At 70.5% G+C, this 446,952-nt stretch carries 444 protein-coding genes, 9 tRNA genes, 3 rRNA genes and 1 other RNA gene (2 of these 457 only partly in view); 272 read left to right on the top strand and 185 right to left on the bottom strand.

Annotated elements, in window-relative coordinates; genetic code table 11:
• Both E4K62_RS14475 and E4K62_RS14470 read left to right on the top strand, forming a co-directional pair.
• Positions 1–439, top strand: partial view of a molybdopterin-dependent oxidoreductase gene (locus E4K62_RS14475; RefSeq protein ID WP_135068629.1) — the end only. Its footprint begins 1,181 nt before the window's first position; only the last 439 of its 1,620 coding nucleotides appear in the window; its start codon lies beyond the left edge, outside the window; the stop codon is at positions 437–439.
• A 99-nt stretch (positions 440–538) separates the two neighbouring features.
• Complete coding sequence (locus E4K62_RS14470) at positions 539–895, top strand: hypothetical protein (protein WP_135068627.1); 357 nt, start codon at positions 539–541, stop codon at positions 893–895.
• A gap of 3 nt (positions 896–898) precedes the next feature.
• Here E4K62_RS14470 and E4K62_RS14465 read toward each other — a convergent pair whose 3' ends face one another.
• Together E4K62_RS14465 and E4K62_RS14460 are read right to left on the bottom strand one after the other, a co-directional pair.
• Positions 899–1,120: a hypothetical protein gene (locus E4K62_RS14465; RefSeq protein ID WP_135068625.1), complete on the bottom strand. Its 222-nt coding sequence runs from the start codon at positions 1,118–1,120 to the stop codon at positions 899–901.
• On the bottom strand, positions 1,107–1,442 hold the full coding sequence (locus E4K62_RS14460) for a DUF7882 family protein (RefSeq protein ID WP_135068623.1): 336 nt from the start codon (positions 1,440–1,442) through the stop codon (positions 1,107–1,109). The genes E4K62_RS14465 and E4K62_RS14460 overlap by 14 nt, the downstream gene beginning before the upstream one ends.
• A 169-nt stretch (positions 1,443–1,611) precedes the next feature.
• Here E4K62_RS14460 and E4K62_RS14455 point away from each other — a divergent pair, with 169 nt between their 5' ends.
• The 3 genes from E4K62_RS14455 to E4K62_RS18740 all read left to right on the top strand — a co-directional run bounded on the left by E4K62_RS14455 (position 1,612) and on the right by E4K62_RS18740 (position 3,297).
• On the top strand, positions 1,612–2,094 hold the full coding sequence (locus E4K62_RS14455) for a transporter substrate-binding domain-containing protein (protein ID WP_240742707.1): 483 nt from the start codon (positions 1,612–1,614) through the stop codon (positions 2,092–2,094).
• Complete coding sequence (locus E4K62_RS14450) at positions 2,091–3,077, top strand: cation efflux transmembrane domain-containing protein (protein WP_135068621.1); 987 nt, start codon at positions 2,091–2,093, stop codon at positions 3,075–3,077. Before E4K62_RS14455 ends, E4K62_RS14450 begins: the two co-directional genes overlap by 4 nt.
• A gap of 82 nt (positions 3,078–3,159) precedes the next feature.
• The gene (locus E4K62_RS18740) at positions 3,160–3,297 is read left to right on the top strand and encodes a hypothetical protein (protein ID WP_167747800.1); all 138 of its coding nucleotides are present in this window, start codon (positions 3,160–3,162) and stop codon (positions 3,295–3,297) included.
• 12 nt (positions 3,298–3,309) lie between these two features.
• Here E4K62_RS18740 and E4K62_RS14445 read toward each other — a convergent pair whose 3' ends face one another.
• The 3 genes from E4K62_RS14445 to E4K62_RS14435 are packed head-to-tail and all read right to left on the bottom strand — an operon-like array spanning position 3,310 to position 5,842.
• On the bottom strand, positions 3,310–4,179 hold the full coding sequence (locus tag E4K62_RS14445) for a metal ABC transporter permease (protein ID WP_135068619.1): 870 nt from the start codon (positions 4,177–4,179) through the stop codon (positions 3,310–3,312).
• The gene (locus E4K62_RS14440; RefSeq protein ID WP_135068617.1) at positions 4,176–4,916 is read right to left on the bottom strand and encodes a metal ABC transporter ATP-binding protein; all 741 of its coding nucleotides are present in this window, start codon (positions 4,914–4,916) and stop codon (positions 4,176–4,178) included. Before E4K62_RS14440 ends, E4K62_RS14445 begins: the two co-directional genes overlap by 4 nt.
• On the bottom strand, positions 4,913–5,842 hold the full coding sequence (locus E4K62_RS14435) for a metal ABC transporter substrate-binding protein (protein WP_135068615.1): 930 nt from the start codon (positions 5,840–5,842) through the stop codon (positions 4,913–4,915). Before E4K62_RS14435 ends, E4K62_RS14440 begins: the two co-directional genes overlap by 4 nt.
• A 70-nt stretch (positions 5,843–5,912) precedes the next feature.
• Here E4K62_RS14435 and E4K62_RS14430 point away from each other — a divergent pair, with 70 nt between their 5' ends.
• The 3 genes from E4K62_RS14430 (at position 5,913) to E4K62_RS14420 (ending at position 8,940) form a co-directional block, all read left to right on the top strand.
• Entirely contained in the window at positions 5,913–7,694 is a 1,782-nt protein-coding gene (locus E4K62_RS14430; RefSeq protein WP_135068613.1) for a gamma-glutamyltransferase family protein, read from the top strand.
• Between the two features lie 109 nt (positions 7,695–7,803).
• A complete protein-coding gene (locus tag E4K62_RS14425) occupies positions 7,804–8,259 on the top strand; it encodes an SRPBCC family protein (protein WP_135068611.1) in 456 nt (151 codons plus the stop codon).
• Positions 8,260–8,445: 186 nt separating this feature from the next.
• The gene (locus E4K62_RS14420; RefSeq protein WP_135068609.1) at positions 8,446–8,940 is read left to right on the top strand and encodes a GNAT family N-acetyltransferase; all 495 of its coding nucleotides are present in this window, start codon (positions 8,446–8,448) and stop codon (positions 8,938–8,940) included.
• 8 nt (positions 8,941–8,948) lie between these two features.
• On the opposite strand, the gene E4K62_RS14415 is transcribed toward E4K62_RS14420, so the two are convergent.
• Positions 8,949–10,760, bottom strand: a complete 1,812-nt coding sequence (locus E4K62_RS14415; RefSeq protein WP_135068607.1) for a glycoside hydrolase family 15 protein — start codon at positions 10,758–10,760, stop codon at positions 8,949–8,951.
• Between the two features lie 177 nt (positions 10,761–10,937).
• Here E4K62_RS14415 and E4K62_RS14410 point away from each other — a divergent pair, with 177 nt between their 5' ends.
• From E4K62_RS14410 to E4K62_RS14400, 3 genes are all read left to right on the top strand, one after another.
• Positions 10,938–11,516: a Dps family protein gene (locus E4K62_RS14410; RefSeq protein WP_135068605.1), complete on the top strand. Its 579-nt coding sequence runs from the start codon at positions 10,938–10,940 to the stop codon at positions 11,514–11,516.
• Between the two features lie 63 nt (positions 11,517–11,579).
• The gene (locus E4K62_RS14405) at positions 11,580–12,470 is read left to right on the top strand and encodes an SDR family oxidoreductase (protein WP_276321924.1); all 891 of its coding nucleotides are present in this window, start codon (positions 11,580–11,582) and stop codon (positions 12,468–12,470) included.
• 9 nt (positions 12,471–12,479) lie between these two features.
• Positions 12,480–14,846: a phosphoketolase family protein gene (locus E4K62_RS14400; RefSeq protein ID WP_135068603.1), complete on the top strand. Its 2,367-nt coding sequence runs from the start codon at positions 12,480–12,482 to the stop codon at positions 14,844–14,846.
• 299 nt (positions 14,847–15,145) lie between these two features.
• On the opposite strand, the gene E4K62_RS14395 is transcribed toward E4K62_RS14400, so the two are convergent.
• The 5 genes from E4K62_RS14395 to E4K62_RS14375 all read right to left on the bottom strand — a co-directional run bounded on the left by E4K62_RS14395 (position 15,146) and on the right by E4K62_RS14375 (position 20,519).
• A complete protein-coding gene (locus tag E4K62_RS14395; protein ID WP_240742706.1) occupies positions 15,146–16,321 on the bottom strand; it encodes a cystathionine gamma-synthase in 1,176 nt (391 codons plus the stop codon).
• Positions 16,318–17,748 (bottom strand): cystathionine beta-synthase, encoded by a 1,431-nt coding sequence (locus E4K62_RS14390; RefSeq protein WP_135071403.1) that lies wholly within the window; start codon positions 17,746–17,748, stop codon positions 16,318–16,320. Before E4K62_RS14390 ends, E4K62_RS14395 begins: the two co-directional genes overlap by 4 nt.
• A gap of 172 nt (positions 17,749–17,920) precedes the next feature.
• Positions 17,921–18,355 (bottom strand): Fe-S cluster assembly sulfur transfer protein SufU, encoded by a 435-nt coding sequence (gene sufU, locus E4K62_RS14385; protein WP_135068601.1) that lies wholly within the window; start codon positions 18,353–18,355, stop codon positions 17,921–17,923.
• Entirely contained in the window at positions 18,352–19,614 is a 1,263-nt protein-coding gene (locus E4K62_RS14380) for an aminotransferase class V-fold PLP-dependent enzyme (RefSeq protein ID WP_135068599.1), read from the bottom strand. Before E4K62_RS14380 ends, sufU begins: the two co-directional genes overlap by 4 nt.
• Positions 19,615–19,883: 269 nt before the next feature.
• The gene (locus E4K62_RS14375) at positions 19,884–20,519 is read right to left on the bottom strand and encodes an NADPH-dependent F420 reductase (protein ID WP_135068597.1); all 636 of its coding nucleotides are present in this window, start codon (positions 20,517–20,519) and stop codon (positions 19,884–19,886) included.
• 111 nt (positions 20,520–20,630) lie between these two features.
• Between E4K62_RS14375 and E4K62_RS14370 the strand changes: the two genes are divergently transcribed.
• From E4K62_RS14370 to E4K62_RS14350, 5 genes are read left to right on the top strand one after another with little or no spacing between them, the layout of a single operon-like run.
• On the top strand, positions 20,631–21,482 hold the full coding sequence (locus tag E4K62_RS14370; protein WP_135068595.1) for a DUF2510 domain-containing protein: 852 nt from the start codon (positions 20,631–20,633) through the stop codon (positions 21,480–21,482).
• The gene (locus tag E4K62_RS14365; protein ID WP_135068593.1) at positions 21,479–22,273 is read left to right on the top strand and encodes a sulfite exporter TauE/SafE family protein; all 795 of its coding nucleotides are present in this window, start codon (positions 21,479–21,481) and stop codon (positions 22,271–22,273) included. Before E4K62_RS14370 ends, E4K62_RS14365 begins: the two co-directional genes overlap by 4 nt.
• A 37-nt stretch (positions 22,274–22,310) precedes the next feature.
• Positions 22,311–22,763: an FAS1-like dehydratase domain-containing protein gene (locus tag E4K62_RS14360; RefSeq protein ID WP_135068591.1), complete on the top strand. Its 453-nt coding sequence runs from the start codon at positions 22,311–22,313 to the stop codon at positions 22,761–22,763.
• Positions 22,760–23,155, top strand: coding sequence for a MaoC/PaaZ C-terminal domain-containing protein (locus E4K62_RS14355; protein WP_135068589.1), 396 nt, complete (start codon positions 22,760–22,762; stop codon positions 23,153–23,155). Before E4K62_RS14360 ends, E4K62_RS14355 begins: the two co-directional genes overlap by 4 nt.
• Positions 23,156–23,158: 3 nt before the next feature.
• Positions 23,159–24,295 (top strand): UDP-N-acetylmuramate dehydrogenase, encoded by a 1,137-nt coding sequence (locus E4K62_RS14350; RefSeq protein ID WP_135068587.1) that lies wholly within the window; start codon positions 23,159–23,161, stop codon positions 24,293–24,295.
• 146 nt (positions 24,296–24,441) lie between these two features.
• Here E4K62_RS14350 and E4K62_RS14345 read toward each other — a convergent pair whose 3' ends face one another.
• Positions 24,442–25,641: a pyridoxal phosphate-dependent aminotransferase gene (locus E4K62_RS14345; RefSeq protein WP_135068585.1), complete on the bottom strand. Its 1,200-nt coding sequence runs from the start codon at positions 25,639–25,641 to the stop codon at positions 24,442–24,444.
• 90 nt (positions 25,642–25,731) lie between these two features.
• Here E4K62_RS14345 and E4K62_RS14340 point away from each other — a divergent pair, with 90 nt between their 5' ends.
• From E4K62_RS14340 to E4K62_RS14270, 15 genes are all read left to right on the top strand, one after another.
• Positions 25,732–26,724, top strand: a complete 993-nt coding sequence (locus tag E4K62_RS14340) for a hypothetical protein (RefSeq protein ID WP_135068583.1) — start codon at positions 25,732–25,734, stop codon at positions 26,722–26,724.
• Between the two features lie 35 nt (positions 26,725–26,759).
• Positions 26,760–27,374, top strand: a complete 615-nt coding sequence (gene pnuC / locus E4K62_RS14335; protein ID WP_135068581.1) for a nicotinamide riboside transporter PnuC — start codon at positions 26,760–26,762, stop codon at positions 27,372–27,374.
• Complete coding sequence (locus E4K62_RS14330) at positions 27,367–28,437, top strand: AAA family ATPase (RefSeq protein ID WP_135068579.1); 1,071 nt, start codon at positions 27,367–27,369, stop codon at positions 28,435–28,437. Before pnuC ends, E4K62_RS14330 begins: the two co-directional genes overlap by 8 nt.
• 9 nt (positions 28,438–28,446) lie before the next feature.
• Entirely contained in the window at positions 28,447–30,018 is a 1,572-nt protein-coding gene (locus tag E4K62_RS14325) for an AAA family ATPase (protein ID WP_135068577.1), read from the top strand.
• Positions 30,015–30,659, top strand: a complete 645-nt coding sequence (locus tag E4K62_RS14320; protein WP_240742705.1) for a potassium transporter Kef — start codon at positions 30,015–30,017, stop codon at positions 30,657–30,659. Before E4K62_RS14325 ends, E4K62_RS14320 begins: the two co-directional genes overlap by 4 nt.
• On the top strand, positions 30,656–32,479 hold the full coding sequence (locus tag E4K62_RS14315) for a vWA domain-containing protein (protein ID WP_135068573.1): 1,824 nt from the start codon (positions 30,656–30,658) through the stop codon (positions 32,477–32,479). Before E4K62_RS14320 ends, E4K62_RS14315 begins: the two co-directional genes overlap by 4 nt.
• The gene (locus E4K62_RS14310) at positions 32,472–33,080 is read left to right on the top strand and encodes a phosphohydrolase (RefSeq protein ID WP_135068571.1); all 609 of its coding nucleotides are present in this window, start codon (positions 32,472–32,474) and stop codon (positions 33,078–33,080) included. The genes E4K62_RS14315 and E4K62_RS14310 overlap by 8 nt, the downstream gene beginning before the upstream one ends.
• Positions 33,073–34,506: a phenylacetate--CoA ligase family protein gene (locus tag E4K62_RS14305; RefSeq protein WP_135068569.1), complete on the top strand. Its 1,434-nt coding sequence runs from the start codon at positions 33,073–33,075 to the stop codon at positions 34,504–34,506. The genes E4K62_RS14310 and E4K62_RS14305 overlap by 8 nt, the downstream gene beginning before the upstream one ends.
• 122 nt (positions 34,507–34,628) lie before the next feature.
• A complete protein-coding gene (locus E4K62_RS14300) occupies positions 34,629–35,186 on the top strand; it encodes an NYN domain-containing protein (RefSeq protein ID WP_135068567.1) in 558 nt (185 codons plus the stop codon).
• Positions 35,187–35,245: 59 nt separating this feature from the next.
• Positions 35,246–35,719, top strand: a complete 474-nt coding sequence (locus E4K62_RS14295) for a MarR family winged helix-turn-helix transcriptional regulator (RefSeq protein WP_167747799.1) — start codon at positions 35,246–35,248, stop codon at positions 35,717–35,719.
• 135 nt (positions 35,720–35,854) lie between these two features.
• On the top strand, positions 35,855–36,787 hold the full coding sequence (locus E4K62_RS14290) for an ABC transporter permease (RefSeq protein WP_240742899.1): 933 nt from the start codon (positions 35,855–35,857) through the stop codon (positions 36,785–36,787).
• Complete coding sequence (locus E4K62_RS14285; protein ID WP_135068561.1) at positions 36,787–38,766, top strand: dipeptide/oligopeptide/nickel ABC transporter permease/ATP-binding protein; 1,980 nt, start codon at positions 36,787–36,789, stop codon at positions 38,764–38,766. The genes E4K62_RS14290 and E4K62_RS14285 overlap by 1 nt, the downstream gene beginning before the upstream one ends.
• Entirely contained in the window at positions 38,763–39,626 is an 864-nt protein-coding gene (locus E4K62_RS14280) for an ATP-binding cassette domain-containing protein (RefSeq protein WP_135068559.1), read from the top strand. The genes E4K62_RS14285 and E4K62_RS14280 overlap by 4 nt, the downstream gene beginning before the upstream one ends.
• Before the next feature lie 29 nt (positions 39,627–39,655).
• Positions 39,656–40,555 carry an alpha/beta fold hydrolase gene (locus E4K62_RS14275; RefSeq protein ID WP_135068557.1) on the top strand — a complete coding sequence of 300 codons (900 nt, stop codon included), beginning with the start codon at positions 39,656–39,658 and terminating at the stop codon, positions 40,553–40,555.
• Complete coding sequence (locus tag E4K62_RS14270; protein ID WP_135068555.1) at positions 40,552–42,162, top strand: ABC transporter substrate-binding protein; 1,611 nt, start codon at positions 40,552–40,554, stop codon at positions 42,160–42,162. The genes E4K62_RS14275 and E4K62_RS14270 overlap by 4 nt, the downstream gene beginning before the upstream one ends.
• A 107-nt stretch (positions 42,163–42,269) precedes the next feature.
• On the opposite strand, the gene E4K62_RS14265 is transcribed toward E4K62_RS14270, so the two are convergent.
• Positions 42,270–43,385 carry a CapA family protein gene (locus E4K62_RS14265; RefSeq protein ID WP_135068553.1) on the bottom strand — a complete coding sequence of 372 codons (1,116 nt, stop codon included), beginning with the start codon at positions 43,383–43,385 and terminating at the stop codon, positions 42,270–42,272.
• 92 nt (positions 43,386–43,477) lie between these two features.
• Here E4K62_RS14265 and E4K62_RS14260 point away from each other — a divergent pair, with 92 nt between their 5' ends.
• The gene (locus E4K62_RS14260) at positions 43,478–44,713 is read left to right on the top strand and encodes a CaiB/BaiF CoA transferase family protein (RefSeq protein WP_135068551.1); all 1,236 of its coding nucleotides are present in this window, start codon (positions 43,478–43,480) and stop codon (positions 44,711–44,713) included.
• A gap of 175 nt (positions 44,714–44,888) precedes the next feature.
• On the opposite strand, the gene E4K62_RS14255 is transcribed toward E4K62_RS14260, so the two are convergent.
• Entirely contained in the window at positions 44,889–45,302 is a 414-nt protein-coding gene (locus E4K62_RS14255; RefSeq protein ID WP_135068549.1) for a DUF2834 domain-containing protein, read from the bottom strand.
• A gap of 31 nt (positions 45,303–45,333) precedes the next feature.
• Positions 45,334–45,918 (bottom strand): TetR/AcrR family transcriptional regulator, encoded by a 585-nt coding sequence (locus E4K62_RS14250; RefSeq protein WP_135068547.1) that lies wholly within the window; start codon positions 45,916–45,918, stop codon positions 45,334–45,336.
• A gap of 66 nt (positions 45,919–45,984) precedes the next feature.
• Between E4K62_RS14250 and E4K62_RS14245 the strand changes: the two genes are divergently transcribed.
• Positions 45,985–46,833 (top strand): SDR family oxidoreductase, encoded by an 849-nt coding sequence (locus tag E4K62_RS14245; protein ID WP_135068545.1) that lies wholly within the window; start codon positions 45,985–45,987, stop codon positions 46,831–46,833.
• A gap of 102 nt (positions 46,834–46,935) precedes the next feature.
• On the opposite strand, the gene E4K62_RS14240 is transcribed toward E4K62_RS14245, so the two are convergent.
• The gene (locus tag E4K62_RS14240; protein WP_240742704.1) at positions 46,936–48,468 is read right to left on the bottom strand and encodes a PucR family transcriptional regulator; all 1,533 of its coding nucleotides are present in this window, start codon (positions 48,466–48,468) and stop codon (positions 46,936–46,938) included.
• A gap of 106 nt (positions 48,469–48,574) precedes the next feature.
• On the opposite strand from E4K62_RS14240, the gene gabT reads away from it, so the two are divergent.
• From gabT to nusG, 10 genes are all read left to right on the top strand, one after another.
• Positions 48,575–49,930 (top strand): 4-aminobutyrate--2-oxoglutarate transaminase, encoded by a 1,356-nt coding sequence (gene gabT / locus E4K62_RS14235; protein WP_135068541.1) that lies wholly within the window; start codon positions 48,575–48,577, stop codon positions 49,928–49,930.
• Positions 49,931–49,974: 44 nt separating this feature from the next.
• A complete protein-coding gene (locus E4K62_RS14230; RefSeq protein ID WP_135068539.1) occupies positions 49,975–51,336 on the top strand; it encodes a flavin monoamine oxidase family protein in 1,362 nt (453 codons plus the stop codon).
• Entirely contained in the window at positions 51,333–52,220 is an 888-nt protein-coding gene (locus E4K62_RS14225) for a universal stress protein (RefSeq protein WP_135068537.1), read from the top strand. Before E4K62_RS14230 ends, E4K62_RS14225 begins: the two co-directional genes overlap by 4 nt.
• Entirely contained in the window at positions 52,217–53,779 is a 1,563-nt protein-coding gene (locus tag E4K62_RS14220) for an APC family permease (protein ID WP_135068535.1), read from the top strand. Before E4K62_RS14225 ends, E4K62_RS14220 begins: the two co-directional genes overlap by 4 nt.
• 19 nt (positions 53,780–53,798) lie before the next feature.
• Positions 53,799–55,160, top strand: a complete 1,362-nt coding sequence (locus E4K62_RS14215; protein ID WP_135068533.1) for an NAD-dependent succinate-semialdehyde dehydrogenase — start codon at positions 53,799–53,801, stop codon at positions 55,158–55,160.
• Positions 55,160–56,050 carry a hypothetical protein gene (locus E4K62_RS14210; RefSeq protein WP_135068531.1) on the top strand — a complete coding sequence of 297 codons (891 nt, stop codon included), beginning with the start codon at positions 55,160–55,162 and terminating at the stop codon, positions 56,048–56,050. Before E4K62_RS14215 ends, E4K62_RS14210 begins: the two co-directional genes overlap by 1 nt.
• A complete protein-coding gene (locus E4K62_RS14205) occupies positions 56,047–56,505 on the top strand; it encodes a hypothetical protein (protein WP_135068529.1) in 459 nt (152 codons plus the stop codon). The genes E4K62_RS14210 and E4K62_RS14205 overlap by 4 nt, the downstream gene beginning before the upstream one ends.
• A 145-nt stretch (positions 56,506–56,650) precedes the next feature.
• Positions 56,651–56,723: transfer RNA gene (locus E4K62_RS14200), tRNA-Trp, on the top strand.
• A gap of 46 nt (positions 56,724–56,769) precedes the next feature.
• Entirely contained in the window at positions 56,770–57,045 is a 276-nt protein-coding gene (gene secE, locus E4K62_RS14195) for a preprotein translocase subunit SecE (RefSeq protein ID WP_135068527.1), read from the top strand.
• 62 nt (positions 57,046–57,107) lie between these two features.
• Positions 57,108–58,304 carry a transcription termination/antitermination protein NusG gene (nusG, locus tag E4K62_RS14190; protein WP_135068525.1) on the top strand — a complete coding sequence of 399 codons (1,197 nt, stop codon included), beginning with the start codon at positions 57,108–57,110 and terminating at the stop codon, positions 58,302–58,304.
• Between the two features lie 49 nt (positions 58,305–58,353).
• Here the strand turns inward: nusG and E4K62_RS14185 are convergent, their stop codons facing one another.
• A complete protein-coding gene (locus E4K62_RS14185; RefSeq protein WP_135068523.1) occupies positions 58,354–58,749 on the bottom strand; it encodes a VOC family protein in 396 nt (131 codons plus the stop codon).
• Positions 58,750–58,836: 87 nt separating this feature from the next.
• Here E4K62_RS14185 and E4K62_RS14180 point away from each other — a divergent pair, with 87 nt between their 5' ends.
• On the top strand, positions 58,837–59,820 hold the full coding sequence (locus E4K62_RS14180; protein WP_135068521.1) for a helix-turn-helix transcriptional regulator: 984 nt from the start codon (positions 58,837–58,839) through the stop codon (positions 59,818–59,820).
• 33 nt (positions 59,821–59,853) lie between these two features.
• On the opposite strand, the gene E4K62_RS14175 is transcribed toward E4K62_RS14180, so the two are convergent.
• Positions 59,854–60,723, bottom strand: a complete 870-nt coding sequence (locus E4K62_RS14175) for an AraC family transcriptional regulator (protein WP_135068519.1) — start codon at positions 60,721–60,723, stop codon at positions 59,854–59,856.
• A 28-nt stretch (positions 60,724–60,751) separates the two neighbouring features.
• Here E4K62_RS14175 and E4K62_RS14170 point away from each other — a divergent pair, with 28 nt between their 5' ends.
• The gene (locus E4K62_RS14170; RefSeq protein WP_135068517.1) at positions 60,752–61,345 is read left to right on the top strand and encodes a dihydrofolate reductase family protein; all 594 of its coding nucleotides are present in this window, start codon (positions 60,752–60,754) and stop codon (positions 61,343–61,345) included.
• Positions 61,346–61,354: 9 nt separating this feature from the next.
• Here E4K62_RS14170 and E4K62_RS14165 read toward each other — a convergent pair whose 3' ends face one another.
• Complete coding sequence (locus tag E4K62_RS14165; RefSeq protein ID WP_135068515.1) at positions 61,355–61,879, bottom strand: putative glycolipid-binding domain-containing protein; 525 nt, start codon at positions 61,877–61,879, stop codon at positions 61,355–61,357.
• Between the two features lie 172 nt (positions 61,880–62,051).
• Here E4K62_RS14165 and rplK point away from each other — a divergent pair, with 172 nt between their 5' ends.
• From rplK to E4K62_RS14140, 5 genes are all read left to right on the top strand, one after another.
• On the top strand, positions 62,052–62,483 hold the full coding sequence (gene rplK, locus E4K62_RS14160; RefSeq protein WP_135068513.1) for a 50S ribosomal protein L11: 432 nt from the start codon (positions 62,052–62,054) through the stop codon (positions 62,481–62,483).
• A gap of 13 nt (positions 62,484–62,496) precedes the next feature.
• Positions 62,497–63,189, top strand: coding sequence for a 50S ribosomal protein L1 (rplA, locus tag E4K62_RS14155; RefSeq protein ID WP_135068511.1), 693 nt, complete (start codon positions 62,497–62,499; stop codon positions 63,187–63,189).
• A gap of 180 nt (positions 63,190–63,369) precedes the next feature.
• Positions 63,370–64,173: an amino acid ABC transporter substrate-binding protein gene (locus E4K62_RS14150; RefSeq protein WP_135071396.1), complete on the top strand. Its 804-nt coding sequence runs from the start codon at positions 63,370–63,372 to the stop codon at positions 64,171–64,173.
• Between the two features lie 61 nt (positions 64,174–64,234).
• The gene (locus E4K62_RS14145; RefSeq protein WP_135068509.1) at positions 64,235–64,900 is read left to right on the top strand and encodes an amino acid ABC transporter permease; all 666 of its coding nucleotides are present in this window, start codon (positions 64,235–64,237) and stop codon (positions 64,898–64,900) included.
• Positions 64,887–65,705, top strand: coding sequence for an amino acid ABC transporter ATP-binding protein (locus E4K62_RS14140; RefSeq protein WP_135068507.1), 819 nt, complete (start codon positions 64,887–64,889; stop codon positions 65,703–65,705). The genes E4K62_RS14145 and E4K62_RS14140 overlap by 14 nt, the downstream gene beginning before the upstream one ends.
• Before the next feature lie 10 nt (positions 65,706–65,715).
• On the opposite strand, the gene E4K62_RS14135 is transcribed toward E4K62_RS14140, so the two are convergent.
• On the bottom strand, positions 65,716–65,991 hold the full coding sequence (locus E4K62_RS14135; RefSeq protein WP_135068505.1) for an acylphosphatase: 276 nt from the start codon (positions 65,989–65,991) through the stop codon (positions 65,716–65,718).
• Positions 65,992–66,017: 26 nt separating this feature from the next.
• Complete coding sequence (locus tag E4K62_RS14130) at positions 66,018–66,668, bottom strand: LysE/ArgO family amino acid transporter (RefSeq protein ID WP_135068503.1); 651 nt, start codon at positions 66,666–66,668, stop codon at positions 66,018–66,020.
• A gap of 69 nt (positions 66,669–66,737) precedes the next feature.
• Here E4K62_RS14130 and E4K62_RS14125 point away from each other — a divergent pair, with 69 nt between their 5' ends.
• Positions 66,738–67,622 carry a LysR family transcriptional regulator ArgP gene (locus E4K62_RS14125; protein ID WP_135068501.1) on the top strand — a complete coding sequence of 295 codons (885 nt, stop codon included), beginning with the start codon at positions 66,738–66,740 and terminating at the stop codon, positions 67,620–67,622.
• A 30-nt stretch (positions 67,623–67,652) separates the two neighbouring features.
• Here the strand turns inward: E4K62_RS14125 and E4K62_RS14120 are convergent, their stop codons facing one another.
• Positions 67,653–68,402: a GntR family transcriptional regulator gene (locus tag E4K62_RS14120; RefSeq protein WP_135068499.1), complete on the bottom strand. Its 750-nt coding sequence runs from the start codon at positions 68,400–68,402 to the stop codon at positions 67,653–67,655.
• A 207-nt stretch (positions 68,403–68,609) separates the two neighbouring features.
• Between E4K62_RS14120 and E4K62_RS14115 the strand changes: the two genes are divergently transcribed.
• The 8 genes from E4K62_RS14115 to E4K62_RS14080 are packed head-to-tail and all read left to right on the top strand — an operon-like array spanning position 68,610 to position 79,252.
• Complete coding sequence (locus E4K62_RS14115; RefSeq protein ID WP_167747798.1) at positions 68,610–69,698, top strand: substrate-binding domain-containing protein; 1,089 nt, start codon at positions 68,610–68,612, stop codon at positions 69,696–69,698.
• A 32-nt stretch (positions 69,699–69,730) separates the two neighbouring features.
• A complete protein-coding gene (locus E4K62_RS14110; protein ID WP_135068495.1) occupies positions 69,731–71,227 on the top strand; it encodes a sugar ABC transporter ATP-binding protein in 1,497 nt (498 codons plus the stop codon).
• A complete protein-coding gene (locus E4K62_RS14105; RefSeq protein WP_135068493.1) occupies positions 71,224–72,195 on the top strand; it encodes an ABC transporter permease in 972 nt (323 codons plus the stop codon). Before E4K62_RS14110 ends, E4K62_RS14105 begins: the two co-directional genes overlap by 4 nt.
• Entirely contained in the window at positions 72,192–73,244 is a 1,053-nt protein-coding gene (locus E4K62_RS14100; protein WP_135068491.1) for an ABC transporter permease, read from the top strand. Before E4K62_RS14105 ends, E4K62_RS14100 begins: the two co-directional genes overlap by 4 nt.
• Complete coding sequence (gene lsrF, locus E4K62_RS14095; RefSeq protein WP_135068489.1) at positions 73,237–74,109, top strand: 3-hydroxy-5-phosphonooxypentane-2,4-dione thiolase; 873 nt, start codon at positions 73,237–73,239, stop codon at positions 74,107–74,109. Before E4K62_RS14100 ends, lsrF begins: the two co-directional genes overlap by 8 nt.
• Positions 74,110–74,164: 55 nt before the next feature.
• Positions 74,165–75,817 (top strand): glycerol-3-phosphate dehydrogenase/oxidase, encoded by a 1,653-nt coding sequence (locus E4K62_RS14090; RefSeq protein WP_135068486.1) that lies wholly within the window; start codon positions 74,165–74,167, stop codon positions 75,815–75,817.
• A gap of 22 nt (positions 75,818–75,839) precedes the next feature.
• On the top strand, positions 75,840–77,330 hold the full coding sequence (locus E4K62_RS14085) for an FGGY-family carbohydrate kinase (RefSeq protein WP_135068484.1): 1,491 nt from the start codon (positions 75,840–75,842) through the stop codon (positions 77,328–77,330).
• Complete coding sequence (locus E4K62_RS14080) at positions 77,327–79,252, top strand: SDR family NAD(P)-dependent oxidoreductase (RefSeq protein ID WP_205805778.1); 1,926 nt, start codon at positions 77,327–77,329, stop codon at positions 79,250–79,252. Before E4K62_RS14085 ends, E4K62_RS14080 begins: the two co-directional genes overlap by 4 nt.
• A gap of 11 nt (positions 79,253–79,263) precedes the next feature.
• Here the strand turns inward: E4K62_RS14080 and E4K62_RS14075 are convergent, their stop codons facing one another.
• The 6 genes from E4K62_RS14075 to E4K62_RS14050 form a co-directional block, all read right to left on the bottom strand.
• Positions 79,264–80,298 (bottom strand): NADP-dependent oxidoreductase, encoded by a 1,035-nt coding sequence (locus tag E4K62_RS14075; protein ID WP_135068480.1) that lies wholly within the window; start codon positions 80,296–80,298, stop codon positions 79,264–79,266.
• Positions 80,299–80,421: 123 nt separating this feature from the next.
• The gene (locus E4K62_RS14070) at positions 80,422–80,910 is read right to left on the bottom strand and encodes a MarR family winged helix-turn-helix transcriptional regulator (RefSeq protein WP_240742703.1); all 489 of its coding nucleotides are present in this window, start codon (positions 80,908–80,910) and stop codon (positions 80,422–80,424) included.
• Between the two features lies 1 nt (position 80,911).
• Entirely contained in the window at positions 80,912–82,600 is a 1,689-nt protein-coding gene (locus E4K62_RS14065) for an MDR family MFS transporter (protein WP_135068476.1), read from the bottom strand.
• Positions 82,601–82,699: 99 nt separating this feature from the next.
• On the bottom strand, positions 82,700–83,353 hold the full coding sequence (locus E4K62_RS14060) for a YqaJ viral recombinase family protein (protein WP_135068473.1): 654 nt from the start codon (positions 83,351–83,353) through the stop codon (positions 82,700–82,702).
• Between the two features lie 9 nt (positions 83,354–83,362).
• Positions 83,363–84,106 (bottom strand): hypothetical protein, encoded by a 744-nt coding sequence (locus tag E4K62_RS14055; protein WP_135068471.1) that lies wholly within the window; start codon positions 84,104–84,106, stop codon positions 83,363–83,365.
• Between the two features lies 1 nt (position 84,107).
• Positions 84,108–84,848, bottom strand: coding sequence for a hypothetical protein (locus E4K62_RS14050; RefSeq protein ID WP_135068469.1), 741 nt, complete (start codon positions 84,846–84,848; stop codon positions 84,108–84,110).
• A 305-nt stretch (positions 84,849–85,153) separates the two neighbouring features.
• On the opposite strand from E4K62_RS14050, the gene rplJ reads away from it, so the two are divergent.
• Both rplJ and rplL read left to right on the top strand, forming a co-directional pair.
• Positions 85,154–85,669: a 50S ribosomal protein L10 gene (gene rplJ, locus E4K62_RS14045; RefSeq protein WP_135068467.1), complete on the top strand. Its 516-nt coding sequence runs from the start codon at positions 85,154–85,156 to the stop codon at positions 85,667–85,669.
• Positions 85,670–85,713: 44 nt separating this feature from the next.
• A complete protein-coding gene (rplL, locus tag E4K62_RS14040) occupies positions 85,714–86,103 on the top strand; it encodes a 50S ribosomal protein L7/L12 (RefSeq protein WP_135068465.1) in 390 nt (129 codons plus the stop codon).
• A 61-nt stretch (positions 86,104–86,164) separates the two neighbouring features.
• Here the strand turns inward: rplL and E4K62_RS14035 are convergent, their stop codons facing one another.
• On the bottom strand, positions 86,165–87,205 hold the full coding sequence (locus tag E4K62_RS14035; protein WP_135068463.1) for a LacI family DNA-binding transcriptional regulator: 1,041 nt from the start codon (positions 87,203–87,205) through the stop codon (positions 86,165–86,167).
• Positions 87,206–87,456: 251 nt separating this feature from the next.
• Between E4K62_RS14035 and E4K62_RS14030 the strand changes: the two genes are divergently transcribed.
• The 4 genes from E4K62_RS14030 (at position 87,457) to E4K62_RS14015 (ending at position 93,338) form a co-directional block, all read left to right on the top strand.
• Positions 87,457–88,812, top strand: a complete 1,356-nt coding sequence (locus tag E4K62_RS14030) for an ABC transporter substrate-binding protein (protein ID WP_135068461.1) — start codon at positions 87,457–87,459, stop codon at positions 88,810–88,812.
• Positions 88,813–88,924: 112 nt separating this feature from the next.
• The gene (locus E4K62_RS14025; RefSeq protein ID WP_135068459.1) at positions 88,925–89,893 is read left to right on the top strand and encodes a carbohydrate ABC transporter permease; all 969 of its coding nucleotides are present in this window, start codon (positions 88,925–88,927) and stop codon (positions 89,891–89,893) included.
• Entirely contained in the window at positions 89,890–90,873 is a 984-nt protein-coding gene (locus E4K62_RS14020) for a carbohydrate ABC transporter permease (RefSeq protein WP_135068457.1), read from the top strand. Before E4K62_RS14025 ends, E4K62_RS14020 begins: the two co-directional genes overlap by 4 nt.
• 47 nt (positions 90,874–90,920) lie before the next feature.
• On the top strand, positions 90,921–93,338 hold the full coding sequence (locus tag E4K62_RS14015) for an HAD-IC family P-type ATPase (protein ID WP_135068455.1): 2,418 nt from the start codon (positions 90,921–90,923) through the stop codon (positions 93,336–93,338).
• Position 93,339: 1 nt separating this feature from the next.
• On the opposite strand, the gene E4K62_RS14010 is transcribed toward E4K62_RS14015, so the two are convergent.
• The 3 genes from E4K62_RS14010 to E4K62_RS14000 are packed head-to-tail and all read right to left on the bottom strand — an operon-like array spanning position 93,340 to position 95,178.
• Positions 93,340–93,744 (bottom strand): hypothetical protein, encoded by a 405-nt coding sequence (locus E4K62_RS14010; protein WP_135068453.1) that lies wholly within the window; start codon positions 93,742–93,744, stop codon positions 93,340–93,342.
• A 41-nt stretch (positions 93,745–93,785) separates the two neighbouring features.
• Positions 93,786–94,454 carry a DUF305 domain-containing protein gene (locus E4K62_RS14005; RefSeq protein ID WP_135068451.1) on the bottom strand — a complete coding sequence of 223 codons (669 nt, stop codon included), beginning with the start codon at positions 94,452–94,454 and terminating at the stop codon, positions 93,786–93,788.
• A 7-nt stretch (positions 94,455–94,461) separates the two neighbouring features.
• The gene (locus E4K62_RS14000; RefSeq protein WP_135068449.1) at positions 94,462–95,178 is read right to left on the bottom strand and encodes a DUF3105 domain-containing protein; all 717 of its coding nucleotides are present in this window, start codon (positions 95,176–95,178) and stop codon (positions 94,462–94,464) included.
• A 251-nt stretch (positions 95,179–95,429) separates the two neighbouring features.
• Here E4K62_RS14000 and E4K62_RS13995 point away from each other — a divergent pair, with 251 nt between their 5' ends.
• Positions 95,430–96,773: a multidrug effflux MFS transporter gene (locus E4K62_RS13995; RefSeq protein ID WP_374108158.1), complete on the top strand. Its 1,344-nt coding sequence runs from the start codon at positions 95,430–95,432 to the stop codon at positions 96,771–96,773.
• A 32-nt stretch (positions 96,774–96,805) separates the two neighbouring features.
• Here the strand turns inward: E4K62_RS13995 and E4K62_RS13990 are convergent, their stop codons facing one another.
• Complete coding sequence (locus E4K62_RS13990; RefSeq protein WP_135068447.1) at positions 96,806–97,300, bottom strand: nitroreductase family deazaflavin-dependent oxidoreductase; 495 nt, start codon at positions 97,298–97,300, stop codon at positions 96,806–96,808.
• A gap of 27 nt (positions 97,301–97,327) precedes the next feature.
• On the opposite strand from E4K62_RS13990, the gene E4K62_RS13985 reads away from it, so the two are divergent.
• From E4K62_RS13985 to E4K62_RS13970, 4 genes are read left to right on the top strand one after another with little or no spacing between them, the layout of a single operon-like run.
• Positions 97,328–97,999, top strand: a complete 672-nt coding sequence (locus E4K62_RS13985) for a phosphatase PAP2 family protein (protein ID WP_135068445.1) — start codon at positions 97,328–97,330, stop codon at positions 97,997–97,999.
• Positions 98,000–98,024: 25 nt separating this feature from the next.
• On the top strand, positions 98,025–99,554 hold the full coding sequence (locus E4K62_RS13980) for an SDR family oxidoreductase (protein ID WP_135068443.1): 1,530 nt from the start codon (positions 98,025–98,027) through the stop codon (positions 99,552–99,554).
• A 9-nt stretch (positions 99,555–99,563) separates the two neighbouring features.
• Positions 99,564–100,049, top strand: coding sequence for a MogA/MoaB family molybdenum cofactor biosynthesis protein (locus E4K62_RS13975; protein ID WP_135068441.1), 486 nt, complete (start codon positions 99,564–99,566; stop codon positions 100,047–100,049).
• Positions 100,046–100,474 carry a molybdenum cofactor biosynthesis protein MoaE gene (locus E4K62_RS13970; protein WP_135068439.1) on the top strand — a complete coding sequence of 143 codons (429 nt, stop codon included), beginning with the start codon at positions 100,046–100,048 and terminating at the stop codon, positions 100,472–100,474. Before E4K62_RS13975 ends, E4K62_RS13970 begins: the two co-directional genes overlap by 4 nt.
• Here E4K62_RS13970 and E4K62_RS13965 read toward each other — a convergent pair whose 3' ends face one another.
• Genes E4K62_RS13965 through E4K62_RS13955 form a run of 3 tightly spaced genes read right to left on the bottom strand, consistent with a single transcriptional unit; the run spans position 100,475 to position 102,003 of the window.
• Positions 100,475–100,708, bottom strand: coding sequence for a MoaD/ThiS family protein (locus E4K62_RS13965; protein ID WP_135071390.1), 234 nt, complete (start codon positions 100,706–100,708; stop codon positions 100,475–100,477). It lies immediately after the preceding gene.
• Positions 100,705–101,187, bottom strand: a complete 483-nt coding sequence (gene moaC / locus E4K62_RS13960; RefSeq protein WP_135068437.1) for a cyclic pyranopterin monophosphate synthase MoaC — start codon at positions 101,185–101,187, stop codon at positions 100,705–100,707. Before moaC ends, E4K62_RS13965 begins: the two co-directional genes overlap by 4 nt.
• A gap of 42 nt (positions 101,188–101,229) precedes the next feature.
• Positions 101,230–102,003, bottom strand: coding sequence for a HesA/MoeB/ThiF family protein (locus tag E4K62_RS13955; RefSeq protein WP_135068435.1), 774 nt, complete (start codon positions 102,001–102,003; stop codon positions 101,230–101,232).
• A 91-nt stretch (positions 102,004–102,094) separates the two neighbouring features.
• Here E4K62_RS13955 and E4K62_RS13950 point away from each other — a divergent pair, with 91 nt between their 5' ends.
• The 7 genes from E4K62_RS13950 to E4K62_RS13920 all read left to right on the top strand — a co-directional run bounded on the left by E4K62_RS13950 (position 102,095) and on the right by E4K62_RS13920 (position 107,170).
• Positions 102,095–102,487, top strand: a complete 393-nt coding sequence (locus tag E4K62_RS13950) for a TOBE domain-containing protein (protein WP_135068433.1) — start codon at positions 102,095–102,097, stop codon at positions 102,485–102,487.
• 1 nt (position 102,488) lies between these two features.
• Positions 102,489–103,235, top strand: coding sequence for a molybdate ABC transporter substrate-binding protein (gene modA / locus E4K62_RS13945; RefSeq protein WP_135068430.1), 747 nt, complete (start codon positions 102,489–102,491; stop codon positions 103,233–103,235).
• Positions 103,232–104,008 carry a molybdate ABC transporter permease subunit gene (modB, locus tag E4K62_RS13940; RefSeq protein ID WP_135068428.1) on the top strand — a complete coding sequence of 259 codons (777 nt, stop codon included), beginning with the start codon at positions 103,232–103,234 and terminating at the stop codon, positions 104,006–104,008. Before modA ends, modB begins: the two co-directional genes overlap by 4 nt.
• Positions 104,005–105,078 carry an ATP-binding cassette domain-containing protein gene (locus tag E4K62_RS13935; protein WP_135068426.1) on the top strand — a complete coding sequence of 358 codons (1,074 nt, stop codon included), beginning with the start codon at positions 104,005–104,007 and terminating at the stop codon, positions 105,076–105,078. Before modB ends, E4K62_RS13935 begins: the two co-directional genes overlap by 4 nt.
• Complete coding sequence (locus tag E4K62_RS13930) at positions 105,075–105,677, top strand: GNAT family N-acetyltransferase (protein WP_135068424.1); 603 nt, start codon at positions 105,075–105,077, stop codon at positions 105,675–105,677. Before E4K62_RS13935 ends, E4K62_RS13930 begins: the two co-directional genes overlap by 4 nt.
• 128 nt (positions 105,678–105,805) lie before the next feature.
• Entirely contained in the window at positions 105,806–106,165 is a 360-nt protein-coding gene (locus E4K62_RS13925; RefSeq protein ID WP_135068422.1) for an META domain-containing protein, read from the top strand.
• Between the two features lie 768 nt (positions 106,166–106,933).
• Positions 106,934–107,170, top strand: a complete 237-nt coding sequence (locus E4K62_RS13920; protein WP_135068420.1) for a hypothetical protein — start codon at positions 106,934–106,936, stop codon at positions 107,168–107,170.
• A gap of 24 nt (positions 107,171–107,194) precedes the next feature.
• Here the strand turns inward: E4K62_RS13920 and E4K62_RS18735 are convergent, their stop codons facing one another.
• From E4K62_RS18735 to E4K62_RS13900, 5 genes are read right to left on the bottom strand one after another with little or no spacing between them, the layout of a single operon-like run.
• The gene (locus E4K62_RS18735) at positions 107,195–107,350 is read right to left on the bottom strand and encodes a hypothetical protein (RefSeq protein WP_167747797.1); all 156 of its coding nucleotides are present in this window, start codon (positions 107,348–107,350) and stop codon (positions 107,195–107,197) included.
• Positions 107,351–107,399: 49 nt separating this feature from the next.
• A complete protein-coding gene (cydC, locus tag E4K62_RS13915) occupies positions 107,400–109,079 on the bottom strand; it encodes a thiol reductant ABC exporter subunit CydC (RefSeq protein WP_135068418.1) in 1,680 nt (559 codons plus the stop codon).
• Positions 109,076–110,776: a thiol reductant ABC exporter subunit CydD gene (gene cydD / locus E4K62_RS13910; protein WP_135068416.1), complete on the bottom strand. Its 1,701-nt coding sequence runs from the start codon at positions 110,774–110,776 to the stop codon at positions 109,076–109,078. The genes cydC and cydD overlap by 4 nt, the downstream gene beginning before the upstream one ends.
• A gap of 52 nt (positions 110,777–110,828) precedes the next feature.
• Positions 110,829–111,842 carry a cytochrome d ubiquinol oxidase subunit II gene (gene cydB, locus E4K62_RS13905; RefSeq protein WP_135068414.1) on the bottom strand — a complete coding sequence of 338 codons (1,014 nt, stop codon included), beginning with the start codon at positions 111,840–111,842 and terminating at the stop codon, positions 110,829–110,831.
• 9 nt (positions 111,843–111,851) lie between these two features.
• The gene (locus E4K62_RS13900) at positions 111,852–113,273 is read right to left on the bottom strand and encodes a cytochrome ubiquinol oxidase subunit I (RefSeq protein WP_135068412.1); all 1,422 of its coding nucleotides are present in this window, start codon (positions 113,271–113,273) and stop codon (positions 111,852–111,854) included.
• 190 nt (positions 113,274–113,463) lie between these two features.
• On the opposite strand from E4K62_RS13900, the gene moaA reads away from it, so the two are divergent.
• The gene (gene moaA / locus E4K62_RS13895; protein WP_135071387.1) at positions 113,464–114,495 is read left to right on the top strand and encodes a GTP 3',8-cyclase MoaA; all 1,032 of its coding nucleotides are present in this window, start codon (positions 113,464–113,466) and stop codon (positions 114,493–114,495) included.
• 6 nt (positions 114,496–114,501) lie between these two features.
• Here moaA and E4K62_RS13890 read toward each other — a convergent pair whose 3' ends face one another.
• On the bottom strand, positions 114,502–115,098 hold the full coding sequence (locus E4K62_RS13890; protein ID WP_135068410.1) for a helix-turn-helix transcriptional regulator: 597 nt from the start codon (positions 115,096–115,098) through the stop codon (positions 114,502–114,504).
• A gap of 69 nt (positions 115,099–115,167) precedes the next feature.
• On the opposite strand from E4K62_RS13890, the gene E4K62_RS13885 reads away from it, so the two are divergent.
• On the top strand, positions 115,168–115,734 hold the full coding sequence (locus E4K62_RS13885) for a PadR family transcriptional regulator (protein ID WP_135068408.1): 567 nt from the start codon (positions 115,168–115,170) through the stop codon (positions 115,732–115,734).
• Here the strand turns inward: E4K62_RS13885 and E4K62_RS13880 are convergent.
• Positions 115,722–116,321, bottom strand: coding sequence for a flavodoxin family protein (locus E4K62_RS13880; protein WP_135068406.1), 600 nt, complete (start codon positions 116,319–116,321; stop codon positions 115,722–115,724). The two genes, E4K62_RS13885 and E4K62_RS13880, sit on opposite strands and share 13 nt — an antisense overlap.
• 182 nt (positions 116,322–116,503) lie before the next feature.
• Here E4K62_RS13880 and E4K62_RS13875 point away from each other — a divergent pair, with 182 nt between their 5' ends.
• Both E4K62_RS13875 and E4K62_RS13870 read left to right on the top strand, forming a co-directional pair.
• Complete coding sequence (locus E4K62_RS13875) at positions 116,504–116,740, top strand: hypothetical protein (RefSeq protein ID WP_135068404.1); 237 nt, start codon at positions 116,504–116,506, stop codon at positions 116,738–116,740.
• Positions 116,741–116,797: 57 nt separating this feature from the next.
• A complete protein-coding gene (locus tag E4K62_RS13870; RefSeq protein WP_135068402.1) occupies positions 116,798–117,295 on the top strand; it encodes a MarR family winged helix-turn-helix transcriptional regulator in 498 nt (165 codons plus the stop codon).
• A 6-nt stretch (positions 117,296–117,301) separates the two neighbouring features.
• Here the strand turns inward: E4K62_RS13870 and surE are convergent, their stop codons facing one another.
• Both surE and E4K62_RS13860 read right to left on the bottom strand, forming a co-directional pair.
• Positions 117,302–118,045 (bottom strand): 5'/3'-nucleotidase SurE, encoded by a 744-nt coding sequence (gene surE / locus E4K62_RS13865; RefSeq protein ID WP_135068400.1) that lies wholly within the window; start codon positions 118,043–118,045, stop codon positions 117,302–117,304.
• Positions 118,042–119,061, bottom strand: a complete 1,020-nt coding sequence (locus E4K62_RS13860) for a 1-phosphofructokinase family hexose kinase (protein WP_135068398.1) — start codon at positions 119,059–119,061, stop codon at positions 118,042–118,044. The genes surE and E4K62_RS13860 overlap by 4 nt, the downstream gene beginning before the upstream one ends.
• 95 nt (positions 119,062–119,156) lie before the next feature.
• Here E4K62_RS13860 and E4K62_RS13855 point away from each other — a divergent pair, with 95 nt between their 5' ends.
• The 3 genes from E4K62_RS13855 to E4K62_RS13845 are packed head-to-tail and all read left to right on the top strand — an operon-like array spanning position 119,157 to position 122,678.
• Positions 119,157–119,921, top strand: coding sequence for a hypothetical protein (locus E4K62_RS13855; protein ID WP_135068396.1), 765 nt, complete (start codon positions 119,157–119,159; stop codon positions 119,919–119,921).
• 11 nt (positions 119,922–119,932) lie between these two features.
• A complete protein-coding gene (locus E4K62_RS13850) occupies positions 119,933–122,437 on the top strand; it encodes a DEAD/DEAH box helicase (RefSeq protein WP_135068394.1) in 2,505 nt (834 codons plus the stop codon).
• Between the two features lie 25 nt (positions 122,438–122,462).
• Entirely contained in the window at positions 122,463–122,678 is a 216-nt protein-coding gene (locus E4K62_RS13845; protein WP_135068392.1) for an SCO4848 family membrane protein, read from the top strand.
• Here the strand turns inward: E4K62_RS13845 and E4K62_RS13840 are convergent.
• Positions 122,659–123,003: a cupin domain-containing protein gene (locus E4K62_RS13840; RefSeq protein ID WP_135068390.1), complete on the bottom strand. Its 345-nt coding sequence runs from the start codon at positions 123,001–123,003 to the stop codon at positions 122,659–122,661. The genes E4K62_RS13845 and E4K62_RS13840 overlap by 20 nt on opposite strands.
• Before the next feature lie 202 nt (positions 123,004–123,205).
• On the opposite strand from E4K62_RS13840, the gene gnd reads away from it, so the two are divergent.
• Both gnd and E4K62_RS13830 read left to right on the top strand, forming a co-directional pair.
• Positions 123,206–124,267, top strand: a complete 1,062-nt coding sequence (gene gnd, locus E4K62_RS13835) for a phosphogluconate dehydrogenase (NAD(+)-dependent, decarboxylating) (RefSeq protein WP_135068388.1) — start codon at positions 123,206–123,208, stop codon at positions 124,265–124,267.
• 84 nt (positions 124,268–124,351) lie between these two features.
• Positions 124,352–124,855, top strand: coding sequence for a bifunctional nuclease family protein (locus E4K62_RS13830; protein ID WP_135068386.1), 504 nt, complete (start codon positions 124,352–124,354; stop codon positions 124,853–124,855).
• Between the two features lie 106 nt (positions 124,856–124,961).
• Here the strand turns inward: E4K62_RS13830 and E4K62_RS13825 are convergent, their stop codons facing one another.
• The 11 genes from E4K62_RS13825 to E4K62_RS13775 all read right to left on the bottom strand — a co-directional run bounded on the left by E4K62_RS13825 (position 124,962) and on the right by E4K62_RS13775 (position 134,286).
• A complete protein-coding gene (locus E4K62_RS13825; protein ID WP_135068384.1) occupies positions 124,962–126,188 on the bottom strand; it encodes an ABC transporter substrate-binding protein in 1,227 nt (408 codons plus the stop codon).
• On the bottom strand, positions 126,188–127,285 hold the full coding sequence (locus E4K62_RS13820; RefSeq protein WP_135068382.1) for a branched-chain amino acid ABC transporter permease: 1,098 nt from the start codon (positions 127,283–127,285) through the stop codon (positions 126,188–126,190). The genes E4K62_RS13825 and E4K62_RS13820 overlap by 1 nt, the downstream gene beginning before the upstream one ends.
• Positions 127,282–128,163, bottom strand: coding sequence for a branched-chain amino acid ABC transporter permease (locus E4K62_RS13815; protein WP_135068380.1), 882 nt, complete (start codon positions 128,161–128,163; stop codon positions 127,282–127,284). Before E4K62_RS13815 ends, E4K62_RS13820 begins: the two co-directional genes overlap by 4 nt.
• The gene (locus E4K62_RS13810) at positions 128,156–128,920 is read right to left on the bottom strand and encodes an ABC transporter ATP-binding protein (protein ID WP_135068378.1); all 765 of its coding nucleotides are present in this window, start codon (positions 128,918–128,920) and stop codon (positions 128,156–128,158) included. The genes E4K62_RS13815 and E4K62_RS13810 overlap by 8 nt, the downstream gene beginning before the upstream one ends.
• Positions 128,917–129,750 (bottom strand): ABC transporter ATP-binding protein, encoded by an 834-nt coding sequence (locus tag E4K62_RS13805; RefSeq protein ID WP_167747796.1) that lies wholly within the window; start codon positions 129,748–129,750, stop codon positions 128,917–128,919. Before E4K62_RS13805 ends, E4K62_RS13810 begins: the two co-directional genes overlap by 4 nt.
• 170 nt (positions 129,751–129,920) lie before the next feature.
• On the bottom strand, positions 129,921–131,204 hold the full coding sequence (locus E4K62_RS13800; RefSeq protein ID WP_135068374.1) for an HNH endonuclease: 1,284 nt from the start codon (positions 131,202–131,204) through the stop codon (positions 129,921–129,923).
• Positions 131,201–132,247: an NAD(P)-dependent alcohol dehydrogenase gene (locus E4K62_RS13795; RefSeq protein ID WP_135068372.1), complete on the bottom strand. Its 1,047-nt coding sequence runs from the start codon at positions 132,245–132,247 to the stop codon at positions 131,201–131,203. Before E4K62_RS13795 ends, E4K62_RS13800 begins: the two co-directional genes overlap by 4 nt.
• Positions 132,244–132,468: a helix-turn-helix transcriptional regulator gene (locus tag E4K62_RS13790; protein ID WP_135068370.1), complete on the bottom strand. Its 225-nt coding sequence runs from the start codon at positions 132,466–132,468 to the stop codon at positions 132,244–132,246. Before E4K62_RS13790 ends, E4K62_RS13795 begins: the two co-directional genes overlap by 4 nt.
• On the bottom strand, positions 132,468–132,902 hold the full coding sequence (locus E4K62_RS13785; RefSeq protein ID WP_135068368.1) for a hypothetical protein: 435 nt from the start codon (positions 132,900–132,902) through the stop codon (positions 132,468–132,470). Before E4K62_RS13785 ends, E4K62_RS13790 begins: the two co-directional genes overlap by 1 nt.
• Positions 132,903–132,978: 76 nt before the next feature.
• Complete coding sequence (locus tag E4K62_RS13780) at positions 132,979–134,031, bottom strand: LLM class flavin-dependent oxidoreductase (protein ID WP_135068366.1); 1,053 nt, start codon at positions 134,029–134,031, stop codon at positions 132,979–132,981.
• A 66-nt stretch (positions 134,032–134,097) separates the two neighbouring features.
• Entirely contained in the window at positions 134,098–134,286 is a 189-nt protein-coding gene (locus tag E4K62_RS13775; RefSeq protein WP_135068364.1) for a hypothetical protein, read from the bottom strand.
• Positions 134,287–134,421: 135 nt separating this feature from the next.
• Here E4K62_RS13775 and E4K62_RS13770 point away from each other — a divergent pair, with 135 nt between their 5' ends.
• The 3 genes from E4K62_RS13770 (at position 134,422) to E4K62_RS13760 (ending at position 137,091) form a co-directional block, all read left to right on the top strand.
• Positions 134,422–135,363, top strand: coding sequence for a helix-turn-helix transcriptional regulator (locus E4K62_RS13770; protein ID WP_135068362.1), 942 nt, complete (start codon positions 134,422–134,424; stop codon positions 135,361–135,363).
• Between the two features lie 105 nt (positions 135,364–135,468).
• A complete protein-coding gene (locus E4K62_RS13765) occupies positions 135,469–135,792 on the top strand; it encodes a DUF7882 family protein (RefSeq protein WP_135068360.1) in 324 nt (107 codons plus the stop codon).
• A 126-nt stretch (positions 135,793–135,918) separates the two neighbouring features.
• Positions 135,919–137,091, top strand: a complete 1,173-nt coding sequence (locus E4K62_RS13760) for an alcohol dehydrogenase catalytic domain-containing protein (protein ID WP_135068359.1) — start codon at positions 135,919–135,921, stop codon at positions 137,089–137,091.
• A 33-nt stretch (positions 137,092–137,124) separates the two neighbouring features.
• Here the strand turns inward: E4K62_RS13760 and E4K62_RS13755 are convergent, their stop codons facing one another.
• From E4K62_RS13755 to E4K62_RS13745, 3 genes are read right to left on the bottom strand one after another with little or no spacing between them, the layout of a single operon-like run.
• Positions 137,125–138,105 carry a glycosyltransferase family 2 protein gene (locus E4K62_RS13755; protein ID WP_135068357.1) on the bottom strand — a complete coding sequence of 327 codons (981 nt, stop codon included), beginning with the start codon at positions 138,103–138,105 and terminating at the stop codon, positions 137,125–137,127.
• Positions 138,102–138,302, bottom strand: coding sequence for a CDGSH iron-sulfur domain-containing protein (locus E4K62_RS13750; RefSeq protein ID WP_135068355.1), 201 nt, complete (start codon positions 138,300–138,302; stop codon positions 138,102–138,104). Before E4K62_RS13750 ends, E4K62_RS13755 begins: the two co-directional genes overlap by 4 nt.
• A complete protein-coding gene (locus E4K62_RS13745; protein ID WP_240742702.1) occupies positions 138,299–139,339 on the bottom strand; it encodes an iron-containing redox enzyme family protein in 1,041 nt (346 codons plus the stop codon). Before E4K62_RS13745 ends, E4K62_RS13750 begins: the two co-directional genes overlap by 4 nt.
• Before the next feature lie 226 nt (positions 139,340–139,565).
• On the opposite strand from E4K62_RS13745, the gene E4K62_RS13740 reads away from it, so the two are divergent.
• Both E4K62_RS13740 and E4K62_RS13735 read left to right on the top strand, forming a co-directional pair.
• Positions 139,566–140,447 (top strand): manganese catalase, encoded by an 882-nt coding sequence (locus tag E4K62_RS13740; RefSeq protein ID WP_135068350.1) that lies wholly within the window; start codon positions 139,566–139,568, stop codon positions 140,445–140,447.
• Between the two features lie 98 nt (positions 140,448–140,545).
• On the top strand, positions 140,546–140,968 hold the full coding sequence (locus E4K62_RS13735; RefSeq protein WP_240742701.1) for a DUF2231 domain-containing protein: 423 nt from the start codon (positions 140,546–140,548) through the stop codon (positions 140,966–140,968).
• Between the two features lies 1 nt (position 140,969).
• Here E4K62_RS13735 and E4K62_RS13730 read toward each other — a convergent pair whose 3' ends face one another.
• The gene (locus E4K62_RS13730) at positions 140,970–141,926 is read right to left on the bottom strand and encodes an SDR family NAD(P)-dependent oxidoreductase (protein WP_167747795.1); all 957 of its coding nucleotides are present in this window, start codon (positions 141,924–141,926) and stop codon (positions 140,970–140,972) included.
• A 157-nt stretch (positions 141,927–142,083) separates the two neighbouring features.
• On the opposite strand from E4K62_RS13730, the gene E4K62_RS13725 reads away from it, so the two are divergent.
• Entirely contained in the window at positions 142,084–142,842 is a 759-nt protein-coding gene (locus E4K62_RS13725) for an MBL fold metallo-hydrolase (RefSeq protein ID WP_135068344.1), read from the top strand.
• Positions 142,842–143,246, top strand: a complete 405-nt coding sequence (locus E4K62_RS13720; protein ID WP_135068342.1) for a hypothetical protein — start codon at positions 142,842–142,844, stop codon at positions 143,244–143,246. Before E4K62_RS13725 ends, E4K62_RS13720 begins: the two co-directional genes overlap by 1 nt.
• A gap of 3 nt (positions 143,247–143,249) precedes the next feature.
• Here the strand turns inward: E4K62_RS13720 and chrA are convergent, their stop codons facing one another.
• On the bottom strand, positions 143,250–144,437 hold the full coding sequence (gene chrA, locus E4K62_RS13715) for a chromate efflux transporter (protein WP_240742700.1): 1,188 nt from the start codon (positions 144,435–144,437) through the stop codon (positions 143,250–143,252).
• A 70-nt stretch (positions 144,438–144,507) separates the two neighbouring features.
• On the opposite strand from chrA, the gene E4K62_RS13710 reads away from it, so the two are divergent.
• The 3 genes from E4K62_RS13710 to E4K62_RS13700 all read left to right on the top strand — a co-directional run bounded on the left by E4K62_RS13710 (position 144,508) and on the right by E4K62_RS13700 (position 146,528).
• Positions 144,508–144,894 carry a PPOX class F420-dependent oxidoreductase gene (locus E4K62_RS13710; protein ID WP_135068338.1) on the top strand — a complete coding sequence of 129 codons (387 nt, stop codon included), beginning with the start codon at positions 144,508–144,510 and terminating at the stop codon, positions 144,892–144,894.
• A 29-nt stretch (positions 144,895–144,923) separates the two neighbouring features.
• Complete coding sequence (locus E4K62_RS13705; RefSeq protein WP_135068336.1) at positions 144,924–145,928, top strand: arsenic resistance protein; 1,005 nt, start codon at positions 144,924–144,926, stop codon at positions 145,926–145,928.
• Positions 145,929–146,000: 72 nt separating this feature from the next.
• The gene (locus E4K62_RS13700; RefSeq protein ID WP_167747794.1) at positions 146,001–146,528 is read left to right on the top strand and encodes a pyridoxamine 5'-phosphate oxidase family protein; all 528 of its coding nucleotides are present in this window, start codon (positions 146,001–146,003) and stop codon (positions 146,526–146,528) included.
• A gap of 11 nt (positions 146,529–146,539) precedes the next feature.
• On the opposite strand, the gene E4K62_RS13695 is transcribed toward E4K62_RS13700, so the two are convergent.
• From E4K62_RS13695 to E4K62_RS13670, 6 genes are all read right to left on the bottom strand, one after another.
• Complete coding sequence (locus tag E4K62_RS13695) at positions 146,540–148,063, bottom strand: SulP family inorganic anion transporter (protein WP_135068332.1); 1,524 nt, start codon at positions 148,061–148,063, stop codon at positions 146,540–146,542.
• 113 nt (positions 148,064–148,176) lie between these two features.
• Positions 148,177–148,602, bottom strand: a complete 426-nt coding sequence (locus E4K62_RS13690) for an arsenate reductase ArsC (protein ID WP_135068330.1) — start codon at positions 148,600–148,602, stop codon at positions 148,177–148,179.
• A gap of 14 nt (positions 148,603–148,616) precedes the next feature.
• Positions 148,617–150,344 (bottom strand): amidase, encoded by a 1,728-nt coding sequence (locus E4K62_RS13685; RefSeq protein WP_135068328.1) that lies wholly within the window; start codon positions 150,342–150,344, stop codon positions 148,617–148,619.
• Positions 150,341–151,375, bottom strand: coding sequence for an agmatine deiminase family protein (locus tag E4K62_RS13680; RefSeq protein WP_135068325.1), 1,035 nt, complete (start codon positions 151,373–151,375; stop codon positions 150,341–150,343). The genes E4K62_RS13685 and E4K62_RS13680 overlap by 4 nt, the downstream gene beginning before the upstream one ends.
• The gene (locus tag E4K62_RS13675; protein ID WP_135068323.1) at positions 151,372–153,012 is read right to left on the bottom strand and encodes an amidohydrolase; all 1,641 of its coding nucleotides are present in this window, start codon (positions 153,010–153,012) and stop codon (positions 151,372–151,374) included. Before E4K62_RS13675 ends, E4K62_RS13680 begins: the two co-directional genes overlap by 4 nt.
• A complete protein-coding gene (locus E4K62_RS13670) occupies positions 153,009–154,265 on the bottom strand; it encodes an MFS transporter (RefSeq protein WP_135068321.1) in 1,257 nt (418 codons plus the stop codon). The genes E4K62_RS13675 and E4K62_RS13670 overlap by 4 nt, the downstream gene beginning before the upstream one ends.
• 206 nt (positions 154,266–154,471) lie before the next feature.
• Between E4K62_RS13670 and E4K62_RS13665 the strand changes: the two genes are divergently transcribed.
• On the top strand, positions 154,472–155,485 hold the full coding sequence (locus E4K62_RS13665; protein ID WP_135068319.1) for a LacI family DNA-binding transcriptional regulator: 1,014 nt from the start codon (positions 154,472–154,474) through the stop codon (positions 155,483–155,485).
• Positions 155,486–155,500: 15 nt separating this feature from the next.
• Here E4K62_RS13665 and E4K62_RS13660 read toward each other — a convergent pair whose 3' ends face one another.
• Positions 155,501–155,941, bottom strand: a complete 441-nt coding sequence (locus E4K62_RS13660; protein ID WP_135068317.1) for a universal stress protein — start codon at positions 155,939–155,941, stop codon at positions 155,501–155,503.
• Positions 155,942–156,041: 100 nt separating this feature from the next.
• Here E4K62_RS13660 and E4K62_RS13655 point away from each other — a divergent pair, with 100 nt between their 5' ends.
• Genes E4K62_RS13655 through E4K62_RS13640 form a run of 4 tightly spaced genes read left to right on the top strand, consistent with a single transcriptional unit; the run spans position 156,042 to position 161,073 of the window.
• Positions 156,042–156,323: a metal-sensitive transcriptional regulator gene (locus tag E4K62_RS13655; protein WP_135068315.1), complete on the top strand. Its 282-nt coding sequence runs from the start codon at positions 156,042–156,044 to the stop codon at positions 156,321–156,323.
• 31 nt (positions 156,324–156,354) lie between these two features.
• Positions 156,355–156,681 (top strand): heavy-metal-associated domain-containing protein, encoded by a 327-nt coding sequence (locus E4K62_RS13650; RefSeq protein ID WP_135068313.1) that lies wholly within the window; start codon positions 156,355–156,357, stop codon positions 156,679–156,681.
• A complete protein-coding gene (locus E4K62_RS13645; RefSeq protein ID WP_135068311.1) occupies positions 156,678–158,960 on the top strand; it encodes a heavy metal translocating P-type ATPase in 2,283 nt (760 codons plus the stop codon). Before E4K62_RS13650 ends, E4K62_RS13645 begins: the two co-directional genes overlap by 4 nt.
• 31 nt (positions 158,961–158,991) lie before the next feature.
• Complete coding sequence (locus E4K62_RS13640) at positions 158,992–161,073, top strand: heavy metal translocating P-type ATPase (RefSeq protein ID WP_135068309.1); 2,082 nt, start codon at positions 158,992–158,994, stop codon at positions 161,071–161,073.
• A 27-nt stretch (positions 161,074–161,100) separates the two neighbouring features.
• Here the strand turns inward: E4K62_RS13640 and E4K62_RS13635 are convergent.
• The 4 genes from E4K62_RS13635 to E4K62_RS13620 form a co-directional block, all read right to left on the bottom strand.
• Positions 161,101–161,188: transfer RNA gene (locus E4K62_RS13635), tRNA-Ser, on the bottom strand.
• A gap of 67 nt (positions 161,189–161,255) precedes the next feature.
• A complete protein-coding gene (locus E4K62_RS13630; RefSeq protein WP_135068307.1) occupies positions 161,256–163,601 on the bottom strand; it encodes a transglutaminase TgpA family protein in 2,346 nt (781 codons plus the stop codon).
• Positions 163,591–164,835, bottom strand: coding sequence for a DUF58 domain-containing protein (locus E4K62_RS13625; RefSeq protein ID WP_135068305.1), 1,245 nt, complete (start codon positions 164,833–164,835; stop codon positions 163,591–163,593). The genes E4K62_RS13630 and E4K62_RS13625 overlap by 11 nt, the downstream gene beginning before the upstream one ends.
• A 7-nt stretch (positions 164,836–164,842) precedes the next feature.
• The gene (locus E4K62_RS13620; RefSeq protein WP_135068303.1) at positions 164,843–165,850 is read right to left on the bottom strand and encodes an AAA family ATPase; all 1,008 of its coding nucleotides are present in this window, start codon (positions 165,848–165,850) and stop codon (positions 164,843–164,845) included.
• Positions 165,851–166,025: 175 nt separating this feature from the next.
• On the opposite strand from E4K62_RS13620, the gene ffs reads away from it, so the two are divergent.
• From ffs to E4K62_RS13595, 5 genes are all read left to right on the top strand, one after another.
• Positions 166,026–166,122, top strand: an RNA gene (gene ffs, locus E4K62_RS13615) — signal recognition particle sRNA small type.
• 53 nt (positions 166,123–166,175) lie between these two features.
• Positions 166,176–168,338 carry a phosphate acetyltransferase gene (gene pta / locus E4K62_RS13610; protein ID WP_135068301.1) on the top strand — a complete coding sequence of 721 codons (2,163 nt, stop codon included), beginning with the start codon at positions 166,176–166,178 and terminating at the stop codon, positions 168,336–168,338.
• Entirely contained in the window at positions 168,335–169,573 is a 1,239-nt protein-coding gene (locus E4K62_RS13605) for an acetate/propionate family kinase (protein WP_135068299.1), read from the top strand. The genes pta and E4K62_RS13605 overlap by 4 nt, the downstream gene beginning before the upstream one ends.
• Before the next feature lie 74 nt (positions 169,574–169,647).
• Complete coding sequence (locus E4K62_RS13600; protein ID WP_240742699.1) at positions 169,648–170,388, top strand: HAD family hydrolase; 741 nt, start codon at positions 169,648–169,650, stop codon at positions 170,386–170,388.
• 39 nt (positions 170,389–170,427) lie between these two features.
• A complete protein-coding gene (locus tag E4K62_RS13595; protein WP_135068295.1) occupies positions 170,428–172,971 on the top strand; it encodes a glycoside hydrolase family 65 protein in 2,544 nt (847 codons plus the stop codon).
• A 12-nt stretch (positions 172,972–172,983) separates the two neighbouring features.
• Here the strand turns inward: E4K62_RS13595 and E4K62_RS13590 are convergent, their stop codons facing one another.
• Positions 172,984–173,949 carry a sugar-binding transcriptional regulator gene (locus E4K62_RS13590; protein WP_167747793.1) on the bottom strand — a complete coding sequence of 322 codons (966 nt, stop codon included), beginning with the start codon at positions 173,947–173,949 and terminating at the stop codon, positions 172,984–172,986.
• A 301-nt stretch (positions 173,950–174,250) separates the two neighbouring features.
• On the opposite strand from E4K62_RS13590, the gene E4K62_RS13585 reads away from it, so the two are divergent.
• The 13 genes from E4K62_RS13585 to galE all read left to right on the top strand — a co-directional run bounded on the left by E4K62_RS13585 (position 174,251) and on the right by galE (position 189,481).
• Positions 174,251–175,315: an NAD(P)-dependent alcohol dehydrogenase gene (locus E4K62_RS13585; RefSeq protein WP_135068291.1), complete on the top strand. Its 1,065-nt coding sequence runs from the start codon at positions 174,251–174,253 to the stop codon at positions 175,313–175,315.
• On the top strand, positions 175,312–176,811 hold the full coding sequence (locus E4K62_RS13580; protein ID WP_135068289.1) for a sugar ABC transporter ATP-binding protein: 1,500 nt from the start codon (positions 175,312–175,314) through the stop codon (positions 176,809–176,811). Before E4K62_RS13585 ends, E4K62_RS13580 begins: the two co-directional genes overlap by 4 nt.
• Position 176,812: 1 nt before the next feature.
• A complete protein-coding gene (locus tag E4K62_RS13575; RefSeq protein WP_187270404.1) occupies positions 176,813–177,847 on the top strand; it encodes an ABC transporter permease in 1,035 nt (344 codons plus the stop codon).
• A gap of 48 nt (positions 177,848–177,895) precedes the next feature.
• On the top strand, positions 177,896–178,897 hold the full coding sequence (locus E4K62_RS13570) for a sugar ABC transporter substrate-binding protein (RefSeq protein WP_187270405.1): 1,002 nt from the start codon (positions 177,896–177,898) through the stop codon (positions 178,895–178,897).
• Between the two features lie 80 nt (positions 178,898–178,977).
• The gene (locus E4K62_RS13565) at positions 178,978–179,745 is read left to right on the top strand and encodes an SDR family NAD(P)-dependent oxidoreductase (RefSeq protein ID WP_135068286.1); all 768 of its coding nucleotides are present in this window, start codon (positions 178,978–178,980) and stop codon (positions 179,743–179,745) included.
• Positions 179,746–179,852: 107 nt separating this feature from the next.
• On the top strand, positions 179,853–181,967 hold the full coding sequence (locus E4K62_RS13560; protein WP_135068284.1) for a DNA polymerase III subunit gamma and tau: 2,115 nt from the start codon (positions 179,853–179,855) through the stop codon (positions 181,965–181,967).
• On the top strand, positions 181,967–182,560 hold the full coding sequence (gene recR / locus E4K62_RS13555) for a recombination mediator RecR (RefSeq protein ID WP_135068282.1): 594 nt from the start codon (positions 181,967–181,969) through the stop codon (positions 182,558–182,560). The genes E4K62_RS13560 and recR overlap by 1 nt, the downstream gene beginning before the upstream one ends.
• Positions 182,557–183,489: a DMT family transporter gene (locus E4K62_RS13550; protein ID WP_135068280.1), complete on the top strand. Its 933-nt coding sequence runs from the start codon at positions 182,557–182,559 to the stop codon at positions 183,487–183,489. Before recR ends, E4K62_RS13550 begins: the two co-directional genes overlap by 4 nt.
• 116 nt (positions 183,490–183,605) lie before the next feature.
• A complete protein-coding gene (locus E4K62_RS13545; RefSeq protein WP_135068278.1) occupies positions 183,606–184,892 on the top strand; it encodes an aspartate kinase in 1,287 nt (428 codons plus the stop codon).
• 282 nt (positions 184,893–185,174) lie between these two features.
• Positions 185,175–186,245, top strand: coding sequence for an aspartate-semialdehyde dehydrogenase (locus tag E4K62_RS13540; RefSeq protein ID WP_135068276.1), 1,071 nt, complete (start codon positions 185,175–185,177; stop codon positions 186,243–186,245).
• An 82-nt stretch (positions 186,246–186,327) separates the two neighbouring features.
• Positions 186,328–187,803 carry a malate:quinone oxidoreductase gene (locus E4K62_RS13535; protein WP_135068274.1) on the top strand — a complete coding sequence of 492 codons (1,476 nt, stop codon included), beginning with the start codon at positions 186,328–186,330 and terminating at the stop codon, positions 187,801–187,803.
• Positions 187,804–187,811: 8 nt separating this feature from the next.
• A complete protein-coding gene (locus tag E4K62_RS13530) occupies positions 187,812–188,417 on the top strand; it encodes a thymidine kinase (RefSeq protein ID WP_135068272.1) in 606 nt (201 codons plus the stop codon).
• Positions 188,418–188,458: 41 nt separating this feature from the next.
• Positions 188,459–189,481: a UDP-glucose 4-epimerase GalE gene (galE, locus tag E4K62_RS13525; protein ID WP_135068270.1), complete on the top strand. Its 1,023-nt coding sequence runs from the start codon at positions 188,459–188,461 to the stop codon at positions 189,479–189,481.
• Between the two features lie 3 nt (positions 189,482–189,484).
• Here galE and E4K62_RS13520 read toward each other — a convergent pair whose 3' ends face one another.
• The gene (locus E4K62_RS13520; protein ID WP_135068268.1) at positions 189,485–190,327 is read right to left on the bottom strand and encodes a DUF1295 domain-containing protein; all 843 of its coding nucleotides are present in this window, start codon (positions 190,325–190,327) and stop codon (positions 189,485–189,487) included.
• A 69-nt stretch (positions 190,328–190,396) separates the two neighbouring features.
• On the opposite strand from E4K62_RS13520, the gene E4K62_RS13515 reads away from it, so the two are divergent.
• Together E4K62_RS13515 and E4K62_RS13510 are read left to right on the top strand one after the other, a co-directional pair.
• Positions 190,397–191,110: a FadR/GntR family transcriptional regulator gene (locus E4K62_RS13515; protein WP_135068266.1), complete on the top strand. Its 714-nt coding sequence runs from the start codon at positions 190,397–190,399 to the stop codon at positions 191,108–191,110.
• A gap of 11 nt (positions 191,111–191,121) precedes the next feature.
• Positions 191,122–192,381, top strand: coding sequence for an alpha-hydroxy acid oxidase (locus tag E4K62_RS13510; RefSeq protein ID WP_135068264.1), 1,260 nt, complete (start codon positions 191,122–191,124; stop codon positions 192,379–192,381).
• Positions 192,382–192,457: 76 nt separating this feature from the next.
• Here the strand turns inward: E4K62_RS13510 and E4K62_RS13505 are convergent, their stop codons facing one another.
• The 5 genes from E4K62_RS13505 to E4K62_RS13485 all read right to left on the bottom strand — a co-directional run bounded on the left by E4K62_RS13505 (position 192,458) and on the right by E4K62_RS13485 (position 198,667).
• Complete coding sequence (locus tag E4K62_RS13505) at positions 192,458–193,228, bottom strand: HAD-IIB family hydrolase (RefSeq protein WP_135068262.1); 771 nt, start codon at positions 193,226–193,228, stop codon at positions 192,458–192,460.
• Between the two features lie 74 nt (positions 193,229–193,302).
• Positions 193,303–193,379 (bottom strand) — tRNA-Pro (locus E4K62_RS13500).
• Positions 193,380–193,435: 56 nt separating this feature from the next.
• Complete coding sequence (locus E4K62_RS13495; protein WP_135068260.1) at positions 193,436–194,914, bottom strand: hypothetical protein; 1,479 nt, start codon at positions 194,912–194,914, stop codon at positions 193,436–193,438.
• Between the two features lie 126 nt (positions 194,915–195,040).
• Positions 195,041–195,967: a metallophosphoesterase gene (locus tag E4K62_RS13490; protein WP_135068258.1), complete on the bottom strand. Its 927-nt coding sequence runs from the start codon at positions 195,965–195,967 to the stop codon at positions 195,041–195,043.
• Positions 195,968–198,667, bottom strand: coding sequence for a transglycosylase domain-containing protein (locus tag E4K62_RS13485; RefSeq protein WP_135068256.1), 2,700 nt, complete (start codon positions 198,665–198,667; stop codon positions 195,968–195,970). It abuts the gene before it with no gap.
• A gap of 95 nt (positions 198,668–198,762) precedes the next feature.
• Between E4K62_RS13485 and E4K62_RS13480 the strand changes: the two genes are divergently transcribed.
• Positions 198,763–198,981 carry a Sp36 family protein gene (locus tag E4K62_RS13480; protein WP_135068254.1) on the top strand — a complete coding sequence of 73 codons (219 nt, stop codon included), beginning with the start codon at positions 198,763–198,765 and terminating at the stop codon, positions 198,979–198,981.
• On the top strand, positions 198,978–199,445 hold the full coding sequence (locus tag E4K62_RS13475; protein ID WP_135068252.1) for a RidA family protein: 468 nt from the start codon (positions 198,978–198,980) through the stop codon (positions 199,443–199,445). Before E4K62_RS13480 ends, E4K62_RS13475 begins: the two co-directional genes overlap by 4 nt.
• Positions 199,446–199,534: 89 nt before the next feature.
• Here E4K62_RS13475 and acs read toward each other — a convergent pair whose 3' ends face one another.
• Positions 199,535–201,505, bottom strand: a complete 1,971-nt coding sequence (gene acs / locus E4K62_RS13470) for an acetate--CoA ligase (protein WP_135068250.1) — start codon at positions 201,503–201,505, stop codon at positions 199,535–199,537.
• A 369-nt stretch (positions 201,506–201,874) separates the two neighbouring features.
• On the opposite strand from acs, the gene E4K62_RS13465 reads away from it, so the two are divergent.
• The 12 genes from E4K62_RS13465 to E4K62_RS13405 all read left to right on the top strand — a co-directional run bounded on the left by E4K62_RS13465 (position 201,875) and on the right by E4K62_RS13405 (position 214,497).
• Positions 201,875–202,891, top strand: a complete 1,017-nt coding sequence (locus tag E4K62_RS13465) for a TadA family conjugal transfer-associated ATPase (protein ID WP_135068248.1) — start codon at positions 201,875–201,877, stop codon at positions 202,889–202,891.
• Positions 202,888–203,772: a type II secretion system F family protein gene (locus E4K62_RS13460; RefSeq protein ID WP_135071378.1), complete on the top strand. Its 885-nt coding sequence runs from the start codon at positions 202,888–202,890 to the stop codon at positions 203,770–203,772. Before E4K62_RS13465 ends, E4K62_RS13460 begins: the two co-directional genes overlap by 4 nt.
• A gap of 137 nt (positions 203,773–203,909) precedes the next feature.
• Positions 203,910–204,068 (top strand): DUF4244 domain-containing protein, encoded by a 159-nt coding sequence (locus tag E4K62_RS19065; protein ID WP_135071375.1) that lies wholly within the window; start codon positions 203,910–203,912, stop codon positions 204,066–204,068.
• A complete protein-coding gene (locus tag E4K62_RS13450) occupies positions 204,065–204,409 on the top strand; it encodes a TadE family type IV pilus minor pilin (RefSeq protein ID WP_135068246.1) in 345 nt (114 codons plus the stop codon). Before E4K62_RS19065 ends, E4K62_RS13450 begins: the two co-directional genes overlap by 4 nt.
• 376 nt (positions 204,410–204,785) lie before the next feature.
• Positions 204,786–207,494 carry a type I DNA topoisomerase gene (topA, locus tag E4K62_RS13440; RefSeq protein WP_135068244.1) on the top strand — a complete coding sequence of 903 codons (2,709 nt, stop codon included), beginning with the start codon at positions 204,786–204,788 and terminating at the stop codon, positions 207,492–207,494.
• Entirely contained in the window at positions 207,491–208,126 is a 636-nt protein-coding gene (tmk, locus tag E4K62_RS13435) for a dTMP kinase (protein WP_135068242.1), read from the top strand. Before topA ends, tmk begins: the two co-directional genes overlap by 4 nt.
• 152 nt (positions 208,127–208,278) lie before the next feature.
• Positions 208,279–209,436, top strand: coding sequence for a DNA polymerase III subunit delta' (locus tag E4K62_RS13430; RefSeq protein WP_135068240.1), 1,158 nt, complete (start codon positions 208,279–208,281; stop codon positions 209,434–209,436).
• Positions 209,437–209,447: 11 nt separating this feature from the next.
• Positions 209,448–210,950 (top strand): alpha/beta hydrolase, encoded by a 1,503-nt coding sequence (locus E4K62_RS13425; protein ID WP_135068238.1) that lies wholly within the window; start codon positions 209,448–209,450, stop codon positions 210,948–210,950.
• 71 nt (positions 210,951–211,021) lie between these two features.
• A tRNA-Thr gene (locus E4K62_RS13420) sits at positions 211,022–211,097 on the top strand.
• A gap of 23 nt (positions 211,098–211,120) precedes the next feature.
• The gene (locus E4K62_RS13415) at positions 211,121–211,513 is read left to right on the top strand and encodes a hypothetical protein (RefSeq protein WP_135068236.1); all 393 of its coding nucleotides are present in this window, start codon (positions 211,121–211,123) and stop codon (positions 211,511–211,513) included.
• A 48-nt stretch (positions 211,514–211,561) separates the two neighbouring features.
• Positions 211,562–213,856: an MMPL family transporter gene (locus E4K62_RS13410; RefSeq protein WP_135068234.1), complete on the top strand. Its 2,295-nt coding sequence runs from the start codon at positions 211,562–211,564 to the stop codon at positions 213,854–213,856.
• Between the two features lie 62 nt (positions 213,857–213,918).
• On the top strand, positions 213,919–214,497 hold the full coding sequence (locus E4K62_RS13405; protein WP_135068232.1) for an isochorismatase family protein: 579 nt from the start codon (positions 213,919–213,921) through the stop codon (positions 214,495–214,497).
• A 61-nt stretch (positions 214,498–214,558) separates the two neighbouring features.
• On the opposite strand, the gene E4K62_RS13400 is transcribed toward E4K62_RS13405, so the two are convergent.
• Genes E4K62_RS13400 through E4K62_RS13390 form a run of 3 tightly spaced genes read right to left on the bottom strand, consistent with a single transcriptional unit; the run spans position 214,559 to position 217,637 of the window.
• Positions 214,559–214,954, bottom strand: coding sequence for a four-helix bundle copper-binding protein (locus tag E4K62_RS13400; RefSeq protein ID WP_135068230.1), 396 nt, complete (start codon positions 214,952–214,954; stop codon positions 214,559–214,561).
• A gap of 56 nt (positions 214,955–215,010) precedes the next feature.
• Positions 215,011–216,675, bottom strand: a complete 1,665-nt coding sequence (locus E4K62_RS13395) for an alpha-amylase family protein (RefSeq protein ID WP_135068228.1) — start codon at positions 216,673–216,675, stop codon at positions 215,011–215,013.
• Positions 216,672–217,637 (bottom strand): TIGR03885 family FMN-dependent LLM class oxidoreductase, encoded by a 966-nt coding sequence (locus tag E4K62_RS13390; RefSeq protein WP_135068226.1) that lies wholly within the window; start codon positions 217,635–217,637, stop codon positions 216,672–216,674. Before E4K62_RS13390 ends, E4K62_RS13395 begins: the two co-directional genes overlap by 4 nt.
• 103 nt (positions 217,638–217,740) lie before the next feature.
• Between E4K62_RS13390 and E4K62_RS13385 the strand changes: the two genes are divergently transcribed.
• On the top strand, positions 217,741–218,631 hold the full coding sequence (locus E4K62_RS13385) for a hypothetical protein (RefSeq protein ID WP_135068224.1): 891 nt from the start codon (positions 217,741–217,743) through the stop codon (positions 218,629–218,631).
• A 24-nt stretch (positions 218,632–218,655) separates the two neighbouring features.
• Here the strand turns inward: E4K62_RS13385 and E4K62_RS13380 are convergent, their stop codons facing one another.
• Positions 218,656–219,459 (bottom strand): MOSC domain-containing protein, encoded by an 804-nt coding sequence (locus tag E4K62_RS13380; RefSeq protein WP_135068222.1) that lies wholly within the window; start codon positions 219,457–219,459, stop codon positions 218,656–218,658.
• Positions 219,460–219,713: 254 nt separating this feature from the next.
• Here E4K62_RS13380 and bla point away from each other — a divergent pair, with 254 nt between their 5' ends.
• Positions 219,714–220,688, top strand: coding sequence for a class A beta-lactamase (gene bla / locus E4K62_RS13375; protein WP_135071370.1), 975 nt, complete (start codon positions 219,714–219,716; stop codon positions 220,686–220,688).
• Between the two features lie 77 nt (positions 220,689–220,765).
• Here bla and E4K62_RS13370 read toward each other — a convergent pair whose 3' ends face one another.
• Genes E4K62_RS13370 through E4K62_RS13360 form a run of 3 tightly spaced genes read right to left on the bottom strand, consistent with a single transcriptional unit; the run spans position 220,766 to position 223,092 of the window.
• Positions 220,766–221,581, bottom strand: a complete 816-nt coding sequence (locus E4K62_RS13370; RefSeq protein WP_135068220.1) for a MetQ/NlpA family ABC transporter substrate-binding protein — start codon at positions 221,579–221,581, stop codon at positions 220,766–220,768.
• 42 nt (positions 221,582–221,623) lie between these two features.
• Positions 221,624–222,295 (bottom strand): methionine ABC transporter permease, encoded by a 672-nt coding sequence (locus E4K62_RS13365; RefSeq protein ID WP_240742698.1) that lies wholly within the window; start codon positions 222,293–222,295, stop codon positions 221,624–221,626.
• Positions 222,292–223,092 (bottom strand): methionine ABC transporter ATP-binding protein, encoded by an 801-nt coding sequence (locus E4K62_RS13360; RefSeq protein ID WP_240742697.1) that lies wholly within the window; start codon positions 223,090–223,092, stop codon positions 222,292–222,294. The genes E4K62_RS13365 and E4K62_RS13360 overlap by 4 nt, the downstream gene beginning before the upstream one ends.
• A 51-nt stretch (positions 223,093–223,143) precedes the next feature.
• Between E4K62_RS13360 and E4K62_RS13355 the strand changes: the two genes are divergently transcribed.
• The 3 genes from E4K62_RS13355 to E4K62_RS13345 all read left to right on the top strand — a co-directional run bounded on the left by E4K62_RS13355 (position 223,144) and on the right by E4K62_RS13345 (position 224,627).
• Entirely contained in the window at positions 223,144–223,560 is a 417-nt protein-coding gene (locus tag E4K62_RS13355) for an OsmC family protein (RefSeq protein WP_135068218.1), read from the top strand.
• A 77-nt stretch (positions 223,561–223,637) separates the two neighbouring features.
• On the top strand, positions 223,638–223,970 hold the full coding sequence (locus tag E4K62_RS13350) for a nuclear transport factor 2 family protein (protein ID WP_135068216.1): 333 nt from the start codon (positions 223,638–223,640) through the stop codon (positions 223,968–223,970).
• A 150-nt stretch (positions 223,971–224,120) separates the two neighbouring features.
• Entirely contained in the window at positions 224,121–224,627 is a 507-nt protein-coding gene (locus E4K62_RS13345; RefSeq protein WP_187270406.1) for a 2'-5' RNA ligase family protein, read from the top strand.
• Positions 224,628–224,665: 38 nt separating this feature from the next.
• On the opposite strand, the gene E4K62_RS13340 is transcribed toward E4K62_RS13345, so the two are convergent.
• Positions 224,666–224,738: transfer RNA gene (locus E4K62_RS13340), tRNA-Lys, on the bottom strand.
• Positions 224,739–224,813: 75 nt separating this feature from the next.
• On the opposite strand from E4K62_RS13340, the gene E4K62_RS13335 reads away from it, so the two are divergent.
• Positions 224,814–225,452 (top strand): DNA-directed RNA polymerase subunit beta, encoded by a 639-nt coding sequence (locus E4K62_RS13335; protein WP_135068212.1) that lies wholly within the window; start codon positions 224,814–224,816, stop codon positions 225,450–225,452.
• A 175-nt stretch (positions 225,453–225,627) separates the two neighbouring features.
• Positions 225,628–226,512: an aminodeoxychorismate lyase gene (locus E4K62_RS13330; protein ID WP_135068210.1), complete on the top strand. Its 885-nt coding sequence runs from the start codon at positions 225,628–225,630 to the stop codon at positions 226,510–226,512.
• Positions 226,513–226,520: 8 nt separating this feature from the next.
• On the opposite strand, the gene pstB is transcribed toward E4K62_RS13330, so the two are convergent.
• The 4 genes from pstB to E4K62_RS13310 form a co-directional block, all read right to left on the bottom strand.
• Complete coding sequence (pstB, locus tag E4K62_RS13325; protein ID WP_135068208.1) at positions 226,521–227,300, bottom strand: phosphate ABC transporter ATP-binding protein PstB; 780 nt, start codon at positions 227,298–227,300, stop codon at positions 226,521–226,523.
• Positions 227,301–227,329: 29 nt separating this feature from the next.
• Entirely contained in the window at positions 227,330–228,424 is a 1,095-nt protein-coding gene (gene pstA / locus E4K62_RS13320; RefSeq protein WP_135068206.1) for a phosphate ABC transporter permease PstA, read from the bottom strand.
• Between the two features lies 1 nt (position 228,425).
• Complete coding sequence (pstC, locus tag E4K62_RS13315; RefSeq protein WP_135068204.1) at positions 228,426–229,379, bottom strand: phosphate ABC transporter permease subunit PstC; 954 nt, start codon at positions 229,377–229,379, stop codon at positions 228,426–228,428.
• Between the two features lie 78 nt (positions 229,380–229,457).
• The gene (locus E4K62_RS13310; protein WP_135068202.1) at positions 229,458–230,552 is read right to left on the bottom strand and encodes a phosphate ABC transporter substrate-binding protein PstS; all 1,095 of its coding nucleotides are present in this window, start codon (positions 230,550–230,552) and stop codon (positions 229,458–229,460) included.
• Positions 230,553–230,725: 173 nt separating this feature from the next.
• Between E4K62_RS13310 and E4K62_RS13305 the strand changes: the two genes are divergently transcribed.
• Positions 230,726–231,148: a hypothetical protein gene (locus E4K62_RS13305; RefSeq protein WP_135068200.1), complete on the top strand. Its 423-nt coding sequence runs from the start codon at positions 230,726–230,728 to the stop codon at positions 231,146–231,148.
• Here the strand turns inward: E4K62_RS13305 and E4K62_RS13300 are convergent.
• The 3 genes from E4K62_RS13300 to E4K62_RS13290 form a co-directional block, all read right to left on the bottom strand.
• Positions 231,130–232,068 (bottom strand): NUDIX hydrolase, encoded by a 939-nt coding sequence (locus E4K62_RS13300; protein ID WP_135068198.1) that lies wholly within the window; start codon positions 232,066–232,068, stop codon positions 231,130–231,132. The two genes, E4K62_RS13305 and E4K62_RS13300, sit on opposite strands and share 19 nt — an antisense overlap.
• A complete protein-coding gene (locus tag E4K62_RS13295; RefSeq protein WP_135068196.1) occupies positions 232,065–234,233 on the bottom strand; it encodes an RNA degradosome polyphosphate kinase in 2,169 nt (722 codons plus the stop codon). Before E4K62_RS13295 ends, E4K62_RS13300 begins: the two co-directional genes overlap by 4 nt.
• A 71-nt stretch (positions 234,234–234,304) precedes the next feature.
• The gene (locus E4K62_RS13290) at positions 234,305–234,997 is read right to left on the bottom strand and encodes a response regulator transcription factor (RefSeq protein WP_135068194.1); all 693 of its coding nucleotides are present in this window, start codon (positions 234,995–234,997) and stop codon (positions 234,305–234,307) included.
• Positions 234,998–235,110: 113 nt separating this feature from the next.
• Here E4K62_RS13290 and E4K62_RS13285 point away from each other — a divergent pair, with 113 nt between their 5' ends.
• From E4K62_RS13285 to ygfZ, 3 genes are all read left to right on the top strand, one after another.
• Positions 235,111–235,401, top strand: coding sequence for a hypothetical protein (locus E4K62_RS13285; protein ID WP_135068192.1), 291 nt, complete (start codon positions 235,111–235,113; stop codon positions 235,399–235,401).
• Between the two features lie 133 nt (positions 235,402–235,534).
• Complete coding sequence (locus E4K62_RS13280) at positions 235,535–236,134, top strand: heme-binding beta-barrel domain-containing protein (RefSeq protein ID WP_135068190.1); 600 nt, start codon at positions 235,535–235,537, stop codon at positions 236,132–236,134.
• Entirely contained in the window at positions 236,134–237,228 is a 1,095-nt protein-coding gene (gene ygfZ / locus E4K62_RS13275) for a CAF17-like 4Fe-4S cluster assembly/insertion protein YgfZ (protein WP_135068188.1), read from the top strand. The genes E4K62_RS13280 and ygfZ overlap by 1 nt, the downstream gene beginning before the upstream one ends.
• A 15-nt stretch (positions 237,229–237,243) precedes the next feature.
• Here ygfZ and E4K62_RS13270 read toward each other — a convergent pair whose 3' ends face one another.
• Positions 237,244–238,047 carry a class I SAM-dependent methyltransferase gene (locus E4K62_RS13270; protein WP_135068186.1) on the bottom strand — a complete coding sequence of 268 codons (804 nt, stop codon included), beginning with the start codon at positions 238,045–238,047 and terminating at the stop codon, positions 237,244–237,246.
• A gap of 69 nt (positions 238,048–238,116) precedes the next feature.
• Between E4K62_RS13270 and E4K62_RS13265 the strand changes: the two genes are divergently transcribed.
• The 3 genes from E4K62_RS13265 to E4K62_RS13255 all read left to right on the top strand — a co-directional run bounded on the left by E4K62_RS13265 (position 238,117) and on the right by E4K62_RS13255 (position 240,394).
• On the top strand, positions 238,117–238,866 hold the full coding sequence (locus E4K62_RS13265; protein WP_135068185.1) for a phosphoglyceromutase: 750 nt from the start codon (positions 238,117–238,119) through the stop codon (positions 238,864–238,866).
• 78 nt (positions 238,867–238,944) lie between these two features.
• Complete coding sequence (locus E4K62_RS13260; protein WP_135068183.1) at positions 238,945–239,736, top strand: hypothetical protein; 792 nt, start codon at positions 238,945–238,947, stop codon at positions 239,734–239,736.
• Positions 239,737–239,740: 4 nt separating this feature from the next.
• Complete coding sequence (locus E4K62_RS13255; RefSeq protein ID WP_135068181.1) at positions 239,741–240,394, top strand: hypothetical protein; 654 nt, start codon at positions 239,741–239,743, stop codon at positions 240,392–240,394.
• A 10-nt stretch (positions 240,395–240,404) separates the two neighbouring features.
• Here E4K62_RS13255 and phoU read toward each other — a convergent pair whose 3' ends face one another.
• Positions 240,405–241,079 (bottom strand): phosphate signaling complex protein PhoU, encoded by a 675-nt coding sequence (phoU, locus tag E4K62_RS13250; protein WP_135068179.1) that lies wholly within the window; start codon positions 241,077–241,079, stop codon positions 240,405–240,407.
• 169 nt (positions 241,080–241,248) lie between these two features.
• Between phoU and E4K62_RS13245 the strand changes: the two genes are divergently transcribed.
• Entirely contained in the window at positions 241,249–242,463 is a 1,215-nt protein-coding gene (locus E4K62_RS13245) for a sensor histidine kinase (RefSeq protein WP_135068177.1), read from the top strand.
• Entirely contained in the window at positions 242,460–243,143 is a 684-nt protein-coding gene (locus tag E4K62_RS13240) for a response regulator transcription factor (protein ID WP_135068175.1), read from the top strand. Before E4K62_RS13245 ends, E4K62_RS13240 begins: the two co-directional genes overlap by 4 nt.
• A 30-nt stretch (positions 243,144–243,173) precedes the next feature.
• Here E4K62_RS13240 and E4K62_RS13235 read toward each other — a convergent pair whose 3' ends face one another.
• Positions 243,174–243,653, bottom strand: a complete 480-nt coding sequence (locus tag E4K62_RS13235) for a DNA modification methylase (protein ID WP_135068173.1) — start codon at positions 243,651–243,653, stop codon at positions 243,174–243,176.
• A 155-nt stretch (positions 243,654–243,808) separates the two neighbouring features.
• On the opposite strand from E4K62_RS13235, the gene E4K62_RS13230 reads away from it, so the two are divergent.
• Positions 243,809–244,291 (top strand): CarD family transcriptional regulator, encoded by a 483-nt coding sequence (locus E4K62_RS13230; RefSeq protein WP_135068171.1) that lies wholly within the window; start codon positions 243,809–243,811, stop codon positions 244,289–244,291.
• Between the two features lie 23 nt (positions 244,292–244,314).
• Positions 244,315–245,514, top strand: coding sequence for a 2-C-methyl-D-erythritol 4-phosphate cytidylyltransferase (ispD, locus tag E4K62_RS13225; RefSeq protein ID WP_135068169.1), 1,200 nt, complete (start codon positions 244,315–244,317; stop codon positions 245,512–245,514).
• 113 nt (positions 245,515–245,627) lie between these two features.
• Here the strand turns inward: ispD and E4K62_RS13220 are convergent, their stop codons facing one another.
• The 4 genes from E4K62_RS13220 to E4K62_RS13205 form a co-directional block, all read right to left on the bottom strand.
• Entirely contained in the window at positions 245,628–246,242 is a 615-nt protein-coding gene (locus tag E4K62_RS13220) for a hypothetical protein (RefSeq protein WP_147911184.1), read from the bottom strand.
• A gap of 214 nt (positions 246,243–246,456) precedes the next feature.
• Positions 246,457–246,843, bottom strand: a complete 387-nt coding sequence (locus E4K62_RS13215; protein ID WP_135068165.1) for a PadR family transcriptional regulator — start codon at positions 246,841–246,843, stop codon at positions 246,457–246,459.
• Between the two features lie 391 nt (positions 246,844–247,234).
• A complete protein-coding gene (locus E4K62_RS13210; protein ID WP_135068163.1) occupies positions 247,235–247,699 on the bottom strand; it encodes a GNAT family N-acetyltransferase in 465 nt (154 codons plus the stop codon).
• The gene (locus tag E4K62_RS13205) at positions 247,696–248,613 is read right to left on the bottom strand and encodes a DMT family transporter (protein ID WP_135068161.1); all 918 of its coding nucleotides are present in this window, start codon (positions 248,611–248,613) and stop codon (positions 247,696–247,698) included. The genes E4K62_RS13210 and E4K62_RS13205 overlap by 4 nt, the downstream gene beginning before the upstream one ends.
• Before the next feature lie 79 nt (positions 248,614–248,692).
• Here E4K62_RS13205 and cysS point away from each other — a divergent pair, with 79 nt between their 5' ends.
• From cysS to E4K62_RS13190, 3 genes are all read left to right on the top strand, one after another.
• A complete protein-coding gene (gene cysS / locus E4K62_RS13200) occupies positions 248,693–250,114 on the top strand; it encodes a cysteine--tRNA ligase (protein WP_135068159.1) in 1,422 nt (473 codons plus the stop codon).
• Positions 250,107–251,108 (top strand): 23S rRNA (guanosine(2251)-2'-O)-methyltransferase RlmB, encoded by a 1,002-nt coding sequence (rlmB, locus tag E4K62_RS13195; protein WP_135068156.1) that lies wholly within the window; start codon positions 250,107–250,109, stop codon positions 251,106–251,108. The genes cysS and rlmB overlap by 8 nt, the downstream gene beginning before the upstream one ends.
• A 72-nt stretch (positions 251,109–251,180) precedes the next feature.
• Entirely contained in the window at positions 251,181–251,822 is a 642-nt protein-coding gene (locus E4K62_RS13190) for an NAD(P)-dependent oxidoreductase (RefSeq protein ID WP_135068154.1), read from the top strand.
• A 14-nt stretch (positions 251,823–251,836) separates the two neighbouring features.
• Here the strand turns inward: E4K62_RS13190 and E4K62_RS13185 are convergent, their stop codons facing one another.
• Together E4K62_RS13185 and E4K62_RS13180 are read right to left on the bottom strand one after the other, a co-directional pair.
• The gene (locus tag E4K62_RS13185; protein WP_135068152.1) at positions 251,837–253,147 is read right to left on the bottom strand and encodes a DUF4032 domain-containing protein; all 1,311 of its coding nucleotides are present in this window, start codon (positions 253,145–253,147) and stop codon (positions 251,837–251,839) included.
• A gap of 71 nt (positions 253,148–253,218) precedes the next feature.
• A complete protein-coding gene (locus tag E4K62_RS13180; protein ID WP_135068150.1) occupies positions 253,219–254,322 on the bottom strand; it encodes an ABC transporter ATP-binding protein in 1,104 nt (367 codons plus the stop codon).
• Between the two features lie 219 nt (positions 254,323–254,541).
• On the opposite strand from E4K62_RS13180, the gene E4K62_RS13175 reads away from it, so the two are divergent.
• The 5 genes from E4K62_RS13175 (at position 254,542) to E4K62_RS13155 (ending at position 257,563) form a co-directional block, all read left to right on the top strand.
• Positions 254,542–255,519, top strand: a complete 978-nt coding sequence (locus E4K62_RS13175) for a DsbA family protein (protein WP_135068148.1) — start codon at positions 254,542–254,544, stop codon at positions 255,517–255,519.
• 109 nt (positions 255,520–255,628) lie between these two features.
• Positions 255,629–256,318 carry a hemerythrin domain-containing protein gene (locus E4K62_RS13170; protein ID WP_135068146.1) on the top strand — a complete coding sequence of 230 codons (690 nt, stop codon included), beginning with the start codon at positions 255,629–255,631 and terminating at the stop codon, positions 256,316–256,318.
• A 98-nt stretch (positions 256,319–256,416) separates the two neighbouring features.
• Positions 256,417–256,489, top strand: a tRNA-Thr gene (locus tag E4K62_RS13165).
• Positions 256,490–256,548: 59 nt separating this feature from the next.
• Positions 256,549–257,070: a hypothetical protein gene (locus tag E4K62_RS13160; protein ID WP_135068144.1), complete on the top strand. Its 522-nt coding sequence runs from the start codon at positions 256,549–256,551 to the stop codon at positions 257,068–257,070.
• Between the two features lie 277 nt (positions 257,071–257,347).
• A complete protein-coding gene (locus E4K62_RS13155) occupies positions 257,348–257,563 on the top strand; it encodes a hypothetical protein (protein WP_135068142.1) in 216 nt (71 codons plus the stop codon).
• 151 nt (positions 257,564–257,714) lie between these two features.
• On the opposite strand, the gene E4K62_RS18730 is transcribed toward E4K62_RS13155, so the two are convergent.
• The 5 genes from E4K62_RS18730 to E4K62_RS18780 form a co-directional block, all read right to left on the bottom strand.
• Positions 257,715–257,870 (bottom strand): hypothetical protein, encoded by a 156-nt coding sequence (locus tag E4K62_RS18730; RefSeq protein WP_167747792.1) that lies wholly within the window; start codon positions 257,868–257,870, stop codon positions 257,715–257,717.
• Between the two features lie 30 nt (positions 257,871–257,900).
• Positions 257,901–258,524 (bottom strand): RES family NAD+ phosphorylase, encoded by a 624-nt coding sequence (locus E4K62_RS13150; RefSeq protein ID WP_147911185.1) that lies wholly within the window; start codon positions 258,522–258,524, stop codon positions 257,901–257,903.
• On the bottom strand, positions 258,521–259,129 hold the full coding sequence (locus tag E4K62_RS13145) for a hypothetical protein (protein WP_135068138.1): 609 nt from the start codon (positions 259,127–259,129) through the stop codon (positions 258,521–258,523). The genes E4K62_RS13150 and E4K62_RS13145 overlap by 4 nt, the downstream gene beginning before the upstream one ends.
• Positions 259,130–259,197: 68 nt before the next feature.
• Positions 259,198–259,641 carry a phosphotransferase gene (locus E4K62_RS13140; RefSeq protein WP_205805764.1) on the bottom strand — a complete coding sequence of 148 codons (444 nt, stop codon included), beginning with the start codon at positions 259,639–259,641 and terminating at the stop codon, positions 259,198–259,200.
• 44 nt (positions 259,642–259,685) lie between these two features.
• The gene (locus tag E4K62_RS18780; RefSeq protein ID WP_205805976.1) at positions 259,686–259,850 is read right to left on the bottom strand and encodes a hypothetical protein; all 165 of its coding nucleotides are present in this window, start codon (positions 259,848–259,850) and stop codon (positions 259,686–259,688) included.
• A 133-nt stretch (positions 259,851–259,983) separates the two neighbouring features.
• On the opposite strand from E4K62_RS18780, the gene E4K62_RS13135 reads away from it, so the two are divergent.
• Genes E4K62_RS13135 through E4K62_RS13115 form a run of 5 tightly spaced genes read left to right on the top strand, consistent with a single transcriptional unit; the run spans position 259,984 to position 263,842 of the window.
• The gene (locus tag E4K62_RS13135) at positions 259,984–260,808 is read left to right on the top strand and encodes a DUF4397 domain-containing protein (protein ID WP_135068136.1); all 825 of its coding nucleotides are present in this window, start codon (positions 259,984–259,986) and stop codon (positions 260,806–260,808) included.
• Positions 260,808–261,452, top strand: a complete 645-nt coding sequence (locus E4K62_RS13130; protein ID WP_135068134.1) for a class F sortase — start codon at positions 260,808–260,810, stop codon at positions 261,450–261,452. The genes E4K62_RS13135 and E4K62_RS13130 overlap by 1 nt, the downstream gene beginning before the upstream one ends.
• Before the next feature lie 6 nt (positions 261,453–261,458).
• Positions 261,459–262,043, top strand: coding sequence for an RNA polymerase sigma factor (locus tag E4K62_RS13125; protein WP_135068132.1), 585 nt, complete (start codon positions 261,459–261,461; stop codon positions 262,041–262,043).
• Positions 262,030–262,821 carry an anti-sigma factor gene (locus E4K62_RS13120; RefSeq protein ID WP_135068130.1) on the top strand — a complete coding sequence of 264 codons (792 nt, stop codon included), beginning with the start codon at positions 262,030–262,032 and terminating at the stop codon, positions 262,819–262,821. The genes E4K62_RS13125 and E4K62_RS13120 overlap by 14 nt, the downstream gene beginning before the upstream one ends.
• 52 nt (positions 262,822–262,873) lie before the next feature.
• Positions 262,874–263,842 carry a DMT family transporter gene (locus tag E4K62_RS13115; protein ID WP_240742696.1) on the top strand — a complete coding sequence of 323 codons (969 nt, stop codon included), beginning with the start codon at positions 262,874–262,876 and terminating at the stop codon, positions 263,840–263,842.
• Here the strand turns inward: E4K62_RS13115 and E4K62_RS13110 are convergent.
• Both E4K62_RS13110 and msrB read right to left on the bottom strand, forming a co-directional pair.
• Positions 263,839–264,429 (bottom strand): nitroreductase family protein, encoded by a 591-nt coding sequence (locus tag E4K62_RS13110; protein WP_240742896.1) that lies wholly within the window; start codon positions 264,427–264,429, stop codon positions 263,839–263,841. The genes E4K62_RS13115 and E4K62_RS13110 overlap by 4 nt on opposite strands.
• A 65-nt stretch (positions 264,430–264,494) precedes the next feature.
• A complete protein-coding gene (msrB, locus tag E4K62_RS13105; RefSeq protein WP_135068126.1) occupies positions 264,495–264,902 on the bottom strand; it encodes a peptide-methionine (R)-S-oxide reductase MsrB in 408 nt (135 codons plus the stop codon).
• Positions 264,903–264,976: 74 nt separating this feature from the next.
• Between msrB and E4K62_RS13100 the strand changes: the two genes are divergently transcribed.
• The 5 genes from E4K62_RS13100 (at position 264,977) to groL (ending at position 269,022) form a co-directional block, all read left to right on the top strand.
• Positions 264,977–265,966 carry a DUF2332 domain-containing protein gene (locus E4K62_RS13100; protein ID WP_135068124.1) on the top strand — a complete coding sequence of 330 codons (990 nt, stop codon included), beginning with the start codon at positions 264,977–264,979 and terminating at the stop codon, positions 265,964–265,966.
• Positions 265,967–265,975: 9 nt separating this feature from the next.
• Positions 265,976–266,221: a DUF3263 domain-containing protein gene (locus tag E4K62_RS13095; protein WP_135068122.1), complete on the top strand. Its 246-nt coding sequence runs from the start codon at positions 265,976–265,978 to the stop codon at positions 266,219–266,221.
• A 31-nt stretch (positions 266,222–266,252) separates the two neighbouring features.
• The gene (locus E4K62_RS13090) at positions 266,253–266,831 is read left to right on the top strand and encodes a LytR C-terminal domain-containing protein (protein WP_135068120.1); all 579 of its coding nucleotides are present in this window, start codon (positions 266,253–266,255) and stop codon (positions 266,829–266,831) included.
• A gap of 133 nt (positions 266,832–266,964) precedes the next feature.
• Positions 266,965–267,165 (top strand): cold-shock protein, encoded by a 201-nt coding sequence (locus E4K62_RS13085; protein ID WP_135068118.1) that lies wholly within the window; start codon positions 266,965–266,967, stop codon positions 267,163–267,165.
• A 237-nt stretch (positions 267,166–267,402) separates the two neighbouring features.
• Entirely contained in the window at positions 267,403–269,022 is a 1,620-nt protein-coding gene (gene groL, locus E4K62_RS13080) for a chaperonin GroEL (RefSeq protein ID WP_135068115.1), read from the top strand.
• Positions 269,023–269,115: 93 nt separating this feature from the next.
• Here groL and E4K62_RS13075 read toward each other — a convergent pair whose 3' ends face one another.
• The 4 genes from E4K62_RS13075 to E4K62_RS13060 form a co-directional block, all read right to left on the bottom strand.
• Positions 269,116–269,403 (bottom strand): WXG100 family type VII secretion target, encoded by a 288-nt coding sequence (locus E4K62_RS13075; RefSeq protein WP_135068113.1) that lies wholly within the window; start codon positions 269,401–269,403, stop codon positions 269,116–269,118.
• Positions 269,404–269,516: 113 nt separating this feature from the next.
• Positions 269,517–271,145, bottom strand: a complete 1,629-nt coding sequence (locus E4K62_RS13070) for a sensor histidine kinase (protein WP_240742895.1) — start codon at positions 271,143–271,145, stop codon at positions 269,517–269,519.
• A 143-nt stretch (positions 271,146–271,288) separates the two neighbouring features.
• Entirely contained in the window at positions 271,289–271,981 is a 693-nt protein-coding gene (locus E4K62_RS13065; RefSeq protein ID WP_135068109.1) for a response regulator transcription factor, read from the bottom strand.
• Positions 271,982–272,095: 114 nt separating this feature from the next.
• Positions 272,096–273,244 (bottom strand): ROK family transcriptional regulator, encoded by a 1,149-nt coding sequence (locus E4K62_RS13060; protein WP_135068107.1) that lies wholly within the window; start codon positions 273,242–273,244, stop codon positions 272,096–272,098.
• Positions 273,245–273,361: 117 nt separating this feature from the next.
• On the opposite strand from E4K62_RS13060, the gene E4K62_RS13055 reads away from it, so the two are divergent.
• Genes E4K62_RS13055 through E4K62_RS13025 form a run of 7 tightly spaced genes read left to right on the top strand, consistent with a single transcriptional unit; the run spans position 273,362 to position 281,854 of the window.
• The gene (locus E4K62_RS13055; protein WP_135068105.1) at positions 273,362–274,756 is read left to right on the top strand and encodes an ABC transporter substrate-binding protein; all 1,395 of its coding nucleotides are present in this window, start codon (positions 273,362–273,364) and stop codon (positions 274,754–274,756) included.
• Positions 274,753–275,772: a carbohydrate ABC transporter permease gene (locus E4K62_RS13050; protein ID WP_240742695.1), complete on the top strand. Its 1,020-nt coding sequence runs from the start codon at positions 274,753–274,755 to the stop codon at positions 275,770–275,772. Before E4K62_RS13055 ends, E4K62_RS13050 begins: the two co-directional genes overlap by 4 nt.
• Positions 275,769–276,689 carry a carbohydrate ABC transporter permease gene (locus tag E4K62_RS13045; RefSeq protein ID WP_135068103.1) on the top strand — a complete coding sequence of 307 codons (921 nt, stop codon included), beginning with the start codon at positions 275,769–275,771 and terminating at the stop codon, positions 276,687–276,689. Before E4K62_RS13050 ends, E4K62_RS13045 begins: the two co-directional genes overlap by 4 nt.
• A gap of 33 nt (positions 276,690–276,722) precedes the next feature.
• Positions 276,723–277,781 carry a zinc-dependent alcohol dehydrogenase gene (locus E4K62_RS13040; protein ID WP_135068101.1) on the top strand — a complete coding sequence of 353 codons (1,059 nt, stop codon included), beginning with the start codon at positions 276,723–276,725 and terminating at the stop codon, positions 277,779–277,781.
• Positions 277,778–278,869, top strand: a complete 1,092-nt coding sequence (locus E4K62_RS13035; protein ID WP_167747791.1) for a Gfo/Idh/MocA family protein — start codon at positions 277,778–277,780, stop codon at positions 278,867–278,869. The genes E4K62_RS13040 and E4K62_RS13035 overlap by 4 nt, the downstream gene beginning before the upstream one ends.
• On the top strand, positions 278,866–280,164 hold the full coding sequence (locus tag E4K62_RS13030; protein WP_135068097.1) for a glycoside hydrolase family 36 protein: 1,299 nt from the start codon (positions 278,866–278,868) through the stop codon (positions 280,162–280,164). The genes E4K62_RS13035 and E4K62_RS13030 overlap by 4 nt, the downstream gene beginning before the upstream one ends.
• Positions 280,157–281,854 (top strand): alpha-amylase family glycosyl hydrolase, encoded by a 1,698-nt coding sequence (locus tag E4K62_RS13025; RefSeq protein ID WP_135068095.1) that lies wholly within the window; start codon positions 280,157–280,159, stop codon positions 281,852–281,854. The genes E4K62_RS13030 and E4K62_RS13025 overlap by 8 nt, the downstream gene beginning before the upstream one ends.
• An 18-nt stretch (positions 281,855–281,872) precedes the next feature.
• On the opposite strand, the gene E4K62_RS13020 is transcribed toward E4K62_RS13025, so the two are convergent.
• The 3 genes from E4K62_RS13020 to E4K62_RS13010 all read right to left on the bottom strand — a co-directional run bounded on the left by E4K62_RS13020 (position 281,873) and on the right by E4K62_RS13010 (position 285,654).
• On the bottom strand, positions 281,873–283,522 hold the full coding sequence (locus E4K62_RS13020; RefSeq protein ID WP_135068093.1) for a DNA repair helicase XPB: 1,650 nt from the start codon (positions 283,520–283,522) through the stop codon (positions 281,873–281,875).
• A gap of 135 nt (positions 283,523–283,657) precedes the next feature.
• Positions 283,658–285,385, bottom strand: a complete 1,728-nt coding sequence (locus E4K62_RS13015) for a helicase-associated domain-containing protein (protein ID WP_240742694.1) — start codon at positions 285,383–285,385, stop codon at positions 283,658–283,660.
• 2 nt (positions 285,386–285,387) lie between these two features.
• A complete protein-coding gene (locus E4K62_RS13010) occupies positions 285,388–285,654 on the bottom strand; it encodes a multidrug ABC transporter ATPase (RefSeq protein WP_135068089.1) in 267 nt (88 codons plus the stop codon).
• Positions 285,655–285,770: 116 nt separating this feature from the next.
• Here E4K62_RS13010 and E4K62_RS13005 point away from each other — a divergent pair, with 116 nt between their 5' ends.
• Positions 285,771–286,154 carry a cold-shock protein gene (locus tag E4K62_RS13005; RefSeq protein ID WP_135068087.1) on the top strand — a complete coding sequence of 128 codons (384 nt, stop codon included), beginning with the start codon at positions 285,771–285,773 and terminating at the stop codon, positions 286,152–286,154.
• Complete coding sequence (locus E4K62_RS13000) at positions 286,138–286,773, top strand: DUF3027 domain-containing protein (protein ID WP_135068085.1); 636 nt, start codon at positions 286,138–286,140, stop codon at positions 286,771–286,773. Before E4K62_RS13005 ends, E4K62_RS13000 begins: the two co-directional genes overlap by 17 nt.
• A 54-nt stretch (positions 286,774–286,827) precedes the next feature.
• Here the strand turns inward: E4K62_RS13000 and serC are convergent, their stop codons facing one another.
• Positions 286,828–287,940, bottom strand: coding sequence for a phosphoserine transaminase (gene serC / locus E4K62_RS12995; RefSeq protein ID WP_135068083.1), 1,113 nt, complete (start codon positions 287,938–287,940; stop codon positions 286,828–286,830).
• 104 nt (positions 287,941–288,044) lie between these two features.
• On the opposite strand from serC, the gene E4K62_RS12990 reads away from it, so the two are divergent.
• The 11 genes from E4K62_RS12990 to E4K62_RS12940 all read left to right on the top strand — a co-directional run bounded on the left by E4K62_RS12990 (position 288,045) and on the right by E4K62_RS12940 (position 299,727).
• Positions 288,045–288,746 carry an iron-dependent transcriptional repressor DtxR gene (locus tag E4K62_RS12990; protein ID WP_135068081.1) on the top strand — a complete coding sequence of 234 codons (702 nt, stop codon included), beginning with the start codon at positions 288,045–288,047 and terminating at the stop codon, positions 288,744–288,746.
• A 286-nt stretch (positions 288,747–289,032) separates the two neighbouring features.
• Positions 289,033–289,866: a M23 family metallopeptidase gene (locus E4K62_RS12985; RefSeq protein ID WP_135068079.1), complete on the top strand. Its 834-nt coding sequence runs from the start codon at positions 289,033–289,035 to the stop codon at positions 289,864–289,866.
• Positions 289,867–290,186: 320 nt separating this feature from the next.
• A complete protein-coding gene (locus tag E4K62_RS12980; RefSeq protein ID WP_135068078.1) occupies positions 290,187–290,684 on the top strand; it encodes an HNH endonuclease in 498 nt (165 codons plus the stop codon).
• Between the two features lie 86 nt (positions 290,685–290,770).
• Positions 290,771–291,493: a hypothetical protein gene (locus tag E4K62_RS12975; protein ID WP_374108160.1), complete on the top strand. Its 723-nt coding sequence runs from the start codon at positions 290,771–290,773 to the stop codon at positions 291,491–291,493.
• Positions 291,494–293,083 carry a DNA polymerase Y family protein gene (locus E4K62_RS12970; RefSeq protein WP_135068076.1) on the top strand — a complete coding sequence of 530 codons (1,590 nt, stop codon included), beginning with the start codon at positions 291,494–291,496 and terminating at the stop codon, positions 293,081–293,083.
• 81 nt (positions 293,084–293,164) lie between these two features.
• Positions 293,165–296,617, top strand: coding sequence for an error-prone DNA polymerase (locus E4K62_RS12965; RefSeq protein WP_135068074.1), 3,453 nt, complete (start codon positions 293,165–293,167; stop codon positions 296,615–296,617).
• Positions 296,618–296,669: 52 nt separating this feature from the next.
• The gene (locus E4K62_RS12960; RefSeq protein WP_135068072.1) at positions 296,670–297,488 is read left to right on the top strand and encodes a DUF2510 domain-containing protein; all 819 of its coding nucleotides are present in this window, start codon (positions 296,670–296,672) and stop codon (positions 297,486–297,488) included.
• A gap of 17 nt (positions 297,489–297,505) precedes the next feature.
• The gene (locus tag E4K62_RS12955; protein WP_135068070.1) at positions 297,506–297,868 is read left to right on the top strand and encodes a UBP-type zinc finger domain-containing protein; all 363 of its coding nucleotides are present in this window, start codon (positions 297,506–297,508) and stop codon (positions 297,866–297,868) included.
• A 129-nt stretch (positions 297,869–297,997) separates the two neighbouring features.
• Positions 297,998–298,450, top strand: coding sequence for an Hsp20/alpha crystallin family protein (locus E4K62_RS12950; RefSeq protein WP_135068068.1), 453 nt, complete (start codon positions 297,998–298,000; stop codon positions 298,448–298,450).
• Between the two features lie 129 nt (positions 298,451–298,579).
• The gene (locus E4K62_RS12945; RefSeq protein ID WP_135071356.1) at positions 298,580–299,296 is read left to right on the top strand and encodes a sulfite exporter TauE/SafE family protein; all 717 of its coding nucleotides are present in this window, start codon (positions 298,580–298,582) and stop codon (positions 299,294–299,296) included.
• 119 nt (positions 299,297–299,415) lie between these two features.
• On the top strand, positions 299,416–299,727 hold the full coding sequence (locus tag E4K62_RS12940) for a hypothetical protein (RefSeq protein ID WP_135068066.1): 312 nt from the start codon (positions 299,416–299,418) through the stop codon (positions 299,725–299,727).
• A gap of 195 nt (positions 299,728–299,922) precedes the next feature.
• On the opposite strand, the gene E4K62_RS12935 is transcribed toward E4K62_RS12940, so the two are convergent.
• The gene (locus tag E4K62_RS12935; protein WP_135068064.1) at positions 299,923–300,198 is read right to left on the bottom strand and encodes a hypothetical protein; all 276 of its coding nucleotides are present in this window, start codon (positions 300,196–300,198) and stop codon (positions 299,923–299,925) included.
• Between the two features lie 42 nt (positions 300,199–300,240).
• Here E4K62_RS12935 and E4K62_RS12930 point away from each other — a divergent pair, with 42 nt between their 5' ends.
• The 3 genes from E4K62_RS12930 to E4K62_RS12920 all read left to right on the top strand — a co-directional run bounded on the left by E4K62_RS12930 (position 300,241) and on the right by E4K62_RS12920 (position 302,332).
• Positions 300,241–300,444, top strand: a complete 204-nt coding sequence (locus tag E4K62_RS12930; protein WP_135068062.1) for a cold-shock protein — start codon at positions 300,241–300,243, stop codon at positions 300,442–300,444.
• A gap of 229 nt (positions 300,445–300,673) precedes the next feature.
• Complete coding sequence (locus tag E4K62_RS12925) at positions 300,674–301,756, top strand: fatty acid desaturase family protein (protein ID WP_240742893.1); 1,083 nt, start codon at positions 300,674–300,676, stop codon at positions 301,754–301,756.
• A gap of 135 nt (positions 301,757–301,891) precedes the next feature.
• Positions 301,892–302,332 carry an iron chaperone gene (locus tag E4K62_RS12920; RefSeq protein WP_135068058.1) on the top strand — a complete coding sequence of 147 codons (441 nt, stop codon included), beginning with the start codon at positions 301,892–301,894 and terminating at the stop codon, positions 302,330–302,332.
• Between the two features lie 15 nt (positions 302,333–302,347).
• Here E4K62_RS12920 and E4K62_RS12915 read toward each other — a convergent pair whose 3' ends face one another.
• Positions 302,348–303,037: a hypothetical protein gene (locus E4K62_RS12915; RefSeq protein WP_135068056.1), complete on the bottom strand. Its 690-nt coding sequence runs from the start codon at positions 303,035–303,037 to the stop codon at positions 302,348–302,350.
• Positions 303,038–303,250: 213 nt separating this feature from the next.
• Here E4K62_RS12915 and E4K62_RS12910 point away from each other — a divergent pair, with 213 nt between their 5' ends.
• Positions 303,251–303,535 carry a hypothetical protein gene (locus E4K62_RS12910; RefSeq protein ID WP_135068054.1) on the top strand — a complete coding sequence of 95 codons (285 nt, stop codon included), beginning with the start codon at positions 303,251–303,253 and terminating at the stop codon, positions 303,533–303,535.
• Between the two features lie 139 nt (positions 303,536–303,674).
• Here the strand turns inward: E4K62_RS12910 and E4K62_RS12905 are convergent, their stop codons facing one another.
• The 3 genes from E4K62_RS12905 to E4K62_RS12895 form a co-directional block, all read right to left on the bottom strand.
• On the bottom strand, positions 303,675–304,145 hold the full coding sequence (locus tag E4K62_RS12905; protein ID WP_135068052.1) for a hypothetical protein: 471 nt from the start codon (positions 304,143–304,145) through the stop codon (positions 303,675–303,677).
• 147 nt (positions 304,146–304,292) lie between these two features.
• Entirely contained in the window at positions 304,293–304,865 is a 573-nt protein-coding gene (locus E4K62_RS12900; protein WP_167747790.1) for a CGNR zinc finger domain-containing protein, read from the bottom strand.
• Between the two features lie 64 nt (positions 304,866–304,929).
• Positions 304,930–305,586 carry a LysE family translocator gene (locus E4K62_RS12895; protein WP_135068048.1) on the bottom strand — a complete coding sequence of 219 codons (657 nt, stop codon included), beginning with the start codon at positions 305,584–305,586 and terminating at the stop codon, positions 304,930–304,932.
• Positions 305,587–305,675: 89 nt separating this feature from the next.
• Here E4K62_RS12895 and E4K62_RS12890 point away from each other — a divergent pair, with 89 nt between their 5' ends.
• Positions 305,676–306,068, top strand: coding sequence for an ester cyclase (locus tag E4K62_RS12890; RefSeq protein WP_135068046.1), 393 nt, complete (start codon positions 305,676–305,678; stop codon positions 306,066–306,068).
• Positions 306,069–306,075: 7 nt separating this feature from the next.
• Here the strand turns inward: E4K62_RS12890 and E4K62_RS12885 are convergent, their stop codons facing one another.
• Together E4K62_RS12885 and E4K62_RS12880 are read right to left on the bottom strand one after the other, a co-directional pair.
• Positions 306,076–306,534, bottom strand: a complete 459-nt coding sequence (locus E4K62_RS12885) for a MarR family winged helix-turn-helix transcriptional regulator (RefSeq protein WP_135068044.1) — start codon at positions 306,532–306,534, stop codon at positions 306,076–306,078.
• Entirely contained in the window at positions 306,531–307,409 is an 879-nt protein-coding gene (locus E4K62_RS12880) for a VOC family protein (protein WP_135068042.1), read from the bottom strand. Before E4K62_RS12880 ends, E4K62_RS12885 begins: the two co-directional genes overlap by 4 nt.
• A gap of 285 nt (positions 307,410–307,694) precedes the next feature.
• Here E4K62_RS12880 and E4K62_RS12875 point away from each other — a divergent pair, with 285 nt between their 5' ends.
• A complete protein-coding gene (locus E4K62_RS12875) occupies positions 307,695–309,050 on the top strand; it encodes an NAD(P)-binding domain-containing protein (protein ID WP_240742693.1) in 1,356 nt (451 codons plus the stop codon).
• On the opposite strand, the gene E4K62_RS19025 is transcribed toward E4K62_RS12875, so the two are convergent.
• From E4K62_RS19025 to pdxR, 3 genes are read right to left on the bottom strand one after another with little or no spacing between them, the layout of a single operon-like run.
• Positions 308,978–309,568: an alpha/beta hydrolase gene (locus E4K62_RS19025; protein ID WP_308195155.1), complete on the bottom strand. Its 591-nt coding sequence runs from the start codon at positions 309,566–309,568 to the stop codon at positions 308,978–308,980. The two genes, E4K62_RS12875 and E4K62_RS19025, sit on opposite strands and share 73 nt — an antisense overlap.
• Complete coding sequence (locus E4K62_RS19020; RefSeq protein ID WP_308195156.1) at positions 309,535–309,894, bottom strand: alpha/beta fold hydrolase; 360 nt, start codon at positions 309,892–309,894, stop codon at positions 309,535–309,537. The genes E4K62_RS19025 and E4K62_RS19020 overlap by 34 nt, the downstream gene beginning before the upstream one ends.
• A gap of 51 nt (positions 309,895–309,945) precedes the next feature.
• Positions 309,946–311,373, bottom strand: a complete 1,428-nt coding sequence (pdxR, locus tag E4K62_RS12865) for a MocR-like pyridoxine biosynthesis transcription factor PdxR (RefSeq protein ID WP_135068038.1) — start codon at positions 311,371–311,373, stop codon at positions 309,946–309,948.
• A gap of 83 nt (positions 311,374–311,456) precedes the next feature.
• On the opposite strand from pdxR, the gene E4K62_RS12860 reads away from it, so the two are divergent.
• Together E4K62_RS12860 and E4K62_RS12855 are read left to right on the top strand one after the other, a co-directional pair.
• Positions 311,457–312,293, top strand: coding sequence for a DMT family transporter (locus tag E4K62_RS12860; RefSeq protein ID WP_135068036.1), 837 nt, complete (start codon positions 311,457–311,459; stop codon positions 312,291–312,293).
• 81 nt (positions 312,294–312,374) lie between these two features.
• Complete coding sequence (locus E4K62_RS12855; RefSeq protein WP_135068034.1) at positions 312,375–313,208, top strand: MBL fold metallo-hydrolase; 834 nt, start codon at positions 312,375–312,377, stop codon at positions 313,206–313,208.
• Positions 313,209–313,226: 18 nt separating this feature from the next.
• Here the strand turns inward: E4K62_RS12855 and E4K62_RS12850 are convergent, their stop codons facing one another.
• The gene (locus tag E4K62_RS12850) at positions 313,227–313,688 is read right to left on the bottom strand and encodes a VOC family protein (protein ID WP_135068032.1); all 462 of its coding nucleotides are present in this window, start codon (positions 313,686–313,688) and stop codon (positions 313,227–313,229) included.
• Between the two features lie 98 nt (positions 313,689–313,786).
• Here E4K62_RS12850 and E4K62_RS12845 point away from each other — a divergent pair, with 98 nt between their 5' ends.
• The 6 genes from E4K62_RS12845 to E4K62_RS12820 all read left to right on the top strand — a co-directional run bounded on the left by E4K62_RS12845 (position 313,787) and on the right by E4K62_RS12820 (position 322,128).
• On the top strand, positions 313,787–314,761 hold the full coding sequence (locus E4K62_RS12845; protein ID WP_135068030.1) for a helix-turn-helix transcriptional regulator: 975 nt from the start codon (positions 313,787–313,789) through the stop codon (positions 314,759–314,761).
• 506 nt (positions 314,762–315,267) lie between these two features.
• Positions 315,268–316,790: ribosomal RNA gene (locus E4K62_RS12840) — 16S ribosomal RNA — on the top strand.
• 410 nt (positions 316,791–317,200) lie between these two features.
• Positions 317,201–320,307, top strand: a 23S ribosomal RNA gene (locus tag E4K62_RS12835).
• A 105-nt stretch (positions 320,308–320,412) separates the two neighbouring features.
• Positions 320,413–320,529, top strand: a 5S ribosomal RNA gene (gene rrf, locus E4K62_RS12830).
• Together the 16S, 23S and 5S rRNA genes form the textbook arrangement of a ribosomal RNA operon.
• Positions 320,530–320,700: 171 nt before the next feature.
• Positions 320,701–321,363: a Type 1 glutamine amidotransferase-like domain-containing protein gene (locus tag E4K62_RS12825; protein ID WP_135068028.1), complete on the top strand. Its 663-nt coding sequence runs from the start codon at positions 320,701–320,703 to the stop codon at positions 321,361–321,363.
• A gap of 126 nt (positions 321,364–321,489) precedes the next feature.
• Positions 321,490–322,128, top strand: coding sequence for a histidine kinase (locus E4K62_RS12820; RefSeq protein ID WP_135068026.1), 639 nt, complete (start codon positions 321,490–321,492; stop codon positions 322,126–322,128).
• 227 nt (positions 322,129–322,355) lie between these two features.
• Here E4K62_RS12820 and E4K62_RS12815 read toward each other — a convergent pair whose 3' ends face one another.
• Both E4K62_RS12815 and E4K62_RS12810 read right to left on the bottom strand, forming a co-directional pair.
• Entirely contained in the window at positions 322,356–323,201 is an 846-nt protein-coding gene (locus E4K62_RS12815) for an alpha/beta fold hydrolase (RefSeq protein WP_135068024.1), read from the bottom strand.
• Between the two features lie 33 nt (positions 323,202–323,234).
• Entirely contained in the window at positions 323,235–323,714 is a 480-nt protein-coding gene (locus E4K62_RS12810) for a hypothetical protein (RefSeq protein ID WP_135068022.1), read from the bottom strand.
• A 205-nt stretch (positions 323,715–323,919) separates the two neighbouring features.
• Between E4K62_RS12810 and E4K62_RS12805 the strand changes: the two genes are divergently transcribed.
• The 7 genes from E4K62_RS12805 (at position 323,920) to E4K62_RS12775 (ending at position 329,763) form a co-directional block, all read left to right on the top strand.
• A complete protein-coding gene (locus E4K62_RS12805; protein ID WP_240742692.1) occupies positions 323,920–324,594 on the top strand; it encodes a DUF998 domain-containing protein in 675 nt (224 codons plus the stop codon).
• A 33-nt stretch (positions 324,595–324,627) separates the two neighbouring features.
• Positions 324,628–324,996, top strand: coding sequence for a YciI family protein (locus E4K62_RS12800; RefSeq protein ID WP_135068018.1), 369 nt, complete (start codon positions 324,628–324,630; stop codon positions 324,994–324,996).
• Positions 324,993–326,225, top strand: coding sequence for an RNA polymerase sigma factor (locus E4K62_RS12795; RefSeq protein WP_135068016.1), 1,233 nt, complete (start codon positions 324,993–324,995; stop codon positions 326,223–326,225). Before E4K62_RS12800 ends, E4K62_RS12795 begins: the two co-directional genes overlap by 4 nt.
• A gap of 117 nt (positions 326,226–326,342) precedes the next feature.
• Complete coding sequence (locus tag E4K62_RS12790; protein ID WP_135068014.1) at positions 326,343–326,870, top strand: VOC family protein; 528 nt, start codon at positions 326,343–326,345, stop codon at positions 326,868–326,870.
• Between the two features lie 8 nt (positions 326,871–326,878).
• Positions 326,879–327,682, top strand: a complete 804-nt coding sequence (locus tag E4K62_RS12785; protein ID WP_240742691.1) for a MerR family transcriptional regulator — start codon at positions 326,879–326,881, stop codon at positions 327,680–327,682.
• Between the two features lie 53 nt (positions 327,683–327,735).
• The gene (locus tag E4K62_RS12780; protein WP_205805758.1) at positions 327,736–328,506 is read left to right on the top strand and encodes an alpha/beta fold hydrolase; all 771 of its coding nucleotides are present in this window, start codon (positions 327,736–327,738) and stop codon (positions 328,504–328,506) included.
• Between the two features lie 78 nt (positions 328,507–328,584).
• Complete coding sequence (locus tag E4K62_RS12775; RefSeq protein WP_135068008.1) at positions 328,585–329,763, top strand: MFS transporter; 1,179 nt, start codon at positions 328,585–328,587, stop codon at positions 329,761–329,763.
• Between the two features lie 467 nt (positions 329,764–330,230).
• On the opposite strand, the gene E4K62_RS12770 is transcribed toward E4K62_RS12775, so the two are convergent.
• From E4K62_RS12770 to E4K62_RS12755, 3 genes are all read right to left on the bottom strand, one after another.
• Positions 330,231–330,602: a type II toxin-antitoxin system death-on-curing family toxin gene (locus tag E4K62_RS12770; RefSeq protein ID WP_135068006.1), complete on the bottom strand. Its 372-nt coding sequence runs from the start codon at positions 330,600–330,602 to the stop codon at positions 330,231–330,233.
• The gene (locus E4K62_RS12765) at positions 330,599–330,802 is read right to left on the bottom strand and encodes a hypothetical protein (RefSeq protein WP_135068004.1); all 204 of its coding nucleotides are present in this window, start codon (positions 330,800–330,802) and stop codon (positions 330,599–330,601) included. Before E4K62_RS12765 ends, E4K62_RS12770 begins: the two co-directional genes overlap by 4 nt.
• A gap of 506 nt (positions 330,803–331,308) precedes the next feature.
• Positions 331,309–331,923, bottom strand: a complete 615-nt coding sequence (locus tag E4K62_RS12755; protein ID WP_135068000.1) for a hypothetical protein — start codon at positions 331,921–331,923, stop codon at positions 331,309–331,311.
• Positions 331,924–332,035: 112 nt separating this feature from the next.
• Here E4K62_RS12755 and E4K62_RS12750 point away from each other — a divergent pair, with 112 nt between their 5' ends.
• From E4K62_RS12750 to E4K62_RS12740, 3 genes are all read left to right on the top strand, one after another.
• The gene (locus E4K62_RS12750; RefSeq protein WP_238706947.1) at positions 332,036–332,215 is read left to right on the top strand and encodes a helix-turn-helix domain-containing protein; all 180 of its coding nucleotides are present in this window, start codon (positions 332,036–332,038) and stop codon (positions 332,213–332,215) included.
• A gap of 502 nt (positions 332,216–332,717) precedes the next feature.
• On the top strand, positions 332,718–334,163 hold the full coding sequence (locus E4K62_RS12745) for a hypothetical protein (RefSeq protein WP_135067998.1): 1,446 nt from the start codon (positions 332,718–332,720) through the stop codon (positions 334,161–334,163).
• Between the two features lie 32 nt (positions 334,164–334,195).
• Complete coding sequence (locus E4K62_RS12740) at positions 334,196–335,068, top strand: DNA adenine methylase (RefSeq protein WP_167747789.1); 873 nt, start codon at positions 334,196–334,198, stop codon at positions 335,066–335,068.
• 303 nt (positions 335,069–335,371) lie between these two features.
• On the opposite strand, the gene E4K62_RS12735 is transcribed toward E4K62_RS12740, so the two are convergent.
• Complete coding sequence (locus E4K62_RS12735) at positions 335,372–336,520, bottom strand: Shedu immune nuclease family protein (protein ID WP_167747788.1); 1,149 nt, start codon at positions 336,518–336,520, stop codon at positions 335,372–335,374.
• Between the two features lie 343 nt (positions 336,521–336,863).
• Between E4K62_RS12735 and E4K62_RS12730 the strand changes: the two genes are divergently transcribed.
• Together E4K62_RS12730 and E4K62_RS12725 are read left to right on the top strand one after the other, a co-directional pair.
• On the top strand, positions 336,864–337,409 hold the full coding sequence (locus E4K62_RS12730; RefSeq protein WP_135067992.1) for a hypothetical protein: 546 nt from the start codon (positions 336,864–336,866) through the stop codon (positions 337,407–337,409).
• Between the two features lie 199 nt (positions 337,410–337,608).
• A complete protein-coding gene (locus E4K62_RS12725) occupies positions 337,609–337,830 on the top strand; it encodes a hypothetical protein (protein ID WP_135067990.1) in 222 nt (73 codons plus the stop codon).
• A gap of 210 nt (positions 337,831–338,040) precedes the next feature.
• Here E4K62_RS12725 and E4K62_RS12720 read toward each other — a convergent pair whose 3' ends face one another.
• From E4K62_RS12720 to E4K62_RS12690, 7 genes are all read right to left on the bottom strand, one after another.
• Positions 338,041–338,355, bottom strand: coding sequence for a type II toxin-antitoxin system PemK/MazF family toxin (locus tag E4K62_RS12720; protein ID WP_135067988.1), 315 nt, complete (start codon positions 338,353–338,355; stop codon positions 338,041–338,043).
• A 25-nt stretch (positions 338,356–338,380) separates the two neighbouring features.
• Complete coding sequence (locus tag E4K62_RS12715; RefSeq protein ID WP_135067986.1) at positions 338,381–338,614, bottom strand: hypothetical protein; 234 nt, start codon at positions 338,612–338,614, stop codon at positions 338,381–338,383.
• Between the two features lie 42 nt (positions 338,615–338,656).
• Complete coding sequence (locus E4K62_RS12710; RefSeq protein WP_135067984.1) at positions 338,657–341,407, bottom strand: AAA family ATPase; 2,751 nt, start codon at positions 341,405–341,407, stop codon at positions 338,657–338,659.
• A 422-nt stretch (positions 341,408–341,829) separates the two neighbouring features.
• Complete coding sequence (locus tag E4K62_RS12705; RefSeq protein ID WP_135067982.1) at positions 341,830–342,882, bottom strand: Eco57I restriction-modification methylase domain-containing protein; 1,053 nt, start codon at positions 342,880–342,882, stop codon at positions 341,830–341,832.
• Between the two features lies 1 nt (position 342,883).
• Positions 342,884–346,216 (bottom strand): DEAD/DEAH box helicase family protein, encoded by a 3,333-nt coding sequence (locus E4K62_RS12700; RefSeq protein ID WP_135067980.1) that lies wholly within the window; start codon positions 346,214–346,216, stop codon positions 342,884–342,886.
• Entirely contained in the window at positions 346,209–346,859 is a 651-nt protein-coding gene (locus E4K62_RS12695; RefSeq protein WP_135067978.1) for a DNA methyltransferase, read from the bottom strand. Before E4K62_RS12695 ends, E4K62_RS12700 begins: the two co-directional genes overlap by 8 nt.
• 178 nt (positions 346,860–347,037) lie before the next feature.
• The gene (locus E4K62_RS12690) at positions 347,038–349,215 is read right to left on the bottom strand and encodes a GmrSD restriction endonuclease domain-containing protein (protein WP_135067976.1); all 2,178 of its coding nucleotides are present in this window, start codon (positions 349,213–349,215) and stop codon (positions 347,038–347,040) included.
• Between the two features lie 444 nt (positions 349,216–349,659).
• Here E4K62_RS12690 and E4K62_RS12685 point away from each other — a divergent pair, with 444 nt between their 5' ends.
• Entirely contained in the window at positions 349,660–350,790 is a 1,131-nt protein-coding gene (locus E4K62_RS12685) for a tyrosine-type recombinase/integrase (protein ID WP_135067974.1), read from the top strand.
• 206 nt (positions 350,791–350,996) lie between these two features.
• On the opposite strand, the gene E4K62_RS12680 is transcribed toward E4K62_RS12685, so the two are convergent.
• The 4 genes from E4K62_RS12680 to E4K62_RS12665 all read right to left on the bottom strand — a co-directional run bounded on the left by E4K62_RS12680 (position 350,997) and on the right by E4K62_RS12665 (position 352,810).
• A tRNA-Arg gene (locus E4K62_RS12680) sits at positions 350,997–351,068 on the bottom strand.
• Between the two features lie 91 nt (positions 351,069–351,159).
• Positions 351,160–351,444 (bottom strand): iron-sulfur cluster biosynthesis family protein, encoded by a 285-nt coding sequence (locus E4K62_RS12675; protein ID WP_135067972.1) that lies wholly within the window; start codon positions 351,442–351,444, stop codon positions 351,160–351,162.
• A gap of 113 nt (positions 351,445–351,557) precedes the next feature.
• Entirely contained in the window at positions 351,558–351,920 is a 363-nt protein-coding gene (locus tag E4K62_RS12670) for a histone-like nucleoid-structuring protein Lsr2 (protein WP_135067970.1), read from the bottom strand.
• Positions 351,921–351,952: 32 nt separating this feature from the next.
• The gene (locus E4K62_RS12665; protein WP_135067968.1) at positions 351,953–352,810 is read right to left on the bottom strand and encodes a helix-turn-helix transcriptional regulator; all 858 of its coding nucleotides are present in this window, start codon (positions 352,808–352,810) and stop codon (positions 351,953–351,955) included.
• Positions 352,811–352,948: 138 nt separating this feature from the next.
• Between E4K62_RS12665 and E4K62_RS12660 the strand changes: the two genes are divergently transcribed.
• Positions 352,949–353,299, top strand: coding sequence for a DUF485 domain-containing protein (locus E4K62_RS12660; RefSeq protein WP_135067966.1), 351 nt, complete (start codon positions 352,949–352,951; stop codon positions 353,297–353,299).
• Positions 353,296–354,915 (top strand): solute symporter family protein, encoded by a 1,620-nt coding sequence (locus E4K62_RS12655; protein ID WP_187270465.1) that lies wholly within the window; start codon positions 353,296–353,298, stop codon positions 354,913–354,915. The genes E4K62_RS12660 and E4K62_RS12655 overlap by 4 nt, the downstream gene beginning before the upstream one ends.
• A gap of 63 nt (positions 354,916–354,978) precedes the next feature.
• Here the strand turns inward: E4K62_RS12655 and E4K62_RS12650 are convergent, their stop codons facing one another.
• The gene (locus E4K62_RS12650) at positions 354,979–355,488 is read right to left on the bottom strand and encodes a methylated-DNA--[protein]-cysteine S-methyltransferase (protein WP_135067964.1); all 510 of its coding nucleotides are present in this window, start codon (positions 355,486–355,488) and stop codon (positions 354,979–354,981) included.
• A gap of 218 nt (positions 355,489–355,706) precedes the next feature.
• On the opposite strand from E4K62_RS12650, the gene E4K62_RS12645 reads away from it, so the two are divergent.
• Positions 355,707–359,387, top strand: a complete 3,681-nt coding sequence (locus E4K62_RS12645; protein ID WP_135071350.1) for an ATP-binding protein — start codon at positions 355,707–355,709, stop codon at positions 359,385–359,387.
• The gene (locus E4K62_RS12640; protein ID WP_135067962.1) at positions 359,374–359,577 is read left to right on the top strand and encodes a hypothetical protein; all 204 of its coding nucleotides are present in this window, start codon (positions 359,374–359,376) and stop codon (positions 359,575–359,577) included. The genes E4K62_RS12645 and E4K62_RS12640 overlap by 14 nt, the downstream gene beginning before the upstream one ends.
• 24 nt (positions 359,578–359,601) lie before the next feature.
• Here E4K62_RS12640 and mscL read toward each other — a convergent pair whose 3' ends face one another.
• The 3 genes from mscL to E4K62_RS12625 are packed head-to-tail and all read right to left on the bottom strand — an operon-like array spanning position 359,602 to position 360,994.
• A complete protein-coding gene (mscL, locus tag E4K62_RS12635) occupies positions 359,602–360,027 on the bottom strand; it encodes a large conductance mechanosensitive channel protein MscL (protein WP_135067960.1) in 426 nt (141 codons plus the stop codon).
• 28 nt (positions 360,028–360,055) lie between these two features.
• Entirely contained in the window at positions 360,056–360,376 is a 321-nt protein-coding gene (locus E4K62_RS12630) for an FmdB family zinc ribbon protein (RefSeq protein ID WP_135067958.1), read from the bottom strand.
• A gap of 18 nt (positions 360,377–360,394) precedes the next feature.
• Positions 360,395–360,994 carry a 5-formyltetrahydrofolate cyclo-ligase gene (locus tag E4K62_RS12625; protein ID WP_135067956.1) on the bottom strand — a complete coding sequence of 200 codons (600 nt, stop codon included), beginning with the start codon at positions 360,992–360,994 and terminating at the stop codon, positions 360,395–360,397.
• An 87-nt stretch (positions 360,995–361,081) separates the two neighbouring features.
• Between E4K62_RS12625 and galU the strand changes: the two genes are divergently transcribed.
• The 4 genes from galU (at position 361,082) to E4K62_RS12605 (ending at position 363,954) form a co-directional block, all read left to right on the top strand.
• On the top strand, positions 361,082–361,972 hold the full coding sequence (gene galU, locus E4K62_RS12620) for a UTP--glucose-1-phosphate uridylyltransferase GalU (protein WP_135067954.1): 891 nt from the start codon (positions 361,082–361,084) through the stop codon (positions 361,970–361,972).
• 21 nt (positions 361,973–361,993) lie between these two features.
• Positions 361,994–362,623: a GNAT family N-acetyltransferase gene (locus tag E4K62_RS12615; protein ID WP_135067952.1), complete on the top strand. Its 630-nt coding sequence runs from the start codon at positions 361,994–361,996 to the stop codon at positions 362,621–362,623.
• A 72-nt stretch (positions 362,624–362,695) separates the two neighbouring features.
• Positions 362,696–363,643, top strand: coding sequence for a large exoprotein (locus tag E4K62_RS12610; protein WP_135067950.1), 948 nt, complete (start codon positions 362,696–362,698; stop codon positions 363,641–363,643).
• 235 nt (positions 363,644–363,878) lie between these two features.
• Positions 363,879–363,954 (top strand) — tRNA-Ala (locus E4K62_RS12605).
• 63 nt (positions 363,955–364,017) lie between these two features.
• Here E4K62_RS12605 and gap read toward each other — a convergent pair.
• From gap to E4K62_RS12585, 4 genes are all read right to left on the bottom strand, one after another.
• Positions 364,018–365,022, bottom strand: coding sequence for a type I glyceraldehyde-3-phosphate dehydrogenase (gene gap / locus E4K62_RS12600; protein ID WP_135067948.1), 1,005 nt, complete (start codon positions 365,020–365,022; stop codon positions 364,018–364,020).
• 5 nt (positions 365,023–365,027) lie between these two features.
• Positions 365,028–365,621 carry a TetR/AcrR family transcriptional regulator gene (locus E4K62_RS12595; RefSeq protein ID WP_135067946.1) on the bottom strand — a complete coding sequence of 198 codons (594 nt, stop codon included), beginning with the start codon at positions 365,619–365,621 and terminating at the stop codon, positions 365,028–365,030.
• A 73-nt stretch (positions 365,622–365,694) separates the two neighbouring features.
• Positions 365,695–366,795: a Gfo/Idh/MocA family protein gene (locus tag E4K62_RS12590; protein ID WP_135067944.1), complete on the bottom strand. Its 1,101-nt coding sequence runs from the start codon at positions 366,793–366,795 to the stop codon at positions 365,695–365,697.
• Complete coding sequence (locus tag E4K62_RS12585; protein WP_240742689.1) at positions 366,792–367,583, bottom strand: sugar phosphate isomerase/epimerase family protein; 792 nt, start codon at positions 367,581–367,583, stop codon at positions 366,792–366,794. The genes E4K62_RS12590 and E4K62_RS12585 overlap by 4 nt, the downstream gene beginning before the upstream one ends.
• An 84-nt stretch (positions 367,584–367,667) precedes the next feature.
• Between E4K62_RS12585 and E4K62_RS12580 the strand changes: the two genes are divergently transcribed.
• The 4 genes from E4K62_RS12580 (at position 367,668) to E4K62_RS12565 (ending at position 371,563) form a co-directional block, all read left to right on the top strand.
• The gene (locus tag E4K62_RS12580; RefSeq protein ID WP_240742688.1) at positions 367,668–368,882 is read left to right on the top strand and encodes an ROK family protein; all 1,215 of its coding nucleotides are present in this window, start codon (positions 367,668–367,670) and stop codon (positions 368,880–368,882) included.
• The gene (locus tag E4K62_RS12575) at positions 368,879–370,003 is read left to right on the top strand and encodes a Gfo/Idh/MocA family protein (protein WP_135067942.1); all 1,125 of its coding nucleotides are present in this window, start codon (positions 368,879–368,881) and stop codon (positions 370,001–370,003) included. Before E4K62_RS12580 ends, E4K62_RS12575 begins: the two co-directional genes overlap by 4 nt.
• Positions 370,000–370,725 (top strand): ThuA domain-containing protein, encoded by a 726-nt coding sequence (locus tag E4K62_RS12570; protein ID WP_135067940.1) that lies wholly within the window; start codon positions 370,000–370,002, stop codon positions 370,723–370,725. The genes E4K62_RS12575 and E4K62_RS12570 overlap by 4 nt, the downstream gene beginning before the upstream one ends.
• Positions 370,726–370,822: 97 nt before the next feature.
• Positions 370,823–371,563 carry an acetolactate decarboxylase gene (locus E4K62_RS12565; protein WP_135067937.1) on the top strand — a complete coding sequence of 247 codons (741 nt, stop codon included), beginning with the start codon at positions 370,823–370,825 and terminating at the stop codon, positions 371,561–371,563.
• A 58-nt stretch (positions 371,564–371,621) separates the two neighbouring features.
• On the opposite strand, the gene E4K62_RS12560 is transcribed toward E4K62_RS12565, so the two are convergent.
• Together E4K62_RS12560 and E4K62_RS12555 are read right to left on the bottom strand one after the other, a co-directional pair.
• A complete protein-coding gene (locus tag E4K62_RS12560; RefSeq protein WP_135067935.1) occupies positions 371,622–372,698 on the bottom strand; it encodes a Glu/Leu/Phe/Val dehydrogenase family protein in 1,077 nt (358 codons plus the stop codon).
• 162 nt (positions 372,699–372,860) lie between these two features.
• Positions 372,861–373,295 carry a pyridoxamine 5'-phosphate oxidase family protein gene (locus E4K62_RS12555; protein WP_167747787.1) on the bottom strand — a complete coding sequence of 145 codons (435 nt, stop codon included), beginning with the start codon at positions 373,293–373,295 and terminating at the stop codon, positions 372,861–372,863.
• Between the two features lie 85 nt (positions 373,296–373,380).
• On the opposite strand from E4K62_RS12555, the gene E4K62_RS12550 reads away from it, so the two are divergent.
• The gene (locus E4K62_RS12550) at positions 373,381–373,857 is read left to right on the top strand and encodes a YbaK/EbsC family protein (RefSeq protein WP_135067931.1); all 477 of its coding nucleotides are present in this window, start codon (positions 373,381–373,383) and stop codon (positions 373,855–373,857) included.
• On the opposite strand, the gene E4K62_RS12545 is transcribed toward E4K62_RS12550, so the two are convergent.
• Positions 373,854–374,972 carry a baeRF11 domain-containing protein gene (locus E4K62_RS12545; protein WP_135067929.1) on the bottom strand — a complete coding sequence of 373 codons (1,119 nt, stop codon included), beginning with the start codon at positions 374,970–374,972 and terminating at the stop codon, positions 373,854–373,856. The two genes, E4K62_RS12550 and E4K62_RS12545, sit on opposite strands and share 4 nt — an antisense overlap.
• A 320-nt stretch (positions 374,973–375,292) precedes the next feature.
• On the opposite strand from E4K62_RS12545, the gene E4K62_RS12540 reads away from it, so the two are divergent.
• Complete coding sequence (locus E4K62_RS12540; protein WP_135067927.1) at positions 375,293–376,156, top strand: endonuclease domain-containing protein; 864 nt, start codon at positions 375,293–375,295, stop codon at positions 376,154–376,156.
• Positions 376,157–376,508: 352 nt separating this feature from the next.
• On the opposite strand, the gene E4K62_RS12535 is transcribed toward E4K62_RS12540, so the two are convergent.
• The 4 genes from E4K62_RS12535 to E4K62_RS12520 form a co-directional block, all read right to left on the bottom strand.
• Positions 376,509–378,440 (bottom strand): glycogen debranching N-terminal domain-containing protein, encoded by a 1,932-nt coding sequence (locus E4K62_RS12535; RefSeq protein WP_187270464.1) that lies wholly within the window; start codon positions 378,438–378,440, stop codon positions 376,509–376,511.
• On the bottom strand, positions 378,437–379,252 hold the full coding sequence (locus E4K62_RS12530) for a carbohydrate ABC transporter permease (protein ID WP_240742892.1): 816 nt from the start codon (positions 379,250–379,252) through the stop codon (positions 378,437–378,439). Before E4K62_RS12530 ends, E4K62_RS12535 begins: the two co-directional genes overlap by 4 nt.
• Before the next feature lie 107 nt (positions 379,253–379,359).
• The gene (locus tag E4K62_RS12525) at positions 379,360–380,469 is read right to left on the bottom strand and encodes a carbohydrate ABC transporter permease (protein WP_135067923.1); all 1,110 of its coding nucleotides are present in this window, start codon (positions 380,467–380,469) and stop codon (positions 379,360–379,362) included.
• A gap of 26 nt (positions 380,470–380,495) precedes the next feature.
• Positions 380,496–381,734: a sugar ABC transporter substrate-binding protein gene (locus E4K62_RS12520; RefSeq protein ID WP_135067921.1), complete on the bottom strand. Its 1,239-nt coding sequence runs from the start codon at positions 381,732–381,734 to the stop codon at positions 380,496–380,498.
• A gap of 148 nt (positions 381,735–381,882) precedes the next feature.
• Between E4K62_RS12520 and E4K62_RS12515 the strand changes: the two genes are divergently transcribed.
• Entirely contained in the window at positions 381,883–382,881 is a 999-nt protein-coding gene (locus tag E4K62_RS12515) for a LacI family DNA-binding transcriptional regulator (protein WP_135067919.1), read from the top strand.
• Positions 382,882–383,046: 165 nt separating this feature from the next.
• On the opposite strand, the gene E4K62_RS12510 is transcribed toward E4K62_RS12515, so the two are convergent.
• From E4K62_RS12510 to E4K62_RS12495, 4 genes are read right to left on the bottom strand one after another with little or no spacing between them, the layout of a single operon-like run.
• A complete protein-coding gene (locus E4K62_RS12510; RefSeq protein WP_135067917.1) occupies positions 383,047–383,511 on the bottom strand; it encodes a SixA phosphatase family protein in 465 nt (154 codons plus the stop codon).
• A 28-nt stretch (positions 383,512–383,539) separates the two neighbouring features.
• The gene (locus E4K62_RS12505) at positions 383,540–384,811 is read right to left on the bottom strand and encodes a DUF445 domain-containing protein (RefSeq protein ID WP_135067915.1); all 1,272 of its coding nucleotides are present in this window, start codon (positions 384,809–384,811) and stop codon (positions 383,540–383,542) included.
• 40 nt (positions 384,812–384,851) lie between these two features.
• Entirely contained in the window at positions 384,852–386,015 is a 1,164-nt protein-coding gene (locus E4K62_RS12500) for an acyl-CoA dehydrogenase family protein (RefSeq protein ID WP_135067913.1), read from the bottom strand.
• Between the two features lie 47 nt (positions 386,016–386,062).
• Positions 386,063–386,818, bottom strand: a complete 756-nt coding sequence (locus tag E4K62_RS12495; protein ID WP_135067911.1) for an alpha/beta fold hydrolase — start codon at positions 386,816–386,818, stop codon at positions 386,063–386,065.
• Between the two features lie 62 nt (positions 386,819–386,880).
• Here E4K62_RS12495 and E4K62_RS12490 point away from each other — a divergent pair, with 62 nt between their 5' ends.
• Positions 386,881–387,285 carry a pilus assembly protein CpaE gene (locus E4K62_RS12490; RefSeq protein WP_135067909.1) on the top strand — a complete coding sequence of 135 codons (405 nt, stop codon included), beginning with the start codon at positions 386,881–386,883 and terminating at the stop codon, positions 387,283–387,285.
• A 25-nt stretch (positions 387,286–387,310) separates the two neighbouring features.
• Here the strand turns inward: E4K62_RS12490 and E4K62_RS12485 are convergent, their stop codons facing one another.
• Positions 387,311–388,516 carry an MFS transporter gene (locus E4K62_RS12485; protein ID WP_135067907.1) on the bottom strand — a complete coding sequence of 402 codons (1,206 nt, stop codon included), beginning with the start codon at positions 388,514–388,516 and terminating at the stop codon, positions 387,311–387,313.
• Between the two features lie 395 nt (positions 388,517–388,911).
• On the opposite strand from E4K62_RS12485, the gene nrdH reads away from it, so the two are divergent.
• The 5 genes from nrdH (at position 388,912) to E4K62_RS12460 (ending at position 393,306) form a co-directional block, all read left to right on the top strand.
• The gene (gene nrdH, locus E4K62_RS12480) at positions 388,912–389,145 is read left to right on the top strand and encodes a glutaredoxin-like protein NrdH (protein WP_135067905.1); all 234 of its coding nucleotides are present in this window, start codon (positions 388,912–388,914) and stop codon (positions 389,143–389,145) included.
• A gap of 28 nt (positions 389,146–389,173) precedes the next feature.
• Complete coding sequence (nrdI, locus tag E4K62_RS12475; RefSeq protein ID WP_135067903.1) at positions 389,174–389,614, top strand: class Ib ribonucleoside-diphosphate reductase assembly flavoprotein NrdI; 441 nt, start codon at positions 389,174–389,176, stop codon at positions 389,612–389,614.
• A gap of 50 nt (positions 389,615–389,664) precedes the next feature.
• Entirely contained in the window at positions 389,665–391,764 is a 2,100-nt protein-coding gene (gene nrdE, locus E4K62_RS12470) for a class 1b ribonucleoside-diphosphate reductase subunit alpha (protein ID WP_135071337.1), read from the top strand.
• A gap of 32 nt (positions 391,765–391,796) precedes the next feature.
• Complete coding sequence (nrdF, locus tag E4K62_RS12465) at positions 391,797–392,771, top strand: class 1b ribonucleoside-diphosphate reductase subunit beta (RefSeq protein WP_135067901.1); 975 nt, start codon at positions 391,797–391,799, stop codon at positions 392,769–392,771.
• A gap of 118 nt (positions 392,772–392,889) precedes the next feature.
• Positions 392,890–393,306, top strand: a complete 417-nt coding sequence (locus E4K62_RS12460) for a PIN domain-containing protein (protein ID WP_135067899.1) — start codon at positions 392,890–392,892, stop codon at positions 393,304–393,306.
• 97 nt (positions 393,307–393,403) lie between these two features.
• On the opposite strand, the gene E4K62_RS12455 is transcribed toward E4K62_RS12460, so the two are convergent.
• Complete coding sequence (locus tag E4K62_RS12455) at positions 393,404–394,510, bottom strand: class I SAM-dependent methyltransferase (protein WP_135067897.1); 1,107 nt, start codon at positions 394,508–394,510, stop codon at positions 393,404–393,406.
• Between the two features lie 95 nt (positions 394,511–394,605).
• On the opposite strand from E4K62_RS12455, the gene E4K62_RS12450 reads away from it, so the two are divergent.
• Entirely contained in the window at positions 394,606–395,070 is a 465-nt protein-coding gene (locus E4K62_RS12450) for a DUF3817 domain-containing protein (RefSeq protein ID WP_135067895.1), read from the top strand.
• Between the two features lie 141 nt (positions 395,071–395,211).
• Here E4K62_RS12450 and E4K62_RS18725 read toward each other — a convergent pair whose 3' ends face one another.
• On the bottom strand, positions 395,212–395,367 hold the full coding sequence (locus tag E4K62_RS18725) for a hypothetical protein (RefSeq protein WP_167747785.1): 156 nt from the start codon (positions 395,365–395,367) through the stop codon (positions 395,212–395,214).
• Positions 395,368–395,463: 96 nt separating this feature from the next.
• Between E4K62_RS18725 and nhaA the strand changes: the two genes are divergently transcribed.
• On the top strand, positions 395,464–397,299 hold the full coding sequence (gene nhaA, locus E4K62_RS12445; protein ID WP_240742687.1) for a Na+/H+ antiporter NhaA: 1,836 nt from the start codon (positions 395,464–395,466) through the stop codon (positions 397,297–397,299).
• Here the strand turns inward: nhaA and E4K62_RS12440 are convergent.
• A complete protein-coding gene (locus tag E4K62_RS12440) occupies positions 397,250–398,020 on the bottom strand; it encodes an EI24 domain-containing protein (RefSeq protein ID WP_135067893.1) in 771 nt (256 codons plus the stop codon). The genes nhaA and E4K62_RS12440 overlap by 50 nt on opposite strands.
• Positions 398,021–398,085: 65 nt before the next feature.
• Between E4K62_RS12440 and E4K62_RS12435 the strand changes: the two genes are divergently transcribed.
• From E4K62_RS12435 to E4K62_RS12410, 6 genes are all read left to right on the top strand, one after another.
• Positions 398,086–398,988: a hypothetical protein gene (locus E4K62_RS12435; protein WP_135067891.1), complete on the top strand. Its 903-nt coding sequence runs from the start codon at positions 398,086–398,088 to the stop codon at positions 398,986–398,988.
• 67 nt (positions 398,989–399,055) lie between these two features.
• Positions 399,056–401,614: an ATP-dependent Clp protease ATP-binding subunit gene (locus tag E4K62_RS12430; protein ID WP_135067889.1), complete on the top strand. Its 2,559-nt coding sequence runs from the start codon at positions 399,056–399,058 to the stop codon at positions 401,612–401,614.
• Positions 401,615–401,682: 68 nt separating this feature from the next.
• Positions 401,683–402,447, top strand: a complete 765-nt coding sequence (locus tag E4K62_RS12425; protein ID WP_135067887.1) for an LLM class flavin-dependent oxidoreductase — start codon at positions 401,683–401,685, stop codon at positions 402,445–402,447.
• Between the two features lie 55 nt (positions 402,448–402,502).
• The gene (locus tag E4K62_RS12420) at positions 402,503–404,026 is read left to right on the top strand and encodes an ATP-dependent DNA ligase (protein ID WP_135067885.1); all 1,524 of its coding nucleotides are present in this window, start codon (positions 402,503–402,505) and stop codon (positions 404,024–404,026) included.
• Positions 404,027–404,057: 31 nt separating this feature from the next.
• A complete protein-coding gene (locus E4K62_RS12415; RefSeq protein WP_135067883.1) occupies positions 404,058–404,684 on the top strand; it encodes a hypothetical protein in 627 nt (208 codons plus the stop codon).
• Positions 404,684–405,376 carry an NAD-dependent deacylase gene (locus E4K62_RS12410; protein ID WP_135067881.1) on the top strand — a complete coding sequence of 231 codons (693 nt, stop codon included), beginning with the start codon at positions 404,684–404,686 and terminating at the stop codon, positions 405,374–405,376. The genes E4K62_RS12415 and E4K62_RS12410 overlap by 1 nt, the downstream gene beginning before the upstream one ends.
• Positions 405,377–405,384: 8 nt before the next feature.
• On the opposite strand, the gene E4K62_RS12405 is transcribed toward E4K62_RS12410, so the two are convergent.
• The 5 genes from E4K62_RS12405 to E4K62_RS12385 all read right to left on the bottom strand — a co-directional run bounded on the left by E4K62_RS12405 (position 405,385) and on the right by E4K62_RS12385 (position 410,620).
• The gene (locus tag E4K62_RS12405; protein WP_135067879.1) at positions 405,385–406,659 is read right to left on the bottom strand and encodes a sugar ABC transporter permease; all 1,275 of its coding nucleotides are present in this window, start codon (positions 406,657–406,659) and stop codon (positions 405,385–405,387) included.
• Positions 406,656–407,447: an ATP-binding cassette domain-containing protein gene (locus E4K62_RS12400; protein ID WP_135067877.1), complete on the bottom strand. Its 792-nt coding sequence runs from the start codon at positions 407,445–407,447 to the stop codon at positions 406,656–406,658. The genes E4K62_RS12405 and E4K62_RS12400 overlap by 4 nt, the downstream gene beginning before the upstream one ends.
• A 75-nt stretch (positions 407,448–407,522) precedes the next feature.
• Positions 407,523–408,461, bottom strand: coding sequence for a substrate-binding domain-containing protein (locus tag E4K62_RS12395; RefSeq protein WP_240742686.1), 939 nt, complete (start codon positions 408,459–408,461; stop codon positions 407,523–407,525).
• A 293-nt stretch (positions 408,462–408,754) separates the two neighbouring features.
• The gene (locus tag E4K62_RS12390; protein WP_135067873.1) at positions 408,755–409,618 is read right to left on the bottom strand and encodes an NYN domain-containing protein; all 864 of its coding nucleotides are present in this window, start codon (positions 409,616–409,618) and stop codon (positions 408,755–408,757) included.
• Between the two features lie 18 nt (positions 409,619–409,636).
• Complete coding sequence (locus E4K62_RS12385; RefSeq protein ID WP_135067871.1) at positions 409,637–410,620, bottom strand: Gfo/Idh/MocA family protein; 984 nt, start codon at positions 410,618–410,620, stop codon at positions 409,637–409,639.
• Between the two features lie 34 nt (positions 410,621–410,654).
• Between E4K62_RS12385 and E4K62_RS12380 the strand changes: the two genes are divergently transcribed.
• Positions 410,655–411,980 carry a M20/M25/M40 family metallo-hydrolase gene (locus E4K62_RS12380; RefSeq protein WP_135067869.1) on the top strand — a complete coding sequence of 442 codons (1,326 nt, stop codon included), beginning with the start codon at positions 410,655–410,657 and terminating at the stop codon, positions 411,978–411,980.
• On the opposite strand, the gene E4K62_RS12375 is transcribed toward E4K62_RS12380, so the two are convergent.
• The gene (locus E4K62_RS12375; RefSeq protein WP_135067867.1) at positions 411,967–412,524 is read right to left on the bottom strand and encodes a hypothetical protein; all 558 of its coding nucleotides are present in this window, start codon (positions 412,522–412,524) and stop codon (positions 411,967–411,969) included. The genes E4K62_RS12380 and E4K62_RS12375 overlap by 14 nt on opposite strands.
• A gap of 114 nt (positions 412,525–412,638) precedes the next feature.
• Here E4K62_RS12375 and E4K62_RS12370 point away from each other — a divergent pair, with 114 nt between their 5' ends.
• The 5 genes from E4K62_RS12370 (at position 412,639) to mmsB (ending at position 418,542) form a co-directional block, all read left to right on the top strand.
• Complete coding sequence (locus E4K62_RS12370) at positions 412,639–413,658, top strand: LacI family DNA-binding transcriptional regulator (RefSeq protein WP_135067865.1); 1,020 nt, start codon at positions 412,639–412,641, stop codon at positions 413,656–413,658.
• A gap of 117 nt (positions 413,659–413,775) precedes the next feature.
• Entirely contained in the window at positions 413,776–414,507 is a 732-nt protein-coding gene (locus tag E4K62_RS12365; protein WP_135067863.1) for an L-ribulose-5-phosphate 4-epimerase, read from the top strand.
• A gap of 43 nt (positions 414,508–414,550) precedes the next feature.
• Positions 414,551–415,672 (top strand): multiple monosaccharide ABC transporter substrate-binding protein, encoded by a 1,122-nt coding sequence (gene chvE, locus E4K62_RS12360; RefSeq protein WP_135067860.1) that lies wholly within the window; start codon positions 414,551–414,553, stop codon positions 415,670–415,672.
• Positions 415,673–415,760: 88 nt separating this feature from the next.
• Positions 415,761–417,287 carry a multiple monosaccharide ABC transporter ATP-binding protein gene (mmsA, locus tag E4K62_RS12355; protein ID WP_135067858.1) on the top strand — a complete coding sequence of 509 codons (1,527 nt, stop codon included), beginning with the start codon at positions 415,761–415,763 and terminating at the stop codon, positions 417,285–417,287.
• A gap of 22 nt (positions 417,288–417,309) precedes the next feature.
• A complete protein-coding gene (gene mmsB / locus E4K62_RS12350; protein ID WP_135067856.1) occupies positions 417,310–418,542 on the top strand; it encodes a multiple monosaccharide ABC transporter permease in 1,233 nt (410 codons plus the stop codon).
• A 6-nt stretch (positions 418,543–418,548) separates the two neighbouring features.
• Here mmsB and E4K62_RS12345 read toward each other — a convergent pair whose 3' ends face one another.
• Both E4K62_RS12345 and hrpA read right to left on the bottom strand, forming a co-directional pair.
• Positions 418,549–419,490 carry an NADP-dependent oxidoreductase gene (locus E4K62_RS12345; protein ID WP_135067854.1) on the bottom strand — a complete coding sequence of 314 codons (942 nt, stop codon included), beginning with the start codon at positions 419,488–419,490 and terminating at the stop codon, positions 418,549–418,551.
• A 24-nt stretch (positions 419,491–419,514) separates the two neighbouring features.
• On the bottom strand, positions 419,515–423,474 hold the full coding sequence (gene hrpA, locus E4K62_RS12340; protein WP_167747784.1) for an ATP-dependent RNA helicase HrpA: 3,960 nt from the start codon (positions 423,472–423,474) through the stop codon (positions 419,515–419,517).
• Between the two features lie 129 nt (positions 423,475–423,603).
• On the opposite strand from hrpA, the gene E4K62_RS12335 reads away from it, so the two are divergent.
• Positions 423,604–424,440 (top strand): aldo/keto reductase, encoded by an 837-nt coding sequence (locus E4K62_RS12335; RefSeq protein WP_135067850.1) that lies wholly within the window; start codon positions 423,604–423,606, stop codon positions 424,438–424,440.
• Position 424,441: 1 nt separating this feature from the next.
• Positions 424,442–426,271, top strand: a complete 1,830-nt coding sequence (locus E4K62_RS12330) for a thioredoxin domain-containing protein (RefSeq protein WP_135067848.1) — start codon at positions 424,442–424,444, stop codon at positions 426,269–426,271.
• On the opposite strand, the gene E4K62_RS12325 is transcribed toward E4K62_RS12330, so the two are convergent.
• On the bottom strand, positions 426,268–427,860 hold the full coding sequence (locus tag E4K62_RS12325; protein ID WP_240742685.1) for a dolichyl-phosphate-mannose--protein mannosyltransferase: 1,593 nt from the start codon (positions 427,858–427,860) through the stop codon (positions 426,268–426,270). The two genes, E4K62_RS12330 and E4K62_RS12325, sit on opposite strands and share 4 nt — an antisense overlap.
• Positions 427,861–427,882: 22 nt before the next feature.
• On the opposite strand from E4K62_RS12325, the gene rsmI reads away from it, so the two are divergent.
• The 3 genes from rsmI to E4K62_RS12310 are packed head-to-tail and all read left to right on the top strand — an operon-like array spanning position 427,883 to position 431,241.
• Entirely contained in the window at positions 427,883–428,701 is an 819-nt protein-coding gene (gene rsmI / locus E4K62_RS12320) for a 16S rRNA (cytidine(1402)-2'-O)-methyltransferase (protein WP_135067846.1), read from the top strand.
• 51 nt (positions 428,702–428,752) lie between these two features.
• A complete protein-coding gene (gene metG / locus E4K62_RS12315; RefSeq protein ID WP_135067844.1) occupies positions 428,753–430,330 on the top strand; it encodes a methionine--tRNA ligase in 1,578 nt (525 codons plus the stop codon).
• An 8-nt stretch (positions 430,331–430,338) separates the two neighbouring features.
• A complete protein-coding gene (locus E4K62_RS12310) occupies positions 430,339–431,241 on the top strand; it encodes a TatD family hydrolase (protein ID WP_135067842.1) in 903 nt (300 codons plus the stop codon).
• 102 nt (positions 431,242–431,343) lie between these two features.
• Here the strand turns inward: E4K62_RS12310 and E4K62_RS12305 are convergent, their stop codons facing one another.
• The gene (locus E4K62_RS12305; RefSeq protein WP_135067840.1) at positions 431,344–431,886 is read right to left on the bottom strand and encodes a TetR/AcrR family transcriptional regulator; all 543 of its coding nucleotides are present in this window, start codon (positions 431,884–431,886) and stop codon (positions 431,344–431,346) included.
• 87 nt (positions 431,887–431,973) lie between these two features.
• On the opposite strand from E4K62_RS12305, the gene E4K62_RS12300 reads away from it, so the two are divergent.
• A complete protein-coding gene (locus tag E4K62_RS12300) occupies positions 431,974–432,399 on the top strand; it encodes a nitroreductase/quinone reductase family protein (protein WP_135067838.1) in 426 nt (141 codons plus the stop codon).
• Positions 432,396–433,163 carry an SDR family NAD(P)-dependent oxidoreductase gene (locus tag E4K62_RS12295; protein ID WP_135067836.1) on the top strand — a complete coding sequence of 256 codons (768 nt, stop codon included), beginning with the start codon at positions 432,396–432,398 and terminating at the stop codon, positions 433,161–433,163. The genes E4K62_RS12300 and E4K62_RS12295 overlap by 4 nt, the downstream gene beginning before the upstream one ends.
• A 130-nt stretch (positions 433,164–433,293) precedes the next feature.
• Here E4K62_RS12295 and E4K62_RS12290 read toward each other — a convergent pair whose 3' ends face one another.
• Positions 433,294–434,751, bottom strand: coding sequence for a sugar porter family MFS transporter (locus E4K62_RS12290; protein WP_135067834.1), 1,458 nt, complete (start codon positions 434,749–434,751; stop codon positions 433,294–433,296).
• A 71-nt stretch (positions 434,752–434,822) separates the two neighbouring features.
• Here E4K62_RS12290 and rsmA point away from each other — a divergent pair, with 71 nt between their 5' ends.
• Positions 434,823–435,683, top strand: coding sequence for a 16S rRNA (adenine(1518)-N(6)/adenine(1519)-N(6))-dimethyltransferase RsmA (gene rsmA / locus E4K62_RS12285; RefSeq protein ID WP_135067832.1), 861 nt, complete (start codon positions 434,823–434,825; stop codon positions 435,681–435,683).
• Between the two features lie 121 nt (positions 435,684–435,804).
• Positions 435,805–436,740 carry a phosphodiesterase gene (locus E4K62_RS12280; RefSeq protein ID WP_135067830.1) on the top strand — a complete coding sequence of 312 codons (936 nt, stop codon included), beginning with the start codon at positions 435,805–435,807 and terminating at the stop codon, positions 436,738–436,740.
• Here E4K62_RS12280 and E4K62_RS12275 read toward each other — a convergent pair.
• Positions 436,694–438,274, bottom strand: a complete 1,581-nt coding sequence (locus tag E4K62_RS12275; RefSeq protein WP_240742684.1) for a stealth conserved region 3 domain-containing protein — start codon at positions 438,272–438,274, stop codon at positions 436,694–436,696. The two genes, E4K62_RS12280 and E4K62_RS12275, sit on opposite strands and share 47 nt — an antisense overlap.
• Positions 438,275–438,409: 135 nt before the next feature.
• Here E4K62_RS12275 and E4K62_RS12270 point away from each other — a divergent pair, with 135 nt between their 5' ends.
• The 7 genes from E4K62_RS12270 to E4K62_RS12240 all read left to right on the top strand — a co-directional run bounded on the left by E4K62_RS12270 (position 438,410) and on the right by E4K62_RS12240 (position 444,024).
• Positions 438,410–439,474, top strand: a complete 1,065-nt coding sequence (locus E4K62_RS12270) for an aldo/keto reductase (protein ID WP_135067826.1) — start codon at positions 438,410–438,412, stop codon at positions 439,472–439,474.
• A complete protein-coding gene (locus E4K62_RS12265; RefSeq protein ID WP_167747783.1) occupies positions 439,471–440,400 on the top strand; it encodes a 4-(cytidine 5'-diphospho)-2-C-methyl-D-erythritol kinase in 930 nt (309 codons plus the stop codon). Before E4K62_RS12270 ends, E4K62_RS12265 begins: the two co-directional genes overlap by 4 nt.
• Before the next feature lie 128 nt (positions 440,401–440,528).
• The gene (locus E4K62_RS12260) at positions 440,529–440,831 is read left to right on the top strand and encodes a DUF427 domain-containing protein (RefSeq protein WP_135067824.1); all 303 of its coding nucleotides are present in this window, start codon (positions 440,529–440,531) and stop codon (positions 440,829–440,831) included.
• A 13-nt stretch (positions 440,832–440,844) separates the two neighbouring features.
• A complete protein-coding gene (locus E4K62_RS12255) occupies positions 440,845–441,669 on the top strand; it encodes an ABC transporter ATP-binding protein (RefSeq protein WP_135067822.1) in 825 nt (274 codons plus the stop codon).
• On the top strand, positions 441,666–442,349 hold the full coding sequence (locus tag E4K62_RS12250; protein WP_135067820.1) for an ABC transporter permease: 684 nt from the start codon (positions 441,666–441,668) through the stop codon (positions 442,347–442,349). Before E4K62_RS12255 ends, E4K62_RS12250 begins: the two co-directional genes overlap by 4 nt.
• Entirely contained in the window at positions 442,346–443,068 is a 723-nt protein-coding gene (locus E4K62_RS12245) for an ABC transporter permease (protein WP_135067818.1), read from the top strand. The genes E4K62_RS12250 and E4K62_RS12245 overlap by 4 nt, the downstream gene beginning before the upstream one ends.
• A gap of 26 nt (positions 443,069–443,094) precedes the next feature.
• Complete coding sequence (locus E4K62_RS12240; protein WP_135067816.1) at positions 443,095–444,024, top strand: ABC transporter substrate-binding protein; 930 nt, start codon at positions 443,095–443,097, stop codon at positions 444,022–444,024.
• 36 nt (positions 444,025–444,060) lie between these two features.
• Here E4K62_RS12240 and E4K62_RS12235 read toward each other — a convergent pair whose 3' ends face one another.
• Positions 444,061–444,273: a KTSC domain-containing protein gene (locus E4K62_RS12235; protein WP_135067814.1), complete on the bottom strand. Its 213-nt coding sequence runs from the start codon at positions 444,271–444,273 to the stop codon at positions 444,061–444,063.
• 40 nt (positions 444,274–444,313) lie between these two features.
• On the opposite strand from E4K62_RS12235, the gene E4K62_RS12230 reads away from it, so the two are divergent.
• On the top strand, positions 444,314–446,104 hold the full coding sequence (locus tag E4K62_RS12230; RefSeq protein ID WP_135067812.1) for an ABC-F family ATP-binding cassette domain-containing protein: 1,791 nt from the start codon (positions 444,314–444,316) through the stop codon (positions 446,102–446,104).
• 48 nt (positions 446,105–446,152) lie between these two features.
• Here E4K62_RS12230 and E4K62_RS12225 read toward each other — a convergent pair whose 3' ends face one another.
• Positions 446,153–446,650, bottom strand: coding sequence for a MarR family winged helix-turn-helix transcriptional regulator (locus E4K62_RS12225; protein WP_135067810.1), 498 nt, complete (start codon positions 446,648–446,650; stop codon positions 446,153–446,155).
• 84 nt (positions 446,651–446,734) lie between these two features.
• Here E4K62_RS12225 and E4K62_RS12220 point away from each other — a divergent pair.
• Positions 446,735–446,806, top strand: a tRNA-Gln gene (locus tag E4K62_RS12220).
• 1 nt (position 446,807) lies between these two features.
• Positions 446,808–446,952 carry the start of a bifunctional UDP-N-acetylglucosamine diphosphorylase/glucosamine-1-phosphate N-acetyltransferase GlmU gene (gene glmU / locus E4K62_RS12215; RefSeq protein WP_135067808.1) on the top strand. 1,313 nt of this gene lie beyond the right edge of the window, so the window shows 145 of its 1,458 coding nt (coding positions 1–145); the start codon lies at positions 446,808–446,810; the stop codon falls past the right edge of the window.

The raw sequence follows: 446,952 nt of genomic DNA, 5'->3' as shown, positions 1-446,952 counted from the left end.
CGGCTACGTGTCGGCGACGAAATGGCTGAGCGGGCTGAAGGTGACCACCTTCGCGGCGGATGAGGCGTACTGGACACCCCGCGGCTACAGCGCGAAAGCGCCCATCAGGTTCTCCTCGCGACTGGACACCCCCCGCACCGGGCAGCCCGTCCCGGCCGGGCGCATCCCTCTGGCGGGCGTCGCGTGGGCGCAGACGGTCGGCATCGAGCGCGTCGAGGTGAGTATCGATGACAGCCGCTGGCAGCAGGCAACCCTGTCCACCCCCGTCAGCGACGACACGTGGGTGCAGTGGTTCCTGGAATGGGATGCCGCTCCCGGTGCGCACAACATCGTCGTGCGTGCCGTCGACCGCAACGGCGACGTCCAGATCGGGGAGCGGACGCCGGTGGCCCCGGACGGCTCGACCGGATGGCACCGCACCCTCATCCGGGTCACGTAGGCCGGCGGCGCCGGCGTGGGCCGCCGGAATCCTGTAGCCCATTCCGGCGCAGATCAAAAGGGTCAACGGAAAACTCCGTCTGCCGGATAGAAGTGGAGCATGGACAGGATTCACTACGCCGGAGATTCCATCCTCACCGGGACCGACATCGCACGTGCCCTCCTCGAGTACGCGCAGGCGCTGGCCCAGGTGGGCACCGCCGCGACGGTGGACGTCCCGACCGTCGACGACGACGGAGAGCCCGGACGCTCGGAGATCCTGGTGGGCCCGGCCAGCCAGCTGATCAGCAGCTCCGCGGATGTGCCGTACGAGGAGGTCGTCGACGAGGACCTCGTCGAGCAGCTGCGCGAGAAGACCCGCAACCTTCGCCGCTACGGAACGCCGGACGCCGGCGCCGTCACGCATGAGCAGGGTGACTTGGCGGCAGGAGAGTGGTCGGACTACGAGGGCATCTGAGGCCTAGGGATGCGCGTCGTCACCCGGCACGGGCGTGAGCGCGATGTCCACTCCGCGGGTGATCAGCAGGAACGTCGGCCGCGGTTGTCCCTCGCCGACGTTGACTTCGAGCCACATCGGCTCCCCGTCCTTCGTGGCGCTCAGAATCTGCTCGCGCAGCTGAGCGATGTCGATGTTGCCGACCGAGTAAGCCTGGCCGCCGTACGCGATGTCAATACGCTTCATCGGTCGCTTGCTCCCCTCCTGTGTTCGCCGGCGGTTCCGGCACGACGTACAGCCCACGCGGCGAGTTGGCGGTGAACATGAGCGCGTCCACCCACGCGCGGTTGAGGGCCGGCAGCCGGCCGCCGTAGAACTTGTAGGTGATGACGCTGTGCGGATGCACCCAGATCGACGTCCTCCCGTCGCCGATGCTCGGATCGTCCTTCCACGTGAAGTGGAACGACTCCCCGCGCCGCAGCTTGGCGCCGATGACGACCTGCAGATGCGCGAGCAGGCGGTCATCGAAGTCGGCCTTCAACTGACCTTCGAACAGGAACTTGCCCACGGGTCCTCCGCTTCATGCCGCCCCCGAAGCGGAACCTGACGGTGTGTGGAGCAGACCGAGAGGGTCACACCCGCCCACGCTGTTGTGTGTCAGGCTACGCCGGAATCCGGCCTTCGTGAAAAGGAGCGACATGAGTCCCCGTCTCCCGTCCCCAACCAGGAGGTCGGCGGTGCTCGCGCGCCGCGTGCGTCCGGCCGCGGCGATGGCACTGGCCGGGATCCTCCTACTGACCGCCTGCACGAGCATCCCCGCCGACGCCGCGGGAACCTCTGACCGCGTTCGCGGGGGTGAGCTGCGGGCAGGTGTCACGCACAATCCGCCGTGGACGGACACCTCCACGGCGGAGCCGACGGGCTCGGAGGTCGCTCTCGTGGAGAGCCTCGCTCGCGGCCTGGACGCCCGCGTGGAGTGGGTGGAGGGAAGCGAGGCGGTGCTGGCCGACGCCCTGCACGAGGGCGAACTGGACATCGCCGTCGGCGGATTCACCGACGACACCCCGTGGACCGAGCAGGCCGCCGTGACCGCGGTGTACCGCGAGGTCCGCAATGACCGTGGTGTCACCGAGAAGCACGTGATGCTCACCCGCTCCGGCGAGAACCGATTCCTGGTCACCATCGAGGACCACCTCCGCGAGAACGGCGCGGACCGGTGAGCCGTCCCACGCTGGCCGACACGCTGCCCGAACGGCAGGCGAGGGCCCTCGCGCGGGCCGTCCGCATCGAGTGGGCGACGATCGCGTTCCTCGCAGCCGCCATCACCGCCGTCGGGCTCACCGTGGGCAACTCCCAGGCGATGCGCGCGGCCTGGATCGAAGATCTCCTCTCCCTCGCCCCGCCGATCGCATTCCTCGTGGCGGTGCGCGTCATCGCGATGCCGGCGACCCGCAGATACCCCTATGGGTTCTTCCGCTCCGTGGGCGTGGCCCACCTGGTCGCCGGCGTCGCCCTGTTCACGATGGGTGCCATTCTCATCGTCGAATCGGTGACGGCCCTGATCCTGGCCGAGCGCCCGCCGATCGGATCGGTCGAGCTCTTCGGGCAGACCGTCTGGCTGGGCTGGATCATGATGGCCGTGATGGCCCTCACCATCCCGCTGCCGATCTACTTCGGCCGCGTCAAGATGAAACTCGCGCGCGAACTGCACAACAAAGTGCTGTACGCCGACGCCGACATGAACAAGGCCGACTGGATGACCGCCGTCGGGACGATCGTGGGGGTCGGTGGGATCGGCCTGGGACTGTGGTGGATGGATGCGGCGGCAGCGACCTTCATCGCCGGCAGCATCCTGTGGGACGGTGTGAAGAACACCCGCGCGGCGATCACCGACCTCATGGACACCACGGCGACGACCTTCGACGACGCGCACCATCATCCCGACGCCGACGCGGTGCACGACTACCTGTCATCGCTTCCCTGGGTCGCCGAGGTCCGCACACGCACGCGCGACCAGGGGCAGTTCTTCCACGTGGAGGCGTTCGTGCTGCCGGTGCGGGGTCGCGCGCCGTCGCTGCGCAAGCTCGCCGATGCCCAGGAGGGATGCCGGCGGCTGGACTGGAAGCTCCACGACGTCGTCGTCGTCCCGGTGGCCGAATTTCCCGCCAACGCCATGGCGCGCTCGACGGACCCGGAGTCGTAATCGCCCTGGGCGACCGACGCAACCCTCCCGCCGCTCACGGGTGCCGGTGCCTACGCTGGTGGTCCTGGAAAGGAGTCTCGACATGATGAGCACCCCCGTGCCGCCCCTGTCACCGGGAGACGAGAACCCGGCGGACGATCTGAAGACCGACATCGTCGAAGATGTCAAACGCGAACACACCATCACCAGCGACGTCGGCGCAGACGACGAAGACGCGTGATCCGCGCCCGGCTCAGCCCGCCGTCATGGCGGGCTGAGCCGTTCCGCGTCGGCGGCGCCCCAGTATGCCCTGGCGGGGGCTGAAGAGATACACCGCTGTGAAGACCGCGCCCTGCACGAGGACGACGAGCCCGGCCGACGAGGCATCCAGCCAGTAGCTCAGGTAGATGCCGAGCACCGACGACAGCGCCGAGATCACCGGTGCGATGACGAGCATGCGGCCGAACCGGTCGGTGAGCAGATACGCCGTCGCACCGGGGATGATCAGCAGCGCGACGACCAGGATCACGCCGACCACCTGAAGGGCCACGACGGCGGTCAGTGCCAGGACACCGAGCAGGAGCGCCCCCAGCAGGCGGGGCGACAGCCCGATGGCGAACGCGTGGGCGGGATCGAAGGCGTACAGGGTGAGGTCGCGCCGCTTGACCACGAGCACGGCGAAGGCGACCAGCGCGAGTGCCGCGATCTGGACGAGGTCGGCCGTGGACACCCCCAGGATGTTTCCGAAGATGATGTGGTTGAGGTCGGTCTGGCTCGGGGTGACCGAGATCAGCACGAGGCCCAGCGCGAACAGCGTCGTGAAGACGATCCCGATCGCCGCATCCTCCTTCACGCGGCTGGTGTCGCGGATGACGCCGATCAGGGCGACCGCGAGCAGGCCGAAGACGACCGCGCCCAGTGCGAACGGCGCGCCGACGACGTAGGCGAGCACGACGCCGGGCAGCACGGCGTGCGACACCGCATCGCCCATGAGCGACCAGCCGATGAGCACCAGCCAGCACGACAGCATGGCGCACACGACCGCGGCGATCACCGTGGTGAGGATCGCGCGCGTCATGAACTCGTACTGCAGGGGCTCCACAAGCACGTCGAGGAGGTTCATCGTGTTCCTCCCTCGAGAGGGGCGTCCAGGCCGAAGGCGCGCGCGAGGGTGTCGGGCTGCAGGGCGTCGGCGACGGACCCGCGGAACACGACGCGCTGGAGCAGCACGACGGCGTCGTCGGCGAGGGACGGCAGGGCCGCGAGGTCGTGGGTGGAGACCAGGACCGTGCGGCCGTCCGCGGCGAGCTCCCGCAGGAGACGGACGATGGTGGCCTCGGAGGTCTTGTCGACCCCCGCGAACGGTTCGTCCAGCAGCAGCACCGCCGCATCCTGGGCGATGCCCCGTGCGACGAACGCGCGTTTGCGCTGCCCCCCGGAGAGGCGGCCGATCTGCCGGTCGGCCAGGTCGGTCAGGTCCACGCGGGCGAGGGCCTCGTCGACGGCGGCGTCGTCGGCCGCTCGCGGGCGCCGGGTCGGGCCGAGCCGCCCGTATCGCCCCATGAGCACGACGTCGCGCACCGAGACGGGAAAGGCCCAGTCGACGACTTCGCTCTGCGGCACCGACGCGATCAGGCCCTTCCGCCGCGCCACCGCCGGTGCCATGCCCGACACCTGCGCCGTGCCGGAGTCGGGACGGATGAGCCCGAGGATGGTCTTCAGCAGCGTGGACTTGCCCGATCCGTTCATGCCGATCAGGCCCGTCACCCTTCCGGCCGCCAGTTCGAGGGACACGTCTCGGAGCGCGACGACATCGCCGTAGCTGACCGTCACCCCCTCGACGGTGATCGCGGGTGTCACCGCGCGCCGCCGGTCAGCGCGGCCAGGATCGTCTCGGTGTCATGACGGAGCAGGTCGAGGTACGTGGGCACCGGGCCCTCCGCCTCGGAGAGGGAGTCGACATAGAGCACGCCGCCGAACTCCGCGCCCGTGGCATCCACGACCTGCTGCATGGGCTTGTCCGACACGGTTGATTCGCAGAAGACGGCGGGCACGTCGTTGTCGGCGACGAACTCGATCGTCGCGGCGATCTGCTGCGGCGTGGCCTGCTGCTCGGCGTTGACGGGCCAGATGTACGCCTCGGTGAGACCGGCGTCGCGCGCGAGGTAGGAGAAGGCGCCCTCGCACGTGACGAGGGCGCGCTGGTTCTCCGGCAGCGCCCCCAGTTCGCTCACCAGCTCCTCGTGGATCTGCTGCAGCTCAGCCGTGTACGCCTCGCCGTTCGCGGCGAAGTCGTCGGCGTGCTCGGGCGCGAGCTCGCTGAAGGCGTCGACCATGTTCGCGACGTATCGCTGGGCGTTGAGCGGGCTCATCCACGCGTGCGGGTTCGGACGGCCGTCGTACGCGTCGCCGGTGATGTCGATCATGTCGACCCCCTCCGACACCACGACGTGGGGCACATCGGCGGACTCTACGAACTGCGCGAACCACGCCTCCAGATTCAGCCCGTTGTCCAGGATGAGGTCGGCCTCGGCGGCCTTGGCGACGTCGCCGGGGGTGGGCTCGTACCCGTGGATCTCAGCGCCCACCTTCGTGATCGACTCGACCTCGAGGTGATCGCCCGCGACGTTGCGCGCCATGTCCGCCAGGACGGTGAAGGTCGTCAGCACGCGGGGGCGATCGTCCGCGCCGGGGGTCGCCGAGGCGGTGACGCATCCGGTGAGAAGCCCTGCCATGAGGGCCGCCATCGACACGAGTGTCACCGTTCGGCGGAGATTTTTCGGCATGCCGAAAAACTACTGCGTCGCGCCGTGGTGAAGCAAGACGCAGGCGCGGGGGAGAGGTCAGAATGGGACGATGTCGCCCTCCCCCTGGACTCCGCCGGCCTTCACGACGCGCCCGACCCTGACCGGATCCTTCGGGATGACCTCTTCCACCCACTGGCTCGCGACGGGCGCTGCGCAGAGCGTGCTCGAGCGCGGCGGCAACGCGTTCGACGCGGCGGTGGCCGGATGCCTCGTGCTGCACGTCGCCGAACCCCACTTGAACGGCCCGGCCGGCGATCTCGTGGGCTTGGTCGCACCCGGCGGGCGGGCGCCCCGCGTGCTGTCCGGCCAGGGTGCCGCCCCGGCCGCGGCGACCATCGCGCACTACCGGTCGCTGGGACTGGAGGCCGTCCCGGGGGCGGGGGGCCTGGCCGCCGCGATCCCGGGCGCCTTCCCCGCGCTCCTGCTGCTCCTGCGCGAGCACGGCACGTGGGAGTTCGCCGACGTCGCCGCCTACGCGATCGGGTACGCCGATCGCGGCGTGCCCGTCGCCCCGGCCTGGGCGCGGACCGTCGGCGCCGTGGCCGAGCTCTTCCGTGCGCACTGGCCGACCTCGGCGGCGCTGTGGATGCCGGACGGGCGGGTCCCCGAGGCGGGGGAGACCTTCTGCAATCCCGAGTGGGCACACACGCTGCGGCGGCTGGCCGCGGCAGCCGGGTCATCGCGCACCGAGCGCATCGACGCGGTGCTGCGGGAATGGCGGGAGGGATCCGTCGCGCGCGAGCTCACGGCGTTCCTGGCCCGGCCCCACCGCCACTCCGACGGCGGCGCGTACGCGGGAGTGCTCGCGCCGGAGGACCTGCGCGGATACGACGCCGCGTGGGAGGAGCCGGTGACCTACCGGTTCCGCGGCATCGACGTCGTCAAGGCCCCGGCCTGGGGCTCGGGGCCCGTGCTGCTGCAGGCCCTCGCCATCCTGTCGGCCTTCCCCGACGACGAGCTCGACCCGGCCAGCGCGCGCGGTGCACATGTCATCATCGAGGCCCTCAAGCTGGCCTTCGCCGACCGCGACGCGTACTACGGAGAGGACGCGCGCGAGGTGCTGGAGGTGCTGCTCAGCGACGCGTACGCGCGCGAGCGTGCCGCGCTGATCACGGATGCGGCCAGCCCCGACTGGCGACCGGGTGCCGTGCCCGGACGCGAGCCGTTCCTGCCCCCGCTGGTGTCCGATGCCGGTGGCGCGGGCGGCAGCGTCGGTGAGCCCACCGTGCGCAGCGACGGCGAGACCCGCGGCGACACGTGCCACCTGGACGTGGTGGATGCGGCGGGCAACATCGCGAGCCTCACCCCCTCGGGCGGGTGGCTGCAGTCCTCCCCGGCGGTGCCCGGGCTGGGGCTGGCCGCCGGCACGCGGCTGCAGATGACGTGGCTGGACGAGGCGGCACCCGCGGCGCTGCGGCCCGGCGCCCGCCCCCGCACGACCCTGTCGCCCACCCTGCTGCAGCGCGACGGCGAGGTGATCGAGGCACTCGGCACCCCCGGCGGCGACCAGCAGGACCAGTGGCAGGTGCCCTACCTGCTGCGCCGCATCCTCGGCGGATTCTCCGCGCAGGCCGCAATCGACGCTCCGACCTTCCACACGACCCACCTGCCGAGCTCGTTCTGGCCGCGGGCATGGGAACCGTGCGGCGTCGTGGTCGAAGCCCGCCTCGGCGCCGACGTCGTGGACGACCTGCGCGCCCGCGGGCACGCCGTCACGGTCGTCGACGGCTGGTCGCTGGGGCGTCTGTCCTCCGTCGGCCGCGACGCCGGCGGGATCCTCTCCGCCGCGGCGAATCCCCGCGGCGCGTCCGGTTACGCCGCCGGGCGCTGAGTCGCGTCCGTCGCGGCCGGGCCGAGCGCGCATCAGCCTCTTGTCAATCCCTCCCCTTTCCCGGGTCGCGTGGGGTGGGCTGGGCGCACCAAACCACACGAGGAGTGACATGGTTCAGATCATCGAGACCATCGACGTCGACGTGCCCGTGAGCACGGCATACAACCAGTGGACGCAGTTCGAGACCTTCCCCTCCTTCCTGGATGAGGTCGAGTCGATCCAGCAGCGCGACGACACCCACCTCCATTGGAAGGTGAAGGTCGGCGGCGCCGAGCGCGAGTTCGACGCGGAGGTCACCGAGCAGCACCCCGACGAGCGCGTCGCGTGGCGCAGCGTCGGCGGGGAGACCGAGCACGCGGGCGTCGTGACCTTCCACAAGCTCTCCGACACCTCCACGCGCGTCACCGTGCAGATCGACTGGGAGCCGGAGGGGCTGCTGGAGAAGGTCGGCTCGCTCGTCGGGGTCGGCCAGCACGCCGTCAAGAAAGACCTCAAGAACTTCAAGGAGTTCATCGAGAGCCGCGGCGCGGAGACCGGTCAGTGGCGCGAGGACGTGCCTCGCTGACCCCTCGCTAACGAGCAGCGCCCCGGTTGTCAACGCTGTCCGGCCGGGGCGCTGTGGCGTGTTCACTGGAAGGAGGCATTTCCACACAGGAGGACACCATGAACGAGGGGAGCACCGCCGCCGACGCCGACCTTCGCGACGAGGCCGACATCTTCGAAGAGGAACTGATGGCAGAGCTGAGCGCACGTGGCATCGTCGCGGTCCTCTGAGCCGCAGGCTCGGGTCCGCCCCATCGCGCCGGCCGACGCCGGCGAGGTGCTGACGCTACAGCGGGCGGCGTTCGTCTCCGAGGCGCTCATCTACGGCGACGCGGACATGCCGCCTCTGACGCAGACGCTCGAAGAGCTCGAGGCCGAGCTCGTGGAGAACCTCGGATGCGTCGCCGTCGCGGGGTCACGGATCGTCGCCGCCGCGCGGGCGCAGCGCGACGGGGATCTGCTGCTGATCGGCCGGATCGCCGTCGCGCCCGACATGCAGGGGGCAGGGCTGGGCTCGCTCATCCTGCACGCCGTGGAGGAGCGCGGCCGGGAGGCCGGAGCCCGCGAGGCGGAGCTGTTCACGGGGCGGCTGAGTGAAGCCAACCTCCGGCTGTACACGCGGGAGGGGTATCGCGAATCCGAGCGCGCCGGCGGCGAGACGGGGGAGGACCAGATCTTCCTCCGCAAGAACCTGCGGTCCTGACCGGCTCCTCACCGGCCGTCGAGCAGCTCGGCGGGGACGAGATCGCGGATCGTGAGCGCGGCGCTGACCACGCCGAGGTGGCTCAGGGCCTGGGGCACGTTGCCCCAGAATGCGCCGTCGTCCTCGGCGATCATCTCCGCGAAGATCCCCACGTCGTTGGCCCGTGACACCAGGTCGTCCATCGCCTCGACCGCCTCCCGGTGTCGGCCGATGCACGCCAGCGCCGAGACGCGCCAGAAGGCCGCCGCGACGAAGGTGTGCTCCTCCTGATCCATCCCGGTGTACCGGTACAGGAGGGGCCCGGCGCCGAGGTCGCGCGTGATCGCGTCGATCGTGGCCGCCATCCGCTCGCCGCGGTCGAACCCGCTCTCGGCGTGCAGCAGCACGGAGGTGTCCAGGTCGGTCGTGCCGGGGTGCATGACGTAGCTGCCGGCCTCCTCCGACCATCCGTGCTGCGCCACCCACTCCGCGATCCGGTCGCGCTCGGAACGCCACCGTTCCGGGTTGCCCGGTATCGCGTCGCGTTCGGCGAGGAACACGGCGTCGTTGAGTGCCTGCCAGCAGCCCATCTTCGACGACGTGTAGTGGCGGAGTTCGGGGAGCTCCCACATCCCCGAATCCGGCTGCCGCCACAGGTCGCACGTGCGATCGGCCATCGCCGCGAGGGACCGGCCGGTGGCCACGTCGAGGATGTTGCCGCCGTCGACGTACGTGCGGCAGATCGCGAACAGATCGCCGTAGACGCCCAGTTGCAGCTGGCCGTGCGCGGGGTTGCCCGTGACGACCGGCCCGAGGCCGCGCCATCCGCCGACGTCGTACTCGTGCACGCCGTCCGTCACCTCCCCGCGCAGCGAATAGAACACGTGCAGTTCGGGGCCGTTCTGCCGGATCGTCTGCAGGAGCCACGAGATCGCCGCGTGGGTCTCCTCGCGCAGGCCGAACCGCACCAGGGCATGCGTCGTGTACGCGAGGTCGCGCACCCACGCGAAGCGGTAGTCCCAGTTCTTGCCGCCGCGCGGGCTCTCCGGCAGCGATGTGGTGGCCGCCGCCGCGATGGCCCCGGTGGGGGCGTAGACCAGAAGCTTCAGCGCCAGGGCGCTGCGCTGCACCGCCCGCTGCCACGGCCCGTCGTAGGAGAACTCCCGTGACCACGCGCGCCATCCCGCCACGGTGCGGTCGATGCCGCGCTGCACGTTGCCCGGGTCGGGCAGGTGCAGAGGCTCGCCGTCGGTGGCGACCAGGATCAGCACCGAGGAGGATCCCGAGCGTGTCGCGAACGACCCGTGCACGGCCGGACCGTCATCGCCGTCCGGCTGGGCGTGGGCGGTGCCGTGACCGTCGCCGACCACGGCCAGGGAGATGTCGCCCACGCGCAGGATGGACACGCCCCCGCGCTCCTCGATCCACGGTGCGGCCGTCTGCAGCCGCGTCCCCGGCTGCACGCGCCACCGGAACCGGACGCTGCCCTCGACCCCCTCGATCCGCCGGGCGAGCTCGGCCCAGGGCAGGCGTCCGGCGACCCCTGTGACCATCGCATCCGTCACCCTCGCTGATCCCGACGCGGTGCGGAACGTGGTCTCGAGCACGTTGGTGCGGGGGAGATACCTCCGCCGCACGGTGTACTCCTCGTCGGGTTCGAGCTCGATCCGCCCGCCGGTTTCGGTGTCGAGAAGCCCGGCGAAGACGGGCAGCGAGTCCAGGTGCGGGAGGGGGAGCCAATCGATCTGTCCTCGCCGCCCCACCAGCGCGATCGTCCGCCCGTCACCGATGGGCGCGTACTCACGCAGGTCGGTGTGACGGGGCGCATCGGCGGAAGCCATGCCGCCACGCTAGGAAGCTCGGACGCCGCGCCGGGCGGGGTTGCGCCGCGGCAGCACGTCGACTATCGCTCGGGGCGCGCATAGCAACGGGGTGCGGCAGCGACAAGCCCCGGCCCGCTCGAGGAGAGCCGCGCTAGCGTCGCAGGCGTCCCGTTTCCGAGTGCAAGGAGAACAGCCATGGCCACCACGAAGGCGAAGGACGCCAAGAGCGCCCCCACGCGCAACCGCCGCCGGCCCGCACGCGGCGGAGCCGGGGCGGGTCTGACGAAGGAGGAGAACGCCGAGAGCGGCTTCACCGCATCCGCGGAGCTGAGCGAGAACCTCCAGAAGGTGCTCGTCGACCTCATCGAGCTGTCGATCCAGGGCAAGCAGGCCCACTGGAACGTCGTGGGCAGGAACTTCCGCGACACCCACCTGCAGCTGGACGAGGTGATCGAATCCGCGCGTGAATTCAGCGACACCGTCGCCGAGCGCATGCGCTCCCTCCACGCGCTGCCCGACGGCCGCAGCGACACCGTCGCCGAGACGACCAGCCTTCCGGAGTTCCCGCAGGGCGAGATCGACACCGCCGAGGTCATCGACCTCATCACCGAGCGCCTGGATGCCGTCACCTCCATGTGCCGCGAGGTGCACGACGAGGTGGACGAGGAGGACCCCACCAGCGCCGACATCCTGCACGCCGTCCTGGAGCGGCTCGAGCAGCTCTCCTGGATGGTCAGCGCCGAGAACCGCACCCCCTCCACGCGCAGCGCATAGCCGCCGGGCCCGCCCGCCGCAACCCCGGTGGGCGGGTCAGCCGGGGCTCCTACCGTGGCGGGCATGGCCGACATGTACACCGCACAGGACCCCACCACGCAGTACCCGCGCCCGCCCTTCCCGCCGCAGCAGCAGTCGGGACCGGGCGACATCCACCAGATGGATCCGGCCCCCGACCACGGCGAGACCACCTATATCGGGCTCGGTCGGCTGCCGGGGCGCAAGGCCCTCATCACCGGTGCAGACTCCGGCATCGGGCGCGCGATCGCGATCGCCTACGCCCGTGAAGGCGCCGACGTGGCGCTGAGCTACCTCCCGGAGGAGCAGGCGCAGGCCGAGGAAGTTGCCGCACTCGTGGAGAAGGAGGGGCGCACCGCCGTCCTCCTCCCCGGCGACCTGCAGGTCGAGCAGACCAACATCGACGTCGTGGAGAAGGCCGTGGCGGGCTTGGGCGGGATCGACATCCTCGTCATCAACGCCGGCACGATGCCCACGGTCGACAGCATCGACGACTTCGAGACGAAGACCCTCGACCACGTCGTGAAGGCGAACATCTACCCGCTTTTCTGGCTGACGAAGGCGGCGTCGCCGCACCTGCAGCCGGGGGCGGCCATCATCACCACCTCCAGCATCCAGGGGTTCCAGCCCTCGCCTTCGCTCGCCGAATACGCGGTATCCAAGGCCGGCATCGCCAACTGGACCCGGGCGCTGTCGCAGCAGCTCATCGAACGCGGCATCCGGGTCAACGGCGTGGCGCCGGGGCCGGTGTGGACGCCGTTGCAGCCCGCCTTCGTGCCGAACGAGAAGATCGAGCAGTTCGGCGCGCAGACCCCCATCGGCCGCGCCGCCCAGCCGGTGGAGCTCGCGCCCGCCTTCGTGTTCCTCGCGTCGCAGGAGGCCAGCTACGTCATCGGCGAGACGATCGCCGTGACCGGCGGCTCGCCCATGCACTAGGTTCCCCCCATGGACGACGAGACCCTGCAGCGCCTGCATGCGTGGTGGCGGGCGGCCAACTACCTCAGCGTCGGGCAGATCTACCTCCTCGACAATCCGCTCCTGCGCGAGCCGTTGACGCGGGAGCACGTGAAGCCGCGGCTGCTCGGCCACTTCGGCACCGTCCCAGGGCTCACCCTCGTCTACGCGCACGCCAACCGCGCCATCCGCGAGCGCGACCTCGACGCGCTGTACATCGCCGGTCCCGGTCACGGGGGGCCGGGCGTCGTGGCGTGCGGGTGGCTGGACGGCACGTACACCGAGATCTACCCGCGGATCACGCGCGACGAGGAGGGGATGCGGCGGCTGTTCCGGCAGTTCTCCTTCCCCGGCGGCATCCCCAGTCACGCGGCGCCCGAGACGCCGGGATCCATCCACGAGGGCGGCGAACTGGGCTACTCGCTCAGCCACGCGTACGGTGCGGTGTTCGACAATCCTGACCTCACGGTGTTCTGCGTCGTGGGCGACGGGGAGGCGGAGACGGGACCGCTGGCGACCGGATGGCACGGCAACAAGTTCGTCGACCCCATCACCGACGGCGCCGTGCTGCCGATCCTCCACCTCAACGGCTGGAAGATCGCCAACCCGACGCTGCTGGCCCGCATCCCCGATGACGAGCTGCTGAGCCTCCTGCGGGGGTACGGCCACGATCCGATCCTGGTGTCCTTCGATGCCGACGACGAGCCGGCCCACGTGCATCGAGTGTTCGCCGAGGCGCTGGACGGCGCGCTGGACCGCATCCGCGACATCCAACGGGCCGCGCGTGAGGACGGCTCCACCGAGCGCGCGATCTGGCCGATGATCATCCTGCGCTCGCCGAAGGGCTGGACCGGCCCGAAGGAGGTCGACGGACTGCCCGTGGAGGGCACGTGGCGTGCGCACCAGGTGCCGCTCCCCTCCGCGCGCGACACCGAGGAGCACCTCCGGCAGCTCGAGGAGTGGCTCCGCTCGTACCGGCCGGAGGAGCTGTTCGGCGACGACGGTGCACCGCTGCCCGACACCGTCGCGCTCGCCCCCGACGGCGAGCGGCGCATGTCGGCGACGCCGCACGCCAACGGCGGCACCATCCGCGCCGACCTCGACCTGCCCGACTTCCGCGACTTCGCCGTCCCGGTCGGTGCGCCGGGAGCCGAGGACGCCCAGGCCACGGCCGTTCTCGGGCGCTTCTTCGCCGAGGTCATCCGGCGCAATCCCCGCACCTTCCGGATCTTCGGGCCTGACGAGACCGCTTCCAACCGGCTCGCGCCGGCCGTGTACGACGCGACCGACAAGCAGTGGAACGCGGAGTTCTCATCGCTGGACGAGCACCTCGCCCGTGCCGGGCGGGTGATGGAGGTGCTCAGCGAGCACCAGTGCCAGGGGTGGCTCGAGGGGTATCTGCTCACCGGGCGGCACGGCGTGTTCAACAGCTACGAAGCGTTCGTGCACATCGTCGATTCGATGTTCAACCAGCACGCGAAGTGGCTCGAGGCCTCACGTCCGCTCGTGTGGCGCGCGCCGATCGCCAGCTTCAACTACCTGCTCTCCAGCCACGTATGGCGCCAGGACCACAACGGCTTCACGCATCAGGACCCCGGATTCCTGGACGTCGCGGTGAACAAGAGCGCCGAGATCGTGCGGGTGTACCTGCCCTTCGACGCCAACACGCTGCTGAGCACGTACGACCACTGCCTGCGGTCGGTGGACTACATCAACGTCGTGGTGGCCGGCAAGCAGCCCTCACCGCAGTGGCTGGGCATGGACGAGGCCATCGCCCACTGCCGCCGCGGGCTGGGCACGTTCGCATGGGCGGGCGCCGAGCAGGAGGGGCGGGCCCCCGACGTGGTGCTCGCGGCAGCCGGGGACGTCCCCACGCACGAGACCCTCGCCGCCGCCGCGATCCTGGCCGAGCACGCGCCGGATCTGTCCACCCGGGTCGTCAACGTCGTCGACCTCATGCGCCTGCAGTCCGAGGATCAGCATCCGCACGGTCTGAGCGACGCGGACTTCGACGGGTACTTCCCGCCCGACGTGCCGACGATCTTCGCGTTCCACGGCTATCCGTGGCTCGTTCACCGCCTCACGTATCGCCGGCACGGGCACGACAATCTCCACGTGCGCGGGTACAAGGAGCGCGGGACGACCACCACTCCGTTCGACATGGTGATGCTCAACGATCTCGACCGCTTCCAGCTCGCCATCGACGCACTCGACCGGGTGCCCGGGGGCGCGGCTCGCTATGCCGGGTTGCGCCAGGACCTGCTGGATCGCCGAGCCCGCGCCCGCGCCTACACGCGCGAGCACGGCGAGGACGAGCCCGCCATCGCGGGGTGGCGGTGGGGCGCGGCGCACGCCTGACCGCCACCGCGGTGCGCAAAACTCAGGAGATCCGGGGGTTTCGCCGGGCTGGGGATGCCGCGGCGCGGCGTGTCTCCTGAATTCTGCGCAGGCCGGGGGCCGCACCCGGCGTCGCTGCGGTTGCCGCGATGAGGGTGCATCCCGGTGAGGGGGCGTGCCGCTCCGGCTGCGGGGCGACGGCCGCCAGCCCACCGCGGTGCGCAGAACTCAGGAGATCCGGGGGTTTCGCCGGGCTGGGGATGCCGCGGCGCGGCGTGTCTCCTGAATTCTGAACGGAGGGAGGCGGCCGTGAGAGCGAATCAGCCGGCCGAGAGCGCCTGGTCGAGGTCGGCGCGGAGGTCGTCGAGCGACTCGATGCCGACCGAGAGGCGCACGACCTCGGCGGGCACCGCGAGCTCCGTGCCGCGCACCGACGCGTGCGTCATCTCATCGGGGTAGTTCACGAGCGATTCGACGCCACCGAGCGACTCGGCGAGCTGGAACAGGCGTAGCGACTCCGCGAAGCGGCGGGCGGATGCGGCGTCGGCGAGTTCGACGGAGACGATGCCGCCGAACGCCGACATCTGCGCGGCCGCGATGTCGTGACCGGGGTGCGTCGGCAGCCCCGGGTAGTACACGCGGGCGACCCGGTCGTCCTCGTCCAGGAAGCGCGCGAGCGCGAGCCCGTTCTCGCTGTGCCGCTGCATCCGCAGCCCGAGGGTCTTGATGCCGCGTGACGTCAGCCACGCGTCCATGGGGCCGGACACGGCGCCGGCGGCGAACTGCAGGAAGCGCACCTGCTCGGCGAGGGCGTCGTCGTTCAGCACCAGGGCGCCGCCGACGACGTCGGAGTGGCCGCCGAGGTACTTCGTCGTGGAGTGCACGACGACATCGGCCCCGTGCGCGAGCGGGCGCTGCAGCGCGGGGGAGGCGAAGGTGTTGTCCACCACGACGAGCGCGCCGGCGTCGTGGCCCAGGCGTGCGAGCCCGGCGATGTCGGTCACCCGCAGGAGGGGGTTGCTCGGGGTCTCCACCCACAGGATCTGCGGGGCGCCCACGGCGATCGCCGCCGCGACGGCTCCCAGGTCGCTCATGTCCACGACGCGCAGCGACACCCCCCACGGCCCGAGGATGCGGGAGAGGAGCCGGTACGTGCCGCCGTAGACGTCGTTGCCGAGCAGCACCTCGTCACCCGGCCGGAGGGCCGCGCGCAGCAGCGCGTCCTCCGCGGCGAGCCCGGACGCGAACGACACTCCGTGGCGCCCGCCCTCCAGCGCAGCCAGCTGCTCTTCGAGCGCGTGGCGCGTGGGGTTCCCGCTGCGGCCGTACTCGTAGCCGGCGCGCAGGTTGCCGATGCCGTCCTGCACATAGGTGGTGGAGAAGTGCACGGGCGGGATGACCGCGCCGGTGCCCGGATCGGCCGACTGCCCGGCGTGCACGGCGAGGCTGTCGAAGGCGAGGCCGTCGGAGGAATGTGCGGCGGAATCGGCGATCACGAGGAGGCTCCTTCGGAAGCGGAAGCGGAAGCGGGCGCGGAAGCGGAAGCGGAAGCGGGCGCGGAAGCGGGGATGACGGATGCGGGGGAGACCGCGGCGGCGGGAAGGTCGGCGGTCGTGAGCAGGGCGACGGGGCGACCTGTGGCGGCCACGAGCACGGCCCCGGCGGTCGAGACGAGCTCGATCGCTTCGTCGGCGGGTGTCCCCACGCCCACGAGCGGGAGCGGAGCGGCGACGAGATCGGCGACCGGAGTGCCGGGGGAGGCCGCGCGCAGCGTCGTCGCGTGCACGGCGCCCGACACCTCGCCGAGCACGGGATCGGCGGCGGATGCCACGGGGGCCACGTCCACGCCCGCGCGGCCGAGCGCTGCCAGCGCTTCGCCGGCGGTGGCGGATGCGGCGATCACCGGGAGCGCGCGCTCGCCGCGCTCGGCGAGCAGATCCGACACCGTGCGACCGGAGGCCGGCGCATCCACAGCGAACCCGTGCGTCCGCATCCAGGGATCGGAGAAGACCTTCGCGAGGTATCCGCGCCCGCTGTCGGGCAGGATCACGACGACCACGGCCTCGGCAGGGAGGTCTCGCGCCACCCGCAGTGCCGCGACCACGGCCATGCCGCTGGAGCCGCCGACGAGCAGCCCCTCCTCGCGCGCGAGGCGCCGAGTCATCGCGAACGACTCGGCATCGCTGACGGCCTCGACCGCGTCGACCACCGCCGGGTCGTAGGCGCCGGGCCAGAAGTCCTCGCCGACGCCCTCGACGAAGTAGGGGCGGCCCGTGCCGCCGGAGTACACCGAGCCCTCGGGATCCGCGCCGACGATGCGCACGGCACCGTCGGAGACCTCCTTGAGGTACCGCCCGGTGCCGCTGATCGTGCCGCCCGTGCCGACGCCGGCGACGAAGTGGGTGAGCGCCCCGTCGGTATCGCGCCAGATCTCCGGACCCGTGCTCTCGTAGTGGCTGCGGGGGCCGTTGGGGTTGTCGTACTGGTTGGGCATGAATGCGCCGGGGGTCTCCTCGACGATGCGCCGCGAGACGCTGTAGTAGGAGCGCGGATCGTCCGGCGCGACCGCGGTAGGCGCGACGACGACCTCGGCGCCGTACGCGCGCAGGACCGCGCGTTTGTCGTCGGAGACCTTGTCGGGCACGACGAACACGCAGCGGTACCCGCGCTGCTGCGCGTACAGCGCCAGCCCCACGCCCGTGTTGCCGCTGGTGGGCTCGACGATGGTGCCGCCGGGGCCGAGCGCGCCGCTGCGTTCGGCGGCGTCGATGATGTTCGCGGCGATCCGGTCCTTGGACGATCCGCCGGGATTGACGAACTCGATCTTCGCCAGCACGGTGGCGGCGATGCCGTCGGTCACACGGTTGAGGCGGACGAGGGGGGTGTCGCCGATGAGGTCGGTCACGCTCGAGGCGTAGCGCACGGGGTGCATTCCTTCAGTGGGCCGCGTTCGGACGCGGGATGGGCAGAGGTCGTCGAAGGGGCGCGAACGCGCTCAGCGACAACAACGACAGGTCTGCACGGCACCAGCATATCGGCGGCCGGCTTTCGTGCAACCTGCGGTCCCGGCATCCGGCCCGGGCGCTCCGCCGCCGCTACGGGGCCGTGCGCAGGCAGGCCTCCAGCGCCACCCACGGGAGCATCGCGCACTTCACGCGCGTCACCAGGCGCGACACTCCTGCGAACGCCGCCGCATCCCCGAGGCTCTCCGCCGGTTCCACCTCCCCGCCGCCGCGCATGAGGGCGCGGAAATCGGCGATCAGCTCCACCGCCTGCTCGCGCGTGCTGTTGCGGACGAGATCGGACATGACCGACGCGGATGCCGTGGAGATGCTGCATCCCGATCCGTCCCACGCCAGCGCGCTGATGCGGCCGTCGGGGGCCACCTCGACGCCGAGGGTGATCTCGTCGCCGCACGTGGGGTTCAGTTCGTGGTGAGTCGTGGCGAACCCCGACACGTCGCCGCGGCCGATCGGACGCCGGCTGTGATCGAGGATGACCTCGCGGTACAGGTCGTTCAGATCGCTCATCGGTCGGCTCCGAAGAATCCGCGCACCTCGGCGAGGGCTTCGCCGAGGGCGGCGATGTCGTCGTCGGTCGTGTAGACGTAGGCGCTGGCGCGGGTCGTGGCCGGCACGCCGAGCCGGCGGTGCAGCGGCTGGGCGCAGTGGTGGCCGGTGCGCACCGTCACGCCGCGGTCGTCGAGGAACTGCCCGACGTCGTGGGGGTGCACGCCGTCGACGACGAAGCTCACCAGGGCGGCGCGCTCGGCGCCGGGCGCGGGGCCGAGAATCCGCACGCCGGGGACGCGCACGACGGTGTCCACGAGCGCCTGCGCGAGCTCGTGCTCGCGCTCGGCGACCGCGGTCAAGCCCAGATCGTCGAGATAGTCCGCCGCGGCGGCGAAGCCGACGGCCTGCACGACCGGCTGCGTGCCCGGCTCGAACCGGTGCGGTGCGGGGAGGAAGCCCGCGGACTCGAGCGTCACGGTCGTGATCGCAGAGCCGCCCGTGCGCCCGGGCGGCAGGGCGTTGAGGAGCTCTGTGCGGCCGTAGAGGACGCCGATGCCGGTGGGCCCGAGCATCTTGTGCGCGGAGAAGGCGGCGAAATCCACGCCGAGGCCGTGCAGGTCGAGCGGACGATGCGGGGCGGATTGGCACGCGTCGAGGAAGGTCAGCGCGCCGTGGCGGGCGGCGAGGGCGACGACGTCCTCCACCGGTGCGACGAATCCGGTCACGTTGGAGACGTGGGCGAAGGCGATGAGCCGGGTGCGCTCGGACACGACGCCGGCCATGGCGTCGAGCGTCCACAGCCCGTCATCGTCCACCGGCACGGCGCGCAGGATCGCGCCGGTGCGCGCGGCCAGCCGCTGCCACGGCACGAGGTTGGCGTGGTGCTCCGCCTCGGTGATGACGATCTCATCGCCCGGATGCAGCACCCAGGCGCCCTCGCCGCCTTCGTGTGCGGCATCCGTGAGCGACCACGCGAGCAGGTTGATGGCGTCGGTGGCGTTCTCGGTCCACACGATCTCGTCATCGCCGGCGCCGACGAAGCGGGCGATGCGGGCACGTGCCGATTCGAACGCGGTGGTCGCCGATCCGGTGGCGGCGCTGGAGCCGCGGTGGACGGCGGCGTAGGCGGTCTCGGTGAATGTGCGCTGGGCATCGAGGACCACCGCCGGCGGCTGGGACGTCGCGGCGGAGTCGAGGTACACCTGTCCCGGCCGCCGCTGGACGAACGGGAAGTCGGCGCGCGCCTGGCGCATCGCCGTCGAGCGTGGCATCGTCATGGTTCCTCCGTCATCGGCCGCATGGGCCTGCATCCAGTCTCTCTCGTCCGGCGCCGCCGCGGGCGTGTATCAGGTTCGCCCGCCGTGCGTCAACGGCCCGGGGCGACCGCTCTCGCCGGGATACGTTCGTGGTGTTCGACCCCCGCGGATCAGCCGCAGACCGGTGTTCGGGTCACCGCGTCTCTTCGGCCCGTGGGGAGGACGGCCCCCGTCGGCAGTGGCTTCCGCCGCCGGGGGCCGCGAACCTCCCCCTCCCTCGCGTGGCGCTTCTATCGAGTGGCGCGAGCGAGGTTCTGCTGAATCTCAGACCGCGTCTGCGGCGAGGCGGCGGCCGGCTGATCGCGTTCCACGCGCCAGCTCTCGCTCAGAGGTCCGACGTTCACCGTGTCGTAGCCGAACTCGTCGTATACGCGCGCGGCCAGTTCGGCAGCCTCCGGGTGGTCGCTCGAGGTCACGAGCGCGCGGCGGCCGGGCGTCCCGGTCGGCCTGCCGTGGGTGAGGATGTCTCCGCTGCGGATGTGGTTGAACGCCTTGGCCACCTTCGCGCCGGCCAAGTGCGACTGAACCAGACCGGATGTGGTCGTGTCGCCGCTGTCGAGCGCGGGGATGTGCCCGCCGAACTCCCAGTAGTAGTTGGTCGTATCCAGCACGATCTTGCCGACGAGGGGCGCCACTGGGAGGGACGCGTACGCGGCCATCGGCACGGCGACCGCGACGAAATCACCTGCCGCCGCCGCTTCTTCGGCAGTCGCCGCGGTGACACGATCGCCCAGCTCGGCGACGAGATCCGACAGGGTGTCGGGAGTGCGCGAGTTGGCGATCACGACGTCGTATCCCCGCGCGGCGAACCCGCGCGCCAGGGTCGAACCGATGTTGCCTGCTCCGATGATGCCCACACGAGTCATAGCGGTGCCAACCCGGGGTGGTCCCGGCTCATTCCCGCGGCGACGGTCGCGGTGCGGGCGCGGCGATAGGGTGAACGGAATACTCCGCATCCCGCCGAAACGAGACGGTTCATGAGCACGACACCCCCCGGATGGTACGACGACGGCCATGGCGCCCTGCGCTGGTGGGACGGTGCGCAGTGGACCGAGCACGTGCAGCCGCAGGCGGCTCCGGAGCCCGCGGCCGAGGCGGATGCGGCACCCGCTGCGGCCACCCCCGGGGCGAGCGGACCCGCGGAGTCCGCCGATGCTCCCGTGACGTCGGATGCCCACGCGGCGCCTGTCATCGACGGCCCCGCCGCATCGGATGCCGCGACGCCGGCAGGCCCCGCCTACCCGCCGCAGTACCCGGGAGCCCCGCAGCCCGGCGCCCCCGTCGGCATGCCGCCGCAGCCCGGACCCCCGGCGCCGGATCAGTCCAAGCCCAAGTCCAAGCTCTGGATCCTGTGGACGGTGCTCGGCGGCGTGGTGCTGCTGCTCATCGTGCTCGCCCTCATCCTGGTCCCCATCATCGTCGGGTTGTTCACGACGACTGCGGCGACCACCGGCAGCCCGGAAGAGGCGGCGGCAGTCGAAGCGGTCGAACTCTACGACGAGGCGTGGGGCGACGCGGACTGCGACGCCTACGAGCGATCGACCACCGAGGCGTACCGCGAGAGCATCGGCGTGGCCGATTGCGAGGCGTTCGCCGCCGACGCCGAATCGTTCGGCCTGTCCACCGACGATTACGACCTGGAGGTCACCGAGGTCACCGTCCTCAGCGATGACCGCATCGAGGTGGTCACGCTCGAGACGTACGACTCGCTGTACGACCAGAACGGCGAGCCGCTGGACCAGCCGGAGCCGGTGCAGGACACGCTGCGCTACGAACTCGTGCTGGAGGGCGACCGCTGGGCCATCGACGCCCTCGAGTACGCCGGATGAACGCGTCCGCGCCTCCGCGCCGGGGTGCGCGCTTCGTCTTCGCGTGCGTCGGCATCGGCCTGCTCGCAGGACTCCTCTCCGGCCTGTTCGGTGTGGGCGGCGGCACGGTCATCGTCCCCCTGCTGGTCCTGCTGCTCGGGTTCGACCAGCGCCGGGCCGCCGGCACGTCGCTCGCAGCGATCGTCCCGACCGCCGCGGTGGGGGTCATCTCCTATGCCGTCTCCGGCTCGGTCGCGTGGATCCCGGCGCTCATCCTCGCCGCCGGCGCGGTCATCGGTGCGCAGGTGGGCACGTGGCTCCTGCCCCGCATGTCGCAGACGGCGCTGCGGTGGGCCTTCGTTGCCTTCCTCGTCGGCGTCATCGTGAGCCTCTTCTTCGTCATCCCCTCGCGCGAGGCCACGCTCGAGCTGACATGGCTGACGGGGGCGGGTCTGGCCGCACTCGGCCTCATCACGGGTGTCCTCGCGGGGCTTCTGGGAGTCGGGGGCGGCATCATCGTCGTGCCGGCGCTGCTGCTGCTGTTCGGCACGAGCGACCTGGAGGCCAAGGGCACGTCGCTGCTGATGATGATCCCCACCGCGATCTCGGGAACGATCGGCAACCTCCGCCGCCGCAACGTCGACCTCGCCGCGGCGGGACTGGTGGGGCTCGCGGCGTGCACCACGACGGCCGTGGGGGCGTGGCTGGCGACGATCGTCGATCCGTTCGTCGGCAACATCCTGTTCGCAGCGTTCCTGGTCTTCATCGCCGTGCAGATGGCGATCAAGGCGGTTCGCGGTCGCAAGCGCTGACCGCGGTCGCCCCCGACGCCCTCGGTAGACTGGACGCGTGCCCGTCAATCCCCAGCTCGTCGGCCGGACGTTCCCGCCGACCGCTCCCTATCTGGTCGGCCGGGAGAAGGTGCGCGAGTTCGCCCGCGCCGTCTTCGCCGACGCGCCCGCGCACACCGATCCGGACGCGGCGCGCGCGCTCGGGTACGCCGATGTCGTCGCACCGCCGACCTTCGCGATGGTCATCCAGGACCTGACTCTGCAGCAGCTTCTGAGCGAGCCGGATGCGGGCATCGAACTGGCCCGGACGATCCATGCCGAGCAGCGGTTCCGCTACACGCGCCCCATCGTCGCCGGAGACGAGCTGACGGCGACGCTCACCGTCGGCGGGGTGCGCACCGTGGGAGGCAACGCGATGGTGACCAGCGAGACCGAGATGACCGATGCCGCCGGCGCGCACGTGGTGACGGCCACGACGGTGCTCCTGGTCGGATCGGGGGAGCCCGCATGAGCGCCGTGGGAGACGTCGTCGCCGAGCGCACGGTGCACCTGACGCGGGAATCGCTCGTGCGCTACGCCGGAGCATCCGGGGATTTCAATCCCATCCACTATCGCGACGACGTCGCCGCCGAGGTCGGGCTGCCCGGAGTGGTCGCCCACGGGATGCTGACGATGGGCATCGCCGTCGGCGCGATCGGGGAATGGCTGGGGGATCCCGGCCGGATCCTGGAGTACGGCGTCCGCTTCACGCGGCCCGTCGTGGTGCACCCCGACAACGGCGCCGATCTGCACATCGTGGCGAAGCTGGGCGCGGTGGATGAAGACGTCGTGCGCATCGATCTCACGGTGACGCACGCCGAGACGACCGTGCTGGGCAAGGCCCAGGTGCGCGTGCGCGCCTGACCCATGCCCGAGCTCTCACCCGTCCCCCTCGCGCAGCTGACCACGCTGCGCACCGGCGGCGCACCCCACCGCCTCGTCGAAGCGACCACGACCGACGAGCTGATCGCGACGCTGCGGTCCGTGTGGGCCGACGGCGACCCGTGGCTGCTCGTGGGCGGCGGTTCGAACCTCTTCGTCGGCGACGAGCCGTTTCCCGGCACGGTCGTGCTCGTGCGCACGCGGGGCATCGAGCGGCTTCCCGGATCGCGCCCGGGCACCGCGCGGCTTCGTGTGCAGGCCGGCCACGACTGGGACGAGCTCGTGGCGTACACCGTCGCGGAGGGGCTCGGCGGAGTCGAGGCGCTGTCGGGCATCCCCGGCACCGTCGGGGCCGCCCCGGTGCAGAACATCGGCGCCTATGGGCAGGAGATCGTCCAGACACTCGTGGAGGTGGAGCTGCTGGACGAGCACACCGGCGACGTGTCGGTCGTGCCGGCATCCGAGCTGGGGCTCGGTTTCCGCACGTCGGTGCTCAAGCACCACTACGGCTCGGTCCCCGCACGCTCCGCGGCGATCCTCAGCGTGACGTTCGAGCTGGAAGAGGTCGGCGACCGGGCGCGCCCGATCGCCGGAGAGCAGCTGCGCACGGCGCTGCGTCTGGCCCCCGACGCCGCCGTGCCGTTGAGCTACGTGCGCGAGAGCGTGCTCGCGATCCGCCGGAGCAAGGGGATGGTGCTCGATCCGGGCGACCCCGACACCACCAGCGCCGGATCGTTCTTCCAGAACGCGATCGTCTCCGACGCGTTCGCGCGCACGCTGCCGGCCGAGTGCCCCCGCTGGCCGGTGTCGCCCGATCTCGACACCGTGCTGGTGATCCCGCTCGCCGAGTTCGACGGGGTCGTCCCGGCCCTCGCCGCCGCCGCACCCGAGGTGAAGGTCAGCGCCGCGTGGCTCATCGAGCACTCCGGGCTCGGCAAGGGCTTCCGCCTGCCGCGGTCCCGTGCCGGGCTGTCGACCAAGCACACGCTCGCCCTGACCAACCGGGGCGGCGCGAGCGCCGAGGAGCTCGCCGAGCTCGCCCGGTTCGTGCAGCAGCGCGTGCAGTCGGAGTTCGGACTCCTCCTCCAGCCCGAGCCGGTGCTGGTGAACGTCGAGCTCTGACCCCCGCCCCCGCCCGCCCGCCGCCCCACCCACCATCCGCGAGACTGCACGCCACCGGCGAGACCGCGACATGATGTCGCGGTCTCGACACGTGCGCGCAGTCTCGCGGATGCGGGCGGCCCGGGCCTCCGAGCGGAGAGCCCGGGTCAGGCGAAGAGGCGCTGCAGGCGCTGGACGCCCTCGAGCAGCTGGTCGTCGCCCAGGGCGTACGACAGGCGCAGGTAGCCGCTGGGACCGAACGCCTCACCGGGCACGACGGCCACTTCGGCCTCCTCCAGGATGAGGTCGGCCAGCTCGAGCGAGGTGGTCGGCGTCTTGCCGCGCCATTCGCGGCCGAGCAGACCCGTCACGTCGGGGTACACGTAGAACGCCCCCAGGGGCTCGGGCACCGTCACGCCGGGGATCTTCGCCAGCTCCGACACGATGAGCCGCCGGCGCCGGTCGAAGGCGAGACGGAAGCCCTCCGCCTCGTCCTGGGGTCCGCTGAGGGCCGCGAGCGCGGCGCGCTGGGCGATGTTGTTGACGTTGCTGGACAGGTGCGACTGCAGGTTCGCGGCGACCTTGATCGCGTCGGCGGGCCCCACCATCCAGCCCACGCGCCATCCGGTCATGGCGTACGTCTTGGCGACCCCGTTCACGAGGATCGTCTGGCCGGCGAGGTCGGGCACCGCCTCGACGATGGATGCGGCGTGCGCGCCGTCGTACACGAGGTTCTGGTAGATCTCGTCGGTGATGACCCACAGCCCGTGCGCGAGCGCCCAGTCGCCGATCGCCTTGGTCTCCTCCGGCGTGTAGACGGCGCCGGTGGGGTTGGACGGGGACACGAACACGAGCGTCGTGGTGCGGTCGGTGCGGGCGGCTTCGAGCTGCTCGACCGTGACCTTGTAGTCCTGATCGGCCCCGGCGAACACCTCGACGGGTGTGCCGTCGGCCAGCGCGATGGCCTCGGGGTAGGTGGTCCAGTACGGCGCCGGCAGCAGCACCTCGTCGCCGGGGTTCACCACGGTCTGGAAGGCCTGGTACACCGCCTGCTTGCCGCCGTTGGTCACGATGACCTGCGACGCCTCGACCTCCAGGCCGGAGTCGCGCAGCGTCTTGGCGGCGATGGCCTCGCGCAGAACGGGAAGGCCCACGGCGGGGGTGTAGCGGAAGTTCGCGGGGTCGGCGAGCGCCTCGGCCGCGGCATCCACGATGAACTGCGGCGTGGCGAAGTCGGGCTCGCCAGCGGCGTAGGAGATGACCGGACGCCCCGCGGCCTGCAGGGCCTTGGCCTTCGAATCCACCTTCAGCGTGGCGGACTCGGCGATCGCGGACAGCTTGCGGGAGAGGGGGGCGCGGGATGTCACGGCACGAGCCTACCGGCGCGCGGCGTTCGTTACAGGGTCGTTGCCCGCCGCCGGCGGGCCGTGGCATATCGTGACGCGGAGGGGGTGGCGATGCGGCGCGCACGGATGCTGGTGGCCGGTGTCGTCCTGGCCGCGATGCTCAGCGGCTGCGCCGGCATTCCGGGCTTTCCCGTGCCGCGTCCGGATGCGACGGCGGTCGGCGAGATCACGTGCACCGAGGCCTTCTCCGACCCCGGCCCCACCGTGGTGGCGGGGGCGGTGCCGGACGGCTTCGACCCGGTGGCGGTGTACCGGTGCGACCCGTACGCCACCGACGAGGACCACGCCGGCACGTGGTCGGGGTCGCGGCTGGAGCGATTCGACGGCGACCTGGGGCCGCTGCTGGCGGCACTGGCCGAGCCCGACGGAGCCCGGTGGTTCGGCGCGTGCACGGCCATCGGGTACGCCGGGCCGGAGTTCTGGCTCGCGGACGCGCAAAGCCACTACGTCCGGGTCGCCTACCCGGCGGACGGATGCGGTCAGCCCCAGCCCGGCGCCGTCGCCGCGGTGGACGCCGCGATCGAGCGCCTGCGGCTGACCGAGGAGACCTTCACCCCCGCGGTGCTCGTGGAATCGCGCGCCGCCGATGCCGCCGGATGCGCGACGCAGGCGGGGATGCTGGTGCTCGCGGACGGGGCGGGGCTCGACGTGTCGGCACCCGCGCCCGAGCCCGAGGAGGTCGCGACGATCCCGTGGGAGCCGGCCCCGCTGCCGGCCGCCGCCGAGATCGACGCACTCCTGGTGTGTCGCTACGAGACCGGTACCGCGGTGCAGGGCGCCTTCACGGGGGCCGGCACGCTCGGCGCCGACGACGCCCGTGCCGCTGTCGCGTCGGCCGCGGCCGCCGCTGGCGCGCCGGCGACCGACGCGCCCGCGTGCCGCAGCACGGCGACCCGTCTGGCGGTGGCGCATCCGCTGATCGCCGGGCAGCCCGCATCCGCGTCGTTCACCGTCGAACTCGACGGATGCCGCCGCCTGGTCGACCCGAGCCTGCGTGCCGTGCCCGCGCCGCCCGAACTCGCCACGCTGCTGCAGGCCGGCTGACGGACCTGCGCCCGCCGGTTCCCTAGGCTCGTCGGGTGATCGAGTGGATTCTGGCGGAGTGGATGCAGATCGTCGGGTTCGCCACCGGCGCCGCATGCGTGTTCCTGGCGGCGCGCCGCAACGTGTGGACGTACCCGGTGGGCATCGCGAACAACGTCGTCTTCCTCGCCGTCTTCCTGCCCGCCGGTCTGTACGCCGCGGCCGCGCTGCAGCTGGTGTACCTCGCCCTCGGCGTGCACGGGTGGTGGCGGTGGACGCGCGGCGTCGAGCACGATCGCCACTACATCGCCCGCACGCCCCGCCGAGCCATCCTGTGGCTCATCGTCGCCGGTGTCGCCGGCGCCGCCCTGCTGACGTGGGTGCTGTCGACCTTCACCGATTCGCAGGTCGCCGTCGCCGACGCTCTCACGACGTCGGCGAGCCTCGTGGCGCAGTACATGCTCAACCGCAAGTGGCTGGAGAACTGGTTCGTCTGGATCGGAGTGGACATCGCGTTCGTCGCGCTGTCGATCGTCACGGGCCTGTGGGTCGTCGCCGCCCTGTACGCCCTGTTCATCGCGCTGTGCGTGTTCGGATGGCGGTCGTGGCGGCGGGTGGGGGCCGAGACCGCGGCGGACACCCGGACGGATGCAGCGGACGCGCGTGCCTGAGCGGCGGTTCCACCACGGCCTGATCGTGGGGAAGTTCTACCCGTTGCAAGCGGGGCACTCCCACCTCATCCGCACGGCCCTGCGCGCGTGCGATCGGGTCACCGTCGAGCTGATCGGGTCGTCGGTCGAGTCGGTCGCCGTCGCCACGCGGGAGCAGTGGATCCGCGAAGAGCACCCCACCGCGCACGTCGTCGCGTTCGTCGACGACACCCCCGTCGATTTCGCCTCCGAGACCGCGTGGGACGCGCACACGGCCGTCATCGCGGGCGCCCTCGACGCCCCCGTCGACGCCGTCTTCACCTCGGATGCGTACGGGGAGGAACTGGCGAAGCGACTGCATGCGGCGTGGGTGCAGGTCGACCCCGGTCGCGTGCGCAATCCCGTGTCGGGCACGGCGGTGCGCGCCGACCTCGCCGCCCACTGGCACGAGCTCGCACCCGCGGTGCGCGCGAGCCTGGCGGCGCGCATCGTGGTGCTCGGCGCCGAATCCACCGGGTCCACGACCCTCGCCGCCGCCCTCGCCGACGAACTCGGCACGCACTGGGTGCCCGAATACGGCCGCGAGCTGTCGGTCACGCGTGCGGGCGGGCTCGCCGCCCCGTGGCGCAGCGACGAGTTCGACCTCATCGTCGACCGGCAGATCGCGATGGAGGATGCGGCGCTGCGACGCGTGCCGGCGCCGGTGCTCGTGTGCGACACCGATGTGCTCGCCACCGCCCTCTGGCACGAGCGGTACGTGGGTGCACCGGCACCGCGCATCCTCTCGCGCGCCGCCGGGCACCGGCCCGCGCTGTACGTGCTCACCGGCGACGAGATCCCCTTCGTCCAGGACGGCACCCGCGACGGCGAGCACATCCGCGCGCACATGCAGGCCCGCTTCCGCGCGGCGCTCGAGGGGCAGCCCGTGCCCTGGCTGGAGGTGCGCGGCGACGTCGCCACGCGCGTGCGCGAGGCCCTTCCGGCCGTGCACGACGCCCTCGCGCGAGCACTGGCGTTCACCGCGCCGCTGGAGGGGCGGCCCCTCGAGGAGCAGCTCGCTCTGCAGCGCCGGGCCGGCCGATAGGCTGGCGAAATGGCGGATCGCTGGCACAAGGTCTCCGAATCACCGACGACCCCGTCCGCATCCGCCGGGGTGTCCCAGCTCACCGCGGAGGACCTGTTCCGCGAACCCGACGTCGACATCCACGTGCCACTGGATGAGAAGCTGCGGCGCACCTACTACTGGATCGTCAACCGCGCCGTCATCTCGCCCTACTACGACGTGGAGTTCTCCACCGGCGCCCCCGTGAGCTTCCCGCTCGGCGACGCGGGCGCCGAGCTCACGCTGCCCACCGAGCCGTCGTTCTCCTCGAACGTGCTGCTTCCGCTGCTGACCTTCGCCGTGGGCGGGAAGTGCCTGCTGATCGGCGGCCCCGGCCGCGGCAAGACGACCGTCGCCGTGCTGATGGGCGTGCTGGCCGGTTCATCGGCGGAGGAGGTGCGCCGCGGCGTCCAGCAGGGGCAGCCGCAGCTGACGATCAGCGACCTCGTCGGCATCCCGCTGCCGCGAGACCTGGTTCACGCCGAGAGCCTCGCCGAGATCGGGATCGCGTGGCGGGACTGGCTCACCCGCCCGGTCAAGATCATCGACGAGTACAACCGCATCCCCACCAAGACGCAGTCGGCACTGCTGACGATGGTGGCGGAGGGGTACGTCGAAAGCCACGACCAGATGCATCGCACCGCCCCGCCCTCCGGCGTGGAGAGCTGGTTCTTCACCGCCAACGACGACGCCGGCGGCGGCACGTTCCCCGTCATCCAGGCACTGCGCGACCGGATGGACGTCACCGTCCAGGCCGCGAGCTTCAACAGCCGGTTCTTCGACGAGCTGGTGGCGCGCGTGGAGGCGGGGGAGAAGCCCGAGGAGCACGTCCCCGCAGAGCTGGTCTTCGCGCCCGACGAGCAGAGCCGCATGCGCGCGGCGATCCGGGCCGTGCCGGTACCGGCGCAGGTGCGGCGACGGCTGGAGTTCTTCCTCAGCCACTTCGAGTTCGTCCAGGCCGGCGGGCGGCGCTTCGAGTACCGCACGAAGGACACCGTCACCACCGCCGGCGGGCGCGTGGCCGAGGCGATCGAGGCGAACTCGGGGGCCGATCTGGCGGCCGACCTGGGCGCGCAGTCGATCAATGGGCTCTCCGTCCGGGCGCTGCAGACCCTCATCGTCTACGCCAAGGCCATCGCCTGGTTCCGCGGGCGCGACGCCGTCGGTGTCGACGACGTCGGCGCCGTGCTGCCCTTCGTGCTGCGCGGCAAGCTCCTGCCCAACCCCACGCATGCGCGCTTCGACGTCGGGGCGGAGCGGGAGCTCGCCACCGATCTCATGAGCTGGCTCGCCGACCTCTTCGCCGAGTCGTGCCGTCAGTTCGACGCCCTCGGCCGCGGCCACCACGACCCTGTCCGCGATCTGCTCACCCAGCTGGATGGCGGGCTGGACGGGCTGAGCGCCGTGGACGCCTCCCGCCGCATCACGGAGATCGAGGCCCGCGTGCGGGCGATCTCGGTCACCGGCAAGTTGTACGGGCGCGATTTCGACGACCTCACCAGCCTGAAGTACCTTCACCAGCGCTACACGGCCTACCTCCGATGGGTGGAGCGGCAGCGGTGAACCGACTGCCGGGGCACCTCGCCGACCAGAGCCCGCCCTCCGGAGCGCCGGAGCCGGTCGCAGACGTGGACTGGGCCGTCGCCGGGCGGAACGTGCGCCGCGCCGGCGGCGATCCGGAGCGGTTCGCCGCCGGCATCGCCGACGCCCTGCGCGCGGCCGGCGGGGCCGACGACGTCGTCGCGCTGGCGGGGATCGCGGCCTGGCGATCGGGTGCACTGGCGTACCGCGACGACGCGCTCGCCCGCATCGCCACCCTCGAGGCGGCGGGGCGCGCGGGCGCGGCCGCGGCTCTCGGCCTGGAGCCGGGCGAGCTCGACGCGTTCACGGAGCGGCAGCGGACCGACCGCTTCTGGTGGCCGGGGCGTGCCGCCGCCAGCGGGTACGTGTGCGCCGTGGGCGGGTTCGCGGGACTGGGCGGTGCCTGGGTGGCGCCACCGGTCTCCGGGATGACGCTGAGTGCGGAAGGCGCGTTCGCCATCCAGGCGGGCGATGAGTGGTGGCGACTGGACGCCGACGTGTGGGGGTCGCAGCTGTCGCGCCTGGACGCGGAGCCCGAGGCCCCCGGCGCTGCCGGGCCCGCCTCGATCGTGTGCCTGCCCGATTCCTACCTGGCGTGGGTGCACGTGCGGGCTGCCGCGTGACGCCGGGCGCGGCCACGTCGATCCCGCTGATCGGCGACGCGCGTGCAGCGTGGGATCGCGCGCTGGCGCTGTGGGGCGTGCACATGCACGACGCCGAGCTGAGGCCCGGAGCCGGCCAGGGCGCTCCGGCGTGGTTCACCTTCCCGCCCTCGATCACCGTCGACACCGAGAGAGTGCGCGAGCTCGGTGGCGCGGGTGAGCTGGAGAGCGTCTTCGCCCACGAACTGGGCCACCACGTGCTGGCGCCGAGCACCCGCATCGATGCCCTCAAGATCCGCCATCAGCTCGCCCGGGCGCTTGTGGCATCGGGGGCCGAATCGGTGCGTGACGACGATGTCGCGCTGCTGTCCAACCTGTGGACCGACGTCCTCGTGAACACGCGCGTCGGCCTGCTCCAGCGGCGACGCGACGGCGAGGGAGCAGAGCCGGGGATCGTCCGGCTGGGGCGTGCCCTGTACCGCCCGTCGCGCGAATCGTCCAGCCGCCTGTGGTGGCTGTACCTGCGCACCTACGAACTGCTCTGGAACCTTCCGCCCGGGGCGCTGGCGACTCCGGATCCGCCGGCAGCTCCCCCCGCGGCAACCGCACGGGCGCGGATCACGGAGGTCCCGCTGGAGAAGATCCCGGAGCGATTCCGCGAGAAGGAGGTGGCCCTGCGGGCAGCCCGCCGGGAGGCCGAGCGGGTCGCGGCGGAGCTGGACGGCGCCATCACGACGCATCCGGTGCTCGACGCGGATCTGCTCGCCGGGATCGTGCGCGCCTTCGCGGCCGACCCGGTGGGCGGCGCGCTGCGCTTCGGCGTGCTGGCCGCCCCCTACCTCGTGGAGGAGCGCCGCTCGGGCGGCGCCGCCGGCGTGCCCGGGGGAGCGTGCGCCGCCGACGACGCACCCGCGACCGCCGGCGAACTCGGCCGGGTGCTGGGCGACCCCCGCCTGCACGGGGCGATACCCGACCGCGCCGGACGCGCCGACGACGGCACGGGCCGCGGCCAGCGGCTGGATGTGGCCCGCACGCTCGAGCTGTACGCGGCGTCCGATCCCGACGCCGTCGTGGCCGCGTGGTACCGCGCGCAGGCGGCGCCATGGGTGCGTCCGGTGACCCAGCGCATCCCCGCGCGCCCCGCATCCGATCTGCCCGGCCCGCTGGAGAAGTGGGAGAGCGGCGACGACCTCTCCGACCTCGACTGGGCCGCGACGCTGCAGGCCGGAGCCGACGTGGTCCCGGGGGTCACCACGCGGCGCCGATCCTGGCTCGACGACGACCCCGAGCCGCAGGAGGGCAGCGTCGAGCTCGACCTGTACATCGACTCCTCCGGCTCCATGGCGCGCCCGCGCACCGGCTCCCCGGCGGTGCTGGCCGGGATGATCCTCGCGCTCTCGGTGCTGCGGGGAGGCGGGCGCGTGCGGGTGACGAGCTTCTCCGGCCCCGGACAGGTCGCCGGCGGCGATGGGTTCGTCCGCGATCCGGCCCGCGTCGTCGGCGACCTCGCGGAGTACTTCGGCGGCTCGACGTCCTTCCCGCTCGACCTCCTCCAGCGTCGGTACGCGCCGCTGGCGCCCCCGCGCGACGGCGAGCGGCGGCACCTCGTGGTGCTGTCGGACGACGGGCTCACCTCGATGTTCGGCGACGGGAACGAGCCGTTCGCGGGGGTCGCGGCCGCCACGCGCGGCAAACTCACGACCGGCACGCTGGTCGTCCTGGCGTGGGCGCGCCGCATCGAGCCGCTCGCGCGCGAAGCCGGCTACGACACCCTGTACCTGGAGCGGATGGATGACGCACCCCGCGTGTGCGCACGACTGGCGGAGGTGCTGCATGGCTGAGTCCGGCGAACTGCTCGAGGTGTGGGTGTCGATGGCGCAGTCCGACGACGCGGCATGGGCGGCCGCGCGACCGGGACCCTCGCTCGCCGCCGTCGCCGCGCGCCTGTCGAGCGTGCCGCGGGCGTTCCTCGACGATCGCGTCTCGATCCAGGCGCTCGCCGGTGACGTGCTGGGCCGTCCCGTCGTGGCCGCCTCGTATGCGCAGGACCGGCGCGTCCGCCAGGGCGCCGCGCTGGCCCTGTGGCTCCTGGCCAGTGAGAGCACCGTCGAGCCGTTCGATCCTCCGCTGCAGTACGTCACCGGGACATCCGCCGTCGATGTGCTCGCGCTGCGCCTGGCGCCTGTCACCGACCCGCTCGAGTGGCTCTCCGACGAGGAGCGTCGCGAGGAGGCCGTGCGCATGTTCCTGCTGTGGTGCGGGCACTTCCCCGCGGGGGAGGATGCGGCCACCGCGCGGGCGCTGCTGGAGGCGCGCGACTCCCTGCGCCGCAACAGCGCACTCGCCGAGGCGTACGAGGCTCATCGGCACCGAGCAGAGATCGCGCGCCGACTCAACGAGGCGCGGGCGAGGGAGGCTGCCGCGAGGTACTCCAGTGAGTGACCCTGTCGCATCCGACGATCCGCTCGCGCTCGCCGAGTACGCCGCGGGCGGGGCGGCGGTGCTCACCGACGCCGAGCGGTGGCCCACGATGGACGCCGCCGGAGCGGCTCGCCTGCACCGCTGGCGGACACATCCCGCCGCCCCGCGGTGGGTGCACGAGACCGGTGACCGCGTCACGCCCGACATGCTCGACCGGGTGCGCACGCCGCTGCCGACGCAGGGGTGGCTGGCGGAGCACCTCGAGACCGCCCGCAGGCTCCTCTATTACCGGGGCATGCCGGGTCTGCACACCCTCGCCGACTTCCCGCCGATCGGCCGCGCGCATCTGGCCGCCGACATCGCCGCGTTCGTGCCGCTGGACGCCGACCTCGGGCGCATCCTGCACGGCACGAGCTCGGGGTCGACGGGCGCGGCCCTGCGGATTCCCGACGACGTCGAAGAGGTCGCCCGCGGCTTCCACCACCTCGTCGGGCTCGTGTCCGGTGCCGGGGTGCACTGGCGACCGGACGGGGAGCGTCTCGCGCTGGTCTCGGTCGTGCACCAGCGGCAGGCGTTCACGTACGTGTCGCTCGTGAGCGGGTTCGACCAGCGCGCGATGGCGCGGCTCAACCTCGCCGCGCATGCGTGGGAGGCGGCATCCGACCGCGCCGCCTTCCTCCGCGACGCCGACCCGCAGGTCATCACGGGCAACCCGACCAGCCTCGCCGAACTCCTCGCCCCCGACCTGCGGGGTGTCGTCCGGCCGCTGGCGCTGTTCTCGGGGGCGATGGCGCTGGCCGCACCGCTGCGGGCCGACCTGGAGGCGGCGTTCGGATGCCCCGTCTTCGACGTGTACGGACTGCACGAGACCCGCCCCCTCGCCGTGCGCACCGACGACGGGCCCTTCCGGGTGCTCGATCGTCGCGTGCTCGTGGAGGCCCTCGGCCCGGACGGGCGTCCGGTCGCCGAGGGCGAGGTGGGGGAGATCACGGTGACGGCGGGGGAGAACCCGCTCCTGCCGTTGGTGCGCTACCGCACCGGCGATTTCGGGCGGCTCGTGCCGCTTCCCGGCGGCGGTGTCGGCATCGCGGATCTCGAGGGCCGCGAGCACACCGTGTTCGTCAGCGGTGAGGGCGGCCGCATCCCGTGCGTGGACCTCACGCAGCAGCTGCAGGCGCACGGCGCGCACGGGTGGAGCGTCGAGCAGTCCGCCGACGGGCGGGTGCGGGCGCGCATCGCCGGCGGCGACGCGGATGCCGTGGCCGAGGCCCTCCGCGCCCTCCTCCGCCAGCCGCTCGAGGTCGAGCGCGTCGAGCGCGTCGCCGACCTCGGCGACGGCAAGCCCCGCCGCTACCGCTCCGCCGCCCCCGCCCCCACCCCCGCCGCGACCCCCACCCCCGCCCCCATCCCCGCGAGACTGCTGCCCACCGGCGAGACCGCGACATAAGGCCGCGGTCTCGTCGGGTCCGTGCAGTCTCGCGGCCGACGGATGGACGGGGCGGCCGCGGGACGGGCGGATGCCGCGGCATAGGATGAGGCGGGTGCGCGCTGCGCGCGGAGGAGGCTGCCGTGGTCGAGGACCGCAAGACATGGGTGCTCGTGGACGGCGAGAACATCGACGCCACTCTGGGCGGCTCCATCCTGGGGCGCCGTCCTCAGCCGGAGGAGCGGCCGCGGTGGGACCGCATCCTGAGCTTCGCCGCCGACGCGTGGAACCAGGAGGTGCGGGGCCTGTTCTTCCTGAACGCCTCCACCAACCTCCCGATGCCGTTCGTGCAGGCCCTGCTCGCGATCGGCTACCAGCCGGTGCCGCTGTCGGGGGAGCAGCACGAGAAGGTCGTCGACATCGCCATCCAGCGGACGCTGCAGGCGCTGCGCGACCGCGAAGACGACGTCATGCTCGTCAGCCACGATGGTGACTTCGTCGACGACGTCGGCGCGCTCGCCGACGGATCCCGGCGCCTGGGCGTGCTGGCGTTCGAAGAGTTCCGCAACTCCGCCTTCGCCGCCATCCCCGGCCTGCGCTTCTACGACCTCGAGTTCGACGTCGGCGCCTTCGACGCGCAGCTGCCGCGCGTGCGGATCATCCCGATCGACGAATTCGACCCAGCCCAGTTCCTGCGCTGATCCCGCCGCGTCACGCCGGCGAACGCCCCGGAGGGGCGATGTGGTGGTTTGATCGGTGTGTGACACGTCGTGTGGAACCCTCCCCCTCCGTCAGCCCGGAGCCGACGCTGCGGCACGCGCTGCGGCACGTGTCCAAGCAGTTCTCCGGCCAGCTGCAGCGGCGGATCCAGGAGCACGGCGTGAGCCACGCGGAGTACGTCGCGATGTTCGCCCTCAAGCGGCTGCCGAACCTCTCCAGCGCCGAAGTGTCGCGGTGGACGGGTGTGACACCGCAGGCGGGCAACCAGATCGTGCAGGGGCTGCTCGAGCGCGAGCTCGTGCAGCGCCACCCCTCCCGAGACCACGGACGCGTGCTCCTCATCGAGCTCACCGACGAGGGGCGCCGGGTGATCGACGCGTGCGAACGCGATGCGAACGACCTGGAGAACCAGATGTGTCAGGAGATGACCGGTGAGCAGCGCAGCGAGCTGATGTCACTGCTGCGCCTCGCCGCCGCGGGGCTGGGCAGCCCCATCTCCTCGCCTGCCCGATAGCTCCGCGCGGACCCCCGCAGTGAGCACGAGACATTTGTTGTGTCATCAAACTTGATCAATATCTAGTCACTTGATACTCTCGCCGAAGGGGCCATGGAGGCCCGCCGTTTGGCGAGGAGGCTGAACTTGATTGGGATGTTGGGCAAGCGCCTTCTCCTGGTGATTCCGATGGTGCTGGTCGTCTCGATCATCATGTTCCTGCTGGCTTCTCTCGTGCCCGGCGATCAGGCGCGCACGATCCTGGGCGAGAACGCATCGCCGGAGGCTGTGGCCGCGCTGCGCAAGCAGCTCGGCCTGGATCTGCCGCCGATCCAGCAGTACTTCAACTGGGCGCTCAACGCGCTGCAGGGCGACCTGGGCTCGTCGATCTACAGCGGCGAGCCGGTCACCTCGATCCTGGCGGGGCGACTCCCCGTCACCCTCTCGCTCATGGTGCTCTCCACGCTCGCCATCGGCGTGGTCGGCATCGTGCTGGGGCTGGCGAGCGCCCTGCGCGGCGGATGGCTCGGCCGCGTGCTCGACGCGATCTCGCTGGTGGGACTCGCCGTCCCCGGCTTCGCGATCGCGATCTTCGCGGTGTCGCTGCTGGCGGTCACCGTCCGTATCTTCCCCGCCACCGGCTACGTGCCGCTTCACGTGAGCCTCGGGGGATGGCTGTGGACGCTCGTCCTGCCCGTCTTCGCGCTGAGCCTGGGTGGAACGACCCTCGTGGCCAAGCAGGTGCGCGACTCCGCGAAGGACGCGCTGGCGAAGGACTATGTGCGCTTCCTCCGCGCGAACGGGGTGAGCGAGACGTCGATCGTGCTGCGGCACGTCCTCAAGAACGCCGCGATCCCCGCCGTGACCGTTCTGGGCATCGGTGCGATCGCGTCGCTGACGGGCACCGTCTTCGTCGAGAACGTCTTCGTCCTCCCCGGGCTGGGGACCATGGCGACGCAGGCGACGCTGAACCACGACCTGCCCGTTCTGCTGGGCATCGGGGTGCTCTTCACACTCATCACCGTCTTCATCAACCTCCTCGTCGACATCGTCTACGGGGTTCTCAACCCGAAGGTGAGGGCCGCCTGATGGCTGCGCGTCGTCGTCGTCAAGGATCGCCGCGCGTCGTGGCGAGCAACCGGCGGAACCTCTTCGTCGACGTTATGCGCCGGCCGCTGGGCGCGGGGGCAGCGGTGTATCTCGCCGGAGTCGTGCTGGCCTCGGCGCTGGCACCCGTGCTGGCTCCGCACGATCCGCTCAAGCAGTCGCTCACCGCCGTGCGGCAGGGGCCCTCCGCGGAGTACCCCCTCGGCACGGACGCCCTCGGCCGGGATCTGCTGAGCCGCCTGCTCTACGGCGGCCAGGAGTCGCTCATCGGGGTGGCGCAGGCGCTCATCGTGGCCCTGGTGATCGCGGTTCCGCTGGGCATCGCTTCCGGCTACTTCGGCGGATGGTTCGACCGCGTCGTCATGCGATGCATCGACATCAACATGGCCATCCCCAACCTCATCGTGACCCTCGCGGTGCTGGCGATCTTCCGCAACAGCATGGCCGCCGCGATGGTCGTCTACGGCGTCCTCGTGTCGGCCTCCGCGGCGCGCGTCATCCGCAGCGCCGCCCTCGGGGTGCGGGAGGAGTTGTACATCGACGCCGCGCGCACGACCGGGCTCGGTGGTCTGCAGATCCTCGTCCGGCACATCTTCCCCCGCACGCTCGGCGTCATCATCGTGCAGGCGGCCATGCTCAGTGCCATCGCGCTGGGGGTGCAGACGGGTCTGGCCTTCCTCGGCTTCGGTCCGCCGCCGCCCGAGCCCACGTGGGGCGGGATGGTGGGCGAGGCTTCCTCGATGCTGCAGTTCCACACGTGGATGATCGTGCCCACCGCCGGCGTCATCACCCTCACGACCCTCGCCTTCGGCCTCCTCGGCGACGCGGTGCGCGACGCCAACGCCGAGGGCATCCAGCGCCCGATGCGCCCGTCCACGTCCCGCTCGCGCGCAGCGCGGGGTCAGGCGCAGGCTGCCCGCGTCGCCGCCGCGGCGGCGGTCGATCCGGTGGCCCCGGCCCCGGCGGACGCGCTGCTGTCCGTCCGCGGCCTGACGGTGGCATTCGGCTCCGGGGACGACGAAACGATCGTCGTCGACGGCGCGGACTTCGACATCCGTCGCGGCGAGACGGTCGGGCTCGTCGGCGAATCCGGCTCGGGCAAGACCGTGACGGCGATGGCCGTGCTCGGCCTGCTGGCCGAGGGCGGACGCGTCGTGTCGGGCCGGATCTGGTTCGAGGGCGCCGACATCTCCGGCTACACCCAGGCGCAGTACCGCGCGCTGCGGGGAACCAAGATGGCGATGATCTCGCAGGAGCCGATGGTCGCGCTGGACCCCGCGTTCCGCATCGGCTTCCAGCTGGCCGAGGTGATCCGCTCGCACAACAAGATCAGCTGGCGAGCCGCGCGCAAGCGCGCCGTCGATCTGCTCGCAGCGGTGCGCCTGCCCGACCCCCAGCACGTCGCCTCGCTGTACCCCCACCAGGTCTCCGGCGGCATGGCGCAGCGCGTGGCCATCGCCATCGCCCTCGCCGGCCGGCCGCAGCTGCTCATCGCCGACGAACCCACCACGGCGCTGGATGTGACCGTGCAGGCCGAGATCCTCGACCTGCTCCGGGCGCTGCAGCGCCGGATGGGCATGGCGATCCTCTTCGTCACCCACGACTGGGGGGTCGTCGCCGACATCTGCGACCGCGCCGTGGTGCTGTACGCCGGGCAGGTGGTCGAGCACGCGACCGTGTCGGAGATGTTCCGCGATCCGCTGCATCCCTACACCCAGGCGCTGCAGGCATCCGATCCGCACAACGCCGTCAAGGGAGAGCCGCTTCCCACCATCGGCGGGGTCGTCCCGCCGCCGGGCCAGTGGCCGGAGGGCTGCCATTTCGCCGCCCGGTGCCGCTTCGTCACCGACGCGTGCCGTGTGGGTCGCATCCCGCAGGTGGACCGCGGCGAGGGTCGGGATGCCCGCTGCATCCGCATCGACGTCGCCCGCGCCGCCCGCATCGAGGAGAGTGTCCGATGACCACGACCGTGCCGCCGATCCTCGAGGTGCAGAACCTGTCGGTGGAGTACCGCCGCGGACGGCGTCGCACCCTCGCCGTCGATGACGTGAGCCTGCAGATCGCACCCCGCGAGACGCTCGGACTCGTGGGCGAATCGGGCTCGGGCAAGTCCACGATCGGCAAGGCGGTACTGGGCCTCGTGCGCCCCAGCAGCGGAGTCATCAAATACGACGGCCGCGACATCCTGAGCCTGTCCAAGACGCAGCGCCGGGCGCTCACGAAAGAGCTCCAGGTCATCTATCAGGACCCGCACACGTCGCTGGATCCCACCAAGCCCATCGGCTACTCCATCGCCGAACCCGTGCAGGTGCACGAACCGGCATCCAAGGAGGTCGTGCGCGAGCGCGTGTTCGCGATGCTGCGGCGGGTGGGGCTGAGCGAGGACGCGGCGCGGCGGTTCCCGGCTCAGTTCTCCGGCGGGCAGAAGCAGCGCATCGCGATCGCCCGTGCGCTGATCCTCTCGCCCCGGCTCGTGGTGTGCGACGAACCCGTCAGCGCGCTGGATCTGTCCATCCAGGCCGAAGTCATCAACCTGATGGCCGAACTCCAGCACGAAATGGGCGCCAGCTACCTCTTCATCTCCCACGACCTGTCGATCGTGCACTACCTCTCCGACCGGATCGCCGTGCTCAAGCAGGGGCGGATCGTCGAGCAGGGCGACGCCGGGCGCGTGTACGAGGATCCGCAGCGCGAGTACACCCAGCGGCTGCTGGCCGCCGCGCCCGTGCCCGACCCCGAACTGCAGGCACAGCGCAACGCCGCGCGGGAGAAGGACGGGCTGGACGCCCGCACCGACGCCATCGCGAGCACGCTCCGCTGACGCCCCGACCGCCATCACCGAGGAGAAGTATGCCCCTGCAGAAGATCGACGACGCCGAGCTCTGGTACGACGAGTACGGCCCCGACGACGCTCCGGAGACGATCCTGTCGTGCGCGATGGGATTCGCCGGCACCGGATATCCCGAAGACCTCGCCGAACCGCCGACGGGGTACAAGGTGTACACGATCCAGGCCCGCGGTTTCGGCCGTTCCTCCCGCCCCGCGGAACCGCCCACCGAGGGGTGGCTCACGCGCTGGGCCGATGACGTCGTGGCCTTCGCCGACGCCCGCGGGATCGACCGGTTCGTCTACACCGGCGCATCGCACGGCGCCGGCATCGGATGGTACATCGCGGTGCGCAACCCGCACCGCCTGAAGGCGTTCGTCTCCGTCGTGGGGACGCCGCACGACCGCTTCGGGGTGACCGACTCCTCCGAGGGGCGGCGAGAGGTCATCCGGGCGCGGCTGGCCGGCGACACCGACTCGATCCGCGCTCAGCTGGAGAAGCTCGGCGGCTGGCTGCACGAGGACGAGGTGGAGCGCCGTGCGGAGCGCGACCGGTTCCTGGATGCGGCGGTGGCCACGACCCTGACCCGCGACGAGGACGAATCGCGCATCAACCAGGGGATGCCCTTCCCCGAGGCCAAGACGAACGACGAGCTCGCCGCGGTGCTGCGCACCGTCCGCGTTCCGACCCTCATGCTCGCGGGCATGCGCGACGGCATCGTCTCGCCGGAATCGTCCCTGCGCGGCATCACGAGTGTCCGCGACTCTAAGGCGGTGTTCTTCGAGAGCGAGGGGCACTTCATGACTCAGGAGATCCCCGAGCGACTCATCCGCGAGGTCCGGGTGTTCCTGGACGAACTCAACGGCACGGCCGAGCCCCGGCCGCGCCAATCGCACGACGACAAGAAGGTGGACACGATATGACGACCCAACGACAGCCGCGACGGCGCGGCGCGCTGCGACGAGCAGGCAGCATCGCCGCTGCCCTCGCCCTGGTCGCGGGCCTCGCTGCGTGCAGCCCCACCGCCGACACGGGCGGCGACGCCGCCGGCGGCGAGACGGGTGAGCGCGGAGAAGAGCTCGTGCTGCAGTTCCGCGGCGCGCCCATGAGCCTGGACCCTGCGCTGCAGGGGACGGCGAGCGGCTCGATCTTCACGGTGCTGGCCTACGATCCGCTCATCTACCAGGCGCCCGACGGCAGCCTGCAGCCGTCGCTGGCCACCGAGTGGGAGTTCACCGCCGAAGACAACAGCGTGTTCGAGTTCACGCTGCGCGACGACGTGCAGTTCGCCAGCGGCGAGCCCCTGACCGCGGAAGCGGTGGTCGCGTCGATGGAGTACTTCGTCGCCAAGGGCGGGGGCAACATGCCGCGCGTCGGTCCGATCGAGGCCGTCGAAGCCGTCGACGACTCGACCGTGCGGATCACGTACGGCGCCCCGTTCGCCGATGCGCCGATGTCGCTGACGCAGACGCTGATGCTCGGCAACATCATCGGGCCCGACGGTCTGGCCGATCCGGCCTCGCTGCTGCAGACGATGGACGGGACCGGGCAGTACGTCTACGACGCGGACGAGTCCGTGCCCGACTCGGAGTACATCTACGAGCTGAACCCGAACTACTGGAACCCCGACGCGCAGATGTGGGATCGGGTGAAGGTGCAGATCATCTCGGATCCGAACGCCGTGCTCAACGCCGCATCCACCGGTCAGATCGACTTCGGCCTCGGCAACCCGCTGCTGGCCTCGACGGCCGAGTCGGCGGGCCTGGAGATCGTGTCCGCGCCGTTCTACAACTGGGCGCTGCGACTGGCCGACGCTGGGGGCGAGGTCAACCCCGCCCTCGCCGACGAGCGGGTGCGCGCCGCGATCGCCCTCGCGATCGACCGTGAGGCGATCGTCAACGCGCTCGGCGGCGAGCACATGTCGCCCAGCAACCAGCTCGTGGTCGAAGGCACCGCCGGGTACAACGACGACATCGGGTGGGAGTTCGACCTCGAAGAGGCCCGCCGCCTCATGGCCGAAGCCGGGTACGAGGACGGGTTCGAGATGACCATTCTGGACAGCAGCCTGCAGGACCACCAGTCGCAGATCGCGCTGGCCATCTCCAGCGCCCTCGAGGAGATCGGCATCCAGGTCACGCTGGAGGTCGATTCCACCAGCATCCCGTCGTTCGCCGAGAAGGCCGAGTCCAAGCAGTACGAGGCGGTCCTGTGGGCCACCAACGGCGGCGTCGGCAACGCATACGCGGACCTGCGCAGCGCGGGCACGATGTCCAACCCGTTCGGCTTCCTCGACGAGGAGATGGAGAAGCTGTACGCCGAGAGCCTGGGGCTCACCGGCGACGAGCGTCAGGCCGTGTACGAGCGCATGAGCGAGCGCTGGCAGGAGGTCGCGGTGACCGTTCCGATCCTCACGCAGTACTTCGTCAACTACGTCGGCCCGAAGGTCACCAACGTCAAGGCGTCGCCGCAGAACCCGGTGATGCTCCCGGTGGGTCCGGAGCCGGAGTACAACTGGCAGCCCGCCGAGTGACTCGTGTCGTGGTGGGGGCACCGCCTCCACCACGACACCGACATGCGAAACGGCAGGTCCCCGATGTGGGGGCCTGCCGTTTCGGCGTGCGGGTCGTCGTGGCGCCGTTATGACACGCGGACGACGTCACCCTCCCACTCGAAGCGGGTCTGCAGTCCTGCCCGGCGGGAGATGTCTTCGATGTAGTCGGCGACGGAGTCGCGCTCGCCGCGGGCCAGGGGGACGGGGGCGGCGTCGCCATCGATCCAGCACGGGATGAAACCGGCGTGGATGCCGCTCTCGTCGACGTCGAGGATCGCGATCGCGGTGTTGCGGCTCTCGGGGTGGAAGGGGTACCCCGGCATGTCCGGGTCGGGGGAGAAGCCGTACATCTCCACGCGGCGCCGCGCCCACGCCTTGAGCTCTTCGGAGTCGCTGTCGGGGCTCGGGGTGAGGGCGTCGGTGACGGTGACGAAGTTGCCCAGGCCGTGGAAGATCGCCTTGCCGCGGTACATCTCGATGCCCCGCATGATGTGCGAGTGATGCCCGACGACGGCGTCGGCGCCGGCGTCGATGGCGGCGTGCGCGATCTCGTACTCGTAGTCGTCGATGCGGGCCGGGGTGTGGCCGTATCCCTTGTGCAGGGCGACGACGACGACGTCGACCTGGCTCCGGAGCGACTCGATCGCGGTGGTCATCTGCTGCAGCGACCGCCGGTCGGCGAAGGTGTAGACCTGGGGCGGGTTGCCCGGGTTCAGGTCGTCGAGGTCGTAGTGGGTGAGCACTTTGACGAAGGCGCTGCCGGCCTTCTTGCTCGTGGCCCACGACTCCCGCGGGCCGACGCAGTTGAAGCTCAGGACGCCGACGCGCACGCCCTTGCGCTCGACGATGGCGGGCACCATCGCCGCTGCCAGGTTCGCGCCCGTGCCGGTGGTGACGATGCCCGCTTCGTGTGCTGCCGAGAGGGTGTCGAGGACGCCCTTCGTGCCCAGGTCGAAGACGTGGTTGCCGGCGACGGTGCCGATGTCGTAGCCCGCGTCCGCCATCGCGCGCAGGTGCGCCGGATCCGACGGCGGCGAGGGGACGGTGAGCGCGGTGACGTCGGTCTCGGTCGTGTGCGGCACCTCGATCTGCCCGATGGCCACGTCGCTCGCGCGCGTCACGGGGGCGCTGGCGACGAAGTACGGATCGGGGTCGCCGTACTGGAGGACGATGTCGCCGACGGCTGCAATGCGGATGTTCATGAAACTCCTCAATCAAGTTACTTGATACTATGGCTCCATCGACAGAGGTGGCAAAGAAGGCCCGTGGCTGTCGCCGACACATCGGGGTGAGTATGAGCGGACCGCTCGAAGGCAAGACCGTGATCGACCTGACTTCCGCACTGGCGGGGCCCTACGCGACGCTGCTGCTCGCGGGATTGGGGGCACGGGTCATCAAGGTGGAGAATCCCGGCCGAGGGGGTGATTCGTCACGCAACAACTCCCCGTATGTCGGCGCGGACGGCCTGAGCCTGCGCCGCACCTCGCCCGATGACATGTCGGTGTCGATGATGCTGCGCGGGCGCGGCAAAGAAAGCCTCACGCTGGATCTGAAGCATCCGGACAGCCGCGAGGTCCTGTTCGACCTCGTGCGCAACGCCGACATCCTCGTGGAGAACTACAGTTCCGGGGTCACTCGGCGCCTGGGCATCGATTACGCCCGCGTGCGCGAGGTCAACCCGCGCCTGATCTACACCTCCATCAGCGGGTTCGGTGCCACCGGCGACCACGGTGACCGCAAGGCGATGGACACGATCATCCAGGCCCTGAGCGGGGTCATGCTCACCGCCGGAGAGCCGGAGGACGGCCCCATCCGCTTCGGGCTCCCCGTCGGCGACCTGGTGGCGCCGCTGTTCGCCGTGATCGGCACGCTGTCGGCGGTCCTCGAGGTGGAACGCACGGGCCATGGGCAGCACGTGGACGTGTCGATGCTCGGTGCGCTCACCTCGCTCGTGGCCTGTGAGCCGTTCGACGCGCTGGAATCGGTCGGCTTCCCGCTGCGCACCGGTGCGTACGTGCCCCGGCTGGCCCCGTTCGGCACGTTCCGCACGCGCGACGGATGGTTCGCCATCTGCGCGCCCACCGACCAGTTCGCCGCGGGTGTCCTCGCGGCCATCGGGCGCACCGACCTGCTGCAGTCGGAGGATTTCGCCACGCGCGACGCGCGCGTCGCGAACGCCGATCGTCTCCACGCCCTCATTGCGGGGTGGGCCGCGGAGATGACCCTGGACGCGGCGCTGGCGGCCCTGGAGGAGCACGGCGCGCCCGCGGCGGCGGTGCGCACGACCGCGCAGGCCGTGCGTGATCCGCAGGTCGTGGCGCGGGGCGAGGTGGTTCCGCTGGTGCATCCGAAGTTCGGTCACTTCGACGGGCTGTACGGATCGGGCCTTCCGGTCGTCTTCTCCCGCAGCACGGTCGATCTGTCCGCGCCCGCGCCGGGCCTGGGCGAGCACACGCAGGCGATCATGCGGGATCTACTGGGCTACTCCGACGAGCGCGTGGAGGGCCTGGCCGAGTCCGGAGTGCTCTGAGGCACGCCGCCTCGCCGCTCACCTACGTCGGAGAATCGCACCGAGGTCGGAGCATCCGGCTCGCATTCTCCGACGTAGGTGCGATGCTCCGACGGGGCTGGGCGCACCGGTGGGAAAATAGTGTCGCGGTTGCGCGGATGGCGGGCCCCGGGGCGGCCTTGGCCTCGTTCAGAACTCAGGAGAATCCGTCTCCGGAGGGGCCGCCGCGGGTGCCGGGTCGGCGTGTCTCCTGAGTTTTGAACGGCGAGGAGACGTCGAGCGCACCCTGGTGGAGCCGCCGCTCGCGCATCGCGAGGAACAGCGGGAACGTGAAGGCGAACGCCGTGACGGCCGACAGGACGATGTACAGCCACGCGCGCCGCATCCCCAGGCGCCGCGCCTCCACGACGATGAAGATGCACCCGGCGACGGCGACGACGAGCAGATCGGTGCCGATCGAGGCGACCGCGGGCCCGGAGCCGACGAGGTCGCCGAGGTAGTCGCGCATCTGCACGACCGACCACGCGTTCAGCGCGAAGGTGGCGACGAATCCCACGACGGCGAGCGCGAGGTAGGCGATCGCCAGCGGGGTCCAGCGGGATGCGGTCATGGCGAGCATTGTCCTCCTGCCCGCGGTGCGTTCAGTCGATGCGGATGCGGTGGACCGCCGCGGCGACGTGGGCGGCGGGGGAGTCGGTGCCCCCGGCGCGCGCCCACGCCTGCATCGCCGCGTTGGCGACGGCCTCGAATCCGCACGCGAGGGCGAACGCGGTGTCGTCGTCGATGTCGGGCACCCGCGCTCGGATGGATGCGGCGAGCTCAGTGATCCACGGCGCATAAGCGGTGCGCAGCCAGGACTGCAGGAGTGGCTCGGCCGCGACGACGCGCACCCAGGGGAGGCCCCCCGACCGCACGGCATCGTCCTCCGACACCGAGGCCACGACCGCCGCGTGCACGACGTCGGAGGGGTCGGCGTCGGCGGGAGCGGCGCGCAGGGCCGCTCGCAACCGCTCGGTGGCCGCCTCGATCGGGCGGGCGAGGATCGCCGGCTGCGATCCGAAGCGGCGGATGAGGGTGCGCACGCTCACGCCGGTGCGCTCGGAGATCTGATCCCAGGTCGTGGCGGCGAATCCCTGCGTGGACCACAGGTCGATCGCCGCCCGCGCGACGGCGTCGCGATCCACCACGGGAGGACGGCCGCGCCGGGCGGAAGTGGTCGTGTCCATGCCGGAAGCGTACTATTTATGGCAGAGGGTGCCATAAAGATCACCCGCGCGTCGGAAAGAGGAATCATGGGTACGTATGTCGTGACCGGGTCTGCATCGGGGATGGGGGCCGCGGTCGTCAGTCGCCTGCGCGAGGCCGGCCACGAAGTGATCGGCGTCGACCTGCGCGAGGCCGAGGTCGTCGCCGACCTCTCCACCGCCGAGGGGCGCGCCAGCGCCGGACGGACCGTGCTCGAGCGTGCCGGAGGACGCCTGGACGGCGCCGTCCTCGCCGCCGGGGTGGGGCCGATGCCGGGTCGTGAAGAACTCATCGCGGCGGTCAACTACTCCGGTGTCGTGGAGCTCCTGGAGGCGTGGCGTCCGGCGCTCGCCGCCGCCGGGAACGCACGTGTGGTCGTGTTCTCGTCGAACTCCACGACGACGGTCCCCGCGGTGCCGAGCGGTGTCGTGCGGGCGCTGCTGAAGGGCGACCGCGCGCGGGCCATCCGCGTCGCCCGGCGCATGGGCAAGAACGCACCGGCCATGGTCTACGCCGGGTCCAAGATCGCCGTCAGCCGCTGGATGCGTCGCAACGCCGTGACGGCGGAGTGGGCGGGTGCCGGCATCCGTCTGAACGCGATCGCCCCGGGTGCGATCCTCACGCCGCTGCTTCAGAAGCAGCTCTCCGAGCCCGAGGAGGCCAAGGCGATCGAGAACTTCCCCGTGCCGGTCGGCGGATTCGGCGACCCCGCCCACATCGCGGACTGGGTTCTCATGATGCTCGGTCCCTCGGCGCAGTTCCTGTGCGGGGCGGTCATCTTCGTCGACGGCGGGACGGATGCGTATTTCCGCGCCGACGACTGGCCCGTGCCGCTCGGTCTCACGCGCGTGCGCGGCTATCTGCGCCGCATGAAGGAGTTCCGCCGGCCCGCCTGACCGCGTGCCGCCTCGTCGAGAGTGCATCGACCCGGCGAGAGTGCACCGGATTCGGGGCACTCTCGCCGAGGTGATGCACTCTCGCGGGGTCAGCGAGCGGGGTCAGAGACCCGACACCTGCAGCGCGGCCCACAGCTCCGCGCGGGCGGGGAAGGACGACAGGTCGCTGCCGAGGACGGACTCGGCCTGTGCGATGCGGGTGCGCACGGTGTGCCGGTGCACGCCGAGGGCGGCGGCGGCGGCGTCGATGCGCGCGTCGTGCTCGAGCCACGCCCGGAGCGTCGGCAGCAGCTCGGTCCCGCGGGCGGCGTCGTGATCGGTCAGCGGGGCGAGGGATGCCGCGGCCAGCACCCGGGCGAGGTCGCTGTCCAGCGCGCCGAGGACTCCGGATGCGGCGGTCTCGCCGAACCGCGCGACGGCGCCGCGCTGGCGGCGCAGGGCCGCGAGCGCCTGGTCGTGGGCGCGGGCGAACTCCGCCCACGCGGCGGGCGCCGACACCCCGACCCGCACGGGGAAGCGGTCGACGAGCGCCTCGGGCAGCGGCGACTCCGGCGCGGCGGCCACGACGAGACCGTCCGGCCCGCGGCCGAACACGACCGGATCGGTGGTGGCGGCCACGGCCAGCCACTCCGCGGCGTTCTCGAGGGTCGCCGGCGTGCCCTCCGCGACGCAGACCGTCGTGGGCGCGGACGGCAGCACGTCCCCCAGCTCCCGCACGAACCGGCGGGCCAGCGTGACGTCGCCGGCCAGCAGGGCGTGGATCACCCCGGCGCGCAGCACGCCCTGGGCGCGCTGGAGCCCGTCGTTCTGCTCGAGGGCGAGCCCGGCCATCGCGATCACCGAGGTCACGACCGCCCGGCTCTCCGCGTCGAGGTGGCCCGACGCGATCGCCAGCACGCCGCGCAGGTGCCCGCCGCGGCCGAGGGTCTGCAGCGAGAACGGGGTGTCGCCCACGTGCAGCGCCGAGCCCGCCCGTGCGCCGCGGCGCAGGACCGCCGACACCTCCGTGTCCAGACCGCCGCGGGTGGCCGTATCCAGCTGCCCGGCCGGATGTTCGCGGCGGAGGCCCCCCGCCGCGTCATACAGGCCCACCCACGCCCCCAGCTGCCGGGCCAGCTCGGCGAGGGTGGCGTCCAGGCCGTCGGGGCGGAGGGCGGCCAGCGCGACGGCGCGCTGCGCGGCGAGGGCCCACGTGCGCCGCGCGTAGGACTCCGCCGCGATGGCCTCCGCGTTGGCACGCGCGACGGCGATGAACGGGATGCGATACGGCACTTCGAACAGCGGGAGCCGTGCCTCCAGGCACGCGGACTCCAGCAGGGGCGGGATGCCGTCGCGCACGACCTCGCTGCCGAATCCGAGTGCGACCACGCCGCGGTCCTGCAGGCGCCGGACGTACGCCCGGTGGGTCTGCTCGTCGTCGCCCGCCTCGGCGAACTGCGTGCCCGTGGTGAGCAGGACGAGCCCTTCGGACAGGAACGGGGTCGGGTCGGCGAGGTCGCTGCTGTGGACCCAGCGCGCTGCGCGGTCCAGGGCGGCCGGCTCCAGTGCGGCCTCGGGGGTGGCCAGGCGGAGCTTCAGATCGGCGCGGGACAGCAGCGCCCGCACCGTGGCGGCGGATGCCGAGGGGTCGACCACGTTCCGGTCCTCTCCCCGCGGAGCTCGCCGCGGCGTACAGGCGTTGGTGCCGAATGTACATGATGGTGAGTGCACGGGGTTCCCGCCCGTCCCTACGATCGCGGTCATGACCCTCATCGACACGCCCTCGATCCCCCTCGGCGGACCCGACCTCCCGCAGGTGCGGCGTCTGGTCACCGCCCTCCCCGGTCCCCGCTCGCAGGACATGCTCGCGCGCAAGTCGGCCGCGGTGGCCTCGGGCGTGGGGCACACCGTGCCGGTCGCCGCGGTCGCGGCCGGCGGAGGGGTCGTGGTGGATGCCGACGGCAACTCCCTCATCGACCTCGGTTCGGGTATCGCCGTCACGACCGTCGGCAACGCGCATCCCGCCGTCGTCGCCGCGGTGCAGGCGCAGGCCGCTCAGTTCACGCACACGTGCTTCATGATCTCGCCGTACGAGTCCTACATCGCCGTCTCGGAGGCGCTGAACCGGCTCACCCCCGGCGACCACGAGAAGAAGTCCGCGCTGTTCAACAGCGGCGCCGAGGCCGTGGAGAACGCGGTGAAGATCGCACGCAAGCACACCGGGCGCCAGGCGGTGGTCGCGTTCGACCACGCGTACCACGGGCGCACGAACCTCACGATGGCGCTGACGGCCAAGAGCATGCCGTACAAGAGCGGCTTCGGCCCGTTCGCCTCGGAGGTGTACCGTGCGCCGATGTCCTACCCGTACCGCGACGGACTGAGCGGCGCGGATGCGGCGGCGAAGGCCATCTCGGTGATCGAGAAGCAGATCGGCGCAGACAACCTCGCCGCCGTGCTGATCGAACCGATCCAGGGCGAGGGCGGGTTCATCGTCCCCGCCGAGGGGTTCCTGCCCGCTCTCGCGCAGTGGTGCCGTGAGAACGGCGTGGTGTTCATCGCCGACGAGGTGCAGAGCGGGTTCGCCCGCACCGGCGCGATGTTCGCCAGCGAGCTGTTCGGCATCGTGCCCGATCTCGTCACGACGGCCAAGGGCATCGCCGGCGGGCTTCCGCTGGCGGCGGTCACCGGCCGGGCAGAGATCATGGATGCCGCGCACGCCGGGGGCCTCGGCGGCACCTATGGCGGCAACCCGATCGCGTGCGCGGCGGCGCTGGCGGCGATCGAGGTGTACGAGACGGAGGACCTGGCCGGGCGCGCGCGTGATGTGGGGGAGATCCTCCAGACCCGCCTGCGGGCGATGCAGGAGCAGGACCCGCGCATCGGCGACGTGCGCGGACGCGGCGCGATGGTCGCCGCCGAGTTCGTCGACCCGGCCACCGGCGCGCCCCACGCGGCGCTGACCTCGGCCGTCGCGAAGGCATGCCTCGCGGAGGGCGTCATCGTCCTGACGTGCGGCACGTACGGCAACGTCATCCGCTTCCTGCCACCCCTCGCCATCGGCGATGAGCTGCTGAACGAGGGACTGGACGTGCTCGCCTCGGTGCTGGCGACCGCCTGATGTCGCACGTGCAGACGGGCGAGACCAGAGGTGAGGAGAAGTCGATGAGGGAACTGACGCGAGACGTCGTGATCGTGGGAGCGGGGGCGGCGGGGCTCACCGCCGCCAACGAGCTGCGCAAGGCGGGGCTGTCGGTCGTGGTGCTGGAGGCGCGCGACCGCGTGGGCGGGCGCCTGTGGACCGATGTGATCGAGGGTGCGATGCTCGAGATCGGCGGGCAGTGGGTCTCACCCGACCAGGACGCGCTCATCGACGCGCTCGCCGAGCTGGGGCTGGAGACCTACAGCCGCTACCGCGACGGCGACAGCGTCTACATCGGACCCGACGGCGCCGCCGCACGGTTCACCGGCGAGGTCTTCCCCGTCTCGCCCGAGACCGAGCGCGTGATCGGCGAGATCACCCAGCGCCTGGATGCGATGGTCGCCGAGATCGACCCCGACCGCCCGTGGGCGCATCCGCGTGCGGCGGAGTGGGACGCGATCTCGTGGGATGCGTGGCTTCGGGCACAGACCGACGACGACGAGGCCGTGCGGAATCTGGCCTTCGCGACCGGTTCGGCGATGCTGACCAAGCCGACGCACGCCTTCTCGCTCCTGCAGTCCCTCCTCATGGCGGCATCCGCCGGGTCGTACTCGAACCTCGTCGACGCCGACTTCATCCTCGACAAACGCGTCGTCGGAGGTCTGCAGCAGGTCCCGCTGCTGCTGGCCGAGCGCCTGGGGGAGGACGTCCTGCTCGGCCGTCCCGTGCGCGAACTGGCGTGGGCGGAAGCCGGCGGCGTGACCGCGGTGACCGATGACGTGACGGTGCGCGCCCGCTTCGCGATCCTGGCGCTCGCGCCGGTGCTGTACCCGCGGATCTCGTTCGTCCCGCCGCTTCCGCGTCTGCAGCAGCAGATGCACCAGCACATCTCGATGGGGTTCGTGATCAAGGTCCACGCCGTCTACGACCGGCCGTTCTGGCGGGAGCAGGGCCTGTCGGGCACCGCGTTCAGCCCGTACGAGTTGTGCCACGAGGCGTACGACAACTCCAACCACGGCGATTCCCGCGGCACGCTGGTCGGATTCGTCTCCGACCGCAACGCCGACGACCTGTTCCGTCTGAGCGCCGCCGAACGCAAGGAGCGGATCCTCGAGTCGCTGTCGCATTACTACGGCCCCGAGGCGAAGAACCCGGTCGTGTACTACGAGAGCGACTGGGGCGCCGAGGAATGGACGCGCGGCGCGTACGCCGCCAGTTTCGACCTGGGCGGTCTCTCCCGCTACGGCGCCGACCTGCGCACACCCGTGGGTCCCATCCACTTCGCGTGCAGTGATCTCGCCGGCGCCGGGTACCAGCATGTCGACGGGGCGATCCGGATGGGGCGGCTGGCCGCGAGCGCCATCGTCGCGGAGGCCCGCGCATGACCCGCCCCGTGGTGGTGGGCTACACCGCCACCGACGCCGGCGCCGACGCGCTGGCCGTGGCCGCGCGGGTGGCGCGGGCCACGCGTGCTCCGCTGGAGATCGTGATCGTCCTGCCGGATGAATCGCGCAGCGTCATCACGCCGCCCGACGCCGGCTACGGCCGGCTGGTGCGCGAGCAGGCGGAGCAGTGGCTCGCGCAGGCGCGCACCCTCGTGGGCGACGGGACGACGGCCGGCGGATCCGTCCGCTACGCCGAGTCGTTCGCCGAGGGGCTCGTCATCGCCGCCCGGCAGCTGGACGCCGGCTTCCTCGTCGTGGGAGCGGCGAACGGCGGCCTGCGCGGTCGCCATTTCCTCGGTTCGGTCGCATCGGAGCTCCTGCACTCGGCCGACGTGCCGGTGATCCTCGCCCCCGAGGGCTCACGCCACAACGACCCGGCGGCCGGGCTCACGCGCGTCACCGCCGCGGTGGGAACCCGACCGGGTGCCGACGTGCTGCTGGAGGAGGCCGTCGCGCTCGCCGTCGCGGCATCCGTGCCGTTGCGTCTGCTCTCGGTCGAGACGATCGACCTGCCCGCCGGCCTCGACACCGGCGCGATCCGCATCGCGGGGGCGCGGCACGCGCAGCAGGTGCTGGATGCGGCGCGCGCCGAGCTGCCCGAAGGACTTTCCTCCGACGCGGTCATCGCGCGGGGGGAGGGCATCGAGGACGCCATCGACCAACTCGCGTGGGACCCGGCGGAGATCGCCCTCGTCGGATCCAGCCGTCTTGCCCAGCCCCGCCGGCTGTTCCTGGGGTCCACCGCGGCGAAGATGCTGCGCGTGCTGCCCGTCCCGCTCATCGTCGTGCCCCGCACGCGCCCGAAGGAAGGAGAGCGGGCATGACCGCTCCCGAACGCGCTCCCGCCGCCTCCGCCCCCGCGGCCACCGGCGGCCTGTCCCGCAAAGGCCTCTCGGCCGGCACCGTCGGTCTTCTCGGCGCCGTCGTCATCGGCATCTCCTGCATCGCCCCCGCGTACACCCTCACCGCAGCCCTCGGGCCCACGGTGTCGGAGGTCGGGTTCCAGGTGCCGGCGATCATCCTGCTCGGGTTCATCCCGATGCTCCTGGTCGCCTTCGGCTACCGGGAGCTGAACAAGCACATGCCCGACTCGGGCACCTCCTTCACGTGGGCCGCGCGCGCGTTCGGACCGTGGATCGGCTGGATGGCGGGGTGGGGTCTCGTCGCGGCCACGATCCTCGTGCTCTCCAACCTCGCGGGCATCGCGGTGGAGTTCCTGTTCCTGCTGATCGACCAGATCGCCGGAAGCCCCGGGACCATCGCCGACCTGGCGTTCAACCCGTTCATCAACGTGGCCGTGTGCCTGCTGTTCATGCTCGCGGCGACCTACGTCTCGTACCGCGACATGCAGACCACCCAGAAGCTGCAGTACGTCCTGGTCAGTTTCCAGGTGCTCGTGCTCATCGTCTTCTCCATCGCCGCCTTCGTCCACGTCGCCAACGGCTCGGCGTTCGACGCCAGCCCCGTGGAGGTGTCGTGGTTCAACCCGCTCGCCGTGACCCCGGCGCTGGCCATCGTGGCGGGGCTGTCGCTGTCGATCTTCATCTTCTGGGGGTGGGATGTCACCCTCACGATGAACGAGGAGACCCGCAACCCGGAGAAGACCCCCGGGCGTGCCGCGACGGTCACCGTCATCACCATCGTGACGCTGTACCTGCTCATCTCGGTGGCTCTCCTGGCCTTCGCCGGCACCGGCACCGGGGAGCTGGGCCTGGGCAATCCCGACATCCAGGCCAACGTCTTCTTCTACCTCAGCGGCCCCATCCTCGGGCCCCTGGCGTTCCTGGTGTCGCTGGCCGTGCTGACCAGCTCGGCCTCGTCGCTGCAGTCCACGTTCGTCGGCCCGGCCCGCACGCTCCTGGCGATGGGTCACTACGGCGCGCTGCCGCCGGCCTTCGCGCGGGTCTCGCCGCGGTTCTTCACCCCCGGCTACGCCACGATCGTCTCGGCCGTCGTCGCCTCGGCGTTCTACGTCGTGATGCGCTTCCTCAACGAGAACGTGCTGTGGGACACCATCACGACCCTCGGCATGATGATCTGCTTCTACTACGGCCTCACCGCGTTCGCATGTGTCTGGTACTTCCGCCGGCAGTGGTTCGACTCGGCCCGCAGCTTCTTCTTCACGCTGCTGTTCCCGCTGGTGGGCGGCGTCATCCTGGCGGCGCTGTTCGTGCTCACCCTGGTCGAATCGCTGGATCCGGACTACGGCAGCGGTACGCAGTGGTTCGGTGTGGGCAGCGTCTTCGTGCTCGGGGTGGTCATCATCGGCCTGGGCATCGTGATCATGATCTGGCAGGCGATCCGCCGTCCCGCGTTCTTCCGCGGCGAGACCCTGTCCAAAGACGCCCCGGCGAGCATGCGCCGCGGACGGCAGACTGTGTGATGAGGGAGAAAGGACCGTCATGAGCGAATACGCCGTGATCAACCCCGCAACCGGGGAGAAGCTCGCCGAGTACGACACGCTGACCGACGCCGGCGTCGACGGGGCCATCGCCGCCGCGCACGACGCGTTCCACGTGTGGTCGCACACCCCGGTCGCCCAGCGCGCCGCGCGCCTGCGCCGCGTCGCCGAGCTGCACCGTGAGCGGCGCGACCACCTGGCCGCGCTCATCGTCCGCGAGATGGGGAAGCCGCTGGAGGCGGCGCTGGGGGAAGCCGACTTCGCCGCCGACATCACCGAGTTCTACGCCGACAACATCGAGCGGATCACGGGTGACCAGCCGCTGGAGATCGAGGGCGAGGGCACCGCCGTCATCCGCCGCTCGCCGCTGGGCGTGCTGCTGGGGATCATGCCGTGGAACTTCCCGTATTACCAGGTGGCGCGCTTCGCCGCCCCCAACCTCGCCGTCGGCAACACGGTGCTACTCAAGCACGCGCAGCAGTGCCCGGAGTCCGCGGAGGCGCTGCAGCTGATCTACCGGGATGCGGGGCTCCCCGAGGGTGCCTACGTCAACGTGCGGGTGACCAACGAGCAGGCCGCGGCCATCATCGCCGACCCGCGTGTGCAGGGGGTCTCGGTCACGGGCTCCGAGCGTGCCGGTGCCGCGGTGGCCGAGGTCGCCGGGCGCAACCTCAAGAAGGTCGCGCTCGAGCTCGGCGGCTCCGACCCGTTCCTGCTGCTGTCCACGGACGACCTGGACTCCGCCGTCCGCTCGGCCGTCGACGCGCGCCTGGACAACACCGGGCAGTCGTGCAACGCCGCGAAGCGCTTTCTCGTCGTGGACGGCCTGTACGACGCCTTCCTGGAGAAGTTCACCGCGGCCATGGCGGAGGCGACCGTCGGCGATCCGCTCGCCGAGGACACCGTGCTGGGCCCGCTGTCCTCCCTCGCGGCGGCCGAACGACTCGAGGAACAGGTCGAGCGAGCCGTTGCGCAGGGTGCCACGGTCGTCACCGGCGGCACTCGCGACGGCGCCTTCTTCGCCCCGACGGTTCTCACCGGAGTGACCTCCGACATGGACGCCTACCGCGAGGAGTTCTTCGGGCCCGTGGGCGTGGTCTACCGCGTCTCCGGTGAGGATGAGGCGGTCGCCGTGGCCAACGGCACCGGGTTCGGGCTGGGCTCGTACGTGTTCACGACCGACCCGCAGCAGGCCGATCGGGTGGCCGATCGCCTGGACGCGGGCATGGTCTACGTCAACGTCGTCCTCGCCGACTCTCCCGAGCTTCCCTTCGGCGGCGTCAAGCGCAGCGGCACGGGGCGCGAGCTGGGGCTCCTGGGCGCCGACGAGTTCGTCAACAAGAAGCTCATCCGCGTGGTGTGATGACGCAGGCCCGCCACGACGACGGCGTCGCGCACGCCCTCGCCGAGGGGGTCCGTCGATGGCGGCGGCGCCGGATCATCCGGCGCGCCGTCCTCACCGCATCCCTCGTCCTGATCGCAGTGGCGGCCGCGTCCGTGTGGCTGGTGGCGGACGCCCGCGAGCGCGCCCTCGCCGCCCGGGCCGTGACAGCCGGGCAGCAGGCCGTCGTGATGGCGACGTTCGAGGGCACCGCCGACCTGGCAGGGCGGATCGAGTCCCAGCGCACCGCGTACCGCGATGCCGATGCGCTGTGGGCGGCGGCGGAGGAGTCGACCTCGGCGTTCCGCGGCGGCGACGTGGTGCCCGCGGTCTCGGCCCCCAATCCCGGCGGAGAGAGCCTGCCCGGGGGTGACGCGGAGGCGCGGGCCCTGCTCGACGGCATCGGCGGCACCGCGGTGCAGATCGTGTACGACGGCGGCCCGCAGAACTGCGGGTACGCCGCGGCCGACGAGACGTACCGGGTGGCCCTGGGCGGCTGCTACGACAGCAGGTTCCGCAACCGCATCTTCCTCGCGTGGGATGCCGGTGCCACGCGCACCAATATCTGGCCGATCTTCGTGCACGAGGCGATGCACTGGTACCAGTGGGACCGCTTCTCCACGCAGTTCGCCGCCGCCGAGCAGACCGGCGTCGGGCAGGACGCGTACCGCGTGCAGATCGAGGCCGACGCCAGTTGCCGCGCGGTGATCCAGCACGGCGTGCCCGCCACGGCGTACGAGCTGTCGTCCGCTCCGTGCGACATCGCGCAGTGGCACGACGGGTGGCTGCTCGAGCAGCTCACGGCGCTGGGAGTCCCGGTGGCCGCCCCCGACCCCGAGGCGTTCGAGGTGCAGGAGGTGGTGCGCCCGTGATCCGGCCATCCAGAGCCGCCGTGCTGGGCGGCGTGCTCCTGCTGGGGCTCGCGCTGTCGGGCTGCGGATTCGGGCCCGACCCCGAGACCGTGCGCGCGCAGGCGCGGGTCGTCTTCGACGATCTCGTCGGCGAGATGGCCGCCGCCGATCCGGCCGTCCTGCGTGCCGTGGAGCCGGCGGCCGAGGCGGAGCAGCCGTGCGGCGAGGGGGGCCAGGGATCCCGGCGCGCGCTCGTGGCCACCGCGACGCTGTCCATCACCGCGGAGGCGGAGGCCGGGGAGGAGACCATGGCGGCACTGGCAGCGACGCTCGATCCCGAGACGTGGGACCGCATTCGTCCCGCGGCCGAGGCTGCGGAGCAGCACGCGTGGGCGTCGCCGGACGGCGTCGTCGTGACCGTCACCTTCGATGATCCGGTCCTGGTCACGGCCGTATTCACGCCGTGCCAGGACTGAGTGCGTTCGCGAGGGTGCGGGGGATGACGTAGACTTGCTGCGCAGTTGAAGTCTGCATTCTTTTGCCGTGCCCGCCCGTCGGGCCGACCCCATCGGACAGGTCACGGCAGTGGAATGCGGGCATCCTGAGGCCCTTGCGGCCTCTAGGGCGGTAGCTCAATTGGCAGAGCAGCGGTCTCCAAAACCGCAGGTTGCAGGTTCGATTCCTGTCCGCCCTGCGCGCTGGCGCATGCTGGCACACGGAAAGCAACTCAGGTGGGTTCGATGGTCCAGGATGAACCGAACGGCGAGCTCGTCGCCAAGCGCGACGTGCCGCGTGAGAAGAAGCCCGGCTTCTTCGCACGCATCGCCGTGTTCGTCCGCCAGGTCTTCGCGGAACTGCGCAAGGTCGTCACTCCGACCCGCTCGGAGCTGCTGAAGTTCACGGCGGTCGTCCTCGGCTTCGTCGTCGTCATGATGGCGTTCGTCTACGGACTGGACGTGCTCTTCGTGTGGGTGACCACGGCCGTGTTCGGCGTGCCGGGCGGATCCGTCCCCTGACCCGCGCCGTGAGCGCTTGCGGAGCGTCCGTGACGCCCGCCCCATCAACGGAAGAGATCACATTGTCTGAGAGATACCACGACGACGCCGACTGGGCGACGGCCGCAGAGCAGGCCAGCGAGGAAGACGAAGCCCAGGAGGGCGGGCAGCTCGCAGCCGAGGAGCGCTCCGTCGTGGCCGCCGAGCACCTGGCCATCCACGTCGTGGACGACGATGACGACGACGCCGACGACTCGCTGGGTGATGAGGACATCGACGTCGACGACCCCGAAGCCGATGCGGTCGTCAACGACGCCCTGACCATCGACGAGGCATCCGAAGTGGAGGCGGCCGCGGAGGTCCTGACCGATTCCCTCGCGGATGAAGAAGCCGAGCGAGAAGCCGAGGAGGCTGACGACGTGACCCCGTACGACGGACCCGACGTGAACGGCGAGCCCGACGAGCCGGTGCTGGACCGCGAGTTCGTGGAAGAGGTCGAGGCGGCCGAGGGCGTGGTGGACGAGGTCGAGGCCTCCGTCGACCCGGCGAATGCGGCGGAGGAGCCCGAGGGCTTCGACCCCACCGTCAACCCTGACGACACCGTCGACCCCGACGACACCGACGACACCGCGTCCGAGGACGACCAGGCCGACGAGGACGAGGACCCGTACGAGGCGTTCCGCGCCGACCTGCGGATGCTGCCGGGCAAGTGGTACGTCATCCACTCCTACGCCGGTTTCGAGCGCAAGGTGAAGGCCAACATCGAGCAGCGCAAGTCGACGCTCGAGGTCGAGGATGACATCTACCAGGTCGAGGTCCCCATGGAGGACGTCGTCGAGATCAAGAACGGCCAGCGCAAGATGGTCACGCGCGTCCGGATCCCCGGATACGTCCTCGTGCGCATGGAGCTCAATGAAGACACCTGGTCGGTCGTGCGCCACACGCCGGGTGTCACCGGGTTCGTCGGCAACGCCCACAACCCCACGCCCCTGCGCTTCGAGGAGGCCTTCAACATGCTGAAGAGCCTCGTCGAGGTCAAGGAGGTCGCACCGGCCAAGTCCGGAACCGCTAAGGGCGGCCAGGCGGTGGCCCGCAGCATCCCCGCCGAGGTCGATTTCGAGATCGGCGAGACGATCACGATCAAGGAGGGCTCGTTCGCGGGCCTGCCCGGGACGATCAGCGAGATCAAGCCCGAGAGCGGCAAGCTCACGGTGCTGGTGTCGCTGTTCGAGCGCGAGACCCCCGTCGAGCTCAGCTTCGACCAGGTCACCAAGCTCTGACCCTGTCGCGACGACGCCCCGCTGGCTCCGGCCGGCGGGGCGTTTCGCGTCATCGGTGCTGCGCGGCCCAGTGCGGGCTCTGGATGAGCCCGAGCAGATTCCCGAACGGGTCGGCGACCGACGCCGACCACCAGCCCTCCCCGCGTGGGGTGACGGGGTCGACCTCCGTCGCGCCGACGGCCATGAGGCGCTCGAGTGCCGCGCGGATGTCGTCCACGTGGATGCTCACCAGTGCCCCGCCCGGGCTCGGCAGCACGGCCCGGTAGGCGCTGGACATGAGGGCGAGTTCGTCCTCGTCGTCGCCGAACCGCCACTCGGCGTACTGCACGGGTCCGGTCTCGGGCCGCACGAAGTACGGCGGAGCGTCCAGGACCTGGGAGTACCAGGCGACGGCGGCGTCCATATCGGAGGCCACGAGGTTGAGGTTCGCCAGTCCGCGGAACATGTCGTTCTCCTTCTTTCGAGGTGGGTCATCCCACTCTTCCCGGCAAAGTGATCAGTAATCGATCACTTTCTCTGGAATCCTCGAGTCATGCGCGCCGACCGGCTCATCCAGGCACTCCTCCTGCTGCAGGGGCGGGAGAGCGTCACCGCCGCCGAGCTGGCCGAAGAGCTGGAGGTGTCGGTGCCGACCGCCCGCCGTGACCTGCAGGCGCTGCTGGATGCGGGGGTGCCGATCTATCCGCGCGTCGGCCGCGGCGGAGGCTGGCAGCTCGTCGGCGGGGCGCGCACGGATCTCACCGGGCTGACGGGCCCCGAGGCGTTCGCGCTCATGCTGCGCCTGACCCGCGTCGGCGCCGAATCGGAGGCGGCCGTGCGCGCGGAGAGGAAGATGCTCCAGGCTCTTCCGCGATCGTTCCGGGATGCCGCCGAGCGCGTCGTCGCCGCGACCGTGCACGAAGGGCCGTGGGGGCGCGATGAGCCGGTTCCGGCGGCCCCGCCGTACGCGCAGCTGCTGCAGGACGCGATCGCCGCGGGTGCCGCGGTCGCCCTCCGCTATCGCGACCGCCCCGCCGCGGTCGCGCTGATCCCCCTGGTGGTGGGCCGCCGCGGCGACCTCTGGTACGGGATGGCTGCGCCGCCGCGCGAGGGGACCGACGTGGCCGACGTGTCCCGGATGCGGACGTACCGCATCGACCGCATCGGTGAGCTGCGCGTGCTGAGCCGGCCCGGCCGCGCGCCCGACGACTTCTCGCCCGAGCAGGCGTGGCGAGACATGGTGGCCATCGTCGACGCCCGCCGCGGGGCGGTCGCGGCGACCGTGACGGTCGCGCCCGAGGTCGTCACGGCGTTCTGCCGGTGGTTCGGGGAATACGCCGTCGCCGGTGGCGGCGAGGCCGGGGGACGCGTGCACGTGGAGGTGCGGGCGCAGAGCGCGCGGGCGCTCGCGGAGCAGCTCGCCGGCTGGAGCGCGGAGGTCGAGGTCGTCGAGCCCGAGGTGGTGCGCCGTGAGCTGGCGGCGATCGGCGCGCGGCTCGTCACGACCTACGGTGAACGGTCGGACTCCACGCCATGACGGCTCGCCGCGGTCTCCGTCACCGCGGCATGCTCATGCGGGCGTCGTGCCCAGGGCCGTGTAGGCGGTGGGGCGCTCGCCTCCGGCCAGCCGTGCGGGCGGCTCGCCGGCGTAGCGCAGCATCTCGCGCGTGAGGTGGCTCTGGTCGGCGTAGCCGTGACGGACCGCCAGATCCGGCAGGGGAACCCGCCCCAGCTCCGCGGCGGCGCGCTCGAATCGGATGACACCGGCGGCGGCCTTGGGACCGACCCCCACCCGGCGCGCGAAGCGGGTGGTCACGTGGCGGTGGCTCCACCCCGTGCGGGCGACCAGGTCGCCGATGCGGGCCCGGCCGCCGGAGCGGCGGAGGCGGTCCCACATCCAGTCGACGAGGGGATCGGGTTCGTCCGACTCCGCCAGCGCCGAGAGGAGCTCGCCCTCGACGAGTGCGATGCGCTCCGCCCAGCTCGACGCGCTGTCGAGCCGGTCGGGGAGCGAGCCGCCGAGGAACGGGGCGACGTCGTCGACCGCGACGACCCGCCGTGCCAGGTCGGAGCCGGGGACGCCGAGGAGCCGGGAGGCGCCCTCGGGGGTCAGATACACCTGCACGCACCGCTGGGTCCCGACGTATCGCGTCGCGGCGTGGCCGGTCATGAACCCTGCCACGAAGGACGAGTACGTGCCGGTCCCCGCTCCGTCGGAGAGCGCGGTGACCTCGAGCGGGTCGCCGAAGGAGAGCACGAGCGGCAGCAGCGCTCCGGCCGGCTGTCGTCGCTCCAGCGGGCCGGACGCGCGCTCCTGGAAACCGACGATCCCTGCGACCAGGCCCCGCAGGTGCGGGTGCGGGCGGTGGCGGGCCACCCGTGTGCGCGAGGTGGCTGCGGGTCGATTTCCTTCAAGCTCCGGCGGGGTCGCGGCGGGCATGATCGGAGCCTAACGAGAGGAGAGACGGATGGTAAGCAGGCTGGTGGCAGTGGAGTTCGTGAGCGCGGACGGGGTCATGCAGGGCCTCGGGTCACCGGACGAGGATCGTGAGGGCGGCTTCGCGCACGGCGGCTGGGGGCAGCGGTACGGCGATGTGCTGCACGAGGTTCTGGATCCCGATGGCCTCGCATCGACGTCGGCGTACCTGTTCGGGCGGAAGACCTACGACAAGCTCGCTGCCTTCTGGCCGTCCCAGCCCGCCGCGAACCCGATGGCGGCGAGTCTGAACGCGACGCCCAAGTACGTCGCGACCCGCACGCGGCCCGACCTCACGTGGAGCGGCTCGGCGCCGTTGGAGGGCGACCTCGTCGACGCGGTGCAGGGGGTGAAGACGCGGACGGACGGCGACACCGTGATCTTGGGCAGCGGCGACCTCGTCCGGCAGTTGCTGGCTGCCGGACTCATCGACGAGCTACGCCTGTTCGTGCACCCGCTTCTGCTGGGCGAGGGCAAGCGCCTCTTCGGCGCGCTGCCGGCGCCGCGCGAACTCGGGCTGCGGAACGTGGCGGCGACGAGCAAGGGCACCCTCGCGATCACGTACACCCTCGGCCCGCAGGCGTAGGGGCGAGCGTCACACGGGGAGCCGGCGGAACAGGCCGGGGTAGTCGACCACGAACCCGTCGTCGTCGACCGTGATCTCCCGCCGGAAGTCGCTGTCGCGGGATTCGTAGAGGTAGCGCCGCTCGTCCATGCGGGTGTACCGCTGAGGGTCGGCGGTGACGGTCAGATCCGCCCCGACGAAGGCGGTGACGATGTCGGCGGACGAGCCGACGGCGAGGGCGAGTCGCCGGATCGGCAGCGTGTTGGTGAACGGCGAGAAGGACAGGTCGATGTCGATCGCCTCGGACAGGTCGGCACGCGGATGCCCGTTGCACAGCCACGAGCCGTCGGCCGTCCGTTCCAGGAGCAGCTGCATCCCGCCGTCGCGGCGAGCCTCGAGCGTGCGGAACAACCACTCCTCGTCCAGTGCGACGTCATACGAGTAGGAATGATCGGCGGTGCGCACCTCGGATGCGGCGAACAGGCCCTCCGCGTCGGAGACGAATGCGAGGCGCTCCGTGCTGGGGTCCAGCACCCCCTGCCACATGATGCGCATGCGCCTCCTCCCTGTCGTGACTGTACGGCTCGGGCGGCCGCATTCCCACCGGTGCGAACCGCGACTATACTTGTGTGGTTGCCCGTCACCGGGACGACACCCCCCACCACTGCCAGGATTCGCCTGGTTCGTGGCAGCGCGCCGCTCCCGGCGCACGACAGTGAGGAAGCACATGGCACCGAAGAAGAAGGTGACCGGCCTGATCAAGCTCCAGATCAACGCCGGTGCCGCCAACCCGGCGCCGCCGATCGGCCCCGCGCTCGGTCAGCATGGCGTCAACATCATGGAGTTCTGCAAGGCGTACAACGCCGCGACGGAGTCGCAGCGCGGCAACGTCATCCCCGTGGAGATCACCGTCTACGAGGACCGCAGCTTCACGTTCATCCTGAAGACCCCGCCGGCAGCAGAGCTGATCAAGAAGGCCGCCGGTGTGGCCAAGGGCTCGCAGACCCCGCACACGACCAAGGTGGGCAAGCTCACCAAGGACCAGGTGCGTCAGATCGCTGAGACCAAGCAGCCCGACCTGAACGCGAACGATCTCGAGGCCGCCTCGAAGATCATCGCCGGCACCGCCCGCTCCATGGGCATCACGGTCGAGGACTGAGGGGATAACGAACATGGCTACCAAGTCCAAGGCGTTCCGCGCCGCCGCTGAGAAGATCGCGGCTGACAAGTTCTACACTCCGGCCGAGGCTGTCGCCCTGGCCAAGGAGACCGGCTCGAAGAAGTTCGACTCGACCGTCGAGGTCGCGCTGAAGCTCTCCGTCGACCCGCGCAAGGCCGACCAGATGGTGCGCGGCACCGTCATGCTGCCGCACGGCACGGGCAAGACCGCCCGCGTCATCGTGTTCGCCAACGGCCCCGCGGCCGAGGCTGCGATCGCGGCCGGTGCCGACGAGGTCGGCGGGTCCGAGCTCATCGAGCGCGTCGCCGGCGGCTGGACCGACTTCGACGCGGCCGTCGCCACGCCCGAGCTCATGGGCCAGGTCGGTCGGCTGGGTAAGGTGCTGGGCCCCCGTGGCCTGATGCCCAACCCGAAGACCGGTACCGTCACGCCCAACCCGGCCAAGGCCGTGGAGGAGATCAAGGGCGGAAAGATCGAGTTCCGCGTCGACAAGCACGCCAACGTGCACTTCATCGTCGGCAAGGCGTCGTTCTCGGCCGAGCAGCTGGATGAGAACCTCAACGCCGCTCTCGAGGAGATCGTGCGTCTGAAGCCGTCGAGCTCGAAGGGCCGTTACATCCAGAAGGGTTCGGTGTCGACCACGTTCGGCCCCGGCATCCCGCTGGATGTCAACGCCATCGCCTGATCCGCGTACAACGAAGGGGCCCCGCCGTGAGGTGGGGCCCCTTCGTCGATCCTGGCGGCCGTGCGCAGCAACGTGGCGTAACGTGCGGCCGCCGTCGTGCCGCGTCCGTGTTCTACTGAAATGTCCCCCTCGACGCCGCTGCGTGCCCAGCGGCACCGACGAATCATGTCTGGAACCCTCATGCTCCGCTCCCGCCCGACCGTCCTCGCCCTCGCCCTCGGCGCCGTCCTCGTCCTCACCGCCTGCAGCGGGGGAGCGCAGCAGGCCGGAGCGTCGCCCGCGGAGGACGACTACGCCCTGGCCACCGCCGGAACCCTCACCGTCGCCACCGAGGGGACGTACCGGCCGTTCAGCTTCCACGACGCCTCGGGCGAGTTGGTCGGGTTCGACGTGGAGATCGCCGAAGCCGTCGCCGACAAGCTGGGGCTGGAGATCCGGTTCCAGGAGACCCAGTGGGACGCGATCTTCGCCGGCTTGGATGCGGGTCGCTTCGACGTCATCGCTAACCAGGTGTCGATCAACCCCGAGCGTGAGGAGAAGTACCTCTTCAGCGAGCCGTACACGGTCTCGCCCGGGGTCATCGTCGTCACAGAGGACGACGACTCGATCGCCGGCTTCGAGGACCTCGCCGGAAAGACCACCGCCCAGTCCCTCACGAGCAACTGGTACGAACTCGCCACCGACAGCGGCGCGAACGTCGAGCCCGTCGAGGGGTGGGCCCAGGCGGTGAGCCTCCTTCAGCAGGGGCGTGTGGACGCCACCATCAACGACAGCCTCACGTTCCTGGACTACGAGAACAGCGAGGGCCCGACGGGGCTGAAGATCGCCGCCGAGACGGACGATCCCGCGTACAACGCCTTCGCCTTCACCCAGGACAAGGACGCGCTGGTCGCGGCGGTGGATGAGGCCCTCGCCGAGCTGCGCGAAGAGGGCGTGCTCGCCGAGATCAGCGAGAAGTACTTCGGGGCCGACGTCACCCAGTAGAGACGTCACGCAGTAGAGGCGTCACGCAGCGCGTGGCGTCCTGCTGACGGGAAGGAGTGTCATGGAGGAGGCGTGGCCCCTCATCGTCGACTCGTTCTGGCCCCTCCTGCTAGCCGGGCTCACCGGGACGATCCCGCTGGCGCTGGCGTCCTTCGCGATCGGGCTGGTCCTCGCGCTCGGCGTCGCCCTGCTGCGCCTCGCCCGCAATCCCGTGCTGTCGGGCATCGCCCGCTTCTACATCTCGGTGATCCGGGGGACCCCGCTCCTGGTTCAGCTCTTCGTGATCTTCTACGGCCTGCCCTCGGTGGGCGTGCTGATCGACCCGTGGCCGGCGGCGGTCATCGCGTTCTCCCTCAACGTCGGTGGGTACGCCGCGGAGGTCATCCGCGCGGCGATCCTCTCGGTGCCGAAGGGTCAGTGGGAGGCCGCCCACACCGTGGGCCTGTCGCCGACGAAGACCCTCACCCGCATCGTGCTGCCGCAGGCGGCGCGCGTGTCCGTCCCGCCGCTGTCGAACACCTTCATCTCGCTGGTCAAAGACACTTCGCTGGCCTCGCTCATCCTGGTCACCGAGCTGTTCCGGCGCGCGGAGAACATCGCCGCGTTCACGTACGAGTTCATGATCATCTATCTCGAGGCGGCGTTCATCTACTGGGTGTTCTGCCTCGTGCTGGCCACGGGGCAGGGCGCGATCGAGAGGAGGCTCGACCGCTATGTCGCACGATGAGCCCGCCGGCGGCGATCCGCTGGCCCCGCCCGCCGCCGCCGATGATCGGGTGCTCCTCACCGTCGGCGGACTGGAGAAGAACTTCGGGACGAACCGCGTCGTCGACGGCGTCGACTTCGAGGTGCGCCGCGGAGAAGTGGTCGTCCTCATCGGCCCGAGCGGCTCGGGGAAGACCACCGTGCTGCGCTGTCTCAACGGGCTGGAGATCGCCGACGCCGGCCGGGTAGCCTTCGACGGCGGCCCGGCGATCGACTTCGGCCGGCGCGTGTCGAAGGCCGACCGGCGCGCCCTGCGCGACCGCTCCGCGATGGTCTTTCAGCACCACAACCTGTTCCCGCACCGCACGGTGCTGCAGAACGTCGTCGAGGGTCCCGTGCACGCCCACGGCGTTGGGCGAGGCGAGGCGGTGGCCCGCGCCGAGGCGCTGCTGGCGCGCGTGGGCCTGGGTGAGAAGCGCAACGCCTACCCCTTCGAGCTGTCCGGCGGCCAGCAGCAGCGCTTGGGCATCGTGCGTGCGCTCGCGCTGCAACCCGACCTGCTGCTCTTCGACGAGCCGACCAGCGCCCTGGACCCCGAGCTCGTGGGGGAGGTGCTGGCGGTGCTCAAAGAGCTCGCCGAGGAGGGGTGGACGATGGTGATCGTCACGCACGAGCTCTCCTTCGCGCGGAAGGTGGCCGACGAGGTGCTGTTCTTCGACCGCGGCGCCATCGTGGAGCGCGGGACGCCCGGCGAGCTGTTCACCCGCCCGCAGCACGAACGCACGAGGCGGTTCGTCGACAGCATCCTGCGGCCCCTGGAGGACTGACCGGCTGCGGTCAGGCGGTGCTGTGCACCTCGAAAGAGGCGTCGCCCACCGGCGCGGTCTCGGTCGTCGTCACCTCGTCGACGCGCGATCCGGGTGGCCCCTGTCGCATCCAGCCCAGCATCTCCTCGACGGCGGCGGGCGCGCCCTCCACCTCGGCCTCCACCGTGCCGTCGCGACGGTTGCGCACCCAGCCGCGCACGCCCCGGGCGTCGGCCTCCAGGCGGGCGGTGTAGCGGTAGCCGACGCCCTGGACCTCGCCTCGGACGATCACGTGCACGCGCATCATCTCCCCATCGTGACGCACGCCGCCGCTCACGGCACCAGCACGAGGCTGACGGCGAGTGCGATCATGACGACCGCGATGATAGCGTCGAGGATGCGCCAGGCCCGTGGCGTGGCGAGCCACCGGCTGAGGTAGCGTGCGCCGAAGGCGAGCCCGAAGAACCACAGGATGCTGCCCAGCATCGCGCCTGCGGCGAACACCCAGCGTGCCTCCCCATGACCGCTGGCCACGAGCCCCAGGAAGAACACGGTGTCCAGGTACACGTGCGGGTTCAGCCAGGTCAGGGCGAGGCACGTCAGCAGCACGGGCGCCAGGCGGCTGCGCACGGCGGTGCCGGCGCGGCCGGCCGACCCGGGAGCCGGCTCGGTTTCGGGGGAGGGCGCGAGCGCGTGACCGCTCGGGCGGATCGCCCGGCGCGCGGCGAGGAGTCCGTACCCCAGCAGGAACAGCGCGCCAGCCCACCGGATCACCTCCACGAGCCAGGGAAGCGCCGTGAGGGCCAGCCCCAGCCCGGAGACCCCCAGCGCGATGAGCGCCGCATCCGAGGCGGCGCACACGGCGGCGACGGCGAACACGTGCTCGCGGCGCAGCCCCTGCCGCAGCACGAAGAGGTTCTGCGCGCCGATGGCGATGATGAGGGTCAGACCGAGGCCGAGGCCCGCGAGGAAGGAGGGGAGCACACGTCGACGTTAGGCGGGTCGCGGAGGAGCGTCCAGTTCAAGATTCTTCCGAACCATTAGCCTGTCTTCATGTCCATCCCCGTCGATCTGGCCCGCACGCTCGCGGTCATCCTCGATGAGGGCACCCTGGAGGCCGCCGCCCGGCGTCTGCACGTGACCCCCTCCGCCGTGAGTCAGCGAGTACGGGCGCTGGAGGCCCGGCTGGGGCGCGTCGTGCTCGTGCGCACCAAGCCGGTCCGCGCCACGGAGGCGGGACAGGCCGTCGTCCGCCTCGCCCGCCAGCTCGACCTCCTCGAGCACGACGCCCTGGCCGGCATCGGCTCCGATGAGGCCGCGACCGCCGTCGTGCCCCTCGCCGTCAACGCCGACTCCCTGGCGACGTGGTTCCTGCCGCCGCTGGCCCGGGTGGCGGAGCGTCACCGGGTGGTCTTCCAGCTCCACCGCGACGATCAGGACTTCACGGCGGGCCTGCTGGAATCGGGGACGGTGATGGGGGCGATCACCTCCCGGGAGGCGCCGGTGGCCGGATGTCGCGTGCGCGCGGTCGGCGTGCTGCGGTACGAGGCGGTCGCCAGCGCCGAGTTCGCGCGGCGCTGGTTCCCGGACGGCGTCGACGGCGACGCCCTCGCGCAGGCTCCGGTGGTGGACTTCGACCGCCGTGACGACCTGCAGTCGCGCTGGCTCGCCGATCAGGCGCCGGCCGGTTCGCCTCCGCGTCATCTCGTCCCCGCCTCGCACGACTTCGCCACGGCGATCCGGCTGGGCCTCGGGTGGGGGCTGCTTCCGCCGTTCCAGTCGGAGGAGCACGTGCGCTCGGGCGAGCTCGTCCTCCTGGGCGGCGCGCCCGTGGACGTCCCCCTGTTCTGGCAGCAGTGGAACCTCACCTCCCCGCTCCTCGACGAGATCGCCGACGAGGTCGTGCAGGAGGGCGCGCGGGTGCTGGCCGCCGCGTGAGCGCCCGCTCGCCGGTCGGGCTCCGCCTGGTCAGCGGATGCCGACGTGGAAGCGCGACTCGTCGCTGCGGTGCAGGGCGTTGTAGCGCTCGAACGGCACTCCGTCGTCGTCCCACGCCAGCGACTCGATGGCCAGCACGGGCTGGCCGGGCTTGAGCTCCAGCAACCGGGCGTCCTCTTCCCCCGGTACGACGGCGCTGATCCAGCGGTCCGCCCCGCTGGGGTGGACGCCGAAGTGCCGGCGCAGATGCTCGTACAGGGACCGGTTCTCCAGGTTCGCCCTGCCCAGGGTCGGGAAGCGGTCATAGGGGAGAACCGTGTCCACGAGAAGCCAGGGCGTGCCGTCCACGCGGCGCAGGCGACGCAGGCGTACGACCTGGGAGCCGGAGGGGAGGCGGAGCGCCTGGGCGTCGTCGGGGCTGGCCGGGCCCACCTCGAAATCGAGGACGCGCGTGGTGACGTTGCGCCCGGTCGTGGACAGATCGTCGGAGGAACCCGCCATCGAGCCGATGAACTTCAGATCCGGCCGCTGGGGCGCCACGAAAGACCCGCGCGCACGCACCTTGTAGATGAGGCCGGCGCGCACCAGTTCGGCCAGGGCCTCCCGCACGACGGTCCGCGAGACGCTGTAGCGGTCGATGAGCTCGGATTCGGAGGGGAGCGCCTGATCGGCGCGGAGCAGCCCGGATTCGATCTCCTGACGCAGCACCCTGGCCAGTTGCTGCCACAGCGGCGCATCCGCCTCGCGGTCGAGGACGGGGTACGACGCGGGTGTGGACATGGCGGCTCCTTCGGTCCGGCGCCAGTGCTCAGAGCGTATCGCGCGTGCTCGGCGGGCCGGAGTCGCCGCGATTGACAGCGCCGCGACGCATGCCTATCTTAGTCATTACCAACTCATCATGACATGTTGGTCATAATAGGTCCCGAGCGGTGCCCGACCGCTCAGCGTTCGTCACTTCGCGACGAAGCGAACCAGGAGGCAATGACAATGAAGTTCCCCCACATCCGACGTGCCGGCGCCGCGGTCGCCGCGACCGTCGCGGCGACCCTGCTCCTCGCCGGCTGCGGCGGCACCGCCGACGCCGGAAACGGCACGGAGGGCGGCGAGCCCGAAGGGCTGAAGATCGCGCTGTCCAACGGCTTCGTCAACGGATGGCGCCTCACGCTCATCGACAAGTTCGAGACCGAGGCGGACAAGCTCAAGGCCGAAGGCGTCGTGTCGGACTACTCGGTGGTGAACGCCCCGGGCGAGAACAGCGCCACCGAACAGGCGTCGCAGATCCGCAGCCTCATGCTGCAGAACCCCGACGTCCTCATGGTCATCCCGGCGTCCTCCAGCGCGCTCAAGCCCGTCATCGAAGAGGCCTGCACCGCCGGCATCAACGTCATCATTCTCGACGCCGACATGGAGACCAGCTGCGGCACCGTGGTGCGCAACGAGTACGGCCAGTGGGGTGCGGACTCCCTTGAACCCGCCCTCGAGGCGATCGGCGGCAAGGGCGACATCGTCATCAACCGCGGCGTCGTGGGTTCTCAGCCCGAGGAGGCGTTCCACGCGCGTCAGCTGGAGATCCTCGCCGACTACCCGGATGTGAAGGTCGCCGCCGAGATCAACGGCTTCTGCGACTCGGCGACCGCGCAGAAGGAGATCGTCGGAATCCTCGGATCGCTCCCCGAGATCGCGGCGGTGCCCGGCTGCATCGGCGGCATGGGCATCGTGCAGGCGTTCGAGTCCGCCGGTCGTGAGGCACCCGTGGTCGTCTTCGACACCGACGGCAAGTCGCTGAAGTTCTGGCAGGACAGCGGCATCGACAACGGCTCCTTCGCCGCCCTCACCGACCCCGGCCAGGTCGTCGCCGCCATCTACGTCGCCCTCGCCAAGGAGCGCGGTGACGACGTGCCGGCCGAGGTCGTGCTGCCGCTGGTGAAGATCGCGCAGGAGGACCTCGACTACTGGGTGTCCGAGCTGGGCACCGACGAGTACGCCGCCATCGCGTGGGATGACGAGTCGATCGAGGCCGCCCTCGAGGCGCTCGAGAACGGCGAAGACGTGCAGGCACCGGCGCTGCAGAAGTGACCGACCGGCCGACCAGTTCGAAGGAGCACCCGATGGCATCCGTGACGCAGAGTCCCCCCTCTGCTTCGCCCGAGGCGACGCAGGTCGTGCTGACGGCGCAGGACGTGTCCAAGCGGTACGGCAGCACGACGGCCCTCGCCGGGATCGACGTCACCGTGCGGGCGGGCGAGATCCTCGGACTGGTCGGCCACAACGGCGCCGGCAAGAGCACCCTCATGCGCGTGCTGGCCGGGCGCGAGCAGCCCGATGCCGGCAGCGTGAGCTGGCGCGGCGGCGCGGCGTGGAACCAGTCCGCGGCCGCTCGCGCCGGCGTCCGCATGGTCTACCAGGAGCTGGCGCTGTGCCCTGACCTGACGGTCGCGGAGAACATCGCCCTCTCCGATCGCGGCGCCCGCGGCCTGGCGTGGCGGCGCACCGCCGAACGGCACGTCGCCGAGAAGCTCGATCACGTCTTCCCGGGGCACGGCATCGCGATCGTGCGCCGCACGAGCGATCTGACGATGGCGCAGCGGCAGATGGTCGAGATCGCCCGCGCTCTCTGCACGCCTGATCTCGCCATGCTCATCCTCGACGAGCCGACCGAGTCGCTCAGCGTCGACGCCACCGCCCAGTTGTATGCGCACCTGCGCGAGCTCGCCGCATCCGGTGTCGCCATGGTGCTCATCTCGCACCGGATGCAGGAGGTCCTGGCGAACGCGGACCGCATCGCCGTGATGAAGGACGGCCGGATCGTGGACACCGTCGCGGCACGTGCCACCTCCGAACAGGCTCTGCTGTCCACGATGGGCGGCGAAGTGCATGCCGACACGGCCACCGTCCGCCGGGTCAGCGCCACCGAGCGCGCCGACATCCGCCAGGGCGGAACGGTCGCGCGCATCACCGGGGAGGGCGTGCCCTTCGTCGTGCAGCCGGGCGAGATCGTCGGCCTGGCCGGGCTCGCCGGCCATGGACAGGACGTGCTCCTGCGGCGGCTGTGGACCAGCGCGCGGGGGGTCACCGTCGCCAAGCGCCGCGCCTACGTGCCCGGCGACCGTCAGACCAGCGGCATCTTCCCGCTGTGGAGCGTCGCGGAGAACCTCACCGTCTCGGCCTCCCGGCAGCTCTCCTCCGGCGGCGTCATCCGCTCGGGCCGCAAGCGCGCGCTCGCGGACGAATGGGTGCAGCGCCTAAGCGTCAAGGGCGGCGCCCGCGCGCCGATCACCTCGCTCTCGGGCGGCAACCAGCAGAAGGTGCTCGTCGCCCGCGCCTTCGCCACGGACGCGGCCCTGGTGCTGCTGGACGACCCCTTCCGAGGCGTGGACGTCGCCACCAAGAACGAGCTCTACGCCCTCATGCGCGTGGAAGCCTCCCGGGGCCGCTCGATCGTCTGGTACTCGACGGAGAACGGCGAGATGGCGCACTGCGACCGCGTCTACGTGTTCCGCTCCGGCCGCATCGTGAGCCAGCTCGCCGACGACGACATCACGGAAGACCGCATCATCGCCGACTCGTTCGGCGGCGACGACCGCACGCAGGAGGACGCTCGATGAGCACCGCCACCGTCTCGTTCCCCTCCACGGGTCAGCGCCTGCGCGCCGACGCCGTGAACGGATCGCCCGCTCTGCTCGCGCTCGTGGCACTGGTGGCGATCTTCGCGATCACCGCGACGCTGCAGCCGGGCATCCTGAGCGTTCCCGGTCTGACGCTCATGCTCATGTCGTCGGTGCCCCTCGTGCTCGCCGCGCAGGCGCAGATGATCATCATGAGCGTCGGCGACATCGACCTCGGGATCGGGTTCCTGGTGGGTCTGGTCACCGTCATCGCCGCGACGCTCTTCGTGGACGCGCCGCTGCTCGCGCTCGCCTCGATCGTCGGGATCGTCGTCGCCTACGCCGTCATCGCGTACGTCGTGCAGCAGCGCGGTGTGCCCTCCATCATCATCACGCTCGGCATGTCGTTCGTGTGGCTGGGCATCGGCCTGCAGATCCGCCCGACGCCGGGAGGCGAGACGCCCGCGTGGCTGTCGGTCATCTCGACGTGGCGACCCACGTGGTTCCCGGCCCCCGTGATCTTCATCATCGCCGCGACGCTGATCGGCTGGTACGTCACGCGTCGTGCGCGCATCGGCACGCGCATGCGTGCGCTCGGCTCACAGGCCCCGACGCTCGAGAAGGCAGGCGTATCGCTCGCCGCCACCCGCATCGCCGCGTACGTGATCGCCGCGATCCTCATGATCCTCGCCGGCCTCATGCTCGCCTCCCAGACCTGGTCGGGTGACATCAACGCGGCCAGCGAGTACACGCTCATGACGATCGCCGCCGTGATCCTCGGCGGCGGCACCTTCGCCGGAGGTCGTGCAATGCCGATCGGCACCACGCTCGGGGCGGTCACCCTCGGGCTCATCACCGTCCTGCTGAGCCTCATCAACCTGCCCTCCAGCCTGCAGTCGGCCGCACAGGGACTCATCGTCATCGCTGTGCTGGCCGGCCGCATCATCACCGAGAGGTTCGTCCGATGAGCGCCATCGACAACGCCGTACCGACCGAGCGCCGCCGCCTCACGTGGCCCGCGTGGGGGTGGTCCCTCATCGGCGTGCTCGCGGTGTGGGCCGTCATCGTCGCGGTGCGCCCCGGCGCGCCGCTCGACCCGCTGACCCAGGCGCTCTCGCTGGCGCCGTTCCTCGTGCTGGTCGCACTGGGGCAGATGCTCGTCATCACCCTCGGCCCCGGCAACATCGATGTGTCCGTCGGCACGATCGTCTCGATGACCTCGTACGTCTCGGTGGCCGTGGGAGCGACGGCGGGACCGGTCGTGGGCCTCGCCGCCGCCGCGGGCGCCGGAGTCGCCGCGGGCGCCGTCAGCGTCGCAGCCATCCTGCTGCTGCGGGTCCCCCCGATCATCGCCACCCTCGCAACGAGTCTGGTCGTCACCAGCGCGACACTGCTGCTCGCCGATGCCGCACGGGGCGGTGCGGATCCGGCGCTGCGCTCGTTCGTCAATGCCAAGGTGCTCGGCATCCCCCTCATCGCCCTCCTCGTCGTGCTGGTCACCGTGGTCATCTGGTTCCTGCTGCGCCACACCCGGCTCGGGCTGTCGATCATCGCGGTGGGCCAGAGCGAGCGTGCCGCCGAGCGGGCGGGGCTCAAGGTCGTCGCCGTCACCGCGACCGCCTACCTCGTCAGCGCCGGTTTCGCCGGGCTGGTGGGCGGCCTGCTGGCCGCGTTCATCTCGCCCAGCACGCAGCTGGGTACGTCCTACATGCTCGATTCGATCGCGGTCGTCGTGATCGGCGGCACCCTCATCTCCGGCGGACGCCCGGTCGCGACCGGTGCCTGGACCGGTGCCCTCTTCTTCGTGCTGCTGTCGGGGCTGCTGAACCTCGTCGGCTGGTCCGTCGGCGCCCAGAACGTGCTGAAGGGCGTCCTGGTCGTCCTGGTCGTCATCGTCGCCTCCGCCGCCACCGGCACCGGTCGCACCAGCATCCGGCGGCTGCGTGCCTCCCTGACCCCGGGCGCGCCGCAGGCAGCGTCCACCACCACAACACAGAAGGAGCCCATCCATGGCTGACCTCGACGACCTCCGCGACGGCACGGACTTCTCCGCCGCCCGCACGGCCCCCGGCGCTTTCCACCTGAAGGGCCAGTCCGGCCAGGACTGGGGCCTGCGCGCGCGTCTGTCGCGCGTGTTCGACCCGAGCGATGGCAAGACCGTCATGCTCGCGTTCGATCACGGCTACTTCCAGGGCCCCACCTCCGGGCTGGAGAACCTCGAGCGCTCCATCCTGCCGCTGGTCCCGCAGGCCGATGCCCTCATGTGCACGCGCGGAGCTCTCCGCACCACGATCCCCGCCGACAACGGCAAGGGCATCGTCCTGCGCGCCTCGGGGGGACCGAGCGTCCTGAAGGAGCTGTCCGACGAAGAGCTCGCGGTCTCCATCGATGACGCCGTGCGCCTGGACGCCGCCGCTCTGGCGGTGCAGGTGTTCGTCGGCGGTGAGAACGAGACCAAGTCGATCAAGAACCTCACCACGCTCGTCGACCAGGGTCAGGCGACGGGGATCCCGGTGCTCGCGGTCACCGCCGTCGGTCGCGACATGGTGCGCGACGCGCGGTACTTCCGTCTCGCCACCCGCATCAGCGCCGAGCTGGGCGCCGCCTTCGTGAAGACGTACTACGTCGAGGAGGGCTTCGAGACCATCACGAGCGCGTGCCCCGTGCCGATCGTGATCGCCGGCGGCAAGAAGGTCGAGGAGCAGGAGGCCCTGCGCGTGGCGTACCAGGCCATGCAGGAGGGCGCCGCGGGCGTCGACATGGGCCGGAACGTGTTCCAGTCCGAGCACCCGGCCGCCATGCTCGCCGCCGTCCGCGGTGTCGTCCACGACGGCCTGAACCCGGCCGACGCGTTCGAGCTCTTCCAGTCCCTCTCCCACTGACACCGGCGTGCGGGCGCCCCACCCGGGCGCCCGCACGCCCGAAGGACACAATCCCATGCCCACTCTGCGCACCCACAGCGCGCCCCACTCGGCCGACGTCGTCGTGATCGGCGCCGGCATCAACGGCCTCGCCATCACGCGTGAAGCGGCCGCCCGCGGACTCCACGTCGTCATGATCGACCGTGACGACATCGCCGCACGCACGTCGGCGATCTCGACCCGCCTCATCCACGGGGGACTGAAGTACCTGCCGCGGTTCGAGATCCCGCTGGTCTTCGAGTCGATCCGCGAGCGCGACATCCTGCTGAAGGCGGCGCCGCACCTGGTGCTGCCCTATCCGATGCTGATCCCGTTCGCGAAGTGGAACAAGACGCCGGGCTGGCTGATGTCGTGCGGCCTCATCGTGCACGACGTGCTCGCGATCGGCAAGCGCCTGCCGCTGAACCGCATCGTGTTCGGCGGCCGCCTCTCGCGGGAGTGGCCGTCGGTGGCGAAGGCCGGTGTCAAGTGGGGCGGCCTGTTCCAGGACGCGCACGTGCCGGTGACCGAGCGTTTCGCCACCGAACTGGCGATCGACGCGTCGCGCAACGGTGCCACGGTGCTCACGCACACTCCCGTCACGGCGCTGCTGCGTGAAGGCGGGCGGATCGCCGGCGTGGTCTACCGCGACCGGGAGAGCGGCCAGGAGCAGGAACTGCGCGCCCCCGTCGTCGTGAACTCCGCCGGCCCCTGGGCGGACGAGGTCCTCGCCCTCGCCGGAACCCACCCCCGGCGGATCGGTCCCACCAAGGGCAGCCACCTCGTGGTGGACACCTTCCCCGGCGCCCCCGCCACGTGCGTCTTCTTCGACTCTCCGCAGGACGGTCGCCCCATGTTCGTCCTGCCCTGGTGGGACGGGCGCTTCATGCTGGGCACGACCGATCTGCCCTACGACGGGTCGATCGAGGACATCGCGATCGACGGGGACGAAGTGGACTATCTGCTGACGTCGGTCAACACGATCATCCCCGAGGCCGGCCTCACCCCCGACGACGTGCTGTGGTCCTACTCGGGGGTGCGCCCGCTGCCCTACGTCGCAGATCTGACCGACCCCTCCTCGGTCAGCCGGGACAGCGAGATCGTGGTGCACGACGGGGACTCCGCCGGTCTCGTGACGATCATCGGCGGCAAGTACACCACGCATCGCGCGCTCGGCGAGCAGACGCTGCGAAAGATCGAGAAGCTGCTGGGGCTCCGGAGACAGACCTCGCCGACGCGCGACGCGCGCTTCCCCGGCGCCCCCGCCGAGGACGTGGCGCAGTTCCGTGCCTCGTTCGTGGAGCGCAGCTCGCTGCCCGAGCGCACCGCCGCTCGCCTCGCCGACGTGTACGGCACGCTCGCGCGGGAGATCGAGATGCTCGCCGCGACCGACCCCGCCCTCGCCGAGATCGTCGACGAGGAGACGGGCGCGATCGCGGCCGAGATCCTCCACGCGGTCCGGGAGGAAGGCGCTGTGACGCTCGAGGACGTGCTGCTGCGACGCACCGTCATCGCGTTGAACAGCGATGTGGGGCTCTCGTGCGCACCGCGCGCAGCGGCGGTCCTGGTGGCGTACGCCGGCTGGAGCGAGGAGCACGCCGACGCGGAGATCGCGCGCTACCGTGTATCGGTTCGGCGCTTCGTGCCCAGAGCGCTGCGGGACGCCCCCGGTCTTGAGCAGACCCCGTGAGGACAGGAGAGCGGACACCATCATGAGCACCTGTGTCATCGGGATCGACGTGGGCCTGACCTCGGCGAAGGCGGCCGCCTTCGACGAGGCGGGCAACGAGATCCGCACCGTCTCCGCCCCCAACCCGCGCGTCGCCGTCTCGCGCGAGCGGCAGGAGGTGGATATGGACGCGCTGTGGGACGTCGTCGCCGACGTGCTGCGCGATCTCACCGCCGACCTCGCACGAGACGGCTGGACGATCGCGGCGGTCGCCGCCACCGGTCACGGCAACGGGCTCTACCTCGTGGATGAGGACCTGCGCCCGGTGCGCACGGCCATCGCGTCGACGGATCATCGCGCCGAGGCGATCGTGGCGTCCTTGGACGCCGCGGAGGTGGAGCGCGTGCGCCGCGTCACGGGGTCGATGCCGTGGGCCGCGCAGCCGGGCGTGCTGCTGCGCTGGCTGCACGACCACGAGCCCGACGTGCTCCAGCGCTCCCGCTGGGCGCTCACGTGCAAGGACTGGATCGCCGCGTGCCTGGCCGGTTCGGCGCAGGCGGACCTGTCGGATTCGTCCGGCTGCGGACTGGTGAACCTGGCGACCCGGGACTACGAGCCGGCCGTGCTCGAGCTGCTGGGCCTTCCCGCGGACACGTCTCGGCTGTTCCCTCCGCTGCGCGCATCGGATGAGGTCGTCGGCGCCGTGACCGCCGACGCCTCCGCGCGCACCGGGTTGCCGCTGGGCACCCCGGTCGTCGCCGGATGCATGGACTGCGTCGCCAGCCCGCTGGGTGCGGGTGCGACCGCACTGGGCGATGTCACGGTGATCGTCGGCACGTGGGCGATCAACAGTGTCGTGGTGCCGGCCGACACCGATCCGCCGCGCGTCACGATCAACGCGCTGCTGCCCGATCCGGCCGCGATGCTCGCCATGGAGGTCGCCCCGACGTCCGCGGCCAGCATCGAATGGGCTGCCGGTCTCCTCGGCGCGCGAGCCACGATCCCCGTCACGCCGCGCGACCTGCTGACCGCGGGGCAGAGCGCGCCGCCGCTGGCCGACGGCCTGCTGTTCCTGCCCTTCATCCACGGGGCGCCCGAGCACCTGGGTGCCTCGGGCACCTTCCTCGGCGTCAAGGGGAATCACGGCTATCCGCACGTGGCCCGCGCCGTGGCCGAAGGGATCACGCAGTATCACCGCGTGCAGCTGGGCAAGGTCCGCTCCAGCGGGGCGGAGGTCTCCGCCGGACCGTGGACGCTCGCCGGCGGCGGGGCGAAGAACCCCGTGTGGGCGCAGATGTTCGCCGACGTCGTCGGGCACCCCATGCGGCGTCAGCTGGGCACCGAGCTGGGTGCCCGTGGCGTGGCGTGGCTCGCCGCGCGGGGCGTGGGCATGGACACCGCGGCGTGGCACGCGGAGCCGGACCCGCGCCTCGTGGTCGAGCCGGGGGAATGCGCCGCGGATTACGCGCGGCAGTCAGCGACGTTCGACCGCGCCCTCAGCGCCATGCGCGCGGTATGGGAGGCCACGGCGTGAGCGTCGCCTCGTCGCCCGACGCGCTGGCCGAGATCGTGCGGGTCAGCCGCGCCCTCGGCTCCGACCCCGCCTATGTCCTGCACGGCGGGGGCAACACCTCGATCAAGACCACGGGTGTCGACGTCACCGGTGAAGCGGTCGAGCTCGTCCTGGTGAAGGGCAGCGGGTGGAACCTCGCCACGATCCAGGCCGCGGGCTTCGCACCGCTGCGCCGCGCGCGCCTGCACGATCTGCTGCAGCTGGAGCAGCTGGACGACGCCGCCATGGTGAACGAACTGCGTCAGGCCTCGCTCGACGCCTCCGCACCCACCGCGTCGATCGAGGCGCTGCTGCACGCCTACCTCCCCGGACGGGTCGTGCTGCACTCGCATGCCGACGCGATCGTCGCGCTCACCAACCGCGACGTCGCCCCCGCCGCCATCACGGAGGTGCTCGGCGACCGGGTAGTCGTGCTGCCCTACGTCAAACCGGGCTTCGGCCTCGCGCGGCTGGTCGCCGGGACGGACGTCTCCGGCGTGGATGCGGTCGTGCTCAGCAACCACGGACTCTTCACCTTCGGCGACGATCCGGACGCGACGTTGGCCCGGCACCGCGACCTCGTGGCCCGCGCGTCCGCCGCCGCCGGCGTGCCGGTGTGGGGCGATCCTGGGGCGGAGATCGACCGCTCGGGCTCTGTCGCGGCGATCGCGCAGCTGCGCGAGGCGGTGTCCACCGCGGCCGGGCGTCCGATGCTCGTGCGGCAGTCGTCATCCGGTCGTGCGGACGAATTCGCGCGGCGCCCCGACGTGGCGGCAGTGTCCGGCCGCGGGACGGCGACCCCCGAGCACGTGCTGTACACCAAGCGGGAACCGCTCGTGGGTCTCGACGTCGCCGCGTACGCGGCGCGGTATCGCGACTACGTCGCGCGGCATCGCACGCGGGCAACGACGGAGATCACCGAGCTCGACCCGGCGCCCCGCGTCATCTTCGATCCGGAGCTGGGCTGCCTCTTCGCGGGAGGGTCGGTCTCGGACCTGCGGGTGGCCGCCGATGTGGCACTTCACACCATGGACGTCATCGACGCCGCCGACCGCCTGGGCGGATACCGCTCGCTGGACGAGTCCGACACGTTCGACATCGAATACTGGTCGCTCGAGCAGGCGAAACTGGCCGGCCGCACGCGCCGGCCGCTCACCGGCGAGGTCGCGATCGTGACGGGCGCGGCATCCGGGATCGGCCGCGCCGTGGCCGAGCGGCTGATCGCCGATGGTGCGGCGGTCGTGGGCGTCGACCTCTCCGACGCCGTGGCCGAGGTCGGCTCCGGCGACGCCTGGCGCAGCATCGTGGGTGACGTGAGCGATCCTGCCGTGCTGGACGCGGCGGTGGACACCGCCGTGCGCGAGTTCGGCGGCGTGGACATCGTCGTGATCGCGGCGGGGATCTTCCCGCCCTCGCAGGCGGTGGCCGAGGTGGCCGACGAGGTATGGGACCGTGCCCTCCGCGTCAACGTCACCGCTCCCATGCGGCTCCTGCGCGCGGTGCACCCCGTCCTGGCGCGAGCGCCCCGCGGGGGGCGGGTCGTGCTGGTCTCCACGAAGAACGTCGCGGCGCCCGGTCCGGGCGCGGCGGCGTACTCGGCCAGTAAGACGGCGGCGGCGCAGTTGGCACGCGTGGCCGCGCTGGAGTGGGCGGCCGACCGCGTCCGGGTCAACCAGGTGGAACCGGATGCCGTCTTCGACACGGCGATCTGGACCCCGGAACTGCTCGAGGCCCGCGCCGCTCACTACGGTCTCACGGTGGCGGAGTACCGCACGCGGAACCTCCTCGGCGTCGAGGTGCGCAGCGCCACGGTCGCCGAAGCGGTCGTCGCCCTGTGCACGTCCTTTCCGGCGACCACCGGCGCGCATGTGAGCGTTGACGGCGGCAACGACCGCGTGATCTGAAGCGCGGGCTTCTAGTCGTCGCTGACGCGTAGGACGACCTTGCCGCGCGCGTGGCCCCGCTCCAGCTCGGCGTGCGCGCCGGCGGCATCGGCCAGATCGAAGACACTGTCGACGTAGACCTGCACGGCGCCCGAGTCCAGCAGGCGCGCGATCGTGGCGAGCACGCCGCCATCGGGGATGACGGTGTAGCCGGTGGCTCGCACGCCGGCGGCCGCCGCGTCCTCGGCGAAGCCCGGCCACGTGCCGCGGGGCACCTCGATCAGCAGGCCGCCGGGGCGCAGGACGGCGAGCGAGCGCCTCCCGGTGTGTGCGGAGTCGTTGCCGACGAGGTCGATCACGACGTCGATGTCGGTGGCGACCTCCTCGAAGCGCTGCGTCGAGTGGTCCACCACGACCGCGGCGCCCAGATCCCGGAGCCAGCCGGCATTGCGGGCGGAGCCGGTCGCCACGACATGAGCCCCGAAGTAGGCGGCGAACTGGACCGCGAAGTGACCGACCCCGCCGCTGCCGGCGTGGATGAGGATGCGCTGGCCCTCGTGTGCGAGCGCGGTCTCCACCACGATGCCCCACGCCGTCAGTGCGGCCAGGGGCACCCCGGCCGCCTCGACGTACGAGAGGGATGCGGGCTTGCGCGCGAGGGACAGCGCGGGGGCGACGACGTATTCGGCGTAGCTTCCAGGACTGCGGGGGAAGGCTGACATCCCGAACACCTCGGTGCCGGGCGGGAAGGGGTACGCCTCGAAGGGCGCCTGCACCACGACACCGCTGAAGTCGTACCCGAGCGTCGCGGGGTAGTGGCAGATCTGTTCCGACACCCCGGCGCCGGCCCGCGTCTTCGAGTCGATCTGGTTGACCCCGGCGGCCACGACGCGCACGAGCACTTCGCTGAGCGCGGGGGTGGGGACCTCGACCTCGGCCGGGCGCAGCGCCGCGGCGTCTCCGACGGAGTCCAGCACCTGGGCGCGCATCCTCGCGGGAGGTGGGGCGGGCGGGGTGAGGAGGGCGCCCGTGGGAGCGGACTCGGGGCGCAGCGGGCGGAATCTCATCCGTCGCTCCTTCCGTGCGGTCGGCGTCGGCAGCACAGGTGACTGGGACGATGTCCAGTCAAGCCGAGCAATGTCTCGCCGGTGTTACGCGGCGGTCACTGCCCGGAGAAGCTCCCGCGGCCGCTACCGTGCGTCGTCGGCGGGTGCGCGCCCCGTCGCGAGGGCCGACAGCAGGACGGCGGCGTGGCGGATGTCCTCCACCGACCAATCGGCGAGAGCTGTGGCCAGGCGGCCACTGTGGGGAGCGCGTGCGGCCGTGAGGCGTTCGGTGCCCAGCGGCGTGACGGCGATCAGACGCGAGCGGCGGTCCAGTGGATCGGGAGTGCGCTCGACGAGCCCGAGCTCTTCCAGCTCGCTGACGCTGCGGCTGGTCAGCCCCTTGTCCGCGGTCAGTCGCTCCGCCAGCGCGGAGAGGGTGACCGGGCCCATCCGGTTGATGGCGGAGAGCACCTTGAACGTCCCCGGCAGCATGCCGGGGCTCGCCGTCTCCGCCGCCTCGGCGATGAGCCGGCGGAACACCGTCACGAGCTCGGAGAAGGACCCTTCGAGCGCGTCGATGGCCTCCCGGCGTCCGTCGTCGGGGGTGGGGATCGGGGCGGGATCACCGGTCACGTCAGTCATCCTTCCCCGAGCGCCGGCCCGCGTGCTGCCGGTCGTTCTCCGGGAGGGTCTCGACAGCACCGGTGGCACCGAGCGCGGCCATGCCCTCGGCGGTCGACACCGTCGCCAGGTCGGCCTCGCTGGCGGCGATGCGCTCGGCGGTGGTCATGCGCGTCAGCGGGTGGTTCGGCAGGAAGACGATGGCCAGGAGACTGATGACGGCGAGGGGGACGGCGATGAGGAACGCGTGGGAGATGGAGATCGCGTAGACCTGTTCGAAGATCACCCGTACGGCCTCGGGCAGCGCCGACACCTGGGGGAGCGAGCCGGACTGCAGCTGGTCGGCCACGCCCGCCCCTGCCGGGCCGAGGCCCGCGATGGCGGTCGCCAGCTCGGCCTGGCGTTCGGCCAGCAACGAGGTCACGGAGGCGGCGACCGTGGCGCCCATCACGGAGACGCCGACGGTGCCGCCGAGGCTGCGGAAGAACGCCACCGCCGCGCTGGAGGTGCCGAGAGTGGCCGGGTCCGCGGTGTTCTGGACGATCAGGACGAGGTTCTGCATCGTCATTCCGACGCCCGCGCCGAGGAGGAACATATAGACGCCCACGAGCACGAGCGAGGTGTCGTAGTGGATCGTGGACAGCAGGAACGAGCCGGCGATCAGCAGGACGGCGCCCAGGACGAGGTAGGCCTTCCAGCGCCCGTATCGCGTGATGAGGGCGCCCACCACGATCGAGGCGATCAGCAGGCCCGCGATCATCGGGATGGTGAGGAGCCCTGCCTCGGTCGGCGAGGCGCCGCGGGCGAGCTGCATGTACTGGCTGAGGTACACCGACGTGCCGAACATGGCCAGGCCGGTCGCGATCGAGGCCACCACGGAGAGGGTGAAGGTCGCGTTGCGGAACAGGTTCAGCGGGACCAGGGGCTCGGACACCTTCAGCTCGCTGATGATGAACAGCACCGTCGCCAGCGCGGCGCCGCCGACCATGAGGGCCGTTTCGGTGCTGGCCCACTCGTAGGTCTGGCCGGCGTTGGTGATCCAGATCAGCAGGAGGGACACGGCCACGGCGAGGAACACGATGCCCAGGTAGTCGATGCGGACCTTGCGGGGCGGATGCTTCGGCAGGTGCAGCGTGCGCTGCTGGATGATCAGCGCCGCCACGGCGAAGGGCAGGGCGACGAAGAAGTTCCAGCGCCACCCGAACGCGTCGGTGATGAGACCGCCCAGGAGCGGGCCGCCCACCGTGGCGACGGCCATGACGGCGCCGAACAGGCCCATGTAGCGGCCTCGCTCACGCGGGCTGATGATGTCGGCCATGATGACCTGGCTGAGGGCCGCGAGGCCACCGGCGCCGATGCCCTGGATCGCGCGGAAGGTGATGAGCATCTCGGGGTTCTGGGAGAACCCGGCAGCTGCCGTGGCGAGCACGAACAGCGTGATCGCGATCTGGATGAGCAGCTTGCGGTTGAACAAGTCGGCCAGCTTGCCCCAGATGGGGGTCGAGATCGCCGTCGTGAGCAGGGTCGACGTGACGACCCACGTGTAGACGGCCTGGTCGCCGTTGAGATCGTGGACGATCACCGGGAGAGAGGTGGAGACCACGGTCGAGGCCAGCATGGACACGAACATGCCCATCAGCAGTCCGAGCAGGGCGGGCAGGACGCGACGGCGGGCGGGCGCAGCGGAGGAATCGAGAGCCATGGGGCCCTTTCGTGCAGGTGACGGTTCCGCGACGGCATCGGCGCGATAGTTGATCTACATCAACGATACGCCGATTGGTTGACTTGCGTCAAAGACTGGTCACTCCGCAAGCGCGAGAGCGCGGAACGCCTCCCTGGGCGCGGGTGCGGGCGCAGCGCCCTGACGGGCGTGCATCGTCCGGCGGTGCAGTTCGTCGATGAGGGCAGTGGCCAGCCCCACGAGCGCGTCGATCTCCCGTTCGTCGCGGTCGACCCACTGGCACCGCGGCTCATCGTCCACCGGCACGAACCCGTCGTGCACCTCCCACGTGACGAGCGTCCGCTCGGCTCCCAGGACGTGCTGCTGCCACCACACCTGTCGCAGGTAGGAGCGCGGGATGCTGCGCCAGGCCTTGTTCGTCGTCTTGATCTCCGCGAGCACCACGCGGCCCGCCGCGTCCACTCCTACCCCGTCGGGGGTGGCCAGATGCCGCTTCTCCACGACCGCGTGGAACAGCGCGGAGGAGGGCTGGATGCCGTGCGTCGCGGCGACCCACGCGGCGATCTCCGGCTCTCGCAGGCGTCCGTGTGCCGTGTAGGCGTTGCCGGAGAAGCGGGCACCGCCGCCCAGCTTCTGATCCGCGGCCTTCGCAATGGCGCGCTCACTGGTCAGTGCGGCGACGTCCGTCGCGGTGATGCCCCGCGAGCGGGCCCGGATCCACGCCACGCGGTCGCGGGAATCCGCGACTATCCGGGCGGCGAGTTCGGGGGTCACCCCTCGAGGCTAACCCGGCGCGCCGACGTCTTCGACACGGCGCGCGGCCGCACGCGAGCGTCGCATCCGCCGGTCGTAGATGCTCGGATCGCGATACCCGTACCCCCGTTCGATCCGCACGATCCCCCCGCACTGGCCCAGCGTGACGGCGACGAACAGCGCTGACCACAGCATCGCGGTCACCCACAGTGCCGCGTTCGGGGTGACGAGCGTGGCGTAGAAGATCATGGAGACGGAGAACACCGCCGCGAGCATGCCCAGCGACACGGTGATCAACCGCAGCAGCATGTCGGCGGAACGGTGCGGCAGTCGTACGGGGATGAACTCCCGCGTCACCGGCTGCCGCACGCCCGCGAGGTAGGGCAGCGCAGCCCAGAATCCGGCCGCCCTCGCGAGGCGGCGCCCGCTGGTATGCAGCTTCCACAGCAGGAGCACGGAGGGGATGCCGGCGGCGGCCGCGATCGCGACCCCGCCGAGGAGGAGCTCGAGGACGATGACCGGCCCCGCCAGTCCGGGAGCCAGCGCCGCGACGGCGGCCATCACGCCGAGGGAGGCGAAGGCCGCGCCCGCCGTCGCCAGCAGGCCCAGCAGCCAGCGTGACACGCGCGTGTAGTCGGCGCGCACCGTCGTCGCCGCGCGCTCGGCCCGCGTGGCGTTCATCCCGGGTGGGAAGGGCGCGCGCTGCCCGGCGGCGAGAGCCTCTTCGGCGGCTTCGACCAGGGGGAGCGACGCCGGGCGGATGTAGACGAACACGTCAGGCCCCTCCGGTGCGCGCGGGCGGAAACGGTTGGTCGGCCGGGACCACTCCGAACATCTCCCTCGCCGATGTCGGCGGAGCGAAGACGGCGAAGGCGGCGCGGCGGATGTCGGCGAACGCGCCGACCGAGATCGGCAGCATCCCGGCTGCCACCAGGGCGGCGGAAAGCGCCGCGCCCGCTTCGCCGCGCTGCAGGGCGAACACCGCCAGGCCCGCGCCGAGGAGGGCGAGGCAGCACGAGATCCCCGCCCCCGCCATGCGCAGCGCGAGAGCCGGGTCGGTGTGCGTGCGGCGCGCGCGGCCGGAGCGGGGGTCGGCTCGCGGCCGCTCGCCGCGCCGGTAGGGCAGGCGCACCCAGTAGGCCAGCGCCTCCGTCAGCGCCCGTCCCGCCCGTCGCAGCGACCGCAGCAGCCGGACGGAGAAGGCGGCCAGTGCGATGGTGAGGAGAAGGCCGGTGGCGGTGATCGCCCACGCGGTGCCCTGCTCGCGCTCGAGGGTCTCGGTGAATCCGTTCGGGATCAGCGCGGAGGTGAGGCCGGCGGCCAGCCAGAGCGCCGTGGCCAGCGCGCCCCACGCCAGCCGCGAGTAACGGCGATAGTCGCCGTACAGTGCGCGCTCGGCATCCGGAGCATCCGCTGAGGCCGCGACGTCCTGCGGTGCGACCTCGCCGGTTGCGCGTTCGAACGCCCGGGCGCGCTCGGCGACCTCGATCCAATGCTCGGATTCGGGTAGAACCATCCGCAACGCCATCGTCATCCCCCCGGGTGAGTGTGCTGGCACCCATTGTGCCCATGCGGGATTTGCCGCACGCAACTCCGGCACGTATGCTGGTGAGCAAGCCAAAGACCGTCGGTCATCGGTGTGCGCGCAAGTGCAACCCGATCGAAGCTCTGCACAGCAGGGGCCCACGCAGGTGACACAGAACGATTCTCCTGAATCCAGCTCCGTGCGCCTGCGCCGGAGCTTTTTTGTTGCCTGCATCGCGATGGTCCCCGGCCGGCGCCCCGCCTCCGCGGAGCGCCTCGTACACACAAGGAGTGGCCATGGCGCAGAAGGAAGCATCGGTCGCCGAGCTCACGAAGCATTTCGAGGACTCGACCGCCGTTCTGCTGACCGAGTACCGCGGGCTGACGGTTGCCGAGCTCAAGGAGCTCCGCAACAGCATCCGTCAGGACGCGGAATACGCCGTGGTGAAGAACACGCTGACCAAGATCGCCGCAGGCAATGCGGGGGTCACGGGACTGGACGACGACCTCAAGGGTCCGTCGGCCATCGCGTTCGTGCACGGTGACCCGGTCACCGTCGCGAAGGGTCTGCGTGCCTTCGCCAAGGCACACCCTCACCTCGTGATCAAGGGCGGCTTCTTCGACGGAGCAGCCCTGACCGCGGATGAGGTCAACAAGCTCGCCGATCTCGAGAGCCGTGAAGTCCTGCTGGCGAAGCTCGCCGGTGCGATGAAGGCGACGATGACCAAGGCGGCGTACGTCTTCAATGCGCTCCCGTCGAAGGCCGTCCGCACGGTCGACGCGCTGCGCGAGAAGCAGGAGTCCGCGGCCTGACACCGGGCCCCGGCACAGCGAAACCCCAATCAAGGAGAAACATCATGGCAAAGCTCAGCACTGAGGAGCTGCTCGACGCGTTCAAGGAGCTCACCCTCATCGAGCTCAGCGAGTTCGTGAAGGCGTTCGAGGAGACCTTCGACGTCACCGCCGCCGCGCCCGTCGCGGTCGCCGCTGCCGGCGCTCCCGCCGGTGGTGCCCCCGCCGAGGAGGAAGAGGTCAAGGACTCCTTCGACGTCGTCCTCGAGTCGGTCGGCGACAAGAAGATCCAGGTCATCAAGGTCGTCCGCGAGCTCACCTCGCTCGGCCTCGGCGAGGCCAAGGCCGTCGTCGACGGTGCGCCCAAGCCCGTTCTCGAAGGTGCCAACAAGGAGACCGCCGAGAAGGCCAAGGCTGCCCTCGAGGAGGCCGGCGCTTCGGTGACCCTCAAGTAACACCCTCTGTGAAAGGCCCCGGATGCGACGCATCCGGGGCCTTTTCCGTTCCGTCGGCGTGTCAGCGCGGGCGGGTGTCCGAGACGGCGACGGCCAGAGCCGGGTCTGCCGGTGCCGTCGAACTGCGCACGACGAGCTGGGCCTGCAGGCGCAGCTCCTCCCGGGCGCGGGCCGGGTCGTCGATAGTGCGCAGCAGCAGGTCGACGGCGGCGCGGCCCTGTTCGCGTGGGAGCTGGCGCAGCGTCGTGAGCGAGAACATCTCCGCGTACTCGTGGTCGTCGATGCCGACGACGCTGAGGTCGCCGGGTACCGCGATCGCCAGACGGCGAGAGGCGATGATCGCCCCGATGGCCACTTCGTCGCAGGCCGCGACGAGCGCCGTCGGACGCGCGCGCGTCTCGCCGAGCAGATCGACCGCCGCGGCGTAGCCCTCGGGGATGCTCACGCCCGAGCCCACGTGGCGGACGAGGTCCGCGAGCCCCGCATCGGCCATGGCCGCCTGATAGCCGTGCAGGCGGAGCCGGTCCACGTGCGCGAAGTGGTCATCCGTGTCGCCGCCGAGGAAGACGATCCTGCGGTGCCCGAGGGCGATGAGGTGCTCCGTGGCGCGCCGCGCGGCGTGCACGTCGTCGACGGTGACGAGGCTCGACGAGCCCGTCCCGCCCACGACGCTGACGACGGGGCGTCCGATCCGCTGGAGATGCTCGAGTTCTCCTTCGGCCGGCTCCAACCCGACCGCGATGAGTCCGTCGAACCGCCGGCGGGGCAGGAAGTCCGCCAGGATGCGACGGCGCTCCGCTGTCCCCGGCGGTGCCTCGTACAGGGTGAGGTCGAGGTCGCGCTCCAGCAGCGCGGACTGGACGCCTCCCAGCACCTCGGCGAAGAACCAGCGGGCCACGGTGGGAACGAGCACGCCGACGGAACGCAGGCGACCCGTGGCCAGGCTCACGGCACTGGTGGAGGGCACGTATCCCAGGGATGCGGCCACCTCGACCACGCGGCGACGTGTCTGGTCGGAGACGTACCCGCTGCCCGTGAGCGCGCGGCTGGCGGTGGACTTGGAGACGCCGGCGAGGCGCGCGACGTCGGAGATCCCGCTCATGGTGCCTCCTCGCTGCGCCGTCGCACCGTCCTCGCCGCAGAAAGGCTAACCGCGGCCCGGAGGAAATGGAACCGGTTGCGACCACCCGCGGCCCTCGCGCAACCGCTTCCAGGTGTGCTGAGAGCGCTCCCATGGGCGGTTATGCAGTCGTGATGAATGGTTGTTGTGCCGTGCCCGGAAGTCGCATACCGTGGCGTGGAATCGGTTCCTCACAGGGGCCGCACCCAGAGCTCTCAAGGAGGAGGAACCACATGGGCATGTCACAGCACCGTCGCCTTTGGGCGCCGCTCGCACTCGTCGGCGTCGCCGGCCTGGCGCTTGCCGGTTGCACCGGCGACATCGAGGCCGGAGGCGACGACGTCGACTGCTCCGACTACGAGGACTACGGCACCTTCGAGGACGCCACCGTCACCATCAGCGGAACGATCCTCGACTTGGAGGCCGACCGCCTCGTGGAGTCGTGGAGCGACTTCGCCTCGTGCACCGGTATCGAGATCGACTACCAGGGCTCGAGCGAGTTCGAGGCGCAGATCGCCGTCCTCGCCGAGGGTGGTAACGCCCCCGACATCGGCATCGTCCCGCAGCCTGGCCTGCTGGCCCGCCTCGCTGCCGGCGGCTGGATCGTCCCGGCATCCCAGCCGGTGATCGACAACATCGACGAGGGCTGGGACCCGATCTGGAAGGAATACGCCACGATCGACGGCACGACGTACGCCGCGCCGCTGATGGCGAGCATCAAGGGGTACATCTGGTACTCGCCGACCCAGTTCGAGGACAACGGCTGGGAGGTCCCGACGACGCTCGACGAGATGATGGAGCTGTCCGAGACGATCGCCTCCGACTCCGGGCACCAGCCGTGGTGCGTGGGCCTGGAATCCGGTGAGGCGACCGGCTGGCCGGGCACCGACTGGATCGAGGACTTCGTGATCCGTCAGGCCGGTGCGGACTTCTACGACCAGTGGGTCACGCACGGCGTCCCGTTCAATTCGCCCGAGGTCGTCACGGCGTTCGACTCGGTCGGGGAGTACCTCAAGAGCGACGAGATGGTCAACGGCGGATTCGGCGACGTCTCCACTCAGATCAGCACGCCGTTCCAGGAGGCGGGCCTGCCCATCCTCGACGACGAGTGCTCGCTGCACCACCAGGCCTCGTTCTACGAGACGTTCTGGAACCCGGACGGCGGGGATGACATCACCGTCGCGCCCGACGGCGACGTCTTCGCGTTCCTGATGCCCCCCGTCAGTGCCGACGACCCGCAGGCGGTCACCGGTGGTGGCGAATTCCCGGTGGCGTTCCGCGACGCCGAAGAGGTCGAGGCCGTTCGCACCTACCTCTCCAGCGCCCTGTGGGCGAACAACCGCGTGAGCCTGGGCGGCGTCATCAGCGCCAACAAGGGCCTCGACCCGGCCAACGCCTCCAGCCCGCTGCTGGAGCAGTCCATCGAGATCCTGCAGAGCCCCGACACCGAGTTCCGCTTCGACGGTTCCGACCTGATGCCCGGCGCCGTCGGCTCGGCGTCCTTCTGGCGGGGCATCGTCGAGTGGATCGGCGGACAGAGCACGCAGACGGTGGTCGATGAGATCGAGGCCAGCTGGCCCACCAGCTGACCGTGAGCGGGCCGGGGCGGATGATCCGTCCCGGCCCGCTCCTCCCGTCCCGTGTGCGCGGCGGGACCGGATCTGAGGTTTCCCTCGGCAGACGAGGCGAGAAAGGGCAACGATGACAACCGCTGATCTCATCGGGAAGATCCTTCAGGTGGTGCTCGGCCTCGTGGCATTCGCCGCCATCGTGGGCATCATCGTCCTCCTCATGGGCCGTGCCCCTCGTCGCGGGCGCAACGCGTGGCAGCTGCTGTGGTTCCTCCTGCCCGCGCTCCTCCTGCTGGCGGTGGGGCTCGTGTGGCCCGCGATCCGTACCACTCTGCTGGCGTTCCAGGACAACAGCGGCAACTTCAGCTGGAACAACTTCGTGTGGATGTTCACGCAGCCCGCGGCCATCCGCACGCTCATCAACACGGTCGTCTGGGTGCTCCTGGTGCCCACCTTCGCCACGGCTCTCGGACTCGCGTACGCGGTGTTCATCGACAAGTCCCGCGGAGAGAAGATCTACAAGGCGCTCGTCTTCATGCCGATGGCGATCTCGTTCGTGGGTGCCGGCATCATCTGGCGCTTCGTCTATGAATACCGCTCTGCGGGCCGCGAGCAGATCGGCTTGCTCAACGCGTTCGCGGTGGCGTTCGGCGGCGAGCCGGTGCAGTGGCTGCAGACCGACCCCATCAACACGGTCCTGCTCATCGTCGTGATGATCTGGATCCAGACCGGGTTCGCGATGGTCGTCCTCAGTGCCGCGATCAAGGGCATCCCGACGGAGCAGATCGAGGCTGCGCAGCTGGACGGCACCAACGCGTGGCAGCGGTTCTTGAACGTCACCGTCCCCGGCATCCGCGGGTCTCTCGTGGTGGTGCTCACGACCATCTCCATCGCGACCCTCAAGGTCTTCGACATCGTCCGCACGATGACCGGCGGCAACTTCAACACGAGCGTCGTCGCCAACGAGATGTACGTGCAGGCGTTCCGCGCGAGCGAAGTGGGCCGCGGCTCTGCGCTGGCGGTCATCCTCTTCGTGCTCGTGCTCCCCATCGTCATCTACAACGTGAACGTGCTTCGCAAGCAGAGGGAGATCCGATGAGCAGCAGTGTCGCCCCCGTCGACCTCCCCACCCCCGGCGGGAAGGATGAGTACCGGCTCGCCATCGCCGGCACCGCGACGTCGCGGACCAAGCGGCGGCTGACCTCCCGCGGCGCCACGGTGGCGGCCCTCATCATCGCCATCCTGTGGACGATCCCCACGTTCGGCCTGCTCGTCTCGTCCTTCCGCCCGGCCGAGCTGATCCAGGAGACCGGCTGGTGGACGATCTTCCAGAACCCCGGTTTCACGCTCGACAACTACCGCGACGTGCTCCTGTCGCCGTCGCAGTCCTCACCGCAGCTGGGCGCGTACTTCGTGAACTCCCTCGCGATCGCGATTCCGGCGACGATCTTCCCCCTCGTGTTCGCCTCGATGGCGGCCTACGCCTTCGCGTGGATGCGGTTCCGCTTCTCCAACGGCCTGTTCATCTTCATCTTCGCGCTGCAGATCGTGCCCATCCAGATGGCGCTCGTCCCGCTCCTGCAGACGTTCTCGGTGTGGCTCCGGCCGGGTCAGCAGTGGTTGCACGATCTCATCCCCTTCATTCCCGAGCAGAACTATCTGCCGCTGTGGATCGCGCACACGATCTTCGCGCTGCCGCTGACGATCTTCCTGCTGCACAACTTCATCTCCGAGATCCCCGGTGACGTCATCGAGGCTGCCCGCGTGGACGGTGCCAGCCACACCCAGATCTTCTTCCGCGTCGTGATCCCGCTGGCGACGCCCGCGATCGCGTCGGTGGCGATCTTCCAGTTCCTGTGGGTGTGGAACGACCTGCTGGTCGCCCTCATCTTCTCGGGCGGCACGCAGGACGTGGCCCCGCTCACCCAGCGCCTGGCCGAGATGGTCGGCTCGCGCGGGCAGGACTGGCAGCGTCTGACCGCCGGCGCGTTCGTCTCGCTGATCGTGCCGCTGATCGTGTTCTTCTCCCTGCAGCGCTACTTCGTGCGCGGCCTGCTGGCCGGCAGCACCAAGGGGTGACCCCTCGGGCAGAGGGTTTCGGACCCACGACGGCGTAGCCTGACGGCATGGATGGCGCCTCCGGACCCGTCGCGGCGGACCGGACGGATCCGGGGCTCGACGCTGACGCCGTCGCCGAACGCACCGCGGCGGGGCGGACGAACGCCTTCACCCCGGACACCAGCCGCAGCGTCTGGAACATCGTCCGGGCCAACGTCTTCACGTTGTTCAACGGCATCATCTTCGGCTGCTTCTTCGTGCTGCTCGTGCTCGGGCGCTGGCAGGACGCGCTGTTCGGGGCCATCGCGCTGTCCAACTCGGTCATCGGGTGCGTGCAGGAGTTCCGCGCGAAGGCGGCCCTGGACCGGCTCGCCCTGCTGAACGCGCCCCGCGCGCGCATCCGCCGGAACGCCGTCGAGGCCGAGATCGCCCCCGCGGCCGTCGTCCTCGACGACCTCCTCGTGCTGCGCCCGGGCGATCAGGTGCCCGCCGACGCGGTCGTGACGCAGGTGCAGGCCCTGCAGATCGACGAGTCGATGCTGACGGGGGAGGCCGACGCCATCGACAAGCGGGTGGGCGACGAGGCGCTCTCGGGGTCGGTCGTGATCGCCGGAGACGGGCTGGCCCGCGTCACGCGCGTGGGCGCCGACTCGTACGCCAACCGGTTCGCCGGCGAGGCGAAACGATTCTCCCTCGTCAGATCCGAAGTGCGTGCCGCGGTGAACCGGGTGCTCGTGTGGATGGCGTGGATCATCGGCCCCGTCGGCCTGCTCGTCCTCAATGCGCAGATGGTGGTCGCCGGCGGGTGGGGTCCGGCATGGCGCAGCGGGCGGTGGGCGGATGCCGTGGTCAGCACCGTCGCGGCCATCACCGCCATGATCCCGCTCGGCCTGGTCCTGATGACCTCGATCGCCTTCGCGGTCGGCGCGGCCAGGCTCGCCCGCCAGCAGGTGCTCGTCAACGAACTGCCCGCCGTGGAAGTGCTGGCCCGGGTCGACGTCGTCTGCCTGGACAAGACCGGGACCCTCACCGCCGGCGACATCGCCTTCGACGCCCTCCACACGGTGGCGGATGCTCCCGACGGCGTGCGGGAGACGCTCGCCTGGTACGGGGCCGCTCCCGGCGCCAACGCCACGGCGCGGAGCCTGCGGGAGTCCTTCCCCGTGGGGGCGCCGCGCCACCCGGCCAGGGAGATCGGGTTCTCCTCCGCCCGCAAGTGGAGTGCGGTGTCGTTCTCGGACGACGCGGGCGGGACGTGGGTGCTCGGCGCACCCGAGATCGTCCTGGGAACCGACGGTGAGGAGACGGAGGTCGGTCGTCTCGTGACGACGCTGGCGGCGAGCGGCCGGCGGACGGTCGTGCTGGCCCGCTCCCCGCACGCCCTCACCGCAGCCGAGATCGCCGCCGAACGGCTCCCGGCCGGTCTCCGCCCGGCCGCGGTTCTCACCTTCCGCGAACGGATCCGTCCCGACGCCGCCCAGACTCTGCGCTATTTCGGCGACCAGGGCGTGACGATCCGGGTGATCTCCGGCGACAGCCCCCGGACCGTCGCGGCGGTGGCCCGCGAGGTGGGGATGGACGTCGGCGAGGGGTACGACGCGCGGATGCTTCCCGACGATGACCGGCTGCTCGCCGACGTCATGGAGCACCACACCGTCTTCGGGCGCGTCACGCCCGAGCAGAAGAAGCGGATGGTGCTCGCGCTGCAGTCGCGCGGGCACACCGTGGCGATGACGGGCGACGGCGTCAACGACGCGCTCGCGATCAAGGCCGCGGACCTGGGGATCGCGATGAGCTCGGGCGCGGCCGCCACGAAAGCCGTCGCGCGCATCGTGCTGTTGGACGGCCGCTTCTCCCACCTGCCCGGCGTCGTGGCCGAAGGACGTCGGGTCATCGCCAACATCGAGCGCGTGTCGATGCTGTTCTTCACCAAGACGGCGTACGCGACCACGCTGGCTGTGCTGTTCGGCGTGCTGGTGCTGCCCTTCCCCTTCCTGCCGCGCCAGCTGTCGATCACCGACGGACTGACGATCGGCATCCCGGCGTTCTTCCTCGCGCTGCTGCCGAACGCGCGACGCTACACCCCTGGACTCCTCAAACGCTCGCTGTCGTTCGCGGTTCCCGCCGGGCTCGCGATCGCGCTGGCGCTCCTGGGATACGCCCTCTGCGCGAGCGGGCTCGGGCTGGACGAGGCCGCCGTGCGCAGCGGCGCGACGATCATCCTCGCCGTGGTGGGGATCTGGGTCCTCGCGGTGCTGGCACGTCCGATCACGCCGTTCAAGGCAGCGGTCGTGGGAGCCATGTTCGTCGCCCTGGTCGCCGTCTTCACGCTGCCGGTCTCGACGGAGTTCTTCGAGCTCGTCGACCCGGGGGAGGAGGGCGCCAGGGTCGTCGTGGTCACGACCATCGCCACCGTGCTCGCGATCGAGGTGGTGCGCTTCTTCCACCGCCGCCACCTCGCACGCGAGCTCGGCGGCGCTGCGTGAGTCAGGGCTGAGCCGCGGCGAAGACGCGGGAGCCGGGCGGCACCCACACGGCGAGGGCCACCAGGGACTGCACGACGACCTGCGCCACGACCACGCCGTCCCACGGGTCGGTGGCGACCAGGGTCGTGGCGTTCAGCGCGACGAGCACGCCGAGATACCCCGTGCTGAGGCCGCGCGAGAGGCGGCTGCCCAGGGCAAGTCCGGAGGCGACGGCCAGGAGGAGCAGCCCCGTGAGGATGATGGCCGAGCCCAGGAGCGAGACGGCGAGCACGGCGTCGGCGCGGACGCGGTAGCGGCTGAGCAGGACGAGGACGCCGACGGCGACGTTGCCGAGAGCGCTGACGTACACCAGCGCCACGGCTATCCAGATGACGACGGGTCGGCGCGGATTCGCGGGGGCCGTCACGCGACCACTGTAACGGGCCGCGCGGTGGCGCCCCAGGGTCGCTACCCGGCGCATCCCAGCCGCGACGCGATCGCCTCCATCGCGTCGATCTCTCCGGTCTGGGCGGCGATCATCCCTTCCGCGACGGTGTCGACGCGCGCGTCGGAGCCCAGCTCCACGACGGCTTCCGCCATCGGGATCGCGCCCTGGTGGTGGCGGATCATCAGTTCCAGGAAGAGGCAGTCCGCCTCCGTCCCGGTGGCCTCCCGCAGCTGCGCGAGCTGCTCGGGCGTGGCCATGCCCATCTGCGATTCGGGGTCGGCCGCATCCGCCGCGCCGGCATGGTCGTGGGCGGAGGAGTCCGCCATCCACGCCATGAGCGGACCGCCGGCCTGGGGCAGACCCCAGCTCACCAGCCACCCGTACATCTCGCCGCGCTGCCCGGCCTGCGCGGTGGCCATGTCGTAGGCGAGCACCCGCAACTGCGGGTCCTCGGTCTTGCGGTGGATCTCCATCGCCATCTCCACCGCCTGCCCGTGGTGCACCTGCATGTCACGGGCGAAGCCGGCCTCGGCGGACGTCGTGGACGGATGCTCCGTCGCGGCGGTGGCGCCGAACGCGGTGAAGCGGCCGATCGCGAAGGCGACGGCCGCGACCGCCACGGCGACCAGCAGCACCATCACCCACGGCGCCGCGCGTCCGCGCGGCGCCGTGGGTGCGCGATCGGTCATCGTCGGGTCAGAGCTTGCCGGGGCCGTCGAGGGCGCCGGAGCAGCTCGCGTTGGGCTCGGGGACGTTCTGGCTGCGCCAGTACTCCTCGAAGAACTCCGGGATGCGCTCGTCCGACGCCGAGTCGAGCGAGAGCTGGTTGTTCCACGCGCTGAGCACGATGGGGGAGCCCAGGCCCTCGTACGGCGAGAGGATGACGTAGGTGGAGGGCAGGTGCGACTTCAGGGTTGCCAGCTCGTCGTCCGACAGGGCGGCGGCGTCGTAGGTGACCCAGATCGCGCCGTGCTCGAGCGAGTGCACCGCGTTCTCGTTGATCTGCGGCTCGGTGTAGACGCCGCAGTTCAGCCACGCGGAGCTGTGCGGGCCGCCCGCGGGAGGCGTCTGGGGGTAGTCGACGGGCTCCTCCACGTGCGTGGTGTCGTTCTCGAAGGTCTCGACCCCCTCGATCTCGGTGCCGGCGCTGTCCAGCGCGCCGTACGTGGGGGCGCTGCGGGGGGCGAACACGAAGGACGCCACGACGAGGGCGACGATGGCCAGCGCGGCGGTGGACCCGACGACCCACCACACGATCTTGCCGCGGCGGCGCTTGGCGAGCTGGCGCTGGTATTCAGCGAGCTTCTCCTGGCGCTTCTGCTCGCGCTGCTGCTTGACGGTCTGGTTGATGTGCGCCTGAGTGGCCGGGTTCCCGCTCTCGCGGCGGTCGGCGGGGCGTGACGGAGGAGTCATATGCGGCGTGTGCGGGTTCCGGTCGTGAGCGAGGACACATCGGCACGGCGCCGACGGCCCCAGCCTATTCGTATGCATCGGTGAGACGGCTGAGAAGGCGCCCTCCCCGCGCGTGCGTCCCCGGGGGCGCGTCGCCCGGACGCCGCTATCATGGTGCGGGTGCTCGAATCGATTCGGGCGCACACCTCACCCCACCCTCTTCAGACCCGGAATCCCGGGTCCTCTTGCTGACGCTCCGAAACGAAGGCTCCGTGGTCGACACCGATTCCCATCCGATCGTCTCCCCGCCCCGCGGCGGCCGGCCCCGCCCGGCGACGACGGGCGCCATCCGCACACTGGGGAGCAACCCGGCCACCGCGCCGATCATGCTCCACCCCGGCGACTCGCTGTCGACGGCACGACGTGTCGTCTACATCATCCTGCTGGGGGCGCTCACGGCCCTCGGCCCGTTCACGATCGACCTCTACCTGCCGGCGTTCCCTGTGCTGGAGAGCGACTTCCGCACGACCGAGGCCGCGATCCAGCTGACCCTCACCGGAACCATGATCGGGTTCGCGCTCGGCCAGCTCGTCGTCGGGCCGCTCAGCGACAAGGTCGGCCGGCGCGTCCCGCTCCTCGCCGTCACGGCGCTGCACGTGCTCGCCAGCACGGCCGCGGCGCTGGCACCCACGCTGGAGCTGCTCTCGCTGACGCGCGTCCTGATGGGCGCCGGTGCCGCCGCCGGCGGTGTCGTGGCCGCCGCGATCGTCCGCGACCTGTTCGGCGGCCGCCGCCTCGTGGTGATGCTCTCCCGTCTTGCGCTGGTGTCGGGGGTGGCGCCTGTGCTGGCGCCGCTGGTGGGCTCCGGCCTGCTGCTGGTGATGCCGTGGCGCGGCATCTTCGTCGTCCTCGCCGTCTACGGCGCGATCATGCTCATCGCCGCCCTCTTCCTCCTCCCCGAGACGCTCCCGCGCGAGCGCCGCGCCGAGCAGGCGGGGACGACGATCTGGCAGCGGTATCGGAGCGTCCTCAGCGACCGCGTCTTCCTGGGCGTGCTCGTGATCGGCGGCATGACCTTCAGTGGGCTGTTCTCCTATCTGTCGTCCTCGTCGTTCCTCTTCCAGGGCGCGTACGGCCTGGACGCGCAGCAGTACGGGCTGCTGTTCGCCGCGAACTCCCTCGGGGTCGTGCTCGGCGTGCAGGCCGCCTCGCGCCTGGCCGCGCGCTTCGGTCCGCAGTGGGTCATGGCCTGGTCGACCGCGACCCTGCTCGTGGCAAGCACCGCCATCGTGATCACCGACCAGCTCGGGCTCGGCATGTGGGGGACGGTGGTGCCGCTGTTCGTCTTCATGACCGGGTGCGGCTTCACCTTCCCGTGCGTCCAGGTGCTGGCGCTGGATCGTCACGGCAAGGCCGCCGGCACCGCGCAGTCGATCATCGGCGCGACCAACTTCGGCGTGGCGGGCCTGGTCTCACCCGTCGTGGGATGGGTGGCCGGTTCGGCCGGCATCTCGGCGACCACGATGGCCGCCGTCATGGTCGGATGCGCCGTGATCGGGGTGGCGGCGCTGTGGCTGCTCGTGCGCCCGCGCACCGTGGGGCTGCTGGCGCCCTGACCTGCCCGCGGGCTCGTCGGCCGGGGGCGCGGTCACCGCTCCCGGCGGACCGGCTGCAGCCGGAACAGGCGCACCGTGCGCCCGGAGTCGCGCTCGTAGCTGCGGTAACCGGGCCACTGCGCTTCGATGCGCGCCCACGCCGCGTCACGCTCGTCATCGCCGATGGGCGTCGCATGCACGGGCATCCGCCGGCCGCGCACCGTGATCTCCGCATCGGGGTGCGCGAGGAGGTTCGCCGTCCACGCCGGATGCCGCGATCCGGCGAAGTTCGTCCCGGCAACGATCGCCCGGCCCGACCCGTCGGGGGTGTACATCAGCGGGACGTCCCTCGGCCGGCCAGACTGCGCGCCCACGGTGTGCAGGACGAGCGAGGGGACCAGCAGCGCACTGATCTGCACGCGGCCCCCCGTGGCGCGGGCGAGGACGCGTTCCACCGGCGGCAGCACCCGCGGTCCCAGCCGGCGGAACCACCGGGTGCGGGTGAGCGGTGCCACGAGACGGCGGACGATGTCAACGGTCTGAGCCATGGCGCCCATTGTGACCACAATGAGGCGATGAAGGCGAACCCCACCCGCACGCGCCGGCTCGTGATCGGTCTGACCGCGATCGCCCTGGCATGCCTCATCGGCCTCTGGATCTTCCTGCAGGGCAACGCGCCGTTCGCGGTGGACACCGCGTGGAACAGCGCGCTCGTGGACTGGCCCTCGCCGGTGCTGGTCGGCTTCTCGCAGGTGATGAACGTCCTGGGCGGCGGGTGGATCGGTGTGCTCATCATCCCGCTCGGCGTGGCGATCGTGCTCATGCTGACACGTCACCGATGGGCGGCGGCGTACTTCCTGTCGGCCGAGGCGGTCAGCGCGGCGCTCGTCCAGATCCTCAAACAGGTGTTCGGCCGGGCGCGGCCGGAGGAGATCCTCGTCATGAGCGATCACGGGTCGTTCCCCTCCGGGCACGCCGCCAACGCGGCGACTCTCGCCGTGATCGCGGCGATCCTCTTCCCGCGAGCGTGGGTGGTGGTGGCGGGGGTCGTCTGGACCCTGCTGATGGCCTTCAGCCGTACGTATCTGCACGCGCATTGGTTGAGCGACACCGCGGGCGGGGCGCTTCTGGGGGCGGGGGCTGCCCTGGCGATGGCGGCGGTGTTCACGGTACCCCTCGCCCGGGAGGCCGCGGCCTTCTCCGCTCCGCGGCGGGCCGGCGCCGAGGTGCAGGGCCCTGGGCGGTGACCGCCGCGACGCATAGCGTCGGGGCATGGCCGAGCTGAGCGCACCCACCGGCCGCGAGCCCGGGCTGCGGGCGGTGCCGCGGCCGGACGGCACGATGCCGCGAGCCCTCGTGATCGGGGCGACCGGGTACCTCGGCGGCCGCCTCGTGCCGCGCCTGCTGGCCGCCGGCTACGCCGTGCGCGTCCTCGCGCGGGCGCCCGAGCGGGTGCGCGCCTTCCAGTGGGGCGACGACGTGGAGGTCGTGGAGGGTGCCGCGGCGGAGGCGGCAGCGGTGCGCCGTGCCGTCGCCGATGTGGACGTGGTCTACTACCTCGTGCATTCGATGGCCGCCGGCACGGGATTCGAGGAGGCCGATCGCCGGGCCGCTCAAACGGTGGCGGATGCCGCTGCCGCGGCGGGAGTAGGCCGCATCGTCTACCTCGGCGGGCTGCATCCCGACGACGTCCCGCTCTCGCCGCACCTGCGCTCGCGCGTGGAGGTGGGGCAGATCCTCCTGGACAGCGGCGTGCCCACTCTCGTGCTGCAGGCCGGCGTCGTGATCGGGTCGGGTTCGGCGTCGTTCGAGATGGTGCGCCACCTCACCGACGTGCTGCCCTACATGCCCGCCCCGCGATGGGTGCGCAACCGCATCCAGCCGATCGCCGTGCGCGACGTGCTGCACTACCTGCTGGGAGCCGCCCGGGTCGATCCCGCCGTCAATCGTGCCGTGGACATCGGCGGGCCCGACGTGCTGCGGTACGGGCAGATGATGAACGGGTACGCCGTGGTGGCGGGCCTGCGTCAACGTGCCATCGCGGCCCTGCCGGTGCTGACACCGCGCCTGGCCTCGCACTGGGTGAACCTCGTCACCCCGATCCCGCGCTCGATCGCCCGCCCGCTCGTGGAGTCGCTCCAGAACGACTGCGTCGTCAAGGACGACGACGTCGATGCCCTCATCCCGCCGCCGGCCGCGGGCCTCACGCCGTACCGTCGGGCCGTCGCGCTGGCGCTCGGCCGCGTGGAGGCCGACGACGTCGAGACGAGCTGGCGGGACGCCGAGCTGTCGGGCGTGCCCAGCGACCCGCTGCCGAGCGACCCCGACTGGGCCGGCCGCGCGGTGTTCACCGACGCCCGCTCGGCGCGCACGCCGGCGCCGCCGGATCGGCTGTGGGCGGTGGTCGAGGGGATCGGCGGGGAGAACGGCTGGTACTCCTCGCCGGTGCTGTGGGCGCTGCGCGGCTGGATGGACCGGATCGTGGGTGGCGTGGGGCTCGCGCGCGGTCGCCGCAGCCGCCGCCGGCTCGCCGTGGGGGATGCGCTGGATTTCTGGCGCGTGGAGGCGGTGGAGCCGGGCCGGCTCCTGCGCCTGCGTGCGGAGATGAAGGTGCCGGGGCTGGCGTGGCTGGAGCTCCGGGTGGCACCCGAGGGCACCGGAGCGCGCTACGACCAGCGTGCGGTGTTCTTCCCGCAGGGGCTGGCCGGCCGGCTGTACTGGCTGGCGGTGCTGCCCTTCCACGGCTTCATCTTCCGAGGCATGGCCAACCGCATCACCGCGGCGGCGGCGCGCGCCTCGTAGGCTGGGCGGATGCAGCGCATCGCCCGGGTGATCACGGTGTCCGACCGCTCCGCTGCGGGCGTGCGCGAAGACCGCGGCGGTCCGCTCGCGGTGGGCCTCCTCCGCGACGCGGGCTGGCAGTGCGGTGAGGCGGAGATCGTCCCCGACGGCGCCGACTCCGTCGAAGCGGCTCTGCGTCGGGCCGTCGCGGATGCTCCCGCCCTCATCCTCACCACCGGCGGAACGGGGGCGGGGCCGCGGGATGAGACCCCGGAGGGCACGGCGCGCGTGCTCACGCGGGAGCTTCCCGGCGTCGCCGAGGAGCTGCGTCGCCAGGGCCTGGCCGACACGCCCTTCGCCCTCGTGTCGCGGGGCCTCGCCGGTGTCGTCGATCCCGCGGGAGCCTTCGTGGTGAATCTGCCCGGTTCGCCGCGTGCGGTGGCCGCCGGGGTTCCCGTGGTGCTCTCCGTCGCCGCACACGTTCTCGATCAGCTGTCCGGGGGAGATCACGCATGAGCGCCGTTCGGATCGCGGTCATCACCGAGGACGCGCTCGATATCACCGGTCACCTGGACGCCGTCGACGATGCCACCCTCGGCGCCGTGACGAGCTTCGTCGGACGCGTAAGGGACAACGATCCGGATGCCGCGGGCACGGTCATCGCCCTGGAGTACAGCGCGCATCCCGACGCCGCCGCGACGCTTCTCCGCCTGGCCGCGGACGCCGCGGAGGGCACCGACGCGGTGGTGGCGGTCAGCCATCGCATCGGGCGCCTGCAGGTGGGGGATGCCGCCGTGGTCATCGCCGTCGCCTCGGGGCACCGCGCCGCCGCGTTCGAGGTGTGCCGCGCCGTGATCGAGGCGATCAAGCGCGAACTGCCGGTGTGGAAGCGTCAGGTCGAGGCCGACGGGACCACGGCGTGGAAGGGCATGGGCGGCTGATCAGCCGCCGGCGAACGGCGGCAGGACGTCGACGACCGACGCTGCGCTGAGCGGGACGTCCGCGTCGGCGCGCACCCCGTCCACGAGCACGGCGCAGCGCGGGAGCACGGTCCCCAGATCCGGGTGGTCGTGCACGAGCGCGGCGCGCAGGGCGTCGAGCGTCGGTTCGGATCGATCGGCGGCATCCGTCCCGGCGGCTTCGGCGGCGGCGGCGAAGAAGCGCACGCGCATCAGGCCGACTCCTCGCCCGGTCGCGTCCAGTCGCCCGAGCGACCGCCCGACTTCGCCACGATCCGGACGTTCTCGATGAGCGCTCCGCGGTCCAGTCCCTTGATCATGTCGACGATCGCGAGGGCGGCCACCGATACGGCGGTGAGGGCCTCCATCTCCACGCCCGTGCGGTCGGCGGTGCCCACGGTCGCCTCGATCTGCACGCCCTCGGCGGTCACCTCGAGCTCGACGGCGGCGCGGTGCACTCCGATCACGTGGGCCAGGGGCAGCAGGGAGGAGGCCGACTTGGCGCCCTGGATGCCGGCGATCCGGGCGACGGCCAGCACGTCGCCCTTGGGCGCGGTCCCGTCCACGAGGGCCGCGACGACCTCCGGCGAGCACCGCACGAACCCCCGGGCGGTGGCCGAGCGGACGGTGGGCTGCTTCGCCGTGACGTCGACCATGTGCGCGCGTCCGGCGGTGTCCAGGTGCGGGAAGCTCATGCCTCCAGCATGACATCCGCCGCGAGCCCTCGGCGCGGAGCGTCACTCCGCCGCGACTCCGGCCCGAAGCGGCACCTCCGTCGTGCGGGCGTGCAGGGCGTCGACCATCGCGAGACGGCCCAGCAGCGGTTCGCCCGCGCCGGTCACGAGCTTCACGACCTCCGTCGCCAGCATCCCGCCGACCTGCACGCACAGTGCGCCCAGCACCCCGACCTGCGCGCACGTGGGCGGCTCGCCTTCGGTGCCGGCGGGGAACAGGTCGGCCAGGCGCACCGGCGCGACGCCCGCGGGCGGATGCGACCAGAACACCGTCACCTGGCCGTGCCACTCCTGCACCGCACCCCACACGAGCGGAATACCGAGCGTCTCGGCGGCCTCGGCGACGGCGCGCCGCGTGGAGAAGACGTCGCTGCCGTCGACGACGACATCGGCCCCGCCCAGCAGTGCGACGGCGTTTCCCGGTGTCAGCCGCTCGGGAACGGGGACGACGGTGGTGTGCGGGGCGAGGTCGCCGGCTGCCCGCACCGCCGAGGCGGTCTTGGGCTCGCCGATGTCCTGGACCCGGTGGATGATCTGCCGCTGCAGGTTGGTCAGTTCCACGACGTCGTCGTCGATGACGATGAGCTCTCCCACCCCCGCCGCGGCGAGGGCGAGGATCGCGGGGGAGCCGAGCCCGCCGGCGCCGATGACCGCCACGCGCGCAGCGGCGAGCCGGCGCTGCCCCTCCTCGCCGATGCCGGCGAGCACCGCGGAGCGGGCGGTGCGGATGAGCTCGGTCGGTGCCAGGGCGTCGACGGGTGCGACCAGCGGCTTCATGCCTTCAGGCTACGGCGTTGTCCGCGTCGCGTGGATCCGCATGCGCGGACCGAAAGGGCGGAAAGATCCGCACCTGCGGTACGGTGGCGCGATGACAAGCTTCCGCATCGCCCAGGCCGCGCGCCTGCTCGGGGTCAGCGACGACACCGTGCGGCGATGGGTCGATCAGGGGACGCTCCCCGTCACCGGCGCCACGCCCGCCGAGATCCCCGGCGCGGCGCTCGCCGCGCACGCCCTGGCCCTCGCCGCAGAGCCCGGCGATCCCGCCGACGTGCTCTCCAGCGCCCGCAACCGCTTCACCGGGATCGTGACGCGCATCCAGGCCGACGGCGTGATGGCCCAGGTCGACATCCAGAGCGGGCCGCACCGCGTCGTGTCGCTGCTGTCGGCCGAGGCCGTGCGGGAGCTCGGGCTCGAGGTCGGCGCCGTCGCCGTCGCCTCCGTCAAAGCGACGAACGTCGTCGTCGAGATCCCGAGGCCCTGACGTGCACCGGGCGCTGCGCTGTGCCGCGGCCGCGGCCCTCCTCGGGCTGGCGGTCACGGTGTCGGGGTGCGCGAACGGCACCGCACGGGGGGAGGCGGCCACCGTGCGGGTGTACGCTGCCGCATCCCTCGCCGCCGCCTTCGACCGCATCGCCGAGGAGTTCGCCCAGGCTCACCCCGACGTGGGAGTGTCCGTCGTCTCGGACGGCTCGACCACCCTGGCGCGGCAGATCGCGGAGGGGGCACCCGCCGACGTCTTCGCCGCCGCGGATGAAGCAGCGCTCCGCCTGGCCGGACCCGCTCTGCGCGGGCAGGTGTTCGCCACCAACAGGCTCGTGCTCGCCGTCCCCGCGGCCAACCCCGCCGGGATCACCGGCCTCGCCGATCTGCCCGGGGCCACCGTCGTGCTGTGCGCACCGGAGGTGCCGTGCGGCGCCGCCTCCGCCGAGCTCCTGCGGCGGGCCGACGTCGAAGTGACCCCCGCCAGCGTCGAGCAGAACGTGACGGCCGTCCTGACGAAGGTCGCCGCCGGCGAGGCCGACGCGGGTCTGGTCTACGCCACCGATGTGCGGGGCAACGACGACGTGCGCGCGATCGTGCCCGCCCTGGCGGCGGAAGTGGTGAGCCACTACCCCATCGCGGTGCTGCCGGACGCGGGCGATCCGGAGGCCGCCGCCGCGTTCGTCGGCTTCGTCCGCTCGGCGCAGGGGCGCAGCATCCTCGCCGACTTCGGGTTCGGCGCCCCGTGAGCGGCGGCTACGTCCCTCGGTGGCTGGTGGTGCCCGCCTCCGCCGGGCTGGTGTTCCTCCTCCTTCCCCTCGTCGCGCTCGTCGCGCGCGTGCAGTGGGACACGCTGTGGATCGACGTCACCTCCCCGGCGGCGCTGTCGGCTCTCGCCCTGTCGCTGCAGACGGGCCTGGCCGCGACCGCGCTGTGCATCGCCGCCGGCGTGCCGCTCGCGCTCCTGATCGCGCGCTCGAGCCGGCGCACCGCCGCGGTGCTGCGAGCGGTCGTGACGGTGCCGCTCGTGCTGCCGCCCATGGTCGGCGGCGTCGCCCTGCTCTACCTGTTCGGCCGCAGCGGATGGCTCGGCGGGCTCGGTCTGCCCTTCACCACCACCGCCGTCGTGCTCGCGCAGGCCTTCGTCGCGCTGCCCTTCCTCGTCCTGGCGGCCGAGGGTGCGCTGCGCACCGCGGGCGTGGAGTTCGAGCGCACGGCGGCGGCGCTGGGGGCCGGACGGTGGACGATCCTGCGGCGGGTGACCCTGCCGCTGGCGGGGCCGGGAATCGTGGCGGGCGTCGTCCTGTGCTTCGCGCGGGCCGTCGGGGAATTCGGGGCCACCGCCCTGTTCGCCGGCAACGCCCCCGGCATCACGCAGACCATGCCGCTGGCGATCTACACGGCCTTCAACGGTGCCGGCGTATCGCAGGGGACGGCCGTCGCGCTCTCGCTGCTGCTCCTTGTCACCGCCATCGCGGTGCTGCTGCTGGTGCGCGGCTGGCGGCCCGGGGCCGCCCGGTGAGCGGCCTGTCCGCGCACGTCGTGGTGCACCGGCCGGAGCTCAGCCTCGAGGTCGGGATCGACGTGGCGGAGGGCGAGACCCTCGCGGTCATGGGGCCCAGTGGCGCCGGCAAGTCCACGCTGCTGGGAGCCCTCGCCGGGCTCGTCCCGCTGACGGAGGGGCAGGTCGTCGTCGGCGGACAGGTCGTCGAGCGGACCGCGGACCCCCGCATCCGCCTCGCCCCGATGCATCGCGGGGTCGTGCTCCTCGGACAGGATCCGCGGCTGTTCCCGCACCTGTCCGCGCGCGAGAACGTCGCCTTCGGGCCGAGGGCGGGCGGGATGGCCCGCGCCGCCGCCCGCGCGCAGGCCGATGTGTGGCTGGCGCGGGTGGGCCTGGCCGATGTCGGCGACCGGCGCCCGGCCCACCTGTCCGGCGGACAGCAGCAGCGGGTCGCGGTGGCGCGCGCCCTCGCCGCCTCGCCGCGCGCAGTGCTCCTGGACGAACCGCTCGTCGCGCTGGACGCCGTGACCGCGGCCGACATCCGCGCGATGCTCGCCGAGCAGCTGGCGCGGACGACGGTCGTCGCCGTCACGCACGACGCCGTGGATGCCGCGGCCCTGGCCGACCGGCTGGTCGTCATCGAAGCCGGCCGGGTGCGGCAGGCGGGGGCGGTGGCCGACGTGCTGAGCCACCCGGCGACGCCGTTCGTCGCCGCCATCGCCGGGCTCAACCGCGTGGAGGGGGTCGCCGACCGGGGCGCGTGGGCACGCGAGGGCGTGCGGCTGACGGCGGCGGATGCGGCATCCCGCCGGCTCGCGTCGGCCGACGGTCGTGCGCTCGCGGCGGTCTTCCGGCCCGCGGCGGTGCGGGTGGGCGGCGCCGCGGCTCCCGGCGGCTGGACCGCCCGCGTCGAGCGACTGGAGCCCACCCCCGCCGGGGTGCGCGTGCACGCCGGATGGTGCGTCGCCGACGTCGACGCTGCAGCGGCGGCCGGCCTTCGCCCCGGGGCATCCGTGCCGATGTCGCTGGACCCCGCCGACGTCCGTTTCCTCCCTGCGGACGCCGGCCCGGCTAGGCTCGGCGCGTGAGCGGCATCCGCAGATTCCGCGCCGGCGACGAGGCCGCTCTGGCGCAGGTGTGCCTGCGCACCGCCGACGCCGGCGGCGACGCGACCGGCGTGCTCGAGGACGACGACCTGTGGGCGGCGATCTTCGTGCTGCCGTACGTCGCCCGTCACCCCGAGTTCGCGTTCGTCGTCGAATCCGAGGGCCGCGTCGTCGGCTACGTCGTGGGCGCCCCCGACACACGCGCGTTCGAGAGCTGGTTCCGCGAGCAGTGGTGGCCGCGTTTCGCCGGGCGCTGGCCGGCGCCGGCCGAGGTGCGGACGCGCCAGGACGGCCTCATCCGCTATGCGAGCGCGCGCGGCACCGACGTCGCACCCTTCGCCGACACCCACCCCGCCCACCTGCACATCGACCTGCTGCCCGAGGCGCAGGGGCAGGGCTGGGGGCGGCGCCTCATCGACACGCTCATGGGGGCGCTGACGGACGCGGGGGTGCCGGGCGTGCACCTCGTGGCGTCGGCCGCCAACACCGGCGCCGTCGCGTTCTACCGCCGGCTCGGATTCACCGAGCTGCCCTCACCCGAGGGCGACCAGGCCTTCGCCCGCACTCTGCCCGCCCCCTGATCCGCGAAAGTGACGAGAACTGCCAGCCCGACCTCGTTCAGCTCGGCTGGGACGGAGGCCAGCTGCTCCCCCTGGACGAGGACGGCACCGAGCTTCCCGTCGGTGAGAACCCCTGCTACGTTCGCCCCATGTTCCGCCGCATCGCCTTCGCGCTCGCCGTCGCCGGCGTCCTCGCGCTGGCCGCATGCTCCCAGGAGCCGGCCGCAGCGACCGGGCGGTGGGGGAGCGCCTCCGACTCCGGCCCCTACCTCGAACTCGCCAGCGACGGGCAGCTGTTCGGCAACGACGGGTGCAACTCCCTCGGCGGGCACTGGCGCGCCGAGAGCCCCGACACCGTGACATTCGACGACGTCGCGATGACCCTGATGGCGTGCGCCGGGCAGGAGGAAGCCTGGCTGGGCGCGGCAGGATCTGCGAAGGTGCAGGGCGACCGGCTCGTCCTGTTCGACCGGGATGGAACCGAGATCGGGTCACTGCCCCGACCCTGACCGCGCATGCCCATGAAACATGAGCGCCATCACCTGGATCACTGGGTCCATCTCCCCATCCGCGGTCCAGCCCCGACCGTCGATGCTCCCCTGACGGGAGCAACGTGGCGCTCGTGACGCACTGACTGATGAGAGCGAGGTAAGCACCATGCACGAATCAGCAGGAAGATCACGAGTACGCCGGCCCCGGCTGGCGCTGGCGGTCGCGACAGCAGCCGCAGCCCTGACCGCACCGTTCCTGTGGGCCCCGGCGCCGGCTTCGGCGGCGGAACCAGCACCGGCCGTCGTGGAGCAGGAAGCTCCCACGATCACCGCGGAGCAGGCCCGTCAAGCGCACGCGGACTTCCAAGCCGCGGGTATCCCGTTCGAGGTGATTCAGACCGAGTCCGGCACCTCGAACCTGTACCACTTCCCCGAGGGCGACTTCGCCCTGGCTGTGCCGCCGGAGCCGACGGCACCGGGAACGGTGACCCCGAACCTGGCGGTCGGTGGTGACAGCGAGGGGACGTACATTCCTTCAACAACACCGACCAGCGCGCCATCAAGACCGGCGCCACCGGTGCGCTCGTCATCGCCATCACCGCGCTCAACCCCATCGTTGGGGCTGCAGCCGGACTGGCCGTCTCCGTCGCCAACGAGTACATCGCCGGCAACGGGTTCTGCCCCAGCAACGACGAGCTGTGGGTGTACTTCACCGACGGGCCCACCGGGCCGAACTACACCCAGGTAGTCTGCCGACCGGTCTCTCACCCCGGAGGTGGATAAGACATGACCCTCAAGCATCGCAACCGACTGTTGATCGCTGCCACCGTCACCATTCTGGTCATCGGGACGGCCGCGGGTCCCGTGTTCGCCAACGACGGGTTCGGAGCAGGGCTGGGGTTCATGGGCTTGTGCGCCATCGCACCGGCTGCGGTGCTCGGCGTCATCGCGTACATCTGGCACGGCACTGACAAGCAGAAGCGGGAAGCGTCCACCGCCCCACGCTCGTCGCTACAACGGTAGCCATACACGGAATCGCCCGCCGACTCAGTCGGCGGGCGTTCTTCCAAGACCGAAGTAGGCGACCAGGTCGATGGTGCTGAGCTTCTCCCCGAGCACCATCGCCGCGGTGCTGTGCTCGGCGATGCGGGAGCCGGAACCCGGCGGCGATGTTGTGGCGGCATCCTCCCGGCGAGAGTGCACCGGATCCGGTGCGGATTCGCCGAGGTGATGCACTTTCGGCGGGGGCGGGTCAGGCCAGGCGGCCGGACTCCAGACGCACGGAACGGTCGATGAGGTCGGGTGGCACGTCGATGTGCGAGATGAGCACGACCGCCTGATCCGGACGGACCGCCCCGAGCAGGTCGCGCAGCAGGGCGTCGGATGCGGCGGGGTCGACGCCGGCGGTCGGCTCGTCCAGCACGAGCACGGGGAAACCGCGCAGCAGGGCGCGCGCGAGGGCGAGGCGCTGCGCCTGGCCGCCGGAGACGAGCGCGCCGCGGTCGCCCACGCGCGCGTCCAGCCCGCCGCGTTCGGCCACCCACGCCCCCAGCCCCACGCGCTCCAGGACCGCGAGGAGGTCGGCGTCGGTCGCGGTGTCGCGGGCGAACAGGAGGTTCTGGCGCACGGACTCGTCGAAGAGGTACGGCGTCTGCTCGCACAGCCCCACGGTGCGTCGGAGGTCGTCGCCGGAGAGCTCGCGCGCCTCCACGCCGCCCACGGTGTACGACCCGGCGTAGTCGAGGAAGCGCACGAGGACGTGCGCGAGGGTCGTCTTGCCCGCGCCGCTGGGGCCGGTCACGAGCACGCGCTCGCCGGCGCCGACCCGCAGCGAGACGTCGACGAGCCGGCCGGCGTCGGCGTCGGCATCCGAGCGCGCGGGCCAGTGCGCGCGGACGTCCCGCAGCACGAGGCCGTCGCCGAGGGCCGGCGCCGCACCCGTGGGCGCCGGCTCGTCGTGCGGGAGGCCCTCGGGGATGCGGTCGGGCACCGTCTCGGCGATGCGCTCGGCCGCGCCGCGCACCTGCCGCCACGACGCCAGCGCCAGGGGGACGGGGCCGAACACTTCGAACACGGCCATCGGCAGCAGCACGACCACGGCAAGGCCCGGCCCGCTCAGCGTCCCGTCGGCGACCCCGGGGGCGGCCACCACGAGCGCGAGGAGCGAGGCGAGACCGGCCAGCAGCGACACCGCGGCGGAGGTGGCGCCCTGCGCGACGCCGCGCCGGACGACCGCGCGCCGCAGGCGCTCGTCGGCGGTTCGCACGCGGGCGCGCGCGGCGTCGAGCCCACCGAAGGCCGTCAGGACGTCGAGGGAGACGAGCAGGTCGAAGACGTCGTCGGCCACGGCGGCGCGCAGGGGCGCGATCGCCCGCTCGGCGCGGGCACCGGCTGCCCAGCCCAGGCCCACGGCGAGGGCGAACGCGACGGCCAGGCACAGCAGCAGCGTGAGGGCCGCGGGCCACGACACGAACGCGACGAAGACGACGCTCGCCAGCGACACAAGCACGGCGACGGCGAGGGGCTGGACGACGCGCAGCGGCAGGTTCTGCAACTCCTCGACGTCGTCGACGAGGCTGGAGAGCATCTCCCCGCGGCGCGCGCGGCCGAGGCCGTCGGGGGAGAGGGGGACGATGTCGCGCACGAGGCCCGCGCGCACCGTGGCGAGCCGGCCGAGGGCCGCGTCGTGGCCGGCGAGGCGCTCGAGGTAGCGGAACACGCCGCGACCCAGCGCGAACGCCCGCACCGCGACGACGGCCGCCGACAGGTACAGCACGAGCGGCTGCTCGGCGGCGCGCGCGATGAGCCACGCGCTGGCTGCCAGCAGTGCGATGGCGCTCACGGCGGTGCCCACCCCGGCGAGCACCGCCGGGGCGAACCGGCGCGGCGAGGGCTGCGCGGCCCGCAGGATGCTGCGCACCCGCCCGTTCACGACCGGCCTCCGTCGGTGGTCTCGCGGGGATCGTCCGCCACGATGCCCGCGCCCGCCGCGTCCTGCGGAGCGGCAAGGGTCACGACGTCGTCGGCGATCGAGGCGGCCGAGGCGCGGTGCGACACCAGGAGCACCCCGGCGCCCTCGTCGGCGATACCGCGGATGCTGCGCCACAGCGCCGCCTCGGTGCCGGCGTCCAGGGCGCTGGAGGGCTCGTCCAGGACGAGGACGCGGGCGTCGCCCGAGCGCAGGCGGTACAGGGCACGGGCGACCGCGACGCGCTGGGCCTGGCCGCCCGACAGCCCCGACCCGCCCGCACCCAGGAGGAGGCCCGGGTCGATGTCGGCGGCCTGCGCGTCGGCGAGGCACGCGCGCACGAGCGCGGCGTCGACGTCGTCCGCTCCGAGCCCGACGTTCGCGGCGACCGTGCCGGAGACGAGGCCCGCCCGCTGTCCGGCCCATGCGATGCAGTCCCGCGCGTCGGCGCGGACCGCGTCGTCCACGAGGATCTCGCCCTCGTACGGCGTGAATCCCAGGAGCGCCGCGACGACGCTGGATTTGCCGGCGCCGCTGGCCCCGCGCAGCCACGTGACGCGGCCCGGGTCGATCGCGAGGTCCACCGGTGTCAGCATCCGCTCGCCTCGGCGCACCGCGAGCCCGCGCGTGCGGATCCGCGATCCGCCGGCAGGCCGTGCCGCGGGAGCGGGGGCGGATGCGGCGGCGTCGAGCACCCCGAAGATCTCGTCGGTCGCGGCCACGCCCTCGGAGGCGGCGTGGAACTGCACGCCCACCTGTCGCAGCGGCAGGTACGCCTCGGGCGCCAGCAGCAGCACGAACAGACCCACCAGCAGCTCCATGTCGCCCGCCAGCAGGCGGAACCCGATCGTCACGGCGACGATGGCGACGGAGATGGACGCGAGGAACTCCAGCGCGAAGCCGGAGAGGAACGACACCCGCAGCACCGCCATCGTCTCGCGCTTGTACCGGCGCGTGACCTCCTCGATCCCGTCTGCAGCGCGGCGGTCGCGACCGAAGGCCTTGAGCGTGCCGAGACCTTCGACGGTGTCGGCGAACCGGGCGGCGAGGCGGCCCAGCGTGTCGTACTGACGGCGCTGCACGGCGCGCGTGGCCAGGCCGATGAGCACCATGAAGAGGGGGATGAGCGGGATGGTCAGGATGACCGTGAGCCCGGACAGCGGATCGGCCAGTGCGATCGCGCCGATGAGGAGGGGGGTCGTGAGTGCGGTGGCGACCAGCTGCGGCAGGTACCGGCCGAAGTAGGCGTCCAGCGCCTCCAGTCCGTGCCCGGCGGTGACGGCCAGCGCGGCGGCGTTGCGGGAGCCGAGCCAGCCGGGGCCGAGGCGGCCGACCGCGTTGATGAGGGCCTGACGCAGCTGCAGCGACGCGGCCGCGCCGCCGCGCGCGCTCACCCGCTCGGAGGCCAGGACGAGGATGGCGCGCACCAGCACCAGGCCGGCCGCCGCGCCCAGCAGCGGCAGGAGCTCGGCCACCGGCGTCCCCTCGATCGCCCCCACGAGGGCGGAGGTGAGCGTCCACGCGAAGCCGACGATCACTCCGGTCTGGGCCAGGACGAGAGCCGCGCTCACGGCGAGGAAACCGCGGGAGGCCCGGGCATAGGTGAGCAGCCGCGGGTCGACCGGACCACGCCGGCGCTGCGTCCCGGTGGTGGCGCTCATCCCCTCGATCCTCTCACCGCGCAGCTCGCGCACGGACCGGTCGGTCACGGGGTCAGTGCGCGAGCTGCGCGGCCTTCTCGATGCGATCGCGGGTGACGCGCTTGCGGAAGACCCAGTACGTCCACCCCTGGTAGGCCAGCACGAGCGGGAGGAAGATCAGCGCGGCCCAGCTCATGATCGTGAGGGTGTAGTCGGTGCTCGAGGCGTTCTCGATCGTGAGGCTGAAGGCCGGGTCGGTGGAGGAGGGCATGACGTTGGGGAAGAGTGCGAACCAGAGCATCAGCACGGCGGTCAGGATGGTGGCCGCGCCGAACCCGAACGCCCATCCCTCGCGGTCGCGCAGGTTCGCGAGGACCGAGGAGATCAGCAGGACCGCGGCGACCGCACCGAGGGCGAGCACGGGGAGGGAGAAGTGCGCGAACACCGTCCACGCCACGAACACCGCCGCCACGGCGACCGCGAGCACCCCCGCCTTGGTGGCCAGGCGCCGCGCGTCGGCGTGGACCTTCCCGTCGGTCTTCAGCGCGACGAAGTACACGCCGTGCACGAAGAACAGCAGGAGCGTCGTGAGCCCGCCCAGCAGCCCATAGGGGTTGAGCAGCGTCAGCACCGTGCCGGTGAACTCGAAGTCGGCGTCGATGGGCACGCCCTGGACGATGTTGGCCACCGCGACGCCCCACAGGAACGCCGGCAGGGCCGATCCGACGATGATCATGCGGTCGAAGTTGCGCTTCCACCGCAGCGAGTCGCGCTGATGCCGGTACTCGAACGAGACGCCGCGGGCGATGAGGGCCAGCAGGATCACCAGCAGCGGCAGGTAGAACCCGCTGAACAGCGTCGCGTACCACTCGGGGAACGCGGCGAACAGGCACGCCCCGGCGACGATGACCCACGTCTCGTTGAGGTCCCACACGGGGCCGATCGTGTTGATGATCTGGCGGCGCGAGATGTCGTCCTTGCCCAGGAAGGGCAGCGACATCCCCACGCCGAAGTCGAACCCGTCCAGGACGAAGTACCCGACGAACAGGAACCCGACGATCCAGAACCAGAGGTAGGCGAGGTCCATGATGAGCTCCTAGTAGACGGTCGTCGGGGTGTTCTCGACGGAGTCGGGCTCCGCCGGCGCATCCGGATCGGGGAGCGGGTCAGGTCCCTTCTGCGCGTACTTGATGATGAGGCCCAGCTCCACCACGGCGAGGGTGGCGTAGATCGCGGTGAACGCGATGAGCGAGACGAGCACGTTCCATCCCGGCACGCTCGGGGAGACGCCGTCCTCGGTCAGCATGAGACTGAACACGATCCACGGCTGACGCCCCATCTCGGTGAAGACCCAGCCGACGAGGCTCCCCAGCAGCGGCAGCGGCGCCGACCACACGAACACGCGCCACATCCACGGCTTCATCTGGAACGTCGACTTCTTGCGCGTGACCCACAGACCGGCCACCGACAGCAGCGCCGCGATTCCGCCCAGTCCCATCATCCAGCGGAACGACCAGTAGGTGATCCAGATGATGGGCGTGTAGTCGCCGGGGCCGAACTGCTCGTTGTACAGCGCCTGCAGGTCGTTGATGCCCTCGACGCATCCGTCCAGCGAGTGCGTGGACAGCAGTGACAGCAGGTACGGCACGCGCAGCGACCAGATCTCCTCGGAGCCGTCGGGCGTCCCAATGGAGAACAACGAGAAGGATGCATCCGCCCCGCACGCGCTGTCGTACATCGCCTCGGCGGCGGCCATCTTCATCGGCTGCGTCGCCGTCATGACGATGCTCAGCTGGTCGCCGGAGATGGCCACGCCCACGAAGGAGATCACCATGAACCACATGCCGAAGCGCAGCGACGTGCGCATGGTCTCGACGTTCTGGTGGCGCATCAGGTGCCACGCCGACACGGCGATGAGGACGGCGGCGGCGAACATCCACGCCGAGGTGATGGTATGCGGGAAGGCGGCGAGGGCGACCGGATTGGTCAGCAGCGCCCAGAAGTCCACGAGCTCGGCCCGCGATCCGTCGGCGGCCATCTCGTAGCCGACCGGGTTCTGCATGAAGGCGTTGGCGGCGAGGATGAAGTAGGCCGACAGAGTGGCCCCGATCGCGGCCATCCAGATGCTCGCCAGGTGCGCGAGCCGGGGGAGCTTGTCCCACCCGAAGATCCACAGACCGATGAAGGTCGCCTCGAGGAAGAAGGCCAGCAGGCCCTCGAACGCGAGGGGGGCGCCGAAGACGTCTCCGACGAAGCGCGAGTAGGACGACCAGTTCATCCCGAACTGGAACTCCTGCACGATGCCGGTGACCACACCCATGGCGAAGTTGATCAGGAAGATCTTGCCGAAGAAGCGCGTCAGGTGCAGCCACTTCACGTCGCCGGTGCGGTACCACACGGTCTGGAAGATCGCCGTGACCAGCGCCAGGCCGAGGGTCAGCGGCACGAAGAGGTAGTGGTAGAGCGTCGTGAGCCCGAACTGCCATCGGGCGAGAAGTAGCGGGTCGAGCAGCTCCACGGGATCCTCCGATTTTCCGGCCGCGCGTGTGGTCGGACCACACGCTAACATGCGTTCGTCCGCACCTGGCGGCCAGTCTCTCGCCATCGAACAATCGCTCACCAGTGCCACGGGCCGGGAATAACCCGTAGCCTCGGAACATGCGTGAAACGGCGGCCGCGGGGTGAGTGCGACACCCGTCATCCTGCGCATGCGCGGAGCCGCGCCCGAGGGCCAGACCGGGGCGCTCGCCGACACGCACGGCCGCATCCATCGCGACCTGCGCATCTCCCTCACCGACCGCTGCTCGCTGCGGTGCACGTACTGCATGCCCGAGCAGGGCAACGAGTGGCTCGCCAAGACGAGCATCCTCACCGTGGACGAGATCGTCGAGATCGCCACGGTCGCCGCCTCCCTCGGCGTGACCACCTTCCGCCTCACCGGAGGCGAGCCCCTCCTGCGCACCGACATCGTCGATGTGGTGCGCCGGATCGCGACGATCCGCGGCGCCGACGGACCGGTCGAGGTCGCGATGACCACGAACGGCATCCGCCTCCCCGAGCTGCTGCCCGACCTCGTCGACGCAGGCCTCGCGCGGCTGAACATCAGCATCGACACGGTGCGCCGGGATCGCTTCGCCGCTCTCACACGCCGCGACCGGCTGGACGACGTCCTCGCCGGCATCGCGGCGGCCGCCGCATCCCCTCTCCGGCCCCTCAAGCTCAACGCCGTCGCGATGCGCGGGGTCAACGACGACGAGCTCGTCGACCTCGTCCAGTACGCCGTGGACGTGGGCGCCCAGATGCGCTTCATCGAGCAGATGCCGCTGGATGCCGGTCACACGTGGGATCGCACCACGATGGTCACGCGAGAGGAGATCCTCGCGGCGCTCGCCGAACGGTGGGAGCTGACGGCCGTGCCCGGCCGTGGCGGCGCGCCGGCCGAGACGTGGCTGCTGGACGGCGGGCCGCACCGCGTCGGGGTGATCGCGTCGGTCACGGCGCCCTTCTGCGGCGCGTGCGACCGGCTGCGCCTGACCGCCGACGGCCAGCTGCGCAACTGCCTCTTCTCGATCGCGGAGTACGACCTGCTGCCGGTCCTGCGCGCGGACTCCACTGCGTCACGGGCGGAAGGCATCGCCGAGCGCCTCCGGGCATGCGTGCACGGCAAGCTGCCCGGTCACGCGATCAACGACCCCGCATTCCTGCAGCCCCCGCGCGGAATGAACGCGATCGGTGGCTGATCCGGGTCACTCCATGACGGCCAGCTGCACGACGCAGTCGGCGGGCCGCTCGGACGGCCGGATGCGCTGGGCGCGGAGCGGTCCGCACGCCGATGTGAGCACGCCGTCCATGAGTCCCAGGTGCACCGTGCACCGTACGTCGCGCCCGCCGGCGGCGGCCTGAGGGCAGGGGGAGAGGTCGATCGTGAGCGCCTGCTCGTCCACGACGGGGGTGAATCCCGCGCCCTCCAGGTCGTCCACCAGCGCGTCCAGCTGGTGCACCGCCTCCTCGGCCAACGTGGAGGTGGCCGGCCACAACCGGCGGAAGAGATCCCCTCGGATGGCGGCCTCCCGGGCCTTGCGCTGGGCCACCGGGCTGGAGGCCGCATCCTCGCCTGTCGCGGTGTAGAGCACGCGGGGCCGGCCGCGGGTCGTGCGGTGCTCCGTGGCGGCCACGACGTACCCGCCGTCCATGAGGCGCTGCAGGTGTTCGCGGACGGTGTTGGCATGCAGCCCCGTCGCCTCGCACAGCTCGCTCACGGTGCGCTCGGGCCGCTCCAGCAGGAGGTGGAGGATGCGCACGCGCGAGTCGCTGGAGATCGCGCTGTAACCGGCGTTGCCCATCCCGCCATTATCCGCTGTCGCCGCCTTCGTATACTCGGTAGGCACATACTCGATATTGGAGGGGGTCGCATGTCGGTGCGCCGCGGACTGCTGGCGATCCTCGATCAGGACGCGTGTTACGGGTATCAGCTGCGCGCGGAGTACGCCCGCCGCACCGGCGCGGTGCTCAACGTCGGTCAGATCTACACGACGCTGGACCGGCTCGAGCGCGACGGGCTCGTCGAGCGCCGCGGCACCGACGAAGCGGGGCACACCTACTGGGGGATCACCGAGGCCGGACGCGCAGAGACCGACCGCTGGTTCACCGAGGCCGAGACCCCCAGCGGGCGCGACGAGCAGGCGCTGAAGGTCGCCCTCGCCGCGACCCTGCCAGGCGTGGATGCTGCGGCGGTCGTGGCGGCCGAACGCCGCGCGGCGCAGGCGCGGCTGTCGGCGATCGACGCGGACGTCGACGGGCTCGAGGTCGCCGCCGCCATCCTGCGGGAAGCGGAGCGGTCGCGCGTCGTGGCGGAGATCGCGTGGCTGGACGCCGTCACGCCCCTCGTGTCCGCGCCCGGGTCGGGGCGCACGTTCGGGCTGTCCTCCGACCGGCCGCGGCGCGGCCGCCCCGTGCGCGGCGCGACTCAGGCGGGGTAGTTCGCCCCGGCCAGGAGGGTCGCCAGATGCGCGGCGTTCGCCGCGACCGTCGCCGTCGTGCCGGCAGTGCTCTCGGGGGTCGTCTCCAGCTCGCGATAGTCGGTCGATCCCATCGCCTCGCCGTTCCAGTACGTCACGCCCTGGGCAGGGATGGTGTACCCGACGTCGTTGAGGGCCTGGAAGAGGTCTGCGGTGATTTTGTGCGCGCCGTCCTCATTGCCCACGACGGCGACGACGGCGACCTTGCCGAAGAGGATCGGGCGGCCCTGGTCGTCGGTCTCGCTGAGCTCGGCGTCCAGGCGCTCCAGGACGCGGGCAGCGATCGAGGAGTGGTGCCCCATCCACGTGGGGGTTCCCAGCACGAGGATGTCGGCGGCGAGCACCTTCTCCCGCAGCGCCGGCCACTGGTCGCCCGCACCCATGTCCTTCTCCACGCCCGGCCGGACGTCGTAGTCGACGACCCGGGCGAGCTCGCTCTCCACGCCGGCGTCGCCGAGGGCGGCGACCACCTCCCGGAGGAGCTTCTCCGTGCTGGAGGGAGCGGGAGCGGGCTTGAGGGTGCAGTTGAGCGCGAGAGCGCGGACCATGGGATCCCCTTCCTGGCTGGATGCTGCGACGCTACGGGGTCGGCTGCCTGGCGACCGGGGGATTGACACGGCGGCGGGATCTCTCGCCGCCGAGATAGTTAGCCTGCGGGGCCCGACTCGTCAAGCCCCGCGCGGGTTTTCTTTTCCGGGCGCACTCTAGACAGAGCGAGAGGAGCACGGTCATGGTCATGGAGGCGCGTCACGTCGAATCTACGGCGCTGGCGGCCCCGCAGCCGTGGACGCGGGTCGACCTCGACCTCTACGAGATCGCGTGGGACGACGTCGTGGCCGGTTACGTCGAGGTCGTCGGCCACGTGTACGTGGCGCTGTCCGGCCCTCGCTACGACCGTGCCGTGGAGGTGCGGCAGGCCCTCAGCTTCTCGGACGCCGTCGACGCGCTGCGCCATCCCGCATCCTGACGTCACGAAGACCCCGACGCACCCTCGGGGTGAGAGAGCGTGCGTTACGGTCGGATCATGACTTCCTCCGACCGCGATGACGAGGTGGATCTTCTGATCGACGCGTGGTCGCGGCGCCTGCCGGAGGTCGACCTCACCCCCCTCGACGTCATGTCCCGGCTGCGGCGCGCGTCGCACCGCCTCAATCGCCTGCGCGCGGCGGCGTTCGCCGGCGCGGGACTGTCGGCCTGGGAGTTCGACGTGCTGGCGGCGCTGCGGCGTGCCGAGGAGCCGCACGAGATGAATCCCGCGCAGCTGATCGAGGCGACGATGATCGGCTCCGCGGCGATGACGAACCGCCTGGAGAAGCTCACTGCACGCGGGCTCATCGAGCGGCGTCCCAACGAGCTCGACCGCCGCAGCATCCTCGTCCGCCTGACTCCCGAAGGCGCGCGGCGCGTGGATGCGGCGATGACCGAGCTCGTGCGCCGCGAGGCGGAGGCGCTGCGAGGCCTCGACCGGGCCGATCAGGCTGCGCTCGCTCGCATCCTGAGAAGCCTCGTCGATCCGGCCTGACCCGCCTCAGCCCTCCAGGCCCAGCGGCACGCGGGTGACCGGCTCGATCCCGGTCACCGTGATCCACCCCTCGGCCAGGAGCGCCGCGTCGCTGCCGGGCTCGGGGGTGTTGGGCAGATCCTCCACGGCGAGGCGGATGTGGTGCTCGTCGCTCTCGGACAGGGTCGTCTGCACGATGCCGAAGGGAGCGAGGTGCGCTTCCACCAGTCCGCGGGCCTCGCGGCTGTTCGGCGCGTTGAGGTTCGCCACGGTTCCCCGCGGGCGGGCGAGCAGCTCGGGGACGAAGCCCACGGCCGCCTCGGCGGCGGTGGACCAGTGGTACTCCTCCGGGTGGATGCCGACATCCAGCGACACCGCCAGCGCGCGTGCGCCGTGCAGGCCCCCGGTGAGGGCGGCGCCGACCGTCCCGGAGTGGAGGATGGCGCGCCCCACGTTGGCGCCGTGGTTGACGCCGGAGAGCACGACCTCGGCCGGGTCGCCGAACGCACCGCGCGCCGCGATGAGGGCGATGAGCCCGGGTCCGCCGTGCACCGCGTACGTCGCGACGCCCTCGAGTCCGTCCAGTTCCCGCCGTTCGATCGCGATGCGTCCGTCGTCCTCCTCGGCCATGATCGACGCACTGGATCCGCTGGACTGCTGCGCGGGTGCGGCGACGAACACGTCGTGGCCCGCTGCCGCCGCGGCGCGCGCGAGCACCGAGAGCCCCGGCGCGTGGATGCCGTCGTCGTTCGTGATCAGTACGCGGGTCATGCGGGATCCTTCTCGTCGGTGTCGGTCGGGGGTTCGGCGAGGGCGGCCAGGCCGTCGGGGCTGACGCGGCCCGCGGTGGGCGTGTCCGAGGGCGCACCGCGGGGGATCTCTCCGACGGTCACCGCCTCCCGCAGCCGCTCGATCGCGCCGCCCTCACCGGTGCCCAGCCCGTGATGCGTGGCGTTGAGCGCGCCGGCGGCTGCCCCCAGGGTCAGGGCGTCGCGGAGACTCTCCCCTCGTGCCAGGCCCGCGACGACGCCGGCGGTGAGCGAGTCGCCCGCCCCGCGGGAGTCTGCGGCCACGACATCCGGTGAGGCCACCTGGAGCGCGCCGTCGTCGTCGAGGAACAGCAGCGGGTCGCTCGCGCGGGTCACGATGACCGCACCGGCGCCCCGCGAGCGCAGCTCGTGCATGGCGGGAAGCAATCGCTCGACGGATGCGTCTTCCGCGAGCCCGTCGTCGATGACCTCCTCGTGGCTGACCTTGAGCACATCCACGCCACCCTCCAACGCGGCGGCGAGACGCTCCCCGGCCAGATCCACCACGACACGCGCTCCGGCCTGGCGAAGGTCGGATGCCAGGCGCCGGTAGAGATCGGCGGGAAGCGTGCCCTCGCCGGCGGGGCCGCTGAGCACCACCAGCCCCGCCTCGAGGCCGTCCCGCAGCGTGAGGCTGTACAGCTCGTCCAGGTCGTGCCGGTTGAGGGGATCACCCTCCTGCTCGGCGATCTCCTCGCGCTCGCCGCCACGACGGTCGTGGACGTAGGCCGCGCCGCGACCGGCCCGTTCGACGGCGGACACGGTCACGCCCTCGTGCGCGATGCGATCGCGCAGCACGGAGCCGATCTCGCCGGTCAGTGCGCAGCACACCGTCACGTCGATGCCCAGACTGCGCAGCATCCGCGCCTGCCACACGCCCTGCCCGCCGGCGTGGATGTGGATCTCGTCGCTGCCCTCGACCTGCTCGACCGTGACGGTGAGGAGGGGGGAGGGGGCGAAGATGGTCACGTCGCTCATATCCTCGACGGTAGGACGAGGCGGCGGGCAGGCAGAGGGACTTGCGCGCCGGCGATGCGGGGGTTCTGGCAGACCGGGCGAAGGGGGCGGGTCTCATGCAGGGGGAACACGAGGAGGAACTGCGGACGCTGCGTGCCCGCGCCTACGGGCCGTCGCCCGACATCCACGCCGATGCGGTCGCCGTGGCGCGCCTGGAAGAGCTCGAAGCCGCCGCGCGCCAGCGCGACGCGGGCCCGCCGGCACGCGCCGCGAACACGGAGGTGGAACGGGTGGCCCCCGCGGAGGCGGTGGCCGCGCCGGAGACGGAGCTCTTCCCCGAAGCCACCGCATCCGCACCTCCCGCGTCTCCGCCGGCGCGACGCGCCCGGCCGCGCTGGGCGGCGGTGCTGTGGCCGGTCTCGGTGGTCGCGGCGCTGTCGGCGGGTGCCGCCGCGACCTCGCTGGCGATGCCACTGGTCTCCCGTGACGCCGGTGCCGGCGCGAGCCAGGTCACGACCCTGCAGCCGGATCCGGGATTCGAGTGGCCCGAGGGCCTCTTCGGCCCGCCGACCGACGATGCCCAGGGCTTCGCGGACTTCCTCGGGGTCACCGCGATCGCCTCGTCACGGGGCGCTTACCAGCCCGGCGGCGACAGCGCGTGCTTGCTGCTGATCCCGACCGAGGACCTGGCGAAGCAGCCCGAGACCGGATTCACGTGGGTGCACTCGGGGTGCGGTGCGGGGCCCTTCCCCGCCGCCGTCGCCCTGACGGTCGACGGCCAGATGCCGGAGAGTCTGCGGGACCGCTTCCCCGTCGGCACGGCGCTGCAGTTCGTCTTCGACGGGGAGCGGGTGGGGGTCTTCGCCGAAGCCACGGAGTGAGAGGGTGGAGTGTGCCCCCGACTCTGCTCGACCTCGTCCCCCGCGGCGCCGACGACGACGCCGTGTACACCGGCTTCGTGGAGTGGGCCGGTGAGCGCGGCCTGACGCTGTACCCGGCTCAGGACGAGGCGGTCATCGAGCTCGTCTCCGGCGCGAACGTCATCCTGTCCACCCCCACCGGCACCGGCAAGTCGCTCGTCGCCGTCGCCGCGCACGCGGCGAGCCTCGCCCGGGGCGGACGCACGTACTACACCGCGCCCATCAAGGCGCTCGTCAGCGAGAAGTTCTTTGCCCTCGCCGAAATCTTCGGCGCGGAGAACGTCGGGATGGTCACCGGCGACTCCTCGGTCAACCCCGACGCCCCGATCATCTGCTGCACGGCGGAGATCCTCGCCAACCTCGCCCTGCGCCAGGGGCCGGACGCCGCCGTCGACCAGGTCGTGATGGACGAGTTCCACTACTACGGCGACGCCGACCGCGGCTGGGCGTGGCAGGTGCCCCTGCTGCTCCTGCCGCGCGCGCAGTTCCTGCTGATGTCGGCGACCCTCGGCGACGTCACCGCGATCGCCGACGATCTGGAGCGCCGCACCGGCAGGCCGACCGCGCGCGTCACCGGCGTCGAACGGCCCGTGCCGCTGCACTTCTCCTACGCCCGCACCCCCGCGCACGAGACCGTGCAGGAGCTTCTGGACACGCGCCAGGCGCCGGTGTACATCGTGCACTTCTCCCAGGCCGCCGCGATGGAGCAGGCGCAGGCCCTCTCCAGCATCCGCGTGATCGCGCGCGAGCAGCGCGACGAGATCGCCGAGGCGATCGGGGGGTTCCGCTTCACGACCGGGTTCGGCCGTACGCTGTCGCGCCTCGTGCGGTCGGGCATCGGCGTGCATCACGCCGGGATGCTGCCCCGCTACCGTCGGCTGGTCGAGACGCTCGCCCAGCGCGGCCTGCTCCGCGTCATCTGCGGCACCGACACCCTCGGGGTCGGCATCAACGTCCCCATCCGCACCGTCCTGCTGACGGCCCTCTCCAAATACGACGGGCAGCGGATGCGGCATCTGTCCGCGCGCGAATTCCACCAGATCGCCGGTCGGGCCGGGCGCGCGGGATTCGACACCGCCGGCACCGTCGTGGTGCTGGCTCCCGAGCACGAGATCGACAACGCCACGGCGGTCGCCAAGGCCGGGGACGACCCGAAGAAGCTGCGCAAGATCGTCCGCAAGAAGCCGCCGCAGGGGTTCGTGAACTGGAGCGAATCCACGTTCGAGCGCCTCGTCGGCGCCGAACCCGAGCCGCTGCAGCCGCATCTGCAGATCACCGCGGCCATTCTCATCAACGTCATCGCCCGCGGCGGCGACGTGTTCGGCAACGTCCGCTCCCTCGTCTTCGACAACCACGAGCCCCGTGCCCGGCAGCTCGAGCTCGCCCGGCGCGCGCTGGCGATCTTCCGCACGCTGCGGGCCGCCGACGTGGTCGAGGTGGCCGACGGGAGGATCCGCCTCACCGTCGACCTGCAGCCCAACTTCGCCCTCAACCAGCCGCTGTCGCCGTTCGCGCTCGCCGCCATCGAGCTGCTCGATCCCGACGACGCTCAGGGTGCGGCGGGCACCGGCCACTATGCGCTCGACGTCGTCAGCGTGATCGAGGCGACGCTCGATGACCCGCGCCCGGTGCTGTCGCAGCAGGAGTACCTCGCCCGCGGGGAGGCGGTCGCCGCGATGAAGCGCGAGGGACTGGACTACGACCAGCGCATGGACGCCCTCGAGGAGATCACCTACCCTCGGCCCCTGGCCGACCTGCTCGCCCAGTCGTACGAGGTGTTCGCGTCCAGCCAGCCGTGGATCCGCGACTTCGCGCTGTCCCCGAAGTCGGTCGTGCGCGACATGTTCGAGCGCGCGCTGTCGTTCGGGGAGTTCGTCTCGGTGTATTCCCTGGCCCGCAGCGAGGGGCTGGTGCTGCGCTACCTCAGCGACGCGTACCGAGCCATCCGCCAGACGGTCCCCGTCGAAGCGCAGACGCCCGACCTGACCGACCTCATCGAATGGCTCGGGGAGCTGGTCCGGCAGGTGGACTCGAGTCTCGTGGACGAGTGGGCGTCGCTCATCGCCCCGCCCGATGACCCGGACGCGCCGATCGTGCCGCCGGCACCGCCGTCGGTCCTGACCAACCGCCGCGCCTTCAGCGTGCTCGTGCGCAACGAGATGTTCCGCCGCATCCAGCTCGCCGCCCTGCAGCGCGACGACGATCTCACCGAGCTCGACCCCGACGCCGACTGGTCGGAGGCGCTGGATGCGTACTACGCCGAGCACGACGAGATCCTCACCGGCGGGCCCGCGCGATCGGCGGCGCTCGTGACGGTGGACGAGTCCGGCGCCGCCGAGGGAGTGTGGCGCGTCGAGCAGACCATCGACGACCCCGCCGGCGACCACGATTGGCGCATCCGCGCCGTCGTCGACCTGCCGGCGTCCGAGGAGTCGGGGACGGCCGTCGTCCACGTCACCGAGGTGGTCCGCCTCTGAGCGGCGCGGCGCTTAGGCTCGAAGGGTGGACACCGCCCTCGCCATCCTGCTGCTGGTCAACGCCGCCTTCAACGTGCTGGTCTGGCCGCGGTTCTACGGGCGCGTCGCCAAGGACCCGCGGGCGCGGGATGCGGCCGGCAAGCCCACGCGATTCCTGATCGTGCACGCCGTCCTCATCGCTCTCGCCCTCGTCCTGGCGCTGGTGTCGGCGATCGCGGGCGTCATCGCGCTGGTGGACTGACCGCCGCGGGCGTCGCGCCCGTGTGCTCGGCGGGACTGAAGACGACGATCACGTGCAGGTCGTCCGCGATCTCGACGAAGCGATGCTCCTCCCCGGCCGGGACGAACAGCACGGCCCCCGGCACCGCTGCGGCGCTCCCGCCCGGCGCCTCCAGACGCGCGCTCCCGGCCAGGACGATGTACACCTCGTCCTCGGTGTGGGGCTGCTGGGGATCGGCGGTCCCGGCGGGGATGACGTAGGAGCCGACGCTCATCGACGGCGCGCGCAGCAGTTCGTCGTAGACCGCGGCGCTCGCCGTCGCGGCCGGGGGATACCACGATCGCATGACGTTCCTTCCGGCGGCGGTATCGCCATCGTGCCCGTCTCACGCGGCGGCAGCCACGTCCACCTGGGAGGAGGTGGCCTGCACGGGAGTCGCGGCGGTGCTGCTCCCGCGGCGCCGCCTCATCCGTCCCGGTGCCCTCGGGGGTGCCTAGACTCGCGGCAGGAGCCCGACCGGCTCCGCGCGAGCGTCGGAGGAGCACGATATGCAGCTGGCCATGGTGGGACTGGGACGGATGGGCGCGAACATCGTGCGCCGCCTGATGCGGGACGGGCACGAGTGCATCGTGTACGACGTCAATCCGGATGCGGTGGCGACCCTCGAGGGGGAGGGCGCCGTGGGCGCGGGCGACTTCGCCGATCTCGCGGCGAAGATGACCACGCCGCGCACGGTCTGGCTCATGATCCCGGCGGGGCTGACCGGAGGGGTCGTGGAGGAGGTCGCCGCGGTCCTGGAACCGGGCGACATCATCATCGACGGCGGCAACTCCAACTATCGCGACGACGTCCGCCGTGCCGCGGCTCTGAGGGATCGCGGCATCCACTACGTCGACGTCGGCACCAGCGGCGGGGTGTTCGGCCTCGAGCGCGGGTTCTGCCTCATGGTCGGCGGTCCGGACGAGGCCTTCGCCCACATCGAGCCCGTGCTGCAGACCATCTCGCCCGGCACCGGCGACCTGCCGCGGACGCCCGGGCGGACGGGAGAGATCGCTCCCGAGGAACAGGGCTACCTGCACTGCGGTCCGTCGGGGGCCGGTCACTTCGTGAAGATGGTCCACAACGGCATCGAGTACGGCGTGATGGCCGCCATCGCGGAGGGGCTCAACATCCTCCACAACGCCGACGCCGGCCTGCGTGACACCACGCACTCCGCCGAGATCGCCCCGCTGGAGGAGCCGGAGTACTACCAGTTCGACATCGACACGCCCAAGGTCACCGAGCTGTGGCGCCGGGGCTCGGTGATCTCCTCGTGGCTGCTGGATCTGGCCGCGGCCGCCCTGCAGGACAATCCGACGCTCGAGGGCCTCGCTGGCCGGGTGTCGGACTCGGGTGAGGGACGCTGGACGGTCAAGGCGGCAGTGGACGTGGGTGTGCCGGCGCCCGTGCTGGCGGCGTCGCTGTTCGAGCGGTTCGCCTCGCGCGGCGAGGACCACTTCGCCAACCAGGTGCTCTCGGCCATGCGCATGCAGTTCGGCGGCCACCAGGAGCTGCCCGCCGGCGATGTGCTCGAAGCGGGCGGGGCGAAAGCCGACAGCTCCGGCTCGTGACGGCCGCCGCGGCCGGGTCCCGGTGACGGATGCGGCCACCGGCCCTAGGCTGAGGGGCATCCCACCCACGGCAAGGAGGGCAGCATGGTCCGCGTACGCGTGGCGGGGGTCGCGCTGGACTCCGCCCAGCAGCACGTCATCCTGCTCAAGCCCCTGGGCCCCTCGGCCCTGACGGGCACCATCCTCCCGGTGTGGATCGGAGCCCAGGAAGCCACCGCGATCCTCGTCGCCGTGGAGGGCGTGGTCCCGCCCCGCCCGCTCGCCCACGACCTCATGGTGCGACTGCTGGATGCACTGGAGGGCACGGTCGAACGCGTCGAGGTGACCCGTGTGGACGGCGGCACCTTCTACGCGGAGGTGTCGCTCGCGACACCGCACGGGCTCCGCGTGATCGACGCGCGGCCCTCCGACGCCATCGCCCTGGCCTCACGCACGGACGCGCCGATCTGGGTCGCCGATCCGGTCTTCGCCGAGGCGGGTGTCCCTGAAGCGGTGACCGACCTCCCCGACCAGGTCGACGAGGAGGAAGAGGTGGATGAACTCCGCCGGTTCCTCGACGAGGTCGACCCCGACGACTTCGGCAGCTGAAGGACGGGCGCGCCGCACCCCGTCGTCCGCGACGCGGAATCGGCGCGACGACGAGGCGCCCCGCACGCGTGTGCGGGGCGCCTCGTGCGCGGGGCGGCGTCGCGGCTCAGTCGACGATGCCCGCTTCGCGCAGGTCGATCAGCTCGCCCTGCGGCTGCCAGCTGGTCCCGTCGAACTGCGTGAGCTGCACCTCGAAGATCAGGCGCCCGCCGAAGCCGGCGTCCAGGGTCATGCCGTCCTGCAGGTACGGGTTCGGGGTGTCCGCCAGCGAGTCCCATGCCTCCAGCAGGCCGTCGGCCGTCATCTCCGGCGCCGACTTCAGGGCTTCGACCAGCGCCGCGCCCAGGCCGTAGCCGTTGAACGCCAGCGCCTGGCGGATGTCGCTCTCGTAGCCGTGCTCGGTCATGGCCGCGACGAACGCCTGCGTCGCCTCGTCCTCGTCGTTCTTCGGGTCTGCCGGGTCCTTGCCCCAGTGGAACGCGTAGGCGTCGCGCACGGCCTCGGCCCCTGCCGGGTCGACCACGGTGACGAAGTCCGCCATGTTGCCGGCCAGCAGGAGCGTCGGCTCGTACCCGATCTCGTGCATGTACGCCGTGACGGCGCCGATCGTGGGCGCGCCGATGTTGATGATGACCGTGTCGACGCCTGCCGCCTGGAACTGGCTGACCTGCGCGCTGAGGTCGGCCGTGCCGGGCGGAACCGTCGCGACCTGTGCCGGAGTGACGCCGCCGGCTTCCAGGCCGGCGATGTGGCTCTCGCTCAGGTCGTTGTTGAAGCCGATGAACCCCACGACCGCGTCGGGTGCGTTCTCGGTCAGCCACTGCGCGTGCAGCTCGCCCTCCCAGGCCACGTCGGGCCAGAAGGCGCGCGTGTACGGGAAGTTCTCCACGTCGCTGAGCGGGGTCTGCCCGGCCAGCGCGATCTGGGCGACCTTCTTGTCGTTGAGGTACGGCCGGCCGGGGACGGCGATGCCGCCGAAGTTGACCACCGCGATGGCGCCGTCCTTCTCGACGAAGCTGCGCTGGTTGTCTGCCAGGCGGGCCGGGTCGTAGCCGTCGTCGGCGGTGACCAGCTCGATCTGCCGGCCGTCGATGCCGCCGTCGGCGTTCGTGGCTTCGATGTAGGCCTGGAAGCCGTGCAGGCCCGCGGCCGCGGCGGCCAGCGGTCCGCTCTGCGGCCAGCTGGCGCCGATGACGATGGGGCTGTCGTCGGCTGCGCCCTCGGCGGGCTCGGTCGCGGCCTGCCGGCCGGTGCACCCCCCGAGCAGCATTGCGAGGGCGGTCGCCGCGGTGACGGCGATGAGGGCGGGGCGAGTTCGGCGTGACATCTTCATCAGCGATTCGCTTCCTTTCGTGTGAGTGCGGGTGGTGATTCGGGTTTCGGTTCCGGGTGCGCGGATGCGGCGGGGGACTCGGTCGCAGGCGCTCGCCGGACGGCGAGCCCGCGCGCACGCCGTGCCAGCGACGAGCTCCAGCCGGCGAGACCGCCCGGCGCGAAGATGAGGCACACCGCCAGCAGCACCGCGAAGATGAGCTGCGCGAACTGGCCGGAGGCCTGACCGGGCAGGATGTCGCTGGCGAAATCGGGCAGGTAGACGACGATGCCGGCGCCGACGATCGCGCCGATCCAGGACCGGTTGCCCCCGACGGTGGTGGCCATGAGCAGGATCAGCGAGAACGTCAGGAGATAACTGTCGGGGGTCGCCACCGTCAGGACGAGCACGAGGATCCCGCCGCCGAATCCGGCCACGGCGGCGCTGATGACGAATGCGATGAGCTTCAGCTGAGGAACGCGCACGCCGTTGGCCATCGCGAGGATCCGGTTCGTGCGCACGGCCGCGTAGGCGCGGCCGAACCGCCCGGTGGTGAGGTTGCGCAGGAGCCCCAGGGTGCCGGCCAGCGCCAGCAGGGCGAAGAGGAAGCCGAGCTGGGCGGAGGTGAGGCCGGCCGTCGCCGTGAAGGGAGAGGTCGGCAGCGCGAGCCCGACCGTGCCGCCGGTGACGTCGCTGAACCTGCTCATCAGCAGGGGGAAGACGGCGGCGATCGCGATCGTGAACAGACCGAGGTTGAGACCGCCGAGCTTGAGGGCGGGGATCCCGATGACGACGCCCACGAGCAGCCCGACTCCGACGCTGCTGACGAGCGCGAGCGGCCACGGCGTGTCGAGGTTCAGCATCATCAGCATGGTCGTGTACCCGCCGATGCCGAAGATCGCGCCGTGACCGACGCTGATCTGCCCGGAGAAGCCGACGAGGAGGTTGAGCCCGGCGACGCCGAGGGCGATGGCGAGCACCCGGGTGGCGTTGAAGAGGTCGTAGTCGCTCACCAGGAAGGGGATGCACACGCCGACGAGCAGGAGGGCGAGGGTGCCCAGCCCGCGGGGCGTGCGGAACCACGGCCGCTCGGCGGGGTAGGGGACGGGAGGGGTCACGCGCGCACCATCCGTTCTCTTCCGAAGAGCCCGCCGGGCTTGATCAGAAGGACGATCACGATCAGGACGAACGCCACGACGATGTTGAGGTCGCCGCCGAGGAACGGGATGTAGCGGCCAGCGAACGCTGTCACCACGCCGATCAGGAGGCCGCCCACGACCGCCCCGACGCGGCTGGTGAGGCCGCCCAGGGTCGCGGCGGACAGCGCCATGAGCAGCGGGAAGTTCATCATCTGCGGCGACAGTCCCAGCGTCGGCGCGGCCACCACTCCCGCGACGGCGCCGACGGCACCGGCGACGGCCCACCCGAGCGCGAGCCACACCGGTGCGGACAGTCCGAGCAGCGCAGCGGAGGGGGCGTTCTGCGCGACGGCGCGCAGGCGCAGTCCGATGGGCGTCTTCTGGAACAGCAGTGCGGTCAGGGCCATCGCCACGATCACCAGGAGCGCGCCGCCGGCCTGCTGGTATGTCAGCCGCAGCCCGGCGAACTGGATGATGCCCGACCCGAAGGGGCTCGGGAAGCTGCGCGGGTCGGTGCCCCAGATGATGCTCGCCAGAGCGCTGATACCGAGGAGGAGCGCGACGCCCATCGCCATCAGGACGCCCTCGTTGCGGGTGTCGACCCAGCGGACGACGACGACGTGCAGGAGAGCTCCGATCACCGCGGATGCGGCGACGGCGATGAGGATCGCCAGCCACGGCGGGATCCCGCCCAGCAGCACCGTGTACGCGATGAAGGCCGCGACGACGGCCAGCTCGCCCTGGGCGAAGTTCAGCATCCCGGTGCCCTGGAACACCACACTGAGGGCGAGTGCCAGGGCGGCGTAGACCGTTCCGGTCGTGAGGCCGTCGAGCAGGATCTGGAAGAACTCAGTCATCGAGTGCTCCTTCAGACGGGGAGGTCGCCGCCGGGGAGTGAGCGTCGCCGAGATAGGCGGCGCGCAGGGCGTCGTGATCCTGCAATTCGGCGGCCGGTCCCTCCAGCGCCACGCTGCCGCGGGAGAGCACGATCGCCCGGTCGGCGATCCGCAGGGACAGCCGGGCATTCTGCTCGGCGAGCAGGATGGTGAGCGACCATGCGTCGCGCAGCGACTGGAAACGGTTGAACAGCTCCAGCGTCGTCAGCGGGGCAAGCCCCAGCGACGGTTCGTCCACCAGGAGCAGGCGGGGCCGCGCAAGAAGGGCCCGCGCGACGGCGAGCATCTGGGCCTGGCCGCCGGAGAGCGCGCCGGCCTGACGCGATCGCATCTCGTGCAGGACGGGGAAGGTCTCGGAGATCAGGTCCAGGTCGGCCGCCGTGCGCGCACGCAGATTGCGCGGGCGGGCCAGAGCGCCCAGGCGCAGGTTCTCCTCGACGGTGAGCTCGGTGAATGTGCCGCGACCTTCCGGGACATGACCCAGGCCGAGGCGCGCGACCCGGGCGGTGGACAGCCCGTCGATGCGGGTCCCGGCGAGCGTGATCGCGCCGGAGGACGCGACCTGACGCGACAGGGCGCGCAGCAGCGTCGTCTTCCCCGCACCGTTCGCACCGAGGAGCGCCACGATCTCGCCTTCCTCGATCGCGAGGTCCACACCGTGGAGCACCTGCACGCCGCCGTAGCGGGCGCGCAGGTTCTCGGCGATGAGCATGGTCATGGCAGCTCCCCGTCGGCGGGTGCGTCGGCACCCAGGTAGGCGGCGATCACGAGCGGATCGGCCGAGACGGTCGCGGGGTCTCCGGATGCCAGCAGTCGCCCGGCATCGAGCACCGCGACGAACCGGGCGACGCGCATGACCAGTCCCACGTCGTGCTCGACGAGCAGGCTCGTCATGTCGGACGCGGCGCCGAACTCGGCGATGAATCCGAGCAGCTCGTCGGCCTCGTCGGCGCTGAGGCCGGCGGCCGGTTCGTCCAGCAGCAGAAGCTGCGGACGCGACAGGAGTGCGCGGGCGATCTCGACGCGTCGGCGATCCGCGTGGGCCAGGCTGCTCACGGGCGCCAGGGCCAGCGGCTGGAGTCCGAGCGGGCCCATGAGCTCCCACGCGTCCAGCCGCACGGCACGCTCCTCGCGGCTCGCCCGGCCGATCCGCAGGGCGGCCGCCCACATCCCCGCCCGCATCCCGCCGTGCGCACCCAGCAGCACGTTCTCGAAGACATTGAGGTCGGGCAGGAGCGTGGGCGTCTGGAATGTGCGGGCGATGCCGGCGATCGCGCGCGCCTGCGCCGGCATGTCGCTCATCGGGCGTCCGGCCAGCGCGATCTCACCCTCGTGGCGGTAGATGCCGCTGATGCAGTTGAAGAGGGTCGTCTTGCCCGCTCCGTTGGGGCCGATCACCGCGCTCGTCCCCCCGCGCGGGATGGCGAAGCTCACGTCGTCGAGCGCGCGGACGCCGCGGAATCCGATCCCGACGTCGCTGATCGTCAGCGCGGGAGCGAGGGCCGTTCTGTCGTGCGTGCGCACGGTCGCGTCGCTGTCCAGGGTCATCATCCTTGATGTCGTCGGGTGGGTGAGGGGGTGCCTCGTCGCCATCGTATGAGCGCCCTGCGATATGCGTCAGAGTGATTTAGCTATACCGGTCATCGATGCTGTTGATGTCAATCGGGTCAGAGGTGTCCGGTTGTGAGTCACCCGACTGGCGGGAGGCGGAGTCAGGTTCACGCGGCGCGGAAGACCGGGACCCGTCGCTCGGGCTGTTCGACGTAGCGTCGGCCGAGGGGTGAGATCCACTCGATCGCACCGCCGGCGAGCTGTCGCACCACCCACCCGCCGTGATGCTTGACGGTGTGGTGGCCCTGGCACAGTGGGGCGAGGTTGGAAAGCTCTGTTCGTCCGCCGTCTTCCCACGCGACCTGATGATCGATCTGACATCGGGCGGCAGGCATGGCGCACCCCGGACCCATACATCGATCGGCTCGCCAGCGGACCAGGCGCCGAAGCGGGGCGGGGGGTCGGTACTTCTTGCGGCCCACCGAGAGGACCGTCCCGGTCTCGGGGTGGGTCAGGATCCGCATCCAGCTATCGGCGGTGCCGCACAGCTCCCGTGCCTGCTCGATGGGGATGGGACCGACCCCCTCCACGACGGCCGGCTCGCTCTGCCCGGCCAGTTCGTCACTGAGGAGCGCCATCGCCGGAACGGTGACGGCGACTGTCGCGCGGATCCCACGGGCGGCGGTGGGATGCTGCCGGACGACCCCGTCGACGAGCAGGTCGGCGACGGCATCGGCGCGGAGCTGGTCGAGCGTGCGCGACTCACCCTCTTCTGCCGCCAGCACCTTGGCCATGGCGGTGACACGGTTGTGCACGGCGTGGGCTTCCACAGCCGGCAGGTGAATGAGGAGCCACGCCATGCCGTCGGCGGCCGGCTCGATAACGACTCGGCGCTGCGCGATCGCGTCGCGGTGGCGTTGCTCGAGCGTCGCCGCCCGGACCGTCTCCACGAGCTTGCGCAGCAGGCGGCGAAAGGCGCCGAGCGGGTGCGCCTCGGCCAGCTCCACTGCCAGCGGAACCACCTGCGGGCGGAGCGCCGGCTCGACGGTGTCGACGAGTTCGACGAACACCTCTGCGTGCCGCTCGGTCGTTCGCGCCCCGTGCAGCGAGTCAAGCATCGAGGGGTAGCGGGTGACGAGCCCCTCGGCGGTGATCAGGAGCTGGTCTGCGGCATGCTCGGTCATCTGGAGCGCCGCCGCAAGCTCCAGACGCAGCGAGCGCTCGATGATCTCCGGGCTGGCGCCGCGGAACGTGGTCACCTCGGTGAGCGCTGTTCGATGCATCGCCTCGACCCGTTCGAACCGCTGCGCGGCGAACACCGCCATCATCGTCGATGTCTCCGTCACGAGATCCAGCGGATCCAGCACGCCGGCCAGCTCGGGGTTGTCCTCCCAGAGAGCCTCGAGCCCCGCGTCGGCGTCGTCCGCCGAGTGGGTTGCATCTGTGCTCATGGGAAGAGGTTAGAACGTACCTCCGACATTCCCACCTGCACGACCACCTTGCCCACCGTGTGCCCTGCGTCGATGTGGGCCAGCGCGGCACGGGCCTGCGTCTGCGGCCACACGCGTTCGATGTGCGGCGTGATGTCGCCCGCGGCGGCCAGGCGCGCGAGCTCCGCGGTGATCTCCGGCTTCGCCGTCGCTGCCAGCGGCCGCAGGCGCCGCGATCCGAACATCGACAGCACCATGGCGCGCAGGATCACCCCCAGCGGGCCGGTCACGGGGCGGCTGCCGCCGCTGACGAGCACCACGGTGCCGCCGGGGACGACGAGGCGGCGCAGGTGGCGCAGGGGATGATCGCCGGCGATCACCACGACGGCGTCGAAGGATGCCGCCGCGAGCTGCGACAGGTCGGTGCGCCGGTGCTCGAGCCCGGTCGTGGCCCCGAGCGCCGTGACCACCGGAAGGGCGCGGGGCCCCGCCAGCGCAGTGACCTCGGCTCCGCGGAGCGCCGCCAGCTGAACGGTGAAGTGGCCCACCCCGCCGCCGGCGCCCACGACCAGCACGCGCGCGCCTCGGGCGGCATCGCCGTCGATCCCGGCGAGCGCGAGCGCCTGCCACGCCGTGCCGCCGGCCATCGGCAGCGTGGCTGCGACGAGGTCGTCGAGACCCTCGGGGCGGCGCACGAGCCGAGCGGCGGGCACGGCGACGAAGGGCGCGAGACCGCCGCCGGTGGTCTCGCCCAGTACCGCGTCGCCCACCTGCAGCGTCGTGACGGCGTCGCCTGCAGCGACCACGGCGCCGGCGATGTCGCGGCCCTGCACCGCGGTCCGGGGGCGGCGCAACCCGAAGACCAGGCGCAGGATCAGCGGGTCGCCGCGCATCACGCGGGCGTCGGCGGAGTTGAGCCCGGTGGCATGGACGCGCACGAGCACGTCATGGGGCCCCGGCGAGGGGACCGGCAGGTCTTCGGGGGCGACGGCATCGGCGTCGCCGTAGCGGTGCTGCGCCCACGCGGTCATGGTGGTGGGAACGGCCGTGGCGTGCGTGGTCATGAGGTCTCCTCCTCGGGGTAGCGGAACACCGCGTCGAGGGGGGTCCCGAACACGCGGGCGATCTGGAAGGCCAGCTCCAGGGTGGGTGAGTACCTGCCCTGTTCGATGGCGATGAGCGTCTGCCGCGTGACGCCGATGCGGCGCGCGAGCTCGGCCTGGGTGAGGCCCGCGGCTTCACGCAGGGCCCGGATGTCGTTGACCACCTTCGTGGGCTTGACCATCAGGCCAGTCCTCGGCGGTAGGCGATGACCTGGGCGATGCCGCCGACGAGAGCCGACAGGGCGAATCCGAAGAACATGGTGTTCGCGATCCAGAACCAGGATGCCTCGAGGGCGCACAGCGCGATCACGCCGAGCCCCGCGATGACCATGAAGGCCTGGCCGACCCGGGAGCCGAGGTGCGCGATGTCGCGGTCGCGCAGGTCGGCCACGCCCACCCCGTCAGGGTCGCGGGCACCGGCGATCATGCCCCACACGATGCTGAGGAGGATCGAGCCGACGATGCTGCCGAGGATCGTCCACAGCATGATCGGCCACCAGAGGACGTCAGTCAGCGGTCCACCGCCGGCCGCTTGCAGGACCACGATGATGTACACCGTCATGGCCACGAGCGTGACGATGAGCTGCGACCACGTGTTGCGTTCCTGGTAGACCACGGCATCCCCCTCAGAGTGTCAAGAATCTTTGACACTCTGAAGTATGGGACGCCGCAGCATCCATGTCAAGAATTTTTTACACGCGGCTGGTTTCGCGCGTGCTCTCCCCTGTCGGCTTCCAGCCGAGGGAGGGGGCGACGTACTTCGCGAACGACTCGGCGACGCGGAGGTTGAACTCCACGCCCAGCTGGCTGGGGATCGTGAGCATGAGGGTGTCGGCGGCGGCGATCGCCGCGTCCTGCTGCAGCTGCTCGATGAGCACGTCGGGAGCGGCGGCGTAGGTCTTGCCGAAGGTCGCCTGGAAGCCGTCGATCATGCCGATGCCGCCCTCCTCGCCCGCGCGACCGAAGTACAGCGCGTCCTCTGCCGTCGTGATGGGGAAGATCGACCGGCTGACCGAGACGCGGGGCGTGCCGGGGTGCCCCGCCTCCCGCCACGCGGAGCGGAAGGCGTCGATCTGATCGGCCTGCAGCAGATCGAACTCGCGTCCATCGGCCTCGGTCAGGAGGGTCGAGGACATCAGGTTGACGCCTCTCCGTCCCGCCCACGCGGCGGTGTCGCGGTTTCCGGCGCCCCACCACACGCGCGAGCGCAGGCCGGGGGAGTGAGGTTCCACCCGCTGCCGTCCCACGCCACCTCCGAACGGGCTGGACGGGTCGCGGTCGGCGAGACCTTCGCCCTCGATGGCGCGGAGGAACAGATCGAAATGCTCTCGCGCCAGGTCGGCGCCGCGGGGATCCTGCGCACCGGTGTAACCGAACGCCTCGTACCCGCGGACGACCGTCTCCGGTGAACCACGGCTGACCCCCAGGGCCAGGCGGCCGTCGCTGAGCAGGTCCACTGCCGCGGCTTCCTCGGCGAGGTAGAGGGGGTTCTCGTACCTCATGTCGATGACGCCCGTACCGACCTCGATGCGCCGCGTGCGCGCGGCGATGGCCGCCAGCAGCGGCATCGGTGAGGCCTGTTGGCGGGCGAAGTGATGCACGCGGAAGTAGGTGCCGTTGACACCCAGCTCGTCCATGCCCTGCGCCAGGTCGACCGCCTGGTGGAGCATGTCGGCGGCGGTCAGCTCCCGTCCGCGCCCGAGGGGCCCGTAGCGGCCGAAGGAGAGGGTGCCGAATCGCTGCATGCTCCCGTCAACCGCCCTGCGGGCACTCGTATTCCCGTGAATGGATGCGGCCGGGGGCCGCCGGCGTCACTGGGCGGCCGTGGGGTCGTCGTGCTCGTCGTCGGTGCCGTCCACGTCGGCTGCGTGCTCGGCGATGGCCGCGTCATCCGCCTGGGCCGGCGCCTGCTGGGCGAGATCGGCGCGGTCGCGGTTGGGGTAGCCGGAGTCGGTGCGGAGGTCGGGCTCGGGGTTCTGCGGGGCGGCGGGGTCGGACATGCCGTTTCCTTTCGTCGGGTCTTCCATCGCACCTCACCGCCCGCCGGGCCAGTACGCCCTTGACACGACGTGCGCCGCTCCCTATTCGTCTGGTGAGAAAGTCGAAGACTGCCCGGCACGCGGAAGGGGGATGCGGTGGCGCAGGTTCTTCGCGCGCGTGCGCGCGGCGCCGAGGACGTCGAGTCCGTGTGGCGGCGCGTCGTGCCCTCCGCCCGGTTGGACGGAGCCGATCGGCGTCCGCTCGCGTTCGACTGGACCTCGGTGACCGTGCGCGGTCTCACCGTCGTCTCGTACGATCTCACCGCCTCCGTGCGTTCGGTCGTGCAGCCCGAGGACGAGTTGATGGCGTGCCGTGTGGTGACCGCCGACGGGTGGGTCGGCAACGACCACGAAGACCTCGACCCCTCGCTGCCCTGGCTGTCCACCGATCGGGGCATGCGCGCCCGGTGGGTGGGAAGGGCGCAGGTGCGCGCCTTGGTCCTGGATCGCCGGGAGGCCGAACACACCGCCCGCCGTATCTCGGGGGATGATCGGCTCGTGCTGCGGGCGACGGAGGCGCCGCCGACCAGCGTCGCGGCTGCACGGCAATGGGAACGGGCCTACCGGTACATCCGGGAATCCTCCGTGGCGGCCGCGACGGAGGAGAACGGCGACGGCGTGTGGGAGGCGGAGCTGCACCGGCATGCGACGCTGGCGACCCTGTCGGCCTTCTCGACCACGTTTCAGGAGGCGCTCGAACGTGCCGCCCAGACCCGGCCGGCACCGGCCACGGTCCGCCGGGCGATCGCGTTCATCGAGGCGCACGCGCAGGAGCCGATCACCGTGGACGACATCGCCACCGCGGCCCGCATCTCCACGCGGGGCCTGCAGTACGCCTTCCGGCGCTCGCGGGAGATGCCGCCCACCGAGTATCTGCGCTCGGTGCGCCTGGCGGGCGCGCACGACGACCTCGCCCATGGCGCGAGCGGGATCGCCACGGTCGCCCGCCGGTGGGGCTTCGGCAGCCCGTCCCGCTTCGCGGCGTACTACCGGCGCCGCTACGGCCACGCTCCCGCCGAGACGCTGCGCGACACGTAGGAATGCTTCGCATTCCGTCCCGCGCCTGCGCTCAACGGTTCCCCGTGGCCGGGCTTCGCGCGCCGTGCGCGAAGGTGGAAGGGCATCAGAGCGCGAGGGGTCCCGGTGGGAAAGTTCATCTACGAGGACCTCGTCCGGGTCGATTTCGAGGACCGGGTCCTTGCACATCTGCAGGTCGTGATCGGGAACAAGCTCAAACGCGGCGAGCCGTTCTACTTCCAATGGAAGGATGACGCCACCACCGGCGGCGGACGCAGCTCGGTGTGGATGCATCCGGCGGCTTCGTTCGCGTTCAAGTACTACGGCGGACGCCCCCCGTCCCTCAACCGCGCGTGGCTGGACGCCCTGATGTACACCGCCAACGCGCCCCACGGGCTGTACGTGGTGCCCGAGCCTCAGGGGAGTTCCGCCTCGCCGCAATGGGGGTGAACGGGCGGCGATAGTCCGGCGGCAGCAGGACTGTCAATCCCCGGTCGACGCATCGGATCGCCCGCCAAGCTCGGAACGTGGGGACGCGCTGGTCGCGTCCTGCGCGAGCGGAGGAGTGGTGACGGCATGAAGGCACTGACATGGCAGGGCAAGCGCAAGGTCGAGGTGCGGGACGCCCCGGATCCGCGGATCCAGGAGCCCACCGACGCGATCGTGCGCATCACGTCGACGGCCATCTGCGGCTCCGATCTGCACCTGTACGAACTGTTCGGCCCCTTCCTGGACCCCGGTGACATCCTCGGGCACGAAGCGATGGGCATCGTGGAGGAGGTCGGCTCCGACGTCACGACGCTCCGGCCCGGAGATCGGGTCGTCGTTCCCTTCAACATCGCGTGCGGGCACTGCTTCATGTGCCGCAGCGGCCTGCAGTCCCAGTGCGAGACGACACAGGTGACCGAGTACGGGTCGGGGGCGGCCCTCTTCGGCTACACCAAGCTGTACGGCCAGGTCCCCGGCGGGCAGGCCGGCATGCTGCGGGTGCCGCTGGCCGAGTACAACACCGTGCTCGTGGGCAAGGAGCTGCCCGATGACCGGTACCTCTTCCTCAGTGACATCCTCCCCACCGCATGGCAGGGCGTCGAATACGCGAACCTGCCGGACAACGGCACGCTCGTCGTGCTCGGGCTCGGGCCCGTGGGGCAGTTCGCCGCACGCATCGGGGTTCACCGCGGCCACCGCGTGATCGGCATCGACCCCGTGCCCGAGCGCCGTGAACTGGCGACGCGGTTCGGGGTGGAGGCGTGGGAGGACGACGATGCGCTCCAGCGCATCCGTGACGTGACCGAGGGTCGCGGCGCCGACGCCGTCATCGACGCGGTCGGGATGGAGGCGCACGGCAGCCCCGGCGTGCATCTCGCGCACCAGGCGATCGGCGCGCTGCCCGACGCCCTCGCCCGCCCGCTGATGGAACGCGCCGGCGTGGATCGCCTGGCCGCTCTGCACACCGGTATCGACATGGCGCGCCGCGGCGGCACGCTGTCGATCAGCGGCGTGTACGCCGGCGACGCCGATCTGCTGCCGATGAAGACGATGTTCGACAAGCAGCTGACGCTGCGGATGGGGCAGTGCAACGTCAAGCGGTGGATCGACGATCTGCTGCCCCTGGTCGAGGATCCTGCCGACCCCCTCGGCACCGAGCAGCTGGTCACGCACCGCGCGCCGCTGGAGAAGGCGCCCGAGCTCTACGGCACCTTCCAGCGCAAAGAGGACGGATGCATCAAGGTCGTGCTGCAGCCCTGAGGGGCCCTCGCGCAACCGGGGGAGCCGACGGCCTCAGTACTGGGCGCGTGCGGGCGCGTGTCGCGCGCGCAGGATGCGGTTCGAGGTGGCGGCGCGTGAGAGCCGGTCGCCGGCGTAGCGCACACCGCCGCGCGCACGCAGGATGAGCGCCGCCCATGCGGTCACGCCGCGCTCCAGCACCCACGCCGGCGCCCACAGCGCCGCGGTGGGCGGGAACACGCGCGCACCGCCGCCGCGTCGCCGCCCGACCTCCCCGATGACGATCGCCGCGCCCGCAAGCGCAGCCAGTACCGCCCGCCGCCGCCGGGCGAGCAGCAGAGCGGGGAGGATCGCGAGTTCGGCGACCAGCCGGCCGGGCTGGGCGAGGCTGTCATAGGCCTGCCGCACACGCTGACCCAGGAAATGGCGTATGGAGGGCGGGCGGCGCACCACGTAGAGATCGTGCAGGGCGCGCACGCGGCCGCCGCCGGCGCGGACGGTGCGTTCCATCTCGAGGTTTTCGAACAGCACGCCGGCGTCGTACCCACCGGTGGCCGTCAGCGCCGACCGGCGAACGCCGTACGTCCCCGGATAGTCCCCGCCCAGAGCGCGGTTGATGAGCGTCCGGCCGGTGTCCCAGCGAGCATGCCACGGCAGGGGGCGGAAGTGGTTCTGCGGCTTCACCAGGTCGGCGTCCGCCAGCGCCGCCACGACGCGGGCCAGCGCCGCCGCGTCGTACCGGACGTCGTCGTCGGCGAGCACGATGCGCTCGTGGCGGGCCGCCGCGATCCCCGTGAGCACCCCGCGCACCTTCCCGTTCGCGCCCGCACGCACGGCGACCGGGACATGGCGCACGGCGTCGCCCCACGCGGCGGCGTGCGCGGCGAACAGATCCGGATCGGATCCGTCCACCACGGTGACATCGATCCACTGCACCAACCGGTGCAGGTAGTCGGTGAGCTCCGCCACTCCCGCCTCGTCGCTCCACTTCAGCGGGAGGACGTACTCGGCGGTGATCCGCTGCGGGGCGTTCACTCGTCTGTGCGGAACCCCGCCGCCTTGTGGGTTCCGTCGCAGAACGGCTTGATCGTCGACAGTCCGCAGCGGCACAGGGCCACCGTGCGGCGCGTTCGGGGAATAGGTTCGCCGTCCGCAGTGCGCAGGTCGACATCGCCCCGGAGCAGGAGCGGACCGTCGGGGTACGCGGTGATGGTCACGCGCTCGTCGGTCATGCCGGTTCCCGCAACGATGACTCCGACCGCTCCCACGCGTCCAGCATGTGCGCGCCCACCCAGCCGTCCACGACGAGGCACGCCGATGCGCCGAAGAGGATGTCGGGCAGCAGCTCGGGGCGGTCCTCGGCGAGCGCGCCGGCCATGTCCCGGCCGGCGATCTGCTCGTGCACCGCATCGGCTTCGACGTGCTCGTCGAAGTAGTCCGTGACGTCTTCGCCGTAGCCCAGGCGCCGCAGCCCGTCGGCGTACTTCTTGTTGGGGATGGAGGAGGTCATCTCGAAAGCGGCGAGGTGGCCGACGATCGCCCCCAGCAGACGCCGGTTCAGCCCGAACATCGACATCGCGTTGTGCGAGGCGAGGGTGATCGCCGGCACCCGATCGACGTACGCGCCATAGGCGTCATCCAGCCCTGCGCCACGAAGGGATGCGGCGAACATGGCGGCGTGCATCCGCTCGGGCCGGCCTCCGCCGTACTCGTCGGACTGGATCTCGACGAGGGCAGCTTTCGCCCGGCCCCGCAGCCGGGGGATCGCCCACGAATGCGGGTCGGCCTCGCGTAGCGTGTAGATCGAGCGCTGGATGAGGAACTCCTGGGCCTGCTCGCGAGTGGCCTTGCGGAAGAGGTGCCGGGACAGGCTCGGTCCGGTGTCGGCGGAGGTCATCTCGAACAGCAGCCGTGCCACGGCGTCGGCGGTGGGCTCGGGAAGCGCAGGCACCGGCACGCTCGAGCGCAGTTCCGCCTCGAACGCCTGCTCCAGCATCCGTCGCGTCCGCACCAGCTCCGGGTCCCACTCCACATCCGCGGAGAAGCCGTCGATCGACCCGTACGCCGATGCGTACAGGGCGAACAGCGCCAGCTGGATGTCGTCGTCACGCGCGATGTCCTCGGCGCGGCCCAGGGCATCCGCGGCGGCGGCGACGTGCCCGGTTGCCTGGCCGTCGCCGGCCAGGGCGCGCAGGACGGCGTCGCTGAGCGGGCCTCGCGGGGAGAAGGGGACCCCCACGGCCGATGGGGCGAGATCGACGACGGTCACAGGCACTCCGTTCTGCAGGGTGAGACCCTTCCACTTTCCCCCGCCCGGTGCGGGTGCCGGGTGCCCTTGACAATCGTCGGCGGGTGAGCCACTCCGGTCCGGGCGCTGATTGTGCACGGAGAGGGCGCGCAAGGCAACCCCCGTGAGGATCCGCGGCATCGGCCGTTTCGTGGGCAGGCGCCGCCCGGCCTCCCAGCCACCCCCGTCGGCGCGGAGAGGACACACGATGTACTTCCACCGGCAAGAGCTGCAGCACAAGGCCACGCCCGACAAGCCGGATGCGGTCTACGCACGCAAACTCCAGGAGGTCCTGGGCGGACAGTACGGTGAGATCACCGTCGCCCTCCAGTACCAGTTCCAGGCATGGAACATGCACATCCCGGGCAAGTACCGCGACCTCGTCTTCGGCATCGGAGCGGAGGAGATGGGGCACGTGGAGATGCTCGCGGTCATGATCGCGCAGCTGCTGGAGAAGTCGCCGCTGGGCATCACCGAAGAGGCCGTGCAGGACGACCCCACCGTCGCCGCGGTGATCGGCGGCACCGACATCCAGCACGGCATCGTCGCGGGCGCCGGCGCGCGGCCGGTCGACAGCATGGGCAACCCGTGGCAGGGCAGCTACATCACCGCCAGCGGCAACCTCCTGGCCGACTTCCAGGCCAATGCGAACGCCGAGATGCAGGGGCGCGTGCAGGTCGCGCGGCTCTACCACATGACCGACGATCACGGCGTGCGGGACCTTCTCGCGTTCCTCCTGGCCCGCGACACCATGCACCAGAACCAGTGGCTGGCCGCCGCCGCGGAGCTGCAGGAGGAGGGCCTCGAGTCGCTCCCCGTGCCGAGCAACTTCCCGCTCGAGAAGGAGGATCGGACCGTGTCGTACCAGTACCTCAACTTCTCCGACGGTCAGGCCGCAGCCGAAGGCCGGTGGGCCTCCGGTCCCACGCCGGACGGCAAGGGCGAGTTCACCTATGTCGCCGAGCCGCAGTCGCAGGTGCCGATGCCGCCTCCCACGCACCCCGACTCGCGCTTCTACGGCACGACCGAGCTGCCCAACACGATGGAGAAGCTCGCCGGCCGCGCCCAGGACGCGCTGCACAAGGAATGAAATCCTCGCCCGATACGGCCTACCCGGCGATGCGGAGTGCGAAGGTCCCGCGCAGTCCGCTCGCCGGGCCCTACGGCCATCCGTTCCACCCCATCGCGGTGACCATCCCCATCGGCGCCTGGACGGCGACTCTCGTGTTCGATCTGCTCGGGCTCTTCGCCGAGAACCCCGCGCCTTACGCCATCGGTGCCCGCGTTCTGGTGATCATCGGGCTGGCCGGCGCACTCGTGGCGGTCGTGTTCGGACTGCTGGATCTGTCGCGCATCCCCCGCGGCACTCCGGCGCGCCATACGGCGCTCCTGCACGCGACGCTCAACGCGGGCGCGATCGTGCTGTTCGCCGTGGTGCTGGTGATCCGCTTCGCCGTCGGAGACGACATCTCGCCGTGGGCGCTGGCGATCACGGCGGCCGCTCTGCTCGTTCTCGGGTTCTCCGGATGGCTCGGCGGAAAGCTCTCCTACCGATGGGGCGTGCGCGTCGCGGATGAGACCACCCAACGGGAGGGTTACGTCGGGGCGTGACTCATTGCCGGCGCCGTCGGCCCGCCAGGGCGGCGGCGCCGGCGAGGGCCAGAGCGACCAGCCCGGCGCGCAGCCCGGGCGAGCGCCATCCGCCCGTCACGCGTCCGGCGTCATGGTGCGGCCGATCGAGCGTTCCCAGGGTGTCGTCGGCCGGGCGGCGGGTGAGACCGAGGGTCTCCATGGACAGGCGCACCACGTGGTCGAACACGCGGGGGAACGCCGCCGAGAAGGGGATCAGCGCGGACTGCACCCGGCCGACCGGCATCACCGGCGCCCCCCGGCCCCGCGTCGACCTCTCGACGGCCCGTGCCACCCGGAACGGCGACACCACCGGCGGGATGGGGCGCGGCACGCGACCGGTGAGGTTCGCCGCGCGCTGGTAGACGGCGGTGTCGATCGTGGCGGGGATGATCACGCGCACGTCGATTCCCCGTGCATCCAGCAGCTCCTGCCGGAGCGAGCCGGCGAAACCGAGCAGGCCGAACTTGCTCGCGGCGTACGCCGAGACGTACGGCGCCGTCACGCGCGAGTACAGGGACCCGATCAGGATGATGCGCCCCGACCCCTGCGCGCGGAAGACGGGGAGTACCCGGCGGACCCCGTCGATCTGGGCGATCAGGTTCGTCTCCAGGACCCGTCGGTACACGGCGGTGGGCGTCTGCTCGACCGTTCCGTACGCCAGCACCCCGGTGACGCCGATCCACACGTCGATCCGCCCGAAACGCTCCACCGCGCTGCGGACGACGGAGCCGAGGGCATCGGAGTCCGTCACATCGGCTGGCACGGCGAGGACTTGCGCCCCCAGCGCACGGCAGTGCTCGGCCGTCCGGGCCAGCGCCTCCTCGTCGCGCGCGACCACCACCAGGCGGTCGCCACGGCGGGCGAGCCGGTAGGCGACGGCGCGCCCGATCCCTCGCGAGGCACCCACGACGACCACGACCCGTCCGCGCTGTCCCATCCGTTCCTCCTTCATCGACCGCGACCGTACGGCGCTGATCCCGCGCGGGCGGAGAGGGTTGACAGGCTGCGGATGCGGCACCCGGGCGAGTACCAGGACGGGTGGCCGGAGGCAACCCCGTCCGCGCCGCGCCACCACCTCCCGCACAGTGTTGCCCATGACGCGTAACCCCGATGGTGTCTTCCCCGTCGCGGAGGGGGTGCTCCGCATCAGCCGTGCCGCGGTGAACTGCTACCTCATCGACGCGGACGACGGGCCGGTGCTCGTGGACGCCGGCCTGCCCCGCACGTGGCCGCTGCTGCGGGACGCGCTCTCCTCGATCGGGCGAGCTCCCGACGACCTGGCGGCGGTGTACCTCACGCACGGGCACTTCGATCACGTCGGCATGTGCGATCGGCTGTGGCACGACCACCACGTCCCCGTGCACGTGCACGACAAGGACGTCGCCCTCGCACGCCATCCGTACCGTTACGCCCACGAGCGACCACGTCTCACCTACCCCGTGCGTTACCCCGGCGCGCTGCCCGTGCTGGCCCGCATGGTGGCGGCCGGAGCGCTCGGCGTGCACGGAATCGACGCCCAGGGAGACGTGCGTCCGGGGGAGGTGCCGCCCCTGCCGGGCGGGCTGATCCCGGTCGCGTCCCCCGGCCACACCTACGGCCACTGCGCGTTCCATCTCCCCGACCGCGGTCTGCTCTTCTCCGGCGACGCGCTGGTCACCTATGACCCGTACACGGGGCGAACCGGTCCCCGGGTCGTCGCCCGTGCCGCAACGGCCGACGCCGATGCCGCTCTCGCCGCCCTCGACGCGCTCGCCGCCACGGCGGCAGGCGTCGTCCTGCCCGGTCACGGCGAGCCGTTCCGCCAGGGCGCAGCGGATGCCGCGGCCCACGCGCGGGCGGTGGGGATCGACTGATGACCGAAGCGGCGCACCCCGACGCGCTGCGCCGGCGGATCGCCCGGCGCGTCGCGGCAGCGCAGGCTGCGCTGCTTGCGACAGCGGCGTTCGCCGGTCTCCTTCCCGGCGCGACCATCCTCCTCGGGCTGCTCAGCTCGGACCCGCCGCTCGACGTGCTGCGGGCCGTCGGCGCCGTGCTTCTGGGGACAGCGGTCTTGCGCGAGAGCGCCGCCGCCATGAGCCGCGCCCTCCTGGTGGTCGGCGCCGCTGGTCTCGCGTTCGCGGGATGCACTCTGGTGGATCCCCACCTGGGTGGTCTGCTGACGGTGGGCGCGGCCCCGCTGGAAGGGGTCCTGTCCGCCGCGTTCGGGGCGGTGTCCCTTGCCACGGCGCGCATGGTGATGCGCCCGCGGGTCGCCTGACGGTCAGGGCACCAGCGCGAGGGCGAGACCGCCGGTTGCGCCGACCAGAACGACGGCCCACGACGGCCAACGCCACGCCGACAGCAGCACGAAGCATCCGAGCGCGAGCGCGAAGTCATCGGCGCCGCCGATGGCCGTGGTGAACAACGGCGTATACAGGGCGGCGCCGAGGATCCCCACGACGGCGGCATTCGCCCCGCGCAGCAGCGGCTCGGTCCACGTGCGCCGTCGCATCGCGCTCCAGAACGGCAGCACCCCCACCAGCAGGAGGAGCCCCGGAAGGAAGATCGCGGCGGTGGCCAGGCCCGCACCCAGGACGCCACCCGGGCCGACGTCGACGAGGGCGCCCAGGTAGGCGGCGAAGGTGAACAGCGGCCCGGGCAGCGCCTGGGCGGCGCCGTAGCCGGTGAGCACGGCATCCGCGCCGAGCCAGCCGCTGCCGACGACCGCCGTCTCCAGCAGGGGCAGGACGACGTGGCCGCCGCCAAAGACGAGGGAGCCGGCGCGGAAGAACGCGTCGAACAGCGCGACGCCACCCGCGCCGGTCGCGACTGCCAGCAGCGGCAGCGCCACCACGAGGACGGCGAACGCCGCGAGGCACGCCACGCCCGCCGCGTGCGGCACCCGGATCGGCGGCGAGGCGGGGGCGGTGCGGGGCAGCCCCCGGCACAGCAGCAACCCCGCCGCAGCGCCCAGCGCGATCGCGAGGAGCTGCCCGGCCGACCCGCCGGGGACCAGGGCGAGCAGCGCGGCCCCCGCGGCGATGGTGGCTCGCCGCGGGTCCGGGGCGAGGGTGCGTGCCATCCCCCACACCGCGTGCGCGACGATCGCGACGGCGACGAGGGTGAGTCCGTGCACCACGCCGGCGGCGATCGGCCCGGACAGCACCGCAGCGCCGGCAGCCAGCGCCACCATGATCACGACGGAGGGCAGCGTGAAGGCGGCGAAGGCGGCGAACGCGCCCCCGACGCCGGCCCGCATCAGGCCGAGGGCGAATCCCACCTGGCTCGAGGTAGGGCCGGGGAGGAACTGGCTCAGCGCGGCCAGATCGGCGTACCCGGCGTCGTCGAGCCAGCGGCGCCGCGCGACGAACTCCTCGCGGAAGTAGCCCAGGTGGGCGATGGGGCCGCCGAAGGACGTCAGCCCCAGCTTCAGGAAGGCGCGGAACACCTCGCCGATCGAGCCTCGCACCCATCCAGTCCACCACCGGCGGTTGAACCCCGGGTGAACGACCCGCCACGCACCCTGGGATGCTGGATGCATGCGCCACGAGCTCGCCGAGAAGGCCGACCACGAGTACGTCTCCCTCGTCACGTATCGCCGCAACGGCGATCCGGTGGCCACCCCGGTGTGGGTCGTGCGGGACGGTGACCGCCTGCTGGTGACCACCGGCGGCACGTCCGGCAAGGTCAAGCGGCTGCGGCACACCCCTCGCGTCACCGTCACCCCGTGCGACGTGCGCGGCAGGATCGCACCGGATGCGACGCCGGCGACCGCGCACGCGGTGGTCGACGCGAGTGAACAGACGCGCGCACGGCTGGACGCCGCTCTGAAGGCGAAGTACGGCATGAAGTACCGCCTGATCCGCGTCGGCCGGCGCAAGGACACCTCCTCCGTCGCTCTCGTGATCACCGACCCGGCGGAGTGACACCTCGCGACATGCCCCAGGATGGGCGTATGTCGCGCCTGACCCAGTGGATGGATGCGCGCCAGGTGCCGCTGGCCGTGGCGGGCATCGCAGCCGGTGCCGTGCTCGCGCTCGTGCTGCCCGCCGCCGCCCGTCCCCTCGAACACGCGATCACCCCCGTTCTCGCGGCCCTGCTGTACGTGACGTTCCTGGCCGTGCCGTTTCCGGCTCTGGCGGGGGTGTTCCGCGACGGGCGCCTGCTGGTCGCGGTCCTGGTGCTCAACTTCGCCGTCGTGCCCGCCGTCGTGTTCGGGCTGAGTCGCCTCGTCGCCCACGACAGCGCGCTCCTGATCGGCGTCCTCCTGGTCCTGCTCACGCCCTGCGTGGACTACGTCATCGTCTTCTCCGGGATGGCCGGCGGCGACCGCGAGCGGCTCCTCGTCGCCACTCCCGTGCTCACGATCGGCCAGATGGTGCTTCTGCCGGGGTACCTGTGGCTCCTGGGCGGGGAGCACACGCTCGCCGCCGTCGACCTCCGGCCGTTCGCCGAAGCATTCCTCCTCGTCGTCGCCGCTCCCGTGGGGCTGGCCGTCCTGACCCAGCTGCTGGGTCGCAGCCTCCCCCGGCTCCGCCGCACCGCCGACGCCGCCCAGGGCGGCGTCGTGCCGCTGATGGCGCTCACCCTGCTCGTCGTGGTCGCCTCCCAGGCCGCCCGTGCCGGCGGCGCCGTCACCGAATTGCTCCCGGTGGTCCCCGTGTTCGTGCTGTTCGCCATCGTGATGGTGCCCCTCGGAGCCGGGATCGCGCGCGCCGCGCGGCTCGACCGCCCCGGCCGTACGGCGGTCGTCTTCAGCGGTGTCACCCGCAACTCGCTGGTCGTCCTGCCGTTGGCCCTCGCGCTGCCTCCCGCACTGCACCTCGCGCCGCTCGTGGTGGTCACCCAGACTCTCGTGGAACTGCTCGTGATGGTGGTCCTCGTGGCGGTGTTCCGACGGATGCGGCGACCCGATGTCATGACGGCCGGAGCACTTCAGGGAAATCGCGCACCCCGGTAGCCAAGAGCCGGACGGGCACGTAGATTGCGCCTGACCGGACTACGCACCCGACACGCGATGGAGGAGACGGACATGGTCGACACTTCCCCTGGATCCGACCGCGACCATCGGATCGAGCACCTCACCACGGCGGAGTGCTGGGCGCTCCTGGAGCGGACGCGCATGGGCAGGCTGGCGCTGCTGGATGCGTCGGGTGCACCCGAGCTGTTCCCGGTGAACTACACCAGCCACGAGGGGTACCTCTACATCCGCACGGCCAACGACAGCAAGCTCCGCCACATCCGCGTCAATCCGGGCGTCGCCTTCGAGGTGGATGGGAACGAGGATGACATCCACTGGAGCGTCGTCGTGCGCGGCGACGCGGCGCAGGTCACCACCGACGACGAGATCCGTCGCAGCGGCGTGGCGCAGCTGACCACGGCGAGCATCACGATCAAGCCGTTCTACATCCGGCTGGCGCCGTCCGTGCTGACAGGGCGCCGGTTCCGCGAACGCGGCGCGGCCGGCCGGGAAGAACCCACCGCACCGCCGGTCGACCGCGGCGTGCCGCGGTCCACGCGCCCCAACCCCATTCCGCACCTGCCGCCGTTCGAGGAGTGAGCCGGGCGCCGTCAGTGACCGGCGTCGATCCCGTCGCTGAGCCGGTCGTGCAGCCGTGTGGTGGCCGCGTTCATGCCCTCGAAGGTCACGGTCTTGCCCAGGCGGGCGTACTTCGTCTGGATCGCGTCCAGCGCGGCGACGCTGGAGGCGTCCCACACGTGTGAGCGCGACAGGTCCACCACGACCCGCTCGGGGTCGCGCGTGTAGTCGAACTGCGTGGTGAGGTCGTTGCTGGAGGCGAAGAAGAGGGCGCCGTCGACGGTGTAACGCGCCACAGGGCCGGCCGCATCCGTCGCCGTCACGACCCGCGTCACGGTGGTGAAGTGGGCGACGCGCCTGGCGAACAGGAGCATCGCCGCGACGACCCCGACGCCCACTCCGATCGCGAGGTTGTGCGTCCAGACGGTCACCGCCACCGTCACCACCATGACGATCGTCTCGCTCTTGGGCATGCGGCGCAGGGTGCTCGGGCGGATGCTGTGCCAGTCGAAGGTGGCCACCGACACGACGATCATGACGGCGACGAGCGCTGCCATGGGGATGATCGCGACGATGTCGCCCAGCACCACGACGAGCACGAGCAGGAAGACCCCGGCCAGGAACGTGGAGATGCGCGTGCGGGCACCCGAGGCCTTGACGTTGATCATCGTCTGCCCGATCATCGCGCAGCCGCCCATCCCGCCGAACAGGCCCGACAGGATGTTCGCCGCCCCCTGACCGAGGGCCTCGCGGGTCTTGCGCGAATGCGTGTCGGTGATCTCGTCCACGAGCTTGGCGGTCATGAGCGATTCCAGCAGGCCCACGATCGCCATCGCGATGGCGAACGGGCCGATGATGCCGAGCGTCTCCCACGTCAGGGGGACGTTCGGGACGAACAATTCGGGCAGGCTCCGGGGCAGCTCGCCCTCGTCGCCCACGGTCGGGACGTTCAGGGAGAACACGACCGCGGCACCGGTGAGCAGGACGATCGCGACCAGTGGCGCGGGCACCACTCTGGTCAGGCGCGGCATGGCGTACATGATGAGGAGGCCCGCCGCCACCAGGGGATAGACCAGCCACGGCACGCCCACCAGGTGCGGCACCTGCGAGACGAAGATCAGGATCGCCAGCGCGTTGACGAACCCCACCATGACGCTGCGCGGCAGGAACCGCATGAGCTTCGCCACGCCCAGGGACGCCAGCGCCAACTGGATCACGCCGCCCAGGATGACCGTCGCGAGGAAGTAGTCGATGCCGTATTCGCGCGCGACCGGAGCGATGACCAGGGCCACCGCCCCCGTGGCGGCGGTGATCATGGCGGGACGGCCGCCCAGGAACGCGATCGTGACCGCCATGATGAACGACGCGAACAGCCCGTACCGCGGGTCGACACCGGCGATGATCGAGAACGCGATCGCCTCGGGGATGAGGGCGATCGCCACCACGAGACCGGCGAGCACTTCGCGCGTGAGCAGACGCGGGCTCCGCAGCGCCTGCCACACGGTCGGCTCGATGCGGTAGCGGGTGGCGGGTTCCGGCGCGGCGACGGCGGTCATCGTGCTCCTGTCGAGAAGGGCGTTCCGCCACGCATGCGAACGCACCGGACCGCAGGACGGTCGGTGACCGACGGAGGAGGAAGGGGCGCCGGCGAGCGCGGCGCACAGGCACTCTACCGGGGCGGCGCGGTCTCCTCCGCCGCGTCCGCGAGCTCGGCGATGAGGCGCTCGACGCGGCCGCGGATGTCGTCGCGGATGCGCCGAACGTCCTCGAGCCCCTGCCCGGCGGGATCGTCGAGCTGCCAGTCCTCGTACCTCTTGCCCGGGAAGATCGGGCACGCGTCGCCGCAGCCCATCGTGATGACGACGTCGGACTCGCGCACGGCATCGACCGTGAGCACCTTCGGGGCGTTGCCCGCGATGTCGATGCCCTCCTCGGCCATGGCGGCCACGGCGACCGGGTTGATGGCGTCCTTGGGCTCGGATCCGGCCGAGCGGACATCGATGCGGTCGCCGGCGAGCGCCTGCAGGTAGCCGGCGGCCATCTGCGAACGGCCGGCGTTGTGCACGCACACGAACAGCACGGTGGGTCGGGTCATGGTGCCATTCTCCCTCAGGATGGTATGAGCGGCGGGGTGCGGGGCGGGGGAGTGCGCCGCGCGCCGGTCGCCTCGAACGCCGCGGCGACGGCCAGCAGCGCGGCGTCGTCGTAGGCGCGACCGGCGAAGGTGAGCCCGACCGGCATGCCGATGTCGGGGAGGGTCCCCATCGGCACGGTGACCGTCGGCACGCCGCAGTGCCGGATCGCGAGGTTGCCGTTGGCCACCCACACGCCGTTGGCCCATGCGGCGTCGGCGGAGGCGGGGTTCACGTCGGCGTCGGCCGGGCCGATGTCGGCCATCGCCGGGAAGACCACGGCATCCAGCCCGTTGCGGTCCATCCACTCCTCGAGGTCGATGCGGCGCGTCTCCTCGAGCCCCCGCACGCCGTCGGCGAGGTGCGGGATGTCGGTGAACGAGGCCATGGGGTGGTCGCGCACGTGCCGGGGGTACGCGGAGATGTCGTCGTCGAAGCCCGAGTAGTGGTCGGTGAGCGCCCCCTCCGGGTGGGGGAAGATGAGCGCGCCGTCCACCCCTGCCAGCGACGGGAAGGCGGGGTCGCCGTTGGCGCGGAGGAAATCGTCCCACGCCCATGCCGACAGGTCGAGGATCTCGCGCGCGAGGAACTCCCGCGAAACCAGGCCTCGCGAGTGCAGGGTGGTCGCCCCCGGCCGGTCGCCCTCGTAGTTCGACACGAGGGGGAAATCCACCTCCACCACCGTGGCGCCGGCCGCTTCGAGATCCGCGCGTGCCCGCTCCCACAGGCGGATCACCGAATCGCGCGTGCGGATGCGGTGGCCCGTCGGCCCGCCGATGCCCAGGGTGGGCCCGGTCCCGGCCGCCTCGTCGGCGTTGATGTAGAGGCGGGGAACACCGAAGCGCCTGCCGGTGAGACGCGCGCGTGCGGCCGCCGCATCCGTGGGCGCCAGTGCGGGATAGGAGGCCGGCCGCAGCGCGGAAGCCGGGGGGATCGGCACCCACGGCTGCGCGCGCCAGAAGTCCCCGCGCGTCTCGGGGTCGTCGGCGACGATGACATCCAGCACCGCGAGGAGGTCAGCCATGGAACGGGTGTGCGGGACGACGACGTCCATCGTCGGGACGAGCGGCCAGTTGCCGCGCACCGAGATGATCCCGCGCGAGGGCGTGTAGGCGCACAGGGCGTTGCACGAGGCGGGCGCGCGGCCGCTGGACCACGTCTCCTCGCCGAGTCCGAACGCCGCGAAGCTCGCCGCCGTGGCGGTGCCCGACCCGTTGGAGGAGCCGGAGGCGAACGCCGAGGTGAGGAAGGCGGCGTTGTACGGGCTCTCCGCGCGCCCGTAGAGCCCCCGCTGCATGCCCCCGTTGGCCATCGGCGGCATGTTCGTCAGCCCGAGGCAGATCGCCCCGCCCGCGCGCAGGCGCTCAATCGTGAACGCGTCGCGCTGGGCGACGAGGTCGGCGAACGCGGGGCTTCCCGCCGCGGCGGTGAGCCCGCGGACGAGGAAGCTGTCCTTCGCCGTGTAGGGGATGCCGTCCAGCGGACCGAGCGTGCGCCCGACCGCGCGACGGGCGTCGGAGGCGGCGGCTTCGGCCTCGGCATCCGGGTTGCGCACGACGACGGCGTTGAGCGCGGTGTGCGTTCCTGGGCCGTCGTAGGCGTCGATGCGGTCGCGGTACGCGGCGACGAGGTCGACCGCAGTCGCGGTGCCCTCTGCCAGAGCGCGCTGCAGGTCGGCGATGGATGCTTCGTGCACCTCGATCATGCGGGCACCGCCGGCTGCTGCTGCGTGATGCAGTGGATGCCCCCGCCGCGCGCGAACAGCTCGCGCGCGTCGACGGTGACCACGCGCCGGCCCGGGTACACGTCGGTGAGGATGTCGCGCGCCCGCGCGTCGGCGACTTCCTCGCCGAAGCCGCACGCGATGACACCGCCGTTGACGACGAGGTGGTTGACGTAGCTCCAGTCCACGTACCCCTCGCCGTCACGCACCGTGGCGGGGGCGGGGAGATCGACGATCGTGAACGCCCGGCCCGCGGCATCCCTCTGGCCCGCGAGGTGGGCGCGGAGTTCGCGGGACACGGCGGAGTCGGGATGCTGCCGGTCGCGCTGGTCGTGCAGGAGCAGCGTCCCGGGCGAGGGGATCGTGGCCACGATGTCGACGTGGCCGCTGGTGCCGAACTCGCCGTAGTCGCGGGTCAGCCCGCGGGGGAGCCACACCGCGTGGGTGGCGCCGATCGTGCGGAGCATCTCGGCCTCCACGCGCGCCTTGTCGGCGTAAGGGTTGCGGCGCGGATCCAGCTGCACGGTCTCGGTGAGGAGGACCGTGCCGGCACCGTCGACGTGGAACCCGCCGCCCTCGTTCACCAGGAGCGAGCTGACGATCTCGGCCCCGGCGACGCCGGCGACGAGGCGGCCGTGCTCGGCCGAGAGGGACCACTGCGCCCAGCCGTGGTCGCCCCAGCCGTTGAAGGTCCAGTCCACCGCGCCCAGCACGCCGGGGCGGTCGTCGTCGACGACGAAGGTGGGACCGGCGTCGCGCATCCAGTACTCGTCCACGGGCGCCTCGATGATCTCGACGTCGGCGGACAGCATGCGGCGGGCCCGCGGCGTTTCGGAGGGGTCGACGACCATGGCGACCGGTTCGAACTCCGCCACAGCGTGGGCCACCGCCGTCCACGCGGCGTAGCCCGCTTCGCGCTCGCCGTCGGCGGCCCCCAGCGTGAGCCCCTCACGGGGGAACGACATCCACGTGCGCTCGTGCACCGCCGTCTCCGACGGCATGCGCCAGCTCATCGCTGCCTCTCCACCGCGGACCAGCGTGATCGGCCGGCCACGATCGTCTCGACCACGCGCGCGGTCAGGAGCGCGTCGGCTCCTGCGGCGAACGGGTCGGAGTCCAGGATCACGAGGTCGGCGGCGAACCCCGGCGCGATGCGTCCCCGCCACGCGCCGTCACCCACCGACGCCGCCGCGTCGCGGGTGGCGTGGCCGATCGCACGGTCCAGGGGCACGGCGTACTGCGGATGCACGGCCGGCACCGAGGGATCCAGCGCCGAGGCGCGCGTGGATGCCACATACATATTGGCGAGCGGGTCGTACGGAGCGGTGGGGGCATCGGTGGAGAAGGCCAGCAGCGCACCGGCGTCTTCGTACTCCGGCCACGAGAAGGCGCGCTCCACCCGCTCGTCGCCGAGCATCTCCGCCCAGTTGGCGAAGATGGCCGGGTCGGCATGCACGGGCTGCATGGATGCGGTGACCCCGAGGCGCGCCATCCGCTCGGCCGTACCCGGAGCGGCGTATTCGAGGTGCTCGATGCGGTGACGGCGCGGACGATCGCCGTTGGCGCGCACGGCGTGCTCGATGGCGTCCAGCGCGATGTCGCTCGCGCGGTCGCCGATCGCATGCATCGCGATCTGCAGTCCCCTCGCGTCCGCGGCGGTCACCACCGGCGCGAGCTGCTCGAGGCTCCAGATCGGCTCCGCGTCGGATCCGTCGGCGTAGGGGCTGCCCATCGCGGCGGTGCACGCGTCGATGACGCCGTCGAGCACGAGCTTGATTCCCACGACGCGCAGCCACGGCGTCGACGGGGCCGAGGCGAGCTCGGCGGCCCGCGCGAGCTGGCCGATGTTGGCTGCTTCGTCACCGGTGTTGGCGACGAACCAGTGCGCCGCCACGCGGATCGGCAGCTCTCCGCCGTACCGCGCCTGCGCGCGTTCGAAGGCGGCCAGGCCCAGTTCGTCGAACGCCATGTCGACCACGCCGGTCACCCCGGCCGCCAGATACGCCCCGATGACGCGGTCCACGGCGGCATCGCGCTCGCCGTCGGTCGTGGTGGCGTCCCGGTGCGCCCACGCGTACTGCTGCGCCGCCGTCTCGTACAGCATCCCGTCGGGCTCCCCGTCCTCGTCGCGGCCGATGGAGCCGCCGAGGGGGTCGGGGGTCTCGCGCGTGATGCCCAGCTCGGCCAGTGCCGCGGTGTTCACCCAGCACGAGTGGTAGTCGTTCGCATCGAGGTACACCGGCACATCGGGCACGACGGCGTCGATCATGTGGCGCGTGGGCCTTCCGCCGGGCACGGCGTCGAAGAGCCAGCCTCGGCCCCGCAGCACGGTCGTCTCCGGCGCGTCCCGGCGCGCGGCGGCGAGCAGCCGCTGGATGTCATCGATGCCGGCGGCGGCGGTGAGGGCCACTTGGCCGAGGGCCGCGCCCATCATGAGGACGTGCGTGTGGGCGTCGGTGAAGCCGGGGAGCACCAGGCGCCCCGCCAGGTCGACCACCGCGGCCGGATCGGGCACGGCTTCGCGCACATGGGTGTCGTCGCCGACGGCCACGATCTCCGACCCGTCCACCGCGAAGGCGTCCGCCCACGCGCGGGTGGGGTCGGGATCGGCGGTGAAGACGCGCCCGTTGCGGTAGATGGTGGCGCTCATGCCGCGGCCTCCGCGGCGGCGGCGCGCTCCAGGCGGCGCGAGAGAACCGCGATGACGCCGGCGGGTACCGCCAGGACGAAGCTCGTCACACCCAGGGTGATGGCGAAGCCCTGGTACCCGAGGGCGGCCACGATCGCCGCACCGATCACGGGGGTCAGCGCCGACCCCACGAGATAGACCGCCAGGAGGGGCCCCGACCACCGGCCGTGGGCGTCGAGGCCGGCGGAGGTCGCGACGAAGTACATGAACGCGATCGCGTAGATCGTGTTCCACGCCACGAACAGCACGATGAAGACGGTCGGGTCGGAGACGAACCCCTGGGTGATCTTCAGGATGCCGCCCACGATCAGGAGGACGACCAGCGGCACGGCCCGCCCCAGGCGGTCGCCCACCAGGATGAGCGCGAGCGACCCGAGCAGGCCTCCCGCGGTCGATGCGCTGAGGGCGATGCCGAGCCCTTCCGCGGTGAGTCCGGTGAGATCCGCGCCGAGCACTCCGGCCATCGCCCACAGCGAGTCCTCGCTCACGGCCCACAGGGCGAAGACGACGAGGAGGGAGAATCCGGCGATCGTCACGGTGCGGGAGGGGACCGCTGCGGTGCGCGTCGTGCCGGTGGCGGGCACGACGATCGGCATCGCCTCGGCCACGGCAGCGCCGGCGTGCGCGTCGGGCGCGGGGGCGTCGGGCAGCCACCCGGTCAGCAGCAGGCCGATGAGACTGAACAGCCCCAGCGCACCGAACACCTGCAGGGGGGCCAGCCCGATGACGGGGACGACGGCCAGCACGATCGTGATCACGCCGCGATTGGACAGGCCGTTCAGACCGGCCACCCGGTCGGGGTTGCGGAAGGCGGCGAGGGCGGCGCCCGAGGCGGCCACGGCTCCGCCGGCTCCCGCGCCGCCCAGCAGCAGCCCCGGGAGGATGAGGGCGGGGACGAGGGCGGCCAGCACGAAACCGGCGAGGGCGATCCCCAGTCCGATGCGCGCCACCATGCGCCGGCGCCCGCCGGCGCACAGGGGAGCGACCGCGAGGCCGGTGATGGCGGTCAGCAGCAGCGTGGCGGTCACGAGCCAACTGGCGGCCAGGACGTCCAGCCCGAGGCCGGTCTGCACCGCCGTGATCATGTACGGCGAGAGGTTGACGCCGAGGTACCCGGCGATCGCGATGGCGAAGGTCGCCGTGGCGGTGGGCACGCGCAGGGGGAGGCGCGCGGTGTGCTGCCCCGCGCGTGCGAGATCGGAGGTGGAAGACAAGGCAGGGCCTTTCGGGACGGTCGCGAGGTCTCGCGACGATGCGGCTGGTGTGCTCCGGGCCCGCGGCGGGTTCGCTCCGGATGCGGCGAGCGTATGAAGTGGATGTTTCCCACGTGTCGACACTGACGTTTCGGTCATGTTAAACGATTAAGTAGGGGTGCCCGCAAGAGGCGGATCCGGATTCATGTCGGGTACTGTCGACGCTCATGGCAGCGCACAAGGCGACTCTCCGCGACGTGGCTGCCGCGGCCGGGGTGTCCACCGCGGCGGCATCGTTCGCCCTGCGGGGCAAGGCGGGGGTGTCGCCGGGAACCCGGGCGCGCGTGCTCGGCGTCGCGCGGGAGCTCAACTACGAGGTGAATCTGCCCGCCCGCAGTCTGCGCACCTCCCGGTACGGGGCGATCGGTCTCTATCTGCCCGTAGGGGCCAGTCGGGCGACGTACTACACCGAGTTCGCCTTCGGCGTCGTGGACGCCGCGGAGGAGCAGGGGCTGTCGGTCATCCTGCTCCCGCACGCGGGTTCGGGGCAGCCTCCGATCGCCTTCGTGGACGGGTTCATCGTGGTGGATGCGTCCGCCTCCGACCCGGGGGTGCGAGGCATGCTGAAGGACGGTCGCCCCGTCGTCAGCGGCGAGCACGTCGAGTCGGCCGCGCGGGCCGTCTCAGCCAGCGTCGTGTCCGATCACGACGCGGCGATGCACCGGCTGCTGGATCATCTGGCCGCTCAGGGGGCGGCCCGCATCGCCGTGCTGCTGCCTCCGGAGACGACGGCGTGGGGCCGTCAGGTCGCCGGCGCGTACGCGGCGTGGTCGGCCGCGCGGGGCCGGTCTCCGGTGGCGGTGCACATCGGCTTCGTGCCGACCGTGCCCGAGGTGGAGGCGGCCGCGCATGCGGTGCTGTCCGATCCCGCCGTCGACGCCCTCGTGGTGGTGCCCAGCGGATCGGCGGCGCCGGCGCTGTCCGCCGCGGTGCGTGCCGGGCGCGTCGTCGGCGGTGACCTGCTGCTGGCGGCCTATGTGGACGAGCCCGTCCATACTCTGCTCTCGCCGACTGTCACGGCCTTCGACCTGAACGCGCGCGACTTCGGCGGGGAGTGCCTGCGACTGCTCGTGGCGGCGCTGGCCGGTGGGGTGCCGGCCGGCGGTGACGATCCGGTGATCCGGATGACCGTCCCGAGCCTCGTCGTCCGGGAGAGCTCGACGCGCAGCGCCCCGCCCTGATCGGGGCGCCCTCGGTCAGGCGGCCTGCCGCGGCGAATGGACGATCAGCACGGGGCACGCCGCGTACTGTGCGCACGCCGTGCTGACCGAGCCGAGCAGGAGTCCGACGAAACCGCCGTGGCCCCGGCTGCCGAGCACCAGCATGCCGGCGCCGGAGCTCTCGCGGATGAGGGTGGGCGCGGTGGGACCGGCGATCACCCGCCGGCCCAGGGGAGGCGGATCGTCGCCGAAGGCCGACGTGATCGCGGCATCCAGGGTCGTGTGCGCCTCCTGTTCGGGCGACCACGTCTGCATCGCCCCGGTGGTGGCCAATGGGGGATAGGACCACACGACGACCGCCTCCAGCGGCACGGCCAGCGCGGAGGCCAATCGCGCCGCGTGCCGGAGCGCGTCGACCGACGACTCCGACCCGTCGACGCCGACGATGATGCGCTGTCCTGACTCCGCTGCGTCCATGAAGCCACCATGGCACCGGCCCTCGGAATGGCAAGGGACTTAGGTCACGGGCATCGCCGTCGCGCTTGTGCAAGATACGGTAGGGGGGTATGGTATGAGTATGAACGGCTACGTGGCGGACAAGGACGTGCTCCTCAAGCGGCTGCGCCGCGCGGAGGGGCAGGTGCGCGGCATCGCGCGGATGGTCGAGGAGGAGAAGTACTGCATCGACATCCTCACTCAGGTCTCCGCCGCCACGAAGGCGCTGGAGGGCGTCGCGCTCTCGCTGCTGGGCGATCACCTCACCCACTGCGTCGCCGAGGCGAGTGCCGAGGGCGGCCCGGTGGCCCAGGAGAAGATCCGCGAGGCCAACGAGGCCATCGCCCGCCTGGTCCGCTCCTGATCCACCCCACCATTCCACGAGGAGAGAAGTCATGAACATCGGAAACCGCGACGATCTGGGCCTGAAGGACTCGTCCGGCTGTGCATGCTGCTCGAGTGCTGAAACGCCCGCCGGTGCCGACGCCTCGGCGTCCGCGGTGACCTCGGAGGTGCTGGTGTCCGGCATGACGTGCTCGCACTGCGTTCTCAGCGTCACGGAGGAGCTGACCGCGATCGACGGCGTCGAGGGCGTGTCGGTGGACCTGAACGCCGGTGGGGCCTCGCGCGTGTCGATCCGCAGTGCCGCTCCGATCGACGCCGCCGTCGTGGAGGCAGCGGTCCAGGAGGCCGGCTACACCCTGGCCGGCAGCCCGTCATGAGCGCCGTCGATGTCGAGCTCGACATCACGGGGATGACCTGCGCGTCGTGCGCGACGCGGATCGAGCGCAAGCTCAACAAACTGCCGGGCGTGGAGGCGACGGTCAACTACGCCACGGAGAAGGCCCGCGTGCGCGGGGACGACGTCGACCCCGCCGCGCTCATCGCCGCGGTCGAATCCGCCGGCTACCACGCCGCACTTCCCGCGCCGCCTCCCGCGGACGACGTCGAGATCGCGGATCCTGCGGACGCGCGACTGGTGTCGCTGCGCCAGCGCTTGCTGATCAGCACGGCCCTGGCGGTGCCCGTCGCGCTCCTGTCGATGCTCCCCGCTCTGCAGTTCACCAACTGGCAGTGGCTGGCCCTGACCCTGACCGCCCCGGTGGCGGTGTGGGGTGCGTGGCCCTTCCACCGAGCCGCGGCGATCAATGCCCGCCATGGCGCCGCCACGATGGACACCCTCATCAGCGTGGGGGTCATCGCCGCGTTCGGATGGTCGCTGTACGCCCTGTTCTTCGGCGGTGCCGGGATGCCGGGCATGACGATGACCTTCCGCCTGCTCGGAACCCCGACCGGCGGCGGCGACGAGCTGTACCTCGAGGTCGCGGCCCTGGTGACGGTGTTCATCCTGGCGGGCAGGTACGCCGAGGCCCGCGCCCGCACGTCGTCCGCGGAGGCCCTGCGGGCACTCCTGGAACTGGGCGCGAAAGACGCCGTGAAGATCGTCGGCGGCGCGGAACAGCGGGTGCCGGTCGCGCAGCTCGTCGTGGGAGATGTCGTGCTCGTGCGTCCGGGGGAGAAGATCCCCTCCGACGGACTCGTGGTCGACGGCTCCTCCGCGATCGACGCCGGCATGCTCACGGGCGAGTCCACGCCCGTCGAGGTGGCGGTCGGATCGCGCGTGGTCGGCGGCACCGTCAACGTCGGCGGACGCCTGACGGTGGAGATCACGCGCGTGGGTGCCGACACCGAACTGGCGCGGATGCGGCGCCTCATGGAGGAAGCGCAGACCGGCAAGGCCGAGGTCCAGCGCCTCGCTGACCGCGTCTCCGCCGTCTTCGTGCCGGTCGTGATCGTCCTGGCGATCGCCGCCTTCGCGGGCTGGTTGATCGCCGGCGCGTCGATGGAGGTCGCCTTCACCGCGGCGGTGGCGACGCTCATCATCGCGTGCCCCTGCGCTCTGGGTCTGGCAACCCCCACAGCGCTGCTCGTCGGCACGGGGCGGGGCTCGCAGCTGGGCGTCCTCATCCGCGGTCCGCAGGTGCTGGAGCAGACCCGCAAGGTCGACACGATCGTGCTGGACAAGACCGGCACCGTCACCACCGGCACCATGACCGTCACCGCCGTGCACCCCGCACCCGGAGTCGCCCGCAGCGACCTGCTCGCCGCGGCCGCCGCGGTGGAGTCGGGTTCGGAGCATCCGGTCGCCCGCGCCATCGTGAACGAGGCCGTCGCCGAGACCGGCACCGTCTCTCCCGCCGAGACCTTCGACTCGCACGCCGGCTTCGGCGTGCAGGGCATCGTCGCAGGATCCCTGGTCGTCGCCGGACGCCCGTCGTGGCTGCAGGACCAGTGGGGCATCCGTCCCGCTGACGCGCTGCAGCAGGAGGCGGACACCCTGGCCGCCGGGGGCGCGACGGTCGTCGCCGTCGGCCGCGACGGCCGGCACCTGGGGATCATCGCCGTGGCCGACACGGTCAAGCCCACCAGTGCCGAGGCGGTCGCCCGATTCCGCGCGCTGGGGATGACCCCCGTGCTCCTCACCGGTGACAACGAGGGCGCCGCCCGCGAGATCGCGGCACGAGTGGGCATCGACCAGGTGCACGCCGCGGTCACCCCGGCCGGCAAGCTCGAGGTCGTCCGGCGCCTGCAGGAGGACGGACACGTCGTGGCGATGGTCGGCGACGGCGTCAACGACGCCGCCGCGCTCGCCGCCGCCGACCTGGGGCTCGCGATGGGCGGGGGCACGGACGCGGCCATCGCCGCGAGCGACATCACCGTGGTCTCCGGCGACCTGCTCGTCGTGGCCGACGCGATCCGGCTGGCCCGCCGCACCCTGGGCACCATCAAGGGCAACCTGTTCTGGGCGTTCGCGTACAACGTCGCGGCGATCCCGGTGGCGATGGCCGGGCTGCTCAATCCGCTCGTCGCCGCGGCCGCGATGGCGCTGTCCTCCGTGTTCGTGGTGACCAACAGCCTGCGGCTGCGCGGATTCCGGCCCCTGCCGGCCGGCGCATCCGCGGGCGCCGCGGACCGATCCCGCATGCCTGCCGGGGTCTGATCCGCCTTTCCCAGCTGTGGAGGGAGCTCGCATGAGCCAGCACGACCACCACCACGTCGACCACGCCGACCACGCCGGCCACGAAGCCCACGAAGACCACGCCGGCCACGCCGGCCACGCCGGCCACGTCGCGCGCTTCCGCCGGCTGTTCTGGATCATGCTGGTCTTCGCCGTGCCGGTCGTGGCGTTCTCGGGCATGTTCTCGATGCTGCTGGGGTACCCGCTGCCGGACGCGCCATGGGCGGACTGGATCTCGCCGGTGCTCGGTACCGTCATGTACGCGTGGGGCGGGGCACCCTTCCTCACCGGCGCCGTCAGTGAACTGCGCGCCCGCACGCCCGGCATGATGCTCCTGATCGGCCTGGCCATCACCGTCGCGTTCGTCGCATCCTGGGGCGCGAGCCTGGGGGTGCTGCACCACGAGCTGGACTTCTGGTGGGAGCTGGCGCTGCTGATCGTCATCATGCTCCTCGGGCACTGGATCGAGATGCGGTCCCTGGCAGAGGCGACGTCCGCCCTGGATTCCCTCGCCGCGCTGCTTCCCGACGAGGCGCACCGGGTCGACGGCGACACGATCGTTCCCGTCTCCCCGTCCGAGCTGCACGTCGGCGACGTGGTCGTCGTCCGCCCCGGCGGGCGTGTTCCCGCCGACGGCCGGGTCGTGCAGGGATCGGCGAGCATGGACGAGTCGATGATCACCGGCGAGTCCCGGCCCGTGCTCCGTCGAGACGGCGACCCGGTCGTCGCCGGCACGGTGGCCACCGACTCGGGCCTGCGCATCCGCGTGACCGCGATCGGCGAGGACACCGCGCTGGCGGGTATCCGGCGGCTGGTCACCGAGGCGCAGAACTCCTCCTCCCGAGCGCAGCGCCTGGCTGATCGGGCTGCGGGATGGCTCTTCTGGTTCGCCCTCGTCGCCGCCGCGATCACCGCCACGGTGTGGACGGTCATCGGCCTGCCCGATCAGGCCGTCGTGCGCACGATCACGGTTCTGGTCATCGCGTGTCCGCACGCGCTGGGCCTGGCGATCCCGCTGGTGGTGTCCATCGCGACCGAGCGAGCCGCGCGGGCGGGCGTGCTCGTGAAAGACCGCCTCGCACTGGAGGCGATGCGCACCGTGGACACCGTTGTGTTCGACAAGACCGGCACCCTCACCATGGGCGCCCCCGCCGTGACGGCGGTGTCTCCGGCGGAGGAGTTCGACGAGGATCGGCTCGTGTCGCTGGCTGCTGCCGCAGAGTCGGATTCGGAGCACCCCTTGGCCCGTGCGATCGTCGCCGCGGCCCGCGCGAAGAACCTCCCCGTGCCGGCTGCGAAGGATTTCGTCTCCTCGCCCGCCGTGGGCGTGCGGGCCGACGTGGACGGCCGGGTGGTGCAGGTCGGCGGCCCGTCTCTGCTCGAGGAGGCCGGTGCGCGCGAACTGCCGATCGCGGAGGGGTGGCGTGAGGAGGGTGCGATCATCCTGCACGTCCTCGTCGACGGGCGGGTCGCCGGGGCGCTGCGCCTGGCGGATGAGATCCGCCCCGAGTCCCGGCAGGCCGTCGCCGCACTCCAGAGCCGCGGCGTCGAGGTGGTGATGATCACCGGGGATGCCGAAGCGGTCGCCGCATCCGTGGCCGCAGACCTCGGCATCGCGCGGTTCTTCGCCGGCGTGCGCCCGGAGGACAAGTCGTCGAAGGTGAAGCAGCTGCAGGACGAGGGTCACACCGTCGCGATGGTCGGCGATGGTGTCAACGACGCGCCCGCCCTCGCCCAGGCCGACGTCGGCATCGCGATCGGCGCGGGAACCGACGTGGCCATCGCGTCAGCGGGAGTCATCCTCGCCAGCGACGATCCGCGGTCGGTGCTGTCGGTGATCGAGCTCTCGCGCGCGTCGTATCGCAAGATGGCGCAGAACCTGTGGTGGGCGGCCGGCTACAACCTCATCTCGGTGCCGCTGGCCGCCGGCATCCTGGCTCCGATCGGGTTCGTGCTGCCGATGTCGGTGGGGGCCATCCTGATGTCGCTGTCCACCATCGTCGTCGCCCTCAACGCCCAGTTGCTGCGGCGGTTGGACCTGCGCCCCGACGCGGTCCTCGCCCCGCGCGCCGACGACGCACGCGTGCGCCACTAGGCGGCAGGCGCGGTGCGAGGGGACTGATGGCGGAGGATGGGGGATTCGAACCCCCGAGGGCTTGCACCCAACACGCTTTCCAAGCGTGCGCCATAGGCCACTAGGCGAATCCTCCTGAGGCCCCGGAGGGCCGCCGACCATCCTACCCGTAAGCGCGGCGCCGCCCGAACCGCAGGGGAAGGTCAGCGGGCGGTGGCCGGCTCCGGCGGGTGCGCGTAGGCGGACCCCGGGCGGATCACGAGAGACCGCGGGACCGCGACCGACAGGATGCGCCGCCACGGGGTGACGCGCGCGAGCAGCCCGGTACGCGCTTCCGCCAGAGCGGGTGCGAGGCCGCCGCCGTGTTCGAAACGGGAGGCGGCACCGTAGCTGGAGCGCTCGATCGCAGCCACGAGCACGCCGACGGCGTTCTCGGACGCGCCGTGGTCACGCGTGAGCCGCGCCCCGAAGGCGCGCGGGGACTCCGCGCCGGGAACCGGGATCCCCAGATCGATGGCCAGTTCCTGAAGGGCGAGCCATGCCGCCCCCGCGTCGCCGCCCTCCGCTGCCTGGACGGCCCTGCGCCGACGGGCCTCGCGCAGGACGCCGGGCAGTGCCAGTACCGCCAGCAGCAGCATCCCGGTGCCCACACCCGGCCACGGGCCCACACCGCCTGTCGTCGTCGTGCCCCCGCCCCCGGCTTGCAGGTCGTCCTGGGGACGCGCGCCGGCTGTCGGCGAAGCCGTCGGGCCCGCCTCCGGCTGCAGCGCGTCCTCCGGCGCCCCGTCGGCGGGCGCCCCTGCACCCGCTGCGCTGGCCGAGGAGAAGCTCGTGGGCGACCCGAGGCTGTTCGTGGGCTCGAAGGGCACCCAGCCCACGCCCGGGAAGTGCACCTCCGGCCATGAGTGCAGTTGGCTGCTGGAGACGGCGTAGACCGTCTCGCCGTCGGTGGATTCGTTCGTGCTCACTCCAGGGAGGTAGCCCACGACGATTCGGGAGGGCATGTCGAGGGTGCGCGCCATGAGCGCGAACGCGGAGGCGAAGTGGACGCAGTAGCCCTGTCGCACGGCGAGGAAGTCGGCGACGGCCAGCGCGCCGGAGCCGTCGAACCCCTCCTCCACGGGGGCCTCGAGGGAGTACTCGAACTCGGAACTGCGGAACCACGCCTGCAGATCCTGCAGGGCCTCGAAGTCGCTCTGGGCGTCGGCGGTCACCTCGCGAGCGGTCTGTTCGATGATCGCCGGCAGATCGTCGGGAAGGAGGTAGGACTCCTCGCGCACCTGCCCGCCGGCCTCGATCCCGCTGATCTGCTCGAGCGTGGGCCGGGGCACGGTGCTCTCGACGTCGTACCCCTGACCCTGCGTCGATCCGCTGCGGGCCAGGACGGTGCGGTTCTGGGCGAGGGCCCCCCACGCTCCATCGAGCCCGGTCACCGTCGTCGCCGGGAACGGCACCGGCAGCCAGGGGGAGTTCAGATCCACGATCTCCACGGTGGCGCGCTGCTCCTCCAGCTCGATGCCGGGGGCGACCTCCACTGCGGGAAAGGACTCCTCGTCCGCTGCCAGGGGCGTCGTGCGCCCGGTGTCGGGCTCCCACACCGAGCCGTCGAAGTCGGAGAGCGTGACCGCGCGAAGGTAGGGCGCGTCGGAGGCGGAGGAGCGGACGGTCAGCACCTGCGTCTCGCGGGGCTGGCGCAGGTCGTCGCCGAGCTCGAGAGTCGGGTCGATCGTGGATCCGGTGCCCAGGCCTCCCGAGCCGGCCCGGGCGAGAGGGGAGGGCAGGAGCGGGGTGGCCACAACCGCCGCCACGACCGCGACCGCCCCGATCGCCAGTGCCGTGGCCGTCGCGCCGACCGAGCGGCGCGGCTCGTCGGCTCCTGCGGCGTACCCGCCTCCGCCGCGCACAGACGGGGCATCCGGCTCGCGATGGCGCGCGCGGGTGTCGATGCGAAGGAGGAACAACACGCTGACGGAGAGGACGACGAACCCGACCAGGTCGATCTCGCCGGGCACGGCGATGGAGGGGATCAGCGAGATCGCCACGAGGGCGACCCCGGCAAGCAGCGGCATGCGCGCGGTCAACACCACGTGATCGATCGCGAGGGCAACCAGGCCCACGGCGGCCACCAGGACGAACGTCAGCGGCACGCCCGGCTCCAGGGGAGCTGCGCCCAGGACGATCTCCTCGACGCCGGCCGACACCAGCACCGGGACGGTCGCGAAGGTGTCAGGGGTCGGGACCATCCACAGCACGGCGGAGGAACGGCCGAACATCACCGTGAGCAGGAGGACCCACACCACCCCCTCGAGCGCGGCCACGGCCACTCCAGGCAGCCGCATCCCGCGGCCCAGGACGCCGGTGGCCAGCACCGCCGCGGCCAGGCCCAGGGCAGCGGCCAGCCACCATCCGCTGTCGATCACCCGCAGCAGCGGCAGCGTGGCGCCCACCAGCGCGGCGAGCACTCCGGCCGCGAGCAGGACGTCGGTGCGCCGTGCCCACGGCGCCCGGTCGCGGGCGCCGCCTCGCGCCCCCCACGCCTCAGTGGACACGCGCCGGCCCCCTGTCGACGGCTTGGTCCCACGCCGCTGCGATGTCCTCGTCGTCGGCGATGGCGGCTGCGCACCATCCGGCCATGCGCAGCCGGTCCACGGCGTCCGAGGCGGCTCCGACTCCGAGGAGAACGGGCAGTGCGGAGTGGTGGGCGAGGGGGGCGAGCGCCTCGGTGTCGCCCGCGGAGAGGCGTCCGGTGACCACGACGACGGGCCCGGTCACCACGCCGGCGAACAGCGCCGCGACGCGGGTGAGGTCATCGCCCTTACGGGTCGTGAGAGTGGCCAGCTGCGCGGCCAGCGCCTCGACGTCGAAGACCTCCCCGCCGGCGAGCGGGTCCGACAGCGCCACGCCGTTGGAGTCCATCAGCTCGACGCTGTACCCCTCCCGCACGAGCTGCATCACCGCCGACACCGCCGCCGACACACCGGTCTCGAACGCGGGGTCCAGGCCCGGCGCGAGGATCGCGTCCGAACCCCAGCGCAGCACGCCGCGGTCGAGCACGACGCTGGCTTCCGGGGTCGCCTCCTGCTCCTCCTGGCGCACCATCAGCGTGTCGCGGTGCGCGGTCGCCCGCCAGTGGATGCGCCGCATCGAGTCGCCCGGCGCGTACGGCCGGGCGACGAGATTGTCCGCGCCCTGCCCCAGCTGCGCCGTCGTGGCCTGGAGCATCCCGCCCGCCTCACCGGGCGCGGTGGGCAGCGTGGACAGTTCGACGATCGCCGGGGCGATGGTGACGCGGGTCCGCCCACCGAGGGAGAACCGCCGGCGGGCCAGGCCGAACGGATCGGTGGCCGTGACGACGAGGGGGCCGAGGGAGTGGATGCCGCGGGCCCGGCCATGCACGGTGTAACTCAGCTCGACGCTCCCGTCGCCACCGCGGAGCCCGGAGCCCAGGGCGGGGAAGATGCCGCGGGCGCGGCCGGTCAGGCCGGGGGGCAGGGTGTCCTCCCACGTCCCGGGTGCCGTCGGCAGCGCCGAGCGCATCCCGGCCCGTACGCGCACGGTGCTCTCCCGCCCGACGGCGGCGACGTCGGGGACGAGGGAGCGCGAGACGGCCTCCGTGCGCCGCGCCGTGAACAGCGACACGACGCTCCCGGCGACCACGACCAGCAGCAGCACGCCGAAGTACAACAGCTCGCCGATGCCGGCCTCATGGGCGATGAGGAACGCCAGGACGGCGAGGGCCACGGCCCCCGTGCCGCGGGCGGTCAGTGGCCACAGACGTCTCATCGCCGGCTCACATCCGCGCGGCCAGCGGCACCCGCACCGACCCGGCGATCCGTTCCAGCGTCGAGGCGACCACTTCGGCCGAGGGCCGGCCGCCGGCGGCGGCGCGGCTGGGAATGAGACGGTGCGCGAAGACGGGGGAGAGCAGCGCGGTCACGTCGTCGGGGATGACGAACGCGCGCCCGTCCAGGGCCGCCCACACCTTCGCCGCACGCACCAGCTGCAGCGTGGCGCGCGGGCTCGCGCCCAGGCGCAGGTCGGGGTGCGTGCGCGTGGCGTGGGCCAGCGCGACGGCGTAGTCCTCCACGGCGGGTGACACATGGACGGCTCGCGCCCACGCGATCAGCTGCGTCACGCGCGCGGCGGTGACCACGGGGCGGATCGCCTCGAGCGGGTTGACGCTGTCGCGCTGGCGCAGCATGAGCGCCTCGCTGCGTGCATCCGGGTAGCCCATGGAGATGCGCATCATGAAGCGGTCGCGCTGAGCCTCGGGCAGCGCGTACGTGCCCTCCATCTCCAGGGGATTCTGTGTCGCGACGACGAGGAACGGATCGGGGAGCAGGTGCGTGCGGCCGTCGACGGTGACCTGCTGCTCCTCCATCGCCTCCAGCAGAGCCGACTGCGTCTTGGGGGAGGAGCGGTTGATCTCGTCGGCGATGACGACATTGGCGAAGATGGCGCCGGGTTTGAACTCGAACTCGCGGTCGACCGGATTGAACACCGAGACCCCGGTGACATCGCCGGGCAGGAGATCCGGCGTGAACTGGATGCGTCGCACGCTCGCATCCACCGAGGCGGCCAGCGCGCGCGCCAGCATCGTCTTGCCGACGCCGGGCACGTCCTCGATCAGGAGGTGTCCCTCCGCGAGAAGCGCCACGAGAGCGGAGCGGACAGCATCGGGCTTGCCGTCGATCACGCGCGACATCGACGCGACGATGCTGTCGGTGATCCGCCCGAAGTCGTCCGGGGTGAGCGGCCCGGATGCGGAGTCGGGCGATGTCGTCGCAGTCTCGTTCATGAATCCCTCGGGTCCGGGGAGGAGGCGTCGTCGCCGGTCGTGACCCGATCGTAACCCCGGTTTCGACCCTCGGGGCTGGGAGAAGTCTGCCCTTGTCGCACGCGGGAGGGCGTGGCAGGGCGGCGCCGCCGGTGAGCCCGCGTTGGCCGCAGGCCCAGTCGACCGTTACACTGGAGCCGGCTCTCCGCGTGACGGCATCCAGGCCAACTCCCCCAGGACGGAAACGTAGCAAGGGTAACCAGGCTCTGCTGGGTGCGCGGAGAGTCTTATTTTTGTCCCGGCCCGGGCCCCTCCGCCCGCGGGATCGCCGCCGTAGGGTGGACGCGTGGCGCAGAGCATCTACATCACCTCGGCAGAGGGAAACTCGGGCAAATCCAGCGTGGCCCTGGGAGTTCTCGACGCGCTCAGCCACGCCACCCCCCGCGTGGGAGTGTTCCGCCCCATCGCACGATCGACGGCCGAGCGCGACTACGTGCTGGAGATGCTGCTCGATCACGACGGCGTCGACCTCGAGTACGACGAGTGCGTGGGGGTCACCTACGACGACGTGCGCGGCGACCCGGATGCGGCGCTGGCGAGGATCGTCGAACGGTACAAGGCCGTCCAGGCCCAGTGCGATGCGGTCGTGGTCATCGGCAGCGACTACACGGATGTGTCCAGTCCCGCCGAACTCGCCTACAACGGGCGCATCGCGGCGAATCTCGGCGCCCCGGTGCTCCTCGTCGTCGGCGGGCGAGCTCAGCACGGCCAGAGCGAGCAGCTCGGCTCCAGCACGCCCCGCACGCCCGAGCAGGTCGGCCAGGCCGCGGCACTGGCCCTGGTCGAACTGACCCACGAGCGCGCCGAACTCCTGGCCGTGGTCGTCAACCGCGCCGATCCCGAGGCGCTGGACGACATCGTCGCGTCCGTGCGGGCCGTCCTCGGCGTCGACAGCGCCCGTGCCACGCCGGGCCGCGACGTCCCGGTGTGGGCGCTCCCCGAAGACCGCTTCCTCGTCGCCCCGTCGGTGCGCGGGGTCCTGCGCTCGGTCGGCGGCGAGCTCATCAAGGGCGATCCCGCCCTGCTCACGCGCGAGGTGCTCGGCGTCGTGGTGGCCGGCATGTCGATGGTCAACGTGCTGCCGCGGCTGACCGAGTCCTCGATCGTGGTGATCCCCGCCGATCGCGCCGAGGTGCTCCTGGCAGCACTCCTGGCCAACGCGTCGGGCACCTTCCCCTCCCTGGCGGGCATCGTGCTCAACGGCGGCTTCCCGCTGCCCGAACCGGTCGATCGCCTCATCGACGGCCTCGGCTCGTCGCTGCCGATCATCGCCACCGATCTCGGCACCTACGACACGGCCGTGCGGGTGATGAACACCCGCGGCCGTCTCGCCGCCGACTCCCAGCGCCGCTACGACACCGCGCTGGCGCTCTTCGAGCGCCACGTCGACACCGGCGAGCTCACGCGCCTGCTCGGCGTGGCGGAGCCCACCGTCGTCACGCCGCTGATGTTCGAGTACGGCCTCGTGGAGCGCGCGCGCCGCCACCGCCGTCACATCGTGCTGCCCGAGGGCAGCGACGACCGCGTGCTGCGTGCGGCGGCCACCGTGCTCGCGCGCGGCATCGCCGACCTGACGATCCTCGGCGAGGAGATCGAGGTGCGGAACCGGGCGACCGAGCTCGGGATCGACCTGCGCGAAGCCCGCGTGGTCAGCCCCTTCGACGCCGTGTACGTCGACCGGTTCGCGCGCGAGTACGAACGCCTGCGCGCGCACAAGGGCATGACCTACCAGCGCGCCGCCGACACCGTGACCGACGTGTCGTACTTCGGCACCCTCATGGTCCACCTCGGGCTGGCCGACGGCATGGTCTCCGGCGCCGCTCACACCACGGCGCACACGATCCGTCCGGCCTTCGAGATCATCAAGACCCGGCCGGGGGTCTCCGTGGTCTCCAGCGTCTTCCTGATGGCTCTGGCCGACCGGGTGCTCGTGTACGGCGACTGCGCCGTCATCCCCGACCCCACGAGCGAGCAGCTGGCCGACATCGCGATCTCCTCGGCGGCGACCGCCGAGCAGTTCGGCATCGCGCCGCGCGTGGCGATGCTGTCGTACTCCACCGGAGAATCGGGCACCGGCGCCGACGTGGAGAAGGTCCGCACCGCCACCGCGCTCGTGCGCGAGCGGGCGCCCGAGCTGCTGGTGGAGGGGCCCATCCAATACGACGCCGCCGCCGACGCGGCCGTGGCCAAGGCGAAGATGCCCGGATCCGACGTGGCCGGCCGGGCCACCGTGTTCGTCTTCCCCGACCTGAACACCGGGAACAACACCTACAAGGCCGTGCAGCGCTCCGCCGGTGCGGTGGCGATCGGGCCCGTGCTGCAGGGGTTGAACAAGCCCATCAACGACCTCTCCCGCGGTGCGCTCGTGGAAGACATCGTCAACACCATCGCGATCACGGCGATCCAGGCCCAGGCCGACGGCGCCACCGGGGAGGCAGGCACACCATGAGCGATGTCCTCGTGATCAATTCCGGATCGTCCTCCATCAAGTACCAGCTGCTGGACGGCGACTCCGAGCAGGTGCTCGCGAAAGGGCTCGTGGAGCGCATCGGGCAGGAGTCCGGGCTCGCCCGGCACACCGTCACGGCCGCCGCGCTGGCCGGAGGCTCCGACGGCGTCTCCTTCACCGTGACCGACGCCACCTCCGAGATCCGCCGCGCGATCCCCGATCACACGGCGGGGTTCCAGGTCATGCTCGAGGCCTTCGCGCAGCACGGGCCGTCACTCTCCGAGCGCGCCCCCGTCGCGGTGGGGCATCGCGTCGTGCACGGGGGAGCGCGGTTCTACGAGCCGACGCTGGTGACCCCGCTCGTGGAGATCAACATCGACGAGCTGTCGGTCCTGGCGCCGCTGCACAACCCGGCGAACCTCGCCGGGATCGTCGCCGCCCGCAAGGCGTTCCCCGATGTGCCGCACGTGGCGGTGTTCGACACGGCGTTCCACCAGACCCTTTCCCCCGCCGCGTACACGTACGCGATCGACACGCAGCTGGCCGAGGCCCACCGCGTCCGCCGGTACGGGTTCCATGGCACGAGCCACCAGTTCGTCAGCGAGTCCGCCGCCGCCTTCCTCGGCCGGCCCCTCGGCGAGCTGAAGCAGATCGTCTTCCACCTCGGCAACGGAGCGTCGGCTACCGCGATCGATGGCGGACGGTCGGTGGAGACCTCGATGGGGCTCACGCCCCTGGAGGGCCTGGTGATGGGGACCCGCTCGGGCGACCTGGATCCGGCCGTTCTCCTGCACCTGGCCCGGCGCGCGGACATGTCGATCAGCGATCTGGACGACCTGCTGAACAAGCGCTCGGGACTGCTGGGTCTCGCCGGCGTCAGCGACATGCGCGACATCCGCGCGGGCGTGGACGCGGGCGACGTGCGGATCACGCGTGCATGGGACGTCTACATCCATCGTCTGCGTGCGTACGCGGGCGCCTACCTCGCCCAGCTCGGTGGGGTCGACGTCATCTCCTTCACCGCGGGCGTGGGGGAGAACACCCCGGAGGTGCGCTCCGAGTCGCTCGCGACGTTCGGATTCGCCGGCATCGAGATCGACCCGGCGCGCAACACCGCACCCGAGCGGGGGACGCGGGTCATCTCCACGGACGCCTCGGCGGTGACGGTGCTCGTCGTGCCCACCAACGAAGAGCTCGAGATCGCGCGGCAGACGCTGCAGGTCGCGGGCGGCTGAGTGTTCCGTGCGGGTGTCCCATGCGCAGCGCAATCCCTCGCCTCGGGCCCGTATCGGCTGACTACGCTGATGCGGTGACCGACGGAAACCCCGACAGCCTGCCCGATCTCACCGCCTACGACGCCGTCCTGTTCGACCTGGACGGCGTGCTCACTCCGACCGCCGAGGTGCACATGCACGCGTGGCGGACGATGTTCGAGGAGCTGTTCGCGCAGTGGGACATCCGCCCGCCCTACACCGACCGCGATTACTTCGAGTACCTCGACGGCAAGAAGCGATACGACGGCGTGGCCAGCCTCCTGCGCAGCCGTGACGTCGAGGTGCCGTGGGGGGACCCCGCAGACCCGCCCACCGCCGACACCGTCTGCGGCATCGGCAACCGCAAGAACGTGGTCTTCGCCGCCGTGCTGCGCTCGGAGGGGATCTCTCCCTATCCCGGCTCGGTGCGCCTGGTGGACAGGCTGCTCGCCGCACACGTGCCGATCGCCGTGGTGTCCAGTTCGAAGAACGCCGAAGAGGTGCTCGAGGCGGCAGGTATCCGCGATCGGTTCACGGTCGTCATGGACGGCGTCGTCGCCGAGCGCGATCACCTCCGTTCCAAGCCCGCCCCCGACGTGTTCCTCGAGGCCGCGCGGATGCTGGGAGTCGACCCGGCGCGCTCGGTCGCCGTGGAAGACGCCCTCAGCGGGGTGCAGTCGGCCGCGGCCGGCGGCTTCGCGGTCGTGATCGGGGTCGATCGTGGCGTCGGCGGCGAGAATCTCACGCGAGCCGGCGCCAGCGTCGTCGTCGATGACCTCGCGGCCTTCGTAGACTGACCATCCGAAGCATCCCGAACTTCGCCAGGAAGGCAGCACATGATCGATCGCGGTCGATTCCCCGTCGACGAGTGGCGGCTCATCGAAACAGAGGGCTCGCTCGACGACGCCGGGGTGACCGAGACGCTCTTCTCCGTCGGCAACGGCTACCTCGGTCTGCGTGGGAACTACCCCGAGGGGCGCTTCGCACAGGAGCAGGGCACCTTCATCAACGGCTTCCACGAGATCTTCCCGATCCGTCACGCCGAGCGGGCGTACGGGTTCGCCGAGGTGGGGCAGACCATCATCAACGCGCCGGATGCGAAGGTCATGCGCGTCTACGTCGACGATGAGCCGCTCTCCTTCGACGTGGCCGACGTCCGCGAGTACGAACGCGTTCTCGACATGCGCGAGGGCGTGCTGCGCCGGCGCCTGCTGTGGGTCACGCCGTCGGGCAAGCAGGTGGAGATCGAGGACGAACGGATGGTGTCGTTCGAGGAGAAGCACCTCGCCGTCATGCGGCTCACGGTCACCGTCATCAACGACGACGCCCCCGTCACCATCAGCTCGCAGCTGATCAACCGCCAGGACGGCGAGGGGATCTACGGCGGCTCGCCGATGGGCGTGCGGAAGAACCGCGCCGGGTTCGATCCGCGCCAGCCGGACAAGCTGCAGGAGCGGGTTCTGCAACCGCAGGACTACTGGCAGGACGAGGAGCGCTCGGCGCTGAGCTACCGCGTGAGCGAGTCGGGGATGACCCTCGCGGTCATCGCCGACCATCTCGTCGACACCGACAACGAGTACTCGGCCCGCCGCCTCATCGAACCCGACATCGCCAAGAACGTGTTCCGTGTGCAGGCGAAGGCGGGCGTGCCGACCACGCTGACGAAGATCGTCAGCTACCACACGTCCCGCGGCGTCCCCGCCGGAGAACTCATCGACCGGTGCCGCCGCGGCCTCGACCGCGCCGAGGCGCTGGGCGTGGAGGAGCTGTTCGCACGTCAGCGCACGTGGCTGGACGCATTCTGGGAGCGCTCCGACGTGCGCATCGAGGGCCACCCCGACCTGCAGCAGGCGACCCGCTGGTGCCTCTTCCAGCTCGCTCAGGCCGCCGCCCGCGCCGACGGGCAGGGCGTTCCCGCCAAGGGCGTGACCGGTTCGGGGTACTCGGGCCACTACTTCTGGGACACCGAGATCTACGTGCTGCCGTTCCTGGCGTACACGACGCCGCTGTGGGCACGCAACGCGCTGCGGATGCGGTACCTGATGCTGCCGGCCGCCCGCAAGCGCGCGCATCAGCTCAACGAGGCGGGCGCGCTGTTCCCGTGGCGCACCATCAACGGCGAGGAGGCGTCGGCGTACTACGCGGCAGGCACCGCGCAGTACCACATCAACGCCGACGTCAGCTACGCCGTGGCCAAGTACGTGCGCGCCACCGGCGACGTCGACTTCCTCGATTCCGAAGGCGTCGACATCGCCGTGGACACCGCGCGGCTGTGGGCGACCCTGGGGTTCTGGCGCTCGAGCGACGGGGTGATCGACGGGGAGAACGAGACCTTCCACATCCACGGTGTGACCGGACCCGACGAATACACCACGGTGGTCAACGACAACCTGTTCACCAACGTCATGGCGCGCTTCAACCTCCGATTCGCCGCCCACACGGTGCGCGAGATGCAGGAGGCCGATCACGACGCCTACCTCCGCATGGTCGACCGGATGAACCTCGACCCCTCCGAGCCGGAGATGTGGGAGCGCGCCGCCGAGGCGATGCACATCCCCTACAGCGAAGCCCTCGGCATCCACCCCCAGGATGCGGTGTTCCTCGAGCGGGAGATCTGGGATCTCGAGCACACGCCGCCGGATCAGCGACCGCTGCTGCTGCACTTCCACCCGCTGGTGATCTACCGCTACCAGGTGCTCAAGCAGGCCGACGTCGTGCTGGCGCTGTTCCTGCAGGGCGACAACTTCACCGCCGACGAGAAGCTCGCCGACTTCGAGTACTACGACCCGCTGACCACGGGCGACTCGACGCTGTCGGCCGTCGTGCAGTCGATCCTGGCGGCCGAGGTGGGCTATCAGAACCTCGCCCTGGAGTACTTCCGCGACGCCCTGTTCGTCGACCTCGGCGACCTGCACCACAACGCCGCCGACGGCGTGCACGTCGCCTCCGCCGGCGGGGTGTGGACGGCGCTGGTGGCCGGTTTCGGCGGCATGCGCGACCACCTCGGCGAACTCACGTTCGACCCGAGGCTGCCGGCCGAGTGGCCGTCGCTGTCGTACGTGCTGCACTGGCACGGCACGCGGCTGGACGTGACGCTGACCCGCGACCTGCTCACGATCGAGGCGGGGGAGGGCGACCCGGTGCAGTTCTCGGTGCGCGGGGTCGGATACACCGTCCACGGGGGCGGCCGAGCCGAGGTCCCGCTGCGCGGTCAGGGGCCGGTCATCCCCGGCAAGCCGTCGCTGCGTCAGTTCGCCGATGCCCGCCGGGAGGACGGGACCCTGCTGTCGGCGTCCGTGCCCACCGTCACCACTTCCATCCCCGTCATCGAGGATGCGGAGGCGCAGGCCGGCGCGACGCTCGGCGCCGTCGACGACTGAGCTGCAGCGGACTCACTCGTCGCGGATCGCGGCCAGGGCGGCTTCGGCGAGGGCGTGGTCGGTCACGAGGCTCGTCATGAGGCCGGCCTTGGCGATGGCACGGATCGCCTCGGCCTTCTCCTCGCCTCCGGCCACGGCCATGACGCGGGGGACGGCGTGCAGCTCCTCGTGCGAGATCGAGACGGTGCGACGCTGGAACTCCGGGTCGACGAGGGAGCCGTCCTCGCGGACGAGGATGCCGGCCACGTCGGCGACGCATCCCCGCGCGGTGGCGTGGGCGACGTCGTCGGGTGCCAGCACTTCGCGCACCTGGGTGACCGGCGGGTTCCAGCTGCCCACCGAGACCACCGCGGTGGTGACCTGGGGGAACAGGCGCAGCGCCTTCTGGATGTCGGGATGCTGTTTGAGGTTGTCGGCGGTCTCGGCGTCCTTGACGAACAGGGGCGAGAAGATCGGGTACACCGCGCCGCCGGCGCGCTGGGACGCCTCGCGGACCAGCTCGACGGGGGAGGCTCCCATCTCGCCGCTGACGAAGCCGGTGAGCTGGACAACGGTGACCCGCGGCAGCGCGCTCAGCTGCGACGTCGTCGCGGTGAGAGAGCGACCCCACGTCAGCCCCAGGACCTCGCCGTCCGACAGTGTCGCGCTGAGCACCTCCGCCGCCGTGGCGCCCAGCTGCTGGCGCACGTTGTCCCGCGTGCCGTGCGAACGCACCACGTGGCACTCCCGCAGGTCCAGTGCTGCGCGCAGTTCCTCGCTGAGCAGAGGGTCGGGCAGTCCGTGGTCGTGCACGGCGATCGTGACCACCCCCTCTTCGCGCGCGCGGGTGAGGAGGCGGGCGACTTTGAACCGCGAGATCCCGAGGCGCTCGGCGATGTCGACACGGGGAAGATCTTCGAGGTAGTAGAGCCGCGCGACCATCCCGAGGAGCGCGCGATCAGCGACGGTGTTCTCGCCGGCGCTCGTTTGAGCGCGCAAGGGGCGCTGTTCTTGCATATGTGACCTCGATGGGTATGATCGCTGAAGACAGCCGCTCAAGATTGAACTGGCACTGCTCATATGAGCACGATCAGGCCGAGCGCGTCAAGACCCGCACCAAAGGAGTACGCCCGTGAGCGACGATGACGTCACCTTCCCCTCCTTCGCCCGCCGGTCCCCCGCTCCCGCCTGAGCCCCTCGCCGGCTCGACAGGCGCCGCCTTCGGGCGCCGTACGCGCTGACGCCGCCGAGCCCACTCGACACAGCCCCTCACGACAGTCCCAATGAAATCGGAGCGAACATGACCGAGATCCCCCGAACCATGAACGCCAGCGTCCTGACCGAGGTCCAGTCGATCGCGGTCGAGCAGCGTCCCGTTCCGGCGGTCGCCCCCGACGAGGTGCTCGTCCAGGTCGCCGCCGTCGGCGTGTGCGGATCGGACGTGCACTACTACCAGCACGGCCGCATCGGCGACTTCGTCGTGGAGGCACCGATCATCCTCGGACACGAGCTGAGCGGACGCATCGTGGCGGTGGGCGACGACGTCGACCCCGCCCGCATCGGCCGCCGCGTCGCCGTCGAGCCGCAGCGGCCCTGCCGCGTGTGCGAGTTCTGCAAGGCGGGCCAGTACAACCTGTGCCCGAAGATGGAGTTCTTCGCGACGCCGCCCATCGACGGTGCGTTCTGCGAGTACGTCACCATCCAGGCCGACTTCGCCTTCGACATCCCCGACTCGATCAGCGACAACGCCGCGGCGCTCATGGAGCCGCTGTCGGTCGGGATCGCCGCCGCCCAGAAGGGCGGCGTCAAGGTCGGCGACCGCGTCCTCATCGCCGGCGGTGGCCCGATCGGCATCATCGCCGCGCAGGTGGCGCGCGCGTTCGGGGCGAGCGAGGTCATCGTCTCCGACATCAACCCCTCCCGTCGCGAGCTCGCGCAGCAGTACGGAGTGACGCGTGTGGTCGACCCGGCGGCGGAGTCCCTGGACGGCCTGGACGCCCACGTCTTCATCGACGCATCCGGAGCGGCCCCGGCGATCCGGGCCGGAATCCGGGCCACGCGCCCCGGCGGCACCGTCGTCCTCGTCGGGAGCGCGGACGAGATCCCCTTCTCGGTGCCCGACGTCGCGATGCGCGAGATCAACGTCACCGGCATCTTCCGCTACACCGGGACGTGGCCCATCGCACGCACGCTCGTGGAGTCGGGCCAGGTCGACCTGGATTCGCTCGTGACCCACGTCTTCGGGCTCGAGCAGGTCGAAGAGGCGCTCACCGGAGACGGCGCGCTGGACAGCCTCAAGCGCATCGTGCGTCCCGGCGTCGCGCGGGTCGCGGATCCCGTGGCGGCGGCGCGGGGTGAGGCATGAGCGACACCCTGCTCTCGGTCCGGGGCGTCTCCAAGTCGTTCCCCGGTGTGAAGGCCCTCGACGACGTCTCCTTCGAGGTGCGTCCGGGCACCGTCCACGCGCTGTGCGGGGAGAACGGTGCCGGCAAGTCGACCCTCATGAAGATCATCAACGGCATCTACCAGCCCGACACCGGCGAGATCCGCGTGCGCGGCGAGGAGGTGCGGATCCGCAACCCCATCGAGGCGCGCGCGCAGGGGATCGCGATGATCGCGCAGGAGCTCAACTTCGTCCCCGAGATGACGATCGCGGAGAGCTTCTTCCTCGGACGCCTGCCGATGAAGTTCGGCAAGGTCGACTGGCGCCACATCCGCCGCGAGGCCCGCCGCATCCTGAAGGCGGAGGGTCTCGACTTCTCCATCAACCGGCGCCTGAGCACGCTCACGGTGTCGGAGATCCAGACGCTGGAGATCGTGCGGGCCGTCTACCACAGCGCCGACGTGCTGATCATGGACGAGCCGACCTCGGCCATCGCGCACAAAGAGGTCGAGTCGCTGTTCGCCAAGATCCGCGCACTGCGCGCCGAGGGCAAATCCATCATCTACATCTCGCACAAGATGGACGAGGTCTTCGAGCTGGCCGACGACATCAGCGTGCTCCGGGACGGCGCCGTCGTCAGCTCGCAGCGCGCCGATGAGATCACCTCGGCACAGGTCATCGCGCAGATGGTCGGCCGCGACCTGGACCACCAGTCGTATCCGAAGGAGCGCATCGAGATCGGCCCCACGGTCTTCCGGGCCTCCGGCCTGTCCAGCCGTCACCTGTTCGAGAACATCGATCTGGAGATCAAGGCCGGCGAGATCGTGGGTCTCGCGGGCCTCATCGGCGCCGGACGCAGCGAAGTGGTCAGGGCGATCTTCGGACTGGACTCGCTGGATGCCGGGACGATCGAGGTCGACGGCAAGCCCGCCGACATGTCCACCCCGCGCAAGGCGATCGCCAACGGCGTCGCGATGCTCTCCGAGGACCGGCGCCTGGTCGGCATCATCCCGAAGCTGAGCATCAAGAAGAACGCGACGCTGGCGAGCCTGCGCAAGGTGATCCACGGCGGCTTCGCCCACCCGCGCAAGGAGGAGAAGCTCGTCGAGGAGTACTTCTCCAAGATGAACGTCAAGGCGCCCAGCACCGAGACGCGCATCGAGTCCCTCAGCGGCGGCAACCAGCAGAAGGTGCTGCTCGCGCGGTGGCTCATCGCCGACCCCAAGGTGCTGCTGCTGGACGAACCGACCCGCGGCATCGACGTGGGCGCGAAGTACGAGATCTACAAGATCATGACCGAGCTCGCCCGGCAGGGGCGCGGCATCCTCATGATCTCTTCCGAGCTGCCTGAGCTGATCGGCATGTGCGACCGGATCTACGTCATGTCGGGCGGGCGCCTGACGGCGGAGCTGGAGCCCCCGCAGTTCTCGCAGGAGACGATTCTGAAATTCGCCATGAACGAAATCGAGGTGGCCTGACGTGCTGGAAAAGCTGAAATCCCTGGAGCTCAGCCGCTACTCCATATTCATCATCCTCGTGGTGGTGCTGGTAGCGGCGAGCATGCTGAGCCCGAACTTCCTCAGCACGGACAACGTGTTCAACGTGCTGCGCCAGGTCGCGGTCATCACGATCCTCGCCTACGGCGCCATGACGCTGATCATCGGCGGCATGATCGACCTGTCCGCCGGAGCGGTCATGGCCTTCGCGGGCGTGGCGTCGGTGATGGTCTACAAGTCCACCGGCAACCTCCTGTTCGGTGTGCTCGCGGGCATCGCCGTCGGCATGATCTGCAACCTCATCAACGCCTTCCTCGTGGCCACGCTGCGCACGCCCGCGTTCATCGTGACCCTCGGCATGATGCTGATGGCGCGCGGCGCCGTGCTGGAGCTGACGCAGGGCCAGAACGTCCTGCAGCTGGGCGACTTCATCCTCATCGGTCAGGGAAACCTCGGCTGGCTGCCGATCCCCGTGCTGATCCTCATCATCGTCACGATCGTGATCTGGTACCTCATGAACCAGACCCGCTACGGCCGCTCGGTGTACGCCGTCGGCGGTAACGAGGAGGCCGCACGGGCGGCGGGCATCGCGGTGGAGAAGGTGAAGTACCAGGCGTTCCTGGTCAACGGCGCCCTCGTCGGCATCGCCGGCGTCATCTTCATGTCGCGCGTGAACGCGGGGCTCCCCAACGCCGGAATCGGCTACGAGCTCCAGGCGATCACGGCACCCATCATCGGTGGTACGAGCTTCTCCGGCGGTGTCGGCACCGTCTTCGGGACGCTCGCCGGAGCGCTCATCGTCGGCGTGCTGGGCAACATCATGAACCTCATCGGCATCGGCTCCTACGTGCAGCAGATCGTGATGGGCCTCATCATCGTCGTCGCCGTGGCGTACGACGTCTTCAGCAAGCGGGGCAAGGCCCGCACGACGATCCTCAAGTCCGACGCGAAGGGCGACACGCTGCCCACCGCGCGGGAAGGAACAGTTCCAGCCGGAGGTGGGACAGCCGCATCCTGACTCGCATCACACGTCACCGAATGAACCCGAACACATAAGGAGAGCACAATGACGACTCTTACCCGCAAGATCATGGCGCTGGGGGCGGCCGCGGCCGTGGCCCTGAGCCTCGGCGGCTGCGCCGTGTCCACCGGAAACCCCGCCTCCGGCGGCGAGACCGAGCGTGAGAAGAAGGACGAGTACCGCGTCGCGTACATCGCCCGCGCGCAGGCCGACTCGTTCGCCGCGTGGCTGGCCAACGAGATGAAGGCCGCCGCCGAGGACTACGACGACATCACCCTCGAGGTCTTCGACGGCCAGGCCGACGACGAGGTCGAGAACCGGATGATCGAGAACGCGATCGCCAACAAGTTCGACGCCATCATCGTCCAGCCCAACAACGGCGACGCGCAGAGCCCGTACATCCAGCAGGCCATCGACGCCGGCATCGTGACCATCACGACCAACCCGCGCGTGGAGGGTCTCGACGGTGGCGACTCCGTCGACGCGAACCCCTACGACCAGGGCGCCGTCGTCGCGCAGCTGGCGCTGGAGCAGGTGCCCGAGAACGCGAAGGTCGTCGTCCTGACCGGCCCGGCGGGCAACTTCCACAGCACGGCGCGTCGTGACGCGTGGCAGAAGGAGTTCTTCGACAAGCGCCCCGACGTGACGATCGTCGCCGAGGACACCGCGAACTGGAACAAGGATGAGGCGCTCACCCTCATGGAGGACTGGTCGCTGGCCAACTCCGAGATCGACGCCATCATCTCGATGAACGACAACATGGCCGCCGGCGCGCTCGAAGCGCTCAAGGGCAAGTCGGGCTTCGAGGGCATCCTCGCCTACGGCGTGGACGGCACGCCCGAGGCGACCCTGCTGATCCAGGAGGGTCTGCTGACCGCCTCCACGCTGCAGAACGCACGCGAGCTGGCCGAACTCAACATGAAGTCGGTGCACGAGCTGCTCACCGGCGAGGCCGACGAGATCAACGTCGACATCGGCAACCCGCTGATCACGTCGGAGAACGTGCAGGAGTACATCGACCTCTACCTCGAGGCCGGCCTGCTCTGATCCACCCACCCGAGCGGGGGACCGGCATCACGCCGTCCCCCGCTCGGGCGCGTCCGCCCCACCCCGTCGAAAGGAATGACGTGTCCGTCATCGACAAGTTCTCCCTCCAGGGCCGCACCGCCCTGGTCACCGGCGCCACGCGCGGCCTCGGCCACGCGTTCGCCACGGCCCTGGCTGAAGCCGGCGCCGACATCGTCGTCCACGGGCGGGATCAGGCCGCCGCCGAAACGGTCCGCGATGAGATCGAGGCGCTCGGCCGGAAGGCCTACGTCGTGCTCGGCGACCTCACCGAGGCCGGCGGCGCCCAGCAGGTCGTCGACGCGTCGATCGCCGCCGCCGGCGCCATCGACATCCTCGTGAACAACGCGGGTGCCTGCATCCACCGCCCCGCCCTCGAGGTGACCGACGACGAGTGGTCGTACGTCATGGACACCAACGTCACGGCCCTGTGGCGCATGTCGCAGGCCGCCGGGCGTCACATGGTGGAGCGCGGATCGGGCTCGATCGTCAACGTCGGATCCATCTCGGGCATGATCGTCAACCGCCCGCAGATGCAGCCGGCCTACAACGCCTCCAAGGCCGCCGTGCACCAGCTCACCAAGTCGCTCGCGGCCGAGTGGGCGCCCCTGGGCGTGCGCGTGAACGCCCTCGCGCCCGGCTACATCAAGACCGACATGTCGCCCGTGGACGAGCCGCAGTTCCGCCGCATGTGGATCGAGGATGCCCCGCAGCAGCGGTACGCGACCCCGGACGAGCTCGGCCCCGCGATGGTGTTCCTCGCCTCCGACGCGGCGAGCTTCATGTCCGGCACGGTGCTGGTCGTCGACGGCGGCTACACGCTGTTCTGATTCCTCACCGACGTCCACCGGCTGTCCCCGCTCCGCGCGGGGGCAGCCGGTTCGTCGTCTGCGGAGGAGGCGGGCGGGATGTCGGCGGCACACCGTAGGCTGGAGGCGTGACGACCGCTCTGTACCGCCGCTACCGCCCCGAGGCGTTCGGCGAGATGATCGGGCAGTCCCAGGTGACCGATCCGCTCATGACGGCGCTGCGCAGCGACCGCGTCGGGCACGCGTATCTGTTCTCCGGCCCGCGCGGGTGCGGCAAGACCACATCCGCCCGCATCCTGGCGCGCTGCCTCAACTGCGCCGCCGGCCCCACCGACACCCCGTGCGGCACGTGCGACAGCTGCGTCGAGCTCGGACGCGGCGGCGGCGGCTCGCTCGACGTCGTCGAGATCGACGCGGCCAGCCACAACGGCGTCGACGACGCCCGCGACCTGCGCGAACGCGCGATCTTCGCGCCGGCCCGCGACCGCTTCAAGATCTTCATCCTGGACGAGGCGCACATGGTGACGCAGCAGGGCTTCAACGCCCTGCTCAAGCTCGTCGAGGAGCCCCCCGAGCACGTCAAGTTCATCTTCGCCACGACCGAGCCCGAGAAGGTGCTCGGCACGATCCGCTCGCGCACCCACCACTATCCGTTCCGGCTCGTGCCGCCTGCCGCGATGCTCGAATACGTGCAGGAGCTGTGCCAGACCGAGGGCGTCGAGGTCGAGCCCGGAGTGCTGCCGCTCGTCGTGCGCGCGGGCGGCGGATCGCCGCGAGACACCCTGTCGCTGCTCGACCAGCTCATCGCCGGCTCCGATGTGTCGGACGGCCCCGAGGGAGTCGTCACGGTGCGCTACGAGCGGGCCGTCGCGCTGCTGGGCTACACGCACGCCGAACTCCTGGACGAGGTCGTGGAGGCCTTCGGCCAGAGCGATCCGGCCGGCGCCTTCGCGGCGGTCGACCGCGTCGTGCAGACCGGCCAGGACCCGCGCCGTTTCGTCGACGACCTCCTCGAGCGCCTGCGCGACCTCATCGTCATCGCCGCGACCGGACAGGGCGCCTCTGCGGTGCTGCGCGGCGTTCCCACCGAGGAGCTCGAGCGGATGGGGCGCCAGGCTGCGCTCTTCGGCGCCGACCGCCTCTCGCGCACCGCCGACCTCGTCGTCGCGGCGCTGGATGAGATGACCGGCGCCACCTCGCCGCGTCTTCAGCTCGAGCTGCTCGTCGCGAGGGTGCTCGCCCGCACCGCCGCCCCCGCTTCCTCGGAGCCGCCCGCCCCCGCCGCGCCCGCGCCCCCGGCGAATGTGCATCAACCCGGCGAGAGTGCACCGGATACGGTGCCGGTTCGCCGAGACGATGCACTCTCGGCGCCCGCAACGCCCATCAACGAGCCCGCCCCGCCGGAGCCCGAGACCGAGCCCGAACCCGAGTTCGCTCCGCCCGCCCCGTCCGGGCCGTTCACGGCGCAGCGGATGCGTGACGCCTGGCCCGAGATCCTCGCGCGGCTGGAGGAGCTCAGTCGCTCGTCGTGGCTGCTGGCGTCCGGCGCGCGCGTCCTCGCCCTTGACGACGACGTGCTGACCCTCTCCTTCGCCAGCCAGAGCGACCTGGCGTCGTTCAAGAAGCGCGGCGCCGGCACCGGCCCGAGCGAAGACCTCCGGCAGGCGATCCTGGGCGTTCTCGGCATCAGGGTGAAGTTCATCGCCCGGCACGACGGCGACGGCCCAGGCGGTACCGGACCCGGGGCGCCGGAGCCGTCCCCGCCCGCGCCGGAGAGCGTCCCACCCGCCCCGGAGACGGCGCCGCCCGCACCCGAGCGACGGCCGGCGGCTGCCGCCGCGGCCCCGGTGACCGAATGGGCGGTCGCGCCCATCCCGTCGACCCCGCCCGCCGACGCCCCGGCGCCGCCCAGCGCCCTGTCCGCTGCCGTCGCCGCCCAGTTCGCCGTCGATGACGAGCCGGAGGATGCCGCGCCCGCCGCGCGACCCGTCGCCACGCTGGCCCGCGTCCGCGAAGGCGACGTGCTCCCCGACGGCGAGAGCGGCGCCGTCGCGCCCGACGACGCGGAAGATATCCCCGCTCCCGAGGCGCCGCGCGACGTTCCCGTTCCTCCGGTGGTGGCACCGCGGATCACGCCCGCCCGCGGGGGTGTGCAGCGCTACGGCGAGGCGGTCGTGCGGCAGGTGCTCGGCGCGACGTTCGTGCGTGAAGAGCCGCATCAGGCCCCGACGAGGTTCGCCTGATGTACGACGGCATCGTCCAAGACCTCATCGACGAATTCGGCCGCCTGCCGGGCATCGGGCCGAAGTCGGCGCAGCGCATCACGTTCCACATCCTCCAGTCGCCGTCCTTCGACGTGTCGCACCTGGCCCGGCTGCTCGCCGAAGTGCGCGAGAAGGTGCGGTTCTGCGAGGTGTGCGGAAACGTCTCCGAGCAGGATCGCTGCTCCATCTGCCGCGATCCGCGCCGCAACGAGACCCTCATCTGCGTCGTCGAAGACGCCAAGGACGTCGCCGCCATCGAGCGCACACGCGAGTTCCGCGGTCTCTACCACGTGCTCGGCGGCGCGATCAGCCCCATCGCCGGCGTCGGCCCCGACGACCTGCGCATCACGCAGCTCATGCAGCGACTCGCGGACGGGACGGTGCAGGAGGTCATCCTCGCCACCAACCCCAACCTCGAGGGCGAGGCGACGGCGACCTACCTCAGTCGCCTGCTGCACACCCTCGAGATCCGCGTCACGCGCCTGGCATCGGGCCTCCCCGTCGGCGGCGACCTCGAATACGCGGATGAGGTGACCCTCGGCCGCGCATTCGAGGGCCGACGCACCCTGTGAACGCGATCGCGCGGTTCACCCCGCGCGGATGGCTGCTGTTCGCCGCGATGGCGGTGCTGTGGGGGATGCCCTACCTGTTCATCAAGCAGGCGGTCGACTCCTTCTCACCGCCCGCCGTCGTGTGCATCCGCACGCTGGGCGCGGCCATCCTCCTCCTCCCGTTCGCCCTGCGCCGCGGAGTGCTCCGCGAGGCGTGGCGCGCATGGCCGTGGGTGCTGCTCTTCGGTCTCCTCGAGATGGCGGGGCCCTTCCTGCTGCTCAGCCACGCCGAGCTGACGCTGTCGTCGGGGCTGACCGGCCTGCTCGTGGCGACAGTGCCGCTGTTCGCCGCCCTGATCGCCTTCGCCGGCGGAGACCGCGGCGCGCTCCGCCCCGTGCGCGCGGTGGGGCTCGCGATCGGCTTCGCCGGCGTCGCGGTGATCGTCGCGGGTCCCGGCCTGGGCCAGTCCGACGGCCTGGGCGGCCTGGTCGCGACGGGGGAGGTGCTGCTCGTGGCCGTCTGCTACTCGATCGCCCCCTTCGTCGTCGCCACGCGCCTGCGCCACGTGCCGTCGCTGGGCACCGTGACGTTGTCGCTGCTGCTCGTGGGCCTCGGGTACCTGCCGGCGGCGCTGCTCACCCAGCACACCGTCCCCACCACCGCCAGCGTCGCCTCGGCCGTCGCGCTGACGGTCCTGTGCACCGCCGTGGCCTTCCTGGCGTTCTTCGCGCTCATCAAAGAGGTCGGCCCTGCCCGCGCCCCGTTGTTCACCTACGTCAACCCGGTCATCGCGATAGCGCTGGGCGTCCTCGTCCTCGGTGAGCCGCTCACGTGGGGGCTGCTGGCCGGTTTCCCCCTCGTGATCCTGGGATGCTGGCTCGCCGCGACCGGCGGGACGACCCGCGTGCGCCGCCGCGCCGGCGAACCTCCGGCGGTGGCGGCCGGCTGAGCCGGCGCGACGCATGTCGGCTGCGGCATCCGCACCTCCGTAAGATGGTGCGTCGGGCGCGCACCGCGCCGTCTCTCGCCGGAGGCATGCCGGCGACGCATCCCGGGAGTACCAACGTGGCGCTGATCGTCCAGAAATACGGCGGTTCGTCGGTCGCCGACGCCGAAAGCATCAAGCGCGTCGCCAAGCGCATCGTCGACACCCGTCGCGCCGGCCACGAGGTCGTCGTGGCCGTGAGCGCCATGGGTGACACCACCGACGAGCTGCTCGAGCTGGCGGGGGAGGTCGCGCCCATCCCCGCGCCCCGGGAGCTGGACATGCTGCTCTCCAGCGGTGAACGCATCTCGATGGCCCTCCTGGCGATGGCGATCCACTCGATGGGCTTCGAGGCGCGCTCGTTCACGGGCAGCCAGGCCGGCATGATCACGGATGCCACGCACGGGGCGGCCCGCATCGTCGACGTCACCCCCGTGCGACTGCGGGAAGCCCTCGACGACGGCGCCATCGTCATCGTCGCCGGCTTCCAGGGCTTCAACCGCGACACGCGCGACATCACGACCCTCGGCCGCGGCGGATCCGACACGACCGCCGTCGCCCTCGCCGCAGCGCTGAACGCCGACGTGTGCGAGATCTACAGCGACGTCGACGGCATCTTCACCGCCGATCCCCGCGTCGTGCCGCGGGCACGGAAGCTCGACCGCATCTCCAGCGAGGAGATGCTGGAGCTCGCCGCCAACGGCGCGAAAGTCCTCTACATCCGCGCCGTGGAGTACGCCCGCCGGCACGGCGTCGTCATCCACGCACGGTCCACCTTCAGCTCGGGCGAGGGTACGTGGGTGCTCGACCGCTCGCGCACCTCCGACCTCATCCCCCAGGGAGCCCACATGGAAGAGCCCATCGTCGCCGGCGTCGCCACGGACCTCAGCCAGGCGAAGATCACCGTGATCGGCGTACCCGACGTCCCCGGCAAGGCGGCGGAGATCTTCAAGATCGTCGCCAAGTCCGGCGCCAACGTCGACATGATCGTGCAGAACGTCTCGGCGGCGGCCACCGGGCGCACCGACATCTCCTTCACCCTTCCCAAGACGGATGCCGCGACCGCCCTGCGCGCGCTGGCTGCGGATCAGGCCGGAGTCGGGTTCGAGAGCCTCGTGCACGACGACCAGATCGGCAAGCTCTCCGTCGTCGGCGCCGGCATGCGCACGCACTCGGGTGTGTCGGCGACGCTGTTCGAGGCGCTGAGCGTGACCGGGATCAACATCGAGATGATCTCGACGTCGGAGATCCGCATCTCCGTCGTGCTCCGCGGCGACGACCTGGCGGAGGCGGCCCGCGCCGTGCACGCCGCCTACGGCCTGGACGGCGACGTCGAGGCGACGGTCTACGCCGGCACCGGCCGCTGACGGCCCGCGCCCTCCGCCGCTCGCGCTGCCTCGGTCGCGCAGAACTCAGGAGACACGCCGCGCGACGGGTGCCGGCGGGGTCCGGATGTGCCGGATCTCCTGAACGTGCGGCGGCGACCCCGACGGATGCGGCGGGCTCGCCGTTCTGCCGACTCGCGCCGGCCTGACGCCATGCCCGGGTGCGAGGGGCCACCGGCCCCGCGCGCCGCCGATAGAATCGGGCCACCGCGACTCCGCGGCATCCACCCGCAGCATCCCGCCCCGCAGCATCGAGGTACCGCCATGACCCGCATCTCCGATTCAGGACTCTCCGTCGCCGTCGTGGGCGCCACCGGCCAGGTCGGCGGTGCGATGCTCGACATCCTCGAGGAGCGCGGATTCCCCGTGCGCGAGCTGCGCGCCTTCGCCACCGCTCGCTCGGCCGGCTCCGACGTCGTCTTCCAGGGCAAGGCCGTTCTCGTCGAAGACGTCGCCACCGCCAAGCTCGGCGGCATCGACATCGCCCTCTTCTCCGCCGGTGCGACCGGATCGCGGGCGCACGCCCCTCGTTTCGCCGAGGCGGGCGCGCTCGTCATCGACAACTCCAGCGCGTGGCGCATGGACCCCGACGTGCCGCTGGTGGTGAGCGAGGTGAACCCGCACGCGATCTCCGAGGCGCGCAAGGGCATCATCGCCAACCCGAACTGCACCACGATGGCCGCCATGCCGGTGCTCAAGGTGCTCCACGGCGAGGCGGGCCTGGAGCGGCTCATCGTCAGCACGTACCAGGCCGTGAGCGGCTCGGGTCAGGCCGGCATCCAGGAGCTGCTCGGCCAGGTCGAAGGCGTCCTCGCGCAGGGCGACGTCGAGCGCCTCGCGCGGGACGGCTCCGCGCTGGATTTCCCGCAGCCCGACAAGTACATCGCCCCGATCGCCTTCGACGTCATCCCGTTCGCCGGCAACCTGGTCGACGACGGCTCGAACGAGACCGACGAGGAGAAGAAGCTCCGCAACGAGAGCCGGAAGATCCTCGAGCTGCCCGAGCTGCGCGTCTCCGGCACATGCGTGCGCGTCCCGGTCTTCACGGGCCACTCCCTCAGCATCAACGCCGAGTTCGCGCGGGACATCACGCCCGAGCACGCCCGCGCAGTGCTGTCGTCGGCGCCCGGGGTGAAGCTGGAAGAGGTCCCCACGCCGCTGCAGGCCGCAGGGACCGACCCCAGCTATGTCGGCCGCATCCGCGCCGACCAGTCGGCGCCCGAGGGCAAGGGTCTGGCGCTGTTCATCAGCAACGACAACCTGCGCAAGGGTGCGGCCCTCAACGCGGTGCAGATCGCCGAGATCGTGGCGGCCCGCATGGGCGCCGAAGCCTGAGGACCGGGGGTTTTCTCTCGACGTCGAGCGGTCGGATATCTTGATGTCGAGAGAGCAGGACCTGCCCGCCTAGAATTGTCGGGTGACTGAAGACGTCGACGTGCTGCTCATCGGCGGCGGGATCATGAGCGCGACCCTGGGGACGCTGCTGAAGGATCTCCAGCCCGATTGGAAGATCGTGGTGTGCGAGCGTCTCAGCGACGTCGCCCTGGAGAGTTCCAACGCGTGGAACAACGCCGGCACCGGCCACGCGGCGCTGTGCGAGCTGAACTACATGCCCCAGGGGCCGGACGGAAAGCTCGACCCGGCGAAGGCGATCGCCATCAACGAGCAGTTCCAGCAGAGCCGCCAGCTGTGGTCCACCCTCGTGGAGGAGGGCGTGCTGGATGCGCCGTCCACCTTCATCAACGCCACGCCGCACATGACCTTCGTCCGCGGGGAGAAGGACGTCGAGTATCTCCGCAAGCGCTACGAGGTGCTCAAGAAGGAGCCGCTGTTCGCCGGCATCGAGTACAGCGAGGATTCGCGCGTCATCCACCAGTGGGCCCCGCTCCTGATGAAGCAGCGCCTCAAGAGCGACCAGCCCTTCGCCGCCACCCGCGTGCCCTCCGGTACCGATGTCGACTTCGGCGCGCTCACGCGTCAGCTCTTCGCCCACCTGAAGGACTCCGGCGTCGACGTCGTGACCAACTGCGAGGTGCGCAAGCTCAAGCGCCAGAAGGATGGCGCGTGGCTGGCGACCTACCGCGGGACGGTCGGGCGCACCCCCGGCAGCATCCGCGCGAAGTTCGTCTTCGTCGGCGCGGGCGGCTGGGCGCTGAAGCTCCTGCAGCGCTCGGGCATCCCCGAGATCAAGGGCTACGGCGTCTTCCCCATCGGCGGGCAGTGGCTGAAGACCTCCAACCCGGCCATCGTCGCGCAGCACCGCGCGAAGGTGTACTCGCAGGCGTCGGTCGGCGCGCCCCCCATGTCGGTGCCGCACCTGGACACGCGGGTCGTGGATGGCGAGACCTCGCTGCTGTTCGGTCCGTTCGCGACCTTCAGCCCCAAGTTCCTCAAGAACGGCTCGATGCTCGACATCGTCACCCAGGTGCGCGCGCACAACCTCTGGCCGATGCTGAAGGTCGCCATCGACAACCCCAGCCTCCTGCGGTATCTCGTCGGTGAACTGCTGAAGAACCACGCCAAGAAGGTCGACAGCCTCCGCACGTTCGTGCCCACCGCGAAGGATGAGGACTGGGAGCTGCTGAACGCCGGTCAGCGCGCGCAGGTGATGAAGCGCGACCCGAAGAAGGGCGGCGTGCTGCAGTTCGGCACGGAGGTCGTCACGGCGGAGGATGGCTCCATCGCCGGCCTGCTCGGCGCATCCCCGGGTGCATCCACGGCCGTGTCGATCATGCTCGGCCTGCTGAAGACCTGCTTCCCCGACCGCATGCCCGAGTGGGAGGGACGGCTGAAGGCGCTCATCCCCAGCTACGGCGAGACGCTCAATCCGCGGCCCGAGGTGGCGCGCGAGATCACCGGCGAGACCGCGCAGGTCCTGGCGCTCACGGCGTAGCACCGCGCATGGCGAAGCTGTACTTCCGCTACGGCGCGATGAACTCCGGCAAGTCCACCGGGCTGCTGCAGGCGGCGTACAACTACGAGGAGCGCGGTCAGCAGGTGCTGCTGGCCAAGCCCGTGATCGACACCAAGGGTGCCGAGCGGATCGAGAGCCGGCTCGGCGTGGCGCGCACGGTCGATTTCCTGATCGGGCCGCACGACGACGCACGCGCGGCCTTCGCCGCGGCAGCCGGTGACCGTCCGATCGCGTGCCTGCTCGTGGACGAGGCGCAGTTCCTCACCCCGGAGCAGATCGACGACCTGCTGCGGGTGGCCGTGCTGGATGACATCCCCGTGATCGCTTACGGCATCCGCACCGACTTCCGCACCGAGGCCTTCCCTGGCTCCCGGCGGCTCCTGGAGGTCGCCCACAGTCTGGAAGAGCTCAAGACCATCTGCCGATGCGGGCGCAAGGCGATCTTCAACGCGCGCCTCGTGGACGGCCGCTTCGTCTTCGACGGCGATCAGGTCGCCATCGACGAAGGCACCACGACGGGAGTCGTGACGTACGAGTCGATGTGCGCGGTGTGCTACCTGCGGGAATCGGGCGGGCGCCTCGACGGCCGCTGAGCGCACCTGACCCGGTGCCTTCGGGCGGATACGCTGGCATCATGCGAGTACTCCTGGCCGGCGGCGCCGGTTACATCGGCGCGCACACCGCCGTGTCCCTGCTGGATGCCGGTCATGAGGTCGTGCTGCTGGACGATCTGTCGGGCACGAGCGCGGTGGCCGCCGAGCGGGTCGCGCAGATCACCGGCAAGCCCGCGCCTCTGGTGGTGGGGGATGCGGCCGACCGCGAGGTCGTCGAGGGCGTCTTCGCCGCGCACGGCCCGATCGACGCGATCATCCACCTGGCCGCGTTCAAGGCCGTGGGGGAGTCGACGCAGATCCCGCTGGAGTATTACCGCAACAACCTCGACACGACGTTCGCGCTGGCCGACGTCGGTGTCCGCCACGGCATCCGCTCGTTCGTGTTCTCCAGCACCGGCACGGTGTACTCCGACCCCGCCGACCTCCCTTTCACCGAGGAGGCCACCACGAGCGTGGACCTCTCCAACGCCTACAGCAAGTCCAAGCGCATGAACGAGGTCGTCCTCGCCGACCTGGCGCGCGTGAACCCCGAGCTGAACGTCACGGTGCTGCGCTACTTCAACCCGGTCGGCGCGCACCCCAGCGGCCTCATCGGCGAGGATCCGGCAGGGATCCCCAACAACCTGATGCCGTACGTCTCGCGCGTGGCGATCGGGGCGCTGGAGGAGATCGGGATCTTCGGCGACGACTACGACACCCCCGACGGCACCGGCCTGCGGGACTACATCCACGTCGTCGACCTGGCCGAAGGTCACGTCGTGGCCCTCGAGCAGGCGAAGCCGGGATACGCCGTGTACAACCTGGGCACCGGCACCCCGGTGAGCGTGCGGGAGCTCATCGCCTCGTTCGAGAAGGCCGTCGGCCGCGAGCTGCCTGCGCGCGTCCTCCCGCGCCGGCCGGGGGATGTCGCCGCGACCTACTGCGACCCCTCGAAGGCCGCGCGGGACCTGGGCTGGCGCACGCGCCTGTCGATCGACGACGCCTGCCGCGACTACTGGAACTGGCAGAGCCACAACCCCGCCGGGTACGCCACCGCCCGCTGACGCTCAGGTGTGCTGCGTCACGGCAGGTCGCCGTGGCGGGAGCGGGACGAGCATCGACGTACGGCGCTGATAGTCGGCGTACGCCGGATACTTCGACGCGCTGATCGACTCCGTGAAGATCGTCGAGCCGATGAACAGCACCGTGAGCAGCGTCGGTCCCACGATCGTCCAGTTCACCAGGCCACCCCAGATTCCCAGGCCCGCCGAGAGGGCGGCGACGGCGCCGATGCCGTAGAACACCCACCACTGCGCCTGCTCGAAGAAGAAGTTCGGGTGCCGGCTGAAGCGGAAGAGGCCCGTCGTGACGAACCCGGGCTCCAACGTGCCGCCCGCCCGCTTCTTGGCCTGATGGAAGTCCCACTGCTGCTGGTCGGCGACGAACTCGTCGACCAGGAAGGCGAGGAACAGCATGGCCAGCCCCGTATCCCACGCGGTCAACCGCGTCGGATGCTGCCACGCCATGAACGCCGGAAGCGAGATGAGCACCAGCAGCGCGTTCTGGTACAGCACGATGAACAGCAGATTGAACACCTGGAACACGGCAGGGCTCATGCGCGAGCGCAGGATCGCCCAGCGGTAGTCCTCCATGCCGGTGTAGCCGCCCTTGCGGGCGAAGTTGAAGGTCAGCCGCGCCCCCCACGCCGTCACCACGAGCGCCATCAGGATCAGGCGCGACGCGTCGCGGCCGTCGACGATCGCGGCGACGGCGAAGATCCACACGTACGCGACCGGGACGATCGACCAGATGCGGTCGACCCACGAGGTGTCCTTGGTGACGAGGGACAGCACCCAGCACGCCGCGCAGGTGACGGCGGCCAGGAGTACGACGATCAGGAGCGGATCCACGGCCCCAGGCTAGTGCGCTTGTGGCAGCGGCCCCAGGGCCGGTAATGTGGTCGGACCACAGGAGGTTCCATGGAAGACCGCTCAGCCCTCCGCGCGTGGCAGGTCGTGCTCGAACACATCGAGACCGAGCTGCGCGCGGGACGCGTGGCACCCGGCGACCGGCTGGCACCCGAGCGGGAACTGGCGACGCAGCTGGGAGTCGGCCGGTCCAGCGTGCGGGAAGCCCTGCGCGTGCTGGAGGTGCTGGGCCTGCTGCGCACCGCGACCGGCTCAGGACCCACCTCCGGCGCGATGATCGTGGCCGCCCCTCGCGGCGGCGTGTCCGCTCTTCTGCGGCTGCAGGTGGCGGCGAACGGCTTCCCCGTCGACGACGTCGTGCGCACGCGCGTCGTGCTGGAGGCCGCGGCGCTGGACGAGCTCGCCGGCGATCCGCACCGGGACACCGCGTCCGCCGCCGCGGTGCTGGACGCGATGGATGCCGTGGGCCTCTCGCCGGCGGAGTTCCTCGCTCTGGACGCCCGCTTCCACCTCGCCCTCGTCGAGGCCTCAGGCAACGTCGTGGCCTCGGCCATGATGGAGGGCCTTCGCACCGCGATCGAGTCGTACGTGCTCGCCGGTGCCACCGCGCTGGACGACTGGGACGGCACCGCAGAGCGGCTCCGGACGGAGCATCGCGCGATCGTCTCGGCCATCGACGGAGGCGACGGCGCGACGGCGCGCAGCCTCATCCACGCCCACATCACCCGGTACTACGACGAGGCGGGCCTCGCCCGCCTCTCCTGAGGAGAGAACCCATGGTCACCCGACAGCTGCCTCGGCCCGTCGAGATCTTCGAGCTGATGAAGTTCAAGGCCCCCGAGCTCAACGGGAAGAAGCGGCGACTCGACGGTGCGCTCACGATCGCCGACCTCCGCCGCATCGCGCAGCGGCGTACACCCAAAGCCGCCTTCGACTACACCGACGGCGCCGCCGAGGGCGAGCTGTCGCTGGCCCGCGCGCGGCAGGCGTTCGAAGACATCGAGTTCCACCCGAGCGTGCTGCGCCCCGCGGAGAACGTCGACACCTCCACCACGATCCTCGGTGGACCCAGCGCGCTGCCCTTCGGCATCGCGCCCACCGGGTTCACGCGCCTCATGCAGACCGAGGGGGAGACGGCGGGGGCCTCGGCGGCGGCGGCCGCGGGCATCCCGTTCACCCTCTCCACGCTGGGGACGACCTCCATCGAGGGCGTGCGCCAGGCCAACCCGCACGGGCGCAACTGGTTCCAGCTGTACGTCATGCGTCAGCGCGAGATCTCCTACGACCTCGTCCGCCGTGCCGGGGAGGCGGGCTTCGACACCCTCATGTTCACCGTCGACACCCCCATCGCCGGCGCGCGCCTGCGCGACAAGCGCAACGGGTTCTCCATCCCGCCGCAGCTGACCCTCGGGACGATCGTGAACGCCATTCCGCGTCCGTGGTGGTGGATCGATTTCCTCACGACGCCCAAGCTCGAGTTCGCCTCCCTCACCGACACCGGCGGTACGGTCGGGGACCTCCTCAACGCGGCGATGGATCCCACCATCAGCTTCGACGACCTCGAGGTCATCCGCTCCATGTGGCCGGGGAAGATCGTCGTCAAGGGCGTGCAGAACGTCGAAGACAGCGTGCGCCTGATCGACGCCGGCGTGGACGGGATCATCCTCTCCAACCACGGCGGCCGGCAGCTCGACCGCGCGCCGATCCCGTTCCACCTCCTGCCGCAGGTCGTCCGCGAAGTGGGCAAGGACGCCACGGTCATGATCGACACGGGCATCATGAACGGCGCCGACATCGTCGCATCCGTCGCCCTCGGCGCGAAGTTCACCCTCATCGGCCGGGCGTACCTGTACGGGCTCATGGCGGGCGGACGCGCGGGCGTGGACCGCGCCATCCAGATCCTGCGCAGCGAGATCGAGCGCACGATGGCGCTGCTCGGAGTCGCCTCGCTCGCCGAGCTGGAGCCGGGTCACGTCACGCAGCTCGCGCGTCTGGTGCCCCTCGGTCAGTCCGCGCCGTCCGCAGCCTCCGTCTGAACCCCTGAAACACCACATTCCGGCCGAGACACCACGCGACGCGTGTTGTCTCGGCCGGAATGTGGTGTTTCGCGCGTCAGCGCGCGGGGAGCGTGGGGATGAGGGCGTCGAGGTACGCGGCGGTGTCGGGCCACCCGTGGACCGCGTGGCAGGCAACGCCGAGCGCCAGGACCGGGTAGTCGTTGCCGTCCGGGTCGAGCCGGTCGCCGATGAACAGCATGTCGTCGAGGGGGATGCCGGTGACCTCGGCCAGCTGCGTCATGCCGTAGGCCTTGTCGATGCCGCGGTGGGTGATGTCCACCGACGTCGAACCGCCGGAGCGGACCTCGAGATCGGGGATGCGCGCGGCGACCGCTTCGCGGAGGGCGTTCTTCTTGGCGCCCGTCGGGTCCCACGCCGTCTTGGCCTCCAGCGGAGCACGCTGGCCGAGGGCGGAGAACGTGATCTGCGAGCCGCGGTCCTCCAGGATGTCGCCCCACGTCTCCGACTCCCACAGACCGAGGCGGCGGGCTTCCTCCTCCACGGCGGTCAGGGCGCGCGTCTTCTCGTCGTCGGTGAGTGAGTGGGCGTACACGGTCTCGATCTCACCGCCGGTGAGGCGGTAGTACTGCGTGCCGCACGTGGGCATCAGGTGCACGCGGCCGAGAGTCTCGGCGGAGGCCGCCGGCAGGCGATCGACGACCTGACTGCGGAACTGCGCGAGCTGACCGCCGGAGATGATCGCGACCTCGACCCGTTCGGCCAGCGCGATGAGCAGATCGCCGATGCGCGGATCGATCGGGCTCTTCGAGGGCGCGAGGGTGTCGTCGAGGTCGAAGGCGACGAGGCGGGGCGTGGATGCGGGCACAGTGCTCCTGTCCGAGACGTCTGAGGCAAGAAGAAGGCCCCGTCAGGCGACGGGGCCTTCTTCTCGATGCTACGTGGTCGGGGTGACAGGATTTGAACCTGCGGCCTCTTCGTCCCGAACGAAGCGCGCTACCAAGCTGCGCCACACCCCGTTGCAACCCCCCGAGTCTACCCCGAACCGAGGCATGCTCCGAACCGGCCGCATCCGTCAGCGCGCCGCCACTCGTCTCCGCTGGGCGAGGTGGACCAGGATCGCGACGCCTGCCAGGAGCGCCGCACACCCGCCCGCTCCCACCCGGGCACCGGCGTCGTCCCACAGACCGGTCGCGGCGAGGGCACGTGGGGCGTCATCCGGTGCGGGCTGAGCCACCGGCGGCGTAGGCACGTGCAGCACCTGGCTGGGCACGCCGAAGTCTTCGCTCCAGCGGTAGTCGCGTTCGAGATGGGGGGCCACCGAGGGCTCCTGAGCGGATGCGGCGATCTCCCACACGGCCGTGTAGTACCCCGGCCCCGGCAACTGCCACGGCGAGGTCACGCGGTACGTGCCGCCACCCTGCGCCGGCTCCGTCACCAGTTCCAGTTCGCCGACCGGCACGGCATCGGCCGGCACGTCGGGTCCGGCCGGTGCTGCATCCGTCCGGTACACGACCGCCGTGGCGCGCACGGGGACGAACGCGCCGTCGGCCGAGCGCGGCCACACTCCCTCGACCGGCGTCAGGGTGACGTCGTCGACGAAGTGCCCGGTGGCCGACTCCGGCGCCAGCACCTGCGTCGTGATTCCGGCGGAGAACACGACGGGGCGGGGAATGTCGTCCTCGGTCGTGACGGTGTAGTGCACGGATCCTCCCGGCCCCGCCGTGTGCTGCTGGCCCTCGGTGGTGAAGTACCGCACCGCAGGCGCGATCGTGGCCGAAACCGCCGCGCTCGCGCGCACGGTGAACGGGGCGCCGGCGTCGTCGGGGGCGACGGCACGGATCTCATAGGCGGTCCCCGGCACCGTGCGGGCGAGCTCTGCCGTGCCGGTCTCCGCGAAGACGGCGTTCTCGAGCGCCAGGATCACCGCCGTCCCGGCCCCGCCGTCCATCCGGAGCGTGCCGCGGCGCGGGTCGGCGTCGTCGGTCGTGAGGGTAAGTGCGGCGTCGGCACCCGGTACGGTGACCGCCATGCCTTCGGCGTAGTAGGCCTCCGCCTTCTGCTGGATGTCCGCGGAATGCTCCGGCGCCAGACGCGAGAAGATGTGATCGACCGCTCCGGCGAGGGAGTCGCCGGGGTATCCCCACGAGTGCAGGGTGGTGTCGAGGTCGGCGATGGCCTTGACGGCCCACCCGACGCTCGCCGCCTGCACCGGGTCGGCGGTCTGTCCGTAGGTGGTCACGAGATGGTTGATCCCGGCCAGCTGCTGCGGGGAGAGCCCCGCGGCGTCGCCGCGGACTCCGTGGTCGGTGCTCGGACCGGTCGGAGCCGGGAGCCCCGGCACGATGCAGTAGGTGTGCACGCCGTCGATGAGCATCGATCCGTGCCATCCGTGCGCTGACAGGGGTGCCCACGTGCCGAATCCCGCGCCCTGGGATGCCGCGGAGGCCGGCGGTGCGGTCGTCAGCACGGCGCCGGCGACGGCGAGGCCGAAGAGAAGGGCGAGGATGATGCGGCGCGCCAGCGAGGCGCGGCGGGTGGGCACAGCGGGCATGGACGGCTCCCCTTCGGCGGATCGAATGCACCGATCGTGCCCGCAGCCCCACGCCGCGTACGCCCCGCAGGCAGGGCCTGTGGATGGCCGGCTGCCCGGACGGGGCTGGGGAGGAGAGGCGGCGGCTCAGCGGGGCAGGAGCGTGAGGAGCGTGACCTCGGGGCGGCAGGCGAAGCGCACCGGCGCGTAGATCGAGTGGCCGATCCCCGCGCTGACGTTCAGCGGCACGGTGCGCCCGTCGTGGGTCCAGTCGCTCAGGCCACGGGCCTGATCCAACGGGACGTCGCAGTTGGCCACGAGGGCCTTCCGGCTTCCCGGGATCCGCACCTGTCCGCCGTGCGTGTGGCCGGCCAGCAGCACGTCGGCGCCGAGGTCGGTGAACTCGTCCAGAACTCGCCGATAGGGCGCGTGGGTGACACCGAGGGACAGGTCGCCGTCGCCCAGGCCCGCCAATGCCGTGGCGGTCGCTTCGAGGTCGTCCCAGTCGCGGTGGGCGTCATCGACGCCGAACGCACGGATGCGCAGACCGCCCACCGCGAGCGCCGCGGCGGTGTTGTCGAGGTCGCGCCAGCCCAGCTCGTCCTCGAGGTAGCGGTCGAGGGCGTCCACGTCGAGGTTCTGCACCGCCGGCTTCCGCTTGGACGGGCCGGAGAAGTACAGCAGCGGATTGCGTGGAGACGGGGCCTGCATGTCGTTGGAGCCGTGGACGAAGACGCCCGGAATTCCGGCGAACGGCGCGAAGGCAGCGCGAATGCCGGCAAGGCCCTCCGCGTGGCCGAGGTTGTCACCCGTGTTGACGATGAGGTCCGGGCGCAGGTCGGCCAGGCCGGCGATCCACTGCTGCTTGCGCCTCTGCCAGGGCGCCATGTGCGCATCGGAGAGGTGCAGCACGCGCACGGGCGACGCGCCGGCGGGCAGAACCCGGAGGGCGGCGTACCGGACGGTGAACAGGTATCGCTCGATCCCGATCCCCCAGACGGCGGCGGATGCACCGACCACCCCCACGGCACCGAGGGCCGTGAGGGTGGTCTTGGCGATGGGGCCGGGCGCCACCTAGTCGCAGTCCGCGCTGGTGTAGTTGATCGTGATCGCGGTGCTCCGCGGCGCGACGGTCCCGGCGGCGGGATCGGTTCCGGTCACGCGACCCTGGGCGCCGCCCTCCGGGTCTTCCGTGCACGTGCCGAGCGTCGCTTCGGGGAACGTCTGCCGGAGTGTGGCGAGCGCCTTGACCGGGGCCTGGCCGGTCACATCGGGCACTGCGCCGGCCTGCCCGTTGCTGGGGCTGATCGTGATCGGGGTGCCGCCCGGCGCAGACCCGGACGGGCTCTGCGCGGCCACGATGTCCGTCGGCTGGTCGCTGTCGACCGGTTCGCCGACGACGACCTCCCACCCAGCATCGGTCAGTGTCGCCGTGGCCTGCTCGATCGTCTGCCCGACGACGTCCGGTACCTCACGGGTGACGCGGCGCGTCAGGTTGTTGTCGGGTGCCGGGAAGCGGTCGCCGCCGTAGAACTGGTTGGCGACGCGCTGGATGTCACGCGCCATCGGGTAACGGATGTCCATGAGCCGGCGGCCGTTGTACCACGTGCGTGCGATGTCGCCCTGGCCTTCGACGGTGCCCGCCAGGACCGCGGTGGCGACGTTCGTGGAGGACTCGATCATCCACGACTGCTTCGTCTCATGCGTGCCGGTCTTCCCGATCAGCGGTGTGCCGTCGTACGGGTTCCCCTGCGCGCCGGTGCCCCCGTTCATGACGCCGGCGAGGGCGGATGCGGCCGTCGCGGCGACCTCGGGCGACAGCACGGGCGTGCAGGAGCGCGCCGGAACCAGTTCGGGACGCTCCGTGCCGTCGGTGTCGGTCACGCGGTCGATGACCTTCGGCTGGCAGTACACGCCTCCGTTGGCCACCGTCGCGTAGGCACCGGCCATCGCCAGCGGCGACACGGAGTCGCTCCCGATCACGTTGTAGCCGTTGCGCATCTCGATGTCGCTGCCGTTGGCGAGGGTGACGCCCATCTTCTTGGCCACCTTGGCGATGTCGCACAGGTCGAGCTCCGCGGCCATCCCGAAGAACCCGGTGTTCAACGACTGCCGCGTGAACTGCATCGGCGTGCCGTTGTATCCGGCCTGGTTGTTGAAGTTGCGGACGCGCGTCTTGTCGTAGTTGACGTAGTCGCCGTAGCAGGAGTTGGTCATGTTCGGCACAGGGCGATCCCGGCCGTTGACGACCTCGTTCACCGAGCGGCCCTGCTCGAGCCAGTCGACGAGCGTGAACAGTTTGAACGTCGATCCGGCCTCGAAGCCGTCGGAAGCTCCGAATTGCCGGTCACCGGCATAGACGATCGAGGTGTAGGCGGGATCGGATGCGGCGACGTCCGCGTCTTCGGTGAATCTGGTGTTCTGCGCCATCGCGAGGACGCGGCCGGTCTTCGCCTCGATGCTCACGGAGGCGGCGCCGAACCGCATGCCCTCGACCGAGGCCGGTGCGTAGTCGTCCATCGCCTTCTGGGCGGCGTTCTGAACGTCCACCGCCAGCGTGGTGTAGATGTTGAGGCCGTCCTGACGCAGCGAGCGCAGCCGCTCCTCGGCGGTCTCGCCGAACGCGGGATCGTTGCGGATGACCGAGACCACGTACTGGCAGTAGTAGGGGGCGGCGGATGCGGCGCAACCCTGCGAGGCGGGCGTGATCTGCGGCGTGATGGGCTCCACGGCTGCGGCCACGTACTGGTCGCGCGTGATCTTGCCGTCGTCCAGCAGACGGCTCAGCACGTAGAGCTGGCGACCCTTGGTGGCGCTGTAGCCGTCGGCGGCGGCGAGGTACTGCTCGGGCGTGATCGTGCCCTCGTCGCGGAGGGTGTTGAGCGCCTGGATCGTGCCGGGGTTGACGTCGTCGATCGAGCCGTCGGGTGCCTTGTTGTAGGCGACGCCGTCGGCGTCGAAGATCGTGCCTCTTTCGCCGCGGTCGATGCGGTACGTGTTGGGGTTCTGCACGATGCCCGCGAGCGTGGCGGCCTGACCGAGGCTGAGCTCGGCGGCGGGGACGTTGAAGTAGTACCGGGCGGCGGCCTCGATGCCGTAGTTGGTGCCGCCGAAGTTCGCGATGTTCAGGTAGCCGAGAAGGATGTCGTTCTTGGAATATTCCTTCTCGAGCTGGATCGCGTACCGCATCTCCTGCAGCTTGCGCTCGTAGCCCTCGACGCCGGAGGCCGTCGTCGCCTCCGTCCAGCAGCTCTGCAGCACCTCATCGCGGGTGCGAATGACTTCACCGGCGTCGTCGCGCTCGGCGACGGCGTCGCGCTCGCACTTCTGGATGAGGACGTTCTTGACGTACTGCTGGCTGATCGAGGATCCGCCCTGCGTCTGCCCGCCCTGGGCGTTGCTGAGCAGCGCGCGGGTGGTGCCGATGAGGTCGACGCCGCCGTGCTGGTAGTACCGCGGGTCTTCGGACGACAGGATCGCGTCGTACATCACGGGCGCGACCTGATCGAACTCGACGGGCTGGCGGTTCTGGTCGTAGAACTGCGCGAGCACCTGGTCGCCCGTCCAGATCGTGGTCGGCTGCATGAGCTTGTCGATCTTCAGGATGCTGGGCATGTTGTCGAAGATCGAGATGGCGCTGGATGCGGCTGCCCCCGTGACGGCGATGGCCGGAGTGACGGTGGCGGCCACGAGAAGACCCGCGACGGCGCTGAGACCGACGAGGCCGGCGAGACCGCCGAGCACACCCGTGGCCGTCCGTTTGTGTTCAGGCATAGGCTTGATGCTAAGCCAGATACCTGGGCGAAGTCTCGATAGGCATGCGTCTCGGACGTAGCCGTGCGCCCTCTCCTTCGACGACCGGAGTCGCGATGACCACGTGGGAATACCTCACGGCACCCCTTCTCATCCACAACACCGCCGCCATCCTCAACAACTGGGGTAAGCAGGGCTGGGAGCTCGTGCAGGTGGTGACCGGACCCGAAGGAGGGCTCGTCGGCTACTTCAAGCGGCCCAGCGGCGGCGGTGGCGAGAACGCCGGCCTCGGCGCCGCGGCGCAGGCCGCGCAGCAGTTCGGGGAGGGCGCGTGAGCGTCGCGGAGCGGCTCGCCGACCTCGGTCTCGAGCTGCCGCCGGTCGCAACTCCGGCCGGTGCCTACGTGCCCGCGAAGGTGCACGGCGACCTCGTCTTCACGGCCGGGCAGCTGCCCCTCGTGTCGGGCGCCCTGCCGGCCACCGGCAAGGTCGGCGACGGCCACGGCCTCGTGCCGGCTGCGGACGCCAATGAGTACGCGCGGCTGTGCGCGCTGAACGCGATCGCCGCGGCAGCGGATGCGGCGGGTGGCCTCGAGCGCCTCGCCGGCGTCCTGAAGGTCATCGGCTTCGTCTCCTCCGTCCCGGAGTTCACCGGGCAGCCCGGCGTCATCAATGGCGCGAGCGAGCTCCTCGGCGACCTCTTCGGCGACGCCGGCCGTCATGCCCGCTCGGCCGTCGGGGTGCCCGTGCTGCCGCTGGACAGCCCCGTCGAGGTCGAGGTCGTCTTCACGCTCGCCTGACGCCACGCCGAAAGTGCACCACCTCGTCGAGAGTGCACCGGATGCGGTGCACTCTCGACGGGGCGATGCACTCTCGGCGATCGGGCTGGCTACTTCACCTGCTTGCTGATGACGCTCATCACCGCCGTGTCGGCCAGGGTCGTGGTGTCACCGACCTCGCGGCCCTCGGCAACGTCGCGCAGCAGCCGCCGCATGATCTTGCCCGAGCGCGTCTTGGGCAGCTCGCCCACGATGTAGATGTCGCGGGGGCGTGCGATCGCCCCGATCTGCTCGCCCACCCACGTGCGCAGCGTGCCGGCGAGACCCTCCGGCTCGTGCGCCTTGAGGAAGCTCTGCTTGATGATCACGAAAGCCACGACGGCCTGACCCGTGGTCTCATCGGCGGCGCCCACCACCGCCGCCTCGGCGGTGGACTCGTGCGCCACGAGAGCCGATTCGATCTCGGCGGTCGACAGGCGGTGGCCCGAGACGTTCATGACATCGTCGACGCGCCCGAGCAGCCACACGTCGCCGTCCTCGTCGAGGCGCGCGCCGTCCCCGGCGAAGTAGTAGCCCTTGTCGGCGAACTTGTCCCAGTACGTCTCCTTGTACCGCTCCGGGTCGCCCCAGATGCCGCGGAGCATGCTCGGCCACGGCTCGGTGATGACCAGCAGCCCGCCGTTGCCGTTGCCCACGTGCTCGCCGGAGTCGTCGACGACGTCGATCGCGATGCCGGGGATCGGAACCTGTGCCGAGCCGGGCTTGGTCTCGGTGATCCCCGGCAGCGCGGAGATCATGATGGCGCCGGTCTCGGTCTGCCACCACGTGTCCACGATGGGCGTGGATTCGCGGCCGATGATGTTGCGGTACCAGACCCACGCCTCCGGGTTGATCGGCTCGCCCACCGAGCCGAGCAGGCGCAGCGACGACAGGTCGAAGCGCTGCGGCACCTCGCGCCCGATCTTCATGAAGGAGCGGATGGCGGTGGGGGCGGTGTAGAAGATCGAGACGCCGTACTTCTCGATGACCTCCCACCAGCGCCCGGGGTGGGGCGTGTCGGGGGTGCCCTCGTACAGCACCTGCGTCGCGCCGTTTGCCAGCGGCCCGTACGTCACGTACGTGTGGCCGGTGATCCAGCCGATGTCGGCGGTGCACCAGTACACGTCGGACTCGGGATGCACGTCGTGCACGACCCGGTTCGTGAACGCCGCCTGGGCGAGGTATCCGCCGGAGGTGTGCAGGATGCCCTTCGGCTTCCCCGTCGTTCCGGAGGTGTAGAGGATGAACAGCGGGTTCTCGGCGGGGAAGGGCCGGGCCTCGTGATCGGCGGATGCTGCGGGCACGGCCTCGTGCCACCACAGGTCGCGCTCGGGGTTCCACTCGACGTCGTTCCCGCCGCGGCGGACGACCAGCACGTGCTCGACGGTCTCCTGCTCACCTGAGCCGTTGCGGTCGGCCAGCGCCATGTCGACGGCGGGCTTGAGCGGCGACACCTTCCCCTTGCGGTAGCCGCCGTCGGCGGTGATCACGAGCTTCGCGCCGGCGTCGTCGATGCGTGCGCGCAGGCTGTCGGCGGAGAACCCGCCGAACACGACCGAGTGGATCGCGCCGATGCGCGCGACGGCGAGCATCGCGGCCACGGCCTCGGGGATCATCGGCAGGTAGATCGCGACGCGGTCGCCGTGGCCGATGCCCAGACCCTCCAGGACGTTGGCGACGCGCTTGACCTCGTCGGTGAGCTCGGCGTACGTGATGCGGCGCTCCTCGCCGGGCTCTCCCTCCCACAGCAGCGCGACCCGCTCGCCGTTGCCGGCCTCCACATGGCGGTCGAGGCAGTTGTAGGCGACGTTCAGCTCGCCGTCGGCGAACCACTCCGCGAACGGCGGGTTGGTCCAGTCCAGCACCTGCGTGAAGGGGGTGTGCCAGTGCAGCAGGTCTCGTGCCTGATCGGCCCAGAAGCCCTCCCGGTCGGCGGCGGCGCGTTCGTACAGCTCCGCGGTTCCCACCGCGTCGGCAGCGAACTGCGCCGGAGGCGCGAAACGCCGGGTTTCGGAGAGGAGATGGTCGATCTGGCTGCTCATGCGCGCTCCTTTGCGGGAAGTGGCCGGACGGCGTTCCTTCCCGCCGTCGCGACAGGGTCAATCTAGTTCGAGGCCGCGACGGCCGACTACCTCCGATAGTTGGCAGGCTGGCGTCCGGCGCGTCGGTCGGCCCCCTGCCGGGATGGCGTAAACTGAAGGAGCCCGAACATCGATTCGGCATGCGTGACGGGCGGACCCCCCTATACCGCCTGTCACGTGGCGGCATCCCGTTTCCCCCCAGATGGGATGCCGCCTTCTTGTCCTCCCGGCCTCGAGGGCCGGTTCTCCCCAGCCTCCCGTGCGCCGACGTTGTCCACGGATCGCTCCCTGCCGTCACCCGGGTCTGCCCGCTCTCTCTAGCGTCGCTGCATGCCCGAGGCCTTCGTCGTCGCACCGCGGCGTCCGCCTGCCGAGCCGCCGCCCACCCGGAATCCTTCACCCGCACCCGTCGTCGCCCGTGACGCGGCGCTGGCGCCGTTCGCCCGGTTCCTCGATGAACCCGGCGTCACCGACCTCTTCGTCAACGGTGCGGACGGCCTGTTCGTCGACCGCGGCGACGGTCCACGCCGCGTCCGCGAGTGGCGTGCGGCGGAATCGGATGTGCGCGATCTCGCCGTCGCCCTCATCGGTGCCGGCGGCCGCCATATCGATGACGCGACGCCGTGCGTGGACGTGCGCCTGGCCGGCGGTGTGCGCGTGCACGCCGTCCTGCCCCCGATCGCGCACGCGGGCACGACGATCTCCGTCCGCATCCCGCGGACGCTCGCGCCGGGGCTGGACGAGCTGGTCGGCCTTGGTCTCACCGATGACGCCGGTGCGCAGCGGCTGAAGCAGCTCGTCCGCGACCGCGTGAACCTCCTCATCACGGGCGCGGCCGGGTCCGGCAAGACCACGCTGCTGGCGGCGCTGCTCTCCCAGGCGCCGGCAGGCGAGCGCATCGTCACGATCGAGGACGTCGCCGAGCTGAGGTTGCGGCATCCGCATCATGTCGCGCTGGAGGCGCGGCAGCCGAACCTGGAGGGGGCGGGCGGGATCGGCCTGGCGCAGCTCGTGCGCGAGGCGCTGCGCATGCGTCCGGACCGGCTCGTGGTGGGGGAGTGCCGTGGTGCGGAGGTGCGGGAGCTGCTGTCGGCCCTGAACACCGGACACGACGGCGGGGCCGGCACCCTGCACGCGAGCGGACTGCCGGACGTGCCGGCCCGGCTGGAGGCGCTGGGTGCCCTGGCGGGGCTGGACGACGCGGCGTTGGCCCGCCAGGTGGTCAGCGCGATCGGATGCGTCGTGCATCTGGCGCGCGACCCTCAGGGCGGCCGCCGGGTCGCCGGCGTCGGGCGGCCGGTGCTGCGGGACGGGCGTCTGCACCTCGAGGAGACGCCGTGGGTATGAGGCGTCGCAGGTCGGCCCGTCCGGACGCAGCCGTCGCGGCGGACACTGTGCTGCGCCTGGCCGTGCTGTTGCGGGCAGGCCTGGCACCGTCCCGCGCGTGGATCGTCCTCGACGACGGGGGCGACCCGGTCGCCGGCCGCGTGCGCGCCGCCGTCACGCGCGGCGAGGCGGTGTCCGACGCGCTCGCCGCCGAGGGCGGTGCGTGGAACGACGTCGCGGCGGCGTGGACGGTGGCCACCACGGTGGGGGCGCCGCTGTCGGAGAGCCTTCGCGACGTCGCGTCGGCGCTGCGTGACGGGCAGCGTACGGCCGATGACATTCGCGTCGCGCTGGCCGAGCCCGCCTCCACCGCGAGGCTGCTGGGCTGGTTGCCCCTGGTCGCCGTCGTGCTGGGTCTCGCGCTCGGCTTCGACACCGCACTCGTCCTCGCCACGACGCCGATCGGCCTCGCGTGCCTCGTGGGCGGAGTCGTCCTCATGGTGATCGCCCACCGCTGGAACGCCGCGCTCGTCCGGCGGGCTGCGGCCGCACCCGGCATTCCGGGGATGGCGGCCGAACTCACCGCGATCGCCCTGGCCGGGGGGGCGTCGATCGACCGGGCGCGCGGGCTGGTGCGCGACGCCACCGGCGACGCGGCCGGCGCGGACGTCGACGAGGTCCTCGCCCTCTCCCGCGCGGCGGGGGTTCCGGCCGTGGAGCTGCTGCGCTCATCGGCGTGGCTCACCCGCCACCGGGCCCGCACCGACGGGCGGCTGCGGGCCGCCCGTCTGTCCGCGCGGCTGCTCCTCCCGCTCGGAGTGTGCACGCTGCCGTCCTTCCTCCTTCTGGGGGTCGCCCCGATGATGCTGAGCATCCTCTCCTCCGGCGTGCTGACCCTCTGACCCGCTCGTGCCCGCATCCATCCGCCACGAAAGGAACCGCCATGTCCCTGCCCCTCCTCCCCGCCGCGGCGCCGCCCGCCCGCCGCGCCGCCCCCGGGCCGACCGCTCCGCCGCCGCTCACCCGCCGGCGGGGGCGGATGCTGTTCGCCGACGAATCCGGCGCCGCCACCGCCGAGTACGCCATCGCCACGATGGCGGCGGTGGCCTTCGCCGGACTGCTCGTGGTCATCATGAGGTCGGACGAGGTGCGCGGCATCCTCACCGACCTCGTCCGCCGCGCGCTGACGGTCGAATGAGCGCTCGCCGCCCCCGCTCGCTCCTGGGCGAGCGGGGGTCGGCCACGGCCGAGTTCGCCGTCGCCCTGCCCGCCGTGCTCCTGGTCGTGGTGTTCGGCGTCGCGGCTCTGGGGGCCGGGGCGCGCCAGGTGCGCCTGCAGGACGCCGCGGCCGATGCCGCCCGGCTGGTCGCGCGCGGGGAGAGCGCCGACCGTGCGACAGCCGTGGTCGCCGCCGCCGGTGGCGCCGCCGACATCGAGCCGCGCGGTGACCTCGTGTGCGTCACGGCCCGCGCCCCGTCCGCGCTGCCGGGCCTGCCGCCGACTGCCGCGACGGCGTGCGCATTGGCCGGGGGGCTCTGATGCCCGGCACCGCGACGGCCGTGGGGCTGGTGGCCGCGGCGGCGACCCTCACCGCGGCGCTGTGCGCGGTCTCGGGGGCGGCCGTCCACGGGCAGAAGCTCGCGGCGGCGGCGGATGCGGCGGCGCTGGCAGCGGCCGATGCCGCCAGCGGCGCGGTGGCGGGCGTCCCGTGCGATCGGGCCGGGGAGGTCGCGGCGGCGGCGGGGGCGGCCGTGGTGGCGTGCGATCTGGACGGACTCGTGGCCACCGTCACGGTATCGGCGCCGCTGGGCGTGCTGCCGGCCTCGGCCACGGCCCGCGCAGGACCTCCGGCACCCTACCTCAGAGCTGCACCCAGGAACTCGTGTGTATGGTGTGCTTCGGAGAAAGGACCCCAGTGGCACACGGAAAAAAGCTCGTCATCGTCGAGTCGCCGACGAAGATGAGGTCGATCCAGGGATACCTCGGAGACGACTATGAGGTGCTCAGCTCGGTCGGCCACATCCGCGATCTTGCGAGCAAGAAGGACATCCCTGCGGACAAGAAAGAGGCGTACGGGAAGTACTCGATCGACATCGACAACGACTTCGATCCGTACTACGTCGTCAACGACCGCAAGAGCAAGACGGTCGCCGAACTCAAGCGCGCCCTGAAGAACGCCGACGAGGTCCTGCTCGCCACCGATGGTGACCGCGAGGGTGAGGCCATCGCGTGGCACCTGCTCGAGGTGCTCAAGCCCAAGGTCCCCGTCAAGCGCATGGTCTTCCACGAGATCACGAAGGACGCCATCCGCGACGCCGTCCAGCACACGCGTGAGCTGGACACCTCCCTCGTCGACGCGCAGGAGACCCGTCGCGTCCTCGATCGCCTGTACGGCTGGGACGTCTCTCCTGTGCTGTGGCGCAAGGTCGGCTCGGGCCGCGAGGGCACGGCACTCAGCGCCGGCCGTGTGCAGTCCGCCGCCACCCGCCTCGTCGTCGACCGTGAGCGCGAGCGCATGGCCTTCGTCTCGGCGTCGTACTGGGATGTCGAGGCGTCCGCCGTCCGCGACGCCTCCGCGTTCACGACGCGGCTGGCCCGCGTCGACGGTGCGCCCCTCGCGCGCGGCACCGATTTCGATGACCGCGGCGCGCTGAAGAAGGCCGTCGTCGCCCTCGACGAGACGCAGGCGCGCGAACTCGCCGCCGCGATCGAGGCGGCGGGCGAGGCAACCGTCACCGCCGTCGAGGCCAAGCCCGGTACGCGCAGCCCCAAGCCCGCATTCACCACCTCCACGCTGCAGCAGGAGGCCGGACGCAAGCTGTCGATGAGCGCGAAGCACGCCATGAGCGTCGCCCAGCGGCTCTACGAAAAGGGCTACATCACCTATATGCGCACCGACTCGACCGCGCTGTCGGCGCAGGCCGTGAAGGCCGCGCGCCAGCAGGCGGTCTCCCTGTACGGCGACCGTGCCGTGCCGCCGAACCCGCGCACCTACCGCAACAACTCCAAGAACGCCCAGGAGGCCCACGAGGCCATCCGGCCCTCGGGTGAGGTCTTCCGTACGCCCGCGTCCGTTTCCGGCGAGCTCGATCGCGACGAGCAGCGGATGTACGACCTGGTGTGGAAGCGCACCGTGGCCAGCCAGATGTCCGACGCGAAGTACGAGACGACGACCGTCACGCTGCGCGTGGAGGCCGGCGACCGCGTCGCCGAGTTCACCGCATCCGGCACCGTGTACACCTTCAAGGGCTTCCTCGAGGCCTACGAGGAGGGACGCGACGAGAAGCGCGGCGACGCCGACAAGGCCGAGGACCAGTCCCTGCCCGCTCTCGCCGTCGGCGACACGCTGCGCATGCGCGACGTCGAGCCGAAGGGCCACGCCACGTCGCCCAAGCCCCGCTACACCGAGGCGAGCCTCGTCAAGGCGCTGGAGGAGAAGGGCATCGGACGCCCCTCCACGTTCGCGAGCATCATCGACGTGATCCTCGACCGCGGGTACGTCACCAAGCGCGGCCAGGCCCTCGTGCCGAGCTGGCTCGCGTTCAGCGTCGTGCGCCTGCTCGAGGAGCACTTCGCCGACCTCGTCGACTACGACTTCACCGCCGCGCTCGAGGACGACCTCGACGCGATCGCCCGCGGCGAGCAGAAGCGCACCGAATGGCTGCGCTCCTTCTACTTCGGTTCGGATGAGCAGGTGGGTCTTCGCAACGTCGTGGACAACCTCGGCGAGATCGACGCGCGCGAGCTCAACTCCACGCGCATCACCGACACCGCCACGTTGCGCTTCGGCAAGTACGGCCCCTATCTCGAGGTGACCGACCCCGCCGAGCCGGACTCGCGCCGCATCGTCAACATCCCCGACGACCTCGCCCCCGACGAGCTCACGCCCGACAAGGTGCAGGAGCTCATCGACGCGCCCGTCGCCGGCGACCGCGTGCTGGGGGAGAACCCGGAGAACGGCAAGCTCATCGTGGTCAAGGACGGCCGGTATGGTCCGTACGTCCAGGAGGTCGACCCGGAGGAGCCGGAGAACGTCGACGAAGCCACCGGCGAGGTCGTCGAGGCGCCGAAGAAGAAGACGGCGAAGAAGGATGCGGCGCCCAAACCCCGCACTGCCTCGCTGTTCCGCTCCATGTCGCCGGAGACGATCGACCTCGACATGGCGCTGCAGCTGCTGACGCTGCCGCGCGTCGTCGGTGCCGATCCCGAGTCGGGTGAGGAGATCACGGCGCAGAACGGCCGCTTCGGCCCGTACCTGAAGAAGGGCACCGACTCGCGGTCGCTGGATTCGGAGCAGCAGATCTTCGACATCACGCTCGAGGAGGCGCTGGCCAAGTACGCCGAGCCGAAGTACGGCGCGCGGCGTGCGTCGAGTGCGCTGAAGGAGTTCGACAACGATCCCACCAGCGGCAAGCCGATCCGCCTGCGCGACGGCCGCTTCGGCCCGTACGTGACCGACGGGACGACGAACGCGACCATCCCGCGCGGCGAGAACGCGATGGATGTCACGTTCGAACGTGCCGTGGAGCTTCTGGCCGACAAGCGTGCGAAGGGTCCCGCGCCCAAGCGCACGGCGGCCAAGCGCGCGCCGGCGAAGAAGAAGGCGCCGGCGAAGAAGTCGTGAGCGCGCCCGCAGCATCCGGTCTGTTCCTCACGTTCGAAGGGGGCGACGGGGCCGGCAAGACCACGCAGGCCCGCCTCCTCGAGCAGTGGCTGAGCGACCGTGGCCGTGCCGTGGTGCGCACGCGCGAGCCGGGCGGGACCGAGGTGGGCGTGCTGATCCGCGACATCGTGCTGCATCACCGCGGCGACATCGCACCGCGCGCGGAGGCGCTGCTGTACGCCGCCGACCGCGCCCATCACGTCGCGACCGTCGTGCGTCCCGCGCTCGAGCGGGGCGACGTGGTCATCCAGGACCGCTACCTCGACTCCTCCGTCGCGTACCAGGGTGCGGGACGCGTGCTGGATGCGGCGGAGATCCGCGACCTGTCGATGTGGGCGGCGGGCGGCCTGCTGCCTGACCTCACGGTGCTGCTCGACCTCGACCCGGCGGCTGCCCGTGCCCGGAGGGAGGGCGACGCGAAGCCGTTCGACCGCCTCGAGGCAGAACGCGACGACTTCCACGCCCGCGTCCGCGCGGGGTTCCTCGACCTCGCCGCCGCCGAACCGGGCCGCTTCCTGGTGATCGACGCGGCCCTTCCGCCCGAGTCGATCGCCGCCACGATCCGCGATCGCGTCGCGGCCCTGCTGCCCTGACGCCGCCGTCTTCCCCGAAAGTGCATCAGCTCGGCGAGACCGCACCGGATGTGATGCACTCTCGCCGAGACGATGCACTCTCGGCGCACGTGCCTGGGGCGGGGCGGGGGAGCGCGAGAGAGGGGTCGGCGGGCGCGGTTAGGCTGGAGCGCATGCCCGCCCTCGCTGCCCCCGTGGATGCTCCGTGGGATGCGGTGTGGGGTCAGGAAGAGGCCGTGCGGTCCTTGCGCGCCGCCGCCGAAGACCCCGCCATGCTCGCTCATGCGTGGCTGATCGTGGGTCCGCCCGGATCGGGACGCTCGACGCTCGCGCGCGCCTTCGCCGCCGCGCTCATCGCCGAGCCCGGCGACTCCGCGGCGATGCACCAGGTGCTCGCCGGCACGCATCCCGATCTGACCGCCCTGCGCACCGAGCAGGTCGTCATCCGCATCGACGAGGCCCGGCGCCTCGTGGAGCGCGCCTACTTCGCGCCGTCGCTCGGCCGTCACCGCGTGATCGTCGTCGAAGACGCCGACCGGATGACCGAGCGCACCTCCAACGTGCTCCTCAAGGCACTCGAGGAGCCGCCCGAGCACACCGTGTGGGTGCTGTGCGCACCCAGTGACGCCGACCTCCTGCCGACGATCCGCTCCCGCGTGCGCCTGCTGCGCCTGCGCGAACCCGACGTCGACGACGTCGCCGCCCTCATCGCCCAGCGCACGGGCGTTCCCCTCGATGTGGCCGAGCAATCCGCGCGCCACGCCCAGCGCCACATCGGGATGGCGCAGCGGCTGGCCACCGACGCCGACGCGCGGGCCCGCCGCGCCGAGACCGTCGAGGCGGTCCTGCGGGTGCGGGGCATCAGCGACGCGGTGGAGGTCGCGGGCAGTGTCGTGCGGGTCGCCACCGATGACGCGAAGGCGCTCACCGCGCAGCGTGACGAGGAGGAGCGGGCAGCGCTGCTGCGCACCCTGGGCGTCGCGCCGGGCGCCGCCGTCCCCCCGGCCGTGCGCGGGCAGCTGAGCGCGCTCGAGGACGACCAGAAGCGCCGCGCCACGCGGAGCCTCCGCGACGGCATCGACAGGGTCCTCACGGACCTGCAATCGCTGTACCGCGACGTCGTGGTGATCCAGTTCGGGCGCGACGGAGACCTCATCAACCGCGAGTACGAGCGCGACCTGCGCGCGATCGCGGCCGACTGGACGCCCGAGCGCACGCTGGGGGTCCTGGACCGCATCGCCGAGACCCGGCGCAACCTCCAGCAGAACGTCGCGCCGCTGCTGGCGCTGGAGAGCATGCTCATCACGGTGGCCACCGGGACCACGCCGTGAGGCGCGCGCGGATGCTGGCGCTGGCCGCCACGCTCGCCCTCGCCGCCGTGCTCTCCGGGTGCTTCCTCGTCCCCGAGCCCATGCCTTCCCGCACGCCGGACACGAGCGGCGTATCGGCGGAGCTCCTGCCGTACTACGGCCAGGAGCTGGAGTGGAGCCGGTGCGAGGGCGACGCCTTCGACTGCGCCACGGTGCGCGCGCCGCGGGACTGGAGCGACCCGTCGGCCGGCGAACTCGAGCTCGCGGTGATCCGCCAGCGCGCGACCGACGGTGACCCCCTGGGCTCCCTCTTCACCAACCCCGGCGGCCCCGGGGTCAGCGGGTACGACTATGTCCGCGCCGGCGCAGCCGCCCTGGCGGGCCCCGAGGTGACCGCCGCATACGACCTGGTCGGGTTCGACCCACGCGGGGTGGGCCGCTCCACCCCCGTGACATGCCTGGACGCTGCCGACATGGACGACTACCTCTACGGCATCCCCGAGGGCCGGCGGGGCACGCCCGAGTGGGACGAGAGCCTCACCGAATCCGCGGAAGCCTTCGCCGCCGCCTGCGAGGAGAACAGCGGCGACCTCCTGCCGTACATCTCCACAGTCAGCGTGGCGCGCGACCTCGACCTGCTGCGCGCCGTCCTGGGGGATGAATCGCTGAACTACCTCGGCTACTCGTGGGGCACGGCGCTGGGCGCGCAGTACGCGCAGCTGTACCCCGAGCGAGTGGGGCGCATGGTGCTGGACGGCGCGATGGACCCCGCCCTTCCGGGTTCCGAGATCGGAGCCGCGCAGGCGGTCGGGTTCGAGGCGAGCCTGCGGGCGTTCTTCGCCGACTGTGCCGAGCGCGACGACTGTCCGTACGCCGGCACCGTGGATGACATGCTGGCCGATCTGGCCGCGCTGCTGGCCCGCGTAGACCGCGCGCCGGTCGCCGCAGCCGACGGCCGGCGGGTGGGCGCCGACACGCTCATGACCGCGATCATCCAGACCCTGTACGCCCCGGGCACGTGGCCGTGGCTGCGCGTGGCGCTGTCCGAGCTGGAGGACGGCGACGCGACCGCGGTCCTCACGGCGGCGGATTCGTACAACCGTCGTGCCGACGGCGAGTACCTGGACAATTCCACCGAGGCGTTCACGGCGTACAACTGCATGGATTACCCGGTCGAGTCGGCGGAATCCGAGCGGGCGGCGGAGGAGCGCATTCGCGCGGGCGCGCCCACGACGGCGGACTACTGGTACGGCGCAGACGTGTGCGCGTTCTGGCCGGCCGAGCCGACGGGTACGCGCGAGCCCGTGACGGCCGAGGGTGCCGATCCGATCCTCGTCATCGGCACGACCGGCGACCCGGCCACCCCGTACGAATGGGCGGTGTCGCTCGCCGACCAGCTGTCCTCCGCCGTCCTGGTCACGCGGGTGGGCGAGGGTCATACGGGGTACATGAAAGGCAACGACTGCGTGAACGAGACGGTCGACGCGTATCTGGTGGAGGGCGTCGTGCCGGAGGCGGATGTCGTCTGCCGGTGACCCCCGGCGTGTTCGCGGGCGCGTCCGCGAGCAGGTAAGATCGATGATCGTGCATCGCGCAAGCGAAGCGCGCCACCTTAGCTCAGTCGGCAGAGCGATTCACTCGTAATGAATAGGTCAAGGGTTCGATTCCCTTAGGTGGCTCCACTTCCCCCCCGACCGGAGGGCCCATGACGAACGCGATCGAGGCGATCGTCGAGATCCTCAGCTGGATCGGTCTCGGTATGGGCGCACTCGTCGCCCTCCTGGCTCTCGTGGTTCATCTGGTGGACGGCACGTGGGTGCCCGTGCGCGCCTTCGTCGAGCACGAGGGCGATGAGATCGTCCTGCGCTGGTTCGACGAGGAGGATGCCGTGAACTCGGCCCCCATCTCAGCGGCGCAGTGGCGCGAACTGGGCGGCCGTGACACGGCGGAGGTCTTCGCCCGGCGGGGCTCGCGCAACCGGGTGCGGGCCGCCCGGCATTCGGGCGCGGTGCGGGGGCTCCTGCTCCTGGCCGCGGTGCTGCTGGCCGTGGGTGCGGTGTGCCTGATCATCTCGGGCGTCATGCTGTTCGTCCGCTGAGACCCGGGCCGAATGGCGCGTCACCACTTTGCTAGATAAGCTAGCGATATGTCTGCGTCGCCTCGCACCTCCCTCCGGCCCCCTCGCTGGCTCCGTGTCTTCCTCCCCGCGGTGCTCATCCTGCTGTGGCTCGCCGGTGCGGCCATCGGAGGCCCGTACTTCGGCAAGGTGGAAGAGGTCGCGACCAACGACCAGTCGTCGTTCCTGCCCGAGTCCGCCGACGCGACGCAGGTCAACGAGCGCCTCGCCGACTTCCTCGGCGAGGGCAGCATCCCCGCCGTGGTGGTCGTGGAGGGCGACGGCGAGCTGACCGAAGACCAACTGGCCGACCTGCAGACCCTCGCCGACGACCTGGCGGCCGTCGAGGGCGTGCAGGACGAGATCTCCCCGCCGATCGTGAGCGAGGACGGCGTGGCGGCGCAGGTCTTCGTTCCCATCGACAGCGAGGGCGAGGTGCGCGAGACCGTCGTCGAGCTTCGTCAGGTGGTCTCGGACGACCTTCCCGAGGGGCTCGAGGGGTGGGTGACCGGTCCTGCGGGGTTCACCGCCGACCTCGCCGAGGGCTTCCTCGGAATCGACGGGCTGCTGCTGATCGTCGCCCTGGCCGCCGTGTTCGTCATCCTGGTGATCGTCTACCGCTCGCCACTGCTGCCGATCCTCGTGCTGATGACCTCCGTCTTCGCGCTGTGCGTGGCCCTGCTGGTGGTGTGGTGGCTGGCCAAGGCGGAGATCTTCGTCCTCAACGGCCAAGTGCAGGGGATCCTGTTCATCCTCGTGATCGGTGCGGCGACCGACTACGCCCTGTTGTACGTCACCCGCTTCCGGGAAGCCGTCGCCGACGGGCGGGGGAGATGGGATGCGGTGGTCCGGGCGTGGCGCGGATCGTGGGAGCCGATCCTGGCCTCCGGCGGGACGGTGATCGCGGGACTGCTGTGCCTGCTGCTGTCCGACCTCGCCAGCAACCGCGCGCTCGGCCCGATCGCCTCCATCGGCATCGCCTTCGCCATGCTGTCGGCGCTGACCTTCCTTCCCGCGCTCCTGGCCGCCGTCGGCCGGGCCGCGTTCTGGCCCTTCATCCCGAAGGAGCCGGTGGCGCAGATCTCCGACGACCTGTCCCAGCCCGTCCGCGGGCTGTGGGCGCGGCTGGCACGCTTCGTCAGCCGCCACGCCCGGCCGGTGTGGATTCTCAGCACGGTGGTGCTCCTGGCCGGATGCGTCGGGGTGACGCAGCTGAAGGCCGAGGGTGTGCCCGCCAGCGACTTCGTCCTGGGCTACTCGGAATCCCGTGACGGCCAGACCGTGCTCGCCGACCACTTCGCAGCGGGGTCGGGCAGCCCGACCTACGTGCTCGTAGGCGAGGGCGACGCGCCCGACGCCCTGGCGGAGCTGGAAGACGCCGACGGCGTCGACAGCGTCTCGCTCGTCGTCGAGGACTCGCCCACCGGACAGGCGCCCGTCGCCCTGGAGGACGGCGAGCTCGCGGTGACGGCCTTCGGCCCGCCCGGCACCCCCGCCCCCGAGCCGACGGTGTCGGACGGCGAGCTGCTGTTCGCCGTGACGCTGTCGGATGCGGCCGATTCGGATGCCGCGGAGCAGACCATCCGCGACCTGCGCGCCGGCTTCGACAGCGAGTTCGGGGAGGGCGTCGTGCTCGTGGGCGGAGAGACCGCGATCGACGTCGACACCAACGACACCTCGATCCGCGACCGCACCGTGATCATCCCGGTGATCCTCGTGGTGGTCCTCATCATCCTGATGCTGCTGCTGCGCGCCATCCTGGCGCCGGTGCTGCTGATCCTGAGCACCGTGCTGTCCTTCGGCACGGCGCTGGGTGTCAGCGCCCTGGTGTTCAACTACGTGTTCGATTTCCCCGGCGCCGATCCCGCGGTTCCGCTGTACGGATTCGTCTTCCTCGTCGCTCTGGGCATCGACTACAACATCTTCCTGATGTCCCGCGTGCGGGAGGAAGCGCTGGAGCACGGGACACGCTCCGGCATCCGCCGAGGGCTGGTGTCCACGGGCGGGGTGATCACCTCCGCCGGCCTGGTGCTGGCGGCGACGTTCGCCGCCCTGGGCGTGATCCCGATCCTGTTCCTCGCGCAGATCGCGTTCATCGTGGCGTTCGGCGTCCTGCTGGACACGTTCGTCGTGCGCTCGCTGCTCGTGCCGGCTCTGGGCATCGACATCGGCCGCGCCATCTGGTGGCCGTCCAAGCGCCTGTGGCGCGAGGGTCCGGAGACGCGTGAGCCGGTCGCCGTGGGCGCTTCGGGAGCCCCGTCCGGGCCCGATTCCGACTCGGCGGGTGCGAAACCGGCGACACGGCGCTCGCTGCGCCGTCGGTGACCAGACCGGACTGACCGAGGCCGGACGGGCGAGAGCGCGTCCGGCCTCGGTACGCTTCTGACATGAGCAAGGCGCTGTTCCTCGTCGACGTGCAGAACGACTTCACCGAAGGCGGCGCCCTGGGCGTCGACGGCGGGGATGCGGTGGCCGAGCGCCTGTCGCGATTCCTCGCCGCGCACGCGGGCGACTACGACCTCGTGGTGGCCTCCCGCGACTGGCACGACGGGGACAACGACAACGGCGGGCACTTCTCCGACCAGCCCGACTTCGTCGACTCGTGGCCCGTGCACTGCGTCGCCGGTACGCCCGGGGCGGAGTACGACGAGCTCCTGGACACCAGCGCCGTCACCCACCATGTGCGCAAGGGGCAGGGAGAGCCGGCCTACTCGCTGTTCGAAGGCGTGGACTCCGACGGTCGCACCGCCGCCGAGCTGCTCGATGAACGCGGCATCCGCGACATCGACGTCGCCGGCATCGCGACCGACTACTGTGTGCGCGCCTCGGCGCTGGACGCCCTGGCCGCCGGGCGCTCCGTCCGCGTCTTCACCGACCTCGTCGCCGGGGTCCACCCCGACTCCAGCGCGGCAGCGCTCGCGGAGATCGCCGCGGCGGGCGGAGAATTGGCCGACTCCGGGGTCTGACCCACCCGGGGAAGCCCAGCGGGCGGGCCGTCACCGGGGCAGCCGGGCCGCCCGTGCGGGGTCAGAGCGCGGCCAGGGCCTCGGCGCAGGCCTGTTCGCAGCGACGGCACGCCTCCGCGCACACGCGGCAGTGCTCGTGCATGTCGGCGTGCTGCTCGCACTCCTCCGCGCATTGCGCGCACGCCACGCGGCAGGCTTCGAGCACGGCGCGCAGCGTCGCGGCGTTCTCGCCCGTCAAGCGGGTCAGGACCCGGGCTGTGGTGTCGCACACGTCGGCGCAGTCGGCGTTCCGGCGGATGCACGTGCGCAGCTCGGCCACCATCTCCTCGGCCAGGCACGCGTCGGCGCACGCCGTGCACGCCTGCGCGCACTCCAGACAGGCTTGGATGCAGCGCGCGAGCGCATCCGACGTCCCCGCGGCGGGGTGTGTGCGGCGCATCTCCTCGATGACGGTCATCTCTCTCTCCTTCCTGGTGCGCCCGGACTCTCCGGGCCTTCGTGCGGACAGGCGGGTCAGGTGACCCGGCCGTCCCCGGGTCGCGACACCCGCAGCCAGCGGTAGCCGTACGCTGCGACCTCCAGCTCGACCGCGCCGCGGGCTCCGAGCGGCAGGCGGTCGGCGGCCAACAGGTCGACCAGGACCGTGTCCTCCGGCTCGTCCGGCAGCGCGAACGCGAGCGTGGCGGGGGTGCCCGTGAAGTTGTGGATCGCGACCATTCGCCCGACGTCGGCACGCAGGGAGTGCACGAGGATGCCGGGGACCTCGTGCTCCAGCACCTCGAACTCGCCCCATCCCAGTTCGGGGGAGATACGGTAGCGGCTCGTCAGGTTGCGGAAGAAGTGCAGGAGAGAGTCGGAGTCCTCCAGCTGGTCGGCGACGTTCACGTGGGCCGGCGCGTACCCGTCGCCGGGCGGCGCCGCGACCAGACGCGACGGCGGGGCGGTGGAGAACCCGCCGTTGCGATCCGGTGACCACTGCATCGGCGTGCGCACGGCGTGACGCTTGTCGAGCTCGGCGTTCTCGCCCATTCCGATCTCCTCGCCGTAGAACAGCACGGGCGTGCCGGGCAGGGTGAACAGCAGGCTGTACGCCATGCGGATGCGGCGCGGATCGCCGTCGAGCATCGTCGGCAGGCGCTTGGTGATGCCCCGTCCGTACACCTGCTGGCTCTCGTCGGGCGCGAGCGCGTCGAACACCTCCTGGCGCTCGTCGTCGGTGAGCTGGTCGAGGGTGAGCTCGTCGTGGTTGCGGAGGAAGTTCGCCCACTGCGCTTCCACAGGCAGCGCGGGCCGGGACGACAGGGCAGCCGCCAGCGGAGCGGGGTCACCGCGCACGAGCGAGAGGTAGAACGCCTGCATCCCCGCGAAGTCGAACTGCATCGTGAGCTCTTGCCCGTCGTCGGTTCCGAAGTAGGCGGCCTGCTGGTCGTACGGCAGGTTCACCTCCCCGAGCAGGACCGCTTCGCTCGAGCGACGCTGCAGGAACCGGCGGATGTCGCGGAGCATGTCGTGCGGGTCACCCATCTGCTCGCCCGCGGGCACTTCGAGGAAGAACGGCACCGCGTCCACGCGGAAGCCGGTGATGCCCAACTGGAGCCAGAATCCGATCGCCTTGGCGATCTCGTCCCGCACGGCGGGGTTGGCGATGTTGAGGTCCGGCTGGTGCGGGTAGAAGCTGTGCAGGTACCACTCGCCCGACTTCTCGTCCTTCTCCCACAACCCGTCGGCCTCACCCGGGAACACGGGGTTCTTCTCGCCCTTCGGGGGCGGATCGGAGCGCCACACGTAGTAGTCGCGGTAGGGCGAGGACGTGCTGCGCTTGGCGGCCTGGAACCACGGATGCCGGTCGGAGGTGTGGTTCACGACCAGATCGACGATGACGCGCATGCCGCGGTCGCGAGCGGTGCGGATGACCTCGACCAGATCGCCGTGGGTGCCCAGGCGCGGGTCGACGCCGTAGAAGTCGGTGACGTCGTATCCGTCGTCGCGGTCGGGGGTCGGATAGAACGGCATGAGCCACACGCACGTGACCCCGAGCTGCGAGAGGTAGTCGATGCGAGAGGCGAGCCCCTGCAGGTCGCCCACCCCGTCGCCGTCGGAGTCCCGGAAGGTCTCGACGTCGAGGCAGTAGATGACCGCGGATTTCCACCACAGATCGCTCGTGTCGGTGATCCTCACAGCAGCTCCCTCAGTCGCGGCAGCAGCCGTTTCCGCGCCGCCTGCAGGAACGGCGCCTGGTCCTTGCCGACGTGGTGCAGGTACACGCGGTCGAAGCCGATCCGCGCGTGCTCCGCGATCCGCTCGGCCAGCTCGTCGAGGTCGGGGGAGATGAACAGCGCCTCCCGCAGCTCGTGGTCCTCCGGCTGGCCGGCGACGGCGTCGAACTGCTCGGGCTGTTCGATGTTCCACGCCTCCGGCGGTCCGACGACCCCGTTGCTCCATTGGTCGCGCGCGATGGCGAGGGCCTCGGCATCCGTCTCGGCCCAGCTCAGGTGCACCTGCAGGATGCAGGGACCGGCGCCGCCGGCCGACCGGTACGCCGACACGACGTCGTGCAGGGCGTCGGGCGGCTGCAGGACCGTGGCCAGCCCGTCGGCCCAGGATGCGGCCCACCCGGCCGTCTCAGGGCTCACGGCCGTCGCGAACAGGGGAGGAGGCGTCTCCGGGAGGGTCCACAGGCGCGCCTCGTGGACGCGCACGAGGCCGTCGTGATCGACCATGTCGCCGTTCAGCAGCCGCCGGATGACCGAGACGCTCTCGGCGAGCCGCTCGTTGCGTTCGTGCTTGGGCGGCCACGGCTCACCGGTGACATGCTCGTTCATCGCTTCGCCGCTGCCGAGGGCGGCCCAGAAGCGGCCGGGGAACATCTCCTCCAGCGTCGCGTAGGCCTGGGCGACCACGACGGGGTGGTAGCGCTGACCGGGTGCGTTGACGAATCCGATGGAGAAGGCGGTACGCGCCAGGGCGGCACCGAGCCAGCTCAGCGCGAAGCCCGACTCGCCTTGCCGCACACCCCACGGGGCGACATGGTCGGAGCACATCGCGCCGTCGAACCCGGCGGCTTCGGCCGCCACGACGTCGTCGAGGAGGCGGCTGGGTGGAATCTGTTCATGCGAGGCGTGGAATCCGAGGAAGACCATAGTCCGAGTCTTGCGGGCGATCCGCCCTTTGTGAACGAGTTGCCCCGAGCGCTTGTGTGCGATATTCGGCATATGCGGCTGGCCCCCTGTGATACTGAGTGCCATGAGGGCACCCCACCTGATCACCGCAGGGATCATCGTCGCCACCGCGCTTGCCGTTCCGACATCGGCGGTGGCCGCCCCCGCCCCGCCGCCGGCGGAGTTTCTCACGGAGGGCGAGGTGGAGTTGCACACCGCCACCGAGAGCGACGACGATTTCGATCCGGGCACCGTGTATTGGGAGGTGCAGATCCAGTGGAGCGACGGCATCCCCGCGTACGTCGCCACCTGGGAGCGTTCGGAGGGCACGTGGGCGTCGGTGGATGAGGTGAAGGCGCATTTCGCCGCCGCCGGCGCCGTCGACACGATCACCGAGAGCCGCCAGTGCCAGCTGTCCCGCATTCGGGAGATCGCCGCGGGAACGTCGTCTTACGAGGAGTTCCATGCGCTGTCGGGCGTCTCCGGCGAGGGCTGGCAACTCGCCCCCGACACCTGGAAGGAGATCAACGAGGCGTGCGCCTACGAGTATGAGAAAGACTGGGAATGGGCGTGGGAGCGCACCCCGTCGGTGCGCGACGAGGACACCGGGATCGCGACCGTACGGATCCCCATCGACGTGATCGGGCCCGGCGAGCATGAGCTGTTCGCCATGTCCTACGGGTTCTCGTACGAGCCCTCCGCTGACCTGGATGAGCTCTGCCGCATCCACACGTGGCCGGACGGACACTGGGCGAGCCGGACGTGCCGGTTCGAGTGGCGGGAGCCGGCGACGACCACCGTGATCGTGCCCGAGCCGCCGAGCGCGGCGCCCACGGACGCTCCGGCGGCGGACGCGCAGGAGTCGTCGGCCGGTCTGTCGGTGACGCCCGTGCTGGTGGGCGCCGGAGTCGGTCTCGTGGTCGTGGCCGGCGTGGCCGTCCTCATCGTCGTCATGCGGCGACGCACCCGGTCCTAGACCGCGAAGCCCGGACGTGGCGGCTCACCGCGTGCTGTCGAGGGTGACCGCATCACCGACGCGCACGGTACCGCCGCCCTCGAGAGGGAGCAGCAGAACGCCGAGGATGGCCTCGTCCTGCGCGAACTGCGTCGTGAGGATGCGGAGGAGGCGCGCGTCGCGCTCGCCGGTGTCGGGGTTGGCCATGATCGCCGCGCAGCGTCCGATGGGCCGCTGCACCTCGAACCACACCTCGCCGATCCGCACCCGCCCGGCCCAGCCGAGCTCCTCCCACGGGGTCGTGCCGCCGATCACGATGTTGGAGCGGAACCGGCGGTCATCCACCGGCGCCGGCACCGTCGCGTCCACCGCCTCGACCGACGCCGCCCCGTGCAGGGAGACGAACCCGGCCGGACGGTCCTGGAACCTTGACGTGACCCCGTCGCCGACGAGGCGCAGGGGCAGGACGCCGTCGCCGGCCAGGCGCCGGCCATCGGGCGTTTCAGCGAGGAAAGACGTGATCGCCTCCTCGAGTTCGCGGCGCCCCGCCGGGTCGAGTCCCGCGTCGGCCACCACACGTTCACCGACCGACAGCCGCACGCGCAACCCGACGTGGTCGAACGCCAACCGCAGTCGCGCCAGGGAGGGGAACTCCATGAGCGCGAGCCCGCGATCCTTCGGCCAGTACTCCCGGCCGTCCCGCATCTCGGGTTCGGATGCGGCGGCGAAGCGGAAGGCGAGCACGCGGTCACCGGCGACGCGGCCATCGGCCTGCACGACGAGCTCGTCCCGCCGCTCGGGCGTGAAGCCTTTCACCGGGTAGCGGTAGAGGGCGGCGACGGTGGGCACGCCTCATCCTCTCAACTGCGACCCGGAACCCCGCGGATCGCGCGCGAAGCGGATCCCGAACGCGCTTCGCCGAGTCGGCATCCGCCTATCCCGGCGGCGTGCCCTGCCAGTAGCCTTGTCGGATTCCTTGCTTCGCCGTGCATGTCACGTGCGGTGAAAGTGTCAGTCAATCGCTGGTCTGGGTCGGCCAGATCCAGGTGGATCGCGGCGCTCCGGCGCCGAACGGAGGGCGGGCGAAGCGCCACGTGAACCACATGCATGCGCGCTCGAGGCGGCAGGCGCGCCGCGTTCTGTCCGGCGGACCCCGCTGGCATCACTTGATCATCCTGATCCTGCTCGTGCCGAACCTCCTGCTGAGCTGCTCGTCCATGCCCGCGGTGGAGAAGAGCCCGCCCGTCGACGCGCCGAGCTCGCCGCGTCCCGCCGAGGGGTCGGCCGAGCAACCCGATCCGGTCGATCTGACGTTGGAATTGGCAGCGCTGGAGGCCGCTCATGGTGGACGCCTCGGGGTGTTCGCCGTGGACGTCGCGTCGGGGGGATTCGTGGCGTACCGGGAAGACGAACGCTTCGCGTACGCCTCGGCCATCAAAGCGCTCCTCGTCGCCGCGGTGCTCCGGAAGATCCCCGATCTGGAACGCGTCGTGGTCTTCTCCGAGGAGGAGTTGGTGTTCCAGTCCCCGGTGACGCAGCAGCACGCCGGTACCGGCCTGACGATCCGGCGCCTCTGTGAAGCCGCGCTGCGCGACAGCGACAATACGGCCGCCAACCTGCTCCTCGAAGAGCTCGGCGGCCCGGCAGGATTCGAGATCGCCCTCAGGGAGATGGGCGATCACACCACAATGCCGGCACGATTCGAAACCGACCTCAACTCCGCGACTCCCGGAGACGATCGCGATACGAGCACACCCCGCGCCCTTGCCCGATCACTGCGAAGCGTCATCGCCGAGGATCTCCTCCCCGATGGCCGTGCGACGCTTCTCATCGAGTGGATGAGTGGCAACGCCACAGGCGATACGCTCATCCGCTCCGGCGCCCCACCGGATTGGCTGGTGGCAGACAAGTCGGGAACGGGCGGCTACGGCACGCGCAATGACCTCGCCGTCGTGTGGCCTCCAGGAGCCGGCCCGATCTTCATCGCCGTGATGACGACGAGCGAATCGAAGGAGGCCGCCCCCGCCGATTCGCTCGTCGCTCGTGCCGCAGCGCTCGCCTTGGCAGCGCTCGGGTAGTCACGCGCCCGGGGAGGCGCCGCCGGTCACGGCCCACGCGACCCCCACGTCGTCATCCGTTCACCCGTGCACAGACCTCAGAAGGCGACCTCGATCGTGGCGTTGGACTCGATCACGTCGCGGACGGCGTCGCTCGTGAACGCCTTCGTCAGCGCGGCCGTCGCATCCGAGCCTTCGTCCTCCTCGCGGACGACGAGGTTGAGCGCGAAGGTGTCGTCGAGCTCGGTGAGGAGGCCGTCGTCCTGCGGGGTGAGTCCGAGAGCGGCGATGTGGGAGGGCCACTGGAAGACGAGGTCGGCCTCGTCGTACGCGGCGTTGAGCGAGTTGATCGGCACCTGCAGGAACTCCAGCTCGTGCGGGTTGTCCACGATGTCGGTCACGGTCGCCTCGTACGGGTCGACCGCGGCATCCAGCGTGATGATGCCCTCCTCGGCCAGCAGCTTGAGCGCCCGCCCGGTGTTCGACGGGTCATCCGGGATCGCCACCGTGGCGCCGGCGGGCAGCTCGGCGATATCGGTGAGCGTCTTGGAGTAGAACGCGATGACGAAGTTGTACACCGGCTGCACGCCCACGAGCGTCCCGTCATTGCCGGCGTTGAATGCTTCCATGTACGGCACGTGCTGCGAGAAGTTCGCGTACACGTCTCCGTCGTTGAGGATCGTGTTGGCCGTGACGTAGTCGGAGACCTCGACGAGCTCGATCTCGTACCCGTCCTCGATGGCGTCCGCGGCCGCTTCGACCACGTCGGTCATCGGCGACGTGACCGCGGCGACCTGGAGCGTGAGCGGAGCGGCGTCATCGCCCGCCGCATCCTCGCCGCCGGACGCGCAGCCGGCGAGGACCAGCACCGCTCCCAGTGCGGATGCGACGATGCTGACTCGAGACGATCTCATGTGTTCCTTCTTTCCTGGGGTGGCTCGGTGGCGGGAGGGGGATCAGCGATGATCCAGCCGCACGGAGGTGCGATGGCCGAGGGCCTGGATGGCGAGCACGCACGTGATGATGAGAACGATCGTGAGATACATGAGGCCGTCGTTGTACTCCTGGTAGCCGTAGCGCATCGCGAAGTCGCCGATCCCGCCGCCGCCGACGACGCCGAGGACGGTGGAGTAGGACAGCAGGCTGATCGCGGCGGAGGTCAGGGCGTAGACCAGCCCTGATCGCGCCTCGGGCAGCAGCACGCGGAACACCGCCCGTGGCACCGTGGCGCCCATCGCCACCGCGACGCGCGAGATGCCCGGCGGGATCTCGCGGAGGATCTGCTCCACCAGGCGCGCGTATATGGCCACCGCCACGAAGCACAGCGGCAGGGTCGCGGCCTGCGTGCCGAAGCTCGTGCCGATCACGAAGCGGGTGAAGGGGATGAGGAAGACCACCAGGAGCAGGAAGGGGAAGGAGCGGACGATGTTGATGTACATGTTCGCGACCGACCACACCGCCCGGTTCTCCGCGATGCCGCCGCGCTGGGTGAGGAAGACCACCATCCCCAGCGGCAACCCGATCAGGACGGCGGCCAGGAGCGAGACCAGCAGCATGTACCCGGTCTCGCCCAGGGCCTCCAGCATGTCGCCGCCGTACTCGGAGAGCAGTTCGGTCACCGCGTTCACGGCATCAGCTCCCGCTTGACCTGCTCGTAGTACGTCGGCAGGCTGCGGTAGTCGCTCTTGACCACGGGGATCAGCTCGCGCAGCCGGCCCCGCTCCAGCAGCGCTGCGCGGTCGCAGATCGCCTTGACGACGTCGAGGTCGTGCGTGATGACGACCACGGTGGTGCCGAGCTTGTCGCGGGCATCCGAGAGCACCCGCAGGATCTCCGACGTGGTCGAGGCATCCAGCGACGACGTCGGCTCGTCGCACAGCAGGACCGCGGGCCGCGCGACCAGGCCTCGGGCGAGGCCGACGCGCTGGCGCTCGCCGCCGCTGAGCTGTGCCGGGAAGAAGTCGGCCCGGTGCGACAGCCCCACGAAGGCGAGGATCTCGTCGACGGCGCTGCGCTCTTCGGCGCGGCTGAGTACCGCCCCGTCGGTTCGCCGTGCCAGGTGCAGGGGGAGGGCGACATTGGCCCGCACCGTGCGGTTGCTGAGGAGATGGATGCCCTGGAACACGACGCCGATGCGCTGCCGCAGTCGGCGCAACCCACGGCGGCCCAGTCGGGTGACGTCCACGCCCTGCACCGTGAGGGAGCCGGAGGTCGGAGCGGTGAGCCCGTTGATGAGTTCGAGGAGCGTGGTCTTGCCGGCGCCACTCTCGCCGATCACCCCGAAGATCTCGCCTTGACGGATGCTGAGGCTGATGCCGTCCAGCGCCGCGCGTGTGCCGGGGTCTGCGTCGTGGCGCTTGGTGACGTCTTGGAACTCCACGATCGCGGTGCCGGTAGAGACCATCGCGTCGCGTCGTCCTTTCACGTCCGGATACTCCGGAGAAGTTTCTGTATCGCGTCCAACTATACTTCCCCTGTGAGTGCGAGGTACCGGACGGCCGCCGTCAACCGCGATGGTGGGGACGGCGTCAGCAGCGTGATCGGCGGACTCGAGGTGCCGGTGTCCTCACCGCTCGCGCGGGACTTCGACGCCACCGCATCCAACCCGGAGCAGTTGCTCGCCCTGGCGTGGGTGACGTGCCTGAACGCGACGGCGCAGGCGGTGGTCGCGGGGGAGCGGCGCACGGTGGTGCGCGTGGAGGTGGAGCTGCATCCCGCCGCCGCGGGCTCCGGGTACGAGTTCCACGTGGACGCGTACCTCTCGGCGGAGGGCGCCTCGATCGAGGAGACCGCGGAGATCTTGACTGCCGCCCACGCGCGCTGCCCGGTGTCGAAGCTGCTGGCGGCAGCATCCACCGTCCACGTGCACCCGGAGGAGTACCGCGCAGGCTGACCCGTCATCCCCTGGACAGCTGGGCCGGTGTGCGCTTTCCTGACGCGTGCAGGACAAACCGCACGACGAGGGGCGCCATGACCGATCCGACCGCACTGCCCGACGCCATCCGCACGTTCGTCGACGCGACCAACGCCGCCGACACGGAGCGGTTCGTCGCCGCCTTCGCTGCCGACGCCCGTCTGAACGACTGGGGTCGTGAGTTCCGCGGACACGAAGGCATCCGCTCGTGGAACAGCACCGACAACATCGGCGTCCAGGCCCACTTCGAGGTGGTCGACGTCGCCGCCGGTGACGACCCGGACACGTACGTCGTGACCCTCGCCGTGACCGGGAACGGCTATAACGGCACGGGGCCGATGCGGTTCCACGTCCACGACGGGCTGATCGCCGACGTCGACATCTCCTGAGGCGGCGTCCGCTATCGGGCGGTGGCATCCCAGGCAGAGACAGGGGCGGCGCGGGGGAGGTGACCGGCTCCGGTGAAGCGTTGCGCATCGGGGAACGCGTTCGACGGCTCCTCGCAGCCCGGACCGCGGCGTCGGGGGATGCTGGAAGGTATGCGCGACATCGTCAGCATCGAGCTGCTGCTGGATCCGGCATCGGAGGCGGCCGTGCGCGCGGATTGGCAGGCCCTCGCCGCCGCGGGCCTGTCGAGCGCGGGGCGGAACCCGTCGCCGAGCAATCGCCCGCACGTGACGCTTCTCGTGAGGCCCGCGCTCGAGCCGGTGGAATTCGACGAGGCGGTGAGTCGCCTGCCGGTGCCGGTCGTGCTCGGTGAGCCGATCGTCTTCCGGCACGGGGACCGGGGCGTGCTCGCGCGACGTGTCGAGCCGACGTCGGAGCTGCTCGAGCTGCATCTGTCGGTGCATGCGGCTGCACCGCCGGGGCCGGACGCGCGCCACACCCGGCCCGGAGAATGGACGCCGCATGTCACCCTCGCACGTCGCCTGCGGCTGGACGCCGTGGAGTCGGCGCTGAGAACCCTGGGCCCGCAGCGCAGTGGCGAGGGCGTGGCGCTTCGTCGCTGGGACGCCGCGCGCGCCGAAGTCACCCCCATCGGCTAGGCGGCCGACGGGGACGCTCTGACATGAACGGGATGCGGTGGGCCCCGTGGGGCTCGAACCCACGACCCGCGGATTAAAAGTCCGATGCTCTACCGACTGAGCTAGAGGCCCTCGACATCCAGCCTACTGGCCCCGGCGGCCCCGCACGGCGGGCGCCGCCCTTGAACCCGCGGGTAGCCTGGATCGATGACTGATTCGCCCCGGGACTTCCACAAGCCGGTGCGGCGACCGGCGGAACTGTTCGACCGGATCTTCGCTGCGGACGACCCCGCGGAGGTGTCGCGCGTCGCGCACAGCACCGCGCAGGCGCTGCTCTCGCGAGTCCGCGAAGACCCGTCGGCGGATGTGGTCGAGAGGCTCGTCTCGTTCACAGACGAGAACGGCATCGACGACATCGCGGAGCTGTGGTCGCGCTCGCCCGCCCGCACACTGCCGGGCGCCCTGTGGCGGCTGTACCTGCTGCAGCTGATGATCCACGACGACCCGCAGACCGCCGCCCTCCTGTACGAACGCGGCCGCGGGGAGATCGCGTCGGCGGATCCGGTCGTGGCGGGCGCACCGACGCCGGCGAGCCCGGAGGAGCTCGTCACGCTCATCGACGCGATCCTGCGCGGAGTGTTCGACGGCGACTTCGCGGTGGCGCTGGATCGCGCGGCGGCGTTCTGCCGCGTGCAGGCATCGGGGGCGACACATCTCGCCGACGACTACGAGCACACCGAGTCCGATCGTGCGTCGGCTCTGACCACGCGCGCCCTGCGGCTCTCGACCTATGCCGGCGACCTGTCGACGTGCGCGACGCTGTGGCGCCGCGAGTCGCTGGCCTGACGCATCCGCCCGCGGGCAAAAAAGTGCCGGGCCGCAGAACGCCTCTCGGCGCGAGGCCGCTCTCGGCGGCAAAAGATGGAGCCCGGGGTTACTGCGGCCCGGCTATCAGAGTCTAACGGGTCGACGCGGCGGGTATTCCCGTTCCGGCAGGGTTCGGCGCCCGTAGGCTCGGGGCATGGCATGGCGCTACGCACTCGTGATCGACCCGGCGGCCGCGGATGACGCGCGCACCGACTTCGCCGACACCCTGACCGAGATCGATCCGGCCGCCCCTGCGCTGAGCGTGGGGGAGCTGTCCACGCAGCGCGGCGACGGCATCTTCGAATCCATCGGCGTCGTGGACGGTCACCCGCAGGAGACGAACGCCCACCTCGAGCGGCTCGCCCACTCCGCCCGCCTGTGCGACCTGCCCGCGCCGCACCTCGAGCAGTGGCGTCAGGCCATCGCCCGGGTGGCGGATGCGGCGGAGCCGGGGGAGAGCGTCATCAAGCTCATCCTCAGCCGCGGCGTGGAGCACGGGCCGACCCCGACGGCGTGGGTGACGCTCGCGCCGGCGCCCGACAACACGCGCGCCCGGGAGCACGGCATCCGTGTCGTGACCCTCGACCGCGGCATGGACAGCGGCGCCCCCGCCCGCGCGCCGTGGCTGCTCCTCGGGGCCAAGACGCTGTCGTACGCGGTGAACATGGCCGCGATCCGGGAGGCCAAGCGCCGCGGCGCCGACGACGCGCTGTTCGTCACGAGCGACGGGCTCGTCCTGGAGGGGCCGACCTCCTCCGTGCTGCTGCGCTTCGGCGATCGCTTCGTCACGCCCGAGCCGGGCTCGGGCATCCTCCACGGCACCACGCAGGTGAGCCTGTTCGATCACCTCGCCGAGCGCGGTTTCGCGACCGCTTACGAGGAGCTCCCCGTGACGGCCCTGGCCGAGGCGGATGCCGCGTGGCTGGTGTCCAGCGTGCGCCTGGCCGCGCCGGTCTCGGCGATCGACGACCGCGAGCTTCCGATCGACGCCGAGTTCACCGCATCCCTCAACCGCTACCTGCTGTCCCCGCGCGACTGACGGGCGGCTCAGCCGAAGCGGCCGGAGACGTAGTCCTCGGTCGCCTGCACGGACGGCGTGGTGAAGATGGTCGCTGTGTCGTCGTACTCGATGAGCTTGCCGGGCTTGCCGGTGCCGGCGATGTTGAAGAACGCCGTCTTGTCCGACACCCGCGAGGCCTGCTGCATGTTGTGCGTGACGATGACGACGGTGTAGTCGCTCTTCAGTTCGGCGATGAGCTCCTCGATGGCGTACGTGGAGATCGGATCCAGTGCCGAGCACGGCTCGTCCATGAGGATGACCTGCGGCGACACGGCGATCGCGCGGGCGATGCACAGACGCTGCTGCTGGCCACCCGACAGACCGGAGCCGGGCTTGTCGAGGCGGTCTTTGACCTCGTTCCACAGGTTGGCCCCGCGCAGTGACTTCTCGACGAGGTCATCCGCGTCCGACTTGGAGATGCGGCGGTTGTTGAGCTTGACCCCGGCCAGCACGTTCTCGCGGATCGACATGGTGGGGAAGGGGTTCGGCCGCTGGAAGACCATCCCGACCTGGCGGCGCACGAGCACGGGGTCGACCCCGGGACCGTACAGGTCGTCGCCGTCCAGCAGCACCTCGCCCTCGACGCGGGCACCGGGGATGACTTCGTGCATGCGGTTCAGCGTCCGCAGGAAGGTGGACTTGCCGCAGCCGGAGGGGCCGATGAAAGCGGTGACGCTGCGGGGCTCGATCTGGAGGGTCACGCCCTCCACGGCGAGGAAGTCGCCGTAGTAGACGTTGAGGTCGTGGACGTCGATGCTCTTGGACACGGGTCTTCTTTCGGGTGTGAGCGGCCGGGTCAGCGGCCGGTCTTGGGGGCGAACACTCGCGCGATCGTGCGTGCGACGAGGTTCAGCACCATGACAATGACGATGAGGGTGAGGGCCGCAGCCCACGCGCGGCCGATGTATGCCTCGGCGGGTATGCCCTGGTTCATGTACTGCGTGTACGTGAACACCGGCAGGGTCTGCATGCGGCCGTCGAAGAGGTCGTAGTTCACGGAAGAGGTGAATCCGGCGGTGATCAGAAGTGGCGCGGTCTCCCCGATGACGCGGGAGATCGACAGCATGATGCCGGTGGTGATGCCCGCGATCGCCGTCGGAAGCACGACCTTGGCGATCGTGAGCCACTTCGGCACGCCCAGGGCGTACGCCGCCTCACGCAGCTCGTTCGGCACCAGGCGCAGCATCTCCTCCGTCGAGCGGACGACCACGGGGATCATGAGCACGGCCAGGGCGACCGACCCGATGATCCCCAGCCGCACTCCGGGACCGAGGAACAGGGCGAACAGCGCGTACGCGAACAGGCCGGCGACGATGGAGGGGATGCCGGTCATCACGTCGACGAGGAACGTGATGCCCCGCGCGAGGCGATTGTTCTGCCCGTACTCGATGAGGTAGATCGCGGTGAACAGGCCGATCGGGATGGAGATCACGGCCGCCGCGAGGGTGATCAGCACGGTGCCGACGATGGCGTGCACCGCGCCGCCGCCCTCGCCGACGACGTTGCGCATCGACCACGTGAAGAACTCGGCGTTCCAGTGCGGGGCGCCCAGGCTGATGACCGTGATCGCCACCGACACCAGCGGCACCATCGCGATCAGGAAGGCCACGGTGACCACGCCGGTGATGAGCCGGTCGACAGCCTTCCGCCGGCCTTCGATGATCGCGGAGATCGTGAAGATCAGGGCCAGGTAGAAGATCGCACCGACGACGGCCCATCCGCCGAGGTTGAACGGGCTGCCCGACGACACGGCCGTCACGCCGAAGACGGCGGCGGATGCGGCGAGGGATCCGGCCAGCAGCGCCCACGGCGCCCACCGGGCCAGGTGTCCGCTGGTCAGGCGCGGGCTCGGTTCGACGACGGTGGTCGGGGGAGTCAGTGTCGCGGTCATGTCAGTTCGCCCCCGAGAATTCCTTGCGCCGGCTCACGATGTAGCGAGCGAGCGCGTTCACGCCGAACGTCACCACGAACAGGATGAGGCCGGTCGCGATGAGCACGTTGATGTTGAGGCCGTACGCCTCGGGGAAGCTGAGGGCGATGTTGGCGGCGATGGTGTTGGGGTTGTCGGGCGTGAAGAGCTTGAAGCTGATGCCGCCGGAGACCGACAGCACCATGGCGACGGCCATCGTCTCGCCGAGGGCGCGCCCCAGGCCCAGCATCGCCGCCGAGACGATGCCGCTGCGGGCGAAGGGGAACACCGCCATCCGGATCATCTCCCAGCGGGTCGACCCCAGCGCCAGCGCCGCTTCTTCGTGCAGCTTGGGGGTCTGCAGGAAGATCTCCCGGCAGATCGCGGTGATGATCGGGGTGACCATGACCGCCAGCACGACGGCGGCGGTGAACACCGTGCGCCCGGTGCTGGAGACCGGCCCCGCGAACAGCGGGAACCAGCCCGCGTTGTCGACCAGCCACGTGTAGATCGGCTGCACGGCGGGCGCCAGCACGCCGATGCCCCACAGCCCGAAGACCACGGAGGGGACGGCGGCAAGCAGGTCGACGACGTAGCCGAGCGCCTGCGCGAGGCGGCGCGGGGCATAGTGCGAGATGAACAGCGCGACGCCGAGGGACAGCGGGACGGCCATGATGAGGGCCAGCGTGGCGGCCCACACCGTGCCGAACACGAGAGGCCCGACGTACGCCCAGAAATTGGACGGCAGGATCGACGCGTCGGCGTCGGTGGCGAACAGCGCGGGGAGCGACTGGACGATGAGGAAGATGGCGACGGCGGCGAGGGTGACCAGGATCATCGAGCCGGCGAACAGCGCCGTGCCCGAGAACCAGCGGTCACCGCGGCGCACCGTCCCCTTCGGGGCCCCGGTGCGGGTGACCTCGGGTGTGGTGGTCATGGAGTCGATTCTGTGGGAAGGAGTCGGGATCCGCACGAAGGCCCGGTCCGGCCGGAGCCGGGCCGGGCCCGTCGGCGGTTACTGGATGGCGTCGATGGCGGTGCTCACCTGCTCGCGCAGGGCATCGGAGATGGGTGCGCTGCCGGCCGCCTCGGCCGCCGCATCCTGGCCCTCGGGGCTCGCGACGTACTCGAACAGCGCCTTCACGAGCGCGGCGGTGGCGTCGTCCTGGTAGTCGGCGCAGCCGACCATGTAGCTCACGAGCACGATGGGGTAGACGCCCGCGGCGGTGGTCGTGCGATCCAGGGCGATCGCGATGTCGGTGTCCGCGCGGCCCTCCTCCTCGGGGGAGGCGTCGACGACGGCAGCGGCGGCCTCGGGGGAGTAGGGCACGAACTCCTCGCCCACCTTGATGGCGACGGTGCCGAGGTCACCGGCTCGTGACGCGTCAGCGTAGCCGATCGTGCCCTGGCCGCCTTCGACCGCGGAGATGACCCCCGAGGTCCCCTGAGCCGCTTCGCCTCCGCGCAGCGGCCAGACTCCGTCGGGCTCGCTGGTCCACACATCCGGCGCGGCCTGGAACAGGTAGTCGGTGAAGTTCTCGGTGGTGCCGGAGTCGTCGGAGCGGTGCACCGGGGTGATGTCGGTGGCGGGGAGCGTGACCCCGTCGTTCAGAGCCGCGATCGCAGGGTCGTTCCACGTCGTGATGGTGCCGGCGAACATACCCGCCAGCGTGGTCGCGTCGAGGTTCAACGTGTCGATTCCCTCGAGGTTGAACACGACGGCGATGGGGGAGATGTAGGTGGGCAGTTCGACGATGTCCGAACCCTCCACGCACGCGTCGAACGGACCCGCCTCGATCTCCTCGACGGTGAAGGGGCGGTCCGAGCCGGCGAACTGGAACGCCCCGGCCTGGAACGACTCGCGCCCGGTGCCCGAGCCGGCCGGGTCGTAGTCGATCGTGAGGTCGGGGTTGGCGCCCTGCAGGCCGGCCGTCCAGGTCTGCACCGCGACCTCCTGCGACGACGCACCGCCGCCGACGAGGGTGCCCGACAGGCCGTCGCCGGCTGCCGGAGCAGCGCCGCCGGGCTGTTCGTTGACGGCACAGCCGGTGAGGGCGAGGGCCGCCGCCGCGGCGACGGCGCCCAGCCGGGCGAAACGAGTGATCTTCACGATGCGGATCCTTCGGCTTCAGAGATGGGCCCGGGACCGGGCACGCCTCGACGGTAGACACGATGCCTTACCGGACGCCGCAGCGCAGGTGAACGGAAGGTGAACGGGGACCGGCCGGCGCACGCGCCGTCGCGGGCGGTCCACTGCCCTCCGGCGCCTTCTACAGTGGAGCCATGGAGAAGCGACCCCCCGCCGAGGCGCGTGCGCTCGCCGCCCTCCCGGAGGTCGCGGAGGCGGTCCGGGCCGCACGCAAGACCGCCAAGCGGATCGACGACAAGCCCGCACGAGATCTGCGCAAGCGCGCTGCCCGGGTCGAGGCGCTGGCAGCGGCGGCGGGTGAGGGGGCGGAGCATCCGAACCAAGCCCGCCGGAAGACCGTGAAGGCCGCCGCCGCACTGCGCGACGCCACGCATGACGCGCTGCGGGCGCAGGTCGCGCGGGAGCTCGCGCGTGCGGAGGGCACTCAGCAGCGCGTGCGCGCGGCCATGACGGAATCGGGGCCGGTCGTCTCCACGGTTCCCGCGGCGCGTGACACCGGGGTGCCGCCGCTGGTGCGCCCGGAGGACGTGCGGCGCCGTCAGACGCTCGGCTCGTGAGTCTCGATCGCCACGATTCCCGACCCGGGGTGGTCGACGGACAGGTGGGCGACGGAGAAGCCCCCCGTCTCCAGTGACGAGGCGCTGCCCAGGTACGACCCGGCGAGCGTGCCGGTGGCCAGGGCCAGCTCGCTGAGGATCTCCGGCAGCAGTGGGCGGTGACTGCACAGCACCGCGGGGCGGCGGGAGCGCACGCGCTCGCCGACCACCGTGCGCACGTCGGCGGTGCCCTCCTCCCACGCGTCCTGGCTGAGGAGCGGGGTCTGCTCGATCCGGCGGTCCAGGGCCGCTGCCAGGGGAGCGACCGTCTGCACGCAGCGCTCGGCGGGACTGGAGACGATCTTGCGCACGCCGAATGCCTTGAGCGGCCCGACGAGGGCATCGGCCTGCCGTCGTCCGCGGCCGGTCAGGGGCCGTGCGGCGTCGGGGCCGGTCCACGAGCTTCGAGGCTTCGCCTTGCCGTGCCGCAGCGCGACGAGGGGGAACGTGTGCGTGACGCCCTGGTCCACGAGCGCCTGGAAGCCGTCCACGATCTCCACGTCGACGGGATAGCTCAACCTCCCGCGGGCCTTCTTCACGCTCGCCCATTCCAGGGCGGCGATCTCCTTGTTCGGCACGAAGGTCGAACTCCGCACGGCGGCGTCGGTGGCTTCGGCGGCCCAGTAGTGCACGATCTTCTCCCGCGAGTTCGGCAGGCGGTAGTGCGAGACGCCGATCGGCACGCCCAGGCTCACCCGGATGCCGGTCTCCTCGTGCACCTCGCGCACGGCGGCTTCGGCGAGCATCTCGCCCGGGTCGACCTTGCCCTTGGGCAGCGTGATGTCACGGTACTTGGTGCGGTGGACCAGCAGGACGTGGGGCTTGCCCTCGACCATCCGCCACACCACGCCGCCAGCGGCGTAGACGGCGGGATCGGTCATCGCACCGCCCGGGCGCGGCGGCGCCGCTGCACGGTGGCCATCGTCTTCTCCTGAAGGTCCACGAGTGCTTTCCCGCTCTCGCTGGTGCTGTGGCGGGTCCACTCGCCGTCGGGTCCGAGGTGCCACGAACTGGTGCCCGGGCTCATCGCGAGATCGAACAGCGTGGTCAGCTCGGCGATCTGCCCCGCCGCACTCACCCGCACGAGCGCCTCGACACGGCGGTCGAGGTTGCGGTGCATCATGTCGGCGCTGCCGATGTACACCTGCGGGTCTCCGCCGTTGTCGAAGGCGAAGATGCGGGAGTGCTCGAGGTAGCGGCCGAGGATCGAGCGCACCGTGATGTTCTCGCTGAGTCCGGGGACGCCGGGCTTGAGCGAGCAGATGCCACGCACCCACACCTCGACGGGGACGCCCGCCTGGCTCGCCCGGTACAGCGCGTCGATGATCTGCTCGTCGACCATCGAGTTGACCTTGATCCGGATGCCGGCGCGCTTGCCGGCGAGCGCGTGGCGCCGTTCCTTGTCGATGAGGCGGATGAGGCCCTTGCGCAGGTGGAGGGGGGCGACCAGGAGCCGCTTGAACTTCTTCTCGATGGCGTAGCCGCTGAGCTCGTTGAACAGGCGCGTGAGGTCGCGTCCGACCTCGTTGTCGACCGTGAACAGGCCGAGGTCTTCATAGATGCGGCTGGTCTTGGGGTTGTAGTTGCCGGTGCCGACGTGGCTGTAGTGGCGCAGCACGCCGTCTTCCTCGCGGATGACCAGGGCGAGCTTGCAGTGGGTCTTCAGCCCCACCAGGCCGTACACGACGTGCACGCCGGCCTTCTCCAGCTTGCGCGCCCACACGATGTTGGCGGCCTCGTCGAAGCGTGCCTTCACCTCCACCAGCGCGAGCACCTGCTTGCCGGACTCGGCGGCGTCGATGAGTGCCTGCACGATGGGGCTGTCGCCGGAGGTGCGATACAGGGTCTGCTTGATGGCCAGGACGTGCGGGTCTTTCGCGGCCTGCTCGAGGAAGGCCTGCACGCTCGTGGCGAAGGACTCGTACGGGTGGTGCACGAGCACGTCGGCCTTGCGGATGGCGGCGAAGATGTCGGCGCGGCGGTTGTGCTCGGGCGGCTGGAACGCCACCGCCGTCTTGGGCACGTGCGGGGGATACCGCAGGTCGGGCCGGTCGATGCGCGACAGGTCGAACAGGCCACGCAGATCCAGCGGACCGGGCAGGCGGTAGACCTCCTGCTCGGTGATGTCCAGCTCGCTCAGGAGCAGATCGAGCGTGACCTCGTCCATGTCGTCGGTGATCTCGAGGCGGATGGGCGGACCGAAGCGGCGCCGCAGGAGCTCGGCCTCCAGCGCCTGGATGAGGTTCTCGGTCTCGTCCTCTTCGATCGTGACGTCTTCGTTGCGGGTGAGACGGAACGCGTGGTGGTCGAGCACCTCCATACCGGGGAACAGGTCACCCAGGTGGTTCGCGATGAGCTCCTCCAGCGGGAGGTAGCGCGCGGTGCCCCGGGCGCTGGGGATCTGCACGAGCCGGGGCAGCATCGGCGGCACCTTCAGGCGGGCGAACTCCTGACGCCCCGAGCGGGCGTTGCGCACGCGGATGGCGAGGTTCAGCGACAGGCCGGAGATGTAGGGGAAGGGGTGGGCCGGGTCCACGGCGAGCGGCATGAGCACGGGGAAGACCTGGGCCTGGAAGTACTCGGAGAGCCGCTCGCGCTCGGCGTCGTCGAGCTCCTCCCACGAGACGACCTCGATGCCCGATTCGGCCAGGGCCGGCCGCACCTGCTCGGTCCACGCGGCTGCATGGCGCAGTTGCAGCCGGTGCGCCTCGGCGGAGATGTCCACGAGCACGTCCAGCGGGGCGCGGCCGACGTTGGTCGGGACGGCCAGGCCCGTGACGATGCGTCGCTGGAGACCGGCCACGCGCACCATGAAGAACTCGTCGAGGTTGCTGGCGAAGATCGCCAGGAAGTTGGCCCGTTCCAGCGTGGGCAGCGTCGGGTCTTCGGCGAGTTCCAGCACGCGGCGATTGAACGCCAGCCAGCTCAGTTCGCGATCGAGATAGCGGTTCTCGGGCAGTTGGGCGTCGACGGCTTCGACGGCCTCATCGAAGTCGTCGTCGTCCGCATCTCCCAGACCGGCGTCGAGCACATCGTGTTCGATCATCCCCTCATCATTGCAGGCGGGGGATGCTGCGGCGCGAGGGGTTGTCGCACGCCGTGCGCTGCGTCACCGGATCAGGCGGAGGGCGCCGCGGTCGGCAGCTGATCGTCCTCGTACACGTTGAAGCGGTATCCCACGTTGCGCACCGTGCCGATGAGCTGTTCGAGATCGCCGAGCTTGGCCCGCAGGCGGCGGACGTGCACGTCGACCGTGCGCGTGCCGCCGAAGTAGTCGTATCCCCACACCTCGCTCAGCAGCTGCTCGCGCGTGAAGACGCGCGAGGGATGCGTGGCGAAGAAGTGCAGGAGCTGGAATTCCTTGTAGGTCAGATCCAGCGGCTTGCCGTGCACCTTGGCGGAGTAGGACGACTCGTCGATCGTGATGCCCGAGGTCTGGATGCGGGTGGAGACCTGCTCCTTCGACATCCGCCCGATCGCCAGGCGCACGCGGGCATCCACCTCGGCGGGTCCGGCGCCGACGAGGATGACGTCATCCACTCCCCAGTCGGGCGACACCGCGGTCAGTCCGCCCTCGGTGACCACCAGCACGAGCGGCGCGTCGATGCCGGTGGTGTTGAGGATCTTGCACAGCGACTTCGCGCCCACCAGGTCGACGCGCGCGTCGACGAAGATGACGTCGGCGCTGGGGGCGTTGACCAGCTGCGCCGGCTCGGCGGGGATCTGGCGGACGCGGTGGCTGAGCAGTTCGAGGGAGGGCAGGACAGGACCGCCGCCATGGGCGGAACTCAGAACGAGAAGCTGTGCCAACCGGGACCTCCCCCGATGCGGCGGGCCGCATCCACCCATATCTTAGGGGCGAGACGGGACCGCTCCCGCGCCGCGGTGTGCGGATGCGCCGTACCTGCGCGAGAATGACGCCTATGACCGTTCCCGAGTTGGCACCGCGACGCACGGTGTGGGGTGTGCTGGCGGTGTGGGTGGTGGCCGCGCTCCTGGGCATCGGCATCGGCGTCTTCGTCCCCGAGGGGTGGCGTGCCGCGTGGCTCACGATCGGGCTGGGGGCGTGCCTCGTCCTGTCCTTCGTCGTCCAGCTCTGGTACGGGCGCTCGCAGGAGTTCCTCGTCCGCGTCTCGGCGAGCGTGCTGGGGGCGATGGTCGTCATGGCCGTCATCAGCGCAGGCTTCGGGCTCGCCGCGATCGTTCCGGGATAGACTGCCGACATGGATCTTGTCGCGCTCGAACTCTTCTTCGTGGGGTTGCTCGGCCTCGCATCCCTCGCGATCGTGTTCGTGTCGGGCGTCGTCATCAAGAACCTGTACCGCGGCCAGCGCTGAAGGCGGCGTCGTGTTCGAGCTGCCGACCGACCTCCCCGCCGACCTCGCCCCGTTGTCGTGGCTCGTAGGCGTGTGGGAAGGCACCGGCGTGCTGGACTACGCCACCGCCGACCAGCACTTCACGGGTGAGTTCCGCCACCGCGTGAGCTTCAGCCACGACGGCGGTGCCTACCTGAACTACTCCGGCAGCGCATGGCTGCTCGGCGAGGGGGAGCCCACGCCGCTGGTCGCCGAGATGGGCTACTGGCGTCTGAGCCGCCCCGCCGCCGAGGCCGATGCCGGCCCTGGTCTGCTTCCGGCTCTGACAACAGGTCCGGCACGCACGGTCGACGACGTCGAGCGCCTCCGCAACGAGGCCGGCGGGTTCGACATCGAGGTCTCCCTCGTGCACGCGGACGGCATCAGCGAGCTGTACCTGGGGCAGGTGCGGGGGCCCCGCATCGACATCGCCACCGACGCGGTGGTGCGCACCGCCGGGGCCAAGGTGTACACCGCCGCAACGCGGATGTACGGCCTGGTCGAGGGACACCTGCTGTGGGCGTGGGACATCGCCGCCCTCGGATCCGAACTGTCCTCGCACGCGTCGGCGCGATTGGCTCGGGCCGACTGATGACCGATTACACGACTGTCGCCGGCGCCGTGTCGGACGCGAGCGGGCTCCGCCATCTCGGCAACCCGTTCGCCGAGCAGCGCGCGCTGGCCTCCGGGAGCGCGCTCGCCCCGCTCGGTGACCGGCGCGTGCTCACCGTCTCGGGGGAGGACCGGCTCAGCTGGCTGGATTCGCTGTCGTCCCAGGCCCTCACGCGTCTTCCGCCGGCCACGCCCACCGAGCTGCTGATCCTGGATCCTCAGGGCCGGGTCGAGCACGCCGCCGCGGTCTTCGACGACGGCGCGACGACGTGGCTCCTCGTGGACGCCCCCGACGCCGAACCGCTTCTGGCCTGGTTGCAGCGCATGCGGTTCCGGCTCCGCGTGGTCGTCGCCGACCGCTCCGACCTCGCCGTCGTGGGCGGCACCGCCGCCGCACTCGCGCGGGTGCCCGCCGTCGCCGAGACCGGGATCCCGGTGATCTGGCGCGACCCGTGGCCGCAGGTCGCTCCCGGCGGTCACGCGTACGCCCAGCCGCTGGAGCATCCCGGCGCCGACCGCGACTGGGCAGAGGCCGTGGTGGAGCAGGCCGAGCTGGAGCGCCTCATCCGGACGTCCGCGCCCGGCGCCCTGGCGGGCCTGGACGCCGTCGAGGCCCTGCGGATCGCGGCATGGCGGCCGCGCATCGCGGCCGACGCCGACGAACGCGTTCTGCCGCACGAGCTGGACTGGCTGCGCACGGCGGTGCACCTGTCCAAGGGCTGCTACCGCGGTCAGGAGACCGTCGCGAAGGTCCACAACCTCGGCCACCCGCCCCGGCGAGTCGTGGCGCTGCAGCTGGACGGCAGCGACAGCATCCTGCCCGAGCGCGGGGATGAGGTCCGGTCCGGTGACACCGCCATCGGAGCGATCACGTCGGCGGCGTGGCACTACGAGGAGGGGCCGATCGCGCTCGCCCTGGTCAAGCGCACCGCTCCCGTGGATGCCGACCTCGTCGTGGAAACCGCGCAAGGACCCGTGTCGGCCGCCCAGCAGGTCGTGGTCCCCGCCGACGCCGGAGCGACGGCATCCGTCCCCCGCCTGCCGCGCCTGGGGCGACGCACCTCCGCAGGCTGACGCCCTCCCTCCCGCTCAGGCCGGAGCCACGGCGTCCCACGCGACGCCCACCTCGCCCAGCCGCCAGCGCGCGCGACTGTGCAGCGGCCAGCCCGCGTCGGCGAGGGAACTCAGCGCCGTGCGCCACCGGTGCACGGGCCCGAACGGCGCCACCGCCGCGGCGCGGTCCCACTCCGACTCCAAGCCGGTGAGGAAGGCATGGATGCCTTCGCCGGGCACGTTCCGGTGGATGAGCGCCTTGGGGAGGCGCTCGGCCGCGATCGCGGGGGAGGCGAGGCCGGCCAGGCGCAGGGAGATCGTGAGGCTTCGTGGCGCGGCATCCGCGCCGACCTCGACCCACGTCGTGACGCGGCCGATCTCGTCGCACGTGCCTTCCACGAGGACGCCGCCGGGGGCCAGTCGCCCGCACATGCGCGCCCATGCCGGGGCGACGTCGCGCTCGTCGTATTGGCGGAGCACGTTCATCGCGCGGATGATCGCGGGCCGGCGTCCGGCCGGCGTCGGCACTTCGAACCCCCCGCGGGCGAAGGAGACATGCTCGCGCTCGGCGGCCGGGGCGCGGTGCAGCTGCTCCTGCGCGCGAGCGACACGATCGGGATCGATCTCCAGTCCGCGCACCTCGACGTCCGGCCGCACCTGGGCGAGCCGCGCGTACAGCTCCAGCGTGGTCACCGCGCTCGCCCCGAACCCGAGGTCGACCGCGAGCGGATCCTCGGCCCGCCGCAGCGCGGGATGCCGGGCGATCCACCGGTCCACGCGTCGCAGGCGATTGGTGCCGGTGGTGCCGCGCGTCACCTGACCCACCACCGACGCACGCACTCATCCCATGATGCCAGCACTGCCCGGAAGGCCCCTGATGGCGGCGGACCCGGTCGGTAGGATGGCGGCATGAGCGCGCCCTACACCCTGATCCTGCTCCGCCACGGCCAGAGCGAGTGGAACAAGACCAACCAGTTCACAGGATGGGTGGACGTGCGTCTCACCGATCAGGGTAAGGCGGAGGCCGCGCGCGGCGGCGAGCTGCTCGCCGAGGCGGGGTTGCTGCCTGACATCCTGCACACGTCGGTGCTCAGCCGCGCGATCCAGACGGCGAACATCGCGCTGGATACCGCCGACCGCCTGTGGATCCCGGTCAAGCGCTCGTGGCGGCTCAACGAGCGGCACTACGGCGCGCTGCAGGGCAAGGACAAGGCGCAGACGCTCGAGGAGTTCGGCAACGAGCAGTTCATGCTGTGGCGCCGCTCGTTCGACGTGCCGCCGCCGCCCCTGCCCGCCGACGACCCCTACAGCCAGGTCGGCGACCCCCGTTACGCGGGCATCGACGGCCAGGTTCCCGACACCGAGTCGCTCAAGCTCGTGATCGAGCGCATGCTGCCCTACTGGGAAGCGGAGATCGTGCCCGACCTGCGTGAAGGCAAGACCGTGCTGGTGACCGCGCACGGCAACTCGCTCCGCGGGCTGGTGAAGCATCTCGAGGGGATCAGCGACGAGGACATCGCCGCGCTGAACATCCCCACCGGCATCCCGCTGGTCTACCGGCTGGGGGAGGACCTCCTGCCGCTGGGTCCCGGCGAGTACCTGGATCCCGAGGCCGCAGCCGCCGGCGCCGCCGCCGTCGCCGCGCAGGGCAAGGGTTGAGCAGCCCGCGAGCGTGTGGTGGTTGCACGCGCCGGTGAGCGCGACCGGGGAGCCCGCCGCGGACGGGGCGTGGGCGGTATGAGCGACGGACCTGCTGTCCGATTCGCGCGCGCGCGTCGCAGCTGGGAGCCGCTCGACTGGTGGAAGCTCGAGGCGCACGCCCTGCACGAGGACGCCGAGCTGCGCCGGGCGATCGCCTTCTTCGCGCCCGCCGAGGCATGGCGCGCACTGTCGAAGGACACCGTCCGCGCGTGGGGCTGCCTGCTGACCCTCAGCCACATCGCGAGCTTCGTGTTCCCCCTCCTCGCGGCGGGTGCCGTCGTCGGATGGCTGTTCGCGCAGGACGAGGGTCTCGACCTCCGCATTCCCGGCTCCATCGCGGCGATCGCCGCAGTCCTGGCGGCGATCGGCCTCGTCATCGACCATCGGGACCCGTCGGGCGTCGACCCCAAGGTCGGTCGACTGCTCGGCATGCTGCATCTCGGGCCGTCGGCGGCGGCCACTGCCGTCGCCGGCCTGGCGCTCGCACAGGGGGAGGCGGACTTCGGGTTCGCTGCCCTCGGACTGCTCGCAGATGCCGTTGTCGGCGCACTGCATTCCGCGGTCTACCGAGGCCCCGCGGATGCAGGAAGCGACCGGTGGCGCCGGAATCTGGCGCGGCTGGACGCCGCCGTGTCAGGCCTCGCCGAGGCGGACCGGGGGCGGATCCAGGCCGATATCGCGGATGCCCTCGATGTGCTCGACGAACGCGAGCTCGTCCCTGCCGCCGAGCTGGAACGGGCACGGGGAGTCAGGATCGGGCTGCTCGGCATCTCGATGGCGCCGCGGGAGGATCTCGTCCCGGCGCCGGCGGCTGAGCAGGGCGGATGACGCGGTGGCTTTCTCCTTCGTGCGCCCCGAGTCCGAGGCATGGCTGGCCCACGTCGGGTCGGCGGATGCCGACCCGTACGACGCCACCCGTGCCGTCACGGCGCTGCGCGCCGACTACGAGCGGTGGTCGCGGTGGGGGATGGGCGTCCTCGCCTACGCCCTCACCGTCGTGGGCGTGTTCATGACGCTCGTCATGACCGACGCGCTGCTGGCCTGGACAGGCCCGGTGAGCGCCGTCGACATGATCGTCATCATGATCTCCGTCGGCATGAGCGGCGCCGGAGCGTGGCTGCTCATCCGTCTCTGGCGCACGGGGCGACAGCTCGCGGCGGCGGCCGCGTGGTGGATCGGCCTCCCGTTCCGCGGCGGCGCTGCCGCGCCGTCGGCGCGCGGGTGGGTGCAGGCACGCCTCGTGAACCTCGAGCCGCCGCTGTTCGTCCGCCTGATCACCGCCGCGCTGGCGTTCCTGCTCGCCGTCTTCGGGACCGCGCTCCTCTTCCGCGGGATCCTCGAGGGTGAAGACATCGCACTCGCGATCGCGGCGGGACTCGTCGGGCTGATCTCGCTCGTCGCCGGCTGCGTTCAGGCGGGCGGCGTCATGCGCATCGTCCAGGGGTTCGCGACGGCCGATCCGGTCTGGCGGCGCGTCGCGGGCTGATCGGGGCCGTCTATTCGGCGAAGGCCTCGAGTGTCTGCGGGTCGGCGCTCCAGTCGCCGGTGGCGAGGTAGACGACCTTCTTCGCGACCGACTCGGCGTGGTCGGCGAAGCGCTCGTGGTAGCGGCTGGCGAGCGTCGCGTCCACGGTCGCCATCGCCTCGCCCTTCCAGTTCTCGCCCAGGACCTTCTCGAAGACACTGACGTGCAGCTCGTCGATCGCGTCGTCGTCGTTGCGGATCTCCTCGGCCAGGCGCAGGTCCTCCGTGCGCAGCAGCTCGGTCAGCTTGCGCGCCACGGAGACGTCGAGCTCGCCCATCCGCTTGAAGGTGCCCTTCAGGCCCTTGGGGATGGCCCGCTCCGGGAAGCGCGAGCGGGCGAGCTGGGCGATGTGCTCGGCCATGTCGCCCATGCGCTCCAGTGACGCACTCACCCGCAGCGCCGTGACCACGATGCGCAGGTCGCGGGCCACCGGCTGCTGGCGCGCCAGAATCTCGATCGCCAGCTCGTCGAGGGCGACGGCCTTCTCGTCGATGATGCGGTCGGCCTCGATGACCTCTTCGGCCAGTGTGACGTCGCTGGTGGAGAAGGCGCGGGTGGCGCCGTCGATGGCCACTGTCACCAGCTCGGCGATCTCCACGAGACGGTTCTGCACGTCCTCGAGCGACTGATGGAACACTTCGCGCATCGCAGTACCCTTCCTGATTCGCGGCACGGCACACACGTGCGGCCACCGTGGCGATCCTCCCGGCCGAAGGTGAACGAACGGTGCCGTGCGAGTGAATAGTATCTCCCGCCCAACGCCGGGGCGGCCGGGACGGCCTGGCGCGACCGGTGAGCGCCCGTACGCTGGTGGCATGGATCGAACGCAGCTCGTGCTGCTGGCTCTCATCCTGGGAGTCGTCGTCGGGGGTTCCGTCGTCCTTCTCATCGCCTACGCGTTCCGGCTCCGGGACCGGCAGCGCGCCGAGACGTCGTCGCACGTCCCCGACGGAGTGACGCTGGTGCTGCGGGCGATGGATGATCCGGCGTTCGTGTCCGACGCCTCTTCGACCGTGCTCGCCGCCTCCGCGCCGGTCGGAGTCTTCGGCATCCGCGTCGGCGACGTCATCCCCGGCGAGGAGTTGCGTCACGTGGCTCGTGCCGCGCGGGACACCGGCGCCCCGGTGGTGCGGAACCTGCGGCTGCGGCGCGGCCCGGCACCGGCAGAGCCGCGCCTGGTGGCGGCGCGGGCGGCGAGCATCTCCCCGCGCCTGACGCTCGTGGTGCTCCGCGACATCACCGAGCAGGAGCGGGTGGAGGAGATGCGCCGCGATTTCGTGGCCAACACCAGTCACGAGCTGAAGACCCCGGTCGGGGCGGTGAGCCTGTTGTCGGAAGCGATCGAGATGGCCGCCGACGACCCGGCGCAGGTGCGGATCTTCGCCGCGCGCCTCACGGCGGAGGCAGCTCGCCTGGCCGCTCTCACCGCCCGGATCATGAGCCTGTCGCGCCTGCAGGCCTCGGACGAACTCCGGGAGGTGCGCGACGTATCCGTGGATGAGGTGGTCACCAGTGCCGTGGAGGCCCACGCGCTGCAGGCCGACTCGGCGTCGGTCACGCTCGTGCGCGGGGGGACGCGCGGCCTGCACGTGCGCGGCGACGCGCAGGTGCTCTCGGAGGCCGTGGGCAACCTCATCGCCAACGCCATCGCCTACTCGCCGGCCGGTTCCAGCGTGGGCGTGGGGGTGAGAGAGGCCGACGGCGTCGTGGAGATCGCCGTCACCGACCGCGGCATCGGCATCCCCGAGGCGGAGCAACAGCGCATCTTCGAGCGCTTCTACCGTGCCGACCAGGCGCGCTCGCGCAGCACCGGCGGCACAGGGCTGGGCTTGTCGATCGTCAAGCACGCCGTGCAGCGCCACGGCGGGGAGGTGCGCCTGTGGTCGGCCCCCGGCCGCGGGTCCACCTTCACGGTCCGTCTTCCGGCCGCGACCCCCGAGAGCGACCCGCCGCAGCCGAAGCCCGTGCGTAAGGACCGCCGCAGGAGGGTCCTCACCCACCCCACGCCCACCGAGAGGGATTCCGTATGACCCGCGTGCTGATCGTCGAGGACGAGCCGGATCTGGCCGACCCCCTGGCCTACCTGCTGCGTCGCGAGGGGTACGAGGTGGAGATCGCCGGCGACGGCGGTCACGCCCTCACCGCCTTCCGCGAGCGTGGGGCGGACATCGTGCTGCTGGATCTCATGCTGCCCGGGATGCCGGGGACGGAGGTGTGCCGGCAGCTGCGAGCCACCTCCCGCGTTCCCATCATCATGCTGACGGCGAAGGATTCCGAGGTCGACATCGTCGTCGGGCTCGAGCTGGGTGCGGACGACTACGTCACCAAGCCCTACTCCGCCCGCGAGCTGCTCGCCCGGATGCGCGCGGTGCTGCGTCGCTACGCGCAGGACGAGCCGTCGCTGGATGACCGCATCCTCACCGGCGGACGCGTCACCCTCGACATCGATCGCCACGCGGTCGCCGTCGACGGCACCGAGATCAACATGCCCCTCAAGGAGTTCGAGCTCCTGGAAGTGCTCATGCGCAACGCGGGGCGCGTGCTGACGCGCGGGCAGCTGATCGATCGCGTGTGGGGGACGGACTACTTCGGCGACACCAAGACGCTGGACGTGCACGTCAAGCGCATCCGCTCGCGGATCGAGTCCGATCCCAGCGACCCGCGCATGCTCGTCACCGTGCGCGGTCTCGGGTACCGCTTCGAAGCCTGAGCGCGCCGGTCACCTCACCGGCGGGAGCCGTCAGGGGAGCAGTTCGTTGTAGTAGTCCAGCGCGCCGTCCAGGACGGGCACCTCGTACAGGACGCCCTCGGAATCGCCCGACTGGAAGTACACCGGAACGGTGGAGCCGGCCGGTCCTTCGATGTTCTCCAGCTCGAGTGGGGGAGTGTCGTCGGAGGGGTTGCCCAGGCTCAGGCTCGACTTGGCCGGCACACGAACGGTGGCCTTCTCCACCGATGCGCCCTCGCCCAGCTCGATGTTGAGGGTGTGCGGCTCGTCGGTCTCGTTGACGATCGCGGCGATCATGTTGCCCGCCTCGCCGTCGCCCTCGCTCACGATGAGCACGTTGCGCACCTTGAGCGGGCCGGAGTCGGGGATGTTGACGCCATCAGCAGGCGAATAGACGATGGTCGTCGCCTGCGGGGTGATGAAGGCACAGCCGGTTGCTCCGAGGAGAACGGCGACGCCCAGGGCGGCAGACGCGATGAGGCGCGGTTTCACAGTTCCTCCCGGTGGAGCAGACGAGCTTCCTCAGCATTCTATGGGGTCGGCCGCCCTGTTCCACGCCGGTCCCGTGCCGAGCGGCCCGGCGAGCGGAGAACCTTACAGCATCGCGGGCTGTGGTATCCTAGACGTTGCCGAAAGGACATAACTGCATGCTTTTTGAGGTTGGCGAGACCGTTGTGTACCCCCATCACGGGGCGGCCACGATCATCGAAGTCAAAGACCGCATCATCCGCGGCGAGACGAAGAAGTACCTGAAGCTCAACGTCACGCAGGGTGATCTCATCATCGAGGTTCCCGCTGAGAACGTCGACCTGGTCGGCGTTCGCGATGTGATCGGCAAGGAAGGTCTCGACAAGGTCTTCGAGGTGCTGCGGGCGCCCTTCACGGAAGAGCCCACGAACTGGTCCCGCCGGTACAAGGCGAACCTCGAGAAGCTCGCCTCCGGTGACGTCATCAAGGTGAGCGAGGTCGTCCGCGACCTGTGGCGCCGTGACCAGGACCGCGGCCTGTCTGCCGGTGAGAAGCGCATGCTCGCCAAGGCCCGTCAGATCCTCGTGTCCGAGCTGGCTCTCGCGGAGAAGACCGACGAGGAGCGCGCAGGCGTCGTCCTCGACGAGGTGCTCGCTTCCTGACGACCCGGCGCTAGCGTGGGGGCGTGAGCATCACGCCCGTCCCCCGTATCGCTATCATCGTCGTCGCCGCCGGCTCCGGAACGCGGCTGGGCGCGACCGCGCCGAAAGCGTTCGTCGGCATCGATCGTCACACCGTGCTGCGCCACGCGCTGGAGGGTGTGTTCGCGGCGCCGTCCGCCCAGGTGATCGTCGTGGCGCCGGCCGGGCGTGAGGGCGACGCGCTCACCGAGCTGCTCGCCGCATCCGGAGACCGACGCGACCTCGCGTCGGTCGTCGTCGGGGGAGCGACACGGCAGGAGTCTGTCGCTGCGGGCCTGGCGGCGGTGTGGCCGGACGTGGAATTCGTCCTCGTCCACGACGCCGCCCGAGCCCTCACCCCACCGGATGTTTTCGGGCGCGTGCTCGACGCGCTCGCGGACGGCGTGCCTGCGGTGGTGCCCACCCTCCCGGTCGTGGACACGCTCAAGCAGGTCAGCGGCTCCGATGTCGTGGCTGCGGTGGATCGGTCCCAGCTGGCTGCAGCGCAGACCCCCCAGGGGTTCGCGCGTGTCGTGATCGACAGCGCGTACGCCGTCGCCGACCGCGAATACACCGATGACGCCGCGCTGGTCGCCGCGGCGGGAAGAGCCGTCGCGATCGTCCCGGGTGACACGCGGTCGTTCAAGATCACCACGCCCGACGACCTTGACCGCGCTCGCGCCCTGGTCGCCCCGTCGACGGCGTCGCATGCGGCGCTCGAGCACTCCGTGCCGATACCCCGCGTAGGGATCGGCACCGACGTGCACGCGTTCGCGGCGGCGGGCACCCTGTGGCTCGCCGGCCTGGAGTGGCCGGGGGAACCCGCCCTCTCGGGCCACTCCGACGGCGACGTCGTCGCCCACGCGATCGTCGACGCGATCCTCTCCGCGGCCGGACAGGGCGATATCGGCACGCACTTCGGCACTGACCGGCCGGAGTACTCCGGCGCGCACGCGGAGGCCTTCCTCGCGCGCACGGCGGCGATCGTGGGGGAGGCGGGATGGCGCATCGGGAACGTGGCGGTGCAGTTCCAGGCCACCCGTCCCCGCTTCGCCGGCCGTCGCGCGGAAGCCGAAGCGGCGCTGTCGGCGGCCCTCGGCGGCGCGCCGGTCTCCGTGAGCGCCACCACGACCGACGGCCTGGGATTTCCGGGGCGCGGGGAGGGTGTCGCCGCCTTCGCGACGGCCCTGGTCTTCCCCGTCTGACCCGTCAGAGCGGGCGGGTGAAGCTACGGCGGTCTATCGATAGCGGTTCCCGTCCTGGGCTAATCTCCCTGTGCGCAAGCGACATCAGGGCCTCGCCCGTTAGCGGTCGGTGATCACCAAATGGGGGTGTCCGCGGGACACGCATCCAACGCGCGAGCCTGCCCCGCGTGCTCGCTGCCGATGATGTCAGCGGCGTCACTGATGGGATTCCATCCCACCGCCCCCAACTGTTCGATCTCGTTCTCGAACTCCTCAAGTGTCGGGGCAGCTGGCAGGGCGAATCCGGCGCCGAGGAGGCAGTCGTACTGCCCGTGAATCCACTGATAGGCATCCGCTCGGAATCCAGCGTCCTGAATGGGCGGTGCGATGTCGGCTATGGATGACGCGCACGCGCTCAGGGCTTGCTGCTCGTTTGTGCCCATGCCCCCCATCTCGATCGAGACGCCGGTGTTGTGAGACTCTCTCCTCACATGGGCATCAACGCCTGCTTCCCTCAGGCAGGCGCCGATGTCCTCTGTCGCCCGCTCCACCGCTTGGTTGGCTCCGAACCACGTTGTGATCTCGGCGGATTCGGCGAGGGTGAGGCCGGGCGCGGGTTCGATGTCGTGAGACTGGAAGACCACCCACCCGCCTACCGCGACCGTGCCGAACGCGCCGGAACCGAGCACGATGGCGAATCGGATCCAGAGACGAGGAGGGGTGCGGCCATCACGAGACTTGTGGCCCACGCGAGGGACTCTCCATCCGAACAGGTGGAGTCGGTGGGTTAAACCGTCGATTCTGAGGGACCACGCCTCGGCGAAGGTCGGTCCTCGGCGACCGCGAGCGTCGTCGACGTCCAGAAGCGTGGCCATCACCACGGCCTCGTTGGCTTCTCGCCACCGCCTCGGGTACCAGCGGAGGAGGCGCCGATACCGCCTGCCGACGCGATCCGTCATCACGTCACCTTCCCCGAGACTCTTCGGCGGTCGCTCGCGGCGCCTCCGCACCGGATCGCGAGGTGATCATCGATCGAGCCGCACGCGCCCTACTCTCGATCCGAGAAATCTCTTCGTCGAGCGCACTCAGTCCAGAGTCGGTGAGGCGGAAGTACCTGCGTGCTCGCCCATCGACGACGTCCTCACCGGCGACTTCGATCAGCGCCAGTCGATCGAGGCGCTCCAGGGCGGCGTACAGAGTGGGGACCTTCAGGGAGACTGTCCCACCGTGCGACGTGCTCATCAATTCGACGTCGCGCAGAATCGCATATCCATGCTTTGGTGACTCCGCTAGAGCCGTCAATATCCAGAACGAGACTGCTCCCGATACCTCTCGCGCGACAGCGTTCATATCGCGAGAATACTCTCTTCGCATTACTATGGGGCGAGTGGTTCGGGTAGCTCACAGTCTCAGTGGTTGTCGGTCACAGACGCTCGACAGCCCGTGCGACGTGGGAGCGCAGAAGCCGTGACCCGTGACGTCGGCATGGACCGGAACCCCCGCGCCATTCCTGCGCGCGCTGCCGCTTACGCCGGCATAGGCAGCGGTATCGTCATCACCCTGACTGCGGGGATAGTCCTGATCCTCGCGTTGATGTCGCCAGAGCCTGTGACCTTCGGGCAAGGCGTACCGGTATGGCCTGTCGCCGTGGGCGTCGCTGTCGCCGGTATGTTGCTGACGGCGTGCAGCATCACCCTCCGTCGCCGGGTTGAACGGCGGGACAGGAATCGCGCGGCCGCGGTCAGAGCGGGCGGCTGAAGAAGGCCGAGAACGGATCGGGCCGATACGCGCCGAACGGCCCGCACGGGGTGAAGCCCTCGCTCTCGTACAGGCGACGTGCCGCGAGGAACTCGTCGGTGGAGCCGGTCTCCAGCCACAGTCGCGTCATGCCGCGCTTCCGCGCGGCGCCCATGACGTGGTGAAGGAGGGCGCGCCCGATGCCGCGGCCGAGGAAGGCCTCATCCACGCGCATCGACTTGATCTCGCCGCTGGTGTCATCCAGCCGCGAGAGTGCCGCGATTCCGGCGATCCGGTCGTCGACCTCCGCCGACCACAGCGTCACATCGGGATGCTGCAGCCCCGCCATCTCGAGGGCGTGGACGCTCTCCGGAGGAGAGGCGGCCCGCATGCCGGACAGATGCGCCGACACGAGCGCGCGGGTGCGGGGATCGTCGAGGTCGGCGAGGGCGATGGTGACCACGGTCATGCCTCCACGGCGTAGGGGGAAGGGTCGCGGGGCGGACGCGACCCCCACGCGAGCAGAACGAGGCCGGCGCACAGGACTGCCAGCCCCGCGACCGCCGGCAGCGACAGTCGCTCGCCGAGCACCGCGATGCCCAGGACCGCGGCGGTGAGGGGCTCGCCGAGGGTCAGGGTGGCCGCCGTGCCGGCGGTGAGGCGCTGGAGCCCCCACGTGAAGAGGGTGTAGGCCGCCGCGATCGTGACCAGGCCGAGCCACAGCGACATCACCAGCCCGCTGCCGGTCGTCGCCCACCGCAGGTCGACGAAAGGCACGCACAGCACCGCGATCAGCGCCGCGGTCGCGCCCATGCCGCCGGCGACGCTGAACGGGTTCCATCCGGAGTCGAACAGGCGACGCTGTGCGACGGCGATGATCGCGAAGGTGGCGCCGGCGGCCACCGACGCGGCGAATCCGACCGGGTCCGCTCCCGTCTGCCCCCTGCCGCCCAGCGCCAGCAGGGCGACCCCGGCCAGGGCCAGCGCGGTGGCACCCGCCCACGTGAGCGTGGGGACGCGGCGTGTGAGCGCCCACTCGAACAGTCCGGCCAGCACGGGTGCCGACCCGAGCGCGACGACGGTGCCCACGGCCACGCCGTTGCGCTCGGTACCGAGGAAGAACAGCGGCTGGTAGGCCGCGAGGCTCACTCCGGTCAACGCCAGAAGGGCGACCGCGCGCGGCGTCACCGGCGGCGGATGGGGCTCCCGGCGCCGCGCGCGGGCGCCGACGGCCAGTCCGACGACGGCCAGTACCGTGCCCCCGACCAGCAGGCGGGCGACGCCCACCGCGAGGGGGGTGCTGTCGTCGGGGCCCAGCGCCTGCGACGTGCCGGTCGTCCCGAACAGGACCGCCGCGGCGAGGACGGCGAAGACGGCGGGCATGCGATCATTTCTACCGCCTGCGCCCCTGTGCCGGCGACGCCCAGCGGGCGTGCGGCAGGCCCGCCGGTAGGCTGGGACCGTGACGGTCCGGATCTATGACACGAAGGCGCAGGCGCTGCGCGACTTCGTTCCCCGCGACCCCGACCACGTCAGCATCTACGTCTGCGGGCCGACGGTGCAGTCGGGCCCGCACATCGGTCATGTCCGCGGGGCGCTGGCCTTCGACATCCTCCGCCGCTGGCTCACGTACCGGTTCGGCCGGGTCACCTTCGTCCGCAACGTCACCGACATCGACGACAAGGTGCTCGCCAACGCCACCGACTCCGAGGAGTGGTGGGCGCTGGCCTACCGCATGGAGCAGGAGTTCACCCACGCCTACTCCGCGGCGGGCATCCTGCCGCCCACGTACGAGCCGCGCGCAACGGCGTCGATCCCCCAGATGCAGGAGCTCATCGCGCGCCTGATCGACGCCGGCCACGCCTACGCGGCAGGCGACGAGTCGGATGCCGCCGGCGACGTGTACTTCGACGTCCGCTCCTGGCCCGCCTACGGCGCGCTCACCCGCCAGTCGGTCGACGCGATGGAGCCCGCCGGTGACGCCGATCCGCGCGGTAAGCGCGACCCGCACGATTTCGCGCTGTGGAAGGGCGCCAAGCCGGGGGAGCCCGAGAGCGCCACGTGGGAATCGCCGTGGGGCAGGGGTCGCCCGGGGTGGCACATCGAGTGCTCCGCCATGTCGCGGCGCTACCTCGGGCCCGAGTTCGACATCCACGGCGGCGGCCTCGACCTGCGCTTCCCACACCACGAGAACGAGCTGGCGCAGTCCGCCGCCGCCGGCGACGCGTTCGCCCGCTACTGGGTGCACAACGGCCTGGTGACCGTCGGCGGGCAGAAGATGTCCAAGTCGCTCGGCAACTTCGTGCTCGCTCAGGACGTCCTCGCCGAGCACGAGCCGCTCGTCGTCCGGTACGCGCTGGCCGCGGCCCACTACCGCTCGACGCTGGATCTCACCCCCGAGTCGTACGCCGAGGCGCGCGCGGCGCTGGAGCGCATCACCACATTCCGACAGCGCGTGCTGCGCCTGACAGCCGGCGACCCGGCGGCGGTGACGCCCGCCGGCATCCCCGAGGCGTTCGCGGCGGCGATGGACGACGACCTGGGTGTGCCGCAGGCCCTCGCCGTCCTGCACGAGACCGTGCGCGCCGGCAATGTCGCCGTCGACGACGGCGACCGCGACGGCGCGATCGCCGCGTCGCGCGCCGTGGCGGCGATGCTCGACGTCCTCGGTCTCCTCGAGACCGGCAGTGCCGTCGCGTCAGCCCCGGATGCCGCGGCCGCGGCCCTGGACGGGCTGCTCCGCGCACTCATCGACCAGCGCGCGGAAGCCCGCGCGAACAAGAACTGGGCGGCAGCCGACCGCATCCGCGACGCGATCGCGGCGGCCGGTGTCGCCCTCGAAGACGGTCCCACCGGGACCCATTGGAGTCTGAACGATGGCTAAGCCAGGAAACCCGTCCGCCGGGCGTGGCAAGAAGGGCCCCACCAAGGGCACGGGCGGCAAGAACAAGCGATCCCTCGAGGGTCGCGGACCGACGCCGAAGGCCGAGGACCGCGCGTGGCACCCCGCCGGCAAGCGCAAGGCCGCGGCCGAGCGCTATGCCGCGGCGGGTGGAGCGCGCAAGCCCGGCGGGTCCGCCGGCGGACGCGGGGGTAACCCCAGTCGTTCGAAGGCGAAGAAGGACGACGACACCGAGACGGTCACCGGCCGCAACTCGGTGCTCGAGGCCCTGCGCGCCAAGATCCCCGCGACCGCGTTCTACATCGCGCAGCGCGTGGAGATGGACGACCGGGTCAAGGAGATGCTGTCGATCGCGAATCACCGCGAGATCCCCGTGCTGGAGGTCACCCGCCCCGAGCTGGACCGCATGGCCGGCTTCGACGGCGTGCACCAGGGCGTCGCGCTGAAGGTTCCGCCGTACGAGTACGCACACCCGCAAGACCTGCTCGAACAGGTCATCGACCGCGGGCAGACTCCGCTGTTCGTCGCGCTGGACGGCGTGACCGACCCGCGCAACCTCGGTGCGATCATCCGCTCCACCGCAGCCTTCGGCGGGCACGGCATCATCATCCCGCAGCGCCGGTCGGCGAGCGTGAACTCGGCGGCGTGGAAGACGAGCGCCGGCGCAGCCGCGCGCATCCCCGTCGCCATCGCTGCGAACCTCACCAGCACGCTCAAGGAGTTCAAGAAGCAGGGCGTGTTCGTCCTGGGACTCGACGGCGACGGTGACGTGGCGCTGCCGGCGCTGGAGCTGGCCGACCGGCCCGTCGTGATCGTGGTGGGCTCGGAGGGCAAGGGCCTGTCGCGCCTGGTCACCGAGACGTGCGACCAGGTCGTCTCCATCCCGATCTCCGCCGCGACCGAGTCGCTCAACGCCGGCATCGCCGCATCCGTCGCCCTGTACCAGGTGGCGACCCTCTGCGCCGTTCGCGAGTAGGAGCGGGTCGGGGTAGGGGATTCGCCGGAGCCGGTGCAGGATGGTCGGAGTGTCCGCGACGGAAGGAAGACCGTGACCCGTATCGCTGTCATCGGAGGAACCGGCTACGCCGGACGTCACATCGTGGCCGAGGCGGTGAGCCGCGGGCACACCGTCGTCTCGATCGCCCGCTCGGTGCCGTCCGAGCGCGTGGAGGGCGCGAGCTACATCGAGGGCAACATCCTCGACGTGCCGGAACTGGTTCACCAGCTCGAGGGCGTGGAGGTCGTCGTCGCGGCGGTGCCGGCACGCGGCGACATGCTCGGCAAGGTGCGCCCCGCCCTGGAGGAGCTGTTCGCGGCTCTCCCGGAGAACGTGCGCGTCGGCGTCATCGGCGGCGCGGGCGGGAGCCTCGTCGCTCCCGGCGGGCCGCGCCTGGTCGACACCGAGGGCTTCACCGAGGACTACAAGCCGGAGGCGCTCGAGGCGATCGGCGTGCTCGAAGACCTGCAGTCGGGAACGGGTGGACGGGACTGGTTCTACGTGCACCCCGCGGGCGGCTTCGGCATGTGGGCGCCGGGGGAGCGGACCGGCTCCTACCGCGACGGCGGCGACGTGCTCGTGACGGACGCGGACGGCGAATCGTTCATCTCCGGCGCCGACCTCGCCGTGGCCGTCCTCGACGAGATCGAATCGCCGAAACACTCCCGCGAACGGTTCACCGTGGGGTATTGACCCCGGCTCCGCCGCTACACGAGGTCGCGCCAGTCCACGCCCTGCTCGTCGTCGTCGGCGACGGGCAGAGCGCCGGTGATGACCGGCAGTGACACGGTGTCGGTGGGCGGGCCCATCACGGTGGCCTCGTCCCGGCGGTGGCGCAGGACGTCGTCGATGTAGGACGTGAGCACTTCGGCGATCGGGACGGATCGCCCGCGCGTCTGCGACATGTACCACCGGTGCTCGAGCACCTGATGGAACACCTCCGCGGGCTCGAGCTTCGCTCGCAGGTCGAACGGGATCGCCATCACGACCGGCTCGAACACGCGCGTGAGCCATTCGTGGGCGACCATCTCCTCGTCCGCGCCCAACCGGCTCACCCGGGCGCGGAACTCGTCCAGGTCGTTGAGCAGTCGCCGCGCCTGGTTCTCCTCGACGTCGAGGCCGGTCAGCCGCAGCAGCCGGCGCTGGTGGTGCCCCGCGTCGACGACCTTGGGCTGGATCGACACCCGTGTTCCGTCGGTCGTGGTCTGGATCGACATCTCGCCGATGTCGAAACCGAGGGCGTTCAGGCGCTGGACGCGCTCGGTGAGCCGCCACGACTCGTCGACGGCGAAGCTCTCCTTGTCGGTGAGTGCCGCCCACAGCGAGTGGTACGACGACACGAGCCCGTCGGCGACCTGGACGGCGTCGATGCCGCCCTCCAGCCGGCCGCCGGCGGCGAGGTCCATGATCTCGCCGGCGATGTTCGTGCGCGCCACGTCCAGGTCGTGCGCACGCTGCCCGGGCGTGAGCCCGCCTTCATGCAGTTCACCGGTCTCGGCATCCACCAGGTACGCGGCGAAGGCGCCCGCGTCGCGGCGGAACAGCGTGTTCGACAGCGACACGTCGCCCCAGAAGAACCCCACGTTGTGCAGGCGCACCAGCAGCACCGCGAGGGCGTCGACCAGGCGGGTGGCGGTGTGCGGGCGCAACACCTGCGTGAACAGGGCGCGGTAGGGGAGGGAGAAGCGCAGGTGCGCCGTGACCAGAGCCGCGGGCAGCGGCTCGCCCGCCGCATCCGTCCGGCCGGCGATCACGGCGACGCGCTCCACGCACGGGGCGGCGAGGCGGTGCAGGTTGCCCAGCATGTCGTACTCGCGCCGGGCCATCTCCTCGGTGGTCTCCTTGATGGCCACCACCCGCCCCGAGAGGTTCGCGAAGCGCACGAGGTGGCGCGAGATCCCCTTGGGCAGGTAGACGATCGTGCTGCTCGGCCACTCCGCCAGAGGCGTCGCCCACGGCAGGGACAGCAGACCCGGGTCGACGGAGCTCGCGGTGATACTGAGGGCTGAGGGGGACACGGGCACTCCTGGCGGAAACGACGCGGCGCGGGCAGCCCCAAGGCTACCCGCGCCGCGGTGTGAGAGTCGTGTCAGGCGGAGACGACCGGCTTGTCGTTCAGGCGCTCGCCGGACTCGACGTCGAACGCGTGCACGTGACCGGCGCTGGCGGCCAGTGTGACGGTCTCACCCGCGTTGGGGTGGTTGCGGCCGTCGACACGGGCGACCAGGTCGGCGCGCTTGCCGTTGATCTCGGTGTGACCGTAGAGGTAGCCGTCCGCGCCGAGCTCCTCGACGAGGTCGACGACCACGGACAGGCCACGGCCGTCGGCGGGGCCGACCACGATGTCCTCGGGGCGGACGCCCACGGTGACCTGGCTGCCGTTGGCGCGGCCCACGGTGTCGCGGTCCAGCGGCACGACCTCGTCGCCGAAGCGCACGCCGCCCTCCGCGAGGTCGGCCGAGAAGAGGTTCATGGCGGGGGACCCGATGAAGCCGGCGACGAAGACGTTGTTGGGCTTCTCGTACAGGTCGCGGGGCGTGCCGACCTGCTGCAGGATGCCGTCCTTGAGCACCGCGATGCGGTCTCCCATCGTCAGGGCCTCGGTCTGGTCGTGCGTGACGTAGACGGTGGTGACGCCCAGGCGGCGCTGCAGCGACGCGATCTGGGTACGCGTCTGCACGCGGAGCTTGGCGTCGAGGTTCGACAGCGGCTCGTCCATGAGGAACACCTGCGGCTGACGGACGATCGCGCGGCCCATCGCGACGCGCTGACGCTGACCACCCGAGAGGGCCTTCGGCTTGCGGGTGAGGTACTCCTCGAGGTCGAGGAGCTTGGCGGCCTCCAGGACGCGGGCGGCGCGCTCTTCCTTGCCGACGCCGGCGATCTTCAGGGCGAAGCCCATGTTCTCGGCGACGGTCATGTGCGGGTACAGCGCGTAGTTCTGGAACACCATCGCGATGTCGCGGTCCTTGGGCGGCACGTCGGTGACGTCGCGGTCGCCGATGAGGATGCGGCCGGAGTTGACCTCTTCCAGGCCGGCCAGCATGCGCAGCGACGTGGACTTGCCACAGCCGGAGGGGCCGACGAGGACCAGGAATTCGCCGTCGGCGACTTCGAGGTTCAGCTTGTCCACGGCGGGACGAGTGCCCCCGGGGTACAGGCGGGTTGCGTTCTCGAACGTGACAGACGCCATGTTCTCTTCTCCTTCACCGGCAGGTACGTGCCGGACGATCCGTAGTGAGGATGAGCGGGGGCTGGCCCGCACGCCCGCCATCGGGCGCGATCCTCAGTATGCCACGCAACCCGAACCGTCTGGGTTTTTCCCAGACAGCCTGACTAGCATCATTTCTGGCCGCCTCACCCCCGTGCGGCCCGCCGGATCCCCGGCCCCACCATCTGTGCAAGAGGATTCATGCCGAGCGATCAGACACCGCAGGTGCCTGCCACGCGTGACCGCCGTGAGGCGGTGCGCGAGAAGGCTCAGCAGGTGCACGCCAAGCAGTCGCGTGTGCGTCTGCTGCGTGGCGTGATCCTCGGTGCCGTCGGGCTCGCCGTCATCGGCGGCGCCGCCGCCGCCGTCATCTGGGCGTTCGCCGAGATGGGGCCGCGCCCGCAGGTGCAGCCGGCCAACGCGCACGGGGACGGATTCACGGTGTCTTCGATCCCCGAGGTGGGCGAGCCGTTGCAGACCGGTGTGGACGGCTCCACCCCGACCGCCGAGACGACGCCGGAGGAGGAGGCGCCGTCGGAGGGCGAGGCCACCCCCACCCCCGGCGCCACCGACACTCGGGCCGTCGACATCCGCGTGTACGTGGACTACCTCTCCACCGGCGCACGAGAGTTCCAGATCTCCAACGCCGAGCAGCTGAAGAAGTGGGTCGGTCAGGATGCAGCGACCCTGACGTACTATCCCGTGGCCATGCTGACGTCGAAGTCCAACGGCACGAAGTACTCCCTGCGTGCGGCGGGAGCGGCCGCGTGCGTGGCGACGTACTCGCCCGACACCTTCTTCACCTTCAACGACCAGATGTTGCGAAAGCAGCCCGAGATCGACTCCGACGGCATGAGCGACGAGGAGATCGCCGAGCTCGCCCAGGCCGCCGGTGCCTCGGCACCCAAGGTCGTGCGCAATTGCATCGAGGAGGGCTCGTTCCTCTCCTGGGCGCGTGCCGCCACCGACCGGGCGCTGGAGAGCATCCCCGACAGCGACGGTGTCGCTCTCACGGGAACCCCCATGGTGCTGGTGAACGGCACGCCCTACATCGGCGCGATGGACGATCCGACCGAGTTCGCCCAGTTCGTCCTCACCGTCGCCAGCGACGCGTACTACCGCACGCCTTCTCCCACGCCGTCGCCTTCCGAGTCCGGGACGCCCACCCCCACGCCGTGAGGCGATCGGGTGCCCGGAGCGGCATCCGCGGACAGCGCACGGACGCCCTCTTTCGCTGATCCAGGCGAGGCTCTATCCTCTCGGCAGATCCCGTCGACGAGGAGGCCGCATGCCTGCCACGCCCCTGCCGCACGGCGGCGCCGTCCCCACCGGACCCAAGACGTGCGATGCGAGCGGCATGATCGACATCCACCGCATGTTCCGCCGGGGCTTCGGCGAGGCGCCCGACCTCATCCGGCGCGTCGCCGAGGGCGACACCGCGCACGCCGCCGTCGTCGCGACGCAGCTCGAGACACTGTCGCTGGGGCTGCACGCGCATCATGAGGGCGAGGACGAGCGGCTCTGGGACGCCCTCGACGAGCGCGCCCCGGCCTGCACCGTGCACGTCGAGCGCATGAAGGCGCAGCACGCCGAGCTGCTCGCGCACCTCACGATCATGGATGCCGCACTGCCGGCCTGGCGCTCGTCGGCGAGCTCGGCGGATGCCGCGCGGGTGCTCGACTCGCTCGAGGGCATCAACGCCGCCATCGGCGTGCACCTGCCCGACGAAGAGACCACCATCGTGCCCGTGATGGAGTACACCATCACCAAGGCCGAGATCGACTGGTTCTCGCAGCACGGGCGCCGCTCGATCCCGAAGGGGCAGACCTGGCAGCAGTTGGGCGAGATTCTCGCCTCACAGCCCGACGGCGGCGACGAGTGGCTGCACAAGAACATGCCGGCCCCGGCGCGTTGGGCCTGGCGCTGGGTGGGTCAGCGGCGCTACCTCGCCCATCGCGCGGCACTCGAAGGACGCTGAGGGCGGACGCTCTACACTCGGTAGGGAGAATCTGAAGGTGTGGGGTGGCCCGTCACCCGACTCTCGCAGTCTCGAAGACCCGTGGAACTCCACGACCCGCCGGCTTGGCGCAATTGGTAGCGCACCTAACTTGTAATTAGGGGGTTGCAGGTTCAAGTCCTGTAGCCGGCACCGAATCCTCGGTAAAGCGCAGGGCTTCGCTTCCGAGTAACGAGTATTTCCGCCAGGATATGGCTGCGCTCGTCGACTGCGACGGTGCAGCTCGGGGGATTCGAATGAGGCGGATAGCACGTCGACGCGTCGCGGCTTTGATCCTTGCGTCGACGTTGCTCACGGGTTGCGCAGCGCAGGACCTCGCTTTCGGTGTGTCGTCAGGTGAACTGGTGGGAAGCTGGGTGGAGGCCGACGGGCTCGGGACAGACCTCACGTTGTCCGGGGATGGGACGCTCTACGCGAGTGAGTGGCCGGCGAGTTTGCACTGTGTCTCAGACGGCGCGCGGGACCTGGCCGCCCTAGAGGACGACGAGGCACTCGCATTCGACGGGACGTGGAGACCGGGTTCGGGGTCTCTGGGGTATGTCGTCATGATGGTTTTCGACGACACCGTCTGTGCGCGAGGGGGGACGCAGGCAACTGTGTGGCGGAATGGTGATGGGGCGCTAAGCCTGCGGATTACGATTCCGGTAGGTGTGGACCCGGATGTTCTCGAGCGGGACCAAGTGCTCCTCTTACATCCAGCCGAGCTCGACTGACGCCGAAGATGCGGCAGCAAGCGCGCTCGCCGCTCGTGGAGTCCGAACGATGATGCGCGAGTCCGGTCGCGAATGGCCTCTCCTTGGTGGCATGGTCGCCGCTGCTCTTGTGACCGCTCTGATAGTCGGCGTCGGGCGGTCTCTCATCGTCGAGGCAGCGTCCACCGCTCTCGAGCCACCTTCGCAGGAAGCGCGGACTCTTCTGGGCGCCGTCGCACTCTTCACGGCGGGGGGACTCCCAGCGGCAACCGCCACGTGGATCATTGCGAGACGCCGCGTGACCTCGCGCACGAGCAAGCTCTTCGGAATGGCAGTGGCGGGCAGCGGGTCCTCGATCCTGCCCGGGGCGCTCGTTCTTCGACTCATGATCTGGGACACCGCCGACTGGGCGTTGACCAGCCTCGCCTTGGCGGGAACGGACGTGCTGACCTTCCTGGTGGTGCTCGTGAGCGCTCGAGCGATCCACACCAGAGGTGTGGCACACCTTGAGTAGGGGAATGGAGGACGAGGTAGGAGTACGCAGTAGGCGTCTCTGGACGGCCGCAGAATCCGACGTCAGGAGGAGACGGATGCGCCGTGCCGTGGATGAGGAGGCTGCAGACCAAGTCCTTCACCGGTAGGAGCCATTCCCGTTCGCCAGGCGATCACTCGCGGCGATCCCCGCGCGCGCCCACCCAGATCGAGATGAGCAGCCAGACGGCGAGCCCTGCCACGAGCCACAGCACTCGGTCCGTGACGAGGAACAGGACGAGGCCTGCGAGAAGACACAGCGCGAGAGCGATGCCCACATTCCTCAGCATGGAACGAACAGTAGCGCTCGCGTTGCGATGTCAAGCGCGGGTGACCGGCCAGCGGAAACGGCGGGCGACGGGGACGATGAGTGCAGCCGCAACGCGCTGATCGAGCGTGGCGGAGACCGCGGGGCTCGGCGGGAAGGCAGTCGCCGCATGTGAGAACAGGACGGTCATGGCAGTGCCGGTCATCGTCGAGGGCACGTCCAGCCCATCGAGGTCTGGCCACGTGTGGTGGATCTCCCGGGCCCATGCCCTGCAGGTGGATCGGGGAGCGGCGTGCAAGCTGGCAGATGCGCCGTTTCGGATCGCCCATTCGCCTGACACCCGCAGCAGCCGCAGGGGACGAGTCGGTGTCCACCCGACAAGCGCGCGCTCGCGGCTCAGCGTGATGACGCGCTGTTGCTGGAACGCTTCCGCCACGACGGTGAAGACGTCTGCACTTGCGTACGAGACCCCGATGCCAGGGTGGTCGCCTCGAGGGGTCGGGTGGGGGTCCCATCGCATCGAGGTGACCGGTCCGTGCTCACGCAGCTCGTCCCACGTCGACGGGTGCGCGCCGGACACCCGGTGGATCCGCCACAGTGGATGCTGCACAGAGGTGAGGTCGCCCTCCTCCATCGTCAGGGGAGTAGGAGGGGTGCGCGGGTTCTTCGCTGTCACCGGTAGGCCAGGTCTCCGACCATCTGGACGACGGTGGCCACGGTGCCTCCCGTTGCCAGCCACTCCTGCGGCGTGCGCCCGCGCAGTTCCTCAGAAGGAGAGGTCATCACCTTCTGGATGTCTAACGGGTGGAAGTCGCTGGGGAACGCAGCCAGAACCTCCCGAAGACCGGGCAGCATCTCTCCGTCCACGAACTGCCACGAGGGATAGGCCGTCTGTCCATCGACCTGCCCGGCGCTCATCAGGCGCCGCTCGGACAACAGCCGGCGCACGTGAGCGACGTCCTTACCCATCATCTGCGCGACTGCCCTGGTCGGCAGCAGCGACTCTTTCAGCTCCCGCCTGAGGACGAGAGCGGACGCGGCTTCGTATACCGCATTGAACCTCTCGGCCTCCGTGCTGAAGACCTGGGCGGGGACGCCGGAGTCCCGCATGAAGGCGAGTTCCGATGCCGTCAGTGCCGTGGTCACCGGTCCCGCGACGAGCTCCAGCATGGTGTCCACCACACCGCGGGCATACTGGTGCGGCACGCCGTGCTTCTCCAGGTGGGCGCCCAGATCCTCCTCGTCGAGCGTGGGGCGTGGCTCGTCGTATGCGGTGCTCATACCACAAGTGTACGGATTGTTACGCCGTAACGGTACGCCGGACAGCAGTGCCGTCGCTGGCCCCGTCGTCAGGCCGTCAGCGCCGCTTGGAAGGTCGCCCGGTTGTCGATCAGCCAGGCCTGCATCCGGTCCCACCTTGGCCAGCCGCCGCCGGCCGTCAGCGACCGGACGTAGACCGCATCGCCGCGCGCCACACGATCGGCCACGAAGGCCCGGCAGGAGAGCATCGCCTGCTCGATGACGTCCGGCAGCCGGCGGCGCTCGGTGACCGAGAGGCCGTAGCCGTCGGCGAGGATCCGGAACCGTCTGGCTGCGTCCGAGGGCGCGGACGGAGAGCCGGTTCCGCCGTCGTGCATGGGGATCCAGTACCGCGCGGCCATGGCGAGATCCCACAGCGGGTGCCCGGGAGCGGCCATGTCGAAGTCGATGAGCGCGACCGCGCGCCCCTCACGGAAGACGACGTTTCCGGGGCACACGTCGTTGTGGCACAGGATCGTCCCGCCCCCCGTCATCGCGCCATCCGTGGCCGACAGCGGAACGTCGCCGAGGATGAACGTCAGCTGCTCGCGACCGGTGTCGGTGAGGGACAGGGGGAGCGGAGCGCCGTCGAAGCCGTGTCCCCTGGGCGCTCCACCACCGCGCCGCGGCGGATGACAGCGCCGGCGTTGGCCATGCCGCCCGCGAGAACTTCGCGGGCGGTCGCGGGGCGCTCGGTGTCCACGGGACGAGGCTACCCCGGCCCTCGGCGGGGGTTTCGCGAAGTTTTTTCATTCGCCTGCATCCAAGACCGGCCCCCCGCCGGAATAAGAGGGGGAAGGGCGGCCACGGGGTCGCCCCCGAGCAAGGAGAACACAGTGCGTAAGACTCTTTCCCTCGGCGTCGTGGCCGGTGCGGTGCTCGCCCTGGGCTTCGTCGTCCCCGCCTCCGCTGCTACCGGCAACGCGCAGCTGTCGGTGCTGCACGGCATCCCCGACACCCCCGTCGACGTGTACGTCAACGGCGACCTCACGCTTGACGACTTCCAGCCCGGCGACCTGGCTGGGCCGCTCGAGCTTCCCGCCGGCGACTACGAGGTGGCGTTGACGGCTCCGGATGCTGCCGACGCGAGCTCTCCCGTGCTCGGACCGGCCACCGTCACCCTCGCCGCAGGCGGCAACTACACCGCCGTCGCGCACCTGAGCGAGTCCGGAGACCCGACCCTCACGCCGTACCAGAACGATGTCGCACCCCTCGCCGCCGGTGAGGGACGACTGACGGTCCGTCACGACGCCGCCGCCCCTGCGGTGGACGTGCTGGCCGGCGGCGCCCCTGTGATCGAAGGCCTCACCAACCCGGGGGAGTCCACGCTGACGCTGCCGGCCGGTGTGATCTCGGCCTCCGTGGCCGCTGCGGGCACCACCGACCCGGTGATCGGCCCGGCTGACGTGGACGTGCGCGAAGGCGCGCTCACGATCGTGTACGCGTGGGGCAGCCTGGAAGACGGCAACCTCGCGCTGGCCACCCAGACGATCGAGGGTCTGCACTCCAACCCCTCGGGCGTCCCCTCGGGTTCGGGTGGACAGCTGGCCGCACGTGACGCCGGCGCCCAGTCGCTGCTTCTGGCCGGCGGTATCGCGCTGGCGGCAGTGGGCGCGGTCGCCGCGACCCGCGTCGTTCGGTCCTCCCGCTCGACCCGGTGATGCCACACCCCCTCCGGGCGATCGCGGCGGCCGGTGCCGCCGCCGCGATCGCCCTCGGCCTGGCGGCGTGCGGTGCTTCGGCACCGCCCGCCGCCGGTCCGTCCCCGACGGCGTCACCGGCACTCCCCTCGCCGACCCCCACGGCAGTGGTCGAGGTGCCGGTGACGCCTGCCACCCCCGCCCCGGCCCGGGCGACCGCCGTACCCGTGGCGGTATCGGTACCCGCGGTCGGGGTGGAGGTGCCGGTCGTCCCGGTCGGCGTCGACCCCAACGGCGCGATGGAGCTCCCCGTCGATCCGGCGGTGGCCGGCTGGTACGAATACGGCGCCGACCCCGCCAGCCCACAGGGGCGCACGGTCATCTCCGCGCACGTGGATGCGCCGGACTATCCGATCGGCCCGTTCAGCCGGCTGCGCGACCTCGCCCCCGGTGCGACCGTGCAGGTGCGCGATGCCGCCGGTCAGGCGTTCGACTACGCCGTTACCGACGTGACCTACTACCGCAAGACCGACCTTCCCGTCGCCGAGCTGTTCGCCCGCGACGGGGCACCCGCGCTCGTTCTGATCACGTGCGGCGGCGCATTCGACGCCTCCGTGGGCCGGTACGAAGATAACGTAGTCGTCATCGCTTCCCCCACGGGGTGAGTGGACATGCTCCAGGCGCAGACGACGAAAGAGGCAGGGGTGCCCGACGAGGACGAACTCGACGTGGCCGGTCGTTTCCAGGCGGGCGATGAGCGCGCCCTGGAAGCGATCTACCGCCGCTGGTCGCCCCTGGTGTTCACCCTGGCTCTGCGCGCGCTGGGCGACCGCGGCGACGCCGAGGACGCGACGCAACGCACCTTCGTTTCGGCCTGGAACTCCCGTGAGTCCTTCGATCCGGCCCGCGCCGGTCTGTCGACGTGGCTGGTCGCCATCGCCAAGCGCCGCATCGCCGACGTCCGCGAGGCGCGTGCGCGCGTCGCGGCCGCCCAGGATGAGCTGCAGCGCCTCACCGACCCCGAGGCGCTCGTGGTCCCCGAGATCGACCTGGGTGACCGACTGCTCCTCGCCGATGAGATCGAACGCCTGGAACCGGATGCGCGCGCCGTCATCCGATTGGCGTTCTACGACGATCTGACCCACGATCAGATCGCACACCGCCTGCAGCTGCCGCTGGGCACGGTGAAAAGTCATATCCGCCGAAGTCTCACCCGCCTACGACGCCGATTGGAGGTCAGTCATGTCGCACCTTGACCCGGAGCGGATGGCGCTGCTCGCCATCGGCGAGAACGCCGAAGACGGCGAACGCTCGCACCTCGACGACTGCCCGCAGTGCGCCGCGGAGCTGGACGAGCTGGCCTTCGCCGTGTCGGTCGGGCGCTCCACCGTCGATGTGGGCGAGTGGGAGACGCCTCCGGAGCGGGTCTGGGAGGGGATCCTCGCCGACATCTCCGCTCCCCGAGCCGACCCGCCCGCCGAACCTCCCGCAGCTTCCGGTGCGGCATCCGCACCCGCCGCATCCGCACCCGCCCCGCCGGCGACTCCGCCCGCCGCACCCTCCTCCCCGGCAGCCGGCGCAGGATCGCCACCGCCGCGAGGGCGCACGCGGATGCTGTTCACCCTCGCCGCCAGCGTCGCCCTGCTGCTCGTGATCGTCGGGATCGGGGTGGCGGTGCGCCCCAGCCAGCCGGTCGAAGTGGCGGCGGCCTCGCTCGACGCGTTCCCGGCGCACCCCGGCGCGCGGGGATCGGCGACCGTGATCGAGACGGACGACCGCGAGCGGGTCGTGCGCGTCACCCTCGATGCCGATGCCGACACGGGGGAAGGGTCGCGGGAGGTGTGGCTCATCACCGCCGATGCCACCGCGCTGGTGAGCCTCGGCACTCTGGAGGGCAGCGAGGGGACCTTCCCCATCCCGCCCGACATCGACATCGACGAGTACGTGCTCGTAGACGTGTCGCTGGAGCCCGAAGACGGCGACCCCCAGCACTCCGGTGACTCGATCGTCCGCGGCGAGCTGCGTGCAGCCTGACGTGGACGCGGCCCGGTCGGGCCGGCCCGCCGGCAGGCCGTAGCATCGTCCGGTGACCGAGCACGCCCGAGCAGACCGGCCCCGGCCGATCCCGCTGTGGCTCGCTGTGGCCGCGGCCGTGGTCGTGGGCGTGCTGACGGCGCTGCAGGCCCGCATCAACGGATCACTGGGTGAGGCGATCGGCGACGGCTACACCGCCGCCGTGATCTCCTTCGGATCCGGTCTGGTCGTCCTGCTCGCTCTCACGGCGGTGCTTCCTTCCGGGCGGGCCGGCGCCCTGCGCCTGGTCCGCGGCATCCGCGGCGGCACCGTGCCGGCATGGATGCTGCTGGGCGGGCTCGCCGGCGCTCTCACCGTCGCGACGCAGGGGCTCACGGTCGCCACGATCGGCGTGGCGCTGTTCACCGTGGGCGTCGTCGCCGGGCAGACCCTCAACGGACTCGTCCTGGACCGGATCGGGTACGGGCCCGGGGGAGTGGTGGCCGTCACCATGCCCCGTCTGGTGGGCGGCGCGCTGGCGGTGACGGGCGTCATCGTGTGCGTCGTGGGGATCGCCACGGCGCCGCCGCTCTGGATGCTCGTGCTGCCGGTGCTCGCGGGGGCGGGAATCGCCTGGCAGCAGGGGACCAATGGGCGCCTGGGGCAGCGGGTCGGCAACCCCCTCACCGCCACGCTGGTGAACTTCGCCGGGGGCACGGTCGTGCTCGGGATCGCCGCGGCGGTGCACATCTCCTCCGCCGGAGCACCGCGCACCCTGCCGGCGGACCCGTGGCTCTACCTCGGCGGTGTGATCGGTGTGATCTACATCTTCCTGTCGGCAGCGATCGTGCGCGTCACGGGTGTGCTGCTGCTGGGCCTCGGCTCGGTGGTGGGGCTCCTGGCGATGTCGGTCGCGCTCGATGCGATCTGGCCCGCGCCCTCGGGACCGCCGCTGCCGGTCGCGCTCGCCGCCGTCGTGATCGCCTTCGCGGGTGTCGCGATCGTCGTGGTCCGACGCCGCCGGCGCCCCGCGGCGGGTTAGAGCGCGGTCGATTCGTCCTTCGCGGCGTCGGCGGCGTTCTTCTTCGACCCCCGGCTGGACTTCCCCGGCATCGGGGTCAGGTGTGCCGCCGCATCCACGCCCTTGCGCGGCCCGCCGCGCTCGGTGTCCGGTTTCCCGCCGACATAGAGCCAGCCCAGGAGTGCCTCGTCCTTGCCGAGCCCGTGCGCCTTGGCGACCGCCTTGCTGCGCGTGTAGTGCCCCGTGCGCCAGATGACCCCCCAGCCGGCCTCGTCCAACAGCAGGCTCAGCGTGTGGGCGACGCCCGCGGCCACCGCCTCCTGCTCCCAGCGCGGCACCTTGTCGCTCTTGCGGTAGCTGACCACGATCGCCACGAGCAGCGGCGCGCGCAGCGGCTTGGTCGAGCTGCCGTCCTGGCCGAGCGCCTTGTGGATGGCGCGACCCAGCCGTTCGCGATCCGCGCCGCGCAGCTCGATGAGCCGCCATGGACGCAGCGACGAATGGTCGGCGACGCGTCCGGCCGCCGACACGAGGGCCTCCAACTCGGAGCGCGTGGGCGCCTCGTCGGTCACGCGCGACCACGACCGGCGTGCCCGGACGGCCTCCAACGCGGAGCCCCCGCGCTCGGGGGTTCCGGTGGCCGCCTCGGCGGGCGAAGAGGGCTCGGGGAGGGTCACGCCTCGGACTCGGGAGAGAACTCCAATGCGAGGGAGTTCATGCAGTACCGGTCGCCCGTGGGCGTGCCGAAGCCGTCGGGGAAGACGTGGCCGAGGTGGGAGCCGCAGTTCGCGCAGCGCACCTCGGTGCGCACCATGCCGTGGCTGCGGTCTTCGATGAGCTCGACCGCTTCGGGACGCACCGATTCGTAGAAGCTCGGCCAGCCGCAGTGCGAATCGAACTTCGTCCCGCTCTGGAACAGCTCCGCGCCGCAGGCCGCACACGCGTACAGGCCGGCGCGCTCTTCGTTCAGGAGCTCACCGCTCCACGCGGGCTCGGTGCCGGCCTGACGCAGCACGGCGTACTGCTGGGGGTCCAGCTCGGCGCGCCACTGCTCGTCGGTCTTGTCAACGGAATAGCTCATGGGGGTGTGTCCTCTCTTCCTCCATTCAACCCGAACCCGCGGCACCCCGGTCGCTCGCAGCGGATAATGCCGGAGTGGGCACACCCGAGTTCGACGCCGTGATCGCCCGCTACGACCGCTTCGCGCGGGAGGAGGCGCCCGGCCGCTCGGCGCTGTACGCGGAGTGGGCGGCGGGGGTCGTGGCGGACGCGGCGACGGCGCGGATCCTCACCCGGATCCCCGCGACCCACCGGCAACCGCCGCTCGTCTTCGCCGTCACCCGGATGCTGGGAGCCCCCGAGGCCGCATTCCCCCGGTGGGCGGCCTGGCTGCGGGCGCACGCCGACGAGGTCGTCGCCGAATGCGCGGCCCGCCGCATCCAGACCAACGAACCGCTGCGCTGCGCGGCGCTCCTTCCCGCGCTGAGTCTCATCGAGGGTCCGATCGCGCTGCTGGAGGTGGGGGCCAGCGCAGGGCTGTGTCTGTACCCCGACCGCTACTCCTACCGGTACGAGACGGGGCACGGCGTGCGCCGGATCGACCCTCCCGCAGGTCCCGCGCCGGTGGTGCTGGGCAGCCGGCTGACGGGTGACCCCGCGCTGCGGATGCCGGAGGTGGTGTGGCGGGCCGGGATCGACCTCGATCCGCTCGACGCCCGCGACCCTCGGGATCGCGCCTGGCTGACCGGCCTGGTGTGGCCGGGCGAGGAGGGCCGGCGCGAGCGGGTGGAAGCCGCGCTGGCGGTGGCGGCGGCCGATCCGCCGCTGCTGATCGCCGGCGACGCCGCCGACGCGCTCGCCGCCGCTGCCGCCCGCGCACCGCGGGAGGCCACGCTCGTGGTCACCACCCCGGGGGTGCTCGCCCACATTCCCCGCGCCGGCCGGAGCGCCGTGATCGAGGCGGCGCGGGCGGCGGGCCGGTGGATCACGATCGACGAACCCGCGCTGCACGAGGGCTGGTCATCCGTCCCGGCACCATGGCCGGGGGGATTCGCACTCGCGCTGGACGGCGACATCCTGGCGGCGGTGGATCCACTCGGCGCGTGTGTGGAGTGGCTCCCGGGTGCAGGGCACCACCGGGCTTAGCGTGGAGGAGTGCCCCTCTCCGACCGCGACCGTGCGCTGCTCGCCTTCGAAGCGGAGTGGCGCCGCCACGGCGGTGCGAAGGAGGAGGCGATCCGTGCCGAGTTCGCCATGCCCCCCGCACGGTACTACCAGCTGCTCGGCCGTCTGATCGACACCGCCGAAGCGCTCGAGCACGATCCGCTGCTCGTACGGCGGCTGCGGCGGCTCCGCGACGAGCGCGCCGCGACCCGCGCCGCCCGCGCCGGCGTTCGCTGATCGGGCGGGGACGGCCCGGTAGCATCGGGGGGTGGCTCGAACGACGTACCCGCGCGACCGTTTCGACGACCTCGCCCCCAGCACGGGCCGCGTCGGCGCCCATCGTGCGGAGAATCCGCGCATGCGCGGCGGGATGGTGTTCCTGTGGGCTGCCGTGGCCACCGTCGTCCTCGTCGTGGCCGGCATCTTCGGCTCCCTCGTGATGTCGGGGCGGATCTCGCTGGCACCTGAGCCGGTGCCCACCACCGAGCCGGCCCCCGTCGTCGAGCCCGTCGTCGACACCACCTACCCCGTCCTGGTGCTCAACGCGACGCCGCAAGAAGGGCTCGCAACCCAGATCCGCGATGTCGTCATCACCGCCGGCTGGTCGGCGGATGCGGTCACCGCAGGCGCCGCGGGAGCCACCGATTTCCCCACCACCACCGTCTACTACGCCCAGGAAGCGGACGAGGCGGCCGCGCTGGGGCTGGCCGAGACGATCGGCGGGGCCGAGATCGCGCTGAGCGCCCAGTACCTGCCACCGGACGACCTCGAGACCGAGGAGGACGAGGCCGGGCGTCAGCTCACCGTCGTCATCGGACTCGACCGGGTCGACACCCCCGCGCCCTGAGGCCGTCGCCCGCGTGTTTCCGGGCGGTAAACACTTCGATGCGGGCGTGTCAACAGTTGCCCGGCGAGGGGTCGCGCCCTTCTGCGCCGTGGATACGATGACCTGCGTCCGACAGCATCAGGAGAAGAAGAGCATGGCCCAGGGCACCGTCAAATGGTTCAACGCCGAGAAGGGTTTCGGCTTCATCACCTCCGGCGACGGAGAGGACGTCTTCGTTCACTACTCCAACATCGACATGACCGGGTTCCGGGTTCTCGAGGAGGGGCAGGCGGTCGAGTTCACCGTCGGCGCCGGCCAGAAGGGCCCTCAGGCCGAAGCAGTGCGCGTCCTCTGACGCCGTTCGCGCGCGTCTCGTTCGGAGGCGGCATCGCGCAGTGACTCCCGCGGGCGAGGGCGCCCGGAGTCGCCGCGGGATGCCGCCTCCTTCGCGTTCCCGTGCGCGCGTGCCGAGCGACGCGCGCACACGGTCGCAGCTTGCACTCGCATGGGGCGAGTGCCAGAATGGCTTAGCACTCGTCTTTGTGGAGTGCTAACAGACTGACAGCCCCCATCCGGGAGGGACATCACACATATGGCAAAGATCATCGCTTTCGACGAGGAGGCCCGCCGTGGCCTCGAGCGCGGTCTCAACATCCTGGCCGACGCCGTCAAGGTGACCCTGGGCCCCCGCGGTCGCAACGTCGTGCTCGAGAAGAAGTGGGGCGCCCCCACGATCACGAACGACGGTGTTTCGATCGCCAAGGAGATCGAGCTCGACGACCCCTACGAGAAGATCGGCGCCGAGCTGGTCAAGGAGGTCGCCAAGAAGACCGACGACGTGGCCGGTGACGGAACCACCACCGCGACCGTTCTCGCCCAGGCGCTCGTGCGCGAAGGTCTGCGCAACGTCGCAGCCGGCGCCGACCCCATTTCGCTGAAGAAGGGCATCGAGAAGGCCGTCAAGGCCATCACCGACCAGCTCCTCGCCGGCGCCAAGGAGGTCGAGTCGAAGGAGCAGATCGCCGCCACGGCATCGATCTCCGCCGCTGACCCCGCGATCGGCGAGCTCATCGCCGAGGCGATCGACAAGGTCGGCAAGGAAGGTGTGGTCACCGTCGAGGAGTCCAACACCTTCGGCACCGAGCTCGAGCTCACCGAGGGCATGCGCTTCGACAAGGGCTACATCAACCCTTACTTCGTGACCGACCCGGAGCGTCAGGAAGCGGTCTTCGAAGACCCCTACATCCTGATCGCGAACCAGAAGATCTCGAACATCAAGGACCTGCTGCCGATCGTCGACAAGGTGATCCAGGAGGGCAAGGAGCTCCTCATCATCGCTGAGGACGTCGAGGGTGAGGCTCTCGCGACGCTCGTGCTCAACAAGATCCGCGGCATCTTCAAGTCGGCTGCCGTCAAGGCTCCCGGCTTCGGCGACCGTCGCAAGGCTCAGCTCCAGGACATCGCGATCCTCACCGGCGGCCAGGTCATCACCGAAGAGGTCGGCCTCAAGCTCGAGAACGCCACGGTCGACCTGCTCGGTCGTGCGCGCAAGGTCATCATCACCAAGGACGAGACCACCATCGTCGAAGGTGCCGGTGACACGGCTCAGATCGAGGGTCGCGTGACCCAGATCCGCCGCGAGATCGAGAACACCGACAGCGACTACGACCGCGAGAAGCTCCAGGAGCGTCTGGCCAAGCTCGCCGGCGGCGTCGCCGTCATCAAGGCGGGCGCGGCCACCGAGGTCGAGCTGAAGGAGCGCAAGCACCGCATCGAGGACGCCGTTCGCAACGCGAAGGCGGCCGTCGAGGAGGGCATCGTCCCCGGTGGTGGCGTCGCGCTCATCCAGGCCGGCAAGATCGCGTTCGAGGGTCTGTCGCTCGAGGGTGACGAGGCCACCGGTGCGAACATCGTCCGCGTCGCGATCGAGGCTCCGCTGAAGCAGATCGCCCTCAACGCCGGCATGGAGCCCGGTGTCGTGGCGAACAAGGTCGCCGAGCTCGAGCCCGGCTGGGGCCTGAACGCCGCGACCGGCGAGTACGGTGACCTGTTCGCGCAGGGCATCATCGACCCGGCCAAGGTGACGCGCTCGGCGCTGCAGAACGCGGCGTCGATCGCCGGCCTGTTCCTCACCACCGAGGCCGTCGTCGCCGACAAGCCGGAGAAGGCTGCGGCCGCCCCGGCCGACCCGACCGGCGGCATGGACTTCTGAGTCCGCTCCGCGTCTGACGCACAGAAGGGCCCCCTCTGCGGAGGGGGCCCTTCTGCCGTTCCCGGCCGTGTCGGGCCGGGCGATCCGGGAGGCTCAGCGGAAGAGGCTCGTGCTGGCCTGCTCCACCTCGGCGTACTGGCGCCCGGCGACGGTGAGCGCACCGTCGATCTCGGCCAGAGCGGCGGCGACCTCGCGCTGCGTCGCGCGCCACCGCTCCACGACGCCGGAGAACGCCGCCGAGGCCGCGCCCGTCCAGGAGCCCTGGAGCTGAGTGAGCTGCGACAGCAGCGCGGCGGATTCGCTTTCCAAGCGATCGACGGTCGCGCGGATCGCGCCCGACGCGGTGAAGACGGCATCGCTGTCGACGGAGAAGACGGCCATGGGAGGCTCCTTTCGAGTACGTCCCGCCACGTTAGGGCGCCGGCCCGCGGGCACGGGCGCGGTGCGGCGTGCTCGTGCACACCGCCCTCGGTCGGGCTCCCTGTGGAGGAGACTCAGCGCTGGCGCGGCAGCGGACGCGTGTCGGCGACCTCGTCGGCGGAGGGCGGTGCCAGCGGCAGTGCGACGCGGAACGTCGCTCCGCCGCCGGGGGTGTCGCGCACCGACACGGTGCCATGCAGCGCCTGCACGATCGAGGCGACGATCGACAGGCCGAGCCCGGAGCCGCCGGTCTCCCGCGCCCGCGAGGTGTCGGCGCGCCAGAACCGCTGGAAGATCTGGTCGCGGATCTGCTCCGGGATGCCTTCGCCGTGGTCGATGACCTCGATCCACCCGGTCTCGTCGGCCGCGGAGACCCCCACGCGCAGTTCGATGGGGGAGTCCTCGCCGGTGAACCGGCGCGCGTTGCCCAGCAGATTGGCCACGACTTGGCGGATGCGGTTCTCATCTCCGAGCACGACGGGTTCGACGGGAACCGTGCGCACCGGCGCGGTCGCCGGAGCTGCCGGCGCGTCCGCCGCCTCGTCGGCGTCACCGGCGCCGCGGGGCCGGCGACGCAGACGCGACAGCGTCGCCCCCGCCAGCGCGATGGCGGAGGTCGCAGAAGTCGTGCGCCGGCGCGGCTCGCCGGAGGTGTCGTCTTCGGGCGTCTCGGCGGGCGGGTCGACCGTGATCGACATCGTCACACGCGGCCCTCCGTACGCGGAGGTGTCCTCGACGGTCACTTCGCGCTGCGGCGACGCCGCCCGCAGATCGAGCGCGGCGTCGCGGGCGATGGGGCGCAGATCCACCGGCTGGATGACCACGCCCCGCTGCTCGTCCAGGCGCGCCAGCGCGAGGAGGTCCTCCACGAGCACCCCCATGCGGATCGCCTCCTTCTCGATGCGCTCCATCGACTGCGCGACCTCCTCGTCGCCGCGGATGGCTCCCATGCGGTACAGCTCGGCGTAGCCGCGCACCGTCACCAGGGGGGTGCGCAGCTCATGGCTCGCGTCGCCGATGAACCGGCGCATCTGCCCGACGGTCGCGTCGCGCTGGCGGATCGCCGCATCCACCCGGTCCAGCATCGTGTTGATGGCGGTCTTCAGTCGCCCGACCTCGGTGCCGGGGACCACGTCCGACATCCGCTGGCTGAAGTCCCCTCCCGCGATCGACATCGCGGTGGCCTCCACCTGACCGAGGCCGCGGAAGGTCAGGGTCACGAGCCACCGCGTCAGGAGGGCGCTGGCGATGAGGATGAGGAGGGCGAGGATGCTGTAGATGCCGACGTAGGCGGCCACGACCCGTTCGGTGGGTCCCAGGGACACGGCGACCATCTGCGTGTACAGCGCGCTGACGCCGTCGACGGCCAGCACGTCGACGGCCGCGTGAAACGGCGGTCCGCTGCCGGTGCTCGGCAGCGCGAAGGGAGTGAGGCCCTGCAACTGCGTCTTCTGAAGCGTGTAGGTCGAGGGGAATTCCGGCGGAGCGGTCGTGCCGTCACCGCCGGCCGCGATGAGGAACTGGCCTGTCGGATCGTAGATCGCCACGAAGATGTCGGTCGGGGCCGCTTCCTCGTCCTCGGTGAAGCGCAGGGTGCCGCCGGAGTTCTGCACGTCCAGGACCGACAGCGCGGCATCCGAGGACGCCAGTTGCCGCAGCGAGTCGTCCAGCGACGCCGTGAGGGTGGTGCGGAGGAAGGCCATCGTTCCGAATCCGGCCGAGACCAGCCCGATCGCGAGCAGGCCCACGGTCACGCCGGTCACCTTGGCGCGCAGGCTGAGCCCACGCCACCATCCGGTGACGGCGTCGTTGTGGTGAGCCAGGAGGTCTTCTTCCGTCGGGCCGCTCAGGCGGTCTTGCCGGCCTTGAGCATGTAGCCGAAGCCGCGCTTGGTCTGGATGAGCGGCTCGGAGGAGTGCGGATCGATCTTGCGGCGGAGGTAGGAGATGTAGCTCTCCACGATGCCCGCGTCGCCGTTGAAGTCGTACTCCCACACGTGATCGAGGATCTGCGCCTTGGACAGCACCCGGTTCGGGTTGAGCATGAGGTAGCGCAGCAGTTTGAACTCCGTGGGGCTCAGGTCGATCGAGACGTCCCCGACCGTGACGTCGTGGGTGTCCTGATCCATCGTGAGCTCGCCCGCGCGGATGATCGACTCCTCGTCGGTCTGCATCGTGCGGCGCAGGATCGCCTGGATGCGCGCGACGATCTCGTCCAGGCTGAAGGGCTTGGTGACATAGTCGTCGCCGCCGGCGTTGAGCCCGGTGATCTTGTCTTCGGTCTCGTCCTTGGCGGTGAGGAAGAGGATCGGTGCCGTGTAGCCGGCGCCCCGCAGGCGCTTGGTGACGCTGAACCCGTTCATATCGGGCAGCATCACATCCAGCACGATGAGATCGGGCTCCTCCTCGAGGACGGCGGAGATGGTCTGCGCGCCGTTGGAGACGGCGCGGACCTGGAATCCGGCGAATCGGAGGCTCGTGACGAGCAGATCCCGGATGTTCGGTTCGTCGTCCACGACGAGGATGCGCGGTGCGGTCATGCCCTCATTATCGTGACCAAACCCTTCGCGCGCCTGGATGCCCTGCGCGAAAGCGGGAAATGGGCCCGTACAGGGCCCGGAATCCGGGAAATCCGGCCTGATCGCGGGTCGCTCTCAGCTGCTGAGGGCGGCGTTGACGGCGACGGCGGAGTACTCCCGCTCCACCACGAGGGTGGCCAAGCCGACGATCCCGGCATGCTCTCCCAGCGTGGACTGGCTGACCGTGAGGTGGCGCGTCGCGCGCGGCAGGGAGCGGGGGTACAGCGTCTCGCGCACGCCGGCCAGGAGAGGGGCGGATGCGAGCATCCCGCCCAGCACGACCTCTCCCGGGTTCAGCACCGACACCAGGGTGGCCACGACCTCGCCGATCACGCGGCCCGCCGCCCGGGTGAGGGCAGCCGCATCCGGGTCGCCCGCCGCGAGGTACGCCCCGACGTCGGAGCCGGACTCGGCGTTCTTGCCGATCGCCGAGAGGGCCCGCGCCACGGCGCGTCCGGAGGCCACGGCCGCCAGGCAGCCGTGCGCCCCGCACTGGCACACCTCGTCGTCGTGCCCGGCGAGCTTGACGTGGCCGATGTCTCCGGCGCCGCCGTCGGTGCCCTGGTAGACCCGCCCCCCGATGACGATGCCCGCGCCGATGCCGGAGGAGACTTTGATGAAGCACAGCGCGCGTGAATCGGCATGTGCGGCGCGCTGCTCGCCGAGGGCGGCGGCATCGGCGTCGTTGGCGACGAGGACGGGGATACCCAGGGCATCGCGCAGGTGATCGGGGATCGGATACGCGTCCCACCCCGGCATGATGGGCGGCTGACTGGGGCGCCCGGTGTCGGGGTCGACGGGCCCGGGGATGCTGATGCCGATCGCCGCGACGCGCTCCAGCGGAGTCTCCGCCGCGACGAGGACCCGACGCGCGGTGGCGGCGATCTCGTCGAGGGTCCGGTCCGGGCCGTCGGCGACGGCGACCTCGATGCGCTCCTCGGCGAGAAGACGTCCGGCCAGATCGGTCAGGGCGACCATGGTGTGGGTCGTGTCGACCGCGGCGGTGAGCACGGTGGCCCGCGCGGAGTTGAACTCCAGCAGCCGTGAGGGACGGCCCGAGGCGGGACGCTCGGTGCCGTTCTCCACGATGAGCCCGGCTTCCAGCAGGGCGTCGATGCGCGTGGACACCGTCATCCGCGACAGGCCCGTGATCTCCAGGACGTCGCCCCGCGTGAGCGCGCGCCCCGTGCGGATCAGTTCCAGCACATCGCCCGGACCGGACATCGTGACCCCCTCGTTCGACGTCTCGATCATATGCTTGACAGCTACGCCAATAATGTCTAGCTTCTAGGCATATGTCGGCAGGCCGACATCCCGTTCGATGGCGCGAGGAGGCGCATCATGGCTCGACGTGCAACGGCAGTGGGCTTGGCGGTGATGGGGACGGCGGCGCTCGTGCTCTCCGGCTGCACCAGTTCCGGCGACGGCGGCGGGGGAGGCGGCGGGGACGGGTTGACCTTCTGGCTGCAGGAGGATCTGCCCGACCGGGTCGCTGCCACCCAGGCGATCGTCGATGCGTTCACCGAGGAGTCCGGCGTCGAGGTGGAGCTCGTGTCGGTGGCCGAGGACCAGTTCAGCCAATTGATCACCTCCGCCGCAGCCGCAGGCGACCTGCCGGATGTCATCGGCGGCATCTCGCTTCCGCAGGTGCGCACGCTCTCCTCGAACGAACTGGTCGATCCGGAGGCGGTGGGAGCCGTCATCGACGACCTGGACTCCGCCACCTTCTCCGAGCGGGCGCTGGAACTCGTCTCCGACGGCGATGACCTTCTGGCCGTTCCCAGCGAGTCCTGGACGCAGATGCTGTTCTACCGCACCGACCTGTTCGAGGCGGCAGGGCTGGATGCGCCGGACTCCTACGACGCGATCCTTGAGGCCGCGCGCACGCTGGACAGCCCCGACCTGGCGGGCTTCGTGGGGGCAACGGCCCCCGGCGACGCCTTCACTGAGCAGACGTTCGAGCAGATCGGGCTGGGCAACGGGTGCGAGCTGGTCTCGGAGGACGGCGAGGTCGAGCTGGACTCGGGCCCGTGCGTGGACGCGTTCGCCTTCTACGGCGAGCTGACCAGCGACTACTCCGTGCCCGGTGCGCAGGACGTGGACACCACCCGCGCCACCTACTTCGCCGGCGACGCCGCCATGTTCATCTGGTCGAGCTTCGTGCTCGACGAGCTGGCGGGCCTGCGGGAGGACGCCAAGCCCTCGTGCCCGGAGTGCGCGGCCGACCCGTCCTTCCTCGCCGCCAACACGGGGGTCGTGACCTCCATCGCCGGCCCGGATTCGGACACCCCCGCACAGTTCGGCGAAATCACCTCGTGGACCGTCACGGCCGGGGCCAACACCGAGGATGCTCAGTCGTTCATCGAGTACATGATGAGCGACGGATACGAGGACTGGATCGCCATCGCCCCCGAGGGCAAGGTGCCGGTGCGCACCGGCACCCCGGAAGAGCCCACCGTGTTCTCGGATGCGTGGGCGACCCTGCCGGCGGGTGTGGACACCAAGGCCCCGCTGTCGGACTTCTACACTGCGGACGTGCTCGAGGCCGTCGCCGCCGGCCCCGAGGACCTCGCCCGCTGGGGCATCACGCAGGGTCAGGGCGACCTCCTCGGTGCGCTGCAGGGGGAGCTCCCCGTCGCCACTGCCGTCAACGAGGTGTCCCAGGGCGCCGACCCGGCCACCGCCGCCGAGCAGGCCGCGGAGGCGGTGCGCTCCATCGCGGAGTCGCTCCAGTGACCCAGCTGGCCGGCGGGACGGGCCTGAGCGGCCCGGCCCCCGCCTCGGGCCCGGCCGCACCCCGCGGGACGGTGCGCGCGCGGCGCTCGCGTCAGGGGCGGGATGAGAACCGGGCAGGGCTCCTGCTCATCTCCCCGACTGTCATCATCGTCGGCGTCGCGGTCGTGCTGCCGATCCTGTGGGCTGTCGCCCTCGCGTTCCAGCGGGTGCGGCTCATCAACATCCGCGGTACCGGGTTCTTCGGTCAGTACACCCTCGACAACTTCGTCAACGTCCTCACGTCGCCCGGGTTCCTCGGGGCGCTGTGGACGACGCTGGTGTACGCCGTCGGCGGCACGGCCCTGGCGATCGGCGTCGGGCTCGTCGCAGCCCTCGCCCTGCGCAAGCCCTTCCGCGGCCGGGGGCTCATCCGCGCCGCGCTCCTGCTTCCCTACGTGGCGCCCGTGGTGGCCGCCACGTTCGTGTGGTCGACGCTGCTGAACCCCCAGTTCGGACTGGTCAACTGGTTCGGCCGCACGGTGCTGGGCTGGGAGGATCCGGTAGCGTTCCTGTCGCAGCGGTCCTTGCCGGTGCCCTTCTTCGGCCTGCAGATCGACCTTCCGATCGCGCTGATCACCGTCATCCTCTTCGAGGCGTGGCGGTCGTTCCCCTTCGCCTTCCTCTTCCTGACGGCACGACTGCAGGCCGTCCCGGGAGTGCTGGATGAGGCAGCACTCATCGACGGCGCCACGCCGACGCAGCGTTTCCGGCACATCCTGCTGCCGCAGCTGCTCCCCACCATCGCCGTGCTGACGGTGCTGCGGTTCATCTGGACGTTCAACAACTTCGACGACATCTACCTCCTCACCGGTGGCGGCGCCGGCACGCAGGTGGTGTCGGTGCGCGTCTTCGACTACCTCACCGCTCGCGGCGACATCGGCTCCGCCGCGGCCCAGGCGCTGATCCTCGCGCTCATCCTGGCGGTGCTGGTGACGGTGTACCTGCGGCTATTCGGCCGGCGGGAGGAGCAGGCATGACCACGTCTCTGCTGGAGTCGGCGCCGCGCACGGGAAACGCACGTCGCGGAGTGGGCCGCGACCGGATCGAGAACACGGTCCTGCGGATCGTGCGGCCGGTCGTGATCGTCCTGCTGCTGATCGTGGCGGTGTTCCCCTTCTACTACATGGTGCTGCTGAGCTTCCGCACCCTCGATTCCCTGCTGCAGGAGCCGGGTGCACTGTGGATCTCGCTCGACGAGCTCGACCTGTCCACGTACCTCGACATCCTCGCCCCGGTCTCGGACGGCGGTCAGGGCTTCATCGAGTTCATGCGCAATTCGCTCCTGGTCGCCCTCGGGACGGTGGTGCTGTCGCTGCTCGTGGCGATTCCCGGCTCCTACGCGGTCAGCCGGCTGCGCTTCTTCGGCCACCGGCAGGTGTCGGCGCTGTTCCTGGCGGTGTACTTCTTCCCCAGCATCCTGCTGGCCGTGCCGTTGTTCGTGGTGTTCACGCAGATCGGACTGCGTGGGTCTCTCGTGGGCCTGCTCATCGTGTACGTCTCGCAGGTCGTCGCCGTGTCGATCTACACGCTGCGCAACTACTTCGCCACGATCCCCGTCTCCCTCGAGGAGGCCGCGGCGATCGACGGGTGCACCCGGCTGCAGACGATGCGGAAGATCAGCATCCCGCTGGCGATGCCGGCCATCGTCTCCAACGGGCTGTTCATCTTCATGATCGCGTGGAACGAGTTCCTCTTCGCGCTGCTGTTCCTCGTCGAACGGCGGGAGTCGTGGACGGTCTCCCTCGGTCTGTCGCAGCTGTCGGGGAGCATCGAGGTGCCCACGACCGTGCTGATGGCCGGGTCCGTCATCCTCACCCTGCCGATCATCATCCTGTTCTTCGCCTCGGAGCGCCTCCTCGTGGGCGGGCTCACGGCAGGGGCGGAAAAGGGCTGACGGCCCCACCGTCCGGAAGGAAGGCGCAGCTCCGTGCCCCAGATCGTCCAATTCGCCGGCCCCGGCAGGGTCGAACTCGTCGAGATCGCCCCCGCGCCGCTCGTGCTCGGCGGAGTGCGGGTGGCGACGTGGTACTCCGGCATCTCCGCCGGCACCGAGCTGACCGCCTACCGCGGCACCAACCCGTACCTCACCTCGACGTGGGATCCGGCGCGGCGCATCTTCGTCCCGGGAGAGCCGAGCGTCGCCTACCCGGTGCGGGGCTGGGGCTACTCCGAAGTGGGTGAGGTGGTGGAGGTCGCCGACGGTGTGGACGGCGTGGTCGTCGGCGACGTGGTCCACGGCATCTGGGGGCACCGCAGCGATGCCGTCCTGCCCGCCTCCGCTCTCGCCGGGCGGGTGCTGCCGCCCGGCGCCGACACGATCCTCGGCACGTTCGCCCGCGTGGGCGCGATCGCATTGAACGCGGTGCTCGCCGCCGACGTGCGGCTGGGTGAGACCGTCGCGATCTTCGGCCAGGGGGTGATCGGGCTGCTCGCGACGCGACTGGCGACCCTGGCCGGAGGATCCGTGCTCGCCGCCGACACGCAGCCCGCGCGCCTGGCGATGGCCGAGCGCTTCGGTGCCGCCGTGGTGGTCGACGCGCGCGACCCACGCGGCGCCGGGGCGGTCATCCGCGAGCGCACGGCGGGCGGCGCGGACAGCGCCATCGAGCTCTCCGGCTCGGACCGCGCCCTGCACGAGGCGGTGCGATCCGTCGTCGCCGACGGCCTCGTGGCGGCGGCGGGCTTCTACCAGGGCGGTGCGGAGCATCTGCGTCTGGGAGAGGAGTTCCACCACAACCACGTCCGCCTCGTGGCCAGCCAGATCGCGGGCGTGCCCGTCGGGCTCGGCGGCCGCTGGGACCAGGCGCGTCTCGTCCGCACCGTCATGCACCTGATCCTGTCCGGGCGCGTGGATGCCGCGGCCCTCGTGACCGACGTCGTGGCGGCGGCCGAGGTGGCGACGGTGTTCGAGCGCCTGGACCGGGGCGATCCCGGCATCCTGCAGGCGATCCTCCGATTCGAGGCCGCCCCGGAGCGGGCGACGTGATCCCCGACTCCCGCCCTCACGTGCCGCCGGACCCGCCCGGGGTCGGTCTGATCGGCGCGGGCGCCATCGCGCGCAGCGCCCACCTCCCCGCGTACGCGCGCTGGAGGATCCCGGTGGTCGCGATCGCGTCGCGCACCCCGTCGTCGGGGCGGACCCTGGCCGGGCAGTTCGGCATCGCCACCGTGCACGATCGGGTGGAAGACCTCCTGGCCGACCCCGCCGTCGCCGTCGTCGACATCGCCACCGGCCCGCACGGACGCGTGGACCTCATCGCCGCGGCCGTGGCGGCCGGCAAGCACGTCCTCGCCCAGAAGCCGCTCGTCCTCGAGCCGCACGAGGCCGACCGGCTCGCAGAGGTGCTCGCGCTCGCCGCGGCCCGCGGCATCCGGGTGGCCGGCAACATGAACGCCCGCTGGGCGCCGCCGTGGCGCGTGGCGACGCTGCTCGCGCGGGCCGGCGAGATCGGGGAGGTCGTCGGCGTCACCCACCTGCACGACAAGCCACTGCCGCCGCTGGCGGGCACCCCGTTCGATGACGTGCCGCACATGCTCGTGAACGACTACCTCGCGCACTGGATCGACATCTCGCGCTGCTGGCTGGAGGGCTCCCGCGTCGTGTCGGTCGCCGCCCACGACTCACGCGTGCCGGGGCAGCCGGCGGATGCGGAGAACCCGTGGCAGGCGAGCATCCACATCGCCGTCTCCTCCGGAGCGACGGCAGCCATCCGCGTCGTCGGCGATGTGCGCACCGGTGCCGGCGGGTGTCCGTTCTGGATCCACGGCACCGCGGGCACGATCCGCGGCAGCGTGCTCCGCGGCAGCGACTGGGTCGAGATCGAGCGCGACGGTGAGCGCGTGTCGATCGAGGCGGAGGGTGAGTGGTTTCCGGACGGGTTCGCCGGGGCCATGGGGGAGCTGCTCACTGCCGTGGCCGAGGACCGGGAACCGGAGAACTCCGCCGCCCACGTGCTCGTGTCGGCGCGGCTGGGGATGGCCGCTGCAGCATCGGCGGCGAACGGGGGCACGCCGGAGCGACCGGCCGGCCTCGAACTGACCCGTTCGGCCGTGCGAGGCGGGAGGGGCCGGTGATCGACGTCGACGAGGTCGCCGTCGGACCTGATGCGCGCGTCTATGGGGAGGGATGGCAGAGCTGGAGCCCGACCACGTGGTACCGCGCGGGCGAGGAGATCCATCGCCCGCAGGAGCGGTGGCAGCACCTCATGCGCTTCCGGCCGGGTGTCGCGCTCGCCGACGACGCGGTGCAGGGCGAGGGACTGCTCGTGGTGGATCCCGGCGACGGCTCGCCTGTGCGCACGTACGGCGTCACCGATGCCTCGACGGAGGTCCCCTCCATCCGCGCGCGGTGGCGGGACGGGCGGGTGACGGTGTCGGCCAGCGGCGCGGTCACATCCTGGACGACCTCGGCGGCACCCGGCGCCGATCCCGGAGAGGAGGCGCTCCGCGCCTTCGGTGACCGGATGGGCCGAGCTGCCGGCGCGCGCGCGGGCGGGGAGCCCCCGCGCGTGTGGTGCAGCTGGTACCGGTACTTCGAGGATGTCACCGCCGCCGACGTGCAGGAGAACCTCCACGACCTGCGTGCGCGCGACCTCCCCGTCGACGTCGTGCAGATCGACGACGGCTGGAGCCGCGGCACGGGGGAGTGGACCGCGGAGAACGAGCGCTTCGGCTCGGTGGCGGATGCGGTCGCCCGGATCCGCGACGCCGGACGGCGGCCGGGCCTGTGGCTGGCCCCGTTCGTCGTCGGCGCGGCCTCGGCGGTCGCGCGGCAGCATCCGGAGTGGCTCGTCGGCGAAGCAGGGTACAACTGGGGCGATGATCTCGTCGGGCTCGACCTCACCCACCCCGGTGTGCGCGGGTACCTCACCGAGGTGTTCACGCGCGTGCGCGAGTGGGGAGTCGGCTACGTCAAGCTCGATTTCCTCTTCGCGGGCGCGGTTCCCGGCGCGCGGTACGACCCCGACGCGACGCCTCTCGCGGCATACCGGGCGGGGTTGCAGCTGGTGCGGGAGGTGCTCGGCGAGGACGCGTACCTGCTGGGGTGCGGGGCGCCGCTGCTGCCGAGCGTCGGGCTCGTCGACGCGATGCGCATCGCGTCGGACACGTTCCACGAGGGCGGCGAGGACGGATCACAGGGCCTCCGCGGCCGCATGTCGCTCGAGGCGCGGGCGTGGCAGGACGGGCGCCTGTGGACGACCGACCCGGACTGCCTCGTGGCGCGCCCCGACTTCGCGCTGCGCGAGGAATGGGCCGCCGTCGTCCAGGCCGCCCCGGGGATCCGGGGGTTCTCCGACCGCATCGCGGAACTGGACGGACGCGGACTGCAGCTGGTGCGGGATCTGCTGGAAGGACCCGCGGATGCCTGAGCTGGATCGCCTGCGCGAGCGCATCGCGCCGCTGGTGGCGATGCTGTACCCCGGGGATGCCACCGCCGTGCTCGACGATCTCGTCCGCCTCGCGGCGCGGTGGGCGGAGCCCCTCGCGACGACAGGCCCCGCCCGGTGGGACGAGGGCACCGCCTACCTCATCACGTACGGCGGCTCGTTCCACCGCGAGGGCGAGGTGCCGTTGCAGACGCTCGCCGGTATCCTGCGCGCGCACGTGGGCGATGTCGTGACCGATGTGCACCTGCTGCCCATCTACCCCTGGACCTCCGACGACGGGTTCGGCGTCACCGATCACCGCCAGGTCGATCCGTCCCTGGGGACGTGGGACGACATCGCGCAGCTGCGTCAGGACTACGCGCTCGCCCTGGACTTCGTCGCCAACCACGTGTCCAGTTCGAGCACGTGGTTCCGCCGGTGGCTTGACCGTGACCCGCGTTACGCCGGCTACTTCCTCGAGCCGGGGCCGGACTTCGACGTGTCGCACGTGGTGCGCCCGCGCACGACACCGCTGCTGCACACCTACGAGCGCCCCGACGGCACACAGGTGCGCGCGTGGACGACGTTCGGCGACGACCAGGTCGACGTCGATCCGCGCACCCCGGCCGTGCTGCTGGATCTCACCGATGTCCTGCTGGGATACGTGTCGCGGGGCGCCACCACGGTGCGCCTGGACGCCATCGGCTACCTGTGGAAGGAGTCGGGCACCTCGTGCATCCACCTGCCGCAGACGCATGCCGTCATCCGCATATGGCGGGCGATCGTGGATGCGGTGGCCCCGGGCACGCGCCTGCTTACCGAGACCAACGTGCCGCACGCCGACAACATCACGTACTTCGGCGACGGCTCGGACGAGGCGCACATGGTGTACCAGTTCGCCCTCCCGCCGCTCGTCCTGCACGCCTTCGTCACCGGCCGGGCAGGCGCCTTGACCCGGTGGGCGAGCGGCATCGGCCCGGTGGGCCCGGCGGCGACGTGGTTCAACTTCCTCGCCAGCCATGACGGGATCGGGCTGCGCCCCACCGTGGGCCTCCTCTCCGACGCCGACCGCGACCTGCTCGTCGAGCGCACGCGTGCCCGCGGCGGCCGCGTGTCGATGGCGCGACGCCCCGACGGCACCGAGGGCGTGTACGAGCTCAACACGAACTTCCTCGACGCGCTCGTGGATCCCGCCGACCCCGACCCCGACGCCTCCGCGGTCGTGCGGGGGCTGGCCGCCCACGCCATCCTGCTGTCGGTGGTGGGCGTGCCCGCGGTGTACTACCACTCCCTCTTCGGCTCCGGTCAGGACGAGCAGGGCATGCAGCACAGCGGGATCGCCCGCCGGATCAACCGGCAGGTCCTCGACGCCGACCTGCTCGCGGCCGAACTGGCCGAGATCCCGCGCCGTGCGCGCATGCTCGCCGGCCTCCGGCACCTGCTGTCGGTGCGGCGCACGCAGCCGGGCTTCTCGCCGTTCGCGGATCAGACCGTCGAGGCGCTCGACGAGCGCGCCTTCGTCGTGCGCCGCGCCGCCGGGACGGTGCACGAGATCGTCGCGGCGATCAACGTGAGCGACGAGGTCGTGGAGCTGCCCTCCCTCGCCGGCACCGACGTGCTCACGGGCGAGACGGTCACCGCGCTGCGCCTGCCCCCGCACGGGTACGCGTGGCTCACGCCCCCGCCGGCCTAGCGCGGGCCCCGGCGCCGGTCAGGCGGCGGCGGTCAGCAGGTCGTCGGCATCCAGGATCGTGTAGGCGTAGCCCTGCTCGGCGAGGAAGCGCTGCCGGTTCTGTGCGAAGTCCTGGTCGACCGTGTCGCGGGAGATCAGCGTGTAGAAGCTCGCGGTGTTGCCCGACTGCTTCGGACGCAGGAGCCGCCCCAGCCGCTGGGCCTCCTCCTGCCGCGAGCCGAACGACCCCGACACCTGGATGGCGACGGAGGCCTCCGGCAGGTCGACGGAGAAGTTGGCGACCTTCGACACCACCAGCAGCGAGATCTCGCCCACGCGGAACGCCTGGAAGAGCTCCTCGCGCTCGGGGATCGGGGTGGCTCCGGTGATCTGCGGAGCATCCAGTGCCTGCGCCAGCACCTCGATCTGGTCGAGATACTGCCCGATCACGAGGATGCGCTCGCCGGCATGCCGGTGCACGAGGCCCCGCACCACCTCGATCTTGGCCGGGGCGGTCGCCGCCAGCCGGTAGCGCTCCTCGTCCGCGGCGGCGGCGTACTCGAGCCGGTCGCCGGCGGGCAGATCCACGCGCACCTCGTAGCAGACGGCGGGGGAGATGAAGCCCTGGGCCTCGATCTCCTTCCACGGCGCGTCGAACCGCTTCGGGCCGATGAGGCTGAACACGTCGCCCTCGCGGCCGTCCTCGCGCACCAGCGTCGCCGTGAGCCCCAGCCGGCGGCGGGCCTGCAGATCGGCGGTGAGCTTGAACACGGGAGCGGGGAGGAGGTGCACCTCGTCGTAGACGATGAGCCCCCAGTCCAGCGCATCCAGCAGCGCCAGGTGCGCGTACTGCCCGCCGCGCTTGGCGGTGAGGATCTGGTAGGTCGCGATCGTGACCGGCTTGACCTCCTTGACCTGCCCGGAGTACTCCCCGATCTCCTCGGGGGTCAGCGACGTGCGGCGCAGCAGCTCGTCGCGCCACTGCCGCGCGCTGACGGTGTTGGTCACGAGGATGAGCGTCGTGGTCTTGGTGTCGGCCATCGCCCCGGCGCCCACGAGCGTCTTGCCGGCGCCGCAGGGGAGCACGACCACGCCGGAGCCGCCCTCGGCGAAGGCGTCGACGGCCTGGCGCTGGTACGGACGCAGGTGCCAGCTGGACTCGTCCAGATCGATCGGATGCGGGGTGCCGGGCGTGTAGCCGGCGAGGTCTTCGGCGGGCCAGCCGATCTTCAGCAGCTCCTGCTTGATGTGGCCGCGGGCCCACGCGTCGATGACGTAGACGTCGGGCGCGGGGTGGCCGATCAACAGCGGCGAGATGCGCTTGTTCCGGGCGACCTCGGTGAGGACGGCCGGGTCGGTGGAGCGGAGGACGAGGGCGCCCTCCTCATCGCGCTCGATGACGAGGCGCCCGTACCGGCCGACGGTCTCGCGGATGTCCAGTGACACCGACGCGGGCACGGGGAACCGCGACCAGCGGTCGAGGGTGACCAGCATGTCCTCGGCGTCGTGCCCGGCCGCGCGGGCGTTCCACAGCCCCAGGCGGGTGATGCGGTACGTGTGGATGTGCTCGGGGGCGCGCTCCAGCTCCGCGAACACCGCGAGCTCGTGGCGCGCGCTCTCCGCATCGGGATGCGCCACTTCCAGGAGCACCGTGCGGTCGCTCTGCACGATCAGGGGGCCGTCAACCATAACCGTCCATCTTACCGTCGCAACGCGCCCCGGCGGTCGCGGGCGCCATCGCCGAGAGTGCATCGACTCGCCGAATCCGCACCGGATCCGGTGCACTCTCGCCGAGGCGATGCACTTTCGCGGAGGCGGGGCCGGTCATGTGACGGGGTGGACGCTCGCGATGCTGGACAGCGGCAGCGTGCGCTCGACGTCGGCGCCGCGGTCACGTCCGCGCAGGCGCCCGCCACCCAGTCCCGTCGCCTCCAGGCGGAACGTGCGGCTGGAGCCGTCCGGCAGGCGCACGACGACGTCGACGACGGAGCGGGCGCGGACGGCGGAGTCCAGCTCGCGCTCCAGCCACGCGGCATCCGCGTCTTCGGATTCGCTGCCGGCACGCACGCGAGCCAGGAGATCGGCGTACCGCTGCACGGCGGCGGGAGCCGTGTGCTCGGGCGCCAGCCGCGCGCGATCCAGCCGCCGCGGCATCCCGGTCTCGTCGACGGCCACGACCGGGTAGCGCGCGTCGGCGAGCGCCCAGAAGACGGTGTCCTCGCCCACGCGGGACACGAGGGCGCCGCCGTGCCGGATGAGGCCGAGGGCGCGCAGCGCCTGATCGACGGCCACCGTCTCCAGCGCGGCGGGATCGTCGCTGGTCACGCGTGTGCGCCCCGCGACCGGGTCGCGCCCGACCCGCAGCAGGCCGTGCCGGTCGGCGGTGCGGGAGAGGACGTACTCCAGCGGCTGAGGCACGCCGGTCAGCGACAGTTCGCTGAGGAAGGATCTGAGCGAATCCGCCGTCTCGCCGGCGGTGATCGCCGCGGCGATCGTGTCGGCGCTGAACCGGTAGCTCGAGGCCTGGGCATGCGATTCGCGCACCGCCATGCTGCGCAGCCGCACGTCCAGATGCGGGGCCAGCGGACCCGGCGCGATCGCGGTGAGGTCGTTCTGCAGGTACACGCGGTCGACCTCGGGCGGCAGGAAGGCGCCGAGCGCCGCGCCGTCGGCGTCGGCTCCGGCCGCCAGCGGCGCCGCCCATGGTGGCTCGCCCCCGGCCGGGCTCAGCAGCCCCCACGCCACTGCGCGTGCACGCCACACGCCGGCGTGGCTGGGCCAGGCGGTGTCGAACGGATAGGCGTCCGCCCACAGGGCGGCGGGGATCCATCCCCCCTCGGGAGTGCGCAGCCCGGACGGGAGGGCGTCTCGGAGCCGTTCGGCGGCGATCATCCACCGTTCCAGCGTCGGACTGCCCACCCACGAGCGGCCGGCCGGGGTGACCAGCCAGGCCTTCTCCTCGGGATGCAGCAGGCCCGTGGCCGCCGCGAACCCCACGAGGAGATCCGCGGTGTCGCCGTCGGGGACGGCGCCGGATTCGACGAGCTCGCGGCGGTCGCCCGCCCCGAGGGCGCCGTTGCCGATGCGCGTGAGCGGTGCGGTCAGTGCGCGCAGGAGGAGGTCGGCGAGGGATGCGGCGGAGGTGAACGCGCGCTCGGCGGCACCGGCGTCCTCTTCCGCGGTCGTGGAGCGGTCCGCCCGTCCCGCGCGTTCGACGGGTGCCTCGCGGTCGCGCACGGACACCGCCACCGCTGCGTACGGGTGCCCCTCGGCGTCGACGAGTGCCGAGGCCACCAGCTCGGCCCGGTCGCCCGCGAGCACCATCGTCCCCTCGGTGATCGCGCGCGTCAGCGCCCGCGCGGGGAAGAACGACAGGGCGGTGAGGCCTCGTGCGATCGAGGTGGGTTCGAGCAGCGCGGCGGCCACGTCGTACAGATCACGCCACGGCGCGGTCGGCGGTGCGTGCCGCACGGCCAGCAGTTCCGACAGGGCCGCATCGTCCATCGCGGCCAGAGCAGTGGCCAGTGCGCGTTGGTCGGATGTCGGCGGCACGATCAATGATCCCGGTTGGCTCGGGCCCTTCGCACGAAACTCATGACCAGGACCGTCATCAGCATCACGAACGCGAGGATCGGGGCGATGTAGACCGTCACGCCGACCGTCGGCCATATCCCCGAGCTGAAATCGGCGCCGGAGGCGGACCCGATCATGATCGCCACGAAGCACGCGATCGACAGCACCAGCAGTCCCAGCGACATGAACGCCAGGACGCGGTCGATGCGACGGACGGGAAGGTCGTCGCTGTGCGGGCGCGTGCTCATCCGCACCAGCCTAGCGGTTCGCGCCGGTGCCGTAGTCTGGGAGGCGGCGACGCACCGGTCGCGATCCACCCCACGTCCGCGCGCCCGCGCGGACCCCCGTCTCAGCGAGGTTCTCGATGCCCACCGGCAAGGTCAGGTTCTACGACGAAGAGAAGGGTTTCGGCTTCATCACGGGCGATGACGGCCAGGACGTCTTCCTGCACGCGACTGCCCTCCCCGCCGGCGCCCCCGCACCCAAGGCCGGAACACGGCTGGAGTTCGGGGTCGCTGAAGGCAAACGCGGCCTGCAGGCGCTGTCGGTCCGCGTCCTCCAGGCGCCCCCCAGCGTGGCCAAGCGCGCCCGGAAGCCCGCCGACGACATGGCGGTGATCGTGGAGGATCTCGTCAAGCTCCTCGACGACATCGGCTCCGATCTCCGTCGCGGACGCTACCCCAGCGGTTCGCACGGCAAGAAGGTCGCCGCCGTGCTGCGCAAGGTCGCCGATGACCTCGATGCCTGAGCCGGTCGACGAGCGCCTCCTCGGCGCCTCCGACCTCGCCCGCGCCGCCCTGCTGGAGGTGACCTCCGAGGCGTCGATCGGCGAGCCGGTGGGCTATCTCGATGAGGGCGACGGCGTCATCTCGCTGCGCTTCGCCAACCGCCTCGCCGGCTACCCGGGATGGTTCTGGACCGTGAGTGTCGCCCGTGTCGAGGACGCGGAGCCGACGGTGCTCGAGGTGGAGCTGCTCCCCGGTGACGACGCGCTCGTCGCGCCGGAATGGGTGCCGTGGGCGGTGCGCCTTGCCGAGTATCAGGCCACTGCGCGCGCCTCGGCCGAGTCGGGCGAGTCCGACCTCGACGAGCGGGACGACTCCGACGAGCTCGACGACGACGAGATCGACGAGGTTCTCGGTGACGATCTCGACGACGACGAGCTGGATGACGACGGCTCGCCGATCCTGCACGCGGGCGACCTGGACGGCGTCGACATCGACGAGCTGGACCCCGCCGCATCCGACGAGGACGACGACTCGGACGACGAGGACGACGACGACTCGGACGAGGACGACGACTCGGACGACGACGACGACTCGGACGAGGACTCGGACGACGACTCCGACTCGGAAGACGAGGACTGAGCGCCGCCTGAGCGGCGCCTCAGTCCGCCCGTCCTCGCCAGGAGCGGGTGCGCGTCAGAGCCGTTCGATCGTGTAGTCGATGCAGCGGATCAGCTGGCGGATGTCGTCGGGCTCGATCGAGACGAACGTCGCGATGCGCAGCTGATTGCGGCCGAGCTTGCGGTACGGCTCGGTGTCGACGATTCCGTTGGATCGCAGGCTCGCGGCCACGGCCGCCGCATCCACCCGCTCATCGAAGTCCACCGTCACCACGACCGGCGAGCGGTCGGCGGGATCGGCGACGAACGGGGTCGCCGCGGCGGATGCCTCGGCCCAGTCGTACAGCAGCTGCGACGACTCGCGTGTGCGGGCGCCGGCCCATGCCAGTCCGCCGTTGTCGAGGATCCATCCGAGCTGGTCGTCCAGGAGCAGGAGCGTCGCGAGCGCGGGGGTGTTGAGCGTCTGCTGCAGGCGGGAGTTGTCCAGCGCGTTCTTCAGGCTCAGGAACTCGGGGATGTACCGGCCGGATGCGGCGATCCGCTCGATGCGCTCGATGGCGGCGGGGGAGACGACGGCGAACCACAGGCCGCCGTCGGAGCCGAGGTTCTTCTGCGGGGCGAAGTAGTAGACGTCGGCCTCGCCGATCTCCAGGTCGATGCCGCCGGCGGCGCTCGTCCCGTCGATCACCGTGAGCGCACCGGCGTCGCCGGCGACCCGCACGACGGGGGCCGCCACGCCGGTGGAGGTCTCGTTGTGCGGCCACGCGTAGACGTCCACGCCTTCGACCGGCTCGGCGACCGTGCGCGTGCCCGGCTCCGCCTTGCGCACGTCGGGGGCCTGCAGCCACGGCGCCTTCGCGGCCGCGGCGAACTTGCCGCCGAACTCCCCGAAGACGAGGTTCTGAGCGCGCTGCTCGACCAGTCCGAAGGCCGCGGCATCCCAGAACGCGGTGGACCCGCCGTTTCCGACGATGACCTCGTAGCCGTCGGGAAGGCGGAACAGCTCGGCCAGGCGGGCGCGCACGCTGCCGACCAGGCCCTTCACGGCCGCCTGGCGGTGAGAGGTTCCCAGCAGGGTGGCGCCGCGGGTGACCAGCGCCTCCAACTGCGCTCCGCGGATCTTGGACGGCCCACATCCGAAGCGTCCGTCGGCGGGCAGCAGGTCGCGAGGCAGGTCCACGTGCGGCATGGCTCGATTGTAGGGCGGTCGCCGATGCCGCCTCGTCCGCCCGGGGCCGCCGTCCGCCGCGTTGGATAGGCTGGATGCTCCACCCGAGCGCCGAGGACACCCCCATGACCGATCTCATCGACACGACGGAGATGTACCTGCGCACGATCCTCGAACTCGAGGAGGAGAACATCGTCCCGCTGCGGGCACGGATCTCCGAACGCCTGGGTCACTCCGGCCCCACGGTGTCGCAGACGGTGGGACGCATGGAGCGCGACGGACTCGTCGTCGTCTCGGATGACCGCCGCCTCGAGCTCACCGCCGCCGGGCGCCAGAAGGCGGTCGACGTCATGCGCAAGCACCGCCTGGCAGAGCGTCTCCTCAGCGACGTGATCGGCCTCGACTGGGCATACGTACATGAAGAGGCATGCCGGTGGGAGCATGTCATGAGCGAGCAGGTGGAACGACGTCTGGTCGAGCTGCTCGGCCACCCCACCGAGTCGCCGTACGGCAACCCCATCCCGGGGCTCGATCAGCTCGGCGACGTCCCCGCGAACACGTTCGAGCAGGGGGTCGTGGGGCTGGTGCGCCGACTCACCGAGGCGGGGGAGCCCATCGAGGGCACCGTACGCCGGCTCGCCGAGCCCGCCCAGGTCGATCCGGAGCTGCTCCAGCAGCTCAAGGCGGCCGGTGTCATGCCCGGCGCGCGCGGTGACTACCGCTTCAGCGAGGGGTACGTCCTGGTGCAGATGGAGGGCAGCGAGGAGGCACTCGAGCTGCCCGTCGAAGTGGCATCCCACATCTTCCTCGTCGACGACCGGCGCTGAGTTCCCACATCCGGATCTGCCGAGAGGTTTTCCACAGGGTTCCCCTGAACGTGACTTATTCGTTACCTTCCGGTAGCCTCGACCCCGTCCACAGGTGAGAAGCCCACCGTCGGACCCCGCGCAGGCTGCCTCATCGGTTCGTCGTCTGCGGAGGGCTGAACCCGCATATCGTGCCCAGACATCGAGTGCCGACGAACCAGTGCCTGACGGCGCGGAGGCGCCGGAGGAACTATTGGCTGAAGAGACCGAGCCGGTGGAATCTGCACCCGAGCAGAACATCACCGACATGACGCGCCGAACCCGAGCGCGCACATCCCCCCGTGAGAAGACGCGCCCCGTCGCGCGCGCACCGCGCGCCGTCGAGCGACCTTCCGCGCCGGCGCGGGTGCGATCGGGCAAGACCACCCCGCTGCGCAGCGCCGCCATCCTGACCATGGTCGCCGGCCTGATCGCCACCGTCGCGCTCCCCGCCTACGCGGCGTGGCAGCCGGAGGAGGAGCCTCAGACCCTCCAGCAGATGTCCGCCGATGACGCCCAGACGCTCGTGGTCGCATCCGACGTGTCGGGAATGCAGCTCGAGCGCAGCTCGTACGCGGCGACCACGGCCGAGGAGATCGAGAAGAAGAAGGCCGCCGAAGCCGCCGCAGAGCGTGCCCGCGCCCGCGCCGCCGCGACTCCGGTGACGACGCTCTCGTCGGTCGACCTGTCCATGACCGCGCCCGGTTCGGGCGAAGTGCGCTGGCCGCTGTCGGGTTACCGGCTCGGCCGCGGGCTGGGCGACTCCGGCTACCACCAGGGCGTCGACCTGCTGGCCGGATGCGGCACGCCGCTGTTCGCCGCCGCCGGCGGTGTCGTGCGCGTGTCCCAGGAGAGCTTCGGCGGTTACGGCGTGGCGGTCACGATCGACCACGTCATCAACGGCCAGCGCGTGAGCACCCTGTACGGCCACATGACCTACGGCAGCCGTGTCGTGCAGTCGGGCCAGACGGTCGCCCCCGGTCAGCTCATCGGAGTGGTCGGCTCGACCGGCAGCTCCACCGCGTGCCACCTGCATTTCGAGGTGCACGTCAACGGCTCCGTCGTCGATCCGTACGGCTGGCTGCAGGTCAACGCGAGCTGACGCTCCTGGGTGGATCACCGCCGCCCGACACGCCGCAGCGCGTTTGCCCGCAGCCGATCCCGCCTCCCGCCCCCGTGGGTTACCCTGTCAGCGACGCTGAGAGAAAGCGGAGGTCGCCGATGGGCAGCACACCTCGCATCCGCACCACGGATGCGCTCGGCCTGCTCGTCCTTCGGCATCATGGAATCGGATGCCGCGGCCCCGCCGTGACATCGTGGCGCTGTCTGTGAAGACAGCGCCTTTTTCATGCCCTCGCACCCCTTGATCCGTCGCACGTCGAATATCCGAGAATCCGTCCCGGCCATTCGAGAGGAAGCGGAATGCGCACACTGGTGCTCAATGCGGGCTACGAGCCGCTCGCGGTCGTGTCGTTCAAGCGGGCGCTGGTGCTCGTCATGAACGACAAGGCCACCGTCATCGAACGGGTCGAGGGTGATCCGGTCTGGGGGGCGATGAACAGCTACGACCGTCCCGCCGTCATCCTGCTCACCCGGTACGTGCGCGTGCCGGGCGCGCGACGGGTGCCGGTGACGCGCCGGGGCGTCCTGCGTCGCGACGCGCACCGGTGCGGCTACTGCGGCAAGGCGGCGTCCACGATCGACCACATCCTGCCCCGCTCGCGCGGCGGCGCGGACTCGTGGGAGAACCTCGTGGCCTGCTGCCTGCGCTGCAACAACCTCAAGGGCGACCGCACGCCGCAGGAGATGTCGTGGGAGCTGCGCATGATCCCCGGCCCGCCGCGGGGGATGCAGTGGACGGTGCGCGGCACCGATCGCGCCGATCCGCGCTGGGAGCCCTACCTGGCCCTGGCCGCCTGAACCTCGACGCCTCCGGATGTCGGGGGCCGTTCGTATCTTCGAACCACGGGATTGAGACCCTAGAACAGATGTTCTAGCCTGTGGGAGTGAGGGCGATCGTGCGGACCGAGGCGGAGGCGCTGCGTGACGTGAGCGAGCTGCGTGCGCAGCTCGAGCGGATGCAGGGCCGTCGCCTCGACGCCCCCGTTCTGCCGACGCACCCCGCCTTCGCCGGCCTTCTCCCCGGCGGCGGGCTGCGCCCCGGATCCGCCTACGCCCTCGCGTCCTCGACCGCCCTGCTGCTGGCGCTGATGGCCCGGCCCTCGCAGGACGGCGCCTGGTGTGCGGCGGTGGGCATGCCCGACCTGGGCGCCGAGGCCGCCGAGCGGTACGGGCTCGACCTCGACCGGCTCGTGTTCGTGCCCGAGCCCGGTCCGCGGTGGCTGGCGATCACCGCGACGATCGCCGAAGTGATGCCCGTGGTCGCCGTGCGTCCGCCGGCGCGCGTGACCGAGAGCGCGGTGTCTCGTCTGGCGGCCCGCCTGCGCGACCGCGGGACGGTGCTGCTCGTGCAGGGGCCGTGGCCGCAGGCGGAGGCGGCGATCGACGTCGCCGATCCGCGCTGGGCCGGGTTGGGCGCCGGGCACGGGTATCTCGCCGGACGCGAACTGACCGTGTCGGTGACGAGCCGCCGGTCGCCGACGGCGCGCAGGGCGCGGATGCTGCTGCCCGCCGCCGACGGCACCGTGTCGCTTCTCGGGCCGGCCGCCGCCGCGCGGCCCCGCCTGGAGGCGGTGCCGGAGCTGTCCGAGGTGAGGGCGGTGGGCTGAGTGCTGTCACCCGTGCGCAGTCTCGTGCTGTGGTTCCCCGACTGGCCGGTGACCGCACTCCTTCTGGACGGCGCCGCGCTCGACCCCGGCGCCCCCGTCGCGGTGTTCGAGAACAACGTCGTGGTGGCGTGCTCGGATGCGGCGAGGGCCGCGGGCGTACGACGTGGCCAGCGCCGGCGAGACGCACAAGCGGCCTGTCCGGGGCTGAGCGTCGTCCCGGCCGATCCCGTGCGTGATGCGCGTGCCTTCGCGCCTCTGGTCGCCCGGATCGAAGAACTCGCCCCGGGCGTGCAGATCGTGCGTCCCGGGCTGTGCGCCCTGCGGGCGCGCGGGCCCGCCCGCTACTACGGGGGAGAGGCGGAGGCGGCGCGCACCCTCGTGACCGCGCTTCGAGAAGGCGGGGTGGCGGCCGTGTGCGCGGGGATCGCCGACGGGCTGTTCACCGCCCAGCTGGCCGCCCGAGCCGCCCGCCCCGACGATCCCGTACTGGTCGTGCCGGCGGGGGAGGCGGCGGAATTCCTCGCGCCGCTGTCGGTGGCCGTCCTCGATGCCTCCACCGGGTTCCCGGCGGGGTCGCCGGGACGCTCGGGTTCCCGCGAGGCCGGTCTCCCCGAGCTGCTCGCGCGGCTGGGCGTGCATACTCTCGGTGCCTTCGCGGCGATGGGCGTCGACCGCGTGCGCGAACGGTTCGGCGAACAGGGGGTGCGGCTGCACGCGCTCGCGGGCGGACGCGACTCCCGCCCGATCGAGCCGCGCACCCCGCCACCTGAGCTGCACCGTGAGGTGGTCTTCGAGCCGCCTCTGGAACTGGCCGACCAGATCGCCTTCGGCATGCGCATCGCCGCCGACGAGTTCGTCTCGGCGCTGGGCGAGCGACGGCTGGTGTGCACGGAGTTGCGCGTCGAGCTCACCGGAGACCGCGGGGAGCGCAGCGAACGGGTGTGGCTGCATCCGGGATCCTTCGATGCGGCAGCCGTCGTCGACCGGGTGCGATGGCAGCTCGCCGAAGACGCCCAGAGCATCCTGGGCAGCGGCGTCGCGCGCGTGCGGATCTCGCCCGAGGCCGTGGACGAGGCCTCCCATCACGTGATCGGGCTGTTCGGCTCGGGCCCCGAGGAACGGGTGCACCACGCCCTCTCGCGCGTGCAGGCGATGCTCGGTCACCGGGGCGTGCTCACCCCGGCGATCGGCGGCGGTCGCTGGCTGGTCGAGCGGCAGGTGCTCGTGCCGTGGGGTGACCGGGCGATCGTGGCGAAGGAACGTGCGCGCCCGTGGCCGGGAAGCCTGCCCGATCCGCTGCCGACCACCGTCTACCCCGAGCCGCGAACGGTGGAGGTCACCGACGTCGCGGGGGCGACGGTGGTGGTGGGGGAGCGGGAGGTTCTGAGCGCCCCGCCGGCCTTCCTCGCCGCGGGGGCGCGGCGCAGCCGCATCCGCTCATGGGCGGGGCCGTGGCCGATCCGCGAGCGGGGGTGGGATGCGGCGCGCCGTCGTCGCGCGCACCGTTTCCAGGTGGTCGACGACGACGGAACGGCGTGGCTGCTGGTGGAGGAGGACGGCGCGTGGACCGCGGAGGGGCGCTATGACTGACCCTCGCTCCGCCCGCCGCCCCTCCGCGTCGCCGGCACCCCCGGGGCCGGCGCCGGCGAGGCCGCACGGAGAGGGGAGCTGATGGGCTTCCATAACCCGCCCGTGCCGTGGTCGGAGATCGAGCGCACCCTCAGCGACCGGCGCCGACCGCGCCCCGTTCCCGCCGGCGCCGACGGCGGCGACAGCCCCGCGTGGTCGCACAAGCGCGGGCCCTATGTCCCCCCGGCCATCGACCGTCCCGCCGATACGGTGCCGTACGCGGAGCTGCACGCGCACTCGTCGTACTCGTTCCTCGACGGCGCCTCCTCGCCCGAGGAACTGGCCGAGGAGGCCGAGCGGCTGGGGCTGCACGCCCTCGCGGTCACCGACCACGACGGCTTCTACGGCATCGTCCGCTTCGCCGAGGCGGCCGAGGCGCTGCAGCTGGGCACGGTGTTCGGCGCCGAGCTGTCGCTGGAGCTCCCAGGGCCGCAGAACGGCGAACCCGATCCGGTCGGATCGCACCTGCTCGTCCTGGCCCGCGGGGAGGAGGGGTACCACCGTCTGGCGGCGGCGATCACGGCCGCCCAGCTGCGGGGCGCGGAGAAGGGCCGGCCGGTGTACGACCTCGACGAGCTCGCCGAGCGTTCCGGCGGTCCGCGCGATCCGCACTGGGCGGTGCTCACCGGATGCCGCAAGGGCACCGTCCGCCGCGCGCTCGCCGAGGGCGGGGCGGATGCAGCGGCCGCGGAGCTCGACCGGCTCGTCGGGCTCTTCGGCCAGGAGGCGGTGCATGTGGAGCTGATGGATCACGGCAACCCGCTCGATTCCCGCCAGAACGACGTGCTCGCCGCCCTCGCCGCCGAGCGGAGGCTTCCGGTGCTGGCCACCAACAACGTGCACTACGCCGCGCCCGAACGGGAGCTCCTCGCCGCGGCGGTCGCCGCCGTCCGCGCCAACCGCGGCCTGGACGAGATCGACGGATGGCTGCCCGCCCACGCCGGCGCGCACCTGCGCTCGGGCGCGGAGATGGCCCGCCGCTTCGCGCGCTACCCCGGCGCGGTGTCGCGCACCGTGACGCTCGCCGACGAGCTGGCCTTCCCCCTGCGGCGGGCCAAGCCCGCGCTGCCGAAGCAGCAGGTTCCCGAGGGGCACACGCCCATGACGTGGCTGCGGCACCTGGTGTGGGAGGCGGTGCCGCGCAAGTACCCCGATCTGACGCCGAAGGACCGCGACCGCATCGAGCGCGAGCTCGCGGTGATCGAGATGAAGGACTTCCCCGGCTACTTCCTCATCGTGCACGGCATCGTGCAGGAGGCTCGGCGCCGCGGCATCCTGTGCCAGGGCCGTGGGTCGGCGGCCAACAGTGCGGTGTGCTTCCTGCTCGATATCACCGCGGTCGACTCGATCGCCTACGACCTGCCCTTCGAGCGGTTCCTCTCCAGCCTTCGCGACGAGGAGCCCGACATCGACGTGGACTTCGACTCCGACCGCCGGGAGGAGATCATCCAGTGGGTGTACCGCGAATACGGCCGCGACCGCGCCGCGCAGGTGGCCAACGTCATCCAATACCGCCCGAAGAACGCCGTGCGCGACATGGCCAAGGCCCTCGGGCATTCGCCGGGGCAGCAGGACGCGTGGTCCAAGCAGGTCGAGCGCTGGGGGGCGGCGCTGGACACCGGCGCCGACCACGACATCCCCGATCAGGTGCTCGCGTACGCCACCGAGCTGCTCAAGGCGCCGCGGCACCTGGGGATCCACTCCGGCGGGATGGTGCTCACCGACCGTCCCGTGGGGGAGGTCGTGCCCATCGAGCATGCGCGCATGGAGGACCGCACGGTCATCCAGTGGGACAAGGACGACGCCGCCTGGATGGGGCTGGTGAAGTTCGACCTTCTGGGCCTGGGGATGCTGGCCGCGCTGCAGTACTGCTTCGACCTCATCCGCGACGCCACGGGGGAGGAGTGGGAACTCGCGACGATCCCCAAGGAGGAGAAGGCCGTCTACGACATGCTGTGCCGCGCCGATTCGATCGGGGTCTTCCAGGTCGAGTCCCGCGCGCAGATGGGACTGCTCCCGCGCCTGCAGCCGCGGCGGTTCTACGACCTCGTCGTGCAGATCGCGCTCGTGCGGCCCGGGCCGATCCAGGGCGGTGCGGTGCATCCGTTCGTCCGGCGCAAGCTCGGGCAGGAGAAGGTGACCTACGCCCACGAGAAGCTCCGCCCGGTGCTCGAGCGGACCATGGGCGTGCCGGTGTTCCAGGAGCAGCTCATGCAGATGGCCGTGGCGGTGGGGGACTGCACGGCCGAGGACGCCGATCTCCTGCGCCGGGCGATGGGGTCCAAGCGCGGCGTGGAGCGGATCGAGAAGCTCCGCGAGAAGCTGTACGCAGGCATGGCCCGAAACGGCCTGACCGGCGAGGTGGCCGACAGCATCTACGACAAGATCCAGGCGTTCGCGAACTTCGGCTTCGCCGAATCCCACTCCCTCTCCTTCGCGCTGCTGGTGTACGCCAGCTCGTGGATCAAGCTGCACTACCCCGCGGCGTTCCTGGCGGGACTGCTGCGCGCCCAGCCGATGGGGTTCTACTCACCGGCGACCCTCAGCGCCGACGCCCGCCGGCACGGCGTCGAGGTGCGCCGCCCCGATCTGCTGCGCTCGGGAGTCGAAGCCCTCCTCGAACCGCACGCGGATTCCGAGGGGATCCCGGGAACCGAGGATGCTGCGGATCGATCCCCTCGTTTTCCGCCGACGGGGCGGCAGGCGTGCGCCGAGCGAGTGCAGCCGCCGGTGGGCGATTTCGACCCCACCGAGCCGGACGAGTCGGAGGCGCACCGCCGGGACGGGCGGTTCGCCGTGCGCCTCGGGCTGGCCGCCGTCACCGGGATCGGCACGAAGGCGGCCGAGCGCATCGTGGCCGAGCGGGAGGCGTCGGGTCCGTACCGCGATCTGCGCGACCTGGTGCGCCGCACCGGACTCACCGCCGCGCAGCTGGAGGCCCTCGCCACCGCGGGTGCCTTCGAGTGCCTCGGCATCACGCGCCGGGAGGCGATCTGGAGCGCCGGTTCGGCCGCACAGGATCGCGCCGAGTACCTGCCCGAGTCGATGGTGTCGGTGCAGCCGCCCCTGTTCCCCGACCCCACCAGCTACGAGGTGCTCGCCGCCGACCTGTGGGCGACCGGCATCTCGCCGGGCGATCATCCGCTTGCGCATTACCGCTCCCAGCTCGACGCGCGCGGAGTGCTCACCTCGCGCGAGCTGCGCACGCACGAGAACGGCCGCCGGGTCGAGGTCGCCGGGCTCGTGACCCACCGGCAGCGACCGGCGACGGCATCGGGCATCACGTTCCTCAACCTCGAGGACGAGCACGGGCTGGTCAACGTGATCTGCTCGGTCGGCGTGTGGGACCGTCACCGACGCATCGTGCGGGAGTCGCCGGCCCTCATCGTCCGCGGGATCCTGGAGCGCTCGGTGGAGGGGGTGACGAACCTCGTCGCCGATCGATTCGATGACCTGAGGGTGGGCGTGGCGCACTCATCCCGTGATTTCCGCTGAGTTCGGCGACCCCTAGACTCGACCCGAACACGGGCACTTCGGAAGGATCGACATGACCGACGCACAGCAGTTCCCCCCGGGCTGGTACGCCGACCCCGACAACCCCTCCGTTCACCGCTGGTGGAACGGCACGGCGTGGACCGAAGCGCGCCAGCCCGCGAACCCGGCGCCTGCCGCCGCCCCGGCCCAGCCTGCCGCCCCGGCCCAGCCCGCCAATCCGGCGCCCGCGGCTCCGACCAACAGTGCCCAGGCCAACGCCGCGTACCCGCCGTACCAGCAGCAGGCGCCTGCCGCCTACTCCTCGGCGCCCGCCGCTTACCCGTCCTACCCGTCGGCGGCGCCCGCCGCCCCCGCGCCGGTGCGACGCGACATCCCGACCGACACGCCGTGGATCTGGCTGATCGTGTTCCTGCCGCTGGTGGGCGTCGTGCCGGTGTTCTTCTTGGACTGGAACGGTCTCCTGCGAGCCGCTGCGCTCGACCCCAGCGGTTCCGCGTCGGCGGAGTGGGTGGCATCGTTCGCCGGCGCGAGCCTGCTGCTGACACTCCTGGGTTACGCCGTCATCGCCGCGCAGATCGTCTTCGCCTACCTCGACTGGCGCGCGCTGCGTGCGCGCGGGATCGACAAGCCGTTCCACTGGGCGTGGATCTTCTTCGCCCTGGTGATCAGCAACGGCGTGTACGTCATCGGCCGCGGCGTCGTGCTGCGCCGTCAGACCGGTAAGGGCCTGGGCCCGGTGTGGGCCTGGATCGCCGTGTCGGTGGGAGGCCTGATCCTCGGTGTGGTCTTCGCCGCTTACCTCCTCAACGAGCTGTTCGCCCTCGCCGCCGTCTACGACAGCAGCATCGGCGGCAGCCCGCTCGCCCCGTAACACCCCCGGGAGCAGGGATGACTCCGGCTCAGATCGACCCCACCGCCCCGCCCTCGTCGGCGGGATGCATCGACTGCGACGCCCACGGGGGGTGGTGGGTGCATCTGCGCCGCTGTGCGGCGTGCGGGCATGTCGGATGCTGCGACGACTCCCTGTCGCGGCATGCCACCGCCCACTGGCACAGCACGGGTCACCGGTACATCCAGAGCTTCGAGCCCGGCGAGGACTGGTGGTGGGACTACCAGGAGGAGGCGATGGTCGACGGACCGGATCTGGCGGCCCCGACCAGCAGGCCCGAGTCCCAGCCCTCGCCCGGCCCGGAGGGCCGGGTTCCGCCCGACTGGCGCCGCCAGCTCGCCGCCCGTGCGGCTGGTCGCTGACCCCGGAACCCTCTCGGAGACCTCTTGGCACTCGACCCTGCCGAGTGCTAATCTGATCGCACTTGAGCCGACCAGGCTCAACTTGGACACACCGCCGGCCTGACCGGCACGCGCAGAGAAGGAGGAACCATGGCGAGCACCGACCCTTTCCGTGACTTCGACCGACTCGCGTCGGCCCTGTTCGACACCCGTCGCGGTCCGCGGCGGATGCCGATGGACCTGTACCGAGATGGCGATCACTACGTTCTGACCGCCGACCTGCCCGGTGTGGATCCGGGCTCCGTCGACATCGATGTGGACGGCCAGCTGCTCACGATCCGCGCCGAGCGCACGCTCGCCTCGGGCGAGGGCGTCAAGTGGATCACCCGTGAGCGGGAGGCGGCCACCTTCGTGCGTCAGCTGAACCTCGGTCAGGGCATCGACACCGATCGCATCAGCGCGTCGTACAGCAACGGCGTGCTGTCGGTGATGATCCCCGTGAGCGAGCGCGCCAAGCCGCGCCGCATCGAGGTGTCCACCGAGGCCGGTGACGCCACGATCCGCGCACACGAGTCGGACGCACCACAGCCGATCGAGCAGTAAGGCGATCATGCGCGGGGGCGGGCCGTCGGGCTCGCCCCCTTCCGCGTGTCCGAGCCGCGGCGTCACGGGGCATAGCCTGGGACGGTGACCGGTGCCGTCGCCCTCGACGATCTCACGATCGTCTCGTGGATGCTACTGGCGCTGGGCGCCGTCGTGGTCGGGCTGTCGAAGACCGCGCTCCCAGGCGCCGGCACGCTCGCCGTCGCCCTGTTCGCCGCCGTCCTCCCCGCCCGCGAATCGACGGCCACCCTCCTGCTGCTGCTCATCGTGGGGGACATGTTCGCCCTGTGGACGTACCGCCGGCACGCGGAATGGCGCATGCTGGTGCGGCTCATTCCCGCCGTGCTCGCGGGCATCCTCCTCGGCGTGGTCTTCCTCGCCGTCGCCGATGACGTCGGGGTGCGGCGCGTCATCGGCGTCCTGCTCCTGCTCGTGGTGGCGGTGACCCTGTGGCGACGGTACGCGGCAGCGCGCGGCGGACGGGAGCCCAGCGGCGGGTGGCCCGCGGCGGCCGTCTACGGCACCCTCGGCGGGTTCACCACCATGGTCGCCAACGCCGCCGGCCCGGTCATGTCGATGTACTTCCTGGCGGCCCGCTTCCCCGTCAAGGCGTTCCTGGGCACCGCCGCGTGGTTCTTCGCGGTCGTCAATATCGGCAAGGTGCCCTTCGCCGCCGCGCTCGGGCTGTTCTCGGTCGACAGCCTGTGGATCGACCTGTGGCTGCTTCCCGCCGTGATCGTGGGAGCGCTGGCCGGCCGGGTGCTGGCCCGGCGTCTGCGGCAGGAGGTCTTCGAGCGGCTCGTGATCGTGCTCACCGTGGTGGGAGCGCTCTACCTCTTGTGGTGAGCTTTGTCTAGCGCGGGCCCGCCGCGGGGTCAAGGGCTAGGTCTGTGCGAGCATCTTGATGAACATGGATCGATCGTGAACGCGCAACCCGAGCGCGCTCGACATGCGAGGGAGAGCAGATGTTCGACATCTTCGTCACGGGCGCCCGCCTGGCCACCAGTGACGACGTCGCCGAGGCGTTGTTGGAGTATGTCCGGGTGCTCGCCGACCAGGGGCGCACCGAACTCGTTTCGTTCCCGGCGTTGCTGGACGGTCAACCCGCGCAGGCGTGGCTGACCCTGGGCGCCGGCATGCCGCTGGCCGCGGTGCGATCCGAACCTCAGCTGCCCCTGTCGCTGGAGGGTGAGGAGCTCGCGGCGTGGAGCATCCGCCGCCGTGCTGCCGTGCTCGCCGGGACCACCGCCGGATTCGACTGGGACGAGCACAACTGACGTCATCCGTCCGAGAACGCGACTTTTCGGCCGCACTGCTGTAGTGTTCAAGAACGGCGCGCATACGAGCACGCCGGCTGTCCGGTTGGAATGTCCAAAGACGGGCAACGCCCGACCGGGCAAACCCCCGCACTCCGTGACGATCATTGCCGAACCGGACTGCACGAACTGAATCGACTTCTTCACATCTCTTCTTCACTTCTCTCCACCGCCGTACCCCCCGCTCTGCTGACGTGGCTCAAGGCCGATCTCGACGTGTATGTCGCGCACTCGCGCGACGAGTACGCCGGGCACGTCACGGTCGATGCCGCCGGATTCTCCGCGCACGACGCCGTAGGGGTACGCCTGGGAATGTTCGCGGACCTCTCCGCAGCGCAGCACGCGCTCGAGACCGCCTCCGGCTACGACTGTGGCCACCCCCATCTCGGGCGACGTCGCCCCATATCTCCGCGATGTGTTCGTCGCGGTCATCGGGGTCGCCGTCGCGGCCCCTCTTCAAGAAAGAGAGATCCGATGGCATTCGGAACTGTTAAGTGGTTCAACTCTGAAAAGGGCTACGGCTTCATCGCACCCGAGGACGGCTCGCCCGACGTGTTCGCGCACTACAGCGCGATCGAGGGTGGCGGCTTCCGCTCGCTCGAAGAGGCACAGCGCGTCGAGTTCGACGTCGAGCGTGGCCCGAAGGGCCCCCAGGCCTCGAGCATCCGCCTCGTGTGACCCGAAGGATGTGGCGGGCGAAAGCCCGCCGCATCCTTTTTCTATACCCTGCCCCGCCTGTGGACTCTCTGTGGATCCGCAAGTTGACACACGGGGCACTGCCGTCCCAAGTATGGTCGGCAACAGCGGGTCGTTCATTTCGCTTCCCGCACCGTCTCAGCTGGGACTCCCGGGTCTTGCTGTACAACCAAGGAGTCTCTTGACCACTCTGTCCCCCGTCGCGGCCACCATGGGTCCGGTCCGGCAGACGTACGCCACCCGTGAGTCATTCCCGCCCGTTGCGAAGGCCTACACCCAGGTCTCGCAGGTGGTGAAAGAGATGGGGCTGCTCCGACGTGCCCAGTGGTTCTACGCCCTGGTCGCCGGTGCACTCCTCGTCGCTCTGGCCGGTCTCATCACCGGCTTCATCCTGCTGGGCGACAGCTGGTTCCAGCTCCTGATCGCCGCCGGACTCGGCATCGTCTTCACGCAGATCGCGTTCCTCGCTCACGAGGCCGCGCACCGCGTCATCCTCTCCTCCGGTCCGGCCAACGACCGCCTCTCCCGCTTCATCGGCCCTGCCCTCGTGGGTATGAGCTACTCCTGGTGGGACTCCAAGCACAGCCGTCACCACGCCAACCCCAACCGGGTGGGCAAAGACCCCGACATCGAGATCGACACCATCTCCTTCGTCGAGGACGACGCCCGCAAGGCGCGCGGCGTGGTCCGCTTCATCACCCAGCGTCAGGGATGGCTGTTCTTCCCGCTGCTGACCATGGAGGGCTGGAACCTCCACTTCCTCGGCATCAAGTACCTCGTCACCACGCGTGAGCCCATCAAGGGCCGCTGGCTCGAGCTGTCCCTGATCCTCCTGCGCCTGGCCGCGGTCATCGTGCCCGTCTTCCTCTTCCTGCCGCTGGGCATGGCCTTCGCCTTCATCTTCGTGCAGATGGCCGTCTTCGGTGTCTACATGGGTGCGTCCTTCGCCCCGAACCACAAGGGCATGCCGGTCATCGCACCGGACGCGCGCCTCGACTTCTTCACCAAGCAGGTGCGCACCTCCCGCAACGTGCGCGGCGGCTGGTGGGCGACCGCCCTCATGGGCGGCCTGAACTACCAGGTCGAGCACCACCTGTTCCCGAGCATGGCCCGGCCGTACCTCTCGCGGGCCCGCGTGGTCGTGCGCGAGGCGTGCGAGAACCTGAACGTGCCGTACACCGAGACGAGTCTCATCGAGTCGTACGCCATCGTCATCCGTTACCTCAACGAGGTGGGACTGGCCGCGCGCGACCCGTTCGACTGCCCCACCCGTCAGCAGATACGCGGCATGTGACACACCGCCTTCCGATGCCCCCGTCCGCCTTGCGCGGACGGGGGCATCGTCGTTTCGGTCACGATCGGAGAAGCACCCGGCGCCGGCGGCCCCTACCGTGAGAGCCAGAACCACGACCGGGAAGGATGGCCCGCCATGGCCAAGACCGACACCTCCGACGGATTGAGCGCACAGGAGCGCGAAGCGGTGAAGCAGCGTGCGAAGGAGCTGCGCGCACAGGAGAAGGCCGGCAAGAACCGCGCTGCCGGGGAGAAGGCCGTCCTCGAGGCGATCGCCGCACTCGAACCCGAGGACAAGGCGCTGGCGGAGGGAGTGCATGCCGTGGTGAGCGAGGTCGCCCCCGAGCTGGTCCCCATGACCTACTACGGCATGCCGGGATACGCCAACGACGAGGGCAAGATCGTCGTCTTCATCCAGCCGGCGCGCAAATTCGGCACGCGCTACGCCACGATCGGGTTCGAGGATCGCGCGCACCTGGATGACGGCGACCTGTGGCCCGTCGGCTTCGCCGTGCGCGCATGGACTCCGGCGGTGCAGGCGAAGGTCACGGAACTGGTGGGCGCGGCGGTGCACTGACCCGATGCGCGTCGGTCACTGCGGGCCCTGCACCCGGAGGTACGACGGCTGGCGCACGCGATCCACCCACCGGTAGGTGCCCGCGCCGGGGAGCGGATGGCGCACGGAGTCGAACCGGAGTTCGCGGTCCTCCTGGTCGGTTGATGGCTGCAGTGCCGCCTCGGCGAACGGATGCCACCGGCCGCGCGGCGTCGCGAAGTACAGGCGCACGCGCCACGGCTCCCCGTCGAGGGCGGCGGCGATGTCGTGCGTCGACGCGGGCAGCTGACGCCGCGGGACGCTGCGCGCGCACACCAGGATCGGTCCACGAGACGACCGGTAGGGCAGGAGGCTGCCGAACGTCGCGCCGGTCGGGGTGCTCCGGGGGACGAGGAGGAACCGCGAGGGGAATCCGATCCCGGTCGAGGCCAGCTCCAGGTCGACCGTGCGCCCGCCCGCGCTGGCGCGCAGTGCCAGTCCGATGACATCCGGCAGCCGAGCCGGTAGCCCCACCGCCCTCGACAGGCGGGCGACGACGCCCACAGGATCCGGCGGTGCGTCGTCGATCCACGAGATGCCGGATGCCGCGGCAGCCCCGAGCCACGTCAGCTCGCCTTCCAGGACGAGCCCGCGGGTGTGGATGGGCCGGGGGTGCCGGAAGCGGAGGATGAGCGCGAACAGTCCGCGCAGGGCGGTGCCGACGACCTCGGCCGAACGAGCGAGCATCCCGCCATTGTCTGCAACGGGGCCGCCCCGCCCAGCCCCATCGCCGGGGCGGGGCCGGACCACTACGATGCCCGACCGGCACTCGACCGCGGAGATTTCTCCTGACGCTTCCCTCCGAAAGCAAGGGCGGAGGCGACATCCGTGCGTACTGATTAGCTCAACGGGGCCGCCAAACGCGTGCCAGCACCCGAAAACCCCAAAAGGACACCTTTCATGAGCAATACCTCTCTCGCCGCCCGCACCCCCCGCATCTCGACCGAGACCAAAGCCGCGTTCAAGACCACGGAGTTCATCGTGTACGTGGTGATCCTCGCCGGGATGTTCATCGCGTCCCTCGTCGTGGACAACGGTGACGACGGCCAGGGGTTCGGAGCCGAGCAGGTCTGGCTGTACGCCACGCTGCTCACCATCGGCTACATGATCAGCCGCGGACTGGCCAAGTCCGGCAGCCGTGAGTACTACGACCGCGAAGGCCGTGAGGCCGGCAACGGCCGCTGAGCCCAGCCCGGGGCGGAGATCTCGCCCCCACGGATTGAACGAAGGTCCCCTGCACTCGCAGGGGACCTTCGTCGTCCTTCAGGCGCGACATCACCTCCGGCGCGGCGCCGGGAGGCGGACCACATGTCGGGCAGGCGGATCAGCGTTCGGGTCCGTCGTTGTGGCCCGGAGCGCCGCGATCCGAACGGGTGTTTCCGCCCGAAGCTCCGCGATCGCGGCCCTCCCCGTCGACGAAGGGGTCGACCTTGTCGGCCTTGCGCAGCGTTTCGGCCTGCTCGTCACGGCGTTTGGCGGCGTCGGCGGCGTGCTGGTCGATGTCGGCGGCGCGGCGCTGCGCGTCGACGTCGGCCTGGGCCGCCTGGGCCTTGGCCCGCTCGGACTCCGCTTGCGCCGACGCGGTGTCGGCGCGGGCCTGCGCGAGTTCGGCCTCGTGCCGACGCGCGCCCAGGTCTGCCTCTCTCGCCTGGGCGCGCAGTTTCTCCGCCTTCTCGTGCTGCGCGTGCTGGCGCCGTTCCCGCCGTCCCTTCGCGGTGGCGACCAGGACGACCGCGATGATCGCGATCACGACGACGACGGCGACGATGATCCAGATGAGGGCTGTCGTGTCCACAACTCCTCCTTCTCGGTATGGCGCCGCAGGAAGGGGTCGGCGCGTCGACCACCAGGGAACCCGATGCACCGCGGTCTCCAGAACCGCCTTGCCGTCAGGCGCGCGGTGCGCTATCCGCAGCGGGTGGCCTCTCCCGGGAGGGCGGGCTCACTGCGCAGAACGCGATGCGGCGGCGCGCCTGGCGCGGTACGCGCGCGTGCGGGCGCGGTTCTGGCACGTCAGCGAGCAGTACTGCCGCCGGCGTCCGGGGGAGGAATCGACGAAGACGTCGACGCACGCATCGCCCAGGCACGTGCCCAGGCGGCTGACGTCGGGATCGCTGCGCAGGTGATGGAGGAGCGCGAGCGTGGCGGCCGCCAGCAGCGTGCGCCCAGGGCGGCAGGTGCGCCACTGCTCGCGCACGTCCCATTCCCGCGCCGTCATTGCCGGGGTCAGTCCCGCCTCGGCGATCACCGTGTTGAGTCGATCGGCGCACTCGCCGCCGGATGCTGCGGCGAAGACCGGGTGGAGGAGATTGGCCGTCTCCACCAAGACCTTCTCCTGCGGCGCTGCGCGGTGCGCCCAGAAGGCGGTGTCCTCCTGGCCGAGCGCGTCGGCAGGAGGGTAGGGAGACGCGGATTCGCCCGCTGCCGAGCGCGGCGCGTCGCCGTACTCGTTCACGATCCGTATCAGCAGGGGGAGGGGGAGCGCCTCCACCACCGCGGAGGTCTGGTCGGTCATCGGTTCCCCCTCTGTCACGGCTGACCGGAGGCTAACACGTGACGAAGGGGCCGTGGATGGGGTGTCACCCTCCGACCGCTCCGGATACGACATCGGCGACGACGGTCACGAGCACCAGGGCGGCCAGGGTGAGGTAGACGCATCCGCTGATCACGGACAGGACGCGCGCCTTGGTGCCCCGTCCAGCCAGGAAGTGTCCGAGCAGCCCACCCAGCGACGCGTACACGGTATCGACCACGAACCCGATCACGACGAACGTCAGACCGAGGGTCAGCAGTTGCAAGGCGGGGTTGCCGACGCCGCCATCGACGAACTGGGGAAGGAAGGCGAGGAAGAAGATGACGATCTTGGGGTTGGTGAGGTTGACCACCATCGCGCGCCAGAAGTTCCGGCCGGTGGATGCGGGAGCCGGGGCGTCGGCGGCGTCGGCAGCGCGCAGCGCGCCGATCCCGAGGTGGATGAGGTAGGCCGCACCGAGCAGGCGGATGATCACGAGGGCCGCGGGGGCGGCCGTGAGGAGCGCGCCCAAGCCCGTCACGGCGACGAGGGTGTGCACGGTCATCGACACCGCCATCCCGGATGCCGCCACCGTCCCCGCCCGTCGTCCGTCGCGGAGGGCCACGGCGCCCAGGTACACATGGTCGGGACCGGGGACCACCGCGATGAGCAGCGTCGCGGCGAGGAAGGCGAGGTACACCGCCACCGGGATGTCCAGGATCATGGCGTCAGTATGTCACGCATAGATGACATTCAATGCGTGACGGTTCGCCTTGCAAGCCGGGCCGGCCTGGCCCGTGCCGATAATGAGGGGTGGAGTCGTGGCAGATGCGGGAGTGGTACGCCGACTACCTCGACGCCGCCAACCGGCACGACCTGGAGGCGATCCGCTCGTTCGTGCAGCCCGCTGTCCGTCGCGCGCACCTCCCCGGCGGAGCGGATGCGTGGGTGGAGGAGATGGTCGACCTCTTCCATGCGTTTCCGGACTGGCGGTGGCGGCGCATCCAGCTCCTGGTCGAGGACGATCGACTGGCCGTTCACCTGCGGGGGAGTGGCACGCATCTCGGCGTCTTCCGCGGGGTGGCCCCCACGCGCCGGCACGTCAACGTGGCGGAGTTCGTCATCTATCGCGTGGCGGATGGGCGCATCGCCGAGGCGTCCGGATCGGATGTGAGGGCCGAGATCCTCGCCCAGCTCGCCGCGTAGCGCGCCGTCAGCGGTCGGCCACGTCCGGATTCTCGCGGTCGAGCAGGGCGATGATGCGGGCGCTGAGGTCGCCGAGGGCCGCTGTGCCCTCACCGCCCAGGCCGTCCAGGAGGGGGTCGCGGATCTCCCGCCGCTGCCCGCGCAGGACGGTGCCCACGAGCAGCCGTCCCTTCCGCGTCAGGGTCGCCTCGAAGGCGCGCCGCCCGCCCGTGACGGGGCGGCGCGCGACGAGCCCCTGACCCTCGAGCGCGGTGATCGCATGGCTGATACGGCTGGGGGAGAAGCGGAGCGACTCCGCGAGGCTCTTCAGGCCGAGCGTCTGATCGTGCGCGGCGCTCAGGAGGACGAGCATCTTGAAGTGACCGTGCGAGATGCCGCCGTCGCGCTGGGCCTGCCGTTCGAGTGCGGTGTCGAGGAGGTGCGTCGCGAGCATGAGGTCGCGCCATGCCTCGGAGGCGCCGGTCACGAGGTGGCCGAGGGGGCCACGGTGAGGCTGACGTCGTTGGCCCAGGGGTCCTCGAAGTGCACGCTCCCGCCGTCGTCGCGCACGGGGACCCGGTAGTGCCGGAGCCGTTCGGCCAGCGCGCCGGCGTCATCGGAGGTCGGCAGTTCGAGGTCCACGCGGCCGAGCCCCAGGGTGCGCTGCCGGCGACCCGCGCCGCGGCTGTTCCACACGTTCATCGCCATGTGATGGTGGTATCCACCGGCGCTGACGAACACGGCCTGGTCGCCCAGCGCGAGCGTGACGTCGAACCCGAGGGTGGTCGCGTAGAAGTCGCGCGCCGTCGCGACGTCGCCGACCGACAGATGGATGTGCCCGACGCGGGCGTCTCCGACCGCCTCCCCGGCGAGTCCGCGCTCGTCCAGGTGCTCCCGCAGATAGGCGTTCGGATCCAGGAACAGCGTGGACATCTCGACCTGGCCGTGGATCCAGCTCCACGTCGTGCGGTCGCGGTCCCAGTACAGCTCGACGCCGTTGCCCTCGGGGTCGTCGAAGTAGAAGGCCTTGCTGACCAGGTGGTCGCTGGACCCGGTGAAGGAAGCCGGGCGCAGCCGGGCGACGGAGTAGACCGCGGCGGCCAGCGCCGCCTCGGTGTCGAAGACGATCGCCGTGTGGAACAGGCCGGCCTCGCGCGGCCCCGCGTGCCGCAGTTCGGGGGTGTGCACGAGCACGACGACCGGCCGTCCCGAGCGCCCGAGGGTGACACGCGGTCCCGTCTGCTCCATCACCGCCAGCCCGACGCCGTCCCGGTAGTACGACGTCATCGCGTCGAGGTCCGCCACGTTCAGGGTGACCGCCCCCATCGCCGTATCGGCGGCGAGGGGTGTGCTGGTGCTCATGGCATCCTCAACTGAGTTGAACGCTCAACTATTCCGACCGCCCGCGGGCGCACGAGAGGCGACCTGGTAAAATCGTGAAAGTCGCTGCTTTTACCATGCAGTGATCGATTCCGCAAGAGTCCCATCGCCGACCCGCCGATGGTGCGCGGAACGGATTGCCCACCACGTCGGTGCGCCCTGCGGCATCCGCCGCGGATCCTGCCGCCGTCGTCGCTCAATGGCCCCGGCCAGGATAGGAACGGTTTGACTTCTCGCGTCGCAATCATCGGAGCCGGACCCAGCGGAATGGCACAGCTTCGGGCTTTCGAGTCCGCTCGACACACCGGCCGGGAGATGCCCGAGATCGTGTGCTTCGAGAAGCAAGCCGATTGGGGCGGGCAGTGGAACTTCACGTGGCGCACCGGCATGGATGCGCACGGTGAGCCGGTGCACTCGAGCATGTACCGCAACCTGTGGTCCAACGGGCCGAAGGAGGCGCTGGAGTTCGCCGAGTACACCTTCGACGAGCACTTCGGGCGTCCGATCTCGTCGTACCCACCGCGCGCCGTGCTGTGGGATTACATCAACGGCCGCGTCGAGAAGAGTGACGTCAAGCAGTACGTGCGCTTCAACACCGTCGTGCGCTGGGTCCAGTACAACGAGGACACGAACACCTTCAGCGTGACGGTCCACGACATGGCCGCCAATCGGACCGAGACCAGCGAGTTCGACTACGTCGTGGTCGGCAGCGGACACTTCAGCTACCCGAACGTGCCCGAGTTCGCCGGCATCGAGACCTTCCCCGGGAGCCTCCGCCACGCGCACGACTTCCGCGGGGCGGAGGCCCTCGCCGACAAGGATGTCCTGCTGATCGGCGCGAGCTACTCCGCCGAAGACATCGGCGTGCAGGCGTACAAGATGGGCGCGCGCTCGGTCACCTTCAGCTACCGCACCCAGCCGATGGGATTCGACTGGCCCAAGGGCATGCGGGAGGTGCCGCTCGTCGAGCGCTTCGAAGGATCCACCGTGCACTTCAGCGACGGGACCAGCGGCGAGTTCGACGCCGTCGTGCTGTGCACCGGTTATCTGCACCACTACCCGTTCCTGCCCTCGGACCTCGCGCTGGATTCGCCCAACTGCCTCTACCCCGACGGCCTGTACCGCGGCGTGGTCTCCGAGGCCAACGACCGGCTGTTCTACCTGGGCGCGCAGGACCAGTGGTTCACCTTCAACATGTTCGACGCGCAGGCGTGGTTCGTCCGCGACGTCATCCTGGGTGATTTCGAGCTCCCCGGCCCGCAGGCGCGTTGGCAGGACATGGATGCGTGGCGCCGGCGGTTCAGCGAACTCAACGGACCGGCCGACGAGATCAGGTTCCAGGCCGACTACATCCGCGACCTGATCGAACTGACCGACTATCCGATGTTCGACCTCGACGAGGTCGTGCGGATCTTCCTGGCCTGGAAGCACGACAAGCAGGTGAACATCCTCGGGTACCGCGATGCCGTCTATCCGTCCGTGATGACGGGAACGATGGCCGCTGTGCACCACACCCCGTGGCTGGCCGAACTGGACGACAGCCTCGAGCGCTACCTGTCCGAACCGGAGCCGGACGACGTCGACGGCCTCGTCGACTCGCCCGGTTCGGTCGACGCGGCGTAGTGCGGTGTCGCGGGAAGGGTGGCGCGGATCTCCTGCGACACCCTCTCCGCGGCGAGCTCGGGAAGCCAGTGCCCCTCGTCCACCTCGACGAAGCGGTACGGCGCGTGCACCCAGTGCCGTGTGAGCTCGGCGGCGCGTCGCCCGAGCGCCTGGTCGCCGTTGCCCCACACGTACGTGGTCGGCACGTGCACACGCGAGCTGCCCCGGCGCGGCCGGCGCCGGTCGGGCAGCGACATGCCGCGATACCAGTGCAGGGCCGCGCGGAGGGCTTTCGGTTGCGACAGAAAGCGCTGATACTCCTGGGCGATGGGGGCCGGAAGCCCCGACGACTGCAGCAGGCGCGCGAGGCGGGGCCGCAGCACGGCCTCGGGCAGCCACGGCAGCTGGAAGAAGGCGATGTAGAGCGACCGCAGGCCCTGCGTCGAGGAGAGCAGCGAACGCAGCATCGCGCTCGGATGCGGCGTGGAGAGCACGGTGATGCCGTTCAGTCGCTGCGGAGCGGGGTCGCCAGCCGCCACGCGACGAATCCGCCCCAGTCATGACCGACGACGTGCACGCGGTGGCTCCCGAGCGCGTCGAGCAGGGCGAGCACGTCGCCGGTGACGTCGGCGGCGCGGTAGTCGCGTCGGCGGTACGGTCGCGCGCGGGGGGAGTAGCCGCGCTGATCGAACGCGATCACCCGGGCGCCGCCGGCCTCCAGCAGCGGTGCGACGGCGTCCCACGTACGACGGGATCCCGGGAATCCGTGCAGCAGAACGATCACCGGTCCGTCGATGGGCCCGGTGTCGGATACGTCGAAGATCAGGCCGGCGTGACGGAAAGCGTGGACGCGGGAAGTGCGCATGGCCCATCCTGACCGGCGGCGCCGCGGACGCTGGAGGGGGTTGCGTTCCGGTCAGGGCTGCACGCCTGCGGCGGCGGCGAGGATGCGGACACCGTCGCGGATGCGGGCTTCGTCGACGTTGCCGAAGCCGATCACGAGTGCCGGCGCGAGGGGCTCCGCCGGTCGACCCTCTGCCGAGAACCGGTATCGGCCGAGCGTGTTGACCACAACGCCCAGAGTTGCGGCGGTCGCGGACACGGCCCGCTCGTCCGCCCCGGCGGGAAGCTGCAGGACGGCGTGGCATCCGGCGGCCAGTCCGGTGAGCCGGCCCGGCTCGAAGGCGCGATCCACTTCCGCGGCCAAGACGTCGCGGCGGGCCCGATACACCTCCCGTGCGCGCCGCAGATGGCGATCGAACCGTCCCGTCTCCATCAGGAGCGCGAGCGCTTCCTGGTCCAGGCTCGGGGCTCCGCGACTGGTGAGTTGCTTCTCCTCGATGATCCCGTCGCGCCACTGCGGCGGCGCGAGCACCCATCCCAGTCGGAGCGCCGGCGCGAGGGTCTTGCTGACCGAGCCGAACGCGATGACCCGGCGAGGGTTCAGTCCCTGCAACGACCCGACGGGTTGCCGGTCGTATCGGAACTCCGCGTCGTAATCGTCCTCCAGGATCACCCCGTCGACCTCTTCCGCCCACGCCATGAGGTCGCGCCGTCGCGACGGCCCGAGGGCGACGCCGGTCGGGCATTGGTGTGCCGGCGTCAGCAGCACGGCGCGTGCGCCGCTGTCGCGCAGGCGGCCCACATCCAGCCCCTCCGCGTCGACGGGAACCGGCACCGCCTCCAGACCCGCCCGCTGTGCGATGACGTCGTGGTCGCGCGGCCCCGGATCCTCCAGCGCGATCCGGTGGATGCCACGCCGGGCCAGCGTCGCGAGCGCGAACGTCAAGCCCTGCCGGAAGCCCGCGACGATGACGGTGTCGTCGGTGGTGGCGCTTCCGGCTCGGACGCGGCGATGGTAGGCGGAGACGACGTCGCGGAGGTGTCGCCATCCGGCCGGGTCGTCGTCGCCGAGCGCAGCCGTCGGGAGCGTCTGGGTCGCCTTCGACACAGCCCAGCTCCAATCCGACAGGGGCACTGTGCGCAGGTCGGGGATGCCGTACTCGAAGTCGATCGGTCGAGGTGACACGGCCGACACCGGTTCGGGAGCGTGCCCGCTCACCTCTTCCGACGGCGGTATCGCCGCCACCCGGGTGCCGGAACCGACCGTCGAGAGGACGTAGCCCTCGGCGAGGAGCTGCTCGTACGCCTCGACGACGGTGCCGCGGGCGACTCCGAGCAGGGCTGCCAGGCGCCGAGTCGAGGGCAGTCGTTCGCCGGAAACGAGTCGCCGCTCACGGATGGCGGCCCGAAGGTGATCCTGGATCTGGCTGCCGAGGCCGCCCGCGTCGCGGTCGAGGAGCACCAGAAGATCCGGACCGCCGCGCGCCCACTCCACTGTCATCGGCCCATTACAGCCGAATGGTCCAGTCGACGGACAGAGAAGCGGACCTTCACCCCGGACCGCCCGGACGGCAGAGTCGATGCATGAGCCTCGGCATCCTCCTCGGCCTCGCCTCCGCCGTGGCGTACTGCGCCTCGGATTTCGTCGGCGGGCTCGGCTCACGCCGGTACACCACGTGGCAGGTCGTCCTGGTGGGGCAGAGCGCCGGCGCGGTGGTGATGGCCGCGGCCGGGGCGCTGCTGCCGGGCAGCCCGGTGCCGGCGGACTTCGCGTGGGCGGTCGTGGCCGGGGTGGGGTCGGCGGCGGGCAGCATCTTCCTGTACCGCGGCCTCGCACGCGGCCGGATGGGGCTGGTGGCTCCCATCTCGGCGCTGGGCGCGGCGATCCTTCCCGTGCTGGCCGGCGCCATCCTCGGGGAGCGGCCGGGATGGCTGGCCTGGGCGGGGATGATCGTGGCGTTGCCGGGAATCTGGCTGGTCGCCCGCGATGCCTCCGCGCAGCCCTCGGCGATGCGGGGTGCCCTGGTCGACGGCACGCTGGCGGGCGTCGGCTTCGGAGTCCTCTTCGTCGCGCTGGCGCAGATCTCCGATGACGCCGGCCTGGCGCCCCTCGCCCTCAATCAGCTGACCGGCGCGGTCCTCACCGTCGTGACGGCGGCCACCCTGAGACAGGTGTGGCGCCCTGCGGTCGGAGTGCTGGGGTGGGGGAGCGCTGCCGGTGTGCTCGGCGCCTCCGGCACCCTCGCCTTCTTCATCGCCAGCGGCACGACCGGACTGGGCATCGCGGGAGTGCTCGCTTCCCTGTACCCCGCCGTCACCGTCCTGCTGGCCGCCGGATTCCTGAGGGAACGGGTCGCGCCCAGTCAGCGAGTCGGCATCGTCGTCTGCATCCTCGCCGTCGCCGCCATGGCGTTCGGCTGACTCCCCGTCCGCCCTCGAACAGGAGACGAAGATGACACACCCCGAACCCCGGCCGGCACGGTCGCACACGGAGGGCCGCTCATGCTGACGCAGATCGCCGACGGCGTCTTCGTCTCCGAGAGCGGGTTCCTCCAGAGCAACTCCGTGGTCGTTGAGGGCCGGGACGGTGTGCTCGTGGTCGATCCGGGGCTCACGGACGACGAGATGACGCAGCTCGCCGACGACATCCGCGGGATGGGACAGCGGATCGTCGCCGGGTTCGCCACGCACCCCGACTGGGATCACGTGCTGTGGCACCCCGCGCTGGGCGACGCACCGCGATACGGCACGGCGCTGTGTGCCGCCACGATGGCGGAGCTGCTCGCACAGCCGGACTGGCCGGCGCAGGTGGCTGCCGGCCTGCCGCCGGAGTACGCGGATCAGATCCCGCTCGAGCTGTTCGGAGCGATCACCGCGCTGCCCCGGGGTGCCGAACGCATTCCGTGGGAGGGCCCCGCGATCCGGATCATCGAGCACCGGGCGCACGCCAGAGGTCACGCGGCGCTGCTGGTGGAGGAGGGCGGCGTTCTGATCGCGGGCGACATGCTCTCCGACATCCTGATGCCGTTCGTCGACGTGGATGCCGATCAGCCGCTGGAGGACTACCTCGCGGCGCTCGGGCTGTTCGAGGAGGTGGCCGAAAAGGTGGGAGCCGTCGTTCCCGGCCACGGATCGGTGGCCTCCGGGGACCGGCTGCGCGGCCGGATCGCACAGGATCGTGCCTATGTGGAGGCGCTGCGCGCCGGCGATCTCCCGGTCGATGCGCGGGTGGGAGAGGCGGCGCCAGTTCCCTGGCTCGCGGACATGCCTCGCTGGCAACTGCAGCGCCTCGCCGAGCGCGCCGATCGGCCGCCGCAGGATCACGCCGGATCCTGACGGCGGCCGGAGGGACGCCTACTCCGCGCGGTCCGCCGCAGCGACGTCGAGGATCCACGTCACGCCGAAGGTGTCGGTGAGCATGCCGAAGCCGGGGCTCCACGCCGAGGCCGCGAGCGGTTCGACGATCGAGGCGCCGGCGGACAGCGCGTCCCAGTAGCCCTTCACCTCGTCCAGGGTGTCGCCGCGCACGGAGACGAAAAACGGCTGGTCGGTGACGGTGACGCCGTTCTCCCGGCGGGTGGCGCCCCCGGTGGCTCGCGTGGCAGGCCCCGGGATGTCATACGCCATGATCCGGAAGCCGTCTTCGCTCTGCAGGCTGCCGAACACGACGTTCTCGGCGCCGGGCGCATCGGCGGGCATACCGACGTCGCGGTAGGTGGCGATCGTGAGGTGACCGCCGAAGACGGACTGGTAGAACTCCAGGGCCGCGCGGGCCTCGCCGTGGAGATTGAGGTGGGTGGTGGTCTCGATGGGCATGGGTGCTCCTCCTCGGTACGCCGGACCTGTGCCGGCTGTCTCCACCGTGACAGGAGTAGAGGTCAGGTCCGGTCCTACACACGAACTACTCTCGAGACGTGCCCACGACCACTGCCCGACTGCTCGACCTGCTATCGCTCCTGCAGGCGCGACGGGACTGGCCGGGCGCTGTGCTGGCCGATCGGCTGGGGGTGAGTCACCGCACCGTCCGCCGCGACGTGGAGCGGCTGCGGGAGATGGGGTACCGCGTTCAGGCGGCGATGGGTCCGGACGGCGGGTACCGCCTGGAGGCGGGGAGCGAACTTCCGCCCCTGCTGTTCGACGACGAGCAGGTCATCGCTCTCACGATCGCCCTGCAGGCAGCGACGGTCACGGGCGCGGGCATCGAAGAAGGCGCGCTGAAAGCGCTCGCCGCTGTCCGCCAGGTCCTGCCCTCGCGCCTCCGCCACCGACTGCAGGCGGTCGAGTTCACCACCGCCGCACGCACGGGGGATGCTCCCGCTCCCGCGGTGGCTTCGGAGGTGCTCGTCGCCGTGTCCGATGCCGTCCGCGCCCGTGAGGTGCTGCGGTTCGATCAGGCCGACGCGGGCACCCCCGTGACGGGCCCGGCGCCACCGCGGCGAGTGGAGCCGCACCACCTCGTCGCTGCCTCGGGCCGCTGGTACCTGGTCGCGTGGGATCTCGACGGCGACGAGTGGCGCATCTTCCGCGCCGACCGGATCACTCCGCGCACCCCCACCGGTCCCCGCTTCTCGCCGCGGGAGGTCCCCGGTGGTGACGCATCGGAGTACATGTCGGCGCGCTTCAAGGGCTCGTCCGCGGCGAACGCGTGGCCCTGCACCGGCAGTGTCGTCCTGCACCTGCCGGCGGGGGACGTCGTGCCCTTCGCCGGGGATGGTGCCGTCGAAGCGCTCGGTCCCGACCGGTGCCGGTACACCGCCGGGTCGTGGTCCTGGGTCGCGCTGGCCGCCGCGCTGGGCCGTTTCGACGCGGAGATGGACGAGGTCGACCCGCCGGAACTTGCCCGCGCATTCACGCGGCTCTCGGCCCGCTACGAGCGGGCCGCACACTGAGGGGAGGGCCGCGACACGCCCGGGGTGCGCCCGAGTTGCCGGGCTCGACAGGCGCGTCGTAAGCTATTGATCGTTCGCCCCACAGGGAAGCGGAGAGGCCGAGAGCCTCACCCCCCTCAAGCGGAGAACAGCCTCCCTTCTGATGAGCTCTCATTGAGAGCTCGTGCCCTCGGGCGTAGAATGGAGGTACCCGCTCCGGAAGCCCGTCATGGAGCGCCGTTCGGTGACGTCTGATCGTCACGGAGGCGCTGATTTGACAGTCTGATCGAGTGGGTCTAAGATAGAGAAGTTGCCCTGCGGGCGAGGCTGGAAGGCTGAGTAGCAGGAGCATCCGATCCTTGAGAACTCAACAGCGTGCACTTGTCAAATGCCAAAAAACCTCGCGGTCAGCTTTGCTGGCCGGTGAGATTCTTTTGAGATTAAACGGATATGTCAGTAATGGCATCCGATCGTCAGATCAAGCTCGCTCGGGTTGACCTATTCCGGTCTTCTCGCAGCAAAATTCTTTTACGGAGAGTTTGATCCTGGCTCAGGATGAACGCTGGCGGCGTGCTTAACACATGCAAGTCGAACGGTGAAGGAGAGCTTGCTCTCTGGATCAGTGGCGAACGGGTGAGTAACACGTGAGCAACCTGCCCCGGACTCTGGGATAACAGTTGGAAACAGCTGCTAATACCGGATACGAGCTGCGATCGCATGGTCAGCAGCTGGAAAGATTTTTCGGTCTGGGATGGGCTCGCGGCCTATCAGCTAGTTGGTGAGGTAATGGCTCACCAAGGCGTCGACGGGTAGCCGGCCTGAGAGGGTGACCGGCCACACTGGGACTGAGACACGGCCCAGACTCCTACGGGAGGCAGCAGTGGGGAATATTGCACAATGGGCGAAAGCCTGATGCAGCAACGCCGCGTGAGGGATGACGGCCTTCGGGTTGTAAACCTCTTTTAGCAGGGAAGAAGCGAAAGTGACGGTACCTGCAGAAAAAGCGCCGGCTAACTACGTGCCAGCAGCCGCGGTAATACGTAGGGCGCAAGCGTTATCCGGAATTATTGGGCGTAAAGAGCTCGTAGGCGGTTTGTCGCGTCTGCTGTGAAAACCCGAGGCTCAACCTCGGGCCTGCAGTGGGTACGGGCAGACTAGAGTGCGGTAGGGGAGATTGGAATTCCTGGTGTAGCGGTGGAATGCGCAGATATCAGGAGGAACACCGATGGCGAAGGCAGATCTCTGGGCCGTAACTGACGCTGAGGAGCGAAAGGGTGGGGAGCAAACAGGCTTAGATACCCTGGTAGTCCACCCCGTAAACGTTGGGAACTAGTTGTGGGGGCCATTCCACGGTCTCCGTGACGCAGCTAACGCATTAAGTTCCCCGCCTGGGGAGTACGGCCGCAAGGCTAAAACTCAAAGGAATTGACGGGGACCCGCACAAGCGGCGGAGCATGCGGATTAATTCGATGCAACGCGAAGAACCTTACCAAGGCTTGACATATACGAGAACGCCGTAGAAATACGGAACTCTTTGGACACTCGTAAACAGGTGGTGCATGGTTGTCGTCAGCTCGTGTCGTGAGATGTTGGGTTAAGTCCCGCAACGAGCGCAACCCTCGTTCTATGTTGCCAGCACGTAATGGTGGGAACTCATGGGATACTGCCGGGGTCAACTCGGAGGAAGGTGGGGATGACGTCAAATCATCATGCCCCTTATGTCTTGGGCTTCACGCATGCTACAATGGCCGGTACAAAGGGCTGCAATACCGTAAGGTGGAGCGAATCCCAAAAAGCCGGTCCCAGTTCGGATTGAGGTCTGCAACTCGACCTCATGAAGTCGGAGTCGCTAGTAATCGCAGATCAGCAACGCTGCGGTGAATACGTTCCCGGGTCTTGTACACACCGCCCGTCAAGTCATGAAAGTCGGTAACACCTGAAGCCGGTGGCCCAACCCTTGTGGAGGGAGCTGTCGAAGGTGGGATCGGTAATTAGGACTAAGTCGTAACAAGGTAGCCGTACCGGAAGGTGCGGCTGGATCACCTCCTTTCTAAGGAGCATCTGGCACCCCTTGGGGTGTCCAGGCGCCAGATCAGAACGAATGTTTCTGCTGGTAGCTCATGGGTGGAACATTTGAGAAGGTGCCGATCGGGTCTCCCGGTTCTGAGTACGTCACTTCGGTGGCTGGAAAGGAGCCTGGTGGTCTGCCGGCACATGCACGCTGTTGGGTCCTGAGGGACCGGGTGCGACCCGTTGTGGGTCGTGGCTGAACCTCTGGACCTTTTTCTGTTGCCGCGGTTGCGGTGGCGGGGGAGGGTACCGCCCGTACTTTGAGAACTACACAGTGGACGCGAGCATCTTTGAACTGACTTCGGTCAGTTCTCATAGATGATCTTAAAGATCATTAGTCAATTTCGAGCCGGACTTTGTCCGGACCGATTCTTGATAAAACTCATGTGATTTCAAGTCTTTAAGAGCAAACGGTGGATGCCTTGGCATCTGGAGCCGAAGAAGGACGTAGCAATCTGCGATAAGCCTCGGGGAGTGGATAAGCACACTTCGATCCGAGGATTTCCGAATGGGGAAACCCCGCTGGGCGGCGTGCCGACCCAGTGACTCCCGCCTGAATATATAGGGCGGGTAGAGGGAACGTGGGGAAGTGAAACATCTCAGTACCCACAGGAAGAGAAAGCAACCGCGATTCCGTTAGTAGTGGCGAGCGAAACCGGAACAGGCTAAACCGAGTACGTGTGATATCCGGCAGGAGTTGCGTATCCGGGGTTGTGGGACTTTTCAGACAGTTCTGCCGATCTGTCGGCGTTACAAGAAGGTATAGACGAACGGTCTTGAAAGGCCGGTCATAGAGGGTGCGAACCCCGTAGTCGAAATGCCTCTCTTGACGCGAAGAGTATCCCAAGTAGCACGGGGCCCGAGAAATCCCGTGTGAATCTGTCAGGACCACCTGATAAGCCTAAATACTCCCAGATGACCGATAGCGGACAAGTACCGTGAGGGAAAGGTGAAAAGTACCCCGGGAGGGGAGTGAAATAGTACCTGAAACCGTTTGCTTACAAACCGTTGGAGCAGCCTTAGCAGCTGTGACAGCGTGCCTTTTGAAGAATGAGCCTGCGAGTTAGCGATACGTGGCGAGGTTAACCCGAGTGGGGTAGCCGTAGCGAAAGCGAGTCTGAATAGGGCGATTCAGTCGCGTGTCCTAGACCCGAAGCGAAGTGATCTATCCATGGCCAGGTTGAAGCGACGGTAAGACGTCGTGGAGGACCGAACCCACTTAGGTTGAAAACTGAGGGGATGAGCTGTGGATAGGGGTGAAAGGCCAATCAAACTTCGTGATAGCTGGTTCTCTCCGAAATGCATTTAGGTGCAGCGTTGCGTGTTTCTTGCCGGAGGTAGAGCTACTGGATGGCCGATGGGCCCCAAAAGGTTACTGACGTCAGCCAAACTCCGAATGCCGGTAAGTGAGAGCGCAGCAGTGAGACTGTGGGGGATAAGCTTCATAGTCGAGAGGGAAACAACCCAGACCACCAACTAAGGTCCCTAAGCGCGTGCTAAGTGGGAAAGGATGTGGAGTTGCTTAGACAACCAGGAGGTTGGCTTAGAAGCAGCCACCCTTGAAAGAGTGCGTAATAGCTCACTGGTCAAGTGATTCCGCGCCGACAATGTAACGGGGCTCAAGCACGCCACCGAAGTTGTGGCATTGACATTATTGGTAGGCCTTCGTGGTCCAGCCGTGTTGATGGGTAGGAGAGCGTCGTGTGGCCAGCGAAGCGGCGGTGTGAACCAGCCGTGGAGGCCACACGAGTGAGAATGCAGGCATGAGTAGCGAAAGACATGTGAGAAACATGTCCTCCGAAAGACCAAGGGTTCCAGGGTCAAGCTAATCTTCCCTGGGTAAGTCGGGACCTAAGGCGAGGCCGACAGGCGTAGTCGATGGACAACGGGTTGATATTCCCGTACCGGCGAAGAACCGCCCAAGCTAATCCAGTGGTGCTAAGAGTCCTAACCAGGAATGGATGGATCCCTTCGGGGTGAAGCCGTCTTGGCGAACGCTCGACCCCATGCTGGTGCGGTTAGCGTATTAACAGGTGTGACGCAGGAAGGTAGCCCAAGCCAGGCGATGGTTGTCCTGGTGCAAGTGCGTAGGCCGAACGGTAGGCAAATCCGCCGTTCATACAGGCTGAGACACGATGCGGATGAAAAGTGGGTGATCCTATGCTGCCAAGAAAAGCATCGACGCGAGGTTCTAGCTGCCCGTACCCCAAACCGACTCAGGTGGTCAGGTAGAGAATACCAAGGAGATCGAGAGAATCGTGGTTAAGGAACTCGGCAAAATGCCCCCGTAACTTCGGGAGAAGGGGGGCCTTCGGCGTATTAGGACTTGCTCCGAAAGCGTTTGGAGGCCGCAGAGACTAGTGGGTAGCGACTGTTTACTAAAAACACAGGTCCGTGCCAAGTCGCAAGACGATGTATACGGACTGACGCCTGCCCGGTGCTGGAAGGTTAAGAGGACCGGTTAGCCGCAAGGCGAAGCTGAGAATTTAAGCCCCAGTAAACGGCGGTGGTAACTATAACCATCCTAAGGTAGCGAAATTCCTTGTCGGGTAAGTTCCGACCTGCACGAATGGCGTAACGACTTCCCAACTGTCTCAACCGCGAACTCGGCGAAATTGCATTACGAGTAAAGATGCTCGTTACGCGCAGCAGGACGGAAAGACCCCGTGACCTTTACTACAGCTTGGTATTGGTGTTCGGTGTGGCTTGTGTAGGATAGGTGGGAGACTGTGAAGCATGGACGCCAGTTCATGTGGAGTCATTGTTGAAATACCACTCTGGTCACTCTGGATATCTAACTTAGAACCGTAATCCGGTTCAGGGACAGTGCCTGGTGGGTAGTTTAACTGGGGCGGTTGCCTCCCAAAAAGTAACGGAGGCGCCCAAAGGTTCCCTCAACCTGGTTGGCAATCAGGTGGCGAGTGTAAGTGCACAAGGGAGCTTGACTGTGAGACTGACAGGTCGAGCAGGGACGAAAGTCGGGACTAGTGATCCGGCAGTGGCTTGTGGAAGCGCTGTCGCTCAACGGATAAAAGGTACCTCGGGGATAACAGGCTGATCTTGCCCAAGAGTCCATATCGACGGCATGGTTTGGCACCTCGATGTCGGCTCGTCGCATCCTGGGGCTGGAGTAGGTCCCAAGGGTTGGGCTGTTCGCCCATTAAAGCGGTACGCGAGCTGGGTTTAGAACGTCGTGAGACAGTTCGGTCCCTATCCGCTGCGCGCGTAGGAAGTTTGAGAGGATCTGACCCTAGTACGAGAGGACCGGGTTGGACGAACCTCTGGTGTGTCAGTTGTTCCGCCAGGAGCACCGCTGATTAGCTACGTTCGGGATGGATAACCGCTGAAAGCATCTAAGCGGGAAGCCGGCCTCAAGATGAGACTTCCATGCCTTCGGGCGAGAGGCTCCCAGCCAGACTACTGGGTTGATAGGCCGGATGTGGAAGCGTGGCAACACGTGAAGCTGACCGGTACTAATAAGCCGATGACTTGATAACACACCGTTTTTGGTGCTTGCGTCCACTGAGTGGTTCCCGATGTACGGTCGGGAACAAAACACAACATAGACATACGTTTGTGTACGACTGAAACATCAATAGTGTTTCGGCGGCCATAGCGTGAGGGAAACGCCCGGTTACATTCCGAACCCGGAAGCTAAGCCTCACAGCGCCGATGGTACTGCAGGGGGGACCCTGTGGGAGAGTAGGACACCGCCGGACTTCTTCCGAGAAATGGCCACCCAACGCTGGGTGGCCATTTCGCGTTAACGGGGGCCTTTCTGTCCCGCCCCGCGCGACAGCCCTTGCAGCGTGCAGTCCGCTCCGCTGAGATGGTGCGGGGATCGGGACACCGCAGGGCGCGGGCACATCCGACCTCTTCTGGGAGGCGTGATGAAGCTCTTGCTGACATCGGGCGGCGTGACGAACGATTCCATCCGCGCCGCGCTGACGGACATGCTCGGCAAGGACATCGAGGAGAGCGACGCCCTGTTCATCCCCACCGCGCAGTGGGGTCAGCCGGCGTGCTCACCGCAGTCGGTGTGGCGGTCGACGACCGGTCGCTGGCCGGGGCTGACCGACCTGGGCTGGAAGTCGGTGGGTGTCCTCGAGCTCACTGCACTGCCGAGCATCCCCCCGGAGCGCTGGGTTTCCTGGGTGCGCGCGGCCGACGCCCTCCTCGTGGACGGGGGAGAGGCCATCTTCCTGGCGCACTGGATGCGTGAGTCCGGGCTGGCGGAGTTCTTGCCTGACCTGACCGACACCGTGTGGGTCGGCGTGAGCGCCGGCAGCATGGTGATGACCCCACGCATCGGTGCGGAGTTCGTGGACTGGGAGCCGGGCGGCACCGATGAGGCCCTCGGCGTGGTGGACTTCTCGATCTTCCCCCACCTCGATTACCCGGGCTGGGAGACCAATACTCTGGAGCGCGCTCGGCAATGGGCGCGATCGATCCCCGGCCCGGCGTATGCGATCGACGAACAGACGGCGATCGCCGTCGTGGATGGGGCAGTGACAGTGGTCTCGGAGGGTCACTGGGAGGCGCTGAATCCGTGACCCCCGTTTTTCCTACCCGCGCCCGCGAACGAACTGGCGAACGGCGCTGATGCCGCCGGCCGTTCTCAACGCCTCATCAGCCGCGATCGTTCGCGACCACGTCGGGGATCCGAGAAAGCAGAGCTGATGGCCGAGGTCAGGCTGCAGCCGACAGTTGGGGCGCTCCATGCCGAAGCGCCGATCGTCGTCAACGGTGAGAGCTGGGGCGTTCTCGCGGTGGACGCGGAGACTCCGAGCCGGATCGACGGCAGGGACCGCCTGAAGCCCTTCGCCGATCTGATGGCGGCGGCCATCGCCAACGCGGAGCACCGGGCGGATCTCACCCGATCTCGCGAGCGCGTGATCGCTGCAGCCGACGAAGCTCGGCGCCGCCTGCAACGAGATGTCCACGACGGAGCGCAACAGCGCCTCGTCCACACGATCCTCCTCCTCAAGCTGGCGAGGGATTCCGCCGCCGGGGGAGGGGATGTCACCGGGATGCTGGCCGATGCGCTGGCGCATGCCGAAGAAGCGAATCGCCGACTGCGGGACGTCGTACGCGGAATCCTGCCCGCAGCACTCGCCCGCAACGGACTCGCCGCCGGCATCGAGTCACTGGCGGCCGAGACTCCGATCCCGTGCATCTCGCGCTCGTCGTTCCCCGGCTGCCGCCGACCCTCGAAACCACGGCATACTTCACCGTTGCCGAAGCGATCACGAACGCGGTCAACACGCGCAGGCGACACAAGTAAGCGTGTCGTGCGCGTTGTCCGGCGACGCCGATGAGCTGGTCGTCACTGTCGAAGACGACGGAATGGGCGGCGCCGACCCCTCGCGAGGCACGGGTCTGACTGGTCTCAGAGACCGTATCGAAGCGAGTTACGGGACGATCGAAGTGGTGAGCGCCGCTGAACGCGGCACTCGGATCGTCGCGCGTATCCCCGTCGATGCGTCGGACCGGCGATAGCCACGTGTGGGCACGGGTCGCCTCGTCGACCGGCCCATGGCCGGCATCATGGGCGAGCGGCGTCAAGAAATGACAGGACCGAGGGGATCAGCGCCGCCGGTCTCATCATCGGTGTCGCGTGATGCGCGCCCTCGATCGTCGCGTAGCGGGCCCCGATCAGTGTCGACAGCTCTCGGGTTCCGCTTTGCATGAACGGTTCGCTCTTGCTTCCGACGAGCACGAGAGAGGGCGCCCGGAGCCCCTTCCACCGGTCGGCCGCGAGAGGCTTTCCGTCCTGCAGCCCCGCGCAGAGGCGCGTGTCATAGACGGTCGTCCGGGCCATCCCGACCATGGTCCGCCACGGCCCGACCATGAGTCGCATGGCCCCGACCATGAACGGGGACGCACCGAGAGCGATGCGGGTGAACTCGCGAACCGCGTCTGATCCTCGCCCCTCTCCGACGAGCTGCTCGAGGCGGACGGCGAGGTCGCGGGGAACGGGTGCGCGTCTATCGTCCACGATCACCGGGGGCTCGAAGGCGATGAGGCCCACGACCTTCTCCGGGAGAGCTGCAGCGGAGTCCAACGCAAGGACCGCGCCGGATGATGCACCGAAGAGAACGGCACTGCCTCCGTGCGCATCGATGAGCGCCTCGATGTCTTCGATCTCCCGAGCAGCCTTCCAGGCGCCGGCGTCCCCGCTGTTCCCGCGGCCGCGCCGATCGTAGTTCACCACCGTGTGGGTGTCGGCGAGCACAGCCGCGAGGCGTCGGTTGTCTCGAAGGTCGGACAGCGCCTGCGCGACAAGGATCACGGTCGGCCCCTGTCCACTGCGTTCATACGAGATCTCCGTGCCATCCGCGGACGTCACCTCGTGCAGCGAGCGATCAGGAGAAGCGTTCTTCTTCGGCATGATTTTTCCGTCCGTTTCGAGAAGTAGGCGGTGTCAGCGGCGGGTCATCGTGGACGCATACCCACCGTCACCGGGGTACACCCAGGCGCCGTCGAGCACGCGATCGTCGTCACTGAACGTGCCGGTGAAGTAGGCCGGGCTTCCCTTGGCTCCCGCCCAGATGGTGAGCTTGTCGCCCTCCAGCTCGTAGACGTAGTCGAGGGTGTTGCCCGCCGAGTCGTAGAACCGGGATGCGACGTCCGTACCGGCGGGCTCGCCGAACGGACGCAGCTGGCCGATGACTTCGATGCCGGTGATGGTCTGACCGAACTGCTCGAGCTCGACGTGCTGGAGCAGGAAGAATCGTCCAGCCATCCACTCGTACCGGATGACGCCCTCAGCGCCCCCCGTGACTGTCCATTCGCCGACGAGCCGGTCGAGCGCGGCAACGGCGTTACTCGGCGTGGGCTGCTCGCCGAGCCCGTAGGAGTCGATCTGCTCGGCGGTGACGTTTTCCAGCGGGTTCTCGTTCATCAGATGTCCTTTCGTCGGCAGCCCGGCGAGCGGCCTTTTCAGATACCTCGGAGCCGCACGCTGCCGATTGACATCTGCGCGGAAACTCGCCGGAACCGATCCGCGGGGTCGTCCCTTCGAAAGTCGCGACCCCACGATGTCAAGGTCCGCCGTGCGACTCCGAGGTATCGGTACAGCAACACTCGACCCATCAGAGGAGCACACCGTGAGCACGAACCACTCAGCACAACGCGTCGCACAGCGCACGGTCCACACACTGCCGCGTTCGACCCGTCCCCTCCTGCTCGCCGGTGCGTTCGCCGGGCCGTTGTTCTATCTGTCCGCGATCGTGCAGATGCTGATGCGCCCGGGATTCGACATTCGAATCCACCCGCTCAGTCAACTGTCCACTGGTGATCTCGGCTGGATCCAGATTCTCACCTTCGTCCTGGCGGGACTCGGACTGATCTGCCTATCGATCGGTCACCGGCGGGTCGTGACCGGCGGGCTCGGCCGCGCCGCCGTTCCCGTGCTCGTCGCGATCAGCGGAGCGGGCTTCATCGCGGCCGGCGTATTCCCGCAGGACCCCGCGAACGGGTTCCCGCTCGGCGTGGCCGAGGGCCCCGCCGCCGAAGCCACGTGGCACGCTCTCATTCATATGGTGGCGGCGATCGTGGCGTTCACTGCGCTGGCCGTGGCTGCCATCATCGCCCTCGTACGCGCCATCCGCGAGCGTCGTGCGGCCGCCGCCATCGGGAACGGCATCGTCGCGATCGCACTCCTCGCCCCTGTCGTTCCCGACGTCGCCACCATTCAGGTGGCAGTCACAGGGCTCCTCGCTTTCGGATGGTGTACCGCGACAGCCATCTCACTGCTGAAGTCGCCGCGCGTGTCTCGCTAGCCTGGACTCCCGCCGACTCAAGGAGATGAGATCGTGAAGTTCCTCATTCTCGGCTACACGCCGAGCAACAGTTGGGACGCCGCAACCGCGGATGCCCCCACCGAGGATGCGCTCGCTGCATTCGCCGCATACCAGGAGTTCGAAGCCGAACTGCGTGCCAGCGGGGAGTTCGTCAGCACCGAAGGACTCGGACACCCAGCCGTGTCGACGACCGTGCGCAAGGTCGACGGGAGCATCGTGATGACCGATGGTCCGTTTGCCGAGCTGAAGGAGGTCCTCGCGTCGTTCGCTGTCATCGAGGTGTCTGGCTTGGAGCGCGCGAAGGACATCGTCGCACGGATGGTTGAGATGCTCGGCGAGCCGATGGAGATACGGCCCATCATGGGTGACGACTTCGCGTGACCGCCCGACACGACGCGATCGAGGACCTGCTGCGCACAGAGGCGCCGCAGGTCCTCGGAGCTTTGGTGCGCCGCTTCGGCCACTTCGACATCGCCGAAGAAGCAGCACAGGACGCTCTCTTCGCAGCGAGCCAGCAGTGGCGCCAGGACGGGCTCCCCGAACACCCCAGATCCTGGCTGATTCGCATCGCTTACCGTCGCATGATCGACACCCTGCGCGCCGAATCAGCGGACCGCCGCCGCCAAGAGCAGTACGTGGCCTCCGAACCGAACGCGCCTTTTTCGCCCCCGCCCGACCACGACGACAGCCTCAACCTGCTGCTGTTGTGCTGTCATCCCGCCCTCTCGTCCGCGTCGCGCGTCGCCTTGACTCTGCGGGCCGTCGGCGGGTTGACGACCGCGGAGATCGCACACGCCTACGGAGTAACCGAGCAGACCATGGCAGTGCGGATCAGCCGCGCGAAGCAGCAGATCCGCAAGAGCGGCGCCCGTTTCGAGTTCACGGCCGACGACGATTTCCCTGGCCGCCTGTTCGCAGTGATGCGAGTGCTGTACCTGATCTTCAACGAGGGTTACACGGTGACCACGGGCGCGGAGCTGAGCCGAACTGACCTGACCGGTGAGGCGATCCGACTGGCGCGGCTCCTCCGCACCCTTGTTCCCGATGATCCAGAGCCGGCGGGCCTGCTCGCGCTCATGCTGCTGATCGATTCGCGTCGCGCCACGCGCACGACCGCGAACGGTGACCTCATCCCTCTCGCGGAACAGGACCGCACCCGATGGGATCAGGAAGCCATCCAAGAAGGATCAGATCTCATCCGCACCGCTTGGTCTCAAGGGAACGTGGGAACGTACCGACTGCAGGCCGCCATCGCCGCTGTTCATGCATCCGCCGCAGTGGCCGAGGAGACCGACTGGGAACAGATCGCTGCGCTCTACCTGGCGCTCGAACAGGTCGAGCCGAGCGGTCTTGTCATGCTCGCACGAGTCGTCGCCGTGGCACACGCCTTCGGCCCCGCCCGCGCCAACGCCCTGCTCGAGGAACTGGACCGCGACCATGGGCTTCTCCAGCAACCCTTGACCCGGCACCGGGCTCACGCGATCCGCGCACACCTCCGCGAAGCGGAAGGGGCTGTCGCTGCGGCGAGAGAAGACTTCCTCGCAGCTGCCGATATGACGAAGAACGAACCCGAATCCCGCTACCTCTCCCGGAAGGCGGACGGCGAGTGAAACCTCCCCGGCAGCACCTTTGAGCGCCTCGATCCTCCGTGCCGTGGCCGGACGCCCACGTGGAAATAGCGGCTTGAGTTTGACCCTCACGCGACGTGAGGATCCAGAGTGTCTCACATGGCTGACTACTTCAATGCCTTCGAGATGAGCCCCGTTCCGGACGGCCCGGACGCGGTCGCGCCGGATCCGTTCCTCGGCATCTACGCGATGCCGATGTTCGTGAAGATTCCGACGAGGGACCTTCGCGCGTCTACCGATTTCTGGGTCCGCGGACTCGGCTTCGTGGACTTGTTCAGCATTCCTGGGCAGATCGTGCATCTGCGACGGTGGGCGTTCCAGGACGTCCTGCTCGTTGCATCGGACGGCGATGCGACACCGTCAGGGGCGTCCCTGGTTCAGGTGTTCGTCTCCTGCGTTCTCGGCCAGGTCGAGTCCGTGGCCGAGGCATGTCGACAACTGTCACCGGACTCGGTGACGGGGCCGTACGACACGGCGTGGAGAACTCGCGACATCGCGGTCGTCACTCCGGAGGGGGCGCACGTCACGTTCACGGCCGCGACGCCGTTCGCGCCCGACAGCGAGGTGGCACGCGATTTCGCAGCAGTAGGGATCTTCGCGCCGGGAGACTCCGGGGGAGGAGCATAATGACATCGGTGGTTGACACCGAGATTGATGAGGGTGCGACGGTAGGCGTCGCCGCCGACCTGCTCGGACTGACCGTGCGCACTCTGCACCACTGGGACGAGATCGGTCTCGCATCGCCGTCCCGCCGCACGCCTGCCGGCTACCGCCTGTACACCTGGGACGACCTCGAGCGCCTCAGCCGCGTCGTAGCGTACCGCGAGGCCGGCCTGACCCTCGACGCGATTCGTGTCGTGCTCGATGATGCGACCGCGGACATCGGAGACAAGCTGCGCGAGCAGCGGGCGCAGCTTGCAGAACGGATTCACGATCTGCAGCAGCTCGACGAACGACTCGAGCGCCTGACGGACGCGCACGAGCGCGGCATCCTGATGAGCGACGTCGAACAGCGCGAGATCTTCGGTGAAGAGTGGGATCCCCAGCAATCGCGCGCGGCTCGATTCGTCTGGGGAGGGTCGAGGCAGTGGGCCCAGTTCGCGGAGCGCTCCGCCTCCCGATCACCGGCCCAGTGGCGGGCGCTGTCCGAGGCGATGTCCTCACTCCAGCACGATCTCGCCGCTGCGGTGAGCCGAGGCGTCGAGCCGGGCAGCGCCGAGGCCGACCAACTCGCTGAGCGGCACCGGGAACTGTTCTCGAACTTCTTCCCACTCACTCGACAGATGCAGGTGTGCCTCGGTCGGATGTTCGAGGCCGATCCCGGATTCTCGTCGTACTACAACGGGATCGGAGACGGCCTCGCCACGTGGTTCCGTCAGAGCATCGACGAATCCGCGCGCCACAACGGCATCGATCCGGACACCGCCACATGGGAATAGCTGCGCGACGCCTCGCGCGTCCGTCGGCGGAGGTCGCATTCGCGGACTCGGGCGTGGGCCAGCCCACCGTGGTACTCACCCACGGCGCAGGCGTCGACCATTCGATGTTCGATGCGCAGGCTGCATCGCTCGCGAAACAAGGGGTTCGAGTGATCGTCTGGGATCTCCGTGGGCACGGGCAGTCGACACTCAGCGCCGGCGCACGATTCACGGCCGCCGATGCACTCGAGGATCTTGGCGCACTGCTGGTCGAGTGTGGTGCTGAGGTGCCGGTCCTGGTGGGACACTCCCTCGGGGGCAACCTTGTCCAGGCGTTCGCCCGGAGGTACCCCGAGCGTGTGGGTGGGGTGATCATCCTCGACTCCGCGTGGAACGCGGGCCCGCTCTCGCGACTCGACCGGCTCGCGCTCCGACTCGCCGCCCCCCTGCTCTCCCTGATTCCGGCGAGCGTTCTTCCTCGTCTGATGGCACGGGCCTCGGCCGAGTCCGCGAACGCTGTCAGTCGTACGGAAGCGGTGTTCGCGCGCATGCCCAAGCGGAGGTTCCTCGATGTCTGGGCAGCCACCACATCGTTCGTCATACCCGATCCCACCTACCGTTCGTCCGTGCCAATCGCTCTCGTTCGCGGCCAGCGGGATCGCACGGGCAACATCGCCACGGCGACGACCCGGTGGGCAGCGGCCGAGAAGGTCCCCGAGCACGTCATCCCGAACGCCGGCCACATGGTCACCTGGGATGCCCCAGAGGCGGTGTCGTCTGTCATCCTCAACATCCTCGAGGGCTGGGGGCTCCTGTCCCCACTGCCGGAGGGAACCTCGCTGTGACCGCGGATCAGGACATGACAACACGGAAGGATGACTCGCCATGTCTTCCAAGCAATGCCGGCGTTCCGGGTGATGCGAATGCCCGCATGGTTGTTCACGCTGCTTGCTGCGGCGTTCGTGCTCTACACCGATGATTACGTGATCGCCGGAATCCTCCCCGAACTCGCCGCTGATCTGCACGTCACCGAGGGCCAGGCCGGCCAACTGGTCACGGTGTTCTCCCTGACCGTCGCCGTTGCCGCACCGGTCGCAGCCGTCGTCCTCGCGAAAGCGCCTCGCCGCAGACTGTTTGCCACGGCGTTGCTGGTCTTCATCGCCGCGAACCTCGCCGCAGCCGTCATCGGATCATTCGCCATCCTGGCGTTGCTGCGTGTGGCCGCTGCGCTGGCGGCTGCAGCCATGACTCCCGCGCTGTTCGCGTTCGCCGCACGGCACGCACCCGAACAGAACGTGGGCAGGTACATCGCCGTCGTCTCGCTGGGCGTCACCGGGTCGATCGCCGCGGGGGTACCCCTCGGCACCTGGATCGGCGGCCTCTTCGGCTGGCGAGCCACCTTCGCGACGATGGCCGTCGCCGGCGCTCTCGTCCTCATTCTCATGCTCGGCACCCTCCCACGCACTGAGGGAGCTGCCGACACACCCAGGCTGGCCGAGCAGTTCCTTATCCTGCGGCGGACTCCCGTCACACTCGGGTTGCTGGCGAACTGCCTGCTCATGACCGGCTCGATGATGATGCTCACCTACCTCGGCCCGTACTTGGCCGCGACCACAACGGCAGGCATCGAGGATCGTGCGCTGGCCTTCAGCCTCTCCGGGGTCGCAGGCGTCGTCGGCATCTGGCTCGGCGGAATTGCGACTGACCGCCTCGGCGCAGACAGAACGCTCCTGATCGGCATCGCCGCGATCATCGCCGCGATGGTCGCGCTCTGGGCACTGTGGATGTCCCGCCCGGCTTCACATGGGCTGGTGCTGGTCGTGGCGACGGTTTGGGGCGGTATGGCGTTCTGGAACTCTCCCGCGATCCAGGCTCGGCTGCACCATCTCGCCGGCTCCGTCTCCGGGCAGGCGTTGGCGCTCAACACCTCCGGCACCTACCTCGGCGTATCCATCGGAGCTGCGGTCGGAGGCGCTGTCCTCTCCGCAGGACCGGGACCCCTTGCCCTTGCGGCAGCAGGCTTCGCGGCCTCCGCCCTCCTCCTGCTGATACTCGCCTCCAAGAGCAATCACGCCTTCACCACAGCAGCCGAAGGAGGCTAGAGCATGCCTCGCCCGTACTCGGGATCGCGGCGGTTAGCCTGGCGCGAGAAATACCCGGTCAGAAAGACCATATGAGGATTAAGCCCCCTGGAGGGACTCGAACACGACTGAGCATAATGCTCAATCCGACCTCAACCTGCGAGAACCGCGGAATTACGCGGATCTTTGAGGGGATGGGCGACATCGCGCAACCCAACGAAACGTGCTGCGGCAAATGGTTTGCGGGCAAAATGCGGGCAAGAATCGTTGAAAAATCAGCGTTCTAGAGCGTCCGGGACGCGGGCTGGCTAGCGCCCAAACTCGCACTTGCGGCAACGAAGCGCAAATGAGCACATTGCTAAGCAGGGGGCGCTGTAGCGAGCTTGTGCTGCGCAATCTGCTCAAGTGGGGCATCTCTGGCCTCGCCCCCGGAATGGACCCACGACGGCTCGCATCCTCCCCGGGCGACCCTGCGCCTGAGCTGCTGGTCAGTCCAAGGGGAAGGTGTGCTTGTCGAGCCACGATTCGACGTCGTGCAGAGGCGGCGGATTCGCGCCGGCGATGAGTCGGATATAGCGGTCGGCGTCCTCGGCGCCGGCGCGCAGGTCGTAGCCGTTGATGTCATAGAAGGCCACCGTAACGAACCAGCTCAACCGCTTGTTTCCATCCAGCAGTGGATGGTTGTGGTTGATCGCGCTGATCAGCACGGCCGCCTTCTGATGAATCCCTGGGTGGACTTCCTCGCCGAACACGGGCATGGGGGACGCCAGCGCGGACAGCAGGCCGTTGCGGTCCCGGTAGTGAAATCCCTCGTCCTCAATGAGTTCGTCGACGTCTTCCGGTTCGATGTACTCCGTCACTGGGACAGCCGGTCGAGCAGCTCAGCGTCGCGGTCGCGGACCCGATCGAACGCGCGGCGTACCCGCTCGCGCCGGATCGTGCGAGCGTCCAGCTCGAGCACGGCCTTCTCGATCACGCTGTTCTTGCTCTGTCCCATCAGGGAGGCGAGCTCGGTGAGCTTCGATTCCGCCTCCGGCGAGAGGCGCACGGTCCGGGCCATGGCGGTTCCTTCCCTTGTGGTGTCACTATGATACCGCCGGCGGACGGCAGTCGGCGGGCGGCGAAGGGCTTGGTTCGTAGCAGGCGCTACTGAGCGCGAGGCGCGCGATCAGGCGAACGGCGTCTGTAGGTGGGACGTCTCGCCGACGGCGGCCCGAGCGCCAGAGACCGAGCACCTCGAGTACGTCGAGTACCGGCTCGGTCAGCGCGGAGAACCAGCGATGGGCGAGTTCTCGACCCTGTGCGTCGACAGGGCCTCCGGCCTGAGGTGGCCCATAGTGGGGTGCCGCAGGGTCGTATGGTCTGCCCGGGTTGTAGGGGTCGACCGCTGGCGCCCGCCGGGGTTCTTGAACGCGGATCTCTGGAGTCAGACCGGAGTCGCGCGCGATTTGAGCACGTTGATCGACACTTACGTGCACATGTCCCCAAAGTGAACAACCGACTGAGCATGCACCAGCGCCGCTTCGACGCCCGCAGAAGCGCTGACGAAGCGGGGAGCCTTGATGCTCAGCGGTCGATCGATGGACCGGATGGCCCCGAGCCAGCGACGGGTCCTGTGGTTCGCCCGCGACGCTGCTGTACGCGAGCCTGAATGTAGAGCTCGCGACCGGTCGCCTCGTCGACGAGCCCGGCGACGCGGGCACGATTCATCATTCGAGTCGCCGTGCTGATACTGACATTGAGCTCCTCTGAGACGAGCTTGAGCGGGCCGCCGTTGATGACCGATCCGAGTCGGTAGAGCCTGACCGCCTCCCGCAGGTTCTGGTCGTCAGAGCGCACCTCGTCCGTGCGCAGGCGCGCGATGTACTCGCCGTAGGACTCGGGCTCTCCACCATCGCGGTCGATGCGAACGACGCGAGCAGCAGCCCATTGCACGATCGCCTGCACGCGGATATCGCGCAGCAGAGTCGTGGTCACCTCATCCCCGGCCCCGCTGCGGTCGACGCGCACCGACTCAGCCACCGCGCGCCGCAATGTCCGGTCGTAGACGATCCGCGCATGGACTTCGCCCGGGATCTCGGGAAGGCCCGTCACGACCGCCCCCCACGAGCGCGGAATGAAGACCCCGTTCCCCGTATCGATGATCTCCGCGTCGACCTGTTCGATGACGAGTTCGGGCATGGTGCGAGTGTGCCAGTTCGCCAGAGTCTGAGCAACCGATGACATGAGACATTCAAGGGTGTACAGTGCGTGAGCAAGTGATGTCATTAGTTGCCCACCGAAGGAGAATGTCATGAGCACGTCATCCACCTCACTCGCACTAACCATGAAAGACGCGGCGAAACTGGTCGGCGTCGACTACCGCACGATCAAGCTCGGCATCGAGAGCGGGACCATCCCCACGGTTCAGCTCGGTCCGCGCCGGATGATCCCCCGCGTTCCGTTGCTGCGCGCCTTCGGCGTCGACGCCTGAACGGCCGGGATCGTCCTCACCATCGGAATCGCTGCTCGGTCAGGATCCACAATCGCGCAACGTGCGAAGAGGTACCTTCGCCGCGCACGGCTTCATTCCGGCCCCCGTCCCTGGACTCGGCGAATGAGGATCGGACCCCCACTGATCGCCTGGTTCGAGGAGCTTCCTCTGGACGAACCGTCGCAGCAAAGCTAAGCGTCCCCGACCGGCATGCTGGTGAGAGCTAGTACCTCGCTCCTGCTGAGGCCCGCCTTCCCTACCAAGACCCGATGGTCACGGCGTTGCGCCACACGACGGTGTCGAGGGACGAGGGGCGGCGATGTGCTCGTGGCGAAGCGCTTCGTGGCGACGGTTCTTCGTCACGCTCGGTGGGATCCTTCCTCCGGCCGAGGAGACCGGGCTTCGCCCACTTCGCCGGCAAGTCGTTCCGACCGAGCGACCGAGCGCCGGCGCTCCCTACCGCTAGAGTCATGGGAATTGGCCGAATCCTGGGGGGGATCAGTTGATCGAGAAGACCACGCTCAAGGGCGAAGACCTATGGAAGCTGCGTCTCGACGAGGAGAATCCGCGACATGAACGGAAGCCTCAGCAACAGGACGTCATCGACTACCTGGCGGCGAACGAGGATGTGCTGCCGCTACTCGAGGACATCGCCGATCTGCGCTCGCTGAGCCCGTTCGACCGCTTCGGCGCGGTCCGGTCAGGAGAGATTCTTATCGCGCTCGAGGGTAACCGCCGGTTGTGCTCGCTCATCCTGCTAAACGACCCCGAGCTCGCGCCGGCGAAGTACCGGGCTCGGGTACGCGCGGCGGCCGCCGGATGGAATCCAGGTGACATCGAGATCGACGTCGCTGTCTTCGAATCCCGCGAGGAGGCCGACCCGTGGCTCGAGCGGCGACACCAGGGCGCGTTGGCAGGAAAGGGGCTGCGGCAGTGGTCGCCAGCGGCGAAGGACCGTCATTTCGGCGTATCCGCGAACGCGCTCGCGCTGCGGCTCCTCGACGACGGCGTCAGTTTGAACCTCATCACTCCCGAGCAGCGCCGCAAGAGGGTCGTCACGACGGTGCGCCGGTTCTCCGACCGGGTCCCCTTCCGAAGGGGCTACCTACAGATTTCCACGGCCGCGGACGATCCTAACTACATCACGGATCTCGATGGTGAACTATACAAGGAACGACTACGTGTCTTCCTCTGGGGGCTATTCGCGGACGAACCCACCGTTCACTCCCGCATGTCGGCGAGAGACATCCAACAATGGGTCGACGACCAGCTGAAAGACCCGTTGCTCGGCGATGGAGCGTCGGCGGGAACCGAGGGCTTTGTCGAAGATCCGAGCGACGAGGCGGGAGCCGGGGGCTTCGAAGCTGAACAGGGCGCGCGGGCGGCGGGTGCCAGCGGCGCCGCAAGCGACGGCTCGGGACGTCATTCCTCGGCCGAGAACGCCGCGGCCGGGAGCGACCACAAGGTGCCAAAGCCGGTGGCGCCGTCCAATCGTTGGACGCTCGTCGACGGCGACTCCTTCGCCACGCCCACTGCCGATTCCGTCCGTCGCCACGTGATCTACGAGCTCTCGCGGGTGTCGAAGAACACCCCGCTAGCGGCGTCAGTCGTGGCACGCGTGTTTCTCGAAGGCATTTACGTCGACATGTGGCGCAAGACCTGTGTGGGCAAGTCCGAGTCGAAGCTTCACGTGAAAGTCCTCGACATCGTGAAGGTGATCGGCGCCTGGCCGGACCTGACTCGCGCCGAGAAGAACGCGCTCAACGCACTGCAACGGAGCGCCCAGAACCCCGGCCAGCTGCTCAGTCCCGCCGGACTCGGGGCAGCCGCGCACGGGGCCGCGATACCCGCCTGGGCGACATTGGTCGCGGAATGGGACTCACTGCTACCGATCACCCGCAAGATCTTCGCGTTCGTAGAGGACGCCGCTGGCCAAGGGCTCTTCTGACCGCTAGCGTCACAGCTGGAGGAAACAGCAACGTGCCCAACACCCACTCACCGCTCCGATATCCCGGCGGAAAGAGCGTCCTGCTGAAGGCAGTCGTCGACGTCATCGAACGCAACGACCTACGAGGGCACCGATACGCCGAGCCATACGCCGGCGGCGGCGGTCTGGCGTTGGCGCTGCTGTACGGGCGCCATACCCACCGCATCGCCCTCAACGACCTTGACCCTGCGATCTACTCGCTGTGGTGGTCAATCCTGAACGCGAACGATGAGCTCCTCTCCAAGATCGAGACCACCCCCATCACAGTCCCGGAGTGGCATCAGCAACGCGAGACGTACTTCCTCGGCGACGCCAGCGATCCTGTGTCGCTGGGATTTGCCGCGCTCTTCCTGAACCGCACCAACCGCTCCGGAGTCGTCAAGGGTGGTGTGATCGGGGGCCTAGATCAAACCGGCAACTACCTGATCGACTGCCGCTTCAACCGGGCAACGCTCGCGCAGAAAATCGAACGCATCTGGAAATATCGGGCGCAGATCGAGATATCGAGCCTGGACGGGCGCGCATTTCTCCAGCAGCACGACGAGCGAACCGAGCCGACCCTGTTCTTCGTCGATCCGCCGTACTTCGTGAAGGGACGAGGGCTCTACTCGAACTACTTCGAAGACGATGACCACAACCAGCTAGCTGAGCGGGTGCACGCCCTCAAAAACCCGTGGCTGCTCACCTACGACGACGCCGAAGCCATCGCCTCCTTGTACGGCACTGACCCGCTGTACAGATACTCGATCAAGTACTCGGCGGCGGTGAAACGCACTGGCACCGAGCTGCTCGCCACGTCCAACGACCTCGAGGTCGCATTCCCGAACATGACACGCGTGGTTCAACCCGAGCGAATGACCGCCTGACCGTATTCGGCGAACGAATCAGGCGTGCTCACCGCTCGCGTGGCTCCTGTCCGCGCGGGCCGGAGGCAGCCCGCATTTCGAGCGGGCCGAGCGGGCGGGGAGTCGCGGACGGCTGGGAGCCCGGGGATCAATTAGGGTGAGTCGGCCGGCCACGGATGCTGTCCGCGTCGGCTACTCGCGGGTTCAAGTGTCCAGGAGCTCTTGCTCCGTCTCCTCCTCCTTCGTCGGTCGAGGACCGGGCCGACGGCGCTAGCCGCTCACTATGAACTTCGCGCGTGCTAGCAGTTCATCGAACGTGAGGATCTACACGTCTCCATTCGCTTTGCGGTATAGCTCGAACGATTCCATCTGTTCGCTGTTGACGCCGTGCTCCGATCGAAACTCGGCAAGGTTTCCTACCAGAAGCACTTGACGTGCGCGAGTCGTCGAAAAGTCCAACCCAGTTGGTGTGCCATCAGGCTTCGTGTGGTGCTCAATCTGATTGATGAACTGGCGATACGCCTTACGTACGGTCTTCTGAAGCTGAGCTACTCCGCCCACCAGTTCCTCCGTGGGCACGTATACGTCCGGCGTTCGATACAGCTTGGTCTTAAGGAGCGGAGTGTCGTGACGTTTGATCTCGCAGAACAGGAGTGTGCTGATGACGGCGCGGGAACGCATGACGGCGTCGCTTCGTTTACCGGCTCCCGACCATAGATTCGCTCCGGTTGTGATCTGTTCCAGGCGACCTGAGTCAAACGCGTCATGACCGACGAGGCTAAGTCCATAACCGAAGATCCACGTCGCGCCTTCGAAGAACGCCTGCCAAAGCGCTTCTGGGGTCGTGCCTTTGCGGATTTGCTCCTTCGCGAAGAATGCGGGATCGGTGAGGAGATTCTCGAAGTACTCGATTGTGCTCTTGCGGTCGCTGATCAAGTTGATCTCGTTCTCGCTCAACGAGGAGCCCAACAGCGTGGAGATCAACGGCACCAACTCGCCGCGGTCGCGGGCGTTGAGTAGACGGATGATCTCGACGTCGGTCGCGGGCGACATCTGGAACGTCCCGGCGCCGGCGTCGACTTCCTTGAGGCTCAGCACGTAGCTCATGAGCTTCATGAAGTTCTCGTGTCCACCTGATGTGTCGACCGAGGCTTTCACTGCCAGACTGGCCGTCTCGATCTCCTCCGTGATTGGGACGGATGCTCTCGCTCGATCGACCTTAAGTAGCCGAACTCGCGGGGAGAATCGTCCGTCTTTAGCGACGAGTTTTACCTCGCACAGCAGTGCTACCTGCGCAGTCTCGTCCAGCAGGAACTGCTTGATCAGCGCGCGGCGCTTCGTGCCGTAGAAGAAGGAGAAGTGTTCCTTCGCCTCGCGAATCTCAAGCACGCTGAAATCGTCCTCGGAGACGTCGAACCATTCCGCGCGATGCGAGAGATCGAGCAGTCGTTCCCAGGGCACGATCGGAGCCATTGATCTCCCAGTCATGTAGTCGACGGCTTGAGCCGGGCGTGGTCCCGCCCATCGAACGTCCTCATGCCTGTCGCAGTGGCGTAGATGGCGCACGGTCCAGCAGGCCGTGCGACCAGTAAAGCGGGTCACCGCGGGCGGGCTGCGACGACACACGAGGCCAAGGCGGGTGCCGTCAGTCCTTCGAGACGCTGGCCCCGTCCGGGTGACCTATTGCTAGTCGACGGTCGCCCGCCAGCCGGTCGGCTATTGCGCGCGAGATGCGGATCATGGCACCGCGCGACGCGAACTGAAATCCCTCGGTCTGTTGCGGCAAGATCGTATTAGTGCCGAGTAGCGTGACGGCATGCCTGAACGCCCGCGCGCACTCGAGGATCACTGGCGGCGTATCCCCAACGAGACGATCGTTGAGCTGGGGAGGATCACGGTACTGGCCGGAGCGATCGAGGGAATCATCTTCAGTGTCGCGAGCTGGCTTGGACATGAGATCCACGGCCTCGCGGACCCCGGAAGATGCGGAGTATCACAGGTACGCGCAGCACTGGCTCGTCCCGGCGTCGCTCGAGCGTTCTCAGACGCAATACGCCTTGAGGACTCGGGTCGCTGGCAACGGTGGCTCACTGATGCCCGAGATGCGCTAGAGGCGAGGAACGCCATGATTCATGCGCGCATGATCTATGTCTGGGAGGGCGACGAGCGCGTTCAGTATGCGCGGACCTCTCGAGATGGCCTGAAGTCCATGCGCCCGATCGGCGAGATTGCCGACGTGCGAGAAAGGCTCGAGCACGTCGTGGAAGAGGGCGACGCGCTACGTCTCATCGCGATCGTCCATGAGGTGCGCGATGGGCGTCGAGCAGAAGCTCATCTGTTGGACGAGCAAGACGAGTACTGAGCTGGGTGGAGCGCTCCGCTGCAGATCCGCCGGACACCATGGTGCGATTGACGGTCGTCGCGCGAGCATTTTTTGAGCGAGAAGTCCTCTCGATTCGCGTAGCGGTCTGCATGGCCGGCGTCGCAGCGCGAGGACGGTAAGTTTGGCGGGTTGGCGTCTCGCCGTCCCCTTTAGTTGAGCCACTACAGGAGCGCATACCGTGAAGATCTTCGGAGTAGTACTGATAACCGTGGGTGCCCTGTTTGCAGTTGCAGCCTCCGGGGTCTTAGCACTCATCGGTATGGCGGGGACTCCTCTCACCATTCCGAATGTAGGTCTGATCTATTTCGTCATCTTCTGGAACCTGCTCGTTCTCGCCACAGGCCTCGTTTTCTACCTCGTCGCTCGGCGTCGTTCCGGCTCGAGGACACGCGTCGCCTGATTCCGGCAGAGTAGTCCAGCCGTGACGCGGGCATTCGCACTCGCCCTCAATGGTGCGCGGCTGGCGCGTCTCCATTGTGCGGCCGGCTGTGGAGCAGACCCCTCGCATGCCCCGCGCGCAGATATGCCCGATTGCGCTCCGCCAACTGCAACGCTGCCGAAGCCCGCGACCGTTGATGCCGAGACCTCGTGTCTGCCGTCGTCACACCCGTCAGAGATCGAGGAAGTCGCCCAGCCAGGTGCGTACTGCGGTGAAACAGTCGATCGATACTTCGCCGGCCACCCCCGTGAGTCTGTCGCGTGACAACGTTCGGGGTTGCTCCGTCATGACCCACGATGGCCGGTCCAGCCCGCTCGGCCCCTCCACGCGAACGTGGTTCGGCCATCCGCGGTCGGTGGTTGTAATCGGCAACACGATGACGAGCGTCGTCACAGCATCCAGGTAGCCGGCGGACGCAACAATCAGCACCGGGCGGTGACCACCTTGCTCTCTGCCGCGGACAGCCTCGAGAGCCGCCCAGGCCAGGACGACCGGAGCGCGCCGGCAGTCGTCACGAAGCGTCGGTCAGTTCGGTGCGCTGCCAGTCCCCGGACTCCGCGGCGTGCGACTCTGCGTCGGCGCTGCTCGACGCGTCGATGGCGGACTTCAGCAGGTGGGGACGCCATCGTCTGTCCTCGGCATCTGCGAGACGCGCGAGGTGCGCACCGAGTGTGAGCCCGTCACGGGCGGCTTGCTCCTTGAGCCGGTCGCGGAGCTCCTCGCTGACCCTAATGGTCGTGGTCATACCCGGAATATACCTGCGAGCGAGCAAGCTCCGCGTGGGCGGTCACAGCGAGAGCCCGGCATGCGAAGGAGACGAGCTCGGCGTGGTCCAAGGCGCGGAAGCCCGGCGCCCCCGCTCTCGCGCAGCACGCCGCAGTTCGGCGTGCGCAGCGCGCATCGCGTCCTGGATCGTGAGCTCGGTCGTCCCGCGCATCATCGTCGCGCCGACCTGCGCGATGGCTTCCTCGTCGGTCCGTGCGACCGTGATCGCGATGTTGTGGTGGCGCCCTCGGGTCAGTCCGACGTACAAGCCGGCCGCGTCAACATCCGGCCCCACCACCGCAGCATCCGTCGTCTCGCCCTGAATGCCGTGCACCGTTGACGCGTACGCCAGCTGCACGTGTTCGAGCGCGTATTCGCGCGTCACGGCCCGGATCTCGCCGCTGTCGCTAGCAGACGCGAGCGTGATGACGTCGTCGCGTATCCCGCGCACCACCCACTGCGCACGGTTCTCGACTCCGGTGCGCGGGTCGTTGCGACGCGTCTGCACGGTGTCGCCGACGAGGACGCGCTGCTCGCCCATTCCGAGCGCAAGCACGGTGGCATCGAGCTCGCCGTCGTCGATACGGCGCTGCTGGATCGCGTCGTTGATCGAGTCCGCTTCGCTGTTCGTGCCCGAGATCAGCGCGACCCGCTTCCCGCGTGCGTGCCAATCGAAGTACGCCGCGACCATCGCTTCGCGCGCTTCTTCCGTGCTCCGCGCCCGATGCACGTGCCCGCGCTCGAGCAGCTCTCCTCCAACGGTGAGCGCGTCTTCCCGGTCATGTGGATTGCGTAGGCGAAGCGTAAGCGCGGCGTACTCGGTGTCGCTGAACCGGTGTACGGTGTCGAGTTCGACGGATGCTGTCGCAAAGCGCACTGCGGATGCCATCGCTCCTGCGTGTCCGACCGGAAGCGCCTGGTACGGATCACCCACCATCGCCACGCCCACCTGCTGTCGGAGTGCCAGATCGACGAGCGCTGCTGCGGTCTGAAGGTCGACCATGCCGGCCTCGTCCACGACGATCCGGTCGCCGCGTCGGAGCACGAACCGTGACGGCCCTCGATAGACGACCCCACTGTCCGGGTCCGCCTCGCCGAGCGACAGCTGGGTCCACACCTGGGCGCCGGCGGCGTCGGTAGACCAGCGGTAGCCGTGGTCGGCGAGTAGGGCGTGCAGACTCGACGCCTCCGCACCCACCTCGCGTGACGCGACGGACGCTGCCTTACGTGTCGGCGCGACCACCAACATCCGTCGTTGCTGTGCTTTCAGCCCCTCGTGCGCCATGCGCAGCATCGTGGTCTTACCCGCGCCGGCCGGCCCGGTGATCGCGACAAGTCCGGCTGTCCCCGCTATCGCGCCCGCCGCGGCAAGTTGCGAGGTGTCGAGCCGCTCGACGTCTTCCGGGGAGGCCGCGCACTGACGCAACTCGTGCGGCAAGAGTGAGCGGCCGGGGGAGGCGAGTGCGTCGAGGTGGCCAGCGAGGCGCGCCTTCAGGCGCAGGGTCTCGGTCGCCATGAGCGCCTTCACGTGGCCCGGGATATAGGCATCCTTCACCAATCGCACGCACTTGCGATGCGCGTGGTCGGTGATCGCGTCGATCGTCTCGGTCAGGTCATCACGGGGTGCGACCACCCCGCTGCCCGCGAGAGCTCGCGTGGCGCCGGCGCGGAGGTCGAACTGACTGAACCGACCGCCGGAGCGGGTGGACCGCTCATCTGCATCAACGACCGCGGCGTCCGCAAGAAGGTCGAGGTCCAGCGCGTCGAATGGATTCGAGACGAGCGGTACTGGTGAGTGGTCGAAGACGAGCCGGGGGAGGAGCCCCGCAATTTCGTCGCGGACAGTGGCCTCCCACGACTGCTCGTTGAGGTTGGCGGGCTTGTTGGGGCGTGACATCGCCCACGCGCGACGGTCGATTTGCGTGAGGATTTGGATGCTGGGGCTCGCGCCGCCGTGCTCGGCGCTCCACTCCGCGATGAGCTTGGCGCGGTTCGCCTCGATTTGCGCCGACCGACGGGAGAAGGGCCGGACCGCCGCCGCCAGTTCCGCAACCTCGCCGTCGTCGTCGAGCGTGAATCCATGGCGGGCAAGAGCTGTAACCCACTGCGGGTCGGTGCGCGCGGCAAGATCGCCTTCGGCGTTGATCAGCGTGTGCAGCTTCATCGCCACCCTGGAGTCGACGTTGGACCACTTGCCGTCGGTGCCGAGCACTTTCACGTTCAGCCAGAGGTGGCGGTGGGCGTGCGGGTCGAGCGCGCGCGAGCGACGGTGGTCGAGCTCGACGACCTCAATGCGGGTGATCTCTTCCCGGATGAGGCCGCCATGGCCGCGACGCGCGTTGAGCTCGTCGAGCCAGGTGGTCAGGATCCGGTCGCGCAGACGGTCCTGGAGCGCCTCGAACTCGGTCGCCAGTTCCGGGTGCAGCAGCGCAGCGATGCTGTGCGACTTGGGGTGGTTGAGTGTCGCATCGAGCAGGAGGTCGGCGTCGGCGCTGAGTCGGGGGGTCCCGCGCTCTTCACCGGTGACCGGGTCATGGCCAGTGAGCCACACCCGGAGAGCACCCGCCGACAGCTCATCGGTTGTGATGGTGCCATCCGTCACTACGAATCGGGTGACGCTCGCATCGGCGGCGTTGCTGTAGAACTCGAGTGCGCCCGATCCGGTCGAGAGGTGGAGATGAGCGTCGCAGGTTCCCTTGACGGCGTAGTCGATCGCTCGCCCGACCCCACCGGATCCGACGCCTCTCTTCCATCGCTGCAAGCCTCCGCGCATGGCGCCAGGGTACGACTGCTTTTAACCGCTGGCCAGCACTTTTCGCGGTGCGCAGGTGAGTGTAGCCGGATGCTTCAGAATGGCGCCCGGATCAGGGCCTCACTGAACGGTGCCTGCGTGCATCGTCCTCTTGAATCGTCCTCTTGAGGGTGAGCAGTAGGCCGATCTTCACGCCTCTAGTCAACGGGCTCCGGGTCCCGTCGTCGTTTGCCGGTCGGGTCGTGTTGCGGTTGGCGTCAGCCGACCCGGCGGGCTTCCGGTGACTCGTCCACACGTGCTGGGTCATTTATGACGCTCTCACCCAGGGGGCGTCAAGGCGTCTGTATAGATCGAGGCCGTCCAGCGCTGGCGTTCTCTTCATCGGTCGCATCGCCACGCCGCAACTCTACTTTCTGTGATGGCCCGATCTGACCGTCGACCAATTACTCCATCGGCTTGACCTGGTCCTCGATGAAGGTCACCTGTTCTGCGTCGAGACCGTACTTTGCGTAGAGCTGCCCGTCGATCTCAGGAATCGACTTGGACCAGTCAATGTCGGACGTCGAGGTGAAGTCTTGGACCGGGACGTACTTCCACACCTTCGCCGGATTATGCTGGGTAATCTTCAGAACGCCCAGCATTGTCCTCGCGAACTTGGACTTGATGTACTTCGCGCACGCGTTCGCCTCGGCTTCGGAATCGAACGAGCCGATCGTGATGAACGTCTGCGTAACCGCAACTCCGGGTCCGAGCACAGTTGGCTTGTTCAGCGCGACGCCGAAAAAGTCAGTTGTCGACCCGGACCCGTTCGCTGCCGGGACTGCGACCTTGTATCTGTTGAAGCTCCTGGGTCCGGTGATGTACTCACTCCTGATCCAGCGAAAGAAGCGCCTATTTTTGATCACGCCGAGAATTCGCACGTACCCCGCGCCGTCGGCAGGCTCATCGGAGTGGTATAGAAACGAGAACTGCTCGAAGGCATTCGTATTCACCAATGCGGCATTGCCATCCGGCCGGAGTGCCGACGCCTCGGGGTGGTCCTCGTACAGCTTGTTCGTGTAGCGGTACGAGCGAGAGCTTGTTATCTCGAGCTGTGCAGATTCACCCTGGAGCGTGAGAACCTTCTGCAGGATCGAGCTGAGCTCGGGATGCTTGGCGAAGAAGCCGATTGGGCCGAGTGTGCGCTCGGAATCGCGGTATGTCACGGCGATGCCGCCCTTGATAGGGTCCGCGAGGCTCGGGAACAGGCGGTTCGAGTCGGACTCGAAATATGCCACCTTTAGGTGCTCGTCCGCCAGCATCTTCTCGTTCCATGCCTTGGGCGTGAAGCCCGCGTCGAAGAGAAAGCGAGCTGGCGTAATTAGCACCACCTTCGTGCCGACTTCGTATGCGGCATCCATAAACCGGTGGTAGATGGGTGTGTCGCGAGTACCCTCGCCCTGAGCCTCCTCCTGGTAGGGAGGATTACCGATCACGACATCAAACTTCTTCGACATCTCAATTGTCCTCCAGCATCTCGTCCACTACCCGCTCGCGTTCTTCGGTGGTCATTCGGGCGAGGTCGCCGACCCGGAAGTGTCCTGAGTCTTCGAGCCAGGCTCGACGTTCGGTCACCCCGCCGCTAACGGCTTCCAAGGTGATGTCGTGCAGGATCTCGTTGTGGCTCATCTCGAACACCTGACGCGTCAGAATGTGTCGTAGCCGGTCCTCCTGGTTCGGGATGACCTCGACTAGGCCATGATCGAGCCGGCGGACGATCTCCATGCAGAACAGACCGGCGGTGGAGAACAGGTCGGCGAACGTCATATCCGGGTCGGAGAAGATCCCCGGATTCGCCTCCTCCAGCGTGTCGCACATCAGCTGCACGACGGGCTTCGGAGTGAACACAAGCGACGTCTTCTGCTGTGGGATGTAGGCGAAAATGTCCTCGGTCAGTGCCGGGTCGAAGTAGTCGGAGAGTTCGTCCTTCTTGTTCAGGAACTCCTGGATCGACTGGTTGAACACTGCCTCGTCGAAGAGACCCGGAACGCGAGTGACCTCCCCGCTGTTCTGATCGACTACCTCGCGACCGTCGCGGAGCTTGCGAAAGTCCTCCTCGGAGATACCGGTGATCTCTTCAAAGACGTGGTCTGGGGTGTAGTCGTCGAAGTTGGCGAGGGTGGTGTTCCGGTCGCCGTACGCCATGAGGAACATCGGGATGGTCCGCGCGAACCCGCGAAGGTGGTCGCGTGCGGCATCCATCGTCTTGTCCGCCTGCGACTGCGCCTTCTTCGTCTCCTCACGGGTGACCACGGTCTCGGTGACGCTGTCGAGCGTGTTGTGGAGGATGGCGAGTACCTGTGCGTCGAGCTCGGCCTTTACCTCAGCCTTCTTTGCGTCGACGGCGAGGAACTCAGTTTCGGTTGCCGCGTCTCGGCTCTCGGCTTCGATGTGGTTCAGCGCGATCTGGTGGTCGACGTAGGCGCGCTCCACTTGGGTCTTGACCTGCGCCTCGGTGGTCTTCTCGTCGTTCTCGATCTGCCTGGCCGTCATCCCGTATACGGCAGCGACCTTGGCGCGTGTCTCGCGCGCCTTCTCGGTGACCACGGCGGCGATCTGCTTGGCCGCCTCGGTTGCCTTCGTCGTGGCGGGATCGAGCTGCGGCATGTCGGTGTCGGAGTAGATCGGCTTGCCCAGCTCAGCGATCCTCGGATTGATGACAGTGCCCCAATCGACCTGCACGTTGCCATCGGCATCCGTGGTCGGTGGCGGGAAGGGAACGTCGACCGGATCACCCTTCCTGGCTTTATTCTCTTTGGCGACGGGGAGCTGGTTGAGGATGTCCTGGAAATGCTCCACGGCGCGGAAGATTCCAGACACGTTCGCGAACAGCAGGTTCGACAGGAAGCCCTGTCGGACGACCTCGCGAGCTTTGAACATCTGCGGGAACGTGAGCACCTGGGCAGCGTCGAGCTCGATCATCCGACCCTCGGTGTCTTCACCAAGGATGGGGAAGAAGTTCAGCAACCGACGGATGTTCTCTCGCCGCTCACCCGTATCAACCGGCGGGTGCGGGGCGAGGTTATTCGCGAACGCGTCGAAGATCGTCAACGTACGCTCGGGGGCGAAGTCGAAGATGTAGGCGTTCTTTTTCTGGAACACCTTGTCGCCCCGCATGAACGTGCACGGGTTCTGCGACCGGAACGCTGCCTGCATGTAAAGAGCGGGCGAGGACAGATTGGACAACATGATGACGGCGGTCCACTCCGGGACGGTGACCCCGGTTGTGAGCTGTCCCACCGACAGGGTGATCGTCTTGCCACCCGCGGCCTCCGCCTTCGCGATGGCTGCGCGGACCTTGTCGAGCGACCTCCCCACGGTCACCGAGTCGTCGGCATCCTCATCCAGCCCGTCGTTCTCACCGGCGTTCGGTCGGCCGTCGCCGGCGGCCAGGACGACCGTGTACTCACCGAAAACGGAATGCTTCTTCAGCAACCGCTCCAGCGCCTTGGCCGACGCGACCCGGTTAAGGAGCCAGAACGAGTGCCTGATCTCGTCCCGCAGCTCCGGAGTGGAGAACGGATACTTCTCTTGCGTCGCCAGCGAATCCAGGAACCGAACCACGTCAGCCTCGTAGACGAAGTAGCCGTTGTCCTTGGTGGCGAAGAACTCCGCCAGATCGAACGTGTAGTCCACGTTCCCGGTGTCCTCATCGAGCGCGACGCCCTCCGCCAGCCGGTCGGCCACCATGCGGGAAAGCTGGTAGGTCAGCAGGTTCAGGGTCGGGAGCTGGGCGTACGGGTTATCGACCGAGTCATCCGCCCACGCATCCTTAGCGCTCTGCTCGTCCTCGTACGTCCAGTTGAAGATATGGTCCTCGCGGAACCGCCCTGACGCCAGCGCCTTGAAAGGCGTGCCCGACAGGTGCAGCGTGTGGCGACGCGTGATCTGGTTGAACGCGACATGCGTCTTGGTTGTATCAACGCCCTCGTGTGCCTCGTCGATGACGAGCAGATCCCAGTCGGTGTCAGCGACGTGCTTGAGCTTGTCGAAGGAGCCGCCGAAGTACTTGGAACCCTTCAGATCCTGGAGAGACACGAACTCGATGATCCGCGGACCCCGGTCTACATTCTCCAGGGAGAACGCCCTCCACTGCTCGCGGGTCATCGGGCCGCGTTGGGCAAGCGACGGCGAGTCGGACACGAACTGGTAGTTGGTCTGATGGCCGATGAACCGCTGATAATCGTCGAACCAGGAATTGGCAATCGCCGGGCGATTCGTGACGATCAGGACCCGCCTGGCATCCAACTTCCGCACCAGGTCGTACGTCGATAGCGTCTTGCCGAATCGCGGTTTCGCATTCCACAGCACTTCGCCGGCACCGTGCTCCCCGAACGCCGACAGAGCCTCGGCGACAGCCTGCTGCTGCTCGGGGCGCAGCTGGTAATCATCCTCCGACTCCCCGAGCGGCGTGCTGAAAGACTTCGAGGCGAACTCGAGGAAGTACTGCTGACTGGCCTTCGGTGCGCCGGCGAACCGGTGCCACTCCGTGCGGCTCGGAGTGCTGGCTGGATCGAACTCGCGCTCAACGCCCTGCTGCTTGAGGAAAGCGTGAAAGTCGGAGTCGCGGAACGTTCCGCCGTCCTCGGTGATGAACGTCGCCCGGTACGCCCACCGCTTAACCTTCGTGATGTTGAGCTGACTGGCCTGCTGCGATATGCGCTTCTCGGCAGACTCCTGCTCGGTGTACCCGATCTTCTCCCACCCGTCGTATTTGGGAATGTCGGGGGTCGTCCACGAATAGATGTAGGGCACCACTTCGCGGAACGTGTTGATGTTCGGGCTACTCACCGGCTCTCACTTCTTCATGGACACGGTCGATTCTGCACACCGCGTACGTTTCGTAGACGGTGAAGTCAAAGGCATCGGTCTCTCGCAGGGAGGCGAGGGAGAACGGTTCCCGTCGTACCATGCCGGGCTCGCTGCGGACGCGGTTCCACCAGGAGAACTGGATCCCGTTGCCGCGCCAGTCGCGACCGGTCAGTGTGTTGCCACGGATGATGTTCGTGTCGATCAGGAACGATGCCGCCCGCATCAGGTCGGTGTCGGTGTCGGTGCCGTGCGGTGTGTTGTGCCTCGCGTGAAAGCCGACGAACTCGGCGATCATGGCCGCCCGGGCATCCTCGTGGTTGTCCTCGAGCAGTTCGATGCCGTAGATCGACGCGAGCGCGAAAAGGGACTCGTCCGCCCAGAGCTCGGGCGCGAGGTGCTGCTCGATGGCGCGGAGCTTGCGGTGCAAGATCGCGACGAGGAAGTTGCCATCGCCTGCTGCCGGTTCGAGGAATGTCTTGTCGACGAAGTCCGGGCCCTCCTCAAGGTCTTCGCTGACGAGGTCGAGCATGCGATTGACCATGTGCCGGGGGGTGAAAACCTCGCCGTAAGTCTTAACTCGATGCCGTGACTTCACCATGAGCCCTTCGGCGATCGTCTGCATCACTCGTGTCTCCCATACCGGCCTCGGCAGTCAGTGTGATTCAAACAGCGAACTGGCTCTCGCCAGGCTACAGCGCCGCCGGTGTTGGCGAGTTTGGCCCCCGCTGTCCCGCGCGGCGCCGACGAGCCTTCGATCCGTGTCCAATGACAAGCGGATACGCACCGGGCATGCCGGAGGTTCAGCCATCCGCATTCATCGGATGCTCGTTCTCGTCGCCGGCGGTCTCGTCGACGTCCGCACTCTCTAGATCGTCCCCCAGACTCGCCAGATACTCGGCACGGACGTCCGTCAGCCGACGATCTGTGCCCCCGACGCCCCAGAACCACCATCCGTTAACGGCTCCCTTACCCGAATACGCGACACCGGCTGCGGCCGAGGGCGTGTCGTACGCTGTGTCGCCGATGTAGAGCCGTCCGTCCTTCGAGACCACGGCGGTCATTCCAGCGTGGGCCTGCTGCCGGGGGACCAACTCCGTTCCAGTCGTCAACCAGCCAGCATCCACGAGCTGTGCGATGTCGACGCTTGCCCGTGTAACCGGTGGCGGGGGTGCGACCTCCATCCCGACGTGGCCGAGCGGCGCCGGCCACACTTTGAGGATCTGCTCGATCATCTGCTTCGTGCGCGTCGCGATCACCCGCTCGTCCCATGTGCGGTTAACTGCGAGCGCCAGCGCTTGTTTCGTGATGAGAACGTCATCCGATGCGATGAAGTGGGCTCGCTTCTGCTCCCATGCGCCGTTGGATACCCGGCTGTTGAGGGCCTGAGTCACGATCGTCAGATTGCCGAGCTGCTGAACGCGCAGGTCCCGGTCGCGCTCTTCCTCCTCGCTGAGGTCGGCTGCCCAGTGGGCTCGCCACTTCTGCGGCATAAGGTGCTCGATCGTCGCCTTATTGCGCACGATCGGTCCCATGGCAAGCGGGTTCGCGCCGGGGTACCCACGCTTCGCGTCCTCAAGTGCCTCCAAGACCATTCGTACTCGACTGCGCCGATACTGGCCGTACACATTGGCATCAGTGAGTGCCCTTCGCACCTCGTCATCGCCCGGCCAATATCCGACTGCGGTGTGGTTCGAAACGAGAAAGCTCTCCACGGCACCAGCGAGGTCGGTTTTGGATCGACGGCTGATCGAACGCAGCATCTCGACGAGGAACCTGTTGGATCCTTGCGAGGGAGCCTTGACGAGCGCGCGACGCACGAACCAGCTTTCGAGGAGGTCCAGTATCCGCGCGCGGTCAGCAACCGAAACGTCAGCCTGTTCCGGCTCATCCAGCCAGATCAGGAGTGGACGGCTGACCTCCGAATCGAGTGTTCCGACGCGATAGCTGAACAGCTGCGCTCGATCGAGCGGGCCATTGGGGTTCTCGGAACCCTCGATGATCGCGCGGTACCTGTCGGCGGCTTCCTTGATTCGGGGGAGAAGCGCTGCGACGTCCTTCTCGACCGTGTTGACGTAATGCTTGAACTGAGTGAACACCTCGCGAATTGGGAAGTCCGTCAGCGTTCGGGCGATGAGCCACTGCCAGAGGAAGAGAGAAGCCCGCGGGTTCTTGATGCGACCCGAGGTAACCTCGGTCTCCCACCAAGGCGTCTCAAAGTCGGCCCAGTAGGCGAGGTAATCCCTTTCAGCCGCGGCAGCATCGACCTGCTGGAAGATGAAGTTCTTGATGAGGTCGGCGGCAGATAAGGGTGTGCCGCGGGCGTTGAGGGTCTCGAAGATCGCTTGAGCATCCTCATTGACATCTAGGCGGATGCTCGCAATCTCCAGCCGGCCGGTGACGGCGCCGACCAGAAGCGATGCTCGCTGTTCGGCTTCATCCTCACCGAGCCATCCGTCGATCGCCTCAGAGAAATAATGGTGCGCATCCCGCAGACGTGATCCTGGAAGCGTGCCATAAGAGATCGGCGCCGGCGCGGACATCACAGCGCTGAAGGAGGCCCGGTCGCGATTGGTCGGCCAGAGCTTGAAGCGGTCCTCTTCCGCCTTTCGGAAGCTCTTCGGATTCTCCACGAGCGGAAGCACCTGGTCTGCATAATCGCCGAGTCCACGCCGTTCCAGTTGCGCATGGAGAGCATCAAGGAGCAGTTGGAGCGTGGTCAGGCGCTGCTGACCATCGATGACGTTCCACGACGGCAAAGCACCGAGCCGAGACGGAACCTGCTGAATCACGATGGCGCCAAGAAAATGGGTCGCATCCTGGTTGTGGCCCTCAATGACGTCGATCAGGCGAACGATGTCCTCCCAGAGTGGCTCCCACTGCTCCTGCTGCGACCACACGTACGGGCGCTGAAACAACGGAACCGTCAAGCGTGTTGGGTTGTAGAACACGTCCTGCGGCTTCACGACCTCGGTCTTCACTCGATGGGCTCCTTTGCAAGTGATGCGATGGTCAGGCGAAGCGTCAGGGCGAAGCGTCAGGCCCAAGCAGGCACTCGGTCAGACTACCGACGGGGGCGACGTTTGAGGTTTATGCCAGGGACGTACCGGAACCTCGCCAGCATGGGAGGCCTTCCTTCGACATCTGGCACGACCAGCGATCGGGCACGGCGCAGTGCTCGCCGTCGAACGGCTGCTAAGCGGAGCGCGCCAGCGCGGAGTCTGCAAGGAGTGAGCGGCGAGAACGGAGACGCGCACGACCGCTACACTCTCGGCGTCGGAGGGAGGCACCCCTCCACCTCAACGCCAGTTGACGACGTCTTCCGCCATCTATCCACATCTGTCATCGGCCGCGTTGACGGCGCCCGACCGTTGTCCGACACTGGGCCGATACTGACCGTCGAGCCGGCATGAGCGGAGGTCGAGATGGGCAGCATCACCCCGTACGAATCGGCGAAGGGCCGCCGCTACCGGGTGCGCTATCGCAAGCCTGATCGCACCGAGGCGGAGAAGCGCGGCTTCACGACGATGCGCGAAGCGAAGCTCTACCTCTCCACGGTCACGGTGTCGAAGTCGAAGGGCGAGTACATCGACCCGTCCGCGTCGCGCGTTCCCGTCAGCATGTTCGCCGACAGCTGGCTGCGATCCAAGCAGCCGCCGATGTCGAAGCCCTCGTACTACATGACGCTCGAGCAGGCGTGGAAGAACCACGTCGCCCCGATGTGGGCCGACAGGGAGATCTCTTCGATCCGGCGCTCTGAAGTTCAGGATTGGGTGTCAGACCTCGCGACGCGCAAGTCGCGCACGGTCGTGATTCGCTCACTCGGAATACTCGCGGGCATCCTCGATGTCGCGATCGACGATCGTCGTCTCGCGAGCAACCCGGCCCGCCACGTGCGCAACCTGCCTCGGAACGGGCCGGGCAAGCGCCGCGTCTACCTCACGCACGAGCAGGTGGCGACGCTGGCGGCGTGCTCGGCGCATCCGACGCTCGTCCTGACGCTGGCGTACTGCGGCTTGCGATGGGGCGAGGCCACGGGCCTGCGCGTGCGCAGCGTGAACCGTCTGCGCCGACGTTTCGTCATCGAGGAGAACGCGGTGATGATCGCCTACGAGATCCATGTCGGCACTCCCAAGACGCACGAGAGGCGCTCCGTCCCGTATCCCGAGCGTCTCGCTCCGATGATCGAGCAGGCGTGCGCCGGCAAGGGCTCCGAAGGGCTGCTGTTCGGTGACGGCGTCAATCACATGCGCAACTCGGGGGAGAAGGGCTGGTTCGCGAACGCCGTTCGGCGTGCCCAGGAGTTCGATCCGTCGATCCCGCGGGTCACTCCACACGACCTCCGTCACACGGCAGCCTCGCTCGCGATCAGCTCCGGCGCGAACGTGAAGGCCGTGCAGCGGATGCTCGGCCACGCCTCGGCGGCGATGACGCTGGACACCTACGCCGATCTCTTCGACGACGATTTGGATGCTGTCGCGACGCGACTGAACGACCAGATGCCGCTGGTGGCGCTGCCGTCGGGGCCGCAGACCCGCTACGCCCGACCGCAGTGAACCTCGAGAGCAGAATGCTCAGTTTTTCGACGAGGCACTGGCCGCCCGAAACGCTCGATTTCGACGCTCTGGGACGCCGGATGAAGGTCGTTGGAGCCGGTCGTCGCTGCACGCAGGGGCCGAAAATGCGGGCAAAAAGCGGGCAAAAACGGAAAACTAGTTAGCCTGGCAGCGAGAAAGACCAGGTCAGGAGCGAATAAAGATTGTGCCCCTGGAGGGACTCGAACCCCCAACCCTCTCCTTAGGACGGAGCTGCTCTTCCATTGAGCTACAGAGGCCGGTCGCCCCAGTCTACCGAGGCCGGGGGAGTGCTCTCGAGGAAACGACGACGCCCCCGGGGATCCCGGGGGCGTCGTCGGAAAGCCGTGGTCAGGCCTGTGAGGTGACGGCGAACTGCACGCCGCCCTCGCCGTCGGGCTGCGCGTCCAGGACGCGATCATCCAGCACCAGCGCGGCGTCGCTGTCGAGGAAGACGCGGGCGCCCTCGTTCTCGACGACCGCGTCGGCGGGCTCGGGACCCGGCACGACGGTGAGCTGGAACTGGGAGTCCGGCGTACCGGCCCCCTCGATGCGAACCCCGCCGTCGGCGACGTCGGGGAACTGCGAGGTGATGGTCTTGACGGCCGTGGTCGCCTGCTCGGTGAGCGTGAGCATGGATGCTCCTTCCGTTGCGGACTCGAAGTCAGCCACGATGCCGAGAATGCGTGCGCACCTCAAGCCGAGGAGGCCATTGCCAGGGGATTCCCAAGCTGGCCGCGTCCGTCGCGTCAGTGGGCCGCTTCGTACGCCTCGAGCACGGATGCGGGGATGCGGCCGCGCTCGGAGACCGTGTGCCCGTTCTGCTTGGCCCACGTGCGAATGGCGGTGTAATCCTGCTGCCCGGCGCGCCGCCGCGTCCGTCCGCCGCCGCCGCCGGCTCCCGATCGCGAGGCCCCCGACCGGGACGACACCGACCGAGCGGCCGCGACGTACGGCGCCAACGCATCGCGCAGACCTGCGGCGTTCTCCTCGGTCAGGTCGATCTCGTAGGCAACGCCGTCGAGGGAGAACAGGACGGTCTCGCCCTCCCCGACCTCCAGGACGCTGCCGTCCAGGTCGTCGACGAGCTGATGCACAATTCTGCGGGCCATGGTGACACCTTAGTGATGGAGGGGCACGAGGGTTAGGGCAGTATCCCGATTCGGCGCGCGCGTGCTACGGCGGCGTGGCGGGTGGATGCGTCGAGCTTGCTCATGGCCGCCGCCAGGTAGGACTTGACGGTGGTCTCCTTGAGGTCGAGCTGGTGCGCGATCTCAGAATTGGTGGCGCCCAGGGCGGCGCACGCGAGCACATCCAGCTCGCGCGGCGACAGGCGCACCTCCGGGCCTCCTCCCGCCCCCTCACCGGCGCCGGTCAGTGCCGCCAGACGCCGTTCGACCTGTTCCAGACGGACGCGCAGGCTCTCGTCCTCGATGGCGGCGGCGACGCTGCGCAGTTCGGCGTAGCTCTCGCGGACCTCCTCCTGCGCGGCCGGCGACAGTGCGGCGTCGGGCCGGCCGCTCGGCAGCATCGCGATGCGGCGATCGACCTCGTCGCGCACGCGCAGCTCGGTGGCCAGCTCGCGTGCGACCCGGAAAGCCGGCTCGGCGACCACGTCACCCACCGGCGCCTGCGTCCACGACCCGCAGTAGAGAACCCCTCGCGTGGTGCCGGTGACGACGATGGGAACGGCGAACAGGGTGGAGATGCCCTCGCCGAGGATGGCGCGGTCGTAGTCGTGCGTGATGGTCCGCGACGTGCGGTAGTCCAGGGCGAGGCGAGGGCGCTTCTCGGCGAAGGCGCGCCCGCCCAGTCCGCGGTTCTCCTGCACGACGAGTCCTTCGATGCTGCGGGTGCGCGCACCGTGGATGGCGGTCACGTGAATGGCGCCGTCGCGTTCGAGACCCCCGAACGCGACGGGAAAACGTGTGCGGCGAGCCAATTCGCCGACGGCGTGCGAGACCAGCTCAGCCTGCTCGTTCGGCACCGTTGCTGCTCCCACGAACTACCTACTTCTGGGGGTGACGGCGTCGTCGCCGCCTTCGTAGCGTCGACCATATCACCGGGTGCCGCTGTGGCGCCCTTGTTCTACCCGCAACCTGGAGCGTGGGTGCTCCGGGCCATGAGGCAAGGAGGCCACATGTCGGATCCGCGTACCGATGCCGCCCCGGGCGGCATCGACTACATCGCGGTCGAGGAGTCACCGCCGTTCCGGGAATTGAAGCGACGCCACCGCAGCTTCGTCTTCCCGCTGGCGATCGCGTTCCTCGTCTGGTACTTCGCATACGTCCTGCTGTCCTCGTTCGCGAGGGACTTCATGGCCGAACGCGTGTGGGGGGACGTGACCGTCGGCCTGCTGTTCGGGCTCGGCCAGTTCGTGACGACGTTCGCCATCACGATGACCTACGTGTGGTACGCCAACCGCAAGCTCGACCCCTTGACCGAAGACCTGCGCGAACAGCTCGAGCGCGCTGAAGGAGGACAGTCGTGAACGAAGTCTTCGGGGCCGTGCACGCCGCCGTGCAGACGGCGGAGAACAACCCCATCTTGAACATCTCCATCTTCGGCGCCTTCGTCGCTGTGACGCTGTTCATCGTCATCCGGGCCAGCCGCAACAACAAGACCGCCGCCGACTACTACGCCGCCGGCCGCTCCTTCACCGGCCCGCAGAACGGGTTCGCGATCTCGGGCGACTACCTCTCCGCCGCATCCTTCCTCGGCATCTGCGGCGCAATCGCCATCAACGGCTACGACGGATTCCTGTACTCCATCGGATTCCTCGTGGCATGGCTGGTCGCGCTGCTGCTGGTGGCCGAGCTCATGCGCAACACCGGCAAGTTCACGATGGCCGACGTGCTGTCGTTCCGGCTGAAGCAGCGCCCGGTGCGGATGGCTGCGGCCATCACGACGCTCGCGGTGTGCTTCTTCTACCTCCTGGCGCAGATGGCCGGCGCCGGCGGTCTCGTCTCGCTTCTGCTCGGGATCAACGAGGCGGTGGGGCAGTCGATCGTCGTCGCGGTGGTGGGTCTGCTCATGATCGTCTACGTCCTCGTCGGCGGCATGAAGGGCACCACGTGGGTGCAGATCGTCAAGGCGTTCCTCCTCATCGGCGGCGCCCTCGTGATGACGATCTGGGTGCTCGCGATCAACGGCTTCAACCTCAACACGCTGCTCGAAAGCGCCGTGGCCGCCTCGCCCCAGGGTGATGCCATCCTCGGCCCGGGGCTGCAGTACGGCGCCAACCCGTGGGACTTCGTGTCCCTCGCCCTGGCCCTCGTCCTCGGCACGGCGGGCCTGCCCCACGTGCTGATGCGCTTCTACACCGTGCCCACGGCGAAGGAAGCGCGTCGCTCGGTGGTGTGGGCGATCTGGCTGATCGGGCTGTTCTACCTGCTGACCCTCGTCCTCGGATACGGGGCGGGCGCGCTGGTGACCCCGGAGGTCATCGCCGCAGCACCGGGCGGAGTGAACTCGGCGGCGCCGCTGCTCGCGCTGGAACTGGGCGGGCCGATCCTGCTCGGATTCATCTCCGCCGTGGCCTTCGCGACGATCCTCGCGGTGGTCGCGGGGCTCACGATCACGGCGGCGGCGTCGTTCGCACACGACATCTACGCCAACGTCGTGAAGAAGGGCGACGTCCCGCCCGACGGCGAGGTGAAGGTCGCCCGCCGCACGGTCGTGGTCATCGGTGTGCTCGCGATCCTCGGCGGCATCGGCGTGCAGGGACAGAACGTCGCGTTCCTCGTGGCGCTCGCGTTCGCCGTCGCCGCGTCGGCCAACCTCCCGACGATCCTGTACTCGCTGTTCTGGCGCCGCTTCACCACACGCGGCGCGGTGTGGAGCATGTACGGGGGACTGGCGGCCGCGATCATCCTGATCGTCCTGTCGCCGGTGTTCTGGGGCACGCCCACGAGCGTCTTCAAGGACACGGGCGTCGCGATCTGGCCGTTCAACAACCCGGGCATCGTCTCCATCCCGGTCGGGTTCTTCCTCGGCTGGCTGGGCACGATCACCTCTCGCAAGGGCAGTGAGGATCCGCGCAAGGCCGCGGAGATGGAGGTGCGCTCGCTCACCGGCTTCGGAGCCGAGAAGGCGACCTCGCACTGACGCTGCTCCGCACCACCGAGGCCCCGGGACATCGTCCCGGGGCCTCGGTCGGTGTCGGGCGGCCTACGCGCCCGACTCCTGCTCCCTCCGGAGGAGGTACTGCTTCACCTCGGGATGTCCGCCGTACTGCCCGAGCGAACCGTCCGAGCGCACGACCCGATGCACCGGGACGACGATGGAGAACGGGCTGGTGGCACACGCCGTCCCGACCGCCCGCGCGGCTCGCGGATGCCCCGCCATGGCCGCCACCTCCCCGTAGGCCGCGGTCTCGCCGTACGGGATCTCGCACACGGCCTGCAGAGCGGCCCGGGAGAACCCCCGCGTGAGGCTCCAGTCCAACGCCAGGTCGAACTGCTTCCGTGTTCCGTCGAAGTACTCATCCAGCTGCTGCGCCGTCTCGGCGCCGGCGGACGGATCGTCCTCGGGCACGACGCCGAGCACGCGGACGAGGCCTTCCCGTGCCGCTTCTCCGTCGTCGTGGAGGACGCGGAGGGACAGGAGGTGGTCGTCGGCGACGGTGAGGAGAACGTCGCCGACCGGAGTGGAGTGCACCGCGCTGGCGTATCGGGTCATGGCTCCATCCTGACCCTGCCGGTACGACGAGCGGGGGACCGTTCGCCCCCTGTGGAGGAGCACGCGTCGAAGGGGGCCTGGGGAGGAAGCGCCGATGGGGCGGCGTGTCCCGCGAATCCCGCGAAACCCGCGCGGGATGACGGCCGAAACCGCTGCTCGCGCATACTGTGGCTCGTGTGTGGCGAGGAGAAGGCAGCGCCGTGGTCGGCGAGCAGGACATGGCCGCCGCATCCGTGAACCCGGGAGACCTGGGTGTCGCGGAGCCGGGGGTCAACGTCCGTCACGTCGCCGACCCCGAACGCGATCGTCTGCGGGCCGAAGCGGCCACCCTGGGCGGCCGCTCGACCCTGCTGCGCTTCGACGACGCCACCGACGCGGGCATCGACATCACCAAGGCCCACCCCGGCAGCCTCCCGCAGTTCATCACCGGCCGCTCCACGCTCCTGTCGAACCTGTTCCGGGATGAGGTGGCCCTGCGCTCGGCGCGGCTGGCCGCCGAGCGGATCACCGCCAAGAACGTCGAGCTGCGCACGGCGCGCGGCATCGAAGCCGTGCATCTGGCCGTCGGTGTGGCCGAGTGGAAGATCGGGGGAGTGACGTGGTCCGCCCCCGTCCTCCTGCGTCCCCTCGCGATCCGCCGCCACCACGGCGACTTCGAGCTCAAGCTGCACGGCACCTTCTTCGTCAACCCGGAGCTCGCGCGGGCCTTCCGCGGGCATTTTGGGATCCCGCTGGACAGCACCGCGCTGGCGGGCCTGGCGTATGACCAGGGCGTGTTCAAGCCGCAGCCGGTCATCGACCACCTCCGTGCGCTGACGCGGCACATCCCCACGTTCGTCGTGCACCCGCGGTTGGTGATCTCCTCCTTCGCCGATGTCGGCTCCGGCATGGCGCGCGACGCCGCCGACCTCGACCACCCCGTGCTCAACGCGCTCGCCGGCCACCCCGACGACCGCGCGCGTGTGTCGGTGCGACGCGCCGACCCCGTCGTCACCAGCCCCGACGAGCGCACCCCCGCCTCGGACACCCTCCTGCTGGATGCGGATGCCGAGCAGGAGGCGGTCCTCGCCCGCATCGCCGCCGGCCACTCGCTCGCCGTGCACACCCTGCCCGGCACCGGTGGAACCCAGACCGTGATCAACGCCGTGGGCCAGCTCGTCCAATCCGGCAAGCGCGTGCTCGTCGTCAGCGCCCGCCGCTCGACGCTCGAGGGGATTCGTCACAGGCTCTCGGGCATCGGGCTGCCCGGTCTCGCCGTCTCGCCCACGCACCTGCGGCGCGACCTCATCCGTGCGATCGGCCGCAACGAGAAGGCCGAGCAGCCCAAGGTCGCCGAGATCGACGACGCGCTCGTGCGCCTGCGCACCGTCCTGCGCGACTACCGCTCGGCCGTCACGGCGGAGCATCCCTCGCTCGGGATCTCGGTGCTGGAGACTCTGCGCGCCCTGACCAAGCTCGCGGCTCTCGCCCCCGCGCCGTCGACGAGCGCGCGGTTCGACCTGGCCACGCTGGAGCGCCTCGCCAACCGTCGCGCCGAGGCATCCGACGCCCTGGCCGCCGCTGCGCGCCTGGGGGAGTTCCGCTTCGGGCCGGATGACTCGCCCTGGTACGGCGTGTCGTTCACGCGCACGGAGGACGCCCGCGCCGCGCACGCGCTCGCCGGCAAGCTGCACCGCCGCGAGGTGTCGGGTCTGCTCGAGCGGGGATACGAGCTCATCGCGCAGACGCGCATGCGCCCCTTCCACACCATCGCCGAACTCGGTGAATACCTGCGGCTCCTGCAGGGCATCCGCGATTCGCTCGACCGCTTCAGCCCGACGGTGTTCGAGCGCCCGCTGCTCGAGCTCATCCAGGCGCACGCCCCGCGCCGGGACGCGCCCAACATGAGCGGACCCAACCGCCGCCGCCTCAAGCGCCTCTCGCGCGAGTACGTCCGTCCCGGCGTGCACGTGCCCGACATGTACGAGGCGCTCGTGCGCATCCAGCAGCAGCGCACCGAGTGGCAGCGCGTGGTCGAGGCCGGCGTCACGCCCGAGGTGCCCCTGGGGCTCGCCGACGTGCACGTGTCGTGGCAACGGGTGGACGCCGAACTCGCCGAACTCGACGCGATCCTCGGCCGCGAAGGCTCCGAGCGCCTCGCCTCCATCCCCGTGCAGCGCCTCGTGCGGATCCTCGCGGGGCTCGCCGCCGAGTCGGAGTTCTTCGACAACCTCGTCGAGCGGGCGAAGCTGCGCTCCAAGCTCGCCGCCCTCGGACTCGAACAGCTCCTGGTGGAGCTGTCGGTGCGGCACGTTCCCGAGGAGCGCGTGGGCCAGGAGCTCGAATTCGCGTGGTGGCAGTCGGCGCTGGAGCACTTCCTGCGCACCGACCGTGCCCTCCTCGGCGCCAACACGACCGTCGTCGACCGGCTGGAGCGCGACTTCCGGCTCGTGGACGAGGCCCACGCCGCCGCATCCGGCCCGCTCCTCGCCGCGCACCTCGCGCAGCAGTGGCGCATCGGCATCGTCGACCACGCCGCCGAAGCCGCGGCGCTGAAAGACGCGCTCAAGCGCGGCCTCAGCACGCCCCGCGAGCTGTCGGTGGCCGCTCCCACGCTGCTGAACACCCTCGCGCCGGTGTGGCTGGCCTCGCCGTACGAGGTGCCGGACATCCCCGACGAGCGGCCCTTCGACGTCGTCATCATCGCGGATGCCGCGGCCCTGTGCCTGGCCGAGGCCGTCCCCGCCATCCGCCGGTCACGGCAGATCGTGGTCTTCGGCGACCCGGTCACCCAGAAGCCCACCGCCTTCCGCGTCGGTGCCACCCTCTCCGTCGCCGACGACGAGGAGCCCGTCGCCTTCGACGAGGTCTCGATCTTCGAGCGTCTCGCCGAACTGCTGCCCGTGGCCACCCTCACCCGCAGCTACCGCGCGGGTGGGGAAGACCTCGCCGAGCTCGTCAACGACGCGTTCTACGGCGGCGAGATCGTGTCGCTGCCGTGGGCGGGGTCGTACCTCGGCCGCGGGAGCCTCAGCGTGGACTACGTCGAGGGCGGTACCGGTGCCCCCGACCCGATCACCGGAGCCGTCGAGAGCCCCGACGCCGAGGTCGCGCGCGTGGTGACCCTCGTGGTGGAGCACGCCGTCAACCGCGGCGCGGAGTCGCTCATGGTCGTCACCGCCAGCGCGCGGCACGCCGAGCGCGTGCGCGCCGCCGTCGAGGCCGCCTTCGCCGGCCGCTCCGATGTCGCCGACTTCGTCTCCCGCGACACGGCGGAACCGTTCGCGGTGCTGACGCTGGAGGAGTCGGTCGCCGAGAGCCGCGACCGGGTGATCTTCTCCCTCGGATTCGGCCTCACCAAGCACGGCCGCGTGCTCAGCGACTTCGGCGACCTGTCCACCCCCGACGGTGAGCGCCTGCTCACGGTGGGGATGACGCGGGCGCGCCGCTCGATGGTCATCGTGTCCTCCATCCGTCCGTCCGCCTTCGACGACGGACGGCTCGAGCACGGCGCCGCCACCCTCATGAGCATCCTCGGCGGGCTCGCCGCGCGCGGACGGGAGGCACGACTGGAAGACCTCGCCGATCCGCTCACCCTCGCCCTGGCCCGCGAGCTCCGCCGCCTTGGGCTGGCCGTCGACGTGGACTACCGCGGCCTGCTGCCGCTGGTCGCCCAGCACGGCGGGAAGGCCGTCGTGGCCGAAAGTGATCCGGAGACGGCCGCCGACTCGCTGCGGGAGACGCTGCGCCTGCGCCCGCAGACCCTGCGGCGCCTGGGATGGCACTACGTGCGCGTGCACGCATTCGACCTGTACAGCGACCCCGCCTCGGTCGCGGCCCGGATCGCGGCTCTCCTGGGGGTGCAGCCCGACGGTCCGACCGCCGACACGGTGACCCAGCCCCTCGATGTCGTCGACTGACCGCCAGCGGATCGTGCGCGTCCCCGGCGCTCGCCGGGCTCAGCTCACGCCCGCGCCGGGTACCAGCGCGGAGCCGACGCCCTCCGACGAGTCGCCCGAGGAGGAGGCCGCGTCATCCGCGGCATCCGCCGGAGACACGCCCGGACCCAACGACGAGCGTCTGCGCCGCGACGTCCCGCCGCACTACTGAGGGCCGCTCAGGCCGGTGCGCCGGTCAGGTGCGGGCAGCGGGACCGGACTTCTCCAGGAGGTCGCGGATCTGCACGAGCAGCTCCTGCTCGGTGGGCAGCTGCGGCTCATCGGCTGCTTCGCTGACACCGGCGCGGGCCGCGGCGCGCTCCTTGATGCGGTTCATCGGGTACACGAACACGAAGTAGACCACGGCGGCAACGGCGAAGAAGCTGATGACGGCGCTCAGGAGCGTACCGAGGGGGAACGTGACCTCCTGGCCGTAGATGCCGGTCAGGGTCGGGCCGAACTGGCCGGACTCATCCGCCTGGTAGAACAGCGCCACGAGGGGGTTGATGATCGAGGTGACCACCGCGTTGACGATGGCGGTGAACGCACCGCCGATGACGACCGCGACGGCCAGGTCGATGACGTTCCCGCGGAGGATGAACTCCTTGAAGCCCTTGATCATGTGCTGGTCCTCGGTTTCCTGTGGGGGATTACGAGCCCGACGACGCCGGAGCCGACGAACTGCTCGAGGTCGATGATGCCGAAGCCGCCGGCGAGGCGCTACTGGTCCCGGTTGCCGAACCACCCGAAGCCGACGCATCCGCAGCCTTCTTGCCGGTGGTCTTGCCGTCACCTGCGCGCGAGTCGGTGCGGTAGAAACCCGAGCCGTTGAAGGTGACGCCGATCGAGCCGTACTCCTTGCGCAGCGTGCCGCCGCACTCCGGGCACACGGTCAGGGTCGGCTCGGAGAAGGACTGCACGGCGTCGAAACGGTGAGCGCACTGCTTGCAGGCATACGCGTAGGTGGGCATGGGAGCTCCTCGGGTGGATCAGCGGGGCGCTGAGGTGGAAAACGTGACGGTGCGCGTCGGGGTGACGATGCCGGTGACGGGTTGATCGTGGACGTCGCGGGGGACCTCGTCGACGAACTCGGAGTCGAAGACCACCGCGTACACGGGCGGGCATTTCTCCATCGACCCGAGGGTCTTGTCGAAGTAGCCGCGGCCCCAGCCCAGGCGCATGCCGGTGCGGTCGACGGCGGCTGCCGGCACCAGCAGCAGGTCGACGTCGTTCACCGCGATGGGTCCCAGGACCTCGCCCACGGGTTCGGGGGATCCCGTCAGGCCCGCGGTCACATCGCCGCCGGCGACGGCCACGGCCCAGTCCAGCAGGCCGTCGGCGCGCGTGATGGGCAGCAGCACGCGGATGCCGCGCCCCACGGCCGCGTCGATGAATTCCCGCGTGCCGGGCTCGCTGGGCGTGGACAGGAAGCAGGAGATCGAGTGCGCGTCCAGCTGTTCGAGGAGTTCGTCCAGCTGCCGGCGCAGTCCGTGGGCGGCCTGCGCACGCGCGGATTCCGACTGCATCTGCCGCCGTTCGCGCAGATCGGCGCGCAGCGCACGCTTGGCGTGATCGATGCGGTCCGACATGGATCCGATTCTAGGCCGGTCAGGCGCGGCATCCGCCGTAGCCGGCCCGTCACACGAGGTTCACACGGCTCGGGCTAACCTGTGTTCATGTCGCATAAGCCCTTCAAGGCCGTCATCCCGGCCGCAGGACTCGGTACCCGCTTCCTTCCCGCCACCAAGGCGATGCCCAAGGAAATGCTCCCGGTTGTGGACAAGCCGGCCATCCAGTACGTCGTCGAAGAGGCGGTGGAGGCCGGCATCGACGACGTCCTCATCATCGTCGGGCGGAACAAGAACAACATCGCCAACCACTTCGACTCGGTGCCCGAGCTCGAAGACAAGCTGCGCGCCAAGGGCGACGCGGAGAAGCTGCAGAAGGTCGAGTACTCCTCCGACCTCGCCAACGTGCACATGGTGCGTCAGGGCGAGCCGAAGGGACTCGGTCACGCCGTGCTCCGTTCGCAGGCGCACGTCGGCGACCACCCGTTCGCGGTTCTCCTGGGCGACGACCTGATCGACGAGCGCGACGAGCTGCTCACCAAAATGCTCGCCGAGTACGACCTGCGCGGGGCCACGATCATCGCGCTGATGGAGGTCGACCCCGCGCAGATCCACATGTACGGTGTCGCCGCCGTGGAGCCCACCGACGAGGACGACGTCGTCAAGGTGACGCAGCTGGTCGAGAAGCCCAAGGCCGAGGACGCGCCCTCCAACCTCGCCATCATCGGGCGGTACGTCCTGGGGCCCGACGTGTTCGAGATCCTCGAGCGCACCGAACCGGGCAAGGGCGGAGAGATCCAGCTGACCGATGCCCTGCAGGAGCTCGCGTCCGGCGCCGGGGACGGCGGCGGCGTGTACGGCGTGATCTTCCGCGGCCGCCGGTACGACACCGGGGATAGGGTGGACTACATCAAGGCCATCGTGCAGCTCGCCGCCGACCGCGAGGACCTCGGGCCCGCCCTGCGCCCGTGGTTCAAGGAGTTCGCGGCGACGCTCTGACGTCGTCGTCGAGGGGGTGGCATGGATCTGTCTGTTCCGCGTCGCCACGGGCCGATCTCGATCCGTCTCGTGCGCGCCCGCGACGCGCGTGTGCTGCAGAACGAGCTGCTCTCCAACCGGCCGTGGCTGAAGCAGTGGGAGGCGACCAGCCCCGACGGCCCGGTCTCCTTCGACATGCGCCTGGGCGTGCGCAGGCTCCTACAACAGCACCGTGACGGCGTGGGCGTGCCCTTCGTCATGGAGTACGACGGCGAGGTCGCCGGACAGCTCAACGTGTGGGGGATCTCGCGCGGTTCCCTCGCGTCCGCGACGATCGGCTACTGGGTGAGCGAGCGGTTCGCCGGGCGCGGGATCACCCCGGTGTCGGTGGCCATGGCGACCGACCTGTGCTTCGACGAACTGCGCCTTCACCGCATGGAGATCTGCATCCGTCCGGAGAACGCGGCGAGCCTGCGCGTCGTGCAGAAGCTCGGCTTCCGCTACGAGGGGCTGCGGCGTCGCTACATCCACATCAACGGCGACTGGCGCGACCACTACGCGTTCGCGCTCGTGCGCGAGGAAGTGCCCGAGGGGGTGCTGGCCCGGTGGGTTCAAGGCCGCGTCCCGCCGGATGCGGCGACCGTGCCGCCGTCGGACCGCTTACCGGCCTGATTGACGTTTTCGCTGCGCGACACGCGCACAGGCTGGTATGCGTCCGGCCGCGCGTCGCATACCGTTAGCGGCATGGGTGGCCAGGTACTGGGAGGCGGCGTGATCGTCGCCGTCGCCGTCGTGCTCTGGCTCGTCTACCTGCTGCCCTCGTGGGCCAGTCGCTACCAGTACACCTCTGCGGAGCGGAACGCGGTGCGCCTGAACCAGGCGCTGCGCGTGCTGGCCGAGACCAGCGAGACTCCCCAGGAGGTGCGGCTCGAGCTGAACGCCCGGACGGCGCTCGCCCAGCAGCGCCTCGCCCGCCGCGTCCAGGCCGAGCAGGAGCAGACCGAGCTCGTCGTCGCCCGCGCCCGCCTGGAAGCGGCGAAGGAGGAGAGCGCCGCCGAGCGTGAGCTCGCCCGCGCCCGCCGCGCGGAGGCGATCGAGGCCGCCCGCGCCGAGCGTGCCGCCGCCCGCAGCCGTCCGGCATTCCGCCGTGCCCGCGCTCGCCGCCGTATGCGCCTGGCCGCCACCGCACTCGGTGTCGCGGGCCTGGCGGCCACCGGAGCCGGCGTGTGGGTGTTCCTGTCCGCCGCATCCGCCGCTCTGCTGTGGGCCGGGGGCGCGACCACGCTGCTGTCCGTCGTCGCGTTGCACCGCATGTCGCGTGTGGCCGCCCGCGCCGTCGTCCGCGAGGTGCCTGCCGTCGTCGCGGAGCGCGTCGCCACCCCGATGCCCGATCTCGCCGTGGGGCGCCCGCGCGCGGCCGCGTGGACGCCGCGCGAGCTGCCGCGCCCGCTCGTGTCGTCCGCGGGCTCTCGTGCGGCCGCCGTGCTGGACGAGCACGACGCGCGCGCGGCCCTGCGTGCCGCAGCCCGCGAAGAGGCGCTGCGCGACCTCGCGGCGCAGAACCAGCCGCCTTCGATCGACGAGGCCCGCACCGCGCGCGCCTCGGAGTTCAGCCGCATGGGGTACGTGGACGACGCCGAGATCGAAGACCACGTGCGCCGGCTGCTCGCGCGCCGCGCCGTCGGCGCCTGAGCCCGCCCCGCCTCCTCCTCCGCGCAGCCTCCGCGTCGAGCCTTCCGCGTCCCGTTCCCAGCGTCGCGCCCTCCGCGTCCCGGTCCCACGTTCGCGCCATAAACGTGCATCCGCTGCGTTTTGATGTGGCGCGGTTACGCCGAAGTGGCGCGAAAGCGGGGCAGCGGAGGGCGTATGAGGGGGAGGCGACGGCGCGGGAGCACCCCCGTGGCGTGGTAATGTAGCGGAGGTTCAGGGGCCTGTGGCGCAGTTGGTAGCGCGCTTCGTTCGCAATGAAGAGGTCAGGGGTTCGAATCCCCTCAGGTCCACCAAATGAAAGAGCGCCCGGCGATCCGCCGGGCGCTCTTTCGTCTTCTGCGGACGGTGAGGTGGAGTCAGAGGGCCGCGCCGAGGCGGGCGGAGAACTCGACGAGGCGGTGGGAGAACGCCCACTCGTTGTCGTACCAGCCGAAGACCTTCACCTGCGAGCCGATCGCCTGCGTCAGCGGTGCGTCGAAGATCGTGGAGAACGGGTTGCCCACGATGTCCGCCGACACCAGCGGTGCCTCCGAGTACTGCAGATAGCGCTGCAGCGGACCGGATGCGGCCGCCTCCCGGAAGGCCGCGTTCACCTCGTCCACCCCCGCGCTGGTCCGCAGGACGGCGGTGAGGTCGGTGATCGAGCCGACCGGGACCGGGACGCGCAGTGCGGCACCGGTGAGCCGGCCGTCCAGCTCCGGGATGATCTTGCCGATCGTCTTGGCCGCGCCCGAAGAGGTCGGAATGGTCGACACCGCCGCCGCGCGTGCACGGCGCAGGTCGGAATGCGGTGCATCCTGTAGCCGCTGGTCTCCGGTGTACGCGTGGACCGTCGTCATGAGGCCCGACTCGATGCCGAACGCGTCGTGGAGCACCTTCGCCAACGGCGCCACCGAGTTCGTGGTGCACGATCCGTTGGAGAAGACGTCGTGGGCGTCGGGGTCGAGCGCGTCGTCGTTGACCCCCAGCACGTACGTGGGCACATCGCCCTTCGCGGGGGCGGAGATGATGACCTTCCGGGCGCCGCCGGCGAGATGGGCGGATGCGGCGCTGCCGTCGGTGTACCGGCCAGTGGACTCGATCACGATGTCGGCGCCGACGTCGCCCCAGCGGATCGCGGACGGATCGGGCTGGGCGGATACGGTGATGCGCCTTCCTCCCAGCGTGATGGCGTCGCCGTCGACCCCGACGCCGTCGAGGTGCCCGGAGAGGGAATCCCATTCGAGCAGGCTCGCCAGCGTGCGGGCGTCGGTGAGGTCGTTGACGGCCACCACCTCCACGTCCGCGTCGCTTGCCAGGGCGGCGCGCAGGTAGGTGCGTCCGGTGCGCCCGAATCCGTTGATGCCGATACGTACTGTCATGATCGTCACTTCTTCCTGTCGTGGGTGGATGTCGTCGGGTGGGGTGCTGCGGCGTGCAGGAGGTCGAGCGCGCCGGCGCACGCCTCTTCGAACGGGCGGGGGTCCTGATGCGCGATGGCCAGGACGTAGCCGCCCTGAAGGACGGCCATGAGGGTGTGCGCCAGGCGCACGGGGTCGACCTCGGCGGGCAACCGACCCGCGTCGACGGCCTCACGCAACACGGTCGTCCAGGTCTCGTGCGCGTCCTGGAAGGCACGCGTGACCGGGGCGAGGAGCGCGGGGTCTTCGCGGACCTGGCGGTCCTGTGTCATCCGGCCCACCCGGCATCCCTTGAGCGCGTCGCGCGGATGCAGCAGGTACGCCTCGATGCGGGCCATCGGGTCGTCGGGCCCGGCGAGCCCGGATTCGGCGGGCCGCAGCTGGGCGATGTTCCGTTCCAGCGCGGCGACGGCGAGGTCGCGCTTGGTGGGGAAGTGGTGGTACATGCTGCCCTGGCCCACGCCGGAACGCTCTCGCACATCGCGCGGACTCGTGTCGGCGTAGCCGCGTTCCCACAGCAGATCCGCCATCGTCTCGACCAGCAGTTCGCGCGAGTTCATGCCGCGAGGCTACACCTACCAGTAGGTACAACGGCGGGATGGGGTGAGAACGAGCGACGGCATGGCCGCGAGCTCACAACGTGCGCGCGAACGGGTCCCAGTCCGCTTCGAGCGGGGCAGGGGCGGTCACGGTGGTGTGCACGCCGAGGGCGGTGCCGGCGGTCGCCGCCTCGATCGTGGCCTGCATGACGTCGACCACGTGCAGGGCGAGCCGCCCGGATGCGCGCTCGGGGCGCCCGGCGCGGATGGCGCGGGCCAGCTCCACCACGCCCATGCCGCGTCCGGCGGAGGCGCCTTCGGCCGGGACGGTGTCGGTGGCGTCCTCGCGCACGATCGTGAGGTCGCCCTCGAACATGTTGGGGTCGGGGATGGCGAGGGTCACATCCGAGGACGACAGCTCGAACAAGGTGCGGCCCTGCCGCGTGTCGAAGCTGAAGATGCTCGAGGCCGTCGCGCCGCCGGCGAACTCGTACAGCGCCGAGACGTGCGTGGGCACGGTGACGGCGAAGCGCTCGCCGGCTCGCGGGCCCGATCCGATGATGCGCTCCTGCCGTGCCGTGGTGGCCACCGCCTGCACGCGGGAGATCGGCCCGAAGAACTGGACGAGCGCGGTCAGGTAGTAGGGCCCGATGTCGAACAGCGGGCCGGCTCCCGCCTGGAAGAGGAAATCGGGGTTCGGATGCCACGACTCCGGGCCGGGCGACTGCATCAGGGTGAGCGCGCTGTGCACGTCGCCCAGCTCGCCGGCGCGCATGCGTCGCAGGGCCGACTGGATGCCCGCGCCCAGGAACGTGTCGGGAGCGCTGGCCACGCGCAGCCCGGCGGCCTCGCCGGCGGCGACGACCTCCTCAGCGGCTGTGCGGTTCAGGGCGAGGGGCTTCTCCGTCCACACGTGACGCCCCGCGGCCAGGACGCGCTCGGCGACCTCGACGTGCGCGGCGGGGATCGTGAGGTTCACGACGATCTCGATGTCATCGTCGGCCAGGAGCTCGTCCACGGTGCCGGCGGCCGGGACACCGTACTGCTGCGCCTTCGCCGCGGCCCGCGCGACGTCCAGGTCGGCCACGGCGCGCACCTGGACGTCGGGGAAGCGCGTCAGGTTGCCCAGGTACTGGTCGCTGATGACGCCCGCGCCGATCACGCCGACGCCGACAGGTCCCGTGCGGCCGGTCACCGGGCCGACTCCGCGTCGGATTCGAGTGTGCGCAGATACTGCAGGCTCTCGGCCAGGGCGTCCAGCGGCGGCATGCGCGATTCGTCCAGCTCGAGAACCCGCAGGGCGTTCGGCGCGGCGGCGAGGATGTCGCGGATCGGCACCGATCCCTGGCCGAGAGGGGTCTGATCCGCGACGTCCCCGGGCACGGGGCCGTCCTTGACGTGGATCGCGACGACGCGCTCGCCGAGCCGCTGCAGGAGACCTGCCGGGTCGACTCCGCCCACGAGCGCCCAGTAGGTGTCGACCTCGAGGACCACGCGCTCGTCGAGGATGCCGGCGAAGAACTCCAACGCCGGTACGCCGTCGATGGTGGACGCCAGCTCGTGCGCATGGTTGTGGTAGCCGACGCGCAGCCCGCGATCGGCGGCCTCGCCCGCGGCGGCGTCCAGACGCGCCGCGATCTCGCGGACATCGTCCGCCGACTGCCAGCGCTCCGGCGGGATGAAGGGGTCGATCACGGTGCGCACGCCGATCTTCTCGGCGGCGTCGAACACGCGCGCCCGGCCCGCGGCATCGGCGTCGACAAAGCCGGCATGCGTCGTGGGCGCGGACAGCCCGAGACGCTTCAGCTCGGGGCCGAGGCGGTCCACCATGTCGGGGAGACCGAACGGCTCCACCAGGGTGAATCCCAGTGCGGCGAGGGCATCGAGCGTGCCGGGCAGGTCAGAGGCGAGGGCCTCGCGAACGGTGTACAGCTGGACCGAGGGGGCGGACGTCGACATCATGACTCCTTCGTCGTCGGGCATGCCCAGCCTGGCACACTTCCGTCGCCCGTCAAGCAGAAGTTTTGACCGTCCCGCACAGAAGAGGGCTGTGCTTTACTCAAAAGGGTGACGGGTGATCTGACGAGGCGTACCCGGGCAGCCGGGCCGGGCCCCGGTGACGTGCTGGAGGCGCTGCTGGACGGCCTCCCGCGCACGCGGGCCGAGATCGGCGCGCTCACGGGCCTGTCGCGCTCGACGGTCGCGGCCCGCGTTGACGCTCTCGTCGCGGCCGGCCTCGTCGTGGCTGCGGCGCCCGCCGGATCGTCGGGCGGGCGTCCCGCCACCCGCGTCGCCTTCAACCCGCGCGCCCGCGTGGTGCTCGGGATCGATCTCGGCGCCACGCATGCCACGGTGGCCGTCTGCGACCTCGCGGAGGAGATCCTCGCCGCCCGCACCGTGCCGCTGGAGATCGCCGGCGGCCCCGCCGCGGTCCTCGGCACCGTGGTCGACATGGCGGTGGCCCTCCTCGCCGAGCTGTCGCTGACCGTGAGCGACGTCGCCGCTGTGGGCGTGGGTCTTCCCGGGCCCGTCGACCACGCTCTGGGCCGTCCGCAGCATCCGCCCATCATGCCGGGCTGGCACGACGTCGACGTCCCGGCGCTGATCGCTGAGCGCATCCCGGCCGTCGTGCTCGTGGACAACGACGTCAACGTCCTCGCCCTCGGTGAGCACGCCGCATCCTGGCCCGACGTCGACGACCTCGTCTACGTCAAGATCTCCACCGGAGTGGGAGCCGGGATCATCGCCGGCGGACTGCTCCAGCACGGCGCACGCGGATCGGCCGGAGACCTCGGCCACGTCATCGTGCCCTGGTCGCCGGGCGACGTGCGCCCCGCCGGGGAGCGCCGCGAGCTCGAGGACGTCGCCAGTGGCGCCGCCCTCGCCGCCGCCTTGCGCGAGGCGGGGACGCCCGCGCGCTCGGCGCGTGACGTGGTCGCCCTCGTGCTCGCCGGCGACCGTGCCGCAATCGACGCCGTGCGTCAGGCGGGGCGCGAACTGGGGACGGTGCTCGCCACGGTCGTGACGCTGCTGGGGCCGTCCGTCATCGTGATCGGGGGCACCATCGCGCGTGCCGGCGAGCACCTCGTCGCCGGTGTGCGCGAAGTCGTCTACGGCAGCTCCACCCCGCTGGCCTCGCGCAACCTCCAGATCGTCCCCGCCCGCGCCGACGAGAACGCCGGGGCGCGCGGGGCGGCGATCCTCGCGTCCCGCGCGGTGCTCGCCCCCGACAGCATCCATCGCCTCATCCATCCGACCGTCCCCCGAGGAGAATCCGCATGACACCCACATCCTCCGCCTCCACTCCACTGCGCGTCGGTGTCGTCGGCCTCGGCTGGGCCGGCCAGCAGCACATCGCGGCGTACGCGGCGAATCCGGACGTCGATCTGGTCGCCATCGCGGGGTTGGAGGACGGACCGCGTGCCGAGCTGGCCGAGCAGTTCGGCATCCCCGTCGCCGTCGCCGACTGGCAGGAGCTGTTCTCGAGTACGCCGCTGGATGCCGTGAGCGTCGCTGTCCCGACCTTCCTGCACGCCCCGATCGCGATCGCGGCGCTCCAGCGCGGCATCCACGTACTCTCGGAGAAGCCCATCGCCCGCTCGGCGGCGGAGGCGGCGGAGATGGTCGCGGCCGCCCGGACGTCCGGCCGCGTGCTGCAGGTGGCGTTCAACCACCGGCAGCGCGGCGACGTGCGCGCGCTCGCCGCGGAGGCGGCCTCGGGCGCCCTCGGCCGCATCTACCACGTGCGCGCTTCGTGGCTGCGTCGCTCGGGGATCCCGGCGCTGGGGAGCTGGTTCACCAGCCGTGAGCTGGCCGGTGGCGGTCCGCTCGTGGACATCGGCGTGCACATGATCGACGCCGTCCTCGACCTCATGGGCGAGCCGCGCGTGCTGTCGGCCTCGGCGGTGACGCACGCCGAGTTCGGTCCGCGCGGTCTGGGCGGGCCGGATGCGGCCACCGGCGGCAAGCAGTTCACCGGTTCCGCGTTCGACGTCGAGGATTTCGCGACGGTGCTGCTGCGGCTGGAGGGCGGTGCATCCGTCGCGCTGGACACCAGCTGGGCGTCGTACCGGCCCGAGGGCGACGAGTTCGGCTTCGTCGTGTACGGCACGGAGGGCGGTGCCGAACTGCGGGTCGTGGACTACGCGCCGGCGACCGACGTCCCCCTGTACGCGGGGACGACCGACGCGGTCGCCGACCGCGTGCTGCCCGGCGGCGAGCCCGCGGGACATCAGGGCGTCGTGGACGAGTTCATCCGCACCATCCGGACGCCGGCGCTGTGGGCGGCCAGCGACGGCAGTCAGGCGGCGCGACGCGCGGCGATCATCGACGCGTGCTACCGGTCGGCCGCGGAAGGCCGCGAAGTCGCGGTCGAGGACGTCGAGGCGGAGGTGGCGCGATGATCCGGGTGCTCGTGTGGAACGAGGGCGAGCACGAGCGCGTCGACGCGTCGGTGCAGGCCATCTACCCCGACGGTATGCACACCGTCATCGCCGACGGGCTGCGCGAGCACCTCGGCGATGAGGTGGAGGTGCGCACCGCGACGCTGCGCGACCCCGAGCACGGGCTGTCGGAGGAGGCGCTCGCCGCGACCGACGTGCTGCTGTGGTGGGGGCACATGGCCCACGATGCCGTGGACGACGCCGTCGTCGAGCGCGTGCACCGCCACGTGCTCTCGGGCATGGGGATCCTCGTGCTGCACTCGGCGCACTTCTCGAAGATCTTCATCCGGCTCATGGGCACCACGTGCTCCCTCGCGTGGCGCAACGACGGGGAGCAGGAGCTGGTGTGGACGGTCGCGCCGGGCCACCCGATCGCCGAGGGCATCGAGCAGCCGCTGCGGATCGAGCGGCAGGAGATGTACGGCGAGTTCTTCGACGTGCCGGCCCCTGACGAGCTCGTGTTCGTGTCGTCGTTCTCCGGCGGTGAGGTGTTCCGCTCGGGCATGACGTACCGGCGCGGACGCGGACGGGTCTTCTACTTCTCGCCCGGAGACCAGGAGTATCCCGTCTACCACCACCCGCAGATCCGGCGCGTGCTGGCCAACGGCGTCCGGTGGGCGCATCCGGGCGACTCCATGCGCGTGCTGCCCGCCGTGACCAACCCGCCGCGCACGCACGCGTGAGCGGCGTCACGGCACGAGCACGCCGCGCGCAGGAGGCTCGTGCCCAACGGCATGGGCCTCCTGCCCCGTGACCATCCCCAGGCGTAGCCTCGGTCGCATGAGCTCCGATGCCCCGATCTCCTCCGACGCGATCATCCAGTACGCCGTGCTGGATGCGCTCCTGGCCGCGGCGTACACCACCGGTCTCCCCGCCCCGCAGGCACGAGAGCTGGGGAACTTCGGCATCGGATGCTGCGACGGACTCGGTGGCGAAGTGGTCCTCCTCGACGGCGACCTCGTCGAGTGCACGGACGAGGCCCCGCCACGCGCCATGGACGATTCCGAGACGCTCCCGTTCTTCGAGGTGTGCCGCTTCCCGGAGATGGCGCCCGTCGACGTGAGCGGAACCGACCTGGCGGCTCTCACCGCCGCGATCGAAGAGCACCTCGTCAGCCGCAACCTCTTCCACGCGGTGCGCATCGACGGCGTCCTCGCCGCTGTCCGCGTCCGCGTGCCGCGGCGGGGGAGGACCCCGTTCCCGTCGCTGGCGGAGGCGACGCGCGACCAGGTCGAGACGGTGCTCGAAGAATGCGCCGGCACCCTCCTGGGATTCTGGGCACCAGCCATCTACCAGGGCATCGCCGTCGCCGGCCTGCACCTGCATTTCCTCTCCGATGACCGCCTCGTCGGCGGTCACGTCCTCGAGGCGAGCCTGGCCAAGGGAAGCCTCCGGGTGGCGGCGTATCGGCGATTCGACCTGCGACTGCCCACGGACGACGTGTTCCTCCGCACGCCCCTCAGCCACGACCAGGACCACCGCATCGTGGCCATGGAGGGCGGCGCCGCGCGCGAAGCGTGACCCGGCCCCGCGCGGCGGGCCCGGTCTTGCCCGCCCGGGCCGCCCGTCACCGGGACCGTCAGCCGACGAGCGCGCTGCGGGACGCTCCGGCGCTCAGCCGTTCCGCCGCAACGGCTTCCGCGGCGGCGAGCGGGCTGACCCCGCGCGCCTCGGCCTCGTCGAACACGCGGCGCACGGTGTCGCCGATGGCCGCGACGCGCGCCATGATCTGTGCGCGATCGCCCGCGTGCTTGTCCGTGGCGTCGAGGTAGATCACCCCGCCGGCGTTGACGACGAAGTCGGGGGCGTACAGGATGCCGCGGCCGGCGAGCCGCTCGGCTCCTGAGCGGTCGGCGAGCGGATTGTTCGCCGGACCGCACACCGCCTGGGCGTGCAGCGCGTCGATGACCTCCTCGGTGAGGAGCCCGCCGATGCCGGCGGGAACGAAAACGTCGGCGGCGACGAGGTGCTCTTCGCCGGGAGCCACCCAGGTCGCGCCCAGCTCCGCCGCGAGGTGACGCTTCGCCGGGTTGACGTCGGTGACGTGAAGCACGGCGCCCTCGGCCGACAGGCGGACGGCCAGGCGGCTGCCGACCTGGCCGAGCCCGGAGATCGTGATCCGCCGGTTGGTCACTTCGGGCGACCCGGTCACGCGCTCGAGACACGCCCGCAGCGCCTCGTAGACCCCGACGCTGGTCGGTCCGGCCGGCTCGCCCGAGCCGCCCGCGGCATCCGGGAGCCCGACCACCGACGCCGTGCGCTCGCGCACCACGAGCATGTCGTCGGCGGTGGAGCCCACGTCCTCGGCGGTGCGGTAGAGCCCGCCGAGCGACTCCACGGCATCGCCCAGATCGAGGAAGGCCGCGCGCCGGCGTTCGGCATCGAGCACGGTTCCCTCGGGGAGACCGATGACGGCCTTGCCGCCACCGGCGTCCAGGCCCGCTGCGGCATTCTTGAGGGTCATGGCCGCCGACAGGCGGAGCACATCGCCCAGCGCGTCGCTCCAGTGCGGATACGTCCACACGCGTGCGCCGCCGAGAGCGGGTCCGAGCGCGGAGGAGTGGAGGGCGACGGCGAGGAACAGTCCGCTGCGCTCCCCGGTCCTCACCTCCACGCGCTCGTGGGTGAAATCGGGCAGGGGCAGAACGGGAGTCATCGTCGATCCTCTTCCGGCAGGCCTCGTGGGCCGTGGGCGATCGGATGCGGCGGGTGTGCGGCATCCGCATCCATTGTGCCCGGGTGCCGTCGCGAAGGGGAGGGGCGGTGCGCGCGAGCGGTACCCGCGTCACGGCGCGCTGCGAGTCGCTCGCCTACGGCATCACCACGTCTGCAGGCGCTCCGGCGTGAAGACGATGGCGGTCGAGAACGTCGCGGCGATGCCCTCCAGCGGCACCCCGTAGTCGGCGATCGCCGCGGCGTACTTCTTCTCGTAGCCCTCCCCGAACTCCGCCAGCCACGACGCGGCGTCGCGCTCGGAGATCGTGGCGGTGCCGCGCAGGATCACCACCTCGCTCCCGAACGGGCCGGTGTCCAGGTGGACCAGCACGGGGGAGCCTCGGCGCACGTGCTTCACCTTGACGGTGTCGGCCTCGCTGAAGACGATGACACGACCGTCGTGCCAGAAGAACCACACGGGTACCGCGTGCGGCCGCCCCGCCGCATCCACGGTCGTGAACCACGCGATGATGCGCTCCTGCAGGAGCTGCAGCGCTTTCGCGTGGGCAGGGTTGTGGGGATCGATGACCTCGGACACGGACTCCTCCTCCCGCGGGGTCCTCGGCGACATCCCGCGGCTCGACGGTAGCGCGAGCCTCCGACACCGCCCCTAATCTGGACGGATGACCGTGGATCTTCCCGCCCGCAGCCGCCTGGTCGCCGAGCGCCTCCGGGGGGAGGGGATCGAGGGCGAGCTCGTCGTCCTGCCGGATGCGGCATCCACCGCTGCGCTGGCCGCGGCGGCCCTGGGGGTGGATGTCGGCGCCATCGCCAACAGCCTCGTGTTCGTCAGCGACGGAGAGCCGCTGCTGGTGATGACCAGCGGGGCGCATCGCGTCGACACCGCGGCGCTCGCAGCCCGGCTGGGACGCGCGTCGATCGACCGGGCCACCCCCGAGCAGGTCAGGCAGGCGACGGGTCAGGCCATCGGCGGGGTCGCGCCGACGGGCCATCCGCAGCCGCTCACCACGATCGTCGACGAGGCACTCGCCGCCTTCCCGCAACTGTGGGCGGCAGGCGGCACCCCGCACACGATCTTCCCGCTCAGCTTCGACGAGCTCGTGCGCCTGACGGCCGGGACGGTGGCGAAGGTCGACTAGCCGCCGGTGGGGGAGGGCACCGGGAATCGGAGGATCGCCGCCACGGGCGAACCGTCGGTGAGCTCCTCCCGTGGAACGGCCATGACCGTGCCGCCGGTGCGGAGCACGTCGGCGGCGAGGTCGAGCAGGAGGAACGATCCGTCGCCGCCGGAGTGCACGCGGCCGTACTCGTCGATGGTGCCGGAGCGCTCGGCATCCTGATCCAGCCGCAGCTCCTCGATCGCCGCAGCGGCGGCCGCGGCGGCCACCTGTGAGACGCGCGAGGTCGCGAGTTCCTGCGCGCGGAGCGTGCCGAACCGCTCCTTCCACTGCGCCACCTTGCGCTCGCGGCGGAGGCGGAGCACCTCCAGGGCGCGGTCGGCGAGCTCTTGGTCGGCGAGCGACTCCGGATGCGCCGGGATCTCGTCGTCCAGCAGCAGGGAGTGGGTGTTCTCGGCGCGGTACGCCGGCCGGAAGTCATCGGTTACCGCGAGGATCAGGAGCGCGTGGCGAGGGATGACGCTCACCACGGCACCATTCACGGCACGGCAGAAGCGTTCCCGCTCGGGCCGGTCGCCGTCCGACCCCTGCGCGGACAGGCGGTCGGCGCGACCGTCGTTGGAGGCGTGCTCGAGCATCAGGTCGTGGTCGTCGGGGAGGTGCAGCGGATGCTCGACGAGGTCGGTGCCCGATGCGATCTCGGTGAGGCGGACCAGGCCCCGAGAGAGCTGCAGGACGTACGCGGATGAGGCGTCCGAGCGCGCACGCAGCAGCATCCGCAGGTCGAAGCGATCGCCGACGGACACGTCGTCGCTCACCTCGAACGGCAGCCGGTACCACTGGATCTCGTCGGGGGTGGCGAGGATGAGCATGCCGCGGGACTGGTTCGCCCACAGTTCGTCGTCCTGCAGGGCCTCGCGCAGCCGTTCGACGGTGGCGGCGCGTGCGCCGCGGGGGAGTTCGACCGCCTCGAGCCGCCGGGCGGCTTCGTCGATCGCGTCGCGCAGGGCGATCCGGGCCCGGTCGTGGTCGGCCTGCAGCGGCGAGGAGCCGATCACCAGGCTGACGCTGCCCGGAGTGCGCGCCTCGATGAGGTTCAGGAGCTGTGCGTTGTCGGGGAGGTCTCGGGGGAGCATGCCCCGAGGTTAGGCGCGAGCCGTGGGCCGGGCCAGACCCTTGCGACCCGGGGGAGGAGCGTTCTCATGCCTCGCTCCGGCGCGGTCCATCCGGCGCGGCTCGCGCTGCTCTCGTGGGCTTGCTGTTCTCGCCGACGCGTTCAGAACTCAGGAGATATCCGCCTTCGGGCCCCGTCCACGACCACGGCGGCGGCGTGTCTCCTGAGTTTTGAACAGGCCCGGATGGGCGACCTCTCCTCCCCAGGCGCCGATCGCCGCCATCTGTGCACACCCGCGCCGGATGCCGGCCGGTGAGTACCTCGACGGACCAGGGTGGCGGCATGCCCTGGGATGGTCGACCTCACGCTTTCGCCCCCGCACCCGTCCCGTTCGCCCGCTCCCGCGCGGATCTCCTCGCCGAGGGCTGGACCGGACGTGCCATCACCGCGGCGGTCCGGCGCGACGAGCTCGTCCGAGCGCGCAACGGCGTCTACCTCCTGCCGACCGACGACGCCGACCTGCGAACAGCCGCGCGCGTCGGAGGGCGCCTCACCTGCGTGTCGGAGTTGCGCCGCCGCGGCGTCTTCGTCCTCAGCGCGTCCAAGGTGCACGTCCACCTCCCCGTGAACGCGGGTCGGATGCGGACCGTCGGCACGCAGGTGTTCCGCCATTGGGACGGCCCGGTGCGGCACCCGCATCCGCGGGCGTGCGCCGTCGAGCCCTTCGATGCGGTCCTTCATGCGGTGAGATGCCAGGAGCCGCGGGCGGCTGTCGCGACGCTGGACTCGGCGCTTCGCCTGGGTGTCATCCGCGATGACGAACTCGGCGAGCTGTTCGCTCACCTTCCTCGCCGATACCGGGTTCTGCGACGGATGCTGGATCCTCGGGCAGGGAGCGGACCCGAGTCGTTGATGCGTCTCCTCCTCCGCAGGGTCGGATGCTCCTTCGACGTCCAGGTGGAGATCCGAGGCGTGGGGCGGGTGGACTTCGTCGTCGCCGGATGGCTCATCATCGAGTGCGACAGTGAAGAACACCACTCCAGCTGGGAGGCGCGCCGCGCCGACCTCCGCCGCGATCAGGCGGCCGCCGCGCTCGGCTATTGCACCTACCGGCCGATCGCCGAGGACATTATGTGGCACGCCGACCGTGTGCTCGCGGCCCTTCGCGGCCTGCTGGAACGTGGGCCGGCGCCGCGTCGCCGTTGAAGCCCGGGTTGTTCGCGGCATCCGTTTCGGTTCAAAACTCAGGAGACACGCCGTCGGCGGGGGCCGCCGGGAGCGCCGAAGTGCCCGGATCTCCTGAGTTTTGAACGCGGCCAGGCACGGCCCGGCGGCGAAGCCGGGCGACGGGCGGCGGCGCGGCACGGCGGTTCACTGCCAGCCGCCGGCGGTGGGGACGGAGGCCGCTCGGCGGTGGTGGCGCGCGGCGGTTCAAAACTCAGGAGACACGCCGCCGGCGGGGTCGCCGGGGGCGCCGAAGTGCCCGGATCTCCTGAGTTTCGAACGGCGATGGACGACCGCGCCCGCCGGCGGCGCCCGGCGGCGCGGCGGTGTTGGTCTAGCCGGCGGCCGTGAGCACCTGGAGGCAGGTCACCGCCGCCGCCGCCGACCACGCCTGCGGGCGGCAGGCCGCGGGGTAGGGGGCGGGCACGGACCTCTCGGATGCGGCGTCGCCGGCGTGCAGCTCGGGCACCCGGTACGCGAACCCCTCGGCGGCCGCGAGCAGCCCGTCCACGGCCTGAACGGCGGCGTCCCGCAGGCCTGCGCGCAGCATCCCGTTGATCGCGATCGCGGTGTCGTGCACCCACACGCTGCCGCCGTGGTACGACAGCGGCCAGAAGCCGGCGGCCCGCGTCGACATCGTGCGGATGCCGTAGCCGCTGGACATCGTCGGCCCGAGCAGCAGCCCCGCCACGTGCGCCTCCTCGTCGGGTTCGAGGATCCCCGTCCCCAGCAGGTGCCCGATGTTGCTCGTGAGCGTGTCGACGGGGTTCTTGTCGCGATCCAGCGCGACGGCGGGGTAGCGGCCCTCGGGGGTCTCCACCCAGTACGCCCCCGCGAAGCGCGCCCTGAGATCGGCGGCCCAGGCGCGGAGGCCCGCCGGATCGTCGCCGTCGTCGCCGAACGCCTCCAGCAGGTCGGCCCCGCCGCGCGCCGCCTCGTACGCGTAGCCCTGCACTTCGCACAACGCGATCGGACCGGTGGCCAGGGTGCCGTCGCGCCACTGGATGGAGTCGCCGGAGTCCTTCCACCCCTGGTTGGCCAGACCGGTCCCCATCCGGTCGATGTAGTCGAGGAACCCGTCGCCGTCGCTGTCGCCGGACTCCCGCATCCAGGCCAGCGCGCGGCGCAGCGCCGGCACGAGCTCGCGCACCTCGGCGTCGGGCATGCCGGCCCGCCACGCATCGGCGAGCAGGCAGACCCACAGCGGCGTGGCATCCACGCTGCCGTAGTACTGCGGCGGCAGCACGATGCCCTCGCCCGGCAGCTGGATCGCCGACGCCCGCAACTCGTGCAGGATCTTCCCCGGCTCCTGCGCCGTGGCGGGGTCGTCCCGCGTGCCCTGCAGACGCGCCAGCACCCGAAGAGTGGATGCGGCCATGTCGGTGCCCAGCGGAAGGGTCAGCCTCGCCGCCCACAGCGAGTCGCGTCCGAAGAGCGTGAAGAACCACGGCGCACCCGCGGCGAAGAACTCGTCACGGGGTGCGTCGGGCAGCGCGAGGCGCAGGGCGTCGAGGTCGCCGAGGGCCACCTCGAGCCAGCGCCCCAGCCGCGGATCGCCCGCCGTGGCGGCCGGCGCCCCCACAGCGCCCGCCGCCGCGGCCCACGTCCCGGGCCCGGCTGCCGCCTGTACGACGAGCGTTTCGTCGTGCAGCTCGACCGCCCACTCGCGCACGGCTTCCCCGCGGGGTGGGAGGTCCACCGTCCACGTCGCCACGACGACGCCACCCTCGGCGGCGAGGTGGGCGCCCGGTGCCGCCACCTCGAACCAGGCGCTCGCCGTGCGCACCGTGGCAGCGGTGCCGGACACCGCGATCTCCGCCGTGCGCGGGGCGTGCGCGCCCGACTTCACCTCGTGCAGCAGCGCGAAGTCGGGGACGAGTCGCAGTGCGAGCGTCATGGACACCGCGTGCGGCGCGTGCGAGCGCACCGTGAGCGTCTCGCGCATCCGCCCGGCCGCCACGCGCCGATCGCGCGTGAGCCGCACCTTCGGGTCGGGCGTGGCGTCGTCCACGCCCCGCAGCAGCCCGTCGAAGACGATGCGGGCGGGGCCGTCCGGCGCAACCGAGATCCACTCGATCCTCGACTCCGCGCACGACAGCTCGATTCCCCGGACGTGACGCACGTCGCCGTGGTAGATCCCGTCGATCGCGGCCGCGCTGTCGCCGCCGGCGCGCGACCACACCTGGGTCGGGGCGCGCAGCGCGATGAGGGCATCGGAAAGCAGGGGCTGCAGCGGATGCGGCAGGCCCTCGTTCTCGCGGGTCATTCCTTGACGGCTCCTTCACTGGCGTTCATGATGCGGCGCTGGAAAATGAAGAACACCACGGCGACGGGGATCGTCATGATGGCCGCGGCCGCGAGCTTGATGGGGTACTGGCTGCCCTGGCTGAGCTGTCCGCTCGCGAGTGAGGCCACACCCTTGGTGAGGGTGGTCAGCTCGGGCGACTGGGTGGAGATGACGAAGTGGCTGAGCTCGTTCCACGAGCCCTGGAACGACAGGATCACGATCGTGATGAGGGCGGGGCGCGCCATCGGCAGCACGACCGACCAGAAGATCCGGAACGTCCCGGCCCCGTCGATCCGGGCCTGCTCCTCGACGGAGGCCGGGATGGATTCGAAGAAGTTCTTCATGATGAACACCCCCGCCGCATCCACCAGCAACGGCAGCACCATGCCCGCATAGGAGTCGTACATGCCCAGCTGGTTGATGACGAGGAACTTCGGGATGAGGAGCACCACCGTGGGCACGGCCATGACGGCCACGAGCGCCGCGAACACGATCCCGCGGCCGCGGAAGCGCAGCCGCGCGAGCGCGTACCCGGCGAGGGAGTTGAAGAAGACCCGCCCCAGGGTGACGAGGATCGTCACGATGGCCGAGTTGGCGAACCACGTGGGGAAATCCGACCGCAGGAACAGCTGCTCGTACGCCGCCCATGTGAATGGGGAGGGGATGAGGGAGACCGGATCGACGGCGGCGGCGTCGTTGGTCTTGAAAGACGTGGCGACCTGCACGAGGAACGGATAGATGTAGACGACGGCGAGTGCGGCGAGCACGACGTAGAGGACGATCTGCCACATCACCGTCTTGCGGGGGAGGCGGCGCCGGCGGACGGGGCGGCCGCGGTCGCCGCCGGTCTGCTCCTGCTCGATGAGCACGTCGGCCTGCAGGCCGGTGGCTGCGGCGGTCATCGTGTCGTTCCCTTCCGCGCCGCCGGGCGCACCTCGTACTGCCGGGCGCGGCGCCGGGAGACCGGGCGATCGCGGAGGATGAAGCGCTGCAGGATCGTGAAGGCCACGATGATGACGAACAGCACGAACGCGATGGCCGCGCCCTGCCCCCACTCCTGCGAGATGAATGCGGAGTTGTAGCTGAGATAGGCGGGGGTGAGGGTCGTCTTGCCCGGGCCGCCCTGCGTGCCGGTGTAGATCTGGTCGAACACCTGCCAGCAGCCGATCAGGCCGAGGGTCAGGACCGTGAACAGGGTCGGCTTGAGCTGGGGGAGCGTGACCCGCCAGAAGCGCTGCCATCCGTTCGCGCCATCCACCATGGCCGCCTCGTCGACGTCGCCGGAGAGGTTCTGCAGCGCGGCGATGAACAGCAGCATGAAGGTGCCCGAGGTGGTGAAGACGGCCATCAGGACGAAGGCCGACATCGCCACCGAGGGACCGGCGAGCCAGTCCCACCACGACACCCCGAGGAACTCCGACTGCGTGAGGGCGTCGGGTCCGGTGCGCACGCCGAAGGCTCCGAGCAGGTTGTGGACGACGCCGCTGGGCTCGTTGAACCAGTTCGGCCCGTTGATGCCGATCCACGACAGCACCTGGTTGATCGCGCCGGAGGTGGAGAAGAGGAACAGCCACAGCACGGTGATCGCCACGGTGCTGGTGACCGAGGGGAAATAGAACGCCGTGCGGAAGAAGCCGCGGCCGCGCAGGACCGCCCCGTTGACCAGGACCGCCAGGAACAGCGACAGCGCCGTCTGCAGCGGGACCACCAGCACCACGTACCACGCGTTGTTGCGCAGGGCGATGCCGAAGTCGCGCTCGGCGAGCCCTCCGCCGGTGGTGATGGCGGCGTAGTTCTCACCGCCGACGAAGCTGACGTCGCCGGAGAAGGGACTGCCGCGACCGGTCCAGTCCGAGAAGCTCACCCACAGCGCCATCAGCACGGGGATGAGGAGGAAGACGCCCAGGATGATCAGCACGGGAAGCGTGAAGATCCATCCGGCGGTCGCCTCGCCGCGCCGGATCCCGGAGGACCCGGCGCGGCGGGACGGTGTCGATACAGCGGTCATGTCCGCGCCCGATCAGCGGATGCGGCTCACTCGACGATCGCCTCGAGGTTGGACTGCACCGAGTCGAGGATCGTCTGCGGGTCGCCGGTGGCGAGGGACTCCAGCTGCGCGTTGAAGTCGGAGATGACCTCCGCTGCCCCGGCGATGGTCGGCGGGAACTGCGCGTACTCGGCTCCGGCGAGGAAGGCCGCGAGTTCGGGGTTCTCGTCGGTCCACGTGGCCGCGGCCGACTCGATCGAGGGCATCGGGCCGAACGCCTCTGAGAAGGTCAGCTGCTGATCGGTGCCCGTGAGGTACTCGACGAGCTCGAGCGCGGAGTCCTGGTCGGCGCTGTCGGCGGCCATGCCCCAGCAGTTGGTGAACTGCAGCGTGCCCTGGCCGGCGGGGCCGGCGGGAAGCTCGGCCACGGTGTAGTTCACGTCGGGGTAGTCGTTGGTCAGCGTGCCGGTGATCCAGTTGCCCTCGATGACCATGGCGGCAGCCCCCGTGCCGAAGGCCTCGCCACCCCATCCGGCGCCGATGTCGGCGGCGAAGGCGAAGCTGCCGTCGGTCAGGTGGCTCTGGACGTAGGTGAGCGCCTCGACGTTCTCCGGGCTGTTGGCGACGGCCTGGCCGTCGACGAGCAGCCCTCCGCCGGCCTGCGCCATGAAGGCGCCGAGCCGCTGGTACTCCGCGCCGAACGCGAGACCCACCTGGCCGTCGGTGGTCAGGCGCTGCGCAGCGGCGGCGAGGGAATCCCAGTCGGTGGGGATGTCGGCGTCGGTGAGGCCCGCCTCGGCCCACAGGTCGGTGTTGATGATGAGCGCGAGGGTGGAGAAGTCCTTCGGGGCGCAGTAGAACTCGCCGTCGAGGGTGAAGTTCTCCACGAGCGAGGGGTAGAAATCGTCCTTGTTGGCGAGTTCGTCGCCGTACGCCTGGATGGACCCGTTCTCCGCGTAGCCGGCCAGCGCCTCGGGCGCGAGGTAGAACAGGTCGGGCGGCGATCCCGCGGCGAAGCCCTGCGACAGCTGCTGCGGCAGGTCGTTGGCCACCTGCACCTCCGCCTCGACGCCCGACTCCTCCGACCACGCCGCGACGGCCTCCTCGACCGCACTGGTCTCGGCCTCTCCGGAGGAGCCGATCAGGACGGTGAGCGCGCCGTCGGCCGATTCCTCCGAGCCGCCCCCGCCGTCGTCGAATCCCGAACCGCACGCCGTGAGTGCGAGCGAACCGGTCACGAGGAGCGTCCCGGCGCCGAGCCAGACGCGCGTGCTGTGCCGTGTCATGTGTCTCTCTCCTTCGATGAGCCATGGAGGGATTTGAACGATCAAACCCAGTCGTCCCCTCACCGTACGTATGCCGCATCCGCCCTGTCAAGGCGCGGGAGGAAGCGTCCTAGGATGGCGCAGAGGCACACGATCGGCAGGAGGTGCGATGGTCAAGGCCCCTACGGTCGACGACGTCGCGCGCGTGGCCGGCGTCTCGCGCCAGACGGTGTCCAACGTCGTGAACTCCCCGCATATCGTTCGGCCGCAGACGCGGGAGCGCGTGGAGAGCGCGATCGCGGAGCTCGGGTATCGACCGCACGCGGCGGCTCGGATGCTGCGCACCCGGCGCAGTTCGACCATCGGCGTGCACCTCGACCCGTACGCCGGCGGCATCTCCGGCGTCGTCCTGGACCGGTTCGTGCACGCCCTCACCGAGCGGGCGAGCGATCGCGACATGCGGGTGCTGGTGTACGCCGCGCGCTCGCCCGAGGAGGAGGTGGCGCGCCTGGCCGACCTCCGCGAGGGCGGGGAAGTGGATGCCGTCATCGTCACGGGCACGTTCCGCGGCGACCCGCGGACGGGCTGGCTGATCGAGCACGGCCTGCCGTTCGTGTCGTTCGGCCGCCCGTGGGGCGAGGACGACGTCGATGTGCCCGCGCACCTGTGGGTCGACGTGGACGGTGCCGCCGGCACGAGCGCTGCGACGCGCCACGTGCAGCGCACCGCGGGCGGGCGCGTGGCCTTCCTGGGGTGGCCGGAGGGGTCGGGCACGGGTGATGACCGCGAGCGCGGCTGGCGCGAGGCCGAGGGAGGCGGGCCTCGGTGGGCGGTGGAGGAGAGCGTCGGCGCGGCACGGGCGGCGGTCGCCGCCGCCCTGGCAGCGGGGGAGGCGGTGGACGGGATCGTGTGCGCGAGCGACTCGCTCGCGGTGGGGGCGCATCTGGCCGCCGTGGCGGCGGGACGCCCCGACCTTCCCATCGTCGGGTTCGACAACACCCCCGCAGCCGAGGCGCTGGGACTCTCCAGCGTCGAGCAGCTGCCGGAGAAGGTGGCCGCCGGCGCGCTGGAGCTGCTGATGGGCGCCACCGGCAGCATCGTCGCGCCGCGGCCCGCCGCATCCGGCTCGGCACACGTGCTGGTGGAACCGCGCCTGGTGGTGCGCTGAGCCAGGGAGCGGTGCGCTGAGCTAGCGGCGGTGCGCTGAGCTCCGCTCCGGTTCAGAACTCAGGAGACACGCCGACGGTGGTGGCCCCGACTCAGCCGAAGTGCGCGGATCTCCTGAGTTTTGAACGGCGGGGTGGTGCGCTGAGCTACAGGGTGGTGCGCCGGGCTACGGGGTGGTGAGCGTGACGTCGTCGGGCGGCGTCGTGCCCACCGCATCCCACCCGCCGCTCTCCCACGTGAACACCGCCACGGCGGAAGTCGGCATGCTCACTTCGCGCCCGGCCAGCTCGCTGACCAGTTCGCTCATGCCCGGGTCGTGGGCCACGACGAGCACCTCGTCTGCGCCGCTGTCGCGCGCCGCCTGCAGGAGGGCGTCCGCATCCGCGAGGTAGAGGTCCTCGCTCTCCCGCACCTCGGCGTCGAAGGCCGCGGCGAAGTGCTCCGCGGTCGAGCGGGCGCGCAGTGCGGTGGAGGTAAGGATGACTTCGGGGCGCACGCCGGTGCGCAGCACGCGGCGGGCCACCTCGGGTGCGTCGCGCTGGCCCTGCGCGTTGAGGGGACGGTCGTGATCGTCGACCGACGCGTCGGCCCAGTCCGATTTGGCGTGTCGCGCGAGGGCGAGCTGGATCATGTCGTCATCACGGGTTTCAGGGTAGCGCTCAGCCCAGGGCGAGCGTGGCCACGGTGAAGATCACCGCTCCCGCCAGTGCCCCCACGATCGTGCCGTTGAGCCGGATGTACTGCAGGTCGCGTCCGACCATGAGCTCGATCTTCTCGGTGGTCTCGGCGGGGTCCCACCGCTCGACGGTCTCCGTGATGATCGAGGCGATGTCATGGCGGTAGCGGTCCACGACGAAGACGGCGGCGTCGGTGACCCAGCCGTCCACGCGGCTCTGGAGCGACGCATCCGTCGTGAGGCGCTCGCCGATCTCGGCCACCGCCTGCACGGCGCGGCGCCGCAGGCCGCTGTCGGCGTCCTGCAGCGCCGTCAGCAGGCCCGTCTTCGCGGTCTGCCACGCCTCGGCGGCGAGGGAGCGCACACGCGGGCTGTCGAACAGCGTCGCCTTGGCGTCTTCCAGCTTTCCGATCGTGGCGGGGTCGTGCTGGAGGTTGTCGGCCAGTCGCGCGAGGTAGCGGTCGATGGCGGCGCGGGCGGGATGCTGCGGATCGTCGCGCACCGCGTCGACGAAGGACAGCGCCTGGCGGTACACGGTGTCATCGACGAGGCGCTGGGCGACCCCGGGCACCCACGACGGCAGGCGGCGGGAGACGAGGCCGCTGAAGGCGTCCTGGTTGGCGGCGAGCCACGTGGCGATCGAGTCCGCGGCGAGATCGACGGCGCCGGTGTGCGCGCCCGAATCCACCACACGGTCCAGCCAGCTCCCGATCGACGGTCCCCAGTCGGAGGCGATGAGATGCTCGCGGGCGAGGTCTTCGATCACGTCGCGCACATCGTCGTCGCTCAGCGCGTTGAGCACCGCGGTGGCGGCGGTGGCCGCCTCGGCCGACACGCGCTCGGCGTGCGCGGGCTGGGCCAGCCACGCGCCCAGGCGAGCGGCCATGGGCGTCGTCTCGAGCTTGCCGCGGACGACGGGGGCGGAGAGGAAGTTCGTCTCCACGAATTCGCCCAGGCTGCGGCCGATCTCGTCCTTGCGGCGCGGGATGATCGCGGTGTGCGGGATCGGCAGCCCGAGCGGATGACGGAACAGCGCCGTCACGGCGAACCAGTCCGCCAGCGCCCCGACCATGCCGCCCTCCGCCGCAGCGCGCACCCACTGCACCCACGGATACCGCTCCTGCAGCGGGAACGACACCGCGAACACGATCGCCATGAACACCAGCGCCCCCAGGGCCACCGCCTTCATGGTGCGCAGGGCCCGGCGCCGCTCCTGGTCGGCGGGGCTCAACAGAGCCGTCGGTGTGGACTGCATCCGGTCATCCTCGCACGCGGGTCCCCGCCGGGGGCCGCGCTCAGCGCTCCTGCGGGCCGAGCCACGCCGTCGCCGCTGCGGCGTGGGCCGACTCCGGGTCGGAGGGATGGAACAGGCCGGCGAGCACGTCGCGGTACAGCCGCGACAGCTCGTTGCGGGAGAAGTAGGACGAGCCACCGGCGACGAGCATCGCGTCGTCCACGACGTGCTTGGCGGTCGTCACGGCGCGGTGCTTGACTCCCGACAGCAGCGAGAACCACCGCGGCCCGTGGTCCACGAGCCCGTCGACGTCGCCCGCGAGAGCGGCCAGCTGCGGCGGCAGCGCGTCGTAGGCGATGGCCATGTCGGCCACGCGCCAGCGGATGTCGGGGTCCTGCGCGTACGACATCCCGGTCTTCTTCGAGCGCCGCGTGGACGCGGCATCCACCGCCAGCTCCAGCGCCCGGCGCGCCACTCCCGTGTACACCGAGGCCAGCAGGAGCTCGAACACGGCGAAGATCCCGAACACGAGCGGATCGGGCTGGGGCCCCGGGTCCACGCGCCGGGCGATGCGGTCGGCGGGGGCGATCGCCCCGCGAAGCTCCGTCGTGCGGCTCTGCGTGCCCCGCATCCCGACGGTGTCCCAGTCGTCCCGGGTGTGGACGGCGTCGGTGCGCGGAAGGAATCCGTAGACGAGCTTGGGCGCGTCGGGGGAGGTGGTGTCCAGCCCGTGGACGCCCAGCTGGGTCCACACCGGGGCGAGGGAGGTGAAGATCTTCGTGCCGGTGAAGGCGTAGCCGCCGTCGGCGGTGGGCTGGGCGGCGGTGTCGCTGCCGAAGAGCACGAGGTCGTTGCCGGCCTCGCTGATGCCGAACGCGAACACCTCGCCGGCGGCGGCGCCGGTCTGGACGAACGCGAGATCGTCGATGCCGCGGTCCTGGAGGATCTTCGCCACGCCCGTCCACACCAGGTGCATGTTGACCGCCAGCGCCGTGGCCGGGGCCGCGGTGGCCAGACGCTGCTGGAGCACGGATGCCTCCGCCAGGCCGAGTCCGGCGCCGCCCCGATCGGCGGGCACGAGGATCGCGAGGTAGCCGGCATCCCGCAGCTCGTCGAGGTCGTCGACGGGGAAGGTGTTCTCGCGGTCGTGCACGGCCGTGCGCTCGCGGATGCGCTCGAGGAGGTCGTCGGGAAGGATCTGGGCCGGGTCGAACGCTGCCGTCATGCCCCCATTGTCCCGCGCGGCCGGATGCTCGGGCCGGTCGGGGCGGGTCAGCCCAGCGCCGCCATCAGCGCCGCGACCGTCTCCTCCGGTTTGTCCCGGTGCGGAGAGTGGCCGGCCCCGGTGATCACCGACATCGTCACGACGGGGTTCTGCCGCACCTCCTCGGCCAGCGCGCCGGAGAAGATCGAGTACACGGCGGGGTCGGCGGCGATGATGTGCGTCGGGCACGTCAGGCGCGCGGCGGCGGGGCGCACGTCCCAGTCCGGGTTCTGCAGGCTCGTCTGCTCCACGGCCCACGCGCTGGCCTGCTGCGCGGAGAGGGCCTTGAGCTCGATGTCCTGCGGGTGCCACGCGGGGTGCTCTGCCCGCACGGCCGCGATGCTGGGGTCGGCGAAGGCGCGTTGCTGGCTCTCGCGCACGATCTCCCGGTCGCGTGCGGCGAGGTGGATCGCCGGGTCCACCAGCACGAGGCGCCGCGTCCAGCCGTGGTCCGCCGCCGCGACGACGGTGGCCGCAGCGCCTCCCAGCGAGTGCGCGATGACGAGGTCCCACCCGTCGGCGTCAGCGGGCCGGGTCTGGCGGATGTCGGCGGCGTACGCGTCGATCCGGTAGTCCAGCGCGCGCGGGGCGGTGCCATGCCCGCGCAGGTCGACGGCATCCGCCCGCCAGCCCGCCTCCGCGAGGGCGGCGCCGTAGCGCCACATGAGGGCGCCGTTGGAACCGAGGCCGTGGATGAGGAGGGCGCGGCGGGGCGCCGAGGAATCGCCCCACGTGAGGCGGGGGAGGGTCACGGCGAAGGTCATCTCCCCATGCTATTCACGGCCGGCACGGCCCCCCGTCCGACCCGGGCGGACACAATGGAGGGATGATCTCGACCGAGGCGGCCCGCGCCCTCCGCGAGGCGGGCCTCGAGTGGCGGCCGCGCTCGGGCGACCGGTTCCAGCTGGACGAGCCGGAGTTCGACGCCGACGTCTTCACCGTGAGCGACATGACGATCGAGCCCCGCTCCTATCCCACCGGCACGATCCTCGCCTTCAACGGCACCACGGAGTGGGCGCTGGACTCCGTCGCCCTCGAGGAGGCGCTGTGGCTGCCCTCGGAGAGTCAGCTCCGCGAGATGCTGCGCGGTTCCTTCCGGCACCTGCGCCGGCTCCCCGACACCCACGAGGTGGAGATCGTCTTCGCCGGTGAGCGCCGCACGTTCCAGCATCCCGAGCCGGCCGACGCCTACGCGCTCGCCGTGCTCGCGCTCCTCGCACGGATGGCGTGAGCGGCCCCGCCCGAGGCCGGCTGACCTACGTGATGGTGGACACCGGCTCGGTGTCGGGGATCGGGCTGGCGTCGCGCTCGCGGAGGTCCGGGAACCCGCGGACGCACGCGACCGCCACGAGCACGCCCACCGCGGCGAACCCGGCCGCCGCGACGTAGGCGCCCTGCGGGCCGACGCCGTCGATGAGGAAGCCGGCCACGGCCGACCCGGCGGCAGCCCCGATGAGCTGTCCGGTGCCGATCCAGCCGTACGCCTCGGCGGTCTCGCTGAAGCGGACGCTCGCGGAGGTGATGGCGAAGATGACCGCCAGGGCCGGGGCGATCCCGATGCCGGCGAGGAAGAGCGTGCCGCCGAGCCACCACACGTCCAGGGCGAAGACGGCCAGGGCCAGGCCCACGGCCACGATCGTGAGGCGCCGGGCCATGGCCCACGGGCCGATCGGGATGTGCCCGAACGTCAGGCCGCCGGCGAGGCTGCCGACCGAGAAGACGGCGAGCACGAGGCCGGCCGCAGCGCCGGAGTGGCCGAACGTGGCCACGACGCCGACCTCGACCGCCGAGCACGCCGCGATCAGGAGGAACCCGGCCACGGTGGCCAGCAGGACCGGCGCTTTCAGCAGCACCCGTCCGAATCCGCGGCGGCTGCGGGGGATGCGCACGCGTCCGACCTCGGGCGACAGGATGAACCAGCTGCCGCCGCCCACGAGGATCGCCACGATCAGGAGGAGCGCCTCGAGGGTGCCGATCTGGGTGGCCACGAACGTGATGACCACCGGCGCGACGATCCAGATGATCTCCTGCAGCGACGCGTCGAGGGAGAACAGCGGCGTCAACTGGCGGGAGGTCACCATCTTCGGGTAGATCGTGCGGACCGCCGACTGGACGGGCGGGGTGGACAACCCCGCGATGAGACCCAGCGCCATGTAACCGGGCACGGGGAGGGGCAGCAGTGCGAGTCCGGCGATCGCCAGCGCGCACACCGCGAGGGTCAGGATCAGCACCGGTCGCATGCCCCAGCGGCCCATCCAGCGGCTCGTGACCGGCCCGGCCACGGCCTGGCCGATCGAGGTCGCCGCCAGGACCAGGCCCGCGGCGGCGTACGAGCCGGTCACCCGCTCGACGTGCAGCAGCACGGCCAGGCTCGTCATGCCGTTGGGGAAGCGGGCAGCCAGCTGTGCGGTCATGATCCGCGCGACGCCGCGCGTGCGCAGGAGATCCCGGTAGCCAGCCACGACATCCCACGGTACCCATTCCGCCCCGCCGCGGCGAACGTCCCGGGCGTCGGAGCGGGGCCCGCTCCGTGCGACACGCGACACGCCGAGCGCGCGGATTCCACAGAAGTCCGGATGTCGGAGGCCCGCTCTACCTTTGCGCCTGTGGACAGATCCCGGCGCGGTCGGGGAAACGAGCGGGATTCAGGGCTTTTCCGGCTCCGGAAACGGTGCCGCGCCTGTGGATGAAACGGTGGACAACATGTGTTGTATCTGGGGAGAGCGGTGGAAAACTACACGAATGTAACTACTAGCCCTTGTGGTGCCTTCCAATGTCGGCACCCATATGTAGTATTGAGCTCCCGGGACAGCAGTACTCCGGGAAACCAGGTCCTTGAGGGGAGAAACGGGTAATCATGGCCATCACGGTGTACACCAAGCCTTCGTGCGTGCAGTGCACGGCGACCTATCGCGCGCTGGACTCGAAGGGCATCGAATACGAGGTGCAGGACCTGTCTCAGGATGCCGCCGCCCTCGAGCAGGTCAAGGCTCTCGGCTACCTCCAGGCGCCGGTCGTCATCACGGACGAGGACCACTGGTCCGGCTTCCGTCCCGACAAGATCGACGAACTCGCCTCCCGCCTGGCCTGACCCTCCGACCGGCTCAGGGGCCGTCGTCATGAGTTCTGTCGTGACCGCCACCGAAGTCCCGCTCCTGGTCTACTTCTCGAGCGTGTCGGGCAACACCGCGCGTTTCATCGAGAAGCTCGGGATGCGGGCGGTGCGGATCCCGCTCCACGCGACCGACGCTCCCCTCACCATCGACGAACCGTTCGTGCTCGTGACCCCCACCTATGGCGGGGGTCAGGGGCGCGGCGTCGAGAAGGGTGCCGTCCCCAAGCAGGTCATCCGGTTCCTCAACGACACCGGCAACCGCAGCAACATCCGCGGAGTCATCTCCGCGGGCAACACGAATTTCGGCGAGCACTTCGGCCTCGCCGGCGAAATCATCAGCCGCAAGTGCTCCGTGCCGCACTTGTACAAGCTCGAGCTCTTCGGCACACCCGACGACGTCGCTCGCGTCAGCGAAGGATTGGAACGATGGTGGAATCAGCACTAGAGGCGGCACTGACCGCGAACGACTTCAAGGCCGACCTGCGGTTCGACGGCATGGACTACCACGCCCTCAACGCGATGCTCAACCTGTACGACGCGGACGGCAAGATCCAGTTCGACGCCGACAAGCGCGCCGCTCGGGAGTACTTCCTGCAGCACGTGAACCAGAACACGGTGTTCTTCCACTCGCTCAAGGAGCGCCTGGACTACCTCGTGGAGAAGGAGTACTACGAGCCGGCCGTCCTGGAGAAGTACTCGTTCGAGTTCATCCAGCGCCTCAACGACTTCGCCTACGGCAAGAAGTTCCGGTTCGAGACGTTCCTCGGTGCCTTCAAGTACTACACGAGCTACACGCTGAAGACCTTCGACGGCAAGCGCTACCTCGAGCGGTTCGAAGACCGCGTCGTGATGACCGGTCTCGCCCTCGCCGACGGCGACGAGACCCTCGCGCTGAGCCTGGTCGACGAGATCCTCTCCGGCCGCTTCCAGCCGGCCACCCCGACGTTCCTCAACGCCGGCAAGGCCCAGCGCGGCGAGCTCGTCAGCTGCTTCCTGCTGCGCATCGAAGACAACATGGAGTCGATCTCGCGCGGCATCAACTCCTCGCTGCAGCTGTCCAAGCGCGGCGGCGGCGTCGCCCTCCTGCTGTCCAACATCCGCGAGGCGGGCGCTCCGATCAAGCAGATCGAGAACCAGTCCAGCGGCATCATCCCCGTGATGAAGCTCCTCGAAGACAGCTTCAGCTACGCCAACCAGCTCGGCGCGCGTCAGGGCGCGGGCGCGGTGTACCTGTCGGCCCACCACCCCGACATCCTGCGGTTCCTCGACACCAAGCGTGAGAACGCCGACGAGAAGATCCGCATCAAGACGCTGTCGCTGGGCGTGGTCGTGCCCGACATCACGTTCGAGCTGGCCAAGAACGACGAGGACATGTACCTGTTCTCGCCCTACGACGTCGAGCGCGTGTACGGCGTCCCCTTCGGCGACATCTCCGTGACGGAGAAGTACCGCGAGATGGTGGATGACCCGCGCATCAAGAAGACCAAGATCAACGCGCGCGAGTTCTTCCAGACCCTCGCCGAGATCCAGTTCGAGTCGGGCTACCCGTACATCATGTTCGAGGACACGGTGAACAAGGCCAACCCGATCAAGGGCCGGATCAACATGTCCAACCTCTGCAGCGAGATCCTGCAGGTGAACACGCCGACGACGTTCAACGAGGACCTGTCCTACGACCAGATCGGCAAGGACATCTCGTGCAACCTCGGCTCGCTCAACATCGCCCTGGCGATGGACGGCGGCAACCTCGCGCAGACGGTGGAGACCAGCATCCGCGCGCTCACCGCCGTCAGCGACCAGAGCCACATCCGCTCGGTGCGCTCGATCGAGGCCGGCAACGACCGTTCGCACGCGATCGGCCTGGGACAGATGAACCTGCACGGCTACCTCGCCCGTGAGCACGTCTACTACGGCTCGGAGGAGGGTGTGGACTTCACGAACATCTACTTCTACACCGTGCTGTTCCACGCCCTGCGGGCCTCGAACAAGCTCGCCATCGAGCGCGGCACGACGTTCGACGGGTTCTGGGACTCGACCTACGCCAGCGGAGAGTTCTTCGACAAGTACATCGAGCAGGTGTGGGAGCCCAAGACCGACAAGGTCAAGAGCATGTTCACCGGGCACCACATCCCCACGCAGGACGACTGGCGTGAGCTGAAGGCGTCGATCCAGCAGTTCGGCATCTACAACCAGAACCTGCAGGCGGTGCCCCCGACCGGGTCGATCTCCTACATCAACAACTCCACGAGCTCGATCCACCCCATCGCGGCGAAGATCGAGATCCGCAAGGAGGGCAAGCTCGGGCGCGTGTACTACCCGGCGGCGTTCATGACGAACGACAACCTGGAGTACTACCAGGACGCGTACGAGATCGGCTACGAGAAGGTCATCGACACGTACGCCGCGGCCACGCAGCACGTGGATCAGGGCCTGTCGCTCACGCTGTTCTTCAAGGACACCGCGACCACGCGCGACATCAACAAGGCGCAGATCTACGCCTGGCGCAAGGGCATCAAGACGATCTACTACATCCGGCTGCGCCAGATGGCCCTCGAGGGCACCGACATGAGCGAATGCGTCTCGTGCACGCTGTGACGCGCTGACCAGGATTCGAGAGAAGAAAAGATATGAGCGAGAAGCTCCAGCTCCTGGACCACGTCCAGGCCATCAACTGGAACCGCATCCAGGACGACAAGGACCTCGAGGTGTGGAACCGCCTCGTGAACAACTTCTGGCTGCCCGAGAAGGTGCCGCTGTCCAACGACATCCAGTCGTGGAACACGCTGACCCCCGACGAGCAGACCCTCACGATGCGGGTGTTCACCGGCCTGACGCTCCTGGACACCATCCAGGGCACCGTCGGGGCCGTCTCGCTCATCCCCGACGCGCTCACCCCGCACGAGGAGGCGGTGTACACCAACATCGCGTTCATGGAGTCGGTGCACGCGAAGAGCTACTCGTCGATCTTCTCGACGCTGTGCTCGACGAAGGAGATCGACGAGGCCTTCCGCTGGTCGGTGGAGAACCCGAATCTGCAGAAGAAGGCGCAGATCGTCATGGAGTACTACCGGGGCGACGAGCCGCTCAAGCGCAAGGTCGCCTCGACCCTGCTGGAGTCGTTCCTGTTCTACTCCGGCTTCTACCTGCCGATGCACTGGTCCTCGCGGGCGAAGCTCACCAACACCGCTGACCTCATCCGCCTCATCATCCGCGACGAGGCCGTGCACGGGTACTACATCGGCTACAAGTTCCAGAAGGGGCTCGAGCGGGTGGATGAGGCCACACGCGCCGACCTGAAGGACTACACCTTCTCGCTGCTGTACGAGCTCTACGACAACGAGGTGCAGTACACGCAGGACCTCTACGACGGCGTCGGCCTGACCGAGGACGTCAAGAAGTTCCTGCACTACAACGCCAACAAGGCGCTCATGAACCTCGGCTACGAGGCGATGTTCCCCTCGAGCGTGACGAACGTGAACCCCGCGATCCTGTCGGCCCTCTCGCCCAACGCCGACGAGAACCACGACTTCTTCTCAGGGTCGGGTTCGTCGTACGTCATCGGCAAGGCCGAGGCCACCGAAGACGAGGACTGGGACTTCTGAGCCCTCTCCGCACCGTCGGCTGATCGCACGAACGTCGGAGGATTCCACCCGGATCCTCCGACGTTCGTCGTTTTCTCCGACCATGGTGACAGCGCGAGCTGCGCGGGAGGATGAGCGCATGACGCGTTACGCCGTCGATGCCGCCGTCGCCCTCCGGATCGTGAGCGAGCCCATCGCCGTGGCATCCGCTCACCGGCTCGTGGGCCCGGCGATCCTCCGCTCGCATGCCCTCGCCGCGCTGTACCGGGACGTGCGGGCTGGCCGGATGGCCGAGGCCGAAGGGCTCCGGCTGCTCGAAGGGATCGCGGGGCTGAAGATCCGGCTGCTCGGCGACCGGGTCTCCCGGGCGACCGCGTGGCGGATCGCCGCGCAGCACGACTGGCCCGACATTGCCCTCGCCGAGTACCTCGCCGTGGCGTCCCTTCAGGCGGACGCTCTCCTCACCGACGACCCTGCGCTCGCCGCTGCCGCCGCGGGCATCGTGCGCGTGGCCGAGTTCGACGAACTGCGCACCCCGGACGCCGTGCACGGGTGACGCGCGGCGTCGGATGATCGCACCTACGTCGGAGGATTCCACCCGCATCCTCCGACCTACGTCGAATTCTCCGACGTCGGGGCGAGGGCGAGGGGGCTCAGCGCTTGACGGAGGCGGTCACCGTGAACTTCGGATTGCGGGCGATCTGCCGCGTCGGGCCGACCAGGCGGGTCAGCGCGGGGCGGTACTGCAGGGCGGAGTTCCACACCGTCCACAGCTCGCCGCCGGGGCGCAGGACGCGGGCGGCATCGGCGAACAGGTACGGCGCGATGCCCTCGTCGAGAGCCGCGCCGCGGTGGAACGGCGGGTTCAGAGCGATGAGGGAGGCGCCGGCATCCGGGAGCGCCGACAGCGCGTCATCCCGCACGACGGTCATCCGCTCGCTCACCCCGTTCGCGGCGGCGGTCGCGCGAGCGGATGCGACGGCGGCGGCGGACTCGTCGGAGGCGTATACGTGCAGGCCCGGATGCCGCACCGCCATCGTCGCCCCCACGACGCCGCTTCCGCACGCCAGGTCGAGAAACGGGTCGCGGCCGTCGGGGGAGGGGAGGTGCTCGAGCAGTAGGCGCGTTCCGATGTCGAGGGACGCGCCGGCGAAGACCCCGCCGAACGCGCACACGGTGACGCCGTCGTGGACGGCGCGGGCGGGCACCGGATCCCGTCCGTCGTGCGGACCGCGCGCGATCAGCACGCGCGACTTCTGCCGCGCATGGGTGACGTCGACCGTCGAGAAATGCTCGCGGAGGACGTCGTTCATCGAGACGCTCATGTGCTTGATCCGCCCGCCGGCGAACACGTTCACATCGGATGCGGCGTGCGCGGAGATGAGCCCCGCGATGTCGCGCAGCGCATCCAGCGAGCGCGGCAGGCGCAGCAGCACGAGGCGTGCGCCGCGGACCAGGTCGCCCGTCAAGGGCAGGGAGCGGACGGAATCCGCCAGGCCGAAGGCGCGGGCGTTGGCGTGGAGGGCGCGTTCATCCGAGAGTGGATCCTGGTGCACCCGAACGACGGATGCGGGGGCCTCGGCGGCCACGGGCAGCGCCAGCGCGCCGCTGACATCGCCGATCACGACGACGTCGTCCGCGTCCACACCGGCCCGCGCGGCGGCGGACTCGTCCAGGAGCAGCCGGTCCGCCGCGTCATGCGCCGCCGCGTCGCCACCGGGGCCGGGATCGCGCCGCAGCGCGTCGAGGGAGAAGTCCACCGCCCCACGTTACCCGTGGGGCCCGAGCGCCGCCGACGCGCGGGCCCAGGGAGGGTTCGTAGGCTGGGACTTCCCGAACCCGACGAGGAGACCCCGTGTTCCGCGCGCCCCTGACGCTCTTCCGCACCCTGGCCATCGCGGAGGCGGTGTCATGGACCATCCTCATCGCCGCCCTCATCATCCGCGCCGTCGCCGGCCTGGACATCGCCGTCTCCATCGGCGGCGCCATCCACGGTTTCGTGTTCCTCTCCTATGGCGCCACCGCGATCCTCGTGTCGCTCAACCAGCGCTGGCGCGTGTGGCCGACCGTCGTCGCCGTCGTCAGCGCGGTCATCCCGTACGCGACCATCCCGACCGAGATCTGGCTGAACCGATCCGGGCGCCTGACCGGCGCGTGGCGGCTTGAGGAGACCGACGATCCGCGCGACCGCACGGTGCTGGACCGCATGCTGCGGTTCTTCCTGCGCCGGCCGTGGGTGCTCGCGCTGCTCCTGGTGGCCGCGATCGTCGTGCTCTACGTCGCGCTGCTTCTCGTGGGCCCGCCCGGCGGGCGCGACTGACGTCGGAGAATCCGCTCAAGGTCGGAGGATGCCGTGCGCATCCTCCGACGAAGGCGCGATCCTCCGACGTGCGTGAGTACGGGCGCGCGCAACGAACGGCGCGCGAGCGGCGGATGCGGCGGGCCGGTCAGGCCCGCGCGGTCACGTGCGGTTGCCGAGGTGGATCGGCAGCGCGAACGCCGCCGAGACCAGCAGGATTCCGAGGATGAAGAACAGGGCCTGGAACGGGGCCAGCGCGAAGGAGATGCCGACGAGAAGCACCCCGCCGAGGAACAGGATGAGCGCGATAACGTACATGGGACCTCCTGCATCCAGGCTATCGTGCCTGGCGGCCCACTCCGTTCCTCCGAGGGAACAGGAGACAAGACGCGCAGGCAGCGGCAGGATGGTGCGGTGACCTCCGTCCAGCGGCAGCAGCCCGGTCCGCACAAGAAGAAGTCCCTGCGCGGCGACCGGCTGTCGGCCGCCCTCATGCTGCTGGGCGTCGCGATCGCCATGGTGTGGGCGAACATCCCGGGCGATTCGTACCACGACACGTGGGAGCTGCCGCTCGTTCTCGGCGCCGGGGACACCGCGATCACCTTCACGCTGCATGCCTTCGTCAACGAAGGCCTCATGACGCTGTTCTTCTTCCTCGTCGGCCTCGAGGTCAAGCACGAATTCGCCGTCGGCGAGCTGACCGACCGCTCCCGCGCGCTCGTGCCGATCACCGCCGCCGCCGCGGGACTGGTCCTGCCCGCGCTGATCTTCCTCCTGGTGAACCTCGGCGGCGGCGAGCCGGATGCGTGGGGAGTGGTCATCTCCACCGACACGGCCTTCCTCCTGGGCGCGCTGGCCATCATCGGACCGAAGTTCTCGGCGCGGCTGCGCACGTTCCTGCTCACCCTCGCCGTGGTCGACGACATCGGCGCGCTCCTGGCGATCGGGCTGTTCTACAACGACGGCCTGGACATCTGGCCGTTCGTCGTCTCGGTCGCCCTCATCGGGCTGCTCGCCCTCGTGCGGTTCCTGCCGGCGCCGCTGCGCCCTCCGGCGTACGTCCTGCTCGGTGCGGCGCTGTGGGTGGCGGTGTACCTCGCCGGCATCCACCCGACGCTGGCCGGAGTGGCCGTCGCCCTCCTGATACCCGTCTTCCCCCCGCGGCGCCCGGATGTGGAGCGTGCCGCGGAGCAGGCGCAGGCCTTCCGCGAGTCGCCGAACCCCCGGTATGCGGCGGCCGTCTCCCGGAGCCTGCGGGAATCCTTCTCTATCAACGACCGCGTGCAGGACGCGTGGCGCCCGTACATCATCTACGTCGTGCTTCCCATCTTCGCCGTGGCCAACGCCGGGGTGCACATCACCGGCGCGACCCTGGCTGACGCGCTCGCCTCACCCGTCGCGTGGGGGATCCTGGCCGGGCTCATCGTGGGCAAGTCCCTCGGAATCTTCGGTGCGACCTGGCTGGTGTGCGCATTCGGGCGGGGCCAGCTCGCGCCGGGGCTGAGTCTTCACCGCATCGCCGGCGGCGCGGCGCTGTCGGGGATCGGGTTCACCATCTCGCTCTTCCTCGTGCCCATCGCCATCAGCGACCCCGAGACGCGGGACATCGCGCGCGTGGCCGTGCTGGCCGCATCCGTTGTGGCCTTCTTCCTGGGATGGGCGATCCTGGCGATCGGTGATCGCCTCAGCCCCCCGCAGGCGATCGGAGCGCGGCTGGCGCGGCCGGTGGATCCCCTGCGCGACCACGTCAAGGGCAGCATGGCCGCGCCGTACGAGATCGTCGAGTACGGCGATTTCGAGTGCCCGTTCTGCAGTCGCGCGACGGGGTCGGTGGACGCGGTGCGCGAGCACTTCGGCGCCGATATCCGCTGGGTGTGGCGCCATCTGCCGCTGGACCACGTCCATCCCCACGCGCAGGAGGCCGCTCAGGCCGCGGAGGCGGCGGCGATGCAGGAGCAGTTCTTCCCGATGGCGAGCAAACTGTTCGCGCACCAGGCCCACCTCGAGCGGGACGACCTGTTCCGCTACGCCGAGATGCTGGGGCTGGATCCCGACCGCTTCGCCGACGACTTCGCGTCGGCCCGCGTGCTCCGCCGCATCCAGGACGATCGGCTGGATGCGGAGATCATGGACCTGAACTCCACGCCGACGTTCTTCGTCAACGGGTACCGGCACGTCGGGCCGTACGACTCCGCCACGCTCATCCGAGCGCTGCAGTCGGGCGCGCGGGAGGCTCCGGCACCGCGCTGAGCCGCAGCACATCCTGGGCGAGCAGCGTCGCACCGGCGACGGCGGCGGGCATCACGGCGATCGCGCCGAAGGGGATCAGGAAGCACAGCTGCGTCGCGACGCCGAACCCCAGGGCACGCGCGCGGGAGGTGCGCAGGAGGCGCTTGCGCTCGGCGGGGCCGATGCCGCGCGCGGTGAGGGCCCGGGAGCTGAGCTCGTCCGCCAGCAGGCGGCCCGTCAGGGCTACGCCGAGCACGGCGCCGGCCACGCCGCCCACCACCGGCACCAGGCCCACCAGCCAGGCCAGCAGCGCCACGCCCACGCCCCGGGCGAAGAGCGAGAGCGCGTCGCCGGCCGCGCGCCAGAAGCCGTAGCCGGCGTCGGGGACGGAGCCGGCGGTGTCGCGCTCGACGGCGCGCCAGATGCGGTCGTAGAACGGCTCGCCCAGAGTGAGGGTCAGCGCCGTGGTGGTGGATGCGGCCAGGAACAGCGCACCGCCGAAGGTCGCCAGTCCCAGCGCAAGACGCACCGCCCCCGACCAGAACTCCGGCCACCCGTCGGCGAAGGGCGTGAGGGTGACCACCAGGTCCGGCAGCGCCATCCCCAGCGCGATGAGCGCGGCGAGCATGAGCAGCGCCACGATCGCGGCGGGCACGAGCCCCAAGGCCATCACGCCGGGGATCCGGCGCCACATCCCGAACCCGCGCCCCAGGGTGCCCGCTCCGCGCAGAAATTCCCGCATGCGCGCAAGTCTCCCAGAACCGCCGCACGCCGGTGACATGATGGCCTCGTCGACAGGAGCGCCGGATGCAGCTGCGGACCACCTCGACGCAACGGACCTACCGCTACGTGCGGGTCGGGCTCGTGGCGGTCGTGCTGTTCGTCGGCGTGGGGGTGGGGGCGCAGGTCGCGGCCGGCGGCGCCCTGGCCTCGCTCAGCGCGTCGTACTACACGCCGGCCCGCAACGTCTTCGTGGGCGCGTTGTGCGCCGTGAGCCTCGCGCTGCTGGCCCTGTCGGGGCGCAGTCTCGAGCAGGCGCTGCTGGATCTGGCCGCGCTGCTGGCCCCCGTCATCGCACTCGTGCCCGCACCGGTCATGGCCGGCGACGTCCCCGGCCTGGATCCGCGCTGTCCCGCGATGACCCCGTGCGTTCCCGCCGCGGCCGTCCCCGAGGTGGCGAACGGGATGCTGGCGCTGACGGTCCTGGGGGTCGTCGGAGTCGTGGGCGCCGCCGCGCTGGCGCTGGCGCAGCGCAGCTTCACCCTCGGGGTGGGCGTCACGCTCCTGACCGCGGCTCTGCTGGTGGGTTCGGCGGCAGCATGGTGGGTGGTGTCGCCGGAGACCTTCCTCCGCCGCGGCCACGACGCCGCGACGCTCGGCTTCTTCACGCTCGTCACGCTCGTGGCGGCCCTCGCCGCCCTGCGCTCGGCGGCCCACTCGGCGCGGGCGCGGCGCATCCTGCGTGCCGTGTACGCCGTCACTGCGGTGGGGATCCTCGTAACACTCGTGGTGCTGGCCGCCGTGCTGGCACTGCGCGGACGGGGCGTCGACCTGGTCGCGCTCACGGGCCTGCCGCTCATCTTCCTCGGAGAGGCCGTGGCCCTCGCGCTGTTCGCGGTGTTCTGGGTGGCGCAGACCGCGGAGTTCTGGGATGCAGCGGATCCGGCCGTTCGCGGCGAACCGGGAATACCCAGGCGACTCCAGCGTTGAACTTGATATCACAGCGCTCAAGTTGGAAACTTGATAGCGCACGACTCAAGTACTACAGGAGACGGGAATGCCCGAAGACTTCACCCCCCACGCCGGCGACGGCGCGAACTCGTTCGACGAGTTCCTGGCGCGGTATCTCGCCGGTGAGCGCGCCCGCGCCGAGCGCTCGATCGACCTCAGCAGGTTCCTGAGCGCGCGCACGCAGGCGCTGCTCCAGCAGGCCGGCCGCTTTGCCCTGGAGCGCGGTCAGCGCGAGCTCGACGCCCTGCACGTGCTGCGCGTCCTGGTGGACGACGCCCCCGTGCGCGAGGCCGTGACCCGCATCGGCGCCGACGCCGCGGCGATCGCCCGTGCGACCGAGGAGCGGCTGCCCGCCGCATCCGCCCCCGCCGGGGTGGAGGGCGCGGTCGTCACGCCCTCAGTGCAGCGCGCGCTGTTCCACGCGTTCCAGGTCGCCCGCTCGGCCGGCTCCACCTACGTCGACCCCGAGCACCTCTTCTTCGCCCTCGTGCTGGCGCAGGATGCGCCCGCCGGACAGGTCCTCGCCCAGGCCGGTGTCACCGCCGAGGCCCTCACTCAGGGCGTGCGGGAGACGGTGACCGCCGGGACCGGCACTCAGACCGCACCCGAGGCGGCAGGGGAGAGCCAGACGCCGAACCTCGACAAGTTCGGCACCGACCTGACCGCGCGCGCCGCGGCGGGCGAGCTCGACCCTGTCATCGGGCGCAGCGAGGAGATCGAGCAGACGATCGAGATCCTCAGCCGCCGCACGAAGAACAACCCCGTGCTGGTGGGTGAGGCCGGCGTCGGCAAGACCGCCATCGTGGAGGGCCTGGCATCGGCCATCGTGGCCGGTGACGTGCCGGAGCAGCTGGTGGGCAAGCGCGTCATCGCGCTGGACCTGCCGGCGATGCTCGCCGGAACCCGCTACCGCGGCGACTTCGAGGAGCGCCTCACCCAGACGATGGGAGAGGTCGCCGCCCTCAAGGGCGAGCTGATCCTCTTCATCGACGAGGTGCACACCGTCGTCGGTGCCGGCGGCGCCGGAGAGGGCGGCATGGATGCGGGCAACATCCTCAAGCCGCGCCTGGCGCGCGGCGACCTGCACCTGGTCGGCGCCACGACGCTGAAGGAGTACCGCACGATCGAGAAGGACCCGGCGCTGGAGCGCCGCTTCCAGCCCGTCCGCGTGGGCGAGCCCTCGATCGAGGACGCGGTGGAGATCCTGCGGGGCCTGCGTCCCGCGTACGAGGAGCACCACGGCGTCGCCTACACCGACGAGGCGCTGCGCGCCGCGGTGGAGCTCGGCGACCGGTACCTCACCGAGCGCGTACTGCCGGACAAGGCGATCGACCTCATCGACCAGGCCGGCGCGCGGCTGCGTCTGCGCCTGGGGGTTCAGGTCGACGTGTCGGCGCTGATGGAGCGCCTGGCGACGCTGGAAGCCGACAAGAACGCCGCCGTCTCGGCGGAGCACTATGAGGAGGCCTCCCGCATCCGCGACGAGATCGTCAAGGTGCAGGAGCGGATCGAAGCGGCCACCTCCACCGGCACCGCCCGCTCGGATGCCGCCGTCGTGGACGAGCCGGAGATCGCCGCCGTCATCAGCCGCGCCACCGGCATCCCGGTGAACCGGCTGACGGAGTCCGAGCGCGAGCGCCTCGCGGCGCTCGAGGACGAACTGCACGGCCGCGTGATCGGCCAGGACGACGCGGTCGCCGCCGTCGCCAAGTCGGTGCGGCGCAACCGCACCGGCATGGGCGACCCCCGCCGCCCGGTGGGATCGTTCCTGTTCCTCGGCCCGACCGGCGTCGGCAAGACGGAGCTCGCCAAGGCCCTGGCCGCTTCTCTGTTCGACGACGAGACCGCGGTCGTCCGGTTCGACATGAGCGAGTTCGGCGAGCGTCACACCGTGTCGCGGCTGGTCGGTGCTCCTCCGGGATACGTCGGCTACGACGAGGCCGGTCAGCTGACCGAGCGCGTGCGGCGCAACCCGTACTCGATCGTCCTGTTCGACGAGATCGAGAAGGCCCACCCCGACGTGTTCAACCTGCTGCTGCAGGTGCTCGACGACGGGCGCCTCACCGACGGTCAGGGCCGCACGGTCGACTTCCGCAACACCGTCGTGGTGATGACCTCGAACCTCGGCAGCGAGTTCCTGGCCTCGCGCTCCGGCGCGATCGGGTTCATCGCCGACGGGGGCGGGGCCACCGGCTTCGGCTCCGAGAAGGACCTGCGCGACCGCGTCATGGGCAAGCTCCGCGAGGCGATGCGACCGGAATTCCTCAACCGCATCGATGAGATCGTGCTGTTCCGCAAGCTCGACCTGCCGCAGCTGCGTCAGATCGTGCGCCTCATGCTGGGGGCCACCGAAGGCCGGCTGGCCAAGCGCGAGATCACGCTGGAGGTCACCGAGGCCGCGGCGGACTGGCTCGCCGAGCACGGCTACGAGCCGGAGTACGGCGCCCGGCCGCTCCGCCGCCTCATCCAGCGCGAGGTGGACGACCGCATCGCGGACCTTTTCGTCACCGGCGCCCTCGCCGACGGCGGATCCGTCACGGTGGACGCCGCCGACGGCGAGCTGTCGGTGCGCGCCGAGCACCCGGTGCTCGCCGCCGCCGCGTAATCGCGTTCCGGAACGCCTCCCGAGTCCGCTCGGGAGGCGTTCCGTCGTTTCGTGGCAGGGTGGAGGCCATGACGGTCTCCCTCGGTGTCGCCGGGTCGCTCGGACCCGACCTGCTCGCCCGCCTCGCCCCCGCCGTCGAGGACGCCGGCTTCGCCGCCCTGTGGATCAACGACACCCCCGGCGGCGACGCGCTGGCGGGCCTGGCCGCAGCGGCGCGCACGACATCGCGGTTGAGGCTGGCCACGGGTGTGATCCCGGTCGACCGCCGCCCCGCCCCCGCGATCGCCGACGCCGTGGAGGCCGCCGATCTGCCCGCCGAGCGCCTCGTGCTGGGCATCGGATCCGGCGCCGCACGCGAGGGGGCGTTGGACCGCGTGTCCGACGCGGTCGAGGTCCTGCGCGCCCGTGTCGGCGGCCGCATCGTGGTGGGGGCGCTGGGACCCCGGATGCGGCGCCTGGGCGCCGAACGATCGGACGGGATCCTCCTGAACTGGGTGACGGCGGAGACCGCGGCCGCGCAGGCGCGCGAGGCGCGTGCGGCGTCGGCCGGCGCATCCGTCGCCGTCTACGTCCGCACCGCCGTGGACCCCGCGGCGCGCTCGCGCCTGGAGGAGGAGGCCGGACGGTACGCGACGTTCCCGAACTACGCCGCGAACTTCGCGCGCATGGGCGTGCCGGCCGTCGCGACGACCTTCCCCGATGCCGCCGCGCTCGCCGAGGGCCTCCCCGCCTACGAGCGCGCTGTGGACGAGGTCGTCCTGCGTGCGGTGACGCCCACGGACGACCTCGACGCCTACCTCGCTTTCGTCGCCGCCACCGCCCCCGGCGCCTGAACCCGGGCGGCGCAAGCCCGCGCCGGGTGTGGGCACCGGGTGGAAGAATGCCGGGATGCTGCTCGCCGACGTCGTCGCCACCGTCACCGCCGTGTCCGCCACGCGCGCCCGGTCGGCGAAGATCGACGCCCTCGCTCGGCTGCTGGCGCAGCTTGAGCCGGACGAGATCGTGCCCGCCGTGGGGCTGCTCACCGCCTCTCCGCGGCAGGGACGCCTGGGCGTGGGATGGCGCACCCTCTCGGGGCTGCCCGCCGGATCCGCCCCCGAGGCCACGGTCACCGTCGGCGACGTGGATGCGGCGTTCACCGCGCTGGCGGAGACCGCCGGTGCCGGGTCGGGCGCGCGGCGCGGCGAGGTGCTGGCCTCGCTCGCACGGCGGACGACTCCGGAGGAATGGGATCTGCTCGCCCGCGTTCTGATGGGCGAGCTGCGCACCGGAGCGCTGGAGGGAGTGCTCCTGGAGGCGATCGCACGCGCCGCGCAGCGCGAGCCCGCGGAGGTCCGCCGGGCCGCGATGCTCTCCGGCGACCTCGGCGAGACGGCGCGCATCGCGCTGACCGAGCCGCCCGACGCGCTCGCGGAGGTGGGGCTCGTGGTGGGGCGGCCGGTGCTGCCCATGCTCGCGGCCACCGCCGCGACGGCGGGCGACGCGGTCACGGCCACCGGTTCCTCCTCGGTCGAGTACAAGCTCGACGGCGCACGCATCCAGGTGCATCGGCGCGGTGACGAGGTCCGCGTCTTCACGCGCAGCCTCGCCGAGGTGACCGCGCGCGTGCCGGAGATCGTCGAGGCCGTCCGCGGCTTGCCGGCGACCGACCTCATCCTGGACGGGGAGACGCTGTCGCTGGATGAGAGCGGGGCGCCGCGGGCGTTCCAGGACACGATGGCGCGGTTCGGTGCCGAGACGGCGCGCCGGATCGCGCTGCGCCCGTGGTTCTTCGATGTGCTCCACGTGGACGGACGTGACGTGCTCGACGAGCCGCTGTCGGTGCGGCAGCAGGAGCTGGAGCGGGTCGCGGGGCCGTGGCGGGTCCCGGCGATCACGACGGACGACCCCAGCGAGGCGGAGGAGTTCGCCGGCGCCGCGCTGGATGCCGGGCACGAGGGAGTCATGGTGAAGGACCTCGCCGCGCCCTACGTCGCGGGCCGGCGCGGCACGGCGTGGCTGAAGATCAAGCCGGTGCACACGTTCGACCTCGTCGTCCTGGCGGTGGAGGAGGGGTCAGGGCGTCGGGCGGGATGGCTGTCGAACCTGCATCTGGGCGCGTACGACCCCGAGGGGGAGTTCGGCGAACCGGGCGGCTACGTGATGGTCGGGAAGACCTTCAAGGGCCTCACCGACGAGCTGCTGCGCTGGCAGACGGAGCACTTCCCGACCATCCAGACCCGGCGCACCGCGGGCACCGTGCACGTCGCACCGGTCACCGTCGTGGAGATCGCGATCGACGGCGTGCAGCGATCGCCGCGCTATCCCGGCGGCGTCGCGCTCCGCTTCGCGCGGGTCAAGGCGTACCGGCCCGACAAGCGCCCCGTCGATGCCGACACGATCCAGCGGCTGCGCGGGATGCTGCGGGGCTGACGCCTCGGCGCCTGCGTGCGAGGATGGCGCCATGACGCGCGCGCAAGGACCGGCGTTCGGTATCGAGTACCGCAGCGCGGGGGCACTGGCCGCCCCACGCTGCGTGCTCGTGGTGCGCAGCGGCGCCATCGCCACCACCGACCCGGCCCCGCTGGTCACCGCCGAGCATCACGTGCGGCTGCTGCTGATCGCCGTCGACGAGCCCGAACTCGACGACCCGCCGACCTTCGGCGGCGAGACCCCCGCCGGCTCCACCGCGGCCGAGGTCCTCGCACTGCTGCGCGAGGAGGTGCCCGACGGACCCGTCGGGGTCGTGGGGGAGCGGGCCGCTGCCCTGTTCGCCGTCGCGCTCGCGGCGGCCCTGGGCGATCGCGCCGACCGGCTGGCGCTGGTGGGCGTGCCACTGCCGGAGACCGGCCTCGCCCGCGACCTCGTGTCGGACGCCCTCGCACGGGTCGCCGCCGACACCCTCGTCGTCAACGACTCCGCCGATGAGGCCGCCCCCGAAGACGCGGCGCGGTGGTACGCCGAACGCCTGCCGCATGCCCGGGCCGACGTGCTCAGCCGTGAGGCCGCCGGTGCCCTGGACGGCCGGCTCGGGCTCACGGCGGTGTGGCCGCGCGTGCTGGCCCATGTCGCCCCGGACACCCGGCACTGATGCGCATCGTCGTCCTCACCGGCGCCGGTATCTCCGCCGAAAGCGGCCTGGCCACCTTCCGCGACGCCGGCGGGCTGTGGGAGGGTCACTCCGTCGCCGACGTAGCCACGCCGGAGGGGTACGCCCGCGACCCCGACACCGTGCTGGCCTTCTACGACGAGCGGCGCCGCATCGCCGCATCCGCGCTCCCCAACGCCGCCCACTTCGCGCTCGCCCGGCTGGAGGAGGCGCAGGGCGACGGGCTGCTGGTGGTGACGCAGAACGTCGACGACCTGCACGAGCGGGCCGGCACGCGGCGCCTCGTGCACATGCACGGCGAGCTGTTCCGCGCGCTGTGCACGCGGTGTCACGCCCGCACCCCCTGGATCGGCGACCTGCGCGGCCGGCCGGAGTGCCCGCACTGCGGGGCGCGCGCGCTGCGGCCGGACGTGGTGTGGTTCGGCGAGATGCCGTACGGCCTGGACCGCATCGAGGAGGCGGTGAGCGAGGCCGACGTCTTCGTCTCGGTGGGCACCTCGGGGGAGGTGTATCCGGCCGCCGGGTACGCCGCGCTCGCCGCCGCGCACGGCGCGCGGACGGTCGAGCTCAACCTCGTGCCCAGCGATCCGGTGATCCCGTTCGACGAGGTCCGCGCAGGGCCGGCGACGACGGTCGTGCCGGCCTGGGTCGACGACGTCCTCGCCGAGGCCTGACGGGGCGGTCAGCTCCTCAGGAACGAGCCGCCCGCCCGCAGCCGCGACACGGCGTCGACGGTGGCGGCGAGGATCAGCACGCCGCCGGTGACGAGCAGGTTGATGCCGGCGGGCAGGTTGAGCAGGCCCAGCCCGTTGGTGATGCACGCGATCACGAGCGCGCCGATGGCGGCGTGGATGAGCCGGCCGCGGCCGCCGAACAGGCTGACACCTCCGACGACGGCGGCAGCCACCCCGCTCAGCACGATGTCACGACCCACCGTGGCGTCGACCGACCCGACGCGGGAGACGCTGAAGAGGGCGGATGCCACGGCGAGGGTGGAGCAGATCACGAACGCCCACCACTTCACCCAGCGCACCTTCACTCCCGAGCGCCGCGCCGCCTCGGCGTTGCCGCCGATGGCGTAGATGTACCGGCCGAACCGCGTGCGGTCCAGCACGAACGTCCCGAGCCACAGGATCGCGAGCGTCACCGGCACGATGACGGGCACCCCCTGCACCGCGACGACGGACTGGCCCCGGTCCTGGTTGAGGATGTAGACGAACACCCCGCCGATCACGGCGATGACGGCGAGCTTGATCCACACGAGCGACATCGCCCGGTTAGGCACGCCCGCCTTGGTGCGCCGCGCCCGATCCCAGAACGACGTGCCGGCCGAGACGGCCAGCATGACCGCCAGCATCGCCCAGCCTCCCCACACCGGCAGGTTGCCGTTCTGCAGCGCGAGGAGCTCGGGCACCTGCAGGCGGTACAGCCCGCCGTCGCCGATGATGACCAGGGCGAGTCCCTGGTAGCCGAGGAAGAGCCCGAGGGTCACCACGAACGAGGGGATCCCCACGCGCGCGACGAAGAAGCCGATGAGGGCGCCGGTGATCAGCCCGACCGCGAATCCGACCAGGAGCGCGAGAGGCCAGTCGATCCCGAACTGCGTGTTGAGCACGACGAACAGGGCCATCGCGACGCCGCCGGTCACTCCCGCCGACAGGTCGATCTCACCGAGCAGGAGGACGAACACGAGCGCCATCCCCAGCATCACGAGCGTCGCGGCCTGATTGAGCAGGTTCGCGAAATTGCGTTCGGTGAGGAAGAACGGGCTCAGCGTCGAGAAGAGCAGCGTCAGCACGACGAGCCCCCCGATGGCCGGCAGGGCGCCCATGTCGCCCGAGCGGACGCGCTGCCACCACGCCACCACCTGATCGCGCAGGCCCCCCTCCACACCGCTTCCGATGAGGTCGGCGGCCAGCGGATCCGGCGACGCGTTCGTGCGGGCGACGTGGGTCATGCCGGGTCCCCCTCGGTCGGGATGGTGTCGGTGGTCAGCAGGGGAGCGCCGGTGAGGGTCTTGGTCCCGGTGATGTAGCCCACGACGTCGTCGCGCGTGGTGTCCTGCGCGCGCACCTGGGCGACCAGCTGGCCGAGGTAGAGCACGGCGATGTCGTCGGCGACGGCGAACACGTCGGCGAGGTTGTGGCTGATCAGCACGACGGCGACCCCCTGCTGGGCCAGCCGCTCCACGAGGTGGAGCACCTGCTCGGTCTGGGCGACGCCGAGGGCGGCGGTGGGCTCGTCCAGGATCACCACGCGCGCCTTCTTCAGGACGGCCCTCGCGATGGCGACGGTCTGGCGCTGCCCGCCGGAGAGGGACGACACCTTCTGCCGCACCGATTTCACCGTGCGCACCGACAGCGAGCGCAGCGTGTCCGAGGCCTCCCGTTCCATCCGCCCCTCATCGAGGGTGCCGGTGGACAGCTCCTCGCGGCCGAGGAACATGTTCTGCACGATGTCGAGGTTGTCGCACAGCGCGAGGTCCTGGTAGACGACCTCGATCCCCAGTGCCGCGGCATCCCGGGGAGTGTGCAGGTCGCGGTGCGCGCCGTCGATGCGCACCTCGCCCCCGTCGTAGGGCTGCACCCCCGCGAGCCCTTTGATGAGGGTGGACTTGCCGGCGCCGTTGTCGCCCACGAGGGCGGTGACGGTGCCGGGGAACACCTGCAGATCCACCCCTTTGAGGACGCTGACGGGGCCGAAGGACTTCTTCACGCCGATGAGTTCGATGATCGGGTCAGTCATTGCCGCTTCCCTGCGCTGTGCCGGACCGAAACGGGGGCGCCGCGCCGGATCGACGCGGCGCCCCGCAACCCGGCGCTATTGGATGCCGTACTCGGCGCACTTGGCGGCCACGTCGCCGGTGCACACCTCGGCCGCGTCCGCATCGCCCGCTTCGATGACCGTGACGACCTCTTCGGGTCCCACCAGCTGAGGTGTGACCGCGATGTACGGCGTGCCGTCCTCGAGTTCCTGGTCGGCCTCGGGCGTCTCGCCGTTCAGGAGGGCGACGGCCACCTCGACGGCGGCGTCGGCCTCCTCCTTGACCGGCTTGTAGACGGTGGCCGTCTGCCACCCCAGGAGGATGTTCTGCAGACCGGCGACGTTGGCGTCCTGGCCCGAGACGGCGACTCCGGTGAGGTTGTTGTTCTGCAGGACCTTGATGACCCCGGCGGCGTTGGTGTCGTTGGCCGCCCACACGCCGTCCACCTGCCCGCCCAGAGACGTCAGCGCCTGCTCGAAGTTGGTCTGCGACTTCGCCTGGTCCCAGATCCCGGGGGGCTCGGCGGCGGGGGTGATGCCCGCGCCCTCCATGACCTCCACGGCGCCCTCCTTGAACATCGCGGCGTTGCCGTCGCTGGGGTCGCCGCCCATGTACACCACGACGGCGGAGGCCGGATCCTTGCCGGCAGCCTCCAGCCCGTCCAGCACCGCCTGCCCCTCCAGTCGGCCGACCTCGACGTTGTCGAACGAGACGTAGTAGTCGGCGCCCGCGAAGGGCCGGTCGTACGCGATGACGGGGATGCCCTCGGCGGTCGCCTTGGCGGCGACGGCTTCGGCGGCGCCCTGGAAGTCGGCCAGCAGCATGACGCCGCACCCCTGTGTGAGCTGCTGATCGGCGATCGTGGAGTACTTGTTCATGTCGCCCTGCGCGTTCTGGATGTCGACGTCGAATCCGGCTTCCTCCAGGCCCTCCTGCAGGTACTTGCGGTCGAAGTTCTCCCACCGCGGAGACGACACCGCGTCGGGGAGGATCACGCACGCCCGGTCTGCAGCCTCTCCGCCACCCCCTTCCGAGGAGCCGCCACCGCCGGACCCGGCACAACCTGCGAGCAGGACCGCCGCCGCCCCTGAGAGCGCTACCACGGCGGACAAGGAGCGTCGGTTCATTTCTGACCCTTCGTCGGTGTGAGGTCTCACCTCGTTCCGCGCACGGCCCCGTGCGTGGTGCACCCATGATGCTCGCGTGGCGGGGCGAGCGCACGAGCGGGAGGTCACGTTTCGGTAACCACTTCCGCCCGGCGGCGGCGTCCCGCCCCGACGCGGTGGGGTCAGGAGGGGCGCGGAACGGCCCGGACGAGCACCACGTGCGACGCCTCGTCCACCTCGACCACGGCCGGGTGGGCCTTGACGAAGTCGGAGAATCCGCGGAATCCGAGCGCCTTCTCACTGAACGCGGGGTCCAGCCGCTTCATGAGGTCCTTCACGGCGGATGCGTGCACCCAGTCGCCCTCGGCGCGCTCCTGCTCCAGCTGCAAGGCCCGTTCGAGGAGGTTCACGGCGGGGTCGCTCGACCGCTTGCGGGCCCGCGGCCGGCTGGGGGCGGCATCCTTCTTCGCGGCGGGCTCGCGGACGACCCCCGGCAGGGAGTCGTACGCGTCGAAGCGGTCGCACGCGGCGGCGAGGGATTTGGCGGTGGAGCCGGCGACGCCGACCCCGACGACGTAGCGACCGAGCCGCTTGCAGCGCTGCGCGAGCGGGACGTAGTCGGAATCGCCCGCCACGATCACCACGTGCGTGAGGTCGGGCAGACGGAACATGTCCTCCACCGTGTCGACGGCGAGACGGATGTCGGCGCCGTTCTTGGCGTACGCGGCGGCGGGGAACAACTGCACGAGGTCGACCGCGCGGGCGACGAGCTGCGTGCGGTACTCGGCGTTGACCGGCGCCGACCAGTCGGCGTACGCGCGCGTGAGCACGAGGGTCCCGAACGACGCGGCGTAGTCGATGATCGCGCCCACATCGATCGTGGCCGAACTCAGCCGCTCGGCGATCTCCGGATCGGTGGGCTTCTCGGCGATGCGCGAGCGGTCGCGCGAATAGGCGTTGCGCCCGTGCACCCGGTCGTACCAGGACATCACGATGTTGTCGAAGTCGAGGTAGACGGCGACGCGGGCAGTGTGGGAATCGGGCATGCTCTCCAGTCTGACGGGTCAGTGCTCTCCCGGATACCGCAGGCCGATCTCCGCCCGCACCCGGTCGAGGGTCCGCATGATCTCCACCGACTCCGCGAGGGGGAGGACGTCGCCGCTGAGCCGGCCGGAGGCGACGAGTTCTTCGACGTGCTGCGCCTGGAACTGCTTGCCGCCGCCCGCCACGGAGTTCTCGTACCGCTCGACCACGGTGCCGTCGGCGGCCACCACCTGGAACGACGTGGGCGTGTACCAGACGCGGTCGATGTCGATGCGGGCCTCGGTGCCGACGATGCTCGCCCGGTTCGGGCCGGCCCCGCGCGAGGAGGACAGCGTCGTGGACAGCGCTCCGGACGCGTGGGTGAAGATCGTGGCGACCTCGGTGTCGGCGCCGGTGTCGGCGAAGCGCGCGCTCGCGGCGATCGTGACGGGCGCCCCGAGGATGTCGTGCACGAAGGAGATCGGATAGATCCCCAGGTCCAGCAGCGCGCCGCCGCCGAGGGCCAGGTCGTTCAACCGGTGGGAGGGGTCGGTGGGGAGTCTCTGCGTGTGCTCGGCCGTGACGGTGCGGATCTCGCCGAGCGTGCCGGCTGCGACGATCTCGCGGATGCGGGCCATGTGCGGCAGGAACCGGGTCCACATCGCCTCCAGCGCCACGAGCCCGCGCTCCTCCGCGCGCTCGCGCACGCGCTCGGCCTCGTCGCCGGTGAGGGTGAAGGGCTTTTCCACCAGGACGTGCTTGCCGGAGTCCAGCGCGAGGAGGGCGTTCTCGGCGTGGGCGGGATGCGGGGTCGCCACGTAGACGATGTCGACCTCCGGATCGGCGACGAGCGCCTCGTACGACCCGTGCGCCCGCGCCAGGCCGAACTCGCGCGCGAAGGCCTCGGCCGACTCCGCCCGACGGGATCCGACCGCCGTGACCAGGTGCCCGGCGCCCTGGAGCTCGCGCGTGAAGGAGTGGGCGATGCCGCCGGTGGCCAGGATCCCCCAGCGAAGTCTGCTCATGCCCCGAGCGTACCGACGGTTCTAGGCTCGTCGCGTGACCCCGACCGACCGCTTCCGCGAGTTGCTGCGCATCCCCACCGTCTCCTACGCCGACGCCACGCGGATCGATCCCGACGCGTTCGCGAGCTTCCGCGCGGCGCTGGAGCGCCTGTACCCCCGTACGCACGCGCGGCTCGAGCGGGAGATCGTCGGCGACGGCGCCCTGCTGTACCGCTGGCCGGGGTCGGCGTCGGAGGAGCCGCTCGTGCTGATGGCGCATCAGGACGTCGTGCCGGTGGTGCCGGGGGAGTGGGGCCATGCCCCCTTCGACGCCGACATCGTCGGCGAGGGGGAGGACGCATCCATCCACGCGCGCGGCGCGATCGATGACAAGGGCGCGCTGGTGGCGATCCTGGAGGCGGTCGAGGCGCTGCTGCAGGAGGGGGTGACGCCGCCCCGTGACGTGTACCTCGCCTTCGGTCACGACGAGGAGACGCGCGGTACGGGCGCACAGGCCCTCGCGGCGCTGCTGCGCGAACGCGGCGTGCGGCCCGGGCTCGTGCTGGATGAGGGCGGGGCGGTCGTCACGGGCGTGCTCCCCGGGCTGTCGGCACCGGCAGCCATGATCGGGGTCGCCGAGCGCGGCATCGCGACCTTCGTCCTCACCGCGCGCGAAGCCGGCGGCCACGCCTCCACCCCACCGCGCATGCCGGCCACCGCTCGCCTGGCCCGCGCGGTCGACCGCATCCGCCGCCGCCCGTTCCCCGTGCGCCTGGCACCGCCGGTGCGCGCACTGCTGGCCACCGCGGCACCCCATGTCGCCCAGCCGCTGCGGAGCGTGTTCGCCTCCGCCGGCGTGCTCGCGCCCGTGCTCACGCGCGTGCTCGCGGCGCTCGGACCCGAGACCAACGCGCTCGTGCGCACGACCGCCGTCGCGACCGAGCTCACCGGCGCGACGGGACGCAACGTCCTGGCCACCACGGCGCGGGCGTGGGTGAACGTGCGCCTGGTGACCGGCGACAGCCTGGAAGCGGCGGAGCGGCACCTGCGTCGTGCGATCGGCGATCCTCTTGTGGAGATCGAGGTGGAGGACGGGTCCGAACCCTCACCCGTGTCGCCGTGGCGCGGTGAGGCGTGGCGACGGCTCGCCCGCACGGTCACGGCGACCCTCGGCGACGAGGTGGTCCCGCTGCCCTACGTCCAGCTGGGAGCCAGCGACAGCCGCTGGTTCACCGCGCTCACCGACACGGTGTACCGCTTCACCCCGTTCCGGCTCTCGCGCGCCGAACGCGACGCCCTGCACGCCGCGGACGAGCGCATCGGCGTCGAGGTGTGGCTGCGGGGGATCGGGTTCTACCGCGAGCTCATCATCGCCCGGTAGCCGGCCGCCGCGGCGGTTCGTCCGAGACTCCCAGGAGGAACGCCGCGATGTGCGCGGCGGGAGCCTCCAGCGCCGGGCCGGAGCCGAAGCTCCATGCGGCGTCCGTGGCTCGCACGGTGTGCCCGCGCACCGCGGCGCGCCGATCGGCGGGAGCGGCAGCCGACGCATACAGCGCCGCCGCGCCTGCCGTGTACGGGTCCACTCCGGGCTCGGCGGACAGATCCCGCGCGAGCCGCAGGAGCGCCTCGACCCCGGCGGCCAGTTCACGGATGCTGCGCCGGCGACCGGCGCGCACCTGCTGCGCGGCCGCCCGCAGGCGCTCCGGCGCCGCGCCCGGGGCGGCCTCCGCCCGCAGGCGCGCGACGGCCAGGAACGACTCGGCGAGGGCCGGAGCGGTGTCCGCGGCGTCGGCCGTCAGATCGGCGATGAGATCGGCGGCGCGGTCCACGACGTCGGCGAGCGCGCCGCGCCGGTCGCCCGACACGGACGTGTCGTCGCCGTGACCGCGCTGACTCAGCGGGAGGTGGCGCGCGAAGTCGGACACGCGCACAGTGTAGGCATGTGACAAGCGTGTGACAGAATCCCTCCGAACGATCGACTCGTGTGACTGTCACATCCGGCCACCTCGAGTCGCCGGGATCGGTGCCGAGGGGGCGGTGTGAGCGAGGACGCGAACGGGCGCCGCCCGAGCATCCGCGACGTCGCGCGCCTGGCCGACGTGTCGCACCAGACCGTCTCGCGCGTCCTGAACAACCACCCCAGCATCCGCCCGGAGACCCGCGCGCGGGTGCTCGAGGTGATGACGCGGCTGCAGTACAGCCCCAACCGCGCCGCCCGGGCGCTGGTGACCTCGCGGTCGCAGACGATCGGGATCCTCTCCGCCTCCAGCACGCAGTACGGTCCGGCCTCCAGCATCGCCGCCATCGAGGCGGCGGCGCGGGCGCGGGGGTACTGGGTCAGCACCGCCAACATCGATGCGCGTCAGCCGGACTCCATCGCGCAGGGTCTGCGCCACCTGACGGCCCAGTCCATCGAGGGGCTCGTCGTCATCGCGCCGCAGGTGCGGGTCATCCGGGCGATCGCCGCCCAGCAGCTGGACGTGCCGTACGTGACGCTGCAGTCCACGGTGCTGGATCCCGGGCACACCCTCTCGGTGGATCAGATCGCCGGTGCACGCCTGGCCACACGGCACCTGATCGAGCTCGGCCACCGTGAGATCTACCATCTCGCTGGCCCGCAGGACTGGGTGGAGGCCGAGGCCCGCATGCGCGGTTTCCTCGAGGAGATGTCCGCGCAGGACCTTCCCACCACGGCGCCGATCCTCGGGGACTGGACCGCGGATTTCGGCTACTACGCCGGCCGCGAGCTGCTGCGCGTGCGCGATTTCACGGCGATCTTCTCCTCCAACGACCAGATGGCGCTGGGGTTGCTGCACGCCGTGCGGGATGAGGGGCTCGACGTTCCCGGCGACATCAGCATCGTGGGGTTCGACGACATCCCCGAGGCCGCCCATTTCGCGCCGCCCCTCACGACCGTCCGGCAGGATTTCGGCGAACTGGGGCGTCGCTGCGTCGACCTCCTGCTGGGCACGGCGGATCCGTCCGCGGAGCCGGTGAGCGCAGCGATCGAGCCGGAACTGATCGTGCGCGCCTCCACCGGGCGTGCCGTCGCGCTCTGACCGCCGTTACCGGAATGAGACCGACGGTTCTGGCCCCGCCCCCCGCAGGTATGGCTATAGTTTCTCGATGTGAACGGTCACATGGCCGTTCGACGGTTGACGAAGGAGTCCGACGGAATGCCCACGACCCACTCCGATGGCCAGGATGCGTACGTCGTGAGCGCGCGCACCGAAGTGGCGGTCGCACGCGCACGCGCCGAGGTCGCAGCGCTGCACGGTGAGCTCGTCCGCTACGGCCTGGTCGTGTGGACCGGGGGCAACGTGTCCGCCCGCGTGCCCGGTGCCGAGCTCTTCGTGATCAAGCCGTCGGGGGTGTCGTACGACGACCTCGCCCCCGAGAACATGATCCTGTGCGATCTGGACGGCGCGGTGATCCCCGGAACGCCCGGCAGTGACCGGTCACCGTCGAGCGACACCGCCGCGCACGCCTACGTGTACCGCAACATGCCGGAGGTCGGCGGCGTCGTGCACACGCACTCCACCTTCGCCACGGCATGGGCCGCGCGCGGTGAGGAGATCCCGTGCGTGATCACCGCTATGGCGGATGAGTTCGGCGGGCCGATCCCGGTCGGCCCCTTCGCGATCATCGGCGACGACTCGATCGGCCGCGGAATCGTCGAGACCCTGCGCGGTCACCGCTCGCGCGCGGTCCTCATGCAGAATCACGGGCCGTTCACGATCGGCTCCAGTGCGCGCGATGCCGTCAAAGCGGCCGTGATGCTCGAAGACGTCGCCCGCACCGTCCACCACGCCCGGCAGGGCGGGGAGCTCCTCCCTCTCCCGCCCGAGGCGATCGACCGGCTCTTCGACCGTTACCAGAACGTCTACGGCCAGCAGTCGCACAACTGAATACTCCACACCACGACGAAGACGTCCCATGAAAGGACACCCAGTGAAGGCGAAGAAGGTTCTTCTCGCAACGATCGCCGCCGGCGCGCTCATGCTCTCGGCCTGCAGCGGCGGGGGCAGCGGCAGCGGCGACAGCGGCGGCGGTGACGGCGGCCTCATCGGCGTCGCGATGCCCACCAAGAGCTCCGAGCGGTGGATCCAGGACGGCAACGCCGTCAAGGAGACGCTCGAGGAGCAGGGATTCACGGTCGACCTGCAGTACGCCGAGGACGACATCCCCACCCAGGTCTCGCAGATCGAGAACATGATCACGAAGGGTGCCGAGGCGCTCATCGTCGCCTCGATCGACGGCACGACGCTCTCGGAGGTGCTGCAGAACGCGGCCGACGCCGACATCCCCGTCATCGCCTACGACCGCCTCATCCGCGACTCGGAGAACGTCGACTACTACGCCTCGTTCGACAACTTCCTCGTCGGACAGCAGCAGGCGTGGTCGGTGCTCGCAGGCCTCGGCCTGTCCGACCTGGAAGGCGAACCCGCCGCCGACGCGCCGGCCGGGCCTTTCAACATCGAGCTGTTCGCCGGATCGCTCGACGACAACAACGCGACCTTCTTCTGGGACGGCGCCATGAGCGTGCTGGAGCCGCTCATCGACGACGGCACCCTCGTGGTGCAGTCGGGCCAGACCGACATCGAGCAGGCGGCAACGCTGCGCTGGGACGGCGAGACGGCCCAGAGCCGCATGGAGGACATCCTCACCGCCAACTACTCCGACGGCACGCAGGTCGACGCGGTGCTCTCCCCGTACGACGGCATCTCGCGCGGCATCATCTCCGCCCTCACCGACGCCGGCTACACCGTCGGCGAGGAATGGCCCGTCATCTCCGGTCAGGACGCCGAGGTCGACTCGGTCAAGGCGATCCTCTCGGGTGAGCAGTACGCGACGATCTTCAAGGACACCCGCGAGCTCGCGAAGGTCGCCGCCGACATGGCGGTCGCCGTCCTCGAAGACGAAGAGCCCGAGGTCAACGACACCGAGACGTACGAGAACGGCGTGAAGGTCGTGCCGTCCTACCTCCTGTCGCCGGTCCCGGTCGTCGCCGACAACGTCGAGCAGTCGCTGGTGGACACCGGCTACTGGACCGCCGAGGAGCTCGGCCTGTAAGGTCCGATCCGCTCCGGCGATGGACGGGGGCTCCGGTCCCCGTCCATCGCCACGGCTCACACAGCCCATCCACGAGGAAGTCGGAGACGTGTCAGAGAACATCCTGGAGATGCGCGGCATCACCAAGACCTTCCCGGGAGTGAAGGCCTTGTCGAACGTCACGCTCGCCGTGCGGTCGGGGGAGATCCATGCGATCTGCGGTGAGAACGGCGCGGGCAAGTCCACGCTCATGAAGGTGCTGTCGGGCGTGTACCCGCACGGCACCTACGACGGCGAGATCGTGTTCGCGGGCGAGGAGGTGCAGTTCCGCAGCCTCCGCGACAGTGAGGCCAAGGGGATCGTCATCATCCACCAGGAGCTGGCGCTGAGCCCCTACCTCTCCATCGCCGAGAACATCTTCCTGGGCAACGAGCGCACCAACGCCGGGCTCATCGACTGGAACAAGACCAACTTCGAAGCGGCGAAGCTGCTCAAGCGCGTGGGGCTGCGCGACAACCCCACGACCAAGATCAGCCAGATCGGCGTCGGCAAGCAGCAGCTCGTGGAGATCGCCAAGGCGCTGTCCAAGGACGTCAAGCTCCTCATCCTCGACGAGCCGACCGCCGCCTTGAACGACGAGGACTCCGCCCACCTGCTGGAGCTCATCCTCCAGCTCAAGGAGGAGGGCGTGACCTCGATCATCATCAGCCACAAGCTCAACGAGATCAAACGCGTCGCCGACAGTGTCACCGTCATCCGCGACGGCAAGTCGATCGAGACGATCGCCAAGGCCGAGGTGACCGAGGACCGCATCATCAAGGACATGGTGGGCCGCGACCTCGAGCACCGCTATCCCGACCACGAACCGCAGATCGGCGAGGAGCTGCTGCGCGTGGAGGACTGGACGGCCCACCATCCGCAGGACCCGTCCCGCGTGATCGTCGACAAGGTGTCCCTCACCGTCCGGGCGGGGGAGATCGTCGGGATCGCCGGGCTCATGGGTGCCGGCCGCACCGAGTTCGCGATGAGCCTGTTCGGCCGCAGCTACGGCACGCGCATCTCCGGCCGGGTGTTCATGCGCGGCAAGGAGATCAAGACCCGCACGGTGTCCGAGGCCATCGACCACGGTCTCGCGTACGCCACCGAGGACCGCAAGACCTACGGCCTGAACCTCATCGAAGACATCAAGCGCAACATCTCGATGGCATCGCTGCGCAAGCTCGAGAAAGGCGGGCTCGTCAACGACAACGAGGAGTTCCGCGTCGCGAACGAGTACCGGCGCGACCTGAACATCAAGGCGCCCAGCGTCCTGGCCAGAACCGGCAAGCTCTCCGGCGGCAACCAGCAGAAGGTCGTGCTGTCGAAGTGGATCTACTCCGACCCCGACGTGCTGATCCTGGACGAACCCACGCGCGGTATCGACGTGGGCGCGAAGTACGAGATCTACACGATCATCAACCGGCTGGCGGCCGAGGGCAAAGGCATCATCGTGATCTCCTCCGAGCTGCCCGAACTGCTCGGCATCTCCGACCGCGTGTACGCGCTGTCGGAGGGGCGGATCACCGGCGAGCTGCCCATCGACGAGGCCACGCCCGAATCCGTCCTCAAGCTCATGACCATGGAGAACCCCCGCTGACGGGCGTTCCGGGAGAAGCGAAATGACACTCACCAACAGCACCCCCACCGAGGCCGTCGGCGCGAACATCAACCCGCCCGAGAACCGGTTCACACGGTGGTTCACGCACCTGCTCACCGACCTCGGCCGCAACGGCATCTTCATCGCGCTCATCGCGGTCGTGGCGCTGTTCGCGATCCTGACCGACGGCATCCTCCTGCGGCCGCAGAACATCTCCAACCTGGTGGTCCAGAACGGCTACATCCTCGTGCTGGCCATCGGCATGGTGATGGTCATCATCGCCGGTCACATCGACCTGTCGGTGGGATCGGTCGCGGCCTTCGTCGGCGCGCTGTCGGGCGTGTTCGCGGTGAAGATGGGGATGCCGTGGTGGCTGGCCATCCTGCTGTCCCTCCTCATCGGCGCCCTCGTGGGTGCGTGGCAGGGGTTCTGGATCGCCTACGTCGGGATACCCGCGTTCATCGTGACCCTCGCCGGCATGCTGATCTTCCGGGGTCTCGCCCTCGTCGTCCTGGGCAACGCCAACATCGGGTCGTTCCCGACCGAGTACCGGGCACTGGGGAACGGATTCCTGTCGGGGTTGTTCGGCGAGACCGAACCAGACCTCTTCACCCTCGCCATCGGGGCGGTGGCCATCGTGGCCCTCGTCGTCCAGCAGCTGCGTACGCGCGCGGGCCGCGCCAAGTACGGCCAGGAGGTCGAGCCCCTCGTATGGGTCATCGGCAAGCTCGTGCTCGTGGCCGCGGCCATCGCGTTCTTCACCTACTCACTCGCGTCGTACAAGGGCATCCCCGTGACCCTCATCGTGCTGGCCGCTCTCGTGATGATCTATGGGATCGTCATGAACCGCACGGTGTTCGGCCGTCACATCTACGCCATGGGCGGCAACCGGCACGCGGCCGAGCTGTCGGGCATCAAGACGCGGCGCGTGGACTTCTGGCTGTTCGTCAACATGGGCTTCCTCGCGGCGCTGGCCGGCCTCATCTTCACCGCGCGACTCAACCTCGCCGGCCCGAAGGCCGGCGACGGGTTCGAGCTCGAGGCCATCTCTGCCGCGTTCATCGGCGGGGCCGCGGTGCAGGGCGGCGTCGGCACGATCGGCGGCGCGATCATCGGTGGCCTCATCATCGGCGTGCTCAACAACGGCATGTCGATCCTGGGCATCGGCATCGACTGGCAGCAGGCCGTGAAGGGTCTCGTGCTGCTGCTGGCCGTCGCCTTCGACGTCTACAACAAGCGCCGCTCCGGCAACTGAGCCCGGTCAGGGCAGCAGGACGATCTTCCCGTCGGTGCCCTCGGCGACCATGCGCTGGGCGTCGGGGGCATCGGACAGCGGCAGGGCGGGGCCGAGCTCGACCGAGAACGCGCCGGCGGCCACGAGGCCGAGCGTCACGGGGATCGCCTCGCGCCGCCACGCGGCCTCCTGGGCGGTCAGCGGACGCGGGCTGCCGCCGCGGAACGCCCGGATCCCGAGCTCGTCGGCGTCGGCCCCGCGGACGAGCGTCACGATGCGCGAGCGGTCGGCGACGAGCTCCAGCGGGGTCTGCACGGCCTCGTCGGTGCCGACGCAGTCCAGCGCCGCCGTGATCCCCTCCGGCGCCGCATCCCGCACGCGGTCGGTGAGCCCCTCGCCGTAGGGCACCGTCGTCGCGCCCAGCTCCCGTACGCCCGGCGCGCGCCGGTCCGAGGAGGTCGCGATCACGCGCGCGCCCCACAGCACGGCGTACTGCACGGCGGCGCGGCCCACCGCGCCGGATCCGCCGTGGACGAGGAGGGTGTCGCCGGGGCCCACCCGCAGCGACCGCAGCGACTGATAGGCGGTCCCGGCGGGGACCCCGAGCGCCGCCGCCTGCGCCGCACTCACCGAGGGCGGGCGGGGGACGACGGATGGGGCGGGCACGATGATCTCGTCGGCATACGTGCCGAGGGTGTCGAAGACGGCCACCGGCAGGCCGGGGCGGAAACCGTCGACCTCGGGGCCGACCTCGACCACGACGCCCGCGCCGTCCGCCCCGGTCCGGCGCGGCTCGTGGATGGGCGGGCTCGCACGGCGACCCGAGCGCAGCTTCGCGTCGACGGGGTTGACCCCGGCGGCTTCGACGCGGATCCGCAGCTGGCCGGGGCCCGGCCGGCCCGAGGGGATCTCGACCATCCGCAGCACCTCCGGTGCTCCGAACTCGGTGTACACGACGGCGTGCGGCATGGCGTCCCCTTTCCGCCGCCGAGCCTACCCGCGCGCGGCCGGGGTCCCCGCCTCGCGCAGGGCCTTCGCGATCCGCTGCGGGGAGACCGCCTCGGCGGTGCCCAGGCGCTGCGCGAACAGGCTCACGCGCAGCTCTTCCAGCAGCCACCGCGCATGCACGAGGCCCGCGGGGGCGCCGGGGGCGGGCGGGATCGTCCCGCCGGCTTCGGTGTAGGCCGCGGCGGCGCGTTCGTACTCGTTCTGCCGCTGGCGGTCGCGTCCCGGGTTGTCGGGGAGACTCTGCAGCCGCTCCAGCGCCCCGGCGAGGTACCGCGGTACGTGGGCGAGGCGCGCGAGGCCGATCGCGGAGACGAAACCGGGGAAGACCAATCCGCCCAGCTGCGCCCGCACGTCGCCGAGCGCGCCCAGGAGCGCCATCGAGGTCTGCCCCTTCAGCGCGCGGTCCACCTCCCGGGCCGCCGTGAGCACACGGGCCGCGAGCGACACCGCGGCGAAGGTGTCGTCCACCACGACGGCCGACAGGCGATCCCGCACCGCCTCGAAGGCCGCGCGCGTGCGGACGCCCGCCTCGCGCTCGAGCACCGCATCGGCCACAGCTCCCCGGGCGTCCTCGATGAGCGCCTTCGCGTTCGGATACGGGGATGCGGCGAGGGCGAGCTTCTCCGTCGAGGTGAGGTGCTCCAGCACATAGGGGGCGGGGGAGGCGACGGCCAGGAGGAGCAGGCGTCGCACGCCCGCGCGGGTGAGGCGCGCCGCATCCGCGGGTGTCGCCTCCAACCGCAGCGACACGCTCGCGCCCTCGTCGACGACGGCGGGGTAGCCGCGCACGACGCCTCCGGCCACCCGGGTGTCCACGACGTCGGGGAGGTCACCGAAGTCCCAGTCCGTCACACCGGTGCGTGCGGGGAAGGCGGCCGCAGACCCCGGCGCGGTCGCCGCCGCGACCCGCGCCGAGCTCCGCTCGATCGTCGCGGCGACGCTGGAGCGGGCGCGGTCGGCCAGGCGCGCCTGGAGGGCGGCGAGGTCGCGGTCGGTGCCGGCGGTGCGTCCGCGCGCGTCGACGGCGCGGAAGGTGGGCAGCAGGTGGCTGGGCACGCGTTCGAGGTCGAAGTCGGTCGCGCGCACCGGCTGGTTCGCGACCCGCTGCACCTGCGTGGCGAGGGCTTCCACCAGGCTCATCGCGGGGAGCCCGTCGGTGTCCTCGGGCCCGCGGCCGACCAGCTCGGCCGAGAACCTCTCGGCCCAATCGGCGGCGGGCACGACGTTGCGGCGGATCGCCTTGGGCAGGGCGCGCAGCAGCGCCGTCACGAGCTGGTCGCGCAGCCCGGGCACCTGCCAGTCGAATCCGTCCGGCCGCAGCTGGGCCAGGAGTGCCAGCGGCACGAGCACCGTGAGGCCGTCGTCGGGGGCGCCAGGCTCGAAGCGGTACGACAGCGACAGGGTCTGATCGCCCTGGCGCCACCGGGAGGGGAAGCCGCGGTCGTCGGCGCGCGCGGCGTCGCCGGTGAGGTCGGCCTCCGTGAGATCGAGCAGGTGCGGGGTCCGTGCGGCGGCGTCGCGCCACCACCGCTCGAACGAGCGCACGTCGAAGACGTCGGCGGGGACGCGGGCGTCGTAGAACGCGAACACCGCTTCGTCGCCGACGAGGATGTCGCGGCGGCGCTCGCGCTCCTCGATCTTCTCCAGCCGCCGGCGCTGCTCGGCGTTGCGGCGCAGGAACGCCGTGAGCCGCTTGTCCAGGGCCGCCGCATCCCACTCGCCCTCGACGAGCGCGTGGCGCAGGAACATCTCGCGCGCGAGCGGCCGGTCGAAGCGGGCCAGCTGCACGCGCCGGCGCGGCACGATCTCCACGCCGAACAGCGTGATCTTCTCGTAGGCCGAGGCGGCGCCGGCGCTCTTGGACCAGTGCGGGTCGCTGAGCGACCGCTTGGCGAGGTCGCCGGCGAGGTCCTCAGCCCACGCGGGATCGATCGCGGCCACGGTGCGGGCGAACAGACGCGAGGTCTCCACGAGTTCGGCGGCCATCACCGCGTGCGGCCGCTTCTTCCGCAGGCCCGAGCCGGGGAAGATCGCGAAGCGCGCGCCCCGCGCTCCGATGTACTCGCCCTTGCTCGGGCGGCCGTCGCCGGGCGACTTCGGCGTGCGGCGGTCTTTCGGCGGGTTCGCGGTGCGCGCGTCGAGGATGCCGATCTGCGACAGCAGCCCGGCGAGGATCGCCCGGTGGATGGCGTCCCCGGCCTCGTGCCCGTCCGGCCCGGCCTCGCGCGAGGAGCGCGGCCCCCCGAGCACGCTGCGCAGCTGCCGGTGCACGTCCACCCACTCGCGCACGCGGACGTAGTTGAGGAATTCGCTGCGGCACAGGCGCCGGAAGGCGCTGGAGCCGAGCTCGGCCTGCTTCTCCTGCAGGTGGTTCCACAGGTTCAGCAGGGTGAGGAAGTCGCTCGTGGGGTCGGTGAACCGCGCGTGCAGGCGGTCGGCCTCCTCCCGGCGCTCCTCCGGCCGTTCGCGCACGTCCTGGATCGACAATCCCGCGACGATGGGCAGCACCTCGCCGAGGGTGCCGTTGTCGCGGGCTTCCAGCAGCATCCGGGCGAAGCGGGGGTCTATCGGCAGGCGTGCGATCTCGCGGCCGATTCTCGTCAGTCGCGGGCTCTCGCCGCTGCGGCCCACGGTGATGGCGCCGAGCTCGGTCAGCAGATCGCTCGCGGCCTTCACCCCGCGGGAATCGGGCTTCGTGAGGAAGGGGAAGGCTGCGATGTCGCCGAAACCGAGCGCAAGCATCTGCAGCAGAACCGACGCGAGCGACGTGCGCAGGATCTCCGGCTCGGTGTACTCCGGCCGCCGGGTGAAGTCCTCCTCCGAGTACAGGCGGATCGCCACGCCCGGGGCGGTGCGGCCGGCGCGACCCGAGCGCTGCTGCGCGGAGGCCTGCGAGACCGCCTCGATCGGCAGACGCTGGATCTTCGAGCGGGCGCTGTACCGCGAGATCCGCGCCGTGCCGGTGTCGACGACGTACCGGATGCCGGGGACGGTCAGGCTCGTCTCGGCGACGTTGGTGGCCAGGATCACCCGCCGCCGCACACCCGCCACGCGGGACGGCTCGAACACGCGGTGCTGCTCGGCGGCGGACAGGCGTCCGTACAGGGGGAGCACCTCGGTGGGCGCGGCGTCCTTGGCGTACGCGCCGCGCACGGCGTCGGCGGCGTCGCGGATGTCCGCCTCGCCGGGGAGGAACACCAGCACGTCGCCGGGCGGCTCGCGGTCGAGCTCGCGCAGCGCCGTGACGATGCCGCCCACCTCGTCCGCGTCGTCCTCGGCCGCGCCCTCCGGCACGAGCGGGCGGTAGCGGATGTCGACGGGGTAGGTGCGGCCGGACACCTCCACGATGGGCGCCGGAGCGCCTGCCGCATCCGCGAAGTGCGTCGCGAAGCTCTGCGGGTCGATCGTCGCCGACGTCACGAGAACCTTGAGGTCGGGCCGCTCGGGCAGGATGCGGCGGAGGTAGCCGAGGAGGAAGTCGATGTTGAGCGAGCGCTCGTGGGCCTCGTCGATGATGATCGTGTCGTAGCGGCGCAGCAGCCGGTCGCGGTGGATCTCGTTGAGCAGGATCCCGTCGGTCACGAGCGCGACGCGCGTGTCGGCGGAGACGTTGTCGGTGAAGCGCACCTTGTAACCCACCGTGGTGCCCAGCGGCACCTGCATCTCCTCGGCGATCCGCTCGGCGATCGTGCGCGCGGCGATCCGGCGCGGCTGCGTGTGCGCGATGTGCGTGCGGCCGAGCTCGAGGCAGATCTTCGGCAGCTGCGTCGTCTTGCCCGAGCCGGTCGCACCGGCCACGATCACGACCTGGTGGTCCCGAATGGCGCGCGCGATCTCCTCCCGGGCGGCGCTGACGGGCAGCTCCGGCGGGTACGCGATCACGGGTTCGGGCGAGGACACAGCCTTCGATCGTATCCCGCCGCCGCCCCGCCCTGCCCGCCGCATCCCGAGACACCACATTCCGGCTGAGACGCCATGCGTCGCCCGGTGTCTCAGTCGGAATGTGATGCCTCGCCTGCGGGGGTGACGTCAACCCCCGCTCGCGGCGGCGGGCGCGGCTCCTAGGCTGAGGGCATGACGATTCCCATGGTTGCGCTCAACGACGGCAACAGCATCCCCCAGCTCGGCTACGGTGTCTTCCTGGTTCCGCCGGATGACACCGAGCGGGCGGTCACCGAAGCACTCGAGGTGGGATACCGCCACATCGACACCGCCGCGATCTACGGCAACGAGAAGGGCGTGGGCGCGGCGATCGCCGCCAGCGGGATCCCGCGCGACGAGCTGTTCATCACCACGAAGCTCTGGAACGACCGCCACGACGGCGAAGAGCCGCACGCGGCCATCGCCGAGAGCCTGGAGAAGCTCGGCCTGGAGCAGGTGGACCTCTACCTCATCCACTGGCCCACCCCGGCGAAGGACAACTACCTCCACGCGTGGGAGAAGATGATCGAGATCCGGGATGCGGGGCACACGCGCTCCATCGGCGTCTCGAACTTCCTCGTGCCCCACCTGGACCGCATCGTCGAGGCCACCGGCGTCACCCCCGTCGTCGACCAGATCGAGCTGCACCCGGCCTACTCGCGCAGCGACATCGTCGAGTGGGGCGCGGCGCACGACATGCACATCGAGTCGTGGGGGCCGCTCGGGCAGGGCAAGTACGACCTGTTCGGCATCCGCGCCGTCGCCGAGGCCGCCGCCGCGCACGGCAAGACGCCCGCCCAGGCGGTGCTGCGCTGGCACATCCAGCGCGGGTTCATCGTCTTCCCCAAGTCGGTGCGCCGCGAGCGCCTGGAGGAGAACTTCGACATCTTCGACTTCGAGCTCAGCGACGCAGAGATGGCCGCGATCGACTCCATCGACCCGCAGGACGGGTCGGGCCGCGTCGCGTCGCACCCGGATGAGGTGAACTGAGCTGAACCGCCTCGCGAACGCCTCCAGCCCCTACCTGCGGCTCCACGCGACCAACCCGGTCGCGTGGTACCCGTGGGGCCCGGAGGCGTTCGCCGAGGCGCAGCGCCGCGACGTGCCGGTGCTCGTGTCGATCGGGTACTCCACGTGCCACTGGTGCCACGTCATGGCGCGGGAGTCCTTCGCCGACGACGCGACCGCCGCGATCATCAACGACGGATTCGTGGCGATCAAGGTCGACCGTGAGGAGCATCCCGACGTGGATGCCGCGTACCTCGACGCCGCGTCGGCGTTCACGCGCAACCTCGGCTGGCCGCTGACGGTGTTCACCACTCCCGGCGGCGCGGTGTTCTACGCGGGGACGTACTGGCCGGACGAGGCGCGCGGGGGGATGCCGGCCTTCCGTGACGTGCTCGCCGCGGTGCGCGAGGCGTGGACGCAGCGGCGCGGCGAGGTCGAGCGCACCGGCGAGGCCCTGCGCCAGGCGATCGCCGAGGCCGCGACGCCCGGCGCCGACGCGCCGCCGTCGCTGGCGGAGCTCGCCGCCGCCGCACGCGGGCTCGTCGCCGCCGAGGATCGCGAGTTCGGCGGATTCGCCGCGGGCCTGGGGATGGAGACGCCGAAGTTCCCCAACGTCCCGGTGCTGCGCTTCCTCGCGTGCGAGGCGCTCGCCGAGGCCGCTCCGGAGTCGGCGGACGTGGCGCGCCGGGCGCTGCGGGCGATGGCCGCCTCCGAGCTGCACGACCCCGTGGACGGCGGCTTCTTCCGCTACGCGACCCGCCGCGACTGGACGGTGCCGCACTACGAGCGCATGCTCACCGACAACGCCGGGCTCATCGATGCGGCCCTGGATGCGGGGGAGGAGGACATCGCACGTGACGCGGCGCGGTTCCTCGTCGAGGTCCTGCAGCAGCCCAGCGGCGGGATCGCCGCCGCACAGGACTCCGAGTCGATCATCGACGGCGCCCGCAGCGAGGGGGGCTACTACGCCCGCGATGCCCAGGGTCGCGCAGGGCTGCAGCCCCCGGCGCTGGACGGCAAGATCGTCACCGGGTGGAACGGGCACGCGATCGCCGCACTGGCCCGCGCCGGCACGGTGCTCGGCGACGAGCGGCTCCTGGAGGCCGCGCGGTGGGCGGCGGACGCGGTGCTGGAGACCAACGTCGGCCCCGACGGGATGCTGCGCCGTGCGTCGCTGGATGAGATCGTCTCCTCCGCCCCGGCCACCCTTGAAGACTACGGCGGCCTCGCGCGCGGCCTGCTGTCCCTCGCGCTGGCGACGGGAGAGCCGGCGTACGCCGTGCGCGCCCGCGAACTCGTCGACGCGTGCGTGGGTGAGGACGGCACGATCGTCGTCCCCGGCGGCGGGGATCCGGTGCTCGTGGCGCAGGGGGTGCAGGCCGCCGGCGTTCCGAGCGACGGTGCCGCTCCCTCGGGGCCGTCGGCGCTCGCCGCCGCGGCGCTCGCGCTGTGGCAGGCCGGCGCCGGCGAGCGCTACCGCTCCGTCGCCCTCACGCTCGTCCAGGCCGCCGCCCCCGCCGCCCTCGCGGCCCCCGTCGCGCACGGCGCGCTGCTGGAAGTCGCCGCCGGGCTGGCCGAGGCGCCTCACCAGCTCGTCGTGGTCGGCGACCCGGGGTCACCGCTGGCGCAGCGCGCCCGTCGCGTCCGCGTCGACATCCTCGCGCTGATCTCGCCCGAGCAGGCCGAGTCCCTCGCGGCGGCGGGGCTGTCGCTGTTCGAGGGGAAGACCGCGCTGGAGGGTCGCGCCACCGCGTACGACTGCCGCGGGTTCGCGTGCCGGCTCCCCGTGAGCGATCCGGAGGACCTCGGCTAGATCCACGTGATCATCCAGTTGTGCAGCTGCCAGAACTGGTAGGGCACCGGCAGACCCGTCCACACCGGATACCAGAAGGCCGAGACGAGCGTCACCACGACGAGGAAGACCACGACCACGCGCTGCCCGCTGAGCCGACGGGGCAGGGGAGCCGTGGGCGGTCCGGCGATCTCCCGCAGCGCGAAGGTCAGTGCGAACAGGAGGAAGGGCACCATCACGACCGTGTAGAACTGGAAGATCGTGCGGTCGGGGTACAGCAGCCACGGTCCGTAGGTGGCGGCCAGGCCGGTCAGGACGAACGCGTAGCGCCAGTCCCGCGCCACAACGAAGCGCACGGCGAGGAAGACGACCGCGGCCACGCCCGCCCACCAGGCGACGGGGTTGGGCAGGCTCGAGATGGACTCGGTGCATCCCGCCGGCAGTGCGCAGCCGGCGGTGCCGGCGGCATCCTGCTGCCAGTGCATCGAGGTCGGCCGCACCAGCAGGGGCCACTGCCACGCGGGGCTCGCGTACCCGTGCGGGGTGGTGAGCCCGACGTGGAATGCGTAGATGGACTGGTGGTAGGCCCACAGGTTCTGCAGTGCCAGCGGCACCCATGCCCACACCCCGGTCGCAGGAGCGGCGTCCACGGCGTGCCGCGAGTAGCCGCCGTCGCTGGCGAGCCAGCCGGTCCACGACGCCACGTACACGACCGCGGCGATGGGGACCAGGAGCAGGAACGATGCCGGCCCCTGCCGCAGCGCCGCGTCGGCAGGCCACATCCGGATGCCGGCGCGGCGGCGGGCGAGCGCGTCGGTCACCACCGCGTACAGGCCGATGGCGGCCAGAACGTACAGCCCCGACCACTTCACCGCCGTGGCCGCCCCCGCCGCCGCACCGGCCGCGACCAGCCACGGGCGGGCCCACAGGACCGGCCCCCACCTCACGGCCGGCGGGTCTCCGGCGCGCGCGGCGGTCAGCGCAGCCAGGCGCGCGAGCGATCCCCGGCGATCCAGCGCCGTGAACCAGAACGCCAGGAGGACGAAGAAGGTCAGGATGCCGTCCAGCAGCGCGATGCGGCTCATCACGATCGCGACCCCGTCGATGGCGAGGAGGAACGCGGCGACCGTCGCGAACAGGCGCGACCGGGTCAGGCTGTGGGCGAGGAGGTACAGCACGAGCACGCTCGCGGTGCCCAGGACCGCCACCGAGAAGCGCCATCCGGTGGAGGAGTCCGGGCCGAACAGTGCCATGCCCGCGCCGATGAGGATGCGGCCCAGCGGCGGGTGCACGACGTAGCTGCCGGTGGCGGTGAAGATGTCGGTCTCGCCGGCGACGAACCTCGCGTCCGCGTCCGCGGGCCAGGTCGCCGGATAGCCGAGCACCCACTGGCTCCAGGAGTCCTTCACGTAATACGTCTCGTCGAAGACGATCGACTCCGGATGCCCCAGCCCTGCGAACCGAAGCACGCCGGCCAGGAGCGTCACGAGCAGCGGCGCGAGCCACGCGTACAGCCGCGATCGGGCGGGGTCGGCGTGCACCCGGGCGCGCCACCGCTCCAGCCGCGTCGAGACCGCTGCGGGCGGCGGATGCTCGGCGGTCGACGTCACGCGCCCAGCCTAAGCTGGGGCCGTGATCATCCTGGGTGCGACGCCGATCGGCAATCTCGGCGATGCGTCCCGGCGCCTCATCGAGGCGCTGTCCTCCGTCGAGGTGATCGCCGCGGAGGACACCCGCACGACCCAGCGGCTGCTCGCCGCCCTCGGAGTGGAGAACCGGCCGCGCCTGATCGCGCTGCACGACCACAACGAGAAGGAGCGCGCCGACGACCTCGTCGCCCTCGCGCGCGACCGCGACGTGCTCGTCCTCAGCGACGCCGGCATGCCGACCGTGAGCGACCCCGGGTACGGCCTGGTGTCGGCGGCGGCCCGTGCCGGGGTCACCGTGACCGCCCTCCCCGGCCCGAGCGCCGTGCTGATGGCCCTCGCCGTGTCGGGCCTTCCCACCGACCGATTCGCCTTCGAAGGCTTCCCGCCGCGCAAACCCGGCGAGCGGCGCGCCGCACTGGCCGCGCTCGCCTCCGAGCCGCGCACGCTGGTGTTCTTCGAGGCGCCCTCGCGCCTGGCCGCCACGCTCGACGACCTCGCGGCCGCGTTCGGCGCGGATCGCCCCGCCGCGGTGTGCCGCGAGCTGACGAAGCTGCACGAAGAGGTCGTCCGCGGGCCCCTCGGCGAGCTCGCCGAATGGGCACGGGGCGGCGTGCGCGGCGAGATCGCACTCGTGGTCGGCGGCGCCGCGCCGAGGGAGACGTCGTTCCCCGACGCCGTCGCGCAGGTGCTCGAGCTCAAGAGCGCCGGCGCGCGGCTGAAGGATGCCGCATCCGAAGTCGCCGCCCACACCGGCCACTCCTCCCGCGAGCTGTACCAGGCCGCGCTGACCTCCCGCACGTAGCGCCGGCGTCACACGGCCGATCGCGCGCACCGGCCCCCGTAGAATCCTCAGGTGAGCACCGGCCGATCCTTCTACATCACGACGCCGATCTACTACCCGAGCGACGTGCCCCACATCGGCCACGGATACACGACCGTGGCCGTGGACACCCTCGCGCGCTGGCACCGGCAGAGCGGCGACGACACGTGGATGCTCACCGGCACCGACGAGCACGGCCAGAAGATGCTGCGCGCGGCCGCCGCGAACGGCGTGACGCCGCAGCAGTGGGTCGACAAGCTCGTGAGCGAGTCGTGGTTCCCGCTGCTGGAGACCCTCGACGTCGCCAACGACGACTTCATCCGCACCACCCAGGAGCGCCACGAGCGCAACGTGCAGGTGTTCTTCCAGACGCTCTACGACGCCGGGTACATCTACGCCGGGGAGTACGAGGCGCTGTACTGCGTCGGTTGCGAGGAGTTCAAGCCGGAGTCGGAGATCGTCGACGGCACGGGAGCCTTCGAGGGCCTGAAGGTCTGCGTGATCCACTCCAAGCCGCTGGAGCTGCTGCAGGAGAAGAACTACTTCTTCAAGCTCAGCGAGTTCCAGGACAAGCTGCTCGAGCTGTACAAGAACGAGCCCGACTTCCTGCGCCCGGACTCGGCGCGCAACGAAGTGATCTCCTTCGTCAAGAACGGCCTGAAGGACCTCTCGATCTCGCGCTCGACGTTCGACTGGGGCATCCGGGTGCCGTGGGACGATTCGCACGTCATCTACGTGTGGGTCGACGCGCTGCTGAACTACGCCACCGCGGTGGGCTACGGCACCGATCCGGAGCAGTTCGCCCGGCGCTGGCCGGCGTACCACGTCGTGGGCAAGGACATCCTGCGCTTCCACGCCGTGATCTGGCCCGCGATGCTGATGGCGGCGGGCCTGGAGGTGCCGCGCGGCGTCTTCGCGCACGGCTGGCTGCTCGTGGGGGGCGAGAAGATGTCGAAGTCCAAGCTCACCGGCATCGCGCCCACCGAGATCACCGACGTGTTCGGCTCCGACGCCTACCGGTTCTACTTCCTCTCGGCCATCGCGTTCGGGCAGGACGGATCGTTCTCGTGGGAGGACCTCTCCGCCCGCTACCAGGCCGAGCTCGCCAACGGCTTCGGCAACCTCGCCTCGCGCACCGTGGCGATGATCGAGCGGTACTACGAGGGCATCGTCCCGCCGCCGGGGGAGTACACCGAGGCCGACCGCCGCATCCAGGCCGTCGTGGCCGATGCCGCGGCCGCCGCGGACGCGGCGATGGAGCGGTTCCGCATCGACGAGGCCATCCACGCCATCTGGACGATCGTGACGGAGCTGAACGGCTACATCACCGAGAACGAGCCGTGGGCCCTCGCGAAGGACGACGCACAGCGCACGCGCCTGGGTACGGTGCTCTACACCGCGGCGGAGGGCCTGCGCGCCCTCGCGGTGCTGCTGTCGCCGGTGATGCCGGAGGCGACGGAGAAGCTGTGGATCGCCCTCGGCGCGGCCGAGACGCTTGGACGTCTCCAGGACCAGCCGCTGCGCGAGGCCGGCGGATGGGGCGTCCTGCGCCCGGGCACGTCGGTCAACGGCCTGGCGCCGCTGTTCCCGCGCGTCGAGCAGACCGCCTGACCCCGCCGATGTCCGCGTCCCGCCCGCCTCTGCCCGCCGACCCCTCGCAGTACGTCCGCCAGCGCGAGAAGGGGACGCGCGAGGTGAGCTACCCCGAGCCCCCCGACGCACTCCCGGTCGCGGTGTACGACAACCACGCGCACCTCGAGATCGAAGACGGCGAGGCCGGGCTCTCCCTGGACGAACAGCTCGAGCGCGCCGTCGCCGTCGGCGTGCACGGGGTCGTGCAGGCAGGGGGCGATGTGGCGTCGTCGCGGTGGTCGGCGTGGGCCGCCGCATCCCACCCCCGTGTGCTCGCCGCCGTCGCGATCCACCCGAACGAGGCGCCGGCATATGCGGAGGCGGGGGAGCTGGACGCGGCGATCGCCGTCATCGACGAGCTGGCCGCGCAGCCGCGCGTCCGGGCGATCGGCGAGACGGGGCTGGACTTCTTCCGCACCGACGAGGCGGGGCTCCCGGCGCAGTTCCGCTCGTTCGAGGCGCACATCGCGCTGGCGAAGAAGCACGGGATCGCGATGCAGATCCACGATCGCGACGCCCACGACGCGGTGCTGGAGACGCTGGAGCGCGTGGGTGCGCCGGAGCGCACGGTGTTCCACTGCTTCTCCGGCGACGAGGCGATGGCGCGCATCGCCGCCGAGCGCGGGTACTACCTCTCCTTCGCCGGCAACGTGACGTTCAAGAATGCACAGAACCTGCGTGACGCCCTCGCGGTGACGCCGCGCGATCGCATCCTGGTGGAGACGGATGCTCCGTTCCTCACGCCCACGCCGCTGCGCGGGCGCCCCAACGCCCCGTACCTGATCCCGGTCACGGTGCGCTTCATGGCAGCCGAGATGGGCGTCGACCTCGACGAGTTCTGCGCGCAGCTGGCCGCGACCACCACCGCGGTCTACGGCTCGTTCGACTGATCCGGGCTCCCTCCGTCCGCGAGACTGCACGCCACCGGCGAGACCGCGGCATTATGTCGCGGTCTCGCCGGTGGGCTGCAGTCTCGCGGACCGGGGGCGGGGTCAGGCGAGGATGCGGGTGACCGCTTCGACCGCGGCGGCGCGCCTCGTGTCGGTGTCGGCGTGCGCGTCGGCCGCCAGGAGGCCGATCGGCGCGAGCTGCCAGGCCTGCGCGACGGCGTAGATGATGACGAGGAGATTCACCGCGCCGATGGCCGTCGGCGCCTGCGGCTGCACGGACTCGACCTTCGCGAGGTAGGTCTCGAGCGGCTCTGAGGCGGCGTCAGGCCTCTCGAGCTGAGCCCAGAGGCAGATGCGCAGCACCTCGGGGCGACGCTGATGGAAATCGAAGAGGTCGCCCACCCACCCCGGCAGATCGGACGGCTGAGGGGGCACCTCCTCCGCCATCCGCACGATCGCGTCCGACAGCGCCGCGTCGAAGAGCCCGCTCTTGTTGCCGAAGTACGCGTAGATCATGCGCACATTGCTCTCGGCTTCCTTCGCGATGCGCTCGACCCTGCCGCCCGAGTAGCCATGGGCTGCGAACTCCGCCACCGCGGCCGAGAGGATCCGCGCGCGAGTCGCGCTCGCGTCCCGCTGCCCCATGACCACTCCTTCCTTCCGTGCCGCCGCTTGCCGCGACCCCATCCCGCGTCTAGTGTATAAGTAAAGCGATACTTACTTAGGAGCAGGATGGAACCTCGAATCGAACGGGCCCTGGCGATCACCCCGGCTTCAGGCGCTCGCGAGCGCACGATCGACATCACCACGACCGGCGCGCGCACCGGCAGGCCGCGGCGCATCGAGGTGTGGTTCTACCGGGTCGGCGGGCGCATCTACCTCTCCACCACGCCGGCGCGCCGCAGCTGGTACGCGAACATCGTGGCGAACCCCGCCTTCGTGTTCCATCTCAAGAACGGGGTGCGGGCTGATCTGCCGGCAGTGGGCACTCCGGTGCTCGATCCCGCCCGACGGGAGGCCGTGTTCACCGCGATCATCGCCGACCTCAACCAGCCCTGGAACCCGGCCGGCATCCCGCAGCCGGTCGCATCGCTCGACGAATGGATGCAAGGGAGTCCGCTCGTCAGCGTGGAGTTCCCGGAAGGCGACTCCGAATGACCGAGAACCTCCCTCGAATCGCCGTCGTCACCGGGGGCAACCGGGGCCTCGGCCGAGCAACCGCCCGCGCCCTCGCTCAGCGGGGGCTCGCCGTGGTCCTCACCTACCGGGGCGATGCCGACGAGGCATCCGGCGCCGTGGAGGACATCCGCGCCGAGAGCGGCGAGGCCATCGCTGCGCGTCTCGACCTGGCGGATGTCGCTTCCTTCGCCGATTTCACGGCCTCGCTGCGGCGCGATATCGACGAACGGTGGGGGCGTTCCGGCATCGACGTGCTGGTGAACAACGCCGGGATCGGGCTGTTCGGCCGACTCGAAGACGCCACCGTGGCGGATTTCGACGCCGTCATCGGAACGAACCTGCGCGGCACGTTCTTCCTCATCCAGGCACTGGCACCCCACATCGGCGAGGGCGGTCGCATCATCAACGTATCCACCTCCCTCACCCGCCACGTCAGCCCCGGAACCTCGCTCTACGCGGCGTCGAAGACGGCGGTGGAGGCTCTCACCCGGAGCCTGGCCGTGGAGCTCGGACCCCGCGGCATCCGCATCAACAGCATCGCCCCCGGCCCGACGGCCACCGACTTCAACGGCGGCGCCATGCGGGACGACCCCGAACTGCGCAGCAGCCTGGCGGCCCACACCGCGCTCGGTCGCGTGGGCCGGCCCGATGAGATCGCCGATGCCATCGCGGCCCTCGCCGCCAGCGAGCTGCGCTGGATGACGGCCGAACGCATCGAGGTCTCCGGCGGGACCCTGCTCTAGCATCCGGCCGTCCCGGCCCGCCGGCGTCCTCTCCGCGACACTGCACGCCACCGGCGAGACCGCGGCATTATGTCGCGGTCTCGCCGGTGCGCTGCAGTCTCGCGGACCAGGGGTGGGGCCGGCTCGCGGCTCAGCCCTTCGCGGGCTTGGGCTTCTGCACGAACAGGGTCTCGGTCTGCTCGAGTTCCATGCCCTTGGTCTCGGGGATCTTCCACCACACGTACAGGAACGACAGCGCCGCGAAGAAGGCGTACATGCCGTAGGTGAGCGGCAGCGACCAGCCCGACATCGGCGGGAACGACACGGTGATCGCGAAGTTCGCCAGCCACTGCGCGGCGGCGGCCACGCCCAGCGCCTTGCCGCGGATGCGGCTGGGGAAGATCTCGCCCAGCAGCACCCACACGAGCGGGCCCCAGGAGGCGCCGAATCCGACGACGAACAGGTTCGCCGCCACCAGCGCGATGGGCCCCCACGCGCCCGGCAGGGAGACGTCCTCGCCCGACCCCTCTGCGAACGAGAAGGCCAGGGCCATCGTGCCCAGCGACAGGGTCATGATGACCGAGCCGGTCATCAGGATCGGCTTGCGTCCCACGCGGTCGACGAGCCAGATCGCGATGAGGGTCACCAGCACGTTCGTCACCGACGTGATGACGCTCACCAGCAGCGCGTTGCTCTCGTCGAACCCGACCGCCTTCCACAGCGTCGTGGAGTAGTAGAAGATCACGTTGATCCCGACGAACTGCTGGAACACCGAGAGGATGATGCCGATCCACACGATCGGCTGCAGGCCCAGCGACTTGCCGCGCAGACTCACGCCCGAATTGGCGCGGTCGGACTCGATCGCATGCGTGAGCTCGTTCATCGTCTTGTCGAGGTCGGCCGGTGGCACCAGGCGGGAGAAGATCTCCTTCGCCTCGTCGAAGCGGCCCTTCGCGATGAGATAGCGCGGTGACTCCGGCACCAGGAACGCCAGGATGCCGTACACCGCCGCCGGCACGACGCCGACGAGGAACATCCATCGCCACGCCTCCATGCCCAGCCACAACTGCTGCGATGCGCCGCCGGCGGCGTTCGCCAACAGGGCGTCGGAGAGGAGCGCCGCGAAGATGCCGAGCGTGATCGCCAGCTGCTGCAGCGACGCGAGGCTGCCGCGGATCTGCCGCGGCGCGATCTCGGCGATGTAGGCGGGCGCGACGACCGAGGCGATGCCGATGCCCAGGCCACCGATGACGCGCCACACGATGAGATCGGGGACGCTGAAAGTCAGTCCCGACCCGACGGAGGAGACCAGGAACAGCACCGCGCCGAGCATCATGACCTTCAGCCGCCCGAAGCGATCGGACAGTGCGCCGGCGAGGATCGCGCCCGCCACACAGCCCAGCAGCGCGACGGCGACGACGAGCCCGGTGAGGAAGTCGGAAAGCCCGAAGTTGCCCTCGATGGAGTCCACGGCGCCGTTGATGACCGAGGAGTCGAATCCGAACAGGAACCCGCCCACGGCGGCGGCCACGGACAGTCCCACCGCGCGGCGCCCGAAGGGGCTGCGCATCGAGAAGGCGTCTGCCGGGATGGTGCCGGTTTTGCTCATGGGGGCCACCGTATACCTCGCGCCCTCGTCGCGGATGAGGCCTTGCATCGGCGGCTGGCTACAGTGAAGGGATGCCCATCTCCCTCCTCGGCGCGACCGAGATCCGCCGCCTCGCCGCGGACCTGGACGTCGTTCCCACCAAGAAGCTGGGCCAGAACTTCGTCGTCGACGCCAACACCGTCCGCAAGATCGTGCAGGTGGCCGCCCTCACGCCGCAGGATCGGGTCGTGGAGATCGGCCCGGGCCTCGGATCGCTGACCCTCGCGGTGCTCGAGCAGGGTGCGGAGGTCGTGGCCGTGGAGATCGACTCCCGTCTCGCCGAGCGCCTGCCGGCCACGGCACGCGAGCACGGCGTGACCGACGGGGCGCTCACCGTCGTGTGCGCCGACGCCCTGCGCATCACCGAGCTCCCCGGCGAACCGGACGTGCTCGTGGCCAATCTGCCGTACAACGTCTCGGTGCCGGTGCTGCTGCACTTCCTGGAGACGTTCCCGGCTCTCACGCGGGGGGTCGTCATGGTGCAGGCCGAGGTGGGGGAGCGCCTGGCCGCCCCGCCCGGATCGAAGGTGTACGGCTCGCCCAGCGCCAAGGCGGCCTGGTACGGACCGTGGCGGCTGGCCGGAACGGTGTCGCGTCACGTCTTCTGGCCGGTGCCGAACGTCGACTCGGTGCTGGTGGCCTTCTCCCGCGACGCCCGGCCGCGCGGCACCGAGGAGGAGCGTCGCCGCACCTTCGCGATCGTGGATGCGGCGTTCCAGCAGCGCCGCAAGATGCTGCGGCAGGCCCTCGCCGCGGTGCTGGGGGGCTCGTCGGCGGCCGCATCCGCGGTGCTGGAGAGCGCCGGGGTGGCGCCGACGGCGCGCGGGGAGGAGCTGTCGATCGACGACTTCCTCCGCGTCGCGCGCGCGATGGCGGCCAGCGGCGCTTCCTGACGCGTTCACGGCGCGTTCCCCGCCCGTTACCGGCCCGCTCCCGAAACATGCCGGTAACATTTGACGCGGAACGCAAGAGCCGAACACCAGATCGCCGCACCCGCCGGCGCGAAGGGGAGTCATGCGGTACGCCGAGTACCCGAAAGCCGAACGCATCCTGCTCCATCTCAGTGACACGCACGTGCGTGCCCTCGGATCACGTCTGTACGACGCGATCGACAGCGAGGCCTCCCTCGCCCGGGCGCTCACGGCGATCGAAGCCTCCGGGGTCCGCCCCGACGCGCTGGTGTTCACCGGCGACCTGGCCGATCACGGCGAGGGCGAGGCGTACGCGCGGGTGCGGGAGCTGGTCGAACCGCTCGCCGCACGCCTGGGCGCGAAGGTCATCTGGGTGATGGGCAACCACGATGACCGCACGGCCTTCCGGGCGCAGCTGATGCCGGGCGACGAATCGGACCCGACCGCCCCCGTGGACCGTGTGGACGAGGTGGACGGACTGCGGATCGTCACGCTGGACACCACGGTGCCCGGCTCCCACCACGGGGAGGTCTCCGACGCGCAACTGCGGTGGCTGGCCGACGTGCTCGCCACCCCCGCCCCGCACGGCACGATCCTGGCGCTGCACCATCCTCCGGTGCCCAGCGTGCTGGACCTCGCCGCGACCGTGGAGCTGCGCGACCAGGCGCGGCTGGCACGCGTGCTGCGGGGCACCGACGTGCGCGCCATCATCGGCGGCCACCTGCACTACTCCACGTTCGCCACCTTCGCCGGCATCCCCGTGTCGGTCGCGTCGGCCACGTGCTACACGCAGGATCTGACCGTGCCGGTGGGCGGCACGCGTCCGCACGACGCGGCACAGGGGTTCAACCTCATCCACGTGTACGACCACACGATCGTGCACTCGGTCGTGCCGCTGGTGGATGCGCCGCCGCTGCAGTACGTCGACGCCGCCGCCTCCGCGGTGCGCCTGCGCGAGGCGGGCATCGAAGTGCCCACCTCCTCGGCCGACCTCAGCCGGACAGCGCCGCCGACCGCTCCGCTGCCGGTCCTGCGCTGACGTCGGGGTGCTCCCACGGCGCGCGCACCGGGAAGGCCCGCTCCAGGCACGAGCGCAGGGCGCGCACCCGCATCTCCTCCGGGATCTCGGGCACGCTGCCGTCGTTGAGGCAGAACATGTCGGTGTCGCGTCGCGTGACGAGCCGCTCCATGGTGCGCAGGGAGTCCAGCTGCGTGGTCTGCACGTACTGCACGCGCGGCTCGCGCGTGACCACGGCCCGCCCCGTCAGCAGCGCGTAGTAGTGGTACAGGCTGTTGGTGACGGAGATGTCGGTGGCGGCGCGGAAGCGGTTGGCCGCGGTGCGGGCATAGTCCGCGGCGAACTCGCGCTCCAGCTCAGCGGCGACCGAGCGCCGCATCGGTACGGCGCAGTGCTCCAGGTCGTGCGTGATCACACGCCCGAAACGCTCCTGCAGCAGCGCACGGTTCACCCGCAGGCCGTTGTCGTGCCCTGATCGCCCCGGATGCGGCGCGCCCGTGCCGATGCGCACGCCGCTCTCCACGAAACGGCTGACGCCCCCGGCGCTGAAGAACAGCTCCGGGGTCACGGGGCGGCCGAAGAACATGTCGTCGTTGCTGTAGAGGAAGTGCTCTGCCAGCCCCTCGATGCGGTGCAGCTGCGCCTCGACGGCGTGGGAGTTGTGCGTGGGCAGCACGGCGGTGTCGGCGAAGAACTCCTCGCTGCGCACGAGGGTCACGTTCGGGTGCTCGGCGAGCCAGGCAGGCCGCGGGGAGTCGGTCGCGATGAAGATCCGTCGCACCCACGGCGCGTACATGTGGACGCTGCGCAGTGCGTAGCGCAGTTCGTCGATCTGGCGGAACCGGGCGGGCGAGTCGTCGCCGTCGCCCACGACGTAGCCGTCCATCTGGGCGGCGCGCTGACGCTGGAACTCCGTCGACGATCCGTCCACCCACGAGAAGACCATGTCGATGTCGACGCGGACCTCGTCGGGGTGCGGGTCGAACATGCCGGCCAGCGTCCGCCACGAGCGGCCGTAGCGCTCGGTGCGCACGAAAGCGACGTCTTCGCGCGGCGTCACGCGCCGGGTGAGGACGGTGGGGCGGGGCGCCTCCACGAGGGTGTCGCCGAACCGCCAGAACTCCAGCCGCGGAGCAAGCGAGGAGCCGTAACGGTAGGCGCCGTTGGTGCTCGTGCGCGGCCGGAACACCGCGTACGAGGCGAGGGCGTCGGCTTCCACGACCACTCCGTGCATCGGCACCGGGTCGGCCCCGCGGCCCTTGAGGTAGAAGGGCTCGCCGGGGCGCGCGGATCGCAGCGCCGCCAGTGCCGCCGGAGCCGTGCGGGCGTCCGCGACGAGCTTGGGGCGCCGGTTGCTGTCGCGGACCAGGAGCACGTCGATCCCGGCCGCCTCCAGGGCGTCGGCGACGTCGAGGAGGTCCTGCGACAGCGCCTCGGCGGGGGATACCTCGTCGGTGACGAGGTGGAGCACGCCGTCGAGGAGGCGAACGTCCTCGCGGGCGAGCAGAGCCCGCCACGGATCGATTTCAGTGGGGAGGGGAACGAATCGACGCACTGGGCTCTCCTTCCGAGAACATTCAGGGGCGGGCTCCTCCGCGGACGCGGAGTGGGCCCACGGTAGATCAGTCCCGTTACGACCGGGTTTCACCGAGGGGTCGTTCGTTCCGGGGGTGCGCGCTAGGGTCGGAGGGTGACCGACCGACCGCGCTTCCGCCCGGACGTCTCCGACCTCCATCGCCCCTACGCCGCTGCCGGGGATCGCTATGCGACGACCGACTACCGACAGGTGGGTACGTCTGGAGTGTACCTCCCGCCGGTGTCCCTCGGATTGTGGTGGAACTTCGGCGACAACATCCCCTTCGACCGCCAGCGCGAGCTGCTGCGGCACGCCTTCGATCGGGGGGTCACGCACTTCGATCTGGCGAACAATTACGGCCCGCCCTACGGCTCCGCCGAGACGAACTTCGGCCGGGCGATGCGCGAAGATCTGCACCCGTACCGCGACGAGCTGATCGTGTCGTCCAAGGCCGGGTGGGACATGTGGCCGGGCCCGTACGGCGACCTCGGATCGCGCAAGTACATCCTCGCCAGCGCCGAGCAGTCGCTGCGCCGCATGGGCCTGGACTACGTCGACATCTTCTACTCGCACCGTCCAGACCCCGTCACCCCCATCGAGGAGACGATCGGGGCACTGGACACGCTCGTGCGCCAGGGGAAGGCCCGGTACGTCGGGATCTCCCAGTACGACGAGAAGCAGACCGCCGTGGCGGCGGCGGTGGCTCGGTCGCTCGGGACGCCGCTGATCATCCATCAGCCGTCGTACTCGATCGTGAACCGCTGGGTCGAGGACGGACTGACCGGCGTCCTCGCGCAGGAGGGGATGGGGGCGATCGCCTTCACCCCCCTTGCCCAGGGGGTCCTCACCGACAAGTACCTCGGCGACGGCCGTGCCCAGCGCGCCCAGCGCCGCTCCTCCCTCCCGGACGCGCCCCTCCCGCACGCGGCGGTCTCGGCGCTGCGCGGGCTCAACCTGATCGCCAAGGAGCGCGGTCAGACGCTCGCGCAGATGTCGATCCAGTGGGTGCTGCGGGAGCCGACCGTGGCCTCCGCGCTGATCGGCGCCTCCCGCGTCGAGCAGCTGGACGACAACCTCGCCGCCGTGAACGGGCCGGCATTCGACACCGAAGAGCTGGAGCGCATCGACGCGCTGGCCGACACGATCGATCTCGATCGCTGGGCGGAATCGGCCCGGTGAGCCTGGCCACCCCCAGCGACGCCGTCCACGTCCGCGCGCCCGGGAAGATCAACGTCTTCCTCGAAGTCGGCGACGTCCAGGACGACGGATACCACGAGGTCGCCACGGCCTACCAGGCCGTGTCGATCTACGAGGAGCTGTGGGCCAGCCCCGCCGACGGCATCACCGTCGCGGTCTCCGGCGCCATCGACCTGGACGAGGTTCCCACCGACGACCGCAATCTCGCCGTCCGCGCGGCGCGCCTCCTCGCGCACGCCACCGGAGTGCGGGAGGGTGTGCACCTGGAGATCCGCAAGTCGGTGCCGGTGGCCGGCGGCATGGGCGGCGGATCGGCGGATGCGGCGGCCGCCCTGGTCGCATGCGACGCGCTGTGGGAGACCGGGCTCTCCACCGCCGAGCTGCTGCGCCTGGCCGCGCGCCTGGGCGCCGACGTGCCCTTCGCCCTGCTGGGCGGCACCGCGGTGGGAACCGGACGCGGCGACGAGGTGAGCTCCGCCCTGGCCAGGGGTCGCTTCGACTGGGTGCTGGTTCCGAGTGACGAGGGGATGTCCACCCCGGTGGTGTACCGGGAGCTGGACGCGCATCGCGAGCGCCACCTCGCCGACATCGGGCGGGCGCCGCGCCGCCCGGCGGTGGACCCCGGCGTGCTGCACGCGCTGCGCCAGGGAGATGCGGGCATGCTGGCCGCCTCGTTGCGCAACGACCTGCAGGCGCCTGCGCTGCACCTGCGCCCCGACCTGGCCGCCGTGCTGGAGACGGGGGAGCGCAGCGGAGCGCTGGCGGGCATCGTGTCCGGCTCCGGCCCCACCCTGGCTTTCCTGGCACCCGACGAGGCCGCCGCGCTGGATCTGCGCGTGAGCCTGTCGGGGGCCGGCCTGCACGCGATGCACGTGCACGGTCCGGTGCCAGGGGCGCGCCTCATCTGAGCGGCGGGAATTTACCGTGCCCGCGCGGCGCTGACAACACGAGAGTGCGTCACGCGCCACGTCGGAGACCTCGGGTAGCGTGACGCCCATCCCACCGCCGGCGACGGCGCCCTGTGCAGGAGGAAGACATGAAAGCAGTGCTCGACGGCACGGTGATCGCCGAAGCCGACCGGCAGGACCTCATCTCGATCGAGGGCAATTGGTACTTCCCGCCGGACAGCGTCCGCGCCGGCGTCCTCTCCGACAGCCCCACCCCGTACACGTGTCCGTGGAAGGGCGCCTGCCAGTACTACACCGTGGCGGCGGGGGATCGTGAACTCACCGACCGGGCATGGGCCTACCCCGACCCCTACCCGACCGCGATCGAACGCGTCGGCAAAGACTTCTCCGGCTATGTCGCCTTCTGGAAGGAGGTCGAGGTCGTCGAATGACGCCTCGCCTCTCATGATCGAGTTCTCGCACGTGTCGAAGGTCTTCCCCGACGGCACGCACGCCGTGGAGGACTTCAGTCTCGTTCTCCCCTCGCGCCGCACCACGGTGCTGGTCGGCTCGTCGGGATGCGGCAAGACGACCCTGCTGCGCATGATCAACCGCATGGTCGACCCGACCTCGGGCACCGTCTCGATCGACGAGGAGGACGTCGCCGGACGCGAGCCGGTGCGCCTGCGGCGCCAGATCGGCTACGTCATGCAGAACTCCGGCCTCCTGCCCCACTTCACCGTGGCGGAGAACATCGCGACCGTGCCGGTGCTGGAGGGCGTGAAGCGAGCCGAGGCCCGCGCCCGGGCGCTGGAGCTGATGGACACCGTCGGACTGGACCGCGCCATGGCCGACCGGTATCCCGGCCAGCTCTCCGGCGGACAGCAGCAGCGCGTGGGCGTTGCCCGCGGGCTCGCCGCCGATCCGAACATCCTGCTCATGGACGAGCCTTTCGGGGCGGTGGATCCCATCGTCCGCGCCGAGTTGCAGCAGGAGCTGCTGCGCCTGCAGCGGGAGATCGGCAAGACGATCGTGTTCGTCACGCACGACGTGGATGAGGCCTTCCTCCTCGGCGACCAGGTGGTGCTGCTGGAGAAGGGCGCCCGCATCGCGCAGCAGGGGACGCCGGAGGAGATCCTCGCCGACCCGACAGCCGGATTCGTCGCCGACTTCATCGGCGCCGAGCGGGGGAAGCGGGCCCTGCGGCTGCAGCGCACCCCGACCGGCACGATCGTCGTCGACGGCGACGGCCGCACGCAGGGGTCGCTCGTGGAGGAGTCGCCGGGGTGACCTGGGTCTGGAACAACCTCGACCTGATCGGCGAGCTGACCCTGGTGCACCTGCGGCAGAGCGTCGTCGCGATCGCGGCCGGGTTCATCCTGTCGGTGCCCCTCGGCTGGCTCGCCTTCCGCTTCCGCCTGCTGCGCGGCGGGATCATCAGCATCACGGGCCTGCTGTACACGATCCCCTCGCTCGCGCTGCTCATCCTCCTGCCCGCGCTGTTCGGATACCGCGCGACCAGCGAGCTGAACCTGCTGGTGGCGCTGACGATCTACGCCGTGGCGATCCTGGTGCGCTCGGTGGCCGACGGTCTCGACTCCGTCGACGCCGCGGTGCGCGCATCCGCCACCGCCGTCGGATTCGGAGCGTTCCGGCGGTTCTGGGGCGTGGAGTTCCCCTTGGCGGGGCCGGTCGTGCTGGCCGGCCTCCGTGTCGCGGCGGTGTCCACGATCTCCCTGGCCACAGTCGGCGCGCTGGTGGGGGTCACCAACCTCGGCTACCTCTTCACCAACGGCCTGGGGCGGCGCATCCTCAGCGAAGTGTTCGCCGGGATCGTCGCCGTCGTCGTGGTCGCCCTCGTCGTCGACGTCCTGCTGGTGCTGGCGGGCCGTCTGCTCATGCCGTGGTCGCGGCGCACCGCCACGACCCGCCCCGCCCCGTCCGCGGTCGCTGCTCGGAGGACGGCATGAATCTCTTCCTCGACGCGCTCGCGTGGATCTTCTCGCCCGATCGCCTCACCGGCAGCTACTCGCTCCCGACCCTGTTCGGACAGCAGCTGGGGTACACCGCGGTGTCGGTGCTCCTCGCCGCGGTCATCGCCGTGCCCGCGGGGTGGGCGATCGGTCACACCGGCAAGGGCCGCGAGATCGCTCTCGCGGTGTCGGGGGCGGCTCGCGCGGTGCCCTCCTTCGGGCTCCTCATCCTCCTGGTGCTGCTGCTGGGTGTCGTCCACCGCGTTGAGGCGGCCGTGATCACGTTCGTGCTGCTGGCCGTGCCGCCGCTGCTGGCCGGAGCCTTCACGGGTTTCGAGGCCATCGACCGCCGCGTCATCGACGCGGCGCGGGCGGTGGGGATGACCGAGTGGCAGATCCTGTGGCGGGTCGAGGTGCCGTTGGGCCTGCCGCTGCTCGTGGGCGGACTGCGCTCGGCGGTGCTGCAGGTGGTGGCCACCGTCACGATCGCCGCCTACGTGAACCTCGGCGGCCTGGGCTATCCGATCATCCAGGGCATCCCGCTCCAGCGGTTCGACCAGGTGCTCGGGGCGGCGCTGCTCGTGGCCCTCCTGGCGCTCGCGCTCGATCTGGCACTCGGACTGCTGCAGCGCGCCGTCGTCCCGGCCGGACAGCGTACCGTCACAGCCCGCTCCGTGGTGGGCGGTTCCCCTGCGCGGCCGGTTCCGGCATCCTGAAAAACCCCCACAGAGAGAGAAACACCATGTCCACAGCGAAGCACTCGCGCCTCGGCGCCCTCCTCGCCGCCGGCACCGTCAGCACCCTCCTCCTGGCGGGATGCGCATCGAGCAACCCGCTCGAAGACGACAATCCCGCCGGTGGGGAGAGCAGCCGCGAGAACGACGACACCACCATCGTCGTCGGTTCGCAGGAGTACTACTCCAACGAGATCATCGCGGAGATCTACGCGCAGGCCCTCGAAGACGCCGGATTCGACGTCGAACGCCAATTCAACATCGGCCAGCGCGACGCGTACATGCCGGCCATCGAGGACGGCGACATCACCGTGTTCCCGGAGTACACCGGCAACCTGCTGGAGTACTTCGACCCTTCGGCGACGGCGACCGCGCCGGATGAGGTGTACGCCGCACTGCAGGAGGCCCTGCCCGAGGGGCTCACGGTCCTCGAGTACGCCCCGGCGAGCGATCAGGACACCTACACCGTCACGACCGAGTTCGCGGAACAGTACGGCCTGACGACCATCGCCGACCTGGCGGAGGTGGACGTCCCCCTCACGATCGGCGCGGCACCGGAGTTCGAGGAGCGTCCGTACGGACCGGCAGGGGCGAAGGAGGTCTACGGCGTGGACGTGGCCTTCTCCGCGACCGGCCCCACCACGCTCGAGGACCTGCTGGCTGGCACGGTCAACATCGCTGACATCTACACCGCCGACCCCGCGTTCGAGACCGAGGAGATCGTCGCGCTGGAGGACCCGGAGAACCTGATCCTCGCCTCCAACGTCGTGCCGCTCGTGCAGGCCGATGTCTCCGACGAGATCGCCGACGTGCTCAACGCCGTCAGCGCCGCTCTGACCCCCGAGGCACTCGTGGCGCTCAACGTGCAGAGCACCGTCGACCAGGAGTCCTCCGAAGACATCGCCGAGGCGTGGCTGGAGGAGAACGGCCTGAACTGACCCGTCGGGGCGGGCCGGCGACGGCCCGCCCCGCACTCACCGCACGCGCCGGTCGGGGTACACGTCGCGGATGTGCGCGAGGAAGTGCCGGCCGATGCTCTCGGCCTCGACCAGCCCGCGGTGCGCGGAGGGCGGCACGGCGAAGTACTCGTAGACGTCGCCGCTGGTGAACTCGATCTCCAGGACGGCGGTCGCAGGGTCGTATCCGACCGACGCGATCGCGCCGGATCGCACGCGGGTTCGCCTCATGGAGGCCACGCTACGCCCGCCCGCCTAGGCTGGGAGGGACATGGCGCATCTTCTCGGGGCCGAAGCCCTGCACCTGGAATACCCCACCACCGTCGTCTTCGACTCCGTCTCACTCGGCGTGAACGAAGGCGACCGCATCGGGATCGTGGGTCGCAACGGCGACGGCAAATCCAGCCTGCTGGCGATGCTGGCCGGGCGCGCGCAACCCGACTCCGGCCGTGTGACGGTACGGGGCGGGGTGCGCATCGGCGTGCTGGATCAGGCCGACGTCCTCGACGACGACGACACCGTGGGACACGCGGTCGTCGGCGACCTCGCCGATCACGAGTGGGCGGGCGACCCCCGCGTGCGCGATGTCATCGCGGGCCTGCTGACCGACCTGGCGTGGGATGCGCCCCTGGGCACCCTCTCGGGCGGCCAGCGCCGGCGCGTCGCGCTGGCGCGTCTGCTCGTCGGCGACTGGGACGTGCTGTTCCTGGACGAGCCGACGAACCACCTCGACGTCGAGGGCATCACGTGGCTCGCCGAGCACCTCAAGCGGCGCTGGCCGGCGGGGTCGGGAGGCCTCCTGGTCGTCACGCACGACCGGTGGTTCCTCGATGAGGTCTGCACCGTCACGTGGGAGGTGCACGACCGCATCGTCGAGGCCTTCGAAGGCGGATATGCCGCCTACATCCTGCAGCGGGTCGAACGCGACCGCCAGGCCGCCTCCATCGAGGCGCGTCGCCAGAACCTCGCCCGCAAGGAGCTCGCGTGGCTGCGCCGCGGCGCTCCGGCGCGGACGGCGAAGCCGAAGTTCCGCATCGACGCGGCCAACGCGCTCATCGCGGACGTGCCGGAGATCCGCGACCCCGTCGCGCTGCAGTCCCTCGCCGTCTCGCGCCTGGGCAAGGACGTCGTCGACCTGCTCGATGTCTCGGTCGCGTACGACGACCGAGAGGTGCTGCGCGGGGTCGAGTGGCGCATCGCGCCGGGGGAGCGCACCGGCATCCTCGGCGTCAACGGCGCGGGAAAATCCACCCTCCTGGGGCTCATCGACGGCACGGTGCATCCGACGGCCGGGCGGGTCAAGCGCGGCAAGACCGTGCGCGTGGCGACCCTCACGCAGCGCCTGGACGAGCTGGAGGATCACCTCGACGATCCCGTGCGGGTCGTTGTCGCGGGCCTGCGCACCAGCTACACGTTCGGCGCCGGGTCCAAGGCGCAGGAGCTCACGCCCGGACAGCTGCTGGAGCGCCTCGGATTCTCCAGCGCGCAGCTGTCCACCCCGGTCCGAGATCTCTCCGGAGGCCAGAAGCGCCGCCTGCAGCTGCTCATGATCCTCCTGGACCAGCCGAACGTGCTGATCCTGGACGAGCCGACCAACGACCTCGACACCGACATGCTCGCCGCGATGGAGGACCTCCTGGACTCGTGGCCGGGCACGCTTCTCGTGGTCTCGCACGACCGGTACTTCCTGGAGCGGGTGACCGATCAGCAGTACGCGATCTTCGATGGGCACCTCCGTCACCTGCCCGGCGGCGTGGAGGAGTACCTGCGGCTGCGCCGGACGCAGCCCGATACCGCCGCGCGATCGGCCGCCGGCCCCGTCGCGGCCGCCCCTGGACTCTCCGGCGCCGACCTGCGTGCCGCGCAGAAGGAGGTCGCCGCCCTCGAGCGGCGCATCGGCAAGCTGGAGAAGGACATCGGCTCCGCCCGCATGGCGCTGGCCGAGCACGATCAGGCCGACTACGCGGGCCTGGCCGCCGAGATGCAGCGCATCGCGGCGATGGAGGCGGAGCGCGACGATCTCGAGACCCGCTGGTACGAGCTGGGCGAAGCGCTCGGCTGATCCCCCCCCAGAACGGGCGGCCTCGGGCGTGGCCGGGGCGGGGTCGGGTCAGGCGTCGAAGCCGAGGCTGAGCTTGCGCAGCAGGTTGGCCAGGCGCTCGCGGTCGCTGCGGGAGAGGCTGTCGAGCAGGATCGCCTCGGCATCCACGAGGCGCGTGATCGCGGCATCCACGCGGGTTCGTCCGTCCGGGGTCAGGGTCACCAGGACGCTGCGGCCATCGGCGGGGTCGGCCTCGCGGCGCACGAGGCGGCGGCCGACCAGGCGGTCGATGCGGTTGGTCATCGTGCCGCTGGAGACGAGGGTCTGCTGCAGGAGCTGCTTGGGGCTCAGCTGGAATGGCTCGCCTGCGCGCCGCAGGGCCGAGAGCACGTCCCACTCCCACGGTTCGAGCTCGCTGCGGCGGAAGGCCTCCTTGCGGGCGCGGTCGAGGTGGCGGGAGAGCCGGTCGACGCGGGAGAGGACCTCCAGCGGAGAGAAGTCCAGGTCGGGTCGCTGCCGGATCCACGCATCGACGATGCGGTCGACCTCGTCGCTCTCCTGGCTCACCGTCCCATTATGGCCAGCACCGGGCCGATCTCCCGGCGCGGGGGATGGCAGACTGGAAGGCGCCCTCGCATCACGCGGCGGCGGTCCGCTGTGGTGTAACGGCAGCACGACAGCCTTTGGAGCTGTGAGGTTCAGGTTCGAATCCTGGCGGCGGAGCATGACGAATGATCTGGCCATCGTGATCCTCGCCGCCGGTCAAGGCACGCGCATGCGCTCGCGCCTGCCCAAGGTGCTCCATCCCCTCGGCGGGCGGCCGCTCGTGGGGCACGTGCTGGACACCGCTGCTGCCCTGGATCCCGTGC

Source organism: Microbacterium wangchenii, assembly GCF_004564355.1.
Taxonomy (GTDB): domain Bacteria; phylum Actinomycetota; class Actinomycetes; order Actinomycetales; family Microbacteriaceae; genus Microbacterium; species Microbacterium wangchenii.
This window is presented reverse-complemented; position numbering and strand designations above follow the sequence as displayed.

Excerpts from the sequence above, each read along its gene's own strand:
- E4K62_RS14470 (WP_135068627.1), top strand. The coding sequence starts at position 539 with ATGGACAGGATTCACTACGCCGGAGATTCCATCCTCACCGGGACCGAC.
- E4K62_RS14465 (WP_135068625.1), bottom strand. The coding sequence starts at position 1,120 with ATGAAGCGTATTGACATCGCGTACGGCGGCCAGGCTTACTCGGTCGGC.
- E4K62_RS18740 (WP_167747800.1), top strand. The coding sequence starts at position 3,160 with ATGATGAGCACCCCCGTGCCGCCCCTGTCACCGGGAGACGAGAACCCG.
- E4K62_RS14445 (WP_135068619.1), bottom strand. The coding sequence starts at position 4,179 with ATGAACCTCCTCGACGTGCTTGTGGAGCCCCTGCAGTACGAGTTCATG.
- E4K62_RS14435 (WP_135068615.1), bottom strand. The coding sequence starts at position 5,842 with ATGCCGAAAAATCTCCGCCGAACGGTGACACTCGTGTCGATGGCGGCC.
- E4K62_RS14430 (WP_135068613.1), top strand. The coding sequence starts at position 5,913 with ATGTCGCCCTCCCCCTGGACTCCGCCGGCCTTCACGACGCGCCCGACC.
- E4K62_RS14425 (WP_135068611.1), top strand. The coding sequence starts at position 7,804 with ATGGTTCAGATCATCGAGACCATCGACGTCGACGTGCCCGTGAGCACG.
- E4K62_RS14415 (WP_135068607.1), bottom strand. The coding sequence starts at position 10,760 with ATGGCTTCCGCCGATGCGCCCCGTCACACCGACCTGCGTGAGTACGCG.
- E4K62_RS14410 (WP_135068605.1), top strand. The coding sequence starts at position 10,938 with ATGGCCACCACGAAGGCGAAGGACGCCAAGAGCGCCCCCACGCGCAAC.
- E4K62_RS14405 (WP_276321924.1), top strand. The coding sequence starts at position 11,580 with ATGGCCGACATGTACACCGCACAGGACCCCACCACGCAGTACCCGCGC.
- E4K62_RS14400 (WP_135068603.1), top strand. The coding sequence starts at position 12,480 with ATGGACGACGAGACCCTGCAGCGCCTGCATGCGTGGTGGCGGGCGGCC.
- sufU (WP_135068601.1), bottom strand. The coding sequence starts at position 18,355 with ATGAGCGATCTGAACGACCTGTACCGCGAGGTCATCCTCGATCACAGC.
- E4K62_RS14380 (WP_135068599.1), bottom strand. The coding sequence starts at position 19,614 with ATGACGATGCCACGCTCGACGGCGATGCGCCAGGCGCGCGCCGACTTC.
- E4K62_RS14375 (WP_135068597.1), bottom strand. The coding sequence starts at position 20,519 with ATGACTCGTGTGGGCATCATCGGAGCAGGCAACATCGGTTCGACCCTG.
- E4K62_RS14370 (WP_135068595.1), top strand. The coding sequence starts at position 20,631 with ATGAGCACGACACCCCCCGGATGGTACGACGACGGCCATGGCGCCCTG.
- E4K62_RS14365 (WP_135068593.1), top strand. The coding sequence starts at position 21,479 with ATGAACGCGTCCGCGCCTCCGCGCCGGGGTGCGCGCTTCGTCTTCGCG.
- E4K62_RS14355 (WP_135068589.1), top strand. The coding sequence starts at position 22,760 with ATGAGCGCCGTGGGAGACGTCGTCGCCGAGCGCACGGTGCACCTGACG.
- E4K62_RS14350 (WP_135068587.1), top strand. The coding sequence starts at position 23,159 with ATGCCCGAGCTCTCACCCGTCCCCCTCGCGCAGCTGACCACGCTGCGC.
- E4K62_RS14340 (WP_135068583.1), top strand. The coding sequence starts at position 25,732 with ATGCGGCGCGCACGGATGCTGGTGGCCGGTGTCGTCCTGGCCGCGATG.
- E4K62_RS14325 (WP_135068577.1), top strand. The coding sequence starts at position 28,447 with ATGGCGGATCGCTGGCACAAGGTCTCCGAATCACCGACGACCCCGTCC.
- E4K62_RS14310 (WP_135068571.1), top strand. The coding sequence starts at position 32,472 with ATGGCTGAGTCCGGCGAACTGCTCGAGGTGTGGGTGTCGATGGCGCAG.
- E4K62_RS14290 (WP_240742899.1), top strand. The coding sequence starts at position 35,855 with ATGTTGGGCAAGCGCCTTCTCCTGGTGATTCCGATGGTGCTGGTCGTC.
- E4K62_RS14285 (WP_135068561.1), top strand. The coding sequence starts at position 36,787 with ATGGCTGCGCGTCGTCGTCGTCAAGGATCGCCGCGCGTCGTGGCGAGC.
- E4K62_RS14280 (WP_135068559.1), top strand. The coding sequence starts at position 38,763 with ATGACCACGACCGTGCCGCCGATCCTCGAGGTGCAGAACCTGTCGGTG.
- E4K62_RS14275 (WP_135068557.1), top strand. The coding sequence starts at position 39,656 with ATGCCCCTGCAGAAGATCGACGACGCCGAGCTCTGGTACGACGAGTAC.
- E4K62_RS14270 (WP_135068555.1), top strand. The coding sequence starts at position 40,552 with ATGACGACCCAACGACAGCCGCGACGGCGCGGCGCGCTGCGACGAGCA.
- E4K62_RS14265 (WP_135068553.1), bottom strand. The coding sequence starts at position 43,385 with ATGAACATCCGCATTGCAGCCGTCGGCGACATCGTCCTCCAGTACGGC.
- E4K62_RS14260 (WP_135068551.1), top strand. The coding sequence starts at position 43,478 with ATGAGCGGACCGCTCGAAGGCAAGACCGTGATCGACCTGACTTCCGCA.
- E4K62_RS14255 (WP_135068549.1), bottom strand. The coding sequence starts at position 45,302 with ATGACCGCATCCCGCTGGACCCCGCTGGCGATCGCCTACCTCGCGCTC.
- E4K62_RS14250 (WP_135068547.1), bottom strand. The coding sequence starts at position 45,918 with ATGGACACGACCACTTCCGCCCGGCGCGGCCGTCCTCCCGTGGTGGAT.
- E4K62_RS14245 (WP_135068545.1), top strand. The coding sequence starts at position 45,985 with ATGGGTACGTATGTCGTGACCGGGTCTGCATCGGGGATGGGGGCCGCG.
- gabT (WP_135068541.1), top strand. The coding sequence starts at position 48,575 with ATGACCCTCATCGACACGCCCTCGATCCCCCTCGGCGGACCCGACCTC.
- E4K62_RS14230 (WP_135068539.1), top strand. The coding sequence starts at position 49,975 with ATGAGGGAACTGACGCGAGACGTCGTGATCGTGGGAGCGGGGGCGGCG.
- E4K62_RS14225 (WP_135068537.1), top strand. The coding sequence starts at position 51,333 with ATGACCCGCCCCGTGGTGGTGGGCTACACCGCCACCGACGCCGGCGCC.
- E4K62_RS14220 (WP_135068535.1), top strand. The coding sequence starts at position 52,217 with ATGACCGCTCCCGAACGCGCTCCCGCCGCCTCCGCCCCCGCGGCCACC.
- E4K62_RS14215 (WP_135068533.1), top strand. The coding sequence starts at position 53,799 with ATGAGCGAATACGCCGTGATCAACCCCGCAACCGGGGAGAAGCTCGCC.
- E4K62_RS14210 (WP_135068531.1), top strand. The coding sequence starts at position 55,160 with ATGACGCAGGCCCGCCACGACGACGGCGTCGCGCACGCCCTCGCCGAG.
- secE (WP_135068527.1), top strand. The coding sequence starts at position 56,770 with ATGGTCCAGGATGAACCGAACGGCGAGCTCGTCGCCAAGCGCGACGTG.
- E4K62_RS14185 (WP_135068523.1), bottom strand. The coding sequence starts at position 58,749 with ATGTTCCGCGGACTGGCGAACCTCAACCTCGTGGCCTCCGATATGGAC.
- E4K62_RS14180 (WP_135068521.1), top strand. The coding sequence starts at position 58,837 with ATGCGCGCCGACCGGCTCATCCAGGCACTCCTCCTGCTGCAGGGGCGG.
- E4K62_RS14175 (WP_135068519.1), bottom strand. The coding sequence starts at position 60,723 with ATGCCCGCCGCGACCCCGCCGGAGCTTGAAGGAAATCGACCCGCAGCC.
- E4K62_RS14170 (WP_135068517.1), top strand. The coding sequence starts at position 60,752 with ATGGTAAGCAGGCTGGTGGCAGTGGAGTTCGTGAGCGCGGACGGGGTC.
- E4K62_RS14165 (WP_135068515.1), bottom strand. The coding sequence starts at position 61,879 with ATGCGCATCATGTGGCAGGGGGTGCTGGACCCCAGCACGGAGCGCCTC.
- rplK (WP_135068513.1), top strand. The coding sequence starts at position 62,052 with ATGGCACCGAAGAAGAAGGTGACCGGCCTGATCAAGCTCCAGATCAAC.
- rplA (WP_135068511.1), top strand. The coding sequence starts at position 62,497 with ATGGCTACCAAGTCCAAGGCGTTCCGCGCCGCCGCTGAGAAGATCGCG.
- E4K62_RS14150 (WP_135071396.1), top strand. The coding sequence starts at position 63,370 with ATGCTCCGCTCCCGCCCGACCGTCCTCGCCCTCGCCCTCGGCGCCGTC.
- E4K62_RS14145 (WP_135068509.1), top strand. The coding sequence starts at position 64,235 with ATGGAGGAGGCGTGGCCCCTCATCGTCGACTCGTTCTGGCCCCTCCTG.
- E4K62_RS14140 (WP_135068507.1), top strand. The coding sequence starts at position 64,887 with ATGTCGCACGATGAGCCCGCCGGCGGCGATCCGCTGGCCCCGCCCGCC.
- E4K62_RS14135 (WP_135068505.1), bottom strand. The coding sequence starts at position 65,991 with ATGATGCGCGTGCACGTGATCGTCCGAGGCGAGGTCCAGGGCGTCGGC.
- E4K62_RS14125 (WP_135068501.1), top strand. The coding sequence starts at position 66,738 with ATGTCCATCCCCGTCGATCTGGCCCGCACGCTCGCGGTCATCCTCGAT.
- E4K62_RS14120 (WP_135068499.1), bottom strand. The coding sequence starts at position 68,402 with ATGTCCACACCCGCGTCGTACCCCGTCCTCGACCGCGAGGCGGATGCG.
- E4K62_RS14115 (WP_167747798.1), top strand. The coding sequence starts at position 68,610 with ATGAAGTTCCCCCACATCCGACGTGCCGGCGCCGCGGTCGCCGCGACC.
- E4K62_RS14110 (WP_135068495.1), top strand. The coding sequence starts at position 69,731 with ATGGCATCCGTGACGCAGAGTCCCCCCTCTGCTTCGCCCGAGGCGACG.
- E4K62_RS14105 (WP_135068493.1), top strand. The coding sequence starts at position 71,224 with ATGAGCACCGCCACCGTCTCGTTCCCCTCCACGGGTCAGCGCCTGCGC.
- E4K62_RS14100 (WP_135068491.1), top strand. The coding sequence starts at position 72,192 with ATGAGCGCCATCGACAACGCCGTACCGACCGAGCGCCGCCGCCTCACG.
- lsrF (WP_135068489.1), top strand. The coding sequence starts at position 73,237 with ATGGCTGACCTCGACGACCTCCGCGACGGCACGGACTTCTCCGCCGCC.
- E4K62_RS14090 (WP_135068486.1), top strand. The coding sequence starts at position 74,165 with ATGCCCACTCTGCGCACCCACAGCGCGCCCCACTCGGCCGACGTCGTC.
- E4K62_RS14085 (WP_135068484.1), top strand. The coding sequence starts at position 75,840 with ATGAGCACCTGTGTCATCGGGATCGACGTGGGCCTGACCTCGGCGAAG.
- E4K62_RS14075 (WP_135068480.1), bottom strand. The coding sequence starts at position 80,298 with ATGAGATTCCGCCCGCTGCGCCCCGAGTCCGCTCCCACGGGCGCCCTC.
- E4K62_RS14065 (WP_135068476.1), bottom strand. The coding sequence starts at position 82,600 with ATGGCTCTCGATTCCTCCGCTGCGCCCGCCCGCCGTCGCGTCCTGCCC.
- E4K62_RS14050 (WP_135068469.1), bottom strand. The coding sequence starts at position 84,848 with ATGGTTCTACCCGAATCCGAGCATTGGATCGAGGTCGCCGAGCGCGCC.
- rplJ (WP_135068467.1), top strand. The coding sequence starts at position 85,154 with ATGGCGCAGAAGGAAGCATCGGTCGCCGAGCTCACGAAGCATTTCGAG.
- rplL (WP_135068465.1), top strand. The coding sequence starts at position 85,714 with ATGGCAAAGCTCAGCACTGAGGAGCTGCTCGACGCGTTCAAGGAGCTC.
- E4K62_RS14035 (WP_135068463.1), bottom strand. The coding sequence starts at position 87,205 with ATGAGCGGGATCTCCGACGTCGCGCGCCTCGCCGGCGTCTCCAAGTCC.
- E4K62_RS14030 (WP_135068461.1), top strand. The coding sequence starts at position 87,457 with ATGGGCATGTCACAGCACCGTCGCCTTTGGGCGCCGCTCGCACTCGTC.
- E4K62_RS14025 (WP_135068459.1), top strand. The coding sequence starts at position 88,925 with ATGACAACCGCTGATCTCATCGGGAAGATCCTTCAGGTGGTGCTCGGC.
- E4K62_RS14020 (WP_135068457.1), top strand. The coding sequence starts at position 89,890 with ATGAGCAGCAGTGTCGCCCCCGTCGACCTCCCCACCCCCGGCGGGAAG.
- E4K62_RS14015 (WP_135068455.1), top strand. The coding sequence starts at position 90,921 with ATGGATGGCGCCTCCGGACCCGTCGCGGCGGACCGGACGGATCCGGGG.
- E4K62_RS14005 (WP_135068451.1), bottom strand. The coding sequence starts at position 94,454 with ATGACCGATCGCGCACCCACGGCGCCGCGCGGACGCGCGGCGCCGTGG.
- E4K62_RS14000 (WP_135068449.1), bottom strand. The coding sequence starts at position 95,178 with ATGACTCCTCCGTCACGCCCCGCCGACCGCCGCGAGAGCGGGAACCCG.
- E4K62_RS13990 (WP_135068447.1), bottom strand. The coding sequence starts at position 97,300 with ATGGCTCAGACCGTTGACATCGTCCGCCGTCTCGTGGCACCGCTCACC.
- E4K62_RS13985 (WP_135068445.1), top strand. The coding sequence starts at position 97,328 with ATGAAGGCGAACCCCACCCGCACGCGCCGGCTCGTGATCGGTCTGACC.
- E4K62_RS13980 (WP_135068443.1), top strand. The coding sequence starts at position 98,025 with ATGGCCGAGCTGAGCGCACCCACCGGCCGCGAGCCCGGGCTGCGGGCG.
- E4K62_RS13975 (WP_135068441.1), top strand. The coding sequence starts at position 99,564 with ATGCAGCGCATCGCCCGGGTGATCACGGTGTCCGACCGCTCCGCTGCG.
- E4K62_RS13970 (WP_135068439.1), top strand. The coding sequence starts at position 100,046 with ATGAGCGCCGTTCGGATCGCGGTCATCACCGAGGACGCGCTCGATATC.
- moaC (WP_135068437.1), bottom strand. The coding sequence starts at position 101,187 with ATGAGCTTCCCGCACCTGGACACCGCCGGACGCGCGCACATGGTCGAC.
- E4K62_RS13955 (WP_135068435.1), bottom strand. The coding sequence starts at position 102,003 with ATGAAGCCGCTGGTCGCACCCGTCGACGCCCTGGCACCGACCGAGCTC.
- E4K62_RS13950 (WP_135068433.1), top strand. The coding sequence starts at position 102,095 with ATGACAAGCTTCCGCATCGCCCAGGCCGCGCGCCTGCTCGGGGTCAGC.
- E4K62_RS13925 (WP_135068422.1), top strand. The coding sequence starts at position 105,806 with ATGTTCCGCCGCATCGCCTTCGCGCTCGCCGTCGCCGGCGTCCTCGCG.
- E4K62_RS13920 (WP_135068420.1), top strand. The coding sequence starts at position 106,934 with ATGACCCTCAAGCATCGCAACCGACTGTTGATCGCTGCCACCGTCACC.
- cydD (WP_135068416.1), bottom strand. The coding sequence starts at position 110,776 with ATGAGCGCCACCACCGGGACGCAGCGCCGGCGTGGTCCGGTCGACCCG.
- cydB (WP_135068414.1), bottom strand. The coding sequence starts at position 111,842 with ATGGACCTCGCCTACCTCTGGTTCTGGATCGTCGGGTTCCTGTTCGTC.
- moaA (WP_135071387.1), top strand. The coding sequence starts at position 113,464 with ATGCGCGGAGCCGCGCCCGAGGGCCAGACCGGGGCGCTCGCCGACACG.
- E4K62_RS13890 (WP_135068410.1), bottom strand. The coding sequence starts at position 115,098 with ATGGGCAACGCCGGTTACAGCGCGATCTCCAGCGACTCGCGCGTGCGC.
- E4K62_RS13885 (WP_135068408.1), top strand. The coding sequence starts at position 115,168 with ATGTCGGTGCGCCGCGGACTGCTGGCGATCCTCGATCAGGACGCGTGT.
- E4K62_RS13880 (WP_135068406.1), bottom strand. The coding sequence starts at position 116,321 with ATGGTCCGCGCTCTCGCGCTCAACTGCACCCTCAAGCCCGCTCCCGCT.
- E4K62_RS13875 (WP_135068404.1), top strand. The coding sequence starts at position 116,504 with ATGGTCATGGAGGCGCGTCACGTCGAATCTACGGCGCTGGCGGCCCCG.
- E4K62_RS13870 (WP_135068402.1), top strand. The coding sequence starts at position 116,798 with ATGACTTCCTCCGACCGCGATGACGAGGTGGATCTTCTGATCGACGCG.
- surE (WP_135068400.1), bottom strand. The coding sequence starts at position 118,045 with ATGACCCGCGTACTGATCACGAACGACGACGGCATCCACGCGCCGGGG.
- E4K62_RS13860 (WP_135068398.1), bottom strand. The coding sequence starts at position 119,061 with ATGAGCGACGTGACCATCTTCGCCCCCTCCCCCCTCCTCACCGTCACG.
- E4K62_RS13855 (WP_135068396.1), top strand. The coding sequence starts at position 119,157 with ATGCAGGGGGAACACGAGGAGGAACTGCGGACGCTGCGTGCCCGCGCC.
- E4K62_RS13840 (WP_135068390.1), bottom strand. The coding sequence starts at position 123,003 with ATGCGATCGTGGTATCCCCCGGCCGCGACGGCGAGCGCCGCGGTCTAC.
- gnd (WP_135068388.1), top strand. The coding sequence starts at position 123,206 with ATGCAGCTGGCCATGGTGGGACTGGGACGGATGGGCGCGAACATCGTG.
- E4K62_RS13830 (WP_135068386.1), top strand. The coding sequence starts at position 124,352 with ATGGTCCGCGTACGCGTGGCGGGGGTCGCGCTGGACTCCGCCCAGCAG.
- E4K62_RS13825 (WP_135068384.1), bottom strand. The coding sequence starts at position 126,188 with ATGAAGATGTCACGCCGAACTCGCCCCGCCCTCATCGCCGTCACCGCG.
- E4K62_RS13815 (WP_135068380.1), bottom strand. The coding sequence starts at position 128,163 with ATGACTGAGTTCTTCCAGATCCTGCTCGACGGCCTCACGACCGGAACG.
- E4K62_RS13810 (WP_135068378.1), bottom strand. The coding sequence starts at position 128,920 with ATGACCATGCTCATCGCCGAGAACCTGCGCGCCCGCTACGGCGGCGTG.
- E4K62_RS13805 (WP_167747796.1), bottom strand. The coding sequence starts at position 129,750 with ATGACCCTGGACAGCGACGCGACCGTGCGCACGCACGACAGAACGGCC.
- E4K62_RS13800 (WP_135068374.1), bottom strand. The coding sequence starts at position 131,204 with ATGAGCACAGATGCAACCCACTCGGCGGACGACGCCGACGCGGGGCTC.
- E4K62_RS13795 (WP_135068372.1), bottom strand. The coding sequence starts at position 132,247 with ATGACCACGCACGCCACGGCCGTTCCCACCACCATGACCGCGTGGGCG.
- E4K62_RS13790 (WP_135068370.1), bottom strand. The coding sequence starts at position 132,468 with ATGGTCAAGCCCACGAAGGTGGTCAACGACATCCGGGCCCTGCGTGAA.
- E4K62_RS13780 (WP_135068366.1), bottom strand. The coding sequence starts at position 134,031 with ATGCAGCGATTCGGCACCCTCTCCTTCGGCCGCTACGGGCCCCTCGGG.
- E4K62_RS13775 (WP_135068364.1), bottom strand. The coding sequence starts at position 134,286 with ATGTCCGACCCCGCCGCCCCGCAGAACCCCGAGCCCGACCTCCGCACC.
- E4K62_RS13760 (WP_135068359.1), top strand. The coding sequence starts at position 135,919 with ATGAAGGCACTGACATGGCAGGGCAAGCGCAAGGTCGAGGTGCGGGAC.
- E4K62_RS13750 (WP_135068355.1), bottom strand. The coding sequence starts at position 138,302 with ATGACCGACGAGCGCGTGACCATCACCGCGTACCCCGACGGTCCGCTC.
- E4K62_RS13740 (WP_135068350.1), top strand. The coding sequence starts at position 139,566 with ATGTACTTCCACCGGCAAGAGCTGCAGCACAAGGCCACGCCCGACAAG.
- E4K62_RS13730 (WP_167747795.1), bottom strand. The coding sequence starts at position 141,926 with ATGGGACAGCGCGGACGGGTCGTGGTCGTCGTGGGTGCCTCGCGAGGG.
- E4K62_RS13725 (WP_135068344.1), top strand. The coding sequence starts at position 142,084 with ATGACGCGTAACCCCGATGGTGTCTTCCCCGTCGCGGAGGGGGTGCTC.
- E4K62_RS13720 (WP_135068342.1), top strand. The coding sequence starts at position 142,842 with ATGACCGAAGCGGCGCACCCCGACGCGCTGCGCCGGCGGATCGCCCGG.
- E4K62_RS13710 (WP_135068338.1), top strand. The coding sequence starts at position 144,508 with ATGCGCCACGAGCTCGCCGAGAAGGCCGACCACGAGTACGTCTCCCTC.
- E4K62_RS13705 (WP_135068336.1), top strand. The coding sequence starts at position 144,924 with ATGTCGCGCCTGACCCAGTGGATGGATGCGCGCCAGGTGCCGCTGGCC.
- E4K62_RS13700 (WP_167747794.1), top strand. The coding sequence starts at position 146,001 with ATGGTCGACACTTCCCCTGGATCCGACCGCGACCATCGGATCGAGCAC.
- E4K62_RS13695 (WP_135068332.1), bottom strand. The coding sequence starts at position 148,063 with ATGACCGCCGTCGCCGCGCCGGAACCCGCCACCCGCTACCGCATCGAG.
- E4K62_RS13690 (WP_135068330.1), bottom strand. The coding sequence starts at position 148,602 with ATGACCCGACCCACCGTGCTGTTCGTGTGCGTGCACAACGCCGGCCGT.
- E4K62_RS13685 (WP_135068328.1), bottom strand. The coding sequence starts at position 150,344 with ATGATCGAGGTGCACGAAGCATCCATCGCCGACCTGCAGCGCGCTCTG.
- E4K62_RS13680 (WP_135068325.1), bottom strand. The coding sequence starts at position 151,375 with ATGAGCTGGCGCATGCCGTCGGAGACGGCGGTGCACGAGCGCACGTGG.
- E4K62_RS13675 (WP_135068323.1), bottom strand. The coding sequence starts at position 153,012 with ATGAGCGCCACCATCTACCGCAACGGGCGCGTCTTCACCGCCGATCCC.
- E4K62_RS13665 (WP_135068319.1), top strand. The coding sequence starts at position 154,472 with ATGGCAGCGCACAAGGCGACTCTCCGCGACGTGGCTGCCGCGGCCGGG.
- E4K62_RS13660 (WP_135068317.1), bottom strand. The coding sequence starts at position 155,941 with ATGGACGCAGCGGAGTCAGGACAGCGCATCATCGTCGGCGTCGACGGG.
- E4K62_RS13655 (WP_135068315.1), top strand. The coding sequence starts at position 156,042 with ATGAACGGCTACGTGGCGGACAAGGACGTGCTCCTCAAGCGGCTGCGC.
- E4K62_RS13650 (WP_135068313.1), top strand. The coding sequence starts at position 156,355 with ATGAACATCGGAAACCGCGACGATCTGGGCCTGAAGGACTCGTCCGGC.
- E4K62_RS13645 (WP_135068311.1), top strand. The coding sequence starts at position 156,678 with ATGAGCGCCGTCGATGTCGAGCTCGACATCACGGGGATGACCTGCGCG.
- E4K62_RS13640 (WP_135068309.1), top strand. The coding sequence starts at position 158,992 with ATGAGCCAGCACGACCACCACCACGTCGACCACGCCGACCACGCCGGC.
- E4K62_RS13625 (WP_135068305.1), bottom strand. The coding sequence starts at position 164,835 with ATGAGACGTCTGTGGCCACTGACCGCCCGCGGCACGGGGGCCGTGGCC.
- E4K62_RS13620 (WP_135068303.1), bottom strand. The coding sequence starts at position 165,850 with ATGAACGAGACTGCGACGACATCGCCCGACTCCGCATCCGGGCCGCTC.
- E4K62_RS13605 (WP_135068299.1), top strand. The coding sequence starts at position 168,335 with ATGAGCGATGTCCTCGTGATCAATTCCGGATCGTCCTCCATCAAGTAC.
- E4K62_RS13595 (WP_135068295.1), top strand. The coding sequence starts at position 170,428 with ATGATCGATCGCGGTCGATTCCCCGTCGACGAGTGGCGGCTCATCGAA.
- E4K62_RS13585 (WP_135068291.1), top strand. The coding sequence starts at position 174,251 with ATGACCGAGATCCCCCGAACCATGAACGCCAGCGTCCTGACCGAGGTC.
- E4K62_RS13580 (WP_135068289.1), top strand. The coding sequence starts at position 175,312 with ATGAGCGACACCCTGCTCTCGGTCCGGGGCGTCTCCAAGTCGTTCCCC.
- E4K62_RS13570 (WP_187270405.1), top strand. The coding sequence starts at position 177,896 with ATGACGACTCTTACCCGCAAGATCATGGCGCTGGGGGCGGCCGCGGCC.
- recR (WP_135068282.1), top strand. The coding sequence starts at position 181,967 with ATGTACGACGGCATCGTCCAAGACCTCATCGACGAATTCGGCCGCCTG.
- E4K62_RS13540 (WP_135068276.1), top strand. The coding sequence starts at position 185,175 with ATGACCCGCATCTCCGATTCAGGACTCTCCGTCGCCGTCGTGGGCGCC.
- E4K62_RS13530 (WP_135068272.1), top strand. The coding sequence starts at position 187,812 with ATGGCGAAGCTGTACTTCCGCTACGGCGCGATGAACTCCGGCAAGTCC.
- galE (WP_135068270.1), top strand. The coding sequence starts at position 188,459 with ATGCGAGTACTCCTGGCCGGCGGCGCCGGTTACATCGGCGCGCACACC.
- E4K62_RS13515 (WP_135068266.1), top strand. The coding sequence starts at position 190,397 with ATGGAAGACCGCTCAGCCCTCCGCGCGTGGCAGGTCGTGCTCGAACAC.
- E4K62_RS13510 (WP_135068264.1), top strand. The coding sequence starts at position 191,122 with ATGGTCACCCGACAGCTGCCTCGGCCCGTCGAGATCTTCGAGCTGATG.
- E4K62_RS13495 (WP_135068260.1), bottom strand. The coding sequence starts at position 194,914 with ATGCCCGCTGTGCCCACCCGCCGCGCCTCGCTGGCGCGCCGCATCATC.
- E4K62_RS13485 (WP_135068256.1), bottom strand. The coding sequence starts at position 198,667 with ATGCCTGAACACAAACGGACGGCCACGGGTGTGCTCGGCGGTCTCGCC.
- E4K62_RS13480 (WP_135068254.1), top strand. The coding sequence starts at position 198,763 with ATGACCACGTGGGAATACCTCACGGCACCCCTTCTCATCCACAACACC.
- acs (WP_135068250.1), bottom strand. The coding sequence starts at position 201,505 with ATGAGCAGCCAGATCGACCATCTCCTCTCCGAAACCCGGCGTTTCGCG.
- E4K62_RS13465 (WP_135068248.1), top strand. The coding sequence starts at position 201,875 with ATGCCCGAGGCCTTCGTCGTCGCACCGCGGCGTCCGCCTGCCGAGCCG.
- E4K62_RS13460 (WP_135071378.1), top strand. The coding sequence starts at position 202,888 with ATGAGGCGTCGCAGGTCGGCCCGTCCGGACGCAGCCGTCGCGGCGGAC.
- E4K62_RS19065 (WP_135071375.1), top strand. The coding sequence starts at position 203,910 with ATGCTGTTCGCCGACGAATCCGGCGCCGCCACCGCCGAGTACGCCATC.
- E4K62_RS13450 (WP_135068246.1), top strand. The coding sequence starts at position 204,065 with ATGAGCGCTCGCCGCCCCCGCTCGCTCCTGGGCGAGCGGGGGTCGGCC.
- E4K62_RS13430 (WP_135068240.1), top strand. The coding sequence starts at position 208,279 with ATGCCCGCCCTCGCTGCCCCCGTGGATGCTCCGTGGGATGCGGTGTGG.
- E4K62_RS13425 (WP_135068238.1), top strand. The coding sequence starts at position 209,448 with ATGCTGGCGCTGGCCGCCACGCTCGCCCTCGCCGCCGTGCTCTCCGGG.
- E4K62_RS13415 (WP_135068236.1), top strand. The coding sequence starts at position 211,121 with ATGACGAACGCGATCGAGGCGATCGTCGAGATCCTCAGCTGGATCGGT.
- E4K62_RS13410 (WP_135068234.1), top strand. The coding sequence starts at position 211,562 with ATGTCTGCGTCGCCTCGCACCTCCCTCCGGCCCCCTCGCTGGCTCCGT.
- E4K62_RS13405 (WP_135068232.1), top strand. The coding sequence starts at position 213,919 with ATGAGCAAGGCGCTGTTCCTCGTCGACGTGCAGAACGACTTCACCGAA.
- E4K62_RS13400 (WP_135068230.1), bottom strand. The coding sequence starts at position 214,954 with ATGACCGTCATCGAGGAGATGCGCCGCACACACCCCGCCGCGGGGACG.
- E4K62_RS13390 (WP_135068226.1), bottom strand. The coding sequence starts at position 217,637 with ATGGTCTTCCTCGGATTCCACGCCTCGCATGAACAGATTCCACCCAGC.
- E4K62_RS13385 (WP_135068224.1), top strand. The coding sequence starts at position 217,741 with ATGAGGGCACCCCACCTGATCACCGCAGGGATCATCGTCGCCACCGCG.
- bla (WP_135071370.1), top strand. The coding sequence starts at position 219,714 with ATGCATGCGCGCTCGAGGCGGCAGGCGCGCCGCGTTCTGTCCGGCGGA.
- E4K62_RS13370 (WP_135068220.1), bottom strand. The coding sequence starts at position 221,581 with ATGAGATCGTCTCGAGTCAGCATCGTCGCATCCGCACTGGGAGCGGTG.
- E4K62_RS13350 (WP_135068216.1), top strand. The coding sequence starts at position 223,638 with ATGACCGATCCGACCGCACTGCCCGACGCCATCCGCACGTTCGTCGAC.
- E4K62_RS13345 (WP_187270406.1), top strand. The coding sequence starts at position 224,121 with ATGCGCGACATCGTCAGCATCGAGCTGCTGCTGGATCCGGCATCGGAG.
- E4K62_RS13335 (WP_135068212.1), top strand. The coding sequence starts at position 224,814 with ATGACTGATTCGCCCCGGGACTTCCACAAGCCGGTGCGGCGACCGGCG.
- E4K62_RS13330 (WP_135068210.1), top strand. The coding sequence starts at position 225,628 with ATGGCATGGCGCTACGCACTCGTGATCGACCCGGCGGCCGCGGATGAC.
- pstA (WP_135068206.1), bottom strand. The coding sequence starts at position 228,424 with ATGACCGCGACACTGACTCCCCCGACCACCGTCGTCGAACCGAGCCCG.
- pstC (WP_135068204.1), bottom strand. The coding sequence starts at position 229,379 with ATGACCACCACACCCGAGGTCACCCGCACCGGGGCCCCGAAGGGGACG.
- E4K62_RS13305 (WP_135068200.1), top strand. The coding sequence starts at position 230,726 with ATGGAGAAGCGACCCCCCGCCGAGGCGCGTGCGCTCGCCGCCCTCCCG.
- E4K62_RS13300 (WP_135068198.1), bottom strand. The coding sequence starts at position 232,068 with ATGACCGATCCCGCCGTCTACGCCGCTGGCGGCGTGGTGTGGCGGATG.
- E4K62_RS13295 (WP_135068196.1), bottom strand. The coding sequence starts at position 234,233 with ATGATCGAACACGATGTGCTCGACGCCGGTCTGGGAGATGCGGACGAC.
- E4K62_RS13285 (WP_135068192.1), top strand. The coding sequence starts at position 235,111 with ATGACCGTTCCCGAGTTGGCACCGCGACGCACGGTGTGGGGTGTGCTG.
- ygfZ (WP_135068188.1), top strand. The coding sequence starts at position 236,134 with ATGACCGATTACACGACTGTCGCCGGCGCCGTGTCGGACGCGAGCGGG.
- E4K62_RS13265 (WP_135068185.1), top strand. The coding sequence starts at position 238,117 with ATGAGCGCGCCCTACACCCTGATCCTGCTCCGCCACGGCCAGAGCGAG.
- E4K62_RS13260 (WP_135068183.1), top strand. The coding sequence starts at position 238,945 with ATGAGCGACGGACCTGCTGTCCGATTCGCGCGCGCGCGTCGCAGCTGG.
- phoU (WP_135068179.1), bottom strand. The coding sequence starts at position 241,079 with ATGCGCGAAGTGTTCCATCAGTCGCTCGAGGACGTGCAGAACCGTCTC.
- E4K62_RS13245 (WP_135068177.1), top strand. The coding sequence starts at position 241,249 with ATGGATCGAACGCAGCTCGTGCTGCTGGCTCTCATCCTGGGAGTCGTC.
- E4K62_RS13240 (WP_135068175.1), top strand. The coding sequence starts at position 242,460 with ATGACCCGCGTGCTGATCGTCGAGGACGAGCCGGATCTGGCCGACCCC.
- E4K62_RS13230 (WP_135068171.1), top strand. The coding sequence starts at position 243,809 with ATGCTTTTTGAGGTTGGCGAGACCGTTGTGTACCCCCATCACGGGGCG.
- E4K62_RS13215 (WP_135068165.1), bottom strand. The coding sequence starts at position 246,843 with ATGAACGCTGTCGCGCGAGAGGTATCGGGAGCAGTCTCGTTCTGGATA.
- E4K62_RS13210 (WP_135068163.1), bottom strand. The coding sequence starts at position 247,699 with ATGACCGTGGTCACCATCGCCCTCGCCGACCTCGACGATCCCCGCACC.
- E4K62_RS13205 (WP_135068161.1), bottom strand. The coding sequence starts at position 248,613 with ATGCCCGCCGTCTTCGCCGTCCTCGCCGCGGCGGTCCTGTTCGGGACG.
- rlmB (WP_135068156.1), top strand. The coding sequence starts at position 250,107 with ATGGCTAAGCCAGGAAACCCGTCCGCCGGGCGTGGCAAGAAGGGCCCC.
- E4K62_RS13180 (WP_135068150.1), bottom strand. The coding sequence starts at position 254,322 with ATGGCGTCTGTCACGTTCGAGAACGCAACCCGCCTGTACCCCGGGGGC.
- E4K62_RS13175 (WP_135068148.1), top strand. The coding sequence starts at position 254,542 with ATGCCGAGCGATCAGACACCGCAGGTGCCTGCCACGCGTGACCGCCGT.
- E4K62_RS13170 (WP_135068146.1), top strand. The coding sequence starts at position 255,629 with ATGCCTGCCACGCCCCTGCCGCACGGCGGCGCCGTCCCCACCGGACCC.
- E4K62_RS13160 (WP_135068144.1), top strand. The coding sequence starts at position 256,549 with ATGGCTGCGCTCGTCGACTGCGACGGTGCAGCTCGGGGGATTCGAATG.
- E4K62_RS18730 (WP_167747792.1), bottom strand. The coding sequence starts at position 257,870 with ATGCTGAGGAATGTGGGCATCGCTCTCGCGCTGTGTCTTCTCGCAGGC.
- E4K62_RS13145 (WP_135068138.1), bottom strand. The coding sequence starts at position 259,129 with ATGAGCACCGCATACGACGAGCCACGCCCCACGCTCGACGAGGAGGAT.
- E4K62_RS13140 (WP_205805764.1), bottom strand. The coding sequence starts at position 259,641 with ATGACGGGGGGCGGGACGATCCTGTGCCACAACGACGTGTGCCCCGGA.
- E4K62_RS13130 (WP_135068134.1), top strand. The coding sequence starts at position 260,808 with ATGCCACACCCCCTCCGGGCGATCGCGGCGGCCGGTGCCGCCGCCGCG.
- E4K62_RS13125 (WP_135068132.1), top strand. The coding sequence starts at position 261,459 with ATGCTCCAGGCGCAGACGACGAAAGAGGCAGGGGTGCCCGACGAGGAC.
- E4K62_RS13120 (WP_135068130.1), top strand. The coding sequence starts at position 262,030 with ATGTCGCACCTTGACCCGGAGCGGATGGCGCTGCTCGCCATCGGCGAG.
- msrB (WP_135068126.1), bottom strand. The coding sequence starts at position 264,902 with ATGAGCTATTCCGTTGACAAGACCGACGAGCAGTGGCGCGCCGAGCTG.
- E4K62_RS13085 (WP_135068118.1), top strand. The coding sequence starts at position 266,965 with ATGGCCCAGGGCACCGTCAAATGGTTCAACGCCGAGAAGGGTTTCGGC.
- groL (WP_135068115.1), top strand. The coding sequence starts at position 267,403 with ATGGCAAAGATCATCGCTTTCGACGAGGAGGCCCGCCGTGGCCTCGAG.
- E4K62_RS13075 (WP_135068113.1), bottom strand. The coding sequence starts at position 269,403 with ATGGCCGTCTTCTCCGTCGACAGCGATGCCGTCTTCACCGCGTCGGGC.
- E4K62_RS13070 (WP_240742895.1), bottom strand. The coding sequence starts at position 271,145 with ATGGCCTTCCTCCGCACCACCCTCACGGCGTCGCTGGACGACTCGCTG.
- E4K62_RS13065 (WP_135068109.1), bottom strand. The coding sequence starts at position 271,981 with ATGACCGCACCGCGCATCCTCGTCGTGGACGACGAACCGAACATCCGG.
- E4K62_RS13060 (WP_135068107.1), bottom strand. The coding sequence starts at position 273,244 with ATGTCCGGTCCGGGCGATGTGCTGGAACTGATCCGCACGGGGCGCGCG.
- E4K62_RS13055 (WP_135068105.1), top strand. The coding sequence starts at position 273,362 with ATGGCTCGACGTGCAACGGCAGTGGGCTTGGCGGTGATGGGGACGGCG.
- E4K62_RS13045 (WP_135068103.1), top strand. The coding sequence starts at position 275,769 with ATGACCACGTCTCTGCTGGAGTCGGCGCCGCGCACGGGAAACGCACGT.
- E4K62_RS13025 (WP_135068095.1), top strand. The coding sequence starts at position 280,157 with ATGCCTGAGCTGGATCGCCTGCGCGAGCGCATCGCGCCGCTGGTGGCG.
- E4K62_RS13020 (WP_135068093.1), bottom strand. The coding sequence starts at position 283,522 with ATGGTTGACGGCCCCCTGATCGTGCAGAGCGACCGCACGGTGCTCCTG.
- E4K62_RS13010 (WP_135068089.1), bottom strand. The coding sequence starts at position 285,654 with ATGAGCACGCGCCCGCACAGCGACGACCTTCCCGTCCGTCGCATCGAC.
- E4K62_RS13005 (WP_135068087.1), top strand. The coding sequence starts at position 285,771 with ATGCCCACCGGCAAGGTCAGGTTCTACGACGAAGAGAAGGGTTTCGGC.
- E4K62_RS13000 (WP_135068085.1), top strand. The coding sequence starts at position 286,138 with ATGACCTCGATGCCTGAGCCGGTCGACGAGCGCCTCCTCGGCGCCTCC.
- serC (WP_135068083.1), bottom strand. The coding sequence starts at position 287,940 with ATGCCGCACGTGGACCTGCCTCGCGACCTGCTGCCCGCCGACGGACGC.
- E4K62_RS12990 (WP_135068081.1), top strand. The coding sequence starts at position 288,045 with ATGACCGATCTCATCGACACGACGGAGATGTACCTGCGCACGATCCTC.
- E4K62_RS12985 (WP_135068079.1), top strand. The coding sequence starts at position 289,033 with ATGACGCGCCGAACCCGAGCGCGCACATCCCCCCGTGAGAAGACGCGC.
- E4K62_RS12980 (WP_135068078.1), top strand. The coding sequence starts at position 290,187 with ATGCGCACACTGGTGCTCAATGCGGGCTACGAGCCGCTCGCGGTCGTG.
- E4K62_RS12965 (WP_135068074.1), top strand. The coding sequence starts at position 293,165 with ATGGGCTTCCATAACCCGCCCGTGCCGTGGTCGGAGATCGAGCGCACC.
- E4K62_RS12960 (WP_135068072.1), top strand. The coding sequence starts at position 296,670 with ATGACCGACGCACAGCAGTTCCCCCCGGGCTGGTACGCCGACCCCGAC.
- E4K62_RS12955 (WP_135068070.1), top strand. The coding sequence starts at position 297,506 with ATGACTCCGGCTCAGATCGACCCCACCGCCCCGCCCTCGTCGGCGGGA.
- E4K62_RS12950 (WP_135068068.1), top strand. The coding sequence starts at position 297,998 with ATGGCGAGCACCGACCCTTTCCGTGACTTCGACCGACTCGCGTCGGCC.
- E4K62_RS12945 (WP_135071356.1), top strand. The coding sequence starts at position 298,580 with ATGCTACTGGCGCTGGGCGCCGTCGTGGTCGGGCTGTCGAAGACCGCG.
- E4K62_RS12940 (WP_135068066.1), top strand. The coding sequence starts at position 299,416 with ATGTTCGACATCTTCGTCACGGGCGCCCGCCTGGCCACCAGTGACGAC.
- E4K62_RS12935 (WP_135068064.1), bottom strand. The coding sequence starts at position 300,198 with ATGACCGCGACGAACACATCGCGGAGATATGGGGCGACGTCGCCCGAG.
- E4K62_RS12930 (WP_135068062.1), top strand. The coding sequence starts at position 300,241 with ATGGCATTCGGAACTGTTAAGTGGTTCAACTCTGAAAAGGGCTACGGC.
- E4K62_RS12925 (WP_240742893.1), top strand. The coding sequence starts at position 300,674 with ATGGGTCCGGTCCGGCAGACGTACGCCACCCGTGAGTCATTCCCGCCC.
- E4K62_RS12920 (WP_135068058.1), top strand. The coding sequence starts at position 301,892 with ATGGCCAAGACCGACACCTCCGACGGATTGAGCGCACAGGAGCGCGAA.
- E4K62_RS12915 (WP_135068056.1), bottom strand. The coding sequence starts at position 303,037 with ATGCTCGCTCGTTCGGCCGAGGTCGTCGGCACCGCCCTGCGCGGACTG.
- E4K62_RS12910 (WP_135068054.1), top strand. The coding sequence starts at position 303,251 with ATGAGCAATACCTCTCTCGCCGCCCGCACCCCCCGCATCTCGACCGAG.
- E4K62_RS12900 (WP_167747790.1), bottom strand. The coding sequence starts at position 304,865 with ATGACCGACCAGACCTCCGCGGTGGTGGAGGCGCTCCCCCTCCCCCTG.
- E4K62_RS12895 (WP_135068048.1), bottom strand. The coding sequence starts at position 305,586 with ATGATCCTGGACATCCCGGTGGCGGTGTACCTCGCCTTCCTCGCCGCG.
- E4K62_RS12880 (WP_135068042.1), bottom strand. The coding sequence starts at position 307,409 with ATGAGCACCAGCACACCCCTCGCCGCCGATACGGCGATGGGGGCGGTC.
- E4K62_RS12875 (WP_240742693.1), top strand. The coding sequence starts at position 307,695 with ATGGCACAGCTTCGGGCTTTCGAGTCCGCTCGACACACCGGCCGGGAG.
- E4K62_RS19020 (WP_308195156.1), bottom strand. The coding sequence starts at position 309,894 with ATGCGCACTTCCCGCGTCCACGCTTTCCGTCACGCCGGCCTGATCTTC.
- pdxR (WP_135068038.1), bottom strand. The coding sequence starts at position 311,373 with ATGACAGTGGAGTGGGCGCGCGGCGGTCCGGATCTTCTGGTGCTCCTC.
- E4K62_RS12860 (WP_135068036.1), top strand. The coding sequence starts at position 311,457 with ATGAGCCTCGGCATCCTCCTCGGCCTCGCCTCCGCCGTGGCGTACTGC.
- E4K62_RS12855 (WP_135068034.1), top strand. The coding sequence starts at position 312,375 with ATGCTGACGCAGATCGCCGACGGCGTCTTCGTCTCCGAGAGCGGGTTC.
- E4K62_RS12850 (WP_135068032.1), bottom strand. The coding sequence starts at position 313,688 with ATGCCCATCGAGACCACCACCCACCTCAATCTCCACGGCGAGGCCCGC.
- E4K62_RS12825 (WP_135068028.1), top strand. The coding sequence starts at position 320,701 with ATGAAGCTCTTGCTGACATCGGGCGGCGTGACGAACGATTCCATCCGC.
- E4K62_RS12820 (WP_135068026.1), top strand. The coding sequence starts at position 321,490 with ATGGCCGAGGTCAGGCTGCAGCCGACAGTTGGGGCGCTCCATGCCGAA.
- E4K62_RS12815 (WP_135068024.1), bottom strand. The coding sequence starts at position 323,201 with ATGCCGAAGAAGAACGCTTCTCCTGATCGCTCGCTGCACGAGGTGACG.
- E4K62_RS12810 (WP_135068022.1), bottom strand. The coding sequence starts at position 323,714 with ATGAACGAGAACCCGCTGGAAAACGTCACCGCCGAGCAGATCGACTCC.
- E4K62_RS12790 (WP_135068014.1), top strand. The coding sequence starts at position 326,343 with ATGGCTGACTACTTCAATGCCTTCGAGATGAGCCCCGTTCCGGACGGC.
- E4K62_RS12775 (WP_135068008.1), top strand. The coding sequence starts at position 328,585 with ATGCCCGCATGGTTGTTCACGCTGCTTGCTGCGGCGTTCGTGCTCTAC.
- E4K62_RS12765 (WP_135068004.1), bottom strand. The coding sequence starts at position 330,802 with ATGGCCCGGACCGTGCGCCTCTCGCCGGAGGCGGAATCGAAGCTCACC.
- E4K62_RS12755 (WP_135068000.1), bottom strand. The coding sequence starts at position 331,923 with ATGCCCGAACTCGTCATCGAACAGGTCGACGCGGAGATCATCGATACG.
- E4K62_RS12750 (WP_238706947.1), top strand. The coding sequence starts at position 332,036 with ATGAGCACGTCATCCACCTCACTCGCACTAACCATGAAAGACGCGGCG.
- E4K62_RS12735 (WP_167747788.1), bottom strand. The coding sequence starts at position 336,520 with ATGGCTCCGATCGTGCCCTGGGAACGACTGCTCGATCTCTCGCATCGC.
- E4K62_RS12730 (WP_135067992.1), top strand. The coding sequence starts at position 336,864 with ATGCCTGAACGCCCGCGCGCACTCGAGGATCACTGGCGGCGTATCCCC.
- E4K62_RS12715 (WP_135067986.1), bottom strand. The coding sequence starts at position 338,614 with ATGACCACGACCATTAGGGTCAGCGAGGAGCTCCGCGACCGGCTCAAG.
- E4K62_RS12710 (WP_135067984.1), bottom strand. The coding sequence starts at position 341,407 with ATGCGCGGAGGCTTGCAGCGATGGAAGAGAGGCGTCGGATCCGGTGGG.
- E4K62_RS12705 (WP_135067982.1), bottom strand. The coding sequence starts at position 342,882 with ATGTCGAAGAAGTTTGATGTCGTGATCGGTAATCCTCCCTACCAGGAG.
- E4K62_RS12695 (WP_135067978.1), bottom strand. The coding sequence starts at position 346,859 with ATGCAGACGATCGCCGAAGGGCTCATGGTGAAGTCACGGCATCGAGTT.
- E4K62_RS12685 (WP_135067974.1), top strand. The coding sequence starts at position 349,660 with ATGGGCAGCATCACCCCGTACGAATCGGCGAAGGGCCGCCGCTACCGG.
- E4K62_RS12675 (WP_135067972.1), bottom strand. The coding sequence starts at position 351,444 with ATGCTCACGCTCACCGAGCAGGCGACCACGGCCGTCAAGACCATCACC.
- E4K62_RS12670 (WP_135067970.1), bottom strand. The coding sequence starts at position 351,920 with ATGGCCCGCAGAATTGTGCATCAGCTCGTCGACGACCTGGACGGCAGC.
- E4K62_RS12660 (WP_135067966.1), top strand. The coding sequence starts at position 352,949 with ATGTCGGATCCGCGTACCGATGCCGCCCCGGGCGGCATCGACTACATC.
- E4K62_RS12650 (WP_135067964.1), bottom strand. The coding sequence starts at position 355,488 with ATGACCCGATACGCCAGCGCGGTGCACTCCACTCCGGTCGGCGACGTT.
- E4K62_RS12645 (WP_135071350.1), top strand. The coding sequence starts at position 355,707 with ATGGCCGCCGCATCCGTGAACCCGGGAGACCTGGGTGTCGCGGAGCCG.
- E4K62_RS12640 (WP_135067962.1), top strand. The coding sequence starts at position 359,374 with ATGTCGTCGACTGACCGCCAGCGGATCGTGCGCGTCCCCGGCGCTCGC.
- mscL (WP_135067960.1), bottom strand. The coding sequence starts at position 360,027 with ATGATCAAGGGCTTCAAGGAGTTCATCCTCCGCGGGAACGTCATCGAC.
- E4K62_RS12630 (WP_135067958.1), bottom strand. The coding sequence starts at position 360,376 with ATGCCCACCTACGCGTATGCCTGCAAGCAGTGCGCTCACCGTTTCGAC.
- E4K62_RS12625 (WP_135067956.1), bottom strand. The coding sequence starts at position 360,994 with ATGTCGGACCGCATCGATCACGCCAAGCGTGCGCTGCGCGCCGATCTG.
- galU (WP_135067954.1), top strand. The coding sequence starts at position 361,082 with ATGTCGCATAAGCCCTTCAAGGCCGTCATCCCGGCCGCAGGACTCGGT.
- E4K62_RS12615 (WP_135067952.1), top strand. The coding sequence starts at position 361,994 with ATGGATCTGTCTGTTCCGCGTCGCCACGGGCCGATCTCGATCCGTCTC.
- E4K62_RS12610 (WP_135067950.1), top strand. The coding sequence starts at position 362,696 with ATGGGTGGCCAGGTACTGGGAGGCGGCGTGATCGTCGCCGTCGCCGTC.
- gap (WP_135067948.1), bottom strand. The coding sequence starts at position 365,022 with ATGACAGTACGTATCGGCATCAACGGATTCGGGCGCACCGGACGCACC.
- E4K62_RS12595 (WP_135067946.1), bottom strand. The coding sequence starts at position 365,621 with ATGAACTCGCGCGAACTGCTGGTCGAGACGATGGCGGATCTGCTGTGG.
- E4K62_RS12585 (WP_240742689.1), bottom strand. The coding sequence starts at position 367,583 with ATGCCCGACGACGAAGGAGTCATGATGTCGACGTCCGCCCCCTCGGTC.
- E4K62_RS12575 (WP_135067942.1), top strand. The coding sequence starts at position 368,879 with ATGACACCCACATCCTCCGCCTCCACTCCACTGCGCGTCGGTGTCGTC.
- E4K62_RS12570 (WP_135067940.1), top strand. The coding sequence starts at position 370,000 with ATGATCCGGGTGCTCGTGTGGAACGAGGGCGAGCACGAGCGCGTCGAC.
- E4K62_RS12565 (WP_135067937.1), top strand. The coding sequence starts at position 370,823 with ATGAGCTCCGATGCCCCGATCTCCTCCGACGCGATCATCCAGTACGCC.
- E4K62_RS12560 (WP_135067935.1), bottom strand. The coding sequence starts at position 372,698 with ATGACTCCCGTTCTGCCCCTGCCCGATTTCACCCACGAGCGCGTGGAG.
- E4K62_RS12550 (WP_135067931.1), top strand. The coding sequence starts at position 373,381 with ATGACCGTGGATCTTCCCGCCCGCAGCCGCCTGGTCGCCGAGCGCCTC.
- E4K62_RS12545 (WP_135067929.1), bottom strand. The coding sequence starts at position 374,972 with ATGCTCCCCCGAGACCTCCCCGACAACGCACAGCTCCTGAACCTCATC.
- E4K62_RS12540 (WP_135067927.1), top strand. The coding sequence starts at position 375,293 with ATGCCCTGGGATGGTCGACCTCACGCTTTCGCCCCCGCACCCGTCCCG.
- E4K62_RS12535 (WP_187270464.1), bottom strand. The coding sequence starts at position 378,440 with ATGACCCGCGAGAACGAGGGCCTGCCGCATCCGCTGCAGCCCCTGCTT.
- E4K62_RS12530 (WP_240742892.1), bottom strand. The coding sequence starts at position 379,252 with ATGTGGCAGATCGTCCTCTACGTCGTGCTCGCCGCACTCGCCGTCGTC.
- E4K62_RS12525 (WP_135067923.1), bottom strand. The coding sequence starts at position 380,469 with ATGACCGCTGTATCGACACCGTCCCGCCGCGCCGGGTCCTCCGGGATC.
- E4K62_RS12520 (WP_135067921.1), bottom strand. The coding sequence starts at position 381,734 with ATGACACGGCACAGCACGCGCGTCTGGCTCGGCGCCGGGACGCTCCTC.
- E4K62_RS12515 (WP_135067919.1), top strand. The coding sequence starts at position 381,883 with ATGGTCAAGGCCCCTACGGTCGACGACGTCGCGCGCGTGGCCGGCGTC.
- E4K62_RS12510 (WP_135067917.1), bottom strand. The coding sequence starts at position 383,511 with ATGATCCAGCTCGCCCTCGCGCGACACGCCAAATCGGACTGGGCCGAC.
- E4K62_RS12505 (WP_135067915.1), bottom strand. The coding sequence starts at position 384,811 with ATGCAGTCCACACCGACGGCTCTGTTGAGCCCCGCCGACCAGGAGCGG.
- E4K62_RS12500 (WP_135067913.1), bottom strand. The coding sequence starts at position 386,015 with ATGACGGCAGCGTTCGACCCGGCCCAGATCCTTCCCGACGACCTCCTC.
- E4K62_RS12495 (WP_135067911.1), bottom strand. The coding sequence starts at position 386,818 with ATGACCTTCGCCGTGACCCTCCCCCGCCTCACGTGGGGCGATTCCTCG.
- E4K62_RS12490 (WP_135067909.1), top strand. The coding sequence starts at position 386,881 with ATGATCTCGACCGAGGCGGCCCGCGCCCTCCGCGAGGCGGGCCTCGAG.
- nrdH (WP_135067905.1), top strand. The coding sequence starts at position 388,912 with ATGGCCATCACGGTGTACACCAAGCCTTCGTGCGTGCAGTGCACGGCG.
- nrdI (WP_135067903.1), top strand. The coding sequence starts at position 389,174 with ATGAGTTCTGTCGTGACCGCCACCGAAGTCCCGCTCCTGGTCTACTTC.
- nrdE (WP_135071337.1), top strand. The coding sequence starts at position 389,665 with ATGGACTACCACGCCCTCAACGCGATGCTCAACCTGTACGACGCGGAC.
- nrdF (WP_135067901.1), top strand. The coding sequence starts at position 391,797 with ATGAGCGAGAAGCTCCAGCTCCTGGACCACGTCCAGGCCATCAACTGG.
- E4K62_RS12460 (WP_135067899.1), top strand. The coding sequence starts at position 392,890 with ATGACGCGTTACGCCGTCGATGCCGCCGTCGCCCTCCGGATCGTGAGC.
- E4K62_RS18725 (WP_167747785.1), bottom strand. The coding sequence starts at position 395,367 with ATGTACGTTATCGCGCTCATCCTGTTCCTCGGCGGGGTGCTTCTCGTC.
- E4K62_RS12440 (WP_135067893.1), bottom strand. The coding sequence starts at position 398,020 with ATGCGGGAATTTCTGCGCGGAGCGGGCACCCTGGGGCGCGGGTTCGGG.
- E4K62_RS12435 (WP_135067891.1), top strand. The coding sequence starts at position 398,086 with ATGCAGCTGCGGACCACCTCGACGCAACGGACCTACCGCTACGTGCGG.
- E4K62_RS12430 (WP_135067889.1), top strand. The coding sequence starts at position 399,056 with ATGCCCGAAGACTTCACCCCCCACGCCGGCGACGGCGCGAACTCGTTC.
- E4K62_RS12425 (WP_135067887.1), top strand. The coding sequence starts at position 401,683 with ATGACGGTCTCCCTCGGTGTCGCCGGGTCGCTCGGACCCGACCTGCTC.
- E4K62_RS12420 (WP_135067885.1), top strand. The coding sequence starts at position 402,503 with ATGCTGCTCGCCGACGTCGTCGCCACCGTCACCGCCGTGTCCGCCACG.
- E4K62_RS12415 (WP_135067883.1), top strand. The coding sequence starts at position 404,058 with ATGACGCGCGCGCAAGGACCGGCGTTCGGTATCGAGTACCGCAGCGCG.
- E4K62_RS12410 (WP_135067881.1), top strand. The coding sequence starts at position 404,684 with ATGCGCATCGTCGTCCTCACCGGCGCCGGTATCTCCGCCGAAAGCGGC.
- E4K62_RS12405 (WP_135067879.1), bottom strand. The coding sequence starts at position 406,659 with ATGACCCACGTCGCCCGCACGAACGCGTCGCCGGATCCGCTGGCCGCC.
- E4K62_RS12400 (WP_135067877.1), bottom strand. The coding sequence starts at position 407,447 with ATGACTGACCCGATCATCGAACTCATCGGCGTGAAGAAGTCCTTCGGC.
- E4K62_RS12390 (WP_135067873.1), bottom strand. The coding sequence starts at position 409,618 with ATGCCCGATTCCCACACTGCCCGCGTCGCCGTCTACCTCGACTTCGAC.
- E4K62_RS12385 (WP_135067871.1), bottom strand. The coding sequence starts at position 410,620 with ATGAGCAGACTTCGCTGGGGGATCCTGGCCACCGGCGGCATCGCCCAC.
- E4K62_RS12365 (WP_135067863.1), top strand. The coding sequence starts at position 413,776 with ATGCCCACGACCCACTCCGATGGCCAGGATGCGTACGTCGTGAGCGCG.
- mmsB (WP_135067856.1), top strand. The coding sequence starts at position 417,310 with ATGACACTCACCAACAGCACCCCCACCGAGGCCGTCGGCGCGAACATC.
- E4K62_RS12345 (WP_135067854.1), bottom strand. The coding sequence starts at position 419,490 with ATGCCGCACGCCGTCGTGTACACCGAGTTCGGAGCACCGGAGGTGCTG.
- hrpA (WP_167747784.1), bottom strand. The coding sequence starts at position 423,474 with ATGCGGCGGGCAGGGCGGGGCGGCGGCGGGATACGATCGAAGGCTGTG.
- E4K62_RS12335 (WP_135067850.1), top strand. The coding sequence starts at position 423,604 with ATGACGATTCCCATGGTTGCGCTCAACGACGGCAACAGCATCCCCCAG.
- E4K62_RS12310 (WP_135067842.1), top strand. The coding sequence starts at position 430,339 with ATGTCCGCGTCCCGCCCGCCTCTGCCCGCCGACCCCTCGCAGTACGTC.
- E4K62_RS12305 (WP_135067840.1), bottom strand. The coding sequence starts at position 431,886 with ATGGGGCAGCGGGACGCGAGCGCGACTCGCGCGCGGATCCTCTCGGCC.
- E4K62_RS12300 (WP_135067838.1), top strand. The coding sequence starts at position 431,974 with ATGGAACCTCGAATCGAACGGGCCCTGGCGATCACCCCGGCTTCAGGC.
- E4K62_RS12295 (WP_135067836.1), top strand. The coding sequence starts at position 432,396 with ATGACCGAGAACCTCCCTCGAATCGCCGTCGTCACCGGGGGCAACCGG.
- E4K62_RS12290 (WP_135067834.1), bottom strand. The coding sequence starts at position 434,751 with ATGAGCAAAACCGGCACCATCCCGGCAGACGCCTTCTCGATGCGCAGC.
- rsmA (WP_135067832.1), top strand. The coding sequence starts at position 434,823 with ATGCCCATCTCCCTCCTCGGCGCGACCGAGATCCGCCGCCTCGCCGCG.
- E4K62_RS12280 (WP_135067830.1), top strand. The coding sequence starts at position 435,805 with ATGCGGTACGCCGAGTACCCGAAAGCCGAACGCATCCTGCTCCATCTC.
- E4K62_RS12260 (WP_135067824.1), top strand. The coding sequence starts at position 440,529 with ATGAAAGCAGTGCTCGACGGCACGGTGATCGCCGAAGCCGACCGGCAG.
- E4K62_RS12255 (WP_135067822.1), top strand. The coding sequence starts at position 440,845 with ATGATCGAGTTCTCGCACGTGTCGAAGGTCTTCCCCGACGGCACGCAC.
- E4K62_RS12245 (WP_135067818.1), top strand. The coding sequence starts at position 442,346 with ATGAATCTCTTCCTCGACGCGCTCGCGTGGATCTTCTCGCCCGATCGC.
- E4K62_RS12240 (WP_135067816.1), top strand. The coding sequence starts at position 443,095 with ATGTCCACAGCGAAGCACTCGCGCCTCGGCGCCCTCCTCGCCGCCGGC.
- E4K62_RS12235 (WP_135067814.1), bottom strand. The coding sequence starts at position 444,273 with ATGAGGCGAACCCGCGTGCGATCCGGCGCGATCGCGTCGGTCGGATAC.
- E4K62_RS12230 (WP_135067812.1), top strand. The coding sequence starts at position 444,314 with ATGGCGCATCTTCTCGGGGCCGAAGCCCTGCACCTGGAATACCCCACC.